411 protein-coding genes, 10 tRNA genes, 3 rRNA genes, 1 other RNA gene, 15 pseudogenes and 1 riboswitch (2 of these 441 only partly in view) are annotated in these 461373 nt (G+C 64.8%); of the genes and pseudogenes, 306 read left to right on the forward strand and 134 right to left on the reverse strand.

Features of this window, described 5'->3' with window-relative positions; all coding sequences use genetic code 11:
* The 3 genes in view from LJ362_RS03240 to LJ362_RS03250 are tightly spaced (at most 28 nt apart) and all read left to right on the forward strand, a layout consistent with a single transcriptional unit that may run on beyond the window.
* On the forward strand, positions 1-1019 hold the 3' portion of the coding sequence (locus LJ362_RS03240) for a benzaldehyde dehydrogenase (protein WP_264800733.1). 439 nt of this gene lie to the left of the window's left edge; only the last 1019 of its 1458 coding nucleotides appear in the window; its start codon lies off the left edge, out of view; its stop codon occupies positions 1017-1019.
* A 28-nt stretch (positions 1020-1047) separates the two neighbouring features.
* The gene (locus LJ362_RS03245; RefSeq protein WP_264800734.1) at positions 1048-2328 is read left to right on the forward strand and encodes an MFS transporter; all 1281 of its coding nucleotides are present in this window, start codon (positions 1048-1050) and stop codon (positions 2326-2328) included.
* 28 nt (positions 2329-2356) lie between these two features.
* Complete coding sequence (locus tag LJ362_RS03250; protein WP_264800735.1) at positions 2357-3499, forward strand: PrpF domain-containing protein; 1143 nt, start codon at positions 2357-2359, stop codon at positions 3497-3499.
* Between the two features lie 3 nt (positions 3500-3502).
* On the opposite strand, the gene LJ362_RS03255 is transcribed toward LJ362_RS03250, so the two are convergent.
* Positions 3503-6310, reverse strand: a complete 2808-nt coding sequence (locus LJ362_RS03255) for an ExeM/NucH family extracellular endonuclease (RefSeq protein ID WP_264800736.1) — start codon at positions 6308-6310, stop codon at positions 3503-3505.
* Between the two features lie 254 nt (positions 6311-6564).
* A complete protein-coding gene (locus tag LJ362_RS03260) occupies positions 6565-9972 on the reverse strand; it encodes a bifunctional proline dehydrogenase/L-glutamate gamma-semialdehyde dehydrogenase (protein ID WP_264800737.1) in 3408 nt (1135 codons plus the stop codon).
* Positions 9973-10126: 154 nt separating this feature from the next.
* Here LJ362_RS03260 and LJ362_RS03265 point away from each other — a divergent pair, with 154 nt between their 5' ends.
* The 5 genes from LJ362_RS03265 (at position 10127) to LJ362_RS03285 (ending at position 16252) form a co-directional block, all read left to right on the forward strand.
* Positions 10127-11668: an FCD domain-containing protein gene (locus LJ362_RS03265; RefSeq protein ID WP_264800738.1), complete on the forward strand. Its 1542-nt coding sequence runs from the start codon at positions 10127-10129 to the stop codon at positions 11666-11668.
* 51 nt (positions 11669-11719) lie between these two features.
* Entirely contained in the window at positions 11720-12331 is a 612-nt protein-coding gene (gene udk, locus LJ362_RS03270) for a uridine kinase (RefSeq protein ID WP_264800739.1), read from the forward strand.
* Between the two features lie 86 nt (positions 12332-12417).
* A complete protein-coding gene (locus tag LJ362_RS03275) occupies positions 12418-14031 on the forward strand; it encodes an HNH endonuclease (protein ID WP_264800740.1) in 1614 nt (537 codons plus the stop codon).
* A gap of 132 nt (positions 14032-14163) precedes the next feature.
* A complete protein-coding gene (locus tag LJ362_RS03280; RefSeq protein ID WP_264800741.1) occupies positions 14164-14667 on the forward strand; it encodes a hypothetical protein in 504 nt (167 codons plus the stop codon).
* Positions 14651-16252 (forward strand): hypothetical protein, encoded by a 1602-nt coding sequence (locus LJ362_RS03285; RefSeq protein ID WP_264800742.1) that lies wholly within the window; start codon positions 14651-14653, stop codon positions 16250-16252. The genes LJ362_RS03280 and LJ362_RS03285 overlap by 17 nt, the downstream gene beginning before the upstream one ends.
* 45 nt (positions 16253-16297) lie before the next feature.
* Here LJ362_RS03285 and LJ362_RS03290 read toward each other — a convergent pair.
* Positions 16298-18237: pseudogene (locus tag LJ362_RS03290) on the reverse strand (FAD-binding monooxygenase).
* 50 nt (positions 18238-18287) lie between these two features.
* Positions 18288-19685 carry an MFS transporter gene (locus tag LJ362_RS03295; RefSeq protein WP_264800743.1) on the reverse strand — a complete coding sequence of 466 codons (1398 nt, stop codon included), beginning with the start codon at positions 19683-19685 and terminating at the stop codon, positions 18288-18290.
* A 118-nt stretch (positions 19686-19803) separates the two neighbouring features.
* Between LJ362_RS03295 and LJ362_RS03300 the strand changes: the two genes are divergently transcribed.
* The 6 genes and pseudogenes from LJ362_RS03300 (at position 19804) to LJ362_RS03325 (ending at position 26198) form a co-directional block, all read left to right on the forward strand.
* Positions 19804-21294 carry a fumarylacetoacetate hydrolase family protein gene (locus LJ362_RS03300; RefSeq protein ID WP_264800745.1) on the forward strand — a complete coding sequence of 497 codons (1491 nt, stop codon included), beginning with the start codon at positions 19804-19806 and terminating at the stop codon, positions 21292-21294.
* Positions 21291-21983 (forward strand): GntR family transcriptional regulator, encoded by a 693-nt coding sequence (locus LJ362_RS03305; RefSeq protein ID WP_264800746.1) that lies wholly within the window; start codon positions 21291-21293, stop codon positions 21981-21983. The genes LJ362_RS03300 and LJ362_RS03305 overlap by 4 nt, the downstream gene beginning before the upstream one ends.
* Positions 21980-23485, forward strand: coding sequence for a 5-carboxymethyl-2-hydroxymuconate semialdehyde dehydrogenase (hpaE, locus tag LJ362_RS03310; RefSeq protein WP_264800747.1), 1506 nt, complete (start codon positions 21980-21982; stop codon positions 23483-23485). The genes LJ362_RS03305 and hpaE overlap by 4 nt, the downstream gene beginning before the upstream one ends.
* A gap of 7 nt (positions 23486-23492) precedes the next feature.
* The gene (gene hpaD / locus LJ362_RS03315) at positions 23493-24629 is read left to right on the forward strand and encodes a 3,4-dihydroxyphenylacetate 2,3-dioxygenase (RefSeq protein ID WP_264800748.1); all 1137 of its coding nucleotides are present in this window, start codon (positions 23493-23495) and stop codon (positions 24627-24629) included.
* Between the two features lie 11 nt (positions 24630-24640).
* Positions 24641-25426, forward strand: a complete 786-nt coding sequence (locus LJ362_RS03320) for a fumarylacetoacetate hydrolase family protein (RefSeq protein ID WP_264800749.1) — start codon at positions 24641-24643, stop codon at positions 25424-25426.
* Positions 25411-26198, forward strand: a pseudogene (locus LJ362_RS03325) (HpcH/HpaI aldolase family protein). The gene LJ362_RS03320 and the pseudogene LJ362_RS03325 overlap by 16 nt, the downstream one beginning before the upstream one ends.
* 60 nt (positions 26199-26258) lie before the next feature.
* Here LJ362_RS03325 and LJ362_RS03330 read toward each other — a convergent pair.
* A complete protein-coding gene (locus LJ362_RS03330; protein WP_264800750.1) occupies positions 26259-28226 on the reverse strand; it encodes an LPXTG cell wall anchor domain-containing protein in 1968 nt (655 codons plus the stop codon).
* A gap of 835 nt (positions 28227-29061) precedes the next feature.
* Between LJ362_RS03330 and LJ362_RS03335 the strand changes: the two genes are divergently transcribed.
* Both LJ362_RS03335 and LJ362_RS03340 read left to right on the forward strand, forming a co-directional pair.
* The gene (locus tag LJ362_RS03335) at positions 29062-30393 is read left to right on the forward strand and encodes a PrsW family intramembrane metalloprotease (RefSeq protein ID WP_264801765.1); all 1332 of its coding nucleotides are present in this window, start codon (positions 29062-29064) and stop codon (positions 30391-30393) included.
* Between the two features lie 9 nt (positions 30394-30402).
* Positions 30403-31593 (forward strand): MarP family serine protease, encoded by a 1191-nt coding sequence (locus LJ362_RS03340; RefSeq protein ID WP_264800752.1) that lies wholly within the window; start codon positions 30403-30405, stop codon positions 31591-31593.
* Positions 31594-31599: 6 nt separating this feature from the next.
* On the opposite strand, the gene LJ362_RS03345 is transcribed toward LJ362_RS03340, so the two are convergent.
* From LJ362_RS03345 to upp, 3 genes are all read right to left on the reverse strand, one after another.
* Positions 31600-32541 (reverse strand): endonuclease/exonuclease/phosphatase family protein, encoded by a 942-nt coding sequence (locus LJ362_RS03345; protein ID WP_264800753.1) that lies wholly within the window; start codon positions 32539-32541, stop codon positions 31600-31602.
* Positions 32542-32616: 75 nt separating this feature from the next.
* A complete protein-coding gene (locus LJ362_RS03350; protein WP_264800754.1) occupies positions 32617-33537 on the reverse strand; it encodes a winged helix-turn-helix transcriptional regulator in 921 nt (306 codons plus the stop codon).
* A gap of 185 nt (positions 33538-33722) precedes the next feature.
* Positions 33723-34361 carry a uracil phosphoribosyltransferase gene (gene upp, locus LJ362_RS03355; protein ID WP_264800755.1) on the reverse strand — a complete coding sequence of 213 codons (639 nt, stop codon included), beginning with the start codon at positions 34359-34361 and terminating at the stop codon, positions 33723-33725.
* 73 nt (positions 34362-34434) lie between these two features.
* On the opposite strand from upp, the gene LJ362_RS03360 reads away from it, so the two are divergent.
* The 13 genes from LJ362_RS03360 (at position 34435) to LJ362_RS03420 (ending at position 49979) form a co-directional block, all read left to right on the forward strand.
* Positions 34435-34986 (forward strand): tRNA adenosine deaminase-associated protein, encoded by a 552-nt coding sequence (locus tag LJ362_RS03360; RefSeq protein ID WP_139469289.1) that lies wholly within the window; start codon positions 34435-34437, stop codon positions 34984-34986.
* A gap of 32 nt (positions 34987-35018) precedes the next feature.
* The gene (locus tag LJ362_RS03365) at positions 35019-35450 is read left to right on the forward strand and encodes a nucleoside deaminase (RefSeq protein ID WP_264801766.1); all 432 of its coding nucleotides are present in this window, start codon (positions 35019-35021) and stop codon (positions 35448-35450) included.
* A gap of 63 nt (positions 35451-35513) precedes the next feature.
* Positions 35514-35604, forward strand: a tRNA-Ser gene (locus LJ362_RS03370).
* A gap of 287 nt (positions 35605-35891) precedes the next feature.
* Entirely contained in the window at positions 35892-37352 is a 1461-nt protein-coding gene (locus tag LJ362_RS03375) for an NCS2 family permease (RefSeq protein WP_264800756.1), read from the forward strand.
* 195 nt (positions 37353-37547) lie between these two features.
* On the forward strand, positions 37548-39005 hold the full coding sequence (locus LJ362_RS03380; RefSeq protein WP_264800757.1) for a xanthine dehydrogenase small subunit: 1458 nt from the start codon (positions 37548-37550) through the stop codon (positions 39003-39005).
* The gene (gene xdhB / locus LJ362_RS03385; RefSeq protein WP_264800758.1) at positions 39005-41383 is read left to right on the forward strand and encodes a xanthine dehydrogenase molybdopterin binding subunit; all 2379 of its coding nucleotides are present in this window, start codon (positions 39005-39007) and stop codon (positions 41381-41383) included. Before LJ362_RS03380 ends, xdhB begins: the two co-directional genes overlap by 1 nt.
* 103 nt (positions 41384-41486) lie before the next feature.
* Positions 41487-42164, forward strand: a complete 678-nt coding sequence (xdhC, locus tag LJ362_RS03390) for a xanthine dehydrogenase accessory protein XdhC (protein WP_264800759.1) — start codon at positions 41487-41489, stop codon at positions 42162-42164.
* A 49-nt stretch (positions 42165-42213) separates the two neighbouring features.
* The gene (guaD, locus tag LJ362_RS03395; RefSeq protein ID WP_264800760.1) at positions 42214-43491 is read left to right on the forward strand and encodes a guanine deaminase; all 1278 of its coding nucleotides are present in this window, start codon (positions 42214-42216) and stop codon (positions 43489-43491) included.
* 176 nt (positions 43492-43667) lie between these two features.
* Positions 43668-44492 (forward strand): hydroxypyruvate isomerase family protein, encoded by an 825-nt coding sequence (locus tag LJ362_RS03400; protein ID WP_264800761.1) that lies wholly within the window; start codon positions 43668-43670, stop codon positions 44490-44492.
* 35 nt (positions 44493-44527) lie between these two features.
* On the forward strand, positions 44528-45415 hold the full coding sequence (locus tag LJ362_RS03405; RefSeq protein ID WP_264800763.1) for a 2-hydroxy-3-oxopropionate reductase: 888 nt from the start codon (positions 44528-44530) through the stop codon (positions 45413-45415).
* Positions 45416-45573: 158 nt separating this feature from the next.
* Complete coding sequence (gcl, locus tag LJ362_RS03410) at positions 45574-47373, forward strand: glyoxylate carboligase (protein ID WP_264800764.1); 1800 nt, start codon at positions 45574-45576, stop codon at positions 47371-47373.
* 113 nt (positions 47374-47486) lie between these two features.
* Positions 47487-48842: an allantoinase AllB gene (gene allB, locus LJ362_RS03415; protein WP_264800765.1), complete on the forward strand. Its 1356-nt coding sequence runs from the start codon at positions 47487-47489 to the stop codon at positions 48840-48842.
* Between the two features lie 147 nt (positions 48843-48989).
* Positions 48990-49979 (forward strand): endonuclease domain-containing protein, encoded by a 990-nt coding sequence (locus tag LJ362_RS03420; protein WP_264800766.1) that lies wholly within the window; start codon positions 48990-48992, stop codon positions 49977-49979.
* Between the two features lie 97 nt (positions 49980-50076).
* Here LJ362_RS03420 and bcp read toward each other — a convergent pair.
* Together bcp and LJ362_RS03430 are read right to left on the reverse strand one after the other, a co-directional pair.
* Positions 50077-50529, reverse strand: a pseudogene (gene bcp / locus LJ362_RS03425) (thioredoxin-dependent thiol peroxidase); the annotation flags it as partial.
* Complete coding sequence (locus LJ362_RS03430) at positions 50526-51719, reverse strand: glycerate kinase (protein ID WP_264800767.1); 1194 nt, start codon at positions 51717-51719, stop codon at positions 50526-50528. The gene LJ362_RS03430 and the pseudogene bcp, both read right to left, overlap by 4 nt.
* A gap of 178 nt (positions 51720-51897) precedes the next feature.
* Here LJ362_RS03430 and uraD point away from each other — a divergent pair, with 178 nt between their 5' ends.
* The 4 genes from uraD (at position 51898) to aceE (ending at position 56611) form a co-directional block, all read left to right on the forward strand.
* Positions 51898-52410: a 2-oxo-4-hydroxy-4-carboxy-5-ureidoimidazoline decarboxylase gene (uraD, locus tag LJ362_RS03435; protein WP_320109147.1), complete on the forward strand. Its 513-nt coding sequence runs from the start codon at positions 51898-51900 to the stop codon at positions 52408-52410.
* Positions 52407-52730 carry a hydroxyisourate hydrolase gene (gene uraH / locus LJ362_RS03440; RefSeq protein WP_264800768.1) on the forward strand — a complete coding sequence of 108 codons (324 nt, stop codon included), beginning with the start codon at positions 52407-52409 and terminating at the stop codon, positions 52728-52730. Before uraD ends, uraH begins: the two co-directional genes overlap by 4 nt.
* Before the next feature lie 156 nt (positions 52731-52886).
* Positions 52887-53771 (forward strand): factor-independent urate hydroxylase, encoded by an 885-nt coding sequence (gene pucL, locus LJ362_RS03445; RefSeq protein ID WP_264800769.1) that lies wholly within the window; start codon positions 52887-52889, stop codon positions 53769-53771.
* Between the two features lie 95 nt (positions 53772-53866).
* On the forward strand, positions 53867-56611 hold the full coding sequence (gene aceE, locus LJ362_RS03450; RefSeq protein ID WP_264800770.1) for a pyruvate dehydrogenase (acetyl-transferring), homodimeric type: 2745 nt from the start codon (positions 53867-53869) through the stop codon (positions 56609-56611).
* 24 nt (positions 56612-56635) lie between these two features.
* Here the strand turns inward: aceE and LJ362_RS03455 are convergent, their stop codons facing one another.
* The gene (locus LJ362_RS03455) at positions 56636-57415 is read right to left on the reverse strand and encodes an IclR family transcriptional regulator (RefSeq protein ID WP_264800772.1); all 780 of its coding nucleotides are present in this window, start codon (positions 57413-57415) and stop codon (positions 56636-56638) included.
* Positions 57416-57577: 162 nt separating this feature from the next.
* On the opposite strand from LJ362_RS03455, the gene LJ362_RS03460 reads away from it, so the two are divergent.
* From LJ362_RS03460 to LJ362_RS03470, 3 genes are all read left to right on the forward strand, one after another.
* Positions 57578-58957, forward strand: a complete 1380-nt coding sequence (locus LJ362_RS03460) for an NAD-dependent malic enzyme (protein WP_264800773.1) — start codon at positions 57578-57580, stop codon at positions 58955-58957.
* A 119-nt stretch (positions 58958-59076) separates the two neighbouring features.
* Entirely contained in the window at positions 59077-60381 is a 1305-nt protein-coding gene (locus LJ362_RS03465) for an HpcH/HpaI aldolase/citrate lyase family protein (protein WP_264800774.1), read from the forward strand.
* Between the two features lie 34 nt (positions 60382-60415).
* Entirely contained in the window at positions 60416-61240 is an 825-nt protein-coding gene (locus tag LJ362_RS03470; protein ID WP_264800775.1) for a bifunctional allantoicase/(S)-ureidoglycine aminohydrolase, read from the forward strand.
* 67 nt (positions 61241-61307) lie between these two features.
* On the opposite strand, the gene LJ362_RS03475 is transcribed toward LJ362_RS03470, so the two are convergent.
* A complete protein-coding gene (locus tag LJ362_RS03475) occupies positions 61308-62783 on the reverse strand; it encodes a malate:quinone oxidoreductase (RefSeq protein ID WP_264800776.1) in 1476 nt (491 codons plus the stop codon).
* Between the two features lie 214 nt (positions 62784-62997).
* Here LJ362_RS03475 and LJ362_RS16870 point away from each other — a divergent pair, with 214 nt between their 5' ends.
* The 4 genes from LJ362_RS16870 to LJ362_RS16880 are packed head-to-tail and all read left to right on the forward strand — an operon-like array spanning position 62998 to position 65466.
* Complete coding sequence (locus LJ362_RS16870; RefSeq protein WP_320109148.1) at positions 62998-63288, forward strand: hypothetical protein; 291 nt, start codon at positions 62998-63000, stop codon at positions 63286-63288.
* A gap of 23 nt (positions 63289-63311) precedes the next feature.
* Complete coding sequence (locus LJ362_RS03480; RefSeq protein ID WP_320109149.1) at positions 63312-64058, forward strand: pyridoxal phosphate-dependent aminotransferase; 747 nt, start codon at positions 63312-63314, stop codon at positions 64056-64058.
* Between the two features lie 20 nt (positions 64059-64078).
* Entirely contained in the window at positions 64079-64855 is a 777-nt protein-coding gene (locus LJ362_RS16875; RefSeq protein WP_320109150.1) for an FAD-binding oxidoreductase, read from the forward strand.
* The gene (locus tag LJ362_RS16880; protein WP_320109151.1) at positions 64831-65466 is read left to right on the forward strand and encodes an FAD-binding oxidoreductase; all 636 of its coding nucleotides are present in this window, start codon (positions 64831-64833) and stop codon (positions 65464-65466) included. Before LJ362_RS16875 ends, LJ362_RS16880 begins: the two co-directional genes overlap by 25 nt.
* Positions 65467-65484: 18 nt before the next feature.
* On the opposite strand, the gene LJ362_RS03490 is transcribed toward LJ362_RS16880, so the two are convergent.
* Positions 65485-66090, reverse strand: coding sequence for a flavin reductase family protein (locus LJ362_RS03490; RefSeq protein ID WP_264800779.1), 606 nt, complete (start codon positions 66088-66090; stop codon positions 65485-65487).
* 146 nt (positions 66091-66236) lie between these two features.
* Between LJ362_RS03490 and LJ362_RS03495 the strand changes: the two are divergent.
* Positions 66237-67243 (forward strand): annotated as a pseudogene (locus LJ362_RS03495) (isopenicillin N synthase family dioxygenase).
* Between the two features lie 9 nt (positions 67244-67252).
* On the opposite strand, the gene mmuM reads toward LJ362_RS03495, so the two are convergent.
* Complete coding sequence (gene mmuM, locus LJ362_RS03500) at positions 67253-68188, reverse strand: homocysteine S-methyltransferase (protein ID WP_264800780.1); 936 nt, start codon at positions 68186-68188, stop codon at positions 67253-67255.
* A gap of 21 nt (positions 68189-68209) precedes the next feature.
* On the opposite strand from mmuM, the gene tgt reads away from it, so the two are divergent.
* Positions 68210-69466: a tRNA guanosine(34) transglycosylase Tgt gene (gene tgt, locus LJ362_RS03505; protein WP_264800781.1), complete on the forward strand. Its 1257-nt coding sequence runs from the start codon at positions 68210-68212 to the stop codon at positions 69464-69466.
* A gap of 199 nt (positions 69467-69665) precedes the next feature.
* Here the strand turns inward: tgt and LJ362_RS03510 are convergent, their stop codons facing one another.
* On the reverse strand, positions 69666-70433 hold the full coding sequence (locus LJ362_RS03510) for a queuosine precursor transporter (protein ID WP_264800782.1): 768 nt from the start codon (positions 70431-70433) through the stop codon (positions 69666-69668).
* On the reverse strand, positions 70414-72999 hold the full coding sequence (locus LJ362_RS03515; RefSeq protein ID WP_264800783.1) for a M3 family metallopeptidase: 2586 nt from the start codon (positions 72997-72999) through the stop codon (positions 70414-70416). The genes LJ362_RS03510 and LJ362_RS03515 overlap by 20 nt, the downstream gene beginning before the upstream one ends.
* Positions 73000-73093: 94 nt before the next feature.
* Between LJ362_RS03515 and LJ362_RS03520 the strand changes: the two genes are divergently transcribed.
* On the forward strand, positions 73094-74164 hold the full coding sequence (locus tag LJ362_RS03520; protein ID WP_264800784.1) for an AI-2E family transporter: 1071 nt from the start codon (positions 73094-73096) through the stop codon (positions 74162-74164).
* Between the two features lie 17 nt (positions 74165-74181).
* Here the strand turns inward: LJ362_RS03520 and LJ362_RS03525 are convergent, their stop codons facing one another.
* Entirely contained in the window at positions 74182-74403 is a 222-nt protein-coding gene (locus LJ362_RS03525; RefSeq protein WP_062861149.1) for a hypothetical protein, read from the reverse strand.
* Positions 74404-74461: 58 nt separating this feature from the next.
* Here LJ362_RS03525 and LJ362_RS03530 point away from each other — a divergent pair, with 58 nt between their 5' ends.
* The 5 genes from LJ362_RS03530 (at position 74462) to LJ362_RS03550 (ending at position 78274) form a co-directional block, all read left to right on the forward strand.
* Complete coding sequence (locus LJ362_RS03530) at positions 74462-74968, forward strand: GNAT family N-acetyltransferase (RefSeq protein ID WP_264800785.1); 507 nt, start codon at positions 74462-74464, stop codon at positions 74966-74968.
* Entirely contained in the window at positions 74968-75432 is a 465-nt protein-coding gene (locus LJ362_RS03535) for a GNAT family N-acetyltransferase (RefSeq protein WP_264800786.1), read from the forward strand. Before LJ362_RS03530 ends, LJ362_RS03535 begins: the two co-directional genes overlap by 1 nt.
* Positions 75433-75557: 125 nt before the next feature.
* Positions 75558-76217, forward strand: coding sequence for an HAD family hydrolase (locus LJ362_RS03540; RefSeq protein WP_264800787.1), 660 nt, complete (start codon positions 75558-75560; stop codon positions 76215-76217).
* Between the two features lie 114 nt (positions 76218-76331).
* Complete coding sequence (gene adh / locus LJ362_RS03545) at positions 76332-77855, forward strand: aldehyde dehydrogenase (protein WP_264800789.1); 1524 nt, start codon at positions 76332-76334, stop codon at positions 77853-77855.
* Entirely contained in the window at positions 77855-78274 is a 420-nt protein-coding gene (locus LJ362_RS03550; protein ID WP_139469337.1) for a DUF779 domain-containing protein, read from the forward strand. Before adh ends, LJ362_RS03550 begins: the two co-directional genes overlap by 1 nt.
* Positions 78275-78417: 143 nt before the next feature.
* On the opposite strand, the gene LJ362_RS03555 is transcribed toward LJ362_RS03550, so the two are convergent.
* Genes LJ362_RS03555 through LJ362_RS03580 form a run of 6 tightly spaced genes read right to left on the reverse strand, consistent with a single transcriptional unit; the run spans position 78418 to position 86154 of the window.
* The gene (locus tag LJ362_RS03555; protein WP_264800791.1) at positions 78418-79755 is read right to left on the reverse strand and encodes an alkylhydroperoxidase domain protein; all 1338 of its coding nucleotides are present in this window, start codon (positions 79753-79755) and stop codon (positions 78418-78420) included.
* 1 nt (position 79756) lies between these two features.
* Positions 79757-80809, reverse strand: coding sequence for a putative FMN-dependent luciferase-like monooxygenase (locus tag LJ362_RS03560; RefSeq protein ID WP_264800792.1), 1053 nt, complete (start codon positions 80807-80809; stop codon positions 79757-79759).
* Positions 80810-80814: 5 nt separating this feature from the next.
* Complete coding sequence (locus LJ362_RS03565) at positions 80815-82509, reverse strand: dipeptide ABC transporter ATP-binding protein (protein WP_264800794.1); 1695 nt, start codon at positions 82507-82509, stop codon at positions 80815-80817.
* Positions 82506-83372 (reverse strand): ABC transporter permease, encoded by an 867-nt coding sequence (locus LJ362_RS03570; protein WP_101555618.1) that lies wholly within the window; start codon positions 83370-83372, stop codon positions 82506-82508. Before LJ362_RS03570 ends, LJ362_RS03565 begins: the two co-directional genes overlap by 4 nt.
* Positions 83369-84448 carry an ABC transporter permease gene (locus LJ362_RS03575; RefSeq protein WP_264800795.1) on the reverse strand — a complete coding sequence of 360 codons (1080 nt, stop codon included), beginning with the start codon at positions 84446-84448 and terminating at the stop codon, positions 83369-83371. The genes LJ362_RS03570 and LJ362_RS03575 overlap by 4 nt, the downstream gene beginning before the upstream one ends.
* Positions 84445-86154: a TIGR04028 family ABC transporter substrate-binding protein gene (locus LJ362_RS03580; RefSeq protein ID WP_264800796.1), complete on the reverse strand. Its 1710-nt coding sequence runs from the start codon at positions 86152-86154 to the stop codon at positions 84445-84447. Before LJ362_RS03580 ends, LJ362_RS03575 begins: the two co-directional genes overlap by 4 nt.
* 192 nt (positions 86155-86346) lie before the next feature.
* On the opposite strand from LJ362_RS03580, the gene LJ362_RS03585 reads away from it, so the two are divergent.
* The 3 genes from LJ362_RS03585 (at position 86347) to LJ362_RS03595 (ending at position 88601) form a co-directional block, all read left to right on the forward strand.
* A complete protein-coding gene (locus LJ362_RS03585; RefSeq protein ID WP_264800797.1) occupies positions 86347-87048 on the forward strand; it encodes a VOC family protein in 702 nt (233 codons plus the stop codon).
* On the forward strand, positions 87036-87704 hold the full coding sequence (locus LJ362_RS03590) for a VOC family protein (RefSeq protein ID WP_264800798.1): 669 nt from the start codon (positions 87036-87038) through the stop codon (positions 87702-87704). Before LJ362_RS03585 ends, LJ362_RS03590 begins: the two co-directional genes overlap by 13 nt.
* 105 nt (positions 87705-87809) lie before the next feature.
* Positions 87810-88601, forward strand: coding sequence for a DUF3152 domain-containing protein (locus LJ362_RS03595; RefSeq protein ID WP_264800799.1), 792 nt, complete (start codon positions 87810-87812; stop codon positions 88599-88601).
* Positions 88602-88688: 87 nt separating this feature from the next.
* Here LJ362_RS03595 and LJ362_RS03600 read toward each other — a convergent pair whose 3' ends face one another.
* Together LJ362_RS03600 and LJ362_RS03605 are read right to left on the reverse strand one after the other, a co-directional pair.
* Positions 88689-90437, reverse strand: coding sequence for a DHA2 family efflux MFS transporter permease subunit (locus tag LJ362_RS03600; RefSeq protein WP_264800800.1), 1749 nt, complete (start codon positions 90435-90437; stop codon positions 88689-88691).
* Positions 90434-91084 (reverse strand): TetR/AcrR family transcriptional regulator, encoded by a 651-nt coding sequence (locus LJ362_RS03605; RefSeq protein WP_264800801.1) that lies wholly within the window; start codon positions 91082-91084, stop codon positions 90434-90436. Before LJ362_RS03605 ends, LJ362_RS03600 begins: the two co-directional genes overlap by 4 nt.
* A 176-nt stretch (positions 91085-91260) precedes the next feature.
* Between LJ362_RS03605 and LJ362_RS03610 the strand changes: the two genes are divergently transcribed.
* On the forward strand, positions 91261-93810 hold the full coding sequence (locus tag LJ362_RS03610; protein WP_264800802.1) for an ATP-dependent Clp protease ATP-binding subunit: 2550 nt from the start codon (positions 91261-91263) through the stop codon (positions 93808-93810).
* A 97-nt stretch (positions 93811-93907) separates the two neighbouring features.
* Here LJ362_RS03610 and LJ362_RS03615 read toward each other — a convergent pair whose 3' ends face one another.
* The 3 genes from LJ362_RS03615 to LJ362_RS03625 all read right to left on the reverse strand — a co-directional run bounded on the left by LJ362_RS03615 (position 93908) and on the right by LJ362_RS03625 (position 95848).
* Entirely contained in the window at positions 93908-94717 is an 810-nt protein-coding gene (locus tag LJ362_RS03615; protein WP_264800803.1) for a YidC/Oxa1 family membrane protein insertase, read from the reverse strand.
* A 134-nt stretch (positions 94718-94851) separates the two neighbouring features.
* Entirely contained in the window at positions 94852-95157 is a 306-nt protein-coding gene (locus LJ362_RS03620) for a hypothetical protein (RefSeq protein WP_264800804.1), read from the reverse strand.
* Between the two features lie 52 nt (positions 95158-95209).
* Complete coding sequence (locus LJ362_RS03625) at positions 95210-95848, reverse strand: endonuclease (protein ID WP_264800805.1); 639 nt, start codon at positions 95846-95848, stop codon at positions 95210-95212.
* A gap of 74 nt (positions 95849-95922) precedes the next feature.
* On the opposite strand from LJ362_RS03625, the pseudogene LJ362_RS03630 reads away from it, so the two are divergent.
* The 3 genes and pseudogenes from LJ362_RS03630 to LJ362_RS03640 all read left to right on the forward strand — a co-directional run.
* Positions 95923-95982: pseudogene (locus LJ362_RS03630) on the forward strand (hypothetical protein); the annotation flags it as partial.
* 2 nt (positions 95983-95984) lie between these two features.
* Positions 95985-96275: a ClpP family protease gene (locus LJ362_RS03635; protein ID WP_264800806.1), complete on the forward strand. Its 291-nt coding sequence runs from the start codon at positions 95985-95987 to the stop codon at positions 96273-96275.
* A 66-nt stretch (positions 96276-96341) separates the two neighbouring features.
* On the forward strand, positions 96342-97370 hold the full coding sequence (locus LJ362_RS03640) for an iron-siderophore ABC transporter substrate-binding protein (protein ID WP_264800807.1): 1029 nt from the start codon (positions 96342-96344) through the stop codon (positions 97368-97370).
* A gap of 47 nt (positions 97371-97417) precedes the next feature.
* Here the strand turns inward: LJ362_RS03640 and LJ362_RS03645 are convergent, their stop codons facing one another.
* The 4 genes from LJ362_RS03645 to LJ362_RS03660 form a co-directional block, all read right to left on the reverse strand.
* A complete protein-coding gene (locus LJ362_RS03645; protein WP_264800808.1) occupies positions 97418-98917 on the reverse strand; it encodes an Ig-like domain-containing protein in 1500 nt (499 codons plus the stop codon).
* Between the two features lie 179 nt (positions 98918-99096).
* Positions 99097-99192: signal recognition particle sRNA small type (ffs, locus tag LJ362_RS03650), an RNA gene on the reverse strand.
* 53 nt (positions 99193-99245) lie between these two features.
* A complete protein-coding gene (locus LJ362_RS03655; protein ID WP_413774242.1) occupies positions 99246-100520 on the reverse strand; it encodes an RNA polymerase sigma factor in 1275 nt (424 codons plus the stop codon).
* A gap of 109 nt (positions 100521-100629) precedes the next feature.
* A complete protein-coding gene (locus LJ362_RS03660) occupies positions 100630-101061 on the reverse strand; it encodes a YciI family protein (protein ID WP_264800810.1) in 432 nt (143 codons plus the stop codon).
* A gap of 214 nt (positions 101062-101275) precedes the next feature.
* Between LJ362_RS03660 and LJ362_RS03665 the strand changes: the two genes are divergently transcribed.
* Positions 101276-101363 (forward strand) — tRNA-Ser (locus LJ362_RS03665).
* A gap of 210 nt (positions 101364-101573) precedes the next feature.
* Positions 101574-101903, forward strand: a pseudogene (locus LJ362_RS03670) (dimethyl sulfone monooxygenase); the annotation flags it as partial.
* A 19-nt stretch (positions 101904-101922) separates the two neighbouring features.
* Here LJ362_RS03670 and LJ362_RS03675 read toward each other — a convergent pair.
* The 3 genes from LJ362_RS03675 to LJ362_RS03685 all read right to left on the reverse strand — a co-directional run bounded on the left by LJ362_RS03675 (position 101923) and on the right by LJ362_RS03685 (position 105080).
* The gene (locus LJ362_RS03675; RefSeq protein ID WP_264800811.1) at positions 101923-103497 is read right to left on the reverse strand and encodes a SpoIID/LytB domain-containing protein; all 1575 of its coding nucleotides are present in this window, start codon (positions 103495-103497) and stop codon (positions 101923-101925) included.
* 124 nt (positions 103498-103621) lie between these two features.
* Entirely contained in the window at positions 103622-104155 is a 534-nt protein-coding gene (locus LJ362_RS03680) for a type 1 glutamine amidotransferase domain-containing protein (RefSeq protein ID WP_062861167.1), read from the reverse strand.
* A gap of 238 nt (positions 104156-104393) precedes the next feature.
* On the reverse strand, positions 104394-105080 hold the full coding sequence (locus tag LJ362_RS03685; protein ID WP_264800812.1) for a hypothetical protein: 687 nt from the start codon (positions 105078-105080) through the stop codon (positions 104394-104396).
* A 275-nt stretch (positions 105081-105355) separates the two neighbouring features.
* Between LJ362_RS03685 and LJ362_RS03690 the strand changes: the two genes are divergently transcribed.
* The 4 genes from LJ362_RS03690 to LJ362_RS03705 all read left to right on the forward strand — a co-directional run bounded on the left by LJ362_RS03690 (position 105356) and on the right by LJ362_RS03705 (position 109019).
* Positions 105356-105763 (forward strand): YciI family protein, encoded by a 408-nt coding sequence (locus LJ362_RS03690; RefSeq protein ID WP_264800813.1) that lies wholly within the window; start codon positions 105356-105358, stop codon positions 105761-105763.
* Positions 105764-105787: 24 nt separating this feature from the next.
* Complete coding sequence (locus LJ362_RS03695) at positions 105788-106987, forward strand: RNA polymerase sigma factor (RefSeq protein ID WP_264800814.1); 1200 nt, start codon at positions 105788-105790, stop codon at positions 106985-106987.
* A gap of 187 nt (positions 106988-107174) precedes the next feature.
* Positions 107175-108245 carry an FUSC family protein gene (locus LJ362_RS03700; RefSeq protein WP_264800815.1) on the forward strand — a complete coding sequence of 357 codons (1071 nt, stop codon included), beginning with the start codon at positions 107175-107177 and terminating at the stop codon, positions 108243-108245.
* 108 nt (positions 108246-108353) lie between these two features.
* Complete coding sequence (locus LJ362_RS03705; protein ID WP_413774225.1) at positions 108354-109019, forward strand: DNA alkylation repair protein; 666 nt, start codon at positions 108354-108356, stop codon at positions 109017-109019.
* A gap of 15 nt (positions 109020-109034) precedes the next feature.
* Here LJ362_RS03705 and LJ362_RS03710 read toward each other — a convergent pair whose 3' ends face one another.
* From LJ362_RS03710 to LJ362_RS03725, 4 genes are all read right to left on the reverse strand, one after another.
* Positions 109035-110441, reverse strand: coding sequence for an amidase (locus LJ362_RS03710; protein WP_264800817.1), 1407 nt, complete (start codon positions 110439-110441; stop codon positions 109035-109037).
* Positions 110442-110511: 70 nt separating this feature from the next.
* Complete coding sequence (locus LJ362_RS03715; RefSeq protein WP_264800818.1) at positions 110512-110874, reverse strand: winged helix-turn-helix domain-containing protein; 363 nt, start codon at positions 110872-110874, stop codon at positions 110512-110514.
* Between the two features lie 13 nt (positions 110875-110887).
* On the reverse strand, positions 110888-111310 hold the full coding sequence (locus LJ362_RS03720; RefSeq protein WP_264800819.1) for a hypothetical protein: 423 nt from the start codon (positions 111308-111310) through the stop codon (positions 110888-110890).
* A gap of 156 nt (positions 111311-111466) precedes the next feature.
* On the reverse strand, positions 111467-111916 hold the full coding sequence (locus tag LJ362_RS03725) for a flavodoxin family protein (protein ID WP_264800820.1): 450 nt from the start codon (positions 111914-111916) through the stop codon (positions 111467-111469).
* Positions 111917-111974: 58 nt separating this feature from the next.
* Here LJ362_RS03725 and LJ362_RS03730 point away from each other — a divergent pair, with 58 nt between their 5' ends.
* From LJ362_RS03730 to LJ362_RS03740, 3 genes are all read left to right on the forward strand, one after another.
* Positions 111975-112886: a Sir2 family NAD-dependent protein deacetylase gene (locus LJ362_RS03730; RefSeq protein WP_264800821.1), complete on the forward strand. Its 912-nt coding sequence runs from the start codon at positions 111975-111977 to the stop codon at positions 112884-112886.
* Positions 112887-112953: 67 nt separating this feature from the next.
* The gene (locus tag LJ362_RS03735) at positions 112954-113544 is read left to right on the forward strand and encodes a TIGR03085 family metal-binding protein (protein ID WP_264800822.1); all 591 of its coding nucleotides are present in this window, start codon (positions 112954-112956) and stop codon (positions 113542-113544) included.
* A gap of 136 nt (positions 113545-113680) precedes the next feature.
* On the forward strand, positions 113681-114082 hold the full coding sequence (locus LJ362_RS03740) for a DUF4190 domain-containing protein (protein WP_264800823.1): 402 nt from the start codon (positions 113681-113683) through the stop codon (positions 114080-114082).
* A 95-nt stretch (positions 114083-114177) separates the two neighbouring features.
* On the opposite strand, the gene LJ362_RS03745 is transcribed toward LJ362_RS03740, so the two are convergent.
* The 8 genes from LJ362_RS03745 to LJ362_RS03780 are packed head-to-tail and all read right to left on the reverse strand — an operon-like array spanning position 114178 to position 120003.
* Positions 114178-115830: a polyamine aminopropyltransferase gene (locus tag LJ362_RS03745; protein ID WP_264800824.1), complete on the reverse strand. Its 1653-nt coding sequence runs from the start codon at positions 115828-115830 to the stop codon at positions 114178-114180.
* Positions 115827-116255: a DUF350 domain-containing protein gene (locus tag LJ362_RS03750; RefSeq protein ID WP_052240077.1), complete on the reverse strand. Its 429-nt coding sequence runs from the start codon at positions 116253-116255 to the stop codon at positions 115827-115829. The genes LJ362_RS03745 and LJ362_RS03750 overlap by 4 nt, the downstream gene beginning before the upstream one ends.
* A gap of 28 nt (positions 116256-116283) precedes the next feature.
* Positions 116284-116721 carry a hypothetical protein gene (locus LJ362_RS03755; protein WP_264800825.1) on the reverse strand — a complete coding sequence of 146 codons (438 nt, stop codon included), beginning with the start codon at positions 116719-116721 and terminating at the stop codon, positions 116284-116286.
* Positions 116718-117344: a DUF2617 family protein gene (locus tag LJ362_RS03760; RefSeq protein WP_264800826.1), complete on the reverse strand. Its 627-nt coding sequence runs from the start codon at positions 117342-117344 to the stop codon at positions 116718-116720. Before LJ362_RS03760 ends, LJ362_RS03755 begins: the two co-directional genes overlap by 4 nt.
* Positions 117344-117958 carry a DUF4178 domain-containing protein gene (locus LJ362_RS03765; protein WP_264800827.1) on the reverse strand — a complete coding sequence of 205 codons (615 nt, stop codon included), beginning with the start codon at positions 117956-117958 and terminating at the stop codon, positions 117344-117346. The genes LJ362_RS03760 and LJ362_RS03765 overlap by 1 nt, the downstream gene beginning before the upstream one ends.
* Before the next feature lie 60 nt (positions 117959-118018).
* Positions 118019-119047 carry a GNAT family N-acetyltransferase gene (locus tag LJ362_RS03770; RefSeq protein ID WP_264800828.1) on the reverse strand — a complete coding sequence of 343 codons (1029 nt, stop codon included), beginning with the start codon at positions 119045-119047 and terminating at the stop codon, positions 118019-118021.
* 12 nt (positions 119048-119059) lie between these two features.
* Positions 119060-119344, reverse strand: coding sequence for a hypothetical protein (locus LJ362_RS03775; RefSeq protein WP_264800829.1), 285 nt, complete (start codon positions 119342-119344; stop codon positions 119060-119062).
* The gene (locus tag LJ362_RS03780) at positions 119341-120003 is read right to left on the reverse strand and encodes a DUF1707 domain-containing protein (RefSeq protein ID WP_264800831.1); all 663 of its coding nucleotides are present in this window, start codon (positions 120001-120003) and stop codon (positions 119341-119343) included. Before LJ362_RS03780 ends, LJ362_RS03775 begins: the two co-directional genes overlap by 4 nt.
* A 92-nt stretch (positions 120004-120095) precedes the next feature.
* Here LJ362_RS03780 and LJ362_RS03785 point away from each other — a divergent pair, with 92 nt between their 5' ends.
* The 15 genes from LJ362_RS03785 (at position 120096) to LJ362_RS03855 (ending at position 137207) form a co-directional block, all read left to right on the forward strand.
* Positions 120096-123491, forward strand: coding sequence for a DNA polymerase III subunit gamma and tau (locus LJ362_RS03785; RefSeq protein WP_264800832.1), 3396 nt, complete (start codon positions 120096-120098; stop codon positions 123489-123491).
* The gene (gene recR / locus LJ362_RS03790; protein ID WP_025780860.1) at positions 123488-124093 is read left to right on the forward strand and encodes a recombination mediator RecR; all 606 of its coding nucleotides are present in this window, start codon (positions 123488-123490) and stop codon (positions 124091-124093) included. The genes LJ362_RS03785 and recR overlap by 4 nt, the downstream gene beginning before the upstream one ends.
* Positions 124094-124238: 145 nt before the next feature.
* Positions 124239-124868: a DUF2975 domain-containing protein gene (locus tag LJ362_RS03795; protein WP_264800833.1), complete on the forward strand. Its 630-nt coding sequence runs from the start codon at positions 124239-124241 to the stop codon at positions 124866-124868.
* Positions 124868-125101, forward strand: coding sequence for a helix-turn-helix domain-containing protein (locus LJ362_RS03800; RefSeq protein WP_264800834.1), 234 nt, complete (start codon positions 124868-124870; stop codon positions 125099-125101). The genes LJ362_RS03795 and LJ362_RS03800 overlap by 1 nt, the downstream gene beginning before the upstream one ends.
* Before the next feature lie 363 nt (positions 125102-125464).
* The gene (locus tag LJ362_RS03805) at positions 125465-126790 is read left to right on the forward strand and encodes an aspartate kinase (RefSeq protein ID WP_264800835.1); all 1326 of its coding nucleotides are present in this window, start codon (positions 125465-125467) and stop codon (positions 126788-126790) included.
* Positions 126787-127839, forward strand: coding sequence for an aspartate-semialdehyde dehydrogenase (locus LJ362_RS03810; protein WP_264800836.1), 1053 nt, complete (start codon positions 126787-126789; stop codon positions 127837-127839). Before LJ362_RS03805 ends, LJ362_RS03810 begins: the two co-directional genes overlap by 4 nt.
* Before the next feature lie 344 nt (positions 127840-128183).
* Complete coding sequence (locus LJ362_RS03815; protein ID WP_264800838.1) at positions 128184-129266, forward strand: metal ABC transporter solute-binding protein, Zn/Mn family; 1083 nt, start codon at positions 128184-128186, stop codon at positions 129264-129266.
* Between the two features lie 2 nt (positions 129267-129268).
* Entirely contained in the window at positions 129269-130138 is an 870-nt protein-coding gene (locus LJ362_RS03820) for a metal ABC transporter ATP-binding protein (protein ID WP_264800840.1), read from the forward strand.
* Positions 130135-131043, forward strand: coding sequence for a metal ABC transporter permease (locus LJ362_RS03825; RefSeq protein ID WP_264800841.1), 909 nt, complete (start codon positions 130135-130137; stop codon positions 131041-131043). Before LJ362_RS03820 ends, LJ362_RS03825 begins: the two co-directional genes overlap by 4 nt.
* Before the next feature lie 85 nt (positions 131044-131128).
* Entirely contained in the window at positions 131129-132076 is a 948-nt protein-coding gene (locus LJ362_RS03830) for a metallophosphoesterase (protein ID WP_264800843.1), read from the forward strand.
* A gap of 103 nt (positions 132077-132179) precedes the next feature.
* Positions 132180-134522: a transglycosylase domain-containing protein gene (locus LJ362_RS03835; protein WP_264800844.1), complete on the forward strand. Its 2343-nt coding sequence runs from the start codon at positions 132180-132182 to the stop codon at positions 134520-134522.
* A 279-nt stretch (positions 134523-134801) separates the two neighbouring features.
* Positions 134802-134957, forward strand: a complete 156-nt coding sequence (locus tag LJ362_RS03840) for a hypothetical protein (RefSeq protein ID WP_009883339.1) — start codon at positions 134802-134804, stop codon at positions 134955-134957.
* A 49-nt stretch (positions 134958-135006) separates the two neighbouring features.
* Entirely contained in the window at positions 135007-135480 is a 474-nt protein-coding gene (locus tag LJ362_RS03845) for a RidA family protein (RefSeq protein WP_264800846.1), read from the forward strand.
* Between the two features lie 66 nt (positions 135481-135546).
* The gene (locus LJ362_RS03850; RefSeq protein ID WP_264800847.1) at positions 135547-136443 is read left to right on the forward strand and encodes a hypothetical protein; all 897 of its coding nucleotides are present in this window, start codon (positions 135547-135549) and stop codon (positions 136441-136443) included.
* Complete coding sequence (locus LJ362_RS03855; protein WP_264800848.1) at positions 136440-137207, forward strand: MBL fold metallo-hydrolase; 768 nt, start codon at positions 136440-136442, stop codon at positions 137205-137207. Before LJ362_RS03850 ends, LJ362_RS03855 begins: the two co-directional genes overlap by 4 nt.
* Before the next feature lie 133 nt (positions 137208-137340).
* Here LJ362_RS03855 and LJ362_RS03860 read toward each other — a convergent pair whose 3' ends face one another.
* Positions 137341-138018 (reverse strand): Crp/Fnr family transcriptional regulator, encoded by a 678-nt coding sequence (locus tag LJ362_RS03860; RefSeq protein WP_264800849.1) that lies wholly within the window; start codon positions 138016-138018, stop codon positions 137341-137343.
* Between the two features lie 245 nt (positions 138019-138263).
* Between LJ362_RS03860 and nth the strand changes: the two genes are divergently transcribed.
* Positions 138264-139040 (forward strand): endonuclease III, encoded by a 777-nt coding sequence (gene nth / locus LJ362_RS03865; protein WP_413774226.1) that lies wholly within the window; start codon positions 138264-138266, stop codon positions 139038-139040.
* Positions 139037-139768, forward strand: coding sequence for an NUDIX hydrolase (locus LJ362_RS03870; protein ID WP_264800850.1), 732 nt, complete (start codon positions 139037-139039; stop codon positions 139766-139768). The genes nth and LJ362_RS03870 overlap by 4 nt, the downstream gene beginning before the upstream one ends.
* A gap of 79 nt (positions 139769-139847) precedes the next feature.
* Here LJ362_RS03870 and LJ362_RS03875 read toward each other — a convergent pair whose 3' ends face one another.
* Positions 139848-140255, reverse strand: coding sequence for a phage holin family protein (locus LJ362_RS03875; RefSeq protein WP_039211350.1), 408 nt, complete (start codon positions 140253-140255; stop codon positions 139848-139850).
* A 179-nt stretch (positions 140256-140434) separates the two neighbouring features.
* Positions 140435-142372, reverse strand: coding sequence for an acetate--CoA ligase (acs, locus tag LJ362_RS03880; RefSeq protein WP_264800851.1), 1938 nt, complete (start codon positions 142370-142372; stop codon positions 140435-140437).
* 337 nt (positions 142373-142709) lie between these two features.
* Between acs and LJ362_RS03885 the strand changes: the two genes are divergently transcribed.
* From LJ362_RS03885 to LJ362_RS03925, 9 genes are all read left to right on the forward strand, one after another.
* A complete protein-coding gene (locus LJ362_RS03885; RefSeq protein ID WP_264800853.1) occupies positions 142710-145358 on the forward strand; it encodes a hypothetical protein in 2649 nt (882 codons plus the stop codon).
* Positions 145359-145601: 243 nt separating this feature from the next.
* Positions 145602-146609: a septum site-determining protein Ssd gene (gene ssd / locus LJ362_RS03890; protein WP_264800854.1), complete on the forward strand. Its 1008-nt coding sequence runs from the start codon at positions 145602-145604 to the stop codon at positions 146607-146609.
* Positions 146606-147778 (forward strand): TadA family conjugal transfer-associated ATPase, encoded by a 1173-nt coding sequence (locus LJ362_RS03895; RefSeq protein ID WP_264800855.1) that lies wholly within the window; start codon positions 146606-146608, stop codon positions 147776-147778. Before ssd ends, LJ362_RS03895 begins: the two co-directional genes overlap by 4 nt.
* A complete protein-coding gene (locus LJ362_RS03900) occupies positions 147775-148470 on the forward strand; it encodes a type II secretion system F family protein (RefSeq protein ID WP_264800856.1) in 696 nt (231 codons plus the stop codon). The genes LJ362_RS03895 and LJ362_RS03900 overlap by 4 nt, the downstream gene beginning before the upstream one ends.
* Before the next feature lie 2 nt (positions 148471-148472).
* Positions 148473-149063: a type II secretion system F family protein gene (locus LJ362_RS03905; protein ID WP_264801769.1), complete on the forward strand. Its 591-nt coding sequence runs from the start codon at positions 148473-148475 to the stop codon at positions 149061-149063.
* A 42-nt stretch (positions 149064-149105) separates the two neighbouring features.
* Positions 149106-149708: a GNAT family N-acetyltransferase gene (locus LJ362_RS03910; protein WP_264800857.1), complete on the forward strand. Its 603-nt coding sequence runs from the start codon at positions 149106-149108 to the stop codon at positions 149706-149708.
* Between the two features lie 187 nt (positions 149709-149895).
* A complete protein-coding gene (locus tag LJ362_RS03915) occupies positions 149896-150141 on the forward strand; it encodes a DUF4244 domain-containing protein (RefSeq protein ID WP_173156091.1) in 246 nt (81 codons plus the stop codon).
* Positions 150142-150147: 6 nt separating this feature from the next.
* Positions 150148-150534, forward strand: a complete 387-nt coding sequence (locus tag LJ362_RS03920; RefSeq protein ID WP_264800858.1) for a TadE family protein — start codon at positions 150148-150150, stop codon at positions 150532-150534.
* Positions 150531-150848, forward strand: coding sequence for an Rv3654c family TadE-like protein (locus LJ362_RS03925; RefSeq protein ID WP_264800859.1), 318 nt, complete (start codon positions 150531-150533; stop codon positions 150846-150848). The genes LJ362_RS03920 and LJ362_RS03925 overlap by 4 nt, the downstream gene beginning before the upstream one ends.
* A 21-nt stretch (positions 150849-150869) precedes the next feature.
* Here the strand turns inward: LJ362_RS03925 and LJ362_RS03930 are convergent, their stop codons facing one another.
* Positions 150870-153146: a DEAD/DEAH box helicase gene (locus LJ362_RS03930; protein ID WP_264800860.1), complete on the reverse strand. Its 2277-nt coding sequence runs from the start codon at positions 153144-153146 to the stop codon at positions 150870-150872.
* A gap of 34 nt (positions 153147-153180) precedes the next feature.
* Between LJ362_RS03930 and LJ362_RS03935 the strand changes: the two genes are divergently transcribed.
* Entirely contained in the window at positions 153181-154839 is a 1659-nt protein-coding gene (locus LJ362_RS03935; RefSeq protein ID WP_264800861.1) for a class I SAM-dependent methyltransferase, read from the forward strand.
* Positions 154840-155007: 168 nt separating this feature from the next.
* A complete protein-coding gene (topA, locus tag LJ362_RS03940; RefSeq protein WP_264800862.1) occupies positions 155008-157857 on the forward strand; it encodes a type I DNA topoisomerase in 2850 nt (949 codons plus the stop codon).
* Positions 157858-158005: 148 nt separating this feature from the next.
* On the opposite strand, the gene LJ362_RS03945 is transcribed toward topA, so the two are convergent.
* On the reverse strand, positions 158006-158500 hold the full coding sequence (locus LJ362_RS03945; RefSeq protein ID WP_413774227.1) for an N-acetyltransferase family protein: 495 nt from the start codon (positions 158498-158500) through the stop codon (positions 158006-158008).
* Positions 158501-158593: 93 nt separating this feature from the next.
* Positions 158594-159349: a biotin/lipoate A/B protein ligase family protein gene (locus tag LJ362_RS03950; RefSeq protein WP_264800863.1), complete on the reverse strand. Its 756-nt coding sequence runs from the start codon at positions 159347-159349 to the stop codon at positions 158594-158596.
* Between the two features lie 103 nt (positions 159350-159452).
* Here LJ362_RS03950 and LJ362_RS03955 point away from each other — a divergent pair, with 103 nt between their 5' ends.
* From LJ362_RS03955 to LJ362_RS03965, 3 genes are read left to right on the forward strand one after another with little or no spacing between them, the layout of a single operon-like run.
* Positions 159453-159764 (forward strand): hypothetical protein, encoded by a 312-nt coding sequence (locus tag LJ362_RS03955; protein ID WP_264800864.1) that lies wholly within the window; start codon positions 159453-159455, stop codon positions 159762-159764.
* Positions 159746-162376, forward strand: a complete 2631-nt coding sequence (gene tmk, locus LJ362_RS03960) for a dTMP kinase (protein ID WP_264800865.1) — start codon at positions 159746-159748, stop codon at positions 162374-162376. Before LJ362_RS03955 ends, tmk begins: the two co-directional genes overlap by 19 nt.
* A 1-nt stretch (position 162377) precedes the next feature.
* Complete coding sequence (locus LJ362_RS03965; RefSeq protein ID WP_264800867.1) at positions 162378-163535, forward strand: DNA polymerase III subunit delta'; 1158 nt, start codon at positions 162378-162380, stop codon at positions 163533-163535.
* Between the two features lie 41 nt (positions 163536-163576).
* Here LJ362_RS03965 and LJ362_RS03970 read toward each other — a convergent pair whose 3' ends face one another.
* The gene (locus LJ362_RS03970; protein ID WP_264800868.1) at positions 163577-164695 is read right to left on the reverse strand and encodes a M20/M25/M40 family metallo-hydrolase; all 1119 of its coding nucleotides are present in this window, start codon (positions 164693-164695) and stop codon (positions 163577-163579) included.
* A gap of 210 nt (positions 164696-164905) precedes the next feature.
* Here LJ362_RS03970 and LJ362_RS03975 point away from each other — a divergent pair.
* Positions 164906-164978: transfer RNA gene (locus LJ362_RS03975), tRNA-Thr, on the forward strand.
* Between the two features lie 78 nt (positions 164979-165056).
* Here LJ362_RS03975 and LJ362_RS03980 read toward each other — a convergent pair.
* Positions 165057-165458 carry a tyrosine-type recombinase/integrase gene (locus LJ362_RS03980; protein ID WP_264800869.1) on the reverse strand — a complete coding sequence of 134 codons (402 nt, stop codon included), beginning with the start codon at positions 165456-165458 and terminating at the stop codon, positions 165057-165059.
* A gap of 176 nt (positions 165459-165634) precedes the next feature.
* On the opposite strand from LJ362_RS03980, the gene LJ362_RS03985 reads away from it, so the two are divergent.
* From LJ362_RS03985 to LJ362_RS04000, 4 genes are all read left to right on the forward strand, one after another.
* A complete protein-coding gene (locus LJ362_RS03985) occupies positions 165635-166222 on the forward strand; it encodes a hypothetical protein (protein ID WP_264800870.1) in 588 nt (195 codons plus the stop codon).
* Positions 166223-166246: 24 nt separating this feature from the next.
* The gene (locus LJ362_RS03990) at positions 166247-166651 is read left to right on the forward strand and encodes a hypothetical protein (protein ID WP_264800871.1); all 405 of its coding nucleotides are present in this window, start codon (positions 166247-166249) and stop codon (positions 166649-166651) included.
* A gap of 120 nt (positions 166652-166771) precedes the next feature.
* Complete coding sequence (locus tag LJ362_RS03995; protein WP_264800873.1) at positions 166772-166981, forward strand: hypothetical protein; 210 nt, start codon at positions 166772-166774, stop codon at positions 166979-166981.
* Positions 166978-167646 (forward strand): hypothetical protein, encoded by a 669-nt coding sequence (locus LJ362_RS04000; RefSeq protein ID WP_264800875.1) that lies wholly within the window; start codon positions 166978-166980, stop codon positions 167644-167646. The genes LJ362_RS03995 and LJ362_RS04000 overlap by 4 nt, the downstream gene beginning before the upstream one ends.
* 10 nt (positions 167647-167656) lie before the next feature.
* On the opposite strand, the pseudogene LJ362_RS17065 reads toward LJ362_RS04000, so the two are convergent.
* Positions 167657-167866 (reverse strand): annotated as a pseudogene (locus LJ362_RS17065) (hypothetical protein); the annotation flags it as partial.
* A 127-nt stretch (positions 167867-167993) separates the two neighbouring features.
* Positions 167994-168482 (reverse strand): FBP domain-containing protein, encoded by a 489-nt coding sequence (locus LJ362_RS04005; RefSeq protein ID WP_264800877.1) that lies wholly within the window; start codon positions 168480-168482, stop codon positions 167994-167996.
* A gap of 394 nt (positions 168483-168876) precedes the next feature.
* Here LJ362_RS04005 and LJ362_RS04010 point away from each other — a divergent pair, with 394 nt between their 5' ends.
* Complete coding sequence (locus LJ362_RS04010) at positions 168877-169275, forward strand: hypothetical protein (protein WP_264800878.1); 399 nt, start codon at positions 168877-168879, stop codon at positions 169273-169275.
* Between the two features lie 264 nt (positions 169276-169539).
* Here the strand turns inward: LJ362_RS04010 and LJ362_RS04015 are convergent, their stop codons facing one another.
* Positions 169540-169944, reverse strand: coding sequence for a hypothetical protein (locus LJ362_RS04015; protein WP_264800880.1), 405 nt, complete (start codon positions 169942-169944; stop codon positions 169540-169542).
* Between the two features lie 286 nt (positions 169945-170230).
* On the opposite strand from LJ362_RS04015, the gene LJ362_RS04020 reads away from it, so the two are divergent.
* The 3 genes from LJ362_RS04020 (at position 170231) to LJ362_RS04030 (ending at position 174632) form a co-directional block, all read left to right on the forward strand.
* Positions 170231-171439 carry an acetyl-CoA C-acetyltransferase gene (locus LJ362_RS04020; RefSeq protein WP_264800881.1) on the forward strand — a complete coding sequence of 403 codons (1209 nt, stop codon included), beginning with the start codon at positions 170231-170233 and terminating at the stop codon, positions 171437-171439.
* Position 171440: 1 nt separating this feature from the next.
* Positions 171441-173618 carry a 3-hydroxyacyl-CoA dehydrogenase NAD-binding domain-containing protein gene (locus LJ362_RS04025; protein WP_264800883.1) on the forward strand — a complete coding sequence of 726 codons (2178 nt, stop codon included), beginning with the start codon at positions 171441-171443 and terminating at the stop codon, positions 173616-173618.
* 93 nt (positions 173619-173711) lie between these two features.
* Entirely contained in the window at positions 173712-174632 is a 921-nt protein-coding gene (locus LJ362_RS04030) for an NADP-dependent oxidoreductase (RefSeq protein WP_264800885.1), read from the forward strand.
* 64 nt (positions 174633-174696) lie between these two features.
* Here LJ362_RS04030 and LJ362_RS04035 read toward each other — a convergent pair whose 3' ends face one another.
* Positions 174697-175323: a TetR/AcrR family transcriptional regulator gene (locus LJ362_RS04035; RefSeq protein WP_264800886.1), complete on the reverse strand. Its 627-nt coding sequence runs from the start codon at positions 175321-175323 to the stop codon at positions 174697-174699.
* A 134-nt stretch (positions 175324-175457) separates the two neighbouring features.
* On the opposite strand from LJ362_RS04035, the gene LJ362_RS04040 reads away from it, so the two are divergent.
* The 4 genes and pseudogenes from LJ362_RS04040 to cls all read left to right on the forward strand — a co-directional run bounded on the left by LJ362_RS04040 (position 175458) and on the right by cls (position 181965).
* Complete coding sequence (locus LJ362_RS04040; protein WP_264800887.1) at positions 175458-177071, forward strand: carboxyl transferase domain-containing protein; 1614 nt, start codon at positions 175458-175460, stop codon at positions 177069-177071.
* A 17-nt stretch (positions 177072-177088) separates the two neighbouring features.
* Positions 177089-179097 (forward strand): annotated as a pseudogene (locus LJ362_RS04045) (acetyl-CoA carboxylase biotin carboxylase subunit).
* 47 nt (positions 179098-179144) lie between these two features.
* Entirely contained in the window at positions 179145-180317 is a 1173-nt protein-coding gene (locus LJ362_RS04050; RefSeq protein WP_264800888.1) for an acyl-CoA dehydrogenase family protein, read from the forward strand.
* A 175-nt stretch (positions 180318-180492) separates the two neighbouring features.
* On the forward strand, positions 180493-181965 hold the full coding sequence (gene cls / locus LJ362_RS04055) for a cardiolipin synthase (RefSeq protein ID WP_264800889.1): 1473 nt from the start codon (positions 180493-180495) through the stop codon (positions 181963-181965).
* 109 nt (positions 181966-182074) lie between these two features.
* On the opposite strand, the gene LJ362_RS04060 is transcribed toward cls, so the two are convergent.
* A complete protein-coding gene (locus LJ362_RS04060) occupies positions 182075-182776 on the reverse strand; it encodes a hypothetical protein (RefSeq protein WP_264800890.1) in 702 nt (233 codons plus the stop codon).
* A 533-nt stretch (positions 182777-183309) separates the two neighbouring features.
* The gene (locus LJ362_RS04065) at positions 183310-184131 is read right to left on the reverse strand and encodes an HAD-IIA family hydrolase (protein WP_139468677.1); all 822 of its coding nucleotides are present in this window, start codon (positions 184129-184131) and stop codon (positions 183310-183312) included.
* Positions 184132-184312: 181 nt separating this feature from the next.
* Between LJ362_RS04065 and LJ362_RS04070 the strand changes: the two genes are divergently transcribed.
* Together LJ362_RS04070 and LJ362_RS04075 are read left to right on the forward strand one after the other, a co-directional pair.
* Entirely contained in the window at positions 184313-184675 is a 363-nt protein-coding gene (locus tag LJ362_RS04070) for an ArsR/SmtB family transcription factor (RefSeq protein WP_264800891.1), read from the forward strand.
* A gap of 83 nt (positions 184676-184758) precedes the next feature.
* Positions 184759-185271 (forward strand): SRPBCC family protein, encoded by a 513-nt coding sequence (locus tag LJ362_RS04075; protein WP_264800892.1) that lies wholly within the window; start codon positions 184759-184761, stop codon positions 185269-185271.
* Positions 185272-185303: 32 nt separating this feature from the next.
* Here the strand turns inward: LJ362_RS04075 and LJ362_RS04080 are convergent, their stop codons facing one another.
* Positions 185304-185963, reverse strand: coding sequence for a histidine phosphatase family protein (locus tag LJ362_RS04080; RefSeq protein WP_264800894.1), 660 nt, complete (start codon positions 185961-185963; stop codon positions 185304-185306).
* A gap of 85 nt (positions 185964-186048) precedes the next feature.
* On the opposite strand from LJ362_RS04080, the gene LJ362_RS04085 reads away from it, so the two are divergent.
* The 10 genes and pseudogenes from LJ362_RS04085 to LJ362_RS04130 all read left to right on the forward strand — a co-directional run bounded on the left by LJ362_RS04085 (position 186049) and on the right by LJ362_RS04130 (position 199739).
* Positions 186049-186579: a MaoC family dehydratase gene (locus LJ362_RS04085; protein WP_264800895.1), complete on the forward strand. Its 531-nt coding sequence runs from the start codon at positions 186049-186051 to the stop codon at positions 186577-186579.
* A gap of 8 nt (positions 186580-186587) precedes the next feature.
* Positions 186588-187391 (forward strand): HpcH/HpaI aldolase/citrate lyase family protein, encoded by an 804-nt coding sequence (locus LJ362_RS04090; protein ID WP_264800896.1) that lies wholly within the window; start codon positions 186588-186590, stop codon positions 187389-187391.
* 13 nt (positions 187392-187404) lie between these two features.
* Complete coding sequence (locus tag LJ362_RS04095) at positions 187405-188070, forward strand: peptide deformylase (RefSeq protein ID WP_264800897.1); 666 nt, start codon at positions 187405-187407, stop codon at positions 188068-188070.
* A gap of 87 nt (positions 188071-188157) precedes the next feature.
* Positions 188158-189369 carry a hypothetical protein gene (locus tag LJ362_RS04100; protein ID WP_264800898.1) on the forward strand — a complete coding sequence of 404 codons (1212 nt, stop codon included), beginning with the start codon at positions 188158-188160 and terminating at the stop codon, positions 189367-189369.
* A 51-nt stretch (positions 189370-189420) separates the two neighbouring features.
* Positions 189421-189951 carry a peptide-methionine (S)-S-oxide reductase MsrA gene (gene msrA / locus LJ362_RS04105; protein WP_264800899.1) on the forward strand — a complete coding sequence of 177 codons (531 nt, stop codon included), beginning with the start codon at positions 189421-189423 and terminating at the stop codon, positions 189949-189951.
* Positions 189939-190814, forward strand: a complete 876-nt coding sequence (locus tag LJ362_RS04110) for a nitroreductase family protein (RefSeq protein ID WP_264800901.1) — start codon at positions 189939-189941, stop codon at positions 190812-190814. The genes msrA and LJ362_RS04110 overlap by 13 nt, the downstream gene beginning before the upstream one ends.
* Positions 190811-192064, forward strand: a complete 1254-nt coding sequence (locus LJ362_RS04115; protein WP_264800902.1) for an MFS transporter — start codon at positions 190811-190813, stop codon at positions 192062-192064. The genes LJ362_RS04110 and LJ362_RS04115 overlap by 4 nt, the downstream gene beginning before the upstream one ends.
* Positions 192065-192296: 232 nt before the next feature.
* Positions 192297-196234 (forward strand): annotated as a pseudogene (locus tag LJ362_RS04120) (efflux RND transporter permease subunit).
* Between the two features lie 24 nt (positions 196235-196258).
* Positions 196259-197020 (forward strand): CPBP family intramembrane glutamic endopeptidase, encoded by a 762-nt coding sequence (locus LJ362_RS04125; RefSeq protein WP_264800903.1) that lies wholly within the window; start codon positions 196259-196261, stop codon positions 197018-197020.
* 178 nt (positions 197021-197198) lie between these two features.
* Complete coding sequence (locus LJ362_RS04130; RefSeq protein WP_320109152.1) at positions 197199-199739, forward strand: PhoX family phosphatase; 2541 nt, start codon at positions 197199-197201, stop codon at positions 199737-199739.
* Between the two features lie 89 nt (positions 199740-199828).
* Here the strand turns inward: LJ362_RS04130 and LJ362_RS04135 are convergent, their stop codons facing one another.
* Entirely contained in the window at positions 199829-200470 is a 642-nt protein-coding gene (locus LJ362_RS04135; protein ID WP_264800904.1) for a VOC family protein, read from the reverse strand.
* A gap of 171 nt (positions 200471-200641) precedes the next feature.
* A complete protein-coding gene (locus LJ362_RS04140) occupies positions 200642-201130 on the reverse strand; it encodes an inorganic diphosphatase (protein WP_264800906.1) in 489 nt (162 codons plus the stop codon).
* A gap of 108 nt (positions 201131-201238) precedes the next feature.
* Here LJ362_RS04140 and dacB point away from each other — a divergent pair, with 108 nt between their 5' ends.
* The 3 genes from dacB to tilS are packed head-to-tail and all read left to right on the forward strand — an operon-like array spanning position 201239 to position 204754.
* Positions 201239-202732, forward strand: a complete 1494-nt coding sequence (dacB, locus tag LJ362_RS04145) for a D-alanyl-D-alanine carboxypeptidase/D-alanyl-D-alanine-endopeptidase (protein WP_264800907.1) — start codon at positions 201239-201241, stop codon at positions 202730-202732.
* On the forward strand, positions 202729-203745 hold the full coding sequence (locus LJ362_RS04150; protein ID WP_264800908.1) for a zinc-dependent metalloprotease: 1017 nt from the start codon (positions 202729-202731) through the stop codon (positions 203743-203745). The genes dacB and LJ362_RS04150 overlap by 4 nt, the downstream gene beginning before the upstream one ends.
* Positions 203732-204754: a tRNA lysidine(34) synthetase TilS gene (gene tilS / locus LJ362_RS04155; protein ID WP_264800909.1), complete on the forward strand. Its 1023-nt coding sequence runs from the start codon at positions 203732-203734 to the stop codon at positions 204752-204754. Before LJ362_RS04150 ends, tilS begins: the two co-directional genes overlap by 14 nt.
* A gap of 3 nt (positions 204755-204757) precedes the next feature.
* Here tilS and LJ362_RS04160 read toward each other — a convergent pair whose 3' ends face one another.
* Entirely contained in the window at positions 204758-206032 is a 1275-nt protein-coding gene (locus LJ362_RS04160) for an amidohydrolase family protein (RefSeq protein WP_264800911.1), read from the reverse strand.
* Between the two features lie 115 nt (positions 206033-206147).
* Here LJ362_RS04160 and LJ362_RS04165 point away from each other — a divergent pair, with 115 nt between their 5' ends.
* From LJ362_RS04165 to LJ362_RS04220, 12 genes are all read left to right on the forward strand, one after another.
* Complete coding sequence (locus tag LJ362_RS04165; protein WP_264800912.1) at positions 206148-207419, forward strand: CynX/NimT family MFS transporter; 1272 nt, start codon at positions 206148-206150, stop codon at positions 207417-207419.
* Positions 207420-207466: 47 nt separating this feature from the next.
* Positions 207467-208018, forward strand: coding sequence for a hypoxanthine phosphoribosyltransferase (gene hpt, locus LJ362_RS04170; RefSeq protein ID WP_101545800.1), 552 nt, complete (start codon positions 207467-207469; stop codon positions 208016-208018).
* 179 nt (positions 208019-208197) lie between these two features.
* Positions 208198-210384 (forward strand): ATP-dependent zinc metalloprotease FtsH, encoded by a 2187-nt coding sequence (gene ftsH / locus LJ362_RS04175; RefSeq protein ID WP_264800913.1) that lies wholly within the window; start codon positions 208198-208200, stop codon positions 210382-210384.
* Entirely contained in the window at positions 210384-211007 is a 624-nt protein-coding gene (folE, locus tag LJ362_RS04180; RefSeq protein ID WP_101545806.1) for a GTP cyclohydrolase I FolE, read from the forward strand. The genes ftsH and folE overlap by 1 nt, the downstream gene beginning before the upstream one ends.
* Positions 211008-211030: 23 nt before the next feature.
* Entirely contained in the window at positions 211031-211912 is an 882-nt protein-coding gene (gene folP / locus LJ362_RS04185) for a dihydropteroate synthase (RefSeq protein ID WP_264800914.1), read from the forward strand.
* Positions 211909-212865 (forward strand): 2-amino-4-hydroxy-6-hydroxymethyldihydropteridine diphosphokinase, encoded by a 957-nt coding sequence (gene folK, locus LJ362_RS04190; RefSeq protein ID WP_264800915.1) that lies wholly within the window; start codon positions 211909-211911, stop codon positions 212863-212865. The genes folP and folK overlap by 4 nt, the downstream gene beginning before the upstream one ends.
* A 28-nt stretch (positions 212866-212893) precedes the next feature.
* Entirely contained in the window at positions 212894-213355 is a 462-nt protein-coding gene (locus LJ362_RS04195; protein ID WP_264800916.1) for a DUF3180 domain-containing protein, read from the forward strand.
* Positions 213352-213852, forward strand: a complete 501-nt coding sequence (locus LJ362_RS04200) for a PH domain-containing protein (RefSeq protein ID WP_264800917.1) — start codon at positions 213352-213354, stop codon at positions 213850-213852. Before LJ362_RS04195 ends, LJ362_RS04200 begins: the two co-directional genes overlap by 4 nt.
* A 2-nt stretch (positions 213853-213854) precedes the next feature.
* Positions 213855-215699, forward strand: coding sequence for a PH domain-containing protein (locus LJ362_RS04205; RefSeq protein WP_264800918.1), 1845 nt, complete (start codon positions 213855-213857; stop codon positions 215697-215699).
* Positions 215696-216586, forward strand: coding sequence for a Rossmann-like and DUF2520 domain-containing protein (locus LJ362_RS04210; RefSeq protein ID WP_264800919.1), 891 nt, complete (start codon positions 215696-215698; stop codon positions 216584-216586). The genes LJ362_RS04205 and LJ362_RS04210 overlap by 4 nt, the downstream gene beginning before the upstream one ends.
* A 44-nt stretch (positions 216587-216630) precedes the next feature.
* Positions 216631-218190, forward strand: coding sequence for a lysine--tRNA ligase (lysS, locus tag LJ362_RS04215; RefSeq protein WP_264800920.1), 1560 nt, complete (start codon positions 216631-216633; stop codon positions 218188-218190).
* 218 nt (positions 218191-218408) lie between these two features.
* Positions 218409-218738: a histone-like nucleoid-structuring protein Lsr2 gene (locus LJ362_RS04220; protein ID WP_092015973.1), complete on the forward strand. Its 330-nt coding sequence runs from the start codon at positions 218409-218411 to the stop codon at positions 218736-218738.
* A 294-nt stretch (positions 218739-219032) separates the two neighbouring features.
* On the opposite strand, the pseudogene LJ362_RS04225 reads toward LJ362_RS04220, so the two are convergent.
* Positions 219033-219813: pseudogene (locus LJ362_RS04225) on the reverse strand (macrolide 2'-phosphotransferase).
* Between the two features lie 146 nt (positions 219814-219959).
* Here LJ362_RS04225 and LJ362_RS17070 point away from each other — a divergent pair.
* The 3 genes and pseudogenes from LJ362_RS17070 to LJ362_RS04240 all read left to right on the forward strand — a co-directional run.
* Positions 219960-220103: pseudogene (locus LJ362_RS17070) on the forward strand (Clp protease N-terminal domain-containing protein); the annotation flags it as partial.
* Positions 220104-220249: 146 nt separating this feature from the next.
* Positions 220250-222499: an ATP-dependent Clp protease ATP-binding subunit gene (locus tag LJ362_RS04235; protein ID WP_413774228.1), complete on the forward strand. Its 2250-nt coding sequence runs from the start codon at positions 220250-220252 to the stop codon at positions 222497-222499.
* 106 nt (positions 222500-222605) lie between these two features.
* Positions 222606-223190 carry an amino-acid N-acetyltransferase gene (locus tag LJ362_RS04240; RefSeq protein WP_264800924.1) on the forward strand — a complete coding sequence of 195 codons (585 nt, stop codon included), beginning with the start codon at positions 222606-222608 and terminating at the stop codon, positions 223188-223190.
* Positions 223191-223314: 124 nt separating this feature from the next.
* Here the strand turns inward: LJ362_RS04240 and LJ362_RS04245 are convergent, their stop codons facing one another.
* Positions 223315-224346 (reverse strand): A/G-specific adenine glycosylase, encoded by a 1032-nt coding sequence (locus LJ362_RS04245; protein WP_264800925.1) that lies wholly within the window; start codon positions 224344-224346, stop codon positions 223315-223317.
* A gap of 36 nt (positions 224347-224382) precedes the next feature.
* On the opposite strand from LJ362_RS04245, the gene LJ362_RS04250 reads away from it, so the two are divergent.
* Entirely contained in the window at positions 224383-225183 is an 801-nt protein-coding gene (locus tag LJ362_RS04250) for a hypothetical protein (protein ID WP_264800926.1), read from the forward strand.
* A 4-nt stretch (positions 225184-225187) separates the two neighbouring features.
* Here LJ362_RS04250 and LJ362_RS04255 read toward each other — a convergent pair whose 3' ends face one another.
* The 5 genes from LJ362_RS04255 to LJ362_RS04275 form a co-directional block, all read right to left on the reverse strand.
* On the reverse strand, positions 225188-225580 hold the full coding sequence (locus LJ362_RS04255; RefSeq protein WP_264800928.1) for a VOC family protein: 393 nt from the start codon (positions 225578-225580) through the stop codon (positions 225188-225190).
* Positions 225581-225623: 43 nt separating this feature from the next.
* Positions 225624-226991: a DNA repair protein RadA gene (gene radA / locus LJ362_RS04260; RefSeq protein ID WP_264800929.1), complete on the reverse strand. Its 1368-nt coding sequence runs from the start codon at positions 226989-226991 to the stop codon at positions 225624-225626.
* A gap of 172 nt (positions 226992-227163) precedes the next feature.
* A complete protein-coding gene (gene map / locus LJ362_RS04265) occupies positions 227164-227931 on the reverse strand; it encodes a type I methionyl aminopeptidase (RefSeq protein WP_264800930.1) in 768 nt (255 codons plus the stop codon).
* Positions 227932-228743: 812 nt separating this feature from the next.
* Positions 228744-230279: an aldehyde dehydrogenase family protein gene (locus LJ362_RS04270; protein WP_264800931.1), complete on the reverse strand. Its 1536-nt coding sequence runs from the start codon at positions 230277-230279 to the stop codon at positions 228744-228746.
* Between the two features lie 102 nt (positions 230280-230381).
* The gene (locus LJ362_RS04275; RefSeq protein WP_264800932.1) at positions 230382-231602 is read right to left on the reverse strand and encodes an NAD(P)/FAD-dependent oxidoreductase; all 1221 of its coding nucleotides are present in this window, start codon (positions 231600-231602) and stop codon (positions 230382-230384) included.
* Positions 231603-231780: 178 nt separating this feature from the next.
* Here LJ362_RS04275 and LJ362_RS04280 point away from each other — a divergent pair, with 178 nt between their 5' ends.
* The 4 genes from LJ362_RS04280 (at position 231781) to LJ362_RS04295 (ending at position 234270) form a co-directional block, all read left to right on the forward strand.
* Positions 231781-232656: a LysR family transcriptional regulator gene (locus LJ362_RS04280; protein ID WP_264800933.1), complete on the forward strand. Its 876-nt coding sequence runs from the start codon at positions 231781-231783 to the stop codon at positions 232654-232656.
* Between the two features lie 22 nt (positions 232657-232678).
* Complete coding sequence (locus tag LJ362_RS04285) at positions 232679-233281, forward strand: class I SAM-dependent methyltransferase (RefSeq protein ID WP_264800934.1); 603 nt, start codon at positions 232679-232681, stop codon at positions 233279-233281.
* A 75-nt stretch (positions 233282-233356) separates the two neighbouring features.
* The gene (locus LJ362_RS04290) at positions 233357-233677 is read left to right on the forward strand and encodes a putative quinol monooxygenase (protein ID WP_039206485.1); all 321 of its coding nucleotides are present in this window, start codon (positions 233357-233359) and stop codon (positions 233675-233677) included.
* A 50-nt stretch (positions 233678-233727) separates the two neighbouring features.
* A complete protein-coding gene (locus LJ362_RS04295) occupies positions 233728-234270 on the forward strand; it encodes a hypothetical protein (RefSeq protein ID WP_264800935.1) in 543 nt (180 codons plus the stop codon).
* 89 nt (positions 234271-234359) lie between these two features.
* On the opposite strand, the gene LJ362_RS04300 is transcribed toward LJ362_RS04295, so the two are convergent.
* From LJ362_RS04300 to LJ362_RS04310, 3 genes are read right to left on the reverse strand one after another with little or no spacing between them, the layout of a single operon-like run.
* A complete protein-coding gene (locus LJ362_RS04300; RefSeq protein ID WP_264800936.1) occupies positions 234360-235205 on the reverse strand; it encodes an energy-coupling factor transporter transmembrane component T family protein in 846 nt (281 codons plus the stop codon).
* The gene (locus LJ362_RS04305; RefSeq protein WP_264800937.1) at positions 235198-236730 is read right to left on the reverse strand and encodes an ABC transporter ATP-binding protein; all 1533 of its coding nucleotides are present in this window, start codon (positions 236728-236730) and stop codon (positions 235198-235200) included. Before LJ362_RS04305 ends, LJ362_RS04300 begins: the two co-directional genes overlap by 8 nt.
* On the reverse strand, positions 236730-237359 hold the full coding sequence (locus LJ362_RS04310; protein ID WP_264800938.1) for an ECF transporter S component: 630 nt from the start codon (positions 237357-237359) through the stop codon (positions 236730-236732). Before LJ362_RS04310 ends, LJ362_RS04305 begins: the two co-directional genes overlap by 1 nt.
* A 22-nt stretch (positions 237360-237381) precedes the next feature.
* Positions 237382-237490: riboswitch (TPP riboswitch) on the reverse strand.
* 145 nt (positions 237491-237635) lie between these two features.
* On the opposite strand from LJ362_RS04310, the gene LJ362_RS04315 reads away from it, so the two are divergent.
* Positions 237636-239666, forward strand: a complete 2031-nt coding sequence (locus LJ362_RS04315; RefSeq protein WP_264800939.1) for an FN3 domain-containing metallophosphoesterase family protein — start codon at positions 237636-237638, stop codon at positions 239664-239666.
* Positions 239667-239702: 36 nt separating this feature from the next.
* Here LJ362_RS04315 and LJ362_RS04320 read toward each other — a convergent pair whose 3' ends face one another.
* A complete protein-coding gene (locus LJ362_RS04320; protein WP_264800940.1) occupies positions 239703-240620 on the reverse strand; it encodes a universal stress protein in 918 nt (305 codons plus the stop codon).
* Positions 240621-240777: 157 nt separating this feature from the next.
* On the reverse strand, positions 240778-241317 hold the full coding sequence (locus LJ362_RS04325) for a DUF4916 domain-containing protein (RefSeq protein WP_025777997.1): 540 nt from the start codon (positions 241315-241317) through the stop codon (positions 240778-240780).
* A 195-nt stretch (positions 241318-241512) separates the two neighbouring features.
* Between LJ362_RS04325 and LJ362_RS04330 the strand changes: the two genes are divergently transcribed.
* From LJ362_RS04330 to proC, 10 genes are all read left to right on the forward strand, one after another.
* Positions 241513-243009, forward strand: coding sequence for an MmgE/PrpD family protein (locus LJ362_RS04330; RefSeq protein WP_264800942.1), 1497 nt, complete (start codon positions 241513-241515; stop codon positions 243007-243009).
* Complete coding sequence (gene prpB, locus LJ362_RS04335) at positions 243009-243914, forward strand: methylisocitrate lyase (protein ID WP_264800943.1); 906 nt, start codon at positions 243009-243011, stop codon at positions 243912-243914. The genes LJ362_RS04330 and prpB overlap by 1 nt, the downstream gene beginning before the upstream one ends.
* Positions 243911-245032 (forward strand): bifunctional 2-methylcitrate synthase/citrate synthase, encoded by a 1122-nt coding sequence (locus LJ362_RS04340; protein ID WP_264800944.1) that lies wholly within the window; start codon positions 243911-243913, stop codon positions 245030-245032. The genes prpB and LJ362_RS04340 overlap by 4 nt, the downstream gene beginning before the upstream one ends.
* Positions 245033-245054: 22 nt before the next feature.
* Positions 245055-245882 carry an enoyl-CoA hydratase/isomerase family protein gene (locus tag LJ362_RS04345; protein ID WP_264800945.1) on the forward strand — a complete coding sequence of 276 codons (828 nt, stop codon included), beginning with the start codon at positions 245055-245057 and terminating at the stop codon, positions 245880-245882.
* 9 nt (positions 245883-245891) lie between these two features.
* Entirely contained in the window at positions 245892-246869 is a 978-nt protein-coding gene (locus tag LJ362_RS04350; RefSeq protein ID WP_264800946.1) for a Ppx/GppA phosphatase family protein, read from the forward strand.
* A 203-nt stretch (positions 246870-247072) separates the two neighbouring features.
* Entirely contained in the window at positions 247073-248791 is a 1719-nt protein-coding gene (locus tag LJ362_RS04355) for a glycerol-3-phosphate dehydrogenase/oxidase (RefSeq protein WP_264800947.1), read from the forward strand.
* 131 nt (positions 248792-248922) lie between these two features.
* Positions 248923-249645 carry an MIP/aquaporin family protein gene (locus LJ362_RS04360; RefSeq protein ID WP_264800948.1) on the forward strand — a complete coding sequence of 241 codons (723 nt, stop codon included), beginning with the start codon at positions 248923-248925 and terminating at the stop codon, positions 249643-249645.
* A gap of 59 nt (positions 249646-249704) precedes the next feature.
* Positions 249705-251237, forward strand: a complete 1533-nt coding sequence (gene glpK / locus LJ362_RS04365; protein ID WP_264800949.1) for a glycerol kinase GlpK — start codon at positions 249705-249707, stop codon at positions 251235-251237.
* A gap of 96 nt (positions 251238-251333) precedes the next feature.
* Positions 251334-252335, forward strand: coding sequence for a sugar phosphate isomerase/epimerase family protein (locus LJ362_RS04370; RefSeq protein WP_264800950.1), 1002 nt, complete (start codon positions 251334-251336; stop codon positions 252333-252335).
* 134 nt (positions 252336-252469) lie between these two features.
* Entirely contained in the window at positions 252470-253306 is an 837-nt protein-coding gene (proC, locus tag LJ362_RS04375) for a pyrroline-5-carboxylate reductase (RefSeq protein WP_264800951.1), read from the forward strand.
* Between the two features lie 15 nt (positions 253307-253321).
* On the opposite strand, the gene LJ362_RS04380 is transcribed toward proC, so the two are convergent.
* Positions 253322-254203: a helix-turn-helix transcriptional regulator gene (locus LJ362_RS04380; RefSeq protein WP_264800952.1), complete on the reverse strand. Its 882-nt coding sequence runs from the start codon at positions 254201-254203 to the stop codon at positions 253322-253324.
* A gap of 107 nt (positions 254204-254310) precedes the next feature.
* Between LJ362_RS04380 and LJ362_RS04385 the strand changes: the two genes are divergently transcribed.
* From LJ362_RS04385 to LJ362_RS04395, 3 genes are all read left to right on the forward strand, one after another.
* Positions 254311-254652, forward strand: coding sequence for a DUF485 domain-containing protein (locus tag LJ362_RS04385; RefSeq protein WP_264800953.1), 342 nt, complete (start codon positions 254311-254313; stop codon positions 254650-254652).
* On the forward strand, positions 254649-256301 hold the full coding sequence (locus tag LJ362_RS04390) for a cation acetate symporter (protein WP_264800954.1): 1653 nt from the start codon (positions 254649-254651) through the stop codon (positions 256299-256301). The genes LJ362_RS04385 and LJ362_RS04390 overlap by 4 nt, the downstream gene beginning before the upstream one ends.
* A gap of 205 nt (positions 256302-256506) precedes the next feature.
* Positions 256507-256577, forward strand: a tRNA-Gly gene (locus LJ362_RS04395).
* Positions 256578-256800: 223 nt separating this feature from the next.
* Here the strand turns inward: LJ362_RS04395 and LJ362_RS04400 are convergent.
* Both LJ362_RS04400 and LJ362_RS04405 read right to left on the reverse strand, forming a co-directional pair.
* Positions 256801-257463, reverse strand: coding sequence for a potassium channel family protein (locus LJ362_RS04400; protein WP_169251660.1), 663 nt, complete (start codon positions 257461-257463; stop codon positions 256801-256803).
* Complete coding sequence (locus LJ362_RS04405) at positions 257456-258874, reverse strand: TrkH family potassium uptake protein (protein WP_264800955.1); 1419 nt, start codon at positions 258872-258874, stop codon at positions 257456-257458. The genes LJ362_RS04400 and LJ362_RS04405 overlap by 8 nt, the downstream gene beginning before the upstream one ends.
* Positions 258875-258933: 59 nt before the next feature.
* On the opposite strand from LJ362_RS04405, the gene LJ362_RS04410 reads away from it, so the two are divergent.
* The 15 genes from LJ362_RS04410 (at position 258934) to ccsB (ending at position 273324) form a co-directional block, all read left to right on the forward strand.
* Positions 258934-260130 (forward strand): acetoin utilization protein AcuC, encoded by a 1197-nt coding sequence (locus LJ362_RS04410; RefSeq protein ID WP_264800956.1) that lies wholly within the window; start codon positions 258934-258936, stop codon positions 260128-260130.
* Positions 260131-260360: 230 nt separating this feature from the next.
* The gene (locus tag LJ362_RS04415; protein WP_009882927.1) at positions 260361-260459 is read left to right on the forward strand and encodes a 30S ribosomal protein bS22; all 99 of its coding nucleotides are present in this window, start codon (positions 260361-260363) and stop codon (positions 260457-260459) included.
* 72 nt (positions 260460-260531) lie between these two features.
* Positions 260532-260777 carry a glutaredoxin family protein gene (locus LJ362_RS04420; protein WP_264800959.1) on the forward strand — a complete coding sequence of 82 codons (246 nt, stop codon included), beginning with the start codon at positions 260532-260534 and terminating at the stop codon, positions 260775-260777.
* Positions 260778-260804: 27 nt separating this feature from the next.
* On the forward strand, positions 260805-261500 hold the full coding sequence (locus tag LJ362_RS04425) for a redox-sensing transcriptional repressor Rex (protein ID WP_264800960.1): 696 nt from the start codon (positions 260805-260807) through the stop codon (positions 261498-261500).
* Complete coding sequence (gene hemA, locus LJ362_RS04430; RefSeq protein ID WP_264800961.1) at positions 261497-263632, forward strand: glutamyl-tRNA reductase; 2136 nt, start codon at positions 261497-261499, stop codon at positions 263630-263632. Before LJ362_RS04425 ends, hemA begins: the two co-directional genes overlap by 4 nt.
* Positions 263581-263973: a hypothetical protein gene (locus tag LJ362_RS04435; RefSeq protein ID WP_264800962.1), complete on the forward strand. Its 393-nt coding sequence runs from the start codon at positions 263581-263583 to the stop codon at positions 263971-263973. Before hemA ends, LJ362_RS04435 begins: the two co-directional genes overlap by 52 nt.
* On the forward strand, positions 263970-265574 hold the full coding sequence (locus LJ362_RS04440) for a uroporphyrinogen-III synthase (RefSeq protein ID WP_264800963.1): 1605 nt from the start codon (positions 263970-263972) through the stop codon (positions 265572-265574). Before LJ362_RS04435 ends, LJ362_RS04440 begins: the two co-directional genes overlap by 4 nt.
* A gap of 1 nt (position 265575) precedes the next feature.
* On the forward strand, positions 265576-266604 hold the full coding sequence (gene hemB, locus LJ362_RS04445) for a porphobilinogen synthase (protein ID WP_264800964.1): 1029 nt from the start codon (positions 265576-265578) through the stop codon (positions 266602-266604).
* Positions 266604-267071, forward strand: coding sequence for a MarR family winged helix-turn-helix transcriptional regulator (locus LJ362_RS04450; RefSeq protein WP_264800965.1), 468 nt, complete (start codon positions 266604-266606; stop codon positions 267069-267071). Before hemB ends, LJ362_RS04450 begins: the two co-directional genes overlap by 1 nt.
* Before the next feature lie 69 nt (positions 267072-267140).
* Positions 267141-268502 (forward strand): glutamate-1-semialdehyde 2,1-aminomutase, encoded by a 1362-nt coding sequence (gene hemL, locus LJ362_RS04455; protein ID WP_264800966.1) that lies wholly within the window; start codon positions 267141-267143, stop codon positions 268500-268502.
* Positions 268499-269140 (forward strand): histidine phosphatase family protein, encoded by a 642-nt coding sequence (locus LJ362_RS04460; RefSeq protein WP_264800967.1) that lies wholly within the window; start codon positions 268499-268501, stop codon positions 269138-269140. The genes hemL and LJ362_RS04460 overlap by 4 nt, the downstream gene beginning before the upstream one ends.
* Positions 269137-269736 carry a TlpA family protein disulfide reductase gene (locus tag LJ362_RS04465; RefSeq protein ID WP_264800968.1) on the forward strand — a complete coding sequence of 200 codons (600 nt, stop codon included), beginning with the start codon at positions 269137-269139 and terminating at the stop codon, positions 269734-269736. Before LJ362_RS04460 ends, LJ362_RS04465 begins: the two co-directional genes overlap by 4 nt.
* The gene (locus tag LJ362_RS04470) at positions 269733-270497 is read left to right on the forward strand and encodes a cytochrome c biogenesis CcdA family protein (protein WP_264800969.1); all 765 of its coding nucleotides are present in this window, start codon (positions 269733-269735) and stop codon (positions 270495-270497) included. The genes LJ362_RS04465 and LJ362_RS04470 overlap by 4 nt, the downstream gene beginning before the upstream one ends.
* Positions 270497-272164 carry a cytochrome c biogenesis protein ResB gene (locus LJ362_RS04475; RefSeq protein ID WP_264800970.1) on the forward strand — a complete coding sequence of 556 codons (1668 nt, stop codon included), beginning with the start codon at positions 270497-270499 and terminating at the stop codon, positions 272162-272164. The genes LJ362_RS04470 and LJ362_RS04475 overlap by 1 nt, the downstream gene beginning before the upstream one ends.
* A 155-nt stretch (positions 272165-272319) precedes the next feature.
* A complete protein-coding gene (gene ccsB, locus LJ362_RS04480; protein WP_264800971.1) occupies positions 272320-273324 on the forward strand; it encodes a c-type cytochrome biogenesis protein CcsB in 1005 nt (334 codons plus the stop codon).
* A 369-nt stretch (positions 273325-273693) separates the two neighbouring features.
* On the opposite strand, the gene LJ362_RS04485 is transcribed toward ccsB, so the two are convergent.
* Positions 273694-274134: a PLD nuclease N-terminal domain-containing protein gene (locus LJ362_RS04485; protein WP_264800972.1), complete on the reverse strand. Its 441-nt coding sequence runs from the start codon at positions 274132-274134 to the stop codon at positions 273694-273696.
* Between the two features lie 84 nt (positions 274135-274218).
* On the opposite strand from LJ362_RS04485, the gene LJ362_RS04490 reads away from it, so the two are divergent.
* A complete protein-coding gene (locus LJ362_RS04490) occupies positions 274219-274509 on the forward strand; it encodes a DUF4229 domain-containing protein (RefSeq protein WP_101546796.1) in 291 nt (96 codons plus the stop codon).
* Between the two features lie 137 nt (positions 274510-274646).
* Here the strand turns inward: LJ362_RS04490 and LJ362_RS04495 are convergent, their stop codons facing one another.
* From LJ362_RS04495 to LJ362_RS04505, 3 genes are read right to left on the reverse strand one after another with little or no spacing between them, the layout of a single operon-like run.
* Complete coding sequence (locus tag LJ362_RS04495; protein WP_264800973.1) at positions 274647-275579, reverse strand: 1,4-dihydroxy-2-naphthoate polyprenyltransferase; 933 nt, start codon at positions 275577-275579, stop codon at positions 274647-274649.
* 38 nt (positions 275580-275617) lie between these two features.
* A complete protein-coding gene (locus LJ362_RS04500) occupies positions 275618-276856 on the reverse strand; it encodes an AMP-binding protein (protein ID WP_264800974.1) in 1239 nt (412 codons plus the stop codon).
* Positions 276857-276875: 19 nt separating this feature from the next.
* A complete protein-coding gene (locus LJ362_RS04505; RefSeq protein ID WP_264800975.1) occupies positions 276876-277796 on the reverse strand; it encodes a 1,4-dihydroxy-2-naphthoyl-CoA synthase in 921 nt (306 codons plus the stop codon).
* Between the two features lie 111 nt (positions 277797-277907).
* Here LJ362_RS04505 and LJ362_RS04510 point away from each other — a divergent pair, with 111 nt between their 5' ends.
* A complete protein-coding gene (locus tag LJ362_RS04510) occupies positions 277908-279068 on the forward strand; it encodes an o-succinylbenzoate synthase (RefSeq protein WP_264800976.1) in 1161 nt (386 codons plus the stop codon).
* 52 nt (positions 279069-279120) lie between these two features.
* Here the strand turns inward: LJ362_RS04510 and LJ362_RS04515 are convergent, their stop codons facing one another.
* Together LJ362_RS04515 and LJ362_RS04520 are read right to left on the reverse strand one after the other, a co-directional pair.
* Positions 279121-279831: a hypothetical protein gene (locus LJ362_RS04515; RefSeq protein WP_264800977.1), complete on the reverse strand. Its 711-nt coding sequence runs from the start codon at positions 279829-279831 to the stop codon at positions 279121-279123.
* Positions 279832-279846: 15 nt separating this feature from the next.
* On the reverse strand, positions 279847-281418 hold the full coding sequence (locus LJ362_RS04520) for an alpha/beta hydrolase (protein ID WP_264800978.1): 1572 nt from the start codon (positions 281416-281418) through the stop codon (positions 279847-279849).
* Between the two features lie 59 nt (positions 281419-281477).
* Between LJ362_RS04520 and menD the strand changes: the two genes are divergently transcribed.
* Positions 281478-283256 carry a 2-succinyl-5-enolpyruvyl-6-hydroxy-3-cyclohexene-1-carboxylic-acid synthase gene (gene menD, locus LJ362_RS04525; protein ID WP_264800979.1) on the forward strand — a complete coding sequence of 593 codons (1779 nt, stop codon included), beginning with the start codon at positions 281478-281480 and terminating at the stop codon, positions 283254-283256.
* Between the two features lie 58 nt (positions 283257-283314).
* Here the strand turns inward: menD and LJ362_RS04530 are convergent, their stop codons facing one another.
* Both LJ362_RS04530 and LJ362_RS04535 read right to left on the reverse strand, forming a co-directional pair.
* Positions 283315-283887, reverse strand: coding sequence for a chorismate-binding protein (locus LJ362_RS04530; protein ID WP_264800980.1), 573 nt, complete (start codon positions 283885-283887; stop codon positions 283315-283317).
* On the reverse strand, positions 283884-284684 hold the full coding sequence (locus LJ362_RS04535) for a hypothetical protein (RefSeq protein ID WP_264800981.1): 801 nt from the start codon (positions 284682-284684) through the stop codon (positions 283884-283886). The genes LJ362_RS04530 and LJ362_RS04535 overlap by 4 nt, the downstream gene beginning before the upstream one ends.
* An 82-nt stretch (positions 284685-284766) precedes the next feature.
* On the opposite strand from LJ362_RS04535, the gene LJ362_RS04540 reads away from it, so the two are divergent.
* The 4 genes from LJ362_RS04540 to LJ362_RS04555 all read left to right on the forward strand — a co-directional run bounded on the left by LJ362_RS04540 (position 284767) and on the right by LJ362_RS04555 (position 289041).
* Positions 284767-285495 carry a demethylmenaquinone methyltransferase gene (locus LJ362_RS04540; protein ID WP_264800982.1) on the forward strand — a complete coding sequence of 243 codons (729 nt, stop codon included), beginning with the start codon at positions 284767-284769 and terminating at the stop codon, positions 285493-285495.
* 2 nt (positions 285496-285497) lie between these two features.
* A complete protein-coding gene (locus LJ362_RS04545) occupies positions 285498-286799 on the forward strand; it encodes a geranylgeranyl reductase family protein (RefSeq protein ID WP_264801771.1) in 1302 nt (433 codons plus the stop codon).
* A gap of 94 nt (positions 286800-286893) precedes the next feature.
* Positions 286894-287904 carry a polyprenyl synthetase family protein gene (locus LJ362_RS04550; protein ID WP_264801773.1) on the forward strand — a complete coding sequence of 337 codons (1011 nt, stop codon included), beginning with the start codon at positions 286894-286896 and terminating at the stop codon, positions 287902-287904.
* 69 nt (positions 287905-287973) lie between these two features.
* Positions 287974-289041: a permease gene (locus LJ362_RS04555; RefSeq protein WP_264800983.1), complete on the forward strand. Its 1068-nt coding sequence runs from the start codon at positions 287974-287976 to the stop codon at positions 289039-289041.
* A 63-nt stretch (positions 289042-289104) separates the two neighbouring features.
* On the opposite strand, the gene LJ362_RS04560 is transcribed toward LJ362_RS04555, so the two are convergent.
* From LJ362_RS04560 to rarD, 4 genes are all read right to left on the reverse strand, one after another.
* Entirely contained in the window at positions 289105-289848 is a 744-nt protein-coding gene (locus LJ362_RS04560; protein WP_264800984.1) for a hypothetical protein, read from the reverse strand.
* On the reverse strand, positions 289845-290762 hold the full coding sequence (locus tag LJ362_RS04565; protein WP_264800985.1) for an ABC transporter ATP-binding protein: 918 nt from the start codon (positions 290760-290762) through the stop codon (positions 289845-289847). The genes LJ362_RS04560 and LJ362_RS04565 overlap by 4 nt, the downstream gene beginning before the upstream one ends.
* A 3-nt stretch (positions 290763-290765) precedes the next feature.
* On the reverse strand, positions 290766-291167 hold the full coding sequence (locus tag LJ362_RS04570; protein ID WP_172174274.1) for a GntR family transcriptional regulator: 402 nt from the start codon (positions 291165-291167) through the stop codon (positions 290766-290768).
* A gap of 186 nt (positions 291168-291353) precedes the next feature.
* The gene (gene rarD, locus LJ362_RS04575; protein WP_264800986.1) at positions 291354-292265 is read right to left on the reverse strand and encodes an EamA family transporter RarD; all 912 of its coding nucleotides are present in this window, start codon (positions 292263-292265) and stop codon (positions 291354-291356) included.
* A 179-nt stretch (positions 292266-292444) separates the two neighbouring features.
* On the opposite strand from rarD, the gene LJ362_RS04580 reads away from it, so the two are divergent.
* Positions 292445-293863, forward strand: coding sequence for an FAD-dependent oxidoreductase (locus LJ362_RS04580; protein WP_264800987.1), 1419 nt, complete (start codon positions 292445-292447; stop codon positions 293861-293863).
* A 355-nt stretch (positions 293864-294218) separates the two neighbouring features.
* On the forward strand, positions 294219-295145 hold the full coding sequence (locus LJ362_RS04585; protein WP_101546780.1) for a GTP pyrophosphokinase family protein: 927 nt from the start codon (positions 294219-294221) through the stop codon (positions 295143-295145).
* Between the two features lie 95 nt (positions 295146-295240).
* On the opposite strand, the gene LJ362_RS04590 is transcribed toward LJ362_RS04585, so the two are convergent.
* The gene (locus LJ362_RS04590; RefSeq protein WP_025776659.1) at positions 295241-295732 is read right to left on the reverse strand and encodes a YajQ family cyclic di-GMP-binding protein; all 492 of its coding nucleotides are present in this window, start codon (positions 295730-295732) and stop codon (positions 295241-295243) included.
* A 160-nt stretch (positions 295733-295892) separates the two neighbouring features.
* Here LJ362_RS04590 and LJ362_RS04595 point away from each other — a divergent pair.
* Positions 295893-295974, forward strand: a tRNA-Tyr gene (locus tag LJ362_RS04595).
* Positions 295975-296111: 137 nt separating this feature from the next.
* Positions 296112-296642 carry a DUF1992 domain-containing protein gene (locus LJ362_RS04600; RefSeq protein WP_264800988.1) on the forward strand — a complete coding sequence of 177 codons (531 nt, stop codon included), beginning with the start codon at positions 296112-296114 and terminating at the stop codon, positions 296640-296642.
* Here the strand turns inward: LJ362_RS04600 and LJ362_RS04605 are convergent.
* Positions 296557-296901 (reverse strand): hypothetical protein, encoded by a 345-nt coding sequence (locus LJ362_RS04605; protein ID WP_264800989.1) that lies wholly within the window; start codon positions 296899-296901, stop codon positions 296557-296559. The genes LJ362_RS04600 and LJ362_RS04605 overlap by 86 nt on opposite strands.
* A gap of 372 nt (positions 296902-297273) precedes the next feature.
* Between LJ362_RS04605 and LJ362_RS04610 the strand changes: the two genes are divergently transcribed.
* From LJ362_RS04610 to tatC, 6 genes are all read left to right on the forward strand, one after another.
* Complete coding sequence (locus tag LJ362_RS04610) at positions 297274-298074, forward strand: glycerophosphodiester phosphodiesterase (RefSeq protein ID WP_101546776.1); 801 nt, start codon at positions 297274-297276, stop codon at positions 298072-298074.
* Positions 298075-298208: 134 nt separating this feature from the next.
* A tRNA-Thr gene (locus LJ362_RS04615) sits at positions 298209-298281 on the forward strand.
* Between the two features lie 27 nt (positions 298282-298308).
* Positions 298309-298382: transfer RNA gene (locus LJ362_RS04620), tRNA-Met, on the forward strand.
* Positions 298383-299044: 662 nt separating this feature from the next.
* Positions 299045-299824 (forward strand): intradiol ring-cleavage dioxygenase, encoded by a 780-nt coding sequence (locus LJ362_RS04625; RefSeq protein WP_320109153.1) that lies wholly within the window; start codon positions 299045-299047, stop codon positions 299822-299824.
* Between the two features lie 99 nt (positions 299825-299923).
* Positions 299924-300022 (forward strand): hypothetical protein, encoded by a 99-nt coding sequence (locus LJ362_RS17075; protein ID WP_413774243.1) that lies wholly within the window; start codon positions 299924-299926, stop codon positions 300020-300022.
* Complete coding sequence (gene tatC, locus LJ362_RS04635) at positions 300019-301239, forward strand: twin-arginine translocase subunit TatC (protein WP_264800990.1); 1221 nt, start codon at positions 300019-300021, stop codon at positions 301237-301239. Before LJ362_RS17075 ends, tatC begins: the two co-directional genes overlap by 4 nt.
* On the opposite strand, the gene LJ362_RS04640 is transcribed toward tatC, so the two are convergent.
* From LJ362_RS04640 to LJ362_RS04650, 3 genes are all read right to left on the reverse strand, one after another.
* Positions 301140-301736: a hypothetical protein gene (locus tag LJ362_RS04640; RefSeq protein WP_264800991.1), complete on the reverse strand. Its 597-nt coding sequence runs from the start codon at positions 301734-301736 to the stop codon at positions 301140-301142. The two genes, tatC and LJ362_RS04640, sit on opposite strands and share 100 nt — an antisense overlap.
* Positions 301737-302049: 313 nt before the next feature.
* The gene (locus tag LJ362_RS04645) at positions 302050-303306 is read right to left on the reverse strand and encodes a serine hydrolase domain-containing protein (protein WP_264800992.1); all 1257 of its coding nucleotides are present in this window, start codon (positions 303304-303306) and stop codon (positions 302050-302052) included.
* Positions 303307-303457: 151 nt separating this feature from the next.
* The gene (locus tag LJ362_RS04650; protein ID WP_264800993.1) at positions 303458-305182 is read right to left on the reverse strand and encodes a biotin carboxylase; all 1725 of its coding nucleotides are present in this window, start codon (positions 305180-305182) and stop codon (positions 303458-303460) included.
* A 184-nt stretch (positions 305183-305366) separates the two neighbouring features.
* Between LJ362_RS04650 and LJ362_RS04655 the strand changes: the two are divergent.
* The 3 genes and pseudogenes from LJ362_RS04655 (at position 305367) to LJ362_RS04665 (ending at position 307361) form a co-directional block, all read left to right on the forward strand.
* Positions 305367-305815 (forward strand): annotated as a pseudogene (locus LJ362_RS04655) (MaoC family dehydratase N-terminal domain-containing protein).
* Entirely contained in the window at positions 305812-306255 is a 444-nt protein-coding gene (locus LJ362_RS04660; RefSeq protein WP_139907283.1) for a MaoC/PaaZ C-terminal domain-containing protein, read from the forward strand. The pseudogene LJ362_RS04655 and the gene LJ362_RS04660 overlap by 4 nt, the downstream one beginning before the upstream one ends.
* Positions 306252-307361 (forward strand): UDP-N-acetylmuramate dehydrogenase, encoded by a 1110-nt coding sequence (locus LJ362_RS04665; RefSeq protein ID WP_264800994.1) that lies wholly within the window; start codon positions 306252-306254, stop codon positions 307359-307361. Before LJ362_RS04660 ends, LJ362_RS04665 begins: the two co-directional genes overlap by 4 nt.
* Before the next feature lie 16 nt (positions 307362-307377).
* On the opposite strand, the gene LJ362_RS04670 is transcribed toward LJ362_RS04665, so the two are convergent.
* Complete coding sequence (locus LJ362_RS04670) at positions 307378-307749, reverse strand: hypothetical protein (protein WP_264800995.1); 372 nt, start codon at positions 307747-307749, stop codon at positions 307378-307380.
* A gap of 131 nt (positions 307750-307880) precedes the next feature.
* Between LJ362_RS04670 and LJ362_RS04675 the strand changes: the two genes are divergently transcribed.
* The 14 genes from LJ362_RS04675 to LJ362_RS04740 all read left to right on the forward strand — a co-directional run bounded on the left by LJ362_RS04675 (position 307881) and on the right by LJ362_RS04740 (position 321287).
* Complete coding sequence (locus LJ362_RS04675) at positions 307881-309020, forward strand: metallophosphoesterase family protein (protein WP_264800996.1); 1140 nt, start codon at positions 307881-307883, stop codon at positions 309018-309020.
* A gap of 122 nt (positions 309021-309142) precedes the next feature.
* Positions 309143-309215 (forward strand) — tRNA-Trp (locus LJ362_RS04680).
* Between the two features lie 95 nt (positions 309216-309310).
* Entirely contained in the window at positions 309311-309589 is a 279-nt protein-coding gene (secE, locus tag LJ362_RS04685) for a preprotein translocase subunit SecE (RefSeq protein ID WP_101547325.1), read from the forward strand.
* A gap of 82 nt (positions 309590-309671) precedes the next feature.
* Entirely contained in the window at positions 309672-310538 is an 867-nt protein-coding gene (nusG, locus tag LJ362_RS04690) for a transcription termination/antitermination protein NusG (RefSeq protein WP_264800997.1), read from the forward strand.
* 424 nt (positions 310539-310962) lie between these two features.
* Positions 310963-311400 carry a 50S ribosomal protein L11 gene (gene rplK, locus LJ362_RS04695; RefSeq protein WP_025776636.1) on the forward strand — a complete coding sequence of 146 codons (438 nt, stop codon included), beginning with the start codon at positions 310963-310965 and terminating at the stop codon, positions 311398-311400.
* Positions 311401-311464: 64 nt separating this feature from the next.
* On the forward strand, positions 311465-312160 hold the full coding sequence (gene rplA / locus LJ362_RS04700) for a 50S ribosomal protein L1 (RefSeq protein WP_101547327.1): 696 nt from the start codon (positions 311465-311467) through the stop codon (positions 312158-312160).
* A 225-nt stretch (positions 312161-312385) separates the two neighbouring features.
* Positions 312386-313663, forward strand: a complete 1278-nt coding sequence (locus LJ362_RS04705; protein ID WP_264800998.1) for a helix-turn-helix domain-containing protein — start codon at positions 312386-312388, stop codon at positions 313661-313663.
* A 145-nt stretch (positions 313664-313808) separates the two neighbouring features.
* Positions 313809-315332 carry an aldehyde dehydrogenase family protein gene (locus tag LJ362_RS04710; RefSeq protein ID WP_264800999.1) on the forward strand — a complete coding sequence of 508 codons (1524 nt, stop codon included), beginning with the start codon at positions 313809-313811 and terminating at the stop codon, positions 315330-315332.
* Between the two features lie 125 nt (positions 315333-315457).
* Complete coding sequence (gene adhP, locus LJ362_RS04715; RefSeq protein WP_264801000.1) at positions 315458-316477, forward strand: alcohol dehydrogenase AdhP; 1020 nt, start codon at positions 315458-315460, stop codon at positions 316475-316477.
* Between the two features lie 358 nt (positions 316478-316835).
* Positions 316836-317369, forward strand: coding sequence for a 50S ribosomal protein L10 (rplJ, locus tag LJ362_RS04720; protein WP_264801002.1), 534 nt, complete (start codon positions 316836-316838; stop codon positions 317367-317369).
* Between the two features lie 59 nt (positions 317370-317428).
* Positions 317429-317815 (forward strand): 50S ribosomal protein L7/L12, encoded by a 387-nt coding sequence (gene rplL / locus LJ362_RS04725; protein ID WP_264801004.1) that lies wholly within the window; start codon positions 317429-317431, stop codon positions 317813-317815.
* A gap of 213 nt (positions 317816-318028) precedes the next feature.
* Complete coding sequence (locus LJ362_RS04730) at positions 318029-319264, forward strand: hypothetical protein (protein WP_264801005.1); 1236 nt, start codon at positions 318029-318031, stop codon at positions 319262-319264.
* Complete coding sequence (locus LJ362_RS04735; RefSeq protein ID WP_264801006.1) at positions 319264-320073, forward strand: hypothetical protein; 810 nt, start codon at positions 319264-319266, stop codon at positions 320071-320073. Before LJ362_RS04730 ends, LJ362_RS04735 begins: the two co-directional genes overlap by 1 nt.
* Positions 320070-321287 (forward strand): hypothetical protein, encoded by a 1218-nt coding sequence (locus tag LJ362_RS04740; RefSeq protein WP_264801007.1) that lies wholly within the window; start codon positions 320070-320072, stop codon positions 321285-321287. Before LJ362_RS04735 ends, LJ362_RS04740 begins: the two co-directional genes overlap by 4 nt.
* Positions 321288-321351: 64 nt before the next feature.
* Here the strand turns inward: LJ362_RS04740 and LJ362_RS04745 are convergent, their stop codons facing one another.
* Positions 321352-322152 (reverse strand): MBL fold metallo-hydrolase, encoded by an 801-nt coding sequence (locus LJ362_RS04745; RefSeq protein ID WP_264801008.1) that lies wholly within the window; start codon positions 322150-322152, stop codon positions 321352-321354.
* A 99-nt stretch (positions 322153-322251) separates the two neighbouring features.
* Here LJ362_RS04745 and LJ362_RS04750 point away from each other — a divergent pair, with 99 nt between their 5' ends.
* The 3 genes from LJ362_RS04750 to LJ362_RS04760 all read left to right on the forward strand — a co-directional run bounded on the left by LJ362_RS04750 (position 322252) and on the right by LJ362_RS04760 (position 330960).
* The gene (locus tag LJ362_RS04750; protein WP_264801009.1) at positions 322252-323310 is read left to right on the forward strand and encodes a GNAT family N-acetyltransferase; all 1059 of its coding nucleotides are present in this window, start codon (positions 322252-322254) and stop codon (positions 323308-323310) included.
* A 229-nt stretch (positions 323311-323539) separates the two neighbouring features.
* Positions 323540-327019, forward strand: coding sequence for a DNA-directed RNA polymerase subunit beta (gene rpoB / locus LJ362_RS04755; protein ID WP_264801010.1), 3480 nt, complete (start codon positions 323540-323542; stop codon positions 327017-327019).
* 68 nt (positions 327020-327087) lie between these two features.
* Positions 327088-330960: a DNA-directed RNA polymerase subunit beta' gene (locus tag LJ362_RS04760; RefSeq protein WP_139907295.1), complete on the forward strand. Its 3873-nt coding sequence runs from the start codon at positions 327088-327090 to the stop codon at positions 330958-330960.
* A 199-nt stretch (positions 330961-331159) separates the two neighbouring features.
* On the opposite strand, the gene LJ362_RS04765 is transcribed toward LJ362_RS04760, so the two are convergent.
* Together LJ362_RS04765 and LJ362_RS04770 are read right to left on the reverse strand one after the other, a co-directional pair.
* Entirely contained in the window at positions 331160-332185 is a 1026-nt protein-coding gene (locus tag LJ362_RS04765; protein WP_173156425.1) for an ATP-dependent 6-phosphofructokinase, read from the reverse strand.
* Positions 332182-332868 carry a DUF1707 domain-containing protein gene (locus tag LJ362_RS04770; RefSeq protein ID WP_139468562.1) on the reverse strand — a complete coding sequence of 229 codons (687 nt, stop codon included), beginning with the start codon at positions 332866-332868 and terminating at the stop codon, positions 332182-332184. Before LJ362_RS04770 ends, LJ362_RS04765 begins: the two co-directional genes overlap by 4 nt.
* 147 nt (positions 332869-333015) lie before the next feature.
* Between LJ362_RS04770 and LJ362_RS04775 the strand changes: the two genes are divergently transcribed.
* The 5 genes from LJ362_RS04775 to LJ362_RS04795 all read left to right on the forward strand — a co-directional run bounded on the left by LJ362_RS04775 (position 333016) and on the right by LJ362_RS04795 (position 339551).
* The gene (locus tag LJ362_RS04775) at positions 333016-334221 is read left to right on the forward strand and encodes a glycosyltransferase (RefSeq protein WP_264801011.1); all 1206 of its coding nucleotides are present in this window, start codon (positions 333016-333018) and stop codon (positions 334219-334221) included.
* Entirely contained in the window at positions 334218-336371 is a 2154-nt protein-coding gene (locus LJ362_RS04780; protein WP_264801013.1) for an ArnT family glycosyltransferase, read from the forward strand. Before LJ362_RS04775 ends, LJ362_RS04780 begins: the two co-directional genes overlap by 4 nt.
* Before the next feature lie 15 nt (positions 336372-336386).
* Positions 336387-337103, forward strand: a complete 717-nt coding sequence (locus LJ362_RS04785; RefSeq protein WP_139468560.1) for a response regulator transcription factor — start codon at positions 336387-336389, stop codon at positions 337101-337103.
* The gene (locus tag LJ362_RS04790) at positions 337100-338635 is read left to right on the forward strand and encodes a sensor histidine kinase (protein ID WP_264801014.1); all 1536 of its coding nucleotides are present in this window, start codon (positions 337100-337102) and stop codon (positions 338633-338635) included. Before LJ362_RS04785 ends, LJ362_RS04790 begins: the two co-directional genes overlap by 4 nt.
* Before the next feature lie 91 nt (positions 338636-338726).
* The gene (locus LJ362_RS04795; protein ID WP_264801016.1) at positions 338727-339551 is read left to right on the forward strand and encodes a hypothetical protein; all 825 of its coding nucleotides are present in this window, start codon (positions 338727-338729) and stop codon (positions 339549-339551) included.
* Positions 339552-339649: 98 nt separating this feature from the next.
* On the opposite strand, the gene katG is transcribed toward LJ362_RS04795, so the two are convergent.
* Positions 339650-341857 carry a catalase/peroxidase HPI gene (gene katG, locus LJ362_RS04800; protein ID WP_264801017.1) on the reverse strand — a complete coding sequence of 736 codons (2208 nt, stop codon included), beginning with the start codon at positions 341855-341857 and terminating at the stop codon, positions 339650-339652.
* 120 nt (positions 341858-341977) lie between these two features.
* Positions 341978-342454 carry a Fur family transcriptional regulator gene (locus LJ362_RS04805; RefSeq protein WP_264801019.1) on the reverse strand — a complete coding sequence of 159 codons (477 nt, stop codon included), beginning with the start codon at positions 342452-342454 and terminating at the stop codon, positions 341978-341980.
* A 556-nt stretch (positions 342455-343010) separates the two neighbouring features.
* Here LJ362_RS04805 and rpsL point away from each other — a divergent pair.
* From rpsL to map (LJ362_RS04940), 27 genes and pseudogenes are all read left to right on the forward strand, one after another.
* Complete coding sequence (gene rpsL / locus LJ362_RS04810) at positions 343011-343385, forward strand: 30S ribosomal protein S12 (protein ID WP_025777935.1); 375 nt, start codon at positions 343011-343013, stop codon at positions 343383-343385.
* Entirely contained in the window at positions 343385-343855 is a 471-nt protein-coding gene (gene rpsG / locus LJ362_RS04815; RefSeq protein WP_039206341.1) for a 30S ribosomal protein S7, read from the forward strand. The genes rpsL and rpsG overlap by 1 nt, the downstream gene beginning before the upstream one ends.
* A 99-nt stretch (positions 343856-343954) precedes the next feature.
* Positions 343955-346060 (forward strand): elongation factor G, encoded by a 2106-nt coding sequence (gene fusA / locus LJ362_RS04820; RefSeq protein WP_264801020.1) that lies wholly within the window; start codon positions 343955-343957, stop codon positions 346058-346060.
* 116 nt (positions 346061-346176) lie between these two features.
* Positions 346177-347370, forward strand: a complete 1194-nt coding sequence (gene tuf / locus LJ362_RS04825) for an elongation factor Tu (protein ID WP_264801021.1) — start codon at positions 346177-346179, stop codon at positions 347368-347370.
* A gap of 511 nt (positions 347371-347881) precedes the next feature.
* On the forward strand, positions 347882-348190 hold the full coding sequence (gene rpsJ / locus LJ362_RS04830) for a 30S ribosomal protein S10 (RefSeq protein ID WP_009379191.1): 309 nt from the start codon (positions 347882-347884) through the stop codon (positions 348188-348190).
* 11 nt (positions 348191-348201) lie between these two features.
* Positions 348202-348876: a 50S ribosomal protein L3 gene (gene rplC, locus LJ362_RS04835; RefSeq protein ID WP_101546942.1), complete on the forward strand. Its 675-nt coding sequence runs from the start codon at positions 348202-348204 to the stop codon at positions 348874-348876.
* 5 nt (positions 348877-348881) lie between these two features.
* Entirely contained in the window at positions 348882-349535 is a 654-nt protein-coding gene (rplD, locus tag LJ362_RS04840; protein ID WP_264801027.1) for a 50S ribosomal protein L4, read from the forward strand.
* Positions 349532-349831: a 50S ribosomal protein L23 gene (gene rplW / locus LJ362_RS04845; RefSeq protein ID WP_025777929.1), complete on the forward strand. Its 300-nt coding sequence runs from the start codon at positions 349532-349534 to the stop codon at positions 349829-349831. The genes rplD and rplW overlap by 4 nt, the downstream gene beginning before the upstream one ends.
* A 30-nt stretch (positions 349832-349861) precedes the next feature.
* Positions 349862-350698 (forward strand): 50S ribosomal protein L2, encoded by an 837-nt coding sequence (gene rplB / locus LJ362_RS04850; RefSeq protein ID WP_025777928.1) that lies wholly within the window; start codon positions 349862-349864, stop codon positions 350696-350698.
* A 15-nt stretch (positions 350699-350713) separates the two neighbouring features.
* A complete protein-coding gene (gene rpsS / locus LJ362_RS04855; protein WP_025777927.1) occupies positions 350714-350995 on the forward strand; it encodes a 30S ribosomal protein S19 in 282 nt (93 codons plus the stop codon).
* Positions 350996-351037: 42 nt separating this feature from the next.
* Complete coding sequence (rplV, locus tag LJ362_RS04860; protein ID WP_025777926.1) at positions 351038-351424, forward strand: 50S ribosomal protein L22; 387 nt, start codon at positions 351038-351040, stop codon at positions 351422-351424.
* On the forward strand, positions 351424-352239 hold the full coding sequence (rpsC, locus tag LJ362_RS04865) for a 30S ribosomal protein S3 (protein ID WP_139468552.1): 816 nt from the start codon (positions 351424-351426) through the stop codon (positions 352237-352239). The genes rplV and rpsC overlap by 1 nt, the downstream gene beginning before the upstream one ends.
* Positions 352240-352242: 3 nt before the next feature.
* On the forward strand, positions 352243-352659 hold the full coding sequence (gene rplP, locus LJ362_RS04870; RefSeq protein WP_025777924.1) for a 50S ribosomal protein L16: 417 nt from the start codon (positions 352243-352245) through the stop codon (positions 352657-352659).
* Between the two features lie 2 nt (positions 352660-352661).
* A complete protein-coding gene (rpmC, locus tag LJ362_RS04875; RefSeq protein WP_025777923.1) occupies positions 352662-352913 on the forward strand; it encodes a 50S ribosomal protein L29 in 252 nt (83 codons plus the stop codon).
* The gene (gene rpsQ, locus LJ362_RS04880) at positions 352913-353200 is read left to right on the forward strand and encodes a 30S ribosomal protein S17 (protein ID WP_025777922.1); all 288 of its coding nucleotides are present in this window, start codon (positions 352913-352915) and stop codon (positions 353198-353200) included. Before rpmC ends, rpsQ begins: the two co-directional genes overlap by 1 nt.
* Before the next feature lie 144 nt (positions 353201-353344).
* Positions 353345-353713: a 50S ribosomal protein L14 gene (rplN, locus tag LJ362_RS04885; RefSeq protein ID WP_025777921.1), complete on the forward strand. Its 369-nt coding sequence runs from the start codon at positions 353345-353347 to the stop codon at positions 353711-353713.
* A 2-nt stretch (positions 353714-353715) separates the two neighbouring features.
* Positions 353716-354084, forward strand: coding sequence for a 50S ribosomal protein L24 (rplX, locus tag LJ362_RS04890; protein ID WP_139468550.1), 369 nt, complete (start codon positions 353716-353718; stop codon positions 354082-354084).
* On the forward strand, positions 354084-354653 hold the full coding sequence (gene rplE / locus LJ362_RS04895) for a 50S ribosomal protein L5 (RefSeq protein WP_039206325.1): 570 nt from the start codon (positions 354084-354086) through the stop codon (positions 354651-354653). The genes rplX and rplE overlap by 1 nt, the downstream gene beginning before the upstream one ends.
* 67 nt (positions 354654-354720) lie before the next feature.
* Entirely contained in the window at positions 354721-355119 is a 399-nt protein-coding gene (gene rpsH / locus LJ362_RS04900) for a 30S ribosomal protein S8 (RefSeq protein ID WP_025777918.1), read from the forward strand.
* Positions 355120-355136: 17 nt separating this feature from the next.
* Positions 355137-355673, forward strand: coding sequence for a 50S ribosomal protein L6 (rplF, locus tag LJ362_RS04905; RefSeq protein ID WP_025777917.1), 537 nt, complete (start codon positions 355137-355139; stop codon positions 355671-355673).
* A 2-nt stretch (positions 355674-355675) separates the two neighbouring features.
* Positions 355676-356055 (forward strand): annotated as a pseudogene (gene rplR / locus LJ362_RS04910) (50S ribosomal protein L18).
* Positions 356052-356734 (forward strand): annotated as a pseudogene (gene rpsE / locus LJ362_RS04915) (30S ribosomal protein S5). Before rplR ends, rpsE begins: the two co-directional pseudogenes overlap by 4 nt.
* Entirely contained in the window at positions 356734-356916 is a 183-nt protein-coding gene (gene rpmD, locus LJ362_RS04920; RefSeq protein WP_025777914.1) for a 50S ribosomal protein L30, read from the forward strand. Before rpsE ends, rpmD begins: the two are co-directional and overlap by 1 nt.
* 1 nt (position 356917) lies before the next feature.
* Positions 356918-357370 (forward strand): 50S ribosomal protein L15, encoded by a 453-nt coding sequence (gene rplO / locus LJ362_RS04925; protein ID WP_101546948.1) that lies wholly within the window; start codon positions 356918-356920, stop codon positions 357368-357370.
* A 347-nt stretch (positions 357371-357717) separates the two neighbouring features.
* On the forward strand, positions 357718-359019 hold the full coding sequence (gene secY, locus LJ362_RS04930; protein ID WP_264801029.1) for a preprotein translocase subunit SecY: 1302 nt from the start codon (positions 357718-357720) through the stop codon (positions 359017-359019).
* A gap of 49 nt (positions 359020-359068) precedes the next feature.
* Positions 359069-359635, forward strand: a complete 567-nt coding sequence (locus LJ362_RS04935; protein ID WP_139468548.1) for an adenylate kinase — start codon at positions 359069-359071, stop codon at positions 359633-359635.
* Complete coding sequence (gene map / locus LJ362_RS04940) at positions 359632-360468, forward strand: type I methionyl aminopeptidase (RefSeq protein ID WP_264801030.1); 837 nt, start codon at positions 359632-359634, stop codon at positions 360466-360468. The genes LJ362_RS04935 and map (LJ362_RS04940) overlap by 4 nt, the downstream gene beginning before the upstream one ends.
* Before the next feature lie 9 nt (positions 360469-360477).
* On the opposite strand, the gene LJ362_RS04945 is transcribed toward map (LJ362_RS04940), so the two are convergent.
* Positions 360478-360717 (reverse strand): hypothetical protein, encoded by a 240-nt coding sequence (locus tag LJ362_RS04945; RefSeq protein ID WP_264801031.1) that lies wholly within the window; start codon positions 360715-360717, stop codon positions 360478-360480.
* Between the two features lie 78 nt (positions 360718-360795).
* On the opposite strand from LJ362_RS04945, the gene LJ362_RS04950 reads away from it, so the two are divergent.
* Complete coding sequence (locus LJ362_RS04950) at positions 360796-361680, forward strand: PaaX family transcriptional regulator (protein ID WP_264801032.1); 885 nt, start codon at positions 360796-360798, stop codon at positions 361678-361680.
* A gap of 58 nt (positions 361681-361738) precedes the next feature.
* Here the strand turns inward: LJ362_RS04950 and LJ362_RS04955 are convergent, their stop codons facing one another.
* On the reverse strand, positions 361739-362884 hold the full coding sequence (locus LJ362_RS04955; protein ID WP_264801033.1) for a MalY/PatB family protein: 1146 nt from the start codon (positions 362882-362884) through the stop codon (positions 361739-361741).
* Between the two features lie 367 nt (positions 362885-363251).
* On the opposite strand from LJ362_RS04955, the gene infA reads away from it, so the two are divergent.
* The 6 genes from infA (at position 363252) to rplQ (ending at position 366409) form a co-directional block, all read left to right on the forward strand.
* Positions 363252-363473 carry a translation initiation factor IF-1 gene (gene infA / locus LJ362_RS04960; protein WP_009379245.1) on the forward strand — a complete coding sequence of 74 codons (222 nt, stop codon included), beginning with the start codon at positions 363252-363254 and terminating at the stop codon, positions 363471-363473.
* A 58-nt stretch (positions 363474-363531) separates the two neighbouring features.
* The gene (rpmJ, locus tag LJ362_RS04965; protein WP_009884960.1) at positions 363532-363645 is read left to right on the forward strand and encodes a 50S ribosomal protein L36; all 114 of its coding nucleotides are present in this window, start codon (positions 363532-363534) and stop codon (positions 363643-363645) included.
* A 212-nt stretch (positions 363646-363857) separates the two neighbouring features.
* The gene (gene rpsM, locus LJ362_RS04970; protein ID WP_025777905.1) at positions 363858-364226 is read left to right on the forward strand and encodes a 30S ribosomal protein S13; all 369 of its coding nucleotides are present in this window, start codon (positions 363858-363860) and stop codon (positions 364224-364226) included.
* 51 nt (positions 364227-364277) lie between these two features.
* Positions 364278-364682, forward strand: a complete 405-nt coding sequence (rpsK, locus tag LJ362_RS04975) for a 30S ribosomal protein S11 (protein WP_025777904.1) — start codon at positions 364278-364280, stop codon at positions 364680-364682.
* A 153-nt stretch (positions 364683-364835) separates the two neighbouring features.
* On the forward strand, positions 364836-365834 hold the full coding sequence (locus tag LJ362_RS04980) for a DNA-directed RNA polymerase subunit alpha (protein ID WP_025777903.1): 999 nt from the start codon (positions 364836-364838) through the stop codon (positions 365832-365834).
* Positions 365835-365857: 23 nt separating this feature from the next.
* Positions 365858-366409 carry a 50S ribosomal protein L17 gene (gene rplQ, locus LJ362_RS04985; RefSeq protein WP_264801034.1) on the forward strand — a complete coding sequence of 184 codons (552 nt, stop codon included), beginning with the start codon at positions 365858-365860 and terminating at the stop codon, positions 366407-366409.
* 473 nt (positions 366410-366882) lie between these two features.
* On the opposite strand, the gene putP is transcribed toward rplQ, so the two are convergent.
* On the reverse strand, positions 366883-368403 hold the full coding sequence (gene putP / locus LJ362_RS04990; protein ID WP_264801035.1) for a sodium/proline symporter PutP: 1521 nt from the start codon (positions 368401-368403) through the stop codon (positions 366883-366885).
* Positions 368404-368522: 119 nt separating this feature from the next.
* The gene (gene purU / locus LJ362_RS04995) at positions 368523-369374 is read right to left on the reverse strand and encodes a formyltetrahydrofolate deformylase (RefSeq protein ID WP_264801036.1); all 852 of its coding nucleotides are present in this window, start codon (positions 369372-369374) and stop codon (positions 368523-368525) included.
* Positions 369375-369542: 168 nt separating this feature from the next.
* Here purU and glyA point away from each other — a divergent pair, with 168 nt between their 5' ends.
* Both glyA and LJ362_RS05005 read left to right on the forward strand, forming a co-directional pair.
* The gene (gene glyA / locus LJ362_RS05000) at positions 369543-370817 is read left to right on the forward strand and encodes a serine hydroxymethyltransferase (RefSeq protein ID WP_264801037.1); all 1275 of its coding nucleotides are present in this window, start codon (positions 369543-369545) and stop codon (positions 370815-370817) included.
* Positions 370817-371698, forward strand: coding sequence for a bifunctional methylenetetrahydrofolate dehydrogenase/methenyltetrahydrofolate cyclohydrolase (locus LJ362_RS05005; RefSeq protein WP_264801038.1), 882 nt, complete (start codon positions 370817-370819; stop codon positions 371696-371698). Before glyA ends, LJ362_RS05005 begins: the two co-directional genes overlap by 1 nt.
* A gap of 89 nt (positions 371699-371787) precedes the next feature.
* Here the strand turns inward: LJ362_RS05005 and LJ362_RS05010 are convergent, their stop codons facing one another.
* Complete coding sequence (locus LJ362_RS05010) at positions 371788-372276, reverse strand: GNAT family N-acetyltransferase (protein ID WP_139468538.1); 489 nt, start codon at positions 372274-372276, stop codon at positions 371788-371790.
* An 86-nt stretch (positions 372277-372362) separates the two neighbouring features.
* Here LJ362_RS05010 and LJ362_RS05015 point away from each other — a divergent pair, with 86 nt between their 5' ends.
* On the forward strand, positions 372363-373178 hold the full coding sequence (locus tag LJ362_RS05015; protein ID WP_264801039.1) for an exodeoxyribonuclease III: 816 nt from the start codon (positions 372363-372365) through the stop codon (positions 373176-373178).
* A 112-nt stretch (positions 373179-373290) separates the two neighbouring features.
* Here LJ362_RS05015 and LJ362_RS05020 read toward each other — a convergent pair whose 3' ends face one another.
* Positions 373291-373527, reverse strand: a complete 237-nt coding sequence (locus tag LJ362_RS05020; protein ID WP_264801040.1) for a YbdD/YjiX family protein — start codon at positions 373525-373527, stop codon at positions 373291-373293.
* A pseudogene (locus LJ362_RS05025) lies at positions 373524-375755 on the reverse strand (carbon starvation CstA family protein). The gene LJ362_RS05020 and the pseudogene LJ362_RS05025 overlap by 4 nt, the downstream one beginning before the upstream one ends.
* A gap of 88 nt (positions 375756-375843) precedes the next feature.
* Between LJ362_RS05025 and trpS the strand changes: the two are divergent.
* Both trpS and LJ362_RS05035 read left to right on the forward strand, forming a co-directional pair.
* Positions 375844-376842: a tryptophan--tRNA ligase gene (trpS, locus tag LJ362_RS05030; protein ID WP_264801042.1), complete on the forward strand. Its 999-nt coding sequence runs from the start codon at positions 375844-375846 to the stop codon at positions 376840-376842.
* A 2-nt stretch (positions 376843-376844) separates the two neighbouring features.
* Entirely contained in the window at positions 376845-377894 is a 1050-nt protein-coding gene (locus LJ362_RS05035; RefSeq protein WP_025780904.1) for an App1 family protein, read from the forward strand.
* A gap of 108 nt (positions 377895-378002) precedes the next feature.
* On the opposite strand, the gene LJ362_RS05040 is transcribed toward LJ362_RS05035, so the two are convergent.
* From LJ362_RS05040 to LJ362_RS05060, 5 genes are all read right to left on the reverse strand, one after another.
* Complete coding sequence (locus tag LJ362_RS05040; protein WP_264801043.1) at positions 378003-378974, reverse strand: NAD(P)H-dependent flavin oxidoreductase; 972 nt, start codon at positions 378972-378974, stop codon at positions 378003-378005.
* A gap of 169 nt (positions 378975-379143) precedes the next feature.
* The gene (locus tag LJ362_RS05045) at positions 379144-379920 is read right to left on the reverse strand and encodes an enoyl-CoA hydratase (RefSeq protein ID WP_264801044.1); all 777 of its coding nucleotides are present in this window, start codon (positions 379918-379920) and stop codon (positions 379144-379146) included.
* On the reverse strand, positions 379917-380972 hold the full coding sequence (locus tag LJ362_RS05050) for an enoyl-CoA hydratase/isomerase family protein (protein ID WP_264801045.1): 1056 nt from the start codon (positions 380970-380972) through the stop codon (positions 379917-379919). Before LJ362_RS05050 ends, LJ362_RS05045 begins: the two co-directional genes overlap by 4 nt.
* A gap of 1 nt (position 380973) precedes the next feature.
* Entirely contained in the window at positions 380974-382140 is a 1167-nt protein-coding gene (locus LJ362_RS05055) for an acyl-CoA dehydrogenase family protein (protein WP_264801046.1), read from the reverse strand.
* Between the two features lie 134 nt (positions 382141-382274).
* A complete protein-coding gene (locus tag LJ362_RS05060; protein WP_264801047.1) occupies positions 382275-382790 on the reverse strand; it encodes a MarR family transcriptional regulator in 516 nt (171 codons plus the stop codon).
* A 52-nt stretch (positions 382791-382842) separates the two neighbouring features.
* Here LJ362_RS05060 and LJ362_RS05065 point away from each other — a divergent pair, with 52 nt between their 5' ends.
* The 4 genes from LJ362_RS05065 (at position 382843) to rrf (ending at position 389433) form a co-directional block, all read left to right on the forward strand.
* Positions 382843-383517, forward strand: coding sequence for an SOS response-associated peptidase (locus LJ362_RS05065; protein ID WP_413774229.1), 675 nt, complete (start codon positions 382843-382845; stop codon positions 383515-383517).
* Positions 383518-384085: 568 nt separating this feature from the next.
* Positions 384086-385609, forward strand: a 16S ribosomal RNA gene (locus LJ362_RS05070).
* A gap of 415 nt (positions 385610-386024) precedes the next feature.
* Positions 386025-389137: ribosomal RNA gene (locus LJ362_RS05075) — 23S ribosomal RNA — on the forward strand.
* 177 nt (positions 389138-389314) lie between these two features.
* Positions 389315-389433: ribosomal RNA gene (gene rrf, locus LJ362_RS05080) — 5S ribosomal RNA — on the forward strand.
* Together the 16S, 23S and 5S rRNA genes form the textbook arrangement of a ribosomal RNA operon.
* 134 nt (positions 389434-389567) lie before the next feature.
* Here rrf and LJ362_RS05085 read toward each other — a convergent pair.
* Positions 389568-390218, reverse strand: coding sequence for a GNAT family N-acetyltransferase (locus tag LJ362_RS05085; protein ID WP_264801050.1), 651 nt, complete (start codon positions 390216-390218; stop codon positions 389568-389570).
* 141 nt (positions 390219-390359) lie between these two features.
* Between LJ362_RS05085 and gdhA the strand changes: the two genes are divergently transcribed.
* The gene (gene gdhA, locus LJ362_RS05090) at positions 390360-391706 is read left to right on the forward strand and encodes an NADP-specific glutamate dehydrogenase (RefSeq protein WP_264801051.1); all 1347 of its coding nucleotides are present in this window, start codon (positions 390360-390362) and stop codon (positions 391704-391706) included.
* A 147-nt stretch (positions 391707-391853) separates the two neighbouring features.
* Here gdhA and LJ362_RS05095 read toward each other — a convergent pair whose 3' ends face one another.
* Positions 391854-392369: a flavin reductase family protein gene (locus LJ362_RS05095; protein WP_264801052.1), complete on the reverse strand. Its 516-nt coding sequence runs from the start codon at positions 392367-392369 to the stop codon at positions 391854-391856.
* Between the two features lie 31 nt (positions 392370-392400).
* Between LJ362_RS05095 and LJ362_RS05100 the strand changes: the two genes are divergently transcribed.
* Entirely contained in the window at positions 392401-392655 is a 255-nt protein-coding gene (locus LJ362_RS05100; protein ID WP_035320920.1) for a DUF3039 domain-containing protein, read from the forward strand.
* Positions 392656-394449, forward strand: a complete 1794-nt coding sequence (locus LJ362_RS05105) for a DEAD/DEAH box helicase (protein ID WP_264801053.1) — start codon at positions 392656-392658, stop codon at positions 394447-394449.
* 175 nt (positions 394450-394624) lie between these two features.
* Here the strand turns inward: LJ362_RS05105 and LJ362_RS05110 are convergent, their stop codons facing one another.
* The gene (locus LJ362_RS05110; RefSeq protein WP_264801054.1) at positions 394625-395944 is read right to left on the reverse strand and encodes a nicotinate phosphoribosyltransferase; all 1320 of its coding nucleotides are present in this window, start codon (positions 395942-395944) and stop codon (positions 394625-394627) included.
* Between the two features lie 52 nt (positions 395945-395996).
* Here LJ362_RS05110 and clpS point away from each other — a divergent pair, with 52 nt between their 5' ends.
* From clpS to LJ362_RS05165, 11 genes are all read left to right on the forward strand, one after another.
* Positions 395997-396302 (forward strand): ATP-dependent Clp protease adapter ClpS, encoded by a 306-nt coding sequence (gene clpS, locus LJ362_RS05115; protein WP_101545203.1) that lies wholly within the window; start codon positions 395997-395999, stop codon positions 396300-396302.
* A gap of 3 nt (positions 396303-396305) precedes the next feature.
* Complete coding sequence (locus tag LJ362_RS05120) at positions 396306-396884, forward strand: DUF2017 domain-containing protein (RefSeq protein WP_264801055.1); 579 nt, start codon at positions 396306-396308, stop codon at positions 396882-396884.
* On the forward strand, positions 396881-397702 hold the full coding sequence (locus LJ362_RS05125; protein ID WP_264801056.1) for an MBL fold metallo-hydrolase: 822 nt from the start codon (positions 396881-396883) through the stop codon (positions 397700-397702). Before LJ362_RS05120 ends, LJ362_RS05125 begins: the two co-directional genes overlap by 4 nt.
* Positions 397703-397761: 59 nt before the next feature.
* Positions 397762-398484 (forward strand): ribonuclease PH, encoded by a 723-nt coding sequence (rph, locus tag LJ362_RS05130; protein WP_180954357.1) that lies wholly within the window; start codon positions 397762-397764, stop codon positions 398482-398484.
* Positions 398481-399086: an RdgB/HAM1 family non-canonical purine NTP pyrophosphatase gene (rdgB, locus tag LJ362_RS05135; RefSeq protein ID WP_264801057.1), complete on the forward strand. Its 606-nt coding sequence runs from the start codon at positions 398481-398483 to the stop codon at positions 399084-399086. The genes rph and rdgB overlap by 4 nt, the downstream gene beginning before the upstream one ends.
* Before the next feature lie 126 nt (positions 399087-399212).
* Positions 399213-400718, forward strand: coding sequence for an ABC transporter substrate-binding protein (locus LJ362_RS05140; protein ID WP_264801058.1), 1506 nt, complete (start codon positions 399213-399215; stop codon positions 400716-400718).
* A 12-nt stretch (positions 400719-400730) separates the two neighbouring features.
* Positions 400731-401678: an ABC transporter permease gene (locus tag LJ362_RS05145; RefSeq protein ID WP_264801059.1), complete on the forward strand. Its 948-nt coding sequence runs from the start codon at positions 400731-400733 to the stop codon at positions 401676-401678.
* Entirely contained in the window at positions 401675-401815 is a 141-nt protein-coding gene (locus LJ362_RS05150; protein ID WP_264801060.1) for a hypothetical protein, read from the forward strand. The genes LJ362_RS05145 and LJ362_RS05150 overlap by 4 nt, the downstream gene beginning before the upstream one ends.
* The gene (locus LJ362_RS05155; protein ID WP_264801061.1) at positions 401812-402627 is read left to right on the forward strand and encodes an ABC transporter permease; all 816 of its coding nucleotides are present in this window, start codon (positions 401812-401814) and stop codon (positions 402625-402627) included. The genes LJ362_RS05150 and LJ362_RS05155 overlap by 4 nt, the downstream gene beginning before the upstream one ends.
* Positions 402578-404395, forward strand: a complete 1818-nt coding sequence (locus LJ362_RS05160) for a dipeptide ABC transporter ATP-binding protein (RefSeq protein ID WP_413774230.1) — start codon at positions 402578-402580, stop codon at positions 404393-404395. Before LJ362_RS05155 ends, LJ362_RS05160 begins: the two co-directional genes overlap by 50 nt.
* A gap of 49 nt (positions 404396-404444) precedes the next feature.
* Positions 404445-405863, forward strand: a complete 1419-nt coding sequence (locus LJ362_RS05165; protein ID WP_264801063.1) for an amidase — start codon at positions 404445-404447, stop codon at positions 405861-405863.
* Between the two features lie 137 nt (positions 405864-406000).
* Here LJ362_RS05165 and LJ362_RS05170 read toward each other — a convergent pair whose 3' ends face one another.
* On the reverse strand, positions 406001-407812 hold the full coding sequence (locus LJ362_RS05170) for a hypothetical protein (RefSeq protein WP_264801064.1): 1812 nt from the start codon (positions 407810-407812) through the stop codon (positions 406001-406003).
* Between the two features lie 115 nt (positions 407813-407927).
* On the opposite strand from LJ362_RS05170, the gene LJ362_RS05175 reads away from it, so the two are divergent.
* Together LJ362_RS05175 and LJ362_RS05180 are read left to right on the forward strand one after the other, a co-directional pair.
* The gene (locus tag LJ362_RS05175; protein ID WP_264801065.1) at positions 407928-409022 is read left to right on the forward strand and encodes a DUF6350 family protein; all 1095 of its coding nucleotides are present in this window, start codon (positions 407928-407930) and stop codon (positions 409020-409022) included.
* Positions 409023-409060: 38 nt separating this feature from the next.
* Positions 409061-409234 (forward strand): hypothetical protein, encoded by a 174-nt coding sequence (locus LJ362_RS05180; protein WP_264801066.1) that lies wholly within the window; start codon positions 409061-409063, stop codon positions 409232-409234.
* Positions 409235-409351: 117 nt separating this feature from the next.
* Here LJ362_RS05180 and LJ362_RS05185 read toward each other — a convergent pair whose 3' ends face one another.
* Positions 409352-409804 (reverse strand): hypothetical protein, encoded by a 453-nt coding sequence (locus LJ362_RS05185; protein ID WP_101545186.1) that lies wholly within the window; start codon positions 409802-409804, stop codon positions 409352-409354.
* Positions 409805-409906: 102 nt separating this feature from the next.
* On the opposite strand from LJ362_RS05185, the gene purN reads away from it, so the two are divergent.
* The 4 genes from purN (at position 409907) to LJ362_RS05205 (ending at position 412785) form a co-directional block, all read left to right on the forward strand.
* Positions 409907-410530, forward strand: coding sequence for a phosphoribosylglycinamide formyltransferase (purN, locus tag LJ362_RS05190; RefSeq protein ID WP_264801067.1), 624 nt, complete (start codon positions 409907-409909; stop codon positions 410528-410530).
* 48 nt (positions 410531-410578) lie between these two features.
* Complete coding sequence (gene purH / locus LJ362_RS05195) at positions 410579-412123, forward strand: bifunctional phosphoribosylaminoimidazolecarboxamide formyltransferase/IMP cyclohydrolase (RefSeq protein WP_264801068.1); 1545 nt, start codon at positions 410579-410581, stop codon at positions 412121-412123.
* Between the two features lies 1 nt (position 412124).
* Positions 412125-412466: a DUF3017 domain-containing protein gene (locus tag LJ362_RS05200; protein WP_262777986.1), complete on the forward strand. Its 342-nt coding sequence runs from the start codon at positions 412125-412127 to the stop codon at positions 412464-412466.
* Between the two features lie 136 nt (positions 412467-412602).
* On the forward strand, positions 412603-412785 hold the full coding sequence (locus LJ362_RS05205) for an antitoxin (protein ID WP_264801070.1): 183 nt from the start codon (positions 412603-412605) through the stop codon (positions 412783-412785).
* Between the two features lie 210 nt (positions 412786-412995).
* Here the strand turns inward: LJ362_RS05205 and LJ362_RS05210 are convergent, their stop codons facing one another.
* Positions 412996-415530, reverse strand: coding sequence for a UvrD-helicase domain-containing protein (locus LJ362_RS05210; RefSeq protein ID WP_264801071.1), 2535 nt, complete (start codon positions 415528-415530; stop codon positions 412996-412998).
* A 121-nt stretch (positions 415531-415651) separates the two neighbouring features.
* Complete coding sequence (locus LJ362_RS05215) at positions 415652-416044, reverse strand: hypothetical protein (protein WP_264801072.1); 393 nt, start codon at positions 416042-416044, stop codon at positions 415652-415654.
* Positions 416045-416108: 64 nt separating this feature from the next.
* Here LJ362_RS05215 and LJ362_RS05220 point away from each other — a divergent pair.
* From LJ362_RS05220 to pth, 6 genes are all read left to right on the forward strand, one after another.
* Positions 416109-416180: transfer RNA gene (locus tag LJ362_RS05220), tRNA-Gln, on the forward strand.
* A gap of 32 nt (positions 416181-416212) precedes the next feature.
* Positions 416213-417670, forward strand: a complete 1458-nt coding sequence (gene glmU, locus LJ362_RS05225) for a bifunctional UDP-N-acetylglucosamine diphosphorylase/glucosamine-1-phosphate N-acetyltransferase GlmU (RefSeq protein ID WP_264801073.1) — start codon at positions 416213-416215, stop codon at positions 417668-417670.
* A complete protein-coding gene (locus tag LJ362_RS05230; RefSeq protein WP_025777652.1) occupies positions 417663-418634 on the forward strand; it encodes a ribose-phosphate diphosphokinase in 972 nt (323 codons plus the stop codon). The genes glmU and LJ362_RS05230 overlap by 8 nt, the downstream gene beginning before the upstream one ends.
* Positions 418635-418778: 144 nt before the next feature.
* A complete protein-coding gene (locus LJ362_RS05235) occupies positions 418779-419795 on the forward strand; it encodes an alpha/beta hydrolase (RefSeq protein ID WP_264801074.1) in 1017 nt (338 codons plus the stop codon).
* A gap of 148 nt (positions 419796-419943) precedes the next feature.
* Positions 419944-420585 carry a 50S ribosomal protein L25/general stress protein Ctc gene (locus LJ362_RS05240; protein ID WP_264801075.1) on the forward strand — a complete coding sequence of 214 codons (642 nt, stop codon included), beginning with the start codon at positions 419944-419946 and terminating at the stop codon, positions 420583-420585.
* Between the two features lie 188 nt (positions 420586-420773).
* On the forward strand, positions 420774-421373 hold the full coding sequence (gene pth / locus LJ362_RS05245) for an aminoacyl-tRNA hydrolase (RefSeq protein WP_264801076.1): 600 nt from the start codon (positions 420774-420776) through the stop codon (positions 421371-421373).
* Between the two features lie 52 nt (positions 421374-421425).
* On the opposite strand, the gene LJ362_RS05250 is transcribed toward pth, so the two are convergent.
* Together LJ362_RS05250 and LJ362_RS05255 are read right to left on the reverse strand one after the other, a co-directional pair.
* On the reverse strand, positions 421426-422133 hold the full coding sequence (locus tag LJ362_RS05250; protein WP_264801077.1) for a rhomboid family intramembrane serine protease: 708 nt from the start codon (positions 422131-422133) through the stop codon (positions 421426-421428).
* 115 nt (positions 422134-422248) lie between these two features.
* A complete protein-coding gene (locus LJ362_RS05255; RefSeq protein ID WP_264801078.1) occupies positions 422249-423727 on the reverse strand; it encodes an arylsulfotransferase family protein in 1479 nt (492 codons plus the stop codon).
* 98 nt (positions 423728-423825) lie between these two features.
* Here LJ362_RS05255 and mfd point away from each other — a divergent pair, with 98 nt between their 5' ends.
* From mfd to eno, 5 genes are all read left to right on the forward strand, one after another.
* Entirely contained in the window at positions 423826-427428 is a 3603-nt protein-coding gene (gene mfd / locus LJ362_RS05260) for a transcription-repair coupling factor (protein ID WP_264801079.1), read from the forward strand.
* Between the two features lie 120 nt (positions 427429-427548).
* Entirely contained in the window at positions 427549-427743 is a 195-nt protein-coding gene (locus LJ362_RS05265) for a CsbD family protein (RefSeq protein ID WP_264801081.1), read from the forward strand.
* 61 nt (positions 427744-427804) lie between these two features.
* Positions 427805-428305 carry a MazG nucleotide pyrophosphohydrolase domain-containing protein gene (locus LJ362_RS05270; protein ID WP_264801082.1) on the forward strand — a complete coding sequence of 167 codons (501 nt, stop codon included), beginning with the start codon at positions 427805-427807 and terminating at the stop codon, positions 428303-428305.
* A gap of 79 nt (positions 428306-428384) precedes the next feature.
* The gene (locus tag LJ362_RS05275; RefSeq protein ID WP_264801083.1) at positions 428385-429143 is read left to right on the forward strand and encodes a tyrosine-protein phosphatase; all 759 of its coding nucleotides are present in this window, start codon (positions 428385-428387) and stop codon (positions 429141-429143) included.
* Positions 429144-429219: 76 nt separating this feature from the next.
* On the forward strand, positions 429220-430500 hold the full coding sequence (eno, locus tag LJ362_RS05280; protein WP_264801084.1) for a phosphopyruvate hydratase: 1281 nt from the start codon (positions 429220-429222) through the stop codon (positions 430498-430500).
* 488 nt (positions 430501-430988) lie between these two features.
* Here eno and LJ362_RS05285 read toward each other — a convergent pair whose 3' ends face one another.
* Positions 430989-431996, reverse strand: coding sequence for a DUF559 domain-containing protein (locus tag LJ362_RS05285; protein ID WP_264801085.1), 1008 nt, complete (start codon positions 431994-431996; stop codon positions 430989-430991).
* Positions 431997-432449: 453 nt separating this feature from the next.
* On the opposite strand from LJ362_RS05285, the gene LJ362_RS05290 reads away from it, so the two are divergent.
* The 5 genes from LJ362_RS05290 to LJ362_RS05310 all read left to right on the forward strand — a co-directional run bounded on the left by LJ362_RS05290 (position 432450) and on the right by LJ362_RS05310 (position 437133).
* Positions 432450-432944, forward strand: coding sequence for an FtsB family cell division protein (locus tag LJ362_RS05290; RefSeq protein WP_264801086.1), 495 nt, complete (start codon positions 432450-432452; stop codon positions 432942-432944).
* Positions 432944-433471, forward strand: a complete 528-nt coding sequence (locus LJ362_RS05295) for a DUF501 domain-containing protein (protein ID WP_264801087.1) — start codon at positions 432944-432946, stop codon at positions 433469-433471. The genes LJ362_RS05290 and LJ362_RS05295 overlap by 1 nt, the downstream gene beginning before the upstream one ends.
* 8 nt (positions 433472-433479) lie before the next feature.
* On the forward strand, positions 433480-434427 hold the full coding sequence (locus LJ362_RS05300; protein WP_264801088.1) for a Ppx/GppA phosphatase family protein: 948 nt from the start codon (positions 433480-433482) through the stop codon (positions 434425-434427).
* A complete protein-coding gene (locus tag LJ362_RS05305) occupies positions 434424-435668 on the forward strand; it encodes a S8 family peptidase (RefSeq protein ID WP_264801089.1) in 1245 nt (414 codons plus the stop codon). Before LJ362_RS05300 ends, LJ362_RS05305 begins: the two co-directional genes overlap by 4 nt.
* 91 nt (positions 435669-435759) lie before the next feature.
* Positions 435760-437133 (forward strand): NAD(P)/FAD-dependent oxidoreductase, encoded by a 1374-nt coding sequence (locus tag LJ362_RS05310; protein WP_264801090.1) that lies wholly within the window; start codon positions 435760-435762, stop codon positions 437131-437133.
* A 160-nt stretch (positions 437134-437293) separates the two neighbouring features.
* Here LJ362_RS05310 and LJ362_RS05315 read toward each other — a convergent pair whose 3' ends face one another.
* Entirely contained in the window at positions 437294-437899 is a 606-nt protein-coding gene (locus LJ362_RS05315; RefSeq protein ID WP_264801091.1) for an NAD(P)-dependent oxidoreductase, read from the reverse strand.
* A 114-nt stretch (positions 437900-438013) separates the two neighbouring features.
* Here LJ362_RS05315 and LJ362_RS05320 point away from each other — a divergent pair, with 114 nt between their 5' ends.
* Entirely contained in the window at positions 438014-438403 is a 390-nt protein-coding gene (locus tag LJ362_RS05320; RefSeq protein ID WP_264801092.1) for a winged helix-turn-helix transcriptional regulator, read from the forward strand.
* Here LJ362_RS05320 and LJ362_RS05325 read toward each other — a convergent pair.
* Positions 438391-438870 (reverse strand): hypothetical protein, encoded by a 480-nt coding sequence (locus LJ362_RS05325; RefSeq protein ID WP_264801093.1) that lies wholly within the window; start codon positions 438868-438870, stop codon positions 438391-438393. The two genes, LJ362_RS05320 and LJ362_RS05325, sit on opposite strands and share 13 nt — an antisense overlap.
* Before the next feature lie 71 nt (positions 438871-438941).
* On the opposite strand from LJ362_RS05325, the gene bioB reads away from it, so the two are divergent.
* From bioB to bioD, 4 genes are read left to right on the forward strand one after another with little or no spacing between them, the layout of a single operon-like run.
* A complete protein-coding gene (gene bioB / locus LJ362_RS05330; RefSeq protein WP_264801094.1) occupies positions 438942-440162 on the forward strand; it encodes a biotin synthase BioB in 1221 nt (406 codons plus the stop codon).
* A gap of 13 nt (positions 440163-440175) precedes the next feature.
* Positions 440176-441501: an adenosylmethionine--8-amino-7-oxononanoate transaminase gene (locus LJ362_RS05335; protein ID WP_264801095.1), complete on the forward strand. Its 1326-nt coding sequence runs from the start codon at positions 440176-440178 to the stop codon at positions 441499-441501.
* The gene (locus LJ362_RS05340; RefSeq protein ID WP_264801096.1) at positions 441498-442631 is read left to right on the forward strand and encodes an 8-amino-7-oxononanoate synthase; all 1134 of its coding nucleotides are present in this window, start codon (positions 441498-441500) and stop codon (positions 442629-442631) included. Before LJ362_RS05335 ends, LJ362_RS05340 begins: the two co-directional genes overlap by 4 nt.
* Positions 442628-443437: an ATP-dependent dethiobiotin synthetase BioD gene (bioD, locus tag LJ362_RS05345; RefSeq protein WP_264801097.1), complete on the forward strand. Its 810-nt coding sequence runs from the start codon at positions 442628-442630 to the stop codon at positions 443435-443437. The genes LJ362_RS05340 and bioD overlap by 4 nt, the downstream gene beginning before the upstream one ends.
* Before the next feature lie 68 nt (positions 443438-443505).
* Here bioD and LJ362_RS05350 read toward each other — a convergent pair.
* A tRNA-Leu gene (locus tag LJ362_RS05350) sits at positions 443506-443582 on the reverse strand.
* A 90-nt stretch (positions 443583-443672) separates the two neighbouring features.
* Between LJ362_RS05350 and LJ362_RS05355 the strand changes: the two genes are divergently transcribed.
* Positions 443673-444959, forward strand: coding sequence for an MFS transporter (locus LJ362_RS05355; RefSeq protein ID WP_264801098.1), 1287 nt, complete (start codon positions 443673-443675; stop codon positions 444957-444959).
* Between the two features lie 67 nt (positions 444960-445026).
* Entirely contained in the window at positions 445027-445929 is a 903-nt protein-coding gene (gene ppk2, locus LJ362_RS05360) for a polyphosphate kinase 2 (protein WP_264801099.1), read from the forward strand.
* A 233-nt stretch (positions 445930-446162) separates the two neighbouring features.
* On the opposite strand, the gene LJ362_RS05365 is transcribed toward ppk2, so the two are convergent.
* The 5 genes from LJ362_RS05365 to LJ362_RS05385 all read right to left on the reverse strand — a co-directional run bounded on the left by LJ362_RS05365 (position 446163) and on the right by LJ362_RS05385 (position 449671).
* Positions 446163-447353, reverse strand: a complete 1191-nt coding sequence (locus tag LJ362_RS05365; RefSeq protein ID WP_264801100.1) for a TIGR01906 family membrane protein — start codon at positions 447351-447353, stop codon at positions 446163-446165.
* A gap of 70 nt (positions 447354-447423) precedes the next feature.
* Positions 447424-448350, reverse strand: coding sequence for an AEC family transporter (locus tag LJ362_RS05370; RefSeq protein ID WP_264801101.1), 927 nt, complete (start codon positions 448348-448350; stop codon positions 447424-447426).
* A 117-nt stretch (positions 448351-448467) separates the two neighbouring features.
* Positions 448468-448791 (reverse strand): hypothetical protein, encoded by a 324-nt coding sequence (locus tag LJ362_RS05375; RefSeq protein WP_264801102.1) that lies wholly within the window; start codon positions 448789-448791, stop codon positions 448468-448470.
* Positions 448792-448931: 140 nt separating this feature from the next.
* Positions 448932-449279, reverse strand: a complete 348-nt coding sequence (locus LJ362_RS05380) for a DUF202 domain-containing protein (protein ID WP_264801103.1) — start codon at positions 449277-449279, stop codon at positions 448932-448934.
* A complete protein-coding gene (locus LJ362_RS05385; RefSeq protein WP_264801104.1) occupies positions 449279-449671 on the reverse strand; it encodes a YidH family protein in 393 nt (130 codons plus the stop codon). Before LJ362_RS05385 ends, LJ362_RS05380 begins: the two co-directional genes overlap by 1 nt.
* Before the next feature lie 176 nt (positions 449672-449847).
* On the opposite strand from LJ362_RS05385, the gene LJ362_RS05390 reads away from it, so the two are divergent.
* Positions 449848-451170, forward strand: a complete 1323-nt coding sequence (locus LJ362_RS05390; protein ID WP_264801105.1) for an Nramp family divalent metal transporter — start codon at positions 449848-449850, stop codon at positions 451168-451170.
* Between the two features lie 51 nt (positions 451171-451221).
* Positions 451222-455529, forward strand: a complete 4308-nt coding sequence (hrpA, locus tag LJ362_RS05395; RefSeq protein ID WP_264801106.1) for an ATP-dependent RNA helicase HrpA — start codon at positions 451222-451224, stop codon at positions 455527-455529.
* A gap of 193 nt (positions 455530-455722) precedes the next feature.
* Here the strand turns inward: hrpA and LJ362_RS05400 are convergent, their stop codons facing one another.
* Positions 455723-456091 (reverse strand): hypothetical protein, encoded by a 369-nt coding sequence (locus LJ362_RS05400; RefSeq protein WP_264801107.1) that lies wholly within the window; start codon positions 456089-456091, stop codon positions 455723-455725.
* A 162-nt stretch (positions 456092-456253) separates the two neighbouring features.
* On the opposite strand from LJ362_RS05400, the gene LJ362_RS05405 reads away from it, so the two are divergent.
* The 4 genes from LJ362_RS05405 to LJ362_RS05420 form a co-directional block, all read left to right on the forward strand.
* Positions 456254-457846, forward strand: coding sequence for a peptide chain release factor 3 (locus LJ362_RS05405; protein WP_264801108.1), 1593 nt, complete (start codon positions 456254-456256; stop codon positions 457844-457846).
* A gap of 152 nt (positions 457847-457998) precedes the next feature.
* Entirely contained in the window at positions 457999-459084 is a 1086-nt protein-coding gene (locus tag LJ362_RS05410) for an inositol-3-phosphate synthase (RefSeq protein WP_101545123.1), read from the forward strand.
* A 288-nt stretch (positions 459085-459372) separates the two neighbouring features.
* Positions 459373-460956, forward strand: coding sequence for an AbgT family transporter (locus LJ362_RS05415; RefSeq protein ID WP_264801109.1), 1584 nt, complete (start codon positions 459373-459375; stop codon positions 460954-460956).
* 219 nt (positions 460957-461175) lie between these two features.
* Positions 461176-461373, forward strand: the start of a protein-coding gene (locus tag LJ362_RS05420) for a Bax inhibitor-1/YccA family protein (RefSeq protein ID WP_264801777.1). It continues 585 nt past the right edge of the window; only the first 198 of its 783 coding nucleotides appear in the window; the start codon lies at positions 461176-461178; its stop codon lies off the right edge, out of view.

The raw sequence follows: 461373 nt of genomic DNA on the forward strand, positions 1-461373 counted from the left end.
TCTCCGTCATCGCCCCGTTCAACTTCCCCCTCATCCTCGCCATGCGCTCCGTCGCCCCGGCCCTGGCCCTGGGCAACGCGGTCCTGCTCAAGCCGGACCCCCGCACCGCCGTGTGCGCCGGAGTGGCGATCGCGAAGGTCTTCGCCGAGGCGGGACTGCCCGAAGGACTGCTCCAGGTCCTGCCCGGCGGCCTCGACGCCGGTGAAGCCGTCGTCGCCGCACCCGAGGTCTCCGTCATCTCGTTCACCGGCTCCACGGCGGCCGGACGCAAGGTCGGCGAAGCCGCCGGTCGCCTCCTCAAGCGGTGCCACCTCGAACTCGGTGGAAACAATGCGCTCGTCGTCCTTCCCGGAGCCGAAGTCGGTCCGGCCACCTCCGCGGGGGCTTTCGGATCGTGGATGCACCAAGGCCAGATCTGCATGACCACAGGCCGCCACCTCGTCCACGAATCCATCTACGACGACTATGTCGAACAGCTGGCCGAACGCGCCCGCAATCTGCCGGTGGGCAACCCCGCCACCGAGGAGGTTGCGATCGGACCGATCATCGACGAGAAACAGCGCACCCACGTCCGCGACATCCTCGACAAAGCCACCGCCGACGGCGCCACACTCGTCGCCGGAGGACCGGGCGAAGGCGCCTTCGTCCCGCCCACAGTGCTCACGGATCTCAGCCCTTCGAACCCCGCCTGGGCGCAGGAGATCTTCGGACCCGTCGCCCCGGTGGCCCGCTTCTCCACCCTCGAAGAAGCCGCCGAGATGGTCAACGACAGCGAATACGGACTCTCGCTCGGCATCCTCGGCGATGTGGGTCTGGCCATGGACCTGGCCGACCTCGTCGACACCGGGAAGGTCCACATCAACGAACAGACCGTCTCCGACGAGGCCAACGTCCCCTTCGGCGGGATGAAGGACTCCGGCAACGGATCCCGTTTCGGCGGGGCTGAGGCCAATATCGAAGCCTTCACCGAAACCCAGTGGGTGACGATGCGCTCGTCGATCGCGCCCTACCCGTTCTGACCTGCACGACAACACCCCGGAGACACCGATGTCCGCAACCACCCCATCCGCATCCATGACCGGTTCCACCTCGGCGGGCCGCTGGCCGGCCGTCCTATGTTGGCTGGCCGTCGCTTTGGAGGGCTTCGACCTCGTCGTCCTCGGCGCGGTCATCCCCGAACTGCTGGCCACCGAGGCCCTCGGGTTCACCCCCGAGGCGGCCACCATGGTCGCCACCCTCAGTCTCGTCGGCGTCGGCCTGGGTGCGGTGTCCGTGGGTCCTGTCGTCGACCGGATCGGACGACGGTGGGCGATCATCGGCTGCGTCATCGGCTTCAGCGTCTTCACCCTGCTCGTCGCGTTCGCTCCGAACGTCGCACTGTTCACCATCTACCGGTTCATCGCCGGACTGTTCCTCGGTGCCGTGATGCCCAGCGCGCTCGCCTATATCAGCGAGTACAACAAGTCGGGCAAGACGGGTAAGGCCACGACCCTGACGATGACCGGCTACCACGCCGGCGCCGTCGCGATCTCCCTGCTCGCCGTCGCCTACTCCCACAACTGGCATCTGCTCTTCCTCGCCGGCGGAATCGCGGGCCTGGTCATGGTTCCCCTCCTGATCTGGAAGCTGCCAGAATCCGAGGTCTTCCTCATCGCTCAGGAGCTCAAACGCAACCCCGCTGCCGCGCAGGCGAAGGACGCCGACGCTGCCGATCCGTCCGGCGCCGTCGACGCGCAGGCGAAGACAGGGATGGCGGGACTCTTCGAAGGCAAGCTGGCGCTGGTGACCATCGGCGTGTGGGCAGCGAGCTTCATGGGACTCCTGTTGGTCTACGGACTCAACACCTGGCTGCCGAAGATCATGGCCGACGCCGGCTACGAGGTCTCGGATTCGCTGGTCATGCTCTTCGTTATGAACATCGGCGCCGTCGTCGGACTCGTCCTGGCTGGCTGGTTGGCCGATAAGCACGGAACGAAGAAGATCGTGCTCATGTGGTTCGTCCTCGCCGCGGTCTTCCTCGCCGCGCTCTCGATCCCGATGACCAGCCAGATCCTGCTCAACATCGCCGTGTTCATCACCGGAGTCTTCGTCTTCTCCGCCCAGGTGCTCGTCTACGCCTTCGTCTCCGCCATCTATCCGGCACAGGCGCGCGGAACCGCATTGGGCATGGCCTCGGGAATCGGCCGCATCGGCGCCATCGTCGGCCCCTTCATCACCGGTGCCCTCGTCACTGCCGGAATCGCCTACCCGTGGGGCTTCTACCTCTTCGCTGTCGTCGCCGTGCTCGGCTTCGCCGCCATGGCGATCGTGCCCAAATCAGTGAAGTGATATCAGCGGGGTTGGCTACGCTGAGTCCATGACTCGGTGGATCGATGCCTCTTTCGTTCGCGGCGGCACAAGCAAGGGACTCTTCTTCAGCGAATCCGCGCTGCCGTCGCGGAACTCGGATGGGGACACGGCGGAGTGGGACTCGATCTTCACCTCGGCGATGGGTTCGCCCGATCCGTTCGGCCGTCAACTCGACGGAATGGGCGGGGGCATCTCCTCGCTGTCGAAGATCGTCGTTGTGGCCGCCTCGGCGAGGGACGGGGTCGACCTCGACTACACGTTCGGTCAGGTCTCCGTCACCGAGGCAGCTGTCGACTACTCCGGCAACTGCGGAAATCTCTCGTCCGGGGTCGTTCCCTTCGCCCTGTCGGCCGGGCTGATCTCGGCCGCCGATGGATGGCACGTCTTTCGGCTGTTGAATACGAACACGCAGAAACTCGTCGACGTCGGACTGCGCGTCGTCGACGGGCAGGCCGAGGTTGCGGGCGATCTGGTGTTGCCCGGAGTCAGCGGAACGGGCGCACCGGTCGAGCTCATCTACCCCGATCCGGCCGGCAGCCGCACCGCCGGACTCCTGCCGACGGGTAAGGCAGCCGAGTCCATCACTGCCGGTGGGGCGATGTTCGAGGTCAGCCTCGTCGATGCCACCCTGCCCGTCGTCATCGTTCCGGGTGCTGCGATCGGACTCAAAGGCACCGAATCTCCGGAGGAGATCGACGCGAACGAGCACGCGATGGGCATGATCGCGGACCTGCGCCGCAATGCTGCTGTGCGGATGGGTCTGTGTGAGTCACCGGAGGACGCACCGGATGTCGTGCCGAAGGTCGCCGTGGTCACCGCCCCATCACCCACCCGACTGCTCGACGGAACGACCCTGGCCGCCGAGGCGGCCGACCTGCCCGTGCGGATGATCTCCATGGGGCAGACGCACAAAGCCGTGCCCGGAACCGGAGCCATGTGCCTGGCCGCGGCCGCGCAGATCCCGGACACGATCATCAACCGCATCATCCGACGCTCGCCGCCCGGGGCCGTCGGGCCGGAGGTGCGGTTGGCTACCCCTTCGGGCGTGGTCACGGCCGGTGGCGTCTTCGATGCGGACACGGTGACGGCCACCTCCCTCTTCCGCACGGCACGAGTGCTCATGCGGGGGCAGGTGGCCGTCAGGGACTAGGTGTCAGTTCATGCGACGGCGGCGAACGAGGAGGACGATTCCTGCGCCGACGGCGACGAGCCCCGCCGCGATCGCCATCATCACGGTCGGATCGGTGCCGGTGCGGGGGAGGTTGCCGCCTGCCTCGCTGTCGGCCGACGCCGAAGATCCACCGGACGTGGACGAGCCGCTGCCTTCGGCATCTACATTCGCACCATCGGCACCGCCCTCTGCCGCCGAGGAGCCACCGTCAGCGCCGCCTTGGTCTGCCCCGTCAGCCCCACCGTGGTCCGACCCGTCGGCGCCGCCTTGGTCTGCCCCGTCAGCGGTGCCTGCCGAATCGTCAGCTCCGCCGTCCGAATTCGCATCGAAGAGGCCGACGATGACCGGATCATGGTCGGAAGCTCGGAACTGGTCCGGAGCGAAGAGGTCGCTGACGTTGTAGTTGAAGCGGCTGTATTCAAGCGCCAGAGACTCGACCGAGTTGATGTTCCAGACATCGGCCCCGGTGACGGAGTCGAAGGCCGTCGCATCAGTGCCTGCACCGTGCGCTTCGTCCGAGGCGTCGAGAGCGAGGACGTGGTCGAGGCTGCCGGTGCGCGAGCCATAGACATACGTGGATTCGTCTGTCTTCTCCGCCGCGATGTCCTTGTATCCGGCCTCATAGAAGACCTGCATCGGGTCCTCCTGAGTGTAGGAATTGAAATCGCCGAGGAGGTAGACCAGGTCGCTGCTCGTTGCCTCCTGCTGATCGCCGGCGAACCCGACGACCGCTTCGGCCTGCTTCACCCGGTCGGCGTTCGACGCGCCCTGACCGTCGCCGCTGTCCTCATTGCCCGGACCTGACCCGGATCCCTTGGACTTGAAGTGGTTCGAGATCGTCACGAAGGTCTTGTCCTTTTCGATCTCGCCGGTGCCGTCCTTCGGCGCGAACGCCTGGGACAGGGGTTCGCGGGCATTGGAGAACGCATCCTGATCGTCAAGGATCGTGGATTCGTTCTGCGGGGCCACCTCGGCGGGTTGGTAGATCAATGCCGTGCGGATGACGTCTTCATTGGACGGGACTGCGGCAGGGGAGTCGACGAAGTCCCATTTCTGAGTCCCGGCCGCCTCGTTGAGGCGCTTGACCAGGGTGGACAGGGCATCGTCGCGGTCCTTGCCGAACGCGGCAGAATTCTCGATCTCCATGAGCGAGACCACCGAGGCGTCGAGCTTGTTGATCGCGGTGACGATTTTCGTCTCCTGACGCTTGAGGCTCTCCGCGTTCGCAGCGCCACGGGCATCACAGCCGCCGCGGACGGTGATGTGGTTGCCTTCGCGGTCGTCATAGTACTGGCAGCCGTCGAGCTGATCGCCGGTGGTGGTGAAGTAGTTGAGGACGTTGAAGCTGGCGAGGCTGACCTGGCCGCCGACGGCCTCGGGGGCGTCGGTGCGGGTGTCGGTGAACGTGGTCGGCTGCACCGCCTCGGCGTTGTCCCCGGTCAGACGGGTCGTCGGCTGGAACCGCCACTTCTCGTGATCGAAGCCGAGCACGACGGGGGAGGTGAAGTTCGCCTGCGCACCGACGCGGACCGGGTCCTCCTTGCTGAGGTAGGGCAGGGGGATGTCCTTATCGGCCTTGAGGAAGTTCACGGTTGCGCCGTCGTCGAGGACGACCTCACGGTCGAGGTTCTCGGCGTCCAGAGCCTTCGCCTCGGGGGTGCCGGGGCGGTGGACGTCGGTGGGCTGGTCGAGCGTGCCCTCACCGGTGGCGAGGACGACCTCGCCGTATGTGTTCGTGTTGTAATTGTCGGCCACGGTCAGCGATTCGCTCGGCTGCAGGAGCATGCCTTCGAGCGATTCGCGCTTTTCGTCTCCGGCAGGAAAGGCGTCTTCGACGGGTTTGACCGCCTCGGCGGGTTCGTCGACCATTTTGAGACCGGACGCGGATACGGAGATCTGGGTCTGACCGTAGTGTTCGGATACGGTGCCGGTGACCTCGACGTGGTCGTCGATGTTGGTATCGGCGACGGTGTCGGGGGAGTAGACGAAGATGCCGTCGGACGCTGCGCCGTCGGCACGGTCAGCTCCGCCGGTGCCCGGAGTCTGGATGTAATAGCCGTTCAGCCCGCCCTCGGGGTAGGCGGCGGTGACGACGCCACGGGTGGTCACGGTCTTGCCCTGCAGCGGGCTGGAATCAGTGGTGCCCTGGATGTCGGCGATCGGGGTGAGGCCCTCGGGGTCCGGTCCGGGATCGTCGCCGCCATCGCCATCGGGAAGGGCGTTCGGAGTCGGGGCCGCGGACTTCCAGGTGCCGTCGATGAGCTGGATCGACTGGCCGGATGCCGCGGTGGCTCCGGTCGGGGTGGCTTCCTGGCCGATGACGGCGGCCGGAGTGAAGGTGTTCTTGGCTCCGGACACACCCTTGCCGCCGAGGACACCGCCGATCTGTTCGAAGTCGATGAGCGTGCCGGTCTCATCGATGGCGAAGGCGCTCGCCCCGTAGCCGCCGTCGGCAGCGGAACCGGAGTTCACGGAGTTCGTGATCGGCACTTCGACGGCGAGTGCTCCCGAGTCGCCGACGGTGGAGTTCGCCGGCAGGGTGGTCGTGTACTCCTGTGCCTGGACGGAGCCGCCGCGGGTGACGGACCCGAAGGTCCAGCCGGAGACATCGGTGCCGGGTTCGGCTGCGATCTCGATGAAGTCCGAATCGAGAGTGTAGGCGATCTCGGAGATCAGAGCATCGCTGGCTGCGTCTGGTGCCGGTGCTGCTGTGGCGGCAGCCAGCGGTAGGCTCAGCCCGGCGACGAGGCTGATCGCCGCCGCGGAGGACAGTGTGGTCGTGACTTTCATGGGCACCTTTCGAACGGATGAGCGACTGTGCACATCGTGACGATCCACGTGCGCGGTCCCTTGCACACTAGCGGTCCTCACCTCGACATCGACGGCAAAGATGTGAACAGTTTGTGAACAGTCGGACAGTCCGCTGAACGTCACTGATGGGTTCGATCCTACACGCTCGCTTCCAACCCACCTTGACTCCCAGAACTACCTGACGGCGGCCCAGCAACCTCGCGCAAGGTTGCTGGGCCGCCGTCAGGTAGCAATTAGGAGGTGAGGGTGGCGGCGAGCTCGTGGAAGTCACGGCTCGGGTTGCCGAAGCGGTGCAGAGTCATCGACACCGCCTGCTCCTGCACGTAGTACCGCAGCTCCACCCGACCCGAGGTGGTCACCGGCTCATCGATGATCGCGACCTCCGGGCGAGGCGCGGCCGCGGCCAGCAGCTCGTCCTCGAACCGACCGAGGACACGGATGCGGGCACCCACCGTGTCGTCGTACCGGCCCTGGCCGACCATCTCGGCGAACAGATCCGGCGACTCCGTGCGGGCCGGGACACCGGCGTTCGTCACGGCGATCTTCACCTCGGCGGGCACATCCTCGGCGACGGACAGCTGCACCGTCGACCCCACCGTGGCGGCGGCATGGAGGGAGCGTTCGAGATCGAACAGGCTCGCCTCGGCAGTGACGCGCAAGGTGACCGGGCGAGGACGGTAGCGGAAGATGTTCGCCTCCGCACGCAGTCCCGTGTGGTCCTTTGCCGCACCGAACTCGGCCTCGAACCAGCGCTTGTCATCTGCCTTGGCCGCCTCGAGGTTCTGGCTGCCGGAATCGGCGAAGTGGCCGAAGAGCATGAGGTAGTTCGGGCCGCCGGCTTTCGATCCCAGGCCGACCGAGGACTGCTTCCAGCCGCCGAAGGACTGCCGGCGCACGATCGCACCGGTGATCCCGCGGTTGACGTAGGCATTGCCGACCTCGACGCGGTCGAGCCAGGTGCTGACCTCCTCGGGGTCGAGAGAATGGATGCCGCCTGTGAGGCCGAAGTCCACGGCATTCTGGAACTCGATGGCCTCATCGAGATCCTTCGCATGCATGAGACCGAGCACCGGACCGAAGACCTCGGTGAGGTGGAAGAACGAACCGGGCTTGACCCCGTCCTTGATTCCCGGGCTCCACAGACGACCCGAATCGTCGAGCTGCTTGGGCTCGAGCAGCCAGGATTCGCCGGGTTCGAGCGACGTCAGCGCCCGACGCAGCTTGTCCGAGGGATCCTCGGTCAGCGGACCCATGGTCGACGCGAGGTTCGACGGCCAATCGACGACCATCGACGAGGCGGCATCGATGAGCTGGCGACGGTAGCGCTCGGAATCGTAGGTCGATCCGACCATGATGCCCAACGAGGCGGCCGAGCACTTCTGCCCGGCATGTCCGAAGGCCGAGTACACGAGGTCGGCCATGGCGAGGTCTCGGTCCGCCGCAGGGGTGATGACCAGGGCGTTCTTGCCCGAGGTCTCCGCATTGACGTGGAGTTCGGGCCGGAAGGACTTGAACATCGCCGCGGTCTCCGAGGCACCGGTGAGGATGACCCGGTCGACATCCGGATGCGAGACGAGATGCTGGCCGAGTTCCCGCTCGACCGGAGCGCACAGCTGCAGCACGTTCTTGGGCACGCCGGCCTGCCACAGGCAGTCGACGATGAGCGCCGAGCAATGCGGGGTCGGCTTCGACGGCTTATGGATGACCGCGGATCCGGCCGCCAGCGCCGCCACGGTGCCGCCGGTGGGAATGGCCACGGGGAAGTTCCACGGGGGAGTGATGACGACCATCTCGTCGGGAGTGAAGGTCGCGCCCTCAAGGTTCTCGAGCTCGAGCGAATTCAGCGCGTAGTAGCGGATGAAGTCGATGGCCTCGGACACCTCGGGATCGGACTGCGACGGCATCTTGCCGACCTCGGCGGCCTCGACGGCGATGAACTCACCGCGACGGGCAGCGAAGATGTCCGCGGCCCGGTGGAGGATCTCGGCGCGACCAGCGGCACCGAGGGCTCGCCAGTCGGCGGCCGCGGCGCGACCGCGGGCAATCATCTCATCGAGGTCGTCCGTGGATTCGACCTTGGGCGCGTTCGGGCGGTCGTCAAGGTAGCCGGGGGCGGTCGCCTCGGCGACGATGCTGCGCACCCACTCCTGGTTGGCGGGGAGGGATGGGTCGGTGTCGGGCTCATTGAAGAACTGGGTCGGCACCACGGTCTCACCGAGTGTTTCGGTCGACCGGTTCTGGTGGCGGTTCGGGGCCGGTGCGGTCTCGCCCTCGTCCTCGAGGATGGATTCGAGCTGGTTGACCGACGCGGTGAACCGGTCGGCTTCGCGCTTGAACACGTCGTTTCCGTTGGCGAGGTCGAAGATGCCGGACATGAAGTTCTCGGACGCAGAGTTCTCTTCAAGTCTGCGCACGAGGTAGGAGATCGCGACGTCGAACTCCTTCGGATGCACGGCCGGAACGTAGAGGAGGAGGTCTCCGACGTCCTCGGTCACGGCGGCGGCCTGCTCACTGGCCATACCCTGGAGCATCTCGAATTCGACGCGGTCGGTCACGGAGCGTTCGACGGAGAGGTGGTGGGCGAAGGCGATGTCGAACAGGTTATGGCCGGCCACGCCGATGCGCAGGCCCTTCATCCGCTCCCGGGTGAACAGCCAGTGCAGGACCCGCTTGTAGTTCGCATCCGTGGACTGCTTCGAATCGCATGTCGTCGCAGGCCACCCCGCGATCTCGGCGTGCACGGTCTCCATCGCGAGGTTCGCGCCCTTGACGAGGCGGACCTTGATCCCGACTCCGCCGTTCTCGACACGGCGGGAGGCGAATTCGCTCAGCCGCTGCACCGCGCCGAGCGCATCGGGCTGGTAGGCCTGGATGACGATTCCGGCCTCGAGATCCTTGAACTCCGGTTCGGAGAGCAGGCGCGTGAACACTGCGATCGTCAGCTCGAGGTCCTGGTACTCCTCCATGTCAAGGTTGACGAACTTCGCGCCGGTCGGGGCTTTCGCAGCCTGCTGGTAGAGGGGACGGAGGCGGTCGACGACATAGTCGACGGTCTCGTCGAAGGCCCACATCGAGATCTGCGAGGCTACGGAGGAGACCTTCACCGACACGTAGTCGACATCGTCGCGGGCGAGCAGCCGGTGGGTCTGCTCCAGGTGGTTGTCGGCTTCGCCGTCACCGAGCACGGCCTCGCCGAGGAGGTTGATGTTGAGCCGGTGACCGTCGGCGGTGAGGGCGGCGACGGTCTTGCCGAACTGCTTGTCCCGGGCGTCGACGACCATGTGGCCGACCATCTGACGCAGGCGGGTGCGGGCGGCGGGCACGACTACCTGCGGGGCGATCTTGGCCAGTGCGGCACCGGCCTTGATCTGTGCACGGTCGAGGTACGACATCGTCTCGGGCGCCAACTTGCCGACCTCGGCCAAGGCGTCGGCGGCGGCGTGGACATCGTCGGTGCGCACGACCCGATCGACGAACCCGACGGTGAAGTCGAGGCCGTTGTCGTCGGAGAGGACGGCGGAGAGGCGTTCGGCCGCGGGGTTCTTCGCCGTGGTCATCGACGTCGACACTCGCAGCCACCTGCGGACGGTGTCGATCGACTGGGCAGTGAGCGTGGCGAGGTCGGTTTCGGTGTGCAGCAACTGTGCTCCTTCGGTGCTCGGATTCGGTGCTCTCACGCGTCGGCGCTGACCGTGGAAGCTGGGTGTGAGATCAGTATGCGCCGCCGAAATCCGGGGGTGAAGAGGCGGAGCCGAACGTTGGGAATGTTTGAGTCAGAAGTCCTAAGATAGAGGGATGTATTCCGCTGAGTTCCGTCGTGACGCTGTGGTGCTCCTGACGACGTCGACCCTCGCCGAGGCGGCCGCGCGCACGGGTGCATCACCGGCGACCCTGCGTCGTTGGGCGAGTCGGTCCGACCTCGAAGATCGTCCCCGCAGCGGCCGCCCGCCGATTCAGGAGACCGCCGACCGGGTCGTCGAAGCCCTCGTCGCGACCGCGGGGGCCAGGATCTCCGGACGGGACTATTCGACCCGTGCTCTGGCAGAGGCGACGGGGTTGAGTCAGAGCATCGTCTCCCGTTCCGTGCGGGCATTGACGATCCCAGTCACCGAGGTGGCCGGCGGCTCGGAACTCATCCTCGCCGCCAGTGGGTTTCCCCTCGTCATCGTCGGTATTCGCAGAAACGATGCAGGTGGGGATGGCGGTCGAGGAGAGCCTGCGATGATCGTGCCGCCTCGGCGAATTCAGAGGCGCATCGCGGGAATCACCGCGGCCCTGCGCACCGCGGGCGTCGGGCGGTGGGCGCAGCGCTTCGACAGCGAGCATCGGCAGGTGCCCACCGCCGAACTGCTCGCCCTGCTTCACGGTGACGGTGACTTCCTCGTCTTCGACCCTCTCGGCGAGGTTCCTGACGACCTGTCAGGCGTGGCGGGAGACCGGGTGAGGGCGTGCGCGGATTTCGATGATTTCGTCACCGCGCTCAAGAGCCGCCTCGGCGAGTGTCAGGACATTCCCGGGTCCCTGCTCGATCTGCTCGCCGACCGCGTCCGGAACGGACTCGAAGGTGTGCTGTGGTGGGAATCGGCCCCGTACGAGCCTCAGAGAAGTTCCATTACTTCTGACTCAATGGAGATATCGTCGTGGCTGCCGAAAGAGACTCGGTCGATCACCGAGCACCTGGCGATCGCTTTGCGCGAGGAGATCATCGACTCCGGCTACGAACCTGGAGACCGGATCAATCCGCGCCTGCTCTCCCGCCGCATGCAGGTGCCCAGGGCCTCGGTCGATGCAGCGCTGCGAAGGATGGTCGATGACAAGCTGCTCGACGGTTCTCGCGGCGGCGCGCGGATTCCTCTGATCACGACCGTCGACGTGCTCGACCTCTACGCCGCGCGCATGGCCATCGGGGAGGTTGTGCTCAGGTCCCTGGCGCTGCGTCCGCAGCGCTACCTCGTGCCTGTGCAGCTGGCCCTGCGACAGGTCGAAGCCTCGGCGCCGACGCGCAGCGGAATCGATGTCGAGGACGCAGACCTCCATTTCCAACAGGAGCTGGCCCGTGCTTCGGGCCTGCGGGAATCGGCGCGTGCCTTCGAAGCCCTGACTCTGCGGCTGCGCCTGTTCATCTCTATCTTGCAGCTCGACTACTCACCGGCCAGCGACCGCATCGTCAGTGACGATCGGGCCATGTTCCGTGCGCTCAGCAGGACGGATGCGAAGACGGCGATCGAGGTCTGGCGCGGCAAGGTCGACAATGCGGTGAGACATATGGCCGGTCTGCTGGGCAGGCGGCGCTTCGACCAGGAGCTGTGGACCCAACTGACCCGCAGCCTCGGGTGAGTACGGAAGCCGGGAGCCGCCTCGGCGGAGGTCGTGGTCTATATTTGTGCCGTGGAGACTTTGGTTGTGGGCGTGGCCGGCGGAACCGGCAGCGGAAAGACGACGCTGACTCAGGCGCTGTTGGACAAGTGCGAAGGACCGCCGTCCGTGCTCTTCCACGACAACTACTACAAACGGCGCGACGAGCTCACCTACGAGGAGCGCGAGAAGGTCAACTACGACGATCTCGATGCCTTCGACAATGACCTCTTCGTCGACCATCTGACCGCGCTGCGGAACTCCGAGGCGGTCGACAGTCCCGTCTACGACTTCTCGATCCACAACCGCAGCGACGAGACGACGCGCGTCGAACCCGCGCCGGTCATCATTGTCGAAGGCATCCTCATCTTCGCCGAGCCGCGCATCTGCCAGCTGCTCGACATCAAGCTCTTCGTCGACACCGACGCCGATGTGCGCCTGCTGCGCCGGATCAAACGCGATGTCGTCGATCGCGGGCGGACGCTGCAGTCGGTGGAGGACCAGTACTTGGGCACCGTCAAGCCGATGCACGAACTCTACGTCGAGCCGTCGAAGCGCAATGCCGACCTCATCATCCCCGACGGCGGTCACAACATCGTCGCCATGGACATGATCCTCAACCGTATCCAGCGCGGAGTCGTCTGAAGCTGAAATAGGGTCTGACCTGTGCGTACTGGGTCATGCGGCGCCGTTCGCGCAGTCGTGTCAGTGCCGACGGGTACCGTTTTCATATGGACGTCGACTCCGCACGGGAACCAGCGCCGGTTCCGGATCCGCTGACCGAGATCACTCGGTTCGGTGAGCTCCTGCGCGGTCTCGACCCAGGCGGTACCGAGGCGGAGACACTCGAGCGGATCACTGCGCTCGAAGAGCTCAGGTCTGCCGTCGTCGCCGCACAGTCGCGGGAGGCAGTGGCGTTCGAAGCGCTGCGCATCGAGCGGGACCGGCTGGGCAGGGTGCCCGCGCTCGACTGCGGAAATCGTGCCGGAGACGAGATCGGGCTGGCGAAGAAGGTCTCGCCCGGATCGGGGCGGAAGTTCCTCAGCACCGCCCGCTCGATCGTCATCTGCATGCCCAATACCTTCAAAGCCCTGGCCAAGGGGGAGATCTCCGACGACAAGGCGCGCATCATGGTTGATGAGACCGCGGTCCTTGCCGCCGCCGATCGGCGCAAGGTGGACACGCGGATGAAGCGCAGTCTGGAACCGAGCGGGCTGCGCAGCCTGCGGGCCGAAGTGCGTGCGCTCAGTGCGGAGATGGACGCCGAGGCGGCCGCGAAGCGGGCAGCGAAAGCTGAGTCCAATCGTCGTGTGAATCTGACTGTGATCGATGACGGGATGGCCAGGATCTCTGCGATCCTGCCGCTGACTCAGGCCGTCGCCGCCTATGAGAGTCTCCGGGCCGGCGCCGAGTCGATCACTGCCGCCGGAGACGCGGGCGGGCGGACTCGCCAGCAGGTGCTCGCCGACACCTTCGTCGAACGGTTGAGCGGCCAAACGAGTGCGACGGCGGTGCCCGCGGAGATCCATGTGCTCGTCGAGGCCGAATCCCTGCTCTCGGACGGGCTCGTACCGGCCTGGCTGCCCGGATTCGGGCCGCTGCCGGCGCAGACGGCACGGAAGTTCATCGCCGCGAACGAAGCAAAGATGTTCATCAGCCGGATCTTCACTCGTCCCGACGACGGGCAGCTGGTGGGGATGGATGCGAAGAGTCGGGAATTCACCGGCCGACTGCGGCAGATGATCACCTTCCGCGACGATGTGTGCCGGACACCGTGGTGCGATGCGCCGATCCGGCATACCGATCATGCCGTTCCCGTCGCCGCTGGCGGAGCCACCACCTGGGAGAACGGTTCAGGGCTGTGTGCATCCTGCAATTACGCGAAGGAACATCCCGGGTGGAAGCACCTCGCCACACCGGACGGGCTGCGCGTCACCACGCCGAGCGGACGATCGTACGAGGTGACCACGCCCGCAGTGGTCCGCCGCATGCGGTTCCCGCGTCCTGAAGCGGTGTCCGAACCGGGTGGTTCGCCGCCGGGGCCGGATTGGCGGCAGACCTTCTCCCGTTTCCTTGAACCGGATAGAGATGAGGTCAGGAGAGTGGCCGAAGAAGTCGACGCAGACGAACCGCACGAGGCGGCTCAGCCGAACCAGCCGATCGAGTATCAGACGATCGAACCGAAGTGCGTGCTGTCCGAGCAGCTGCCACCGCGGTATTGCACTCGTGCCGAGAAGTTCGCCGCCTGGCGCAGCCGCAATGCGCACCGGCGACCGAGCGCGAAGGACTGCAACGGCAGCCCGGTCGAAAGTCAATTGGTTCGGATGGTGTTCGGGCCCGACTGAGCCGCGTGTCGGATCTGGAACATGGCGGGAACACCTGTCACATGGATACTGCAGAGAATCGTGGTTATGGACAGGGCGGGTAAACACGACAGCACACCACTGACGACTGCGCGGGGGCGAAGTCTCAACCTCGTGGCGCGTGTGCTCCCCTTAGGGGCGGTGGCCTGTTGGGTGATCACGATCTTCGTGCCGGTCCTCGACAGCGGAAGTCCCGGATCGATGCAGATCCGCGTGACATCGCTCGGGTTCTCGCCGATCGACATGAACGACCTCGACGAGGTCTACCTCGTGCTCTGGATCGTCATCCTCACCGGTGCATTCACAGCCTGGCTGCTGTCCGCGTCGAGGTGGTGGTCGATCGCGGCCATTGTTCTGGGCACGGTGCTGGGACTGCGACTCCTGCAGATGGTCGCCGACCCGCCGATCATGATGTGGGACGGGCAGACGGCCAATGGCACGCCCACCGGCGGCATGGAAGTTGCCTATCCCGCGGCAGGGTTCGGCCTCTGGGTGCTCGGCAGTCTTCTGTTCTTCGCCGCCGGCATCTGTGGTCTGGTCGCCGCCGCCCAACAGGACCACCACCGTCGTGAACGGATCAAACGGTGCATGTCGAAGCGCCATGGTCCCGCCGCGTGAGAATCGGCCCGGCCGGCTGCTTCTGCGATTCGCCCAAGGGCTGTCACTGTCTGCGCTCTGCCTGTGGATCGTCATGCTCTGGGCGCCGGTGTTGGCCAGTCCTGAGGAGCCTGCCGAGGGTCCGCACCCGCCGCGCATCATCGTCACTGCTCTCGGCGGACCGCCGTTCGACTTCGAGGAGGCGCGGGGCTCGATGGTCCTGGTCGCCGTCGGCGTTCTCGTATGTGCGGCTGCTTCGCTCCTGATCACCGTCAGGTCTCGGCCCGATGCGCACCCGTGGCCGGAGGTCGTCGGGCGCCTGTGGTCGGTCGGAACTCTCGCTCTCGGTGCCTGTGCCATCCTCACGCTGGTCACGTTGCTCGCGGACATGCCGACGATCATGTGGGACGCCGTCGATGACGAGGGCCAGCCGGTATTCGGAACCGTCATCGGCGAACCCGCGGTCGGCGCGATTCTGTGGGTCGTCGGCTGCCTGTGCCTGTTGGCGGCGGGAATCTGCGGCCTCCTCGGCGACGCCAGGCGGAGGAAAGCAGCACCCGCTCCCTGCGCAAACTCGAGAATCACCCCATGGCCCCGAGGGAACCGAACGCACCGCCTCGCGCAACGGCTGCCGTGGGTCGCGTTGGCCTGCTGGGTGCTGATGATCTGGGTACCGCTTTTCGACAGCGGCGACCATGGTGATGATCGACTCACGGTGACATCGCTCGGACGGGTACCCTTCGATCTCGCCGACCTCACCCCGGAAATCATCCTGCCCTGGGTGGTCGTTCTCGTCTGCGCAACTACCGCGAGACGGTTCGACACCTTCGCCCAATGGCCTCTTCTGTCGGTGGCAGCCGGAGTCGGCCTGTTCATCCAGCAGGCGACGATGGTCACCGATCTTCCGCGAGAGCGGGTGACCAGCACCGATACCGCTGGCGAAAAGCTCACTGCCTTCATCGTCGGGTATTCGTCAGAGGGCCACTATCTCTGGACGATCGGCTGCCTTGCACTCGTTGCCGCAGGCATCAGCGGACTCCTCAGCGATCGGCGGCGGATAGATCGGCAGATGCAGCGGCAGGCAAAGCGTCCGCCGGAAAAGATCATTCGCCGACGCCAACGCAAACTGCAACAGCTGGCCCGGCTGCTGCCTTTCATCGCGGTCACCATGTGGATCGCCACGATCTTCATCCCCGTCGTCGACAGCTTCAACGGCGTCGGCCCTCGCATTCGATTGACCTCGCTGGAGGACTTGACGTTCGATGACGGCGGTGAAATGCTGCCGCCTTTCATTCTCCTCTGGGCGATTGTGGTCGGCTTTGCCGCGCTCGGCCTCGGCTTCGCCGCTGACCAGTGGTGGAACGTGGCGGCCGTGCTCATCGCCGCGCTCATCGTCCTCATCTTCGTCGCCATCCTTCTCAACCCTCCGACGATTATGTGGGACGGTCAGCTGCCCGACGGCACGCCGATCGGGGGCATGGAAGTTGGACGGCCGTCCTTCGGCTTCGGACTGTGGCTCATCGGAGCAGCCTCACTCGCCGCGGCCGGTATCTGCGGATTCGCGGCAAATGCACAGCGCCCCCGACACACGGGCGAGGGCGCTTGAGTCTCAGCGAACCGAAATTCGACTGAGGGCGGAAAGAGGGCTGTATCACTTCACGGGTTCGAAGACCTTCGCGAAGTAGTCGCCGATCTCGGAGTGCGCATCCAAGGGGAAGATTCCTGAGACGTACTGGTCGGGGCGGACCACGACGACGGCGCCGTCGCGGCTGATCTCACGGGCCTCGAAGATGTCCTCATCGGGCAGGGTCGCGTAGATCTTCTCCACGTATTCAAGATCGAAGGCGCCGATATGCGGACGGAAGACCGTCGGCACATCGGGGAAGGCGAACTCGTTGTGTTCCTGCTGGTAGATGACGCTGAGTTCGACGAGGGCGTCGAGGTCCTCACCGTCCCGGCGGTAGGCGACCAGGGGAGAGGCAGGATCCGATTCGAGCCACGCAGCCAGCGCCGCCACTTTCGACTCGCCGGCTGCGCCGTCGCCACTGGCGGAGCCGTCAACGACCGGAGCGGCACGATCGGCGAAGACGTAGACACGCCAGCGCCCGTCAGCGCGGGCTTCGTGCCCGAGATGAATGAAGTTCGCATCGCAGCTGCGCTTGACCCGAGCCGACTTGAACCGCTTGCCGATCGGGAATCCCGCGGCGAGCTCCTGATGAGTCGTCGGCGTCGTGATCATCGACTCCGTGTACTCGGTCATGAAGCCGGCGGGGAACTCTGCGGTCTTGACGTAGAAGTCCTCGAGGTACGTCGACTCCGGCAGCTCTTCCTGCGGAGTCGCCATGAGCGTCGACCATTCCTTGTCGAAGTCGATGAGGTTCTTCGCCGCCACCTGACGTTCGGCAGAGTAGGTGCGCAGCAGCTCCGTCGACGATCGGCCGGAGATGACCTGACCGAGCTTCCACGCGATGTTGAACCCGTCCTGCATCGACACGTTCATTCCCTGTCCGGCCTTCGCCGAGTGGGTGTGGCAGGCATCGCCGGTGATGAACACGCGCGGGCACTGAGAGGCCGGATCGGTCTCGTCGGTGTCGTCGAAGGCATCCGTGAGCCGGTGCCCGACCTCGTAGACCGAATGCCAGGCCACCTTCTTCACATCGACGCTGTAGGGCGCGATGATTGCGTTGGCGCGGTCGATGATCTCGTCGATGCTCGTCGACCGCACCTTCCGTGCATCATCCTCGGGTACGACGCCGAGGTCGACGTACATCCGGAACAGGTGCCCGCCCTCGCGGGGGATGTGGAGAATATTGCCGTTCTTCGACGAGATCGCGCACTTGGTGCGGATATCGGGGAAGTCCGAATTCGCGAGCACATCCATCACGCCCCAGGCGTGATTGGCCTGGTCACCGGACATCGTCCGTCCGATCGACGATCGGACCTTCGACCGGGCACCGTCGCAGCCGACGACGTAGCCGGCGCGGATGGTGCGTACCTCCCCGGCGCGCTCGCCGGCCGTGTAGCGGACGGTGACCGATACCGGATGGTCCTTCGCCGAGGCGCCGCGGCGTCCTGGTCGACCGCGAGGTCGACGAATTCGATCCCATAGTCGGGTGTGATCTTGCCGGGGGACTGGGCGGCGAACTGGGCGAAGTAGTCGAGCACGCGTGCCTGGTTGACGATGAGGTGCGGGAATTCGCTGATGCCGTGCTCGTCATCCTTGGGCCGACCGGTGCGGATGATGTTCTCGGGGTTCTCCGGATCCGGATTCCAGAACGCCATCTCCGTGATGTGGTAGCCCTCGCGCATGATCTCCTCGGCGAAGCCGAACGCCTGGAAGGTCTCGACCGAGCGGGCCTGAATGCCGTCGGCCTGACCGATGACCAGCCGCGAATCGCGCTTCTCGATCATCCGCGTGTTCACGTCTGGGTACTGCGAGAGCTGGGCCGCCGCGATCATCCCCGCCGGACCGCTGCCGACGATGAGGACATCGACCTCATCGGGCAGATCCTCTGCGCGATCGATTCCGTACCCAGCGGCCTCCTCGATCCGCGGGTCTGCGGACACATAGCCGTTCTGATGGAAATGCATGTCAACCTCCGGTTCTTGACACGTCGTCGTGATAATCGAATGCTATCAGTTCATATACGATCTGAGGTTTTCGGGGTGGCCGCCATCACGTCGTCGCTGATCACCTGCGGCGAACCGACCCCGATGATCGGGCTCATTGACTGCTCGTCCGCGTGGTCGGGTCCCAGCGGAATGCCGGTGCGGTCGCGCAGCAGCAGCGTCGCCGTGAGTGAGAGCACGGCGACGATGCCCAGGTACACCGCCACCGAGGTGGTCGATCCCGTCGATGAGACGAGGGCCTTTGCGATCGTCGGAGCGAAGGCACCACCGAGGATCGATCCGATCGCATAGGAGACTGAGACCCCGGAGAAGCGAACACTGGAGGGGAAGAGTTCGGCATACATCGCTGGCTGCTGACCGTAGGTGAGGCCGAGGCCGACAGTGAGGACGACGAGCCCGAGCAGGAGCATGCCCGCCGAACCCGTGTTGACCAGCGGGAACAGGCTGAAGATGCCGATGAGGAGCAGCGCCCACCCGAGGATGTAGGTGTTCCGGCGTCCGATCCTGTCCGAGACAGCTCCCGCGATGATCGTGAAGACCAGCCAGGACACCGCCGAGGCGGCGACGGCCCAGAGCACGGGACCGCGTTCGAGGCCGATGGGTCCGGTCGGATCTGTGGCGTAGTTCTGGATGTATCCGCCGGTGGTCATGTACCCGGCGGCGTTGTTGCCCATGAACACGAGGGAGGCGAGGATGACGAGCAGCCAATGGCTCTTGATGAGCTTGCCCAGCGGGTTCGTGACCTGTTCCTTGCGCTCGGCGATCTCGTGGAAGACGGTGGATTCCTCGACTCCGCGGCGGATCCAGTAGCCGCCGAAGACGAGCACGATCGAGAGGAAGAACGGCACCCGCCAGCCCCATTCGAGGAAGGCATCGCCCGGGGCGATCGAGGTCATCAGGGCGAGCACGCCCGAGGACAGCAGAAGGCCGATGGACACCCCGATCTGCGGGAAGGAACCGCGCAGTCCGCGTGACTTCTCATCAGCGTGTTCGACGGCGAGCAGAACGGCTCCGCCCCATTCTCCGCCGGCCGAGATTCCCTGGACGATGCGCAGTGTGATGAGCAGGATCGGAGCCAGGACGCCCGCGGTTTCGAAGGTCGGCAGGAAGCCGATGAGCGCGGTCGCGGCACCCATGGCCATGAGGGTGATGATGAGGACCACCCGGCGGCCGAGCTTGTCACCGAAATGTCCGGCGAGGAATGCGCCCAAAGGGCGGAAGAGGAAGCTGATCCCGACCGTCGCGAAGGCGACCATGGTCGAGAGCGTCGATCCGAGCGGGCCGAAGAAGAGCTCGTTGAAGATCAGCCCCGAGGCCGCCGCGTAGAGGAAATAGTCGTACCACTCGATGCTCGTGCCGACGATCGTCGCGAATGCCACCCGGGTCTGAGTGTGCTTCTGTGCTGCCATGACTCCTGTGTCCTGTCGTGCGTCCCAACCACGTTCTCTGTGGCCTGGATTACTTGTTCTCGGGAACCGTATCGTATACGATCTGTGGTGAAGCCAATCGAAATGAGGTGTGAGATCGATGTCGACTCCAGCAGGTGTTCCGACCCGTCCGGGCAAGATCATTGCCGTTCATGTGGCCTATGAGTCCCGTGCGGCACAACGAGGAAAGCGCCCCGCCCAGCCGTCGTACTTCCTCAAAGCGGCCAGCTCCGTCGCCGCCACCGGCCAGACCATCGAACGCCCCGCCGGCACCTCGCTGCTCGCCTTCGAGGGTGAGGTCGCCATCGTCATCGGCGCCCCCGCCCGCAACGTCACCGAGGCCGATGCCTGGTCGTATGTGTCAGGCGTGACCGCGTCGAACGACTTCGGCCTCTACGACATGAAGAGCCCGGACAAGGGATCGAACGTGCGCTCGAAGAGCCGCGACGGATACACCCCGCTGGGCCCTGAACTCATCCCTGCCGCCGAGGCGGCCCCCGACTCCCTGCGCCTGCGCACCTGGGTCAACGGCGAGCTCGTCCAGGACGACGGCACGCGCGCCGATCAGCTCATCTTCACCCTCCCGCGCATCGTCGCGGACCTCAGCCAGCACCTCACCCTCGAGCCCGGCGACGTCATCCTCACCGGCACCCCTGCCGGATCCTCCGTCGTCGCCCCCGGCGACACGGTCGAAGTCGAGGTCACGGCCGCCTCGGCGAACGGCGAGGAACTGAGCTCAGGACGACTGACCACCACCGTCGTCGAAGGGTCCGGAGACTTCGACGGGAGCCTCGGCAGCCTGCCCGCGGTGAACGAAGCACTCACCGTCGACGCCTGGGGTTCACGCGAAGCCGCCGGACTCGCCCCGGAGGGCGATGCCGATGGCACTGCCGGTACGGCACTCGGCGATGACCTCATCGCCAAACTCACCGAGGCTCCGACCGCGGGCCTGTCGGCTCAGCTGCGGTCGCGCGGACTCAACAATGTCGTCATCGAAGGCGTAGCCCCGCTGAAGCCGGGCGCGAAGATCGTCGGCACCGCGAAGACGCTGCGCTTCGTGCCCAACCGCGAAGATCTGTTCAAATCCCACGGCGGCGGATTCAACGCCCAGAAGCAGGCCTTCGACTCGATCCGTCCTGGCGAGGTCGTCGTCATCGAGGCCCGCGGCGAATCCGGCTCGGGTACCCTCGGCGATATCCTTGCCCTGCGCGCGAAATCGCTCGGTGCCGCCGGCGTCGTCACCGACGGGGGAGTCCGCGACTCCGCCGAGGTAGCCGGGATCCTGCCCGTGTTCTCCACCGCGAAGCACCCCGCCGTGCTCGGGCGCAAGCACGTGCCGTGGGAATCGGATGTGGCCGTGGCCTGCGGTAATGCCACCGTCCTGCCCGGCGACGTCATCGTCGCCGATGACGACGGAGCCATCGTCATCCCGCGCGACCTGGCCGAAGAGGTCGTCGACGCGGCACTGGCCAAGGAGATCGAGGACGGCTGGGTGGCCGAACAAGTCGCCGCCGGCAACCCGATCGACGGACTCTTCCCGCCGAAGGGCGAGTGGAAGACGAAGTTCGACGAGTGGAAGGCCTCCCGGTGACTGCGACTGCGTCCCTGAGCAAGGCCGAGATCGCCTATCGGTGGATCCGCGAACGCGTCGCCGACCAGACATATCAGCCCGGCCACAAGCTCGTGCTCGCGCAGATCGCACTCGAGCTCGACACCTCCGTGGTGCCGGTGCGCGAGGCCATCCGCCGGCTGGAAGCCGACGGGCTTGTGACCTTCGAACGCAATGTCGGGGCGCGTGTGGCCATGGTCGATCAGGGCTCCTACACCCAGTCGATGGAAACGGTCGCGATCCTCGAGGCCGCGGCCGTCGCCCAAGCCCAGAGCCGCCTCGGCGCCGATGATCTCGATGCCGCGGAGCGGATCAACGATCGGATGCGGGCGCTGCTCGACGATTTCGAACCCGCCGAGTTCACCCGGCTCAACCACGAGTTCCACGAAACTCTCTACCGGCGCTGCCCGAACGAGCGGCTGTGCACCCTCGTCGAACTCGAATGGGACCGGCTCAACCACCTGCGGGATTCGACGTTCTCCTTCGTCCCCGAGCGGGCGCTGGAATCGGTGGAGGAGCACTCGCGCATCGTCGCCCTCATCCGGGCCCGCGCCTCGGCGCAGGAGATCGAGAAAGCCGTGCGTGAGCACCGATCGGCCACTCTGCACAGCTTCCAGAACGCCCAGAACGCCCCAAACCTGACCACTGATTCACGAAAGGACAAGTCATGACACAGTCCATCACCCCACCGGCAGGCATGCCGGAGAAGATCCGCCATTACATCAACGGGGAATTCGTCGACTCCATCGACGGAGAAGAATTCGATGTGCTCAACCCGGTGACGAACGAGCCGTACATCAAGGCCGCCTCGGGCAAGAAGGCCGATATCGAAGCCGCAGTCGCCGCGGCGAAGAAGGCCTTCGACAAAGGTCCGTGGCCGAAGATGCTGCCGCGTGAGCGTGCACGCATCCTGGGCAAGATCGCCGACATCGTCGAATCGCGCAAGGACGAGCTCGCCGCGATGGAGTCCTTCGACTCCGGACTGCCGATCACCCAGGCCAAGGGCCAGGCGGCGCGCGCGGCGGAGAACTTCCGCTTCTTCGCCGACCTCATCGTCGCCCAGGTCGACGACGCCTTCAAGGTTCCCGGCCGTCAGGCGAACTACGTCAACCGCAAGCCGATCGGCGTGGCCGGACTCATCACCCCGTGGAACACGCCGTTCATGCTCGAGTCCTGGAAGCTGGGACCGGCGATCGCGACAGGCAACACCGTCGTGCTCAAACCCGCAGAGTTCACCCCGCTCTCGGCCTCCCTGTGGCCGGGCATCTTCGAAGAGGCAGGACTGCCCACCGGTGTGTTCAACATGGTCAACGGCTTCGGTGAGAAGGGCTTCGCCGGCGACTCGCTCGTCAAGCACCCCGACGTTCCGCTCATCTCCTTCACCGGCGAATCCTCGACCGGACAGACGATCTTCGCCAACGCAGCACCCTGGCTCAAGGGTCTGTCGATGGAACTCGGCGGCAAGTCCCCGGCCGTCGTCTTCGCCGACGCGGACCTCGATGCCGCGGTCAACGCCACGATCTTCGGCGTCTTCTCCCTCAATGGGGAGCGCTGCACCGCCGGTTCGCGCATCCTCGTCGAGCAGTCGATCTACGACGAATTCGTCGAGCGCTATGCCGCTCAGGCGGGGCGCGTGAAGGTCGGTCTGCCCTCGGATCCCGCGACCGAGGTGGCTGCGCTCGTCCACCCCGAGCACTATGAGAAGGTCATGTCCTACGTCGAGATCGGCAAGTCCGAGGCCCGCCTCGTCGCTGGCGGCGGACGCCCCGAAGGCTTCGAAACCGGAAACTTCGTCCAGCCGACTGTGTTCGCCGATGTGCAGCCCGACGCGCGGATCTTCCAGGAGGAGATCTTCGGCCCCGTCGTCGCCATCACCCCGTTCTCCTCCGACGAGGAGGCCCTGGAGCTGGCGAACAACACGAAGTACGGTCTGGCCGCCTATATCTGGACCTCGGATCTCAAGCGCGCCCACAACTTCTCCCAGGCTGTGGTGTCGGGAATGGTGTGGCTGAACTCGAACAACGTCCGCGACCTGCGCACCCCCTTCGGCGGCGTCAAGGCCTCAGGCCTCGGCCACGAGGGCGGCTACCGGTCGATCGACTTCTACACGGAACAGCAGTCCGTGCACATCAACCTCGGCGAGGTCCACAACCCCGTCTTCGGACAGCAGTGAGGCGACCATGACGAAACGCACTGATATGACTCGGACCTCGGCCGGCTACTTCGTCAGCCAGGAGACGAGCATCGCCATCGACAACCCGATCGTCACACCGCAGGCGAGCCCGCCGGACATCCTCCGCTGCGCGTATATGGAACTCGTCGTCACCGACCTCGCCGCGTCAAGGGAGTTCTACGTCGACGTGCTCGGACTCTATGTCACCGAAGAGGACGAGAACACGCTCTACCTGCGCTCGACGGAGGAGTTCATCCACCACAATCTCGTCCTGCGCAAGGGCGAGGTCGCTGCCGTGGCCGCGTTCTCCTACCGGGTGCGCAGCCCGGAAGAGCTCGACAAGGCCGCGGCCTTCTACACCGAACTCGGCTGCGATGTCCGTCGCAACCCCGACGGCTTCGTCAAGGGCGTGGGCGACTCGGTGCGAGTGGTCGACCCGCTCGGCTTCCCGTACGAGTTCTTTTACCAGTCTGACCACGTCGAGCGCCTGCAGTGGCGCTACGACCTGCACATTCCCGGCGAACTCGTCCGACTCGACCACTTCAACCAGGTCACCCCGGACGTGCCTCGGGCTGTGAAGTACATGCAGGACCTCGGCTTCCGCGTCACGGAGGACATCCAGGACGAAGAGGGCACAGTCTATGCCGCATGGATGCGCCGCAAGTCCACCGTGCATGACACGGCGATGACCGGCGGCGACGGGCCGCGGATGCACCATGTCTGCTTCGCTACGCATGAGAAGCACAACATCCTGGCTATCTGTGACAAGCTCGGTGCTCTGCGCCGGTCCGATTCGATCGAACGCGGTCCCGGCCGCCACGGAGTCTCGAACGCGTTCTACCTCTACCTGCGCGACCCCGACGGCCACCGCGTCGAGGTGTACACGCAGGACTACTACACCGGCGACCCGGACAACCCGGTCATCACCTGGGACGTCCACGACAATCAGCGCCGTGACTGGTGGGGCAACCCCGTCGTGCCGTCCTGGTACACGGACGCCTCCCTCGTCCTCGATCTCGACGGCAACCCGCAGCCCGTGCATGCCCGCACGGACGATTCGGAGATGGCCGTGACGATCGGTGCCGACGGGTTCTCCTACACCCGCGCGGACGAGAATGAGGGCAAGCTGGGCAACCAGCTCTGAAAGGAATCCACATGCTCGATGAGGCAACGATCGCGGCCATCGCCGACGATCTCGCGGGAGCGGAGCGGACACGTTCGAAGATCGGTCTGCTCACCGCGAAGTACCCGGATATGACCGTCGAGGACTCCTACGCGGTCCAGAACGAATGGCGCCGTCGCGGTGAAGCCGCCGGTCGTCGGCTCTACGGTCACAAGATCGGCCTGACGTCGAAGCCGATGCAGCAGGCCACCGGAATCACCGAACCCGACTACGGGGCGATCTTCGCCGACCAGGTGTACGACACCGGGTCCGTGATCGACCATTCGCAGTATTCGGGCGTGCGCATCGAAGTCGAACTCGCCTTCGTGCTGCGCGAGGAGCTGCGCGGGCCCGACGTCAGTCTCTTCGACGTCCTCCGCGCCACCGAATACGTCATCCCGGCACTCGAGGTCCTGTCCTCGCGCATCGAGATGGAGGGGCGCACGATCGTCGACACCATCTCGGACAATGCGGCACTGGGTGCGATGGTCCTCGGTGGACGACCGGTCGCCGTCGATGCCGTCGACCTGCGTCGGGTGAACGCTCTGCTCTATCGCAACGAGACCATCGAGGACTCCGGAGTCGCCGCCGCCGTACTCGACCATCCGGCCCGCGGAATCGTGTGGTTGGCTAACAAGCTCGCCGAACACGGCGACGTGCTGCAGGCCGGAGAGACCGTGCTCGCCGGATCGTTCACCCGCCCCATGTGGGTCCATCCCGGCGACACCGTCCACGCCGACTACGGAGAGCTGGGAGTCATCACATGCCGTTTCGAGTAGAACTGCCGCAGACCTTCTCAGATCGTGTGACCGGACTCGGCGATGGCGAGTACCTGGCCGGGATGTGGGTGTGCTCGGGTTCGCCTGTGGCCGCCGAGATCGCCGCCGCCTCGGGGATGCAGTGGGTGCTCATCGACGCAGAGCATTCTCCGATCGGACTCGAGACCACGACGAGTCTGCTGCGCGCGATGAACGGCTACCCGGCGACCCCGGTCGTGCGGGTGCCGGTGAATGATCGTGTGCTCATCAAGCAGTACCTCGACCTCGGCGCGCAGAATCTGCTCGTGCCGATGATCGATACGAAATCCGACGCCGAGGCGGCTGTGGCGGCCGTCCATTATCCGCCGAGAGGTGTGCGCGGGGTCGGTTCGGCCCTGGCCAGGCTTCCCGGTGGAATGCCGTGGACGGGTACTTGGGTCGAGCGGAGGAGTCCGTGTCCCTGACCGTGCAGATCGAATCGGCGACCGCGGTCGACAGTGCCGCCGAGATCGCCGCGGTCGACGGAATCGACCAGATCTTCGTCGGACCCTCCGACCTGGCCGCGTCGATGGGTCTGCTCGGCCAGCAGACCCATCCGGACGTCACCGATGCGGTGGCGCGGACGTTCGAGGCGGTGAAGGCCGCCGGCAAACCGGTCGGAGTCAATGCCTTCGACCCCGACCAGGCACGGAAGTACCTGGAGGCCGGAGCGTCCTTCGTCCTCGTCGGTGCCGATGTCGGTCTGATGATGAACGGTGCCCGCACCTGGGCCGACACCTGGGTTCAGGACTGAGCACACGTCACCCCCGACCGCGCGTCTGCGGTCGGGGGTGACGTGTATTCATAGGGTTTTTCACTCCTTGTCGCGGCGGCTGCCGGAAATCAACAGGATCGTCGAGCCGAGTCCGACGAGGACGATGCCCAGGCCGATGAGCATCCCGTTGCCTGTCGTGCCGGTGCGGGGCAGCTCACCGGATGGTGCCGGGGCCGCCGGAGATGCGGGGGTCTCGGGATTTTCCGCGACCGGTTCGACCGGAGGGGTCTCGGGCTTCTCCGGGGACTCGGGAGCCTCAGGCTGTTCCGGCGGAGCCGGCGGTGTGCTTGGCTCCTCTGGTGGTGCCGGGGGAGTGGACGGCATCTCCTCGGGCGGACGATGCACGGTTTCGGCCGGGACGCCCCAGTCGCTCGTCCACGCCTTATTGACGTCGCTGCCCTCGATCGTCGTCACATAGGTGACCCAGCCGACGGGCATGTCGATCGGCTCCGTGCTGATCTCGACGTGGCCCTCCTCGTCGGCGATGACGGTGAAGTCCTGCACGGACAACTCCGTGCCGGCGGTCTCCTTCGACTGCTCGGGTTCGGTCTCCACGTGGTAGGCGGTGATGGTGAGGACGGCTTCGGAACCCGGCCGCAGTCCGGTCACGGCCACCTCGTCGTGGGTCGATGTTCCCTCGAGCACTGCCTCGGTGTCGGCGGTCGGAGTCCACGGGACGAACCCCGTCTCACGGGGTTGGCCGTGGATTCCCTTCCATTCCTTCGTTGCCTTGTCCCCGGCGATCGTCTCGGTGAAGTACAGCCAGCCGCGGAAGTCCTCGGGCACGGTGATCTCGTCGGATGTGTGGGTGCCGTTGCCGACATTCTTCGAGGTCACGGATCCGATTTCGCGAGCGTCATCGTTCTTGATGCCCTGCCTCGGTGCCGTAGCGGTCTGCCACAGGGTGTGTTCGACGGTGACGGTGTGGTCGCCGATGAGGCCGGAGACGGTGAATTCGTCGGTGACCGTCTCACCCGGTGTCGGTGTCTGGTCGGAGATCTCGGTGGTCACCTTCGGCTGGGAACTCAGCTCCAGTGACGCCTTGTCCGTGACGGAATCGGGAGTGTCCGGGGTGACGACTCGCTGTACCCGCGTGCCGGAGGTCGGTTCGAAGACTCGCACGGTCTGCGGAGCGACCTTCGCCGAGGCGGTCACTGACAGTTTTCCGGGCGCGCTCGCCTGCAGCGTTGTGGACACGGGTTCCTTCCCCGTGGTCAGGGTCGTCGGTGCCTTCGTCGTGCCGGCAGTCTTCAGCGCGATGGGAACGTCGGGGACCTGGGCTCCCGATGCACTGGTCAGCGAGACCGTCAGCGTCGCCTCGTCGGTGGGCGTGCCGAGGATCTTCGGTTTGTCGGGGCTATCCTTGTCGGCGCTGCGGTCGCCGTCCTTGGAGTCGGAGGCCCAGGAATCAGGAGAAGGAGCGGACTCCGGGGCGGCGTGAGGTTCGAGCACGGGCATGCGCAGCACCGGTTCGAGGCTGATGTCGAGGGTGTATGGCCCGGCGAACTTCTTCGCCTCGGCGAGGATCGTCGAGTGCTTCTTCGCGGCTGCCGCGAACTTCTTGCCCAGATCGGCCGGCTTCTGCGGCGGCACCTTGTGATCGTGGGGGAGTGCCTTGTCGAGTCGGGCCATCGCGCTCAACGCGGCCTGCACATCTTTCGACGTCGAGCCGGCATATTCGTGCAGTGCCCACGCTGTGCGAGCCGAGGTGACCGTGTCGGCCTTCGCATTCTTGAAGTACTTCGGCAGCGGAGACTTCTTGCCCGCATCGATGCAGTAGGCGGAGGTGTCAGGGAAGGTCCGGTAGGAGCCGTACCAGGTCTTGCCCTGTTTCGCATGGTGCCAGATGCCCGGACCGTAGGCGTTGGGTGCGGTGTGCACCGGAACCTCGCCGAGGCCGACCGGCGGTCCCGCGGCCATGGCCGGTCCCAGCCCGATGAGCGAAGCGATTGTGAGGACGGTGAGGAGCAGCGCGGTGCGCAGCGATGCGATTCTGAGAGTAGTCATGGACCGATTCGACATTGGGCGCTGGCTGGTCATCTAGGGCTGATTGAGGGGCTGTGGATACCGCTTTGAGCGTCCACAGGTTCTGACGTGTGAGTGGGGGAGGTGCTGGTCGCTGGAGGGAGGGGAGTGGCCCCGGGGAGGAACGGCCGCGTCGGGTGCGTGTGGTGGGCGATGCCGACCGTCCGGCGACGGTCGTGGGTGCGGGGGCGGTCTGACGGCCGTCTGGTTTCCCCCGCCGACACAGAGTCGACGAAACTGCGTCCATCCACAGTCGAAAATGGTTGAGTGGGGCGGGGGACGTCGTTTGAAGAACGTGGCAGTCGGCTGAAGTGTTGCTGGACGGATACATGACGAGGGCGTTCACAGCGGGCTGGGACTTTAGACTGAGGTGAGCGGAAATTCCCCCATTGCAGAAGGACGATCTATGTCGGCACAGAACGGTCCCGGTTCGCAGAGACCGCAGCCGCCCCAGGTGCAGGGCCCACCGAACCCGAACGTGCCCCCGGCACAGGGACAGATGCCGCCTCAGGGCCAGGTCCCTCCGCCGCAGCCACACAATCCGCAGCAGGGTCAGCCGCAGCAGGGTCAGTCGCAGAATCATGATCGGTTCCGGCCGCGACCACAGGGGTCGCAACAGCCGAACCAGCAGCAACCCGGCGGGTCGTGGCCGCAGCAGCCGCCCATGCAGGGACAGAATCGGCACCCAGCGCCGGGTCGACCCATGCCGGCGCAGGGACAGCCGGTTATGCAGGGACAGTCGATGTCGGCACCCGGCCAACCCATGCAGCCTCAGATGAAGCCGGTTCCCGGCCAACCCATGCCTGGTCAACCGGTGATGTACGCGCCCCCGCCTGCCCAGGCCCGCGTCTATGCTCAGCCGCGGTTTGCTCCGACGGTGACGCAGGAGATGCGTATCCGTGCAGGCATGCAGGCACCCCAGCAGGTCGTCACCGACACTCCCTGGACCGGCGCCGTGCGGAAAACACAACCGGAGACCGAACCCGACTCGACCGGAAACATCGTCCGGCTCGTCGCTGCAATCCTCGTTCTCGTAGGGCTTGTCATCGGATTGGCATTACTTGCCCTGCTCGGCGGACTGAGCTTCGGCGTCCGCCTCTTCGGTCTCATCGGACTCGCGGCGATCCCTCTTCTCGGCATCATCGCCTACGTCCTCTGGCTCGACCGCTGGAGACCGCAGCCGAAGCTCCTCCTGGGCATCTGTCTCCTCTGGGGTGCTGTCGCCTCGGTTATCCTCACCCTCGGCTTCTCACTCGTCGGTGAGGTCGCGCTCTATATGATCGGCATCAATGGTGTGCCCGACGTCATCGGTGCGGTGATTCAAGCTCCGATCCTCGAGGAATCGACGAAGACCGTCCTCCTCCTCGTCATCGTCCTTGCCGCTCGCCGCTATTTCGAAGGGCCCCTCGACGGGCTCGTCTACGGTTCACTCATCGGTGCGGGCTTCGCCTTCACAGAGAACATCCTCTACCTCGGCCAGTCGTGGAACGACGGCGAACTTCCGGGACTGGCAGTGACATTCGCCATGCGCTGCCTCGGATCGCCGCTGCTCCACACGGCGTTCTCAACCTGTGCCGGTGTATCCATCGGCCTTGCCGCCCGCAAATGGCCGTGGTGGTCACTCATCCTCATGTGGCTGCCCGGTCTCCTCCTCGGCATGATCCTGCACGGCTTCTGGAACGCCTCGATGACGTTCCTGGGTGTCCTCGGCCAAGCAACCCGCGACGTGATGGGCGGAATGCTCCCGCAGATCATCGGCCTCATCGTCCTCAGCGCCATCCTCTCCGCTGCTTGGGTCACTCTCGGGATCATCCTGCGCCGCAGCGAACGCATGCACACTCAGAACATGCTCGGCGACTATGCGAACTCCGGTTGGCTCACCCATGCCGAGGTCGACATGCTCGGCACCTGGAAGGGCCGGAAGAACGGACGCGACTGGGCGAAGTCGTTCCCCGGCGGCAAGGAGGAGATGAAGACCATGATCCGCACCTCCGGCAAACTGTCGACGACGCGGATGCGCGTGCTCGCCGGAATCGGCGGAGAACAGGAACGCAAGATCGAACGGGCCGAACTCCAGCAGTTCGCCGACGCTCGCGAACGTCTGCTCGCGGCCTCCAAACAGACCGCTCCCCAACAGTCGATGCGGTAAGTTCCAGCGGTGACGATCTTCGACATTCTCCTCATCGTCCTCGGCATCGGGGCGCTCTTCGCCGGGTTCCGCCAGGGCATCATCACCGCCCTCGGAACCGCGGCGGGCCTCATCGTCGGTTGGATCCTCGGCCGACTGCTCTCTCCGCTCGTCGAATCGCTGAGTGCCGGCACTGATGTCATGGACAACCAAGGCGTGCTCATGCTCCTGGCCTCGATGCCGTTGGTCCTCAGCGTGCTCTTCGCCTTCGCCGGCAGCGGCATCGGGGCGTGGCTCAAGAACAATATGGACTCCGATCTCGGCCAGGGCATCGACGCCGTCGGCGGCACCGTCACCGCCGGAATCGTCTATGTCCTCGTCATCTGGCTCGCCGCCGGGTTCATCCGCACCACCCCGCTCGTCGAACCTAACCGCTGGGTCGCCGACTCCGCCGTCATCGCCGCGATCGACCGCACCATTCCCTACTCTTCCCAGAATGCGCTGGGCGGACTGGCGAGGGGACTGAGCGCTTCCGGGTTCCCCCAGGTGTTCTCCGGGCAGCCCGAACAGATCCGCGGAGTCGGAGAACCCGACGAAGGCATGGTCGACGTCGGACGCAGCGTCGAGGACTCGGTCGTGAAGATCACGACGACGGCCACCAGCTGCGCCACCGGCTCGGAAGGCTCCGGATTCGTGTACGAAGACGGACTCGTCGCCACCAACGCCCACGTCGTGGCCGGGTCGACGGAACTGGCCGTGCAGGTCGGGGGCAAGGGCAGGCCCTACCGCGCCGAGGTGGTCGAATTCGACGCCGAGGCCGACGTGGCCGTGCTCCGGGTCCAGGGACTCGATGCTCCCGCCCTCGACTTCGGCAACGGGCTCGGACCGGGCGACGACTCCGTCGTCGTCGGATTCCCCGCGAACGGTCCCTATACGATCTCACCGGCTCGCGTGCGGGAGAAGATCAACGCCCGCGGACTCGACATCTACGATTCGCAGTCGGTCGTCCGCGAGGTCTATGCCCTGCGCGGAATCGTCAGGGAAGGCAATTCGGGAGGCCCGCTCATCGACGCCGACGGAAACGTCGTCGGCATGGTCTTCGCCCGCTCCGCCACCGATGACGAAACCGGCTATGCCCTCACCCGACCCGAGATCGCCGACGAACTCGACGCCGGTGCCGCCGAACGCGCACCGCAGCCGACGGGGCAGTGCACGAATTGACCCCGACTACTTGAGGTCGAGTCCGGCGAGGACGGCGCGGTGGTCGCTCGACCCGCGTTCGAGCACCTCGTCGGAGGTGGCGTCGAAACCACGGTAGAGGACATGGTCGAGCCGGGTGACGGGGAACTGGGAGGGCCAGGTGAAGCCGAAACCGCCTCGGGCCTCTTCCCGGGTATCCTCCAGCGGCGGCACCAAGGTCTCCATATTGTTGTCCGTCGTCGCCGTGTTGAAGTCGCCGGCGATGACGATATGCTCGGCACCGTCGGTCTCCACTGTCGTGGCCAAGCGGCGCAGAGCGGCATTGCGCATCGATTCGTGGCCCGGTCGCACCGAAGGCATATGCACCGCATAGAAGCGGATGTCACCGTGATCGGTCGAGATCGTGGTCGCGAACGCGCGCGGCCACTGCAGGCCCAAGTCGACCTCTTCGGGCTCCGACATCGGCCACTTCGACCACACGCCGATGGTGTCGACGACCTGCGAATGCTCGAACGAGGAGTCGAGCTCCTTGTGGATGATCTTGCCGGACAGGGATTCGAGTTCCTGGATCGTGACGATGTCCGGATCGCGGTCGACGATGTTCTGCGCGGCAGCGGTGGGCTGCGGCATCCTCGCCCCCACATTGTGGGTAGCCACCGTCAGGTCCGGATCACCGGAATCCTCATTCGGCAGCAGGGCGGGTCCGAACATTCCCGCCCACACGAGAGCAGGCACGAGGAATCCGATGGCCGAGAGCCACGAGAAGCGGATGAGGAACATGAGCAGCACGAGCGCGAGGAAGATTCCCGTCCACGGCAGTGCCGATTCGAGGATGAGCGCGATGCCCATCCGCGTCGGCAGCAGATTGTGGAGAAGCAGGAATGCCGCATAGAGGATCCCGAAGATCAATGCGGTGATGCCCTTCGCGGGGCTGTGCCTTCTGCGCGGTGTGGGATATGCCTGGTTCATCGATCAACGATCTTAACCGGGAAGTCTGGCCCCACGCTGGAAGCGACTTGCGACGCGGCTCACAGCCGCACGACATCAGCGACGCGCAGTCGCACTCCACACCGTCACATCGGGGTGGGTGTCGTAGCGATACCCCGAACCCCTCATCGTGCGCACCACGGAAGCATATTCGCCGAGGCGGCGCCGCAGTCGGCGGATGTGGACGTCCACGGTGCGTTCGTCGGGAACCTCACCGCCGGACCACACCGCGGTGATGAGGTCCTCACGGGGCAGGGTCTCATCGGCGTGGGAGACGAGGGTGGCGAGCAGGTCGAATTCCTTCGTCGTGACATCGACGAGGTCACCGTCGATGCGGACCTCGCGGCGGGGGATGTCGATGCGCAGACGTTCCCCGGTGGTCTGGGTGTAGGCGTCACCGGCCCGTCCGCCGAAACCGCGGGGTGCGGGAGCCGCCGGAGCGGCCTCCTCGCGCAGAGCCGGCGGGTGGATGCGGTTGGGAATGCGCGAGCGCACGGGTCCGTGGGTCGCCGCCGGTGCACCGGTGGCTGCGGGGGAGCCGTTGGCCACGGCTCGCACGGCGTCGATATCGCTGCCGCGGCCCTCCGGGGCCAGTGCGATGACGGCCTGGGTCTCGGCCTGGCTGGCGAGTTCCTTGGCGTAGGCCTGCAGCTCAGCGGCGATCGCGGAGAGGTTCGTGCCGTCGGCCGCGGCCTTTGTCTCATCGAGTCCGATGTAGACGATGATTCCGCGAGCGCCTTCGGCGAGGGGACGACACCGGCGGGTCCGTAGGTGTGCGGTGGGTTCTGCGAGTCGACTGCGCTCAACTTGGCTCCTGCACGTCGAGTGGCCACTGCACTGCGGGGGTGGACGTAGGCGGGTTCTGGATTCGGCATAGCTGTCCTTTGCTTTCGACCATGAGGTCGATATGACTGGAAGAGTCCGCTGCTTGAGTGAACTCGTTCGAGGCCGGACAGCGGGAGTACGATCACCGACCACGAACGCAGGGCATACACATATGTGCGCCCGGCATTCGCATCTGATGGATCGTCGAAGTCATGGCTTCATTATTTGTCACAAAACTTCGGCCATGCAAAGGAAAGCCCGAAAATGAGACGACTGTGACGAAATATGACGTCACAGTCGCCGAGGTCGACGACCGAAAACGTCATCCGCGCGCTTGGTCAGTCGACGATTCCGTACATCCGGTCCCCGGCATCGCCGAGTCCGGGCATGATGTAGCCCTTCTCATTGAGCTTCTCATCGAGGGCAGCCGTGTACACCTTCACCTCGGCGGAATCGCTGTAGTCGCGTTCGATGCGCTGGACGCCCTCGGGGGCGGAGACGAGGCACACGGCGGTGACGTCGCGAGCTCCGCGAGCGAGCAGGAAGTCGATGGCCATGGCCAGGGTGCCGCCGGTGGCGAGCATCGGATCGACGACGAAGATCTGCCTGCCGGTGAGGTCATCGGGCAGGCGATCGGCATAGGCGCTGGGTTCGAAAGTGGTCTCGTCGCGGACCATTCCGAGGAAGCCCACCTCGGCGGTGGGGAGGATGCGCAGCATTCCGTCGAGCATGCCGAGCCCGGCGCGCAGGATCGGGACCACGACGGGGCGGGGCTCGGCGATGCGGGTGCCGACGGTCGTCGTCACCGGAGTCGAGATCTCCTTGTCTTCGACGGCCACCGAGCGGGTCGCCTCATAGGCGAGCAGCATGACGAGCTCCTCGGTGAGCTGTCGGAAACGAGCGGAATCCGTATTCACATCGCGCAGAGCGGTGAGTTTGTGGGCGATGAGCGGGTGGTCGGCTACGTGAAGATGCATACCCCAAATGGTACGGGAGAACTTCGGGCTTAAGGCAGTGGTCAACGCGGGGCGAAGCGTTCACAATGGAGGCATGTCGTACTTCACTGAGATCCTGGCCGATTCCGGCGATGGCTTCCGCGCCCTCGATGTCGACGTCCGTGACGCGAACGACCTCGACGACCTCGTCGATATGATGCGTTCGGCAGCCGGCGATGACGGAGAGGCCGTGGCCGTCATCGAACACGAAGACGAATGGTTCGGGCTCGTGCGCCTGTGCCGGAACAATGAGGTCAAGGTCTTCCTGTCCGACCTCGCCGCGGCAGAGGCGAGCCCGTTCGCGGAGATCTTCGCCGACTTCCTCGACTCCCGCCCCGACGCCTATGACGCCGAACCCGAAGAGGACTTCGGGGCCGAGGAGGATGAGGCCGCCGTCGACGAGGAGGACGACGAAGACGAGGTCGAAATGCTCGAGTTCGACGCCGATGCCGAATGGGGCGGAGACGCCGATATCTACTCTGACCGCGGAGTCCCCGCCGCCACCCTCATCGATCAGGTCGAAAGCTATCGGTCCGACCCGGCCCGCGTCGTCGCCCATGTCGGTGAGACCGTCGGCTTCGCCGATCAGCTCGAGGCCGCACGCTGACCGCTGCGTCCGTGACCCGGCTCGATGAATGGATGGGTCATGCCCTCGCCGAGGCGGCCCTGGCGCCCGCTCATGACGACGTTCCCGTCGGGGCCGTGGTCATCGACGGTGCCGGTGAGATCATCGGGCGCGGTCACAATCGACGCGAGATCGATGCCGACCCGCTCGGCCACGCCGAACTCATGGCTATCTCAGCCGCCGCCTCGGCGAGGGGCGAATGGCGCTTGGACGGCTGCACCCTCGTCGTCACGCTGGAACCGTGCGTGATGTGCGCCGGAGCCCTCGTCGGCTCCCGCATCGACAGGGTCGTCTTCGGGGCCTATGACGACAAGGCCGGGGCGGTCGGCTCGGTCTGGGATCTGCTGCGCGACCGCGCCGCACTCCACCATCCGGAGGTCACCTCGGGCGTCCGGGCGGAGGAGAGCCGGACCCTGCTGAGGGAGTTCTTCGCGGCCAAACGCTGACGTGTCCCAGCTCACGGCGAACCGATTTGGACGCAGAAAGTCCGCCGCTGTACAGTTGTCGGCGGTGGCGTGTCCGAGCGGCCGAAGGTGCAACACTCGAAATGTTGTGTAGGGCAACCCCCTACCGTGGGTTCAAATCCCACCGCCACCGCCAAGGGAAACCCCTGATCAGACGCTTCTGGTCAGGGGTTTCGTCTGTCTCGTCGAAGGATGGCATCGGCGCGCGCAGAGGTGTGATGATTGACACACCAGGGTCGAGCGGCGAGACTTGCTCGGTGAAACAGAAAGAGTTTTCCGGGATATGGAATTACCTTTCGGTATCCCGGTCCGGTATCCGGGGCTGAAGGCTCGACTGTCTCATTGCGCATGTTCAAGGCGCAGGGCCGACGACGATGATGTGGCCGGCTGACCAAATCGAACAACCTGAGGTGGTCCATGAAAATGGCTGACAACGACCAAGCGGTGCAGACCGCATCTTCGAGACCGGGGCTTCTCGACAAATTCTTCGAAATCACCCATCGAGGCTCGACGATCAGACAGGAGATCCGCGGAGGCATCGTCGCCTTCGTCGCGATGGCCTATATCGTCGTCCTCAACCCGCTCATCCTCGGCGGTTCCCAGGACGTCGCCGGTGACAGCCTCGACTTCGCCCAGCTGACCGCGGTCACCGGGCTCGTCGCCGGCGTCATCACGATCCTCTTCGGCGTCGTCGCCCGACTGCCCTTCGGCCTGGCCGCAGGCCTGGGCATGAACAGCTTCCTCGCTGTGTCCGTCGTTCAGGAGGTCACCTGGGCCGACGCGATGGGACTGGTGGTCATCAACGGCGTCATCATCGTCGTCCTCGGTGCCACGGGCATCCGCACCGCGATCTTCAACGCCGTCCCACATGCACTGAAGATCGCGATCACGGTGGGCATCGGACTCTTCATCGCCTTCATCGGCTTCGTCAACGCCGGGTTCGTCACGCGCACCCCCGCGGGCCCACCCGTCCAGCTGGGCCAGGACGGATCGATCGGCTCCCTGCCGACGCTGGTCTTCGTCTTCGCGCTCGTCCTCATCGGCATCCTCGTGGCGCGGAGGATTCCCGGCGGCATCCTCATCGGCATCATCGTGGCCACGATCGCCGCGATCATCATCCAGGCGTTCGCGAAGCTCGGCACCGTCGGAGACCCGGTCAATCCGGACCCGCTGGGCTGGAACCTCTCCGCTCCGGAATTCCCGAAACAGGTCATCGCCCTTCCCGACTTCGGTCTCATCGGCGCCTTCGACCTCGTCGGCGGCTTCCAGCACATCGGAGTCCTCGCGGCCACGATGCTCGTGTTCACCCTCGTGTTCACGAACTTCTTCGACGCCATGGGCTCGATGACCGGACTGGCCCGCAGCGCCGGACTGCAGACCGAGGACGGAATGTTCCCGCGCATCCGCGGAGCCTTCATCGTCGAAGGCCTCGGAGCGGTCTTCGGCGGCGGTGCCTCCGCATCGTCGAACACGGTCTTCGTCGACTCCGCAGCCGGAATCGCCGAAGGCGCACGCACGGGTCTGGCCGCCTGCATCACCGGTGTGCTGTTCCTGCTGTCGATGTTCTTCTCACCGCTCATCGCCGTCATCCCGATGGAAGCCGGAGCCGCGGCGCTCGTCGTCGTCGGCGCCATGATGGTCACGCAGATCCGTGAGATCGACATGACCGACTTCCGCACCTCGCTGCCGGTCTTCCTCACCATGGTGACGATGCCGCTGACCTATTCGATCGCCAACGGAATCGGCGTCGGATTCATCTCCTGGGCGCTCATCCACGCCATGAGCAACCGTGCCCGCCAGGTCCACTGGCTGCTGTGGGTCGTCTCGGCCGGATTCGTCCTGTACTTCGTTCGCGGCCCGATTTCGGCTATCTTGGGGGCATGAGAACAATGGTTGGACACTCAGCTTGGGGAAAGGGTCAGATCGCCCACGGGGCTTGACCTGCGGGGACGTCCAGTCCCCTCTTCCGCGTTCTTCTGCGCTGTTCGCATGGATAACCAGAGGCTCGAAGAACGAAGCAAATTGTTCCAACCATGCACTGTGCGCCTCAGTGGAGAGGCGCGGGAGGTGTGAAGTGCGATGTCCGCAGCGACAACGGACCAGTCAACTGCCGAAGTGACAATCAACGGGACCGTTCGTGAGTTCGACGGCCCACCCCATACGAATGCGCTGGACTTCCTGCGCGGTCAGGGTCTGACCGGAGCGAAGGAAGGCTGCGCCGAAGGCGAATGCGGGGCCTGCGCGATCATGGTCGCCCGCCCCGATGAATCCGACGGAACCCGCTGGACCTCGGTGAACTCCTGCCTGCTGCCGGCAGCAGCCCTCGACGGGGGAGAGGTCGTGACCTCCGAAGGTCTGGCCGACGGAGACACCGTTCACCCCGTCCAGGAAGAGATGGCCGTGCGCGGCGGATCCCAATGCGGATACTGCACCCCGGGCTTCATCTCCTCGATGGCCGCCGAATACTACCGCCCCGATCGCTGCGAGGACGGCTTCGACCTCCACTCCTTGTCGGGCAACCTGTGCCGCTGCACCGGCTACCGCCCCATCCGCGATGCCGCGAATGCGCTGGGACAGCCCGCCGCCGACGATGCGCTGGCCGCCCGCCGTGACCGTCCGGCCCCGTCGGCTCGAGCCACCGACTATCAGCGAGCCGACACCGCCACCGGGAAGATCGGACGCTACCGTCGTCCCGCCACTCTCGCCGAGGCGACCTCCATCCTCAGCGAGGATCCCGAGGCCACCGTCGTGGCCGGGGCCACCGACTGGGGCGTCGAGGTCAACATCAAGGGAGCGCGCGGTAAGAACATCCTCGCCGTCGACCGGCTCGAGGAGATGCGCGGAATCCGCCGGACCGAGTCGTTCGTCGAACTCGGCGCCTCCCGCACCCTGTCCGAACTCGAGCGTGAGCTCGACGGAGACATTCCGCTGCTGGGCAAGCTGTTCCCGCAGTTCGCCTCCCGCCTCATCCGCAACGGGGCGACCATCGGCGGCAACCTCGGCACCGGTTCGCCCATCGGCGACACCCCGCCGGCTCTGTTGGCCCTCGAAGCCGAGCTCGTGCTCACCTCGGTGCGCGGGGCGCGAACCGTGGCGCTGGCCGACTACTTCACCGGATACCGGCAGACGGTGCGGGAGTCCGATGAACTCATCACCGCCATCCGCATCCCGCTGCCGCTGTCCCCGCTGACGTCGTTCCAGAAGATCGCCAAGCGCCGTTTCGACGACATCTCCTCGGTGGCGATCGGCTACGCCGTCGACATCCAGGACGGATTGATCGCCAAGGCTCGGATCGGCCTCGGCGGAGTTGCGGCCACTCCGCTGCGCGCCACCGCCACCGAAGCCCTCCTCGAAGGCTGGCCATGGACATTGGAGACCGTGCACGCGGCGGCCGAGACGCTGGCCGCCGAAGGCACCCCGATGGACGACCACCGGGCGAGTGCGAAATACCGGACCGCGATGCTGCGGTCCTCCCTCGAACGCTTCTACGCCGAGCAGCTCGGCCACCCGGCCGTGACCAGCCAGGAGGTCAAGTGATGAGCCAGCTCTCCCAGCGCCCCGCCGACCCGGTCGTCGGCGAACGCCACCACCATGAAAGCGCCTTCGGCCACGTCACCGGAACCGCGCTCTACACCGATGACCTCGTCGGAAGGCTCACCGGAGTCCTCCACGCCTTCCCTGTGCAGTCGACGACCGCGCACGGCCGCCTCGGCGCCATCGATGTCGAATCCGCCTATGCGGTGCCCGGGGTCGTCAAGGTCATCACCGCCGCCGACATCCCCGGCGTCAACGATCAGGGCGTCAAGCACGATGAGCCGATGCTGCCGGTCGACGAAATCATGTTCTTCGGCCAGCCCGTGGCCTGGGTGCTCGCCGAAGATCTCGAAGCTGCGAAGGAAGGCGCTGCGGCCGTCACCGCCGAGGTCGAGGAGCTGCCGTCGCTGGTGACAGTGCGCGATGCGATCGCCGCCGACAGCTACCACGGCAAGCCCCTGTCGATCGACAAGGGCGAAGTCGACTCCGCGTTCGCCGATGCCGCTCATGTCTTCGAAGGCGAATTCGAATTCGCCGGCCAGGAGCACTTCTACCTCGAGACGCAGGCCTGCCTGGCCCACGTGGACGAGAACGAACAGGTCTTCATCCAGTCCTCGACCCAGCACCCCACCGAGACCCAGGACATCGTCTCCCACGTCCTCGGGGTTCCCGCCCACGAGGTGACCGTGCAGTGCCTGCGCATGGGCGGCGGCTTCGGCGGCAAGGAGATGCAGCCTCACGGCTACGCGGCCCTGGCCGCGCTCGGTGCGAAGCTCACCGGCAGGCCGGTGCGGCTGCGCCTCGACCGCACCCGCGATATCACCATCACCGGCAAGCGGCACGGCTTCCACTCGTCCTGGAAGATCGGATTCACCGAGGAGGGGAAGATCCTCGCCCTCGATGCGACGCTGACCGCGGACGGCGGGTGGAGCCTCGACCTCTCCGAGCCGGTGCTCACCCGTGCCATGTGCCATATCGACAACGCCTACTGGGTGCCCAACATTCGGGTCACCGGCCGCATCGCCAAATGCAACAAGACCTCGCAGACTGCCTTCCGCGGATTCGGCGGCCCGCAGGGCATGCTCGTCATGGAAGACATCATCGGACGCGTCGCCCCCAAACTGGGACTGAGCGCCCGTGAGCTGCGCCGCCGGAACTTCTACGCGCAAGGTCAGGACACCCCCTACTATCAGCCGGTGCGTCATCCCGAGCGGATCGGGGCGTGCTGGGACCAGCTCATCTCCCAATCCGATCTGGAGGCCCGCGAGGCTGAGATCGAAGCGTTCAACTTGAGCCACGAGCACATCAAACGAGGACTGTCGATCACTCCGGTGAAGTTCGGGATCTCGTTCAACCTCACCGCCTTCAACCAGGGCGGAGCGCTCGTGCTCGTGTACAAGGACGGATCCGTCCTCGTCACCCACGGCGGCACCGAAATGGGGCAGGGACTGCATCAGAAGATGCTGCAGGTCGCTGCCACCACCCTCGGTGTGCCCCTGTCGACGGTGCGCTTGGCACCGACGCGCACGGACAAAGTGCCCAACACCTCCGCGACGGCGGCGAGCTCGGGTTCCGACCTCAACGGCGGAGCGGTGAAGAACGCCTGCGATCAGATCCTCGATCGGCTCAAGCAGGTCGCCGCTGGCATCCTCGGCGCACCCGCTCATGAAGTGCAGATCTCGCGAGGCATCGTCTCCGCCCTGTCCTCTCCGAAGACGGTGACGTGGGAAGAGCTGATCAACACCGCGTACTTCCAGCGCATCCAGCTCTCGGCCTCAGGTTTCTACCGCACCGAGGGGCTGCACTGGAACCTCTCGCAGATGCGCGGTGAGCCGTTCAAGTACTTCGCGTACGGTGCCGCCGTGTCCGAAGTCGAGGTCAACCGGTTCGACGGCTCCTATACTCTGCGCCGCGTCGATATCGTCCACGATGTCGGAGACTCCCTGTCTCCGCTCATCGATGTCGGGCAGATCGAGGGCGGATTCATCCAAGGTGCCGGCTGGCTGACCTTGGAAGATCTGCGCTGGGACGAATCGGATCGACCCAGCCGCGGCCGGCTGGCCACTCAGGCGGCGAGCACGTACAAGATCCCTAGCTTCTCCGAAGTCCCCGAGATCTTCAATGTCACCTTTCTCGACAAAGCGCATGAAGAGGGAGCCGTGTACGGGTCGAAGGCCGTGGGCGAACCCCCGCTCATGCTCGCCTTCTCCGTCCGCGAAGCCCTGCGCGAGGCCGTGGGTGCCTTCGCGAGCCCCGGCCACAGCGTCGAACTCGCGTCCCCGGCCACACCGGAAGCCGTGTTCTGGGCGATCGAAGAAGCCCGCGGGCAGGACTCGGGGGCGGCAGCCTCGGCGAGGGAAGGACAACGGGTCCCCTCATGACCTGGATGGACACCGCGTCCGAGCTGAGATCGGCTCGGGTGCCGGCTGTCCTCATCACTCTCGCCGCGGTGCGTGGGCATGCCCACGTGAGGCGGGAGCGAAGATGATCGCCACCGCCGATGACCTGTTCGGGACCATCGGCGGGGGCAATCTCGAGATGACGGCCCTCACCCGTGCCCGGGAACTGCTCGCCGAGGGGCAGACAGCTCCGGAGATGCTCACCCTGCGGCTCAACGACAAGGCTCCTGCCAAATACGGTCGCCAATGCTGCGGCGGAGAGGTCACCATGCTCTTCGAACCCTTGCCCGTGCCCGCCTCGGTGGCGATCTTCGGCATCGGCAACATCGGACTCGAACTCACTCGGATCCTCGCCCGCCACGATCTCGATCTCACCGTGTCCGATTCGCGGCCCGAGCAGCTCGAGGCGATCGATGGCTTGGAGGAGCCGGTGGCGCGGATCCGCCCCGAATTCGCTGTCGTCGGGGAAGAGGTGCTCTCTGCCCTGCCGGCCGGTGCGCACGTGGTCATCATGACCCACGACCATGCCGAGGACCTGCACCTGTGCTCCGCGGCGCTGACCCGCGGCGACCTCGGGTCGGTCGGACTCATCGGCTCGAGCGCGAAGTGGCAGCGCTTCCGCAAGAACCTCGCCGCCGAAGGCTTCGCGCCCGAGGTCATCGACACCATTCGGTGCCCCATCGGCCTGCCCGAACTGCCCGGCAAAGCACCGGCAACGATCGCCGTGAGCGTCGCCGCGGACCTGCTCGGCCGCATGTCCTGACTCTTCACCACCACTGACTTTCACCACCACTGACTCTAGGAGAACCACTGTGGTCATCTATCGCGCCCGCGTCTTCGATACGCCGGACAACCCTTTCGCCGGGGGCAGGCTGCGTTCGGCGGCCGATGTCGCCCTCGTCGTCGACGACGGACTCATCACCTCCCGCACCGACTTCGACTCCGCCCGGGCAGCGCACCCCGATGCGGAAGTCGTCGACCTCCGCGACGGTGTGCTCATCCCCGGACTCATCGACACCCACGTCCACCTGCCGCAGGTCAGGGCCATCGGCCATCTCGGGCGGCCGCTGCTCGACTGGCTCGACCAGTGCGCCCTGCCCGAAGAAGCGAAACTCGGGGACCCCGCTTACGCGAAGGCGGTGGCCGGAGAATTCCTCACGGGACTGATCTCGGCGGGGACCACCTCGGCGATGGTCTTCGGTTCGCACTTCGCGGGCGCCATGGACATCTTCTTCGCCGCCGCTTCAGAGTCGGGGCTGCGGATCACCTCCGGGCTGGTGACGAGCGACCGGAACCTGCCCGATGCGCTGCTCACCGACGTGGGGCGCTCGACCGAGGAGAGCCAGGCGCTCATCGATCGGTGGCACGGGAAGGGACGGCTGCGGTACGCGGTGACTCCGCGGTTCTCGTTCTCCGCGGGACCGGAGCTGCTGGCTGCCGGCGGCCGCCTCTTGGAAGACAACCCGGGCGTCTGGGTGACCTCGCACCTCAACGAGAACGTCGATGAGGTCGCCGGGGTCGCGCAGATCCACCCGGAGGCTCGTGATTATCTTGATACGTACGATCGGGCGGGACTCGTGGGGCGGCGCACAGTGCTCGCGCACAACGTCCACCCGCAAGATCGGGAACTCGATCGCATGGCCGAGGCCGGGTCCGTGGTCGCACACTGCCCGACCTCGAACTCGGCTCTGGCCAGCGGCTTCTTCCCGCTGCGCCGACACATCGAGGCCGGCGTCCGCGTGGCTCTGGGCACCGATGTCGGGGCGGGCACGGGCTTCAACCTGCTCAAGGAGGGCGTGCAGTCGTACTTCATGCAGCAGCTCGATCCGGCCGGGGGAGTGGCCTTGACCTCCGCACATCTGCTGCATCTGGCAACTGCGGCCGGCGCCGAGGCGCTCGAACTCGATGAGGTCGGGGTGCTAAGTGTGGGCAAGCGCTTCGATGCAGTGCTCATCCGTCCGGCCGAGGGGCAGCCCTTGGACGTCGGCATCCGCCACGCCGCCGACGACGAGGACGCTTTGGCAAAGATCTTCGCCATGGGCACCCCGGGCGACATCGCCGGCGTCTGGATCGAAGGCACCCCTCTCTGACCCCAATTACTACCTGACGGCGGCCCAGCAACCTGGCGCGAGGTTGCTGGGCCGCCGTCAGGTAGTTCTGGGGGGAAGGTCTTGACGGGGACTCCGCGGGCTGTCTATGCTGATTTCACGTAATGGAAATAAACTTCCACAATACGGAAAAGATTGGCAACTCAAAGGAGAGCTCCATGTCCCAGAACTTCACCTCACCCGGCAGCTACGTCCTCAATTGCTCCACCCTGCTCACCGAACTGCCCGTTCTCGAGCGCGCCCAGGCCGCGAAGGACGCCGGTTTCGACGGCGTCGAATTCTGGTGGCCCTTCGACGGGAACCCGAGCCCCACCTCGGCGGAGGTCGATGAGTTCATCGCCTCCCTCGAATCCGCAGGCGTCGCTCTCAAGGGCCTGAACTTCTGGGCCGGGAACATGGCAGCCGGCGATCGCGGAATGGTCTCGATCATCGGCGCCGAAGAGGACTTCGCGAAGAACGTCGACATCGTCGTCGAAATCGGCCGTCGCACCGGCTGCCGCGCCTTCAACGCCCTCTACGGTCTGCGCACCGACGGCCAGGACCCCGCCGCTCAGGACGCCACCGCCGCCGCCAACCTCGCGCTGGCCGCCGGCAAGGTCGCCGAAATCGGCGGGACCGTCCTCGTCGAACCCGTCTCCGGAGCCGAGACCTACCCGCTCAAACGCTACGCCGACGCCGCCGAGGTGGTCGCTCAGGTCCGCGCCGACGGACCCGAGAACATCGCCGTGCTCGCCGACTTCTACCACATGCACGTCAATGGCGATGACGTCGCGACCGTCATCGAGGCCGAAGCCGCGAACTTCGGCCACATCCAGATCGCCGACGCCGACGGCCGCGGGGCACCGGGAACCGGGTCGCTGCCGCTGCGCCAGTGGATCGACCGCGCCTACGAGCTCGGCTACACCGGAGCCGTGGCGCTCGAATACAAACAGGACCGTGCGACCGCCTTCGACTGGCTCGACCGCGCCGCCCAGACCGCCTGAACATCACCACCGACGACTCGAAGGAGACCCCCACCATGTCCAAGACCATCGCTTTCATCGGACTCGGAATCATGGGCCTGCCCATGGCCAAGAACCTCGTAAACGCCGGATTCGACGTCCGCGGCTTCAACCGCACCCCGTCCAAGGCCCAAACGCTCGCCGAGGCGGGTGGCAGTGCCGCCGCCACCATCGCCGAGGCGGTGGCCGGGGCCGACGTCATCATCACCATGGTTCCCGACTCACCCGACGTCGAAGCCGTGCTCACCGGCGACGACGGAATCCTCGCGCACGCGTCTGCCGGGGCCACCTGGATCGATTTCTCCACCATCCGCCCCGATGTCGCGAAGGACCTGGCCGAACAGGCCAAGGCCGCCGGCCTCAAACCGCTCGACGCTCCCGTCTCCGGCGGCGAACCCGGTGCCATCGACGGCGTCCTGTCCGTCATGGTCGGCGGCGACCAGGCCGACTTCGACGCGGTGTCCGATGTCTTCGAAGCCGTCGGCAAGACCATCGTCCTCGTCGGCCCCTCGGGAGCCGGCCAGACCGTCAAGGCCGCGAACCAGCTCATGGTCGCCGGCAATATCGGACTGCTGGCCGAAGCCGTCGTCTTCCTCGAGGCCTATGGAGTCGAAACGGGTGCGGCGCTGCAGGTCCTCGGCGGCGGTCTGGCCGGATCCAAGGTGCTCGACCAGAAGGGGCAGAAGATGCTCGACCGCTCCTTCGGCCCCGGATTCCGGCTCGAACTCCACCACAAGGACATGGGCATCGTCACCGCCGCCGCCCGTGAGGCAGGAGTAGCGATTCCGCTCGGCGCCACGGTCGCCCAGCTCGTCGCCGCAACCGTGCAACAGGGCAACGGAGGACTCGACCACTCGGGTCTCTTCACCGTCATCGAAGCTCTCTCCGGTAAGAACGAGAACTGAACGACCGCCTCGGCGCCGGTGATCGATTCGTCGATCATCCCCGGCCGAGGCCACACCAGCCGGGCGGGGTCGTCGGCCCAACGACACCGACGGTCCCGCCCAACCATGAACCGAGCCGGCGACAGCGTCGTCGCCGGCTCACGAACAAAGGACGAACAATGACACGCATGCGCGCGGTCGACGCCGTTGTGCTCATCCTCGAGAAGGAAGGCGCCACCGAGACCTTCGGGCTGCCGGGAGCGGCCATCAACCCGCTCTACTCGGCGATGAAGGCTCACGGCGGAATCCGCCACACGCTGGCCCGGCACGTCGAAGGAGCCTCGCATATGGCCGACGGATACACCCGTGCGGCACCGGGCAACATCGGAGTCTGTCTGGGCACCTCGGGCCCGGCGGGCACCGACATGATCACCGGGCTCTACGCCGCGGCCGCGGACTCCCAGCCGATCCTGTGCATCACCGGCCAAGCACCGGTCGCCGTGCTCGACAAGGAGGACTTCCAGGCCGTCGACATCGCCTCGATCGCGAAGCCTGTGACGAAGATGGCCAAGACGGTGCTCGAAGCCGGGCAGGTGCCCGGCGTCTTCCAGACCGCTTTCCAGCTCATGCGCTCGGCCCGTCCCGGACCCGTGCTCATCGACCTGCCCATCGACGTGCAGCAGACCGAGATCGAATTCGACATCGACGCCTACGAACCGCTGGCCCCCGCCAAGCCCGCGGCCACCTCGGCGCAGGCGGAGAAGATCCTCGATCTCATCGCCGAGGCGGAGCACCCCATCATCATCGCCGGCGGGGGAATCATCAACGCCGACGCCGCCGATCGGCTCGTCGAATTCGCCGAACTCACCTCCATTCCGGTGTCGCCGACCCTCATGGGCTGGGGCGTGATCCCCGATGACCACCCGCTGGCCGCGGGCATGGTCGGAATCCAGACGCACGTGCGCTACGGAAACGCGAGCTTCCTCGAATCCGACCTCGTCATCGGCATCGGCAACCGCTGGGCCAACCGTCACACCGGTGACCTGAACGTGTACCGGAAGGGTCGGAAATTCGTCCACATCGACATCGAACCCACACAGGTCGGACGCGTCTTCTCCCCAGACTTCGGTGTCGCCTCGGACGCCGGAGCCGCCCTCGATGCGCTGCTGAGCGCGGCACGTGGGCGAACCGGAGAGCGGGCGCTGCCGGACTTCACCGGTTGGGCCAGCGAATGCACGGCACGGAAGTCGACCGAGCACCGGAAGACGAACTTCACCGAGGTGCCGATCAAGCCCCAGCGCGTCTACCAGGAGATGAACCAGGCCTTCGGACGCGACGTCACCTACGTGTCGACGATCGGGCTCAGCCAGATCGCGGGCGCCCAGATGCTGCACGTCTACCGGCCCCGGCACTGGATCAATGCGGGACAGGCCGGACCTTTGGGGTGGACCGGACCGGCGGCACTCGGTGTGGCCAAGGGAAAGCCCGGCGAGACCGTGGTGGCGCTGTCCGGTGACTACGACTTCCAGTTCATGATCGAAGAGCTCGCAGTCGGCGCGCAGCACAAGATCCCCTATGTCCACGTCGTCGTCAACAACTCCTACCTGGGACTCATCCGCCAGTCCCAGCGCGGATTCGAGATGGACTACGAGGTGTCGCTGGCCTTCGAGAACATCAACGCCGCCGGTTCCGCATCGTCCGGTTACGGAGTCGACCATGTGGCCGTGGCCCAGGGACTCGGGTGCAAGGCGCTGCGGGTCGAGGACCCCGAACTCATCGGCGAAGGCCTGCGCGTGGCCAAGGAGCTCATGGACGAACACCAGGTGCCCGTGGTCGTCGAGGTCATCCTCGAGCGGGTCACGAACATCTCGATGGGAACCGCCCTAGATCAGATCAACGAGTTCGAGCCCCTCGCCCATACCCCGGCCGACGCTCCGACTGCGCTGAGCCCGATGGGCGAACTGGCAGCGGCGAAATAGGCAGCGTCCAACCCGCCGAAGGGCTGGGCCGAACCGCCCGAGCCGAGTAGTCTAGAACGGTATACCGAAACTGCATCCACCGGCCCACAAGGGCGGGCGACCGAGGAGGAACATTGAGCAACGACGCTGACTTCGACCTGATCATCCACGCCGAGAGGGCTCTGCTGCCCGAGGGCATCGAACCGGTGGCGATCGGGGTCAGGAGCGGGAAGATCGCCGAGATCGCCCGCGGTGGACAGGATCTGGATGTGGCCGCCTCGGCGGGGGCGGAGGTCATCGAGATCGGGGATGATCAGGTGCTGCTGCCGGGTCTCGTCGACTCTCACGTCCACGTCAACGACCCCGGTCGCGCCGAATGGGAGGGCTTCGCCAGCGCTACCCGCGCGGCCGCGGCCGGGGGAGTCACGACGATCGTCGACATGCCGCTTAACTCGCTGCCGCCGACGGTCAACGTCGACGCGTTGGAGACCAAACGTGAGGTCGCCGAGCCCAAGGCCTTCGTCGACGTCGGCTTCTGGGGAGGGGCGATCCCCGGCAACACCGCTGATCTGCGGCCCCTGCACGAGGCGGGCGTCTACGGTTTCAAATGCTTCCTCGAGGACTCCGGCGTCGAGGAGTTCCCGCCGCTGGAACCGGCGGAGATGAAGACGGACATGGCCGAGATCGCCTCCTTCGACGGAATGCTCATCGTCCACGCCGAGGATCACGAAGTGATGACCTCGGCGCCGAAGAACTCGGGTCCGAAGTTCGCCGACTTCCTCGCCACGCGCCCCCGCGAGGCCGAGAACGTCGCGATCGCCCGCGTCATCGACGCCGCTCGGGAGACCGGAGCAAGGGCGCACATCCTGCACCTGTCCTCGGCGGATGCGCTCGACCAGATCGCCGCGGCCAAGGCCGAGGGCATCAAGCTGACCGTCGAGACCTGCCCGCACTACCTCCTCTTCACCGCCGAGGAGATCCCGGACGGGGCGACGACGCACAAGTGCTGCCCGCCGATCCGTGAGGAATCGAACCGGGAGGCGCTGTGGCAGGGGCTCATCGAGGGCACGATCGACTGCATCGTCTCCGACCATTCGCCCTCCACGGCCGAGCTGAAGCTGCTCGACACGGGCGACTTCGGTGCCGCGTGGGGCGGGATCTCGTCGCTGCAGCTGGGACTCTCGCTCGTGTGGACCGAAGCCGCGAAGCGCGGAATCGAGCTCGCCGAGGTGGTCCGCTGGATGTCCGCGGCACCGGCGGCCGTGGCCCGGGTTGCCGGCAAGGGAGCGACCGCCGAGGGCAATGACGCGGACTTCGCCGTCTTCGCCCCCGACGAGGAGTGGACCGTGAAGGCCACGGAACTCTGGCACCGCAACCAGATCAGCGCGTATGACACTCGCACCGTGCGCGGTCGGGTCACGCAGACGGTGTTGCGCGGGGCCCCGGTCGACTTCGAGACCCCGGGAGGCCGCCTCCTCCAAGCCCGCTGACCAATTACTACCTGACGGCGGCCCAGCAACCTGGCGCGAGGTTGCTGGGCCGCCGTCAGGTAGTTCTGGGGAGAAGTTATCCACAGATCGCATTCGTCTATTGTATTTTGATGCTAGACGATGCAATTTGGTGTCATGTATCTGTGTATGACGACTGAGAAGCTCTACCGGTTAGGGTTCACCAAGGACGAAGTCAGGCGCGGAGAGCGATGCTGCCTCACGCGCATCGCCCGCGGACGCTATGTGGCGACCGGATCGTGCGACGAGGCACGACACGAAATCATCTGGGCGGCCCTGAGCGAAGCGGACTTCGAGGAGTTCGGCCACCAAGGCGATATGCGCGATGAGATCGAACCCCTGAGAGTCCTCATCCGCACGCGAGCGGAGAGGATCCACACCGCCTCGGGCCGATGGCGCGTGACCAAAGGGCGGGAGGTGTTCTCGCACTTATCGGCTGCACTCGTCCACGGGCTGCCGATCGCCTATCCTGCCGAGACCAGGGTCGAGGTCTTCCGTCCCAACGTCAGTCGCAAGTACCGGTACCTCTACGTGCGCAATCGCGAGGTGCCGTCGGCGCACCGGAAGATGGTCGGCATCTATGCGGTGACGACGATGGAGCGCACGCTCATCGATATCGCTCGTGATTACCCACCGGACGTGTCTGTGCCGATGTTAGATGAGGTGATCCGTCGGGGCCGCACCACGCGTTTCCGCATCGAAGCGGTGTTGGCAGAATGCCCCGAATCCCGCGGGGACACGGCGGTGGTGCGCGCCCTCGACCTCACCGACGGCCGGCGGGAGGCCCCTTCGGAGTCGATCGCAGCGGTGCGCTTCTTCGAGCACGGAATCACCGGATTCGAACCGCAGGTGGACTTCTTCGGCCACCTCGGCGAGGTCATCGCCCGTGTCGACTTCTGCAACCACGATGCCCGACTCATCGTCGAGATCGACGGGCTGGAGAAGTACACGATGGAGGGGCGTTCGACTCGTGAGAGCCTCGCTGCGGAGAAAGCTCGCGAAGCCGCGGTCGAGGCCAGGGGGTACAAAATCATCCGCCTGACCTTCGGCGACCTGTTCCGCACTGCTCCGTTCGAACGCATCCTCGGGACCCTCGCCACTCGTCTGCGCACTGGATGATCCCGCCTGGAACTACCCGACGGCGGCCCAGCAACCTCGCGCCAGGTTGCTGGGCCGCCGTCAGGTAGCAATTAGGGGAGGAGCTGTTCGCGGAGGCGGCCACGTGGCCGCGGGCGTCGACGTTGTACTCGGCGTGGGTGAGCGTGCCGTCGGCGCCGATGACGAATGTCGAGCGCTGAGTGCCCTGGAACGTGTGCTCGCCGACCGTCTTCTGTCCATAGCTGCCGTAGGCCTTCGCCACCGCGGCACCCGGGTCGGAGAGCAGCGAGAAGGTCAGCCCTTCCTCGGCGGCGAACTCCTTGAGCGATTCGGTGTCATCGGGGGAGACCCCGAGAACCTCGAAGCCGGCGGCCGCCAGCGCCGAGAGGTTGTCCCGAAAATCGCAGGCCTCCGTCGTGCAGCCGGGAGACGCGGCCTTCGGGTAGAAGTAGAGGATGACGCTGCGGCCGGCATAGTCGGCCTTCGACACCGTCCTCCCCTCGGCGTCGGTGAGCGTGAAGTCGGGAGCGATGTCGCCGACGGTGAGCTGAGTCTGAGTGGTCGTGGTCATGGTGCGTCCTTTCGTCGTTGAAATGGTGCGTCCGGCGGCGCGCTGAGTGCGCACGCCTGCGCGGCCGTGTCCTCGATGAGCGCTTCGGCGCGCTCGGACAGGGTGGTGAGGTCTGCCGGTCCCGGTGCGATCGACAGCGCCGCCGTGATCCCGGCATCCCGACATTCCGCGGCGGTCAGACCGACCCGACCGGCGATGACGATCACCCTCGCCGAGGCGGGGGCATGGTCCCGCACGGCCGCGACGACCTTCCCGCCCAAGGATTGGGAATCGAATGACCCCTCTCCCGTGAGTACGAAATCAGCGTCGGCCAGAGCCTCGGACAGTCCCACCGCCTCGGCGACCATCGTCGATCCGGGCACCACCTCGGCGCCGAGCAGCGTCGTCAGCGCCAACGGAATCCCGCCGGCAGCCCCGAATCCCGGCGTCGCCGCCAGGTCTTTCGCCTCAGCAGCGGTGCAGGTGAGCACCTCGGCCAAGTGGGCGAGTCCGGAATCGAGCACGGCCACCGAGTCCGCGTCCGCACCCTTCTGCGGACCGAAGACAGCAGCGGCCCCGCGAGGCCCGGTGAGCGGATTGTCGACATCGACGGCGATGCGCCACCGCACGGCCGTCGCCCGCCGGTCCAGCCCCGAGATGTCGACCGCTGAGATCGCGGCCAGGCCGCCTCCGCCCGGCGTGACCGGCTGACCTGCAGCGTCGGTGAAACGGGCGCCGAGGGCGGCCAGTATTCCGGTCCCGCCGTCCGTGCTCGCCGAGCCGCCGATGCACAGCAGGATCTCCTCGACGCCGAGGTCGAGCGCCGCGGCCGCGATGAGCCCGACGCCGTAGGTATCGGCGCGTTCGGGCTGCAGCTCCACGTCCGAGACCTGCGGCAGGCCATTGGCTTGGGCCGCCTCGATGACCGCGGTCTTTCCGTCCGGCGAGAGGCCGAAGTCCGCCGAGGCGGTCCTGCCCAAGGCATCGACCGTGTCGACGGTGCGTGGCTGGGTTCCCCAGACGGCGAGCAGGGCGTCGAGTGTGCCCTCCCCGCCGTCGGCGAAGGGCAGTTCGGTGACCTGTGCGCCGGGGAAGACCGCCCGAGCTCCGCGGGCCATGGCGGCTGCCGCGGCAGGAGCGGAGGCCGAGCCCTTGAATGAGTCAGGGGCGCAGACGATTGACGGGGGCTGATCTGTCGTTGTCAGGCTCATGCGCTCATTCAACCTCATCATCGTCGGCGGGGTGTGCGGCGGTTGCCACACGAACAGTATCCACCATACGGAAGACAGTTTCCACAAAAATGTGTGAGCAATTTGACATTGCCGATGACGCCCAGCAGACTCGGAGCAGTTGTTCGGAAATGGTATTCCGAACGGTGAAAGTCATTCAGTGCCTGCCAAGGAGGTCACCGTGGACCTGGCCGAGTTCAACCGACTCCCAGCCGATGATGCCCGCGGAATTCTGCGTCCCTGCCTCGACGTCGACCGGTGGATCGACGCGATCGTCGACGCCCGCCCCCTGGCCGACCTCGACTCCGCCAAGGCGGCGTCCAGCGCCGCCGTACCGTTGTCCGCCGCCGAGATCGACGCGGCGATGTCCCATCATCCGCGCATCGGTGAGAAGGCGAAGGGCGATAGCGTCGAGGCGGCCCACTCGAGCCGTGAACAGGCCGGACTCGGCACCCTGGAAGCAGATGTGCAATCCCAGCTGGCCGCGGGCAACGCCGCCTACGAAGACCGCTTCGACCGCGTCTTCCTCATCCGCGCCGCCGGTCGCAGCCCTGAGGAGATCCTCTCCGAACTGCAGCGCCGAATGGACAACACAGCCGAGGATGAGACCGCCGAGGTCGGGCAGCAGCTCATCCAGATCGCCGAACTGAGACTCGAAGGGATCCTCTCATGAGCTTCATCACCGCCCATGCACTCGACTCCATGGTCGGCACCCCCGCCGCCGACCTCGAGGTCACTCTCTGCTCTGGGGCCGAGACCATCGTCTCGGCCCGCACCGACGACAACGGGCGAGTCTCCGACTTCGGCCCCGACCACCTCGAGCCGGGGGACTACCGGATCGTCTTCGGCACCGGCGACTACTTCGCGGCCAGGGAGATCGATCACTTCCACCCCGTGGTCACCATCGACTTCACCGTCCAGGCCGGGCAGGAGCACTATCACATCCCGCTGCTGCTCAGCCCCTTCGCCTACAGCACCTACCGCGGCAGCTGAGCCGCGCCCATAATCGCTCACAGGGGAAGCAGGCCCCCTGCAGGATCTCCATCCTCAACAAACCGCCGAAGCCGACCGGGAACTGCCGGCAGGCCTCGCCAATCGAATGGTCACGGCGTGAGCAGGTGCGCACGCCGACGAACTGGAGGAAGAAAAATGAGCAAGGTCCGACTGACATCGAACCAGTACGGCAAGGCGGAGAACCGACTCATGCGGGTCTACCGCGACACCGACCGCCACGAGATCCGCGATCTCAACGTCACCTCACAGCTGTGGGGCGACTTCGAGACCGCTCACACCGAGGGCGACAACGAGCACGTCGTCGCCACCGACACCCAGAAGAACACGGTCTTCGCGAAGGCCAAGGAGCTGGGCGTGAGCTCGCCCGAACAGTTTTTCATGGGCCTGGCCGACCATTTCACCTCGAGTTTCGACTGGGTCACCGGCGGACGCTGGGAAGCCGAAGAATACGGCTGGGACCGGATCAACGACCACAATCACTCGTTCTACAAGTCCGCTCCCGAGGTCCGCACCGTCGTCTTCACCCGTGACGGTGACAAGGACACGCTGATCTCCGGCTTCAACGGACTCACCGTGCTCAAGACCACGGAGTCGGGCTTCGTCGGCTACCCGAAGGACAAGTACACGACCCTGCCGGAGACCCAGGACCGGATCCTCGCGACCGATATCGCCACCCGGTGGATCTACAACTCCACCGACCTCGACTTCGAAGCCGTGTACACCAAGGTCAAGGAGATCATCCTCGACTCCTTCACCGATCACTTCTCCCACGCCCTGCAGCACACGCTGTACCAGATGGGCGAGAAGGTCATCGAGGCCGTGCCGGAGATCGACGAGATCCGCTTCTCCTGCCCGAACAAGCACCACTTCCTCTATGACATCGAACGTTTCGGGCTCGAGAACCCGAACGAGGTCTTTATCGTCGCCGACCGCCCCTACGGCCTCATCGAAGCCACCTTCACCCGTGAAGGCGTCGACGAGAACAAGGACGCATGGGCACAGGTCGCCGGCTTCTGCTGAGATCTGAACATCACCTGCTGAGACATGACTTTCCATCTCCGGGCTCCCGGGGTACTGTTCCGGGAGCCCGGACCCCGTGAGAAGGAAACCCCGATATGACACAGGACACAACCTCGGCGAGTCCGAGGGGAAGCGTCGACGAAGAGGTCGATGAATGGATCGAGTCCTGGGAAGGGCTCGTCGGTGCGCGCGGAACCCAGCGCGCGGGCGAGATCATGGAGGCGCTGCGTGCACGCGCGGCCACGAACTCCGTTGCCCAGCCCAAGGTCACCACCACTGACTACGTCAACACCATCCCCGTTGACCAGGAGCCGTTCTATCCCGGCGAGGAGAAGGTCGAGCGCCGCTTCCGCCGCTGGCTGCGGTGGAACGCCGCCATGCTCGTCCATCGCGCACAGCGGCCCGAGATCTCCGTGGGCGGGCATATCTCCACTTACGCCGGCGCCGCCACGCTCTACGAAATCGGATTCAACAACTTCTTCCGCGGTCAGGACCATCCCGGCGGCGGCGATCAGGTCTTCTTCCAGGGCCATGCCTCACCGGGAATGTACGCCAGGGCGTTCCTCGAGGGCCGCCTGACCGAGGCCGACCTCGATGGGTTCCGTCAGGAGGTCTCGCGTGCCCCGCACGGACTGAGCTCGTATCCGCACCCGCGCCTGATGCCCGAGTTCTGGCAGTTCCCGACCGTGTCGATGGGTCTGGGGCCGATCAACGCGATCTACCAGGCGCAGATGAACCGCTACCTCCACAACCGCGGCATCTCCGACACCTCGGATCAGCGGGTGTGGGCGTTCCTCGGCGACGGCGAGATGGACGAACCCGAATCGCGCGGCGCCCTGCAGCTGGCCGCGAACGAAGGGCTGGACAACCTCACCTTCGTCATCAACTGCAACCTCCAGCGCCTCGACGGGCCCGTGCGCGGAAACGGCAAGATCGTCCAGGAGCTCGAGGCGACCTTCACCGGCGCCGGCTGGGACGTCATCAAGGTGCTGTGGGGCCGCGAATGGGACGACCTGTTGGCCAAGGACCGCACCGGCGACCTCGTGAAGATCATGAACGAGACCCTCGACGGTGACTATCAGACCTTCAAGGCCGAATCCGGCGGATTCATCCGCGATAACTTCTTCGGCCGCACCCCTGCCACGAAGGGGCTCGTCGACCACCTCTCCGATGACGACATCTGGAACCTCAAACGCGGCGGCCACGACTACCACAAGGTCTTCGCCGCCTACCAGAAGGCCGTGAACACCAAGGGCAAGCCGACCGTCATCCTCGTGCAGACCGTCAAGGGCTACGGTTTGGGCACGACGTTCGAGTCCCGCAATGCCACCCACCAGATGAAGAAATTCACCGCCGCTGACGTCAAGGCCTTCCGCGACCGGATGGACATTCCGATCAGTGACAAGGTCATCGACGACGACCCGTACGCCGTGCCCTACTACCACCCGGGCAAGGACGACGACGCGATCCAGTACATGCTCGATCGTCGGCGTCAGCTCGGCGGATTCCTGCCGGCACGGAAGCCGGAGAACAACAAGATCACCCTGCCCGCGCCCAGCGACAAGGCGTTCGCGCAGACGAAGAAGGGCTCGGGGCAGCAGATGGCCGCCTCGACGATGGCCTTCGTCCGGCTGCTCAAGGACCTCATGCGAGAGAAAGGGCTGGGCGAGAGGATCGTGCCCATCATCCCCGATGAGGCCCGCACCTTCGGCATCGACGCGTTCTTCCCGACCGCGAAGATCTACAACCCGAACGGGCAGAACTACCTCGCCGTCGACCGCGAGATGTTCCTGTCGTACAAGGAGGCCACCAGCGGTCAGCTCCTCCATGTGGGCATCAACGAGGCCGGTGCCGCGGCCGGATTCACCGCAGCGGGTACCGCGTATTCCACCCACGGCGAACCGATGATCCCGATCTACGTGTTCTACTCGATGTTCGGGTTCCAGCGCACCGGCGACGCCTTCTGGGCTGCCGGCGACCAGATGACCCGCGGGTTCATCATCGGCGCCACCGCCGGCCGGACGACCCTGACCGGTGAGGGCCTGCAGCACGCCGACGGACATTCCCCGGTGCTCGCGGCCACGAATCCGGCTGTGCGCGTCTTCGATCCGGCCTTCGGTTATGAGATCGGGCATATCGTCCGCGACGGTCTGCATCGCATGTACGGAGAGCACGACCTCGGCGAGGACGAGCGCAACGTCATGTACTACCTCACCGTGTACAACGAGCCGATGCTCCAGCCGGCCGAGCCGGAGGACGTCGACGTCGAGGGCATCCTCAAGGGCATCCACCGCGTCGCCGAGGCGGCCCCGGGCGACCGTCCGCACGCGCAGCTGCTGGCCTCCGGTGTGGCCGTGCCGTGGGCTCTCGAAGCCCGGGATCTGCTCGCCGCCGATTGGGGCGTCGACGCCGCCGTGTGGTCGGTGACCTCATGGGCGCAGCTGCGCCGCGACGGCCTCGAATGCGAAGCCGCGGAACTCAATGCCGCCGACGGCACCGAGGCGGCCGATCGCGTGCCGTACGTGCGTCAGAAGCTGGAGGGTCAGCCCGGCCCGATCGTGGCCACGAGCGATTTCGACTCCACTCAGCCGGACCTCATCCGGCCGTACCTGGACCACGATTTCGCGACGCTCGGCGCGGACGGGTTCGGCTTCTCCGACACCCGTGCCGCCGCGCGCAGGCACTTCAAGATCGACGCGCACTCAATGGTCGTGCGCACCCTGCAGCTGCTTGCCAAGCGCGGTGAGATCGACGGATCAGTCCCCGCCGAGGCGGCTCGACGTTATCGTCTGAACGACGTCAACGCCGGCACCTCGGGTACGGCCGGCGGAGACTCCTGACCGGTTCGGGAACCGAAGCCAGAGTCAGCGGCCGCTCTGCATCTCTGCGGAGATGCGGGCGGCCGCGTCTTTGAGCAGCGGGACGGCGCGATCGGCGAACGACTGGTCGACGCGGCTGATCGGCCCCGACACGGAGATCGCCAAAGGCGCGGGGGAGTCCGGGATGGCCATAGCGAAGCAGCGCACCCCGAGCTCCTGCTCCTGCTCGTCGATGGCATATCCGCGCTCACGGATGCGGCCCAGCTCGGCCTCGAGGTCCTCAATCGTCCCGATGCTGTACTCCGTGGGGGTCGGCATTCCGGCGGTGGCCGCGATATGCCGGACCTGCTCGGACTCGAGCCCCGCGAGGATGGCCTTGCCGACCCCGGTGGCGTGCATATGGGCACGGCGTCCCACCTCGGTGAACATCCTCATCTGGCGTTCGGAGGCGACCTGATCGACGTAGACGACCATGTCTCCGTCCAGCGTCGCCACGTTCGCCGACTCCCCGAGCTCGGAGACGAGCTCGCGCAGATAGGGGCGGGCGACGGCGCCGAGCTGGGAACCGGCGATATCACCGAGTCGCACCAGCCCGGGTCCGAGCGCATAGCCGCGGTCGGGCAGCTGACGGACCACACCGAGGTTGACGAGCGTGTTGAGCAGACGATGGATCGTCGGCAGTGGCAGATTGACGTCCGCGGCGATATGGCTCAGCGTCGCCGATCCTGCGGAGTTCGCGATGCACTCAAGCAGTCCGAATGCGCGTTCGACGGACTGCACGCCGCCCTTGGACTGGCGGATCGCCGGGGTGTCCTTGCTGCTCATCGAGGTTCCTTAATCTGTGGTGAGTCTCGGCAGTGAAACTCCGTTCAGTCTAGTCCCGAAATGGAAGAAACTTTCCGAATCCACTGACACCGTCTAGTATTTCCACTAGGCAAAAGTTGTTATCCATAATACGGAAACTCGATATCAAGGAGGATATTGCCAATGGTTGCCACCAGCCCCGGATATTCCATCACTCTGCGCGTCGGCACCGAGGTCGGTCAGGCCTCGACCTCCGACCTCGTCGCCGCGGCCGCCGCCACCGGTGCATCGGTCACCGCCCTCGATGTCGTCGAGTCCACTCCGCGCTCGGTCATCATCGACGTCAGCGCCGATACCCGCGATGTCGCCCATGCCGACGAGGTCTCCGATGCGCTGAGTGCGCTGCCCGGAGTCGACGTCCACAAGGTCTCGGACCGCACTTTCCTGCTCCACCTCGGTGGGAAGCTCGAATCCGCCCCGAAGGTGCCCCTGCGCAACCGCGACGACCTCTCCCGCGCCTACACCCCGGGTGTGGCCCGCGTGTGCAAGGCGATCGCTGAGAACAAAGAGGACGCGCGTCGGCTGACGATCAAACGCAACACCGTCGCCGTGGTCACCGACGGCACCGCGGTGCTCGGCCTCGGCGATATCGGGCCTGAGGCGGCCATGCCGGTGATGGAGGGCAAGGCCGTGCTGTTCAAGCAGTTCGCCGGTGTCGACGCCTGGCCGGTCGCCCTCGACACGAAGGACACCGAGGAGATCATCTCCATCTGCAAGGCCATCGCACCGGCCTACGGCGGAATCAACCTCGAAGACATCGCTGCCCCGCGCTGCTTCGAGATCGAGGCCCGTCTGCGCGAGGAACTCGACATCCCCGTCTTCCACGATGACCAGCACGGCACCGGCGTCGTCACCCTCGCCGCGTTGAAGAACGCGCTCAAGGTCGTCGACAAGAAGATCGAGGACCTGCGCATCGTCGTCTCCGGAATCGGCGCGGCCGGCAACGCCATCATCCGCCTCCTCCAGGTCGCCGGTGCCACCAACATCATCGCCTGCGGCCGCGACGGGGCGATCGGCCCCGACTCGACGGTCGACACCGACCACAAGCGGTGGCTGCAGGCGAACACGAACCCCGAGGGCTTCTCCGGCACCCTCAAGGAAGCCGTCGTCGGCGCCGACGCGTTCATCGGCGTCTCTGCCCCGAATGTGCTCGACGGTGACGATATCGCGGCGATGAACAAGGATGCGCTGGTCTTCGCCATGGCCAATCCCGACCCCGAGGTGGACCCCGCCGAGGCGGCGAAACACGCAGCCGTCGTGGCCACCGGCCGCAGCGACTTCCCGAACCAGATCAACAATGTGCTCGCGTTCCCGGGGATCTTCCGCGGACTCCTCGACGCCGAGGCCCGTGACGTCGATGAGAACATCATGGTCGCCGCTGCCGATGCCATCGCCTCATGCATCCCCGAGGACGAACTCCACCCCGGCTACGTCATCCCCTCCGTGTTCGATCCCGAGGTCGCGAAGAAGGTCGCCGAGGCGGTCGCCCGGGTCTCGTCCTGAACGTCGACGCTTCCTCCGAGAGTCGCCATGCCAAGGGACGGAGAATGAGAGACAATGAGGCCAGGCTCGCACACCGCCGCCTCGCCGTCGAACCCCGTGCAGAGAAAGAGAATGTGAAAGTGGAACGATCACCACTCGCCGATATCGACTCACTGCTGGGAGACACGGACGAGCTTCTGGCGACCGCGTACCCCGGTGATCGCGACGTCCGCCAACCCGTGCACACCGTGTACGTGCCCGGCGACCGCACGAGTGCCGACCTGCCGTACCAGTGGGGGCAGCAGGCGCTCGAATGCGTCGAGGCCCACGGCGGAATGCTGCAGCTGGCCGAACGCGTCATCACCGCCGCCCGGAAGGAAGGTCCCGCGGTCCCCGGCCAGGTCGTCAGCATCCACCAGGTGGCCCGCGAAGCCGAACTCCTCGCCGAGGCCGTCACCGCGAAACTCGAACGTGAGCCGATCGAGGACCTGCGTCTGGACTTCGAAGACGGATTCGGCGACCAGGGGGATGAGACCGAGGATCGGTGGGTCGTCCAGGCCGCCCGCGATGCGGTGGCCGGCCGCTCGGAGAAGGCAGCCCCCGGCTTCGTCGGCATCCGGTTCAAATGTATGGAGGCGGCGACCCGGGAACGCGGTCTGCGCACTCTCGACCTGTTCATCTCCGAGCTCATCAAGGCGGGCGGCAGCCTGCCGGAGAATCTCGTGCTCACCCTCCCGAAAGTCAGCACCGTCGATCAGGTCCGGGCGATGGTGCTCGCCGCACGAGCACTGGAAGCCGAGCACAGCCTCGGCGAAGGGACGATCACCTTCGAGATCCAGGTCGAGACCCCGCAGCTCGTGCTCGCCGCCGATGGCACCGTGCCGCTGGCGACGGCGCTGCAGGCCGGTGCCGGGCGCGTGACCTCGCTGCACTACGGAACCTATGACTATTCGGCGTCGATGGGAGTGGCCGCGGCCTACCAGGCGATGGACCACCCGGTCGCGGACTTCGCGAAGAACCAGATGATGCTCGCCGTCGCCGGCACCGGAGTCCACCTCTCCGACGGGTCGACGAACATCCTCCCGCTCGGCGACCCCGCAGAGGTCCACCACGCGTGGGCACTGCACGCCGGCCTCGTCCGCCGCCACCTCAAACGAGGGATCTACCAGGGCTGGGATCTGCATCCGCACCAGCTGCCGACCCGGTTCCTGGCGACCTTCGCCTTCTACCGCGAAGGCGGGCCACGGGCGGCTCAGCGGCTGCACGACTACGTGTTCAAAGCGGATTCGACGGTCCTCGACGAACCCGCGACCGCGAAGGCGCTCGCCCGCTACCTCGACAGGGGGCTCGTCTGCGGAGCCCACACCGAGGAGTTCGTGACCTCGCGGACGAATCTCAGCCTCACCCAACTCGGGCAGCTCGCCCGCACCGGCTCGCTCGACTGAGCCCACTGACCACCGACCGAAGGAGACCCTGCCCATGACGACGACCGACCCGTACACCTACTGGGCCCCGACCGGCGGCCACCCGCCGCAGTCCGATCTGCTCACCGACCGTGCCCTCGTCACCGAGGCCTATACGGTCATCCCGCGCGGAGTGATGCGCGATATCGTCACTTCGAATCTGCCCGAGTGGACCGGGACCCGGTCGTGGGTGCTGAGCAAGCCCGTGGCCGGGGGAGCGGTGACGTTCTCGCAGACGATCCTCGAGGTCGCCCCCGGCTGCGGCTCAGAGGCGCCGGAACCGCAGCCCGAGGTCGAAGGGTTCCTCTTCGTCATGGCCGGAACGCTCGAGGTCACCCATGAGGGCACCGCGCACACGCTGACTCCGGGTGGGTTCGCGTTCCTGCCCGCCGGATCGACGTGGTCGGCGACGTCCACCGGCACCGAGGCGGCCCGCTTCCACTGGGTGCGCAAACGCTACCAGCCCGTGGCGGGGCTGACCCCTGAGGCGAAGTTCGGCAACGAGGCCGATGTCGAACCGTCGCCGATGCCCGGAACCGACGGACGCTGGCGCACGACCCGCCCGCTCGACCCGGACGACCTCGCCTACGACATGCACGTCAACATCGTCACCTTCGAAGCCGGAGCGGTCATCCCGTTCGCGGAGACGCATGAGATGGAGCACGGCCTCTACGTGCTCGAGGGCAAGGCCGTCTACCGTCTCAACGGCGACTGGGTCGAGGTGCAGGAGGGCGACTTCATCTCCATGCGCGCCTTCTGCCCGCAGGCCTGCTATGCCGGAGGGCCCGGACGCTTCCGCTACCTGCTGTACAAGGACGTCAACCGCCAGGTCGAACTCTGACAGATACAGACAGGCGGCTGGCCGGAATCATTTCCGGCCAGCCGCCTGTCTGTGTCCGTCGGTCCACTCAGATGAGCTGCAGGGTCCGCGAGGTGTACTCGGAGACCTCCTTGAGCAGCGTCTCGTCATCGACGAGGTCGCGGCCCAGCGAGGGGATCATGTCCTTGACGGCGGACTCCCAGCCCGCGTACTGGCGCGGGAAGCAGGTCTTGAGCAGGTTGACCATGATCGGCACCGCCGTCGACGCACCCGGGGAGGCGCCGAGCAGAGCGGCGATCGACCCGTCGGCCGAAGAGATGAGTTCGGTGCCGAACTGGAGCACACCGCCCTTCTTCGGATCCTTCTTCATCACCTGCACGCGCTGACCGGCCTGGATGAACTCCCAGTCGGAAGGATCGATGCTCGGGATGAACTGGTGCATCGCCTCGAAGCGGGCCTTCTTCGTCGCAGCCAGCTCACCGAGCAGGTAGGTGACGAGGTCCGTGTTGTCCTTGGCGACATTGAGCATCGTGGCGAGGTTGTTCCCGCGCACCGAGAACGGCAGGTCGGTGAACCGGCCCTTCTTGAGGAACTTCGGCGAGAACCCGGCGTAGGGGCCGAACATGAGGTAGTCCTTGCCGTCGACGACGCGGGTGTCGAGGTGCGGCACGGACATCGGGGGAGCACCCTGAGCCGCCTGACCGTAGACCTTCGCCTGGTGACGGGCGACGAGATCCTCGTTGCCGGTGCGGAGGAAGATTCCGGAGACCGGGAAGCCGCCGTAGCCGCGGCCCTCGGGGATGCCCGACTTCTGCAGCAGCGGCAGGGCGCCGCCGCCGGCGCCGACGAAGACGAACCGCGCGCCGATCCGGTGGGACTCGTGGGAGAGCAGATCCTTGACGGTGAGGTTCCACCCGTCGGAGGCGCGCTCGAGATCGGTGACCTGGTGGCTGGTGCGCACGGTTGCGCCCTTGTCCGCAACGTAGCTGAGCAGTTGGCCCGTCAGCGACCCGAAGTCGACATCGGTGCCCTGCTTGATCCGCGAGATGCCGTTGACCTGGCCCGGTCCGCGGCCCTCGAACATCAGCGGCAGCCATTCGGCCTGAGTCGCCGGGTCGTCGGTGTACTCCATCTCGGCGAACAGCGGGTTGCGCACCATCGTCTCGTAGCGGCGTTTGATGTAGTCACGGCCCTTGTCGCCGCGGCCGTAGCTGACGTGGGCGATGGGGTTGATGAAGGACTTCGGGTCGGTGAGCACACCGGTGTCGACGAGATGCGACCAGTACTGGCGCGAGTGGTGGAACTGCTGGTTGATCGTCGAGGCCTTCTCCAGGTCGATGTTGCCGTTGGAGTCCTCAGGAGTGTAGTTGAGTTCGCAGAGTGCGGCGTGGCCGGTGCCCGCATTGTTCCACGGGTCCGAGCTCTCAGTGGCTACATAGTCGAGCTTCTCGTAGACACGGATGTCCCAATCGGGCTGAAGTTCGGTCAGCATGGCGCCCAGAGTGGCGCTCATGATGCCGCCGCCGATCAAGACGACGTCGACTTTTTCCTGCGGTGCGGGCATTTGGACTCTCATTCCTCGTCTCTGACTACTTGTATTCGTCTCTCAGGGTACTCTCCGGCATCAGCCCACCTGTAACCCGGGAGGAGGGAACGAAGCGTCGCGAGAGCATTCTCACAGCGGATGGGCGTCCGGCCCGACCGCCCGTTTCCGACCATTCGGACGCTTTGGCAAGACAGTCTGTGTTGCCCGCCACAAGATATGCAACTATGGGCACATGTCCAAACGTTTCCTGCTCCGTGACGCGCTCGCCGAATTCCCTCCCTACGTCCCCGGCAAGCCTCCCGTCGCATCCCCCGGCCTGACCCCGTACAAATTGTCTTCGAACGAGAACCACCTGCCGCCGTTGCCGGGTGTCGTTGAATCGGTGGCATCCGCCTCGGCGATTCCGGGGAACTACCCCGATCCCACCGCAGCCGCGCTCGTGGCCGATATCGCCTCCCACCTCGATGTCGAACCTGCCGAGGTGGTCCCGGCGCCGGGGCCTCCGAGGTCCTCACGGCGCTGACGAACATCACCCTCGAAGCGGGCATGTCCGTGGTCTATCCGTGGCCGTCGTTCGAGATGTACCCGATCCTCGCCTCGGCGCGGGGCGCGGAGAAGCGCCCCGTCGCTCTGCTGGAAGACGGTTGCCATGACTTCGCCGGGCTGGCTGCCGCGATCGATGACACGACCCGTCTCGTGCTGCTGTGCTCGCCGAACAATCCGACCGGACCGACGATCACCGATGCCGAACTCGAGGGATTCCTCGCCGAGGTGCCCGAGTCCGTCATCGTCGTCCTCGACGAGGCGTACCTCGAATTCGCCACCGAGGCGGCCGACTCCCTCACCGCTCGCGCCAAGCACCCGAATCTCGTGCTCGCCCGCACCTTCTCGAAGGCGCACGGCCTGGCAGGTCTGCGCGTGGGCTACGGCATCGCCGACGCCGAGATCGCCTCGGCGATGCGCCAGGTCATCGCCCCGTTCTCCGTCACCGCCGGTGCCCAGGCCGCCGCCCGGGAATCCCTGGCACGCGTCGACGAGGTGGCCGTGCGCGCCAAGGAGGTCGCTGCGGTACGCGACCGGTTCGCGCACGATCTGCGGGAGCTGGGTCTGTCCGTGCCCGATGCTCAGGGCAACTATGTGTGGATCGCGCTCGACCCCGAGGCGGCCGTCGCCTTCGAAGGCGAGTGCGCGAAGCAGGCCGTTGCCGTGCGTCGCCTGCAGGGCGGGGTGCGTGTGAGCATCGGTCCCGATGAGGCTCTCGACCGCGTGCTCAAGGTCGCCGCTTCGCTGTGACGATGAGTGCGGAGGCCACGGTGGGCGCTGATCTGGACGGACTTGCGGCCGAACTGAGTTCGGGCGCCCTGGTCACCGATCGGGATGTCATCGACTCCTATTCGGCGGACAAGGCCCTGTTCTGTCCGGTGGGGACCGCCTCGGCGCTCGTGCGAGCTGCCGACGTCGATGATGTGGTCGCGGTGATGCGGTTTGCCACCGCGCATCGGATCCCGGTGGTCACTCAGGGTGCCAGGACGGGTTTGTCGGGGGCGGCGAACGCCACCGACGGGGCGCTCCTGCTCAACGTCGCGAAGCTGAACGCGATCGTCGACATCGACGAGGTGAACCAGACCTGCCGTGTCCAGCCCGGTGTCATCAACCAAGACCTCAAATCGGCTCTGGCCGAGCACGGTCTGTCGTATCCGCCGGATCCGGGGTCGGTGGCGATCTCCACGATCGGCGGGAACGTCGCGACGAACGCCGGCGGCATGTGCTGTGTGAAATACGGGGTGACGCGAGACTACGTGCGCGGTCTGACCGTGGTCCTCGCCGATGGGACAGTGACCCGGTTGGGTCGGCAGACGGCGAAGGGTGTGGCCGGTCTCGATCTGGCGGGTCTGTTCGTCGGGTCCGAGGGGACTCTGGGAGTCATCGTCGAGATCACCCTCGGGCTCAGACCTCTGGTGACTCCGCCGGTGACCGGTGTCGGGATCTTCCCGGACTTGGAATCGGCCGGGCATACGGTCTCTGAGTTCATGGCCTCCGGGGCGGCCCGTCGATGCTCGAGCTCATGGACGGAGGCACCGTGGGCATGATCAATGCCTATGGTGATTTCGGGCTGCCCGACGGGGCCGGTGCGCTGTTGTTGGTGCAGTCGGATGCTCCGGGGCAGGCCGGTGTGACCGAGCTGGAATCGTTCGAGGCGATCGCCAGAGCGCAGGGCGCCGATGAGGTGTTCTTCTCCGATGATCCGGCGGATTCGGAGATGCTGGTCGCGGCTCGTCGGGCTGTGTCTCCGGCGATGGAGAAGTACGTGTCGGGGCTTGGTGGGGGAGAGCTCATCGATGATGTGTGCGTTCCTCGGTCCCGCCTCGGCGAGTTCTTCGCCAGGTTGGACGAGATCGCGGCCCGGCATTCGGTTGAGGTGTCCACGGCCGGGCACGCCGGGGATGGGAATATGCATCCGAGTGTGCTCTTCGACGCCCAGGATGAGGCGAGTGTGGCCGAGGCGAAGGAGACGTTCGCTGAGATCATGCAGCTGGGTCTCGATCTGGGTGGGACGATCACGGGTGAGCACGGGGTCGGGTATCTGAAGAAGGACTGGCTGGTGCGCGAACTCGATGCGGGTGCGCGAGCGCTGCAGACCTCGATCAAGGCGGCGGTGGATCCGTTGGGGATCCTCAACCCGGGCAAGATGCTCGGCTGAGATCTCGGGTGATCGAACTCAGCCCGGTCGACGCATGTCGAAACGCTGATCCGAGCTGATCCCGAAGTATGCGGTCGGTCCTCCGCCGCGCAGCACCGGTTCGGCGGCGACTGTGTCGACGATCCCGTTGTCGAGCAGGGATTCGTCGAGATGGACACCCACCACTTCGCCCACGGTGAACCACGAACCCGAGCCTTCGCCGTCCGAGGTGCGGAGATCGATGATCTGGGTGACTCGGCATTCAAAAGTCGCCGGTGAGGCTGCCACGCGTGGCGCAGAGACCTCCACGGACTCGGCCGCCTCGACTTCTGCGGCGGAGAACTCGTCGACCTCAGCGGTGGTCGACGAGGCGTTCATCGCCTCGGCGAGGGGCCGAGTGACTAGATTCCACGTGAACTCCCCAGTCTCCCGGCAGTTGGCGACGGTGTCCTTCCACGCGTTACTGGAGAAGCCTACGAGCGGTGGAGAGTAGTTCAGCGCATTGAAGAACGAGTAGGGCGCGAGGTTGCGACGTCCGTCGGCATCGAGGGTGCCGATCCAGCCGATGGGACGCGGCGCGACGATGGCGTTGAAGGGGTCGTGCGGCAGGCGGTGGCCCTCGGACGGGCGATAGAAGTGGGTCACCCGACCTATTCAAGCAGGTGTTCGGGGAGAGCGCACTGTGCGGGACGGTCTCTGTCTGGTTTCGTCCGTGACAAGATGATGACGGAGTGTGGCGCTCCGTGACACCGCTCACACACTGGCTTCCTGGCGCGGTCTACCGTGATGGCATGACTCTTACCCAGCTGCCCGTCCTCGACCTCAGCCTCGGCGATGACCCTGCGACCGCGGCCGACTTCCGCGCCGAGCTGCGTCGCGTCACTCACGAGATCGGCTTCTTCTACCTCACCGGCCACGGCATCTCCGACGCCGAATTCAGCCGCATCATCGATGTCGCCCAGAACTTTTTCGCACTGCCCGAGGACGAGAAGCTCGCGATCGAGAACACGAACTCCCCGCACTTCCGCGGCTACACCCGCACCGGCGGCGAACGCACCCAGGGCCGCGTGGATTGGCGCGAGCAGATCGACATCGGCCCCGAACGCGCACCCGTGGCCGAACCGGTCAACGACTTCGACCATCTCACCGGACCCAACCAGTACCCGGAATCGCTGCCCGAGCTGCGGGAGGCCACGGACTCCTGGCATGCGCAGCTGAGCCAGGTCGCGCACGCCTCCTCGAACAGTGGGCGCTCAGCCTCGGCCAGCCCGGCGATCATTTCGCCGACGCGTTCGCCGAGGATGCCGAATCCTTCATCAAGATCGTTCGCTATCCCGAAGCCGAGTCCGAGTCCGTGACCCAGGGAGTGGGCGAGCACCGCGACGGCGGCACCCTGACCCTGCTCTACCCGCAGCCGGGCACCACCGGTCTGCAGGTGCTCACCGACGACGGTTGGATCGATGCGGATCCGATCGAGAACACCTTCGTCGTCAACATCGGCAAACTCCTCGAGGTCGCCACGAACGGCTACCTCAAAGCCACCGTCCACCGGGTCCTGCCGACCGGTCCCGGCCAGGACCGCATCTCCATCCCATTCTTCTATAACCCGGCGCTCAGCGCCCGCCTGCCCGAGGTCGCACTGCCCGACGAACTCGCCGCCGAGGCCCGCGGGGTCACCGACGACGAACGCGACGCCCTCTACGCCGTCTATGGGGAGAACGCCTTCGCCTCCCGACTGCGCTCCCACCCGAACGTCGCCGAGAAGTTCTACCCGGAGCTCGTCGGCGCTCAGGGTTGAGGGATCGCGTCAGCGACTGGTCCGCTCCGACAGCTCTGCGATGTCGTCGGGACGGACCCGGCAGCAGCCGCCGATGATCCGTGCGCCGAGGCGGGTCCACTCCGCCACCGGCCACGACCCGACGCCGGGCTCCGCGCCGTCGTGCCACGTCAGAGTGTCCGCGTCGTAGGTTTCGCCCGAGTTCGGGTAGGCGATGAGCGGCAAATCCATGTGCTTGGACAGTTCGCTCAGCGCCGGGGTCACGAGGGACGGGCGAACGCAGTTGACCCCGACCGCCCGCACGCTCGCCGAGGCGGCCACCGCCTCGGCGAGGTCCGCCAGGGTGCTGCCGTCGGGCATGGTCGGCGCGGTCGTGTCCGTGGTGCCCTGTAGAGTCACGGTCACCCAAGCCGGAAGGCCGATGTCCTCGGTCAGAGCGATGAGGGCGCGGATCTCATCGAGGCGCGGTTGGGTTTCGATGGCGAGCAGGTCCGCACCCGCCTCGGCGAGGGCTTCGATGCGCGGACGATGGAAGGCGGTGTAATCCTCAGGACTCCGGTGATAGCTTCCCGTGTACTCGGCGCCGTCGCCGAGCGCCGCACCATACGGGCCGACAGACCCGGCGATGAGGATACTTGTGCCTGGTGTGGCATTGCGATCTGCCGCAGTGCGCGCGATGCGCACGCTGTCGCCGATGATCCGGCTGCCCTCCTCGGCGCTGATTCCCGCCTCGGCGAACCCGAGCGGGGATGCTTGGTAGCTCGCGGTCGTGAGCACCTGCGCCCCAGCGGCGACGAAGGCGGTGTGCACGGCCATCAAGGTGTCGGGGTCACGGCGGATGAGCTCGGCCGACCACAGTGCGTGGTCGAGGTCGATGCCGCGATCCTCGGCGGCACTGCCCAGCCCGCCGTCGATGACGATGGGGGCGGCCGCCTCGGCGAGAGTGAGCATCTGGGTGAACGTCATGGACTTAGTTAAGCTTGTCTGGTGACTACAGACGAAACTCCGGCAGCATCCGAGACCGCCCTCATCAACGACCGATCGCAGTTCGGCTTCGAGGTGGGCACCCGCATGGACACGGGCGGACGCACCGGAGTCATCCACACTCCGCACGGCGACATCCAGACCCCCGCGTTCATCCCCGTCGGCACGAAGGCCACGGTCAAGGCCGTGCGCCCCGACGAGGTCGCCGAACTCGGCGGCCAGGCGGTGCTCTCGAACGCCTACCACCTCTACCTGCAGCCGGGATCGGACCTCATCGACGAGGCCGGCGGGCTGGGGAAGTTCATGAACTGGCCCGGACCCACCTTCACCGACTCCGGCGGGTTCCAGGTGATGAGCCTGGGCTCGGGGTTCAAGAAGGTCATCTCGATGGAGTCGACGGGGGAGCAGAACGACGAACTCGTCGCCGTCGGCAAGGAGCGGCTGTCGAACGTCGACGATGACGGGGTGACATTCAAGTCCCACCTCGACGGCTCGATGCACCGGTTCACCCCGGAGATCTCGATGCGGGTGCAGCACGAACTCGGCGCCGACATCATGTTCGCCTTCGACGAGCTGACCACGCTGGTCAACACCCGTGGCTACCAGGAGGAATCGCTCGAGCGAACCCGACTGTGGGCGATCCGCTGCATCGAAGAGCACTTCCGCCTCACCGAGGAGCGGTCGCATCGTCCATACCAGGCGCTCTTCGGGGTGCTGCAGGGTGCGCAGTACGAGGATCTGCGGCGCAAGGCCGCCCGGGACCTCGGCGCGATGGACTTCGACGGCTACGGCATCGGCGGTGCACTGGAGAAGGAGAACCTCGGCATCATCATCCGCTGGGTGTGCGAAGAGCTGCCGGAGAACAAGCCGCGGCACCTGCTGGGCATCTCCGAACCCGACGACCTGTTCGAAGCGATCAAGACCGGCGCGGACACCTTCGACTGCGTCTCGCCCTCCCGCGTGGCCCGCAATGCCGCCATCTACACCCGCGACGGCCGGTACAACCTCACCGGCGCGAAGTACCGGCGCGACTTCGGCCCGCTCGACCCCGACTGCACGTGCTACACGTGCCAGAACTACTCACGGGCGTACCTGCGGCACCTGTACAAAGCGAAGGAGATGCTCTTCTCCACCCTGTGCACCATCCACAACGAGCACTTCGTCGTCTCGCTCGTCGCCGAGATCCGTCAGGCGATGATCGACGGCCGCTTCGACGAACTCGAAACCGAGGTCCTCGGCCGGTACTACGCAAAGAAGTAGCCGCGCTTCCGGCGGTCGCTGCGGTCGCCCGCCGGTCCCACGCGCTTCCGCCCGTAGGTGAGTCATCGACTTCCGATCAGCACATCGAGTTCTATCTCGATGACCTGACCAGAAGTCGATGTCGGCCAGGGACAAAACTCGATGACACTCGCCGACAACCGCTTTCCGTTCGGGGCCGGCCACACTGCGTCCGGTCGGCCTAAGCCCGGGCCTCGTCGAGTTCGTAGCTGGGTTCGTGGCGTTTGACGAGCTTGATGACCCGATAGGTCACAGGCAGGAAGATGATCTCGACGGCGACCTTGTAGACGAAGCCGACGATGATGTAGTTGAGGAAGTCGAGTCCCGGGATGACACCGGCGAAGGCGATGATGCAGAACAGCAGCGTGTCGACGAACTCGCCGACACCGGTCGACGTGAGCAGCCGCACCCACAGCTTCGACTCGCCCATGCGCTTCTTCACTGCCACCAGCACCCACGAGTTGAGCAGCTGGCCGACGAAGTAGCCGACGAGGGAAGCCGCGACGATGCGCGGGTAGAAGCCGAGCACGGCGGCGAAGGCGTCCTGGTTCTCGTAACCGGGCCCCGGAGGCGAGATGAGTACGAGCCAGAAGACGAAAGTGGCCAGGATCTGCAGGGCGAATCCGGTGATCACGGCCTTGCGAGCGGCTTTGAAGCCGTACACCTCGCTGATCACATCGCCGAGGATGTACGCGATGGGGAAGAGGGACGCGCCGCCGTCGGTGACGATCGGACCGAAGCCGATGACCTTCGTGGCCGAGATGTTCGAGATGATGAGCACCGCGCAGAACACGGCCAGGAAGACCGCATAATAGCGGCCCCGGGAGGAAGCGAAAGCTGCGAATCGTGCAGCCGAGGTGGTGGTGTGCGCCGGATCGGAGGTGCGATCCGGCTGCCCAGACTCTGCTTCGGAACGTCCGGACTCGGCCTCAGGCCTCTTCTGCGACAACGGTGATTTCCTTTCCTCCGGTGACCGTGAGCAGCTGCTCATACGTCAGGGGCACCATCGAATTCGGTGTCCCCGCGCCGGCCCAGAGAACAGGATAGTCCTTCAGCGACACATCGACATAGGTGGGAATCGGGCCCGGGTGCCCGCAGGGAGCGACCCCGCCGATGACCTGCCCGGTGGCCTCGCGGACGAGTTCCTTCGACGCCCGGTCGAGGGAATCGACGCCGATGAGTTCGGCGACATGTGCGGTGTCGACCCGGTGGGAGCCCGAGGCCATGATGAGCACGGGGCCGCCGGCGGAGGAGAAGATGAGGCTGTTCGCGATCGCCCCGACCTCGATGCCCAGCGCTTCGGCCGCCGCGGTCGCCGTCGGCGTCGAACCGTCGAAGATCTCGATGCGCGGATCGATGCCCGCAGCCGCGAGATCAGCGGCGACCGCCTCGTGGTTGGGGTGGTCCCACTTCGCCGAGGCGGCTCCGGACTCGGTCTCGGTCGTTTCCTCCTCCTCGTCCTCCCCGTCGACCTCGGTGACGGGTTCCGCGAGTCCACGACGACGCAGCAGGGGCGCGACGTCAGGGCGGGTGCCGAAGAAGCGTTCGATCGCCGACATCGGATCGACCGAGTAGCCGGGAGCGAGGATAGCCTCGCGGAAGGCGTCTCCGGCCTCGCGGTTGAGGCCGCCCTGGGATTCGAACCATTCGCTCACCCAGGCGGCGATGACCTCGGAGTAGAGGTAGGAGTAGTAGCCGGCAGCATAGCCGGAGGCGAAGATGTGCCCGAAGTAGGTCGACCGATAACGCGGGGGAACGAGCGGCGAGAAGCCGGCGGCGGCGAGCACCTCGGATTCGAAGGACAGCACATCGGTGATGTGCTCTCCGGCCTCGAGCGAATGCCACGACAGGTCGAGCATGGCAGCGGCGAGGTATTCGATGGTGTCGAAGCCCTGCCCGAACTTCTCACTGGCGATGAGGGCGTCGACGAGTTGGGCCGGCATCGGCTCACCCGTGTCTACGTGTTTGGCGAAGTGGGGCAGGACCTGCGGGTGGAAACGCCACATCTCATTGAGCTGGGACGGGAACTCGACATAGTCGCGAGGGACTGCGGTCCCTGCAGTCGACGGGTAGGTGGAGTTCGCGAAGAGCCCGTGGAGGACGTGGCCGAATTCGTGGAAGAACGTCGTCAGCTCGGTCGGATTGAGCAGAGTGGGCCGACCCGGGCCAGGCTTGGCGAGATTGAGGGAGAGGGTGACGACCGGCAGCAGACCGGTCAGCCGGGAGGCGGGAACCAGCTGGTCCATCCAGGCTCCGCCGCGCTTGGTGTCCCTGGAATACGGGTCGATGAGGATGAGCCCCAGGTGACGTTCGTTGACGTCGGTGACCTCATAGGCGCGCACGTCCTCGTGCCAGGCGGTGACGCCGTCATAGGAAGCGAAGGTGACGCCGTAGAGTCCGGTGGCCGCGCGGAAGACACCTTCGGTGAGCACGGTGTCGAACTCGAAGTACTTGGCCACCTCGTCGGGGTCGATGCCGAATTCGTCGGCCCGGTACTTCGCGAGGTAGTACTTCACGTCCTCGGGCGCGACGTCGTCGAGTCCGTAGCGGTCCCGAACCAAGCCGAGCTCCTCGTCGAGCTGAGCCTTGGCGGGGTTGATCAGGGAGGACACGATGTCTGCAGCGGCGTCCGGATTGCCGGCGGTCTGGTTGTCGACGGCGTAGGAGGAGAACGAGGGATACCCGAGCAGATTCGCCTGCAGGGCCCGCAGCGCCGTGGTGTCGGCGACCTGGGTGCGGGTGTCGCCTTCGCCGCCGCGGGATCCGCGCGCCATCGAATTATTCAGCACGTGCCGGCGGGTCTGTGCTGTCTCGAGGGATTCGAGCACGAGCTGCTGGGTGAAGTTGTTCAGCGGCAGCAGGTAGCCGTCGACACCGCGTTCGGCTGCACGATTCGCCGCTGCCGCGATCTGATCGTCGTTCATCCCGGCCAGGGATTCGGCCTCGCTGAGGTGGACGGCCAATTCGCGCGTATCGAGCTGCAGCGCGCGGGAGAAGGAGTTCTCCAATGTGGTCAGTTCGGCCGCGATCGTGGCCATCTGCTCGCGTTCTTCTTCGCCGAGGCGGGCTCCCGCACGCACGAACTGATCGATGGTCAGTTCCTGCTGACGCTTGTCCTCGGGGTTGAGGTCGGAGACCGAGACCTGCTCGATGCGGTGGAAGAGGTCCACGTTCAGCAGGATCTCGGTCTCGGTGGCCGAGAGGAGCTCCCAGGTCTCGGAGATGGCGTCCGTGAGTTCGGGGCGCAGATGATTCGATTCGATGGCAGCTGCCACGGAGGCGATGCGGGTCATCGGCACGGACGCGGATTCGAACCGCACGGTGGTGGAGAAGAACGTGGACTCGGCGTCGTCGGCGACGATGGCAGCCACCTCGGCGTGGGCGAAATCGGTCGCCGTGTGAACCGCGGTCAGCAGCGTCTCCGGGGTGACTGCGGCGAAGTCGGGCAGTGAATAGTCGGTCTGCGGGTCGAGGAACGCTTCCCAGACATCGATGCTGTTCGGATCTGCGTTCATTCTCGACGATTCACTTTCTTAGCGGTTGAGGGTTCGCTCCGATCCTAACGTGAGTCGACCGACCAGTGCATGATCGCTGGTTACACTGGTTTCCATGGGCACTGGGCAGGGCAAGTCCCTCACACTCAACAGCGCGTTCCGGCTCGGTTTCACCGGCGCCTTGGGCGTGGGGCTGGCGATCGTGGTGATGACGGCGCTGCAGTCCGTGGCGACCGTGATCATCTACATCGGTCTGGCGCTCTTCCTCGCTCTCGGGCTCGAACCGATCGTCCAGTGGTTCGTCGACCGCAAGGTGCCGCGGTCGTTGTCGGTGCTCATCGTCGTCGTGGCCTTCATCCTCATCGTCGTCGGCGTCGCACTGCTCATCGCGCCGGCCGTGATCAGTCAGATCCAGACGTTCGTCGCGGATCTGCCCGGGATCGTGGCGAACCTTGCGACGACCGGGTGGGTAACGGAGCTCGAGGAGCAGTTCACCGGCGCGATCGACATCGATGCGGTGTTCGCCAACATCGCGGACTGGGCCTCGGATCCGAAGAATGTGCTCTCCCTCGGCGGCGGCGTCGTGTCGATCGGGGCGGGGATCTTGAGCTTCCTCACCGGCGTGATCATCGTCGTCATCCTCACCATCTACTTCGCCGTGTCCATGCCGACGATCAGATCCGCGATGTTCTCCCTGGTCGCGGCCTCATCGCGACCGACGGTCGAATCCGTCACCGAGGAGGTCACCCGATCCATCGGACGCTACGTCCTCGGTCAGGTGTCGCTGGGTGTCATCAACGGCGTATGCTCGGCGATCTTCCTCACCATCATCGGCGCCCCGCTGCCGGCGCTGTTGGCGTTCGTGGCGTTCCTCGCCTCGCTCATTCCCCTGGTCGGCCCGATCACCGGGGCGATCATCATCACTGCGTCCTGCCTGATGGTCTCGCCCGGGCTGGGCATCACAGCCGGAATCTACTACCTCGTGTACATGCAGGTCGAGGCGTATCTGCTCAGTCCGCGGATCATGAACAAGGCCGTCGACGTGCCCGGTGCCCTCGTCATCATCGCTGCGATCGCCGGCGGAACCCTCGGCGGTGTGCTCGGTGCGGTGGTCGCGGTGCCGGTGGCCGCCTCGGCGCTCATCATCATCCGCAAGGTCGTCGTTCCGGCGCAGGCGAAGAAGTAGGAACGGCGGATCGGACCTCAGCCGTGGTCGTCGTTGCTGCCGGAATCGATTCGGGTGACGAGGACGTGGATGATGAGCTTGACGATGAAATAGGCGCCGAAATAGGCGACTGCCGCGAACACGAGGCTCATGAGCAGGTTCCCGTCACCGCCGAGACGGGGCAGCACGACGAAGATGGCTGCGGTGATCGCCGCGAGATACGGGATCAGTCGGAGGACGGGGGATTCGGGCTCGCTCATGGGGCTGAGTCTAGCAACGGGGTACCGAAGCATCGATGCGGAGTCTAGGGTGGAGCCCATGACTGAAGCCGACTGGAGAGCTCAGCGCGACGAGGCCGTGCCTAAGGAAGTGGAACGGCTGCTCGCAACCGTGCCGGAATGGTTCGGCAGACCCGAATCCAACGCCGAATACATCGACGACGCGCGCCGCCTGGAGACGTGGACGGTCCGCGACGAACGTGGGCGAGTCGTCGGAGTCACGCTGGTGACGCATCATTTCCCGCAGACCAGTGAAATCCATTTCACCGTCGTCGACCGCTCCTTCCACGGCGGGGGAGTCGGGACTGCGATGATCGAGGCCATCATCGAGGATGTGCGGGCCCGAGGGGCGCGGCTGCTCGAAGTGAAGACCTTGGGTCCGTCGAAGGACGATCCGAACTATGCGCGGACCCGTCACTTCTACGAGAAGATGGGCTTCCTGCCTCTGGAGGAGAACGACCTGTGGGGAGCGGACACGCCCTGCCTGATCATGGTGAAGCCGGTGGCATACCCTGCTCAAGACGATCAGCGGACGATAGGTAACTGATGCCCACTTCTCACCGGCTGCCATCGTGGCCCGCGACTGATCCAGAATTCGGCGCGGTCCGACTACGGCGCGTGGAACTTCGTGATGCGGCTATGGCCCGCGACCTGTCCACCGATCCGTACGTGCCGCTGACAGGAACTCTTCCCGGGCACGCCAGCCGTGAGGAGGCTGAGTCCTGGGTTCGCAGACAACAGGGGCGTCATACCGAAGGTCGGGGTTTCTCGTTCACAATCGCGCGGCACTCCGACGATGAGGCAGTCGGCCATTGCGGTCTGTGGCTCAAAGACCTTGCAGACGGCCGAGCCAGTGCAGGCTACGCGATAGCGCCCTCGTCGCGACAGTGCGGGTACGCAGCCGAGGCCCTCGCTGCACTGACGAACTTTGCCTGGACCATTCCCGGGCTGAGCCGAGTCGAACTCTTCATCGAACCGGGGAACACCGGGTCTCTGCGGACCGCTGACTGAGCAGGATATGTACGCGAACGAGTGCTTGTGGAACATCAGGAGATCGGCGGCACTCGGCGAGACATGGTGCTGTACGCCGCAAATCGCCCACCTCCGGAGTCGGATGAATGAGTTCGAATAATGCAATGGACTTGACCGAAAAACTCAACGGCATTCGCGCCATCGTCTTTGATGTCGGCGAGACTCTGGTCAGTGAGGCCCGAAGTTGGTCGGAGCTTGCGAACGAAGCGGGAATCTCGGAGTTCACTTTCTTCTCTGTGTTCGGGTCACTGATCGAAAGGAGAGTTGATCATCGAACTATATGGGACGAACTGAGAGTGCGACCGCCCGCAGGTAAAACTGCAGTCACACCTGCGGACCTATACGCAGACGCAGCTGCGTGCATCGAGGCAGTCAAGACATCTGGAAGAATCGTGGGTATCGCGGGCAATCAGCCAATTGGAATTGAGCGACAGCTAAGGGCTATCGGACTGTCCCCTCACTTTCTGGCTTCATCGGCAACATGGCGTGTGAGCAAGCCGGAGCCCGATTTCTTTGATCGCATAGTCGATGCCGCAGATGTCGAGGCTGGTCAGATTCTCTATGTCGGAGACAGAATCGACAATGACATCGTCCCTGCGAAGCAAGCAGGAATGATGACAGCATTCGTCCAGCGGGGGCCTTGGGCTGTCATCCAACGGAAGTGGTCGGAAGCGAGAGCCGCCGACATCTGGCTGGAATCGCTCGAAGCACTAACAGAAGGTCTGTGTGGAACGGATTCTCAGAACTCGATCACGAAGCAATGACGGCTATTGTCCGCGCCTGGGTTCCGACCTAAGGTGAGAGGACGCGGACACATCCGCTCCGCGCCTCCGACCGCAATCGGACGAGGGGTGGATGGACTCACACGAAGGAGTGTCATGGCAGTCTACTCAGCACCCGGTACCGACGGCGCGCTCGTCACGTTCAAGCCCCGTTATGAGAACTACATCGGAGGAGAGTGGGTGCCGCCGAAGGACGGCAACTACTTCGAGAACATCACCCCCGTCACCGGGCAGGCCTTCGCCGAGATCCCCAGTTCCACCGCAGATGATGTCGAAACCGCACTCGATGCAGCCTGGGCAGCGGCACCGGCCTGGGGCAAGACCTCGGTCGCCGAACGGTCGAACATTCTGCTCAAGATCGCCGACCGCATCGAATCCAACCTCGAGATGCTCGCCGTCGCCGAAACCTGGGACAACGGAAAGGGAATTCGCGAACCCCTGGCAGCAGACCTCCCGCTGGCCGTCGACCACTTCCGCTACTTCGCCTCAGCCATCCGGGCGCAGGAAAGCGGCATCTCACAGATCGACGACGACACCGTCGCCTACCACTTCCACGAGCCCCTCGGCGTGGTCGGACAGATCATTCCCTGGAACTTCCCCCTGCTCATGGCCACATGGAAGCTCGCACCGGCGCTCGCCGCCGGCAACTGCGTCGTCCTCAAACCTGCCGAGCAGACTCCGGCATCGATCCTCGTCCTCGCCGAACTCATCGGCGACCTGCTGCCTCCCGGCGTCCTCAACATCATCAACGGATTCGGCGTCGAAGCCGGCAAACCGCTGGCGTCGAACAAACGCATCCGCAAGATCGCCTTCACCGGAGAGACGACGACCGGTCGCCTGATCATGCAGTACGCCTCGCAGAACATCATCCCGGTCACCCTCGAGCTCGGCGGCAAGTCACCGAACATCTTCTTCGACGACGTCATGGCCGCCGACGACAGCTTCAGAGACAAGGCGCTCGAAGGCTTCGCGATGTTCGCTCTCAACCAGGGCGAGGTCTGCACCTGCCCGTCGCGTGCACTCGTCCAGGACTCGATCTTCGACGACTTCGTCGCCGCCGGCGTCGAACGCGTCCGCTCCATCAAGCAGGGCAACCCGCTCGACACCGACACCCAGGTCGGCGCACAGGCCTCGAACGACCAGTTCGAGAAGATCATGTCCTATCTGAAGATCGGCAAGGATGAAGGCGCCGAGGTGCTCATCGGCGGCGACAAAGCCGAACTCGACGGTGACCTTGCCGGCGGCTTCTACATCCAGCCGACGATCTTCAAGGGCACGAACAAGATGCGCATCTTCCAGGAGGAGATCTTCGGACCCGTCGTGGCCCTGACCTCGTTCTCCGACTACGCCGACGCGATCGCCACAGCCAATGACACGCTCTACGGCCTCGGCGCCGGAGTCTGGGCCCGCAGCGGCAACACCGCCTACCGAGCCGGACGCGACATCCAGGCCGGACGCGTCTGGGTGAACAACTACCACGCCTACCCGGCCCACGCCGCGTTCGGCGGATACAAGTCCTCGGGCATCGGACGAGAGAACCACAAGATGATGCTCGACCACTACCAGCAGACGAAGAACCTGCTGGTCAGCTACTCCGAAAATGCACAAGGATTCTTCTGATGAGTGAAACAGCCGAAACAGCCGCCCTCGAATCGACACCGACGATCGAGGGCGAAGAGAAATCGCGAGTGGCGATGACTCAGGCCGCCATCGACCTGCTCGCCGACCTCGTCGACAAACACGGACAGCTCATGTTCCACCAGTCCGGTGGCTGCTGTGACGGCTCGTCGCCCATGTGCTTCCCCGAAGGCGACTTCCTCACCTCGGAAGCCGATGTGCTGCTCGGCCACTTCGACCTGCCCATCGACGATGCCGAGAAGGCCGGACTGGACTTCTGGATGTCGACGGAGCAGTTCGAGTATTGGAAGCACACGCATCTGACGATCGATGTGGTGCCGGGACGGGGGAGCGGCTTCAGCGTCGAATCACCGACGGGAAACCGCTTCATCATCCGCTCGACGCTCATGGACGTCGGCTGAGTCGAGTCGCGGCCGGGTAGCCGGCGCAGCTGATTCTCGATTGTGTGGTCGATCCACGGCGTTTCCCGCGAGGAAATCGACGCGGATCGACCACACAATCGACGCCGTAGGACGCATGCAGCCACCGCGCCTGCGAGAAGAGGTCACTTCCCGGCGTTCAGCACCTCGGGTTCGCCGAGGGAGAGCATCAGTCGGTTCGCCCAGTTGAAGAAGGCGGCACAGCTGAGTGCGTCGATGATGTCGCCGTCGCCCAGACCCGCCGCACGCAGCTGCTCGACGTGTGCGACGCCGAAGGACTGCGGGGTCAGGGTCAGCGCCACCGAGGCATCGACGACGGCATCCCACACCTGATCACCGAGGTGGCTCTGCGTGCCGATTCCCTCGTCGAGGAGGCGCTGGACACCGTCCCGACGCCCGGATTCCTCGGTGGCCCGGTCGGCGTGGACCGACGCACAGAACAGGCACCCGTTGAGACGGGAGGCCGCGGTCGCGGCGAGTTCGCGTTCGGCTCGACCGAGCCCGTCGGTGGTGTTGAAGAAGATGTCGAAGTCGGTCAGAGTTCGTGCTTTGAGTGCGGCAGGATCTCGGGCCAGCAGCCGGAAGTACGGATTCTTCGCCCGCCCCGCCTCGATCAGTGCATCCCGTTGGTCATCGCTGAGGTCCGCCTCCGCGACGGGGGCGATCCACGGCACCCAGCCGAGCCCGCCCTGCTGGAACAGCTTCGGGCGGTGGAGATTCGGATACGTCTTCACCCTGTCGCCGACGGCCTGCAGAGCTTCGTCCACTCTCACCGAGGCGGGGCCGTCGTCGGCATCGTCCGTCTCGTTCGCGGATTCGCCTTCCGACCGGTCCATCTGGTGCGGTTGAGTATCCGCGGTCGCTGTGGCCGCATCGGTGAGTGCGGCGAGTCCGGTGCTGATGCGGATCTGGAAGTTGAGGAACGACACGAGCTGAGCGAGGGTGACGATGCCGCCCTCGTCCCATCCCGCCTCGAGCAGAAGCGCGAGGTGACCCGGGCGGCTGTCGCGCGGATGGAGGACGAGAAGATGAGCGAATTCGAGTCCTGCCGTCAGCTTCTCGCCGAGTCTCTTCGCCGTCGCCTCGGCGGCGGTGAACCACGGCCCGGGAACGTTCTCGCCCGCCAGCGCCTGGGACTCGAAGTCTCCGTACGGCCCACGTCGCACCGAATCCGCAGCGGTCGCCTCATCGAGGAGTTCGGCGACGGCCCAGGACACGGATTCGTCTTCGTCACGCAGCAGATCACGGTAGAACTCCTCGGCCCTTGCAGACCCGAGCAGACCCGCGGTGAATGCGGCGACCGCATAACGGTCGCGGAAGCTCACGCCCTTCGGATCGGCGGGTTCGAGCAGAGCCTCGAAGCTCAGCTGAGCATTCTCCTTCGCCTGTGCCCGGTGATCACGCAGGCCATCGAGAGGATCATTCGCCGCGATTCCGGCGAGGAGGTTGATGATATCGGCCATCTCAGTGCACCCGCTCCTTCGTCACGGAGAACCCGAGGGCAGGGGCCACCTCGGTGGCGAGCAGTTCGATCGACCGCAGGGCGGTCTCGTTCGTCGCCGGAACCGAATGGACTTGGAAGCTGACGTCTGTGACTCGATCGAGGACGCGGTCATGGTGCAGCCTCTCGACGACCTGCTCAGGCGTGCCGAGGTAGGTGTCGGTGGCGACGAGGAGCTCATCGAGGCTCAGCCCGGACGTGTCGTAGCCGACGAGGCGGTCGGCCTCAGCCCGCAGAGCCGGTTCGGTGATCTCACGCAGCCGGGGCAGGTCTTCGGCATCGGCGACCACGGCGGTGCGAGAAGCGAGGATCCGCGGTTCGACCCCTTCCGGCAGCTGAGAGAGGTAGGTGTCGACGACCGGCAGCTGCACCTCGTCGAGGCGTGCCGCCGGGTTGTCCTGGGGACGCGGCTGAGTCCTGGAGAGCATGAGTCCGTCACCGGCAGCGCCTGCCGCACCGGCACCGCCGGCGGAGAACGTCGCCTGCCACAGGCGTCGTTCGAGACTCGGACGCTCCGCGTCGGGAACGGGATAGAGACTGTGGTCGGTGGGAAGCCGGTCGCCTGAGAACAGGGTGCGCAGTGTTGCGAGGTTGTCGGCGAAGACCTCGCGACGGTCATCGAAGCTCGTGCCGAAGGCTGGGAAGGACTTCGGATTCCCGCCGGAGCCCAGACCGATCTGGAGGCGACCGGCGGAGAGTTCGTCGAGGACGGCGGCGTCTTCGGCCACGCGCACGGCATTCTCCATCGGCAGGGTGATGATCGCGGTGCCCAAGTCGATTCGGGAGGTGCGGGCGGCGGCATGGGAGAGGAAGACGAGCGGGGAGGGCAGCCCGCCCTCTGCCGCGGAGAAGTGGTGCTGGGCGACCCATGCCGAGTGGAAGCCGAACTCCTCGGCCGTCTCGATCTGTTCGAGGGCGAAGCGGTAGCGCTGAGCTGCCGGGGCGTCCTCGAGCAGGCGAGTGAAGAATCCGAGCTTTGGTCCGGTCGCCTGGGTGTCGGTCGGTTGAGGGGTCATGGTTCTCAGCTTTCTGCTGCTGCGGTGAGCAGGGTCGGGGTTGCCGGTCGATTGTTCGCAGGCGCTGCGTTTTCCGACAGCGTCGCGGGACGGGGGATCGCCTCGAGCAGAGTGCGAGTGTAGGCGGAACGCGGGCGAGTGAAGATCTCTTCGGTCGCGCCATCGTCGACAAGGTGTCCGTGCGACATCACGGACACCGTATCAGCGATCTGGCGGACGACGGCGAGGTCATGGGTGATGAAGACGTAGGTCAGGCCGAGCTCCCTCTGCAGCTCATCGAGCAGGGTGAGGATCTGCGCCTGCACGGTCACGTCGAGAGCAGAGACCGCCTCGTCGAAGACGACGAGTTCGGGTTCGACGATGAGGGCACGGGCGATCGCCACTCGCTGCAGCTGCCCGCCGGAGAGTTCGGCGGGACGCCGGTCGAGGAAGTCGGTCGGCAGCGCCACCCGATCCATGACCTCGGCGACGAGCCGCGGCCGGGAGGTGCGGTCACCGAGGCGGAAGTTGCGCAGAGGTTCGGTCAGGGTCGAGCGGATCGAATGCTTGGGATCAAGAGCGGAGAACGGGTTCTGATGGACCAGTTGGACGGAGCTCCGGAACTCCCGCAGACGCTGACGTGAGGGACGACCGCGTCCGAGTTCCGCGGCGTCGAAATCGCCGATGCGCACATGCCCGGACTGGGGTGTGAGGAACCCGCTCAGCGCCTTGCCCGTGGTCGTCTTGCCCGAACCGGATTCGCCGACGAGTCCGTGCGTGGTCCCGCGCGCCACCGTGAAATCCACACCTTCGACGCCGGTGATCTGATCACCCGTGCGGTCGAAGATGTGGGTGAGTGATTCGACGGAGACGAACGGGGTGTCAGTCTGCGTGGTCGCCTCGGTGCGGTCCGGACGTGCCTTCGTCTGCAGCGCCGGAGCATCGGCGATGAGGCGGGAGGTGTACTCGGTGGCCGGGTCGGAGAAGACACGGCCGGCGGGTCCCGATTCGACGATGCGTCCGCCCTGCATGACCACGACCTCGTCGGCGCGCTCGCCGGCGACGGCGAGATCGTGGGTGATGCAGAGGACGCCCATCCCGGTCTCGGCGCGCAGCTCGTCGAGGAGGTCGAGGACCTGCTTCTGGACGGTGACGTCGAGCGCGGAGGTGGGTTCATCGGCGATGAGCAGGCGCGGACGCAGCGCGATGGCGGCGGCGATGAGCACCCGCTGCCGCATCCCGCCCGAGAGCTCGTGCGGGAACTGGTCGGCCCGCTTCTCCGGCTGGTCGATGCCGACCCGGTCCAGCAGCTCGATGACCTGAGCACGAGCCTCGGCGCGGCCCGTGCGACGGTGGATGCGCAGCGCCTCGGCGACGGACTTGCCGACCGTCTGCAGCGGATTGAGCGAGGACCCCGGGTCCTGTGGGACATAGCCGATCTGGGAACCGCGCACACCGCGCCACCCGGAGGTGCCCAGGCTGAGCAGATCGAGATCGCCGAGGCGGATCCGCCCGTTCGCGACCCTGGCCGATGGCGGGAGCAGGCCGATGGCCGCGTTCGCCGTCGTCGACTTCCCCGAACCGGATTCCCCGACCACGGCGGTCATCGAACCGGGACGGACCACGAGGTCGAGTTCGCTCACGGCAGGTGCCGCGGAGCCGCCTCGGCGGGTGTATTCGACGGAGAGACCGTCGATGTGCAGCAGTGAGGAGTCGGTCATGATGTCACCTTTCGCAGGGTGTTGCCGATCTGGTGGGTGGCGAGCACGATGGCCATGACCACGAGGCCGGGCAGCACGGTCAGCCACCACGCGGTGGCGACGAAGTTGCGGCCCTCGGCGATGATGAGGCCCCATTCCGGGGTGGGCGGCGGGGTGCCGTATCCGAGGAATCCGAGAGTGGAGATCTGGAGGATCGCCGAACCGACCTGGAGCACCGCCAGTGAGAGCACGGGAGAGATCGAATTCGGCAGGATATGGCGGACCAGGACGGAGAAGAAGGTGCCGCCGGATCCGTAGGCCGCGGCCACGTAGTCGCTCGTGTTGATCTGCACCGCCTGGGACCTGGCCAGTCGTGCGAACTGGGCGATGGCGGTGACTCCGACGGCGATGGCCGCGTTGATCGTTCCGAAACCGAGGACGACGACGATCGAGAGGCTGAGCAGGATCGCGGGGATGGACAGCAGTACGTCGATCAGGCGCATGAGCACATCGTCGACGAACCCGCGCCGGGTGCCGGCGATGAGCCCGATCGTGGTGCCGACGATCAGCCCGACCCCGACGGCCACGAGCGCGGCCAGCAGGGACTGGGAGGCGCCGTAGACGACGCGGGTGAAGGCATCGCGGCCGGTCTGGTCGGTGCCGAACCAATGTTCGAGGCTCGGGGCCAGAAGGGCAGGGGTGTCTCCGCCGTCGTTGGGATCGAAGTGGGTGAAGAGACCCGGGAACAGCGCCCAGGCGATGGCGATGAGCAGCACCAGCCCGGAGGCGATGGTGGCCGGGGTGATCGCGGCGCGTGCCCGGCCGCCGCGAACTCGGCGGGTGTCGGTGCCGGTGCCTTGGCCGCGTGTGAAGACGATGCTCATGAGTCCTTCTCCTTCGCCTCGTCGTCCCAGTCGAGGTCGACGCCGACGCTGGCCGCGGTCGCCGTCAGGGCGCGACGTGAGGGTTCGTCGTGGCTGCGCAGGGCCCTGCCCGCCGAGGCGGAGCTGCGTTTCGTGCGCAGTCGGACGTCGATGACGGGGTAGAGGAGGTCGACTGCGAGGTTGATGATGACGTAGCCGAAGGTGGCGATGACCACGACGGCCAGCAGGATCGGATTGTCCCGGTGGGTGACCGCTTGGGCGGTGATGAGTCCGATGCCGTTACGGCCGAATACGGTCTCGGTGACCACGGCGCCGGCGACGAGTTCGCCGAAGACGAGGCCGATGATCGTCAGCCCCGGCAGCACCGCATTGCGGGCCACGGTATGGACGAGGATCCACAGTTCGGAGGCGCCCTTGGCCGTGGTGACCTTGACGAATCCGGAAGCCTGCACCTCGGTGATGGAGCGGATGAGCACCTGGGCGATCGGGGCCGACAGCGGAACCGCCACGGTCAGGGTCGGCAGCACGAGCGCCTCGGCGGGGCCGGGGTCGACGACGGAGACGAGACCGAGCTGGAAGGAGAAGACCTGGATGAGCAGGATTCCGAGCCAGAACACCGGGATGGAGATGAAGAGACTGGGCACCGAGTCGAGGACTCGCCGCACCTTGGCCGTCGGCCCGGTGGCCGGTCCGAAGGTCGCGGCGACGGCGATGGCCACGGCGAGGATAAGGGCGGTGACGAACCCGGAGGCTGCGAGCACCGCGGTTGACGGCAGCGCCGCCGCGATGATCGTCGACACGGCGGCACCGGTCTGGACCGAGTAGCCGAAGTCGCCCGTGAGGAACCCGGTGAGGCTCGTGAGGTACTTGCCGAACCAGGAGTCGTCGGCGGCGGTGGCTGCGCGTATCTCGGCGATCTGGTCGTCGGACAGGCCCAGTGCGGGATCGGCGAAGCGGGCGGTGACGCCGTCTCCGGGGATGAGGCTGAGCAGGATGAATGCCGCGGTGAACGCGAGCAGCAGCACAAGGACCGCTTGGCCCAGGCGCAGGAGGAGGTAGCGGGTGTCGAGGATCATTTCTCTCCTGCCAGCCAGGTGCTGTAGAAGTCGGGGCGGCCCACGGGTTCGGTGGTGAAGCCGTGGACGCGGCGGCGGAATGCGAAGACCTGTGGTTCTTCGAAGAACGGCAGCACATAGGCCTGGTCGACGAGGTAGTTCTGGACCGCCTCGGCGGCTTCCTGCCGTTTCTCATGGTTCGGTTCGGATGCCAGCGTTTCGAGGAGTTCGTCGATCTTCGGGTCGACCGAATCGTCGTCGGCGTCCGCGCGGTCGACTCCGTTGAGGAAGACGTCGCGATTGACCGAGGAGTAGTTCGAGCGCAGATTGTCGAAGTCGGCGCGGGCGACCATCGAATGGTAGATCTGCACGGTGTCGAGTTCGAGGGCGTCAAGCGTCTGCTTCGACTGGTCCCCGGGGTTGATCGACAGGCGCACCCCCACGCGGCGCAGCTGCTGTTGGATGAGGGTCTGGACCTCGTTCGACCGCGGCTGCGGCAGTGCGATATTCACCGTCAGCGCCAGCGGAGTTCCGTCCTTGACGCGGTAGCCCTGCCCGTTGCGCTCGCTCCAGCCGGCCTGGTCGAGGAGGCGGTTCGCCTTGTCCGGGTCGAAGTCCCATGATCCGGACTGGTCGGTGTAGCCCATGGCGCCCTTGGCCAGCAGGCCGGTGGCCAGCGGGTAGTTCGGAGTGAAGAGCTTGTCGACGATCTCCTGTCGATCGATGGCGGCGATGAGCGCTCGCCGGACGTCGATGTCGCCCAGCAGGTCGTGGCGGAACCGGAAGTTGATGCTGTTGTTGATTCCGTTCGTCGCCTTCGCATAGAGGCGCAGGCCCTGTTCGGTCACGCGGGACTCATCGGGGGCTTGGACGTCGCGAACACCGTCTGCCTGCCCGGAGAGCACGGCTCCGATGCGCACGGAGTATTCGTTGTTCGTCAGGTAGTCGATGCCGTCGAGGTGGGCCCGGCCCTGATGCTTCAGGTGCGGGGGCGCCCAGTCGTAGTCCTCGCGGGCACGGACGGAGAGCTTCGTGCCGATCGTCTCGTCAGTGATGTGGAAGGGGCCGCAGGTGTGGATCTGCGTGGCTCCGCCCGGGCCGAAGCCTTCGGCGTCGAGGTCGAGAGTGGAATCGGCGAGCAATCCTGCGTTCATTGTCGACGTCGCCTGGGCGAAACCGGGAGAGGGCGCGGAGAAGTGGAAGCGCACCCGATGCGCGTCGAGGACTTCGCTGCGTTCATAGTTCGAGATCTGCTCGGACACCGGCAGCGTGCGGGCTTCGTCGCCGCGACCGAAGAGGTCGAAGTTCTTCGCCACATTCTCCGGTGTCAGCGGCGAACCGTCCGAATAGGTCACGCCCTCACGGATGGTGAAGGTGTAGGTCGTGGCGTCGGCGTCGGTCTCCGGCAAGTCCGTGGCCAGCCACGGATGAAGCTCGAGGGTCTTCGGATCCTGCCACAGCAGACGCGCGGAGATGTTGTTCATGATTCCGCCGTTGGGGTAGAAGCCGACCGACGGCGGGTAGAGCAGCGTCCAGGTCTGGGGTTCGAAGTAGGTGAGCACTCCGCCGCGGACGGGTTCGCCCTCGGCCAGTGAACCGGAGTCGTGGGGTGTGCAGGCGCTGAGGGTGAGCAGAGCGCCGAAACCGAGACCGAGACTGAGAACGGAGCGGCGGTCGAGGCGTCGCTGAGTCAGACGCGCGGAGGTGGAGAGACGGTGATCCGTCATGGAAGGGGTCCTTCGGGCAAGTGGGATGGAACAGAGGGAGCTGAGCGGGATAGTTCAACAATATGCGGACATCGCGGTTGCCGTTGTCGGCAGGCGGAGGCGGTGTCCGACATGGAGCCCGAAGTGGATGTGCATGCCATGAGTAAAGCGCATCCGCGCAATCGGCGTCAATCCGGGGCTTAATATTGAGACATGATGAACCATGCGGAATTCGATCATCTCGTCATCGCCGTCCCAGATCTGCAGGAATATGTTGAGCAATGTGAGGGTCACCTGGGGGTGCGCGCGGTCGACGGCGGTGCGCATCCGGGCTTGGGGACAGCCAATGCGCTGCTCGGGCTCGAGCTCGGCGACGACCTCACCGAGTCCCTCGGACTCGCGCGTCCACGTGGTGCGAACCCGCTCACATACCTCGAGATCCTCGGCCCCGACCCCGAGCAGGACCCGGCACTCGCGGCAGGGCGCTTGGCCGGGACCACGGCACCGACCGTGCAGCGGTGGGCGATCCGTCCGGACGATTTCGACGGCGTCGTCACGGCTGCTGCGCGGTCACGGGAACCGCGCGTCGACCTCGGCGAGGTTCATGACATGACCCGACGCCGACCGGACGGGGTGGTCCTCGATTGGCGCCTGACCAGGCGCACCCCGCTGCCGTGGTCGGGAATCCAGCCGTTCCTCATCGATTGGAAGGACTCCGAGCATCCGGCGAGCCAGGAGATGCCGTGGGTCCGCCTCGAGAAGCTCTGGGCCGCGAGTGACGAGCCTGTTGCGGTCGGTTCGGTCCTCGACTTCATCGGCATCGGACTCGACATCATTGCCCCAGGCCGCCAAGAAGGGGAGACTGAGGGTCTACACGCTCATCTGAAAGGTCCGGGTGGATCATGGACGCTCTGAACACCATTCCCGCTGAACTCGACCACCTCATCATCACGGTGCCCGACCTCGAGGCCGGGGTCGCCGCCGTGGAAGAGGCCACCGGGGTGCGTGCGGTTCCCGGTGGCTCGCACCCGGCGCGGGGGACCGCGAACTTCCTCCTCGGGCTCGCCCCGACGGGCTGGCCGGAGGGAGCGCACACCTACCTCGAGATCCTCGGCCCCGACCCGCAGCAGGAGAAGCCCGCTGACGGCACCCTTCCGCTCGACGCACATCTGGCCGCCGAGCCGACCCTGCAGACCTGGGCCATCCATCCGCCGGCGTTCCTCGCGAAGGTCGCGGCCGCGAACACCGCGGGCATCGACTTCGGCGAGGTCCAGGATATGGCCCGCGAGACTGCCGAAGGCGACCGTCTCGAATGGCGGCTGACCACGCGTTCTCCGCTGCCGCACTCAGGTGCGCAGCCGTTCCTCATCGATTGGGGCGAATCCGTCCATCCCGCCGAGGCAGCCCTGCCCACCCTCGAACTGCTCGAATTCCGTGTGGAATCGCCGGAGCCCGAGGCAGCGCGGCAGGTGCTCGAGGTGCTCGGAGCCGGTGACACCACGGTGGTCGAGGGGCCGGACTGTCGTCTGCGTGCCTGGTTGCGCGGACCCGGCGGCGTGCTCGAGTTCTGATCACTCGCCGAGAAACGGGCTGAGTGTCGAGAAACGCGTGCGCACACCCGTTTCTCGACACTCAGCCCGTTTTTCGATGAATCGGCACGGGATAGACTCTCAGGCGTGCCCAGTCGAATCCGCCTCGCTTCCCGCCCACGCTTGCGCCCCCTGACCTCGCTTGCCGCTGTCTCGCTGCTCGTCGGACTGAGCGCCTGCGCGCCCGCCGCCGACGAAGAGACCCGGCCGACTCCGAAGGCAGCGGAGACTCCTGCCGCCTCCGCCTACCCGACGGGGGAGACCACGCAGTCGGGTGAGGCGACGGAATCCCCTTCGCCCTCCAAGACCTCGAGCATCGACGACGCGGGGGCCGCCGGGGTGGGCGAAGACGATATCGACACCCACGGCAGCGGCCGGTGGGAGCGGCCGAAAGAGGAGACCGGACCCAACCGCGATGAGGGCAAGACGTTCAAGGTCGCCCTGCGCGTCGAGGACAACCTGCCCATCGACGTCGATGAGGCCGGCGACTTCATCATCAAGACCCTCCAGGACGAACGCGGCTGGCAGGACATGGACGACGTCTCCATCGAGCTCGTCGATGAAGGTCAGGACACGATGATCTCCATCGCCAGCCCCGATACCGTCGACGAGATGTGCCTGCCGCTGCGGACCCTGGGCAAGCTCTCGTGTCGCAACGGTCCCAACGTCATCCTCAACGCCAAGCGCTGGGTCTCTGCCACCGAAGAGTTCGACGATATCGTCCAGTACCGGCAGTACCTCATCAACCATGAGGTCGGTCACGCTCTCGGCCACGGCCACGAATCCTGCCCCGGACCAGGCAAGACGGCCCCGCTCATGCAGCAGCAGACGAAGGGCCTGCAGGGGTGTGAGCCGAACGGATGGCCCTCGAAGGGCTAGTCCGCGGCTGCCGTGGACTGACTCCGGCCGATACAGCGCGGGCCCCGCAAATGCGGGGCCCGCGCTGTCATGGCGTGGACGTTCGCATCAGTGCTTGGGCGAGCGGGGCCGCAGAGAGTAGTCGCCGGCACCCTGCGTGGCCTTCTTGTGCTCGATCTCATCGCTGACGGAGCTCGTGCCCGAGGGGGTCAGTGCTCCAGGCTGTTCGACGACAGCGATGCTGTCGGTCGCGACGACCTCACGCTGATGGTCCGTCGGGGCGCCCGCATCGATCTTCGTGGCCAGAGCCTTCTCACGAACGAACATGAGGATGACTGCCGCGATGATTCCCAGCGGGCAGACCCACAGGAAGATCGGCACCAGCGCATCGCTGTACGCATTGACGATGATCGAGTGGATCGGATCGGGCAGCGACTTGACCACTTCGGGGGTCAGCGAATTCGACCCCGTGCCCTTCATCGCCTGGGCGCCCTGGGGTCCCAGGGACTTGATGCCGTCCTCGAGGTTGGATGCCAGCCGCGAGGTGAAGAGCGAACCGATCAGCGACATGCCCAGCGTGCCGCCGATCTGGCGGAAGAAGTTGTTCGACGCCGTCGCCGTGCCGACCATCGCCACCGGGAACGAGTTCTGGACGATGAGCACGAGCATCTGCATCGACAGTCCCAGGCCGAGGCCCAGCACACACAGGCAGCCGATGACGACGAGAACGTTCTGATCGGCCGTGACGAAGGTCCCCATGAGGAAGAGGGCGACGCCGACGATCGCGCTGCCGAGCACCGGGTACCACTTGTACCGTCCCGTCTTCGAGACGACGAAGCCGATGATGACCGAGCTCGGCAGCATCACGGCCATCATGGGCACCATGAGGAGCCCGGCCTTCGTCGCTTCGATCCCGTGCGCCATCTGCAGGAACGTGGGCATGTACGAGAGGACGCCGAACATGCCGATGGCGATGCACATGCCGGCGATCGTGCAGAGGACGAAGTTCGTGTCCTTGAACACGAACATCGGGATGACGGGTTCGGGCACAGCCTGTTCGACGAAGACGAAGACGACGGCGCTGATGACGGCGATGGCGATGAGTCCGATGATGATCGGATCGTCCCAGTCGTACTGATGCCCGCCCCACGAAGTTGTGAGAATGAGCGCCGAGGTGAATTCGGCGATGAGGATCATGCCCGCGACATCGACATGGCGTTTGACCGACCGGTCCGACTTGGGGACCTTGAGGAAGAGGATGGCGGCGATGAGGGCGAGCACGCCGAACGGCAGGTTGAGGGCGAACGTCCAGCGCCAGCCCGGACCCTCGGTGATCCAGCCGCCGATCAGCGGTCCCGCCACCGAGGTGACCGCGAAGTTCGCTCCCATGATGCCCATGTACGGGCCGCGCTTGCGAGCCGGCACAACCGCGGCGATGAGAGCCTGCGAGAGGATGATGAGACCGCCGCCGCCGAGGCCCTGAATGACGCGTGCGGTGATGAGGACGGCCATGCTGTGGGCGAGGAATCCGACGATCGAGCCGAGGATGAACATGCAGATGGCGAAGATGAAGATCTTCTTGCGGTTGAACGAGTCTCCCAGTTTGCCGTAGATCGGCATCATGATCGTCGCCGCCAACATGAACGCCGTCGAGACCCACAGCATCTGGTCGACGCCGTCGAGGTCGCCGACGATGGTCGGCAGGGCCGTAGCCAGCATGGTCTGGTTGAGCGAGAACATGAACATTGCCAGCATCAGGCCGACGAACAGCAGGACCACTGACGGGGTCTCGATCTCCGGCTCCTCCTCGGCGCTGTGCTGCTTCTCGGCAGCGGGCTCTGTGGCGGTAGTGGTCATCTCAGCCTTTCTAAGAGGGTCAGGAACAGGTCGATCGAGGAGGTGAACGCCTGGTCCACCCGTTCGTCGTCCAATTCGTTTTCGGGGTCGAATCGCGCGGAGGCGAAAGCGTGCTCGAGCGGGATGCTGCACAGCTGCGCGAGCATCCGCGCGGCCCGTGCGGCGGTGTCGTCATCGGCAAAGGTGATTCCGCGACGTTCGATCCGCCGGCGGATGCCGGTGATGATCTGCTCGGAGTAGTGCCGCTTCGTCTCCATGCTGAGCATGCCGAGGTGCGGATGCCGAGCCTGGATTGCGCGCAGCTTCTGTTTGTTCGCCGACCGCGGCAGCAGGAACTCGAACGCGGCCCGGATGGTGAAGGAGAGATCCTCCGCCAGACGCTCGCGCCGGGGCTCGAAGTCCTCGATGAATCGCTGCAGTGCGGCTGCGATGTCGTCCGAGGCCGTCAGTCCGACGATCGCCATCTCCTTGGTGGGGAAATAGTTGAAGAACGTGCGCGTCGAGACCTCCGCGGCTTCCGCGATCCGAGCCACGGTCACCTCGTCGAGGCCATGATCGAAGACGAGATCGACGGCCGCGGCGTGGATGGACGCGCGGCGCTCACGGGTCTGACGTTCGCGCAGGGATTCGGTCGGTTCGGAGTTCACCAGAAAATTATGCACCTTTTGCAAATTTGCACCAAATGAAGAAATGCATGCGATGCATTTCTCGACAGTGATGTTATTCACACTCCGTCGTCGGGCGGGCGGCAGGTGGGAATATAAGTCCGCATGCACCTGTTGATTGAGTCGTATACGCTCAACTTTGAAAGAGGAGGTCAGCTTTGGCCACATTCTTCGGACCCGCAGGCTCAGGCGGAGACTCGTTCGACGAGTTCCTCGCTCGTTTCCTCCAGGGACAGACCGGAGCCCGCCGAGGCCGTTCCGTCGACATCAACCGGCTGCTGAGCAAGCGCAGCCACGAGGTCATCGAAGCGGCCGCGGAGTTCGCAGGGCGACACGGTCAGTCCGAGGTCGACGCGCTCCACATCCTGCGCACCATGGTCGATTCCGAACCCGGAATCTCCGCCGTGCGCCAGGCCGGCGCCGACCCCGAGGCCATCGCTCATGCGATCGAAGAGCGCCTTCCGGCTGCAACCGACACCGAGGCGGATTCCACGCCCACACTGACCGGTTCGGCCCAGCGTGCCCTGCTCGACGCCTACCAGGTGGCGCGAGCCTTCGGGTCGACCTACATCGATCCCGAACACATGTTCTTCGCCTTTGTGCTCAACCAGGAGATGCCTGCCGGTCGGATCCTCGCCCAGGCAGGCGTCACCCAGGCTGCACTGCAGGCCGGTGCCGAGGCAGCCGAAGCCGCAGGCTTGCACCCCGGCCAGGAGGCCGAAGGTGAGGGCGGCCAGGAATCCGTGCTGGAGAAGTTCGGCACGGATCTCACCGAGCTCGCAGCCGAAGGCAAGCTCGATCCCGTCATCGGCCGCTCGGAGGAGATCGAGCAGACGATCGAGATCCTCGCCCGCAGGACGAAGAACAACCCGGTTCTCCTCGGTGAGGCCGGTGTCGGCAAGACTGCGGTCGCCGAGGGACTCGCCCAGGCCATCCATTCGGGCGAAGTTCCCAAGCAGCTGCAGGGCAAGCGCATCGTCGCTCTCGATATGCCCGGCATGCTCGCCGGCACCCGCTACCGCGGCGACTTCGAAGAGCGCCTGACCGGAGCGCTGAACGAGATCGCCGACGACGGAGACATGATCGTCTTCGTCGACGAACTCCACACCCTCGTCGGTGCCGGCGGCAACGGCGAAGCGAACTCGATGGACGCCGGCAACATCCTCAAACCGCGCCTGGCCCGCGGCGATCTGCACATGATCGGCGCGACCACGCTCAAGGAGTACCGCACCATCGAGAAGGATTCGGCCCTCGAACGCCGCTTCCAGCCGGTGACCGTGGGTGAGCCGAGCGTCGAGGACGCGGTGACGATCATCGACGGGCTCAAGGACCGCTACGCGGAGTTCCACGAGGTCACCTACACCGCCGAGGCGGTCCGCGCGGCCGTGGAGCTGTCGAACCGCTACATCACCGACCGGTTCCTGCCGGACAAGGCCATCGACCTCATCGATCAGGCGGGTGCCCGGATGTCGCTCAGTCGCGGACCCGCGGTCGATATCGACGCACTCAAGCTCAATCTCTCCGAACTCGAAGCGGAGAAGAAGTCCGCCATTGAGGTCGAGGACTACGAGCGTGCCGGCCGTGTCCGCGATGAGATCAACGAGGTGACCGCCCGGATCGAATCCGCTGAGAACCCGGACGCGGAGGCCGCGAAGACCGCTGCCGCCGAGGCGATCATCGGTGAGCAGGAGATCGCGCATGTGGTCTCCCGTGCCACCGGAATCCCGGCAGCACGGATGACGCAGAGCCAGAAGGCACGACTGGCGAATATGGAAGAGGTCCTCCACGACCGAGTGGTCGGACAGGATGAGGCCGTCACCGCGGTGTCGCGCGCCATCCGCCGCAGCCAGACCGGTATGGCCGATCCCGATCGGCCCATCGGCAGCTTCCTCTTCCTCGGCCCCACCGGCGTCGGAAAGACGGAGCTGGCGAAGGCTCTGGCGCACACCCTGTTCGACGACGAGTCGGCTATGATCCGCTTCGATATGAGCGAGTTCGGCGAACGCCACACGGTGTCCCGCCTCGTCGGTGCTCCTCCCGGCTACGTCGGCTACGACGAGGCTGGGCAGCTGACGGAAAAGGTCCGCCGTCGCCCGTATTCGGTCATCCTCCTCGACGAGGTCGAGAAGGCTCACCCGGATGCGTTCAACCTGCTGCTGCAGGTCCTCGACGACGGACGGCTCACCGACGGTCAGGGCCGCACGGTCGACTTCCGCAACACCGTGGTCATCATGACCTCGAACCTCGGTTCCGAGTTCATGTCCGGCACTCCGCTGGGCTTCGCCTCCGGTGCTGCGGGAGACGCGGAGAAGGATCTCAAGGCCAAGGTCATGGGTCGCCTCAAGGAGTTCATGCGGCCGGAGTTCATCAACCGCATCGATGACACCGTGATGTTCTCGCGGCTCGACCGTGAGCAGCTGCGGTCCATCGTCGATCAGCAGCTGGCCGCGTCGAAGCAGCGCCTCGAGGCTCAGGGCATCGCCCTCGACGTCTCGGCAGAGGCTCTCGACTGGCTGGCCGACGAAGGGTACGAACCCGAGTTCGGCGCTCGTCCGCTGCGTCGCACGATCCAGCGCGAGCTCGACGACCGCATCGCCGATCTCCTCGTCACCGAGGCGGTCGATGAGGGCGGCACCGTGCGCGCCACTGTCGTCGACGGCGCACTCAAGGTCGTTGCCGGGACCCGCCCGGAGCCGATGATCGCCTGATCTTTCGATCGCCGAGGCGGCCGTGCACTGGCCGCCGCCACAGAGCCCGGGGCGGAGGATGGGAATCCTCCGCCCCGGGCTCTGTTGTGCTCCCGACTCAGCCGGACACCGCGGTGGTCGCCTCCGACTGCGGTTCGTTCGCTCCGAGGAGGCGGTTGAGGACGAGCCGTTCGCCGAGCGTCCACGTGGTCGTCGTCGCCAGGTAGAGAGCGGCGGCCAAGGGGACGAAGAGCGCGAAGATCGCGGTGAGGAAGGGCATGAAGCTCAGGGTCTTCATCACTCCGGACAGATCCGGCATCGCCGGAGCATCTGCCCCGTTCTTCGCCGGGGGAGCGGTCGGAGCCTCGGGTGTCGGGGTGAGCAGGTGCCGGGAGAACCCGGCGACGACGGCGATGAGGACGACGAGGACGAGGTAGACCGTGATCGCGGTGCCCGTCAGATCGCCGGCGCCGAGCAGCTTGACGAAGCTCGTGTTGAGAGGCAGACCGAAGAGAGTATGACCGTGCAGCTCATTGGCATGCCCGCCGATCGTCGCATTGACGAAGAGACCGTAGACGGCCATGAGCACGGGCATCTGCGCGAGCACCGGAAGGCACCCGGCGAACGGAGAGGCGTTCTCCTCCTTGTACAGCTCCATGAGCTTCTGCTGCATGAGTTCGGGCTGCTTCTTGTATTTCTTCTGCAGCTCGCTGATCTTCGGGGCCAGTCGTTTCCGAGTGATGCCGGCTCTGACCTGGGACACACCGACGGGGATGAGCACGGCGCGGACCAGGACGGTGAGCACGATGACGGCCAGGGCGGCGCTGAAGCCGCCGGCGAGTGGTTCGAGGATGTCGCTGATCCCCGTGACCACCGTATAGGCGGCTTCGACGAGCAGGCGGATAGGCAGGAATTCGTAGATGTTCACAGGTGAGTGTCCTTCGGACAGGGCGCACTGAGGCGCAGTTGAATGGGCCGATGCAGGCCATCACCGTGACGACTGATGACAATTGCCCGCGCCGAGGCGGGGAGGCGTTCCGTACGGAACGTGATCGAGGTCGTTCAGGCGATGGCGTGAACGACGGAAGAGGGGGCTCTGGGCAGTGCCGTACCCGGAGTGCCGGGCTCCTCAGGCATGCGGAATTCGCGGATGCTTCGGCGCGCGTCCGGCAGAGACGGCGGGCGCGCCGACAGCGAGAGCACACGCAGCAGAGACATGCTCGCCCATGCGGCGATCGGCGTCAGCAGGGCCGCACCGAGGAGAGCCAGGACGATGAGATGAGTGGGGGACTGGGGAACGACCGAGTCGAGGTCGGAAGAGAGCACGACGACGAGCAGCTGCAGAGTCAGCCACATATTCGCCATCATCTTGCCCCCTAACCAGTGCGTCGATGCTAGCACGCGGGCCTGCGCGGAGGTCTCAGTCCTCTGCGTCGGCGGCGAGGCCCGGATCACGAGCGAGACGCACGAGCGCGGCCGCGAGGCCGGCGAGGTCGTCGTCAGCGACCAATGCGGTCAGCTTCTCGTCCTGCTCCGGCAGCCCGGCCGTCTTCGCGCCCTTGCGGACGAGCGGGTCAAACGCGGGCCTCACCGAGGGCCAAACCTGCTGGACCTCTCGGAGGAAGATCGACGCTCCGGTCGGACCGATGCCGGTGAATTCCTGCAGCAGCCTCACAATCCGACCAGGCTGCCCCTCGGCCTCATCGCGCAGCTTCCGCAGGTCCCCGTCCCAGCGGTCGATGAGCAGATCGGCGGCCTCGGCCAGACGCGTGGCGGTGCCCTCGTCGTAGCGCCGATATCCGCCTCGACCGAGCGCATCGACCCGTTGCTGCCACGTGCTCGCGCGCAGACGCTGCGGCGTCCTCCACTTCGCCGAGAACAGCTCGCGCGCGCTCGCGAGGGCGATGTCGGAGCTGATGCGCGTGGACAGGAGCAGGCTGAGGACGAGCAGCTGCCACAGTGGGGCCGGCTTGTCCCGGAGAGTGATCGCAGCCTCCGCGGCGAAGGTGCGTCCGTGCGCATCGATGAGTCGAGCGGCGTGTTCTCGCTGTGTGCTCATGCGGCCGATCCTATGTCCGGGCCCGTCGAAGAGTCAAGGGCCACCGGAGCCTCAGCCGCCGGTGCCCGTCGATGATGCACGCGATCGCCGACACCATCGCCGCCATCCCCAACGACGTGGTCACCATCGCCTCCGGGTGGGCCGCCTCGGCGGGACAGTTCGTCCTCAGCGTGGGAACAGCCAGGGCGACGACCTCCAATCGGTCGGAGACACCGTCCTGCATCGGATCGCCGAGGCGACCGGAAAGACCTACGACCGCATCTTCGACGACTCCCTGCGTGACCGGTGGTTCACCGCCGAGGAGGCGATCGAGTACGGACTCATCGATCGCGTCATCGACTCCCAGTCCGACCTGCGAGGTCAGAACGGAATGAGGATGACTGAAGTGAAGTGGCTCACAGGTAGTGCGAAAACGGCAGTGAGTTAAGTTAGGCTGGCCTGCGTTAATGTCGAGGGGCCGCTTCAGGCTCCGACCACTGTCGAAAGGACAGGAATGTCAGTTCCGCACAGCCGCCGGGCCGTCATCGCCGGAGCGCTCGTCGCGCTCTCGCTCACCGCCACCGCCTGCGGGCAGGGATCCCAGGCCGCAGAGGAGTCCGGGTCCGCGAATTTCGAGACCGTGAAGATCAAGCACGCACTCGGTGAGGCGGTCATCGAGTCCGAGCCCGAGCGCGTCGTCACCCTCGGTCAGGGATCGACGGAGACCGCGATCGCTTTGGGCAAGACTCCGGTCGGCATGGAGGAATACGCCTGGGGATCCGACGACACCGGCTACATGCCGTGGATCTACGAAGCTGTGAAGGACAAGGGTGAGGAGCTGCCGGAGCAGTTCCAGGGCGATACCGAACTCGACGTCGAGGCCATCGCCGAGCTCGAACCCGACGTCATCCTCGCTCCCTGGTCCGGAATCACGGCCGAGCAGTACAAGCAGCTCGACGCCATCGCCCCGACCGTCGCCTACCCGAAGCAGCCGTGGACCATCGAATGGGATGAGCAGATCACCACGATCGGCAAGGCGCTCGGTCAGGAGAAGGAATCCGAAGGGCTCGTCGACGACATCAAGACGCAGCTGAAAGAGGCGAAGCGAGAGGAGTACAAGGACCTCACGTTCTCCTATATCTACAACTCCGGCCCCGGCACCCTCGGCGTCTTCTATCCCACCGAGCAGCGCGTGGCGATGGTCTCCGCGCTCGGACTGACTCCGGACCCGGTCATCGAGGAGCTGAAGAAGGAGTACGACGAGCCGGGAACGGATTCTGCTCTCATCGGTCTGGAGAACGCGGACAAGCTCAACGACTCGGACCTCATCTTCACCTTCTACTCCGATGAGAAGAACAAGAAGGAGATCGAATCGCAGGGACTGTACGCGAACATTCCGGCCATCAAGTCCGGAGCCGTCGTGGCCTCGGAAGACCAGGCCTTCGTCACCGGATCCTCGATCATCAACCCGCTCACCGTCCCGTGGACGTTGGAGCGCTATGTGCCGATGATCGACAAGGCCGTGAAGAAGATCGACAAGTAAGTCGACGGCGAGATACCGGCCGAATCAGGCAGGCAAGCTGGGCGCTCTCAATCGAGGGCGCTCAGCTTCTTCCATTCATCCCAGGAGTAGACCCAGTCCGAGATGTCGCTGTCGTTGGTCGACAGGCTCACATGTGAACCGGTGACCTCGACGGGATCACCGAAGATCGCGGAGTCGTAGTACTGCTTCGCCCGTTCGGCAGTGAGGTTGATGCAGCCGTGCGAGACGTTCTGCGAGCCCTGGACGCCTGCCGACCACGGGGCGGCGTGGATGAATTCCCCGTTGTTGTGGATGCGCACGGCCCACTGGACATCGGTCTCGTAGCCCCACCGCTCGGAGGTCATCGTGTAGTCGGCGGCCTTCGACATCACCACATGCGTGCCGTTGTACGAGGGGGACTTCGGCGCGCCGAGGGAAGCCGGGAAGTCCATGACCTGCTTGCCGTCACGGGTGACGGTCATTCGATGTGTCTTCACGTTGGCCGTGGTGACCTGCTTGCGTCCGATCTCGAAGTCGAGGGTGAGATCGTTCTGGCCCACGCTGTTCTCACTGGTCGGCACGTCCTTGAGCGGAACGTCGACGGAGACCTTCGAATGAGCCGGCCAGAATTCCTTCGGACGGAAGTGCAGTCGTGACTGTGGGTCGTCATAGAGCCAGCCCCACGAGCCTTCGACTTTGCGCTCCTTGCCGTTCTCGTCGGTGACCTTGACTGAGAGGCGGCGTTCGACATCGTCACGGAAGTCCTCGGACACGGTGGAGCCGAAGTTGAGCATGATGGGGGCGGCGACGCCGACGGTCTGATCGTCTGCGAGCGTTGTGCGCACCGACATCGGTTGCCCGTCGCTGGCGCCGACGGCGATCGTCGCGTTGAGGTCGACTTCGTCGCCGTCGGCAGTGGTGGCGGTGGCTTTCACGGTGTATTCGCTGTCGGCGACGAGGCCGTAAGTCGAGATCCACGCGGCGGACTCATCCGGGGCGGAGACCGCCTCGGCGTTGTTCTCTTTCTCTGAATCGCTGCCCTTCGACTCACCGTCGGTGGGCTCGGATTCGGTGGAGGTCGGTGTCGACGAACCGGCCTGGGCCTCCTCGTCGGACTCGAGTGCGGTGCCGGACGCATCGAAGAAGGTGCCGGGATCGTGCGCGATCCGGGGGTGGGCCTCCTCGGTGACGGAGATGTCACTGAGGTCGGCGTTCTCGACGGAGATGCCGATCCGCTGGCCGGCTTCCAGGTCGATCTCGTCGCCGGATTCGGTCACTTCGCCGAAGTCCTCGGCGCCGGGCAGCGACGTGGCCGCATCGGTGGACTGGCTCGGTTCAGCAGTGGAAGTTGCACCGTCGCTGGGCTCCGCGGTCGGCGTCGATTCGGACGCGGATTCTGCGGCCTCGGTGGTGATGGCTCCGACGCGGAATACGGGATCCGCGGCTGCCTCGGCGGTCTTGTTCGCGCCGTTGCGGGTCGCGTCGGGATCGTCGCTCGACGGCGTGCACGCCGTGAGCAGGGCCAGTGCCGAGAGGGCGGCAATGGCCCCTTGGATCTTCGTGGACAACAGGGAAACCTCGTTAAAACACAGGGATGAGAACTGCGAATAATGGTAATGAAGCAAAATCACGAAAGTATTAACGATTTCGCTTTGCGGCCCCGATTTCGGCGCCAGAAGCGCAGCGTGGGTAGAGCTGACCTGGGCAGACGGGGATAAGGGGAGTTGTGGAATTGTGATGTTAGGGAATAGAGGACTCCCCGTGCACCCGACAGAGCTCGCTTACCCTTGCTGCCTTCCGGCCCTGGGGGAGTTCACAAGATGACGCCGCACGGGGAGCCGTGAATCAGTCTAGTCGAGAGCGGCACTCGGTCCAAAATGCCGTCCACCGCATCGGTCAACGCAGCTGCCGCGCCTTGTCTTCGAGGACGGCGCGTTCGCGGTCGTTCGTCGCCAGCTTTGCTGCGCGGAGGAGTTCGTCGCGGGCCTCCGCAACGTCGCCGAGGCGGGCCAGAAGCTCTCCGCGGACGCTGGGTATGAGGTGGCAGCGGGAAAGCACGCCGGATTCGGCGATGGCATCGACTCTCTCGAGCCCGGCGGCCGGCCCCCTGGCCTCGGCGATGGCGATCGCCTGATTGAGATCGGTGATTGCTGAGGGCCTGATGCTGCCGAGGTCGCCGTAGAGGGCGACGATGCGCTCCCAGTCGGTGTCGGCGATGGTGCGGGCGGAGGCGTGTACCGCAGCGATCTGGGCCTGGATCGTGTACGTTCCACGGGCCTCGCGCAGATCTGTCGACCGGTTGAGTGAAGCGTGCCCGAGGCGGATGAGGCTGCGGTCCCACCGGGTCCGATCCTGGTCGGCGAGCAGGACCGGAGCCCCGGTTCGATCGAGCCGGGCGGGGAAGCGAGAGGCAGTGAAAGCCATGAGTGCGACGAGACCGTGGACTTCGGGTTCGTGGGGGAGGAGCCCGGCGGCCACGCGAGCGAGGCGGAGGGCGTCGAGAGCGCGCTCGGGCCGCATCCAATCGGAGCCGGACGTGGCGACGTGGCGTTCGGAGAACATGAGGTAGAGGGACCCGAGGACTCCGCTGAGGCGGTCGCCCCATTCGTTCGCAGGTGGGAGTTCGAAGCGGACCTCGGCCTTCGCAAGCACCTTCTTCGCCCGGACGATGCGCTGTTGGACGGTCGGGATTGGCAGGAGGAATGCACGGGCGATCTGCTCCGTCGTCATTCCGCCGACGACGCGCAGAGTCAGCGCCAGCTGCGCCTCGCGGGCGAGTGCGGGGTGGGCGGAGATGAAGAGGAGGCGGAGCACGTCGTCATCGATCGTGTCCGGATCCCACGGCAGGTCGGCACCGGCCGTGGCTGGGTCGGGGATCTCGGTCGGTCGAGGTCCGGGGCGTGAGCTGCCCGCCGTCGAGGCGGCTGCGGCCGTCCCGACGCTCCCGGTGGTGGCGAGGAGGTCACGGCCGAGGTCCGCGACGCGGTCGTCGAAACGGTCCCGTCTGCGCCAATGGTCGATCGCCTTCCGCTTAGCCGCGGTCGTCAGCCAGGCCGCAGGGTTGCGGGGAGAGCCGGACTCCGGCCAGGTACGCAGCGCGTCGGCGAAGGCTTCCTGGGCGAAGTCCTCGGCGAGGGCGAAATCGCCGACATAGCAGGTCACGGCAGCGATGATCCGTGCCGCCTCGATTCGCCACGTCGCTTCGACGGTCCGCCGCGCCGATTCGAACCCGCCCTGGTGGGCGGGTCCGTCTCGGGTCGGCGTGCCGCCTCGGCGAGGTTCAGCCGCGGCTGGTCTTCAGCTTGCCTTGGTCGATCCATTCCTGTTCTTTCTGGATCCACTCGTTGTCCTGTGGGAAGTCGTCGGTGTCGTTGATACGGCGGACCTCCAATTGGGAGCCGGGGCCGAGCGGTGCGCGCTTGGCCCACTCGATCGCCTCCTCCTTGGTCGAGACGTCGACGACCCAGAAGCCGTTGAAGAGTTCACGCAGCTCGCCGTAGGGGCCGTCGGTGACGACCGGGTCGTCGTCGGAGAAGTCGACGACGGACCCTTCTTCGGCATCGGCGAGTCCGGCGCCGTCGGCCAGTACCCCGGCGTCGACCATCGACTCGTTGTAGGCGCCCATGGCGGCGATGACTTCGTTGAAATCGGTGCTCTCAAAATTCTCGACGGCTCGCTGATCGACTGCGCGCATGATGAGCATGTATTTCATGATGACTCCTCGGTCATTCGTGATCGGCGGAAAGCCTCGGTCGAGACCTTCTCATGCACTCCGTCGGACAAGACTATGCAGGATCGACTGGCTGGTGAATGTTTTTCGCAGAACTCATAGAGAAGTGGGATTGTTACCCTTGCCGAAGTGGGATCGTTCACACTCGGTCACCGCGATTTCGCATTGTCGTCATGACTCGGATAAGCTGATCCGCGGAGGATTCGCCTAGTGGCCTATGGCGCTCGCCTGGAACGCGGGTTGGGTTAACGCCCTCAGGGGTTCGAATCCCCTATCCTCCGCCACGGAAGTCCCGGTCTCGCAGTCAATGCGGGCCGGGATTTCGTCGATTCACCGATTCCGGGGCACTGCCGCGGGAACGCAAATCAGATGACGGTTCGTGGCGAAGTGAGTCATTGTGACGGCGTGCGTCGGTCCGCGAGATCTGTCCGCCACGTGTGGTCTGCGTCTCAGTAGTCTGGCACGGCACACCTGCACACATCACGAGCGACCTAAGGGCCGACGCCGAGGCGGTCGAAGGGTTCCGCAAGTCCGTGCAGCAGGCCGGAGCCTCGACTCACGATAAGAAGGGCATGTGGGCGGACTCGAGCTTCGAAGACCTCGTCCAGTACGACGACGGCTTCCGCACCCAGCTCATCGGCACCCCCGAGCAGGTCGCCGACCGCATCATCGAATACAAGAAGATCGGCGTCGACCTCATTCTCATCGGCTTCCTCCACTTCCAGGAGGAACTCGAGGCGTTCGGCAAGTCCGTCATTCCGATCGTGCGCGAGAAGGAAGCCGAACTCGTCAACAGGGGACTGCTCACCCCTGCCGGAGTCTGAGTCAGCCAGTCGGTTTCCCTCAGGCCACGCTGAATGACGCGGACTTGAGCTTCAGCTTCGTCCGCAGCTGATCGCCGGTGAGGCTCGCGGTCTTCCCCTTCACCGAGGTGGCTTTCACCGTCTTCACCAGACCTGAGCCGGTCTTCGCCACCGCCACAGACCGCACATCGGCCAGCCCGAAGGCCCGTGCCATGTCGGCCTGCTTGGCCGTCACTGACCACGAGGCGTTCGGGTTCTGCGCGGAGGCATACTTCGACGGAGAGTCATCGACCGAGACCAGGTAGGGCACGGCCGACCCCCATACCTCGGCAGCCGCATGCGTCTTCGACCCGGCCGACGACGAGTAGACAGCATCGATGAGCCCGCCCTTGTAGGTGATGAGGCGCGCCGACCTCACCGTCGACCCGCTCGTGGTCTGTGTCGCGGCCACGGCCTTGCGCCATGGACCGGAATCGCCTGCATTCTCATGAGTCCACCCGAGGAAACGCTGCGAGGCCACCTCGTCATAGACGTTGCACCCGCAGGCCGGCTTCACCGCACCGAGATTGCGGTAGGCGTAGGTGCGCGAAGCGATGGCCTGAGAGCGCAGGGCCTCGGACTGCCACGACGCCGGCATCTCGGCGATGCCCGGCAGATATTCCTTGTTGAGACCCACCACGTTGATGACGTTGAGCGAGCTCTTCAGCTGACCGATCTCGAGCCGTCCGTGTCGGTAGGTGCCGGTCGCCCCGTTCTGGGCACCGCTGACCGACACCGTCGTCGCCGACGAACTCTTCCAATATCGGGTGCCCTGCCATTCGAGGGTGAGCTTCGACCCCGAATAGCTCTTCGACCCGACGGTCGCCTTGACCGAACCGGATGACGTCCGTTCGATCGTGACCTTCGAGCCCGATTCGATGGTCTTCGACCCGACCTTGACCCGCAGACGGCCGGACCGCGGAGTGACCGTCACGGACTTCTTACCGGTCAGCAGCTGCACCTTGAGACTGGCGTCGGCGTTCTTCGACATCGTCGTGACCTTGGCACCCGTGTAGTAGTGTTGCAGGATCTGCGTCGACGACTTTCCGGCTGTCGCCATTCCGCGCGCTCCGTACTGGCTCATCCCGACCCCATGGCCGAAGCCTGACCCCTTGATCGTGAACGACGAGGGCGCCTTCGTCAGCGTCACCTTCGCCCCGGACTTCGCCGTCCACATGATCTTTCCGTTTTGGAACTTCTGCCGGGTCTCGGATCCGGAACGGTACTCATTGCTCGTCGGATAGCCGAGCGGACCGCGTTCCCACCCCGACTTCTTCCATGCTGTGCGGATCGCACCCAGAGTCGCATGGGCGCCGGTGGCCTTCGTCCAATGGATGCTGCCGTGCTTGAACGACTGATAGCAGCCCTTCTGGATCAGCGTGCACCGCTGCGGGCCGACCGCTGGGCCGAGCTTGCCGGAATTCCCACCGAGCGATCTGTGCATCGTCCCGATCGCACCCGAAGTCGCATAGGCAGCATGTGCCGGAGGCGGTGTGGAGCAGAGAATGAGAAGGAACCCGATGAGCAGTGCCGCGAGGGCAGGAGTCGTCGCCTTGACGGACGGGGAAGCTGGCATGAGTAGATCATAAGCGCGGCTGTCAAGACCCCAGGTGACGAACAGAAGAACTCCCCGGAACGATCGTTCCGGGGAGTTCTTCGCCGAGGTGGTTCCGCCTCGGCGAAAGAGGCATCGTTCCAGGTCAGCTGAACTTATCAGCGATTGCCTTGTTGAAGGCGTCGAGGTCGTCGGGGCTGCGGGAGGTAATGAGGTTGCCGTCGACGACCACCTCGGTGTCGGCCCAGTCGGCGCCGGCGTTGATGAGGTCGGTCTTCGTCGAGATGAAGGACGTCAGCTTCCGTCCCTTGGCGACTCCCGCCTCGGCGAGGATCCACGGCGCATGGCAGATGGCCGCGACCGGTTTGTCGGCGGCGAAGAACGCCTTGACGAGGTTGACGGCGTCCTCATTCAGACGCAGGGCATCGGAGTTGAGGGTGCCGCCGGGCAGAACGAGGGCGTCGAAGTCATCGACCGAGGCCTCGGCGACGGGAACGTCGACGTCGAAGGTCTTCGCGTGCTCCCAATCGCCTTCCATCGCCTGCAGAGTCCCCTCTGAGGGGGAGACGATGACGGTCGTCGCCCCGGCCTCGTCGAGAGCGGTGCGGGGACTGGTGAGTTCGATCTGCTCGACGCCGCTGGTGAGGAGGAATGCGATCTTCTTGTCAGAGAGTGCCATGATGGTGCTCCTTGTCAGTTGTGATCTGTGAGGTTGTCGAATCTGACATGGGCCCGGCTGGCCGGAACGTCGGGGCCGACGTGCGGTCGGACCGACACCCATACTCGGCTCAACAACGAAGACTACAGATTTGTTCCAGACCGCGACGAACGCATTCCCCTGGCCGAGGTGACCAGGGGAGTGCGAGTCGGGGATACGAGACGCTCGAGGGGTACGTTTCGTAGGCCCGGCGGGCGGCTCAGATGTTCGGGAACTCGAGGCTGTAGCCGATTCCGGACTGCGAGGCCGAGGTGATCTTCACAGTGCCGTAGTGATTCTTGCCGGCAGCGGTGACGGTGCAGTTCTGCGATCCGTTGTGGGAGAAGATCCGCAGGTCGGAATAGCAGTCGACGGTGTCGACCGTGGTGCCCTGCTTGGCGTAGGCGTTCTTGATGTCCGCCTCGAGAACGTCGGCGGGGATCTTGCCGTTGCCGTCGGCGTCGAGTTCGACTCCGTCTTCGCCGATCCGCGGGCCCTGGTAGCCGTTGTCGGTCGTGCTGCTCGACGACGATGATCCGCTCGAGGACGACGATCCGGTCGACGACGAGCCGTTCGAGGCGGAGGAGTCACTCGCCGAGGAGGCGCTGGACGAATCCGTGGATCCGCCGCTGCCGGTGGTGCCGCTGTCCGTCGTGCCGCTATCGCTCGTGCCGGACGAACCCGAACCGGCGGAGTCCGAGGTGGAGCCCGAATCCGAAGCCGGTTCTTCGGCCGTCGTCTCGGTGTCCTCGGCCTGCTGCGCCTGCTGGCCGTCCTGCTCCTGGCCCTGTTCCTGCCCCTGGCCCTCCGGGCCGAAGGTGATGTTCATATCGCAGGCCGAGAGTGTCAGGGTCGCGGCGACGGCTCCGGCAACGGTGATGGTCTTGAGAAGTGTCTGTGCATTCATGATCTGCTCCTGGTCTCGTGTGCAAAAGGCTGACGGTGTTTCGTACAAGACAAGCCTCTCAGCGCGGAGCCGTGACCTGGGCCGATTCGTGTTCGGATCCGGTGACGCATGTTCCAGGACGGACACATGGGCCTATTCTGGGACTGTGTTCGATGACCGGAGCCGAAGAGGAACGAGAAAACTTCGCCGCCGATGTCGAGAACACGAGTCCGGCTGCGTCCCAGACATGTCAGCGAGCACATCCCGTGCGAGCGGCACGAGACAAGGAGACCATCATGGCCAAGTACCTCATGCTCAAGCACTATCGGATGCCGGAGCAGTATATGGATTACACCCCGATGGATCAGTGGAGTCCCGACGAGGTCGACGCGCACGTGGCGTACATGAACGCCTTCGCCGACAAGCTCAAGGACTCCGGCGAATTCGTCGACTCCCAGGCACTCTCGCCCGAGGGCACCTTCGTCCGATTCGGCGGACCGGGCAAGCCTCCGGTCACCGACGGTCCCTTCCCCGAGACGAAGGACCTCATCGCCGGGTGGATGGTCATCGACGTCGAGAACTACGACCGCGCTCTCGAACTCGCCGGTGAGCTGTCCGCCGCACCGGGCAAGGGAGGAGAGCCAATCAACGAATGGCTCGAACTACGGCCCTTCCTCGACCACGCACCCAGCGTGGACGAATGATCAGGGACGCGAACGGAGTTCGCGATGATCGATCGGGATCCCCTCGCCGAGGCGGAGCTGCGTGAGCTCGTCCCCGCCGTGATCGGCATCCTCGTCAGTCGTGGAGCAGACTTCGCGACCGCCGAGGACGCCGTTCAGGACGCGCTCATCGAAGCCCTGCGATCGTGGCCGTCCGACCCGCCCCGTGACCGGCGGGGCTGGCTCGTGACGGTGGCATGGCGGAAGTTCCTCGACATCGTGCGATCTGAAGGATCGCGGATGAAACGCGAGGAACGGGTCATGGCCGCCACTCTCGCCGAGCCCGAAACCTCGTCCGAACCCGGGACGGACGGCGTCCCGAACGCCGATGACACCCTCGACCTCCACTTCCTCTGCGCCCATCCCGACCTCAGCTCCGCCTCGGCGGTGGCCCTGACCCTGAGGGCGGTCGGCGGACTGACGACGAAGCAGATCGCCGCAGCCTATATGGTGCCCGAGTCGACGATGGCTCAACGCATCAGCCGAGCCAAATCCACGATCGCAGGGTCCCGGCTCAACCGACCCGGCGGCCTGTCCTCGGTGCTCACCACCCTCTACCTCGTGTTCAACGAAGGGCACTCGGGCGAGGTCGACCTCGTCGTTGAGGCGATCCGACTGACCCGCACGCTTGCGTCGATGATCGACTCCGCCGAGGTGGACGGACTGCTCGCCCTCATGCTCCTCCACCACGCCCGCCGCGATGCCCGCTTCGGCGCCGACGGTCGCCTCATCTCGCTGGCCGATCAGGACCGCACCCTGTGGGATCGACGGCTCATCGTCGAGGGCATCGAGATCCTGCAGGCAGCCCTTGGTCGGGACGAACTCGGCCAGTATCAGGCACAGGCCGCCATCGCGGCACTCCACGCCGATGCGCAGACGGTCGAGGACACCGACTGGGTGCAGGTCGTGGAGTGGTACGACGAACTGCTGGCCCTGCGCGATACCCCGATCGTGCGACTCAACCGAGCCGTGGCCGTCGGGGAAGCCGACGGCCCAAGGGCGGGCCTGGCCGAACTGCGGGGACTCGACGAGAGCCTGCCGCGCTATTTCGCCGTCGAAGCGCGCCTGCGCGAACGGGCAGGGGAGTCACAACGGGCCGCCGAGCTCTACGCACGGGCCGCCGAACGGGCCGGCAGCCTCGCCGAACGCGACCATCTCAACCGGCGGGCGGCACGCGTTCGGTCACGGCAGGGGCACCTGCCGTGACCGAGACCACGGTGATCACGGTCGCGCTCGGCCGCCTCGGTGAGCGAGGTTGATCACTCCTGTCGGCAGAAGACATTCGTCCGCACCGATGGCGGACTACGATCGAAGGGAGCGCTCAGCTCGCCACCCTATGTCAGCGATCCCGTCACCGGGGTCCGTTCCCGATGTCGAAAGAGGCCGAACCCGTTTGAGCCACCTGCAGGAGTTCTTCCGCATCCCACCGGGCGAACGCGACCACATTCCCGCGTTCCGCATCGCCCTGGGAGTCGCTATCCCACTCCTCGTGCTGCTCGGAATCGACCGCCTCGACCTCGCCGTCTATGCCGCCTTCGGCGCCTTCACCGGCATCTACGCACGCTTCGAATCCCCACGATCGCGGACCAGACGACAGTCGATCGCAGCCGCCGTCCTCGTCGTCTGCGTGGGCATCGGCGCCCTGCTGGGCAACCTCGGAGCTTCAGTCTGGGTGCTCGTCGTCATCACCTCGCTCGTGTCCGGTGCGGGTGCGGCCATCGCTTTGCGCTTCCGGCTCAAACCCGGCGGGTCGATCTTCTTCATCTTCGCCACGGGAGCCGTCGGATCCATTCCGGGCGGCGCATCGGTGCCGGTGGCAATGGGTGTGGCGGCCGCCTCGGCGCTGGTGTGCATCGGTCTCGGAGCGCTCGCCCACTATGCCGGCGAACGCATGCCTCCGGATAAGGAGACCTATGTGCGGGTCGGGCTGTCGCCGGTGGGTAAGTCCGATCTGCTGGCCCACGCCGCCCGATTCACGATCGCCCCGTTCATCGCCGGAGTTCTCGGCACCCTGCTCATCGATGTGCTCCCGCTGCTGTCCCACAGCTATTGGGCGATGGTCGCAGCGGTCGCACCGATCACTCCACCCGGTCGTTCGGCCCGTCTCAAGCGCGGCGTCCACCGGGTGGTCGGAACCCTGCTGGGCGTGATCGTCACAGCGTTCCTGCTGTCGTTCCCCACCGAGGCGTGGCAGCTGGTGGTGTGGGTGATCCTGCTGCAGTTCCTCGCCGAGATCTTCGTGCTGCGCAACTACTCGGTGGCTCTGCTCTTCATCACTCCGTTGGCACTGCTCATGACCCAGATCGGCAGCCCGCACCCGGTTCCGGAGCTGCTGGCCTCCCGCGCCATCGAAACCGTCATCGGCGCCGTCACCGGCATGCTCGTCGTCATCGTCGGGTTCAGAAGTGTGAAGAGGACGCGCGCTGAAATCGATGCCTCACCGCACGCCGATGACGACGACTGACCTCGGCGGCCGCCAGAACTTCTGCCACGCCGCCTGTGCGTCGGATACCATCGGCTCACCTCAACTCATCCGCACTGCCCTAACGCTGAACCGAACCGGGAGCACATGATGACCACCAGCACCGAGGTGCTCGCCACCCTGGCCTCGCTCGAGGACGAGAAGATCCGCGCCGTCAACGCCCGCCACGGCGACGACCACGCGGTGAACCTGACGAAGCTGCGGGCCGTGGCGAAGGAGCTGAAGAAGAACGATGAACTCGCCGCCGAGCTGTGGGCCACCGGAGATACCGCGGCCCGCCTCGTCGCGATCCTCATCATGCGCCCGAAGGCCTGGAGCGAAGCACAGCTCGATGAGATGCTGCGTGGCTCCCGTGTCCCGAAGGTCCACGGTTGGCTGGTCAGCTACATCGTCAAGAAGTCACCCCACGCCGAGGCGCTGCGCCTGTCATGGATGGACGATCCGGACCCCGTGGTCGCCTCGGCCGGGTGGGCGCTGACGAGCGAGCGGGTCAACCGCAAGCCCGAGGGCTTGGACCTGCCCGGGCTGCTCGACGTGATCGAGGCCGAGATGGCCGAGGCGCCCGAACGTCTGCAGTGGGCAATGAACGAGACCCTGTCCTATATCGGCATCGAGAACCCTGACCTGCGGAAACGTGCCATCGAGATCGGTGAGCGCCTCGGCGTGCTCCGCGACTACCCGACCTCTCCCGGATGCACCTCACCCTTCGCCCCGACTTGGATCACGGAGATGGTGGCCCGCAGCGCGGCGAAGTGAGCTGCGGTGCTGCGTCTAATCGGCCGGGTGGCGGGTGTGGAAGTCTGTGACCTGCTGGAAGGCATGACCGGCGGCCAGAACCAAAGGCTCGGTGAAATCACCGCCGACGAACTGAGCGGCCAGGGGAGTGCCCCGTTCGGTGAACCCGGCCGGCAGAGTGATCGACGGCATTCCGCAGTTGTCGATCGGAGCTGTCGGCACGGTGACCGCGGCGAATAGCTTCTGGTCGGATCCCAGATTCGCCATCTGCGCGATCGTCGGTGAGCCGACGCCGATTCCCGGCAGCAGGAGCAGATCGATATCGGCCATGAGAGTGCGCATACGGCCGGTGAAGTCTCTCCTCGATTCGAGCAGCCGATGGTAGTCGATGGCGGAGAGTCCGCGCCCGATCTCGATGAGACCGGACAGGTCGGGACCGTATTCGTCCGCCCGGGCCGGATACGTCTCCGCGTGGACACCGGCGGTCTCGATCCCGCACAGAGCCGTCCATTCCTTGGCTGCGGCCTCAAAACCGGGAGTCTCGACCTCGAGCACTCGCCAGCCCAGGCCGGTCACCGTGTCGATGGTGTCCTCGAGCATCGCATTCGTCGCGGCGTCGAAGTGCACTTCGGCCAGCTTGCGGTCGAAGCCGACGATCGGGGCTTCGTCGACGCGCAGCGTATTGGGGTAGTCCGGTACCGATTCGAGCGACGAGGTGGGATCGGCCGGATCGTGGCCGGCGATGGCCCGCAGCACGATCGCGGCATCACGGGAGCTGCGGGTCATCGGCCCGATGTGATCGAGGCTGGGAGCGAGTGCGAAGATGCCGTGGCGGGAGACCCGGCCCCAGGTCGGTTTGAGTCCAGTGACGCCATTGGCCGAGGACGGAAGGCGGATCGATCCGCCGGTGTCCGAGCCGAGCGCGGCGAAGCAGAGTCCGGCCGCAGTGGCCACACCGGACCCTGAAGAGGAGACTCCCGACCAGGCGTCGGCATCCCACGGGTTGACCGGGGTCGGCAGGTCCGGATGGTGACCGCTGAACGCCCCCTCGGTCAGACGCAGTTTGCCGAGGATGACGGCTCCGGCGGTTCGCAGTCGCGCGACGACGGTGGCATCGAAATCTGGGCGGAAGTCCGCATGGATCGTGGTGCCTGCACCGGTCGGTGCGTCGTGGGTGTTCGCAAGATCCTTCACCGCCACGGGGACTCCGTGCAGATCGCCGAGCCAGTTCCCGCGGGACAGGAGCGCATCGGCGCGGTCGGCCTCGGCGAGGGCCGATTCGGCCATGACCGTGGCGAAGGCCTGTAGTCGGGGCTCGAGGTCGTCGATGCGTTCGAGCATCACCTCGGTGACCTCGCGCGAGGTCAGCTGCCTGGTCCGAATGAGTGTCGAGACTTCGTGGAGCTCGAGGAACGGGATCTCGGTGCTCGTCGGTGTGGTCATCATGCCTCCCTGCATCGGTTTCCATCACCCTAGTCGATCTTCTCACCAGGGGGAACAGCCATCTACGGGGCTATGCTCCGGCCAGTTCCCGCAGTGCTTGGATGTGTGCCTCGAGACGTCTGCTCCCGTCTTTGCTGATCGAGACCCAGGTGCGCGGGCGTTTGCCCACGTACCCTTTCTTCACCTCGATCATTCCGGCCTTCTCGAGTGCGGTGATGTGCCGGGAGAGCACGGAATCGGAGACGCCGAGACTGTCGCGCAGCAGTTTGAACTCGGCCCTGTCCCGGTTCTTCAGGCTCGACACGATGCCGAGTCTCGTGGGGTTGTTGAGCTCCGGTTCGAGGCGGGTCAGAGAGTCGCCGAGGTGGGGGATCGTCGCGTCTTCGGTGTGCGCGTCCTCTGGTTCGGTCGCGGAGTTCTGTTTCGCAGTCATCGTCGGTCCCTCCTCAGCGGCGCAGGGCCAGCAGGGAGAAGACCGGGGCGGCGACCCACAACAGTCCTGCGGCGATGAACGGGATCGGACCGCCGGCTGCGAACGAATCGGCCATGACGCCGGCGATGAACGCGACGATGATGACGGCCAGCCATGTCAGCAGGAGGGCGGTGGAGCGGCGGCTCCAGGACAGGGCCTTGACGAGATAGACGACCAGGGCGGGAATGATCCAGCTCAGTCCGGCTCCGGCGATGATGAGCTGGGTGGTGTTGTCGTCGATGATGCCGATGGCCATGAGGCCGACGGAGAGTCCGGCGGAGAGAACGAAGAGCAGTGTGACCAGCGGCCACGCATCTCCACCGCGGGCCTGGGACTGGTTCGCTTCGACCTGGCTGAGAAGATCTGCAGCCTGCTGCGGGGTGGGGTTCGCGTTCATGTCGGTTCCTTTGAGTGGTGGTAGCTCTGTGGAAGTAGTTCCACAGTACCAATTACTTTCCATAGTGGAAAGTACTTTCACCAAAACCTTCCCCATTACTACCTGACGGCGGCCCAGCAACCTCGCGCGAGTTGCTGGGCCGCCGTCAGGTAGCAATTAGGGAGTGGTGGCGGCGACTGTGGCGGCCAGCTCCGTGGCTTCCTCCAAGTGTGCGTCTGTGACCTCGCCGGTGAAGATGAGGGGGTCGAAGGCGAGCTTCCAGCCCAGGCCGGTGGTGATCTGCTTCATCGCAGTCTCGGCCCCGGTCGTGTCGTAGCCGCCGTGGATCCAATAGGAGTACGGTCTGCCGGCGGTCGGCTCGCGCACCGCGTCATAGGTGGTGTCGAAGAAGTGCTTGAGGGCACCGGAGATATAGCCGAAGTTCGCAGTCGTGCCGAGCACGTAGGCATCCGCGGCGAGCACATCCTCAACACTTGCCTCCAGCGCCGGACGGACGGTGACGTCGATGTCGCCGAGCTCGGGCAGACGCAGTCCGGACTCGGCCGCCTCGGCGATCTGCGCTGTCGCAGCGGACGGGGAATGATGAACGAGCAGAACGTTGACCATGGCCCCACCCTAGCCCCGCCCGGTGCCTTCCGTCAGATGTTATGTCTACAGTGGAGCCATGGCAGTCATCTTCGACCCCCTCCGCGGACGTGTGCGTCCGGAAGCCAGCCACTCCGATGCCGAGATCATCGACGTGCTCACGAAGACCTATTCTGACAGCGACTGGGCGGTGCTCACCGGCGCGGGAATGAGCACGGACTCCGGAGTGCCCGACTACCGCGGACCGGATTCTCCGCCGCGGAAGCCGATGACGATCCAGACCTTCCTCTCCCACCCCGATCAGCGCGCCAGGTACTGGGCGCGGTCATGGATGGGCTGGCCGCGGATGCGCGGCACCCGACCCAATCGGGCCCACCTCGCCCTGGCCGAGCTGCCGGTGGCCGGGATCATCACCCAGAATGTCGATGGCCTCCACCAATCCGCCGCCGAGGCGGTCGCCGCCGAACGCGGAAACGATTCCGGAGCGCCGGCGCCGAGTCCCGTCATCGATCTCCACGGCAGCCTCGACCGGGTGATCTGCCTGAAGAACGGCCACCTGTTCGACCGTGATCTCGTGCAGCGGAGACTGAGTGAGCTCAATCCGGATTTCGCCGAGGAAGTCGGCATCGACCCGATCGACGTCGAAACCGCACCCGATGGCGACGTCGAACTCGAGGACACCGCCGGTTTCATCGTCCCCGACTGCCCCGAATGCGGCGGACTGCTCAAACCCGATGTCGTCTACTTCGGTGATTCCGTCCCCGCGGCCAGGGTCCAACAGGCCAATCGGATCGCTGACGAGGCCGCCGGCATCGTGGTGCTCGGTTCCTCTCTGGCGGTGCTGTCCGGTCTGCGATTCGTCAGGACGGCGGCAAAAGAGGGCAAACCCGTCGTCATCGTCACCGACGGGCCGACCCGAGGTGACGAATTCGCCGATTACCGGTCGATATCCCGCGTCGCCGACTTCGTCACCGCGTGGGCAAGCCGGTGAGGAGATCAGGCTGCGATTCGGCCAGGCATCCTGGGGAGTCCAAGCCGGGAATGGAAGACTGAGAGTCATGAGAGACAATCTGGCTCGCGCCGAACGACTGCGCCTTGTCGACACAGCCCGCCGCGCGGGTGAAGACGCCCCCACACTGTGCGAGGGATGGAACGTCAGGGATCTTGCCACTCACCTCGTCATCCGGGAACGTCACCCGCAGGCCGCCGCTGGCATCTTCATCCCGAAGTTCTCCGACCGTCTGCAGGCGAAGGAAGACGAATACACCGAGATGCCGTTCAGCCGGCTGCTCGGACTCGTCGCCGCACCGCCGAAATGGACTCCGGGTGCCCTGCCGGGAGTGGAGTCGGTGATGAACACGACCGAGTTCCTCGTCCACCATGAAGATATCCGCCGGGCCGCGATCGAATGGATTCCGCGCCGGCTGTCGCAGGCAGAGACCGCGACCGTCTGGGCACAGACGAAGGTGGCGCTACTGCCGTTCGCCGGGAAGGCCAAGGGCCCGGTGACGATCTCGGCACCGGGCTTCGGATCTCGCACCGCTGGGAAGAAGGGAAGCGGCGAGGCCACGACGATCACCGGGGCGCCACTCGAGTTGCTTCTCTATCTTATGGGTCGGACAGACCACGCACTCGTTGACGTGCGCTGAGACCCGAAGCATATGAGACCGGGAAGCAGGGGAGTGTCGGGAAAACCCCCTCCCGGTCGGGGGATTGGTCCCTGTCGGCAGACGCTGAGGTCTTTCTAGGCTGGTGTCAACAGCCGATACCAAGGAGACCAGCACCATGAATGCAGCACCCACCCCGACTCCCGATCAGTTCGACCACCCCTCCGCGAGACAGTACCCCCACCCGTCCACCGGGCAGCACGAAGCACCGCAGAGCTACCAGCGCCAGAACGTCTATGGCCAGCGCGCCGAGGAAGATCCGGGCAAGGTGCTCGGCATCGTCTCGCTCGTGGCGACCCTGTCGACCTTCCTCGGATTCAACTTCATCGGACCCGTCATCGGCATCATCACCGGTCACATGGCGCGCAAGCGCTCACAGGAAGCCGGGTACGGAGACAACGAGATGGGCAAATGGGGCTTCATCTTGGGCCTCGTCTTCCTCGGACTCCTCGTCCTCGGATGGGCACTCGGAATCTCCTTCGGCATCGTCGGCGGCCTGGCCAGCCTCATGGCCGGCTGATCGCGAGAAGAAGGCAGCACCGACAGAGAAATGGCAGAGGGCCGACCCGCACGAGTCGGCCCTCTGCCGTTGTCGGAAGCCCGTGTCAGACGATGTCAGTATCCGACCCAGGCTCCGCGTTCCTGGTCGAGGACCCGCGGATGCAGCAGCGTCGAGGCCTCGACCTTGCCCACAGACGCGCGATCACGGTCCGGTGGGAACGTCGTCGAGGCGGCGAACACCTCGGCGGTGGCGAATTTCAACCCGTCCGGGGCATCATCGGGCACGGACACCTCGGGACCGTCTCCGTCGAGGTCGGCGAGGAAATATCCCCAATCACCGAAGCTGGGGACATCGACGTGATATGGAGTCGTCGACAGTCCCGCCTCGGCGACGGCCTCTCCGATGCCCCAATAGGCTTCAGGGGCGAAATAGGGGGAGCCGGCCTGGACGACGAGGCGCGCCTCCGGGGACATCACCTGGCGGATGAGTCCGTAGAACTCGATACTGTAGAGCTTCGATGTCGCGACATCGTCGGGGTCGGGAAGATCGGCGATGACCGCGTCGTAGGCCGAGTGCTTCGCCTCCCGCAGCCACGTGAAGGCATCGGCGGCGATCGTTCTCACCCGCGGATCGTCGAGGGAATCGTCGTTGAACGCGGTGAAGTGCTCCGAGGTCTTCGCCAGTTCGAGGACCGCGGGGTCGAGGTCGACGAGCGTGACGGACTCGACGTCGGGATACTTGAGGATCTCACGCACGGCCAGGCCATCACCGCCGCCGAGGACGAGGACATTGCGGCGTGGACCGTCCAGCAGCGGATGGACGAGGCTTTCGTGATAGCGGTACTCATCGGCCGAGGCGAATTGCAGGTCCCCGTTGAGGAACAGCCGCGTATCGCCGGCCCGCTTCGCCTCGGTGAGCACGATCTCCTGGTAACCCGACCGCTGTGAATACACGATCGGATCCCGGTAGAGACGCTGCCGGGTGGTGACTTCGATGTCGTCGGTGTACACCCACACCACGGTGAGCCCGCCGAGGATGAGCACAAGCAGCGCTGCCAACATGAGTTGAGCGGCGCGGCTGAGTTCAGAGCGGAAGAGCCAGAGGACGATGAGGATGCCCACCAGCGCATTCGTCATCCCCACGGCCAGCGCACCGCGCGGCAGACCGAGCAGCGGCAGCAGGAGGAACGGGAAGGCGAGCCCGCCGATGAGTCCGCCCACATAGTCGGCGGCGAAGAGGTCGGCCACCGCGCTCGAGGCCTTCTGCGCGCGGATGCGTTGGACGAGCTCCATGAGCAGCGGGATCTCCGCACCGATGAGCGCGCCGATGACGAACGCGAGGGCCACCATGGCCACCGTGTAGACGTCGGCGAAGGCGAAGGCGAGGTAGAGGAGGATGACGGAGAGTCCGCCGATGATGCCCAGGGCCGCCTCGATGAGGGCGAAGGAGACCGCGGCGAACCCGGTCAGCCGTTTGGTCGCCAGCGACCCCACACCCATGGCGAAGACCATGACCGCCAGGACGATGGAGGCCTGGACGATGGTGTCGCCGAGCAGATAGGACCCCAAGGCCACGAGCGCGAGCTCGTAGACCATTCCGCAGCTCGCGCAGATGAACACGGCGAGCAGGACGAAGAACCGGGCCGGTCCCGGACGCATCGGAAGGGCGATCGGTCGGGCCGCCTCGGTGGTGGTGCTGGAGCCGGAGTCAGAAGCGACGTCAGCGCTTCCGGCCGCCGTCTGACCGGATTCGTCAGCGGTGCTCAAAGGAGGGCCGCGGCCATGATGCCCGCGATGCCCAGGTGGGCGGTGGCGTTGACCCAGACCTCGGGGTGCATCTGCGGGGAGTTGATGATGTCGCCGGTCTTGCCCGGGGTGAGCAGGCCGATGAGCACGAAGCTCACTCCCATGAGGATGATGCCGAGGATGCCGAAGACGAGGGTCGACAGGATGCCCGCGGCCAGGTCATCGGAGCTCGCGCGGATGGCGGCGATGACGATGATCGCGACTCCGGCCAGGTCGGAGGCGACGAGGACCGCGGCATTGCGCGACTTCTGCTCCCACAGGATGACGTGGAGCTTGCCCGGGGTGAGCAGGTCGACGACGAAGTAGCCGATGACCATGAGGAGGAGTCCGCAGCCCGCATAGGAGAGGACGACTCCGGTCTCGTAGATGAGGTAATTCAGGAGCATGTCTGCCTTTCGCTGTGCCTGATCGTGCCTATTTTCCGGTGCCCGGTCCGCCGCCGCGGAAGCCGGAGCCGTCGCCGTAGTTCGATCCGCCGCCGGTGAAGAACGGGAGGAAGAAGAATCCGCCGCCTCCGGAGCGGGACGAGTCGCAGCCGACGTAGTCGTAGCTGCTGCCGTTCTTCTCGTAATCGCCCTCACCGGGGTTCGAGACGTATTGGCCGTTGCTGAGGTCGTAGTCGCCGCAGTTCGACGACCCGGACGAACCGCAGCCCTGGAACACGTTGCCGATGAAGATGAGGACGACGACGAAGAAGATGATCGTTCCGCAGCCGATGCGGCGCGGCTTCCGCCCCGATCCGCCGCCGGGCCGCTGCGGTCCGCTGGGACGTTGGGGGCCGGACGGACCGGAGTTCTCGCGGTCGAAGTTGAAAGAGCCGCCGCCCATCGAGACGTTCGGTCCCTGGCTCATGTCGACCTCCTCAATTCGGAGCTGCTGTGCACGATCTCTCCATGCTGCGGGTAGCAGTGCCACGACTGCCAGGCGATCCGTTCGAATTCAGCGCAGGTCAGGGACAGTGCCGTCAGTGCGCCGGGCTGTCCGGGGAACGCGACCGAGAGGTGGTCGTCTGCGGTGAGGGCACGGTCGGCACCGGCAGCGAGCACCTCGGCGGCGGCCGTCGGGAAGTCCCCGGTCACGTGGGTGCGGGTCGCGGTGAATCGGTGTTCGGTGAAACCCGCCCACCGACCGTGGCGGATGTCTTCGCGGTCCCACCGCGGTCGTTTCGGAGACGAATCGTCCCCATCCTCGCCGAGGCAGGCGAAGGTCTCGATGAATGCATCGGTGGGCCCGGCGCTCAGGATCGCCTGGTGTGAGGAGCCGATGACGGTCAGTCTCAGGGCCAACGCTGGCGTCGCCTCGGCGAGGGTGGGCCCGGTGTCAGCGATCACTGTGTCAGTGGGTGCGGTTACGGTGGGCACATGAATGCTGCGGGAGGCCAGGGGAGCGATCCGGCCGTGGTCGAGGCTCAGCCGCAGCGCCTCGGCACTGGTGTCGGTGAAGGGGACGTCGAGTGGGCGGGGGAGGGTGAGCATCAGCTGCCGGAGTAGATGGTGAAGGAACCGGTCGGGATGGTCTCTCCCGTGCTCACTTCCCAACGTCCGTGGTCGAAGCGTTCGAAGGCGAGCAGACGGCCGTCGCCGGATTCGTAGTCGACATAGTCGACCCCGCCCTTCTCGTTCAGCCCCGTGGTGCCTTCGGACCGGTAGGAGGCGGTGCCGTGCTCGACGAGGTCGTAGTCGGTGCCGTCGATGGTGATGGTCCGGGCCTTCGGTTCGATGTCGAGGTCGGGGCGGTCGCGCCAGCGGGCGACCTGCACGTCGGGATCGCGTTCGACGCTCAGCCACATGCGGGTCGCCGAGGCGTCGGCCTGGAAGAAGTGCTCGGCCCAGTCGTAGCCGCCCTCGGAGATCCGCAGTGTGCCGCGGACGAAGAACTTCTCGTTGCCGAATTCGAGGAGATCGCCGGCCTTGATGGTCTCGGGGTCACCGCCGGTGTTCTGGTCGGCGGCGAAGGGATCGCGCGGGGTGGTCGGCTGCTGTGTCTGCTCCTGCTTGCGGGCCTTGTTGGCGCGAGAGCGGATGACGAGCACGGTAACGAGGACGACGATGATGAAGACGAGGACGGCGATGAGGAGTTCTGTTGGCACGGCGGTCTGCTTCGTTTCGATGGCCGGACGGGTCACTGCCCACTCTAGTCGACCGGAATGTCACGCGCGGCTGTGATCGGACTTCTTCTCCAGAGCGGTCATCGTATCGGCGATGAAGAACCCGAGGTCGCGGTTGAGTGCGAGCATCGGTTCGTTGCCCGTCGCCGTGTACGTCTGCACCCATTTCGCCGAGGCGGTCGCCGCAACCGCGGGCAGCTGACGCAGGTTCGCGACCTTGAGGGCCCGACCGATCCCGCGGCCTCGAAAGGCACGGTCGACGAGCGTGTCCTCCTGGATGACGATCTGCGGATCATGGGACGAGACCATGATCTCCGTGTAGCCGACGGCGAGTTCGCCCACGTGCGCCATCGAGCTGACCAAGGTCCAGCCCTGCTCTTCCATCCGCTCCTCATGGCTGCGGATCGCCGCAGTGCTGGCATGAGTGGCGGAGCGGGTGAGGAAACCGACGGGCACGTCCTCATCCATCTGCACACGCAGTTGGGTCCAGGATTCCAGCACCTCCTCGGGGCAGGCTCCGATCCATGAGGTGACCGAGAAGTCCGGGTCCTCCCTGACCACCGGCACAACCGTCGACGCCCCCGAATCCTTGTACCGATTCGCATCGGCGTCCAGGTAGGCGGGCAGGTCGAGCAGCAGTCGGTGCTCTTCGTTGCCGATGCTCATCCCGTGCGCCTGCGCGAAGGCGACCCCGGCCGGGCAGTAGGTTTCGGTCTGCACGATCTCCGAGGAATCGTCACCATCATCGAGGAACTGTGCGGCCGCCTCGGCGAGGGCAGTGCCGACACCCTGCCGACGGTGAGCCGAGAGGACGCCGAGTTCGATATCGGTCGGAGTTTCGGGGGAGAGACTGATCTCGACGCCGCCGATGATCTCCTCGCCGAGGCGGCCCACCAGGGCGATGTCCTGCCCTCCCGGACGCGGGTGGGCGAATTGGGTCAGCGTCGTCTCGGCGCTGCGCCACCAGGCGGCGGTGCGGCCCTCGGTGTAAGCGGTGCGCATGACGTCGTTCCACGTCAGCAGCGCAGATTCATCGTCGGCGGCGATGCGCGTGATCTGAATCTCAGACATAGTGAAAGTCGATCACGGCAGGTGCCGGTTTTCAAGGACGCCGCGGTTCGGGGTCCTCGGGACGGTCAGGGTCGTCGGTGCTGTTCGTCCCTCGGGGTCGAACTGGTCCACAGCGGATCCGCGGTCGGACGTGTCGGTGGGGGTCGCCTCGGCGTGGGGATCGTGTTTGGGCAGGCGGGAGCCGATATGAGAACCGGGAGTGTTCATCACCCGGTACACGAGGAAGGCGCCGATGCTGAAGACGACGATGATGCACAGGGTGAGGAAGATGACCGCGCCGAGTCCGGGCTGCATCATTTCGCCATGCGCCGACGGTCGAAGTAGTTCGCAAAGCGAGCTTTGAACGAGCCCATGCCGATCGATCCGCCCACGCGCACGAGGGGTCGGCGGCCGGTCGGAACCGCATCGACGACGGATTTCACGCTGCCCCAGGTCTTCGAAAGCTGGTCGACGTTGACGGCCCAGTCGGCAGGGACGACGACGGTGACGGCGCCCATTCCGGCGACGATCTCGACCTCGATGACTTCGAGATCGGTCTCGACCTCGAGGAAGTTCAGTTCGATGTTCGACATCGAGGGTTCGCAGCGGATATACGGCGGGACCGCCCACCTGGCACGGCGGACCTCGGACTCCCAACCGGCCTTGATGACGAGCGGATCGAAGCGGTCATGGCCCGTGACCGTCAGCGAGCGGGCAGGGGCGGGGGCGATCGCCGAGGCGGGGCGGAAGCGATCGGAGGGCAGCTCGGTGGTGAGGTCGGCGAGCACCTCGTCGAGGTCGATGGGGAACTTCGCGGATTGGACCTTCTCCATCCGTTCGTCGAGCTCGTCGACCGTGATCCGACCGTCTCCGGCGGCTTCGCGCAGGACCTCGATCGCCTCGTCGCGCTCTTTGTGGCCGATGCGGAAGGTCTTAGCGGGGTCGTTCTCGTCGGGGGAGGGGGTGACTGAGCTCATGATCTCTATCGTGCCGGATCGGGAAGTCAGCGACAACGGCGGGGAGTCCGGGGCCGTGTCTCGTGTCAGCCGTTGGCATTAGGCTAGGGGACGTGTCCACCGCACTGTACAGAAGATACCGCCCAGAGACCTTCGACGAGGTCATCGGTCAAGAGCATGTGACCGATCCGCTGAAGGCCGCCATCGAACGTGGCCGCATCAACCATGCCTACCTGTTCTCCGGCCCGCGCGGGTGCGGCAAGACCACCTCGGCGCGGATCCTGGCCCGGTGCCTCAACTGCGAACAGGGACCGACCCCGGTGCCGTGCGGGGAATGCCCGAGCTGTCTGGACCTAGCGAACGGCGGACCCGGTTCGCTCGACGTCGTCGAGATCGACGCGGCCAGCCACAACGGCGTCGATGATGCCCGTGACCTGCGTGAACGTGCCGTCTATGCGCCCGCGCGCGATCGGTACAAGGTGTTCATCCTCGATGAGGCGCACATGGTCACCTCGCAGGGCTTCAACGCTCTGCTCAAGATCGTCGAAGAGCCGCCTCCGCACATCAAGTTCATCTTCGCCACGACCGAACCCGAGAAGGTCATCGGCACGATCCGGTCGCGGACCCACCACTATCCGTTCCGGCTGGTGCCGCCGGAGGCCCTGGGCAACTACCTCGAGGAGCTGTGCGCTCGTGAGGGTGTGCAGGTGGCCAAGGGCGTGCTGCCGCTGGTCGTCCGCGCCGGCGGGGGATCGGTGCGTGACACGCTGTCGGTCCTCGACCAGCTCATCGCCGGGGCTGGGCCGGACGGCGTCGACTACGGCAGGGCCGTCGCGCTGCTCGGCTACACGCCGGACTCGCTGCTGTCCGACATCGTCGATGCGTTCTCCGCCGGTGACGGTGCCGGGGTGTACCGCGCGGTGGAGCGGGTCATCGAATCCGGTCAGGACCCGAGGCGCTTCGTCGAAGATCTGCTCGAGCGCTTCCGGGATCTCATCGTCATCAACGCCGCCCCCGAGGCGGCCCATGCCTTCCTGCCCGAAGTGCCGCCGGACCGCCTGGAGAGGCTGACTCTGCAGGCCAACGGATTCGGACAGGGTGAGCTCTCCCGTGCCGCGGACCTGCTGAATGTGGGCCTGACGGAGATGTCGGGTGCCACCTCGCCGCGGCTGCAGCTCGAACTCATCTGTGCCCGGATTCTGCTGCCCGGTTCCGGCCGCAGCCGGGATGCTGTGCTCAGCCGCATGGAGCGGATGGAGCGTCGCATCGGCATGTCGGCCACCGGCGTGGCAGCGAACGTGCCGTCGGCGCAGGCAGTCCAGGATCAGGGTGCTTCGCAGGCCCCTGTGCAGGGCCAGGCGCCTGCTGCCGATCAGGGTCAGTCGGGCGGTCGGCCGTCGGCAGGTGACACGTCTGCTGGTGCGCCGGGCCGCGGAGCCGGAGCACCGGCTGCGAACACGCTCTCCGGACAGACCCAGAGCACAGCTCACGACGACTTCGACGACATCGCAGCTATGGCCGCGGCCGCCGAATCGATGCTCAACGCACCGGTGGCACAGCCGGGGCAGCAGCCTGAGCAGGGGCAGCAGCGTCAATCAGATCGGCAGGGGTCGCAAGGGCAGGCCGAGCCGGAGCAGGCACCGCCGTCCGGACCTCAATCTCAGACCGCGAACGCTGGTCCGCAGCAGCAGTCTGCTGTGGATCCCCGGAGCGCAGCTGACGGCCAGCCGGCGCAGGAACAGCAGCCATCTCCCGATTCGCCGCCCGAGCCTGCGGCCGAAGCGTCGGGCGCGCCGCAGAATGAGTCGCAATCTGTGCAGGAGAATCAGCACAGCCAGAACTCTGCCGATGCCTCCGCACCCAGTTCCGCACCGGACTCCGAGTCGCACAAACAGCCTCAGCGTCAGTCGGCTCCTGCTCCTGCGGCTGCGGCTGCGGCTGCGGCACCGACGGGACCAGGATCTGCGGCTGCGGCACCAGCCGGACCTGGCGATGGCCCGCAACAGTCCGAGCAGGCAGCGGCACCGGAAGCGACATCGGTGGCGGGATCCGGCGACATCGGCGGTGAGATCGAAGCGATCCGCCGCGCTTGGCCGAGCATCCTTGCCTCGGTGGAGAAGCGCAGCCGTCTGACACGAGCGATCATCGCGGCCAATGCGATCCCGCAGTCGTTCTCCGACGGAGTCGTCTACCTCGGCTTCAACAATGCCGGATCAGTACAGGGATTCCAGCAGCGCGACCATGCGGCCAAACTCGCAGCGGCGATCAACGACGTCCTCGGCATCCAGGCTCGTATCGACGTCGGTGATGTCGGCCGGATCGGCGGAGGAAGTGCCGGTGCTGGCAATCAGGGCAAGGGCTCCTCGGCCCCGCCCATGAATGACTCCGGCGGCAATCACGGACCTGCGCCGAGCCAGCGCCGCCCGAGTCCACAGGAAGTCGCCGCAGTCGTCGGTACCCGTGAAGTCGACAAACCACAGGTCGACCACGAGAAGTTCTGGGAACCCAGCGGTCCCACACAGGGTCCCTGGTCCTCCGACGACGAGGAGGGGGAACAGCCGGGCCCACCGACTGAACCCACACCACAGGACGACCTCGATGAACCGGCCGATCAGGCAGAAGAGGGCTCGGCCGATTCTGGTCCGAAATCCTCGGCCGCTCAGGTTCCCGCTTCGGACTCGTCCGTCTCTGAAGGATCAGATTGGAACGCTCCTGAGCCGAGGAGCGTTCCTGACCGCGATTCTTTTGAACCAGCCGTCCCGGACGTCGTTGTGCCAGACTTGTCCGACGATGACTTCTTCGGTGGGCCGACAGATGCCGGAACCGATTCGACCGACCCCGCAAACGCACCGGCCGACGACTTCAATCATCCTGCCTCTTTACATCAGCAAGGATCAGCGTCTGCGGGTTCGTCCGGCTTCGCCGACGATTCGCCGATGGAGTACGTCGAACCGCGGTGGGAAGAGCCGAATTGGAATGACGGTCTCTCACCGATCGACACCTCGCCGGTCGATGCGGCATCGACAGGCACAGCCTCGGCCGACGTCGACGAGACGAGCGCCGGCAGCGGAGCTGTCGACGTCGGAGCTGTCGTCGTGCCGCCGCCCGATGACGATCTCGACTATCCCGATCTCGGCGACACCCCGAGCGACTTCGGGGGAGGAGCCTTCGACCAGCAGGCACCTGCCGTGCAGTCGCCGCCGGCCCATGGGGGAGAGGCGAAACCATTCAAATCGCGCTTCGCCGCACTCGCCGAAAAGCACGGTGCCACCACCACTCCGCCTGCCGGACACGGTTACGGATCTGCTCCGCAGGCCAGCCCAGCTGGCGAGACCGCACCGGGGGCCGCCTCGGCGCCGGGATCGAATCCCAACCCGCAGCGGACGGGATCGGACGAGGACGAGTATGATCCGGAAACGGACCTCGACGTCTCCGAAGCGCCGCAGATGGGCGTCGATGTGATCGCACGGGTCCTCGGCGGCGAAATCATTGACGAAAGAGAAGTATGAGCGCTGTATACGAAGGTGCCCTCCAGGACTTGGTCGAAGAGTTCGGCAAGCTTCCGGGCATCGGGCCGAAATCGGCCCAGCGTCTGGCGTTCCACATCCTGCAGACGGACTCGCAGGATGTCAATGCGCTGGCACAGGCACTCACCGACGTGAAGAAGCGAGTGCGGTTCTGCGAGATCTGCGGAAACGTCTCCGAGGAAGCCGAATGCACGGTCTGTCAGGACCCGCGCCGCGATCGGTCGATGATCTGTGTGGTCGAAGAGCCCAAGGACGTCGTCGCGATCGAACGGACAAGAGAATACCGGGGCCTCTATCACGTCCTCGGCGGAGCCATCGACCCGATGGCCGGGGTCGGGCCCGATAACCTGCGGATCAAGGAGCTCATGACGCGTCTGCAGGACGGCGAGGTCAAGGAGACCGTCATCGCCACCGACCCGAACCTCGAGGGCGAAGCCACCGCCACCTACCTCGTCCGCCTGCTCGGATCACTCGGCGTGACCGTCACCCGCCTGGCCTCGGGGCTGCCCGTCGGCGGCGATCTCGAATACGCCGACGAAGTCACCCTCGGTCGGGCCTTCTCCGGTCGTCGCGAAATCGACTGACCGCCTCGGTTTCGCCCTCTTGACACCATATCGATAATCGTGAAACATATTGCTTATCGATATATCGAAGAACGATAAGTCATCGGATTCGGCGAAGGACGGCGAAGAGCTCGCCTGCCCCACGCCGGGACGGGGAGGCGTTGTCATGTCACCGACAGAGGAACAGCAGCCGCACGACGAACCTCAGAAGCGCAAGGCGTTCGGAACAGGTTACGAACTATGGATCGGTTTGGCGGTCGGCTTCTACGTCATCTATGCCGTCACTGATCTCGTCACGCGAATGATCCGCTCCGAAGTGGCGGTGGCGGTGGACTTCTCCGACGGCGCACCCTCCTTGCTCGATGCCGGGAACGGAGCGGCATCCCTGTCCGGACTCACCGAGATCGTCGTTCCGATGTCCGACGTCTCGACCGGGGCGGTTGTGCTGGTGACCATCGTCGAAGTCACTCTTATCCTCACCGTGTTGGCGGCCGCGATCTCCTTGGTGCCTGTCATCCGTGACATCGCGGCGGGAACACCCTTCACGCCCCGGGCATCCCGCGCCTTCGCGGCGTTCGAGTGGATCGTGGCGATCGGGTGGATTCTCCACTTCATCGCCAAGGTTCCCGGCGGCAACTGGATCTCCGCCGATATCGGTATCGCTGATGAAGTCGGGCCGGTAATCACCGTCGTTCACGCATTCTTCGTTCTCGGGGTCGTCGGCGGCGCCGAACTGCTGCGGCGGTGCTTCAGATCAGGACGCGAAGCTCAAGAAGAGCTCGAAGGGCTCGTGTGATGGTCGAGGAATTCGACTCATCCCGGGTCATCTGCCACCTCGACAGTCTGCTGACCCGGCGAGACATGAGCCTGACCGAACTGTCCAAACGCGTCGGGGTCTCGCTCGCGAACCTCTCCGTGCTCAAGAACAACAGAGCGAAGGCCGTGCGCTACTCCACTCTCATCGCTCTGTGCGAGGTCCTCGACTGTCAGCCCGGTGACCTCTTCACCGTGGAGCGACGGTCGGGCTGACCGTCAAGAGCAGCGCCCGTCGGCACGAAGCCGGCGGGCCGCCTCGGCGAGTGAATCGGGCGTTCCACGATGCCTCGTTTATAACGATTTCTGAGCGGGGGCTGAACGCCCGGTGACCAACCGCCGTCTCGCCTATGTGCACAGTCAACGCTCGGGTCTGCAGGTGCGGACATTCAGCCCGGTCAGGCGGTGTCTGAATGACGGGCGAAGGTGAAGCGGAATGACCTACCTCATACAATGGTTCAGGTGCCGGGAGCCCGACACGGCTGAAATCCTGATCGATGCAGCACGAGACCTCCATGTTTGGAACCATGGAATCGATCGCCTGGCACGGAACTTATCAGCGATAAGGAAGATACTGCAGTGAGCATAGTCGTCCAGAAGTTCGGTGGGTCCTCGGTAGCCGATGCGGAATCGGTCAAGCGGGTGGCCAAACGAATTGTCGAGTACCGTCAAGCCGGCCACGAAGTAGTTGTCGTGGTGTCGGCCATGGGTGACAGTACCGATGATCTCATCGACTTGGCCCAACAGGTTTCCCCCATGCCCCCTGCCCGCGAACTCGATATGCTGCTGACCGCCGGTGAGCGCATCTCGATGGCGGTGCTGGCCATGGCGATCGCCAACCTCGGCTTCGAAGCCCAGTCCTTCACCGGTTCCCAGGCCGGAGTCATCACCGATGAGCAGTTCGGCAAGGCCCGAATCATCGACGTCACCCCCGGCCGCATCCGGTCCTCTCTCGACGAGGGATACGTTGCCATCGTCGCAGGATTCCAGGGCGTCAGCCAGACTGCGAAGAACATCACCACACTCGGCCGCGGCGGCTCCGACACCACCGCTGTGGCACTGGCCGCGTCGCTCGACGCCGATGTGTGTGAGATCTACACCGACGTCGACGGCGTCTTCACCGCCGACCCGCGGATCGTGCCCTCGGCACGCAAGATCGATGAGATCGGCTACGAAGAGATGATGGAGATGGCCGCCTCGGGCGCCAAGGTCCTCATGCTCCGCTGCGTCGAATACGCCCGCCGTTACAACGTGCCGGTGCACGTGCGGTCCTCATTCTCTCGCAACCAAGGAACCTGGGTGACCGATTCACCCATCCCCGAAGCCTTCCGCCAGGGCCGGGGATCATCGACCCCGGCAGCGGAACCAGAAACGGAGTCCACCATGGAACAGGCAATCATCTCCGGCGTCGCCCACGACCGCTCGGAAGCCAAGGTCACGATCGTCGGTGTTCCCGATGTCCCCGGCAAGGCCGCTGAGATCTTCAAGACTCTGGCCAAGCAGGAAGCCAATATCGACATGATCGTCCAGAACATCTCCACCCGCGAGCCGGGGAAGACGGACATCTCATTCACCCTGCCCATGGACGACGGGGCCAAGGCGCTTGAGGCCCTCGACGGTGTGAAGGCAGAGATCGGCTTCGACCAGGTCCGCTACGATGACCAGATCGGCAAGCTCTCCGTCGTCGGCGCCGGAATGCGCTCCCACCCGGGCGTGACCGCGACCCTCTTCGAGGCGCTCAGCGAAGCCCAGGTCAATATCGACATGATCTCCACCTCGGAGATCCGTATCAGCGTCGTCACCCGAGCAGACCTGCTCGACGACGCGGTCCGTGCCGCTCATGCCGCCTACGGACTCGACAGTGAAGACAACGAAGCAGTGGTGTACGGAGGTACCGGACGATGAGCGTCAATATCGGAGTAGTCGGTGCGACCGGCCAGGTCGGCGGAGTCATGCTCGACCTGCTGGCCGACGATCCCGGGTTCGAGATCGGGTCCCTGAGGCTCTTCGCCTCGGCCCGTTCGGCCGGGAAGACGATCGACTTCAAGGGTCAGCCGATCACCGTCGAAGATGCCGCCGAGGCGGATCCGAGCGGACTCGATATCGCCCTGTTCTCCGCTGGTGGGGCGACGTCGAAGGCACAGGCCGAGCGTTTCGCCGCGGCTGGTGCCATCGTCGTCGACAACTCCTCGGCGTGGCGTTCGGACCCGGAGGTTCCGCTCGTCGTCAGTGAGGTCAACCCGGATGCCCTTGATGAGCCGCCCAAGGGCATCATCGCGAACCCGAACTGCACGACCATGGCCGCCATGCCCGTGCTCAAGGCTCTCCATGACAAGGCCGGACTGAGCCGTCTCATCGTGGCCACCTACCAGGCAGTGTCCGGTTCGGGTCTGTCCGGGGTCGAGGAGCTCGCCGGTCAGCTCGAAGCCGGTCTGCCCGATGCGCGCAGGCTCACCACCGACGGAAACGCGGTGAGCCTGCCGGAGCCTGACAACTACGTCGAACCGATTGCGTTCAACGTCCTGCCGATGGCCGGATCGGTCGTCGACGACGGGCAGAACGAAACCGATGAAGAGAAGAAGCTGCGCAACGAGAGCCGGAAGATCCTCGGCCTGCCCGACCTGCTGGTCGCCGGCACCTGCGTGCGCGTGCCAGTCTTCACCGGACACAGCTTGAGCATCCACGCCGAATTCGACTCCGATATCAGCCCCGAGCAGGCCACCGAGATCCTGTCGCAGGCTCCCGGAGTCGCCCTCGACGAGGTCCCGACCCCGCTCAAGGCCGCGGGTCGGAATGACAGCTACGTCGGCCGCATCCGCGCCGACCAGTCGGCACCGGCAGGCAAGGGGCTCGTCCTCTTCGTCTCCAACGACAACCTGCGCAAGGGTGCGGCACTGAACACCGTGCAGATCGCCGCCCTGCTGGCCAAGAAGCTCGAGGCGAAGGCCGCCTGAGCGGCTCGATTGCTGATCGTCGGCGTTGACCGGTGACGTGCAGCAGTCCGCTGAGGATCGCAACCGCCCGGAAGCACCTGCTTCCGGGCGGTTCGTCATCTCCGGCGGCTCGTTCAGGGGCACGCGCGCTTGTGCAGGGCTGCCGAACTGGTTCAAGCGCAAACGCGGATTGCACACGGTAGACGGGCGCTGATGTGGGCTCTGCCTTGAACGAGCGGAAGTGAGCGCTCGCCCGCAACATATAAAAGCTTTGCTATATATAAATATTTATATTAGTGGCGGGCCCTCGATCTGAGTATCGTCGACGATGTTGCTTCATCCTCGATGCCTCAGAAAGGCTCCTCATGACCTCCTCGCGCATTCTTCTCACCTCCGCTGCCATCGCCTCCTCGGCGACGTTGGTCCTCAGCGGCTGCGGGGGTCAGGCCTCCGAAGCCGACACTGGAGCTCTGCGCGTAGTGACCTCGACGAACGTCTACGCCGACATCGTCTCTCAAGTAGCCGGTGATTTCGCCGAGGTGACCCCGATCATCGATGATCCGAACCAGGATCCGCACTCCTACGAGGCAACCACGCAGGACCGTCTCAAACTGTCGAAGGCCGACCTCGTGGTTCAGAACGGCGGCGGCTACGACGCATTCATGACCGGAATGCTTGATGCCTCCGGTGCCGAAGTCGACATCATCGATACCGTTTCGATCTCCGGCCTGCCCGGTTCGGAAGGTCTCGGCAACGAACCGCACAACCATGATCACGGCGACGCCCATGACGACGAGGAGGCCCACGGCGGTGGGCACGCTCACGAGGGTGAGGAGGCACATGATCACGAACATGCCGATGAAGGCCACGATGAGGGCCACGATGAAGAGGGCCACGAAGGTCATGATCACGGATCATTCAACGAACACCTGTGGTACTCGGTCCCGACGATGACGAAGCTCGTCGACGAGGCGGCGACCCACCTCGGCGAGGCCCTGCCGGAACATCAGGGCGAGTTCGAGGAGAATGCGAAAGAGTACAAGGCGGAGCTGACCGCGCTGCAGGACGATATCGATGCGGTGAAGAAGGAACACGGCGGCGAGAAGGTCGCCGCGACCGAACCGATCCCTCTGTGGCTGTTCGACGATATGGGGCTCGAGAACGTCACCTCGATGGAGTTCCTCGCCGCGGTCGAAGAGGGCAATGATGTGCCGCCGCTGGTGCTCAAGGCCGCGGAGAAGCAGATCTCCGATGGAGATGCCGTGCTGCTTGGATACAATACTCAAGCGGCAGGTCCGCAGGCAGAGGCCTTGAAGTCCACCGCTGAGGACTCCGACGTCCCGGTCGTCGACCTCGCCGAGACCATGCCTTCGGGAACACACTATGCCGATTGGATGGGCGGCTACATCACCGAAATCTCAACCGCACTCGAAGGGCACAAGCACTGAACATGGCCAAGGAATCCGACGCTTCCGCACCGGCAACACCACGGGAGCCGGTGATTCGACTGCGCGACGCCGAACTGCGGTTCGGTCCGCGTGTGCTCTGGCACGATCTCGACCTCGACGTCGCGCCCGGGGAGTTCCTCGCCGTGCTCGGCCCCAACGGCACCGGCAAGACCTCCCTGCTCAAGGTGCTGCTGGGACAGAATGCACTGTCGGCCGGCACCGCTGAGGTCGGCGGTCGGGAAGTCCACAAGGGCAATCCCGCCATCGGCTACATTCCGCAGCAGCGCGGAATCGATCCGCACACTCCGATGCGCGGCCGCGATCTGGTGCGCATGGGCATCGACGGTCACCGGTGGGGGATGGGCCTGCTGTCCCGGGGGCGAAAGAAGAAGGTCGAAGACCTCTTGGCCTCCGTCGGCGCCACCGACTATGCCGACGCCCCCGCCGGCACGGTCTCCGGCGGTGAGCTGCAGCGACTGCGTGTGGCCCAGGCCCTGGCCAACGATCCCACGGTGCTGCTCTGCGACGAACCGCTGCTGTCCCTCGATCTGCACCACCAGCAGGTGGTGGCCGCGCTGCTGCACGAACAGCGGGTCAAACGCGATGCCGCCGTCGTCTTCGTCACCCACGAGATCAACCCGATCCTGCCGTATGTCGACCGGGTACTCTATATCGTCGGCGGGCATTTCCTCATCGGCACCCCCGCCGAGGTGATGACCACCGAATCGCTGTCCCGCCTCTACGGTGCTCCGGTCGAAGTGGTCCGCGTCGGCGGCCGCCTCGTCGTCGTCGGCGGTGAAGAGGAATGCGTCGACCACCACAACCTGCCCGATGACTCCTTCGACCTCGACGGGACGGTGGTGAACCGATGAGCATTCCTGAGATCTTCGCCAACCTCTTCACCTTCGAGGATTACGGCGAGCTCGTGGCGCTGCTGGCCAATTCTCTCATCGCCGCGGCGCTGCTCGGCGTCGTCGGCGGCCTCATCAGCGTCTTCGTCATGGCTAGGGACATCCCCTTCGCCGTTCACGGGGTCTCCGAACTCTCCTTCGCCGGTGCCGCCTTCGCTCTGCTCGTCGGCTTCGACGTCGTGACCGGGTCGATCGTCGGGTCCGTCGTCGCCGCACTCATCATCGGCATCGGCGGGGCCAAGGATTCAGAGAAGAACGCGATCATCGGCGTCCTCATGCCCTTCGGCCTGGGACTGGCGATCCTCTTCCTCGCCCTCTACGACGGGCGAGCGGCGAGCAAGTTCGGGCTGCTCACCGGCCAGATCGTCGCCATCACCCCCGGCCAGATCCTCACCCTCATCACCTGCGCGCTGGCCGTACTCGTGGTGTTGGCGATCGTCTGGCGTCCGCTCATGTTCTCCAGCCTCGACCCCGAGGTCGCACGGGCTAAGGGTGTGCCGGTCAGTGTGCTCACCATCGTCTTCATGCTCACCCTCGGCGTCGCAGTGGCGCTGAGCGTGCAGGTCGTCGGTGTCCTCCTCGTCCTCGCCCTCCTCATCACTCCCGCCGCCGCGGCGACTCAGCTCTCGGCCTCTCCGGTGTGGGTTCCGGTGCTCAGCGTGATCTTCGCCGTGACCGCCTCGGTCGGTGGCATCCTCATCGCGCTCGGTTCGCCGGTGGTCCCGATCAGCCCGTTCGTCACGACGATCTCGTTCCTCATCTACGTCGTCTGTCGCCTCGTCGGCGGTCGCCGGATGAAATCCCTGCACCGCCGCCGCGCCCACCGCGCCGCAGAAGAGCACAACACCCCCATCCCCACCCCCTAATTACTACCTGACGGCGGCCCAGCAACCTGGCGCGAGGTTGCTGGGCCGCCGTCAGGTAGTACTGGGAGCGGATAGAGTTGGGGGAATGAAGAAGCGCGCTCTCCTCGCCGGTGCTCTTGCCGCCCCCACGGCCGCCGGAATCTGGGGTGCGGTCATCGAACCGCACCTCTTCGCCATCCGTCGCCACACCCTGCCGATCCTGCCTGCCGGAGCCGAATCCGTCCGGATTCTCCACGTCGCCGACCTGCACCTGGCTCCCTGGCAGAAGCACCGTGCCTCCTGGGTCAAAGCGCTCACCCGGCTCGAACCGGACGTCGTCGTCAACACCGGAGACAACCTCTCGGCCGACATCGTGCCCGACGTCCTCGACGTCTTCTCCGGTCTGCTCGACACACCCGGTGTCTTCGTCCTGGGGTCGAATGACTTCTTCTCGCCGCAGGCGAAGAATCCCGCGAAGTATCTGCGCTCGCCGTCTGAGGTCAAACACCGAGTGAACCCCGATCTCGACGTAGGGGCCCTCGTCCGCGGATTCGAAGAACCGACATCCCCGTCGGACTCTACGGCCGGCGGTCAGGGATGGCATTTCCTCGACAACACCGAGGCGGCCCTGACGATCAAGGGCACCCGGATCCACTTCTCCGGGCTCGGCGACGCCCATATCGACCGCGACCTGATCCGTTGGAGTGGGGGAGAACCCGGCAAGGGCGAGCTTGAGCATCCGCGGTTCGATCCCGAGGCCGGCCTCAGGGTCGGCGTGACACACGCCCCGTATTCGCGGACCTTGGAGGCGTTCGCCTCGGCGGGGGCGGATCTCATCATGGCCGGACACACTCACGGGGGACAGATCCGCGTTCCCTTTTGGGGTGCGCCGGTGACGAACTGCGACCTGGATCGGACACGCGCACGCGGAGTCTTTCCGTACCGGAAGAGCCTCGTCGCCATCTCCGCCGGACTCGGCTTCTCACCGTACTCACCAGTGCGTTTCGCCTGCCGACCCGAAGTCAGCGTCTTGGAACTCGTCGCAAAGGCCTAGCCCGTTCAGCGGTTTCTGAAGATTTGCACAAGGCGAATTCGTTAAACTGGCTGTCATGGTGTCTCCTGAGTCAAACGCCCCACCAACAAAAATGGGCGCGTTCATGCAGTTCGTGGCCGTCAGCGCAGTGGCGGGAATCGTCGCTGCCGGTCTGGCCATTCCCGGAGTCGGGGTCGCAACAGCCAGTGCGAACAGCGCTGTCGAGATCTTCGATTCACTCCCCGCGACCTTGGAGATCAAGGACCTCGGTGAGAAGTCGACGATGCTTGCCGCCGACGGGTCCGAGCTCGCGGAGTTCTACTGGCAGAACCGCCAGGAGGTCCCGCTGGATAAGATCTCGCAGGATATGCAGAACGCGACGATCGCGGTCGAGGACTACCGGTACTTCGAACACGGCGGCGTCGACATCGAGGGTATCGCCCGTGCAGCGGTGCACAACATGGTGTCCTCGACGACTCAGGGCGGATCGACACTGACCCAGCAGTACGTGAAGAACGTATTGGCGGAGAACGCCCACGCCGAGGACAACGCCGAAGGCGTGGAAGCAGCGAAGGAGTCCGAAGGCACCGCCGGCTACGCGCGTAAGCTGCGCGAAGCCAAACTCGCTGTCGCGGTTGAGAAGAAGTACGACAAGAAGGAAATCCTCAACCGCTACATGAACATCAACAACTATTCGGGTTCCCCGAACGTCTACGGTGTCGAAGCCGCCGCCTACCGGTACTGGGGCATCCACGCGAAGGATCTCAACATCCAGCAGTCGGCGATGCTCGCCGGAATCGTGCAGAACCCCTCGGCGTTCAACCCGCAGCGGTTCCCCGACCAGGTGCTCAAGCGTCGCAACACCGTGCTCGGGCAGATGCTCAAGTACGACCACATCACGCAGAAGGAATACGACAAGGCGGTCAAGACCGACCTCGACCTCGACCTGCATGAGACTCCGAACGGCTGTTCGGCAGCCAAGAGCAAGGCAGAATTCTTCTGCAACTATGTTCAGAACGTCATTATGAATGATGACACCTTCGGCGACACGGCTGACGAACGCCTGGCCTTCCTCCAACGTGGCGGTCTGAAGATCAAGACCAGCCTCAACCCCGATATCCAGAAGATCGCGGACAAAGAGATCAAGAAGCGCGTTCCCGTCGGCGACCCCTCCGGCGCCGGCCATGCCCTGGTGACGATCGAACCTGGAACCGGTGAAGTCATCGCCATGGCAGAGAACCGTGAGTACACGGCAGGCGAGGTGAAGAAGAAGGACAAGAACAAGAAGACCTCGATCAACTACACCGTCGACAAGAAGCACAACGGCGGCGGTGGCTTCCAGGTCGGTTCGACGTGGAAGCCCTTCGTCCTGACGGCATGGTTGAAGGAAGGCAAGAGCCTCAACACCACCGTCAATGCGACGAAGCGCAATTTCCCGGCCAGCTCCTGGAAGTACGAGGGCTGTCCGAATATGGGCGGAGACTGGGACCCGAACAACGCCGGCGACGGTGAAGGCAAGGGTTCGATGACCGCGCTCGAGGCGACGAAGAAGTCCGTCAACACGGGCTACGCGGCCATGGGCAACCAGCTGAACATGTGTGACATCATGGATACCGCGATGGACCTCGGCATCCGCTACGGCAGCGGAGAAGCGCTCGACTACAAGGACAAGTCCGGCTTCATCCAAGCACTGTCACCGTCGTCGATCCTCGGTACGACGGAGACCACCCCGATCGCCATGGCCGCGGCGTTCGCGACCTTCGCGAACGAAGGCGAATTCTGCGGACCGAAGCCGATCATCGAGATCAAGGACCGCAACGGCGAGAAACTCGACCTGCCCGGTGAAGGCTGCAAGCGAGTGCTCGACAAGGAAGTGGCCAAGGGCGTCGCCTACGCGCTGACTCAGACGTTCAACGGCGGTACGACGAGCTCGCTGAAGATCGGAGTGCCGGCAGGCGCCAAGACCGGTACGACGAACTTCGAGGTCGGTCACACCTGGCTGCTCGGCTTCACCAAAACCCTGTCCACAGCAGTGTGGACCGGTGATCCGGGGGGTACTCGCGACTGGCGCACCAACGGCGCCGGTGCCGTCAGAGGCCACATCTACGGTGCGACCATCTCCGGTAAGACCTGGCAGGCATACATGAGTCAGGCGGTGAAGGAGACCAAGGGCAACACCGGGTTCCCGAGGCCCAGCAACAAGTACTTCTCCGGCGGCGGCTCCGGCGGCGGTTCGTCCACCGGAGGCGGAGGCGGCGGCACCGGAGGCGGCGGTGGCGGTGGCGGAAGCCACGGCAACGGCGGTGGCGGCACCGGTGGCGGCGGCAACGGCGGCGGTGGAGGCGGCAACTCCGGAAACAACGGAGGCGGCGGCGGAAACAACGGAGGCGGCGGCAGTGACGGCGGCAGTGACGGCGGTGACGGCGGTGACGGTGGCGGCGAGGCGCCTGGCCTCGGCGGCAACTGAGCCGATGAGATGCCGGTCGTGACAGGCCGATAGAACCCAGCGGAGACCGTTCCGGTGCAGGCGGGGAGGACCAGATCCTCCCCGCCTTCACTGTCTCACTTTCACGGGTGTCGCCGCGGCGAATCAGCCGTGACCGCCGCCCACGGAACACAGGTGCCCAGCGTGCCCAGTCTGGGCTAGTGTGGGGATCGGACCAGCGTCGTCGACCGCACCAGGAAAGCCTGGTCATGCCGGATCATCCGGACCGCCTCGGCGACGCACCGACAACTGAGGAGAACCATGACCAAGTGGGAATACGTCACCGTGCCGCTCATCGTCCACGCGACGAAGCAGATCCTCGACCAGTGGGGCGAGGACGGATACGAACTCGTGCAGGTCGTCCCCGGCCCCGACAACAACGGACTCGTGGCCTACCTCAAACGCCCCAAAGAGTGATCTGAACCGGCCGGACAACAGACACCTCACCCCCACCGAAAGAAGAACAATGTCGAAGACCCTTGAGCGCATGAACGAACTCGGCCTCGAACTGCCGGAGATCGCCACACCAGCCGGCGCCTACGTCCCTGCCCTGCGCACCGGCAATTACGTCTATACCTCGGGCCAGCTGCCCGTCGTCGACGGCAAGCTGCCTGCGACCGGTCACCTGGGCACGGACGTCGACCTCGACACCGGTTACCAGCTGGCACGCACCGCCGGGCTCAACGCACTGGCAGCCATCGCCGGAGTCATCGGCGATCTCGACAAGATCGTGCGCGTCGTCAAGGTCACCGGTTTCGTCAACTCCGCCGACGACTTCACCGAGCAGCCGGCCGTCATCAACGGCGTGTCCGAGCTCTACGGTGAGATCTTCGGAGACCGTGGGCAGCACGCCCGCAGCGCGGTCGGCGTGAACACGCTGCCGCTGGGCACGCCCGTCGAGGTCGAAGTCATCGTCGAGGTCTCAGGCGATGCCGCTTAGCGGACGTACTCTTCCCGTTTCGTCGGAACTGCGGTGGCTGCTTGACCACTGGCAGTCCGACGGACGGTGGCCCGTCCCGGAGGCCCCGCGCCCCACCTCGGCGATCGTGCTGATCAGGGACTCCGCGGACGGGCTGGAATCTTCATCACCCGGCAGCTCGACGCCCGCGGCGTCGAGGACCGCAACCGGTGGGCATTTCCCACCAGCAGCCTGCGCCCGGGTGATGTGCGGAAGCTGCCTCTGGCCGGATGGAATTCGGCCCGGTGCGCCCGTGCGCTGAGCATCGAGAACAAATCCCGCGCCCTGCACCACTTCTCCGCGGCCGCCCGCATCACCTTCGCGGCCACCGGAATCCTGCTCGCCGAGGATGTCGACCGGGAGATCGTGGCCACACCGCAGACGGACTGGCACACCACCCGATCGAGACTGTTCTCGAACGAAGTGTCCTGGTCACAGGTATTACGCGACCGTGACCTGCGGTTGCGCCCCGATCTGTGCAAACCGTGGCTGCGCTGGATCAACACCCCCACCCAGCTGCACCGGTTCGACACCACTTATTTCATCGCCACCGTGCCCTTCGGCCAGGACGTCGACTTCCTGTCGCCGAATGAGACCTCCGCCGGTTGGAAACGCCCCGGCCAAATTCTCGCCGAGGTGGGAGGAGACCCCGACCGCATCGGCGCGGCCGCCCGCATCATCGTCGAAAGCCTCGCAGAGGTCCCGACCGTGGGTGCGGCCATGGCGCAGATACGCAACGTCCACCCGCTGCGTCCGGAGATCGTCGATGACGACGGCGACTGGAAGGTCGTCATCCACACGGGCAAGGACCCTCACAGCAAGGGAAGCCTGCGCGACCGGGCCGTGGCCGTCGGCGAGACCGACAACGACCAGAGTCCCGGCTTCCTGACATTCAGCGGCGACGACGATGACGAAACGACAGACGAGAAGAACGACGACTCATGAGAATCCGTGCGAACAACTCCGGCCCGATGACCCTGACCGGTACGAACACCTACGTGCTCACCAGCCAGGATGACTCGTCCGCGGTCGTCATCGATCCGGGCCCGGAGATTGCCGGTCACCGCGATGCCTTCCTTGCCGAGGTGGCCGACCGTGATCTGGCGGCGATCGTTCTCACCCACCAGCACGCTGACCATTCCGAGATGCTCGGGAGCATCGAGCAGTGGGCCCCCGAAGTTCCCGTCTATGCCGTGCTCGAGCGATTCGCACGTCACACGGATCCGGTCGGAGACGGCGACGAGATCGCCTTCGGCGGCACTCCGGCCGATGTGCTGCGCGTCGTTGCCACCCCCGGGCACACGAGCGACAGCATCAGCCTCATCCATGCCGGGGCCCTCTACAGCGGCGACACGATCCTGGGGGAGGGGACGACGATCGTCACCCACCCGGAAGGCTCCCTGAGTGACTACCTGACCTCTCTCGACCGATTGAAGGAGCTGTTCGACGCCGGGGAGTTCGCCATCATCGAGCCGGCCCACGGTGAGCGCATCGACGCCCCCGCCGAGGTGATCGACTACTACCGCTCCCACCGACTCGAACGCATCGAGCAGGTCAAAGCGGCACTGGAGCAGGGCGCGAAAACGGCCTCGGAGGTATGCGACATCGTCTACCACGACGTCGACCCCAGCGTGCGGCCGGCGGCCGAGCAGATCGTCAAGGCTCAGCTGGCCTACCTCGACGCCCTGCCCGCCGCCGACGACGCCTGAGAGCTGCGGAAGGGCTCGAACAGCGCAAGCTGACACCACGCCCCGAACACGAAGGACGCCCCAGCCGGATCGGCTGGGGCGTCCTTTCACTGCGGCGCCCACGGACCACTGAGGCGGGACACCGCGAGGAGGATCAGCGGGCGCGGTTGCGCATCCTGTCCATGTCGAGGATGACGACGGAGCGGGCCTCGAGGCGGATGAAGCCTCGGGCAGCGAAGTCGGCCAGCGCCTTGTTCACGGTCTCACGGGAAGCACCGACGAGCTGAGCCAGCTCTTCCTGGGTGAGGTCGTGAGCGACGAGCACACCATCGGGAGCCGGCTTCGAAAAGCGGGCTGCGAGGTCGAGCAGGGCCTTGGCGACACGGCCGGGCACATCGGAGAAGACCAGGTCGCCGACGGTCTCGTTGGTGCGGCGCAGACGCTGGGCGAGAGCCTTGAGCAGGTTCATCGCGGCTTGCGGGCGCTCGTTGAGCCAAGTGGTGAGGTCCTCGTGCTTGAGGCTGAGCAGCTCCGACTGGGAGACGGCAGTGACAGAGGTCGAACGTGGGCCCGGATCGAAGAGGCTGAGCTCGCCGATGATCTCGCCGGGGCCGACCACGGACAGCAGGTTCTCACGGCCGTCGGAGGACTCACGGCCGATCTTGAGCTTGCCCGAGGAGACGATGTAGAGCTCGTCACCAGCATCGCCCTCATGGAAGAGCGCGGTTCCCCGACGGAGACTCCGCGGGTTCATGAACTTCATCAATGCACTGGTGGCTTCATCGTCCAGACCTGCGAAGAGCGTCGCGCCCCGCACCACTTCAATATCCACTGGTTCCTCCTTGTCGTGATAATCACACATAAATCTACCTGGTCATCTGCATCGATACCAGCAAAGACGCGGGAGTGTGGCCCATCAGTATGAAAACCTCTCCTGCATCGCCCATCACTGCTCCTGTCCACACCATTCCCGGAGACGGCCAGATCGAGGTGCGCAGGTCAGGTCCCGTGAACATGATGCGCGGGTGTGATCGGCATGACTGCGGAATGACAGGGCACGGATTAGGATGGTGAGTCGTGTTGACTGTGGCAGAGAAGAGCGCGCGGAAGTTCGCGAAGGAGGCCCCGCTGGGCCGGACCCGCCGGGCGCGGAAGATCCACCGCATCCTCGCCGAGGTGTATCCGAACGCGAAGTGCGAGCTCGACTTCGAGACCCCGTTCCAGCTGCTCATCGCCACAGTCCTCTCCGCCCAGACCACCGATATCCGCGTCAACTCGGTCACCCCGAGCCTCTTCGCAGCCTTCCCCGACGCCCACGCCCTGGCCGTGGCCAATCTCATCGAGGTCGAGGAGCACATCCGCTCCACCGGTTTCTACCGGGCGAAGGCCCGCAACATCGTCAAGCTCGCGAACGAACTCGTCGATGAATACGACGGCGTGGTGCCGAACAAGCTGGACAAGCTCGTCAAGCTTGCCGGAGTCGGGCGGAAGACCGCGAACGTCGTCCTCGGTAACGCCTTCGACACCCCTGGGCTGACCGTCGACACGCACATGGGCAGGCTGGCCCGCCGCTTCGGCTGGACCGAGGAGACCGATCCGGTCAAGGCCGAACACGAGATCGCGGCGCTGTTCCCGAAGAAGGACCTCACCATGCTCTCGCATCGGGTGATTTTCCACGGCCGCCGCATCTGCCATTCGCGCAAACCCGCCTGTGGAGCCTGCCCCCTGACTGCGCTGTGCCCATCGTTCGGGGTCGGAGAGCTCGACCCGGACAAGGCCCGTGCCATGCTCCGGTTCGAAATGGCGCCCTTGGCCACTCCCGCCGAGGAGGCTGTCCCCGAGGAGAGACAGTGAGCGCCCGAATCCCCGACCTTCCACCCGAATCGGCGACGATCGCCGACGGCGCCCTGCGCGGGCAGCTCGAAGATCTTGCTGCCTCGCACGGGTCGCCGCTGTGGCTGCGCCGGCAGAAGGAAGCCGCCGAGCAGTCCGCCCGTGACGCCGCTGTGCTCATGCTCTTCGGACGCGGGGGCGAAGCGCGCACCGAGGCGGGAGAGGCCGAAATGTCGCGCCTGGCCGAACTCGGCGTCGCCGATGTCGACATCGTTCTGCTCCAGCGGGCCGCGACCCTGCGCCATCATCCCGGCCAGGTCGCCTTCCCCGGCGGCGGACGCGACCCCGAAGACACATCGATGTCCGCAGCGGCGCTGCGTGAGGCCGAAGAGGAAGCCGGAATCCCCCCGGACACCGTCGAAGTTCTCGGAGAGATGGACCCGCTCTACATCCCCGTCTCGAAGTTCGAGGTCACCCCGGTGATCGGCTACTGGAAGACACCCGGCGCGGTGCAGGTGATGGATCAGCGGGAGTCCTACTCCGTCTACCGGGTGGCCATCGCCGACCTCGTCGCTCCTGCCAACCGCGGAACCTTCGCCCGTCCCGATCTGAAGATCTCGACTCCGGCCTTCGACGTCGGAGTCCTCAAGGTATGGGGCTTCACCGCCGGCATCCTCGACTTCGCTCTCGACCATCTCGGCTGGGCCGGCGACTGGGACAAGAGGGCTCCCATCGCCATCGACTTCTGAAGCAGATGCGAAGGCGGCGCCGGACTTCGTGTCCGGCGCCGCCTTCGTTCCTGCCGCGGTTCTCAGATTGGGAGAGGTGTCAGTACCTGGGGCCCGAGGGATTCTTCACTGCGCGCTTGACGGAGGCCACCAGCGACTTGGCCGAGCCGATCGCGGTGCCCGGAACCGGGTTGCCCTTCTTGAACAGCGGGAGGGCCACAAGGACGAGGATGATCGCAATGACGGCGAGGATGCCGAAGACGATGAGGAAGCTGCCCCACCATGGCCACCCCAGACCCTCATGGAATGCGGCCGCACCGGCGAAGATCACCATGAACGAGGACAGGAAGAGCAGGAAGAGAGCGACGATGGCCAGTCCGGCACCGATGCCCAGGTTCTTCGCACCGGCAGTGGCCTCGGCCTTGGCGAGGGCAATCTCTTCTTCGGCGATCGCTTTGGAATCGTCGCTGATGCCTTTGATCAGTTCGCTGATGGACCGTTCGGCCATGAGAGCTCCTAAATCGAGAACGAGGACAATCTAACTTAAGAGTAGTCTGAACGGGCTCTGCGGCCAAAGACGAATCGGCGGGGAACCGGGAAAACCCGTCGGAGCCGGACGACGGCCGTTATGCGGCAGGGTCGTCTGTCACCGACGGGTCTTCCGATTTCGGCCTCAGAGCGAGGGGTTCAGGATCCTGTGACGGACTTTTCGATCTGATCCATCACCGAGGCATCAGCGAGGGTCGACGTATTGCCGACCTCGCGGTTCTCGGCAACGTCCTTGAGCAGACGACGCATGATCTTGCCCGAGCGGGTCTTGGGCAGGTCCGTGACGATGTGGACCTTCTTCGGCTTTGCGATGGGGCCGATGTCCTTGCCCACATGCTGACGCAGCTCCTCAGAGGTCTCGGGGGAGTCCTCGACGCCGTTCGAGACGATGACGAATGCGACGACGGCTTGACCGGAGGTGTCGTCGGCGGCGCCGACCACAGCCGCCTCGGCGACCTTGGAGTGGGCGACGAGCGAGGATTCGATCTCCGCAGTGGACAGGCGGTGACCGGACACGTTCATCACGTCGTCGACTCGGCCGAGGAACCAGATGTCCCCGTCCTCGTCGCGGCGGGCGCCGTCGCCGGCGAAGTATGTGTCCTCGAACCGCGACCAGTAGGTCTCCTTGAAGCGCTCCGGGTCTTTCCAGATCCCGCGCAGCATCGACGGCCATGGGCGGCGGATGACGAGCAGTCCGCCTTCGGGACCGGCCGGGTTCTCACCCGAATCATCGACGACATCGACGGAGATGCCGGGAATCGGACGCTGTGAGGAGCCGGGCTTGGTTGAGAGCACGCCGGGCAGGGGCGCGATCATGTGGGCTCCGGTCTCTGTCTGCCACCAGGTGTCGACGATCGGGCAGCGCTCACCGCCGATGACCCGGTGGTACCAGCGCCAGGCCTCGGGGTTGATCGGTTCGCCGACGCTGCCGAGTAGGCGCAGGCTCGACAGATCGTATTTCGCCGGGATCTCCTCGCCCCACTTCATGCAGGTGCGGATCGCCGTCGGAGCGGCGTAGAGGATCGTGGCTCTGTACTTCTCGATGATCTCCCACCAGCGACCCTGATGCGGGGTGTCCGGAGTGCCTTCGTAGATGATCTGAGTGGTGCCGGCGGCCAGCGGACCGTAGGCGACATAGGAGTGACCGGTGATCCAGCCGACATCGGCGGTGCACCAGAAGACATCGGTCTCGGGCTTGATGTCGAAGACGGCCTTCATCGAGTACAGCACCTGAGTGAGGTAGCCGCCGGTGGTGTGGAGGATGCCCTTGGGCTTTCCTGTCGTACCGGAGGTGTAGAGGATGAACAGCGGGTGCTCCGAGTCGAAGAATTCGCACTCGTGTGTGTCGCTGGCCTGGCCGACGGAATCCTCCCACCACTGGTCCCGGCCTTCAACCCAGTCGACGTCCTGACCGGTGCGCTTGACGACGAGGACGTGTTCGACGGGAGTGTCGCCCTGGGCGATCGCTTCGTCGACGGCCGGCTTGAGACTCGTGGGCTTGGCGCGGCGGTAGCTGCCGTCGGCGGTAATGACGACGCGGGCTTCGGCGTCGATGATGCGCGAGTGCAGAGCATCGGCGGAGAATCCGCCGAAGACGACGGAATGCGCCGCACCGAGACGGGCACAGGCGAGCATCGAGATCACTGCTTCGGGGATCATCGGCAGATAGATGGCGACCCGGTCACCGGTTCTGACGCCGAGCTCGGTCAGCGTGTTCGCCGCCTTCGACACCTCAGCAAGGAGTTCGGCGTAGGTGAAGGTGCGGAAGTCGCCCGGTTCGCCTTCGAAGTTGATGGCCACTCGGTCGCCGTTGCCTGCGACGACGTGACGGTCGAGGCAGTTGTAGGCGACGTTGAGCTTTCCGCCGACGAACCATTTCGCGAACGGCGGGTTCGTCCAATCGAGGATCTCGTCGAAGTCTTCGTGCCAGTCGACGAGCTCACGGGACTGTTCGGCCCAGAAGCCCAAGTAGTCCGCCTCGGCGCGTTCGTATTCATCGGCCTTGACGTTGGCCTCGGCCGCGAACTGCTCAGGTGGGGCAAACGTCTCGGTCTGCTCGGCAGCGGTATCGGTCATGCTTTCCCTCCGACTTCGTTGGTGGATCGAAAATGCTAGTTGCACTGTATACCTGCGGCCGGGGGCAGTGGAGAGCAGTTTCACTCGATGAACGGGGAAATCGGGGGTAGCCGCCGCGCAATTGTCGTGGTATAGGTCACACGGTTTCGGCGGTTGCGGAGAGACGAAAGGGCCACCTCGGCGGGGGAATGAGGAGTTTTCGACGTGACTGAGAATGCGCATATGAGTGCACAGGAGGCCTGTGTTCTGCAAGGATGGGGTCAGAGTCTGTCGGGATCCGTCCCGCGCGGACACGGAAACACTGTTAGCTTTTCCCCGAGATCGACTGGAGTCAGCGATGAGTTCGCCGCAGCATCCAACCGGGTCCGGACCACAGCCGTGGCAGGATCAGCCCCCGCAGCACCCGGGCCAGAACGCGCAGCAGCCTGGTGGCCAGCCGCCGGCCTACGGTTCCGGGCCGGGACAGTTCGGTTCGGCTCCCGGGCCGGCCTATGGTTCCGCACCGGGACCGTACGGTTCGGCACCGGGGCAGCCCGCCGCACAAGGGCCCTACGGTTCGGCACCGGCCCAGTACGGCTCGGGGCCCGGCCAGTACGGTTCTGCTCCCGGTCGGTATGGATCGGCGCCGGGACCCTATGGTTCGGCTCCGGGACAGGGCCAGTTCGGCCAGGCACCGGCGCCGAAGCAGAAGACCGGCCCGGGGATCCTCGGTCCGCTGACTCTGCGTGATCTCTTCCTTCTGTTCGCCGGACTGCTCGCCTTCATCGCATTGTTCGTGCCGTACCGGAGTTACGATTACGGCCTCGGCAGTGAGACGACCACTCTGTGGCACTGGAATGTCGCCGATATGGGCGCGCTCGTGTTCGGAGTGCTCACAATTCTGCTCATTGTGGCGGCCGTGCTCGTCAACAAGCTCGGCAACAGCCGACTGCGAGTCGGATCGCTCAGCCTCGACCAGTTCATCTCCGTGCTCTCGGCGATCGCCTTCACCTATGTGTTCGTCGATCTGCTCACCTCGGCGGTCTACTGGCATGTGGGTTCGTACCTGACGTTCTTCGCCGGCCTCATCGCATTCTTCGCCGGAGTGTTCACGATGCTGCCGTTCTTCGCCAAGGAATTCGCCGGCCGCGAGGACATCGAAACCCATCCGAAGGCCCGCCCCGTCACCAAGCACACCCAACATCCGGCACCCGTGGCCAATGTGCCCGGTGCTGCCGGCCCGGGCACCGGTGCACCCGGATTCGCACCCTACGGAGCCGCTCCGGCCGGTGTGGGACAGGCGGCGCCCGGTCAGCCGGATCAGTTCGGTCAGCCGAGCGGCCCGGGACAGTCCGCCCAGCCGACTCAGTTCGGCGCGCCCGGACAGCAGGACCAGTTCGGCGGACCGGGACAGTCGGGTCAGCCTGGACAGCAGGGTGGGCACGACCAGTTCGGTCAGCCGGGTCCGTTCGGTGCTTCGGAACAGCAGAATCAGTTCGCCGCTCCCGCCCAGCAGGATCAGCCCGCCGACCAGCAGAACCAGCCCAGCCCCTACGCTCCGCCGCAGGAGCATGATTCCGAGCGTTCGGCCAGCTCGTTCGCCGCACCCGCTGCTGCAGGCACCTCGGGCGCGGGCGCTGCGCCCGAATCCGCGGACGTGGCATCCGACCAGGCCTCGGCCGACGGACCGGTGCACAGCACCGGTGACGGACAGGCCTACCTGGGTCGTCACGATTCGGACGCCCCACAGCATTCGCAGAGCGAACCGACTCAGGCATTCGGTGTCGGAGCCGGACAGCCGCAGACCGATGCGACCGGAGAGCAGACCGCCGCTGCGGGAAGCCGGGCCGCTGAGTCGGGCAGCCAGCCTGTAGCGTCTGACGCCCAGTCCAGGCAGTCCGATGAAATGTCACACTCGGGCGCCGCGGCCGCTGCCGCAGGAGCCGGAGTGATCGGTGCCGGTGCTGCCGGCGTCGCTGCTGCGCATTCGGATTCCGAACGTCGCCGTGGCCGCCACGCCGCTCCCGAAACGGAGTCCGACGCGGAATCGACTCCCGATGCGGAATCAACTGACACCGGGTCGGCGGCTCAGACGAATGAGGCGAAAGACGACACGTCCGCGGATGGGTCCAGGGCCGCCTCGGCGACGTCGGACGAGACTCCCGCAGTGGTATCACCGGCCGAGAGCAGCGACCTGGTCTCCAAGGTCAACGCCAAATCGTCCGACACGAATGCCGACGAAGGTGCGAACGTCACCGGCGCGAACTCGGCTGCCCAGGCCTCGACAGAAGCCGATCGGTCTTCGAGAGGAAACGCACCGGAGAACGCGACTTCGACAGATGCGGAGTCGAACGCTTCGCCATCGGATTCCCCGGCACCGACCGACGGAACCTCGGCGCAGGGTCCGGACGACGACGCCAACATCCGCTCCACCGAAGCCACCGTCGTCAGCACCCCGGCCGACGACAATGTCGTGCCAGACGGCGAAGCCGCGTCAGATGGCAAGACGCGCGCGGACGACGATGAACAGGCGACCGCTGTGATGGAGCCGGCAGTCAACTCGGAGCGGACCACCGCTCCCGAAAGCGAAGAACCGACTCAGTACGTTCCCGTGGCCGACTACGCCAACCGGCCGGAGACCGACGGTCGCGCTGACAGGTCGAACGACGAGACAATGGCACAGACGGCCGTCGACAACCAGCCGGTGCCCGCCGATGCAGGGCAGAACCGGTCCGGTGATGCGCCGAACGACGGACGGAACGCCGATCAGGACAATGGTCAGGCCGAACACCAGGACGGTGGACGCCCCATCATCCAGGCCTTCTGGTTCGCCGTTCCCGAACCGCGCGAAGCCGTGGACGAGACCACCGGAATGCCGGTGTTCACGATCTACCCGGGCGACTGGTACCTCAGCCTCGAAGACAACGGATCCTGGTTCAAGGTTCGCGACTCCGACGGCAGCACCACTGGCATCCTGCGCAATACCGAAGGAATCCAGCGCGGCTGAGCCGACTGGAATCCACTCACGCGTCAACGCTGTGGACAGACCTCGGTCGAATCGGTGACCACCGGCACCACATGATGTGACCGGCCGGTCGGACCACCGCGGCTGACGTGGACGGAGGCCGCCGACTGCCGCTGGGGGCGCCTCCTGTGACTCAACCTCACAGGAGGCGCCCCTTCGTCGTCCCATCCACAGAGCGGCACTCCGGCCTGGCCGTTGACAGCCGGGCGGATCCAGGCTCGGTGCATGCAGGTAGCCCTCATCACCGACCTCGGAGCGATCACCGAAGAATGCGCTCGAGTGGCCGAAAGCATCGGCATCTCACTGACCGTCCTGCCTCCCGACTCCGGAGGCTGGCAGTCCGCGTCGCTCATCCTCCTCGGCGAAGACGTCCGCGAAGCCCCCGCCACCGACCGGGCAGACACGATCCTCGTCGTCCTCGACGACGACGAACCCTCCTCGACCTGGGCGAAGGCCGCCCACCTCGGCGTCGACCAGCTCGCCGTGCTGCCTGCTGCTGCGGAATGGCTGAGCGGGCGGATGATCGCCGCTGTCGAACCGCCGACGGCACCCGGGACCACGGTCGGCGTCGTCGCCGGATGCGGGGGAGCCGGAGCCTCCGTGCTCGCCTGCGCACTCGCCCGGCGGGCCGGAGCCGATCACAGCACCGTCCTCGTCGACGCCGACCCGCTCGGCGGGGGACTCGACCTCGTCCTCGGTGCCGAACAGGCCCCCGGTCCGCGATGGACCGACCTCAGTGCCTCCCGCGGACAGCTGCGCCCCTCCACCCTGGCCGAAGCGCTGCCCCGCCACGACGGCCTCGCTCTTCTATCCTGGGGGCGAGACGACACCGTCGACCTCGACCCGGACGTCTTCGACGACTTCCTCGCCGCGGCCGGCCAGGCCTTCGACCTCGTCATCGTCGATCTGCCCCGCCACGCCCCACCCCAGTGGACCCGGCGCTGCCATCATGTCCTCCTCGTCTCCCCGGCCCGGGTCAGATCCGCCGTCGCCTCCTCCCAAGTGGCCAAGCGGCTCTCCCAAGCCCACCCGGATGTGCGCCTCGTCGTCCGTGAAACCGGGGCCGGCGGGCTCGACGCCGACCTCCTCGCCGATTCCATCGGGCTGAGCCTGGCTGGGAGCATCCGCGACGATCGGGGCCTGTCCGCCGCCGTCGACCGCGGCGAGGGAATCCCGGGTGGCGCGCACCTCGGCCGCCTCGTCGACCGATTGCTGGGGGAGTGGGTGGAATGAGCGAATGGCTCGACGCCTCGCTCGTCGCCGATGTCCGCAAAACGCTGCTCGACAATCCGGGACCGGTGACCACAGCCGCAGTCGCCGAGGCGGTCCAGCGCACCGGACGCGTGCTCGGTTCCTCCGCCCTGCTCGAACTCGTCACCCGGCTGTCCGCGCAGCTGTCCGGAGCCGGGCCCCTGCAGTCCGTACTCGAGGTGCCCGGCACCACGGACGTGTTCGTCAACGGGCCGCGGGAGGTCTTCGCCGACACAGGTGACGGTCCCCAGCTGCTCGACCTGACCCTGGGATCCGAAGAGGACGTGCGGTCCTTGGCGGTGCGTTTGGCCGCCCTCGGCGGGCGCCGCCTCGACGATTCTTCCCCCTATGTCGACGTTCGTCTGCCCGACGGGGTGCGGATGAACGCGATCGTCCCACCGATCTCCGGGGAGACGACGACGATCAGCTTCCGCGTACCCAAACGGGCCGGATTCCCTTATTCCCAGCTCTGCGCCGAAGGGTTCGTTCCCGCTGAGATCAGCCCCCTCGTCGCCGAGGCGGTCACCTCGCGGGCGAACATCCTCGTCTCCGGCGGAACGGGCACGGGAAAGACCGTCCTCCTCGGCGCTCTGCTGTCGCTGGTCGAACCGATCCAACGCATCGTCATCGTCGAGGACTCCCGCGAACTCATCGTCACCCACCCGCACACCGTGCAGCTCGCCGCGCGTCAGGCCAACGTCGAAGGCGGCGGCGAAGTGACCCTGACCGACCTCGTGCGCAACGCACTGCGGATGCGGCCCGATCGCCTCGTCGTCGGGGAATGCCGCGGTGCCGAGGTCCGAGACATGCTCACGGCCCTCAACACCGGACACGAGGGTGGGTGCGCGACGATCCACGCGAACACCGCCGAGGCTGTGCCCAGCCGGGTGGCCGCGCTCGGTGCGCTGGCGCAGATGAGTCCGGACGCCGTGTACTCGCAGTTCTCCACCGCCATCGACCTCGTCATCCACCTGCGCCGCACGGGCTCCGAGCGGGGAATCACGGAGCTGGCGATCCCGACGAGGACCGGGTCCGAGGGAGTGGTCATGGAACCGGTGTGGGGTCGCCCCTCGCCGTCGACAGCCGGCACTGTCAATCGGCGCGCCCTGGCCCGGTTCGAAGCCGTGCTCGAACAGAAGTCCGCAAAATGATCGTCGTCACCGCCGTCCTCATCGCGACCGGGATCATCCTCGCCGCGCCTCCGGACCCGGGCTCCAGGCTGCGCGAGCTCTTGCCCCGTGGGGAGGGCGGAGAATCGGTGCGGAAAGGCGTGTGCGACTTTTTTCGCCGAGGCGGTCACATCACCGATGATCAGGCAGAACGGCTGTGGGCGATCGCCGCCGTGGAGAACTGCGCCCACCTGCTCAAGGTGGGGATGACCCCGCAGGCGGTGATGAGCACGTTAAGTCGCCGCTACGACGCCCTGACCCCGATCTCACGAGCCATCTCCCTGGGTGAGGAACCCGGACGCGCCATCGCCACCCGCAGCTCCGGACTGTCGGAGACCGCCGCTCACGTGCTGTCGGGAATGGCCGCCGTGTGGACGGTGTCCGAACGCTCCGGAGCACCTGCAGCCGAGATGATCCTCCGGTATGCGGCAGCGCAGAGAGACGCCCTCGACGCCGAACGCGAACGCCGCATCGCCATGGCCGGACCGAGGTCGACGGTGCGGGTGCTCAGCTGGCTGCCGCTCATCGGCGTCGGTCTCGGGCTGCTCATCGGCGTCCGACCTCTGGAACTCATCACCGGACTGCCGGGACAGCTGAGCATCGGTGCCGGCCTCCTTCTGTACGGGGCAGGCCGGTGGTGGATGCGGACGATGATGCTCAGGGCACAGAGGTGACCATGCTGATTGTGCTCATCGGGGTCTGCGTCGGACTCGGCGTGCTCCTGTGGTCCGGACCGACTCGCGGGAGGCTGCAGAGCCTCCTCGGCGAGGGCCGATCCGTTCCCACCGACACCGAGGCGGCCGCTGGGGACGCAGGGACGCCGGAGTCGGGGACGGCAGGAGCGGTGGCCGATGATCAGTTGGCGTTCGACCTCGACCTTGTGGCGATCTGCCTGACCTCCGGCCTGCCGATTCCCGTGGCGCTGACCCTGACCGCCGAGGCGACCGATGACCGGTCGGGTCTGCAGAGGATCGCCCGTGCGATGACGATCGGAGGGCGCAGGCTCGCCGACGATGATCGTCTGCTGCCGGTGCTCGAGGTCTTCGAGTTCTCCGAACACACCGGCGTCGGCCCGGCACCTCTCATCGAATCCGTGGCCGAGGAGCTGCGGGCTTCGTCCCGTCGGCGTCGGCAGGAGGCGGCCGCCTCGCTGGGTGTGCAGCTGGTGCTGCCCTTGGGCGTGTGCATCCTGCCGGCGTTCCTGCTGCTGTCGGTCGTTCCGGTCGTCATCTCACTGCTGACCGACCTCACGACCGTGTTCTTCTGAAGCGGTGACCGGGTTTTCAGACTCGACCGATAGGCTCGGGACATGGCACCGGTCACACCCTTCAATCAGCTGTCCAATGTCGAACAAGCCGAGGACTACGCCGAGAATCTCTTCATCGGGCGATCCGTGCGTCTGCGGCCGTTGAGGGAGGATGATCTGCCGTATCTCGAACAGTGGTGGTTCGATCCTTCGATCGTCGTCCTGCAGAATCACACGGTTCTGCCGCGGCCCGAAGGGGGTGTGTCCGAGCAGTTCTCGCAGTGGAGTGCGAACACCTCGAGCGAGGCCGTCGGCTTCAGCATCGAGCTGACCGAAACCGAGGAGTTCGTCGGCCATGTCACCCTCTACGGACGCAACCCCATCAACCAGTCAGCCACTCTGGCGATCGTGCTCGGCCCCGAATTCCACGGCCGCGGATACGGTTCGGATGCGGTGCGACTGGCCGTGAAATACGGGTTCCTCCAATTGGGACTCAACCGCATCGAGCTGCAGACCTGGGCATTCAACACCCGCGGAATCGCCTCCTATACGAAAGCCGGATTCGTCGAAGAAGGCCGTCGACGGGAGGCCGTGTTCTTCAACGGTCGGCGCCACGACGAAGTGATCATGGCCATCCTCAGAGACGATTGGGCCGGCAACAGCTGAGACGTCGGCGCCACTGACTCGCACGCCGTTTCCTGTGGACGGCGCCTCCACCCGCACACCGTGAGCCTGTGGAGGCAGAACCCGTTTCCACAGGTGCGAATCCGGCCCTGGACACGGCAGCATGCCTATTCCCAGGCTGAAGGTCCGCTCGCAGAGTGCGAACGGGGATTCAGCCAAGGAGGAGAGCATGGCCACCACATCACCGTCCCCGGAGATCGAGGAACCGTCGACCGGGCACATCGAACCGGTCGAGGACCACAGTGAGATCGAACAGTTCTGGGAACCCGACGCCGGAGCGACCACAGCCGAATATGCGATCACCACTCTGGCCGCGTGCGGATTCGCCGCACTGCTCGTCGTGGTCCTCAAATCCGAACCGATCAAGGAACTCATCACGGGGGTCATCTCCTCGGCGCTCGGCCTGGGAAGCTGAACCGTCATGGCACGCGGACGCTCCCGTCAGCGGCAGCGAGGATGGGATCGGGATGCGGGAACGGCGACGGCGGAATTCGCCGTCGTCATGCCGGCGGTCGTTCTTCTCATCGTGCTGCTCGCGGGAGCCGCCGCTGTCGGGTTCTCCCAGCTGCGAGCCTTCGACGCGGCACGGTCCGCGGCCCGTGAGATCGCCCGCGGCGAACCACAGACCGCCGTCGTGTCCGAAGCGAAGAAGCACGCCGGTGACTCATCCTCGGTCCGCGTTCGAGCCGACGGCGGATACTCGGTCGTCACGGTTACGATCGAACTGCCGGCCGCGATCTTCTTCCTCGACACCGTCTACGCGAATGCCACCGCTCGATTCGAAGGGGACAGAGGAGGACCGTCATGACGAACATCGTCGTGGGACTCTGCTCGATCGTGCTCGTCCTCGTCACCGCCATCGGCAGCCTCGGCCAGGCCTTCGTCGCCCACAGTCGGGCACAGAGCGCCGCGGATCTGGCGGCGCTCGCCGCCGCAGACGCCGTGCGCGGACTGGCCGCCGGGGAACCGTGTGAGACGGCGAAGGAGGTCGCGATTCGCAACGGCGGTCACCTGAAGGACTGTCGTGCCTCGCTGAGCGAGCAGTCGGCCTATGTCGTCGTCGAAGTCGACATCCCGGGGCCTCTGCCGAAGGTCAGAGAGGAGGCCGTCGCCGGGAAATGAAACTCACCACCAGGGCAGCCGCTACCTGAGCACGGTGCGCAGCAGCCGCAGCGCAGCGTCCTTCTCCAACGGTTCGTTGCCGTTGCCGCACTTCGGCGACTGCACGCACGACGGGCAGCCGTCGACGCACTCACATGCGGCGATGGCGTCCCTGGTCGCACCCAGCCAGTCTTCGATGACCTCGCTGCCGCGTTCGGCGAAACCGGCACCGCCGGCCAGACCGTCATAGACGAACACTGTCGCCAGCCCGGTGTCGGCATGCAGAGCCGTCGACACTCCGCCGATATCCCAGCGGTCACAGCCGGCGAAGAGAGGCAGCAGACCGATCGAGGCATGCTCGGCGGCATGGACGGCTCCGGGCAGGTCTCCGGAGACGACTTCGGCCTCGTCGAGGACGCTCTGCGGAATCGTCCACCACACGGCCTTCGTTCGCAACGTGCGCTCCGGCAGGTCGAGCTCGTGTTCGGCGATGATCGCTCCACCGCGCTTGGCCCGCATCCGATAGGCGACGACCTGATCCTTGACGTCGACGGTGCCGCTGCACACAGCCACCCCGGAGGGCAGAACCCGCTGCGCATCGGTGTCGACGATCGAGATCTGCGTCTGCAAGCGCGGTTGGGTCGTATAGTCGACCTGGGCGCGTTCGACGGCGACGATCCGGTCCTCGAGGTCGAGATCGAGGACGGTGAAGTCGATTCCCTGATGCGTGTACACAGCGCCCGGATGGGCTCCCGTATGTGCACCCGATTCGTCGACCGTGCCCAGCAGAGTGCCGGTGCTCGCTTCGACCAGGCTGAATTGACCGCCGCCGGAACCGCGGATATCGGACAGGTCGGTCGCCGGTTGGTCTTTTGCCCAGAACCATCCGGTCGGCCGTGCCCGCAGCATCTTCCGTTCCACGAGATCGTCGATGACTTCGGACGAATCGTCCGGGAAGTGCACGAGGTCGGCCGACTTCAGCGGCACCTCGGCGGCGGCCGCACACAGGTGACCGGAGAGCACGTGAGGATTGCCCGGATGGATGACGCCGGCGTCGACGGGGGAATCGAAGATGACTTCGGGGTGATGGACGACGAACGTATCGAGAGGATCATCGCGGGCGATGAACACCGCCATCCACCGCTGCCCGGCTCTGCCCGCGCGGCCTGCCTGCTGCCACAAGGAGGCCAGGGTTCCCGGCCAGCCGGAGATGATGACGAGGTCGAGTCCGGAGATGTCGATGCCCAACTCCAGAGCATTCGTCGACGCCACGGCCAGGAGCTGACCCGACCGCAGAGCCGTCTCGAGCATCCTGCGCTCTTCGGCCAGATACCCACCCCGGTATGCGGCGACCTTGCCGGTCAGGGTCTCGTCCACCTGACCCGCCTGGTCTCGGACCGTCTGCGCCAGGGCTTCGGTGCCTCGGCGTGAGGCGATGAACGTGATCGATCGATATCCGGCGCACATCGAATCGGTGATGACATCGGCGGCTTCGACCAGACCGCTGCGCCGGTCCCCGCCCGGTGACACAGGAGGCTCCCACAAGGCGAAGCTGCCGGCCGCGCGTGGGGACGAGTCCTCGGTCACCGCGTGTGCGGGCCGCCCGGTCAGCTTCGCAAAGGCCACGTCCGGGTCCGCCATCGTCGCCGAGGCTCCGATGACGACCGGGGAGGCCCCGTAGTGGGCGGCGATGCGCAGCAGACGACGGAGGATGAGTGCGACGTGGGACCCGAACACTCCACGGTAGCGGTGGGCTTCATCGATGACGATGAAGCGCAGGTTCTTGAACATCCGGGCGAAGCGTTCGTGCTGGGGCAGAATGCTGCGGTGGAGCATGTCCGGGTTGGTGAAGATGATGTTCGCATGCCGTCTCGCCCAGTCCTTCGAGACCTGTGAGGTGTCCCCGTCGTAGCTGGCGGGACGCATGCCCTGGATGACGAATCGTTCGAGTTTGGCCAGCTGATCGGCGGCCAGAGCCTTTGTCGGAGCGATGTAGATCGCCGAGGCGGTGCGCAGCTTCCCGCGAGTCGATTGGATCGCTTCGAGCACCGGCAGCCAGAATCCCAACGACTTGCCCGACGCGGTGGGGGTGGCGATGACGACGTCGGAACCGTCCCTGGCCGTCTGCGCCGCCTCGAGCTGGTGCTGCCACAGAGCGTCGACGCCGATGGAATGACATGCGTGCTTGAGCTCGTCGTCGATCCAGTCCGGCCACTCGGCATCCCGTTCGAAACGCTGCGGGATGTCGCGGACATGGACGATCCGCTCATCCCGGGCACCGAAACCGGTGACGATGTCGAAAAGAGCAGAGGAGGCCATGAGTCAATTATGGCGCAGTCGCTAGGATTCTTCTGTGACTGATCTGCCGTTGGCCCACCTGGGCGAGACCCTCTACCGCTCCGGATACACCGAACCACGGCTGCGCCAGTTCTGGGGTGGTCCGACCTCGGAGGCGCTGCTGCGCAACAACGCCGCACCCGCCATCCACCACTGCGCCCGGACGCTGGCGGACCAGTCGTCGACGGCAGCCGACCGGGCCATGGCCAGCGCGGCGCTGCTCTTCCACTTCCACCGCACAGTCCCGGTCGCCCAGGTCCGAGCCATGCTGGGGGAGTCCTTCGACACCGCCGCCGAGGCGGGGCTGATCACCGTGGACGACGACGAGGTGACCGCCCCCTTCGCCCTGACCCCCTATGAACTTCCCGTGGGTGTTCCCCGCGGCTTCCGTCCCGGGGACGAGAACCTCTACCTCGTGGCCGACCACGGCACCCTGACCACACCGGATGTCCTCGACGGCGAGTTCGTACTCGGACTCGGCGGAGCCGGCCGGACACTGGTGTCGATCACCCCGCGCGACCACGTGGGGGTGGCCGCCGACATCGGCACCGGCTGCGGAATCCAAGCTCTGCTGCTGACCCGCCACAGCGACCGAGTCATCGCCACCGACATCTCCCACCGGGCCCTGCGTCTGGCCGAACTCTCGGCCGGACTCAACGGTGTGACGACGATCGAATTCCGGCACGGCTCGCTTCTCGAACCATTGCAGGAACCCGTGGATCTGCTCGTGTCGAATCCGCCGTTCGTGATCACCCCGCGCAGCACGGACACCACCTTCGAATACCGGGACGGCGGAATGACCGGGGACCGACTCGTTCGGGAGCTCTTCACCCGGATCCCTGAGAACCTCGCCCCGGGCGGACGCAGCGTCTGCCTCGGAAACTGGGAAGCCGCCTCGGGGAAGGACGAAGGACCGGAGTCCTGGGTCAGCGATGACGACACGTCAGTGTTCGTCATCGAACGCGAAGCCCTGGACCCCATCGCCTACGCCGAGACCTGGATCCGCGACAGCGGGATCCCTCGCGCCAGCACCGCCTGGAACGACGCAGTCGCCGCATGGCTCGACGACTTCGCCACCAGAGCTGTGGACGAAGTCGTCTTCGGGTACGTGCTGATCGCGAAGTCCGATAACGATGTGCCAACGATTGGTACCGAAGATCCCGCGATCGGCGACGTCACCTCGGACGTCGACCGCGGACCGTCGGGGACGGCCGAAGGAGTGTTCAAGACTCGGGTCAGAGTCACCTCGGCGCCGGCGAAGAATCCGCACGGACTCGCAGAGTTCCTCACCACGATCATCGCGATCCGGTCGTGGCTGGCAGCGGCCGGACCGGAGGAGATCGCCGCGACCGCTTTCACCCGCTCTCCGGACCTCGTCGAACATCGCCATTTCCTTCCCGGAGCGCCGGAACCCAACTCGATCACCTTGGAACAGGGGATCGGCTTCGGGCAGGTCTTCGACCTCGACACGGCACTGGCCGGATTCGTGTCCGTCGCGGATGGGACGCTGACCCTGCGACAGACGGCCGGGGCCTTGGCCCAGCTTCTCGAGGTCGATCCCACGGCTCTGGAAGATCAGCTCGTGGCGCAGGTCAGAGCCCTGTGCGCGGCGGGTGCACTGCTGCCCGACGGCGGTTCGATCGGGAGCTCGACTGCTGGGACGTCGGCGGAATAGGGATAGGATCGGAAACCGTTGACCCCGTGTCCGAGCCGAGATCGGACGAGGTCCGGGCAGCATCCGGGCCGCAAGTGCCGATGAGGAACGTGTCCGTTCAACAGTGTTACATTGGGCCGGATCGTCCGTTGCAGCGGGCAGCTGATGCCGTGAGAGGAATGTGAAAGCGTGACCACAACCGAGAAGAAGCCCCGTCGCCTCGTCATCGTCGAGTCTCCGACGAAGGCGCGAACGATTGTGGGATACCTCGGCGACGGTTACGACGTCGAGGCCTCTGTCGGTCATATCCGCGACCTGCCCACCCCTTCGGAGCTGCCCGCCGATATGAAGAAGGGGCCGTACGGAAAGTTCGCTGTCGACGTCGACAACAACTTCGATCCCTATTATCGGATCGATCCGGGCAAGAAGAAGAAGGTCACCGAACTCAAGCGTCTGCTCAAGGACGCCGACGAACTCTATCTGGCAACGGATGAGGACCGCGAGGGAGAGGCCATCGCCTGGCATCTGCTCGAAGTCCTCAAACCGAAGATTCCGGTCAAGCGCATGGTCTTCCACGAGATCACGCCTGAGGCGATCGAACGGGCCCTGGAGAACACCCGCGATATCGATTCCTCGCTCGTCGACGCGCAGGAGACCCGCCGCATCCTCGACCGTCTCTACGGCTACGAGGTCTCACCCGTGCTGTGGCGCAAGATCCGTGCCGGGCTCTCGGCCGGACGTGTGCAGTCCGTGGCCACCCGCCTCGTCGTCGAACGCGAACGCGAACGCATGGCCTTCGTGCCCGCTGACTACTGGGACCTCGATATCGATCTCGGTCTGCCGGATGGGACGAACCCGTTCGCTGCGAATCTCACCACACTCGACGGATCGCGGGTGGCCAGCGGCCGTGACTTCAACGACAAGGGCGAGCTGAAGAACACCTCGGCGACGATCGTCGACCAGGCGCGAGCGGAATCGTTGGCCACGGAGCTGAACGGCAGCGCCAAGGATGCGCTGACGGTGACCGCGGTGGAGTCGAAGCCGTACTCCCGGCGCCCGGCCGCACCCTTCACGACCTCGACCCTGCAGCAGGAAGCCGGACGCAAACTGCGCATGAGCGCTCGTCAGGCCATGCGCACCGCTCAGTCGCTGTACGAGCACGGCTACATCACCTATATGCGTACCGACTCCTCGGCGCTGTCGGGTCAGGCCATCGCTGCCGCCCGCAAGCAGGTGACCGAACTCTACGGTCCCGAATTCGTTCCGCAGTCGCCGCGCCAGTACGCGAGCAAGCAGAAATCGGCGCAGGAGGCTCACGAGGCGATCCGTCCCGCCGGTGACTCCTTCCGCACCCCGGCACAGGTGTCCAAGCAGCTCAACGGAGACGAGTTCCGTCTCTACGACCTCATCTGGAAGCGCACCGTCGCCAGCCAGATGGCCGACGCGAAGGGCAAGACCGCGACGATCAAGGTCAGCGCTGCTCTCGCCGACGGCCACGAGGCCGGTTTCAGCGCCAGCGGCACCGTCATCACCTTCCGCGGGTTCCTTGCCGCCTATGAAGAGGGCCAGGACGCGTCCCGCTACGACACGAAGTCCGGAGAGTCGCGGCTGCCGCAGGTCGAAGAGGGCCAATCGCTCTCGGTCGTCAAGGCCGAAGCCGACGGCCACACCACCGCTCCGCCGCCGCGCTTCACCGAAGCCAGTCTGGTCAAGCAGCTCGAAGAGCTCGGCATCGGCCGACCCTCGACCTATGCTGCGACGATCTCCGTCATCCAGGACCGCGGCTATGTGACGACTCGCGGCAACGCATTGGTGCCCAGCTGGTTGGCGTTCTCCGTCGTCCGCCTGCTCGAAGAGCACTTCGCCGGTCTGGTCGACTATGCGTTCACCGCTGATCTCGAATCCGAACTCGACCGGATCGCGATGGGCGAGGAGGATCGCAACGACTGGTTGGCCGGATTCTACTTCGGTGACAAGACCCAGGACCGTGAAGGACTCAAAGCCATCGTCGACGACCTCGGCGATATCGATGCCCGCGAGGTCAACACCGTCGCCATCAGCGAAGGTGTGAACCTGCGTGTGGGCCGCTACGGTCCCTACCTCGAAGTCGCCTCGGAGAAGGACGGAGAGGACCCGAAGCGGGTCTCCGTCCCCGACGATCTGGCACCCGATGAGCTGACAGCGGCGAAGGCCGCCGAACTCATCGAATCCCAAGGCGACGGCGACCGCGAGCTCGGCGTCGACCCGGAGACCGGACACACCATCGTGGCGAAGAACGGTCGTTTCGGACCCTATGTCTCCGAGGTGCTGCCCGAACCCGAGGAGAAGCCGAAGCGGGGCGCGAAGAAGCCGAAGCCGCGCACAGGTTCCCTGTTCAAGTCGATGGATCTGAACTCGATCGACCTCGAAACCGCGCTCAAGCTGCTCAGCCTGCCTCGCGTAGTCGGTCAGGACGAAGAGGGCACGGACATCACCGCGCAGAACGGCCGCTACGGACCGTACCTGAAGAAGGGAACCGACTCCCGCTCCCTGACCGATGAGGAGCAGATCTTCAACATCACCCTCGAAGAGGCGCTGAAGATCTACTCAGAGCCGAAGCAGCGCGGCGGTCGTCGGGCCGCAGCACCGCTGAAGGAACTCGGCGAGGACCCGGAGACGAAGAAGCCCGTCGTCGTCAAGGACGGTCGCTTCGGACCGTATGTCACCGATGGTGAGACGAATGCGACCCTGCGCAAGGACGACTCCGTCGAAGCCGTGACGCTCGAACGCGCCGCGACTCTGCTCGCTGAGAAGCGCGCGAAGGGACCGGCGAAGAAGAAGGCTCCGGCGAAGAAGGCCCCCGCCAAGAAGACGACTGCGAAGAAGACGACGGCAGCCAAGACGACAGCCGCGAAGAAGACCACTGCGTCGAAGTCAACAGCGTCGAAGTCCACCGCAGCGAAGAAGACGACGGCTTCCAAGTCGCCTGCGTCGAAGGCCACCGCTTCCAAGACGACAGCGGCGAAGAAGACGAGCACGGCCAAGCCGAAGACTCCCTGAGTCGACGGCCGCCGAACCCGCGGTCTGTGATTGTCGGGTCGATCCACGGCGATCTCGACGTTGAAAACACCGTGGATCGACCCAACAATCGCCGTTTGCCGACACCGGCCGCGACCTTGCGGAGACTCCAGCCGCGGCAGGGGCGAGATCAGCCGCGCGACGAATCTGCGAAGTCGGTGAGCGCCTGGCCGTCGAGTCGGTAGGTCTCCCACTCGTCCTGCGGCTTCGCACCCAGCGATTCGTAGAACCCGATCGACGGAGTGTTCCATTTGAGCACGCACCATTCGAGCCGCGCCAGTCCGCGCTCCTGGCAGATCTGCGCCAGCCGGCCGAGCAGCGCCTTTCCGGCTCCCGAGCCGCGATGTTCGGGCAAGACGAAGAGGTCCTCGAGCCAGATGCCGTTCCTGCCCGTCCAGGTCGAGAACGAATGGAACCAGATCGCGATGCCGATGACCTCGCCGCCCGCCTCGGCCACGAGACCGAACGTGTTCGCATGACCATCGTCGGGGAACATCACTGCCGCGAAATCCGCCTCGGTGGCCTCCACCGCATCCGGTTCCTTCTCATAGACAGCCAGCGCGCGGACAAGCCGCAGGATCTCGGGCAGATCAGAGCGTTCTGCTTCACGAATGGTGACGGTCATGGTGTGTGCTCTCAAAGTCGTTCGGTCAAAGGAATTCAGCCTCCGCGGTTCGCGCGCTGTCCCGGCCTGTGGCGGCCACAGCTTTTGCCGACCTCACAGCCGGTGCTTTTCCGCGTGGCCGGCTACTTCGGCAAGCTCCTCGGCGGTGGGGGACAGGGGCGAATCCGGATTCGCGTCGGCATAGTAGGCGGCGAACGCCTCGGCGACGGAATCGATCGTCACCGTCGGATGGACCTCGCTGATCGATCCGCCCGTGGACGGATCCCAGTCGATTCCGAGGGCGGCTTCGACGTCGGTGAGTACCGCGCGGATCGGTTCCGGGTCCTCGACGACGACGGACGACGAGAACAGCCAGGCACCGGAGACCACGCGCTGGGCGGTGCCGATCGCTTTGATCCGCCCGGCCACGTTGACACTGTGTTCACCGGGACAGTATTCGCCGGGAATCTCGCCGAGGCGGGCATCGATGCCCAGCCCGCGCAGCACCTCGACATAGTCCTGGCCGAAACCGGTGAACCGTGCGTTGGTGTTGGTGATGAATGAGTCACTCGGTTCGATGTGATCGATGACCAGCGAACCCGGATGGTATGCGGCCGCGCGCCCGCCGAGGCTGCGCAGGGCAGGCGTGAAACCGTGATCCCGGGCCGCTTCGATGGCGGCGGCGAAGCCGGGCAGGAAACGGTCCCTGGCACCGAACGCCAAGGTCGGGGCCGGTCGGTACATCCGCAGAGTCGCTCCGCGGCGTCCGGCCTTGACCGAATCGAGGAGGACGCGGGCGAATGCGAGTTCCTCCACGGGGCCCAAGCCTTCCGCCGCCACCGTGGTCATCGCCAGTGAGTCTGTGTGCACGAGTTCAAGGGTAGAGGATCGGCAGGCCCCGGTCGGGTTCGGGTTGTCGCAGATCGCACTCGTTTCCAAGAGATATGTCAGTTCGGCCAGATAGTGTAGGGCTGTGAGCATGTTGACGACTACAGGACACCGACTGCCCGGAGCCCCCGGCCGCTTGGTCACCGAGACCGCCGCCTGGGGTGCCCTGATCGTTCTTGTCGCGATCAGCTATGTCGTGGCAGGAACCAGCGGACTCGTCGCGACGGTGGGCGGTCGCGCCTTCACCGCCATGGGAGAGTCTCTCAGCGCCGGAGGCTTCGACAATCAGATGGGCAGTCTTTCGCTGCTCATCGTCTTCGCCCTCTCCTGCGCCGGTCTCTTCATTCCCGCAAAGGTCTTCGCCTCCCGACCGCCGGCGTGCGCAAGACAGCTCTGAGCATCTCTGCGATCGTCGAAGCGGCACTTCTCGTCGTCCTCAGCCTGGCTCCCAGTGCCTGGCTGACGTGGGTCGCGGCCCTGTTCCTCGGCGCCGTGGTGGGTCTGCTCATGAGCATCAACCCGTTCAGACACGAGAAGCCGTGGCGCCGTGTCGGCATTCCCGCGGCCGTTCTCGTCTTCGTATCCTGCGCCTTCCAGATCCTCGGCGGCTCTGCAGCGGGAACCCAAGCGCTCGGATGGGTGTCTCTGCTGGTGGGCATCGGCATGGCTGCTGGTTCCGTCATCATCTTCCTGACCCCCGAACGGGTTCTGCACGCGGAGACCGCGACGACCGGGCAGTTCCCCGAACTCAAGGCCCGGGTCGCCCGTCCGGCAGAGTCGATTGCGAACCCGTGGGTGTGCATCGGCCTCTTCGCCGTCCTCGGTGCCACCTTCATGCTCGCTCAGCCGACGGCGATCGGCCACGGCTATGGTCAGGCCGGGTTCGCGGTCATCATCGCCTGCTGCCTCGTCGGGTGGGCCGTCGGATTCGAGATGGGGCCGACCTTCGCTCCCGGGATGTCCCGTCCGCGTGTGTCCACTTTCGCGCTGCTCGTCTCCGGTGTGCTGCTGCTGGCCACCGGCGCCATCAACGAACTCTCCGGCAAGGTCGTGCTCTCGGCCGCGATCGCGTTCCTCGTCGGCATCGGCGTGCGCGCTCAGCCCTATGACTTCTCCCGCCGCTACGGTGCCGTCGCCGGTGCCGGACTGGCGTTGGTGATCAACGCACTCGACCTCGGCGGCACGGTCGAAGTCGGCTCGAGCCCCGACTGGATCCTAGCTCCCAGCGACGTGGCGTTCCTCATCTTCGGCATCGCCGCCCTGGTCGCCGGAGTCATCGGACTCTTCACTTTCGACCCGCACCGACTGCAGGGCCTGTCCGTCGACATCGTCCACGGATTCCGCCCGCCCACCCAGCCGGAGACTGCGGCGGGCGGACTCGGGAACTCGGCCGAGCGCCTCGGCGCCGGATTCTTCATCGCCATCGAAGGCGGAGATGGTTCCGGCAAGACCACACAGATCAAACGCATCTCCGCGGCTCTGGCCGATGACGGCTATCACGTGGAGGCCACTCGCGAACCCGGCGGCACCGAACTGGGCACGAAGATCCGTTCTGTTCTCTTCGACTCCGACCCGCCGAGCCCGCGCACCGAAGCCCTGCTCTTCGCCGCGGATCGTGCCCACCATGTGGCATCCCTGGTCGACCCCAGCCTCGATGCCGGAAACATCGTCATCACCGACCGGTACATCGATTCGACAATCGCCTACCAGGCAGCCGGTCGGAGCTTCGACGAGAAGACGATCCTCGCGCTGAGCCACTGGGCCACCCAGGGGCTCGTGCCCAACCTGACGATCGTCCTCGACATCGAACCCGAGGTCGCCGCCGAGCGGATGGGCAAACGCGGCGACAGCAACTACCTCGACGAGGAGAACCAGCAGTTCCACCAGCGAGTGCGCCAGACCTACCTGTCCCGTGCGCACAAGGAACTCGACCGCTACGTCGTCCTCGACGCCTCGGTCGACGCCGATGAGCTCACCGAGCAGATCCTCGCAGCAATCCGCGCTCGGCTTCCGCAGACCCTGGTCAAACGCGACACCGGCACCGAGGCAGCCCCCGCCGCAACGTCGAATGCTGAGTCCGGCAGCGACCCGGAACGCAGCTCCGTACCGATCGCTGCCGTGGCCGCCGGAACCGTAGCGGAAGACGGCGTGGTCGAGTCGGTGGAGTCAGACGACGACAAAGACGAAACGCCCTCTGCCGACGGCTCCGCAGAAGTGGTCGGTGCCCGTGAGACCGAGGACGACTCTGTCGACAGCCGCAATACGGCAGACGGCTCCGCCGAGGATGACACAGACGCGGACGACACCGATGTAGGCGATACGAGCGGCGAAGACGAGATGCACGAACGTGGACCGCGTTTCGTCCCCGCCTCCGGCGATCGCTTCGTTCCCTCTGCCGTCACCGACGCCGAGGCCGAGATCTCCGGCGCCGTGCCCACCGAACGCGTCGACCTCGGAGCGGATCTGCGGGATGACCCGACCGCCTCGGCGAGTGCGGGATCGACCGGTGCTTCTAATTCTCCGGCACCCACGGATGAGGCCGCGGATCGGGAATCGGAGAATGACGAGGAGGAACTCCCGTCGTTCCTTGAGCAGAAGGGTGCGCGCCGATCCGAAGAAGATGAGGCGACTACGGTGCTGCCGGCGCACGGGAGCACGTCCGAAGCGATCATCGATGACAGTGATGATGCCGATGGTGTGCCGACGGATCGAATCGTCGCAGATGAAGACGCGGAAACCCGGGTCGTCAATCGTGTCGATCCCGAAGATGCCGAAACCCGCGTCGTCCACCGCGCCGATTTGAGTTCCGAGGCCGGTGCGGATGACGCAATCGAGGACTTCGTCGATGCAGGGGACGCGGAGACCACGGTGCTGCCGGTCCGCAGTGCACGGGAGATGAGCCGTGAACGGCTGCAGGCTCAAGCTGAGATCGAACGGCAGGCTCGAGAGCGTCTGCGCAGGCAGCGCGAGCGCAGCACCCGTCGCTTCACCAACCCGGAGGATTCCTGAAGTGAGCGTCTTCGACGAACTCGTCGGCCAGGATGACGTCATCACCCAGCTCGGCTATGCCCTGGACAACCCGGCGGCGATGACCCATGCGTGGCTGTTCACCGGCCCTCCCGGTTCGGGCCGATCCAACGCGGCTCGGGCCTTCGCCGCGGCCCTGATCTCCGGTGGCACGGAATCGAACGACGTGACGGCCAGGGTGCTGTCGGGGCATCACGAGTCGCTGACGATCATGTCGACGCAGAAGTCGGTGATCTCGATCGAAGAGGTCCGCGAACTCGTGTCCAAGGCCCAGGCGTCGCCGGTGAACTCGAAATGGCGTGTCGTCATCATCGAAGATGCCGACCGGATGATGGAGCGCACGGCGAACGTGCTGCTCAAAGCGATCGAAGAGCCGCCTCCGGGAACCGTGTGGCTGCTGTGTGCACCGAGCCCGATCGACGTGCTCACCACCATCCGATCACGGTGCCGCCCGGTACGCCTGCGTATTCCTTCTCGAGAGGCCGTGGCACAGCTGCTGATGCAGCGTGACAACGTCTCCGAGGATCGTGCCCATTGGGCTGCGGCGGTGGCTCAAAACCACATCGGGCGCGCGAAATACCTGGCGCTCAACGAGTCGGCCGACGCCGAACGCAAACAGATCCTGGCCATCCCCGGCAAGCTCACCTCGGTGGGGGCGACGATCCGTTTGGCCGGTCGCATCGTCGACGCAGCGGCAGAGACCGCGAAGTCACGAGTCGAAGAGCGCAATGCCGCGGAGCGGACGCAGCTTCTGACCACCTTGGGGGTCGAAGGGGAGAAGACGATTCCGCCCTCGGCCAGAGCACAGATCAGAAAGCTCGAGGAAGAGCAGAAGCGCCGTTCGGTGCGAGCCCGCAACGATGAGCTCGACCGGATATTCCTCGAACTCATGAGCCTCTACCGGGACATCCTCATGTACCAGCTGGGGATCCGAGACGGGTGGATCAACGCCGGCGAAGTCGATCTCATCGCCGAACAGGCGAACCGGGACGGCCCCGACACCACTTTGCTGCGCATCGACGCGATCACCGAGGCCCGGCAGCGCCTGCAGACGAACATGTCGCCCGTGCTCATCGTCGAAGCGGCCTTCGTGCTGCTGTCGAACCCCTGGCTGCAGGAAGACCGCACCGGCGCGATCTGAGAGCCGACGGTCGAGCGCGCCGGGGGAGTGGCAGGCGACGCTCAGTCGTCGCCGAGGAGCTCGGCGACGAGTGCTGCGGTGAGTTCGATACGGCGGGGAATCCAGATCTGCAGAGCGTGTTCGGTCCGGGCGTGGGAACCTCCGCCGACGGTGCCGAGTCCGTCGAGGGTCGGCGTCCCGACTCCAGCGGTGAAGTTGCCGTCCGACCCGCCGCCGACGGCGACCGACCGCAGCGGGGGATGCCCGAGACGTCCGGCCAGTCGTTGGGCACGGGCGTAGAGACCCATCGCCATGTCCTCTTCGAGCGGGGCGCGATTGATCCCGCCCTTGAGTTCGATCTTCGCGCCGGCCACGGTGGGTGTCAGGCCGCGCAGGGCGTCATCGATGCGGACCTGTTCATCCGCCGAGGCTGCTCTGGAGTCGATTCCGACGACGGCTTTGGCCGGCACGGTGTTCGTGGTCGATCCGCTGGTCATCACGGTCGGGACGACAGAGGTTCCGACCGCAGGTTTATGGAGGCCGGCGATCTCGATGACCTGGTTGGCCACTTCGATGGTGGCGTTGATGCCCTTTTCCGGTTCGACTCCGGCATGCGATGCCAGACCGGTGACTTCAAGCTGGTAGATCGCCACGCCTTTGCGAGCGATCTTGACGGCACCGTCGGCGGCACCGCTTTCGAACACGAGAGCCGCCTTCGCTCCGCGCGCTTCGTCTTCGATGATCTGCCGGGAACCAGGGGAACCGAGTTCTTCATCGGCGGTGATGAGGAGGCTGACACCATCAAGATGGCCGAGTTCGGCGCGGACTTTTGCCAACGCGTAGATGGCGATGAGCAGTCCGCCCTTCATGTCATCGGCGCCGGGTCCGCGAACCACTCCGTCCCTGACCGAATACGGAAAGTCAGCGAGCGTGCCGGTTGGCCAGACGGTGTCGTGGTGGCCGATGAGCACGACCTTGCGCGGGCCGGTGCCGAAGCGCCACAGCACATGCGGGTGGCCGTCGGTCTCGATGATCTGAGGTGCGGCACCGAGCATTCCGGTGCCGATGCGCGAGACGAGTCTGGCGCTGCGGGCCAAGGAAGAGAGGTCGTTGGAGAACGACTCGCATTCGATGAGCGCCTGGAAATCACTCATGAAGTCGTCGGAGTCGAACTCTGCCATGGATGTCTCACCTTCTCGCTTGTCAGCCCACTGTCCTTTCAAGGTTAACGGGTGCCCGGTTGCGGCCCGGCGCCACCCGGTCTGAGGTGGGCCAGGTGCTCGGTTGTCGCGTGCTGGCGAGGGGGTGACGAATCTCTCTGCCGGAACCGCCTAGTAGGCCGATCGTCGTTTTGACCGTTGGCAGAGAAGTTGGCTAAAGTTGGTTCGGTTGCCGCCTTAGCTCAGTCGGCAGAGCGATTCACTCGTAATGAATAGGTCGCGGGTTCGATTCCCGCAGGCGGCTCGGCAACAGCCCCTCCCACCAGCGAATACACTGGATCGGGAGGGGCTTTCTCGTTTCCCAGAACACCGAATAATGCGGTTACGATGCGCTTTGGAACCACTCATCCAGCACCCCAACCACTCCAGCAGGGCCGATATTGAGCCGCTGCACATAGTGTTTCGCCGTCACCCCAACCTCGGAGTGTCCAAGCTGCTGGGACGCATTGTCCAAGCCATCCGCCGTGTAGATCGTCGTGGCAACGGTCTTGCGGATCGTCTTCGGCGTCACCCAATCCAGATCCGCGATCTTCCGTACCTGCCGGAAGTGAGCCCGATAGTTCGACGGATCCCGCCACGTCCCGGTCTCTGACGCGAATACTGCCTCGGACTCCGGCCTGAACTCCCGGTCCTCGAACTGTCGGCGCAATGCTTCGGCGGCGATTGTCGGCGGGTTCAGGATCCGTTTCGAGGTCTCTGACTTCGGTGCCGGCTGGTACTGCATCCCACCACCGTCCGCTCCGAGAGTGACGGTGCCCATGACTGAGATCGTCGGGGGAGTGGCTTCGAAGTGGGACTGCTGACGGTTTAGTTGACTCCGGGGTTTATGCCGCCAGAGCGACGGCCTTGTGGTGAACAAGACTGATCAAGTCTTTAGTGGCCAGCGCTGCTATGGCGACTATGCTCGTCAGCTTCGTTGTCACCCCGGCTGCGGCCTCGAATCAGAGCGAGGTCACCGACGAAAAGCTGACGAGCATGCAAGGAGCCTCACCCTACGTCGAAGCCGACACGGAAGAAGAGGCCATGAAGAAGCTCGACAAAATCGAGCAAGAGAACCCTGGTGGAATATCGGCTCAGGCCGCCAGCGTCCGTTTCGGGCCGTGCGTTCTATATCCAGAAAGCTTCCACACCAGGAAATCGAGCGGTCATAAGCACGGCGGGGTCAAACCAGTCACCGTGTGCACGAAGAAGGTAACTGGGATCAAGATGGCCTCCCAGCTGCGCTACAAGAACGCGTTGATGTGGGTGAAAACCGGTATACAGGTGCCGCAAGCTGCGACCGACAAGGACCTGAAGCCTGGAGAGTTCCGGTACAAGAGGAAAAACTGGGTCGTCAAGTTCCAGCAAACGAACATGGAATACAAGTGCGAGGGAACCAAGAGTCACAAGTGGTCTGCGAGCACGATCGGGCGTCTGCGCCATCAAGGTCGAACACTGTGGGCGCGGGTATACGCATCGCCAATCAGTGCAGAATGCGGACCACACTAACTGACAGGATGCGAGACTTAACCAATGAGTAAGCAGAAGTTGTACCTACTGTTCGCTGAACAGACGTCTCCATTCGATCCAGACGAAAAGATCGATCCGCTGGTCGGCATATTTAGCGATGAGGCCGAATGCGAACGAATCGAAAAGGAGCAAACGGGCTACAAGATCAGCTGGGAGGAACGTGACGTCGAGGACGCAGGTGAACACACGATAGAGCCCGGCGACACCGTTTACGCCTACCACTACATGGCAACTTACAGGCCGACACCAGATGGTGGGGGAGCCATCGAGCTTCTGAGTGACGCCGCAGTTGAAGATGTCTTCTTTCAGGAGGAGAACGCCCGGAAGATGCTTGAAGTCGGCGACCTCCAGGTAATCACGGTCGGCGAACTTCGGCTGAAAGGCGACTTTCAGATCATCGAAAGCTAACACACCCGAATAGTCTCCAACTCGAGGAGTGGCCCACGCAAACGCGGTCGGGCCACTCTTCTTTTGTCACCCGCGTGTCGCCCCTGGCAACTCTCCCGTGTCCGGTCACAAGCTTCGGGCATGATCGTCAGACACCTCAACGCAAGCGACCTCGGCAAGACCGTGACTCTGCCGACCTTCGCAACCCTCGGCCGATGCCGTAGCGGCACACTCCACTCCATCACCCTCGAAACCTCCACCGACACCAGCACCCTCCGCATTGGCGACCACCTGCACTCGGTACCCAACGACGCGACCGTGTACGTCACCACCGAATTGAGCGGACTGTGAGCGACAATATCGACCGCTCCGACTGGGACCCGAAGAAGTGCTGGGCAGCATCGAAGCGTCAATCTGGCAAGCAGTGCGGAAACTACCCGATTCGCGGTGCGAAAACCTGCTTGAGGCATGGCTCCGGCTCCAAGAAGGCGCGAGCGGCCGCCGCACGGAATCTCGAGCAGGAGAAGCTCACCCGCGTCGCACGCAGGCTGGGCACACCCCACACTGACCTTGACCCCGCCCAGGCGCTCCTCGACCTCGTTGCCTCCAAGGCCGGCGAGGTGGAGTGGTTGCGGCACCAAGTGGAGCTCCTTGAAACTGACTGCGACCTGTGGTGGGGCGAAACGAAGGTCGTCGGCAAGGACAACCCGGAGTTCGGGGAACAGTACGAACGCACCGCGGAAGCCCGCCAGCATGTCGTGTATACGCTTTTGCACAAAGCCCAGGACCAGTTGGCCCGGTACGCGGCCGAAACACTCAAGGCAGGCGTCGACGAGAGGCGATACTCGCCACTGACCGTCCCAGTTCAGCTGCCCGTTCCGGGACGGTCAGGTCTGTGCGTCCCACAGCGAAGTGGATATCCTCGCGTGTCCACGACCGCCACAGGTTCGCGGCCCTCGCATCTTCGCGCTGCCCGACCTCGACTTCCCACTGTCGGAGCCACCTGCTTGCGGTAGATGTGTTCACACCAACCGCGGCGGCAATGTCTGCGATGCTCTGTCCAGCCTCACGTCGCAGGGTGATCTCGTCGCGCAGGCGTGCCTTGTCCTCGGCCACCGCGTGACGCTTGGTCGGAGAGATGGGGCTGATGCCGCGCCGGTATCGGTCGTAGCAGCGTTTGCACAGTCCACGTGCTATGGCGTCCCGGTCGCACCACACTGCGGCACAGGTACTCATGCTGGGCTCATCGTTGAGGGCATGGCAATAGGGTAGCGGATGCAATGTAGGCCCCCACCGTGGTTACGGCGGGGGCCTACGTTGTTTCATGGTGGGATCGCCGTGGTTTGACGGGCCCGAGTGGGGGCTACTTTTCGCCTAGCACTCTCTTGACGAAGCTGGTGGCACGTTCGTTCAGTTTGTCGACGCGCATTGACACATGGGCTTCGAAGTCATTGTGACCTTCGACTGCGCGTGGAGGATTCCTGACGATCCCGGAGCACTCGAAATTGCCGTGTATGAGCGTCCCGAGCGAATTGCCGTTTCGTCCCGAAGGCCCGGCCTTCTTCGCTGTGAACATCCGTACGCCGGTGGTCTCGTGCAAGTCCTCGCACCAACTGCACATCGCTTGGGACTTCGCCATGGGCACTGCCCTGAGCATCAGTCCGCGTGGGACGTCGTCTACGGGGACGACAATGTAGGCCCGTTGAGGAATTTTCGCATCAGCCCAACCAAAGTAGTCGAGCTCGGCCCACTCGATCTCAGCGAGATTGGGTGGCAGTGTGATCTTTTCCACTTCGCGGCGAGAGGTGTTGATAAAGGACTTCTTAATCTGGGTGGCATTGAGTTGCTGCATGACTGGCTTTCTCTGATTTCAGTAGTTGCCTGAAGTTGAATAGCCGTGAAGCCGGTGCAGTTTAGCCTTCGCGCATTCTTGCGGGCAGCTCTTTGGGGGTGCTGGCGGGCTTTGTTCGCACCAAGCATGACCGGTGAACGCGAGTCGCTAACTGAGAATGGTTAGCGTGGCAATCAGCTACGGCAACAGGGAATGGGTAGAAGCTAGGTCGACTGTGCTTAGGCACAAGTCACCTATCACCCGACTGGCTGTGAATGCGGAGTTCGGGTGATTCTAGGGCAGCAAAACTAGAAGCAGGCCACGAGGGCCACCATTCCTTTCTTCCTGAGATTCCAGGTGGTTCGGCGATACTTTCCGAGTTTGACTATATCCAAGTCCACGTCACTGGTTCAACATGGTTCTGTTGCGTACTGCTGGCGTCGATGCTTTCGGTGGGAAATCGGTGTTAGCTCAGTTCGCGTGCGCTCGTGTCCGGTTCGGCGTGTGGCTGCGGGCGAAGTACGGCGGATGCACAATAGAACACATGATCGAATATGAGGACTACGGCACAGCCACTTGGCGGTACTGGCAGAAGATCCGCAACGATGCCGGCGCCCGCGGCTCGTTCCAGAATCGTCCGCCCGTACCGGTGCGTGCCCGTGTCGTGTTCGAGCGGGATGGTGAAGTGTGGCTCGACGGCACGGCGACCCGGCTCGGGTTCGACGGTGCGATCTTCGTTGAATCCAAGGACCGGCGGTGTCAGGCGATCGGTGTGTGGCTAAAGCCGGACGGTGTGTGGTGGCCGGGAAAGTGATGCGCTTACGATGCGCTTTGCGGCGAAGTCGGTGCACCCGGTGACGACTTGGGAATCGCGCACAATACGTTCATCGACCCAGGTCACACGGTCGTTCATACGCTTTCATATCAGCCCAGGTTCACGGAGCGTCGTAATGAATAGGTCGCGGGTTCGATTCCCGCAGGCGGCTCGGCAACAGCCCCTCTGATCAGCACAAATGATGATCAGAGGGGCATTTTGCATTCGTCGAGTCTGCGCCGAGGACGCGAGACCCTCAGACGCTCACCGCTTCTTCACGGGCTTGAACGACGTCGAGCACTTCCACGTCGTCTTGCCCTTCTTTGCCGTCACGGTCACCTTGACAGCCTTACCAGGGGTAGCGCCGGAGATGTAGTACTTCAGAGACGCCTTGCCCTTCTTCGACGCGGTGGCCTTCTTCTTCGTCTTCGTCGTCTTGTAGTGGGCAAGGGTCTCGACCTTGGCCTTCGAACCGACCTTCGAGACGTTGACCCAGGTGTTCGAGTACTGGCGGGGCTTCGAATTCGACATCTTCACCGCACACTTCTTCGTCGCAGCTTCGGCGGGTGCCGCGTCGACGGCGATGGGGCCGGCGATCAGGCCGGCCGCAAGGGTCAGCGCCATCAGCTTTGAGCCCATCTTCGTGCGGGCAGGGGCGGTCAAGGACATGATTCTCCAGGGGGTCAGAAATGATTGAGTCGAGCCATCTTAACCACAGCTGCTGTGCCCCGGTGTCGCTGAAATGACTCGGCCGGGGAACTGTTATCAGTTCGAGAGTTCGGAGGAGACTGTCGGCTCAATCCGCCCCTCTCCCATCCGTCGTCGCGCCATGCTGCGAGCGGGACCAGCGTGTGTTGCTCGTCACCCGAAACCGGGGCACAATGGGACGTGCGAATGTTACTGAACGATCGATCAGATCTTGTGGTCGGTCTTCCATCCAGACTGTGAGGAACACATGAGCGAAGCGTTCATCTATGACGCAGTGCGCACCCCACGCGGTAAGAACCGCGGCGGGGCGCTGCACAGCGTTAAGCCCATCGATCTCGTCACCGGCCTCATCGACGCCGTACGCGAGCGCAATCCGGACCTCGACGATTCCCAGATCGACGACATCGTCCTCGGCGTCGTCTCTCCAGTCGGCGAACAGGGCAGCGACATCGCCCGTGTCGCCGCGATCGCCGCCGGCCTCGACGAGTCCGTCGCCGGCGTTCAGGTCAACCGCTTCTGCGCCTCCGGGCTCGAAGCCGTCAACATCGCCGCCCAGAAGGTCGGCTCCGGATTCGAGAACCTCGTCCTCGCCGGTGGCGTCGAATCGATGTCCCGTGTGCCGCTGGGATCCGACGGCGGAGCCTGGGCGCAGGATCCGACGACGAACTATGACACGTACTTCGTGCCCCAGGGAATCGGTGCCGACCTCATCGCCACCACCGAGGGCTTCAGCCGTGCAGACGTGGACGCCTTCGCCGCCGAATCGCAGAAGCGAGCCGCCGCGGCCTGGGAGAACAGCCTCTTCGAGAACTCGATCATCCCGGTCAAGGACATCAACGGCATCACCGTGCTCGACCGTGACGAGCACATGCGTCCCGGCTCGACCGTCGAATCGCTGTCGCAGCTGCCCCCGGCCTTCGCCAAGCTCGCCGCTCAGACCGGATTCGACGAGGTGGCTCTGCAGAAGTACCACTGGATCGAAGCCATCGACCACGTCCACACCGCCGCGAACTCCTCCGGAATCGTCGACGGAGCTTCGCTGGTCGTCCTCGGTGACGAGGAAGTCGGCCAGAAGATGGGGATGAAGCCCCGCGCCCGCATCGTCTCCACCGCGGTCACCGGATCCGAGCCCACCATCATGCTCACCGGTCCGACTCCGGCGACGAAGAAGGCCCTCGACAAGGCCGGAATGACCGTCGATGACATCGATCTGTTCGAGCTCAACGAGGCATTCGCCGCCGTCGTGCTCAAGTGGATGAAGGATCTCAACATCCCCCACGAGAAGGTCAACGTCAACGGCGGAGCCATCGCCATGGGCCACCCGCTGGGAGCCACCGGCGCCATGATTCTGGGCACTGTCCTCGACGAACTCGAGCGCCGCGACCTCAAGCGTGGACTCGTCACCCTGTGCATCGGCGCAGGCATGGGCATCGCGACGATCATCGAAAGGGTCTGACATGACGAACACTCAAACCACAGCTGCCGACTACCAGCGCAACATCGATGCCGATGGCATCGTCACCGTCGTCATCGACGAGCCCGGTGCCAAGGTCAACACCATGAATGACTATTTCGCGGCCGCCCTCGAGGCGACCGTGGAGTGGCTCGAAGCCAATGTCGATGACATCACCGGTGTTGTCCTCACCTCCCCGAAGAAGACCTTCTTCGCCGGCGGAAACCTCAACAAGCTGCGCGAGGCGGACCCGGCCAATGCGGCAGAGGAATTCGAGGCTGTCGAACACCTCAAGAAGGTGCTGCGTCGCCTTGAGACCTTCGGCAAGCCGGTCGTCGCCGCCCTTGGAGGTGCGGCACTGGGCGGCGGACTCGAACTCGCCCTGGCTGCTCATCACCGAATCGCCGCCGATGACAACCCGAGCGCCCGCTTCGGCTTCCCCGAGGTCTCACTCGGCCTGCTGCCCGGCGGCGGCGGAGTCGCCCGGTCGGTGCGCATGCTCGGCATCCAGACCGCACTGCAGAAGGCCATCCTGCCGTCGACGAAGTTCAAGGCTGCCGACGCCCAGGCGCTCGGCCTCATCGACGAACTCGCCCCTGCTGCCGAACTCGAATCCAAGGCCAAGGCCTGGATCAAGGCCAACCCCGAGGCTGTGCAGCCGTGGGACGTCAAGGGCTTCAAGATCCCCGGCGGCTCCCCGTCCTCGCCGAAGATCGGCGCCATGCTTCCCGCGCTGCCGTCCCTGTTGCGCAAGCAGGGCAAGGGCGCACCGATGCCGGCTCCGCGAGCCGTGGTCGCCGCTGCGGTCGAAGGCGCACTGGTCGACATCGACACCGCGCTGACGGTCGAGTCCCGCTACTTCGTCAACGTCACCCATACTCCGGTGGCGAAGAACATGATCAAGGCGTTCTTCTTCGACCTCGGCCACATCAACTCCGGCGGCTCGCGCCCTGACGGCTTCGAACCCCGCCAGGTGAAGAAGCTCGGCGTGATCGGTGCCGGAATGATGGGTGCCGCGATCGCCTACAGCGCTGCGAAGTCGGGCATCGAGGTCGTCCTCAAGGACGTCGAGCTCGCCAATGCGGAGAAGGGCAAGGCCTACGCCGCCAAGCGTGAGGAATCGGCCCTGGCCAAGGGCAGGACCACCGAGGTGATATCGCAGGCCGTCCTCGACCGGATCACACCGAGTGCCTCGGCCGAGGATTTCGCCGGTGTCGACTTCGTCATCGAGGCGGTCTTCGAATCCGTCGATCTCAAGCAGAAGGTGTTCCAGGAGATCCAGGACATCGTCGAGCCTGATGCAGTCCTCGGTTCGAACACCTCGACCCTGCCGATCACCGACCTGGCCAAGGGCGTCACCCGCGACAAGGACTTCATCGGCGTCCACTTCTTCTCGCCGGCCGACAAAATGCCGCTGGTCGAGATCATCTGCGGTGAGAACACCTCCGACGAGGTCCTCGCCCGCACCTTCGACCTCGTGCAGCAGATCCGGAAGACTCCGATCGTCGTCAACGACTCGCGCGGATTCTTCACCTCCCGCGTCATCGGCACCTTCATCGCCGAGGCGGTCGCCGCCGTCGGTGAAGGCGTGGAGCCGGCCAGCGTGGAACAGGCGGCACTGCAGGCCGGATACCCCACCGGTGCCCTGCAGCTGCTCGACGAACTGACGTTGACCCTGTCGCAGAAGATCAACAAGGAGACCCGCGACGCGGTCCAGGCCGCAGGCAGCACCTGGATCGCCCACCCCTCCGAAGCCGTCTTCGACTGGATGGTCGAGCAGGGACGGACCGGACGCAAGGACGGCGCCGGCTTCTACGACTACGACGAGAACGGCAAACGAACCACGCTGTGGCAGGGTGTGCGCGAGAAGTACGAGTCCGGGTCGAACGATCAGCCCTTCGCCGATCTGCAGGAGCGGATGCTCTTCGCCGAGGCGATCGAGACGATCAAATGCCTCGACGAGGGTGTGCTCACCTCGGTGCCGGACGCGAACATCGGTTCGATCTTCGGCATCGGATTCCCCGCCTGGACCGGCGGCGTGCTCCAGTATGTCAACCAGTACGAAGGCGGACTGGCCGGCTTCGTCGCTCGGGCGAATGATCTGGCTGCGAAGTACGGCGAACACTTCACACCGCCGGCCTCGCTGGTCGAACGTGCGAAGACGGGGGAGACCTACGAGTAAGCGCTCACCCCTGGAATAGCCTGATGGCCTTCCGGTGTTGTCCAATCACACTGAGACTTCAGTGTCACTGACATCTACCGGAAGGCCATTGCTATGCGCGCCGCCGTCTATGACGCCTACACCGAGAACTTCGACGACATCACCGTCCGCGAGCTGCCCGATCCGAAGCTGCCGCCCGCCTCGGTGCTCATCGAAGTCAGGGCTGCCGGAGTCAACCCGGTCGACTGGACACTCGTCGGCGGACACCTCGACCCGGTCATGCCCACGCAGTTCCCCGTCACCCCGGGCTGGGACGTCGCCGGTGTCGTCATCGGACTCGGCTTCGACACCCCGGAATTCTCCATCGGCGATGAAGTCGTCGCCTATGCACGCAAGGACGTGCTCGGCGGCGGAACCTTCGCCGAGAAGGTCGCCGTCCCCGTGCGTGCGGTCGCCTCGAAGCCGAAGAGTCTGAGCTGGGAACAGGCGGGCGGACTGCCGTTGGCCGGCGGCACCGCTCTGCGCACCCTCGATTCCCTCGGCGACCTTGAAGGCAGGACCGTACTCATCCACGGCGCCTCCGGGGGAGTGGGCAGCTTCGCCGTGCAGATCGCCCGCGCCGCCGGAGCACGCGTCATCGGCACCGCCTCTGAAGCCAATCATGAATACCTGCGCGGACTCGGCGCTGAACCCGTGACCTACGGCGACGGTCTGGTCGAGCGTGTCCTCGAGGCCGCCGGCGGTAAGGTCGACGGGGTCGCGGACTTCGTCGGGGGAGTCCTCGAGGACACCCTGGCCGTGCTCTCCGAGAGCGGGGCGCACGCCTCGGTGGCCGATCCCAGCGTCGCCGAGCACGGCGGACGCTACGTCTGGGTGCGTCCCGACGGCTCCGAGACCGCACGCCTGGGCCTCCTCGTCGACGAAGGGAAACTCACCGTCACCGTCGCCGGCACCTACGGCCTCGACGATGTTCCCCAGGCCTTCAAGGACAGCGCCACCGGACACGTCCGCGGCAAGCTCGTCATCGTGCCCTGAATATCGGCTATACCGTCCTCGGCGATCGAAATATCCCCGAGGCGGGACTCGGCTGATCCGGTGATCAGCTGAGTCCCAGCGCCGCGGCAGCAGCGGCGCGCAATTCGACCCCGACCACCTCGGCGCTGGAGCGACGAGCCTGGTGCGGGGTCGAATTCATCATCCCGAACGCCGCATGCACGCGCACAGTGGCTGACTCCAGCGTCCACACCGGGTGCGCGGCCTCGACGACCTCCGCCCACCGACTGACATAGGCACGCTGGAGACGCCGCACGGTCCGTCGCGATTCGTCCGGCAGCGCCTCGAGGTCACGGTCCTGGATGCGGATGAGCTCGGGCTCGCTCATGGCGAAGTCGACATGGAAGTCGATGAGACGCCGCAGGGTCTGAGCCGCCTCGGTGGGGGAGATCCCCGACGCGGTGTCCCATGCCGCGGAGACGATCTCCTCCCCTCCGGACTGCAGATAGGCGGAGATGCCGACGAGGAGCTCCTCGAGCACAGCCTCCTTCGACGAGAAATGCCGGTAGACCGCCGGCGCCGAGATCCCCGCACCTTTGCCCAGGTCGTCGAGGCGCACCCCATGGAAGCCGTGCCGAGCATAGAGCGTCTTCGCGACCTCGAGCAGCTGCTCGCGCCTGGCCGCCTTCGCCGCTGCCCGCGCCGTCGGCTTGGCCTCGTCCGAGATCGACATCCGGCCTCCTTCCCTGAGCCTGATGCCCACCGCCTGGGACGACGTCGGTGCGGGCTGGCTCGTGCGTTGTCAGTTCTGCCTGTGAGCAGTATCATAGCAGTCAGTTAAGAATCATTAACTGAAATGAGGATGGAATGAAAGCAGTGGGAACTGCGGTCAGTCCGGCGACGGGACAGGTCAACTCCGAGGCCCACGCCGAACTCATCGCTGAACTCCGGGAGCGCATTGCGGCCACAGCCCGCGGCGGTTCCGAGAAGTCCAGGCAGCGCCATATCGATCGCGGAAAGCTGCTGCCGCGTGAGCGCGTCGAGCATCTCCTCGACCCCGGCACTCCCTTCCTCGAACTCTCTCCGCTGGCCGCCAACGGCATGTACGATGATGCCAGCCCAGGTGCCGGAATCATCACCGGAATCGGGCGGGTCGCCGGCCGCGAATGCGTGATCGTGGCCAATGACGCCACCGTCAAGGGCGGAACCTACTACCCGGTGACCGTGAAGAAGCACCTCCGGGCCCAGGAAGTCGCCAAAGAGAACAGCCTTCCGTGCATCTACCTCGTCGACTCCGGTGGCGCGAACCTGCCGAATCAGGACGACGTCTTCCCCGACCGGGAGCACTTCGGTCGCATCTTCTTCAACCAGGCGACCCTGTCGGCAGCGGGCATCCCGCAGCTGGCCGCCGTCATGGGCTCCTGCACCGCCGGCGGCGCCTACGTCCCCGCGATGGCCGACGAATCGATCATCGTCTCCGAGCAGGGCACGATCTTCCTCGGAGGCCCACCGCTGGTCAAGGCCGCCACCGGTGAGGAAGTCACCGCCGAGGAGCTCGGCGGCGGAGCGCTGCACTCCCGCGTCTCCGGCGTCACCGACCACCTCGCGGCCAACGACCCCCATGCGCTGGAGATCATGCGGGACATCGTCTCGACTCTCGGGCCGAAGAGCACCCCGAACTGGGACGTCATCGAATCCCGCCTGCCGGCACACTCGCCGGAGGAGCTGACCTCCGTCGTACCCGTGGACTCGCGCACACCGTATGACGTCCGCGAGGTCATCGCCCGCCTCGTCGACGGATCCGAGTTCCACGAGTTCAAAGCCGAATACGGCACGAGCCTCGTCACCGGATTCGCTCACCTCGACGGACACCCGGTCGGCATCATCGCCAACAACGGCATCCTCTTCGGCGAATCCGCGCAGAAGGGCGCCCACTTCATCGAACTCTGCGACCAGCGCAGCGTGCCCCTGGTGTTCCTGCAGAACATCTCCGGATTCATGGTCGGCCGCGATTACGAAGCCGGCGGCATCGCCAAACACGGCGCGAAGATGGTCAACGCCGTCGCCACAGCCCGCGTCCCGAAGTTCACCGTCGTCATCGGCGGCTCCTTCGGCGCCGGCAACTACTCGATGTGCGGCCGCGCGTACTCCCCGCGCTTCCTGTGGATGTGGCCCAATGCCCGCATCTCCGTGATGGGCGGAGAGCAGGCCGCCAGTGTGCTCTCGACCGTCAGACGCGACCAGCTCGAGGCCCGCGGCGAGGAGTGGAGCGCTGCCGACGAGGACACCTTCAAACAGCCCATCCGCGACCAGTACGAAGCCCAGGGCAACCCGTACTACTCGACGGCACGGCTATGGGACGACGGCATCATCGAACCCGGTGACACCCGCCAGGTGCTGGCACTGGCCCTCGAACTCGCCCGCTTCGGACCGATGGAACGCCCGCTGAACGCCAGCGGCTACGGCGTCTTCAGAATGTGAGCCCCTCCATGACGAAAATGTTCTCAACAGTCCTCATCGCCAACCGCGGCGAGATCGCCCTGCGCGTCATCCGCACCTGCCGCCGACTCGGCATCCGCACCGTCGCCGTCTACTCCGACGCCGACGCCCATGCGGCCCACGTCAAGGCCGCCGACACCGCGGTCCACCTGGGGCCGGCGGCAGCCTCCGAGTCCTACCTGCGCATCGACAAAGTCATCGCCGCAGCACAGGCCACGGGAGCCGAAGCCATCCACCCCGGCTACGGCTTCCTGTCGGAGAACGCCGAATTCTCCGCCGCCTGCGCCGACGCGGGAATCGTCTTCCTCGGCCCCGGTGCCGAGGCGATCCGGACGATGGGCGACAAGATCACCGCGAAGCAGGCCGTCTCCTCCCGCGGGGTGCCGCTCGTACCCGGGACGAAGGACGCCGCGATGAGCGACGAAGCCCTCATCGCGGCCTCGACGGACATCGGCTTCCCCGTACTCATCAAGCCCTCCGCCGGTGGCGGCGGAAAAGGCATGCACGCGGTCTTCGAGGCCGGCAAGCTCGCCGAGGCGCTGCGGACCGCCCGCCGCGAAGCCGCGAGCTCCTTCGGCGACGACACCCTGTTCCTCGAACGCCTCGTCGCCACCCCGCGCCATATCGAAGTCCAGATCATGGCCGACTCTCACGGCAATGTCATCCACCTCGGCGAACGCGAATGCTCCCTGCAGCGCCGTCACCAGAAGGTCATCGAGGAAGCACCCTCGGCGCTGCTGGACGAAGAGACCCGCGCCCGAATCGGCCAGGCTGCCTGCGAGACCGCGAAATCCGTCGGCTACGTCGTGCCGGCACCGTCGAATTCATCGTCGGGGCAGACCGTCCCGATGAGTTCTTCTTCATGGAGATGAACACTCGACTGCAGGTCGAACACCCCGTCACCGAGGAGGTCACCGGAGTCGACCTCGTCGAACTCCAGCTGCGCGTCGGCGCGGGCGAAGAGCTGCCGCTGACGCAGGATGACATCACGCTGACCGGGCACTCGATCGAAGCGAGAATCTACGCCGAGGACCCCTCGCGCGGATTCCTGCCCACCGGCGGTCGCGCCCTCGACGTCGTCTTCCCGAAAGGAGAGGGCATCCGCGTCGACGCCGGGCTCGAAGCCGGGCAGACCATCGCCTCGGACTACGACCCGATGATCGCCAAGCTCATCGTCCGCGCCGATCACCGCGCCCAGGCCATCGCCCGTCTCGATTCCGCGCTCGCCGCCTCGGCGGTTCCGGGAATCGTGACGAACATCGACTTCCTGCGCACCCTCGTGAGCCTGCCCGAGGTGGTCGCCGGTGATCTCGACACCTCACTCATCGACAACCTCGGCGAGGATCAGCTGGCGCACTGCGCCGATGAGACGCACGCGCAGCTGGCGGCCGCCGCTGTCACGGTCACCGGGGGAGCGGCAGGCACGACCCTGACCGGACCGGTCACGGACGCGGAGCTGACCGCGAATCGGTCGGCCGCCTCGGCGTGGGCAGGACCCAGCGCCTGGCGCACCTCACGTCCGGACTTCCGCGCCACGGTCACCCTGGCCACGGGCGGAGAGACGGTCGACGTCGAGGCTCGAGCGGGAGCCGTCGAGGTCGACGCCGACGGACTGTGGCATGTCACCCTCGACGGGATTCAGCACACGGCGCGGATCTTCTCCGATGCCCGTGACCGCAGCATCTGGGTGAGCACCGACACCGGAATTCACGTCTTCACCAGACCCCTGGCCGATTCGTCGCTGACGCCTGGGCTGGAAGGCGCCGAGGTGCTCGCCCCGATGCCCGGCTCCGTCGTCGACATCAAGGTCGAGACCGGGGACGCGGTGGAACAGGGAGATCCGATCGTCATCGTCGAAGCGATGAAGATGGAGCACGTGCTCACCGCACCCGCAGCCGGAATCGTCACCGTCACCGCCGTCGAAGGTGCCCAGGTCGCCCTCGACGAAGTGCTTGCCACCGTCGTCGAGGGAGCCGCAGCCGAGGCCGTCGCAGAAGCCGCCGAATAGTCACCAGCCACTCACACCACAACCACGCCACAAGCGGGGAGGAAACAATGGAAACCTTTGTACCGGGAATGCTGCCTGAAGAATACGAAGACCTGCGCCAAGGTGTCGCGAAGTTCGCCGACGAAGAGGTCGCACCCGTCTCAGCCGAACTCGACGCCAAGCACGAGTTCCCCTACGACCTCGTTGCGAAGATGGGCGAGATGGGGCTGTTCGGTCTGCCTTTCGACGAAGAGTACGGCGGAATGGGCGGCGACTACTTCGCTCTGTGCCTGGCCATCGAAGAACTCGGCCGGGTCAACCAGTCCCTGGCCATCACGCTCGAAGCCGGGGTCTCGCTCGGGGCGATGCCGATCTACCGCTTCGGCACCGAAGAGCAGAAGAAGGAATGGCTGCCGAAGCTTACCGACGCCTCGGGCCTGGCCGCCTTCGGCCTGACCGAACCCGAGGCCGGATCCGATGCCGGCGGCACCCGGACCAAGGCCACTTTGGACAACGGGACCTGGACGATCAACGGCAGCAAGTGCTTCATCACGAACTCCGGAACCGACATCACCCGCCTGGTCACCGCTACCGCCGTGACCGGAACCCGAACGTCGAAGTCGGGCCGCGAAGTGCCTGAGATCTCGACGATCATGATTCCGACCGGCACCCCCGGCTTCACCGCCGAACCGGCCTATGACAAGGTCGGCTGGAACTCCTCGGATACGCACCCGCTCACCTTCGACAACGTGCAGGTGCCCGAAGCGAACCTCCTCGGTGAACGCGGACGCGGCTACGCGAACTTCCTGCGCATCCTCGACGAGGGCCGCATCGCCGTGGGCGCCCTGTCCGTCGGCGCCGCCCAGGGCTGTGTCGACGAATCCGTGAAGTACGCGAAGGAGCGCCAGGCCTTCGGCAAGCCGATTGCCGACTTCCAGGGCATCTCCTTCAAGATCGCCCGTATGGAAGCCCGCGTCGTCGCCGCCCGGTCGGCGTACTACCTGGCGGCTTCGCGGATGCTCGCCGGACTGCCGTTCAAGAAGGAAGCCGCCATTGCGAAGATGATCGCCGGCGAAGCAGCCATGGACAATGCTCGCGACGCCACCCAGATCCACGGCGGCTACGGCTTCATGAACGAATACCTCGTCGCCCGCCACTACCGCGACTCGAAGATCCTCGAAGTCGGCGAAGGCACCACCGAGGTCCAGCTCATGCTCATCGCCCGCGAACTCGGACTCTGAGTTCCTGCTCCTGATCTGAGAGCAGGTGCCGACCTTCCGTCGGTCACCCATGCCGAATCGCCCGCCGAGGCGGCGCCGCACATCCGTACGGACGTGCGGGGCCGCCTCGGCGGGCGATATTCTGGTCCGATAACACCGTGAGGTGAGACGGCGACCGAAGGGGAAGTGGGAGCACATGGATCTCAGCATGGTGGCATCGGTGGCGACGACGACGTGGATCGTCATCGAATACATCGTGAAGATCATTGCGGTCGGTGTGGTGCCGGAGAACCGTCGCCCGTCATCGTCATCGGCATGGCTGCTGCTCATCCTGTTCGTGCCGATCGTCGGGATTCCCGCATTCCTGCTGCTCGGCAGCCCCTATATCGATCAGCGCCGCGCCCGGATCCAGGCCGAAGCGAACGAACTCATGCACGAAGGCGCCGACGACCTGCCCGATGTGCCGCCGTCGCTGGTCGCCGAACCCGAATTCGTCTCCGTCGCCCAACTGGGGCGGGCACTGACCGCACTGCCGATGGTCACCGGCGACAGTCATGGGGTTATCTCGGACTACGAGGACTCGATCGAACGGATGGCCGAACTCGTCGACGGGGCACACGAATACGTCCACGTCGAGATCTACATCATGGCGTGGGATTCGACGACCGACGTCTTCTTCCAGGCTCTCGAGCGAGCATCTGCGCGCGGGGTCGAAGTCCGTGTCCTGTTCGACCACATCGGATCCCGGAAGTATCCGGGATTCCACCGGTTCGGCAGACGACTGAACGCCGCCGGCATCGAGTGGCACCTGATGCTGCCGTTCATTCCCTGGCGCGGCAAGGCTCGCCGCATCGATCTGCGCAACCACCGCAAGCTGCTCGTCATCGACGGCAAGCGGGCGATGATGGGTTCGCAGAACATGATCGATTCGAGCTACCTCAACAGGAAGAACTCACAGATCGGCCGGAACTGGCACGACATCATGGTCGAGCTCTCCGGGCCCATCGTCGCTGGAATCGAAGCGGTGTTCTCCACCGACTGGTATTCCGAATCGGGACAGGCATTGGGCATCCGCCCGTACGAGCGCGACGGAAACGAGCCCGAAGTCGGCGGGGCGACGAGCGCGATGCAGCTGGTTCCTTCGGGCCCCGGGTTCACGACCGCTCCGAACCTCAAGGTCTTCACCTCGATGATGTACCTGGCGCAGAAGCGTCTGGCCATCGTCAGCCCCTACTTCGTGCCCGACGAATCGCTGCTGGCCGCCGTGGAGACCGCGGCCAGGCGTGGGGTCGACGTCGAACTCTACGTCAGCGAGCAGGCGGACCAGTACATGGTCGACCGGGCACAGTCGTCCTACTACCGGTCGCTGCTCGAAGCTGGGGTGCGGATCTTCCTGTACCCGAAACCCGCCGTGCTGCACACGAAGTGCTTCATCGTCGACGACCTCTATGCTGTGATGGGCTCATCCAACATGGACATGCGCTCGTTCGGCCTCAACTACGAGATCAGCCTGCTGACCACCGGCGGCGACCTGGTCGACGACATCGTCGACGTCGTCGCCGACTACCAGGACGTCAGCCACGAACTCACCCTGGAGGAATGGGAGAAGCGGCCATGGCCCCGCCGGTACATGGAGTCGGTCATGCGCCTGACCTCTTCGCTGCAGTAGCCGGGCTGGGAAAAGGTTGCTTCGCCGAGAAACGGGCTGAGGCACGGCTGCTTCGCCGAGAAACGGGCTGAGTGTCGAGAAACGCACGTGCGCGCCCGTGTCTCGACACTCAGCCCGTTTTTCGCTGATCAGTCGTCTCGATGGCCCGCTTGATCGCAGCGAAGATGCGAGGTCTGAAGAGGTCGCCGAAGCTCAGGTTGAAGACCTTGAAGCCGGCGTTGAGAAGATCCATATTGCGCTGATGACTCAATTTGGCCGCCTCATCAGGGCCGTGAGGGTTGAGATAGAACTTGCCGAGACCGTGGACTTCCACTGCGACAGCAGCGGACTTGTGCCGAAAGTCATTGCGTCCGATGAACTTGCCCGACTCTGTGAACGTGTCGACCTGCGGGACCATTCCGGTTACTCCGAAGCGATGGAACTTCACTGCGCAGACCGCCTCGGCTGGAGATTCATATTCGGCGCTCGAGAGATCAACGGCCAAGAGGGCTCTTCGGCGTCCGCGTTGCCCTTTCGCCAACAGATCGGTGATGTCTGCCCGGTCCACCTCTCCCGAACGGAGTGCTTGAGAGATGAGCGGTACAGAAACTTCGAGCGAACGGTCAAGAGCAACGTCAGCCAGAGTCCTGGGCAGAGTGGTGACCGGATAGGCGAACTCGGATGAGACCTGTTCCGGTGGAAGTCTGCGCGAGTAGATGAACACGCCGTCGTAGTTGCGGGTACGGGAGTTCCTGGAAATCTCGACTTTCGACGATTCGAGTACAGCGGGGTCAAGACAGTGGATGAGCGCGGCCGAAACATGAGAGAACACATCTCCCGGCAGAAGCTCACCGAGGCGGCATGCGATCTGGACCCTCAGCTCCTCTGCTTCGTCCCGCAGATCTCCGAAGGCTTTTGGAAACGAAGTGTCGTGATCCGTGGAAAGACCGCGGATGGGTCCGTGATGGCTATCATCACACGACTTGCGGATCACGTAGTGACCCTTCCTGACTAGGCGCAGGCAGCATCGTTTGGCTTCGGCCAACTGTCTGCGGGACATGCCGAGTCCACGGAGCTGTTGCGCTGTCAGCACTTGGAACATCTATCAAGGATGATCTTAAAATATGCCAAATGCAAGCAAATACTATTAAACGTGGTTAATTTGTGTGGTCGAATGGTGCAGCTTCGGCGACGGCGAAGGGATTGATGCAGCACGGGCCTGTGCTGGGTTGCAAGGTCGCCGGCTCCATCGAAAAACGGGCTGAGTGTCGAAACACGGGTGTACGCACCCGTGTTTCGACACTCAGCCCGTTTCTCGGCGGCCCGGGGTGCATGCCCCCTGTCTCTCGGCGAAGGAGGCGTGCCTCAGGCGGAGCCTGTGGGGTCGGGGCCGAGGTCGCCGCGGCTCTCCAGCGGCACGTCCAGCAGATTGTGGACGCCGTCGACGATCTCGTTGGGTCGGAACGGAAAGCGGCGGACATCCTCGGCGGTGGAGATTCCCGACAGCACGAGGACCGTGTGCATGCCCGCTTCCATGCCCGCGATGATGTCGGTGTCCATGCGGTCGCCGATCATTGCGGTGCTCATCGAATGGGCGCCGATCCTATTCAGGGCCGAGCGGAACATCATCGGGTTGGGTTTGCCCACGACGTAGGGTTCGCGGTTCGTCGCCTTCGTGATGAGAGCGGCGATGGCGCCGGTGGCAGGCAGGACGCCCTCGGGGGAGGGACCGGTGGCGTCGGGGTTCGTGACGATGAAGCGGGAGCCGGCGTCGATGAGGCGGATCGCCTTCGTGATCGCCTCGAACGAATATGAATGGGTCTCGCCGACGACGACGAAGTCCGGGTCGTGCTCGGTCATGACGAACCCGGCCTCGTGGATCGCCGTGGTCAGCCCCGCCTCGCCGACGACATAGGCCGTGCCGTGCTCGACCTGATTGGACAGGAAATCCGCGGTGGCCATCGCAGAGGTCCAGATGTTCGACTCGGGGACGTCGAGCCCGTTCGAGCGCAGCCGGGCGGAGAGATCACGAGCGGTGTAGATGGAGTTGTTCGTCAGCACCAGGTAGGGGATATCGGCCTGACGCCACTGGGCGAGCAGCTCTGCGGCTCCCGGCAGAGGATTGTTCTCCTTGACCAGGACACCGTCCATATCGGTCAGCCAGCAGTCGATCGAATCGCGATCCATGTCTCTCCTCGAGCTCGGGGTGGGCCGAAGCGGCTGCTTCCAGCCTAGTCGGGTTGGGCGCAAGTGTGCTGAGAAGTCCGATCCGGGGTGCCGTACCCCCTTTGCGGATCGTCCCAGAGCCCTCTTGACGGAGCGGTCGAAAAGTGTATTGTAGTAATCACTTAATTAAGGGGATGCTCAAATGAGTATGGATCACGTCTTCGCGGCGCTTGCCGATCCGACGCGTCGGGCGATCATCGATCGTCTGCGCGGGGGAGACAAGACCGCCGGTGAGCTCGCGGAGCCGCTGCCCATCAGTCGTTCCGCGGTCTCCCAGCACCTCAAGGTGCTCGAGACGGCGGGGCTGATCACCCGATCGAAATCCGCGCAGCAGCGCATCGTCGCACTCAACGCCGATGCCCTCACCGAGGCCACCGGCTGGCTGCAGGCGGCCCACGACGAATGGCAGCAGCGCTTCGACAGCCTCGACCTCATCCTCGCCGAGGAGGTGCCCACCGATACGTCGACGACCGACCCGTCGACCACAGATCGAACTGCGGACTGACTATCGACATCAACGACGTGCCGAATGACGCAGACATCACGTATGACGCAGACATCATGCACGACTCACGGAGGAGAACAGCGATGAACGCCGAGAACACAGCCAACACAGACATCACAGCTAACACAGTGACCGATCCGAACAGCGCACAGGCGGGAGAACCCGGATTCACCATCGTCCGCGAATTCGCCGCCCCGCGCGCCCGCGTCTGGGAAGCCTGGACGAACCCGGACGTCATGGCCCGTTGGTTCCACCCTGAAACGCTGGTCACCCCACGCGAATCCGTATCCGTCGACCTGCGGGTCGGCGGCGAATACACCTGTACGATGCGCATACCCGATACGGGGCAGGAGTTCCCGACCGCCGGGAAGTACCTTCACATCGACGAGCCCGTCCGCCTCGACTTCACTTGGGGAAGTCCCGGCGAGGTCGACGATGCCCCGCGCGTCAGCGTCGCACTTGAGGAGATCGGCGCCGACCGCACTCGCATGACGTTCACGCTGACCGGCCTGCCCAATGACTCGGGTGAAGACGCCAGTGCCTACGACGGATGGTCATCGGCCTTCACCGAACTCGGTACAGAGCTCGGGTCCTGACCGGTGCCGACTGATCACGGCGGTGGACCGCCTCAGGCATCGCCGAGGTGGTCCACCGCAGCGAGCGACCGCAGGGTCCGATTGCCGAACCGATCGTCCTCGGTCAGTTCGGTGATGCACCCGGAATGCGCGGCGAACGTCGCCCGCCCCATCGCCTCGAGAGGCAGTTCGAGCCACCGACCGATGACGAACGTGTGGGCGAAGCCGTGGGTGACGACCACCTGGTGCGAGGCTCGCTGCGTGAGGATCTCGCCGACCGCGACGTAGATCCGAGCACCGGCCTCGCGTCGCGTCTCCGCGCCGTCGATGCCTTCGGCATGATCGAGGCGCATCGTGTGGTCGAAGGCGTCGTCGGGCACGGGTGGGAAGATGAAGCGCGCGTCCAGCCAGGACTGCTCCCGTCCCTCCGCGAATCCGTACGACTTCTCGCGCAGACCCGGGTGGTCGATTGCGCGCGTGCCGAGTCGATCGGCGATCACTTCGGCGGTCCTGCGCGTCCGTTTGAGATCAGAGGTGAATACCGGCGCGGAGGCGACCGTCGGGATCCGCGACCGCAGTTCGGCGGCGATGCGATCGGCTTGGAGTTCGCCGCGGACGGTGAGCTCGGAATCGTGCCACCCGCCGACCCGGGCCTCGAGATGGTGTCGGGCCTCCGGGTGGGTGACGACGAAGAGGGATCGTGTGATGGCCATGGTGTGCTCGATCCTACCGACCCCCGGGTCGCAGGGGTCCGGTGAATGGCGATAAACTCAAATCACGACGAGTGAGGAGCGTTACATGAGTGACAAGGTCATTGCACAACGAGGTCTGTGGCTGGACGAAATGGAAGTCGGCGCCACCTATAAGCACGCACCGGGCCGCACAGTCACCGAAGCGGACAACACCCTGTTCACGGCCGTGACGATGAATACCCAGGCCCTGCACCTCGACGCAGCATGGTCGGCCACCGAGCCCTTCGGCGAGCGCCTCGTCAACTCGATGTTCACCCTGGCCACCCTCATCGGTCTGTCCGTGTCCCAGCTGACGCAGGGAACGACAGTCGGAAACCTCGGCTTCTCCGAAGTCAGCTTCCCGGCACCGATGTTCCACGGCGACACCCTCTACGCGGAGACGACGATCCTCGACAAACGCAATTCGAAGTCCCGTCCGGGCCAGGGCATCGTCACCTTCGAACACCGCGGCTACAACCAGCACGGCAAACTCGTCGCGAAGGCCGTGCGCCAGGCGATGATGTTCGACTCCAGCCACGAGTCCACGGCGGCGAAGTCCGCCGCCGACACCGCCGATCAGACCGACACCGGAAAGTGAGCCCCCATATGTCCCTCGAGTTCAAACCCGCCTGGCTCTTCGTCCCCGGCGATCGTCCCGACCGGTACACGAAAGCAGCCGAACGCTCGGATATCGTCATCCTCGACCTTGAAGACGCCGTCAACGAGGCCGACAAAGCTGCCGCACGGGAGTCCATCGTCGACTTCCCCCTCGACCCGACCCGCACGGTCGTGCGGGTGAACTCCCACGATTCGGGCCACCTCGGCGAAGATCTGAAGATGCTCGCGCGCACCGAGTACACGGCCGTGATGCTGCCGAAGGCGGAGCTCGCAGCGGATCTGTCGATCCTGTCCGGATTCCAGGTCATCGCGCTCATCGAAACCGCGCTCGGAGCCGTCAACGTCGCCGAGATCGCCGCCGCTCCGAATGTCTATGCGCTGATGTGGGGATCGGAGGATCTCATCGCCGACCTCGGCGGAGGCTCCTCCCGCAAGGACGACGGCGGCTACCGGGACGTGGCCAAGCAGGTGCGCAGCCAGACCCTCCTCGCCGCCCGGGCCCACCGCAAGTTCGCCCTCGACTCGATCTGGGCGGACATCCCGAACCTCGAAGGACTGGCAGCCGAAGCCGAAGACGCCGTGCAGTCCGGATTCTCCGGCAAGGTCTCCATCCACCCCAATCACGTGCCCGTCGTCCGCGACGCCTTCCGTCCCAGCGACGAACAGCTGACCTGGGCGCGGTCCGTGCTCGACCTGGCGAAGACGGAGAAGGGAGCATTCTCTTTCGAGGGCAAAATGATCGACGCCCCGCTGCTCAAGCACGCCGAACTCATCGTCGCCCGCGCGAACTGAGGGACACCACCTCGTGAACGTCTCCGATGCGCTCATCGCCGACCAGATCCGTGCCGTCCTCACCGCCGCCGAGACGGGGGACGGGACCGCGCCCATCGTCGAGGCCGGGAACCCGGTCCTCCGGTCCCAGACCCGCCCTTTCGACGGGCAGGTCGACGATGCCGAGCTCGAGCAGCTCGCCGAGGTGATGCGAGCGACCATGCTCGCCGCCCCGGGAGTCGGCCTTGCCGCCCCGCAGGTGGGCATCGGTCTGTCGATGTTCGTCGCCGAAGATCCTGGTGCCCGCGATCCCGAAGTTGCGAAGATCCGGCAGCGGGAGCCGATGCCGCTGCGGGTGGTCCTCAACGCGGGCTGCGAACGCGTCGGTGGTGAGGACGTCGCCTTCTATGAAGGATGTCTGTCGATCCCCGGCTACCAAGCCGTCGTGGCCCGGCCTCGCAACATCGCATTGACGGGCATCGACCTGCAGGGCGACCCCATCGCCGAGGAGGTCTCCGGCTGGTCGGCGCGCATCGTCGCCCACGAGACCGACCACCTATCCGGGATCCTCTTCCTCGACAAAGCCGAGATGCGATCCCTGGCGACGAACGAATCCGTGGCGAAGTTCTGGCACCAGCCCTCGACACAGAAGGCCGCCGCGGAACTCGGCTTCTCTTTGCCTTCGGGCATGGTGATGTGAACCTCCGCCGCGGTCGCCGGTCCGGATACCGCCGAGACTGTTGACCGCTCTCATCTGCGTCACAGGCGGGCATGTTTCGATAAGGACATGCGACTTCCCGACATCCCCCTTCGTCATCACCGAACCGTCCGCACCGCTGCCGCACTCGGCACCGGCGCCCTCGCGCTGGTGCGCCGCCGCGACGTCTCCGCCGAACGCCAGACCGGCCTGAGAGCGGGAACCGCCCTGGCCAATGCGGGCCTGACCTGGCTCACCGGGTCCCGGGCCTTCCTCGGCAAGGTGGGCGGATCGAGCGGCATCGACGAATTCCTCGGAGCCTTCTCCACCAGAGGGAGCGGTCCCGTCCGATATGCTTCCACTCCTGCGCACATCTCTGACGTCGGAGTACTCGACGGCGATGCCGACGTGGATACCTGGTGGGACGAACAGGCGAGCGTGACTTCCCCGGCGTTCCTCAATGTGGTCACCGCGGCAGCAGCGGGAGCGGCCTCATGGGCGCTCTGGCCGCTGACGGAGCGGCTGGCGGAGGCTATCGATGCGAAACTGCCGACGGGCGTCGGCCGAGGTGTCAATGCCGTCGTCAACGGCGGGCTCGTCGCGGTGACAGCGGTCCTCATCGACAAGGTCGAGAAATGGGCCGACGATGTCGAGGAACTCAATTATGCTCCGCTCGAGATCGAACTTCCCGCCCATATCCGCGAATCGGTCGATACGCTGTTGTCTCTGCCGCACCCGAACTCGGAGGCCAGCGCCAAGGCGGTCCGAGAGCAGTTCGCTTCCGCGAAGTTCTTCGTGTGGGTCACCTATCCGGATTCCTTGTATTCAGGGGATGAACCCGTCGTCCTCGACCCTGAACAGATCGAACAGCTGCTCAAAGACGAGGACATCGCTTCGATCGACGTCCGACCCGACGAATCGACCCCGAGCGCGGCACCGGCCCGGCATATCTACCCGGTCACCGGACTCACCGGCGGCGCCGACGAAGGCGGCACCGTCAGATCAGGCGACCACGCCGGCATATCGAGCGGACGCTTGGAACTCACTCTCGACATCGTCGACGGACGTCTCACCAGTGTGGATCTCAACGAGGTCGACGACGAACCATGCGCAGACCTGCTCTCCGCCGAGGCCCTGCGCGAATCCGTACCCGGCACTCTGCACCCGGGAAGCCTCGACGACGAAGACGGCGGATATTCCTCGAGCTTCGAGATCGCCGATGGCGATGTCGAGGATGCCGTCCGCACACTGGAGCGATGGCCGCGCCCGGACGAATACACCTTCCGCGCCGATGACAGCTGATCGTACCGCTGGGGCCGGGAATAACCTGCGCGCGTCATCGTTATACGTTGCATGAGCGATCTTCGAACTCTCACCCTCGGCGCCGGCTGCTTCTGGTGCCTCGACGCCGTCTACCAGCGGACCACCGGAGTGAGAGAAGTGATCTCCGGCTACACCGGCGGACACACCGACAACCCCGGATACCGTGAAGTCTGCTCCGGGATGACCGGCCACGCCGAAGCCCTGCAGGTGACCTTCGACGCCGACATCGTCCCCGAAGACGTCATCCTCGGCCTGTTCTTCACCGGCCACGACCCCACGAGCCTCAACCGCCAGGGCTACGACGTCGGCACCCAGTACCGGTCGGCCATGTTCTACCGCGACGAGACCGAGAAACAGCACTTCGCCGAAGCCATCGAATCCGCGCAGAACCTGTTCGACGATCCGATCGTCACCACCCTCGAACCGCTGGGCACCTTCTATCCCGCCGAGGCGGTCCACCAGGACTTCTACACTGCGAACCCGGACAACGGCTACTGCCGTGTCATCATCGACCCGAAACTCAGCAAGGCCCGCACCGCCTTCGCCGAATGGGTGAGCTGATGGGCAGTCATAAGAAGGGCAAGTGCAAAAAGGACAAACACAAGGAGCGCAAACGGTCCAAGGACGCGGGCAAGGCCTGCGAAGCGACCAAAGATCGCGTCCGTGCCCATTTCCTCGATGGCAACACCGGCCCGTGGGCGAAGAGCCTGGCCGCCCAGGACGACCAGACCGCCCGCTCGGCGGAGAGTGAGAAGAACACCGACCCCGCCGAGGCAACCGCCGCCTCGGCGAGTGACCGCACCTCAGCCGTGACGCCCACTCGCCGCGGTCCCGACTACTCAGCGCCGTCATCGATCGACATCGTCGCCGATCCCGTCCTCCACGCCCTGAGTACCCGACGGTCGATCTCAAAGGTCGACCCGGAGACCCCGAACGACTCCGACCTGCTCGAGATCATCCGATCGATCTCCTCGGTCGCCGACCACAAGTCACTGCGCCCCTGGCGCTTCCTCATCATCCGCGGAGACGACCGGCACCGCCTCGGCGACGCCCTCGACGAAGCCGCCGGCGTCGTCCGCAAACCAGGCGAGACCAATACGAAGCCGCTGCGGGCCGAACTTCTGCTCGCCCTCGTCTCCTCACCGGTCGAACATGACAAGGTTCCCGAATGGGAGCAGCACGCGACCGCCGCTGGTGCCGGCCACCTGCTCGAACTCGCCCTGTGGCAAGCCGGCTGGGGAGTCATGTGGCGCTCGGGAACCCTGACGAACACCGAACCGGTCCGCCGCCTCCACCGCCTGAACGATCATGAACTGCTCATGGGCTGGTTCTACATCGGAGCCGTCCCCGAACGCTACCGACAGCGCCTGACCACGAGCACTCGCCCCCTGCCGAAGCCCGAACAGTTCCTCGATACCCTGTGAGCACTCCCGACACCGACACTCCGGAAACGCGCCGCCTGCCCAAGGAGATCTATGTCCTCGTGGCAGCGGCCTTCATCGTTGCCCTGGGCTACGGAATCATCGCCCCCGTCCTGCCGCAGTTCGCGGCGAGCTTCGACTTCGGGGTCACCGCCGCAACCATCGTCGTCTCCTCGTTCGCATTCTTCCGGTTCGTGTTCTCACCCTCATCCGGGCGTCTCGTCGATGCCTTCGGCGAACGCCGCATCTACATCACCGGCCTCCTCATCGTCGCCGCCTCCACCGCGGCCGTCGCCTTCGCACAGAACTACTGGCAGCTGCTGATCTTCCGCGGACTCGGCGGCATCGGGTCGACGATGTTCAGCGTCTCCGCGATGGCGCTCATCGTCCGCCTCGCCCCGATCGACGCCCGCGCGAAAGCGTCCTCCACGTACGCGACCGCATTCCTCGTCGGCAATATCGCCGGCCCAGTCCTCGGCGGTGCCATGGCCGGATGGGGGATGCGCATCCCGTTCATCATCTACGCCGTCGGTCTGCTCATCGCCGCCATCGTCGTCCGCGTATTCCTCGCCTCCACCGCAGCCTTCGGCTCCTCGACGAAATCCGGGCGTGCCCGCCTGGAAGCGGAGAAGGACAAGGAACAGCAGGAAGTCATGTCCTTCCGGGAAGCCTGGAAGGATTCGGCCTACCGTTCGGCGCTCATCTCCGCCTTCGTCCAAGGCTGGTCGGCGATGGGCATCCGCGTGGCCATCTACCCGCTCTTCGCCATCCAGGCCCTCAAAGCCGATACGGCCGTGGCCGGACTGGCCCTGACCATGTTCGCCATCGGCAACGCTTCGGCCGTGACAGTGGTCGGGCGCTTCGCTGACACCGTCGGGCGCAAACCCTTCATCCAATGGGGTCTGTTCGTCCTCGGCGTGACCACCGCGGCGCTGGCCTTCATCGACTCGATCTGGCTGTTCTTCGCCTTCTCCATCATCGCCGGGATCGGTTCCGGGCTGGCCAACCCCGCTCAGCAGGCCACGGTCGCCGACGTCATCGGCCGCGACCGCAAGGGCGGCCGAGTGCTCGCCCGCTATCAGATGGCCCTCGACGGCGGAGCCATCCTCGGCCCGATCATCGCCGGAGCCGTCGTCGACCACTTCGACTACTCGTGGGCGTTCCTGCTCACCGGCGTCCTCGGCATCATCGCCGCAGGCCTGTGGTTCTTCGGCCGCGAAACCCGTCCCCGCCAACCGGCTTCGGCTGACTGACGCACTCAAACGCACCCGCACGTGCGCTGCAGCTCGGTGAAACTGCAGCAGCTCGGTGCAGGAACCAAGCTGCTGCAGTTTCACCGAGCTGGTGTTCGGGGCGCGGCGTGCTCAGCCGTTGATCAGAGAAGTCAGGTTTTCCTCATGTGCGATGCGGGTGACACTCACTAGGATGGTTGGTTGAGTCGGCGTTCTGCGTCGTCGCCCTGTCTACGACAAAGAAAGTCCCCTCGTGAGTTTCCTGACCCGGCTGAGTCTGAAGAACCGGGCGCTCATCGCGCTCATCTCCGTCGTCGCCATCATCTTCGGCATCATCGGTGCCGGTTCTCTCAAGCAAGAGCTCTTCCCATCCCTCGACAACCCGCAGGCCACGGTCACCGCCTCCTATGAGGGAGCCACCCCCGAGGCCGTCGAATCCGAAGTCACCGACCCACTCGAAGGGGCGCTGACCGCACTGCCCGAAGTCGAGGACATGACCTCGACATCCTCGGCGGGCAGTTCGCAGATCACCGTGAGCACGAAGTACGGCGACGACTCCGATGACGTCGTCCGTGCCCTGCAGCGCGCCGTCTCCCAGGTGCAGCCGACCCTGCCGGACGGTGTCGAACCGAACGTCATGATGATGGGCACCGACGACATTCCGGTACTCGCCCTGTCCGTGACCTCGGACGCCGATGAAGACCAGCTGGCGGCGAACCTCGAAGACATCGTCGAACCGGAGCTGAAGAAGGTCGACGGCGTCTCCCAGGTCCAGATCGCCGGAGCGAAGACCAAACAGGTCGAGATCAGCATCCGCCGCGACGATCTCGAGGACGAAGGAGCCAACCTCGACGAGGTGGCCGGAATCCTCCAGTCCAATGGTGTGCCCACCTCCGCGGGCGAGCTCAAGGGCGATGACGGCACTGCCCCGGTCGAGGTCGGTACCCGCATCCGCTCGATCGATGCGATCAAGGAACTCGTCATCTCCGGCAAGGACGGACCGATCCAGGTCTCCGACGTCGCCGACGTCAAACTCGTCGACGAGCCGATCGAGTCGATCTCACGCACCAACGGCGAACCCTCGCTGTCCGTGTCGGTGATGAAGGAATCCGACGCGAACACCGTCGACGTCTCACACGCGGTGGCCGACAAGCTGCCCGAACTCGAGAAGATGATGGGTGACAATACGGAGTTCGTCTCCGCGTTCGACCAGGCACCGTTCATCGAACAGTCCATCCACGACCTGCTCAACGAGGGTGGGCTCGGCCTGATCTTCGCGGTCCTCGTCATTCTCGTCTTCCTGCTCTCGGTGCGGGCGACGATCATCACCGCCATTTCCATCCCGCTCTCCCTCCTCATCGCCATGATCGGGCTGTGGATGGGCGGGGAGACCCTCAACATGCTCACCCTCGGTGCGCTGACGATCTCCGTCGGCCGCGTCGTCGACGACTCCATCGTCGTCATCGAGGCGATCCGCAGACGCCACGCCTCCGGCGGCGACAAGTTCTCGAACATCCTCGCCGCCGTCTCCGAGGTGGCCGGTGCCATCACCGCATCGACCCTGACCACGGTGGCCGTGTTCCTGCCGCTGGCATTCGTGACCGGGCAGACCGGAGAGATGTTCCGGCCCTTCGCGCTGACCGCGACCATCGCCCTGCTCTCGTCCCTGTTCGTGGCACTGACGATCGTGCCCGTCCTCGCGTACTGGTTCCTGCGTCAGCGTGAGGCGAAGGTCAAGCTCACCCGTGCGGAGAAGGCGGAGATCCGTCGCAGCCGCAAGTCGATGCTGTTGCAGTGGAGGGCAGAGAAGAAGGAAGCGAAGAAGGCCGACAAGAAGCGCGACCTCGTCGCCGCCGGTGCCGAAGCAGAGGACACAGGTCCTCGCGACAGCGTCGCATCGTCCCAACGGGCCGATGCCACCACGCAGTCCGGTGCCACCACTCGAACCGATGCGGCCGGAATGGCCGCGGGCGGATCGCGCTACGGCGAATCCGAAGACGGAACTGAGGCCGTCGACGAGCTCGCCGGAATGCATTCTCCGGTGACGCGACTGCAGAAGACCTATATGCCGGCCATCGGGTTCTCGACGAAGCACCCGATCATCATGATCCTCATCGCCGTGCTCGTGCTCGCAGGCACCGGAGCGATGATCCCGCAGCTGAAGACCGAGCTCTTCGGCGACACCGGGCAGGATTCCCTGCAGATCTCGCAGACCTTCGACCCGGGCACCGACCTCGACGAGGCATCGGAGCAGGCGAAGAAGGTCGAGGACATTCTCGCCGACGAATCCGATGTCGACAACTACCAGGTGTCGCTCGGCGGCACGTCGTTCGGCTTCACCGACGATTCGTCGCTGACGGGCACCTATATCGTCAACACGAAGTCCGGAGTCTCGGCGCAGTCGATCTCCGCGAATCTGCAGAAGCAGTTCGACGACCTCAAGGGTGCCGGCGACGTCGAGGTGGCGAGCCAGAGCTCGACCCCGGGCGCGCAGACCATCGACGTCACACTCACGGCCACCGACCCCCAGGAACTCGAGGATGCGACGAATAAGGTCAGCGACAAGCTCGAGAGTGTGTCCGCGGCACAGTCGGTGACGAGCGATACCGCCGCGGTCCAGCCCGTGATCGAAGTCAAGGTCGATCATGAGAAGGCCGCAGAGGAGAACCTCACCGAGGCGGCCATCGGCCAGTATGTGCAGCGTGCCATGCATGGTCAGCAGATCGGTGAGGTCGTCATCGACGATGTCTCCCATTCGGTGCTGCTCTTCGATCGCAATGCCGACACCGTGGAGAAGCTGCGCGAACTCAAGATCCCGGGCAAGCCGGAAGAGACGGCTCCCGCCGGCGGAGCCGGCGCAGGCGCGGAAGGCGGCGCCGGTGGAGCAGCCGGAGGTGCCGGTGGTTCAGGTGACGCCGGCGCGGCCGGTGGTGCCGGAGGAGCTGCCGGTGGCGCAGGTGGTGCCGGAGGCGCAGGCGGTGCCGGCGGTGCCGAAGGCGCGGCTGGTGGTGCGGCCGGTGGTGCCGGTGCGACGGGCGGCGATCCGAATGCGGGCGCCCCGTGACCTCGGAGCCGCGCTTCATCGAACTTGATGAGGTTGCCGACGTCAAGGAGGTCAAGACCGCACCGACGATCCGCCACACGGATTCGCAGCGTTCGACTACCGTGTCCGTGACTCCGGAAGGCGATGACCTCGGAGCCGTGTCGACCGAGGTCCAGTCCGCCCTCGACGAGGTGGACCTGCCCGATACGGTGGCCGTCGACACCGGCGGTGCCACCCAGGAGCAGAACGAAGCGTTCTCGCAGCTGGGACTGGCGATGCTCGCGGCGATCCTCATCGTGTTCGTCATCATGGTCGCCACGTTCAAGTCGCTGCTGCAGCCGCTGATCCTGCTGGTCTCGATCCCATTCGCGGCCACCGGTTCGGTTGCGCTCTCGCTCATCACCGACACTCCGCTGGGGCTGACGTCGATGATCGGTCTGCTCATGCTCATCGGCATCGTGGTGACGAATGCGATCGTGCTCATCGACCTCATCAACCACTTCCGCGTCCGCGGGGTCGATCTGCGTACTGCGATCGTCCACGGCGCCCGACTGCGTTACCGTCCGATCCTTATGACCGCGGCCGCCACGATCTTCGCTCTGCTGCCGATGGCCCTCGGGCTCACCGGCGGGGGAGTGTTCATCTCGAAGCCATTGGCGATCGTCGTCATTGGCGGCCTGGTCAGCTCGACGCTGCTTACGCTCATCCTCGTGCCCGTGCTCTACCTGCTGCTCGAAGGGGTCAAGGAACGTCGGGCCGAGAAGAAGTACGTGAAGAACATGGCTCGCGGTGAGGTCCTCGACGCTGCCGAGGCACGGGCGCATGAGCGGGAGACCGCCGCGGTGCCTGCCGGTGCCGGGGCCGCTGTCGCCGGCTCCGACGACACCCGGGCGCAGTCAGAAGGGGAGGCCCCCACCGAGGCGACCGCACCGACCGCGGACTCGACGTCCGCGGATTCGGGCAGGGCCGCCTCGGCGTCGGATGGATCGACGGATGCCGACCACGTCGACGTCGGACGGAATACCGATCCGTCCGCTCGCGATGGACGGGACGACAACGCGGACCGGGGCGATGGGTCGGGAACGGACTTCACCCTGCGCAGCCAGCAGCCACGTCGTGACGACGGGGACGGCGAACCCAAACACTGAGCCGTCCCGGCTAGAGTTGAGTCCATGACGACCGAGCTCGAACCACAGGAGAGAAATCGCCTGTGGTTCGAGCTCGGTCTCATTGCGGCCCTGTCACTGGGGCAGGCTTCCGTCTATGCGATCGTGCGTCTGGCAGACATCGCCACGCGCGGACCGATCAGCGACGCCCAGGCCAAACTCAACACCTCGATCTCTCCCCGGCCGGGCTTCGACCTGATCTACCAGCTTCTCGACATCGGTTTCACCCTCGTGCCCGTCGCACTCGCGATCTACCTGCTCAGTCGCGACCGACCGGCACAGCCGCTGCCGATCCGACTCGGAGTCGACGGGCACCGACTGCGCGACCTCGGCCACGGTGCCCTCATCTTCCTTATCATCGGCATCGGCACCCTCGGGGTGTATGCGGGCGGCAGGGCACTGGGGATCACCGCCGAGATCCAGCCGTCCAACCTCGGCGATCATTGGTGGACGGTTCCCGTGCTGCTGCTCTCGGCGGCGAAGAACGGAATCCTCGAAGAGGTGCTCATCTTCGGCTTCGGGGCGCTGCGACTGCGGCAGCTGGGCTTCGGACCGTGGCCGATCATCATCTCCCTGGCGATCTTCCGCGCCAGCTACCACCTCTACCAGGGCATCGGACCGTTCATCGGCAACGTCGCCATGGGCATCATCTTCGGCTGGTACTTCCTGCGCAAGGGCAGACTCATGCCGTTGGTGTGGGCGCATGTCATCATCGACGCCCTCGGATTCCTCGCCCCGGGCGTGCTCGCCCTCGTCGACTTCGGCTGAGTGCTGCAGCCGCAATCGGGACACTCATTCCTCCCTCCGGGTTCACCTCTGATTCACCGGCGGGTAGTTCCAGGGCCGCTTGCCGGTGACAGTCTCGGTCGGGTGAGTCCTTCCGGCTCCGCCCTCTGTGCCGGGCGGTCCCCGGTCTGGGAAGATACCCGATACAAGGAGAGAATCGATGCGAACCTTTCTGCCGATGGCCGACCATGTGCGTGGCAAGCGCAGCCCCGTCACGTGCGCACTGAAGTGCGACAACGCCTGCCTCAAGGCCACCTGCAACACATCGGCAAATGGGTATTTCCGCGATATCGTCAATGCCAAGCTCAGCCGTCGCGCGGTTCTCGGTGCCTCGGCTGCCGGCGCCTTGGCCATCGCAGTGACCACCGCACCGAGTCCGACCGCACGCTCTGCCGCCGCGGCCACCGCAGGCAGTCTGGCCTTCACCGCCATCGACCCGGTCCAGCACGAGGTCGACGAATTCATCGTCCCCGAAGGCTACTCTTGGCATCCGATCGTCCGCTGGGGAGATCCCTTGTTCCCCGACTCCCCGAGGTTCGACCCAGAGAATCAGAGCCCAGAGGCGCAGCGCCGCCAGTTCGGCTACAACAACGACTTCCTGTCCATCCAGATCGACCCCGACGACTCGAACCGGGCCGTGCTCTTCGCCAACCAGGAATACACGAACGACGCCATCATGTACCCCGAGGACATGGACGGAGCCGATCAGCGGGCGATCAGCCGTGAAGCCCACGGACTGACCGTTGCCGAACTCATCCGCACGGACGAGAAGTCAACGTGGACGGTCGACGTCAACGGAAAGAAGAACCGCCGGTTCCTCATTGACACCGAGTACGAGTTCACCGGTCCCGCTGCCGGTTCCGATCTGCTGCGGACGAAGGACTACCCGAACGGTGACAAGGCGCAGGGCACTCTCGGCAACTGCTCGGGTGGGCTCACACCCTGGGGCACTCTGGTGTCCGGTGAGGAGAACTTCAACTCGTACTTCAAGGCGCAGGGCACATCGGCGGCAGATAAGCGCTACGGGCTCGACAGCGAAGATTCGGCCAACGGGTGGGAAGCCGATGTCGACCGATTCGATACGAACAACCCGGGCTACGCGAACGAAGCGAATCGGTTCGGCTGGATCGTCGAAGTCGACCCTTGGGACCCGAACTCCACCCCTCACAAGCACACGAACATGGGCCGCTTCAAACACGAAGGGGCGAACATCACGATCTCCGATTCGGGCCACGCCGTGGCCTATATGGGAGACGATGAAAAGTTCGACTACCTCTACAAGTTCGTCTCGAAGGACACCTACTTGGAGGGCGATCGCACACACAACAAGACGCTGCTGACCGACGGCGACCTCTACGTCGCGAAGTTCACCGGCAACTCACCGAAGTCCGAGATCGACGGCAGCGGTGAGGTGCCCGCCGACGGCGAGTTCGACGGCAGCGGACAGTGGCTTCCGCTGGTCAAGGACGGCAAGTCGCAGGTGTCAGGATTCTCCGTCGAAGAGGTCCTCGTCAACACCCGTCTGGCCGCCGACAAGGTCGGCCCGACGAAGATGGACCGCTGCGAAGACGTCGAACCCAACCCGGTCAACGGCCGCATCTACGTCGCCTGCACGAACAACTCCGACCGCGGCACCGACGGGAAGGCCGCCGCAGATGAGGCCAATCCGCGCACGGAGAACCGCGACGGGCATATCGTCGAGATCACCGAGCGCTCCGGCGATCACACAGGCACCGAATTCGATTGGACGCTGCTGTTGGTCTGCGGAGACCCGAAGCAGGGCGACGCCACTTACTTCTCCGGCTTCCCCGCCGATCAGGTCTCACCGATCTCCTGCCCGGACAATGTCGCCTTCGACACCGCCGGAAACCTGTGGATCTCCACCGACGGTGCTCCCGACGGCATCGGCTACTGCGACGGGCTGTTCAAGGTAACCATCGAAGGCGACCAGCGCGGCCGCGTCGAACAGTTCCTGTCCGTACCTCGCGAAGCCGAGGTCTGTGGACCACTCGTCCACGACGAATACGAATCCGCGTTCGTCGCAGTTCAGCACCCAGGTGAGGACGGCTCGTATGCCGATCAGCACTCGCAGTTCCCCGATTATGTCAAGGAAACCGATGTCGACAAGGGAGTGGCCGCGATGCCGCGGCCCACGGTCGTGCAGGTCATCAAGGGCGACGGCGGATCGGCACCGGACCCGACTGAACCGCCGAAGGACCAGGACTCCGACGCCGACGGCACAGATGAAGGGGCGACGGACTCGGATGAGAACGGCAACTCAGATGGTGCCGGAACCGGTGAGGACACCGATGCCAAGGGCGACAGGACCGGAACGGACGCCGACAGCTCCGGTTCGACTGCCGGGTCGCAGGACGGCGTGAAAGATGCCGCGGCAGCTGGTGCGGCAGCGAGTGCCGGCAGCGACGGCGGCTCCGGTGCCGGCGGCTCCGGCGGCTCCGGTTCGGGCGGCGGTTCCTCGAACGGCGACTCGGGTTCAGGCGGGTCCGGTTCAGGTGGGTCCGGCTCGGACGGCGGTGAACTGCCGTGGACCGGTTCGGACAGCACTCTGCCGCTGCTCGGCGGCGGAGCAGGTCTCCTCGCCGTCGGCGGTGCGATGGCGACGGCCGCTCATCTGCGTCGGAAGAACGCAGACGGGACGGAAAGCGAGCAGGACTTGCCGACGGAGACTCAGAGCGACTGATGACACCAGGCCCATAAGCTGAAGAAGGCCAGAGGCGACACTGCCTCTGGCCTTCTTCGACTCCGCAGAGTGCGCGGACTCTGATGCGCTCAGATGGTGACGGGGCCGTTCTCCGTGTTGAAGCTCACCGACATGATGCCCGGCGTCCCGTGTGGTGCGGACCAGTCGATGTTGATCTCCGAGATCGGCTTGGCATCCTGAGTGCCCAGCCAATCGCGCAGACGATCGCGGTCCCCGGCGATCTGCAGGGTGTCGATGTCGACGGCCTCATTCGTCTTGTACGTCGACGGGTGTTGCGAGGAGTCGGCGGACCACTTGATGAAGAACGGCAGCTGGGGATCGGCGATGAGCCCCTTGACACCGATCTGCAGCCACCGAAGTTCCAAACCGGACTCCGGCGTGCGGTTTCCATCGACAGCCTTGCGCTCGAGGCGGGTTTCGACTGCGGTGAGATCGTCGACCGAGACGCACCAGCCCATCCAGCCGCCGCCGAGCTCGGAACGAGCCCGGACGGCCTGACCGAAGGGCGTCGAGAGAGCGGCCGGATGCTCCAAGGCTTCCACGACTTCGAGGTAATGACCGTTCGCTAGGGGGAAGATGAGGTTTCTGGTGCCGAATCGAGGATGCACACCGCCGTCGTAGGGAGCCACTCCGAGCTTGTCTGCGATCCGCTCAGCGGTCGCACGATAGCCGTCAGGTTCACTGGCGTATGACACATGATCGAGTTTCATGACACGACAATCGCATAACCTGGCTCACACTGCCCCTTAGGCTTACCTAAGAAATCGTGATGATCGTCACGCTGGGGTCCCGGCCGTCGCCAAAGCGAAACCGCCCGGATGTCATCATCCGGGCGGTCGCAGATCAGCGCTGAGTTCTCAGCACAGTGAGAGGGGAGGGACTCAGTGGCCCTCGGCCTTGAATCGTTCGATGGAGGCATTGACCTCTGCCTCTGCGGCTTCGCGACCTGCCCAGGACGAACCCTTGACGTACTTGCCGGGCTCGAGGTCCTTGTACCGGTTGAAGAAGTGCTCGATCGAGTCGAGCATGAACTGGTCCACATCCGAGATGTCGGTGTAGGAGTCCCAGCGAGGATCTCCGGCGGGAACGGCGAGGACCTTGTCATCGCCTCCGGCCTCGTCTTCCATCTGGAACATGCCGATGGGACGGATGTCGATGAGCACACCGGGGAACAGCGGCTCGGGCAGCAGCACGAGCACGTCGAGAGGGTCGCCGTCGTTTCCGAGCGTGTCTTCGATATAGCCGTAATCGGCGGGGTACTGCATCGAGGTGTAGAGGTAGCGATCGAGCTTGACCCGACCGGTCTCATGATCGACTTCGTACTTGTTGCGGGACCCCTGGGGGATCTCGATTGTGGCCAGCAGTTCCATAGTGCTCCTTCACGTTAGGGGTGCATCACTAGAATAGATGGTACAAGTCCCCGTCACCGCCCACCGACGGCGACCGCCTCACGGTCGTCGAGGAATGAGAGTCTGCGTTTGAACGACACCGATGCGCCGCAGAACCCGTCAGACTCCGGCTCCCCGCGCCGCGACCGCAGAAAGGCGACCTCCCGGGGGAGGAAGGGCGGTCCGATCACCGCAGGGATCATCGTCCTCGCGCTCGGAGCCTATACCGCCGTCGACGCCTACGACCTCGTGCCCGGCCTGCCCAGCGTACTGACCACCGAACCCCAGGTCGAGGTCCAGACTGTGCCCACTCCGCAGGCCCACGCCCAGCAGGTGCCCGCCCCCGCCTCGGCGGTCGACGATTCCGCTCCCGTGCCCACACAGATTCCGAAGACGATCGACGCCGTGCTCAAGGATTCGAAGGTCAAGGGCTTCGGCCTCGAGGTCCGCGACGGGATCAGCGATGATGTCCTCTACGCGAAGGACGAGACGAAACCGCGCACTCCCGCCTCCGTGACGAAGGTGCTCACAGCGGCCGCCTCCCTGTCCGCGATCGGCGGAGAGAAGCGTTTGGCGACGACGACGGACTTCGACGCGGACACGAACACCCTGACGCTGACCGGCGGCGGCGATGTGCTCCTGTCGCCCGGAGACTCCGATCCCGGTTCGGTCAACGGGCACGGGGGACTGCGGACCCTGGCCGAAGACACCGCTGCCGCGCTCAAGGACCAGGACATCACCGAGGTGGCTCTCAACCTGGACACGAGCCGCTACGTCGGCGAGGACTTCGATTCCGGCTGGTCCCGGTCCGATATCGCCAAGGGAGTGATCACCCCGATCCAGCCGATCATGGTCGACACCGCCTACGTCGGGTCGAAGAACGCCGAGTGGCGGGGCCGCAGCGAACACCCGGCAAAGGACGCGTTCTCGATCTTCGATGGAGAGCTGAAGAAGACCGGGATCACCGTCACCGAGGCGACCGACCGGTCCGAATCCGAGACGACGTCCGAGTCCGAGAATCCGCAGGAGCTCGCCCGGGTGGAATCGGCGACGATCTCCGAGATCGTCGAATACGCGCTCGTGCACAGCGACAACGTCGTCGCCGAGATGCTCGGCAACGAGGTCGCCATCGCCCAGGGACAGGAGGGCAGCCTCGAGAACGGTCCCATGGCGGTCCTGGAAGCTCTCGGTGAATCCGTCGACCTCGGGCGCACCCACCTCGTCGACACCTCGGGGCTGTCCTATGACAACCGGATCGCCCCGCACGATCTCACGACCGTCCTGCAGGCCTCGGTCGTCGCCGATGACTCGCTGGCCGGGCTCGTCAGCTACTTCCCCGTCGGCGGACTGACCGGCACCCTGCACGACCGATTCCTCGACGAGAGGAACGCCTCCGGGGTGGTGCACGCGAAGACCGGAACGCTGTCGACCGTGACCTCCCTGGCCGGGGGAGTGCTCGACGCGGAAGGCCGCTACCTCGTATTCTCCATCCAGATCGACGACGTGGATAAGGACAAGATCTTGGAAGCCAGAAAGACCGTGGACGATATCGTCACAGCCCTCGCGAACTGCGGCTGCCGATGATCATCGACGAGAACTTCGCCGCCCGCACCGCCCGTGAGCTCGTCTCCGCGGCGAAGGTCCCCGAACCGGGTGTGCTCGACGGACTCGTCGAGGGGATGAAGGACAATGCGCTGACCGCCCAGGACCTCGTGCTCGACTCATTTCTGCTGCCGCCGGAGCACGCCGATGATGTGCGCGGCCGCCTCGCCGCGGGTTCCGTGCTCGTCCTCGACCAGGTCAGCTGGGTCAAAGCCAACGCGCAGTCCGTCAACGGAATGCTCGACGAGGCGGCACTGCCCGCCCCGGTCAGCCCCGCCACCGCGAAGGCCGGTGCCGTCGAGGTCGCCGGGGTCCTCTCACTCCTGTCGACCCGGGTGCTCGGCCAGTTCGACCCCTTCGCCGTGGAGACGGGACGGCTGATGTTCGTCGCCCCCGCCGTGCTCATCGCGGAGAAGGCCATGGACGTCGACCCGCGCGACTTCCGCATGTGGGTGGCCCTCCACGAAGCCACCCACCAAGTGCAGTTCGCGACCGCGCCCTGGTTGCGCGAACACATGCGCACCCTGCTCTCCGGAGCCGTGTCCACCCGACTGACGATCCCGGGAGTCGGCGGGATCGTCGACCTCTTCGCCACCCTCGGGCGCATCGTCAAGGGCGAGGCCAGCATCATCGACCTCATCCGCGACGAGAACATGCGCACAGCACTCGACGAGGCCACCGCGATCCTGTCCCTGCTCGAAGGGCACGCCGATGTCGTCATGGACGAAGTCGGCGCCGGTGTCATCCCGAGCGTGCGTCAGCTGCGCCGGAAGTTCGAGGCCCGCCGTGACGCCAGTCAGGGCGGAATACTGACCAATCTGCTCGGAATGGACCTCAAACTCGCGCAGTATCGCGACGGGGCGAAGTTCGTCCGCGCCGTCCGCCGCGAGGTTGGGCAGAAGGGCTTCTCCCGCATCTATGCCGAACCCGCGAATCTGCCGCGCACGGCAGAGATCCACGACCCGCAGCTCTGGCTCGACCGTGTCCACGGCTGAGGGTCCGCGCAGCGCAGCCTCGCCGAGGCGGCCGACCCTCGACCCCGCCAGTGCTGCCATCCGCACTGCCGTTCGTGCCGCACTTGCGGACGCAGGAACGTCTGTCCCAGGCCTCATCGTCGCAGTGTCCGGGGGAGCGGATTCGATGGCGCTGCTGCACGCGACCGCGTTCCTGCATCGTCGCGGTGAGATCCGTGCCCGTGCCGTCACCGTCGAGCACGGTCTGCAGGCCGTCACCGCCGAGGTGGCCGACCGGGTCGCCGCCACCGCCGAATCCTGGGGCATGCCCGCCGAGGTGATGAGGGTGAGCATCCATGCCGGCGAAGAGGGCCTGGAAGCCGCGGCACGCACCGCTCGTTATGCCGCCCTCGAAACCGCTCGGACCGCAGCCGAAGCCGACTGGATCCTCACCGCCCATACCCGCAGCGACCAGGCCGAGACCGTTCTGCTCGGACTCATGCGCGGATCGGGCACTCGGTCCTTGGCCGGGATGAGTCCGCTGGCCGGTCGCCTCATGCGTCCCCTGCTCGGCCTCGACCGAGATCGGACCGAAGCGTCCTGCCGGGCGCAGTGCATCGAGATCTGGGACGACCCGATGAACGCCGACACCGCGTTCACCCGAGTCCGGGCCCGGCAGCTGCTGGCCGGACTCGAAGCCGAACTCGGCCAACCGATCACGGCGAACCTCGCGCGCACCGCCGACCTGTGCCGAGCCGACGCCGATTTCATCGATGCTCACGCCGAGGCGGCAGGGCAGCAGGTCCGTGGAGCCGCCTCGGTGCCGGTGGAGGTCTTTACCGCACTCGACGATGCCGTGCTCAGCCGCGTCGTGCGCGACTGGGCGATCTCGCTCGGCGTGCCCGCACAGAACCTCGGAGCGGTGCGGGTCGCCGAACTCTGCGCTCTCATCCGTGACCGCAGGCGCGGTCGCCTGTCCCTGCCCGGCGACTCGGAAGTCGTCGTCTCCGGCGATCGGGCCGTGTTCCAGCTCGCAGCGAAGGGCCGCTGAGGCTCAGCTCAGCCGCGGCCCGCCTGCCAGTTCGCCACCGGAGGCGATGAGCCGACCGCCCTTGAACACGTCCCGGTCCTTGGAGCAGTCCATGATCGCCGAGGTGACCGTATCGGCGTCGACGAGTAAGAAGTCGGCGGGAGCGCCCACCGCCAGACCGAACCGGGAATCGTCGACCAGCGCCGAACCGTCGGGACGAGCACCGGCCATGACCTGAGCTCCTCCGCGGGAGGCGATATCGAGGCAGCCTTCGATGTCGGCATCACGGCGGAACCCGTTCGTGAACGCCAGTTGCCAGGTCCGACGCAGCAGATCGCCGTCACCATAGGGACTCCAGTAGTCCCGCTGACCGTCCTCGCCGAGTCCCAGGGCCATGCGGCGCTCACGGATGAGAGCCTGCGGCAGCACGCCCTTGGCCGGGGCAACCGTCGTCAGGGATACTCCCGCCTCGGCGAGGACATCGAGGATCCGGACGACCTCAGGTTCCGGATTCGTGTTGAGAGCGAAGGCATGGGAGACCGTGACCTGACCCTGCATTCCCGTCGCCCGGGTGCGGGCGACGATCTCCTCGAGGGTGAACAGGCCTGCGGTGCCCGCCTCGTGGAGGTGGATGTCGATGCCCTTGCCATGCTTCTCGGCCAGGCCGAAGACGACGTCGAGGTGGGAGACCGGATCCCGGTCGTAGACCAGCGGATCGAGTCCGCCGACAAGATCCGCGCCCTCGGCCAGAGCTGCATCGAGCAGCTCTTCGACGCCGTGCTCGTGCACGATTCCGGCCTGCGGGAAGGCCACGATCTGGAAATCGAGGACATCGGCATGAGCCTCGAGCGCGGCCCTGACCCCGTGGATGCGCTCGAGACCGCAGTCGGCATCGACTTGTGCATGAGAGCGGATGCGCGTGCCTCCGGACGCGATGATCTTGGCAATCGCAAACGCGGCCTGATCGGCGACGCTGCGCTCGCCGTGGCGCCAGTTCTCGCGATCGTTCATGATGTACCCGTGCAGAGTGCCGTCGGCGGTGTGAGGTCGGAACGTCTGGCCCATCCGATTCGAATCCAGATGAGCATGCACATCGCCGAGGCTCGGCAGCAGGATCCGCCCCGCCCCGTCGATGACCTCGACCCCGGTCGATGTCGTCCCGGTCGCCGGAGACCCGGAATCGGGGGCGGCATCCTCGGCGGGGAAGAGGCGAGAGAAGCGACCATCGGTGATCTCGACATCGATGGCGGGAGCACCAGGGGTGCGCGGAAACAGACGCACATTCTTCACAACGATCATGTGCACAGCCTACGACCGTCAAACGGTATACCATCGGAAGCTGTGCCCGTCTGCGTGCCTCTATGGGCCGCGGCCCGCGCGCACGACGACTACAGCGGTCTGAAAGGATGAGGCCATGACGACTTCGCCCGAGCAGGGTTTCCGACGCACCCGCGGCCTCGACGTTCTGGCGCTGGCCTGTCTCGTCCTCATCGCCGCCTCGCTGCGCCCGGCCGCCTCCTCCCTGGGCCCGGTGCTCTCCGAAGTCAGCGACGGATTCTCCCTGGCCGAATGGCAGACCGGTCTGCTCACGGCTCTGCCGGGGCTCGTGTTCGCCATCTGCGGCATCATCGCCGTACCCCTGCTCAAACGGCTCGGCCTGTTCTCCGCTCTGGCCCTGAGCGCGGCCCTCATCGTGGCAGGCGTCGGTCTGCGCGCCGTCGTCACCGAATGGGTGGCCTTCGCTCTGCTCACGGTCCTCGCCCTGGCCGGAATGTCGATCGGCAACGTCATCCTGCCGGTCTACGTCAAGTCCCGCTTCCCGCACCGGCCCACGCTGGGAGCGACGACGTTCACCGTCTCGCTCGGTCTCGGATCGATGCTCCCCTCGCTGCTGACAGCGCCGTTGGCCGAACAGTTCGGCGGGTGGCGCTTCGGTCTCGGCTTCTGGATGGTCCTGCCCCTGTCCGCGCTCATCACCTGGACGGTGCTGCGGACGCTGAAGTCCGTACCCGTCCTCTCCGGACAGGCAGCGGAGCGCGGTGGGCAGCAGGAGGAGGCGCCGCCTCGGCGAGCGGTATTCACCTCACCCAAGGCGCGGTATATGGCCATGTTCTTCGGCCTCCAGTCGGCCAATGCCTATCTCCAGTTCGGGTGGCTGCCGCAGATCTACCGCGACGCCGGACTCGACCCCTTCCTCGCCGGGACCATGCTCACGATCGTCACCTTCGGCGGTCTGCCCGGCGGATTCCTCGCCCCGCAGATCATCGTCCGGGGCATCGCCCCACGCGCCTTCCTCGTCTCCTTCGGGGCCAGCGCCGTCGCCGGCTATACCGGACTGCTGCTCAGTCCGGTCAGCCTCCCCTGGCTGTGGGCGGCTCTGCTCGGATACGGCGGATTCGCGTTCCCCGCCGCGCTGGCGCTCATCACCTCCCGCACTCGCGAGGTCTCCGTCACCGCCTCGACTTCGGCGTTCGTCCAGTCCTCGGGCTATGTGCTCGCCGCACTGTGCCCCCTGGCCGTGGGCGGACTGCTCGGGGTCAGCGGCGGCTGGCAGGTGCCGCTGTGGTTCATGGTCATCATCTCCGTGCTCATGGCGATCACCGGTTGGCTGTCGGCCGGTCCGGGGGCCGTCGACGACGAACTGGCACAGACATCCGGGCCCACTGGCACCGGTGAGGCAAAGTGACCCATAATGGAATCTCCAGGACCCGCATCTGAGGAGAATCGACACTCGTGGACATCAACGATCTCGGCAATGACATCGAAAAAGTACTCGTCTCGGAAGAGCAGATAGCCGCACGACTCGTTGAACTGGCCGCCGCCATCGATGCAGACTACAAAGACAAGGACATCCTCCTCGTCGGCGTCCTCAAAGGCGCCGTCATGGTCATGGCCGACCTCGCCCGGGCCCTGCATTCGCCTGTGACGATGGACTGGATGGCCGTGTCCTCCTACGGTTCGGGCACCAAGTCCTCCGGCGTCGTGCGGATCCTCAAGGACCTCGACACCGACCTCACCGATCGGCACGTCCTCATCGTCGAAGACATCATCGACTCCGGCCTCACTCTGTCCTGGCTGGTCCAGAACCTGCGCAGCCGCGGAGCTGCCACCGTCGAGATCTGCACCATGCTGCGCAAACCCGAAGCCGTCAAGGTCGACATCGACGTCAAGTACGTCGGCTTCGACGTGCCCAATGAATTCGTCATCGGCTACGGCCTCGACTATGCGGAGAAGTACCGCAATGTGCCGTTCGTGGCGACCCTGGCTCAGCACGTCTACAGCTGAGCCCGCCGGCACCGCTTTTTACGCCCGCGGCGAACCCGGACCGAGGCCGGGGTCTGTGACGGAATAGATTCGGCACGCATTCGGGCTATAGGGGTGCGAAGTACTAGGCTGTGGGGGATGTTCCCAGGCAGCCTCGGTAGCCTGAAACGGTTGCCCACATCTTTTTCCTGAGAGGACTTATGGCCGAGTCGAAAAAACGTCGCCCCCTTTTGAACAAGGCGACGAAGGGCCCATTGGTCTGGATCGTCCTGGCGCTGCTCGTCGTATCGATCGGTGCTCTGCTGTTCAGCCAGTCCGGGTTCAGCCAGATCGACACCGAACAGGGTCTGCAGCTGCTGGAGGACGACAAGGTCGAACAGGCCAAGATCGTCGACAAGGACCAGCGTGTCGACCTCACTCTCAAGGACGACTTCGAGGTCGACGGCAAGGACTTCGGCAAGAAGGTCCAGTTCTTCTACGTCGAACAGCGCGGAGAGCAGGTCGTCGAGGCCGTCGACTCCGCCGGCCCCGACAAGGGCTTCACCGATGAGGTTCCCAAGCAGAGCTGGCTGATGTCGCTGCTGGGCACGCTCATCCCGTTCGTCATCATCTTCGTCGTCTTCTGGTTCCTCATCTCGCAGATGTCTGGCGGGAAGATGATGAACTTCGGCAAGTCGAAGGCGAAGCTCGTCAACAAGGAGAACCCGGACGTCACCTTCAAGGACGTCGCCGGAGTCGACGAGGCACTCGAAGAGCTCGAAGAGATCAAGGAGTTCCTCGCGGAGCCGGAGAAGTTCAAGGCCGTGGGAGCGAAGATCCCCAAGGGCGTGCTCCTCTACGGACAGCCCGGTACGGGCAAGACCCTGCTGGCCAAAGCCGTCGCCGGTGAGGCCGGAGTCCCGTTCTACTCGATCTCCGGTTCCGACTTCGTCGAGATGTACGTCGGCGTCGGTGCCTCACGAGTTCGAGACCTGTTCGAACAGGCGAAGTCGAACGCCCCCTGCATCATCTTCATCGACGAGATCGACGCCGTCGGCCGCCAGCGCGGCGCAGGAATGGGCGGCGGACACGACGAGCGCGAACAGACGCTCAACCAGCTGCTCGTCGAGATGGACGGATTCGACGTCAAGACGAACGTCATCCTCATCGCCGCGACCAACCGTCCCGACGTCCTCGATCCGGCGCTGCTGCGTCCCGGACGCTTCGACCGGCAGATCCCCGTCGAAGCCCCTGACATGAAGGGCCGCAAGCACATCCTCGAGGTCCACGCCGCCGACAAGCCGCTGGCCGAGGAGGTCGACCTCGGGCAGGTGGCGAAGCGGACCCCCGGCTTCTCCGGTGCGGACCTGGCCAATGTCCTCAACGAGGCGGCCCTGCTCACCGCACGTGAGAATGCGAAGGTCATCGACAACCGGATCCTGGATGAGGCCATCGACCGTGTCATCGCCGGCCCGCAGAAGCGGACGCGACTGATGAACGACAAGGAACGCCTCGTCACCGCCTACCACGAGGGCGGGCACGCACTGGTCGCCGCGGCCATGAACCAGACCGACCCGGTGACGAAGGTGACGATCCTCCCGCGCGGACGCGCACTCGGCTACACGATGGTGCTGCCCAGCGAGGACAAGTACTCGACGACCCGCAACGAGCTGCTCGACCAGCTCGCCTACGCCATGGGCGGGCGTGTGGCCGAGGAGATCGTCTTCCACGACCCGACCACCGGCGCCAGCAACGACATCGAGAAGGCGACGAACATCGCCCGGAAGATGGTCACCCAGTACGGAATGAGCGAGAAACTGGGCATGGTCAAGATCGGCGACGACCAGTCCGAACCCTTCGCCGGCCGCGGTTACGGCGGCGGCGACGAATACGGGGATTCGACCCTGTCCTCGATCGATCGCGAGGTCCGCGGTCTCATCGACTCCGCGCACGCCGACGCCTACTGGGCGCTGACGCACAACCGCGATGTGCTCGACAACCTCGCCTACCAGCTGCTCGAACGCGAAACGCTGGACCAGGCCGCCCTCGAGGAGATCTTCGCCCCCGTCGTCAAACGCGCCACCCGCGACGTGTGGCTGGCCCACGACGATCGCCCCGTGTCCGAACGCGGCCCCATCGTTCCGCCCGCACCGCAGAGCGAACGCAGCCACGGTGAAGGATCGACCGGCGCCGAGGTGGACACCACCGACATCCCCGGAGCCGGACCCACGGGCGTCAGCGGACCCCACGTCCCGCACAACCCGCCGGGACCCGAGAACCCGAACGGCCCGACCGGCCCGACGGGCGGCCCCACCGGGGGACGGACCGGAGGACCAGGCACAAGCGGTCCGGGAACCGGGGGACCGGCGACGAACGACACGAACGAAGACAGAGGGAACAACGACTGATGGCCGATATCGAAGAGGTCTCCGCCGGTCTCGGGCCCGCCCCCGCAGGGCAGGACAATAAGGTCGACCAGGAGCGCATCGCCGCTGCCGTGCGTGAGATCCTCATCGCCGTCGGCGAAGACCCCGACCGGGAAGGTCTCGTCGAGACTCCCGGCCGAGTGGCTCGGGCCTATGAGGAGATCTTCGCGGGACTCCACCGCGACCCGGCCGAAGTCCTCGGCGTCACCTTCGACATCAGCCACGAGGAACTCGTCCTCGTCCGCGATATCGACCTCTACTCGACCTGCGAACACCACCTCGTGCCCTTTCACGGAGTCGCCCACATCGGCTACATCCCGAGCAAGAACGGCAAGATCACGGGACTGTCGAAACTGGCCCGCCTCGTCGAGATCTATGCGCGGCGCCCCCAGGTGCAGGAACGCCTGACCTCACAGATCGCCGACGCGCTCGTCGATCATCTCGAACCGCAGGGCGTCATCGTCGTCGTCGAAGCCGAACACCTGTGCATGACCATGCGCGGAGTGCGCAAGCCAGGAGCCTCGACCATCACCTCGGCCGTGCGCGGGCAGCTGCGCGAAAGCGCCTCCCGAGCAGAAGCGATGAGTCTCATCCTCGGTCGCTGAGGCAGAACACGGATCACACAGCGATGGACGAAACAGCCGCGAAGACGACGCAGATCATGGGCGTCCTCAATGTCACCCCCGACTCCTTCTCCGACGGCGGGCTGTGGTTCGACCATGACCGGGCCGTCGCCCACGGACTCGAACTCATGGCCGCCGGCGCCGACATCATCGACGTCGGCGGCGAATCGACGCGTCCGGGATCGGCCCGCGTCGACGAAGCCGAAGAGCTGCGCCGAGTCGTCCCGGTCGTACGTGAGCTCGCCGCAGCCGGAGCTGTCATCAGCGTCGACACGATGCGTGCCCGCGTCGCCGCAGAATCCCTGGCAGCCGGAGCTCATATCATCAACGACGTCTCTGCCGGACAGTCGGACCCCACCATGCTCAGCGTCGCCGCCGAGACCGGAGCTCCCATCGTGCTCATGCACTGGCGCGGCTACCTCGACCATGCTTCCGCGACGTTCCACTACGACGATGTCGTCGCCGAGGTGATCTCCGAGCTGCGCACCCGCATCGACGAAGCCATCGCGGTCGGCGTCGAACCTGCGAATATCATCGTCGACCCCGGACTCGGGTTCTCGAAGAACGCCGAACACAACTGGCAGCTGCTCTCCGCGCTCGACGAATTCGCCGCCCTCGACCACCGACTCCTCGTCGCCGCCAGCCGGAAGCGCTTCATCGCCTCCCTGCTCAGCCCCGACGACCCGAAACAGGCCGAACAGGCGGCGAAGGATCAGGCCACGGCCACGATCTCCGCGATCTCCGCGCAGGCCGGTGCCTGGGCGGTCCGGGTCCACGATCCGGCCACCTCGGCGGTCGCCTGCAAGGTCATCGCCGCGGTCAGGGAACACTCCGCAGCAGCGGCACACCCGTCAGCGGACTCCGGGACTGAGGGAGCCGGGCGATGACCGGCGCAGAGGCGGCCCCCGACCGCATCGAACTGCGCGGACTGACGGTGCGCGGAAACCATGGCGTCTTCGACTTCGAGAAACGAGACGGCCAGGACTTCGTCATCGACGTCACCCTCCACACCTCCGTCGCACGTGCCGCGGCCACCGACGACCTCGCCGAGACGATCCACTACGGCGAACTTGCCGAAGACGTCGCCGGAATCGTCGAGAACAACACCTTCGACCTCATCGAAACGCTGGCCGAACGCATCGCCGACCGCTGCCTGAGCCTGTGCGAACACGTCGAGGTCGTCGTCCACAAACCCTCGGCACCGATCCAACGGACCTTCGACGATGTGCGCATCCGCGTCGAACGCACACGCGCCGCCTCTGCCGCCTCCTCGGTAGGGGAGCCTGCAACGGCTGCGGACGCCGCGCCCGCTTCGGGTGGCACGGCCGAGGGAGAGACCGAAGCGTATCTCAATCTCGGGGCGAACCTCGGCGATGCCGCGGACACACTCGACCAAGCGGTGGCCGCCCTCGACCGGCATCCGGACATTACCGTCACTTCCCGGTCCTCACTCTTCCGCACCGCGCCCTGGGGCGGAGTCGAACAAGCCGACTTCCTCAACCTCGGAGTGCTCGTGACGACCACACTGTCGGCTCTCGAACTGCTCTCGGTGGCACAGGGCATCGAAGTCGCCTGCGGGCGGACACGCGAACTCCGGTGGGGGCCGCGCACCCTCGACATCGACCTCATCCGCTTCGGAGACGAGGACGCCGAGCAGTACCGCCGGAGCCCGCGACTGACGCTGCCGCACCCACGCGCCCACGAACGCGCCTTCGTCCTCGCACCCTGGGCGGAACTCGTCGGAGACACACTCATCGACACCCCACAGGGGCGACGGCCCATCAGCGCGGTTCTGGGTGAACTCGACGACCAGGACATCGCCCGGATCACCTCTGGATAACCGCCCGCGATCTGAGAGACTGGGAACCATGCAGAGAACCTCCTCGTCCACCCTCGCCGTCTGGGCCGTGATCGGCACGGTTCTCGCGACCGTGGTCGACGTGGTGCTCGAAAGCCAGGGGTTCTCACTGCCGGGACTGCCGTGGTTCGCCGTCATCGGCATGCTCGTTCTCGCAGCCATCCTGTTCCTGCTCGGCTGGCCCATCAAGAAATGGAACGACGGGGACCGGACGAAGGAGATCGACCCGATCCAAGCGGCGAGAGTGGCGATCATGGCCAAAGCCAGTGCCCTGACCGGGGCCGGACTCTCCGGTTGGTACCTCGGCAACGCGGGGTACTACTTCCTGTCGGCCCCCGGGATCCGCAACGATCTTGCGGCAGGTATGCTTGTTGCAATGATCTCTGCCGCAGTGCTCATGATCGTCGGTATGATCGTCGAGGGATTCTGCGAGATCCCACCCCAAGACCCGCCGGGAGCTGAAACAGCATGAACCGCGACCTCTTCTTCTCCATCGGAGCCGATGTGCCGTTCAACCGGGTGAGTCCGAAGTACGGGCTGAAAGAGGTTCTGGCCTCGATGACGCTGCTCGTCCCGCTGCTCATCGCCGGACTGGTCTTCGCGATCATCTTCAACTCCGAGGCGCCCTGGCTGCACCTCATCTGGATCGCCGTCCTCGTCTACGGCATCATCTCGACGATCATCATCCTCCGTCAGGCTCGCGCCATCGGCTATGCCGAACGGGAGGACGACCTGCTCGTCCGCCGCGGCATCATGTTCCACCGCGCCACCGTTGTGCCCTACGGCCGGCTCCAGTTCGTCGACGTCGACGCCGGTCCCATCGACCGCATGTTCGGTCTGGCCACCGTCAAACTGCACACCGCGTCGGCAGCCACCGACGCGACGATCCCCGGACTGCCCCGCGCCGAAGCCGATCGCCTGCGCGACAGCCTTGCCGGACTCGGCCAGGCCAATCTCGCCGGGCTGTGACCATGAGCGACGAAACCTCGCCCAACTCTCCGAACCCCGGCAGCGAGGCGGCCGCACCGGAGATCTGGCACCGCGTCCATCCGCTGACGCCGATCCTCGAGAGCCTCGGTGTCCTCGTCGGTATCTTCATCGCCGCAGCCTACGGTCTGCAGAACTTCTTCCAGAGCGCCGTCGAAGACCTGGCCTCCGGCCGTTCCGTCAACCTCACCTTCGCCGAATGGCTGGGCGCCCACCCGCTGGTGATCCTCGCCGTCGTCGGCGGAATCATCCTGATCCTGGTCCTCACCGCTTTCTTCAGCTGGCTGGCGTGGCGAGTCATGGGGTATCGGGTCGACGCCGAAGCGATCTACTATCGTCGGGGACTGCTGTCGAAGAAGCTGCGCAAGGCCCGTCTCGACCGCGTCCAGTCGATCGATCTGCAGCAGAAGCTGCTGCCGCGCATGCTCGGCATGGCCGAACTCGTCTTCGACGTCGCCGGCGGCACTGACTCGAACATCTCCCTGAAGTACCTGTCGAAGAAGCGTGCCGAAGAGCTGCGCGATGAGCTTCTCGCCGCGGTGAAGGCGAAGAAGAACGCATCTGCGACGTCTGCGACATCCGCCGAAGCAGTGTCCGGAGCCGCAGCCGAGCACGGTGGAACCGAGCCCCATGCAGGAACAGATGGTGCGGCAGGAGCCGGTGCAGCACGCTCTGATGCCGGTCACCACGGCAGCCTGGACCCAGGTGCGGACGGAGCACAGCCGAGCATCGACCGCTCAGTGCCCGAACGCAGCGCCGACAGCATCGGAGTGCGACTGAGCAAGCGCCTGGGCGTCCTGGCCGACGACGTCTCCCACGAAGCGGAACGGAGCCTCAACGACCTGCTGGCCCCGTACAACCTCTCGGCCGATGTCGGCGAAGAGGGAGAGATCATCCGTGTGCCCGCTCACCGGGTCATCGTCTCCTCCCTGCTCAGCACGGGAACATTGATCTCCGTCGGCGTGATCATCGCCCTCGTCGTCATTGCCGTCGTGTTCCTCCTCGTCGGAGTCGAAGAGGCCTTCCTCCCGATCCTCATCGGTGGACTGCCCGGCATCTTCGCCGCATTCACCGCGTTCAAGAAGAACCTCGACAATGCCAACTTCGTCGTCCGCATCAGCGAAGACGGTCTGGCCGTCAGCCACGGACTCTTCTCCACGTCCCGCAAAGTCATCCCGCTCGACCGGCTCCAGGCCGTCTGCCTCCACCAGCCGCTGCTGTGGCGCTGGGCCGGCTGGTGGAGAGCCGAATACAACATCGCCAGCGACGGTGGAAAGAACGACGAGAATCTGCTCCTGCCGGTCGGCGATATCGACCAGGCACTGCTCATGGTGGGTCTCGCCCTGCCTGACCCGCAGCTGCCCGAAGGCCTCTCAGCCGACGGCCTCGTCCGGTCGGCCATGTACGACAGGAAATCCACGCATCCCGATGCAGCGGCGGCCGAGGAGCTGTTCCACGCGCAGCCGCGCTCCTCACGGATCCTCGACCCCCTCGTCTGGAAACGACGGGCCTATGCCCTCACCGAGTCCCTGCTCGTGCTGCGCCTGGGAGTTCTCGATCGTCGGGTCGACTTCGTGCCCCACGTCAGGGTCCAGTCCCTGCGCTACTATCAAGGACCGCTGATGAGGTCGCTGAATCTGGGCACCGTGGCCGTGCACTCGACCGCCGGACCCATCACCCCACTCGTGAAGCATCAGGACGCCGAAGCTGCCAAACGCTTCTTCACCGAACATGCCGAACGCACTCGGATCGCCCGCCAACGCTTCGACGCCGCCGCGAAGACGGCACGCACCCGCCCCATCGAGACCCACGAGGAAGGCAACGGATGAGCCAGGACGACGCACCACGGCTGGGCATCGGAATCATCGGCTGCGGACGAGTCGGAGCCAGCATCGGAGCGGCCTGGCGGCAGGCCGGTCACGCGATCATCGGAGTCAGCGCCACCTCGACGGCCAGCCTCGAACGCGCGGAGGACATGCTGCCCGGAGTGCCGGTCCTCGACCCCGATGCGATCGCCGAACGCGCCGAACTCGTGCTCGTCGCCGTCCCCGATGACGAGATCGCTCCCTTGGTCACGGGCCTGGCCGACCTCGGCCGCATCCATGCCGGGCAGATCCTCGTACACTGCTCCGGCCGATACGGAACGGACGTCCTCGACGCCGGGACCCGCCTCGGCGCTCTGCCCATCGCTCTGCACCCATCACTGACATTCACCGGCACAGATGTCGATCTCAGCCGTCTGCGGCAGGCGACGATCGCGGTCACCGCGCCCGCGCCGATCCGTCCGGTTGGCGAGGCCCTCGTCGTCGAACTCGGTGCCGAACCGATCGACATCGCCGAGGCGGACCGTCCCCTCTACCACGCCGCCATCACCCACGCTTCGAACCATTCGATCACGATCCTCGCCGAGGCCATGGAGCTGCTCACCGAGGCAGGGGTCGCCGATCCGTCGGCCGTCCTCCACACCCTCGTCGACGCCAGCGTCGCCAACACCATGCAGAACGGACCGAAGGCACTGACCGGTCCGATCAGCCGCGGTGACGTCGGAACCATCGAAGCGCACCTGGCGGCACTGAGCGAGTTCAGCCTCAGCCGATCGAACCCGGCCGTGCGCAACAGCTACATCGCACTCGCCCGATCGACGGCCGCGAAAGCGCTGGCGATGGGACGCATCACAGAAGCCCAGGCACAGCAGATTCTGAGCGCTCTGGACTGACCGCCGAATTCCCCCGTACGGCCCGTCCACGGTAGCCTTGAAGCATGGCGAATACCGACTCGAAGACATCTGAGAACGCAGACCTTTCACCCGAACACCTCGATCCGGAACAGATCCGGATTCGAAAGGACAAGCGCCAGCGTCTCCTCGACGACGGAACCGATGCCTACCCGGTGACGGTGCCCCGCACCCACAGCCTCGCCGAGGTCCACGCCGCACATGACGGACTCGAGGCGGGGGAGGAGACCGAGGCCATCGTCGGCGTCATCGGCCGAGTCGTCTTCGTCCGCACCACCGGCAAACTCTGCTTCGTCACACTGCAGTCCGGTGACGGCACCCGTCTGCAGGGTATGCTCTCGCTGCGCGAAGTCGGCCAGGAGCGCCTGGATGACTTCAAGACCGATGTCGACCTCGGTGACTTCCTGTTCCTGCACGGAAAGGTCATCAAGTCCAAGCGCGGTGAGCTCTCCGTGCTGGCGGACTCCTGGACCATGGCGTCGAAGGCCCTTCGCCCGCTGCCCGGACTGCACACCGAACTCGCCGAGGACACCCGCGTCCGCCAGCGCTACCTCGACCTCATCACCCGCGAGCAGGCTCGGGAGACGATGCTCACCCGCGCGAAGGTGATGTCGTCGCTGCGGAAGACCTTCGCGGACCAGGACTTCGTCGAGATCGAGACGCCGATGCTGCAGACCATGCACGGCGGTGCCTCGGCACGCCCGTTCAAGACGCATATGAACGCCTACGACATCGACATGTACCTGCGCATCGCGCCGGAGCTGTTCCTCAAGCGGGCGATCGTCGGCGGAATCGAGAACGTCTTCGAGATCAACCGCAACTTCCGCAACGAGGGTGCTGACTCCACTCACTCCCCGGAATTCGCGATGCTCGAGGCCTACCAGTCCTTCGGCGACTACCATTCGATCGCCGATCTCACGAAGACCCTCATCCAGAATGCCGCCCAGGAAGCCACCGGATCGCTCGTCGTGACTCTCGACGACGGCACGGACTACGACTTCGGCGGAGACTGGCCGGTCGTGAGCATGTATGACTCCCTGTCCGAGCTGTCCGGCGTCGAGGTGACCCCGGAGACCGGGCTGGACGTCCTCGACAAGATCGCCGCCGACAACGGCGTCGACATGGGCGGAGTCTTCCGCTCACACGGAAAGTACGTCGAAGAGCTGTGGGAGCACTTCTACCAGGACAAGCTCTGGGCTCCGACCTTCGTCACCGACTTCCCGGTCGACACCTCACCACTGGTGCGTGAGCACCGGACGAAGAAGGGCGTCGTGGAGAAGTGGGATCTGTACGTGCGCGGCTTCGAGCTGGCCACCGGCTATTCGGAGCTCGTCGACCCGATCATCCAGCGTCAGCGTTTCGAGGCTCAGGCCGCGGACGCCGCTCGCGGTGACGATGAGGCGATGGGCCTCGACGAGGACTTCCTCATGGCGATGGAGCACGGTATGCCGCCGACCGGCGGAATGGGCATGGGACTCGACCGTCTGCTCATGGCGCTGACCGGTTTGGGGATTCGTGAAACCATTCTGTTCCCATTCACTAAGCCTTTGACTTCTTCGCCGGAGGACTCGGCTCAGGAGGGCTGATCTGATTATGTTGGATATCCTGAAAGCTCTGCTCCCGTCGATCTGTGTGGGATTGCTGTTCTGGTATGTGTTCCGGAATATCGTCCGTGCAGATCGCAATGAACGCGAACAGGTAGATAAATACTATTCAGAGATTGAAGTTAGCGAAGTCGACGATAATCCCCGAACGGATGTTAAGATGACAGCGACAAAATCCTCTGATTACGAAAAGAGTGAACATGGCAAGGGAAATGCGCCTCGTTCTCACGGATGATTTCGACGGAAGCGAAGCGGCGGAAACCGTTCGTTTCAGCCTCGACCAGGCAACGTACGAACTCGAGCTGTCAACCGAGAATGCCGACAAGCTCCGTGAGACGTTCGCCCCATTCATCGCCAAAGCACGTCGTGTAGCCAACACCGGTGGCCGTGGCCGCCGTGCGGGTTCGTCGGGCCCCAAGCGGGACACGGCGAAGATCCGCGAGTGGGCTCAGAACAACGGGTACCAGCTCGGTGATCGTGGACGGATCCCGCTCGAGATCGTCGAAGCATACGAAGCAGCGGAGAAGTAAGAGGTTCATTCGAAAGCCGATAACTTCCGATTAGGTCTGAGGGGCCAGCGAATTGATTCGCTGGCCCTTCGGGCTTTTTGTGCCCGGCCTCGGTAATATGAATTGCCCTCTTCCGGTGATGCGGCAACACAGCAGTGATGAAACATCACAGACAATTGCCAGGTGGAGAGTAGTTGAAAATCATATCGACTGATCGCGCAGCCAAATGATTCGATGAAGTTGCACATAAATCAAGGGAGCCTGCACTGTGGGCGGGGAAATGCCTGTGCTCATCTCACGGCTATTGAAGTCGGTTCAGTTCTGCGGGTTCAATTGAGTTCGTGCCGCACTCATATGCTCCGGGTCTCCGGTCTGCAGAGCGTACAGTCCCAATTCGACGGGCGGCGTCGAGTAGAGCTCGCCGCAGTGCTCTGCGAACCTGGGCCAGATCCGCCCGCCGGCTTCGACGGATCGCGCGCTCGTGTTCTCGAACGCTGAGGCCGAGACACTGGCGTGATGGAACATGAAATCCCTGGCGGGATCGCCGATTGCAGCGGTCGTCCAATCGAGGACGCTCAGATTGACGGGTCCGTCCATGAGCTGATGCGCCGGATACACCTCGCCATGAGTCACGGTTGAGAACGACGGCCAATAGCTGTCATCGTCGAGCCATGCGGTCCACCGCCGGAGCAGGGACGGCGCCACCTCGAACTCGGCGGCGACGTTCTCGATGTCTTCCCGGTTGCGCTGTCGGATCTCCGTGAGGGGGAGCTCCGGAATGCCTGTGTCCCGAACGACAGCCGGGTCGAAGTTCGACGAGGACCGATCCGAGCGATGCGGCATACTCGGAGGATTCGACATCGAAATGCCACTGCGGCTGACCACTGTCGTCGATCGTCAGTCCGGGTGTACCCGGCAGCAGCGGGTAGGCGATGAGGTCATTGAAGTGGATCTGCCAATCGGGGACCGCGACGCTCAGATGCGGTGCGACGGCGTTGAGGAACCGGCCCTCGACGGCGGCTCGGGCGGCGACATCCGGACGTCGGGGTATCCGGAGCACCCAGGACCGACCGTCGACCGCCTCGGCGATGGCCACCTGGAAGTCGAGGCCGAGCTCGTTGGGTCTCGAGTCTAGAGAATTTCGCCCACAGCCAAACGGTTTCGGCTGATGGCGAAACCTGCAATAGAACCGCGGTCGTGGTGGTTAGGCTCAGAAGAATCAGAAGACCGAGGAGGATGAATATGTTCGAGCGGTTCACCGACCGAGCACGACGCGTCGTGGTGCTCGCGCAGGAAGAAGCGAAACTTCTCAAACACAACTACATCGGCACCGAGCACATTCTGCTCGGCCTCATCCATGAGGGTGAAGGTCTGGCAGCGAAGGCACTCGAGGGTATGGACATCTCCCTCGAGCAGGTGCGCGACCAGGTCCAGGAGATCATCGGTCAGGGACAGCAGGCTCCGAGCGGCCATATCCCCTTCACCCGCGGGCGAAGAAGGTCCTCGAGCTCAGCCTCCGTGAAGCACTGCAGTTGGGTCACAGCTACATCGGCACCGAGCATATTCTGCTCGGCCTCATCCGTGAGGGCGAAGGCGTTGCCGCGCAGGTGCTCGTCAAGCTCGGCGCGGACCTCGGGCGCGTCCGCCAGGAAGTCATCAAGCTGCTGTCGGGCTACCAGGGCAAGGAGCCCGTGTCCGCCGGCGGCCGCGAAGAGGGAACTCCCTCGGGATCGCTCGTGCTCGACCAGTTCGGCACAAACCTCACCGCTGCGGCCCGCGAGGCCGATCTCGACCCGGTCATCGGCCGGCACGAGCAGATGCAGCGCGTGATGCAGATCCTCTCGCGTCGCACGAAGAACAACCCGGTCCTCATCGGTGAACCCGGTGTCGGCAAGACGGCTGTCGTCGAAGGACTCGCACAGGCCATCGTCAACGGCGATGTCCCCGAGATCCTCGCCGACAAGCAGCTCTACACCCTCGACCTCGGTTCGCTGGTCGCAGGCTCCCGCTACCGCGGTGACTTCGAGGAACGTCTGAAGAAGGTCCTCAAGGAGATCCGCACCCGCGGCGACATCATCCTCTTCATCGACGAGATCCACACCCTGGTGGGTGCCGGAGCCGCCGAAGGTGCGATCGATGCCGCTTCGATCCTCAAGCCCATGCTGGCTCGCGGAGAGCTGCAGACCATCGGTGCGACCACGCTGGACGAGTACCGCAAGCACATCGAGAAGGATGCCGCTCTCGAGCGCCGGTTCCAGCCGATCCAGGTTCCCGAACCGTCGCTGGCGCATTCGATCGAGATCCTCAAGGGTCTGCGGGACAAGTACGAAGCGCACCACAAGGTCACCGTCACCGACGGAGCCCTGGCAGCCGCTGTCAACATGTCCGATCGCTATATCAACGACCGGTACCTGCCGGACAAGGCGATCGACCTCATCGACGAAGCCGGTGCCAAGCTGCGCATCTCGCGACTGTCGGTTCCGCAGGAGGTGCGTGACCTGGAGGAGAAGATCCTCGAGGCCCGCCACCGCAAGGAAGCCGCCATCGATGCTCAGGACTTCGAACTGGCAGCCTCGGAGCGCGATTCCGAGATGAAGCTGCAGAAGGAGAAGGAAGAGCAGACCGAGGCGTGGCGCAAGTCCGGCACCGATACCTCGAAGGTCGTCGATGCCGATCTCATCGCCGAAGTGCTCGCCTCTGCCACCGGCATTCCGATCTTCAAGCTCACCGAGGAAGAGTCCTCGCGTCTGCTGCGGATGGAAGACGAGCTGCACAAGCGCGTCATCGGTCAGGACGATGCGGTCAAGGCGATCTCGCGGGCGATCCGTCGTACCCGCGCCGGGCTGAAGGATCCGAAGCGTCCCTCCGGCTCATTCATCTTCGCCGGCCCCACGGGCGTCGGCAAGACTGAGCTGGCCAAGGCCCTCTCGGAGTTCCTCTTCGGCGATGAGGATTCGCTCATCAGCCTAGACATGTCCGAATACTCGGAGAAGCACACGGTTTCGCGACTGTTCGGTTCACCTCCGGGATATGTCGGATACGAAGAGGGCGGTCAGCTCACGGAGAAGGTCCGCCGGAAGCCGTTCTCGGTCGTCCTCTTCGACGAGGTGGAGAAGGCCCACTCGGACATCTTCAACTCGCTGCTGCAGATCCTCGAGGATGGTCGACTGACCGACTCGCAGGGTCGTGAGGTGGACTTCAAGAACACCATCATCATCATGACGACCAACCTCGGTACGCGTGATGTCTCGAGCGGACTCCAGCTCGGATTCCAGGTCGAGGGTGACACGAAGACCAACTACGACCGGATGAAGCAGCGGGTCAACGAAGAGCTCAAGCAGCACTTCCGTCCCGAGTTCCTCAACCGTGTCGATGACACGATCGTGTTCCCGCAGCTGAGCATGGTCGAGATCATCAAGATCGTCGATCTCTTCCTCGAACGTCTCGACGTCCGCCTGGCCGATCAGGGCATGAAGGTCGACGTCACGGCCAAGGCGAAGGATCTGCTCGCCGAGCGCGGCTACGATCCCGTCCTGGGTGCCCGTCCGCTGCGTCGGACGATCCAGCTCGAGATCGAGGACACTCTGTCGGAGAAGATCCTGTTCAAGGAGATCGGACGCGGCCAGACCATCAAGGTCGACGTCAAAGGCGAAGGAAAGGACGCTGAGTTCACCTTCGAAGGCATCGAGACCGAGAGCCTGAAGCCCGCTGAGGATGACGAAGGCGAACTCGCAGGTCTGGGTTCGTCCGGTTCGAGCGGATCCTCGGAGACCTCGGCCTGATCGTTCATCACCTTCTCGGATAACGCATAGGAGTCCGGGGAGTCGGCAGCAGCCGACTTCCCGGACTCTTTCGTGTTCGACTCCGGCGATGGTGTTGAATGTCGGTATGAGCTCACACGCAGGCGACTTCGATCACGGACTGATCTCCGAGGACCATCATTCAAAGCACGAACTCCCCGGAGGTCTGTACCTGCGACGAGCGAGGACCGGCGACGTCAAAGGCATCGAAGCCCTGGTCGCCCCACTGGCCGGTGAGCGGATCCTGCTCGCCAAGGACACGGTGACCTACTTCGAGTCGCTGCAGGAGTTCTGGCTGGTCGTCGACCCGCAGCCCGATGGTTCCGAGATCCTCGCCGGCTGCGGCGCCCTGCACATCATCTGGGCGGATCTCGCCGAGGCGCGCACGGTCGCCACGTCACCGGACTATCGGGGCAGGGGAGTGGGCAAGGCGATCATCAGGCAGCTGCTCGCCGATGCTCGTGAGATCGGAGTCGACCGGGTGTTCTGCCTGACCTTCGAGACCGGATTCTTCGGTTCGCTCGGCTTCGAACCGATCAAGGGCATCCCCGTCTCACCCGAGGTCTACGTCGAGCTGCTTCACTCCACCGATGAGGGCGTCGCAGAGTTTCTCGACCTGGCCAGGGTCAAACCGAATACCCTGGGCAACTCACGGATGATCAAATACCTCTGAGACAGACCCTGATCCTGCCCGTCGCCGGCGGGCGTCGGTCTTGGCCACGCTCTCACCGGCGGGTGTAGGCGACTGCCGCACACGCACCGTCCAGTGGCGACGTCTGCCACGTTCGGGTCCTGATTCAGCTGTTCGGCAATGCCAATCGGCCATCGACCTGTTGTGCCAGACCGTCGTCGACGAGGTCGGAGATGAGCCGATTGATCCTGTCCTGGTCCGCGCTGAGTTCACGCACTCGCGCCACCGCCGTGGCCGTCGATTCGGCCAGTGAGTCGAGAAACACCGGGTCGAAGTCGGTCACCGAGGCGGTGAAGACGTCGAGCCGGACACCGCGTCGGTCGTCCCCGGCGACGTGCGCTGCCTTGAGGACATCCATAATCGCGCCGCGCAGCTGTCGATCGGTGCCTGCCCACTTCTGAGTCTTCGGTTTCGTCGCCGAGGCGGGTCTGCCCATTTGGTTCCATGTGCAGATGTCCTGGAGCGGGCAGGCGGGGCAGTCGGGATTGCGCGCCGTGCAGACGAGGGCCCCGAACTCCATGACTCCGGCGTTCCACTCAACGTGCTTATCCTCGGGTACGAGGGCCGCCGCCCAAGTGGTCTCTTTCCGGCCAGGTGAGGTGGTGGGGCGTTCCCTGCCCGCGAAGAGGCGGATGAGGACCCGACGCACGTTCGTGTCGAGCACGGTCGTCTTTCGACCGAAAGCGAAGGAGGAGACCGCGGCGGCGGTATAGGAACCGATGCCCGGCAGTCGTTCGAGCTCTTCGGTCGTTTCGGGAACCCGGTTGTCCAGGTCCGCGGCGATGACTTCGGCGGCTTCCTGCAGTCGCAGCGCTCTGCGTGGGTATCCCAGCCGGTCCCAGGAGTGGAGGACTTCGGCGGTCGGGGCGGCGGCGAGATCGGCTGGTGTCGGCCATTTGTCCATCCACGCACGCCATCGCGGTTCGACTCGGGCGACAGGGGTCTGTTGGGACATGATCTCACTGACGAGGATTGCCCAGGCGCTCGTCTTCGGGTGCCTCCACGGCAGGTCCCGGGCAGTGTCCTCGAACCAGGTGATGATGGTGTCCTGGACTCGTCTGAGCACAGGTTCGGACACCTCGGGGAAGGCGGAGGTCGACCCGGAGGGATTCGATTCGGGACCGGCTCGGTGTGTCATTTGGATGCTCAATCGCTTCGGCCTAGGCTCAAAGCGATGACTCCTTCCAATCGTGGTTCGCAGCCGAACAGAGCTGCCGGGCAGCCTCGCCAGTCTAGCGGGAAGCTGCCTGCTCACGTGTACCGCCGACGCCGCATCACGCTTGCTGTGACCAGCCTCCTCGTCCTGGGGCTTCTCGTGCTCGGAATCGTCGGAATCGTCAAAGCCATCGGCGGCCGCAGCGACGGATCGGACAAGGTTGCAGCCGAGGAGACTACGCCGGCCGAATCGACGACGGCGGCACCCGTGCCGGATAAGAAGGCAGCGAGCGGAAAGTGCCCGGAGGACAAAGTCTCGCTGAAGGCGAAGGTCGATCCGAAATCCGTGAAGGACGGGAAAGAACCCGAATTCGGCATGGTCATCGAGAACGGCCACACCGCCACGTGCCTCATCGAGGTCGGCACGGACAAGCAGGAATTCATCGTCGAACAGAACGGTGACGTCGTGTGGTCGTCGGAGTACTGCGCGGCGGCGAAAGACGAGAATGCCGAGGCCTCCACGGAGTTCGCACCGCAGTCGGAGAAGACCGCGAAGCTCAAGTGGAACCGGATCAAGGTCGACAAGAACTGCAATCGCGAAGACGATGATTTCGGTCCCGGTGACTATGAGCTCATCGTGAAGCTCGATGACAAGAAGAGCGAACCGACGAAGTTCACACTCGAGAAGAGCGCCGCCGAAAAGGCCGAGGAGAAGAAGGCCGCGGAGGAGAAGAAAGCCGACGAGGAGAAGAAGTCGGAAAAGGAATCCGGCGAGAAGGACTCCTCGGATGAGAAGCAGTCAGAGGAACCGCAGGACTGAGTCCTCAGGCGCCACGGTAGGAGCCGACTCCCCACGAGTTTCCATCGTGGTCGCGGAAGTCGAATTCGCGGCCGCCGTGAACCTGAGTCGCCACCGGTCGCACGATCGCATGCCCCATATCGACGATCTCCTGGTAGAGCCGGTCGACTTCGCGTTCAGTGTCGACGACGACGTAGATCGAGCTGCCGCCCACCGAATCGAGAGCCGACCCGTCGTTGCGAACCGAACCGAACATGATGCCGCCGTGGTCACCGAGCGCGAATTCGGCATGCTCGACGAGCGCCGGATCGTGCTCATTGCGCACGATCAGTCTTTCGGTGAACCCGAGCGTGACCAGCAGGTCGATCGTCGCTGCGGCATCGGTGGTCCGGAAGGCTGGAAAAACTGTCGTGGTCATGACACCAGGATGCTCCAAAACCAAGCGAAAGTCCCGGACTTTCTTACTTCTGCTCCCGAAGAGCCTGCTTCGTCAGCATGAGTTCGACCGCTCCGGCGATGTGTTCGCACTCCTCGACTTCCATCTTGTCCGGCGCCGCCACATTGGTCATCGCTCCCTTGGCGACGACAGCGTGAGTGATGCCCAGCCGTTTGGCCTCGTTGAGGCGTTGGCCGAGATTGGGGACATTGCGGATCTCCCCTGACAAGCTGACCTCGCCGATCGCGACAAGGTGGCGAGCCAGCGGCTTGCCGAGCAGCGCTGAGGCCAGGGACATGCAGATCGCGAGGTCGCTGGCCGGCTCGGAGAGCTTCGCTCCGCCGACGGTGGCGGTGAAGACATCGCTCTTGGCGAGGTTCGCCTGCGCGACGTTCTGGCTGAGCACAGCCAGCATCATCGCCACCCGGGAGGAATCGACTCCGGAGACCGAACGACGGGACTGGCCGCCGGCGGATTCTGTGATGAGCGATTGGACTTCGACGAGGAGCGGACGCTTGCCCTCCTGCGTCACTGTCAAGCACGTGCCAGGCGGGTTCGCACCGCTGCGCGAGAGGAACAGCCCCGAAGGGTCCTCGAGACTCTTGATCCCGTTCTCCTCCATATCGAAGCAGCCCACGTCGTCGGTGGGGCCGAAGCGATTCTTCACCGCTCGCAGCATGCGCAGACGCGAATGCCTCTCACCTTCGAAGGTGCACACGACATCGACGAGATGCTCGAGAAGGCGAGGACCGGCGATCGTGCCGTCCTTCGTGATGTGGCCGACGAGCACAGTCGGCAGAGACCGGGCCTTGGCTTCCCTGATGAGGGCGGACGCGACTTCGCGGACCTGGGTGACCCCGCCGGGGATGCCTTCGACCTCGGATGATGCCAAAGTTTGGATCGAGTCGACGACGAGCAGCTCCGGCTGTTCGGATTCGATCATTCCCAGTACCGAACCCAGATCAGTCTCAGCAGCGAGGAGCAGTGAGTCGGCCAGGGCATTGATCCGTTCGGCGCGCAGCCGCACCTGACCGGCGGATTCCTCACCGGTGACATAGAGGACCTTGACCCCGAACATGGCGATCTTCGCGGCGACGTCGAGCAGCAGCGTCGACTTGCCGACCCCCGGCTCGCCGGAGAGCAGGACAACGGCACCGGGCACGATGCCACCGCCGAGCACCCGATCGAACTCGGGGACGAACGTCGATCTCGCCTGCGCGAGCGTCGAGTCGATCTCGCTGATCGGCTTCGCCGCATTGGACTTCTTGACCTTCGTCTTCACCTTCGACGAGTTCGCGCCCTTTTCCTCAAGGGTGCCCCAGGCCTGGCATTCGGGGCAGCGTCCCAACCATTTGACCGTCGAATAGCCGCATTCCGAGCATGTGAAAGACATACCGCAATTCTGGCACGGGCCGCTGACACGAGATTCCCTGCTCGAGAGTCCGGTCTCAACGACAGGGAGAGCCGGCCGGTGCGCACTGCAGCGGGGGAGCCCGGTTAACGCAGAGGGGCGCCCGACGATGAGTTCGTCGGACGCCCCTTGCCGGCAGAGTGCGGCAGCCAGGTCAGTCGAGCGTGGTGAGGATTCGGGGACCATCCTCGGTGATGGCGATCGTGTTCTCCGAATGGGCACCATTCGAACCATCGGCCAGACGCAGGGTCCAACCGTCTTTGTCGACGGACAGCTTCTTCGAGGTGAACGACCACCAGGGTTCGATCGCCAGGGTCAGGCCTGGTTTGAGGACCAGCCCGCGACCGCCCTTGCCGCGGTTGGGCACGTGCGGATCCTCGTGCATCGTGTGGCCGAGGCCGTGCCCGCCGAAGTCGAGGTTGACAGGGATGCGGTGGGCATCGGCGACGTCACCGATGGCCTTCGAGATATCGCCGAGGCGGTTGCCCGCTTGGGCGGCACCGATTCCGGCTTCGAGACCGGCCCAGGTGGTGTCGATGAGGCGCTGGTCCTCGTCGCTGCCGTTGCCGACGACGACGGAGCGGGCGGCGTCGGCAACCCAGCCGTCGATGGATACGGCGAAGTCGAGGGTCAGCAGGTCGCCGTCCTTGAGGACATAGCTGTGCGGTTTGCCGTGGAGGACGCCGTCATTGACGGACAGGCAGATGACGTTGCGGAAGGGGCCGGAGCCGAAAGAGGGGGCGTAGTCCCAGTAGCAGGACTTCGCTCCGGCATCCTCAATGAGCTTCCGCGCGGTCTTCTCCAGGTGCATGATGTCCATGCCCGGTTCTGCGATCGAGGTCAGCTCGGCCAAGGTCTTCGCGACGAAACGGCCGGTCACCGCCATCTTGTCGATCTCGGCGGGCGTCTTCAGCTCAATCACAGGGGTCTCCTTAGGCGGGGTGCAGGGTTTCGGCGGCGTTCACTGGTCCAGACACGATTTTAGTCCTCGGCGGTTGTGAAGTCGCGACCGCACCCGGATCTGTGGGCAAGCAGACAGTCGCGGCGGCATGTCGCCGGAGAGCGGAGTCGCGAGCCGTCCGGTTCCTGAGGTCGTTCCGGTGACAGGCAATGTGCGTTTCTTGCCGGCCCGATCGCTGGCTCGGCATTTCGCTCAAGAAACTCCGTCGTTCAAGGCTGAGCGCGAATATCGCCGCGTGTACGGAACGATATCCGCGCCTAGCCTTGATGGACTCTTAAAGTGTTGTTTTGCAGGTAAGGAGTCTTGTGTTTTGTGACCTTGAAACGTAGTGTGCGGAGCATGAGGAACATCTTCACAGCGTTCTGCGCGGGCATGGCCTTGGCCACCTCGGTGTTGTCGGGTGAAGAGGACCTCCGTTCGGGCGGGCCCTGGGTTCTCTCGCTCATAGTCTTTCCCGCCTGCTCGCTGCTCTGCCTCGCTTTCATTCTCCGCGACCACCGGCGACGGGAGCGTGCAGACAGCCAGTGCAAGCACGATTCTGCATCCTCGACTGCAGAGACAGGCGAGAGCGTGAGCAGCGAACGCTGAGGACGCAGTCCTGCCCGAGGGTTGCCTCGCTCAAGGGCCGGCGCGGATATTGCGTCGTGCACCACGTGATATCCGCGCTGGCCCTTGAGCGACGTGAAGAGTCGCCGGTGGGCCGGTCTGCGCTTCGAGCAGCCCACCGGCCCACCGGTCGAGGACCTCACTTCGCCCCAGAGGACTCAGCTCTCTCAGAGGAACTCGACTCCCTGCGCCAGCGGCAGCTCGCCGGAGTAGTTGATCGTGTTCGTGGCCGGGCGCATATAGGCCTTCCACGAATCCGAACCCGACTCGCGTCCGCCGCCGGTCTCCTTCTCACCGCCGAAAGCACCGCCGATCTCCGCACCGGAGGTGCCGATGTTGACGTTGGCGATTCCGCAGTCGGAACGGGACAGGAACTTCTCGGACTCGGCGAGTTCGGCAGTGAAGATCGCCGAGGACAGCCCCTGCGGCACCCCGTTGTGGATCTCGAGCGCCTCATCGAGATCCGAATACGTGACGACGTAGAGGATCGGGGCGAAGGTCTCCTCCTTGACGACTGCGGTCTGACTGGGCATCCGCACCACCGCGGGTTCGACATAGTGAGCATCCGGACGCTCATCGGCGAGCACTCGGCCTCCACCGCAGAGGATCTCGCCGCCCTCTGCCTCTGCCTGTTTGAGGGCCGCCTGCATCGCATCGTACGAACCCGAATTGATGAGCGGTCCCACGAGCACTCCGTCATCGGTCGGCGAGCCGATGCTCAGCGTCTTGTATGCGGCGACGACCTTATCGACGAACTCATCGGCGATGGATTCGTGCACGATGAGCCGCCGCAGCGTCGTGCACCTCTGACCGGCGGTTCCGGCGGCCGCGAAGACCACTCCGCGCAGCGCCAGGTCGATATCGGCACTCGGGGCGACGATCGCGGCGTTGTTGCCGCCGAGCTCGAGCAGGATCTTGCCGAAGCGCTCGGCCACGACGGGACCGACCTCGCGACCCATCCGTACCGATCCCGTCGCCGAGACCAAGGCCACGCGTTCATCCCGGACCATGGCATCGCCGACGTCCCGGCCACCGACGAGGACAGGCGCGAGGTTCTCCGGTGCCCCCACCTCGGCGGCGGCCCTGGCCAGCAGGGACTGCGCCCCCAGCGCTGCGAGCACGGCGTTCTCCGAGGGCTTCCACACGACCGCGTCACCGGCGACCAGGGCCAGGGCGGTGTTCCAGGAATACACGGCCACGGGGAAGTTGAATGCGGAGATGACCCCGACGACGCCGAGGGGATGCCACGTCTCCATGAGTCGGTGACCCGGCCGTTCGCTGGGCATGGTCTTGCCCCACAGCTGCCGGGACTGACCGAGCGCGAACTCGCAGATGTCGATCATCTCCTGGACTTCACCGGCCGCCTCGGAAGGGGTCTTGCCGGCTTCGACGGTGATGATCTTGGCCAGATCCTCCTTGTGTTCGCCGAGCAGCTGTCCCCACCGCTGCACCAGCTGACCGCGGACCGGAGCGGGCACGTCCCGCCAGGTCTCGAACGCGGTCTGGGCCGCGGCGATCTTGTCCGCCGCCGTCTGCGCGGTGTCCGCGGCGATCGTGCCGAGGTCCTGTCCCGTGATGGGGGAGCGGGCAGGCAGGCTCGCCGAGGCGGCCGATCCCGTGAGCACGGATGCGTCCACTCCGCAGGCGCTCAGTCCTTCAGTAAGGAGGTCGGTGATGGTCTGATCGGTGGGCAGTGCAGTCATTGCTGTCCTTTCGTCATCTGCTGTGTCGATCGGCTGCTTGGCCGGTCGACGGTGTTCTGTCGTTGTGGGGAGGTGGGATGTGAGGGGCGGGTCTGCGAGGACTCAGATCACGTTGAGCTCCTTACGCAGTCCGGTGGTGGTGAAGCGTCGTTTGTCCATGGGAGTCACATCGACGAAGGGGCTGCGGCCGGTCATGAGGTCGGCGACGACCTCTCCGACGGCCGGGCCCATGAGGAAGCCGTGACCGGAGAACCCGCAGGCGTAGAAGAATCCCGGCCTCTCCTCGGCCTCGCCGATGAGCGCATTGTGGTCGGGCGTCATCTCATACAGTCCCGCCCACCCGTGCCCCGCTTCCACATCGCCGAGTTCCGGGGTGCGGGCGTCGATGTGCTCGGCCAGGGTGGCCAGCCAGTCGGGGTCGCGTTTGTCGTTGAAGGACCAGTCATCGACCTCATCGGGGCAGCCGAACAGCAGCCCGGCGCCTTCGGGGTGGACGTAGTAGCTGGTGGAGAAGTCGATCGTGAAGGGCATCCGCGAGGTGTCGAAATCGACGGGTTCGGAGACCATGATCTCCCGTCGCAGGGGCTTGACTGGCAGGTCGACCCCGGCCATGTCCCCGATGGGGCCGGACCAGGCTCCCGCCGCGACGACGACCTGTTCACAGCTGATCGTGCCCTGATTCGTGATCACCGAGGTGGTCCTGCGGTCCGTCCCGCCGTCGGTGTCGAATCCGGTGACCTCGCAGTTCTTGACCACCGTGACCCCGAGCTCACGGGCGGCGGTGACGAAGCCTGCGACGACGGCCTCGGGGGTGCAGTGACCGTCGCCGGGATTGAACGCCCCGGCGATCAGCCCTTCGGTGTTGACGAACGGAGCCAGCTCGGCCACCTCGGCGAGGGTGAGCATCCGCGAATCCAGGCCCATCCGCTGTTGCAGGGCTACATTGTCGGTGAACGCGCGCACGTCATCATCGTTGTCGAGGAGGAACAGATAGCCGTTGCTGACCAGATCGATGTCGACGCCGAAATCGGTCTCGAAGTTCCGGAGCACTTCGAGCCCGCGGGCGGCCAAGGCGATGTTGACCTCGTCGGAGAATTGGCAGCGCACACCTCCGGCGGCCTTCGACGTCGATCCGGCTCCGGGGGTGTCGCGTTCGACGATGACGATGTCGCGAGCTCCGCGTACAGCCAGGTGATAGGCGATGGCCGCTCCCATGACCCCGGCGCCGATGATGACGACGGAGGCCTCGGCGGGCAGGACTCTGGTCGCGTCGGGGGCCCCGTCGGTGTTTGGGGTGGTGGTTGATGCGGTGGGGGATTCCACGGTTCACCTCGCTGTCTGCTGCCGGGGCGACCGTCGTTGGTCGCACCGGAAACGGAGAGTGCCGACGGCGATGTCGGCGTTTGCGTCTTGACTTCATTGTGGTTGCCATCACACTTAAGAACAAGCGAGAGTTTGTGAACATTGTGTTCAAGAAACCTAAAGACAGGAGAGCGCTGCCATGACATGGACGCTCGGACAGCTGCGGACGTTCGTCGCTGTGGCCGAACTCGGATCGATGACGCGGGCGGCCGATCACCTCGGCTACAGCGTCGGGGCCGTGTCCCAACACATCTCAGCGTTGAGCAGGGTCGTCGATTCCGACCTGTTCCGACGTCGCGGCCGCGGGCTCGTCCTCGCCGAAGCCGGGCGCACCCTGCTGCCCAGGGCACGGAACATCCTCGCCGCTCAGCAGCAGGCGGAGATGGCGATGCTCGGCCGGGACTTCCGCAGCGAGGCCATCGTCACCCTCGGCGTCTTCGGATCGGCATCGACGACGGCGCTGCCGAAGGTTGTGCGGGCGCTGGCCGAGCGCCATCCGCATATCGAAGTCCGGGCGCGGGAGATCAATGTCGAGACCATGTCGGCCGCCGTCATCGACGGGGTCATCGATCTGGGGATCGGGATCAACTACCCGGCTGCGCCGCTGCCGCCGATGCGCGGGCTGTGCTGGGAGGCCGTGGCCGAGGAGGACTTCGGCATCGTCGTCCCCGCGGGGACGTCTCGGCCGAGCGATGACGATCTGGCCGAGGCCGACTGGATCCTCCCACCGGCCGAGGAGCTCTTCGGCCGCGCGATGCGGTTGGCCACCTCGGCGCTGGGAATCAATGCGAAGGAGACCCACATCGTCACGGACACCGCGGTCGCGTTGGCGCTCGCCGGAACCGGGCTCGGCCTGACCCTGGCGACGCCGATCATGATGTCGTTGGGCGGGTCCGACGTCGACCTCCGCCCGGTCGCCGAGGCGGGCGGACGCGAGATCATCGTGCTGACCTCCCCGGATCCCAGCGATCCGGTCCGAGCCGTCGCCAAGGTGGTCACCGAAGTCTTCGGCTGAGGTTCCGGCCTAGGATGAGGTCATGAACTTCGACCATCAGTGGAACAAGGTACGCAGGGCCAACCCCGACCATTCGGCGAACTACGCGCAGAGGTGGCGCGATCTCGCGGCCGCCGGACATGACATCGGCGGTGAGGCCAGGTTCGTCAACGCCATGGCCCCGCGGGGATCGCGCATCCTCGATGCCGGCTGCGGAACCGGACGGGCGGGCGGGCTGCTTATCGACGAAGGACACACCGTCTTCGGCGTGGATCTCGACGAATTCCTCATCTCAGTCGCCGAGGAGGACTTCCCCAGCGGTGAATGGCACACCGGCGACCTCGCCGACTTCGATTTCGCCGGCGCCGGGATCACCGAGATCGATGTGGCCTTCTGCGCCGGAAACGTCCTGTCCTTCCTCGATCCCGCCTCGCGCCGGCAGACCTTGGGCAATATCAAATCGACGCTCAAACACGGCGGCCGGTTCGTGTCCGGCTTCGGTGCCGGACGCGGGTATGATTTCGACGATTTCATCGAGGACGTCAAGGCCACGGGGATGTTCGTCGACCAGAAGTTCTCCACCTGGGAACTCCGCCCCTTCGAAGCTGACAGCGACTTCCTCGTCCTCATCGCCGAAAGGCTGTGAGCCGGTCGATTCGCAATTGCGGCCGAACTAAGCTGGGATCGACCCGTACTGCTGATCAGCTGAAGGAGAATGATCATGATCTTCATCGTCGTGAAATATGACGTGAAACCCGAAAGCGTCGAGAAGTTCCCCGAGGCGGTGCGCGCCTTCACCGAGGCCGTGCGGGAAGAGCCCGGCAATCTGTGGTTCGAATGGTCGAAGAGCTTGGAGAACCCGAACGAGTTCGTGCTCGTCGAAGCGTTCACCGACGAAGGTGCCGAACCTCATGTCAAGAGCGACCATTTCGCCGCCGGTCTCGAATCGATGCGCCCGCACCTGGCCACGACCCCGAAGATCATCTCCCGCAAGATCGACGGTGAAGGCTGGGACGAGATGGGCGAACTCAAGATCGACTGATCGCCTTCCACACCTTCATCCCGGGTCGATCGAGCACGTAGGCTTCTGCCATGGCGACCAGAGCGCAGAACATCGCATCGATCGAAAAGGCCCTCAACGAACCATGGGCCGACACCCGTGCTCGCTTGGAAGCGGCCGGAGGAGCGTCGGCGAGCCACAAGGAACTCGCCGACGCTCTCTATCCCCAGGTCGAGGGCAGAGTCCACAACCACGGCTGGTGGGTCCAAGGAGCCGTCGTCGCCTATGAGCAGGAGATCGGACGCCGCGTCCCCGGCCAGCGCGCCGACGGCACATTCGATGTCGCCGTGTCCCGCACCATCCCCGGAGATCGTTCCGCACTCATCGAAGGATTCGCGTCCCTCGTCGGCGACACCCTCAACGAGGTGGCCCTCGACGGTGATCCCCGCACCTCGGAGACGGCGAAGCGCTCCTTCTGGCGAGCCAACCTCGACGGCGGCATCAAGGTCGAAGCCGCCGCTGAGACGAAGCGCGAAGACAAAACCCTCTTCGTCCTCACCACGTCGAAGCTTCCCAGCCCAGAAGCCCTGGAAGAATGGCGGGCCTTCGGCAAGGGCTTCCTCAAACAGCTCTGAGCTCTGACCGTCCGGCAGCTCTGATCGATCGGCAGCGGAACGACTCCGACTTCTCGTGAGCACGGCAGCTCCGAGACACCCGCTCCGCCTCAGCCGATGATCGGATTCCAGACTCCGAGCACGTGAGCCGCACCGATCGCGATCCCGCAGACAGCCAGACTGAGAAGCACCGCCACGACATCTCGGGTCGCGAAACTCGACCGCCTGCGCCACGTGCGGCCCGGACGACCGAATGCCCGACCCTCCATCGCCATCGCCAGGGTCGTCGCCCGGCGAATCGAGACCACGAGCAGAACGAACACCCCGCTGAAGAGGCTGCCCGTGCGCCGCAGAAGCGAACCGCCGGCGACGCCTCTGGCCCGCCTGGCCATCGCCAGCACCTGCCACTCACTGACCAACAGCCCGAGCAGACGCGAGGCCGCGAGAACGGAGACCACGACGACCTCCGGCAGCCGCAGGTGCTGAATGAGCGCATCGGCGAGGTCACGCGGATCGATCGTCGACGCGAGCACAATGAGTGGGATCGCCAATGCGAGGGCACGGACGAAGATCGCCGCGGCGGCCGTCAATGAACCCGTGGTGAACAGAATCGGACCGAAGTCGACGACCACATCCCCGGTCTTCTCCGCCAGCAGCGCGGTGCCCCATGCCGCAAGCAGGGCGCCCGCCGGAAGGAACCACAGCCGCTTGGCGGCGGCCACCAGATCGAGTCCCGTCGCGGGCAGAGCCAGCAACGCTGCGAGCAGCACTACCCCGGCGGAGACCAGATCGATGCTCAGCAGCGCCCCGACCATGAGGATGAGAGCCACTGCGATCTTCGTCAGCGGATTGCACCGAGCCAATGCGGTCGAACGCACCACGGGGATGAGCTGCCCCGGATCCTGGGCGGCGACCTCGGGGGAGGGGCGAACGTGGTGATCGAGACTCTCACGCACCGCGCTCACCCGCCCTGACATGCGAATCCGACTCAACGTCGCTGAATAGTTCTGCGCTGCTGCGGTCGCCGAGCTCGAGGAGATCGGCACCGATGGCCTCGAGGAACGCCTGATCGTGGCTGACCGCGACCACCGCGGAACCGTGTTCCAAGGCATCGAGGAACATCTCCACCAACCCCGCCCACGTCAGTGCATCCTGACCGAAGGTCGGCTCATCGACGATGAGCACCCGGGGCCGGGGAGCCAGCATCGCCGCCACCGACAGGCGACGCTTCTCCCCACCTGAGAGACTCTGCGGATGAGCCTGCGCCAACCCGGTGAGCCCGAGCCCCTCAAGAAGCTCATCCACCCGAGCCCGCGACTCGGCGGCAGGCCACCCGGCCAGCCGGGGACCCAGCTCGAGTTCGGCCGCCACGCTCGAGGTGAGGAACTGGTGCGCCGGTTCCTGGAAGACCATGCCGATGCGCGCCGCCAGCTGCTTCGACGGCCAGGCGAACGGCCGGGGTCGTTTGGCTCCATCTTGCAAGGCCGCCTCGGCGAGGACCTGCCCGGAGAATTCGGGCAGCAGACCCGCCAAGGTCAGGGCCGTCGTCGATTTGCCTGCCCCGTTCGCACCGACGATCCCGAGCGCCTGCCCGGCACGCAGGCTCAGGTCCAGGTCGGTCGCGGCGGGGGCGGCCATGCGTGGTCGAGCAACGCTGAGCCGATCTGTGCGCAGCAGAACCTCGCCGAGGCGGCTCGTCGTCCTATCGATTCCTGCGGTTCCGCCTCGGCGCGGGGCGGGGGAGTGCCGCGGCATCCAGATTCCGCAGTCGACGAGTGTGTCGGTCAGGTCGGGATCGGAGAAGATCTGCGCGGGCGGACCTTGGGCAGCGATGCCGTCGCGGCCGAGTACGATGACCCGGTCGACGTGATCGATCCACAGCTCGACCCGGTGTTCGACGACGAGCATTGTCGCCGCAGTCTCGGCCTGCACGGTGAGCACGGCGTCGCGGACCTCGGTGGCCGAGGCTGGATCGATATTGGCCGTCGGTTCGTCGAGGACGATGACCTCCGGGGCCATCGCATGGATCCCGGCCAGAGCCAGCCGCTGCTTCTGCCCACCGGACAGAGCGGCACTCGGATGCTCCGGCGGCAGATCGAGCCCCAACGCCCGCAGCGACTCGGGAATCCGGGCTTCGATGGCCTCGGCCGGGAGTCCGAGGTTCTCCATCCCGAACGCCACATCATCGCCGATGCGAGAGAAGATCACCTGCGAATCGGGATCTTGGAGGACCAGCCCGGTGCTGCCTCGGCGAGGATCCGGTTTCTCGCCGCCGACGAGGAGTTCACCGGTGGCCTCACCCGATTCCTCGGGCAGGACACCGGCGACAGCGTGGAGGAACGTCGATTTGCCGGCCCCGGAGGCGCCGAGCAGCAGCACCTTCTCTCCGGCCGCGATCTGCAGATCGAGCGGACCGACTGCCGGCCGGTCACGGTCGGTGTGCGTCAATGAGAAGCCGGCGGCCGTGATCGGCAGCGCCATCAGCGCAGACGGCCGGAAGCGAAGGAGCGCAGCGCTCCGGTGGCCGCGATCGCCCGATAGGCGAACCAAGCGCCGATCCCGGAGATGACGAGACCGGAGACGATCGCGCAGACTGCGTAGATCGCCTGGAAGCCGAACTGCCATTCGGCGTTGTACATGATGTTCTCGCTCACGGCCATGAACGCAGCTGCCAGCATGCCCGAAGCGGCGGTGACCCACAGGGTGAAGCGCTTGTAGCCGAAGGCGGCGAAGACGAGTTCGGCGCCGAGGCCCTGCAGCAGACCCGAGAGCAGAACTGTCGCTCCGAAGTGGGAGCCGAGGACGGCTTCGACGATGGCGGCGATGAGTTCGCACAGGAGCGCGGCACCGGGTTTGCGGATGATGGCACCGGCGAGCGGACCGGCCAGCACCCAGAGTCCTGCGATGAGACCGATCGACGGCGGGAATGCCTGGAATGCGAGTTCGAGGACCTTCCAGCTCAGCGCCAACACCCAGAACACGAGCCCCACGGCGATGCCGAGAACAGCGGTGGTGACATAGTCGACCACCCGCCACTGCTTGGATTTCGGCGCCGCGGTGAAGGCGCGTGAAGGGGTGGGGGTGGTGTTCGGCGTGGTGGTATTCGGCATTGTGCCTCCTCATGTCAAGGAGGGGTGAAGAGTCTCGACTTCCTTCGGCGGTGCTAACCGCATCAGGTTCGAGGGTCTGCAGCTTCTTCTGCACTCTCAGCGCTCCTGACGGCGCTCCCCTGTCGTAGCCACCACTGTACAACAGGGAAGCGACGCGGAGTCCGGGATCGGAAGCGACCCGGGGGCCGGGATCGGTCATCGAGGATTCACTTCCCGTTCCCCTTCCCGTCGACGGCTTCGAACGATCGGACACTACTGGTCAGTAGGAATGGGCGGGTGAATACGCATCGACTCAAGAGACCGCTCAGTGCCCTGTCCGCCGCCACCCTGCTCGCCGCTCTGGTGGCGGCCCCGGTGCCCGTGCGTGCCGAACCATCTCTCGGTTCCGGAGGGTCGACCGCGGCCCAGGGCACGAACGCTGACTCTGCTCAGACTCCCAGCCCGGACCGGACGGATTCGCCCGCCGAGGCGGATGCGGGGAGTGAGGCGATCACCGATCCCGTTCTGCAGGTCGGGGCCGACTCCACGGCACGCAACCTCTCGTGGATGAGTGAGAGTTCCGGTGGGGGAGAGGTCCGGTGGGCGCCGGCCAGTGAGGTCGACGGCGGAAAGCTCCCCGCCGATGCTGACAGGGCTGAGACCACGGACTCCGGCCTTGCCACCGACCTCAAGCGTCACTTCAACCATGCGAGCATGACCGACCTGGAACCCGACACCGAATACGCCTACCAGGTCGGCAGCCATGAGGACGGGTTCACCGAGGTGCAGCAGTTCACCACAGGATCGTCCGGAGGAGATGACGAATTCCTCGTCTTCGGCGACCCCCAGGTCGGCGCCGGAGGCGGAGATCCCGACGACGCGGCCGGTTGGGACCGGACCCTGAGTTCGGCCGTGGCCACCGCCGACGACCCGAGCTTCTTCTACTCGTTGGGAGACCAGGTCAACTCCGCCGGCAACCAGGAGCAGTACGCTCAGTACCTGGCACCGGAAGCCACCCGGACGATCCCGCAGGCGACGACGATCGGCAACCACGATGTGTCATCGAAAGCCTACGAGCAGCACTTCAACCGACCCAATGTCAGCCAGGACCACGGCGGTGGCGGCGTCATCACCTCCGGCGGCGACTACTGGTTCATCGAAGACGGGGTCCTGTTCCTCAACATCAACTCGAACAGCCCTGACATGGACGCCCACGCCGAGTTCATCGACGAGGTCGTCGCTGAGCACGGAGACCATGCGCGCTGGACGGTTCTCGGGTTCCACCACTCGATCTATTCGACGGCAACCCATTGGAGCGACCTCGATGTGAAGCGGCTGCGGAAGGCGATCCCTCCGGTCGCGGCCCGCAATGACATCGACCTCGTCGTCTCCGGCCACGACCACATCTATAACCGCACCTTCCTCATGGACGGCGAAGGCAAGCCCGTTGAGGGCTCCGAAGCGGGAGCCGAGGAGGAGAAGGAAGACGGGCAGACGCTTTACCTCACGCTGACCTCGTCATCGGGGTCGAAGTTCTATGACTACGTTCCCGGCCTCGACTGGGAAGGGAAGAGCGTCCACAACGACGTGCCCGCCTTCACCCGGGTCCTAGTCAGCGACGAAGCGCTGCGGGCGACGACCTATGAGGTGCCGGCAGGCGGGGCGCCGGCCGATGGTGAACGCGCGGAAGCTCAGGCCGCATCTGAGCAGATCGACGATGTCGAACTCAGGCACGCCGAGGCGGAAGAACCTGCCCCGGATGATGACGCGGAGGCCGACGCCGGTTCCGGAGCCGGCGCCGCGGCGGATGGTTCGGACGCCGAATCAGACGCCGGTGCGGGGGCCGGGGCTGAAGCGGATGGCCCTGATGCCGGATCAGAGGCCGGCGCCGGAGTCGAAGCGGATGGCGCGGGAGAAGACGCAGACGCCGGCGCGGCGGGAGCCGGAGCCGACGGTTCGGAGAGCGATTCGGACGGTTCGGACGACGGTGCGGTATCGGCAGATACCGATGGCGGCACTAACGCAACCGGTTCGAATGCCGACGCTCATGCCGCAGGCGCCAACGACGACGGGAACGGAACAGACTCGGGGACAGCAGATGCCGGCACCGCCGACTCTGGCGCCGAGGCAAGCGGTACCGAGGCGAACGCCGCAGGGACGGGCGATGATTCGGATTCCTCCGGGACCGCCTCGGCGGGTGGGGGCGGAGACCTGCCCCGCACCGGCGATGGGCTTGCGCTGCCCTTGGCTGTCGGCGCGGGGGCGCTGGCACTCGGCGCGACGCTCCTCGTTGCGAGCCGTCGCCGCCGAGGTGCCGGGCTCAGCTGATCAGCACAGCCTTGCTGATCAGCACGGCGCCGCCGATCAGCTCGGAACCACCATGACCGGGCCTTCGGCATGGTTGAGGACTCCACGCGAGACGGATCCCAGCAGAGCGCTGCGGATCCTTCCGCGCCCACGGGTTCCCATCACCGTGAGCTGTGCGCGCGAGGTGATCTCGACGAGGGTCTCAGTCGGATCGCCGACCGGCACCGAGGTGGTCACCGCCAGATCTGGGAACTGCTCCGACAGCGTCCCGGCTTCCTTCTCGAGTGATTCGGTCAGCTGCCTCTGCCGGCGCGCGGTGACCTCGGAGCTGAGCTCGAGGTCGGGGTACCAGTAGAGCCATTCCTCACCGGCCGGAAGCACCACGACGAGTTCGAGTTCTGTGCCGCGTAAGGCGGCCTCGGCTGCCGCCGTGAACATGGCGACCCGACCGGTGTCGGAGCCGTCGACGGCGACGACGACAGGGCCGTTGCCGGCCGTTGCTGACGTCGACCGTTCGGCAACGACGATCGTCGGGCAGTGAGCGTGGGCAGGCAGAGCCGTGGAAACGGACCCGAGAACCCGGCCCATGAAACCGCCGCGGCCGCGGGCGCCGACGATGACGACCTCGGCATCGGCGCTGAGCGTGACGAGCGCACCGGCGGAATTGCCGGGTGCGGTGCGGAAGGATTTCTCACCGGAGTAGTCGCGCAGAAGTTCGACCGCCTCGGCGAGGGTCTTCTCTGCTTCTTTCATCGCCTTGTCATCCTCGGGTTCACTGGGGATGGAGGCCATATTCGGATAGATCATCGTCGGCAGCTCATAGGCGGTGACGACGGTGAGAACGGTTCTGCGGCGTTCGGCTTCGACTGCGCCGTAGCGGACGGCTTGGGCGGCGAGTTCGGAGCCGTCGAAGCCGACGAGGACGCCGAGTTCGAGGTTGAGGCCGGATTCGGACGAATTGGTTTGAGCAGACATCTCGCACCTCTCGATCGGGGCCTGTCCAACCCAGACGCCGACGACGGCCCCGACTGGCGGTATCGTCCGCGTCGCTTTCAGTCTACCAAGACGATTCTACGAGATGTAGAAAAAACGTGGGGCGAGAAGGTCCGTCTCACGTGGACGTGCGACTGGCTCAGACGCGGAAGCCCAGATGGGCCAGTGCGATGCGCAGGATATGGTCCTGGCCGTAGCAGAGCTCGCCGACGATATCGGGACGCAGGGTCTCCTCGGGGGTCAGCCAATCGAGACTGAGGGCATCGGCCCGCGGGGTGCATTCGCCGCGGACCTCCATGATGAAGCACATGGCGATCGCATGCTGGCGCGGGTCGTGGAGGAGGGCGGAACCCTCCGTGGGGAAGTATTCGGCGATGTGGAACGGGCTGATCGCAGGCGGAATAACCGGCAGCGCCATCGGGCCGAGGTCGTTCTCGGCGTGACGCACCAGTGCGGTGCGGATGGTCTCGTGGAAGCGGATCCGCCCGCCCACGACCTCCCGTCCGAGGGTGCCGTCCTCGAGGCTGCGCAGCAGCAGGCCGATGCGTTCGACATTGCCGGTCTCGCCCACCCGCACCGGAATGGCGTTGACGTAGGGGATCGGCATGCGTCTGCGCAGGCGAGCGTATTCCGCGTCGTCGAACCAGTTTTCGTCGAAGTCCAGGGCAGTCCGAGTCATGACCCAATATTCCCACAACCATCCCTCGCGGCAGAAGCCCATGAAGACCCTGTTGGTGAACTGGGACACGCTTCGGGTAAAATATCTTGATGTCGAGATAAATTTCCGACCGGCAAGGACCTGCCAAGTGACGTGGCCTACAGTTGTGTCAGCACTATGTGACCATTTCCGGTCAAGGACTATGAAGGGGTATCCATGATCAATCATGAAGTCCGCACCTACAAGAGCTCAGAGAACCTGGCTCGCGAAGATCAGCTCGCATGGAAGATCGCCGAGGTCGCATCCGACCCGACGCCGGTCGATTCCGAAGTTACCGACATGGTCATCAACCGCGTCATCGACAACGCTTCCGTCGCTGCCGCATCCGTGCGCCGCTCCGCTCCGACCCACGCTCGCGAGCAGGCTCAGGCCCACCCGTTAAATCCCGGTGCCAACATCTTCGGCCTGCCGGTGAGCGACCGCTTCTCACCGGAATGGGCCGCATGGGCCAACGGTGTGGCCGTGCGCGAACTCGATTTCCACGACACCTTCCTCGCCGCAGAGTACTCACACCCCGGTGACAATATCCCGGCCGTGCTCGCAGTCGCCCAGCACAAGGGCATCGGCGGCAGGGACCTCATCAACGGCATCGCCACCGGCTACGAGATCCAGGTCGACCTCGTCAAGGGAATGTGCCTGCACGAGCACAAGATCGACCACGTCGCCCACCTCGGCCCGTCTGCCGCTGCCGGCATCGGCGCCCTGCTCCACCTGCCCACCGAGATCACCTTCCAAGCCGTCCAGCAGGCCCTGCACGTGACCACCGCGACGCGTCAGTCGCGCAAGGGCGAGATCTCGTCTTGGAAGGCCCATGCTCCCGCGTTCGCCGGCAAGATGGCCGTCGAATCCGTCGATCGTGCGATGCGCGGCGAGGGTGCCCCGAACCCGATCTACGAAGGTGAGGACGGTTTCATCGCCTGGATCCTCTCCGGACCCGAAGCTCGCTACACCATCCCGCTGCCGGGCAAGGGCGAAGCGAAGCGTGCGATCCTCGACACCTACACCAAGGAGCACTCGGCCGAGTACCAGGCTCAGGCGCTCATCGACCTCGCTCGTAAGCTCGGCGGGCAGATCGAGGACCTGTCGAAGATCAAGCGCATCGTCATCCACACCTCGCACCACACCCACAACGTCATCGGCACCGGTGCGAACGATCCGCAGAAGATGGATCCGAAGGCCAGCCGTGAGACCCTCGATCACTCGATTATGTACATCTTCGCAGTGGCCATGCAGGACCAGGGCTGGCACCACGAGCACTCCTATGCTCCCGAGCGCGCCGGTCGTCCCGACACCGTCGAGCTGTGGCATAAGATCGAGACCACCGAGGATCCCGAGTGGACTCGCCGCTACCATTCGATCGACCCGAACGAGAAGGCCTTCGGCGGACGCGTGGAGATCGAGTTCGAAGACGGCTCGACGCTGACCGACGAGATCGCCGTCGCCGACGCCCACCCCTTCGGTGCTCGTCCCTTCGCCCGTGCGAACTATATCGAGAAGTTCAAGACCCTGGCCGAGGGCATCGTCTCTGACTCGGAGCAGGCTCGCTTCCTCGATCTGGCCGAGAACCTCGAGAGCCTCGACGCCAAGGGCGTTGCGGAACTGAGCTTCACGGTCGACGGACTCGAGCACAGCGGATCGAAGGGCATCTTCTGATGCTCGGCGCACAGGCAACTCCCGCCGAGCGCCGCGCCAAGTTCCGCGAGCTGCTCGGAGGCGACGAGATCGTCCAGTTCCCCGGCGCCATCAACCCGATCAACGCTCAGATCATCGAGCAGACCGGCTTCGAAGGCGTCTACATCTCCGGTGGCGCGTTCTCCGCGGCCATGGGTCTGCCCGACATCGGGCTGACCACGCTGACCGAGGTGGCCGACCACGGACGCAATATCGCCCGAGTCACGAACCTGCCGACCTTCATCGATGCCGACACCGGATGGGGCGAAGCCATGAACGTGGCCCGCACCGTCCAGGAGTTCGAGGACGCCGGAATCTCGGGCATGCACCTGGAGGACCAGGTCAACCCGAAGCGCTGCGGCCACCTCGACGGCAAGGAGGTCGTGACCGCGACCGAGATGTCCAAGCGAATCAAGGCCGCCGTCCAGGGGCGCCGCGACGAGAACTTCGTCATCTGCGCCCGCACCGACTCCCGCGCCGGGGAAGGTCTCGACGCCGCCATCGACCGGGCGAAGGCCTACGCCGATGCGGGAGCGGACATGATCTTCCCCGAGGCGATGCGAGATCTCGGAGAGTTCGAGAGATTCGCCTCCAGCGTCGATGTGCCGATTCTGGCGAACATGACGGAATTCGGAAAGAGCGAACTGTTCACCACCGAACAGTTGGCGAATGTCGGAGTCAAGCTTGTGATCTACCCGGTCACGACTCTGCGCATCGCCATGGGTGCGATCAAATCGGGCCTGCAGACCATTCGGGACAAGGGCACTCAGGTGGACCTGCTCGAGGGCATGCAGACCCGTGCGGACCTGTATGACACGATCGACTACGCGGCGTACAACGAGTTCGACGCCGCAGTCTTCAACTTCTCACAGGAGGGTCACCAGTGACCGAAGAAATCAAGAAGGGCCTCGCCGGTGTCGTGGTCGACACCACCGCAGTGTCCAAAGTGGTCCAGGAGACCAACTCGCTGACCTACCGCGGCTACCCCGTGCAGGAGCTCGCCGCCAAGCGCAGCTTCGAGGACGTCGCCTACCTCATCTGGAACGGCGAACTGCCCACCGAGGCGCAGCTGGCAGAATTCCAGGAACGCGAACGCTCCCAGCGTGAGATCGATGACAAGCTCGTCGACCTCATCCTCGGCCTGCCCAAGGACTGCCACCCGATGCACGTCGTGCAGACGGCCGTGGCCTACCTGGGCGCCGTCGACCCCGAGGCCGACACCGAGGGTGCCGAGGCGAACCTCGCGAAGGCCGAGCGTCTCTACGCCCAGCTGCCGACGATCGTGGCCATAGACCACCGTCGCCGTCACGGCCTCGACCCCGTCGCCCCGACGAAGGACCTCGGCTACGCCGCGAACTTCTTCAAGATGGTCTTCGATGAAGTTCCCGCCGAGGAGGTCGTGCGCTGCTTCGACGTGTCGATGATCCTCTACGCCGAGCACTCGTTCAACGCCTCGACCTTCACCGGTCGCGTCATCACCTCGACCACCTCGGACCTGTACTCGGCAGTCGCCGGTGCCGTCGGTGCGCTCAAGGGGCCTCTGCACGGCGGAGCGAACGAAGCCGTCATGGCGATGCTCGAAGAGGTCGGCACCGCCGACAAGGCTTCGGCCTGGATCGACGAGGCGCTGGCCAAGAAGGCGAAGATCATGGGCTTCGGCCACCGCGTGTACAAGAACGGCGATTCGCGCGTTCCCACCATGCGCAAGGCCTTCGAGGACATGGTCGCCGTCAAGGGTGCGAACGATCTGCTCGATCTGTACAACACCTTCGAAGAGGACTTCGTCGGGCGCAAGGGCATCTACCCGAACCTCGACTACCCCTCGGGTCCGGCTTACCACCTCATGGGCTTCGATACCGAGCAGTTCACCCCGATCTTCGTGATGGCCCGCATCACCGGCTGGACCGCTCATATCTTCGAGCAGCAGGCGAACAACGCCCTCATCCGGCCCCTGAGCGCCTACGACGGTGAGGAACAGCGCGAGGTTCCCGACAACCGGGGCTGACCTCTCGAAAGGCAGAACACACATGAGACCAGACGGTTCATACCGTCCGGTCGATCTCGAGGGTTTCGACTTCACCGTCACCGGTGGAGTCGGAACCCTCGTCATTGATCGGACCGAAAAGCGCAATGCCATCTCCCGGCCCATGTGGAGGGCGCTGCCGCAGATCATCGCGAACGTCGACGCCGACGATTCGATCGGTGCGCTCGTGATCACCGGGGCCGGCGGGCACTTCTCCGCCGGTTCGGACATCGCCGACCTCGATGTGCCGCTCGCCGACTTCTGGGAACTCAACGCCACCGCCGAGGCGGCCCTGGCGAACTCGCGGACCCCGACGATCGCAGCTATCACCGGCAACTGTGTGGGCGGGGGAACGGAGATCGCCGCGGCCTGCGATATCCGCATCGCCGCCCCGGGATCGATCTTCGGCGTCACCGCGGCCAAGCTCGGGCTCGTCTACCCGGCCGGCCCCACGAAGCGCCTGGCTCAGATCCTCGGCGACGCCTGGGCGAGGTATCTGCTGATCACGGCCTCGATCGTGAAGTTCGAGAAGATGGCCGAACTCGGCTTCTTCCACGAAGTCTCCGACACCCCGCTCGAGACGGCGCAGGCCCTCGGTGAGCGGATCGTGGGACTGTCCCGGCTCAGCCAGGTCGGAGCCAAGGCAGTTCTCGACGGTGAAGTGACGGAGGACACGGAGCCCCCTGGGTGGCTCGATGAGGCCTACCGGGCAGAGATCACCCGCGGTCAGGAAGCCTTCTTCGCCAAGGAACCGCCGGAATTCGGCTTCGCCAAAACTGCGTGGCAGAACGGTCCTGAGGTCCGTTCTCACGGAGGCCCACGGAGAGGATAAACTGGGCGAATGCGCCTAGCAGTCCTCGATATCGGCTCCAACAGCGTCCACCTCCTGGTCGTCGACGCCCACGTCGGAGCACCGCCCCTGCCGGCCACCTCGCACAAGGAGGTGCTCCGCCTCGCCGAATTCCTCAGCGATGACGGAACGATCGATTCCGAAGGGCAGGAACGGCTGCGCTCCTTCATCGCCGATGCCGTCGAGATCGCCGAAGACCAAGGTGCGGAGCAGATCCTCGCCTTCGCCACCTCGGCGGTCAGGGAAGCTCCGAACGGGATCGGACTCATCGAATCGATCAACGCTCAGCTCGGGGTCACCCTCAACGTGATGTCGGGTCGCGACGAGGCCCGCGTGACCTTCCTCGCCGCCCGCCGCTGGTTCGGGTGGTCGGCCGGGAAGATCCTGCTGCTCGACATCGGCGGCGGCTCGCTCGAGATCGCGGCGGGTCAGGACGAATACCCGCTGGCGGCCGTGTCGATTCCCCTCGGCGCCGGACGCACCTATTCCGAGTTCCTCCCGGACCCGATGCCCACCGAAGAGGACATCCACCGCCTGCGCAAACATGCCCGGGCGCAGATCGGACGCATCGCCGGCGATATCAACAGGGTCGGAGTGCCCGACCAGGTCGTCGGTTCGTCGAAGACCTTCCGCTCCCTGGCGCGCATCGCCGGTGCCGCTCCGAGCGGCGACGGAATCTATGCTCCCAGGAAGCTCTTCCGCCGCGACCTCGAAGGCATCATCGACACCCTCGCATCCCGCACCCCCGAAGAGCGGGCGACCCTGCCCGGCGTCTCCGAGGCGCGTGCCGGTCAGGTGCTGGCCGGAGCGATCGTCGCCGAGGCGGCCTTCACGATCTTCGACATCGGCGTGATGAACATCTCCCCATGGGCGCTGCGCGAAGGCATCATCATGCGCAAACTCGACCTCCTCGACTCTGCCGAGCAGTCCTCGGCGATGCGCGTGGAGACCGTCTCCGCCCTCGACTGAGCCGCCCTCACGGACCTCGCAACGGCTGCCCGTCACGCCGCGCTTCGGCCGCCGATCTCAGCAGGCTTTCGCTACCGGTCGGTATCGCCGTTCAGAATAGCCTGCTATTTTTTGATTATTCGCCGCACTGCGCCCTTGGCATCAACCGCTGGGGTGATAATGGTGAATGACAACAACGTCTGAAAGAAAGCGCGCTTCTGCCGATGAGAAATGGTGAGCTGTCCCCGAACTTCCGTGACCAGGCACTCGAGACACTGAAGAAGACGAGCGCGGCCGACCCGCTCGACGTCTTCGTCGTCGGTGGGGGAGTGACGGGAGCAGGATCGGCCTTCGACGCAGCTACGCGCGGACTCAAAGTCGGTGTCGTCGACGCGAAGGACTGGGCTTCGGGAACCTCCTCTCGATCATCGAAGCTCATGCACGGCGGACTGCGCTACCTCGAGATGCTCGACTTCAAGCTCGTCGCCGAGGCTCTGAAGGAACGCGATCTGCTGCTCCAGCACACCGCGCCCCACCTCGTCGAACCCGTCGCTTTCGTCTTCCCCTTCGAACACCGCCTCATCGACCGTGCCTTCATCGGCTCCGGAGTGTTGCTCTACGACACGATGGCCACCCGGCCCGGCCGCAAACGCGCCGTGCCGATGCACCGGCACCTGGGCAAGAAGGCACTGAGCTCACACTTCCCGGGCCTGGCCGATGACGCCGCCGTCGGAGCCCTCGAATACTACGACGCGAAAGTCGACGACGCCCGCTTCGTCATGACTCTGGTCCGTTCGGCTGTGAGCTACGGAGCCGCAGCCGCCAACCACGTCTCCGTCATCGGCTATCTCCACGACGGCGACCAGGTCACCGGCGTGCACGCCCGGGACGAGATCAGCGGTGAGGAATTCGACATCCACGCCCGCCGCACCATCCTCGCCGGAGGCGTCTGGACCGAAGAGCAGCAGGATCTGGCGAAGGCCGACGCCGGTCTCAAGGTGCTCGCCTCCAAGGGCGTGCACATCACCGTGGCCGAAGACAAGATCAAGGCCGACCCGAACACCGGAATCATCTCGAAGACGGAGAAATCCGTCCTCTTCGTCATCCCCTGGGAAGGCTATTGGGTCATCGGCACCACCGACACCCCGTGGAACGAAGACGTCGACGCCCCGGTGGCGACCTCGCAGGACATCGACTACCTGCTCGAACACGCCAACGCCATCCTCGCCGACAAACTCACCCGCGACGACGTCATCGGCGTCTACTCCGGACTGCGGCCGCTGCTCCAGCCGGTCGTCAAAGAGGGACAGGCTTCGACGAAGGTCTCCCGCGAACACACCGTCATGGAGGTCGAGCCGGCTCTGGCCGCGATCGCTGGAGGCAAGTTCACCACCTACCGAGTGATGGCCGAAGACGCCGTCGACTTCGTCCTCGGCGACGATGCGAAGGACCGCCGGTCACTCACCGAATCGGTGCCGCTGCTCGGTGCCCAGGGAGTGGGTGCGCTGCGGCGCGGCCAGTCCGGGATCGCAGAGAAGTACGGCTGGGACGAAGACCGCGTCAAACGGCTCATCCGCCGCTACGGCACCCTCATCGAGGATCTTCTCGACCTCGTCGATGAGGATCCCGAACTCGGTCAGCCGCTGGAAGGCGCCGAACGCTACCTGCGCGTCGAAGCCCACTACGCGGCCGCCGCGGAGGGGGCCGTCCACCTCAGTGACATCCTGGAGAGGCGGATGCGGCTGAACTACGAAGCCGCGGACCGGGGGAAGAACGCCGCCGAGGCGGTCGCGGCCATCGTCGCACCCGTCCTCGGATGGGACGACGACCGGCAGACGGCCGAGGTCGAAGCGTTCAACGCCCACGTCGACGCTCAGGTCGCGGCCGAGTCCACCGACGACGACGCCTCGGCGGCGGCCCTGGTCGGTGAGACCCTCCACTGAACCGTTCACAGCGAAGTGCGGAACCACAACGGAATACCGACAACTGAATCTCGACCGACCCGGAGAACCCTCCGGGTCGACCATCGACCGGGACACCCACCGGAAAGACAAACAACAGGAGTTTGTGAGATATGGGCACCATCTTCCTCTTCGAGATCGCCGGTACGGCGATGCTCATGCTGCTCGGCGTCGGCGTCGTCGCCAACGTCGTTCTCGGCAAGACCAAAGGCAACGGCGGCGGCTGGCTGCTGATCTCCTTCGGCTGGGGCCTCGCGGTCTTCGCCGGTGTCTTCGTCGCCTACAAGACCGGCGCACACCTCAACCCCGCCGTGACCTTCGGCATCCTCGCCAGCGGAGCCGACGAATATGCCCCCGGCATCGCCGTGACATTCGGCAACACCATTGCCTATCTCGCGGCCGAGATGATCGGAGCGATGCTCGGTGCCGTCCTCGCGTGGGCCGTGTACAAGAAGCACTACGACGAAGAGAAGGACGCGGGAAACATCCTCGGCACCTTCTCCACCGGTCCGGAGCTGCGCTCCTACGGCTGGAACTTCGTCACCGAGGTGATCGCGACCTTCGTCCTCGTATTCGTCATCCTTCTCTTCGGCAAGACCCCGCACGAGCTCGGACCCTTGGCCGTCGGCCTCCTCGTTGTCGTCATCGGCGCTTCGCTGGGCGGTCCCACCGGCTACGCCATCAACCCGGCACGTGACCTCGGTCCGCGCATCATCCACGCCCTGCTGCCGATCCCGAACAAGGGCGGCTCCGACTGGGCGTACTCGTGGGTGCCGATCGCCGGACCGCTGGTCGGCGGCGTCCTCGCAGGTGTGGCCTCCCAGGCATTCGTCTGAGTACGATCACAGACAACTGAGCACGCTCACAGACAAACCACTTCGACACAGGAGTCAGAATGAGTCAGGAAAAGTTCATCCTCGCCATCGACCAGGGCACCACCTCGTCGCGGGCGATCGTCTTCAACCATGACGGGCAGATCGTGTCGTCCGGCCAGCTGGAACACGAGCAGATCTTCCCTCGCGCCGGCTGGGTCGAGCACGACCCGGTTGAGATCATCAAGAACACAAACGAGGCGATCGGTCAGGCCCTGGCTCGGGCGAATATCAACCGCCACCAGCTCGAGGGCGTGGGCATCACGAACCAGCGTGAGACCACCGTCATCTGGAACAAGAACACCGGCGAACCCGTCTACAACGCCATCGTGTGGCAGGATGCCCGAACCCAGAAGGTCTGCGACGAACTCGCCGGGGACGAAGGACCGGACAAGTACAAGGACCGGGTGGGTCTGCCCCTGGCGACCTACTTCGCCGGTCCGAAGGCCAAGTGGATCTTCGACAACGTCGACGGGGTCAAGGAAGCCGCCGCGGCCGGGGACCTGCTCTTCGGCACCATGGACACCTGGGTGATCTGGAACCTCACCGGCGGGGTCAACGGCGGAATCCACGTCACCGACGTCACGAACGCCTCGCGGACGATGCTGATGAACATCGACACCCTCGACTGGAACCCTGACATCGCGGCAGATATGGGCATTCCCGTCGAGATGCTGCCCGAGATCAGGTCCTGCTCGGAGATTTACGGCTACGGGGCGAAGAACGGACTCATCATCGACACCCCGATCTGCGGCATCCTCGGCGATCAGCAGGCTGCGACGTTCGGTCAGGCCTGTTTCGAGAAGGGTCAGGCGAAGAACACCTACGGCACTGGCAATTTCATGCTCATCAACACCGGCAATGAGCCGGTGGCCAGCAAGAACGGCCTGCTCACCACGGTCGCGTACAAGATCGGCGAGGACGAAGCCGTCTACGCACTCGAAGGATCGGTGGCCGTGACCGGTTCGCTCGTGCAGTGGCTGCGCGACAACTTCGGCATCATCAAGGACGCCCCCGAGGTCGAAACCCTGGCCAAGCAGGTCGACGACAACGGCGGCTGCTATATCGTGCCCGCGTTCTCCGGACTCTTCGCCCCGCACTGGGAGTCCGATGCCCGCGGTGTGATGGTGGGTCTGACACGGTATGTGAACAAGAACCACATCGCTCGGGCAGCTCTGGAATCCGTGGCGTTCCAGTCGCGCGAGGTCCTCGACTCGATGAACCTCGACTCCGGTGTCGAACTCACCGAGCTCAAGGTCGATGGTGGCATGGTCGCCAACGAAACGCTCATGCAGTTCCAGGCCGACCTCCTCGGCGTGCCCGTCATCCGACCCGAGGTCATCGAGACTACGGCGCTGGGTGCGGCGTACGCGGCGGGCATCGCCGTGAAGTTCTGGAAGGGTGAGGAGGACGTGCGGAAGAACTGGCGCGAGGACAAACGCTGGAATCCGTCGATGGACGACGAGACCGTCGACCGCCTCTACCGCCTCTGGAACAAGGCGGTGGAGAAGTCGAAGAAATGGGTCGACGACGACACCGAAGCCCTCTACGGCTGAATTACTACCTGACGGCGGCCCAGCAACCTCGCGCGAGGTTGCTGGGCCACCGTCAGGTAGTAATAGGGGTGGGGGAGCCGCGTTAGACTGGAAGAGATGAGCAAGAAGTCGAAGTCCCAGCGGAAGGTGTTGACCACCAAGAATTCTGCGCGTTCGAATTCGAAGCGCCACAAGGAGTACTTCGACAAACACGACGTCTACGAGAATGACGCACATCACGTCTCCGACAATCGGATCAGACTCGGCCTCTCCAGCTCCTCCGTCTCACCCATGACCGTCGAGGAGACCTTCACCCAAGCGGCCAAACACGGCTACGACGGTGTCGAGATCATGGTCACCCATAACACCGAGACCCGTGACGTCGACCTCATCAACGGACTCGCCGGCGACACCGGACTCGACGTCATCTCCCTGCACGCGCCGACCCTGCTGTTCCTGCCCCGGGTGCTGCACAAAGACCATTGGGAGAAGCTGCGGATCACCGCGAACCTCGCCAATGAAGTCGGCGCTGACACGGTCGTCCTCCACCCGCCGTTCCGCTGGCAGGGCGAATACGCCCTCGGCTTCGTCGACGGCGTCCGCCAGGTCGCCCAGGAGACCGGTGTGAGACTGGCCGTGGAGAACATGTACCCCTGGCGGGCCGGTCTGCGCGAGATCCAGGTCTACTACCCCGACTGGAACCCCCTGGACGAGGACTACGACGACCTCACCTTCGACTTCTCCCACGCATCCACCGCCGGCATGAATGCCCTGGAGACGGTGGGCGAGATCTTCGACCAGCTCCGCCACGTCCACCTCACCGACGGGGCCGGCTCACTCAAGGACGAACATCTCGTTCCGGGCGAAGGCACCATGCCCGTCGCCGAGACCCTGCAGTACCTCGCCAAACACAATTGGCAGGGCGACGTCGTCGTCGAGGTCAATACCCGATTCGTCCGCAGACAGTCAGCGCGCGAGAAGATGCTCGCTGACTCCATAGCCTTCGCCCGTGAACACCTCGGCCTCGACGCGGATACTCCGCGACGCAACGCCCACAGCCACACCCGCACCTCCGAGCACAGGCCCTCGCGATCCGGAAAAGCCGGCGCCGAGAGCTGACCCTGCGAGCGACCGCGACGTCGCACATCAACCGGCCCGTCTCCGCATCGCCACGCCCGACCTCGCACCGGCACGCTTAAGCGCAGGGACACCCACCGACCATCACACATCAGATATCGAAAGGCTGACGCATTTTGACCACCATCGCCTCCATCGGAACCGGCAACATGGGCACGGCCCTCATCCAGGGAATCCTCACCGCCGACGCGAGCATCACCGTCCGCGCGACGACGAATTCGACCGCCTCGGCGCAGCGGCTCCGCACCGATCTGCCCACAGCCACGGTCACCTCGTTGGAGGACGATGCCGAAGCGAATCGGAAAGCCGCGGCCGGAGCCGATTTCGTGTTCCTCGGCGTGAAGCCGTGGATGATGGCCGAGACCCTGCGTGGACTCGCCGACGACCTCGACCAGGACTCCGTGCTCGTATCCATGGCGGCCGGCGTCGCTGCCGCAGACCTCGCGCAGCTTGCCCCCGAGAATCCGATCGTGCGGATCATGCCGAACACGCCGAGCGCCATCGGCCACGGCGTCATCGCGCTGGCCCCCACCGCCGAGGTGACCGCTGCCAGCGTGGACACACTGAAGTCGCTGTTGTCGGGCGCCGGCCTCGTCGTCGATCTCGACGAATCCCAGATCCCGGCCATGACCGGAATCTCCGGGTCCGGAGTGGCGTACTTCTTCCTCCTCGCCGAGGCCATGATCGCCGCAGGTGTCAAGCAGGGCCTGAGTGAGGACGTCGCCCGTCAGATGGTCGTGGCCACAGCCGACGGCGCCGGCCGACTCCTGACCGAGAAGCCCGACCCCGCCGCGCAGCGTCAGGCCGTGAGCAGCAAGGGCGGGACGACCTTGGCCGGACTCCAGCAGTTCCTCGACTCCGGGATCTTCGATATCGCCGAGGCGGCCGCGCAGGCGGCGGCGGACCGTTCCCTGGAGATGGAACGTGAGAACTCGGAGGTCATCAACGGGTGAGCCGATCCTCCCCGCTCAGGGGAGGACGTGGGACGAGCGGGCGATGGACACGGCCTCATGGCGGGTCCGTGCCGAGAGCTTGACCATCGCCGTATTGAGATAGGACTTCACCGTCGACTCGCGCAGCGACAGCGCCTCGGCGATGCGGGCATTCGGCCAGCCCAAGGCGACATGCGAGAGGATGTCGGTCTCCCTCGGCGACAGCCTGACTGCGGGCACCGGCGTCTGGAAGTTCTCCGGATTGTGTCCGGAGAGAATATCGGCCAGGCGCGTCTCGATGCCGGTGAGCTTCTCTCGGGTCTCCCCATCGACGATCCCGGAGCGGATGGCTCTCAGCTCGGCATAGGTGTGCCGGAGAGCTTCGCGTCCCGAGGGATCCAGATCCGGGTAGAGCGGTTCCTCCTTGACGGGGCCGCGCGGTTCCTGCCGGTATCCGAGTCGAGCGAGATCGACCGAGAGCTGTCGTACCCGTCTGACGAGGTCTCCCGTCTGCGGGGCGGCGGCGTTGTAGTCGGCGCGGTGGCCGCAGTAGACCATACCGGTGACCTCACCGCCGTGCAGTGTGGGGACGGCGACGAGGACACGGATGCCCTCGCCGAGGACCTCCTCGTCGTAATGGTGGGTTATGAGAGGGTCGATCTCATAATCGCGGGTCAGCTGCGGAGTGCCTTCGGTCATGGCCCGTCCGCCGAGGCCGCGCCCGGTGCTGACGATGAGGGTCGAGAGCAGGTTCTTATCGGCGCCGGCGACGGCTTCGACCGCGACCGAATCCTCTTCGACCATGCCTCCGAAGACGACGTCACCCGTGCCGCTCTGGTGCAGGGAATCGACGGCTTCGACGAATAGGCGACGGGTCTCGACCTTGAGAGCCCGCGTTTCCTTGGCGTGCGCATTCATGTGAACAAGCTACCAACTTTCGGTGGTATTCCCTAGCGCATGCTGAACGTTACCTTTGGGTCATGTGATTCAGGACACTGATGTTCTGTCCATTCAAAGGAGAAAGAATGACTGACCCTGTCAACGCCGGTGTTGACTTCCTCGCAGAGGAGGACAAGCCGGAGTTCAAGGCCCTCAAGCGCAAACGCTTCTCGGTGGTGATCCCGCTGTCGATCGCGTTCCTCGTCTGGTACTTCCTCTACGTCATCCTCAGCACGTACGCCCACGATTTCATGTCGACGAAGGTCGTGGGGGAGATCAACGTCGGACTCGTATTCGGACTGCTGCAGTTCGTGACGACTTTCGCGATCACGATGTTCTACGTCTCGTTCGCCAACAAGAAGCTCGACCCTCCCGCGGAAGCGATCCGTAAACGACTGCAGGCCGAATCGGAAGGACACCGCTCATGAGCACTCTGGCAATCGGAGACTTCGTCGCTTCCGGAGTAGACCTCCTCAGCGCAGCGACCACCGAGGTGGAGAACAACCCGGTCCTCAACATCACGATCTTCGCCGCATTCGTCGCGGTCACGATGTTCATCGTTCTGCGGGCCAGCCGCAACAACAGATCCGCTTCGGACTACTATGCGGGCGGCCGGTCGTTCACCGGACCGCAGAACGGCTTCGCCATCGCCGGTGATTACCTCTCCGCCGCATCCTTCCTCGGCATCTGCGGCGCGATCGCGGTCAACGGCTACGACGGATTCCTCTACTCCATCGGCTTCCTCGTCGCCTGGCTCGTCGCCCTGCTCATCGTCGCCGAACTCATGCGCAACACCGGCAAATTCACCATGGCCGATGTGCTGTCCTTCCGCCTCAAGCAGCGCCCCGTGCGCATGGCGGCAGCTCTGTCGACCCTGGCGGTCTGCTTCTTCTATCTGCTCGCGCAGATGGCCGGCGCCGGCGGGCTCGTGTCTCTGCTCATGGGCATCGACGGCAAGGTCGGCCAGTCGCTGGTCATCGCCGTCGTCGGCGCGCTGATGATCATCTACGTCCTCGTCGGCGGAATGAAAGGCACTACCTGGGTGCAGATCGTCAAGGCGATCCTGCTCATCGCCGGCGCCTTCGCCATGACCATCTGGGTGCTCGCACTCAATGGCTTCAACCTCTCGACCCTGCTGGCCTCGGCCGTGGACAACGCAGCCGAAGGAGTCGGGGAAGGCGTCCTCAACCCGGGTCTGCAGTACGGCGAGAATCCTCTCGACTTCATCTCCCTGGCACTGGCGCTCGTGCTGGGCACGGCGGGTCTGCCCCACGTGCTCATGCGCTTCTACACCGTCCCCACTGCCAAGGAAGCTCGCCGATCCGTGGTGTGGGCGATCTGGCTCATCGGTGCGTTCTACCTCTTCACCCTCGTGCTCGGCTATGGTGCGGCTGCACTCGTCGGCGCCGACGCGATCAAGAACGCTCCTGGCGGCGTGAACTCCGCTGCGCCGCTCCTGGCGCTGCAGCTCGGAGGGCCGCTGCTCATGGGCTTCATCTCCGCGGTCGCGTTCGCCACGATCCTCGCGGTGGTGGCGGGTCTGGCGATCACCGCGGCGGCCTCGTTCGCTCACGATATCTACGCCAACGTCATCAAGAAGGGCCACGTCGAGGACTCCGAGGCGGAGGTCAAGATCGCCCGCCGCACTGTCGTCGTCATCGGTGCGGTCGCGATCATCGGCGGCATCGGAGTGCAGGGACAGAACATCGCATTCCTTGTGGCCCTCGCCTTCGCCGTCGCCGCCAGTGCTAACCTGCCCACGATCGTGTATTCGCTGTTCTGGAAGCGCTTCACCACTCGCGGTGCGGTGTGGTCGATCTACGGCGGACTGATCTCGGCGATGGTGCTCATCGCGTTCTCGCCTGTCGTCTCTGGCTCCGAGACCGCGATGATCCCCGGTGCCGACTTCGCGATCTTCCCGCTGTCGAACCCCGGCATCATCTCGATTCCGCTCGGCTTCATTCTCGGCTGGATCGCCTCGGTGACCGACCGGACGGTGGAGAGTCCCGAGCTGGCCGCCGAAATGGACGTCCGTGCCCATACCGGATTCGGCGCCGAGGAGGCTGTCGAGCACTGATCCCATCCGCCATCCGCGTGTTCGAAGTGCAGACGACCCGATTCCGGTCAGCACACATGCACTTCGAACACGCGGTGGTCGGTGTCTGCGGCCGCCCCGTCGCCGTTCGCGGAGGTGGGAAGCTGTAGACTGGATCGATTCGCCGATCGTGGCATGGCCGCACCAGGTCTTACCTGGGTGGATACCTGCTGACCAACGGTGACATGCGGGCGTAGCTCAATGGTAGAGCTTCGGCTTCCCAAGCCGATGACGCGGGTTCGATTCCCGTCGCCCGCTCTCTTGATACCCGTTCTGTGTGCACATCTCTTGGTGCCTGCGCGGTATTCTCCAAAGTTAGGTCACCATCGGATACTTTTAGCGCGTAAGAGTATCCGATGGTGACCTATTCTTCACTGGAAGTATCCGATGGTGACCTGAAGGCGGAGGGCGGGAGAGCCTCCTGCAGCCGTCTCGGCGCCCCTGTTGCGCGCACAGCCGGCGGACGGCGAAGCATCGCAGCCTACGGGCGGCCGGCGAAGCGGCCGAGCAGCTCGACGTGTCCGGCGACGATGAGCAGATCCTGTTTGCCCACGCGGGTCGTCGGGTCGGCGTAGGTGAAGTCGCGGCCGGGGCTCTTGATGCCCACGATCGTCACGCCGTACTTGTCGCGGACACCGGACTCGCTGAGAGTGAAGCCCTGGATCTCCCGCGGCGGCCGCATCTTCACCACGGCGAAATGGCCCTCATCGAACTCGATGTACTCCATCATCCGCGAACTGACCAGGTGGGCGACGCGGCGACCGGCATCCGACTCCGGGTAGAGCACATGATGGGCGCCGATGCGGTGGAGGATCTTGCCGTGCGACGGCGAGATCGCCTTCGCCCACACCTGCGAAACGCCCAGGTCGACGAGGTTGGCGGTCGTGAGCACGCTGTCTTCGATCGAGGTGCCGATCCCGACGACGGCAGTCGAGAAGTCACCGGCACCGACCTGGCGCAGTGCGTCGATGTTCGTCGAATCGGCTTCGACGACGTGGGTGAGTTTGCCGCTCCAGTCCTTGACGAGCTCGGGATTGTGCTCGATGGCCATGACCTCGCGACCGAGTTTGGCCAGAGTCGCCGCGGTAGAGGACCCGAAACGCCCCAGTCCGATGACCAGGATTGAAGTGTGTTCGTTAGCCAACGACCGGCCTTTCCTCGGGGTAGCGGTACAGGCGCACCGAATCCTGCATGGACAGTGCAGCCGCCAGTGTAATCGTACCGAGTCGACCGATGAGCATGATCACCGACAGAACGTAGAGTCCCGAGTTCGGCGAGGTCGCCGACACCCCGGAGCTCAGGCCCACGGTGCCGAAGGCGGAGATCACCTCGAACAGCACCCGATCAAGCGGTTCCGCACTGATCTGCAGCATCGTCAGGGTGCCGATGAAGACGATCATCGCACCGGTGAGCAGGATCGAGATCGACAGTTTGATCGTCGACGACGTCAGCCGCCGACCGAACACGTTCACGTCCTGCAGACCCCTGGCCTCGGCATACGCAGCGAGGACGAGCACGGCCACCGTCGTCACCTTGATTCCGCCTGCTGTCGACGACGAACCGCCGCCGATGAACATCATGAGATCCATGAGCAGATGCGACGCTTGGCTCATGTCCGCGACCTCCATCGTCGAGAAGCCGCCGGATCGGGGCATGACCGCCATGAACAGCACTTCGACGAAGGTGTGGCCGGCGTTCTTATCGCCCAGGGTGGCCGGGTTCGCCGACTCGAACAGCGCCAACAGCAGCAGCCCGATCGCCAGGACCGTCGTCGTGGTCGTCAGCGTCAGCTTCGTATGCAGATCCCATCGGCTGGGCCGGTTCCAGAACATCGCGACCATGAGCACGACCGGGAACCCCAGGGACCCGACGAACACCCCTGCCATGAGCAGGGACAGAATCCACGGATCGGAGGCGAAGTACGCCGCCCCGCCTTCGTGGATGGTGAAACCGGCGTTGTTGAAGGCCGAGATCGAGTAGAACACCGAGTACCAGATCGAGTCGCCGAGCGATTCCCCGCGGATGAGGAACCGTGGGAACAGCAGCACCGCGAGGATCGATTCGGCGGTGAAGATGGTGATGACCACGGCCTTGAGCAGCGAGCCGACCTGACCCAGATTGAGCGCCGAGGTGGCCTGCTGAGCGATCAGTCGCTGCCGGACTCCCAGCCTCCTGGAGACAGCCATGCCCAGCACCGAGGCGAGGGTGAGGATTCCGAGACCTCCGACCTGGATGCCGGCGGTGATGACCGAGATCCCGAAGTCTGACCAGTACTCCTCCGTGACGACCGGGGTCAGCCCGGTCACACACACGGCGGAGACCGCCACGAACACCGAGTTCGCGATGTGTGTGGCCTGATCGACCGAACCGGGGTCGCGCATGCTCGCCGGCAGCATCAGCAGGATCGCGAACGCCGCGACGACGGCGACGAAGGACCCGATCGCCAGTTGTGCCGGTGAGGCCACGGCAAGGTCGTCGACGAAGTCACGGACCCACCGGCCCGGCTTCAGCAGCCGATCGAAGCTCGGCGAGGAATTCTTGGACACAATCACCATGGTAGAGCCGGTGGCCCCGGAATCGGCGCAAGTGAGCTGCGCCATATAGCATGGTGGGCATGGCCGAAAATGATGTGTATGTCGTTTGGGACGACGAGGTGACCGGTTACAACTTCGGTCCCAGCCACCCCATGCACCCTCTCAGGCTCGACCTGACAGCGAAGCTCGCCGACGACTTCGGACTCTTCGACGCAGACAACGTCCACGTCAATCCCATCGGCGAGATCGATGAGGCCAAGCTCGCCCGCCTCCACGACCCCGACTACATCGCCGCGGTCAAGCAGGCCGGCACCGAGGAGGGCCTCGAAGAGCGGGACGCGAACAGATACGGAATCGGCACCGAGGATGTTCCCGGGTTCGAGAATATGCACACCGCCTCGGCGATGCTGTTCCAAGGCAGCGTCAACGCCGCGAACGCGATCATCTCCGGAGACTTTCGACGCGCGGTGAACTTCTGCGGCGGAATGCACCACGCGATGCCGGGCAAGGCCAGCGGCTTCTGCGTCTACAACGACGCGGCCGGAGCGATCACCGAATTCCTCGAAGCCGGATACGAGCGCGTCGTCTATCTCGATATCGACGCCCACCACGGTGACGGTGTCGAGACGTTCTTCTGGGACGACCCTCGAGTGCTCACGATCTCGATCCACGAATCGGGGAAGTTCCTCTTCCCCGGCACCGGGTACCCCGCCGATATCGGGGGACTCAAGGCGGCCGCCTCGGCGGTGAATATCGCCCTGCCTCCGCGCGCGGGCGACGCGGACTGGCTGCGCGCCTTCGACGCCACCGTCCCGCAGGTCGTCGCCGCCTTCGAGCCTCAGGTCGTCGTCTCCCAGCACGGGTGCGACGGTCACCGGGCGGACCCGCTTACCCATATGCGTCTGAGCGTCGACGCGATGCGCATCGCCGCCGAACGCATCCGCGACCTCGCCGTCGACCATGCCGATGGACGCTGGCTGTCCGTCGGGGGAGGGGGCTACGCGATCATCGACGTCGTGCCCCGCGCCTGGACGAACCTCCTCGCCGTCGCCGCCGGCCGCGATATCGATCCCGGAGCCCGGATCCCCGGACGCTGGGCCTCCTACGCGCAGACGAAGACCGGGCGCGAGGCACCGCTGTCGATGACCGACGGCTTCGATGGGGCGTTCGAACCGTGGTCGAAGGGGTTCGACCCCGAAGTCGAACTCGACCGTGCCGTGATGGGCACCCGGAAGAACATCTTCCCCTTCTTCGCACTCGACCCCTACTTCGACTGATCGATATCGGTCGACGCCCGTCGACCCAGCCGAACGCGAGTCCGGCCCTGCCGTGCACGCCACCCGGGCCGAACCCGATCCCCGCGTCCGCGCGGATCGCCTGGCACCGCCGTTGTGGATCTGGACACAGTTTTGGGAAAGCAGGCGGCCAAGCGATAGAATTGCACGGTTAGTTCAATGGGCGGGCACCTGATGTTCACCCTCCACCGACAAGCACAAGGGGTACCCGAGTGGGCTCAGTCATCAAGAAGCGCCGCAAGCGTATGTCGAAGAAGAAGCACCGCAAGCAGCTTCGCAAGACACGTCACCAGCGTCGCAACAAGAAGTAAGACCCAACGGTCCTACGCCCCCGCTCGAGTGATTTCTCGGCGGGGTTTGTTGCACCCGATGAGGAGTGAGCCATGGTCGATCTGACCTTTCTCACGCGTGTCGACTGCCATCTGTGCGCTGATGCGCTGCAGGCTGTCACCGAGGTGGCTGCGGGCAGAGATGTGACCGTGACGGAGATCGACATCGACACCGATGAAGATCTGGCTGCGCAGTACGGCTGGGACGTTCCGGTCGTTCTCCTCAACGGGCGACAACACAGTTTTCATCGAGTCGATAGGGATCGGCTGTCCAAGGCGCTCGACGCCTTGGGCGCATGAGATCGATTGAAGGAGTGAGGCGGATTCGTGGGCGAGATTCTGTCCGCCAACAGGATTGAGGGTGTCGTTCGCAAGGACGTACCCGAGCGCGTGATATCCCGACTCCCGATCTATCTGCAGACCGTCGAGACGATTGCCGCCACCGGCCAGGACACAGTTTCGTCGGAGGACCTTGCCGCCCGCAGCGGTGTGTCCCCGTCGATTCTGCGCAAAGACCTGTCCCAGCTGGGGCGATCGGGAACCCGCGGGGTCGGCTACTCCTGTCCGGAGCTGGCCGCGACCCTGCGGACGTTCCTCGGCCTCGACCGCGACCGCCGCGTCGCCATCATCGGCGCCGGACGGCTCGGCTCGGCACTGGCCGACTACGCCGGATTCCGTCGGCGCGGCCTGCGCCTGACCGCCGTCTTCGACATCGACGAGGAGAAGATCGGCACCTCCATCGGCGCCCTGACCGTCTCTTCCCTGGACGACCTTACCGCCTGGTCCGAAGACATCGACCTGGTGGTCATGGCCGTCCCCGCAGCCGCGGCACCCGCGGCGGCCCAGAAGGCCGTCGAAGCAGGTGTGCGCGGCATTCTCAACTTCTCACCCACCGTGCTCGACGCACCGGATACCGTGCGTGTCCATCAAGTCGACTTGGCCAGTGAGCTGCAAGTACTCGCATACTATTCGGCGCTGGACACGGCACCGCTCAACCCTGGTTTTGAGGAGCACAGGAATTGACTCTTTTGGTTCTCGGCATTTCACATCAGTCGGCTCCGATCGACATGCTCGATCGGATGGCCTTCGGCGCCGGTGAGGTCGGCACTCTGCGACGGGACGCCTTGGCCGGAGAGAACATCGACGGACTCGCTGTGCTCTCGACGTGCAATCGTCTCGAACTCATCGCCGACGTCTCCGCCTTCCACGGGGGACTGGCCGATCTCGGCAACGCGCTCGTGTCGTCGATCGACAAAGAGTGGTCCGATATCGCCGGGCACTTCTACGCCCACTACGACCACCAGGCCATGGAGCACCTGCTCAAGGTCGCCTGCGGACTCGACTCCATGGCTATCGGCGAAGCCCAGATCCTCGGTCAGCTCCGGACTGCGTTCACGAATTCGCAGTCGGACAGGGCGCTGACCTCTGAACTCTCCCAGGCGTTGCAGCAGGCGCTGCGTGTGGGCAAGCGCGCGCATTCGGAAACCGACCTCGGAGACGTCGCCCGGTCCCTGTTCGGTGCTGGAATCGAAGCCTCGGCCGCACACATCGGATCCCTGCGTGCCGCGAACGCACTGGTCATCGGCGCCGGAGCCATGTCGGGCCTCGTCGTGTCCGGGCTGCACAAGGAAGGCGTCGCCCACATCACCGTGCTCAACCGCACCCTCGACAAGGCCGAACGCCTCGTCGCCGAGGTGGGCGGACGTGCCCGCGAACTCACCCCGCGCATCATGGCCGAGGAGATCGCCGACGCCGACCTCATCGTCTCCTGCACCGGTGCCCGCGGAGTCGTCGTCAGCCGCGACGACATCGTCGCCGGACTCTCGCAGAACCCCAAGGGTGCAGCGAACAAGGCCTTCATCGACCTCGCCCTGCCGCACGACATCGACCCCAGCGTCCGCGAGTTCGAACATGTCGCCCTCTTCGGCCTCGGCGAGATCCGCGAACTCCTGCGCGGCTCCGACAAGGAACGCGACGCGAAGGTCGTGAGCACTGTCGAAGAGGTGCGCTCCATCATCGCCGCCGAGCTGGAGAACATCGCCACCGGCAACAAGGAGCGCTCGGTCGCTCCCACCGTGACCGCTCTGCGCTCCCATGCCAAAGATGTGCTCGCCTCCGAGACCCAGCGCCTGGAGAAGAAGCTCGGTGACTCCGTCGACGAAAAGGCGTTCGCCGAGATCCGCAAATCCCTGCACCGGGTGGCGGAGAAGCTCATCCACACCCCGACCGTGAAGGTCAAGGAACTCGCTGTGACCGAATCCGAGGTCGACTACGCTCAGGCGCTCATGCAGCTCTTCGACCTGCCGGTCAACAAGGTCGCCCACGCCAAGACCACTCCGGAGACGAAGGTCGCGAAGGCCGCCAGCGCGCATCATGTCGAGGCCGACGGCATCCGCCCGGTCGCCGATCACACCCTCGACATCGTCGAACCCGAACACTTCACCGGCCGCACCGTGCGTCTGGGCACCCGCCGGTCGCAGCTGGCCCGCTCCCAGTCCACGGCGATCGCCCACCAGATCGCGGCTCTGACCGGCTGGCGTGTCGAGATCGTCGAGGTCGTCACCGAGGGCGATGTCAACATGTCGCCCCTGGCCGGTTTCGGCGGCACCGGAGTCTTCGTCTCCGCCGTCCGACAGGCCCTCCACCAGGGCAAGATCGATCTGGCCGTGCACTCGCTCAAGGACCTGCCCACCACCCCCGAGGCGGGAATCCAGATGGCTGCCATCCCGCCGCGCGTCGACCCGGCCGATGTCCTCATCGGCCGTGACGGGCTGAGCCTGAACGACCTGCCCTCCGGGTCCGTCATCGGCACCGGTTCGCCGCGTCGTGCCGTTCAGCTGCGCGCCGCACGTCCCGATATCGAGGTCCGCGGAGTGCGCGGAAACGTCGACACCCGCATCGCCCATGTCCGCGACGGCCGCCTCGACGCCGTCGTTCTCGCCGCCGCCGGAGTGCGTCGCATCGGGCGTCTGGCCGAGGCCACGGATTCGCTCAACTTCGACGTCATGCTCCCGGCACCGGCCAGGGCGCCCTGGCGGTCGAGACGCGCAGCGCCGACAGTGCCTTCGCCACCACCGCGGACATCCTCGACAGCGACGCCGAGGTGCGGGCGGCTCTGCGCCGGATCCACGACCAGACGACCGACCTCGCCGTGACCTGCGAGCGGGCGATCCTCTCCCGCGCCGAAGCCGGCTGCTCGGCTCCGATCGGCGCGCTGGCGAAGATCGAGGGCACCGAGTTCATCGTCGATGCCGTGATGGCCGATGACGACGGCAAGCTCGCTCGCACGCGTCAGAGCACCGAGCTGCCCGCCCTGCTCGACGTCGACTGGAGCACCACCGGCGAACAGCAGCTGTCGGTGACCGCGAAGGAACTCGCTCGCATCGCGGACGAACTCGGCACCGCAGCGGCCGAGGACCTCCTGGGACGCCTCGGCATCGACCCGGCCGTCAGCGCCGATCACCTCACCCCCGTCAAGGCTCAGGAGCAGGGATGAACAGCGAACCGACAACGGGCCAGGTGCAGCCGCGCCGACTCCTGCCGGCAGCCCCACGCGTCGTCTTCATCGGCAGCGGACCCGGCGAATCGGGTCTGATGACGATGCGCGGCGCCGAGATCCTCGCCACCGCCGAAACCGTCGTCTACGACGCCGATGTGCACTCCGAGATCGTCACCGCCTATGTGCCGCAGGCCGCGATGCTCATCGATGCCGCCGACCTCGGGGCCGCCGCCTCGACCCGCGGCCGCCGCATGGCGGAGCTCGCCCGCCCGGACAAGACGGTGGTGCGGCTGAGCTCGGACGACGGAATCATCTTCACCACCACAACTGCGGAAGCCGGAGTCTGCCGCAAGGAACAGGTCGAGGTCGAAATCGTGCCCGGAGTCGGGCTCTCCGCCTCGACGGCGGCCTTCACCGGAACGGCTCTGACGACCAACCGCGTCCGGTCGGTGCGCTTCATCGAAGCCGGTCCGCAGACCCATGTCGACGTCTCCCGCCACCGGAACACGACCCATGTGCTCACCGGCAGCGCAGCCGCCCACGAACAGGCCATCGAAGCCCTGCTCGCCGATGGCTGGGACGAGGACACGAAGGTCCTCCTCGGCTGGGGAATCTCCACCATCGAGCAGACGAGCGTGGAGACGACTCTGAAGCAGGCGCTGTCCATGGCGCAATCAGGAACCGATCGTATGGTGGTGATCATGGGGCAGGGAGTGGAATCCAGAGGAGAACTCGGCTGGTTCGAATCCAAACCGCTCTTCGGCTGGCAGGTCCTCATCCCACGGACGAAGGAACAGGGCACCTCCACCGCTGAAGCTCTGGCCGAACTCGGCGCGGTCGGCACCGTGGTGCCGACGATCGCTGTCCAGCCGCCGCGCACACCGACCCAGATGGAGAAGGCGATCCGCGGCCTCGTCGACGGATCCTACGAATGGGTCGGCTTCACCTCGGTCAACGCCGTGCGCGCCGTGCGCATGTGGTTCGAAGACTTCGGACTCGACTCCCGTTCGATGGCCGGCGTCAAGGTCGCCGCCGTGGGCGGTCGCACCGCCGCGGCACTGGTCGACTGGGGGATCACTCCCGACCTCGTCCCCGACGGGGAGCACTCCGCACGCGGGCTGGCCGCAGCCTGGCCGGACTTCGTCGATGACATCGACCCGATGAACACGGTTCTCCTGCCTCGTGCCGATATCGCCACCGAGGTGCTCGTGGCCGGGCTGCTGGAGAAGGGCTGGGACCCCGACGACGTCACCGCCTACCGAACCGTGCGAGCGTCCCCGCCGCCGGCTCCGATCCGCGAGTCGATCAAGGCCGGCGACTTCGACGCCTTCCTCTTCACGTCCTCATCGACGGTGCGCAACCTCGTCGGCATCGCCGGCAAGCCCGCCCCCACCTCGGTGATCTGCTGCATCGGCCCGGCAACGGCGAACACCGCAGCCGAACACGGACTGCGCGTCGACGTCCTCGCCGAGGAAGCCAACCTCACCTCGCTCATCGACGGTCTCGTCGAATTCGCACTCACCCAGCGCGCCGAAGACGTGGAAGCCGGGATCTCCCCGCAGCGTCCGAGTCAGAAGCGCCGCAGAAGGAAGGCCTGACATGTCATTGGTTCCCGGAACCGTCCGCCCCCGTCGGCTGCGGTCGACCCCGGCCCTGCGTCGCCTCGTCTCCGAGGTGCGGCTCCATCCAAGCGAGCTCATCCTGCCGATGTTCGTCAAGGAGGGTCTGAGCGAACCACTGCCGTTGGGCGGAATGCCCGGAGTCGTCCAGCACACTCTCGATTCCCTGCTCGAGGCCGCCCGGGAAGCGGTCGCGGCCGGAGTCGGCGGGCTCATGCTCTTCGGCATCCCCGAACACAAGGATGAGATCGGCTCACAGGCCGACGACCCCGAGGGCATCCTCAACCGGGCGCTGTCGCTGCTGTCGGGCGAACTCGGCGAGGACACCGTGGTCATGTCCGATCTGTGCCTCGACGAGTTCACCTCACACGGCCACTGCGGAGTCCTCGACGAGAACGGTGCGGTCGACAACGACGCCACCCTCGACCGCTACGCCTCGATGGCGCTGGCCCAGGCCCGCGCCGGGGCCGAGGTGCTCGGGCTGTCAGGCATGATGGACGGCCAGGTCGCCTACTGCCGTGAGGCCCTCGACGCCGCTGGATTCACCGACACCGTCGTCATGGGCTACACCGCGAAGTACGCCTCCGCGTTCTACGGACCCTTCCGCGAAGCCGTCGACTCCGAACTCAAGGGCGACCGCAAGACCTACCAGCAGGATCCCGCGAACGGTCGCGAAGCGCTGCGCGAGCTCGGCCTCGACCTGGCCGAAGGCGCCGACATCGTCATGGTCAAGCCGGGACTGCCGTATCTCGACGTGCTCGCCGAGGTGGCCCAGGAATCCATCGTGCCCGTGTGGACCTACCAGGTGTCCGGAGAGTACGCGATGATCGAGTTCGCGGCCGCCGCCGGAGCCATCGACCGGGAGAAGGCGATCGAGGAGTCCCTCATCGCCTTCAAACGTGCCGGTTCCGATGCGATCCTCACCTACTGGGCCACCGAGGTCGCCCAGCGCCTCCAGGTGGAGGCCGCCGGCCACATGTCCGACCGCGACGCCCGCGGAGGCCGGTGATGACCGAGCCTCGCTGGCTCTCGGCGGTCGACCAGAGAGCCTGGCGCAGCTACCTCAACGGCTCTCAGCTGCTCAGCACACAGCTGGACAAGGAGCTGCGTGAGAAGCACGGCATCGGCCTGCCCGAATACGAAATCCTCGTACGTCTGTCCGAACACGACGACCGGACGATGCGAATGGCGCTGCTCGCCACCGACACGACCATGTCCCGGTCCCGGCTGACCCACTGCGTCGCCCGAATGGAGAAGCGCGGACTGCTCGAGCGTTCCGCCATCCCCGAGGACGGCCGTGGGGTCAACTGCGTGATGACCGAGGCCGGATGGCAGCTGCTGCGGGCCGCGGCACCCGATCACGTCGCCGGAGTCCGCAGCCACCTCGTCGATCTTCTCGACCCCGAGGAGATGGAGACCCTGGGGCGGATCTTCACCAAAGTCTTCGACCATATGACAGACATCGACGGCTACTGAGCCGTCCCCACGCGTAACTGAGAACGATCCCGGGACGAAACCCGACCCGCGAAGAATCAGAGGAGAACCATGACGACAGCAGAGACGAACGGTCACACCACCGATCGGTCCGCCGCCCTCTTCACCCGCGCCGAGGCGGTCATCCCCGGTGGAGTGAACTCCCCGGTCCGCGCGTTCAAGGCCGTCGGCGGCACCCCCCGTTTCATCACCGAGGCGACCGGTGCGTGGCTGCGCGACGCAGACGGCAACGACTACATCGACCTCATCGGGTCCTGGGGTCCGATGATCATGGGCCACTCCCGCCCCGAGGTCGTCGCCGCCGTCCAGGAAGCCGCCGTCAAGGGGTTCTCCTTCGGCACCCCGTCGACCGGTGAGGTCGAACTCGCCGAGGAGATCGTTCGCCGCGTCGATCCCGTCGACCAGGTGCGCCTCGTGTCCTCGGGCACCGAGGCGACGATGTCGGCGATCCGTCTGGCCCGCGGTTACACGGGACGGTCCAAGGTCGTGAAGTTCGCCGGCTGCTACCACGGTCACGTCGACTCGCTGCTGGCCCAGGCCGGCTCCGGACTGGCCACGTTCTCTCTGCCCGACACCCCCGGAGTCACCGGAGCCCAGGCACAGGACACGATCGTCGTCGACTACAACGACGCCGCCGGTCTCGAAGCCGTATTCGCCGAACACGGTGAGGACATCGCCTGCGTCATCACCGAGGCCAGCCCCGGCAATATGGGCGTCGTGCCTCCCCGCGACGGTTTCACGAACACCATCCGACGGCTGACCAAGGCCCACGGTGCGCTGATGATCAGCGACGAAGTGATGACCGGCTTCCGTGTCTCCGCTGCCGGCTGGTACGGCTACGAGTCCGAGACTCTCGGCTACCCAGATGGCCCGGCCGACCTGTTCACCTTCGGCAAGGTCATGGGCGGCGGCTTCCCGGCAGCGGCCTTCGGCGGTCGCGCCGAGATCATGGCCCACCTCGCCCCGTCCGGCCCCGTCTACCAGGCAGGAACGCTCTCGGGCAATCCGGTGGCCACCGCTGCCGGTCTGGCCACGCTCCAGCTGACGACCGAACTCGACGTGTACTCGCACATCGGTCGTGCCGCGGACGCTCTGCGCCCGGCCGTCGCTGCGAGCCTGGAAGCCGAGGGCGTCGCCCACGTCATCCAGTCGGCGAACTCGATGTTCTCCGTGTTCTTCACCGACATCGACGTGACGAACTACGACCAGGCACGGGCTCAGAACGTCGACCGCTACACCGCATTCTTCAACGCCATGCTCGATCAGGGCATCCATATGCCCCCGAGCGCGTTCGAAGCCTGGTTCCTGTCCTACGCCCACACCGATGAGGTCCTCGACCGGATCATCAGCGCCCTGCCTGCGGCGGCCAAGGCAGCGGCCGCGGTTCCGGAGGCCGGGAAGGCGCAGTCATGACCACCATCCACCTCGTCCGCCACGGCGAAGTCGACAACCCCGACGGCATCCTCTACGGGCGACTGCCGCATTTCGGTCTCACCGAACGGGGACGCGAGATGGCCGTGCGCGTGGCCGAGCACTTCCACGCCGCGCCCACTCGTCCGGTCGAACTCGTCGCCTCTCCGCTTCTGCGAGCACAGCAGACGATTCGTCCGCTGTCGAAGTCCCTCGACCTGCCGGTGTTCGACGACGACCGGGTCATCGAGGCGGCGAATTCCTTCGAGGGACAGAAGCTCAATGCGCGTCGGCTGGCCGAGCCGAAGAACCTGGTGCGCCTCTACAACCCTCTCACCCCGTCCTGGGGAGAGCCGTACAAGCAGATCGTGCTGCGCATGCGGGCCGCCATGGCCAGTCTGAGAGCCAAGCTCGACCACCACGGCCCGGACGCCGAAGGAGTCATCGTCTCCCACCAGCTGCCGATCTGGATGACGCGACTGTCGGGGGAGGGTCGTTCGCTCGTGCACGACCCGCGCAGACGCGAATGTGACCTGGCTTCTATCACCAGTTTCACATTCGATTCCTCCACACTGGTGTCCGTGAGTTATGAGAGCATCTGTGCGGATCTGCAGCCGGGCACCGCGGTGGCGGGAGCATGAGTTTCGGACGCCATACCCTCAACCGTCGGGCCCTCTTCACCTCGGCGCTCGCCGCCGGAACGGCCCTGGCGCTCAGCGCCTGCAGCGAGAACGATGAGCTGGCCGATCAGGCCGGATCCGACCAGGGGTACGTCTCCGGTTCGGGAGTCGTCTCGCAGGTGGCGGCCGAGGACCGCGGCGAACCCCTCGAACTGAGCTTCGAGACCCTCGACGGAAAGTCGATGTCCCTGGCCGATCTGCGTCCCACCCCGGTCGTCGTCAACCTCTGGTACGCGGCATGCCCGCCGTGCCGGAAGGAAGCCCCCGACCTGAAGTCCGTGTCCGAGGAATTCGGGGACAAGGCCCAGTTCATCGGCGTCAACGTCCGCGACCAAGACGCTGCGGCCAACGCGTTCATCCAGAACTACCAGGTGCCGTACCCGAACATGCTCGATTCGAACGGTGAGATGGTGTCTCTGCTCTCCGGAGTGCTGCCCCCTCAGGCCACCCCTTCGACGGTGGTCCTCGACGCGAAGGGCCGGGCCGCGGCCAGAGTCGTCGGTGAGATCGATGCCTCGACTCTCAAGGGACTCATCGAGGACGTGCTGGCCGAGTGAGTGGACTCGGGGCGGACTTCGCCCAGACCGTCCTCTCCGGACCGCTGCTGCTGGCTGCCGGCGCTGCGGCCCTGGCCGGACTCGTCTCGTTCGCCTCACCATGTGTGCTGCCCCTGGTTCCCGGCTATGTCGGGTACGTCACCGGGCTGTCCGGATCATCGCTGAGAGACAAGCAGACGTGGCGAGTGGTCGTGGGCATCAGTCTGTTCGTCCTCGGCTTCACCGTCGTCTTCGTGCTGCTGGGGACCAGCTTCTCCGCGCTGGGAGCGCTGTTCTCCCAATGGCAGTCGGTCATCCTGCGCGTACTCGGCGTCATCGTCATCCTCGCCGGCTTCGTGTTCATGGGCGGATTCGGTCTGCTGCAGAACGAACGTCGCATCCGCGCCAGACCGAAAGCCGGACTCTGGGGCGCACCGGTGCTCGGAGCGACCTTCGCCCTCGGGTGGGCGCCCTGTGTGGGACCGACCCTGTCGGCCGTGCTGAGCATGTCGGTGAGCTTCGGCGGTGACGGGATGATCTGGCGCGGAGCGCTGTTGGCCTTCGTCTACTGTCTCGGCCTGGGCATCCCGTTCATCCTCCTGGCGCTGGCGATCCACAAGGGCGCGGGACGACTCGTTTGGGTGCGCAGGCATCAGACCGCGATCGTGCGGGCCGGCGGCATCATGCTCATCATCCTCGGTGTGCTCATGGCCAGCGGCGTATGGAACATGTGGATGACCTCTCTGCAAGGTCTCATCAATGGATTCGAAGTGGTGATCTAGTGGCGGGCTCAACCGAAGGCTCGGAGAAGACGCAGCCGAAATCGGGTGCGAAGACGACGGCGAAGCAGGGAGACAAGACTGCCGCGAAGTCGACCGTGACGCAGCCGCAGCTCGGGTTCATCGGCATGTGCCGGTGGGCCTGGACCCAGCTGACGACGATGCGTGTGGCACTGATCCTCCTGCTCATCCTCGCCCTCGCCGCAATCCCCGGATCTCTGCTGCCGCAGCGGATCCAGGACCCGGGCCGGGTGAACACCTTCCTGGAGAACAACGGTGCCTGGGGGCAGTTCCTCGACACGATCCAGATGTTCGACGTCTACTCCTCGGTCTGGTTCTCCGCGATCTACCTCCTGCTGATGATCTCCCTCATCGGCTGCATCATCCCGCGGACGAAGCAGCACTGGAAGGCGATGCGCTCGTCCCCGCCCAAGGCACCGAGGCGGCTGTCCCGGATGCCCGGATACGCCGCCTTCACCTCGGCGCAGGCAGAGGCAGAGACCCGTGAGGATGCGGATGAGGCGTTCCTCGACGCAGCGGAGGCCCGGCTGAAGAAGTCCGGGTACCGCATCAACCGGCAGTCCGATCACATCGCCGCCGAACGCGGCTATCTTCGCGAGACCGGCAATCTCGTCTTCCACATCGCGCTGCTCATGGCGACCCTGACGATGGCGATCGGATCGCTGTTCGGCTACGAAGGTCAGCGCATCCTCGTCGAGGGGGAGACGTTCTCGAATTCGCTGGTCTCCTACGATTCCTTCGAACCCGGCTCCTACTACGATGCCGACAATCTGCCGGACTTCCGGCTCAAGCTCGATTCCTTCACCTCCACCTTCGACGATCAGGCGGTGGGTAACCAGTTCGGTCAGCCGCGCACCTTCGACGCGAAGGTGACGACGACCGCGGACGGGACGACAGAATCGCACGTCCTCAAGGTCAACGAGCCCGTGCGGGTGGGCGGCGTCGGCGTCTATCTCACCGGCAACGGCTACGCCCCCGAGGTGACCGTGCGCGATGCGAAGGGCGATATCGTCCAGTCCGGTCCGCAGGTGTTCATCCCGGACGGCGGGGACCCCGGATACACCTCCGAGGGTGTCATCAAGGTCCCGGACTCGGCCGGCACGCAGATGGGCTTCGTCGGAGTGTTCCTGCCGACGGCCGCACAGAACGAGAACGGTGAGCTGATCTCGAGCTTCGCCGAGCTGCGCAACCCCTACCTCGTGATGAGCGGGTACACCGGCGACCTCGGCCTCGATTCCGGAGTCCCGCAGTCCGTGTACTCCCTCGACGCGGAGAACATGACGGAGATGACCGACGCGTCGGGCAACCCGCTCGTCATCCAGCTTGCCGAGGGGGAGACGCAGAAGCTGCCGAACGGCGGTTCGGTGACCTTCGACGGAGTCAAGAAGTACATCGCCGTCGACATCTCCCAGGACCCGACACAGGCCCTCATGCTCATCAGCGCGATTCTCGTTCTGGCCGGACTCGGCCTGTCCCTGTTCATTCCCCGCCGACGCGTGTGGGTGCGGATCAAGAACGGCGACGCCGAGGTGGCTGCCCTGGCTCGCGGTGAGGATCCCATGGTCGAACGCGCCGTCGATGACCTGGTCAAGGACCTGCGCGATCCGGAACCCGATGAGGGCGAGCACGGTGAGGACGACGAAAGATGAACCCGAAGTACTACGCGGAGTAGAATAGCCGCGGAGTGCGCGTCGCCGGTGGCTTCGTCACGGAGTCGGCAGGGCGCGCACCGACAAATGGTCAGACAGAGAGTCTGGCAGCAGCAACCTGCGATAGAGGAGCACTTGCCCGGTGCGGAGGATGAATGGACGTCAACACTGACCTCGCAATGTGGTCGAACCAGCTGATCATCTCGGCGATGATCGTCTACGCCGTCGCCATGATCTTCTACGCCTTCGATCTTTTCGGCGCGCGTGAGCTCAAGACCTCCGAAGCCGAGGTCGCCACCTCGGCCAAGGCCAGCACGGTGCGGCGGACAAACCGGAAGACGGCGACGACTGCCGTCCTTGACCGACCCGGTGACGACGACGCCGCGACGGTGAAGTCGTCCCGGAAGAACAAGCACCGCGGAGCCCGCATCGGCACCTCGCTGCTCGTGCTCGCCATGCTGCTGCACGTCGGCGGCGTGCTCACCCGTGCCCTGTCCGTCTCACGTGTGCCGTGGGGCAACATGATGGAGTACGTCCTCACCGCCACCGCGATCACCGTCATCGTCTTCCTCGTCGTGCTGACGAAGAAGGACGTGCGCTACCTGGGAACGTTCGTCTCCGGGGGAGTGCTGCTGTGCCTGGGACTGGCGATCACCGTCTTCTACACGCCTGCCGCGAAGCTCATCCCGGCGCTGGATTCGTACTGGATCGCCATCCACGTGCCGATCGCGATCCTCTCGACCTCCCTCCTCTACATCTCTGCGATCCTGGCGGTCTTCCAGATCCTGAAGAGCGTGCATGAGACGAAGAGTCCGAAGTGGCTGCGGTTCCTCCACCGTCTGCCCTCGAGCACCGACCTCGAGCGGATCTCCTACCGGATCGCTGCAGTCGGCTTCATCACCTGGACGTTCACTCTCATCGCTGGCGCCATCTGGGCCGAGGTGGCATGGAGCCGCTACTGGGGCTGGGACTCCAAGGAGATCTGGACGTTCGTCGTCTGGGTCATCTACGCCGCATACCTGCACGCTCGTGCGACCCGCGGTTGGGGGCCGACGAAGGTAGCCGTGCTCAACCTCATCGGCATCGCCTCGGTGATCTTCAACTTCACCGTCGTCAACATGTACTTCAACGGCCTGCACTCGTACTCCGGCCTCGACTGAGGCGGCAGGCCGGCCTCACGTCCGACCGCTGCGGTGCCCCGCACCGGGAGCCGGAGCTGCTGGCGGCCCAGTCTGAACGGCCCAGTCTGAAGCGAACAGCCCATGTTTGAAACAGGGCTATCCGCCTCAAACTGGGCCGTTTGCGTGCCGGTTCGATGCCGTGACCAGGCGGCGAAAGACTGTTTCGGCTCAGTCTGCTCTGAAATCATCACGTTCTTCGGTGAGCCGTTCAGAGAATGGAGTGCCTATTCGCCGGATCGAAGAGTGGCAACGCACCTGCGGTGTCGATGCCGTCGTCGAACAGCGGCGGTGCGGCGCGGGTGCGGCAAGGCGCCAGAGCGAGAAGCTGCTGGTACGCCGAGGATGTGCTCAGTTCGAGCGGCCGCGGCCGTCGCCCTTGGTGCCCCGGTCGTCGGAGTCGGCTGACGTATCAGCGGAGGAATCCGCGGGATCGCCGTCATCATCGGGCTTGGCGGAATCATCGCGCGGTGGCTTCTTCTCGTCGTCCTGAGCCGGAGGCGCATGCTTGCCGAGCTTGAGTTCGCGATCGACCTGACGCAGATAGTCCGGATCATCATCCGGGGCGACCTGACCGCGAGGACGGGTGCCGCGGGTGGGCTTGTCTTCGGAACCGCGTCCGAACAGATACCAGAGGATGAACCCGAGGACGGGGATGAAGAGGATGATGAGTGCCCATACAGGTTTGGGCAGGACTCGAATCAGACCCCGATCGCGCAACAGGCAATCGAAGAGTCCGTACAGTGTCACCGCTGCCGCCAGGACGATCGCGGCAATGAGTAGTCGAGCCATGCAACAAGGATAGTCCACCAACCTGAGTGCGGCCTCCAGCGAGCGGTGACAAGACTGTCACGATCGGAGGCTAAAATGAGTTCAATGCGCACCTTCTGGCTCTACACACTCGCTCGCTTCGGCCTCATCATCGCCGCTGGCCTCGTTCTGTTTCCGTTCCTCGGCTTCAATCTCGTCATGGCGATCGCCGCCATCATCATCGGCGCGCTGCTGAGCTACCTCTTGCTCGGTAAGATGCGCGCCCAAGCAGCGACCGAGATCGAAGCAAAGGTCGCCAAGCGAGCCTCCAAGCCCAAGCGCGTCGGCGCCGATGAAGCTGCAGAAGATGAGATCGTCGAGGAGCGTCTCGGAGAAGACGGCGACCAGTCCAAATGAACTTGTGGCTCAGCCGAATGAGCTGCGGCTCGGCTGAGGCGGCTCAGATCCGAATGAGCCGGGGCCTTTCAGCGCGCTGAGCCTTGGGACGCCAGGCGACTGAGCCTTGGAACACCAGGCGTCAGCACTGAAATGCCTCAGAGCGCCAGACCGAGACCCATCAGTGCGGAGAACGCCAAACCGGTCAGTCCGGTGGATTTGATCGGCGGAATCAGGCCGGGCCCCGTCGTTCCGCTGAGCACCGTCTTGAGCGGATTGAGTGCTGGGACGAGGGCGAGGATCGCCAAGGCCACGGCGGGATGTCCGTCGAGGATCGCCAGCGCCAGCAGAGCGAACGGCAGCAGCACGAGCACCGCATAGGTGATGCGTGCGGCATTGTCGCCCATCCTCACGGCCAGAGTGATCTTGCCTGCCTCGATGTCTGTCGGGATGTCGCGGAGGTTGTTGACCATGAGCACGGCCGAGGCCAGAGAGCCGATCGCCACGGCTCCGGCCCAACCGCTGAGGCTGAGATGACCGACCTGCATCCACATCGTGCCCAAGGTCGCCACGAGCCCGAAGAACACGAACACGAAGACCTCGCCGAGGCCCATATAGCCATAGGGGCGTCTGCCCCCGGTGTAGAACCAGGCGGCGGCGACGGCTGCTGCTCCGACGACGAGGAACCACCACGCCTGTGAGATGAGGATGAGCACGATGCCCGCGACCCCGGCCAAGCCGAAGAAGACGAAGGCGGCCCGTTTGACCTCGTGAGGTTCGGCCAGCCCGGTCGCGGTGAGCCGGACCGGTCCGACGCGTTCGTCATCGGTGCCGCGGATGCCGTCCGAGTAATCGTTGGCGTAGTTCGAGCCGATCTGCAGGCACAGGGAGACGAGGAGGGCGAGGAATCCGCGCAGCAGGATCTGTCCGAAGCTGACGTGGTCGTCCTTGCCCGAGATGTCGTCGAGGATGAAGGCGGTGAATCCGCCGAGCGATCCGATCGCGGCGCCGGTTCCGATGAGGACGGGTGCGAGAGCCAAGGGCAGAGTTCGCAGTCGAGCTCCAGAAATCCACTGGGCGGCATCAGCCATAGTCCTCGCTCACCTTCCTGTCGAATTGTGGAGCCGTCTCATGTTAGCGGTTGTTCACCGGTATGGGTATTCGCGTCACGCGCCATGAGATCGGCGGCGATGCGGGCCGCCGCCCGGCGATCGGGCTTGCCGATCGACCGATCCGGGATCTCGGCGACCGGGAAGACGAGCTGTGGCAGCAGCTGCCCCGTCATCCCGTGGTCGAGGGCGTTGAGCCTCCGTGCCGATTCTCGCGGATCCACGGCTCCGACACCACCTCCGCCATCGGCGAGGCGGACGAGCGCGACGATCCGTCTGCCCCATTCCTCGTCGGGCACCCAGGTCACGAGCATCTCCTCGACTCCCGCCTTCTGCCAGCTCGGCAGCAGGCCGGTCTCCAGGGCGTGCGGGGAGACGTTCGTGCCCCCGGAGACGATGATGTCATCGGCGCGGCCGAGCACGCTGAGCACACCGGAATCGAACCGGCCCAGATCGCTGGTGTGCATGATCCGCCGTCCCGCCTCGTCGACGGAGAGGGCGGGGGACTCGACCGGTGTGATCGCTCCGTCGGCGCCGATCTCGACGTAGCCGTCGGCGACGACCGGGCCGCTCAGATCGATCGTCCCCGCCTCGGTGATGGTGACGTCGACGCCGTCGAACGGAGCCCCGTCATAGACGCAGCCACCCGCCGTCTCGCTCATCCCGTAGGTCCGCACGATCGCCAGCCCCGCGGCTTCGGCGCGCTCGAGCAGGGACGGTGAGATCGCCGCTCCGCCGAGGAGGATGTGCGTGATCCGTGCGGCCGCAGCGGTCGCCGCGTCGTCCTCGAGGATGCGGTGGAGCTGGGTGGGCACGAGCGAGGTGTACGTCGGTCGGTCGCCCACCCGTTCCAGCAGATTCGTGACCTCGGTGGCGAAGGACCGAGCGGTGAACCTCGCCGAGGCGGCCCTGACCGGGGCGCGGCCCGCTAAGCGGGCGCGCAGTTCGACTTGGAACCCGGCGATGTGGTTGACCGGCAGGCACAGGTGCCAGTCACCCGGTCCGGCGAGGAACCGTTCGGTCGCCCTGGCCGAGGTGGTGAGAGCGTCTGCAGACAACGCCACCGCTTTCGCCTTCCCTGTCGAGCCGGAGGTGAAGAGGATGAGGGCCGGAGCAGGACCGTCTCCTGCCCACTTGCCGGGGAACACCTCGGTGACGGCACCGTCCCGATCCGAGGGGAGGATGAGGATCGAGGTCCCCGCAAGTGCCCGATCGATGGCCTCGGGCAGCTCTTGAAGACTGAGTTCGCGTGTGGACACAGTTACGGGAACCGGCCGCTCAGTAGTACCAGGGGAACGGCGACCAGTCGGGATCGCGCTTTTCGAGGAAGGCGTCGCGACCCTCGACCGCCTCGTCGGTCATATATCCCAGTCGGGTGGCTTCTCCGGCGAAGACCTGCTGGCCGACCAGCCCGTCGTCGACGAGGTTGAAGGCGAACTTGAGCATGCGCTGCGCGTTCGGTGACTTGCCCAGGATCTCCCGCGCCATCTGGAGGGCCGCGCTCTCGAGATCGGCGTGGTCGACGACTTCGTTGACGGCACCCATATCGGCCATCTCCTGCGCGGAGTAGGTGCGGCCCAGGAAGAAGATCTCGCGGGCCTTCTTCTGCCCGACCATCTTCGCCAGGTAGGCGGAACCGTAGCCGGCGTCGTAGGAGCCGACATCGGCATCGGTCTGCTTGAACTTCGCGTGTTCGCGTGAGGCGATCGTCATATCGCAGACGACGTGGAGGCTGTGGCCTCCGCCGGCTGCCCAGCCGGGGACGACGGCGATGACGACCTTCGGCATGGTGCGGATGAGGCGCTGGACCTCGAGGATGTGGAGGCGGCCGGCACGAGCCGGATCGACGCTCTCACGGGTCTCACCGGAGGCGTACTGGTAGCCGGAGCGGCCGCGGATGCGCTGATCGCCGCCGGAGCAGAAGGCCCAACCGCCGTCATTCTCGCTCGGGCCGTTGCCGGTGAGCAGCACGGCGCCGACGTCGGAGGTCTGGCGAGCATGGTCGAGAGCGCGGTAGAGCTCGTCGACGGTGTGCGGGCGGAAGGCATTGCGGACCTCTGGACGGTCGAAGGCGATGCGCACGCAGCCGATGTCGTTGCCGGTGGCAGGGTCGATGGCCCGATGGTAGGTGATATCGGTGAAGTCGAACCCGGAGACTTCGCGCCAGGCAGAAGGGTCGAAGATTTCAGAAACCGTCATGGCCCCAGCCTAGCGCTTGGATGTTGTGGTGCGGTCCGGGGCCGGGCGGCGGACGGTGAGGTTCCGAACGGCAGGCAGGAGTGGCCGGGGCGGCGGGGTTAGTCTGGGCTCATGGCCGATTTCGTACGTTCGCACACTGGCGCATTGGACTCAGAGGCTCCGGCTGCCGCACCTCTTGATCTGCCGCAGCGCTTCGATGAGGTCATCGAGGACCTGCATGTGGTGCGGCTGCCGATGGTCACCCGGTTCCGCGGCATCACCGAACGTGAGGTCGCCGTCTTCGCCGGCCCTACCGGGTGGGCGGAGTTCTCCCCTTTCGTCGAATACGGCACCGAGGAGGCCAGCCGGTGGCTGCGCGCCTCCCTCGAAATCTCCGGGCTGCTCCCGCAGAAGACCGCGCTCGCCGAGGCGGCCCCCTCCATCGTTCCCGTGCGCGGTTCCAGTCCGGCCGTGGCGGAGGCGGGGACGAGCGGTGAGACCGTCGACGTCAACGGCACCCTGCCCGCCTGTCCACCCGATCAGGTAGCACCGATCCTGTCGCGCTATGACCGGGTCGGCACCGTCAAGGCGAAGGTCGCCGAGCACGGATTCGCCTCCCTCGACGAGGATCTGACACGCCTGCGGGAATTCCGCAGGCTCTGCCCCGAGACCACGCTGCGCCTGGACGCGAATGCCGGATACACGCTCAGCGAGGCCCTTGATGCCTGTGAGGCATTTGCCGAGTTCGACCTCCAATACTTCGAACAGCCGGTGCCCGAGGTCGAGCAGCTGGCCGAACTGCGCGCTGAGCTTGCCCGGCGAGGACTGCCGATCATCATCGCCGCCGACGAATCCATCCGCAAAGCCGAGGACCCGCTGCGCGTGGCCGAACTCGGAGCGGCCGAGGTCATCATCGTCAAGGTCCAGCCGCTGGGCGGGATCGGCGCCGCCCTCGAAGTCATCGGCGCCTCGGGCCTGCCTGCTGTCGTGTCCTCGGCTCTCGAGTCATCCGTCGGCCTGGCCGCCGGAGCCGAACTCGCCGCCAGACTGCCTCGCACCGATCGCAGCCGGGACATCCTCGGTGATCGGGTTGCCTGCGGGCTGGGCACCGGGCGCCTCTTCACCGCCGATGTCGTCGCCGAGGATGAGGCCCTGACTCCGGTCGACGGGGCCATCCCGGTCACGCGAATCGTCCCGGACCCTGACCGCATGGAGCAGCTGGCGGTGGATCCGGGACGATTCGCGTGGTGGGCCGACCGGCTCCAGGATTGCTGGAGCGCCCTGCGAGGCTGAGCCGATTCTGATTGAACTGATACCGCCTGAATCGACTCGCGGGCGAACCGGCTCAGCCTGCGTTCTTCACCGCGTCGACGAAGGCACCGGCGGTCTTCGTCACGGTGGCCTCTTCGACATCGGCGATATTGGAAACGGCCACGACGTTGTTGCCGACGAGGGCGTAGACCATGCGCAGGTTCATTGCTGTCTGTCCGCCGGCCTCGACGGAGGCGACGATTCCATTGGTCTCGTCTGCCCCGTCGACTTTGGCGTCGAAGGTCTTGTACTCCATCGACATCTCGACGCCGGCGGTCTTGATCTTCACATCGCTGCATTCTTCTGCGATCTTCGAGGCGCCCTCGATCTGGGTCTGTGCGCCGTCCACATCGTCATAGCTCGACAGGGCCGCGGAGAGGATGTTGTCGGTGGAGGTTCCAGCGACCGTGGTGCCTTTGGAGGCGAGGTTGGCGTTGAGGAGGTTCATGGTGATGTCTTTGCACTTGGCCGGTTCGAACTCAGAACTCTCCAGGGCCTTGACGGCCTCGCTGGAGGAATTGCCGGCACCGTCGACGGCCTTGAACGATTGACCCTCGGCCTTGGTCGACTCAAGGATCTCCTTGAGCTTCGCCTCATCGAGTTTGCTTGCCTGCGGGGTCTCTTCGGCTGACGCCTGCGAGGAGTCACCGCCGCTGTCAGCCTGGTCCGGCTTGTCTCCTCCACCCGTGCAGCCGACGAGGGAGAGTCCGGCGAAAAGAGCGACGGCGGGGAGTATGCGTTTCATGGTTGACCTCTCGAGTCAGCGTTCTGAAGAATCAGCGGCCGTCGATTCGCGACCGCTCTCAATATAGACGCCAGTGGGATCGTCCGTGGATTCTGTCTGTGACGGATCTGGAACATCGGCTGTGGACCTTTCGCCATCGACCGCTGCCGCACGATCGAATGCTGCCGCACCGTGCCTGCGGTCGGCTGCCGCGTCGACCCCCGCCGAGGCGATCCGCACCGTGGTCACCTCGTCCTGTCCCAGCGTGGCGAAGTGAGCGGTGCGCTTTCCGGGGATGATCGGATCGTGCATGGCCGCGGCCAGGCGACCGGTGAACGTCAGCCGCCCCTTCTTGTCGGCCTTCTGCTGATAGGCATTGTCCCCCCTGGGACCGGACACGTTGATGTCGTAGCGGCGGCCGGGATCGAAGAGACCGGGAGTGCGCACACGGAAGCTGCCGGTCCCGGTCAGAGAGAAGCCGGCGGCGCTGACGGCGTCGAAGCGCACCACCTGCGCGCGACGACGGGAGATCTCCACCCGCCACCCATGGATATCGAAGAGGGCATGACCGGTGAGGAAGGTGAACTGTCCGCCATCGGCCACGCGATCGGTCCGACCGCGATCCGAACTCGCATAGTCGCGTCGTTTGGCGAGAGTCTTCAGCCAGGCTCCGAGCTCCCGTTCCCAGCTCGTCCAGTTGTGCAGGCCGCTGGTGCGCGGAAACCAGGAATGGCGGATGCCGAGGGAGTTGAGACGGGCGGAGAAGCGCTCGCCCTGCGAGCTGATCATCGACTCCAGAAGGTCACGATCCTTCGCGTCTTCGAGGCTGCCGGAACCGGCGCTGAACCACAGGTCGAGACCGCGGAGGTTCTCGGCCAGAGCGTACGGGGAATTCGCCAGCCATTCGCTGCGATCGAGGGCGGGATCGCCGAACAGGCTCAGCGACCGCGCGCCTTCGCGCATCGCGATGATATCGAAGGCGGGCACGGTCGATAGGGGATCCAAGGGCGAGGAGAACGCGGCGGCCGATCCGTACCTGTCGGGATGCCAGGCCGCGTACTTCATCGCCCCGTACCCGCCCATCGAGAGCCCCGCCACCAACTGGCTGCCGGGTGCCCAGTCGACGGAGAAGTTCGCTCTGAGGAAGGCCGGGACCTCCTCGGTGTGGAAGCGCGGCCAGTCGTGGACCTCGCTGCCGACGGCCAGACGCGAATAGGTTCCTGCCCCGCCGTCGGGCATGACGACGAGGTACGGGGAGTCGAGGGTGAGTTCCTCAGCGGAACCGAAATCAGTCCATGAGCGGAAATCATCGCCGCCTCCGTGGAAGAGGTGGATGACGGGGCTGACCTCGGCGGGAATCCCCGGCAGCAGTACGCGCACGCCGACGGTGCGGCCGAGTGCGGGGGAGTAGAGGAAGAATTCGCGCAGCCTCGGCGAGAGTTTCCGTTTGTCCCGGATATGCCAGGTCCGGGCATCCTTCCCGCGGGGTTCGGGGCCGAGGAAGGAGGTGGTCTGGTCGCGAGCGGGATAGCGTCCGCGATGGGAGCGGGCCGCGGTCAGAGTGCGGATGGCTCGTGCTCCCATCGCAATGATCAACGAGCGGCGCATTTCTCGAGGTTAGAGGGCGGAGGTGAACCACAGGTGGTCAGGTGGTTGAATATCAGGTGATGTCGAATTCGAGCGCGGTGGCGCAGCAGATTGCCCGAAGCCTGGTCCAAGCCGGGGTCAGTGATGTCGTCTTCGCCCCCGGTTCACGGTCCGCTCCCTTGGTCTATGCTCTGGCTCCGCTCGCCGAGGCGGGGCTCATCCGCACGCATGTGCGCGTCGACGAGCGTGATGCCGCTTTCCTCGCCCTCGGCCTGGCCCGCGGTCTGCGTGCGCGCGGCAGTGAGTCCGCCGTGGCGGTCGTGACGACGTCCGGTTCGGCCGTGGCCAATCTCCATCCCGCCGTCCTCGAGGCATCGTACGGGCACCTGCCGCTGTTGGCGCTGACCGCGGATCGTCCCGCTCGGCTGCGCGGAACTGGAGCCAACCAGACCATCGACGACCAGTCGCAGGTGCTCAGCGATGTCCGTGCCCGCTTTGACGTCCCCGCCGGCGACACCGCCGAGGCGGTCCACCGAGCGATGTCAGACGCCGTGGCCGCAACATTGGGATCACGCTCGGACACCGCCACCGAGGCGGCCGGCCCCGTCCACTTCAATGTGCAGTTCGACACCCCCTTGGTTCCCACCCCGGAGGAGTTGGACACGTGGAAGAGCGAGATCAAGGGGCTTGCCGAGACCCGAGTCGCGAAGGCCGAGCCCCGCATCGACATCGGCGCAGGGAACGATTCGCAGACGTCTGTCGAAGTCACCATCACCGAGGGGACGGTCATCGTCGCCGGAGACGCCGGAGGGCATTCGGCCGAATCGTTGCGTGCGCTCGCTGAAGTTCACCGTCTTCCGGTGCTTGCCGAACCCTCGAGTCCTCTGGCCCGCACCGCTGTTGATTCGAAGGAATCCTCGACTTCCGGATCATCCGAACCCTCGACGGTCGTGCCGGCTCATGCCCGTGTGCTCAGCGAACACCCCGAGCTGCGCGAGGCGATCCGCACCGTCATCGTCCACGGAAAACCGACCCTGACCAGGCCCGTCGCCGCACTGCTCGCCGACGACACCGTGACAGTGCAGCGCATTCCCGACGCCGTCGACGCATTCGACCTGACCGTCCGCGACGAGAGGACCGTCGCGGACGACGGGAGGGCTGCGGGCGAGACGCAGGGCGCCGCCGCCTCGGGGCTGACCTGGGTACGCGCCTGGACCGACGCCGGGTCGTCCCTTGTCGCAGCCGCGCGAACAGAGCGGTCTGCGGAACGATCCCCGGAACCGAGCACGGGAGAGAACCCGGGGGCCGCCTCGGCGAGGGATTTCCAGGTGACCGCTCGAGCGGTCACCGAGCAGTTGGCCACTCAGGACATCACACTCTTCGTGGCCAGCTCGAACTCGGTGCGCTATCTCAGCGACGCCACCGACATCCGAGCCCGCATCCACGCCTCACGCGGACTCGCCGGAATCGACGGACTGATCTCGACGACGACAGGACTGTCCTTGGGCCTGGGAGAGCCGGTCGTCCTGCTCATCGGTGATATCGCCATGCTCCACGACATCGGCGGACTGCTCACACCGAGTCACGAAGACGCCGGTGACGTGACGATCGTCGTGCTCAACGACGACGGGGGAGCGATCTTCTCCGGACTCGAACACTCTCAGCCCCATCTCGAAGGATTCCTGGAACGATATTTCACCGTCCCCCACGGCCGCGGATTCGCCGACCTCGCTGCGGGATACGGATGGGACCACGAACAGGTGACCAGCGCAGAGGAATTCGAAACGGCTCTCGGCACGATCGACGGTCAGCGAAACGCAGGTGTTCGGCGGATCATCGAGGTGACCGAACCGCGCTGAGCGACGGAATACTCACCGGTCCTCCGACAACAGGGAAGGCGCGGTGAACACGACGAGGTCAGTCTCGGTCGAGACCGAGCGCCCGACGCATCGGAGCGAGCTTCGCGTTCGTCTCGTCCACCTCGGTGGCGGGATCCGAGTCCGGCATGATCCCGGCTCCGGCGTACAGTCGGATCCGGTTGCGGTCCTCGAGCTGACCGCAGCGCAGGGCGATGCCGAACTGGCCGTTGCCGCGCCCGTCCATCCACCCGACGGGACCGGAGTAGCGTCCGCGGTCGAGGGGTTCGAGTTCATCGACGTGCGCCACCGCGCTCGCCTGCGGGTACCCGCCGACGGCGGCAGTGGGGTGGACCGCTGCGGCGACGTCGAGGGCGGTGAGCCCGGAATCGGGGGAGAGGCTCGCCTGCGCATCGGAGGCCGAATGGATGACATTGGCCAAAGGCAGCAGGTGGGGGCGCTCATCGACGGTGACATCCTCGGCGACCGAACCCAGACTGCGCTGCAGGGAGGCGATGGCGAACGCATGTTCGGTGCTGTCCTTGTGCGCGCTCAGCAGCTTCCGAGCCGCCGGCATCTCCTCCGTCGGGTTCTTCTCCACCCGATAGGTCCCGGCCAACACTCGTGAGGTCACTCTGTTGTTCTCGACCCCGATGAGCAGCTCCGGGGTGACCCGATGAGACCGGCGATGTCGAAGGTCCAACAGCTCGGGTAGCTGCGGTTGAGCGCACCGAGCACCGCACGCACGTCGATGTCCTCTTCGGTGGTGACGACTTCGTCGCGGGCGAGGACGATCTTGCGCAGAGTCGGATCATCCGCGAACGCGTCCACCTCCGCCGAGGTGTCGATCGGAGTGAGCATGGCGGCGACCTGTTCGACCAGCCGGGACCATTTCTCGGGATCGAGATCCCCGGCCTCGGCCCGGGCCGATCGCACGCGCTGCAGCGGTTCGGCATGGAGGATCGGCGGCAGAGGAGGCTCCTCGGCCGTCGAGATCGAGGTCAGCCACACGCGGCCGCCGCGGCGACCGAGGACGAATTCGGGGACATGGATGATCGAATCGACCGCGGATTCCCCCGAATAGGCGACCGTGGCAAAGCACATGAGCCCGGAACCGAGCAGATCGACCTCATCCTCGACCTCAGCCGCCTCGGTGATGGCCTTCCACGCGTCCGAGAGTTCGGTGAACCTCTCAGGGCCGCGGGCCCGAATGCGCAGGGTGCGGCCGAAGCCGATGAGGCCGGAGGTGTCGCGGACCCAGCAGGAGAAGCCGTCGGTGGGCAGCAGCTCGAGAGTCTGCTCCACGGTCGTGGGCAGACCCGATTCGAAGGGGAAGCCGGGCCCGGGATCGACGTCGTCGACGAAACGGGAGCGCACACGCAGACGCGGAGGGGCGGAGAGGATGTCGGAAGTGCCGAAAATCGTAGTCATGTCGCCACGATTCTAGTTCAGGATCTCAACTGCCGGGGATCCGGATTCGCCCTCCCGGTTCAGGTGTTGAGAGAATATGGTCATGAACCGTGCCAAGCTGGACAAACAGCCCGCCGACGTCGCCTCGATGTTCGATGATGTCGCTTCCCGCTACGACCTCACGAACGATGTCCTCTCCTTAGGATTCGCCCGTGCCTGGAGGCGCACCGTCGCCCATTCCGTGGCCGCCGGACCCGGTGAGCGCGTGCTCGACCTGGCTGCCGGCACCGGCACCTCCTCGATGACGTTCACCCACCACGGCGCCGAGGTGGTGGCAGGGGACATCTCCACGGGAATGCTCGCGGAGGGACGTCGTCGGCACCCGCAGATCGACTTCATCTACGCCGATGCGATGGATCTGCCCTTCGCCGATTCGAGCTTCGACGTCGTCACGATCTCCTTCGGCATCCGCAACGTCCACGATGTCGACCTGGCGCTCACCGAAATGCTGCGCGTGCTCAAGCCCGGCGGACGTCTCGTCATCTGCGAATTCTCCACTCCGACGCTCGATGCCTTCAGCCTCGTGTACAAGGAGTACCTGATGAGGGCACTGCCGCCCCTGGCTCGTGCAGTGTCCTCGAACCCTGAAGCCTACGCCTACCTGGCCGAGTCGATCCGTGCCTGGCCGAACCAGGATGCTTTCGCCCATCAGATCCTCGACGCCGGCTTCGACCAGGTGAAGTACCGTAACCTCACCGGCGGAATCGTCGCCGTCCATCATGCCCTCAAACCCGCCGAGGCGGCCGACACCACGGAGCCGGCCCAGCCTTGACGATGAATGAGTTCGATGCCGAAGTCGTCGTCGTCGGTGCCGGCCCGGCCGGCTCGGCGATCGGCGCCTACCTCGCCCAGGCCGGGCACGAGGTCATCATCCTGGAGAAGTCAGGGTTCCCGCGCGACAAGATCTGCGGCGACGCCCTGACTCCGCGTGCGGTGAAGGAAGCCGGCTACCTCGGAATGGACCTGCCGGAATCCGACGGTTGGCACCGCAACAGAGGGCTGCGCCTCATCGGCGGCGGCCACCGGCTCGAACTCGACTGGCCCGAGATCGACGGCACCCCGAACTACGGGGTGACCCGTCCACGGATGAGCATGGACGAAGCCTTCGCTCGTCATGCCCAGCGCAGCGGGGCCCGGCTCTTCGAACAGGTTCGCGCAATGTCTCCCGACGTGGGCGACGACGGGTGGATCCGCGGAGTCCACGCCTCCGGAACAGACCACCGCGGTCGCCGAGTGGGCCCCGAAGCCCACTTCCGGGCACCGATCGTCATCGCCGCCGACGGAGTCTCCTCCCGCCTGGCCGTGTCGATGGGGCTGGAGAAGCGCGACGACCGTCCGATGGGAATCGCCGCCCGCGCCTATCACTCGACGCCACGGCACGCCGATGACTACATCGAGTCCTGGGTGGAGATGCGGTCGAAGAACGCGGCCGGGGAGTCCGAGACCCTGCCCGGATACGGGTGGATCTTCCCCCTCGGCGACGGCACCGTGAACATCGGTGCCGGACTGCTCGACTCCTCACCCCAGTTCAGATCCGTGGATCTGCGCGGAATGATGAGCCAGTGGATCGCCGACATGGGCCACGAGTGGGGCATCGACGAAACCACCTCGCTGGGTCCGATCAAATCCGCGGCCCTGCCGATGGCCTTCAACCGCACGCCGCACTTCCACCGGGGGCTGTTGCTCGTCGGCGACTCCGGCGGAATGGTCAACCCGTTCAACGGCGAAGGCATCGACTACGCCCTGGAATCCGCGCGCATCGCCGCCGAGGTGATCTCCACCTATTCGCGCTATCCGCAGGCCGTGATGCGTCGCCGGCTGGAGGAGTACCCGGCTCTGCTCGGAGACTCCCTGGGCGGCTACTTCACCCTGGGACGCGTTTTCGCCTCGATCATCGGCCACCCTGCGCTCATGCAGTTCGGAATCAAGTACGGTATGGGTGTTGACGTTGTGATGGAGTTCGTCGTCAAATTGTTGGCGAACCTCTACCGCGACCCGAAGGTCTCCGAGGCCGATCTCATCGACAGGATCATCTCGGCCCTGACCCGAATCGTCCCGGCCACCAGCAATGTCTGAGCGCAAGGACCACGGTGAGACCACAGTGAAGAACTCTGAGCGCAAGGGCTGCGACAACACCATGCCGACACCGACTACGACGAATGACGAGGACATGAGCCACCCAGCCTCTCCGGCCACCTTCACCGGTGACGACGCCCAGCTCGCGGCAGAGCTCTCGACTCAGTTGGAAACCGTGGAGGCCCGTCTCTACGAGGTCACCGAACAGACGCGGAGACTGCCGGACGAGACATCGAAGCATCTGCTGGCCGCCGGCGGAAAACGCGCCCGTCCGAACCTCGTGCTGCTCACCGCCCGCCTCGGCGATGCGGAGAACGACGACATCATCGATGCGGCCGTCGCCGTCGAACTCATCCACCTCGCATCGCTGTACCACGACGACGTCATGGACGATGCTCCCGTGCGCCGCGGTGCGAAGGCCGCCCATGAGGTGTGGGGCAACTCGGTGGCGATCCTCACCGGCGATCTGCTGTTCTCCAAGGCTTCCGGCGTCACCGCGAAGCTCGGTCCCGAAGCCGTGCGCATCCAGGCCGAGACGTTTGAGCGTCTCGTCCTCGGTCAGCTCAACGAATTCGCCGGCCCGCCCGAAGGCGCCGACGAGATCGAGCATTACATCCAGGTGCTCGCCGACAAGACGGGATCGCTCATCGCGACCTCGGCGCGCTTCGGCGTGATGTTCTCCGGAGCCGATTCGGCTCTGGCCGAGCCCGTCCGGGTCTTCGGCGAACGCGTCGGTGTGGCCTTCCAGCTCGCCGATGACATCATCGACCTCACGACCACATCCTCTGAGTCGGGGAAGACCCCGGGTACGGATCTGCGCGAACGGGTTCCCACCCTGCCTGTGCTCTATGTTCGGGCGGCTGCCGCCGCCGGGGATATCTCCGCCGCCGAAGTGGTCGACCTCCTCGACGCGGATCTGACCTCCGATGATGCCCTGGAAGCCGCCCGTGCGGCGCTGGCAGCGCATCCGGTGACGGAGAAGGCCCGAGCAGAGGCTGCGCGCTGGGCCGATGAGGCCAAGGCGGCTCTGGCGCCGCTGCCGGAGGGCCAGGTCAAGGAATCGCTGTTCGCCTTCGCCGACTCCGTCGTCGCCCGCACCTCCTGAGCTCCCGCCCCTCACCGTTTCTCTTCTGTCTCCCAGCCGTCTCGGCACAGGCACAAAGGAAATACCGCGATGACGCAGACCTCAGCTTCGGCACCGATTCGGACTCCGCAGAGGCTCGGCGCCGCCGACTGGATCGGCCTCGGCGTACTCGCTGCGCTGCTCGTCGTCGGTCTGAGCTGGTCGAAATGGCTGCCGTATTGGGACAAGGCGTGGACGATGAGTCAGACGTCTCTGTGGGACGGTGCCCCGCTGTTCGATGCCGCCGGGGACACGGTGTCGCTGTCGGGCGCGTGTGACTTCACGCTCGTGTATTTCACCGCCGTGTGGAAGGCGCTGCTGGTGGCGCTGCTCGTCGCGGCGGCTATCGACGCTCTGGTGCCACGTGACTGGCTGCTGAGGCTGCTCAACCGCCGCAGCCACACCGGTCAGTCCCTCATAGGCGCCGCCTTGTCGACGCCGTCGATGATGTGCACCTGCTGTGCGGCACCGGTGGCCGCGGGCCTGCGGGACTCGGGTGTGCGCCGTTCGGCCGCTCTTGCCTATTGGGTCGGCAATCCGCTGCTCAATCCCGCGGTCATCATCTTCTTGGCCCTCGTCCTGCCGTGGCAGTACATGGCGGTGCGCATCGTCTTCGCGCTCCTCGTCGCGGTCGGTGCCGCCGCGCTCATCGGACGGTGGGTGAGCGGACCCGCCGAGGCGGCACCCGGGCCCGCACCCGCCTCGGCGAATCTGCTGTCTCTTCCCATGCGCTACCTGCGGTCCTTGGCCAGGTTCACCCTCATCCTCGTGCCCGAACACCTCGCGCTCGTCTTCGTCATCGGGCTCATCGCACCGTGGCTGACCGGTGTCTTCGGGCTCGAAGCCCTGTTGGGTGCCGGTGCTGTGCTCATCGTGGCGGTTGTGGCGACCCTGCTGGTCATCCCCACCGGCGGAGAGATCCCGATCATCCTCACCCTCGTTCCCCTCGGGGTCGGGGCCGGTGTCACGGGTGCCCTGCTCATCGCTCTGCCGGCTCTGAGCATCCCCTCGATGGTCATGGTCGGCAAGGCGATGGGGTGGAAGACGACGGCAGCGATGGGAGCGGCCGTGGCGGTTGCCGCGGTACTGGCCGGGGGAGTGCTCGCGGTGCTCAGCTGAGCTGCTGACCGCGGCGCTCCGCCTCGGTGAGGGTAGGACCGCCTCGGCGAGGGCATCGGCGGACTATGTCGTCAGGCGACGAAGCGTGAGGTACGAGCCCAGGGCGAAGACCGCGGTCAGCCCCAGTGCCCACAGGGCCAGGCCGATTGCCTGCGCACCCACGATCGCCGCCCACACTTGGGGCCAGGCCCGATTGACGTTGATCCACGCGGCTCCGGCCAGCAGTGCCAAGGCGATGCCGGTGAGGGAGATCGTGAGGATGAGAGCGCCGGCGCGTTTGTAGAAGATCGCAAACCAGAAGCCGAGGACGAAGCACAGCATTGTGAGCACGAAGTAGACGAACCCGGCACCGAGTGGACCGTGTTCCCACACCCACGGCAGGTAGGCGAAGTAGCCGCCTAAGCCATAACCGTCGGTGGCCTGTTCGATGAGTCCCAGGACGACGAAGACTGCGGAGATGCCCGCGGCGCTGATCGCAGCCGCCGTGAGGGAGCCGAGGCAGAACTCCCGTCGGGTGAGGCTCATGGCCTGGGAGAAGTAGAACGTGAGGTTCACCGCCTGTGCACCGACGATGGCGAAGTACCACAGCGGCGCTTGCGAACCTCCGCTGTACATCTGGGAGTCCACGCCTGCGGAGGCGATGATCCAATAGATGATGAGCGTGATGAGCCACGCGGCGACAAGAATGAGCAGGGGCACCCAGACGAAGGTCTGTGTGTTCGTGAACTGCAGACGGACGACGCCGAGGATCCGGTTCTTCGGTCGTGACGTGCGGGCTCCAGGCGGGTGGTCGATGACGGCGGTCATGATTGCAGGCTCCTTGAGTCGGTCTCCGCTGCTGATGACTCGGCGAGGTCCGTCTGAGTGCTGCAGACGACGAGCTGCTGCAGGGAGACGGGAGTGAGGTCGAGGTTGGCGTCGGCGATGAGTTCGCGGTCGGCATTGCTGAGGTGGCCGAGCATCGTCACCGAGGCGACTCGGCCGAGCGATTCGCGGTGGATGACTTCGCGACCGGCGACGAGCCGATTGACCGCGTCGGCGTCTCCGACGACGTTGACCGCTCGATTGCGGACCTCCTCGGTGGTCTCATCCATGATGATCCGGCCGTGGTCGATGACGATGACCTTCTCGATGAGATCGGCGACCTCGTCGATGAGGTGGCTCGAGAGCACGATGGTGCGCGGAAATTCGGCGTAGTCGGCGATGAGACGGTCGTAGAAAGTCTGCCGGGCCACGGCGTCGAAGCCGAGGTAGGGCTCATCGAAGAACGTGATCTCGGCCCTGGACGCGAGGCCGATGATGACTCCGACGGCGGACTGCTGACCGCGGGAGAGCTTCTTGATCGGCGTCTTCAGCGGCAGATCGAAGTCAGCGACGAGTTGGTCGGCGAAGTCCTGATCCCAGTGCGGGAAGAACAGACGGGCGTTGGTCAGGGCATGCCGGGCATTCGAATCGTCCGGATACTTCTGGCTCTCGCGGACGAAGCACATGCGATTGAGCACGCGGGCGTTCTCATACGGGTCCTCCCCGAAAACCTCGACGTCGCCGCTGGTCGCGAAGTTCTGGGCCGTGAGAATGGACATCAGCGTGGTCTTGCCGGCGCCGTTGCGTCCGAGCAGACCGTAGATCGAGTCCTCATCGATGCTCAGGCTGACATCGTCGAGTGCAGTGGTGGTCTTGTACGTCTTGGTGAGGCGGCGGACCTCGACGACGGCGTTCATGGGTCATCCCTTCGCTGCGGTCGGATCGAGTGCGGTGGTCAGGTGGAGTTCTCGGGAGCGCTCTTCGATGAGCGCGATCACGTCCTTCGACCCCAGCCCGAGGCGATTGGCCTCATTCAGCAGGGGGCTGATGAAGTTCTCGGAGAAGGTGGTCCGGTGTTCGTTGATGAGCAGAGCGCGGGCCCCCTCGGTGACGAACATTCCGATGCCGCGACGCTTCTCCAGCACGCCTTTGTCGACGAGCCGGTTGATGCCTTTGGCGGCGGTGGCCGGATTGATGGAGTAGAAGGTCGCGAGCTCGTTCGTCGATGGTGCTCGGGAGAGTTCGGGCAGGGTGCCGTTGAGGATCGAGTCCTCGACCTTCTCGGCGATCTGAGTGAACAGGGGTTTGGCGTCGTCGATCACATTCGGCTCCATGTGAGTTGGTTAGTTACTTAACTAATGAACCATGATGCCAGAGGTGGTGTCAATGGCTGGAGACGATCCGACCGGATAAATCCGGACCCGACCCAATTACTACCTGACGGCGGCTCAGCAACCTCGCGCGAGGTTGCTGAGCCGCCGTCAGGTAGCAATAGGGAGGTGTCGGGGTCAGCGGCGCCGGCTGTGGCGGATCATGTCCGTGCACAACAGGATCACGGCGATCCAGATGACGAAGAATCCGATCCAGCGGGTCATCGACATCATCTCGCCGAGCACCGTGACGCCGAGGGTGAATTGGATGGTCGGGGTGAGATATTGGAGCATGCCCACCCAGGACAGCGGGATGCGGCGGGCGGCGGCGCTGAAGAGGATGAGCGGGATCGCGGTGGCGGGCCCGGTGATGATGATGACGAAGACGTGCCAGCCGCCGAATCCGGAGAACGTCTGCAGCCCCAGCGAGCCGAGGACGATGAGGTAGATCGTCGAGGGAACGGCGAGGACGAGGCTTTCGACAGTCATGCCTTCGAGTGCGCCGACTCGGCTGCCGACCTTGTTCTTCACCAGCCCGTAGAGGCCGAAGGACAGGGCGACGGTGAATGCGAGGTAGGGGACTCGGCCGAGTCCGATGCCGACGATGATGACCGCGAGCAGACCGAAGCCCACGGCCGTCCACTGCAGTGGACGCAGCTTCTCACCGAGGAAGACCACGCCCAGACCGATGGAGATGAGCGGGTTGAGGTAGTAGCCGAGTGAGATCTCGACGAGTTGGTTGGTTTCGACCCCGTAGATGAACGTCGTCCAGTTGATGGCGATGAGCACCGAGGCCAGAAGCAGCAGGCCGAAGAGGCGCGGTGAGCGCAGAATCTGCCAGGTGCGCAGGAACCCGCCGGTGAAGACGAGGAGGATGGCGCAGAAGACCAGCGACCAGATGACTCGATGGGAGACGAGTTCGAGAGCGCCGGTGGGGGCAGCGGCGGCGAAGAGCAGCGGCATCACGCCCCACAGCAGGTAGGCGGAGAATCCGTTGATCAGGCCGGCACGGCGAATTGCGCTCTCATCGGGGGCAGGGTTCTGGCTCACATGCTTCAGTCTAGTGAGGGCTGGGCTCGGGGGAGCCGGCGGGACCGCCCGTGAGATGGCAGGGCGGCGAGGGATGCAGTCTGCTGACCAGGCGGCGGTGATGCGAGTTTGGTCACGTCATTGTAAGGATGACCTACATTGACGATAGACTCGGTGGGACTGAACAGAGAGGTGTGAGAATGACTCGTCCCTTCCGGGTGGCCATCGTCGGCGCCGGTCCTGCTGGGATCTACGCGGCCGATCTCATGACAAAGGCGGAGCGTGACTTCGATCTGAGCATCGATCTCTTCGATCGTCTGCCGACTCCCTTCGGGCTCGTCCGCTACGGAGTCGCTCCCGACCACCCGCGGATCAAGGGCATCATCAACGCCCTGATCAAGGTCCTCGACCGAGGCGACATCCGCCTGTTCTCCAATGTCGAGTACGGAGTCGACCTCCACCTCGAAGAGCTCACCGACCGCTATGATGCGGTGATCTTCTCCACCGGCTGCTTCGTCGACGCCGCCCTTGACCTGCCCGGCATCGATCTGCCCGGATCCTACGGCGCCGCGGACTTCGTCAACTGGTACGACTCGCACCCCGACGTCTCGCAGTCCTGGCCGCTGGATGCCGAGCGCGTCGCCGTCATCGGCAACGGCAACGTCGCCCTTGACGTCGCCCGCGTGTTGGCGAAGCAGGCCGACGATATGCACACCACGGAGATCCCCGATCACGTGTACGAAGGACTGAAGTCGTCGAAGGTCACCGATGTCCACATCTTCGGCCGTCGCGGACCTGCTCAGGCTAAGTTCACCCCGCTCGAGCTACGCGAACTCGGCGCCGTCAAGGACGTCGACCTCATCGTCTACCCGGAGGACTTCGAGTTCGACGAAGGGTCGATGCAGGCGATCGAGTCGAGCAACCAGACCAAGCAGGTCGCGAAGACGCTTACGGACTTCACCATGCGCGAACCCACCGGAGCGAAGCGGCGTCTCCACCTGCACTTCCTGCACTCACCGGTCGCCATCCTCGGCGAGGACAAGGTGACGGGGCTGCGCACCGAACGCATGGAACTCGACGGCTCCGGCGGTGTCAACGGCACCGGCAGCTTCCACGACTGGGAGCTCGACGCCGTCTACCGTGCCGTCGGCTATGCGGGCACTCAGCTGCCGCAGCTGCCTTTCGACGATCGCAAGCGTGTGATCCCGAACCACGAGGGTCGCGTCGTCGACTCCGATGACCAGACCGCGGCCGCCGAGGCCGATGTCGTTCAGGGCGTGTACACCACTGGGTGGATCAAGCGCGGACCCGTCGGGCTCATCGGCCACACGAAGGGCGATGCGCTCGAGACCATCGGCCACATCCTCGACGACCGTGCCGCCGGTGCGCTCACCGATCCGGTGTATCCGGACGAATCGGCCATCATCGAACTCCTCGAATCCAAGGGCATCGACTACGCCGATTGGGAGGGCTACCACCGCGTCGAGGCCGCTGAGAAGGCGGCCGGCGAGGTCGAGGGACGTGAGCGGATCAAGCTCGCCACCCGTGAAGCCATGCTCGCCGAGGCGCGCGGACACGTCACCGCCGAATCCGTCGGCCAGCCGACGGCCGGCAGCTGAGGTATGCCACCGGGCGCTCTTCGCGCCGTCGGAGTGTCACACATAGCTGAGGCCTCCCGCGCCGTTCGAGCGCCACGCACGACCGTGGCACCTCCCAGGGCTTAGGCATCCTGCACCGTTCGTGCCTTACCCTCCGCTTAGCCTTACTTCCTCCACTACTGGGGCCATCTGGCACCGGCAGTGCCTTCTCTTCCCGTTGCAACGGGGAGACGAGTCGCTGCCGGTGGCTGATGCTTCCACCGCGTAGAGTCGGAGACGTCCAGACCACGCCAGCGCACACCAAGTCGCACCAGCGTGCAGCAGATCGCACCCGCGAGCGTGGACCATTGCGCTGAAGGCCGGCAGGGGAGACCGCGTGAGAAACGAATCGCAGCTCAAAACGATCGTCGAACGTGCCTATGTCGAACGGCTCAACGCCTGGCAGACGGCGGCGGTGCGGATCAAACACTGGCTGACCGAACAGCAGAAGGGCCTGCTCAAGGACAAGGACATCTCCCGCCTCGACGTCGACGGTCATCGGATCAAGGACGCGGCACGGACCCTGGCGAAGCTGACGGAGAAGACCGACGACGATCCAGATCTGACGATCACCTCCGCCGAGGATGTCGAAGACCAGATCCGCGACATCGTCGGCGTCAAGGTGCTGTGCAAATCACCGCGTGACCAGTCGATGATGTTCGCCGCGCTGCGCGATCCCGATCAGCTTGGCGCGTTCGAACTCATTGAGTGGAAAGACTACACGGACCCGCCGAAGGCCAGCGGCTACCGTGCCTGCCACGTCATCCTGCGCATCCCGTCTGACCAAGGGCCGCCCGTCTTCGCCGAGATCCAGGTCAAGACCCGGCTCCAGGACGCCTGGAGCGAACTGACCCATGAGGACATGTACAAACCCGGCGCTGCGATGAAGCCGAGCAAGCTGCACGGCGAATTCGCCCGTGCCATGGCGAACATGCTCGCGACCGTCGATGACATGGCCGATACCCTCGCCGTCGAGCTCACCGCGCTGACGAACCCGGAACCCGTCGTCGAACTCGACGAACTGCGGGAACAGGACACGGGCATCGACGTTCGGGTCCGCGCGACCGGCCCGAAATACGCGCTCGCCGTCGACGGCTCGGGACGCCAGGGCCTCATCCCCGCCTTCGCCATCCGCGAACTCAGCGGCCAGAAGGGCACCATCAAGGTCAATGATTTCATCCACCTCGACGATCGCCTCCGGGCCAGCGTCGAAGAGGACTCGAAGGGTCTGTACTACATCCCGCTCGAACTCCCCGAACACTGACCGGCCTCTTGCGGATCACAGCGTTACGGGCGAATACGACACCGGCCCGGTCCGCACTCAGCAGTGCGGATCGGGCCGGTGTGGTGCGCTGGCAATCAGCGGTAGTTCGTGAACTGCAGGTCGACGTCTAGGTCCTGTCCCTTGAGCAGGGCGATGACTTCCTGCAGGTCGTCGCGCTTCTTCGAGCTCACGCGCAGCTCATCACCCTGGATCTGCGCTTTGACGCCCTTGGGGCCCTCGTCGCGGATGATCTTCGAGATCTTCTTCGCATTGTCCTTGTCGATGCCCTCTTTGAGGGACGCGTCGATTCGGTGCTCCTTGCCGGAGGGGTACGGCTCACCGTCCTCCAGGGACTTCAGCGAGATTCCGCGCTTGACCAGCTTCGACTGGAAGACGTCGAGGATGGCCTTGACTCGGTCCTCGCTGTTGGCCTTCATCTGCACGGCTTCCCCGCTCCAGGCGATCGATGCATCGGTGCCGCGGAAGTCGTAGCGGGAGTTGATCTCCTTCGCCGCCTGATTGAGCGCGTTGTCGGCTTCCTGACGGTCGACCTTGCTGACGATGTCGAATGAGGATTCGCTGGCCATGAATGCTCCTTTGTCTGCAATCGGTGATGCCCGCCTGAAACGGGCGTGGCTGTTGGGTCCGAGTCTAGTCGAGGCCCCGAATTGTGATCTGCGTCTACCGAGTTGGAGATTCGGGTCCGGGCCTTGTATTCTTTTCAGGTGCTCATCGAGCGCTGACTGCGGCAGATTGCCCGAGCGGCCAAAGGGAGCTGACTGTAAATCAGCCGGCATTGCCTTCATAGGTTCGAATCCTATATCTGCCACGCAGAACGGAGAAGCTCCGTGACCGAGAGGTCACGGAGCTTCTCTCATTTTCCACCTGTTCCCTTGCCCAGTCGCCCGACCGACGCCTACCGTGTGAGGACAAAGCGGAAATGCTCCGCCGAGGAGGGCCGAACCGATGAGCGATGACACGGACGATGCGCAGCCGCCTCGGCGTTTGAATTCGCTCGAGGACCGCAACGCTGTCGTCGAATCCGCTCTCGACCGAGCCATCAAGCGCGGGGACTTCGACGATCTGCCGGGCCGCGGTAAACCGCTGACCGGTCTGCACGGCTCATCCGATCCCGACTGGTGGATCAAGCAGAAGATGGATTCCGAGGGCATCAACGGTGTCGCTCCGGCCGCTTTCCAGCTGCGCAAGGAGAACGCCGTCCTCGAGGACACCGTCGACGCCTTCACCGAAGAATCTGACGTCCGCGACTACCTCGCCGGCTTCAACGCCCGGGTGCGGGAGGCCGTGATGGATCTGCGCGAGGGTCCGCCCGTGTTCACTCCGCCTCGCAACGTGGAAAACGAGATAGCCGCATGGCGGCGGCGTCGGAATGCGAAGAAGTACGACGCCGTCACCGAGGCGGAACCCGGGGACCAGCCCGCCGATCAGGCGTCGGCGGGTTCCCCTCGGCGATGGTGGCCTCGTTTCCGTCGCTGATGCGGGAACGAGCGGTGGCGCTGTCTTCGGCGAGGTTGACGGCGATCGTGGTGCACACCAGGCCGAGGATGGCCATTGGCAGGTCGAGTCCGTAGCTCGAGATCGCCAGGGACTGGACGACGAAGAGGGCGACGGCGACGACGAAGACCGGACAGGTCAGCCACCAGGCTCCGGTGCCGGGATCGGGCATCGGGTGCCACAGCAGCTGGATTCCGGTGAGCAGGATGATGGCCGGCACGTGCCATAGGTAGGCGGACATGAGCCGGCTGCTGAGGAAGAACACGATGGCGCGGGCTTGAGCATCACTGGCTGTGGGATCAGCGAGCCCATGTGGAAGAGCAGAGGTGCAACGAGGAAGGTGTATGCCTGAAGCAGCAGTGAATCCTCGATCACCGTTTCAGGGACTACGCCGATCTTCAGCTTCCATGGTGAACCTTCGCATTTAGGAACTGAGGTACCGCACAAGATATCCGCTGCAGTCGTGCCTGTGTCGAAAGTGAGGTGAGTTCCCATCATCCGCGCCGCGTCCGCGGTGCGTTCCGCTCGACGGCGGCATCGCCTCCGCGGCTGACCCGTGGAAGTGCGACCGCCTGTCATGCGACTTTGTGCTCTCAGGGCATAGGCTGAAGCCATGAGTTTTCAGCAGTTCCTCCACGAGCGGGGCATCGTCGAACGCCCGGGATCCGGCAGCCGCCCACTGGTGATCGCCCACCGCGGCTATTCCGCCGTGGTTCCCGAGAACAGCCTGGCCGCGGTCGATGCCGCACGCGCCCTCGGTGTCGATCTCATCGAGGTCGACACCTCGACCAGCGCCGACGGCGTCCCCGTCATCCTCCACGACCCGGACCTGGACCGAACCACGAACCGAAAGGGCCCCGTGGTCAATCTCACCGCCGAAGAGCTGTCGTTCGTCGACGCCGGCTCGTGGATGGGGCCGGGCTTCCATGGAGTCCGCATACCGACCTTGTCGGCCGTGATGCGAGATATCCAGCACCAAGGCGGTGAGTTGCTGCTCGAGCTCAAAGGAGAGTGGTCATCGGGTGCGGTGGCGAGGATCTCGGAGCTGGTGGTGGAGACCGGCATTGCCGACCGGATGGTCGTCCAGTCGTTCAATCTCGAAACACTTGAGACCTGTCGAGACATGCTGCCGATGGTGGCTCGCTTCCTCCTGCGCATGGTTCCGAAACCCGAGGACATCGAGATCGCTCGCGATCTCGGGGCGGTGGCGATCAACCCCTCGTACAAAGGGTTCTCCATGCGCAAATCCGTCGTCACCGAGATTATGGACAACGACCTCGGTGTCTTCGTCTGGACTGCCGACGAGATGAACGAATGGAGGGAGCTCCTCGGGGCCGAGGTCGACGGGATCATCACGAACCATCCCGGTCGTCTGCAGGGCTACCTTGCGGGGCGATTCGACCCCGTGGAATGAGTGTTTTTCCTGGTGAAGGCGGTTCAGGCTGGAGCTCTGTGTGAGGTTTGGCTGGAGATCGCGAGACGTGTGAGTGACGTCACTGACACCCGATTTGCCCAGAGTGAGCGAACCCGTGTAAATTCTTACCTGTTGCCCCGATAGCTCAGTCGGCAGAGCATCTCCATGGTAAGGAGAAGGTCAAGGGTTCGATTCCCTTTCGGGGCTCTCGTGCCGCCTAGAATGCGGCGCTGGGGCGGGGTAGCTCAGCTGGTTAGAGCGCACGACTCATAATCGTGAGGTCGGGGGATCGAGTCCCCCTCCCGCTACCGATCAACTCCCTCATCAGGATGACGAATCCGATGGGGGAGTTTCTGCGTCCGGGAACTCCTTGAGGCTGTGTTGCGCGACTCCTTCCGGCCATGTCGGCCTTACTCTGTGATATACGCCACAGACGGCACAAGCGCAGTGACAACGTCGGCAAGAGCCTCTCTTCCCAACACACCCGGCAGCGACCGCCGACTCATCCTGCGGGGCGCCCCCGCTATTGGAAGAGGCGGTCGGCATAGTCAGGGACAGACGCTCGGACGACGGCACCTGCACTCAGGACCATCGCCTTGACGCCGACGTCTGGTTCCACGTCGACGCTCCGGTCCGCGACCCCTCGAAATGGGTGACCCTGCAAGCCCGGCGAGCCCTCGACTGGTGGGACGGAACACAAACCGACTGAGCATCCACAGCCGCGGCCCAGAAACGCCACAGTCCCACGCCAGAGCCGGTCACCACGATGGTGTCATCACACATCATCGAAGGCAGGACAGCTCAAGGCTCACGTACCCGAACCGGACCGGACCCCCAAAGGACCCGCCTACGAAGGCAGGCTCCTCGACCGTCCCGACGAAGAGGTCGTCGACCAAGGCGCCTCCTTCGACATCCGCACCCACTTCAGCCGGCGAGGAGTTCTCGGGCTCGTCGCGCCGGCGTCGGCACCATGGCCCTGGCCGCTTGCACCTCCGGGGCCATGGGATCGACGCAATCGAGTTCGAGCGGCAGCGGATCGGTCACCGAGATCCCCGACGAAACGGCCGGTCCGTATCCGGCGGACGGATCGAACGGACCGGACATCCTCGAAGAATCCGGAATCGTGCGTTCGGACATCCTCTCGAACATCGACGGGACCGACACCGTCGACGGTGTGCCCCTGACATTCACCCTCAAGGTCACCGATATGGCCGGTGACAATGCTCCATTCGAAGGCGCCGCCGTCTACGCCTGGCACTGCGACGCTCAGGGCCGCTACTCGATGTACTCCGACGGCGTCGAAGACGCGACCTGGCTGCGCGGCGTCCAGGTCGCCGACGCAGCAGGAGAAGTCACCTTCACCTCCGTATTCCCCGGCTGCTACTCCGGCCGTTGGACCCACATCCACTTCGAGGTCTACCCGGACGTCGATTCGATCACCGATGCCGAGCACGCCATCGCCACCTCGCAGATGGCGCTGCCCGAAGACGCCTGCAATGCAGTCTTCGCTCTCGAGACCTACGACGGATCGGCGAAGAGCCTCTCTGCCATCTCACTCGACGACGACAACGTCTTCGGTGACGACGGAGGAGAGCAGCAACTCGCCACGATCAGCGGCGACACGGATTCCGGATACACCGCCACGCTCGATGTTCCCGTCGACACCGACACCGAACCGACCGGCGGCGCAGCCCCGGGAGGCGGCGGTGAAGGACAAGCCCCACCCGACGGTGCCCCCGAAAAGCCCTGACAACTCCGAGAAAGGCTCACCATCATCCTGCACAACCTCACGGGCTGGCACGCCCTCTTCATCCTCGCCATCATCATCCTCGTCTTCGGCGCATCCAAGCTGCCTGCGCTCGCCAAGAGCCTCGGGCAGTCTGTGCGCATCCTCAAGGACGAATCATCCGACTCGCGGTCTGGTGATGAGACGGAACCCCACTCATGAGCACCGCCGCGGAGAAGATGCCGCTGTCCGCGCACCTGCGGGAGGCGCGAACACGGGCGGTGCGCGCGGTGGTGGCGCTGCTCATCGGCACGGTCATCGGCTATCTCACGTCCGATTTCGTCATGGACGTCCTCCGGGCCCCGATCACCGAGCTCGCCGAATCCCGCAGCGTTTCGCTCAACTACGACAGCGTCACCGGCGCCTTCGACCTTCAGCTGTGCATTGCCGTGTACTCCGGGATCGCCCTCTCCAGCCCGGTATGCCTGGGGGAGATCTTCGGATTCCTCACCCCGGGACTGACGGCGAAGGAGAAGAAGGTGGCGTTCGGCTTCCTCAGTGCCGCGGTGCCCCTCTTCGTCGTCGGCTGTCTCACCGGCCTGTACATCTTCCCGCGGATGGTCGAGGTGCTCACCTCGTTCGCCTCGAGCGAGGACAGCACCTTTCTGCAGGCGTCTTACTATTTCGACTTCGTGTTCAAGATCGTCATCGCCACCGAAGTCGCCTTCGTCCTTCCGGTCTTCCTCGTCGTCCTCAACTTCATCGGCCTGCTCTCTGCTCGATCGATCGCGAAGGCCTGGCGAGTCTCCATCGTGGCCATCGTGGTCTTCGCCGCGCTGGTCACCCCGGCCTCCGACGTGCTCTCCATGTTCTTCGTCGCGGCCCCGATGGCGCTGCTGTTCCTCGCCGCACTCGTCATCGCGTGCAGCGTCTGCCCCACTACGCGCAGAAGCTCGGTGAACTCGCCCGCCTGCTCCGTGCTCAGGTCGACACGGCGCGGACTCGGGCCGCCGAATCGATGGGCACCGAGGACTGGAGAACGCTTGATCCGCGACAGCACGATCCGCGCCGGATCATCCGAGAGGCCCTGGATGAGCCGGTCAGCGCCCGGAGTTCGGAGACCGCGGCCCCGGGTTCGGCTGAGCTCTCCGAGCGTGCCGTGGACGGGGAGAGCCGATCACCCGCCGAGGCGGCCGGCGGCTTTGTCGTCACCGATTCGTCCGGACATCCGCGGAGACGATTCGTCGCCCGCACGGACGAAGGTCGTACGGGCGACGATGAGTGTGCAGTCGCAATCTCAGGAACCGATCGATGACCGGGGGCGGGGCCTCCTCGGTGATCAGTCCTTGAAGTCGAAGTCTTCCTTGTCGATGCCGGGGAACTTGAGTTCGTACTTGACCATCTTGTCCTTGTGGTCGACGATCTTCACTGTTCCGTAGTACGTCTTCTCACCTTTGAGGGCTTCTTTGTCCTTGACGGTGACATTGCACGTTTCGAATCCGTACCATTCTGTGAGATCCATATCCGTTGCGCACTCGGCCTTCTTGACTGTGAAATCGAGTTTGTTCTCGAACAGGTCGACGAGGTCGGCCTCGATCGATGAAGCAGGCACGGTTCCATTGCCCTTCTTGTCGATCTTCATCCCGTCGTCGCTGGCCCAGCTCGTGGTCTTCGCAGCGTCAGCGTACGGGTCGGTGGATTTCGTGTCTGTGGGCTCCGCCTCGGCGGGTTCGGATCCGGGGGCGTCGGCCTCTTTCGATTCGACGGCTCCTCCGCCGAATCCGCCTTCTTCGGTCTGCGCGGCCTCGGACTTCTGATCCTCGGCGGGCTTGTCCCCTCCGGATCCTCCGCAAGCAGTCAGGGACAACGCGAGAGTGGTTCCAGCGGCCGCCGTCAGCAGGCGGGGCATCCAGGTGGACCGGCGAATCGGGGTCATCGTGTTTCTCCTTCGCGCTCAGGCGATCACAAGCGTTGTCGATACACCACGATTCTGCCACGTCCGGTTGCCGCGAAGACCGGTTCGGTGTGCGGATCCGGCGACACCTGTGGCGATTCGGGCACATCCGGGCTCAGCGTCAGCTGAGTTTCAGGCAGGGAAGTGACCATCCCTCACCGTTCCTCGCACAATCACCCCCTGCGACAGGGCGCTCTGCGAGGAACGGTGACGAGTGCCAACGCACGTGTAGGAGAAGCCACCACCGCGAGGTTGTGCAGGCAGCGGTGCGGGATGGTCCGGCTGTGCTCGGCGGCTACTCCGCGGCGGGGGAGTTGACGGCCCTCGCGAGAGCCTCGAAGGCGCGGATCGTCGGGAACAGCTTCGTCGCATCCTGCGGCAGCCCCCAGCTCGAGAGCTTGACCCCGAGGACGTTGGCACCCGGGTTCATATAAATCATCTGCCCATGGATGCCGAGGGCCAGGAACGCATGAGAATCGGGGAACGGGAACCAGAACTGGTTGTGATACGCCCCGCCCGGCATCCGATTGTCTCCGGGCCCATCGGCGAACGCCTGACGCACGTCCTCGGCGGTGGTCAGCGTATCGCCGATCCACGTCGTCGGCGCCACCTGCTGTCCGGTCAGCGACTGCCCGCGGTTGGTGTAGACATAGCCGAACCGGGCGAGATCGCGCAGAGTCGTGTTGATTCCGCCGTCGAACATCCCGACCCCGTACTGGTCGGTGGCGATGATCGCGTCCTGTTCGGCGCCGATCCGAGACCACAGCACCCGCGACATGAGCGACTGCATGCGCTCGCCGGCGATCTTCTCGCACACCCATCCGAGCACATCGGTCTCGCACGACCGGTATTCGAAGACACCGCCGTGCTCGGACTTCGCCTCCAAGGTGGTGAGGAACTCGTACATGCCGATGCCCGGGTTCTCCCGCTTCGCCTCGGACCAGCCGATCGACTCTTCGATCTGCCGGACCTCGGACTTCGGGTCGAGGTAGTCCTCGGAGAAACGGATGCCCGAACGCATATCGAGGACATGGCGCACGGTGGCACCGGCGTAGCCGGACTCGGCGAGTTCGGGCACATAATCGGTGACGAGGCGGTTCGGGTCGAGGTCACCCGAACCGGCAAGGACACCGGCGACGGTGCCGACGAGCGATTTGGACACCGACATGAGCAGATGCTCGGTCGACGCGGTCATCTCCCCGAAGTACTCCTCGGTGAGCACGGTCCCGTTGTGCATGAGCATCCAGGCATCCGTGTCGGTGGAATCGATGACGCTGCGGACGCTGCGGGCCTCCGAGTACTCCGTCGCGGGAACCTCGACCTCGCCGAGATCCTGCGGGTCGGCGGGCAGCTCGGCCACCGGACCGGTGCCCCGGGAGATCGGCGTCGTGGGCAGGACCCGTGCGACGTTCTGGAACGACCAGCGCACATTGTCGGGATCCTGCCAGTTGTCCCGGTCGATTCCTGCCGCAGGGTCCACGGGTGCCGATGGGGTCACGGGCTGGTCGGTCGGGGGAGTGGCCGCGGTCTGGTCCGGTGACGGTTCGATCACTCTTCTCCTCTGAATCTTGCATCGGTCTGTCCGCGGAACGGCTCCGCGGAGGGCAGCTGAGGGCCGCCTCGGGTCGTGTTGAGATTATCACCGAGGCGGCTCCGCGCTTCGCGTGTATCTGCTCTTCGCGTTCAAGGGAGCGGCGCTGAGTTCAGTCGCCTTTGGCTCCGGGGCCGCCGAGGGCCGGAGACGGATCGTCGGCGACGACCGGAACTCCGGCGTACATCGCCCTGATCGAATCGATGAAGTGCTTGGCCCGGATGCTCAGCGCATCAGGCCCGCCGACGTTCGTCTGCAGCGGATTCTTCGTCACCAGGACTCCGAGGTCCGCACCCTTCCACCGGTAGTCCCCGGCCCCGAAGATGCGCAGGAAGAACACCTCGCTGCCGTTCTGCAGGGGGTGCCAGTCGAGTGCCGCACGTTTGTACGTCAGCGTCCCGTACTGGTCGAGATAGTACTGGCCGGTCAGCGGGGAATGCGTGATGTATTCGGTGATCGGAGCCGTCTCCTTGATGATCATCTGGCTCCACTCGTCGGCGCCGGAGAGCTCCTCCCACCGCTCATTGATCTCCGTGACATCGAGGTCGAATTCGACGTCGAGGTATTCGAGCAGGTGGAACAGGAACAGGGGCACATCGGCATAGGCGCCGGCTGTGACGTTCGTGATCGCCGAGGCCCCGGAGATGCGCGGATTGAGCTCACCGAGGTAGCAGTCGTCGCTGTCGAGATCGACGAGGACATCGACTTCGAAGAACCCACGATAGCCGCGTTTGCGCAGGCCTTCGCCCATCTTGCGCACGAGCTCACGGGTCTGCGCCCGCTGCTCCGCGTTGAGGACATCGGGTTTCATCTCGTTGCCGCACCAGCCGCCCTTGTACGGGGTGAGCTCGGCGAAGCCGGCCAGCTCGGTCAGATACGGACCGACGACGACACCACTGGAGGTGATGACCGCCTCGACGGCGACCGGAGTGTTGTTGATCCGCTTCATCACCTTCAGCTGCTCGCCGATGATGTCGTCCTTGTGCGCCTCCCAGCCCGAGACATCGGAGATGAAGAACGTCGTCTTCCCGGAATCACCGTAGGGGGTCTGCACGACGAGATCCGTGCCCAGCCCCGCCTCGGCGGCCCGCTCATTGAGCTCTTCATAGGTGTCGGCAGTGGTCAGCACGTTCGGGACGGAGAACGCACCGGCCTCATTGCCGAGCTTCGTCGTCTCGATCTTCGAATCGAGCTGATTGCGCAGGGTTGCCGACGGCAGGATGAGGTCGTAGCCGAGTTCACGGCAGATCCGCTCGGTCTCCTCGTCGAAGAAGACCATCGCGACCTTGACCCGCTCACCGTGGGGGACATTGCGCGTCATATGGGCACGCACCTCGGCGTTGAGCAGCAGCCAGTTGTTGATCGCCTCACCCGATTCGAACTCGACATAGGGCTTGTAGCGCGGGGAGAAGACGCGCGGATGACCGCCGTCCCAGCCGTCGTAGTAGGTGATGTACGAGAAGTTGCGCACCCACCGGTCGAGTCCGAGCAGGTTGAACGGCGTGGCTCCGACGAAGAAGATCGGGGTCTGATTCGTGCGGAAGAAGTGCCGGACCTCGGAGACGTTGCGCAGCGGTCGACGCAGCTGGACGCTGTCGGCTTCTTTGCCAGCGTAGGCGGCGTCGGTGGCCACTGCCACTTCGACCTGCGGCGGGTCGACGTCGGCAGGTGCCGGGGCCGGATCAGAACCGCCGGCTGCCGGTGCAGGCGCAGCGGCGGCGCCGGGGCCAGGTGTGTGCGGTGAGGGGACCGCGACTGCGTCTTTGACTCGTGCGCCGGGGGTCGCCGTCTGTGCCTCGGGGCTCTGCGGGTCAGTGCTGGGGGATCCGTTCGTCATCGCACTACTCCTTACCGAATGTGATGTGGACAACATATACCAGTTTCGTAGTCATGGGCCCGATGGTGCATCAAATGTGTGAACCGGATGCGAACGTCTGATCAATTCTTCGCCGGTGAGCCTCATCCTGAGGCCGTGCTTTAGGCTGGTGTCGATACTGACCCCAGTGGAAGAGAGAGCGCATATGCCGGTGAATACGGAGAAGCAGGGGGCCACGTTCTCCCTGCCTCAGCCCTATGAGGTCTCCAGGGAGGCGATCGCGGAATTCGCGCTCGCCACCGGAGCGAAGGCCGATTACCATTCGACGCCGAGGCGGCCACCGCGCTGGGCTACCGCGACGTCGTCGCCCCGACCACCTTCGCCGTGATCATCGCGCAGAAATCGGAAGCCGCCTATATCTCCGACCCGGATTCGGGCATCGACTTCTCGAAGGTCGTCCACGGCTCCGAACAGTTCTCGTTCACTCGACCCATCGTCGCCGGCGATGTCCTGTCTGCGCTCACCCACGTCGACGGAGTCCGGGCCGCCGGAAACAACGCCATGATCACCACCCGCACCGAGATCATCGATGTCGCGGAGCAGCCCGTCGTCACCGTGACCTCGACCATCGTCGTGAGAGGGGAGGGAGAATGAGCGCCATCGACTTCTCCACACTGACCATCGGAGACACCGTCGTGGAATCCGAGATCCCACTGTCGCGCGCCTCCCTCGTCGACTATGCCGCAGCCTCGGGCGATCACAATCCGATCCACTGGAACGAACGCTTCGCCCGCGAAGTCGGTCTCGACGATGTCATCGCCCACGGGATGCTCTCGATGGCGGCGGTCATCGCTCCGGTGGCCGAATGGCTCGGAGACCCGGGTGCGATCGTCGACTACCGGACCCGCTTCTCCGCCCCCGTCGTCGTCCCGGATGCCGATTCCGGATCACCGGCCACCCCGACGACCTCGCTCAAGCTCACCGCCACCGTCGGTGCCGTCGACCCCGCCGTCGGCACGGCCCGCATCGACATCTCCGTGAAGTCCGGAGAGGCCGATGTCCTCAGTCGCACTCAGGTTCGGATCTCGGCGTGACCGAAGCCCACCCGCAGGAACTCTCCGGCTTCACCACCTTCCGCCTCGGCGGACCGGCCCCGCAGGTCACGGTCGCGAACACCCGAGACGAACTGATCGACTTCTGCTCTGCCCACCCGCTCGAACTCAGCGGACAGGAGACGGCGCAGGTCCTGTTCATCGGCGGCGGATCGAACCTGCTCATCGCCGATGCCGGATTCGACGGTGCGGTCTGCGTGGTCCGAACCACCGGAGTGGAGACGACCCAGACCACGACGACCGACACCCGGGTCACCGCCGAGGCGGGGGAGGACTGGGATGACTTCGTCGCCCACACCCTCGACCTGGGGCTGTCCGGACTCGAAGCACTGTCCGGGATCCCCGGATCGGTCGGCGCGACCCCGATCCAAAACGTCGGTGCCTACGGCACGGAGGTCGGCGAGCTCATCTCATCCGTCGAGGTCTTCGACCGTGTAGCCGGTCAGATCCGCCACCTCACCGCAGTCGAACTCGAATTCGGCTACCGCACCTCGGCACTCAAGCGCGCCCAGATCGCGGCCGGAACTCCGCAGTTCGTCGTGCTCTCGGTGACCTTCGACCTCCAGCGCAGCGACGAGTCGCTGCCGGTGCGCTACGCCCAGCTCGCCTCGACCCTCGACGTCGAGATCGGCACCCGCGTCCCGGCCGCACAAGTGCGCGAGAACGTCATCGCCCTGCGCCGGTCGAAGGGCATGGTTCTCGATGCGGCCGACCACGACTCCTGGTCGGCGGGATCCTTCTTCACCAACCCCATCGTCGAGGACGCCGAGATCTTGCCCGCCGAAGCTCCCCGCTATCCGGTGACCGATCCGCTCAGCGGAGCGAAGATCGAAGGGAAGACGAAGACCTCAGCGGCCTGGCTGATCGAGCACGCGGGGTTCTCCAAGGGCTTCAGCCTCGGTGAGGGACCGGCGTCGCTGTCGACCAAGCACACCCTGGCGCTGACGAACCGGGGACACGCGAGCACAGCCGATGTGATCGATCTTGCGGCGACCGTCGTCGCCGGCGTCGAGGACGCCTTCGGCATCACCCTCGAACCCGAACCGACCTTCATCGGCTGCTCCATCGACGACGGGAAACGTCTCTAGACTGGTGGCCGTGTCATCACGACGGAGAATCACCGCACTCGTCATCACCTTGGCGGCGGTTGCGCTTGTGACCCTGCCCTGGGCCCTGTTCACCTCGCGGGCCGATCTCACCTTCGGTCCGCACGAGGCGCAGTACCGGATCACCGCGGACTCCCGGCTCACCGTCGACTTCGGCCCCCTGGGCAGACTGCTCGTCCCCACCGAGGATGTCATCCCACTCGGACTGGGACTGCACGTCGACATCGGAGAGATCCCCGTATCCGGTGATTCCGGTGACGACGAGCGACCTGCGGCCGATCCCGCGGAGGTGGCGGACCCCGGCGGGGGAACCGTCGATGCCCTCGGCGGTGACATCGCCTCCTATGCTTCGCTGTTCTCGGCCCCGCAAGCGCAGATCGACCAGGTCATCGACGGACTCAGCCAGGAGATCCTCACGCGATGGGCGTTGGCCGTGTGCATCATCACCGGGGGACTCGTCGGCCTGGCCCTCTTCCTCGGGCCGCCCGGGTCGACACCATCATGGGCGCCTTCGTCGGCAAGGAACTCCTCGGCATCGGACTGGTGCTCGTCCTCGTCCTCACCGGACTGGGCGCCGTGGTTCTCAACCGCCCGAAGCCGATCGCGGCCGATCCGGCGTTCGAGGGCACGCCACTGGCCGGATCCCAGGTCACGGGCCGCCTCGGCGGAATCATCGACACCGCGTTCGGCGCTGTGCAGGACTTCGCCGACGACAATGACGCCTTCTACGACGAGGTACTCGAAGCCCTGCGGGCGCAATGGAACGACCGCCCGATCACCGGGAACTGGACCGATCGGGGACTCGTCCCGCCTGCCGGAGTCGGTGCACCCGCAGCCGACAGCGGTGAGGGCGAAGGGCAGAAGGGTGTGTCCACGTTCGTCTATGGCTCCGACATCCACTGCAATATCGGAATGGCCCGCGTCGTCGGTGCAGTGGCGGAGATGAGCCGGGCCGATGCCTATATCGACGGCGGAGACATCTCCATGACGGGCACCTCGGCCGAGAACTACTGTCTCGACGTCGTCGATGACGAACTGCCGGAGAAGCTGCCCCGCATGATCGTCAAAGGCAACCACGATTCCATGGAAACGACGCGGCACGCGCGGACCCGCGGGTGGAACGTGCTCGAGGACTCCACCGCGGAGGTGGCCGGGGTGACCTTCTTCGGTGCCGCCGACCCGCGCCGGACCGTGTTCGGGTCCGGTCCGCAGCTGGAGACCGACCTCACCGCAGACCAGTACGCACAACGGCTGCGCGACGAAGCCTGCCGGGCCGATTTCGACATCATGCTCATCCACGATCCCGCCGTCGGCGGACCGAGCCTGCGCTCGGGCTGCGCCGCCTACGCTCTCAGCGGACACTGGCACCGACGGGTCGGACCGGAGAACTTCGGTTCGGGAACTCGCTACGTCAGCTCGACGACCGGGGGTGCGCTGGCGAATGCACTGACACCGGGACCGCTGAAGATGAACGCGGAACTGAGCATCATCCGCGTCGACAATGAGACGAAGCGCCCCATCGACGTGCAGATCATCACCGTCACACCCGACAAAAAGGTGCAGATCGCCCCGTGGGTGCGGTTCCCCGAACCCAGGCCCCTCGTGGGCCAACCGCCTGCCGACGAACCGGTGGGTGAGTGAGCGTCGCCACGTTCGAGACATTGCTTCGACACTCGGTTCGACGAATAACGGTCGAGCACGGTATGCTCGTTTCTCGTGGTCGGACACCACAGGGATCGACACGATCGCTCAAGTCCGATCAGAGGGGTGTGGCGCAATTGGTAGCGCAACGGTCTCCAAAACCGTAGGTTGCAGGTTCGAGTCCTGTCACCCCTGCGCAGTTGACTCTGCCGAAGTCTCATCGGCCAGGCGCCGTCCTCGACCGGCACGAACAATTGTGAAGCCAAACGAAACCGACCGAGTGAGGATGTGTGAGCGACACACCGGCAAAGCAGACTGGCAGCGCACCCAACAGTGCCTCCGGTCCAAAGAAGCTCGGATTCTTCGGACGAATCCTGCAGTTCTTCCGCGAAGTGGTGGCAGAGCTCAAGAAGGTCGTCACTCCGACCCGGAAGCAGCTGCTCAACTACACGCTCGTCGTGCTGGGCTTCATCCTGTTCATGATGCTTCTCGTCACGGGCCTCGACTTGGTATTCGGCAAGCTCGTCGGCTGGGTGTTCGGCGGAACTCCGCTGTGGCCCCTGTGGTGATACGGCCTCAGCCGTGAACCACCCCAAGCTCAAACTTCACTCCCTACCGGGAATCACAAAACGCGAAGCGAGGAATTGATCGGTGTCGGAAACCAACTCACCTGAGCAGGAGACCCCTGAGACCCAGGACGTCACTCCCGAGGAGTCGGGTGCCGCTGTGGTGCCCGAAACCGAAGAGACGGCCAACGACGCCGAGGCGACCGCCTCCGTCGAGTTCGCTGACGCTGACTCCGCAGAAGCTGCCGACTCCGCTGAAGAAGCCGATTCGGCTGATGCAGTCGATGGCGAGCAGGACGATGCCGCTGAAGACGTCGCCGCTGCCGATGAGGTCGACCCGGCCGAAGAGTTCAAGGCCGAGCTGCGCATGCAGGAGGGTGACTGGTATGTTATCCACTCCTACGCAGGCTACGAGAACCGCGTCAAGCAGAACCTCGAGAACCGCACCGTCAGCCTCAACCTCGAAGAGTTCATCTTCGAGTCGCAGGTGCCGATGGAAGACGTCGTCGAGATCAAGAACGGACAGCGCAAACAGGTTCGTCGTGTGCGCATCCCCGGCTACGTGCTCGTTCGCATGGAACTGACCGACGAGTCGTGGGGTGCCGTCCGCCACACTCCGGGTGTCACCGGATTCGTGGGCAACGCCTACGACCCGACTCCGCTGTCGATCGACGAGGTCTTCTCGATGCTCGCCCCGATCTTCGAAGAGCGCCAGGCCGAAGCCGCCGCTGCTGAAGGCCCCGCCGCCGAGGCTGCTGCGAAGTCCGCGCCCATCACCGAGGTGGAGTTCGAGGTCGGCGAGTCCGTGCTCGTCAAGGAGGGCTCCTTCGAGGGCCACCCCGCTACGATCCAGGAGATCCGTCCGGAATCGCAGAAGCTCACTGTGCTCCTGTCGATCTTCGAACGCGATGTTCCCGTCGAGCTCGGCTTCGACCAGGTCTCGAAGCTCTGATAGCCGCATAGTTGCACTGATCGCCTGGGTGCGATCGTGACCGAAGGGGCCCGGAATTCTCCGGGCCCCTTCGGTGTTCCCGCGATCCCCGGCTCGGCCGCCTCGGCGAAGGGATTGTGTCGTTGGGGAAGGGATTGTCTCGATCAAGGCTGAGCGCAGTTGTCGAGCCGTCTACGGGCGATATCCGGGCCCGCGCTTGAACGACGTCGCCGAGGCGGGCACGCCGAGGTGGTCTCATCAGCCGGCGACGTTGCCCCGCCTCGGCGAGGGAATGATCGGGTGATGCCCCTCACGAGCATTTGCCCGCAGGCGGGCGCGCATGGAATACTGGTGTGGTTTGATTGCGGCCCTTATCGGAAGGCCGCTGTCGAACGATGTGCTGTATATGTCTGGCACATCGAAACCTCAAGATTAAGGACCGTACATGCCTCCCAAGAAAAAGGTAGCCGGCCTCGTCAAGCTCCAGATTCAGGCAGGTGCCGCTAACCCGGCTCCTCCGATCGGTCCGGCGCTTGCCCAGCACGGCGTCAACATCATGGAATTCTGCAAGGCCTACAACGCCGCCACAGAATCCCAGCGTGGAAACATCGTTCCCGTCGAGATCACCGTGTACGAAGATCGTTCGTTCGACTTCGTGCTCAAGACCCCGCCGGCAGCCGAGCTGATCAAGAAGGCCGCCGGAGTGAAGTCGGGTTCGGCTACTCCGCACACCGTCAAGGTCGCTCACCTGAGCGCCGACCAGGTGCGCGAGATCGCCACCACGAAGATGCCCGACCTGAACGCCAACACCCTGGATCAGGCCGACCGCATCGTCGCCGGAACCGCGCGTTCCATGGGCATCACCACCGACATCGAGGTCTGAGACCTCACCCCACACAGTGGCAGGGCCCACGCAGCCCACACCACGACTGCAAGGAGTAAAGCAGATGGCAAAGCGTTCGAAGGCCTATCAGGCCGCGGCTGAGAAGATCGCCGCAGATGTGAACTATGAACCGGCTCAGGCGATCGCCCTGGCCAAAGAGACCAACGTGGCGAAGTACGACGCCACGGTCGAGGTCGCTCTCCGCCTGGGTGTTGACCCCCGCAAGGCGGATCAGATGGTGCGCGGCACCGTCAACCTTCCGCATGGTACCGGTAAGACCGCTCGGGTCCTGGTGTTCGCTGCCGGCGACCGTGCAGAAGCTGCCCGTGAAGCAGGTGCTGACTACGTCGGCTCCGATGACCTGCTGGAGAAGGTGGCCGGAGGGTTCACCGACTTCGATGCCGCTGTTGCGACCCCTGACATGATGGGCAAGGTCGGTCGTCTCGGTAAGGTGCTGGGTCCCCGCGGCCTGATGCCGAACCCGAAGACCGGCACCGTGACCATGGATGTCGCCAAGGCCGTCAGCGACATCAAGGGCGGAAAGATCGAATTCCGCGTCGACAAGCACTCGAACCTGCACTTCATCATCGGAAAGGTCTCCTTCTCCGAGGAAGCTCTGCAGGAGAACTTCGATGCTGCGATCGAAGAGATCCTGCGTCTGAAGCCGTCCTCCTCGAAGGGCCGCTACATCAGCAAGGCCACGATCACGACCTCGAACGGCCCGGCCGTTCCGGTCGACCACTCGGGTCTGCGCATCTGATCTGATCGATGCACCGGCAGAGGGCGGGAAGCGAGCAATCGCTCCCGCCCTCTTCCTTCCCAATTGCTACCTGACGGCGGCCCAGCAACCTCGCGCTAGGTAGCTGGGCCGCCGTCAGGTAGTTCTGGGAGCGGACGGGGCCTTGTTCACAGGCAGGTTCGCGATTAGATTATGAGCAGTTGAAACACTCTTCCGACACCCGCCGATGGAGGTGGACCGTCCGCCATGGATTCGACGCTGCTGCTCGAAGACACCTATCAGAGCGCCGTTCGACGCGCACATGAGCGTCTGGCAGGACCGTCGGAGACGAGCCTCCACCTGCCGTCGTCAGGGCCCGGGGTGCGCGCCTCGGTGCTGGAATCCTGGGACCGGTCCCTGACCCGGCTGCGCGACCCCGACAGCGTGCAGGTCCAGGTCGCATTCGAAACCGATCGTCTCGCCGAGGTGCGCCGGCGACATCCCTTCCACGCGATCATGCCGCTGCTGCGGTCCCATCTCATCGAACCCGCCAAAGACGCCGGACTGCTGGCCGCCCTCGGCGACGAACAGGGGCGACTGCTGTGGGTTGAGGGGGAGCGGGGCGTGCGCAACCGCGCCGAAGCCATGGGATTCGTCTCCGGTTCGGACTGGTCCGAGGAGGTCATGGGCACCTCCGCCCCGGCCCTGGCACTGCGATCGGGCCTGCCCGTGCAGGTCAGCCGCGCCGAGCATTTCGCCCCCGACGTCCATTCCTGGAGCTGCAGCGCCGTCCCCGTCACCCACCCGCTGACCGGGCAGGTCATCGGCATCATCGATGTCACCGGGGGAGACGACGCCGTGTCCTCCATCGTGCTGCCGCTGCTGTCGTCGACGGCGAAGGCCGCCGGGGCTCAGCTGTCCCAGCTCTTCACGCCGCAGCAGATGCACACCGGCACCGAGGCGGCCGGGACCAGACTGACAGTGCTCGGTCCCAGCCCCGCTTTGGAGAACCCCGATGGAACGCGGATTCCCCTGAGCCGTCGGCACGCCGAGATCCTGTTGCTGCTGCACAGGCATCCCGACGGCATCAGCGGTGCCGGACTGGTGGAGCGGCTGTGGTCGGTCGGCGGCAGCGAAGTCACGGTCCGGGCGGAGATCAATCGTCTGCGCAGAACGATCGGCAGCTTCGGCGATCTGCGCATCGACGCCCGCCCCTATCGGTTGCACGGGGACGTCGATTCGGATCTGGAGCTCACCGTGCAGGCTCTGGCCAGCGGTGACACGGATTCGGCCCTCGAGCAGTTCAGGGGGACCGTCCTGCGGGATTCCGAAGCGCCGGGAGTCCGCGAGATCGCGGCGGAGGTCGATGCGCTTATGCGCGAGACCCTGCTCCAGGACGGAACCTGGCAGCAGCTGTGGCGGTTCGCGAACCTGCCGGACTTCCGCGACGACGTCGAAGTCCTCATGACAGTGCTGCGTCTGGCACCGCCCGAGGCCGCCGAACGCAACGCCGCGGTCGTGCGCCTGGAGGCGCTGGGCCTCTGAACTCGGCGAACCGATTGCGGTTCGGTGTGCGGGACGGGGCGGCCACCTCGGCGATGTGATGCAACCCACATGCAACGTTGCGCTCGGTAGCGTCGTGGTCACACGGAGACAATCCGGTGGAATCAGACGCATCAAAGGAGTTGCAATGACTGTCTACGCACAGCCTGGTCAGGACGGGTCGCTCGTCACCTTCAAGTCCCGGTATGAGAACTTCATCGGCGGTCAGTGGGTGCCGCCGGTCAAGGGCAACTATTTCGAGAACCCCAGCCCCGTCACCGGCAAGACCTTCACCGAGGTCCCGGCCAGCACCGCTGAGGACATCGAACTCGCTCTCGACGCCGCGCACAAGGCGGCTCCGGCCTGGGGCAAGACCTCGGTCGCCGAACGGGCCAACATCCTCAATCGGATCGCCGACCGCATCGAAGAGAACCTCGAGATGATCGCCGTCGCCGAGACTTGGGACAACGGCAAGGCGATCCGCGAGCCCCTCAACGCCGACCTGCCGCTGGCGGTCGATCATTTCCGCTACTTCGCCGGAGCGATCAGGGCACAGGAGGGCGGACTCTCGCAGATCGACGATGACACCGTGGCGTATCACTTCCACGAGCCGCTCGGTGTGGTCGGCCAGATCATTCCCTGGAACTTCCCGATCCTCATGGGCGTGTGGAAGATCGCACCGGCGCTGGCCGCGGGCAACGCGATCGTGCTCAAGCCCGCCGAGCAGACTCCTGCCTCGATCCTCGTCCTCGTCGAGCTCATCGCCGACCTGCTGCCCGAGGGCGTGCTCAACGTCGTCAACGGCTTCGGTCTGGAGGCCGGCAAGCCGCTGGCGTCGAACAAGCGGATCTCGAAGATCGCGTTCACCGGTGAGACCACAACCGGTCGTCTGATCATGCAGTACGCCTCGCAGAACATCATTCCGGTGACTCTGGAGCTCGGCGGAAAGTCGCCGAACATCTTCTTCGAGGATGTGCTGGCCAAGGACGATTCGTATGCGGACAAGGCCCAGGAGGGCTTCACGATGTTCGCTCTCAACCAGGGCGAGGTCTGCACCTGCCCGTCGCGTGCGCTCATCCAGGAATCGATCGCCGATCCCTTCCTCGAGAAGGTCGTGGCCAGGACGAAGAAGATCGTCCAGGGCAATCCGCTCGACACGGACACGATGATGGGCGCCCAGGCCTCGAACGACCAGTTCGAGAAGATCATGTCCTACCTCGACATCGGCCGTCAGGAAGGCGCCGAGGTGCTCACCGGCGGCGGCAAGGCCGAACTCGACGGGGATCTGGCCGGCGGCTTCTACGTGCAGCCGACGATCTTCAAGGGCACGAACAAGATGCGCATCTTCCAGGAGGAGATCTTCGGGCCCGTCGTCTCGGTCGCGACATTCTCCGACTACGCCGACGCCATGGCCACGGCCAATGACACGCTCTACGGCCTCGGCGCCGGTGTCTGGTCGCGCGACGGCAACACCGCCTACCGGGCCGGACGTGAGATCCAGGCCGGGCGTGTGTGGGTGAACAACTACCACGCCTACCCGGCTCATGCGGCCTTCGGCGGGTACAAGGCTTCGGGCATCGGTCGCGAGAACCACAAGATGATGCTCGATCACTACCAGCAGACGAAGAACCTGCTCGTCAGCTACTCGGAGAGCGCCCAAGGCTTCTTCTGATCCCTATTGCTACCCGACGGCGGCGCAGCAACCTGGCGCCAGGTATCTGGGCCGCCGTCGGGTAGTTCCACCACAAGTTCAAACCCCGCATCGCCTCATCAACCATCATCACAAAGGAGCGAATGATGTCCGCAATGAAAGCTGCAGTGGTCGAGGGCTTCGGCCAGGAACTCGTCGTCGGGGACAACGCCATTCCCGAACCCGGCCCGGGTCAGGCCCTCGTCAGACTCGTCGCCTCCGGCGTCTGCCACACCGATCTCCACGCCGCACACGGTGACTGGCCGGTCAAACCGAAGGTGCCGCTCATCCCGGGACACGAAGGAGTCGGCATCGTCGAAAAGGTCGGCGAAGGCGTCACCGATGTCGAGGTCGGACAGATGGTCGGCAACGCCTGGCTGTGGACCGCATGCGGAACATGTGAGCACTGCCGTCAGGGATGGGAGACCCTCTGCGAATCCCAGGTCAACGGCGGCTACGGCGTCGACGGCTCCTTCGGCGAGTACATGCTCGTCGATACGAAGTTCGCCGCCATTGTCCCCGACGATGCCGATCCCTATGAGATCGCCCCGGTCCTCTGCGCCGGCGTCACCGTGTACAAGGGACTCAAACGCACCGAGGTGAAGCCGGGCCAATGGGTCGTCATCTCCGGAATCGGCGGGCTCGGACACATCGCCGTCCAGTACGCCGTGGCCATGGGAATGCGCGTCGTCGCCGTCGACGTCGCCGACGACAAGCTGGCGCTGGCGAAGAAGCACGGTGCCGAAATCACCGTCAACGCCTTCGCCGAGGATCCGGCCGAGATCATCCAGGACAAGATCGGCGGCTCACACGGAGTCCTCGTCACCGCCGTCCACCCCGCGGCGTTCGGTCAGGCAATTGGAATGACTCGCCGAGGCGGCACCATCGTCTTCAACGGACTGCCGCCCGGTGACTTCCCGGCACCGATCTTCGACATCGTGCTCAAGGGCCTGACGATCCGCGGTTCGATCGTCGGCACCCGACAGGACATGGTCGAGGCGTTGGAATTCTACGCCGCCGGCAAGATCCACCCGACGTTCACGAAGCGACCGCTCGAGGACATCAACGCGATCTTCGACGAGATGGAACACGGCAAGATCGACGGCCGCGTCGTCATCGAATACTGACAAACCCGCACACCCGCGCTCCCGAACTACCTGACGGCGGCGCAGCAACCTCGCGCCAGGTTGCTGCGCCGCCGTCAGGTAGTGTGGGAGGGGTCTCGGTGGTCGGATTGGACTTGCCGGGACAGACTTCGTTAGACTTGAACCACCCAAGACCGTCGGTCTCTGTGGAATCATCGGAATTCGCCATCGAATCCCGGTGGCTGCAGACGAAGACTCCTAGAGAGTGACCCACGCAGGTGAGCTCGAAATCCTTCCGTCGGATTCCCTTTGGAATCGGCGGCCAAGCGTTTCACGCCTATCTGCGTGGAGCGCTTTTTCTGTTGTCGGGACAGACCGGACGACTTATGAAAGGAACACCATGGCGAGGCCAGACAAGGCAGCCGCAGTCGAGGAGATCAAACAGCAGTTTGAGAACTCCGACGCTGTGTTGCTGACCGAGTACCGCGGTCTCACCGTCGCGCAGATGAAAGAACTGCGCGTCTCTCTCGGTGAGAACGTCAGCTACGCCGTGGTAAAGAACACGCTGACCAAGATTGCAGCCAAGGAAGCCGGAGTCACCGGTCTCGATGAGCACCTCAATGGGCCCACCGCGATCGCGTTCGTCAACGGCGAACCACCTGAGACTGCCAAGGCACTGCGTAACTTTGCCAAGGCGAACGACAAGCTCGTGGTGAAGGGCGGCTACTTCGATGGAGCCGCGCTCAGCCCCGAACAGGTCAACCAGCTCGCCGACCTCGAATCCCGCGAAGTGCTGCTTGCAAAGGCAGCCGGTGCCATGAAGGCAAGCCTCCACCAGGCGGCTTACCTCTTCACCGCTCCGCTGGTCAAGGCCGTGCGCACTGTCGATGCCCTCCGCGAGAAGCAGGACGACGCTCCTGCCTCCGACGCCTGAGCATCACCACAAACCGAACCGGTCGCTGATCGTGACCAAAACAGGAAGGACTAGCCACCATGGCTAAGCTCACCACCGACGAGCTCCTCGAGGCTTTCAAGGAGCTCACCCTCATCGAACTGTCCGAGTTCGTCAAGAAGTTCGAAGAAGAGTTCGACGTCGAGGCTGCCGCTCCGGCCGCCGTCGCCGTTGCTCCTGCCGCTGGCGGAGCCGGCGAAGCCGCTGCTGAAGAGCAGACCGAATTCGACGTCATCCTCGAATCGGCCGGCGAGAAGAAGGTTCCCGTCATCAAGGAAGTCCGTGGACTCACCTCCCTCGGACTCAAGGAAGCCAAGGACCTCGTCGACGGAGCTCCCAAGGCCGTCCTCGAAGGCGCTTCGAAGGAAGACGCCGAGAAGGCCAAGGAGACCCTCGAGGCTGCCGGCGCCACCGTCACCCTCAAGTGATCTTCTGCGCAGCAGCCTGACTGCTGCATAGGCTTCGAACCCCCACGGTCCGCCGTGGGGGTTCTCTGCATCCCCACCGGGAATGCCCACTCCAACAGGAATGCCCTAGGAATGCCCTCATTCGCCGAGGATGTTCGCCCGTCCCATGTCGATGTGACCGATTCGGAACACCGATCGAGAGGGGCCGGGCAGAAGCTGAACTATCCTTGACTGGTGACTGAGACGACGAGCTACGCCCGCGCACAACAGCAGCTGCGCGAACGCATCCGCGGAACTTGGGCGCAGCATCCCCTCTACATCGACGAGATCATCAGGCCCGGACTGACCGAGAATCAGATCAAGGCCATTCGGCAAGCCTCACAACAGACCGAGGACACCGGCCTCACCCACTACCTCGCGATCGTCCCCGGACTCCTGACCATGGGCTACGGCGATTGGGCGAAGTTCACCTCCGACTTCGCCTTCGACATGCATCAGGAATCGGGGGAGAAGCAGACCCTCGTCCTCTTCAGTGAAGGCGAGACCTCCGCCCGCTCGTTCGCCTACCTCGTCACCGACAACGGACCCGTCGTCCCCACGGGTGCCCCGGAACTCATGAAGTCCAGCAGCGACGACTTCATCTCTGTCGAACTCGCCGTGCCCTACTATCTGCAGGTCCTCGTCGCCGCCGCCAAGGGCACCGAACCTCCCCAGGCACCGGATTTCGACACCCGCGACATCGGTGACCGCGATGAGGACTACATCGAACGCTTCGGCCTCGACAACTCCGACCCAGACACGCTCGTCTTCGGCGCCACGGCGGTCGCAGCCCTCGGTGCGACCCTGTGGCTGCTGCATCGCCGTCATCGCTATTCCTGGCGGTCTGAGCTGACCACGAAACCCGAACTGGTCACGTCGCACAAGCTGAAGAAGGCCGTCACCGAGGCGGCCGCCCCTATCCCCGAACCCGACCATCCCGATGACGACACGTGGGCCCTGCATGACCGCGGCAGACGAATCCAGGATGCGCTGGCGGCTCTGACCGCGGCCCACCCCGATTGGGCAGAATCGGTCGACTTCGCCCACCGCAACGGCGTGTTCGTCCTCGTCGCCCTCGACCGTTGGCTGCGCCGACAGCTGCGCAGGCGCTCCAGCCGAGTCGAAGACGAACCGCGCTTCTGCTTCCTCTTCCCGCATCATCGCAAGGACATTGAGGACCATGTGCTCAAACAGTCGGGCCGCAGTCTCACCGTAGGGATGTGCGCCGACTGTCGTCAGGAGCTGGCGACCGGCCACGACCCGGAACGACTGATGGTGCCCAAACGTCCCGGCTCCACCCGTGCAGTTCCGTACTTTCAACGCGATGACGCCTACGCACTCTCTGGTTTCGGCAGCTTCCAACCTCTCGACGAGGCGGTGCTGGATGAAATGAGCCCTCAGCGCTCCGCCGCTGTCGGAAGGAGCCGATGATGGCCGCCGGAAGCGTGCGTTCGAAGACCCCACTCGACTGGCTCATCGCCGTCGTCGCGGTCACTGCAGTGTCGATCGGCGCCACTCTGCTGAGCACACATCTGTTCGATCAGGCGAAGGCCGAGAGGATCACCGCAGCCGACAGTGACGCGATCGTCGTCGACTCGATCTACGACGACCGCATCGAAGGCGCCCATGATCCGAACTACGGAAGAGACCGGTACCAGGCGATCGCGAAGTCCTTCGCCGCAGATCCCGTCTACTTCGACGGCTACCCGGAGTTCGAGATCGACGAGGGCGATGTCGACTCCATCCGCGCGGAGATCGCCGACGCCGACAGCCCGATCTATGTGGCGTTCCTCAACGTCTCGGATCTCGACGATGCCGATGGAGACCTCGATCTGTTGGCGGCCCGGATCGCCACCGAGATGGATGACCCCGAGGCTGCAGTGCTCACGGTCGATGCCACCGGGCGCATGGGACTGGCGGAGAAGGGCCTCATCCGACCTTCGCTGCTGTCTCTGTCGGGGGACTTCGACGACAGCGACTCCGATGCCGCGCTCGCGGGAGTGCGTAAGATCAGTGCTGCCGAGACCGAGGACGTCGAATCGCGCTACTCGCACCGTCACGATGATGACGGGAACCCGGAGGTGACTTCCGAGGACACGACGAAGGACCCGCACACGCTGTCGTACAGCACCGGCGGCGCCGTGGCCGGAGCCGTCTTCGGCATCCTCGTCGGCGGGGGAATCGGCGTCGGAACATACTTCATCCGCCGCGCACTGAAGAAACGGACAGCGAAGCAGTGACCCAACAGGCCCAGACGATCGCCGAGGCGCTCAACACCGATCCCGTCTACGTGACGAATGCCGCGAAGGGGGAGATCAACGAAACGCTGCTGCAGAAGGCGGAGACGAAGATCGACAGCCTCGACTTCGATGTCTACGTCATCATCACCGGAGGCGAGGGTGCCGATAGGGATCTGCTCGAGCAAGTCAAGGTCTTCAACGGCGATGAGGGTGCGTTCATCATGATCGATACGAACACCGACCTCGCCGTCGACTACACCTTCGAGGACCAGCACGACCTGCAGATGCAGGTGATGGAGCAGATGTCCGTCGGACGCGAACAATGGAGCCACAGCACTCCGTCGCAGACGAAGCTGAACATGCTCCTCGACCTCTACGCCGATCCGCAGGAGGCACCCGAGTACGAAACAGGACAGGAAGTCTCGGGCAGCGAAGTGCAGACGGTCGACGGTTCGAACTCGACAGCCACTCTGTTCCTCGGGGGAGCGGTTCTGGTGCTGGCGCTGGTCATCGCCGTCATCTGGTTCGCCCGGTCCCGGCGAGAGCGGGCGAAAGCCGCCCGCACCCGCCGCCGCTTCGAATTGCCGGCACGACTGCTCGACCGAGTCGATGACCTGCAGCGGAAGACCCTGCGGGACGGACTGAGCGAGGACACGACGGAGCTGGCCGACGAGATCACGCAGCTGCAGACACAGGACCTCAGCACCATAGACGCCGAAGGAGTGGAAAGAGCGCTCGACGCCTACCAGATGGCCAGAACCATCGTCGACGACACCGAGGCCGAACGCATCGACCTCGCCGGGGCCATGGTGCTGCTGCGCCAGGCCGGACGTGAGATCGCCGAGGTGAAGCTGCACAGATCGACCAAGCGCGGGACCCGGTCGCGGAAGTCCGATTCTGCCCGCGCCTCCGGCACGACGAAGTCAGCAAAGGCGCGGGGACTCCCGCAGAGTCTGTGCACTGTCAACCCTCTCCACGGAGAGGCGCGATCGAATCAGCTGGTGAGCACCGAGCGCAAGGGACACTTGGCGGGAAAGAGCGTTCGCGTCCCCGTCTGCAGCAGCTGCCTGTCCGATCTGCACTCCGGCCGCGAACTGCAGTGGATCTTCGACGGCGACCGACCCTACGTCGAGGGCCGCAGCGTTTGGGCACAGACGCTGTTCGGAGCGATCGGCGGCGATCTCGTCACCGCCCTGCACCGGCACGGCTCCTAGGGAACCGGCCGGCTGAGTCCACTCAGTCAGTGCACGTCCGACCGTTGCTCAGGCGGGTTCGGAATCAGACCAGGCGGTGCTCCCGGGGAATCGTCCGATCATGATCACCCGGCATGGAGCGGGCGGGCAGGGCCACCTCGGCGTCTCCCTGATCGACCCTCATCCCCTCGATATCGGCGAGCTGACGGGAAACGAAATCACGGTCGACCGGGGTCCCGTGACCGGGAACGAAGGTCCTCGCCTCAGGAAACGACAGCAGGGTGTGCAGGCTCGATGCCCATTCGCTCAAGGAAGCATCGGCCCCGGCCTGAGGTGCATCCGCCTCTTCGACGAGGTCGCCGGTGAAGACGATGCCGAGCTCGGGCAGTCGGACGACGAGGTCGGCCGTCGAATGTCCTCCGAGCACATGGAACTCGACCGGACAGCCACCGAGGTCGAGGTGCCACACATCACCGGGTGTCGGATCGACGGGCGAGACGTCGACGAGGAGCTGACCGGGATCCGTGGGTAGGCTCGACCGATATTCAGCCGGAAAGTCACCGTCCGCGACTCCGTCGAGAGCGATCCAGGCCGTGGCCTCTTGATCGGCGGCGAACGATGACGATGCGTACACGGCGGTGACCCCGGCGGAGACGGCTGCGGCGGCGCCGAAGAAGTGATCCCAATGATCATGGGTGATCGCGAGCTCGATCGCGCGGGGATGGCTGCCTCCGATCTCCTCGCCGAGGCGGCCCGCCCGCTCCACCAGATGTGCGGCGGCCGCGGGGCCGGGGCCCGCGTCGACGAGCAGAGAGCGGTCGGTGCCGACGATGATTCCGCAGTTGACTGCGGCCGGATCGAAGCTGAGGATACTCACTCGTGTCATGGTCGCAGTCTAGAATGTCTCCCACCGGCTGTCAGCGCGACGATGCGCGAAGGAGACATTGCAATGCGAGGCGGCCATCAGCGACGACAGAGGCCACAGATGGAGATCACTCGGATCAGGTCCGGACACGGCAACCCGGCGGCAATCGAGGCATTGATACCCGAGCTGCTGGCTTTCGACACTGTCATCAATCGAGCATCCGGGCTGGGGGAGGACTTTGACCCGATTCCCGAAGACCTGCGGCACTCGCTGACCAGCAGGAGCGAGTACCGGGCCACGCTCACCTGGATCGGTCGCAACCACGGAGACATCGTCGCCAGGGGCACTGCCGACCTGCGTCTGACGAGCAACACCGACACCGCAGAGCTCTGGTGCGCGGTCCGACCCGATCTGCGCCGACGAGGACTGGGCGCGGCCCTGCTCGAGCAGATGGAGTCCGATCTGGCGGCAGACGGACGGACCGCGCTGTCGACCTATTGTGAGATCCCGGAGTCTGTCAGAACTGCCGATCTGCGCGGGGCCCATCTTGCCGCCGAGACCGGTGCCGGGACGCTGCCGGTGGCTCTGCCGGAAGTGTCTTTCCTCAGCGCTCGCGGATACGGGCTCGCGCAGATCGAACGGTGCTCGGTCGCTCCGACCGCCACTGCGGCCGAGCTCGACCTCGGAGACATGGCCGACGACTACATCATCGAGACATGGCGCGGGCCGGTCCCGGAACAGCGGCTCGAGCACATCGCACTGTGCAAGCGCCGACTGAGCACCGACGTGCCGGGAGCAGCGAAATTCGGGGGAGAGGAGACCTGGGACGGTGAGCGGGTGAGGGCCCTCGACGTAGAGAAGGAAGCAAAAGGCGAAACCATGGCCACGGCGCTCGCCCTCCTCGACGGGGAGCCGGCGGGATACACGCAGGTCGGACACTCGCCCGATCGGCGGACCGTCGGGTGGCAGGGCGGAACTCTGGTGCTGAGCGAGCATCGTGGCCACCGGCTCGGCGCCAGGCTCAAGATCGCCAATCATCGCAGCCTCGCCGAGAACACGGCGGTCGACCGGGTGTACACGTGGAACGCCGTGGAGAATTCGTGGATGCTGGCGATCAACGATCAGGCGGGATTCGCCACGTGGGCCTGGGTGGGGATGTGGACGAAGAATCTGCACTGAAACCGTCGTCTTGCCAGACTTGACCAGATGCTATAAGCTTGATATTTGCATCGTTCTGCCTGTGGTGTGCCTTCATATAGCGGTGGGCACAGCATTTCCACTCAAGTGAACCATGCCGACGCCGGGAGTCGAAATCTGACACACCCCGTATATGTCGTGGATGTCCGGACGTCGCCGGAGCGAGTGGGCAGACGAAGTATCAGATGGTGAAGCACTCGGAAGGAACCAATTGGCCGCCGCCAACGACAACACCAGGACCGCTAATCCCCCCAAGAGAATTTCCTTCGCGAAGATTCGCGAGCCCCTCGAGGTTCCCGATCTGCTCGGTCTGCAGACGGACAGCTTCGACTGGCTGATCGGATCGGAGGCGTGGCAGGACCGCGTCGCCGAGGCCATCGAGATCGGGGACGACTCAGTCGCAACCACCTCGGGACTCGAAGACATCTTCGAAGAGATCTCGCCGATCGAAGACTTCGGCGGATCCATGTCGCTGTCGTTCCGCGAGCACCGGTTCGAAGCTCCCAAGTACTCGATCGATGAGTGCAAGGAACGCGATATGACCTACTCGGCGCCGCTGTACGTCACCGCCGAGTTCATGAACAACAACACGGGCGAGATCAAGAGCCAGACCGTGTTCATGGGTGACTTCCCCCTCATGACCGACAAGGGCACGTTCATCGTCAACGGCACCGAGCGCGTCGTCGTCTCCCAGCTCGTGCGTTCGCCCGGCGCCTACTTCGAATCCAGCGTCGACAAGACCACGGACAAGGACATCTTCACCGCGAAGATCATCCCGTCCCGCGGTGCCTGGCTGGAGTTCGAGGTCGACAAGCGCGACCAGGTCGGTGTTCGCCTCGATCGCAAGCGCAAGCAGTCCGTGACTGTTCTGCTCAAGGCCCTCGGCTGGTCCGAAGCGAAGATCCTCGAAGAGTTCGGCGAGTTCGAATCGATCCGCGAGACGATGGCCAAGGACACCGTCACCACGCAGGACGAAGCGCTGCTCGACATCTACAAGAAGCTGCGCCCGGCAGAGCCTGCGACCGCTGAGGCCGCTCGCAACCTGCTCAACAACCTGTACTTCAACCCGAAGCGCTACGACCTGGCCAAGGTCGGCCGCTACAAGGTCAACCGCAAGCTCGGCGTCGAAGCCCCGCTGTCGGACTCGGTGCTCTCCACCGAGGACGTCGTCGCCACCATCCGCTACCTCGTGTCTCTGCACGCCGGAGTGGACACGGCCAAGGGCACCCGCGACGGTGAAGAGGTCGAGATCAGCGTCAAGCTCGACGACATCGATCACTTCGGCAACCGCCGCATCCGTGCCGTCGGTGAGCTCATCGAGAACCAGATCCGCACCGGTCTGTCCCGGATGGAGCGCGTCGTGCGTGAGCGCATGACCACTCAGGACGTCGAGGCGATCACCCCGCAGACCCTGATCAACATCCGCCCCGTGGTGGCTGCGATCAAGGAGTTCTTCGGCACCTCGCAGCTCTCGCAGTTCATGGATCAGAACAACCCGCTCGCGGGTCTGACCCACAAGCGCCGTCTCTCCGCACTGGGACCCGGCGGTCTCTCGCGTGACCGTGCTGCCATGGAAGTCCGTGACGTGCACCCCTCGCACTACGGCCGCATGTGCCCGATCGAGACCCCCGAAGGTCCGAACATCGGTCTGATCGGTTCGCTGGCGTCCTACGCCCGCATCAACCCCTTCGGCTTCATCGAAACGCCTTACCGCAAGGTCGTCGACGGTGTCGTGACCGATGAGACGCAGTACCTGACCGCCGATGACGAACTCGAGTTCAACATCGCCCAGGCCAACGCACCGCTGACCGACGACCAGCGCTTCGCAGAGGTCGAGGTCCTGGCCCGTCCGAAGGGCGGCGGCGGTGAGGCCGAACTGGTCCAGCACGACCAGATCGACTTCATGGACGTCTCCGCACGTCAGATGGTGTCTGTGGCTTCGGCTCTGATTCCGTTCCTCGAGCACGACGACGCCAACCGCGCCCTCATGGGTGCGAACATGCAGCGTCAGGCCGTGCCGCTGGTGATGGCCGAATCCCCGGTCGTGGGCACCGGCATGGAATACCGTGCCGCCGTCGACGCCGGCGATGTCATCACCGCTGAGAAGTCCGGTGTCATCACCGAGGTCTCGGCCGATTACGTCACTGTGCTCGCCGACGACGGAACTCAGCTGACCTACAAGGCGGCGAAGTTCAAGCGTTCGAACCACGGCACCTCGTACAACCAGCGCATCCTCGTCGACGAAGGCGACCGCGTCGAGGCCGGCACCGTCCTCGCCGACGGACCGTCCACCGAGAACGGTGAGATGGCTCTGGGCAAGAACCTCCTCGTGGCGTTCATGTCCTGGGAAGGCTACAACTACGAGGATGCGATCATCCTCTCGCAGCGTCTCGTCCAGGACGATGTGCTCTCCTCGATCCACATCGAAGAGCACGAAGTCGATGCGCGCGACACCAAGCTCGGTGCCGAAGAGATCACTCGGGACATCCCGAACATCTCGCCCGATGCCCTGGCCGACCTCGACGATCGCGGAATCATCCGCATCGGCGCCGAGGTCACCGACGGTGACATCCTCGTCGGCAAGGTCACACCGAAGGGTGAGACCGAGCTGACCCCGGAAGAGCGCCTGCTGCGCGCGATCTTCGGTGAGAAGTCCCGTGAGGTCCGCGACACCTCGCTGCGCGTTCCCCACGGCGAGATCGGCACCGTCATCGGTGTGCGCGTCTTCGACCGCGACGACGACGACGAGCTCTCGCCCGGCGTCAACCAGATGGTGCGCGTCTACGTGGCTCAGCGCCGCAAGATCACCATCGGTGACAAGATGGCCGGCCGTCACGGAAATAAGGGCGTCATCTCGACGATCCTGCCGGTCGAGGACATGCCGTTCCTCGCGGACGGCACCCCTGTCGACGTCATCCTCAACCCGCACGGTGTTCCCCGTCGTATGAACATCGGACAGGTCTTCGAGGTTCACCTCGGATGGATCTCGAAGCAGGGCTGGAAGATCGAGGGCAACCCCGAATGGGCTGCCGAGCTGCCCGATGCCGCTCGCGAAGCCGAGGCCGGCACCAACCTGGCCACCCCGGTCTTCGACGGTGCGCACGAGCAGGAGCTGCGCGGACTGCTGGATTCGACGACCCCGAACCGCGATGGGGACCGCCTCATCGACTCCTCGGGCAAGGCCCAGCTGTTCGACGGTCGCTCCGGTGAGCCGTTCCCGTACCCGATCTCGGTCGGATACATGTACATGCTCAAGCTCCACCACCTCGTCGACGACAAGATCCACGCGCGTTCGACCGGACCGTACTCGATGATCACCCAGCAGCCGCTCGGTGGTAAGGCGCAGTTCGGTGGTCAGCGCTTCGGTGAGATGGAAGTCTGGGCCCTAGAGGCCTACGGCGCCGCCTACACCCTGCAGGAGCTTCTGACGATCAAGTCCGATGACATCCCAGGCCGTGTGAAGGTCTACGAAGCCATCGTCAAGGGTGAGAACCTGCCCGACCCGGGAATCCCGGAGTCGTTCAAGGTCCTCATCAAGGAGATGCAGTCCCTGTGCCTCAACGTCGAAGTCCTGTCTTCCGACGGAGGCCATGTCGAGATGGGCGAGTCGGAGGACGAGGTCTACCGCGCCGCCGAAGAGCTCGGCATCGACCTCTCCCGCCGCGAAGCACAGACCGTAGAAGAAGTCTGAGGACTTCCACTTCAACCGACACAACTTTTTGATGAACGATTCGTTCATCGCCAGGAAAGAGGATTTACGTGCCTGACGTCAATTTCTTTGATGAACTGCGCATCGGTCTTGCCACCACGGAGAACATCCGCGGCTGGTCACACGGTGAGGTGAAAAAGCCTGAGACCATCAACTACCGCACCCTGAAGCCGGAGAAGGACGGACTCTTCTGCGAGAAGATCTTCGGCCCCACCCGTGACTGGGAGTGCGCCTGCGGAAAGTACAAGCGAGTCCGCTTCAAGGGCATCATCTGCGAACGCTGCGGCGTCGAAGTGACCCGTGCCAAGGTGCGCCGTGAGCGGATGGGCCACCTCGAGCTCGCCGCTCCCGTCACCCACATCTGGTACTTCAAGGGCGTGCCCTCGCGTCTGGGCTACCTGCTGGACCTGGCTCCGAAGGACCTCGAGAAGGTCATCTACTTCGCGGCCTACATGATCACCTCGGTCGACGAGGATTCCCGTCACCGTGATCTGCCCAGCCTGCAGAACAAGATCGACGTCGAGAAGCAGCAGATCGGCACCCGCCGTGACGCCGACATCGACCGTCGTGCCAAGAAGCTCGAAGAGGATCTCGCCGCACTCGAGGCCGAAGGCGGAACCGCCCAGGCCAAGAAGAAGCTGCGCGACACCGCTGAGAAGGAAATGGACAAGCTGCGCAAGAACGCCGACCGCGAGGTCGACCGTATCGAGCAGGTGTGGGACCGGTTCAAGAATCTCAAGGTCAACGACCTCGAAGGTGACGAGAGCCTGTACCGCGAGATGTTCCACCGCTTCGGCCTGTACTTCACCGGTGCCATGGGCGCCGAAGCCATCCAGAAGCGCCTCATCGACTTCGATCTCGAAGGCGAAGCCGAGAAGCTGCGTGAGCTCATCGCCACCGGCAAGGGACAGCGCAAGACCCGTGCGCTCAAGCGCCTCAAGGTCGTCAACGCGTTCCTGACCACCGACAACAACCCCGAGGGCATGGTCCTCGACGTCGTTCCGGTGATCCCGCCGGAGCTGCGCCCGATGGTGCAGCTCGATGGTGGTCGCTTCGCGACCTCGGACCTCAACGACCTCTACCGTCGCGTCATCAACCGCAACAACCGCCTCAAGCGTCTGCTCGACCTCGGTGCTCCCGAGATCATCGTCAACAACGAGAAGCGGATGCTGCAGGAAGCCGTGGACTCGCTGTTCGACAACGGACGTCGCGGACGTCCGGTGACCGGACCGGGCAACCGCCCGCTCAAGTCACTGTCGGACATGCTCAAGGGCAAGCAGGGACGCTTCCGTCAGAACCTGCTCGGTAAGCGTGTGGACTACTCGGGTCGTTCGGTCATCGTCGTCGGTCCGCAGCTGCACCTGCACCAGTGCGGTCTGCCGAAGACCATGGCTCTCGAGCTGTTCAAGCCCTTCGTGATGAAGCGTCTGGTCGATCTCAACCACGCTCAGAACATCAAGTCGGCCAAGCGCATGGTCGAGCGCCAGCATCCGCAGGTGTGGGACGTCCTCGAAGAGGTCATCACCGAACACCCCGTGCTGCTCAACCGTGCACCGACCCTGCACCGTCTGGGCATCCAGGCGTTCGAGCCGCAGCTAATCGAGGGTAAGGCCATCCAGCTGCACCCGCTCGTCTGCTCGGCGTTCAACGCTGACTTCGACGGTGACCAGATGGCTGTGCACCTGCCGCTGAGCCCCGAGGCACAGGCAGAGGCCCGCATCCTCATGCTCTCGGCCAACAACATCCTCAAGCCCTCGGACGGCAAGCCCGTGACCATGCCTTCGCAGGATATGATCATCGGTCTGTTCCACCTCACCTCCGAGCGCAAGGGACTGGCCGGCGAGGGCCGTGCGTTCTCCGGTATGGGCGAAGCCATCATGGCCTTCGACCGCGGAGAGCTCGACCTCGGTTCGCCGATCACCATCCGCCTGGAAGACGTCGTTCCCAACGCGGACATGGAGCTCCCTGAGGGCTGGGAGGCCGGCGACCCGCTGGACGTGGCGACCACCCTGGGCCGCGCGACGTTCAACGAGTACCTGCCTGCCGACTACGCGTTCGTGAACTCCACGATCGACAAGAAGGCCCTGAGCCGGATCGTCAACCACCTCGCCGAGGAGTACCCGAAGGTCGAGGTCGCACACACGCTGGACAACTTCAAGGCCGGCGGCTTCCACTGGGCCACCCGCTCGGGCATCACCATCGCGATGTCGGACGTCGTCTCGCCCGAGGCGAAGACCGAGATCATCAACGATGCCGAGGTCATCGACACGAAGGTCCAGCAGCAGTACGAACTCGGTGCACTCACCGACGACGAGCGCCGCAACGAGCTCGTCAAGCTGTGGACGGAGACGACCGAGAAGGTCGACCAGATCATGCGCACGAACTTCCCCGAGGAGAACTCGGTGCTGCGTCTGGTCGAGTCCGGTGCTTCCGGCAACTGGATGCAGGTGCGTCAGCTGGCCGGTATGCGCGGACTGGTGACGAACCCGCAGGGTGAGATCATCCCGCGTCCGATCGTCTCGAACTACCGTGAGGGACTCGCCGTGCTCGAGTACTTCATCGCCTCGCACGGTGCTCGTAAGGGTCTGGCCGATACCGCTCTGCGTACCGCTGACTCCGGCTACCTGACCCGTCGTCTCGTCGACGTCTCGCAGGATGTCATCATCCGCGCGGCAGAGGCCGAGTCGAACAAGGGCATCACCCTGCCGATCGCCGAACGCGATCACGAGGGCAACCTGGTTCCGCACGAGTACGCCGAGACCAGCGTCTACGGTCGTCTCACCGTCTCCGATGTCACCGACGCCGAGGGCAATGTGCTCCTTCCGGCCAAGTCCGATGTCACCGGCGCAGTGGTGGACATGCTCGTGGCCAACGGCATCGAGGAACTCAAGGTACACTCCGTGCTGACTGCCGATTCCGATGCGCAGATCTCTGCCGAGCACTACGGTCGCTCGATGGCGACCGGCCAGCTCGTCGACATCGGCGAGGCCATCGGCACCGTCGCGGCACAGTCGATCGGTGAGCCCGGTACCCAGCTGACGATGCGTACGTTCCACACCGGTGGTGCCGCCGCTTCGACAGGTGATATCACGCAGGGTCTGCCGCGTGTGACCGAGCTCTTCGAAGCTCGCACACCGAAGGGCTTCGCCCCCATCGCCGAGGCGACCGGACGGGCGAAGATCGACGACAGTCGCAAGACCCGCTTCGTCATCATCACCCCTGATGACGGCAGCGAAGAGATCGAGCACGCAGTGTCCAAGCGTGCCCGTCTCATGGTCGAGGACGGTCAGCACGTCAAGGCCGGAGAGCAGCTCATCGTCGGTGCCGTCGATCCGAAGCAGGTGCTGCGCATCCGCGGTCGCCGTGAGGCCGAGCGCTTCCTCGTCGAGGAAGTTCAGAAGGTCTACCGTTCGCAGGGCGTGGGCATCCACGACAAGCACATCGAGGTCATCGTGCGGCAGATGCTGCGTCGCGTGACCGTGATCGAGTCGGGCGATACGAACCTGCTGCCCGGTGAGCTCGTCGACCGCGGCCGCTACCAGGCGGAGAACCGTCGTGTGGTCGCCGAAGGCGGCCAGCCGGCATCGGCTCGTGACGAGCTGATGGGTATCACGAAGGCTTCGCTGGCCACCGAGTCGTGGCTGTCGGCCGCGTCCTTCCAGGAGACTACCCGCGTCCTCACCGAGGCGGCCATGGAAGGCAAGTCCGATACGCTCATGGGGCTGAAGGAGAACGTCATCCTCGGTAAGCTCATCCCTGCCGGCACCGGCCTGCAGACCCACCGCAACCTCGTGGTGGAGCCGACCGAAGAGGCCAAGGCCGAGATGTTCACCAACAGCTACGGCGACTTCTACGCAGGCATCGGAGCCGATTCCGGTTCCGCCATCCCGCTGGAAGACTACGACTACGGAGCATTCAGCTGATCAGCTGATCTCCCGGCCGTAAGGCAGACAGGAGGGGCATCCACCGTACGGTGGGTGCCCCTCCTGTCAATTCATTCATGTCATTTATGCTTGCGACTCATGCCGGCGACGACGAGAAACGGGTGGAGTGTCGAAACACGGGCGTGTGCGCCCGTCTCTCGACGCTCCACCCGTTTCTCGATGAAGACGTCGCGAGCGTTCAGCCGAAGAGCACCTGCGCCTCTTCCCAGCGATGCAGCGGCACCGATTTGAGACTGTGCACGGCCGAGGACATCTCCACGGAGACGATGTCCGTGCCTTTGAGGCTGGCCATCTTCCCCCAGTGGCCATGCTGGGCGAGGTCGACCGCCGCCATGCCCAGCCGCGTGGACAGTACGCGGTCGTACGCAGTGGGGGAGCCGCCTCGCTGCAGGTGTCCCAAGATCGTGGCCCGGGATTCGATTCCGGTGATCTCTTCGATCTTCGGAGCGAGGTAGTTCGCGATCCCGCCGAGGCGGACGCGGCCCTTGTTGTCCACGCCGTGGTCGGCGACCTGGGAATCGAACCCCTCGGGAACGAACCCTTCCGCGACGACGACGATCGGTGCGCGTCCGCGATCTTTGGCCGAGGTCACCCATTCGGCGATCTGGTCGAAGTCGACGGGGAACTCGGGCATGAGGATCGCATGGGCACCCGCAGCCATGCCCGCGTGCAGGGCGATCCAACCGACGTTGCGTCCCATGACCTCGATGACCATGCAGCGGTGGTGCGATTCGGCGGTGGTGCGCAGCCGGTCGATCGCCTCCGTGGCGATGGACTGAGCGGTGTCGAAGCCGAAGGTGTAGTCGGTGTTGCCGAGGTCGTTGTCGATGGTCTTGGGAACGCCCACGATGTGCAGACCCTCCTCGTTGACCAGACGCGAGGCCCCAGCGAGAGTGCCTTCGCCGCCGATGGCGATGAGCGAATCGATGCCGTGGGCGGTCATGACCTCGCGCATGCGCTCGGGACCGCCGTCCTCATAGGGGTGGGTTCGTGAGGTGCCGAGGATTGTGCCGCCACGACCGGAGAGGCCTCGGACATCGAGCATGGTCATGTCGAACATGTCGTCGTGGAGCAGACCTCGCCAACCGTCGCGGATGCCGACGAATGAGGCATTGTGGGTGCGGATTCCCTTGCGGACGATGCCGCGGATGACAGCGTTGAGGCCTGGGCAGTCTCCGCCCGATGTGAGTACGCCGATCTTCATTCCAGTTGACCCTGATCCTTTGCTCGGTAGCCTTTGGCTAGATGGACATCGTGTCCGGCCATGAGCGAGAAGCCCTTGAGGACGACGGTGCCGTTCGATCCGTCGCCCCGCGCGGACTGACGGACCTCATTGCCCGCCATGATGTTGATCGTCTCGTCGCGGATGCGCACACCCGGCGGGACGTAGATGTCGTTGCCGCCCCACATAGAGTAGGAGACCAGCTCGACAGTCACACCCGGTCCCATGACGGCGCACAGATCGATATTGTCCCCGCCCATGAGCGCATATGTGGTGACCTGTCCGGTGCCGGGTGCCACGTCGATCTCACGACCGGACATGATGGCCACCGAGTTCGTGGGTGGGGCGGAACCAGGATCGACGGCCGGGCTGAGCTCGGCCGGTCCCCGTCGCTGCAGAGCCGACCCCGGGCCCGATTCCTGATCATGACCGGTCTGGCGGGCGAGCCTCTGGTGGAGTCGGTGGCCCTCCGGCAGATCGTCGATCAGCGGCATGAGGTCGTCGAGGAACTTCGCGGAGATGGCATCATCCTGCCGCTGCGCGGTCTCCTCGGGGTCGAGGCGTCCGTTCGTCACCGCCTCCGTGATCACGGAGAGGACCTCGTCCCGGTCCTTGTCGGAGGCACGGATCCGGCGCTTCGGGGCAGGGGAGTCATCTTCGGCCATGGCCACCAGTGTAGCGGGAATCACCCGCACGGACCGGGCCTTCCGCCGAGGCGGTCGGACAGGGCGCTGTGTAGTGTCGTCCCGTCCACAGCCGGGCCACAGCTGCGACCGATGGTGGGCCTAAGCAGGGACGCGAATGTGGTCTCCATGAGATACGAGAGCAGCGCCGGGAACCAGCCCGCAGCGCACCCAGCAGCCCCGTCCCTGCGAACGCCCACGACCGTCGACCTCGTCGTCCCGGTCTACAACGAGGAGGCTTCGCTGGCCGTCTCGATCGAGACTCTCCTCGCCGCCGATACCGGTCGCGGAATCGAGGTCACGATCATCATCGCCGACAATGCGAGCACCGATTCGACCCCGAGAATCGCCGCAGCGCTAGCGGCCGAACACCCGAACGTCGAATACGTGCGGCTCGAGCAGAAAGGCCGCGGGCGCGCACTGTCCCGGGTGTGGCAATCCTCGACGGCGGATATCGTCGCATATACAGATGTCGATCTCGCCACCGACATCCGAGTTCTCGAACCGATGGTCGAGGTGATCCGCTCGGGACTGGCCGATGTGGCCATCGCGTCCCGTCTGCAGCCCGGTCTTGCGGTCGAGCGGGGCATCAGACGCGAGATCATCTCCCGCTGCTACAACCGACTGCTCAAGCTCAGCCTCGGTGTCGGCTTCAGCGACGCTCAATGCGGTTTCAAAGCGCTGTCGCAGCGTGCGGCGAGAGACCTGCTCCCGCAGGTCGAGGACAGCGAGTGGTTCTTCGACACGGAGCTGCTCGCTCTCGCCGAGTGGGCCGGGTACCGCATCCACGAGTTCGGCACGGACTGGACGGATGACCCCGACTCCTCCGTCGACGTGGTCAGCACGGCGTGGAAGGACATCAAGGGCATCGTCCGGCTGCGCACGGGCGGACGCATCCGGACCAGTCACGGAGTCCCGGCACCGAACACCGGGGCGCAGATCCTCCACTTCATCGACGTCGGGATCATCAGCACCGTGCTCTACGCCGTGCTGTTCCTCCTCGGCATCCAATTCGTCTCGGAACCCACGGCGAACATCGTTGCGCTGCTCCTTTCGACGATCGCGAACACCGCCCTCAACCGGGGCCACACCTTCGGGGTGAGATCCCCGCACCGCCGACTGACCTCCCAATTGAAGGGTCTGGCGGCCTTCGGCCTGTGCCTGGCCTTCACCTCGGCAGGTCTGGCCGTCGCAGATGGATTCTCCGGACCCTGGGCAACTGTCGGCACGCTCGCCGTGCTGACGGCGGCGAACCTCGCCGCCACCGTGGTCCGGTTCGTGCTCATGCGCACATGGGTCTTCGCTCGCCGCACCCGTCAGGAGTTCTCGGCATGAGACGGCACTGGTACCCGATCACACTCACCGTCCTCACACTCGGCACGATCGCGGGGTTCCTCGCCAACCTCAGCGCCAACGGGTGGGCGAACTCCTTCTATGCGGCGGCTGTGCAGGCCGGATCGGAGAACTGGGAGGCGTTCCTCTTCGGCTCCCTCGACTCGGCGAACGCGATCACCGTCGACAAACCCCCGGCCTCCCTGTGGCTGATGGCCCTGAGCGCCCGGGTCTTCGGCTTCTCTTCGTTCTCGATGCTCCTGCCCCAGGTCCTCCTGGCCGGGGTGAGTGTGCTCCTCATCGTCCATTCGGTGCGGCTGAGCCTGCGGTCCCATGTCGGACCAGGGCTTGAGAAGGCCGCCGCTCTGGGGGCCGGCGTGATCTTCGCCGTCTCCCCGGTCGTGGCGCTGATGTTCCGGTTCAACAACCCGGACGCGCTGCTCGTGACCCTGATGATCGGTGCGGTCGTCGCGACCCAGCACGCCCTGCGCACGCTCACCGAGGCCCACCGGCGACGCCCGTCCCGCCGCATCGCCGGCTGGCTCATCCTCGCCGGAGTCTGCCTCGGCCTGGGGTTCCTGACCAAACAGTTCCAGGTCCTCCTCATCGTCCCCGGCCTCGCTGTGTCCTGGGTGCTCTTCGCCCGCACCTCCTGGCCACGCCGTCTGCTGTGGCTGCTCGTCCCGCTCGGGTCGATGATCGTCAGCGCCGGCTGGTGGATCGCCCTCGTCGAGCTCACCCCTGCAGGCTTCCGACCCTACATCGGCGGCTCGCAGTCGAACTCCTTCCTCGAGCTCACCTTCGGCTACAACGGCTTCGGACGGCTGACCGGCAACGAGACCGGGTCCGTCGGCGGAGGAGGCGGCGGCCAGGGCGGCGGATGGGGCGAGACGGGCGTCACCCGCCTGTTCACCGGCAGCTTCGGCCAGCAGGTGTCGTGGTTCCTGCCCACCGCACTGTTCCTCCTGATCGTGACGATCGTTCTCCTCATCCTCGCCGAGGCGGCCCGCCGTCGCCGTGTCCCCACCGTCACGGACGGAACCGTTCCGACCGGAACACGTTCGACGGACACCATCCCGGACACCGTCACGGACGGTGAGAAGGACGCCGGCCTCGCGGTGCGCGCGTCCGGCGCAATCGGCGGGGGCAGCCTCGGCGCGGGACTGCTCATGTGGGGTGCATGGCTGATCGTCACGTGGCTCGTGCTGTCGAATATGAACGGGATCGTCCACGAGTACTACACGGTTGCGCTCATTCCCGCGATCGCCGCCGTCATCGGCCTCGGCGTCGCGGTGCTGCTCGCCCGTGACGGATTCCTCCCACGTCTGCTGCTGGCGGTGGCTTGGGCCCTGACCGGAGCGTGGCAGTTCATCATCAGCTCGCAGATGACCGGGGTCCCGGGCGTCCTGCGCTGGTGCGTGCTCATCGTCTCGATCCTCGGCGCTCTGGTCCTCATCGTCACCGCGCACCGGCGGATCGGCACGGCGCTCGCCTCGGTGCTCGTCGCGCTGGCCATCCTCGGCAGCGCTGCGATTCCGGCTCAGCTGGCCGTGCGCACGATCGCCGGGACGACGCAGGGATCGATCGTCACGATCGCCGGCACGAGCTCGTCCATGGGCGGTGGACCCGGCGGTGGCGGAATGCCCGGCGGCGGCGTCAGACCCGGCGGAGGCGCCGGCGGCACGGATGGCACGACCGGTGGCACGCCCGGTGGGACACGCAATTCCGAAGCCGGCACGGGCAGTACCGGGGGGATGCCCGGCGGAGGAGGCGGGATGGGCGGTCTGCTCAACGGCTCCGAACCCTCCGACGAACTCACGCGGCTGCTCGAAGAGGATGCCGCGGACTACACGTGGGTGGCTGCGACGACGGGGGCGAATCGGGCGGCGGGATACCAACTCGCGCTCGAAGAGCCCGTGATGGCGATCGGCGGGTTCAACGGCACCGATCCATCGCCCACCCTCGCCGAGTTCAAACAGCTCGTGGCCGACGGCAAGATCCACTACTACATCGGATCGGGCTCCGGCGGCGGTCAGGGTCCAGGCGGCGGGAATGAGGACTCCGCCTCGTCCCAGATCGCGGCCTGGGTGGAGGCGAACTATGAGGTGACGACCGTCGACTCCGTTTCGCTCTACGATCTCAGTGCGGGTTGAGGCGATAATCGAGCTATGAACCCGACAGCGAATCCGCCGGCGCGCATCCTCATCGTCGACGACGAGGCGAACCTCTCCGAGCTCCTCGTCATGGCCTGCCACGTCAGAGGTTGGGAAGCCGAGGGAGTCGGCACCGGCCGCGAGGCCGTGGCGCTGGCCAGGAGCGAACGCTTCGACGCGATCGTCCTCGACGTCATGCTGCCCGACCTTGACGGGTTCGCCGTGATCGAGAAGATCCGAGCCGAGGGCATCGACACTCCGGTGGTCTTCCTCTCTGCCAGAGACGAGGTCGATGACCGGCTGACGGGTCTGCGGCTGGGCGGGGACGACTACGTGACGAAGCCGTTCAACCTCGATGAGGTCATCGCCCGGATCGAGGTGCGCCTGCGCCGGGGGGCCTCGAACGGTCCGGTCGATGAGGATGATGTGCTGCGCGTGGGTGACCTCGAACTCGACGAACGCTCCCACGAGGTCACCCGCGCCGGCCATCCGATCGAGCTGACGGCTCGCGAATACGAGGTGCTGCTGCTGTTCATGCGCAACCCGCGGGTGGTGCTGTCGAAGGCCCAGATCCTCGACCGCGTATGGGACTACGACTTCGGCGGCAACGGCAACATCGTCGAACTCTACGTCTCCTATCTGCGGAAGAAGATCGACGCGCCGTTCCCGGACCTGCCGAACCTGTTCCACACGAAGCGCGGGGCCGGCTACATCATGCGGGCGGAACAGTGACTCTGCGTCGCTGGCGGCTGCAGACGAGGCTCATCGTCCTCGCCGGTCTCGTCCTACTCCTCGTCGGCGCCGGAATCGGCACCGCCTCCTGGCTGAGCGTGCGCGGATCTCTGATGACCGACCTCGACGCCCAGCTGACGTCGATGACCTCGCATGCACGCTCGGGTGACGGCCCCGGTGCGGGCCCCGGGACGAGCGGCAATCCGGGCACCTCCGGTGGGGGCGACGACTCGGTGGCGGCGGTCGATTCGGCTCTGCGCTATCTCTTCCAGCCGGGGGTCGGCGACGGAGCTCTCGTCGTCGTCGATTCCGGCGACGGGGGAGAGGGGCTCATCGCCGAGGCGGGGCTGACCCGTCCGCGCTCCTTGTCCGCCGAAGCGATCGATGCCCTGCTCGAGATCGAGCCCGAGGGCGCTGAATCCGCCCATGAGTCTGTGCAGGTGCCGGGGTTCGGCGACTACCGGGTCGTGGCCTTCGATGACGGCGGAACCACCACCGTCTACGGTGTCCCGCAGGGCAGCGTGGACTCCGCGCTCGAACGCACCGCCTGGACGACCGCGTTCGTCGTCCTCATCGGCGTCATCGCCACGGCCGCGCTCATGGCCGTGATCATCCACCGCCAGCTGCGGGACCTGCGCGACGTCGCCAGCACTGCCAGGGAGGTCACTGACCTCGAGCTGAGCGCAGGCAAACCCGAGCTCGCCCTGCGGGTTCCCGCCGAGCTCGCGGTGCCGGGCACGGAGGTCGGTGATGTGGGAGCTTCGGTCAACCGGATGCTCGACCACGTCGGCTCCGCCCTCGAGGAGCGCTACCGCGGCACGGAGCAGATGCGCCGCTTCGTCGCCGACGCCTCCCATGAGCTGCGCACTCCGATCGCGACGATCCGCGGTTGGGCCGACCTCACCCGCCCGTACCGTGATGATCTGCCCGCCGAGGTGACCACCTCCTTGGGCAGGATCGATTCCGGAGCGATGCGGATGTCCTCCCTCGTCGATGATCTCCTTCTCCTCGCCCGGCTCGAAGCCGGCCGCCAGCCGACGAGGGAGGACACCGTCGACGTCTCTTCCCTGCTCGTCGAACTCGTCGAGGACGCCCATGTGGTCAATCCCGACCACGCGATCTCCCTCGATGTCCCCCCTGAGGCCCTCGAGGTGCGCGGAGCAGCTGATCAGGTCCGCCGGGTCGTGTCGATCGTGCTCACGAACGCCTGCGTGCACACGCCCCCGGGCACCAGCGTGCACGTCGAGGCAATGGCGGCCCGGAAGCCGGTCTCCGGGCAGCTGCCCAGCGATGTCGTGGCGATCCGCATCAGCGACGACGGTGGGGGCATTCCGCCCGAGATCCGGGACCGGGTCTTCGACCGTTTCGTACGTGGAGACCCCTCGCGGGCACGGCAGGACGGAGCCAAGGGAGGTTCCTCGGGGCTGGGACTGTCGATCGCCGCCGGACTCGTTGAACTCATGCGCGGCGGCATCGCGATGTCGAGCACGGACGCTGGTACGAGCTTCGAGCTGCGCCTGCCTGCCGCCTGAGGCGAGTCGCACAGGTTGGCCACAGGCACGACTGGGAGGGGCTACAGCGAGTCGGCGGAGAGTGGAATCACCGACAACCAGAGGAGATTCCATGACCGAGAACCAGAACCCCGACCAGAACCCCAATCCGGACCGCAACCACGCGGAGAACACAGCGTCGGGCCCGAACGCCGCAGACAGCACCCGCAGGATCGAAGCGCAGGGCACGGCAGGACCTCATGCCGGACCCAACTGGGCGATGCAATCGGATCCGGGAGTCCAGGGCAGGGCGAACGAATGGGGCGAGCAGACGACCCGCTCGGCACCCGATCCGCGGGCCGGAAGCCCGGAGGGACAGCGGCCGTGGGTGAATCCCTATGACCGGTCCGCTCCGATCGCCCAGTCCGGCGGTTCCGAGGGACCACGTAAGCAGAAGCGACGCGTCCCGCTCATCCCCGCAGTGCTCGCCGGATCGGCTCTCTTCGTCGTCGGCGGTCTCGCCGGAGGAGCGATCGGTGCATCGGCGGCCATGGCGACGAACGATTCGGGGACGAGTCAGGGGCCGGGAGGCAAGAACGGACCCGGCGGAATGGGCGGCCAACAGGGCGGTGCTCAGGATGGCGGCGGACAGTCGAATGGCGGCGGAATGCCCGGAGGACAATCGAACGGCGGAGGCATGCCCGGCGGACAGGCCAACGGAATGCAGGGTAATCAGAGCGGCAGCGCCGACTCCGGGGGCTCATCTGACGGATCCAGCTCTGACGGAACCAGCTCTGACGGAACCAGCTCGGACGGCAGCGCCTCTGACTCCGACGGATCGGACGCAAGCGCTGGCACCACGTCGGCGGACACCGGCGAGACGACGATCGAGAACGCAGCCGTCACGCACTTCGACCGGATCTTCACCGGATTCGCCGTCCTCAACCGGGAGGAGTGAACGCTGTCTGATATCGGCGCAGCAAAGACGATGCCCCCACCGATCGGTGGGGGCATCGTCATGCTGACGCGTCGGTCACCTCGGTGACCGTCGCCGGATCAGCGCTTGAGGTCGAAGCGGTCGGCTTCGACGAGCTTCGTCCAGGACTTGACGAAGTCGGCGACGAACTTCTCGTTCGCGTCATCCGAGCCGTAGACTTCGGCGATCGCACGCAGTTCGGAGTTCGCTCCGAACAGGAGGTCGATCCGGCTGCCGGTCCACAGCTTCTCGCCCTCGGGGGAGAAGCACTCGTAGACATTGGCCGTCTCTGACGGTCCGACGGGCTTCCAGACGTTGCCGAGGTCGAGCAGATTGACGAAGAAGTCGTTCGTCAGCTCGCCGGGGCGATCGGTGAAGACACCGAACTCGGAATCTTCGTAGTTCGCACCGAGGACGCGGAGCCCGCCGATGAGGACCGTGAGCTCCGGCGGGGTGAGACCCAGCAGGCTGGCCTTGTCTAGCAGGAGGTACTCGGCCTTGAGCGGAAGTCCCTCGGTGAGGTAGTTGCGGAAACCGTCGTGGGTCGGCTCGAGGTAGCCGAACGAGTCGACATCGGTCTGCTCCTGGGTGGCGTCGCCGCGTCCGGTGGAGACCGGAACCGTGATCCGGTGACCGGCCGCCGCGGCAGCGGTCTCGACGCCGACAGCACCGGCGATCGCCAGCACATCGGCAAACGATGCGCCGGTGGACTCGGCGATGCCCTCGAGCACGGGAAGCACCTCGGCGAGCTTGGCAGGCTCATTGGCCTCCCAGCTGCGCTGCGGTTCGAGACGGAGACGACCTCCGTTGACGCCGCCGCGCATGTCAGAGACGCGGTGCGACGAGGCCGCGGCCCATGTCGTCGACACGAGCTGCGAGACGGTCAACCCGGACTCGCGGACGGCGGACTTGACGGCTTCGAGGCCGGCGTCATCGAGCGGGGTGCCGGCCGGAACCGGGTCCTGCCAGATGAGCTCTTCGCTCGGAGCTTCGGGGCCGAGGTAACGGGTCGCCGGGCCCATATCGCGGTGGGTGAGTTTGAACCAGGCGCGGGCGAAGGCGTCCTCGAATGCCTTCTGGTCGTCCTTGAAGCGGCGGGAGATCTTCTCGTAGATGGGATCGAAGCGCAGCGACAGGTCGGTGGTGAGCATGCGGGGCTCGCGGCGTCCGTCGCCCTGGGCCATGGGGACCATATCGTCCCCGCCGCCGTCCTTGGGACGCCACTGCAGGTGTCCGCCTTCGTTCTCGAAGACCTCCCACTCGTAGGCGAAGAGAATGTGGAAGAACTCGTTGTCCCAGCGAGTCGGGTGGTAGGTCCACGTGACCTCGATGCCCGAGCCGATGGAGTCGTTGCCCTGCCCCGTGCCGAAATCGGACTTCCAGCCCAGGCCCTGCTCTTCGAGCGGAGCGGCTTCCGGGTCGGCACCCTTGTGCGATTCAGGACCGGCACCGTGCGTCTTGCCGAAGGTGTGTCCGCCGGCGATGAGGGCGACGGTCTCCTCGTCGTTCATAGCCATGCGTCCGAAGGTCTCGCGGATGTCGATCGCGGCCTTGACCGGATCGGGTTCGCCCTCCGGGCCCTCGGGGTTGACGTAGATGAGGCCCATGGTGGTCGCCGCCAGAGGCTTCTGCAGCTCACGGTTGCCCACGTAGCGCTTGTCGGTGCCCAGCCATTCGGTCTCGGAGCCCCAGTACACATCATTGTCGGGTTCCCAGACGTCCTTGCGGCCGCCGGCGAAGCCGAAGGTCTTGAAGCCCATCGATTCGAGAGCGACGTTGCCGGCGAGGATGAAGAGGTCGGCCCAGGAGATCTTCTTGCCGTACTTCTTCTTCACCGGCCACAGCAGACGGCGAGCCTTGTCGAGGGAGACGTTGTCGGGCCAGGAGTTCAGAGGTGCGAAGCGCTGCTGACCCTCGCCGCCTCCTCCGCGGCCGTCCTGCACGCGGTAGGTGCCGGCCGAGTGCCAGGCCATGCGGATCATGAACGGACCGTAGTGTCCGAAATCAGCGGACCACCAGTCCTGGTTGTCCTTCTGCAGGGCTTCGATGTCGGCCTTGAGCTGGAAGTAGTCAAGGCTGTTGAACTCCGCGTCGTAGTCGAAGTCAGGGTCCATGGGGTCGCGTGCCGGCTGACCCTTGGCGAGGATCTTGAGGTTGAGGCGGTTCGGCCACCACTGAGCGTTGGCATCACCCTGGACGGGGTTGACCAGCTGGTCGGAATCCGGCGCCGCAGCCGGCTCCGTGGAAGTGTGGGCGACCGGGCAGCCGCCGGTGGTCGTCTGGGTCATCGTGTTCCTTTCACAGTCGAGTCGCGTTCGACGACTCGGATGACGGGATGGGCAACCCTCGCAGAAAGGGCATAGTCGTGTCCTCGGAAGAGGGCGGGTGGTGATGAACGGAAGCCGGGGTCACACGGCCGAGAACTGATCGTCGCCGGTCAGCTGAGCACCGGCGGCCGCGCAGTCGGGGCACAGGCCCCAGAATGTCACTTCGGCCTGATCGATGACGAAGCCGGCATCGTGGGACGGCGTCAGGCACGGAGCCTGACCGATCGTGCAGTCGACATCGACGATGAGACTGCATGACCGGCACACCAGGTGATGGTGATTGTCCCCGATGCGGCGTTCGTACCGAGCCACAGAGCCTGAAGGCTTGATGCAGCGCAGCAGCCCTACCTCGGTGAGAGTGTGGAGCGAGTCATAGACAGCCTGGTGGGAGACCGCCGGCAGCGATTCCCGCACCGAGCGGATCACGGTTTCGGTATCCGTATGCGGGTGATCCCGCACCGCATCGAGGACTGCGACCCGCTGTTTCGTCACACGCAGCGACGTCTGCCGCAGAGCCGCGGCAGCGTCTTCGTCGTGTTCATGCTTCGTCTTGTTCACAGCACCAGAATGCCTGCTTATCTTGAACGAGTCAAGAAAAGTGATGGCGGGTTCTCGCCGAGGCGGCCGTCAGGTCGCGCTGTGGGTGCCGGTGACCGGGTGGTGCGGTTCGCTTGCAGTTGAGGGTCATGTGGTTGTTCGGCGTCGTTCGAGGTGAGAGGCGTGGTCCTCAGGGCGAGCGATGCGCTGCGTGATTTCCGCGGCGGGGCGGGGTAGGATGGATGATCGCCATTTTGACCAGACGTGCTCGAGAGAGATATTCTGGTAGGCGACTGATTGTGTTATCTGCGTCGTCGATCGATCCTGCCTGGTGTTCTGTGAGGCCCGGAATCCCTGAGAGAAGTCGTCGCTGCAGGCCGCCGAGAAGTCGTCGCTGCGCTTCCGTGTCCTTGCGACACACCCGGGCGCAGGGGTCGATGACTCGCGTGGTTACTGGCATCGGGAGCCAAGCTTCACCCGGTGTCCGGTCGGATATGTCCCACGGTTCACAGAGACGACTGCGGTCGTGGCCGAAATTGGGAATTAGGTCTATCGAGAAGCAAATGGAGAACGCTTAGTGCCGACTATCCAACAGCTCGTCCGCAAGGGACGGCATGTCAATACAGCAGGATCGGACGCTCCTGCCCTCAAGGGCAGCCCGCAGCGTCGTGGAGTGTGCACCCGTGTGTACACCACTACCCCCAAGAAGCCGAACTCGGCTCTTCGCAAGGTCGCTCGTGTCAAGCTTTCGAGCCAGATCGAAGTGACCGCATACATCCCGGGCGAGGGACACAACCTGCAGGAGCACTCGATCGTGCTCGTGCGCGGTGGCCGCGTCAAGGATCTGCCCGGTGTTCGCTACCGGATCGTCCGCGGTTCGCTCGACACCCAGGGTGTCAAGGGTCGCCAGCAGGCCCGCAGCAAGTACGGTGCGAAGAGGGAGAAGAAGTAATGCCACGTAAAGGTCCTGCACCCAAGCGACCGATCGTCGTTGACCCGGTCTTCAGCTCACCGCTCGTCACGCAGCTGATCAACAAGATCCTGCTCGACGGCAAGCGCTCGACCGCAGAGCGGATCGTCTACGGTGCCCTCGAAGGCACCCGCGAGAAGAACGGCAACGACCCCGTTGTCAACCTGAAGAAGGCTCTCGACAACATCCGTCCGTCCCTTGAGGTCCGCTCCCGCCGTGTCGGCGGCGCGACCTACCAGGTGCCGATTGATGTTCGCCCGGCTCGTTCGACCACCCTGGCTCTGCGGTGGCTCGTGGGATACTCCCGCCAGCGCCGTGAGAAGACCATGACCGAACGACTCATGAATGAGATCCTGGACGCCGGCAACGGCCTCGGCGCAGCAGTCAAGCGCCGCGAGGATACTCACAAGATGGCCGAATCCAACAAGGCCTTCGCCCACTACCGCTGGTAATCGCCTGCCCTGTGCGCCGGTCGGCGGACCTTGTCCGCGAGTTCTGTCGGCCGGCAGCGCAGGGGAGTCGAGCAAATCATCGATTGAGAGAGAGACACCGTGGCACTTGACGTGCTCAGCGACCTGAACAAGGTCCGTAATATCGGCATCATGGCCCACATCGATGCCGGTAAGACAACTACGACCGAACGCATCCTCTTCTACACCGGCGTGAACTACAAGATGGGTGAGACCCACGACGGCGCCGGCACCATGGACTGGATGGACCAGGAGAAGGAGCGCGGCATCACGATCACGTCGGCCGCGACGACCTGCTACTGGGACAACAACCAGATCAACATCATCGACACCCCCGGTCACGTTGACTTCACGGTCGAGGTCGAGCGTTCGCTGCGCGTCCTCGACGGCGCTGTCGCTGTGTTCGACGGCAAGGAGGGCGTTGAGCCCCAGTCCGAGACCGTGTGGCGTCAGGCCGACAAGTACGATGTTCCGCGCGTCTGCTTCGTCAACAAGATGGACAAGCTCGGTGCTGACTTCTACTTCACCGTCGACACCATCAAGGAGCGCCTCGGCGCGAAGCCGCTGGTCATCCAGCTGCCGATCGGTGCCGAAAGCGACTTCGCCGGTGTCGTCGACCTGCTTGAGATGAAGGCCTACGTCTGGCCCGATGAGACCAAGATGGGTCAGGACATGACCGAGGTCGAGATCCCCGAGGATCTCAAGGACAAGGCTGTTCAGTACCGTGCGCAGCTCGTCGAGGACGTCGCCGAGAGCTCGGAAGAGCTCATGGAGAAGTACCTCGAGGGCGAAGAGCTCACGACGGCTGACGTCAAGGCCGGTATCCGCGAACTCGTCATCAAGTCCCAGGCCTTCCCCGTCATGTGCGGTTCCGCGTACAAGAACAAGGGCGTGCAGCCCATGCTCAACGCGGTCATCGACTACCTCCCGTCGCCGCTCGACGTGCCTCCGATGATCGGTCACAACCCGAACAACGACGAAGAGGAACTGACCCGCAAGCCTTCGACGGACGAGCCGTTCTCGGCTCTGGCCTTCAAGGTCGCCTCCCACCCGTTCTTCGGCTCGCTGACCTATGTGCGCGTGTACTCCGGTCACGTCAAGTCCGGTGAGCAGGTGCTCAACACCTCGTCGGGTAAGAAGGAGCGCGTCGGCAAGCTCTTCCAGATGCACTCCAACAAGGAGAACCCTGTCGAAGAGGCATTCGCCGGCCACATCTACGCGTTCATCGGTCTCAAGGAGACCACGACGGGTGACACCCTCAGCGACCCGGCGAACCCGATCGCTCTCGAATCGATGACCTTCCCGGAGCCTGTGATCTCCGTGGCCATCGAGCCGAAGACCAAGGGCGACCAGGAGAAGCTGTCCTCGGCCATCCAGAAGTTCGTCAAGGAAGACCCGACCTACCAGGTCGAGCTTGACGACGAGACCGGCCAGACCGTCATCCGCGGAATGGGCGAGCTGCACCTCGACATCCTCGTCGACCGCATGCGTCGCGAGTTCAAGGTCGAGGCGAACGTCGGCAAGCCGCAGGTCGCCTACCGTGAGACCATCCGCCGCACTGTCGAGAAGTACGATTACACCCACAAGAAGCAGACGGGTGGATCGGGACAGTTCGCGAAGGTCCAGGTCACCTTCGAGCCCCTCGAGGTCGAAGGCGATACGATTTACGAGTTCGAGAATGCCATCACGGGCGGACGCGTTCCGCGCGAGTACATTCCGAGCGTCGACGCCGGCATCCAGGACGCCATGCAGTTCGGTGCCCTCGCCGGTTACCCCATGGTGGGTGTCAAGGCCACTCTGGTCGACGGCGCCTACCACGATGTCGACTCTTCGGAGATGGCATTCAAGATCGCCGGTTCGATGGTCTTCAAGGAGGCCGTCCAGCGGGCGAACCCGGTTCTTCTCGAACCGGTCATGGACGTCGAGGTGCGTACCCCTGAGGAATACATGGGTGACGTCATCGGCGACCTGAATTCCCGGCGTGGACAGATTCAGTCGATGGACGATGCTTCCGGTGTGAAGGTCGTCAAGGCTGTGGTCCCGCTCTCGGAGATGTTCGGTTACATCGGTGATCTGCGGTCGAAGACCCAGGGCCGTGCGGTGTACTCGATGACGTTCTCCAGCTATGCGGAGGTCCCGAAGGCTGTTGCCGAGGAGATCATCCAGAAGGTGCGCGGCGGAGAGTAATCTCCGAATTCCGGTCGCCCCGGTGATCAAGAACATGGTCGCCGGAATGAAAGATAACCAACAAAAGGTCTAAGATATGAACCGCATATCTTTTGACAACCACGAGGAGGAACCCAGTGGCAAAGGCTAGTTTCGAACGGACTAAGCCGCACGTCAACATCGGCACCATCGGCCACGTTGACCACGGAAAGACCACCCTGACCGCCGCGATCACCAAGGTCCTGGCGGATCAGTACCCGGATCTCAACGAGGCACGCGCCTTCGACCAGGTCGACAACGCACCTGAGGAGAAGGAGCGCGGCATCACCATCAACGTCTCGCACGTTGAGTACCAGACGGAGAAGCGTCACTACGCTCACGTCGATGCCCCGGGTCACGCCGACTACGTGAAGAACATGATCACCGGTGCCGCTCAGATGGACGGTGCGATCCTCGTCGTTGCCGCCACCGACGGCCCGATGCCCCAGACGCGTGAGCATGTGCTGCTCGCTCGTCAGGTCGGCGTTCCCTACATCGTCGTGGCTCTGAACAAGTCCGACATGGTCGACGACGAAGAGCTCCTCGAGCTCGTCGAATTCGAGGTTCGCGATCTGCTCTCGAGCCAGGAGTTCGACGGAGACAACGCTCCGGTCGTTCCTGTGTCCGCTCTCAAGGCGCTGGAAGGCGACGAGAAGTGGGTCAAGAGCGTCCAGGATCTCATGGCTGCCGTCGATGAGAACGTGCCGGAGCCGGAGCGCGACGTCGACAAGCCGTTCCTCATGCCCGTTGAGGACGTCTTCACGATCACCGGTCGTGGAACCGTCGTCACCGGTCGTGTCGAGCGCGGCGTCCTCCTGCCGAACGACGAAATCGAAATCGTCGGCATCAAGGAGAAGTCGTCCAAGACGACCGTCACCGCCATCGAGATGTTCCGCAAGACCCTGCCGGATGCCCGTGCAGGTGAGAACGTCGGTCTGCTGCTTCGCGGAACCAAGCGCGAAGACGTGGAGCGCGGTCAGGTCATCGTGAAGCCGGGTTCGATCACCCCGCACACCAAGTTCGAAGCTCAGGTCTACATCCTGAGCAAGGACGAGGGCGGACGTCACAACCCGTTCTACTCGAACTACCGTCCGCAGTTCTACTTCCGGACCACGGACGTCACCGGCGTCATCACGCTGCCTGAGGGCACCGAGATGGTCATGCCCGGCGACAACACCGACATGTCGGTCGAGCTCATCCAGCCGATCGCTATGGAGGACGGCCTCCGCTTCGCTATCCGCGAGGGTGGACGCACCGTCGGCGCCGGTCGAGTCACCAAGATCAACGCCTGATCTGACTCACTGAGTACCACCGGCTAGGGCCGCAGTTCTTCGGAACTGCGGCCCTTCCGCATGTTCGCCTCGCACCCGCCGGCGACCGGCCAGATACTGCAGACGGGGGGAGACATCGAAGGGCGTCTGATGGAAGACCGGCATGAATCGGGTTCGCTCCGTCCTTGAGAGTTCCCTCACAGGCACCGTTCCCGGAATTGCGCGGGCGAAGTGCTCTATGACAAGATAGTGAAGTTGCGTTTTGGGCGTTGACCCCTGCACTGCGGTAGTGATACTGCGAACGGCCCGAAACACTATCGGATCGATGAATCTGCACCATGCGGGTTCGGACCGAGCAGCCAATGAGTAGAAGCGCCGTCGGCGCTTGGGGGAGAAGTGAGAATTTCTCCGCCAGGATTAGCCGACACGCCCGACCTCGGGGGTCGGTCATGGTCAGCCGGCACAGACGGCAGAGAGTCTCAGACGCTCTGCGAGTTGATGGCCGGAAGCAACTAAAGAAAGAGACGACGCCATGGCGGGACAGAAGATCCGCATTCGGCTCAAGTCGTACGACCACGCTGTGATTGACAGTGCTGCACGCAAGATCGTGGACACCGTCACTCGCGCAGGTGCGACTGTTGTGGGCCCCGTGCCGTTGCCAACGGAGAAGAACGTTTACTGCGTCATCCGTTCGCCGCACAAATACAAGGACAGCCGTGAGCATTTCGAAATGCGCACGCACAAGCGTCTGATCGACATCGTCGACCCGACGCCGAAGGCAGTCGACTCGCTGATGCGTCTCGACCTCGCTGACGACGTCAACATCGAGATCAAGCTCTAAGGGAGGCAGCAATGGCGAACACTCGTTCATCCGCTCTCCCGACCACCCGCAAGGTCAAGGGCCTTCTGGGAACCAAGCTGGGTATGACCCAGGTCTGGGATGAGCAGAACAACCTCGTGCCGGTGACCGTCGTGGCCACCGGAAACAACGTCGTAACTCAGGTCCGCAACGAGGAAACCGATGGTTACCCCGCTGTGCAGATCGCGTTCGGCGAGATCGATCCTCGCAAGGTCAACAAGCCGACTGCAGGCCACTTCGAGAAGGCCGGCGTGACCCCACGCCGTCACCTCGTCGAGCTGCGCACTGCAGATGCTGCTGACTACGCGCTCGGCCAGGAACTCGGCGTCGACACGTTCGAAGCCGGACTCAAGGTCGATGTGACCGCGAAGACCAAGGGCAAGGGAACCGCCGGTGTCATGAAGCGTCACGGCTTCTCCGGTGTCGGTGCCTCCCACGGTCAGCACCGCAACCACCGCAAGCCAGGTTCGATCGGCGGAGCCGCGACACCTGGTCGCGTGTTCAAGGGTATGCGCATGGCCGGCCGTATGGGCGCTGTCAAGCACACCACCCAGAACCTCACGATCCACGCCGTGGACAACGAGAACAACTTCCTGCTCATCAAGGGCGCCGTTCCCGGCCCCAAGGGTGGAGTCGTCCTCGTTCGCTCGGCCGCGAAGGAGGCCTGAACGTCATGACTGATGTCAAGACAGTCGACGTCATCGATGCCGCTGGTGCCAAGGCCGGCTCCGTTGATCTGCCCGCCGAGGTCTTCGGCGTGCCGACCAATGTGCCCCTGATCCACCAGGTCGTCGTTGCACAGCTGGCTGCGGCCCGTCAGGGTACGCACAAGACGAAGACCCGCTCCGAAGTTCGCGGCGGCGGTCGCAAGCCCTACCGTCAGAAGGGAACCGGCAACGCCCGTCAGGGTTCGATCCGCGCTCCTCAGTACAACGGCGGTGGAATCGTGCACGGACCGGTCCCGCGCGACTACTCGCAGCGGACCCCCAAGAAGATGAAGGCCGCCGCTCTGCGCGGAGCCCTGTCGGATCGTGCACGCCTCGATCAGGTCTTCGTGATGAAGAACCTGGTCACCGGCGACGCCCCGTCGACCAAGCAGGCGAAGGCCGCACTGGCCGGTCTGTCCGAACGCAAGAACACCCTCGTGGTGCTCGATCGTGACGACGAGCTCAACTACCTGAGCGTGCGCAATCTGCCCCACGTCCACGTGCTCACCGCCGATCAGCTCAACACCTATGATGTGCTGCTCGCCGATGACATCGTGTTCACCGAGGCAGCTCTGGCCGCGTTCCTGAGCGGAAACCGCAAATCGGAGGACGCATCATGAGTCTGAACTTCAAGGACCCGCGCGACATCATCGTCGCACCGGTCGTCTCGGAGAAGACCTACAGCCTGATGGACGAAGGCAAGTACACCTTCCTCGTCGACCAGGACTCGAACAAAACCGAGATCAAGCAAGCCATTGAAACGATCTTCGATGTGCAGGTCGCCAAGGTCAACACCCTGAACCGTCAGGGCAAGCGCCGCCGCACCCGCACCGGTTGGGGAAAGCGCAAGGACACCAAGCGTGCCATTGTCGCCCTCAAGGACGGATCGATCGACATCTTCGGTGGATCGCTCTAAGCGATCCTTCGTCAAAGAAGGACAAGACTCATGGGAATCCGTAAGCACAAGCCGACGACCCCGGGCCGCCGTGGCTCGTCGGTCGCCGACTTCGTCGAAGTGACCCGGTCTACACCGGAGAAGTCGCTTCTGCGCCCGCTGCCCAAGCGCGGCGGCCGCAACAGCCAGGGACGCGTGACCACCCGCCATCAGGGCGGCGGTCACAAGCGTCAGTACCGTGTCATCGACTTCCGCCGCCATGACAAAGATGGCGTTCCGGCGAAGGTCGCGCACATCGAATATGACCCGAATCGTACGGCTCGCATCGCTCTGCTGCACTATGCAGACGGAGAGAAGCGCTACATCATCGCCCCGCAGAACCTCAAGCAGGGCGCTCAGGTGGAAGCCGGACCGGGTGCAGACATCAAGCCGGGCAACAACCTTGCCCTGCGCAACATCCCAGTCGGCACCGTGGTGCACGCAGTTGAAATGCGTCCCGGTGGCGGTGCCAAGATCGCTCGTTCTGCCGGTTCGTCCGTGCAGCTCGTGGCGAAGTACGGCCGTTTCGCACAGCTGCGGATGCCTTCGGGCGAAATCCGCAACGTCGATGCGCGCTGCCGTGCGACTATCGGCGAGGTCGGCAATGCCGAGCAGTCGAACATCAGCTGGGGCAAAGCAGGCCGCATGCGTTGGAAGGGCAAGCGCCCGACCGTCCGCGGTGTCGTGATGAACCCGATCGATCACCCGCATGGTGGTGGCGAGGGCCGTACTTCGGGTGGTCGTCACCCAGTCAGCCCGTGGGGTCAGTTGGAGGGCCGCACACGCCGGCCGAACAAAGAGAGCGACAAGTACATCGTGCGCCGTCGCCGGACCGGCAAGAAGCGCTGATTGGAGTACTGACTTATGCCTCGTAGCCTCAAAAAGGGTCCTTTCGTCGACGAACACCTCTTCCAGAAGGTGGCTCGTCAGAACGAGAAGAACACCAAAAATGTCATCAAAACATGGTCTCGTCGCTCGATGATCATCCCGGACTTCCTGGGACACACCATCGCAGTACATGACGGACGCAAGCATGTCCCCGTCTTCATCACTGAGTCGATGGTCGGACACAAGCTCGGCGAGTTCGCACCGACACGGACGTTCCGTGGCCACGAAAAGGACGATCGCAAGGGTCGCCGCCGCTGAGGCGGGGCACTCTTTCGATCCTAGAGAAGAGAGAAGGAAGCGATGGAAGCCAAGGCTAAGGCGCGGTACCTGCGCGTTACGCCTCGCAAGGCTCGGCGCGTCATCGACCTCATTCGTGGTCAGCAGGCGACCGAAGCACTTGCAGTGTTGAAGTTTGCAGAACAGTCGGCATCAGATCCGATTTACAAGCTCGTGGCCTCCGGCATCGCCAATGCGCGTGTCCGGGCCGACGAGGAAGGCGTTGCGTTCGACGAGAACGAACTGGTCATCTCCGAAGCCTTCGTGGACGAGGGGCCGACCATGAAGCGGTTCCGTCCGCGTGCCCAGGGTCGCGCTTTTCGCATCGAGAAGCGCACCAGCCACGTGACAGTGGTCCTGGCCAGCGGTGACGACCTGCCTCAGCGCAAGAGCCGGAAGGGGAACCGTTAATGGGCCAGAAGATCAATCCGAATGGATTCCGACTCGGAATCACCACGGATCACAAGTCGAAGTGGTTCGCTGACTCGACCAAGCCGGGGCAGCGCTACCGCGACTACGTGCTCGAAGATGTCAAGATCCGCCAGATGATGAACACCGGCCTCGAACGGGCCGGCATCTCGAAGGTCAACATCGAGCGCACGCGTGACCGTGTCCGCGTCGACATCCACACCGCACGCCCGGGCATCGTCATCGGCCGTCGCGGAGCCGAAGCAGACCGCATCCGCGGTCAGCTCGAAAAGCTCACCGGCAAGCAGATTCAGCTCAACATCCTTGAGGTGAAGAACCCCGAGGTCGACGCTCAGCTCGTCGCTCAGGGTGTTGCCGAGCAGCTCGCCAGCCGCGTGGCCTTCCGCCGTGCGATGCGCAAGGCGATCCAGAGCGCCCAGCGCGCAGGTGCCAAGGGCATCCGCGTGCAGTGCTCCGGCCGCCTCGGCGGTGCTGAGATGAGCCGGTCCGAGTTCTACCGCGAAGGTCGTGTGCCGCTGCACACCCTGCGCGCGAACATCGACTTCGGCGTTCACGAAGCCCACACCACTTTCGGACGCATCGGCGTCAAGGTGTGGATCTACAAGGGCGACATGACCGACAAGGAGCTTGCCGCCGAGCAGGCCAAGGCTCCTGCTGCTCGTGGCCCGCGTGGCCGTGGGCGCGGTCGTGGAGGCCGCGGACGTGGTCAGGAAGGCGCACCGCGCCGTGGCGACCAGGCCCGTAATACTGAGAACAGCGCCGAAGCCCCCGCGGCTGAGGCCGGATCGGAGGGCTGAGAAATGCTGATCCCTCGTCGAGTGAAATTCCGCAAGCAGCACCACCCCAACCGGGGCGGCGCCGCCAAGGGAGGCACGACGGTGTCCTTCGGTGACTACGGCATCCAGGCTCTCGAGCCAGCTTACGTCACCAACCGTCAGATCGAGGCCGCACGTATTGCCATGACACGCTACATCAAGCGCGGCGGCAAGGTGTGGATCAACATCTACCCTGATCACCCGCTGACGAAGAAGCCTGCCGAAACCCGCATGGGTTCCGGTAAGGGTTCGCCGGAGTGGTGGATCGCCAATGTCAAACCCGGTCGAGTCATGTTCGAACTCGGCGGTGTGTCCGAGGAAGTTGCTCGCGAGGCTCTGCGCCTGGCGATCCATAAGCTTCCGCTGAAGGCCCGTATCGTGGCCCGCGAAGGTGGTGAGTGAGAATGGCAATCGGTTCGAAGAACCTTTCCATCGACGCGCTTGACGGTTACGACAACGAGCGTCTGCAGGAAGAGCTCAAGAAGGCCAAGGCCGAGCTGTTCAACCTGCGTTTCCAGTCGGCCACCGGCCAGCTGGAGAGCCACGGTCGCCTCAAGGCCGTGCGTCGCGACATCGCTCGTATCTACACCGTGCTCAACGAACGGGAGCTGGACATCCGTCCGAACCCCGCTGATGCCAAGGAAGAGAGCAAGTGATGGCGGAGACCACGAATACCGAGGCCACTGCTGCGGAACGCAACTCCCGCAAGACCGCACGTGGTTACGTCGTATCCGACAAGATGGACAAGACCATCGTCGTCGAGGTTGAGGAGCGCATGAAGCACCGCCTCTACGGCAAGGTCATGCGCAAGTCGGTCAAGTACAAGGTTCACGACGAAGAGAACACCGCCGGCATCGGCGACCTCGTCCTCGTGGCCGAGACGCGGCCCCTTTCGGCCGCGAAGCGTTGGCGGCTCGTCGAAATCGTCGAACGCGCCAAGTAGTCAACGCCACCCCACCCACCCGGTCCCGCCCGCGGCCTCCTGCAGGCCGCGGGCGGCTACCGGGAACGGGGTGAAATGTCAATGAATCCGTTCCGCAAGGCTCGCGTTCAGGCGTGAGAACCAGCGCGACGACAGGAGAAAATAGTGATTCAGCAAGAGTCGCGACTCAAAGTCGCCGACAACACTGGCGCCAAGCAGATCCTGGCAATCAGGATCCTGGGTGGCTCCGGTCGGCGCTACGCCTCGATCGGTGACACCATCGTGGCGACCGTCAAGGATGCGATCCCTGGCGGCAATGTGAAGAAGGGTGACGTCGTCAAGGCCGTCATCGTTCGCACTGCCAAGGAACGTCGTCGTCCCGACGGCTCCTACATCAAGTTCGATGAGAATGCAGCTGTCATCCTCAAGAACGATGAGGAACCGCGCGGAACCCGTATCTTCGGGCCCGTGGGACGCGAACTCCGCGACAAGAAGTTCATGAAGATCGTCTCCCTGGCACCGGAGGTGTTGTGAGCATGGCGAACAAGCTCAAGATCAAGAAGGGCGACCTCGTCCAGGTCATCGCCGGCGCTCGGCAATCCCGTGGTGGCGATCGTGGGAAGCAGGGCAAGGTCCTTGCCGTCTACCCCGAACGCAACCGCGTCCTCGTTGAGGGCGTCAACCGCGTGATCAAGCACAAGAAGGCTACGCAGACTCAGGCCGGCGGCACCGCTGGTGGCCGTGAGACCCACGAAGCCCCCATCCACGTGTCCAACGTGGCGCTCGTTGATCCCAAGGACAACAAGCCCACCCGCGTCGGATACCGCGAAGAGAGCGTCGAGCGCGACGGTCGCACCAAGACCGTTCGGGTTCGCATCTCGCGTCGCACCGGGGAGGAGATCTGATGACGGAAACAACCACCAGCCGTCCCGCACCGCGTCTCAAGCAGATTTACCGCGAAGAGATCGTTGCGAAGCTGCAGGAAGAGTTCAACTACGCCAACCCCATGCAGGTTCCCGGACTGACCAAGGTCGTCGTGAACATGGGTGTGGGTGACGCAGCACGCGATTCCAAGATGATCGAAGGCGCGATCAACGACCTGACTCTGATCACCGGTCAGAAGCCCGTCGTGACCCGTGCCCGCAAGTCCATCGCACAGTTCAAGCTGCGCGAAGGTCAGCCCATCGGCGCTCACGTCACCATGCGTGGAGCCCGGATGTGGGAGTTCATCGACCGCGTCATCACTCTGGCACTGCCGCGTATCCGCGACTTCCGCGGACTCTCGGATCGTCAGTTCGACGGAAACGGTAACTACACCTTCGGCCTCACCGAACAGTCCATGTTCCACGAGATCGACCAGGACCGGATCGACCGCGTCCGCGGTATGGATATCACCGTCGTCACCACCGCGGCAACCGACGACGAGGGACGTGCACTGCTGCGTCACCTCGGGTTCCCGTTCAAACAAAAATAATCGCTACGTTGCAGGTCCAAGCACAGTACGTGGGCGGAAACCGTAACGAGGAAGGGCAAGTGCCCAAATGACAATGACTGATCCAGTCGCAGACATGCTTACGCGTCTGCGCAACGCCAATTCGGCTTATCACGAGGACGTCAGCATGCCGTTCTCGAAGCTCAAGTCGAACATCGCCGAGATCCTCAAGACCGAGGGCTACATCACCGGCTGGAGCGTCGAAGACGCCGAGGTCGGCAAGACTCTGCTCCTGGACCTGAAGTTCGGACCCAACCGGGAACGTTCGATCGCCGGCCTGCGTCGAGTGTCTAAGCCGGGACTGCGCGTCTACGCGAAGTCCACGAACCTGCCCAAGGTTCTCGGCGGCCTCGGCATCGCCATCCTGTCGACCTCGTCAGGCCTCCTGACGGACCGTCAGGCCGCCAAGAAGGGTGTGGGTGGGGAAGTCCTCGCCTACGTCTGGTAAAGGAAGGAGAGAAGAACATGTCACGTATTGGCAAGAACCCGATCTCCGTTCCCAGCGGCGTCGAGGTCAAGGTCGACGGCCAGGATGTCGCCGTCAAGGGACCTAAGGGCGAGCTGTCCGTCACCATCGCCGAGCCGATCACCGTATCGCTCGAAGACGGTGTCATCACGGTTGCCCGTCCGGACGAAGAGCGCGAATCGCGTTCTCTGCACGGACTGTCCCGTACGCTCATCAACAACATGATCGTCGGTGTGACCGATGGCTACTCCAAGGCCCTCGAGATCGTCGGAACCGGTTACCGTGTCCTGGCCAAGGGATCGAACCTCGAGTTCGCTCTCGGCTACAGCCACCCGATCGTCGTCGAGCCGCCGGAGGGAATCTCCTTCAGCGTCGACGGTCAGACCAAGGTCGCTGTCCACGGAATCGACAAGCAGCTCGTCGGTGAGACCGCTGCCAACATCCGGAAGCTGCGCAAGCCCGAGCCTTATAAGGGCAAGGGTGTGCGCTACGCCGGCGAAATCGTCCGTCGCAAGGTCGGAAAGGCTGGTAAGTAAAGATGGCCTTTGGCAAGAAGGAAAGCTACGGCAAAGGCAGGGCAGCTGCTCGCAAGCGTCGTCACGCTCGACTGCGCAAGCATGTCAGCGGCACGACCGAGCGCCCTCGCCTGTCAGTGACTCGCTCCACGCGCCACGTCTTCGTCCAGGTCATCGACGACACCGTCGGCAAGACCCTGGTCTCGGCCTCCACCATGGAAGCCGACCTGCGGACATTCGAAGGCGATAAGACCGGCAAAGCCCGCAAGGTGGGCGAGCTGGTTGCTCAGCGCGCCAAGGACGCCGGAATCGATTCGTCGTCTTCGACCGTGGAGGCAATGCCTACCACGGCCGTGTGCAGGCAATCGCCGAAGGTGCCCGTGAAGGAGGATTGGCCCTATGAGCACTGAAGAGAACAAGGAACAGCAGGCAACTGCTGAGACCCGCACCGACAACAGCGGTGACCGTTCCTCCCGTGGCCGCGGCAGGGTGGACAGGGCGGTCAGGGTCGCGGACGCGGCGAAGGCCGTGGACGCGGCGGTCGCAACGACCGTGAAGACAAGAACCAGTTCATCGAACACGTCATCACGATCAACCGCGTGTCGAAGGTCGTCAAGGGTGGACGTCGGTTCTCCTTCACGGCTCTCGTCGTGGTCGGAGACGGCGACGGCATGGTCGGCATGGGTTACGGCAAGGCTAAGGAAGTTCCTGCCGCCATCGCCAAGGGCGTCGAGGAAGCGAAGAAGAACTTCTTCCGCGTTCCCCGCATCCAGAAGACCATTCCGCACCCCATCCAGGGCGAGGAAGCCGCAGGCGTCGTCCTGCTGCGTCCGGCCGCTCCGGGTACCGGTGTCATCGCCGGCGGACCCGTTCGTGCGGTCCTCGATGCGGCAGGCGTCCAGGACGTCCTGTCGAAGTCGCTGGGCTCGGCGAACGCGATCAACATCGTGCACGCCGCGATCGCCGCGCTGAAGGGCCTTGAACGTCCGGAAGAGGTTGCGGCTCGCCGTGGCCTGCCCGTCGACGAAGTTGCTCCGCACGCACTGCTGCGAGCAGCTGCTGAAAGTGGGGCGAAGTCCTGATGGCAAAGCTCAAGATTACTCAGCGCAAGTCCGCAATCGGATACCGTCAGAGCCAGCGTGACACGCTGCGTTCGCTCGGTCTCAAGCGGACCAACGACGTTGTGGTGCAGGAAGATCGCCCCGAGATCCGGGGAATGATCAACGCTGTCCGCCACATCGTGACTGTGGAAGAGGTCGATTGATATGTCGAACAACGACTCGCTGAAGCTGCACGATCTGCGCCCTGCTCCCGGTGCCAAGACCGCCAAGACCCGCGTCGGTCGTGGTGAGGCTTCGAAGGGTAAGACTGCCGGACGCGGAACCAAGGGCACGAAGGCCCGTTACCAGGTTCCGCACGGCTTCGAGGGCGGCCAGACCCCGATGCACATGCGTCTGCCCAAGCTGCGTGGATTCAAGAACCCCGCCAAGGTGGAGTTCCAGGTTGTCAACCTCGACAAGCTGTCCAGCCTGTTCCCCGAGGGCGGAGACGTCACCGTCGCCGACCTCGTGGAGAAGGGCGCTGTGCGCGCAAAGCAGCCCGTCAAGGTTCTCGGCACCGGTGAGATCACCGTGGCTCTGAACATCACTGCAGACAAGTTCTCCGGCTCCGCAGCCGAGAAGATCAAGGCTGCAGGCGGAAGCACCAACGAGGCCTGATCCGTTCCACTCGGAACGGTATCCCGGCTTCAACGCTGGTCAAGGGGGCGGTCACTTCGGTGGTCGCCCCCTTCTGCATCCCTGAACGTCGGCAACGGTGGACCGCATACCAGGCCGATGCCGCCCAGACGCCGTCTCGACCACTGCCTGAAACCGCTCCGATGCCATCTCAAACCCTGCCTGAAACCGCTCTGAGGCCACCTCGGACACAGGTTGCGCAGAGGCGTCACAGGGCTTCGCCGGTTTCGGCCCGGAGGGCATACCCTGGTAGTCTTTTGCAGGTATTTGTCTCAATCGCCAGGTCGCGACCACGACTCTGACTTTTCATCCCCCAACGAGGAGGACGCTTGATCGGCGCAATCCGGAGGGCCTTCAGAACGCCCGACTTGAGGAAGAAACTCCTCTTCACCCTGGGCATTCTTGTCATCTTCCGACTCGGCTCGTTCATTCCTTCGCCTGGAATCGACTACACCAAGGTGCAGGAATGCGTGGCTTCGCCTCAGCTCAATGAGGGCGGATTCGCCATGATCAACCTCTTCAGCGGCGGCGCGCTGCTGCAGCTGTCGATCTTCGCCTTGGGCATCATGCCGTATATCACCGCGAGTATCATCGTCCAGCTGCTGCGAGTGGTCATTCCTCGCTTCGAAGCCCTCCACAAGGAAGGCGCCTCTGGACAGGCGAAGCTGACTCAGTACACTCGCTACCTCACCATCGGTCTCGCGATCCTCAACTCGACGACCCTCGTGGCGACCGTGCGCTCCGGCGCACTGTTCGGCAATGTCGAAGGCTGCCAGGACCTCATCGCCAACGACACCTGGTGGGGCATTGCCGTCCTCGTCCTCACTCTGACCGCGGGAACCGGCCTGATCATGTGGCTGGGCGAGCAGATCACCGAACACGGTGTGGGCAACGGTATGTCGCTGCTCATCTTCACGTCCGTGGCTTCTGCCTTCCCGTCCTCGCTCGGTGCGATCTTCCGCGAGCAGGGCGTCGACATCTTCATCATCGTCATGGCAGTCGGACTCGTCCTCATCGCCCTCGTCGTCTTCGTCGAGCAGTCGCAGCGCAGGATCCCCGTCCAGTACGCCAAGCGCATGGTGGGCCGTCGGATGTTCGGCGGAACGTCGACCTACATCCCGATCAAGGTGAATATGGCCGGTGTCATCCCCGTCATCTTCGCCTCCTCGGTGCTCTACCTGCCTAGCCTGATCTCGCAGTTCTTCGACCCGGAATCCAAGGCCGTCGAATGGATCAACACCTACTTCACCCGCGGTGACCATCCTCTCTACATCACCGTGTACGCGCTGCTGACGATCTTCTTCGCCTACTTCTACGTCGCGATCACCTTCAATCCTGAAGAGGTCGCGGACAATATGAAGAAGTACGGCGGCTTCATCCCCGGTATCCGTGCCGGTCGCCCGACCGCCGAGTACCTCAGCTACGTACTCAGCCGCATCAACTTCCCCGGCTCGCTCTACCTGGCTTTCGTCGCCCTCATTCCGCTGATCGCTCTGGTGCTCATCAACGCCAACCAGAACTTCCCGTTCGGCGGCACCTCACTGCTGATCGTCGTCGGTGTCGGCCTCGAAACGGTCAAGCAGATCGACGCGCAGATGCAGCAGCGCCACTACGAAGGTCTGCTGCGCTGATTCGACCGAACGCTGACGTTCAGCGGACATCCCATTGGAAGGACACCCTATGAGTTCACGCATCATCCTGATCGGCCCTCCCGGCGCCGGCAAGGGCACCCAGGCCGCACGCCTGTCCGAGGCGCTCGGCGTCCCGGCCATCTCGACCGGAGACATCTTCCGGGCCAATGTGAAGGGTGAGACCGAACTGGGCAAGCTGGCCAAGCGCTACATGGATGCCGGCGAGTACGTGCCCGACGAGGTCACGAACTCGATGGTCGCCGATCGACTGGCACAGGATGACGCAGCCGAAGGCTTCCTCCTCGACGGATATCCTCGCACCAGCGCCCAGGTCGATGAACTCGACAGGATCCTCGCAGCCGAGGATAAGGCGATCGAGCACGTGGTCGAGCTGACGGCCGACACCGACGAGGTCGTCGCTCGTCTGCTCGCGCGTGCTCAGACCGAGGGTCGCAGCGACGACAGCGAAGACGTCATCCGCCATCGCCTCGACGTCTACGAAGAGCAGACTCAGCCGCTGACCGATATCTACCGCAGCCGCGGACTGCTTCGCCAGGTCGACGGGCTCGGCGAAGTCAACGACATCACCGAACGCATCCTCTCGACCATTCGATGATCTTCGGACCACGTATCGAGCTGAAGACTCCCGCAGAGCTTGAGCTCATGCATCGGGCCGGGCAGCTGACAGCAGAAGTGCTCTCAGCGGCCCGGTCCGCGGCCGTTCCCGGAGCCACCACCGCCGAGGTGGACGCCGCTGCGGAAGCCGTCATCGACGCCGCCGGCGCCCGCTCGAACTTCAAGGGCTATCAGGGATTCCCTGCGGTCGTGTGCATATCCGTGAACGAGGAGATCGTCCACGGCATCCCGGGATCCCGCGTCCTCGAAGCCGGGGACATCGTGTCGATCGACGGCGGCGCCGTGGTTGACGGGTTCCACGGGGACTCGGCGCTGACGTTGATCGTCGGCGGCGACGAAGCAGGCACTGCCGCCGACCGTGAGCTGTCCTCTGCCACCGAGGCGGCTATGTGGGCAGGCATCGCGGCGTTCGCGACCGGTGCGAAGGTCAGCGATATCGGCGACGCCATCGATGACTTCGTCTCCGAATCATTCCCCCATCTGGGCCTCGTCGAGGAATTCACGGGACACGGCATCGGCACCTCCATGCATATGGCGCCTGAGGTCCTCAACTACCGGGCACGCTCGAACGGTCCGAAGATCAAGCCCGGAATGTGCCTGGCAATCGAGCCGATGCTCACGACGGGAGGTGCGGACACGCGCACTCTCGCCGACGACTGGACTGTCGTGACGGCGGATGGCTCACGGGCGAGCCACTGGGAACACAGCGTGGCCCGCCATGACGGGGGAGTCTGGGTACTCACAGCCGTCGATGGGGGAGCGGCCGGGTTGGCGCCGTTCGGAATCACTCCCGTGGCTCCGAAAGACGCCTGAGGGGAGAACTCAGGCGGCCGGCATCTGCCTTCTCAGGGCGGACCTGCCGACGAAGTAGACTGCGGCGAAAGTTCCGGACGCCGCCATCAGTGCGAGTGCGAACATCCACGTGGCCGTCTCGGCGATGGTGAATCCGAAGATCTGGAATGCGCAGAAGGCGATGAATGCTGTGATGGCTCCCGCCAGCAGTCCGGACGTGCGAGCCGTCTGGTAGGCGCGCTGATCCAGTGTGTGCTTCTCGTCATCCATGTCGTGGCTCCTCGTCGCTTGTTTGCGATCTCTGTCCTGTCGGCACCGATCCTTGTGTTTTCACGGTAGGATCTGGCCATGACGAGTGTCCACAATGTCCCGAAACGTCGGACAGATGTGGGTGATCGGTATCGGATGACGCGGATCGCCTTCGATGTGATCTCCGCCTTCGGATGCCTGCAGGCCAGCGGACTGCCGGGCCCCGTCATCGTCAGCGTGCTGCGTGAACACGGGTATTCCTCCTCGAGTGTTCACAATCAGCTCGTGCGGATGGTCCAACGAGGCATCATCAGCAGTGAACGGATCGGGCGTGTCTCCATCTACCGTCTGAGCGAACACATCCTCTCAGACTTCGGTGACATCGCAGGCGATCACGTCTTCCCCGACTATCAGGGGCGCTTCCACACCATCGTGTATTCGGTTCCGGAGGCTGAACGCGGGCTGCGCGACCGACTGCAGTACATTGCGCGGAGCTTGGGATACAGGCAGCTGAGACCGGGAATCCTGATCGGCTTCGCAGACCTGTCCACTCTGCTCTCGACGCGTCTGCCCGACATCCCTGGTCCCGGCTGGTCTGAAGCAGGAGTGCTGACGCCCGACTCTCTCGCGGCGGCACGCAGGATGACGGCTCGGGCATTCGAACTCGACGCCGCTCTCGCCCAGCTGCCGCCGCTGGAAGAGCGCATGAACGCATTGAGCTCGGGTGGTTCGGCACCCGGCACGGGATGCGCAGAGCTGAGCCTGGGTAGCTTCTTCGATCTGTACTACGACGTCGCCCGTGCAGTGATGGCCCACCCGCTGCTGCCGAAAGCACTCGTCGACGGAACTCAGCCGGCCGTGCGGTTCCGTGCGCTGATGCGGCAGTGCAATCTCGGATACTATCTGCGCTTCGATCAGCTGATCCGCGAGTGCGCGGGAGCCAGCTCATCCTTCGAACTCATCGAATGGCTGCCCGAAGGCTGATCAGCGTCGGGTGTGGAGCCTCCAGGACATGTCGGTCAGAGGCCCCAGGCCATGCTGGTCAGAGGATTCGGGCGATACTCTTGACCGCCTCGGTGAGCAGTGGTCGGGGGAGTGCGAAGTTGAAGCGGATATGTCCGGCCCCGACCTCACCGCAGAGTCGACCCTCGGTCACGGCCACCTCGGCGCGGGATCGGATGTGATCGGACAGGTTCGACTCCAGTCCATAGCCGCGCAGATCCAGCCAGGCCAGATAGGTGCCTTCCGGCTCGATATAGGCGGCACCCGGCAGTAGTGACCCGACGAGATCGGTGAAGTGGTCGCGGTTGCCTTTGAGGTAGCCGTTCACTTCGCTCAGCCAGTCATTCCCACGCGTGTACGCGGCGGTGGTGGCGAGTATCCCCGGGTTCGACGCGGCTCCCGAGACGAACTGTCCCTTCTTCGCCCAGACCTCGCGGTCGCTGGGGGAGGTGAGGATGAGCTGGGCGCATTTGAGGCCGGGGATGTTGAAGGCCTTCGAGGCGGCTGTCGCTGTGGCGGTGTGGGCGGCGGTCGCCTCGGCGAGAGTGGCATAGGGGATATGCCGCGCGGGGGCATAGACGACGGGCGCATGGATCTCATCGGAGAACACCCGGGCACCGGCCTTCTCCACGACGTCGGCGAGGGCCAGCAGTTCGGCCTCGGTGCAGACCTTGCCGATCGGATTGTGCGGATTGCACAGGACGAACGTCGCCCCGGGGGTCAGAGCGGAGGCGATGGCATCGAGGTCGAATGACCAGCCGGACTCCGATCGCAGCATCGGGACTTCGATGAGCTCGCGGCCGGTCACTCGCGCGACATCGAAGAACGGCATATAGGCCGGTGTCGGCAGCACGATCGGAGTGTCGGGCGGGGTGAGGTGGGTGAGGACGCCGAGGAACGCGGCCAGCACATCACTGGCCGGTTCGATGTGACCGACAGGGATCCGCCAGCCGTAGTGCTCGGAGCAGAAGCTCGAGGTCGCTGTTTTCAAGTCGGCGGTCAGGTCGGCGGGAGCATAGCCGTAGAGGTCACGGTCGTCGATGGTCTGCAGCGACTGCCGCACCGCGGGAGCCACCCCGAAGTCCATTTCGGCGATGAAGGCGCCGATGGAGCCGGGGAAGGACGACCACTTGCGGCCGCCCTTCGCAACCAGGGACTCCTCAGTGATGGCATCGAAATCGGACATCTGTGTACTCCTCTTCGGGGACTGCGTCGGGTGCGGTTCTCACGCTAGCAGTCGGGGCGACCGAGGTGCGGTCCATTCGTCGTCAGGGGACATGGGAACGGTGTGCCGCCTCGGCGAAGATGGGATTGTAAGGGACTTCACGCTCAGAAGCGAACACCGTGTGGAAGATTCTTTCTCCGTAGTGTAGGGTTGATGATTGGTCTGTTCTCATTCAACTCACCCTTTTTCAGATGTGGGCGGCTTCTGCCATCCACTTCTTTTATGTGGTGACGAGGACTGCAGACCGAGGGGTCACCGGCATTGAGTCGGTGATACACGATTACGTCGAACGCGAAGGTTTCGCGGGAATACGAGGTTAGCGAACGATATGGCCAAAAAAGAAGGGGTCATTGAGATCGAAGGCACCGTTGTCGAGGCTCTGCCGAACGCATCGTTTCGGGTTGAGCTGAGCAACGGGCACAAGGTGCTCGCACATATCTCCGGAAAGATGCGTCAGCACTATATCCGCATCCTTCCCGAGGACCGGGTCATTGTGGAGCTGTCTCCATACGATCTCTCGCGCGGACGAATCGTTTACCGCTACAAGTAAGGATCTTCGATCATTCGCGTCCTGTCCGGCCGGGCAGGGACCGAAAGAAGGAAAAACGATGAAGGTTAAGCCCAGCGTCAAGAAGATCTGCGAGAACTGCCAGATTACCCGCCGTCACGGCCGGGTCATCGTCATCTGCTCCAACCCGCGCCACAAGCAGCGCCAGGGCTGAGCAGCTCGTTTCGAGCAGATCGAGGTTCCACAGCGGAGCCTCAGCAGCACCACACCCGCGCAAACCTCGCCATCTGCGTTCGGAGCCATGAGAAGTGAGAGCTTCCGGGGAACGGACACAGGACGATACCTCCGGTCGGGGGCCGGAGACCTTGGGAGACCAAGGACAGGTTTGCATCAGCACCTCCGAAACAACAACAGGAGACAGTACCCATGGCACGACTTGCCGGAGTCGACATCCCGCGTGAAAAGCGCGTGGAAGTCGCCTTGACTTACATCTATGGTGTGGGCCGCACCCGTGCGCGCCAGACCCTGACCGAAACGGGAATCAGCCCTGATACCCGTGTGAAGGACTTGAGCGACGCAGAGCTCGTCCAGCTGCGTGACTACATCGAGGGCACATTCCAGGTTGAGGGTGACCTCCGTCGTGAGGTGGCCGCCGATATCCGCCGCAAGGTCGAAATCGGAAGCTATGAAGGCCTGCGTCACCGCCGCGGTCTGCCGGTTCGCGGTCAGCGGACCAAGACGAATGCGCGTACCCGCAAGGGACCGAAGCGCACCGTGGCCGGTAAGAAGAAGTAACACGCTCACTCGGTTGGCTGAGGCCAACCACCTCGATCAGGAGTAGGACATATGCCTCCCAAGTCACGCGCCGCTACAGTGCGCAAGCCTCGCCGCAAGCTGAAGAAGAATATCGTTGCCGGCCAGGCTCACATCAAATCAACCTTCAACAACACCATCGTGTCGATCACCGATCCGACCGGTGCTGTCATCTCCTGGGCCTCCTCAGGTGAGATCGGCTTCAAGGGTTCGCGCAAGTCGACCCCGTACGCCGCTCAGATGGCTGCCGAATCGGCTGCTCGCCGGGCGCAGGAACACGGCCTGAAGAAGGTCGACGTGTTCGTCAAGGGACCGGGCTCGGGCCGCGAGACCGCCATCCGTTCGCTGCAGGCCGCCGGCCTGGAACTGGGAACCATCCAGGATGTCACCCCCGTTCCGTTCAACGGCTGCCGTCCCCCCAAGCGCCGCCGCGGCTGATCCTTCCGTGGAACTGCAACGGATGACGGGTGCGAGCCCGACATCGGTCGCAGAACGGATTCCCAGATAACCCGAACCGTTCTTCATGGCCTTTGAGGCCATGACGTGCAGTGCGAACGTCATATAGCGGATGTTCGCTGAAAGGAAGCCCACGTGCTCATTGCACAGCGCCCAACGCTCACGGAAGAAGTCGTCTCCGATAACCGCTCACGGTTCGCCATCGAGCCGCTCGAGCCCGGATTCGGCTACACCCTCGGCAACTCGCTTCGCCGGACCCTGCTGTCCTCAATCCCTGGTGCCGCCGTCACATCCATCCGGATCGACGGAGTGCTCCACGAGTTCAGCACCGTGCCGGGAGTCAAAGAGGATGTCACCGAGTTCATCCTCAACCTGAAGTCCCTGGTCGTATCGTCCGAATTCGACGAACCGGTCGTCGCCTACCTGCGTAAGCAGGGACCTGGCACCGTGACCGCTGCCGATGTCTCTGCTCCTGCCGGGGTCGAGATCCACAATCCGGACCTGCACATCGCCACACTGAATGGTGAGGGTCGTCTGGACATGGAACTGACCATCGAACGCGGACGCGGATACGTTTCGAGCGCTCAGAACAAGAACGCGGATGCAGAGATCGGCCGGATCCCGGTCGATTCGATCTACTCCCCGGTTCTCAAGGTCACCTACAAGGTCGAAGCCACGCGTGTCGAGCAGCGCACCGACTTCGACCGTCTGGTCCTCGACGTCGAAACCAAGCCCTCGATGACCCCGCGCGATGCCATCGCATCTGCGGGCAAGACCCTGGTCGAACTCTTCGGCCTGGCTCGAGAGCTCAACGTCGAAGCAGAAGGCATCGAGATCGGACCCTCGCCTGTGGACGCGGCACTCGCCGCCGACCTGGCGCTGGCGATCGAAGATCTCGACCTGACCGTGCGCTCCTACAACTGCCTCAAGCGCGAAGGCATCCACACCGTCGGCGAACTCGTTGCTCGCAGCGAAGCCGACCTGATGGATATCCGCAACTTTGGTTCGAAGTCGATCGACGAGGTCAAGGCGAAGCTCAACGAGCTCGGCCTTAGCCTCAAGGACAGTCCTGCCGGGTTCGAAGCCGGTCTCGTTGATGAGGACCAGTCCTACGTCGAAGACGAACAGTACTGATTAAGACCTAGGAGTAACTGACAATGCCAACCCCAACCAAGGGTCCCCGCCTCGGCGGTTCGCCCACACACGAGCGCATGATGCTCAACAACCTGGCTGCCCAGCTGTTCGAGCACAAGCAGATCAAGACGACCGTGACGAAGGCCAAGCGCCTGCGCCCGGTTGCCGAGCGCATGATCACGAACGCCAAGAAGGGTGACCTGGCCGCACGTCGTCGCGTGCTCGGCCAGATCTCCGACAAGTCGATCGTGCACGAGCTCTTCACCTCGATCGCCGAAACGATGGCCGAGCGTCCCGGTGGATACACCCGTATCACCAAGATCGGCCCCCGTCCCGGCGACAACGCCCCGATGGCCGTCATCGAACTGGTCCTCGAGCCCTACTCGCCGAAGCAGGCAACCGTGAAGGAAGCCGAACAGGCCACCGCCGCCGCTGCCGCTCCGGCAGAAGAGGCGCCGGCTGAGGCTGAGGTCGTCGACGAGGCTCCGGCCGAAGACGCCGCAGTCGAGGCAGAGGCAGTCGAGGCTGACGCCGAGACCGCTGAAGAGTCCTCCGAGGCTGCCGAGGAGAAGTAAGCTCCTCGACCGACTGACGGCTCGGATCTCCGCAGCCGTGAGCCACACACTTCAGGCGGGCACCGACACAGGTGCCCGCCTGAAGTGTATTCACCGCCTGTGCGCCGCTCGGCGCCGATGTGCGAATCGATCGGCCCGCCTCGGCGGGGTCAGTTTCCGTGCACCTGTGCGGCTGCCTCGGCGTGAATGATCACTTTTCGTTCCAATCATCGGTTTCGATTCAGATGATTGGAACGAAAAGCGATTGTTCCGGTACGCAACCTGGGGCTCTCAACGTAATGTCACCGCACGAGTGATCGGCGGCGCCCCTTCTGATTGAACGGGCATATGCACACGTACCGCGATCCTGTCAGTGCACCGGCAGTGGGCTAGCCCCGGGGCCATACTGATGGCTCGATATGACGAAGGCCGGGGCGCAGCCACGCCCCGGCCTTCGCTCAGCTCACGTCGGCTCTCGCCTCACGTGTCGGTTCTCACTTCACGCGGGAGAGTTCCACGGATTCGTCGAACTCGATGTCTGCGGCTTCGTCGTGCTTGTAAGTGAAGCGACTGACGACGACGGCGACGATGAGGTTGACGCTGAAGCCGGGAATGATCTCGTAGATCGCATCCGTCATCGGAGTGCTCACCTGGCCCCAGACGAAGGCCACGACCGCGCCGGAGAGCAGACCGGACAGGGCGCCCCAGTTGCTCAGACGCTTCCAGAACAGAGTGAGCAGGACGATCGGCCCGAATGAGGCGCCGAAGCCTGCCCATGCGAAGGCGACGAGGTCGAGGATGCTGTTCGACGGTGAGATCGCGAGGACCACTGCGATGACGGCGACGACGAGCACGCCGAGGCGGCCGAGCAGCACGTAGGTCTTGTCCTGCAGCGTGCGGGTGGATCCGGTGCGCAGGGCCACGATCTTGAACAGATCCTCGATGAGCGCTGACGACGTGACGACGAGCTGCGAGGAGATCGTCGACATGATTGCCGCGAGCACCGCAGCCAAGACGAGGCCGGCGATGAACGGGTGGAAGAGGATCTGCGCGAGGTCGAGGAAGACGGTCTCGGCGTCGGCAGGTTCCATATCCGCGTGCTGAGAGAAGTAGGAGATGCCAACGATGGCAGTGGCGACGGCGCCGAGCGCCGAGATCGCCATCCAGCCGACGCCGATGCGCCTGGCGACAGCGGCATCGGCAGGGGTGCGCAGGGCCATGAAACGCACGATGATGTGCGGCTGACCGAAGTAGCCCAGTCCCCAGGCCAGGGCGGAGACGATGGACGCGATCGTCGCGAAGGTCCAGAAGCCGTCTGAACCGACGAGACTGAGCAGGCCGGGATCGATCGCGGAGACGTTGTTGATCACCGTCGTCGGCCCGCCGGCGTTGACGACGGCGACGATCGGCACGGCAATCAGGGCAGCGAACATCAGCAGACCCTGGGCAACATCCGTGAGAGTTGCGCCGAGGAATCCGCCGAAGAGTGTGTAGATCATCGTGATCGCGGCGACGAGGAGCATTCCGCCGAGGTAGTTGAGTCCGAAGCTCGACTCGAAGAACTTGCCGGCCGCCACCATGCCCGAGGAGACGTAGAAGGTGAAGAAGACCAGAATGATGATGCCGCAGACGATGCGCAGCAGTCGTGTCCGATCCTTCAGCCGCTGTTCGAAGAAGCTGGGGATCGTGATCGAGTCGCCGGCTTTCTCCGTGAACGCACGCAGTCGAGGCGCGACGATTTTCCAGTTGACCCAGGCGCCGATGGTCAGGCCGATGGCGATCCAGGCTTCGATGAGACCGGAGACGTAGATGGCGCCGGGCAGACCCATGAGCAGCCACCCCGACATATCGGAGGCGCCGGCGCTCAGAGCGGCAACGCTGGGGCGCAGCCCGCGCCCCGCGAGCATATAGTCGTCGAGGCTGTTCTTAGTCTTGCGATAGGCAAACCAGCCGATGGCCAGCATGCCGATGAAGTAGAGGACGATCGCGATCGTGCGGAAAGTGGTTTCCGACATTTGAGCTCAGCTCCTTCGATAGGCCGAGCCGACCTTACAGCACAAGAGGTCGCAGGTGTGAATTCCCTGTGCGCCCGCCTGCGGTCAGGATACACCGCGACACAACTGGGTCGGCAGGCTCAGTCGAAGACGACGGTGCGGTGGCCGTCCATGAGAACTCGGCCTTCGGCATGCCAGGCCACGGCCCGCGCGAGCACGGCCGCTTCGACGTCCTGACCGTGTCGGACGAAATCGGCGATCGCCTGATTGTGATCGACGCGAGCCACGTCCTGTTCGATGATCGGCCCTTCGTCGAGGTCGCTCGTGACATAGTGGGCGGTCGCTCCGATGATCTTCACGCCGCGGGCATGCGCCTGATGGTAGGGCTTCGCGCCCTTGAAGCTCGGCAGGAACGAATGGTGGATGTTGATGACCCGCCCTTCGAGGCGGTCGCAGAGTTCGGGGGAGAGGATCTGCATGTACCGGGCCAAGACGATGAGTTCGACATCGAGGTCGTCGACGAGGGCAGAGAGCCGCGTCTCGGCGTCGGCCTTCGTGTTCCGGGTGATCGGAATATGGTGGAAATCGTGGCCATGGAATTCGGCGAGCGGACGCAGATCGTCATGGTTGCCGGCGACGCCGACGATGTCGATGGGCAGCTGACCGGCCGAATGCCGGAACAGCAGAGTATTGAGGCAGTGCGCGGCCCTGGACACCATGATGAGGGTGCGGGTCCTCTTCTCCACCGGCTGCAGGCTCACGGTCATCGCGAACCGGGGAGCCACCTCGGCGAGGGCCGCTTCCACGGTCTGGGCCGTGGTCTGCGCGGGCGTCGAGAACTGCAGGCGCAGGAAGAACTGACGAGAATCGGGGGAGGAGAACTGCTGGGATTCGGTGATGTTGCCGCCCAGTCCCGCGAGCACCCCGGTCACGGCATGGACGATGCCGGTCGAATCGGGGCAGGTGACTCTCAGGATCCATTCGCAGCTCATGGACTCGATCCTAATCGGTGGCTGCGCTCAACGCCCACTCCGAGTCGGCATCCGGATGGCGGTCGCTGCCCCGGACGCAGGCGGCGTCGCTGTTAGCATGGTGCCGGGTGACGGCCGCGGTTTGCGCGCTGCCTCGCTCCCATCATCGGATGCCACAGGAGAGTACTCATGACCGAAAACTCGATGCAGGCTTCGCTTGCCGACATCGACCCGCAGATTGCCGAAGTCCTCGACCTCGAGCTGGGCCGCCAGCGTTCGACGCTCGAGATGATCGCCTCGGAGAATTTCGTCCCGCGCGCCGTGCTGGAAGCACAGGGGTCGGTGCTGACGAACAAGTACGCCGAGGGGTATCCCGGCAAGCGCTACTACGGCGGCTGCGAATACGTCGACGTCGCGGAGAACCTCGCCATCGACCGCGCCAAGAGCCTATTCGGCGCCGACTACGCGAACGTCCAGCCCCATTCCGGTGCCTCGGCCAACGCCGCTGTCATGCACGCTCTGGCCCGTCAGGGTGACAAGATGCTCGGGCTGTCCCTGGCCCATGGCGGTCACCTCACCCACGGTATGAAGATCAACTTCTCCGGACGCCTCTACGATGTCGCCTCGTACGAGGTCGACCCCGATACCTACCGCATCGATATGGACAAGGTGCGCGAGAAGGCTCTCGAACACCGCCCCGAGGTCATCGTCGCCGGCTGGTCGGCCTACCCCCGTCAGCTGGACTTCCAGGCATTCCGCGATATCGCCGACGAAATCGGTGCGAAGCTGTGGGTCGATATGGCCCACTTCGCCGGACTCGTCGCCGCCGGTCTGCACCCGAACCCGGTACCGTTCGCCGATGTCGTGTCTTCGACGGTGCACAAGACCATCGGCGGGCCCCGTTCCGGTTTCATCCTCGGCAAGGAGGAGTACGCGAAGAAGCTCAACTCCGCCGTGTTCCCGGGACAGCAGGGCGGACCGCTCATGCATGTCATCGCCGCGAAAGCCGTGGCCTTCAAACTCGCGGCCTCCGCCGAGTTCAAGGAACGTCAGGAACGCACCGTGCGCGGTGCTCAGATCCTGGCTGAGCGCCTGCTGGCCTCCGACGTCGCTGACGCCGGAGCCACCGTGCTCACCGGCGGCACCGATGTCCACCTCGTGCTCGTCGACCTGCGCAACTCCGCCCTCGACGGACAGCAGGCCGAAGATCTTCTGCACTCGGTCGGCATCACTGTCAACCGCAATGCCGTGCCCTTCGACCCGCGCCCGCCGATGGTCACCTCCGGTCTGCGCATCGGCACCCCGGCGCTGGCCACCCGCGGATTCGGCGACAATGAATTCACCGAGGTCGCCGACGTCATCGCCGAGGCGCTCAAGCCCGGTGCCGATGTCGAGGCACTCGCCGCACGGGTGAAGAAGCTCAGCGACGAATTCCCGCTCTACGACGGCCTGGAACAGTACTGATGAGTGCACAGATCCTCGACGGCAGAGCCTGTGCGAAGCAGATCAAGGCCGAACTCACCGAGGCGGTGGCGACCCTGGCAGAGTCCGGAATCGTGCCTGGGCTCGGCACAGTGCTGGTGGGAGAGGACCCCGGTTCGAAATGGTACGTCGCGGGCAAGCACCGTGACTGCGCCGAGGTCGGGATCAGCTCGATCCGCCGTGACCTGCCCGAGTCGGTGAGTCAGGAAGAGTTGTTGGCCGTCATCGACGAGCTCAACAACGATGACGCCTGCACCGGCTACATCGTGCAGCTTCCGCTGCCGGACCATATCGACACGGACACGATCCTCGAAGCCATCGATCCGGCCAAGGACGCCGACGGCCTGCATCCGACGAACCTCGGCCGGCTCGTGCTGAATGTCAATTCGGAGATCACGACTCCGCTGCCGTGCACTCCGCGCGGTGTCATCGAGCTGATGACCCGCAACGGCATCGATCTTGCCGGCAAGCATGTCGTGGTCATCGGTCGCGGGGTCACCGTGGGCCGGTCCATCGGCGCACTGCTGACTCGGCGTGAGCACAATGCGACTGTCACCCTGACTCACACCGGCACGCGCAACCTCGATGAGCTGCTGGCTCAGGCCGATGTCATCGTCGCGGCCGCCGGTGCGGCTCGTATTGTGAAAGCGGAGGCGGTCAAACCCGGGGCGATCGTCCTCGACGTAGGAGTCTCGCGTGAGACGGACCCGGAGACGGGGAAGTCGAAGATCGTCGGTGACGTGGATCCGGCAGTCGCCGAGGTGGCGTCCTGGGTCTCCCCGAACCCGGGAGGCGTCGGACCGATGACTCGAGCTCTCCTGCTCAAGAACGTCGTCGACACCGCCCAACGCTCAGCCAACTAACCCCTATTACTACCTGACGGCGGCCCAGCAACCTCGCGCGAGGTTGCTGGGCCGTCGTCAGGTAGTTCTGGGAGGCTGTTGTCGGGTGCTCAGTCCTCGGGGAACTTGAGTTCGAAGAAGACGCGCGGGTTGCCCGGGCCGGCATAGTCCTCGATGAGCTCTCCGCTGAAGCCCATGGAGGAGTGGAACGAGATCGCACCCGAGGACTCCGGCATCGTCGTCGCCTGAACCGAGGAGGCACCGAGCTGACGGGAATGGTCGATGAAGTGCTGGTAGAGATGACGGCCGATTCCCTGGTGACGGAAATCCGACCGCGCTGCCACCAGGTGGATGTAGGCAGGACCATCATGGGGAATGACGCCGAGCAGGTATCCGACGATCTCCGAACGGTAGCGGGCGACGAGACCCGAGGTGACGAACTGACGGAACCAGTAGGCATCATGGTCACCGCTGAGATCGCGGTCTCCCCAAAAGTTGGCCTGAGCGTCGAGCAGGAATTCGCGCATCTCGCGGGCGTCGACCTCATCGAGCGGACTGATGCTCAGCTGCTCGGTGTCGATAGTTTCGTCAACGGCCATTGCGCCTCCTGATGTGTTCGTACTTACCCTCACTCTATAACGCCCCGTCCCGGAAGAATAGTGCGCTCCATGTCATCATAGATCACATGATTCGGATTGCTTCAGTCAACGTCAACGGAGTCCGCGCAGCATGGCGAAAGGGGATGCCCACCTGGGTCGATGCAGCGAAACCGGACTTCATCACCCTCCAAGAAGTGCGTGCCGCGAACGACATCGCGCACGGTGTCCTCGCCGACACCGGATACACCACGATCAGCCATGATGCCGAGGCTAAGGGCCGCGCCGGCGTCGCCGTGATGGCCCGCACCGAACCCGAGGCGGTGCGCGAAGGACTCGGAGTCGACGGCTACTTCGACCGGGCCGGACGCTGGGTGGAGACGGACTTCCGCCTCGGCGACGGATCGCTTCTGACCCTTGTGTCCGCGTACGTCCATTCCGGCGAGGCCGACACCCCCAAACAGGACGACAAGTACCGGTTCCTCGACCGCATGATCGAACGGATGCCGCAGCTGGCGAAGACCGCCGACCATGTCCTCGTCACCGGCGACCTCAACGTGTGCCACACCGAACGCGACCTGAAGAACTGGAAGGCCAACCGGAAGAAGTCCGGATTCCTCCCGGAGGAACGCGCCTACTTCGACAAGTTCTTCGGTGAGATCGGCTACGTCGACGTCCACCGCGAACTCAGCGGCGACATCGACGGACCTTATACCTGGTGGTCGATGCGCGGTCAGGCCTTCGACAATGACACGGGTTGGCGCATCGACTATCAGATGGCCACGCCGGCCCTGGCCGCAACCGCGGTCAAGGCCACCGTGGACAAAGCCGACAGCTGGGCCGAGCGCTGGTCGGACCACGCTCCGCTGGTCATCGACTACGACCTCCCGTCCGTCCAGGCCTGACCGCAGTTCGAAGGACAGACGAAGAGCCCGGGGTTTCAGGACGAAATGTCCTGAAACCCCGGCTTCTTCGTCTGTCGTCTCTGCGTTCTGAGACGCAGGCAGCTTCAGAACCTCAACAGCAGCGGACCTTGGGGTTGCGGTCCTGCTCATCGGTGAGATCTCGCCAGAAGGCCTTCTCCTCCATCGCGCCCTCACGGGTGCCGTGGCGGCGCTCGTAGGATTCGAGGTAGTGGATATAGGCGTTCTCGCCCATGATCTCCTTGAGGTACCAGTGGAGCCAGGCCCCGCCTCGGCGCAGGGATCCCCACGGATCGCTGGCGATGCGGCTGAGCGGATGTGCGGTGCTCATTCCTTCTGCCTTCCTGCTGCATGCTCGTTCCACTGCGCCTGCAGCTCACGCTCGGGCTTGCGAGGGATGAGACCGGCCGGAGCGAACATCTTCGTCTCGACGAAGGGTTCCTCCGTCGTCGGCAGGGACCCCTTCTTGATGGCCTCGATGGACTTCCAGACTGCCATGACGACGACCATCGCGACAAGAAGTGCGAAGACGATCGACAGGGTGCCTTGGACGAAGGTGTTGCGCACGACTGCGCTCATCGCCGCAACGCCTTAGATGTTGCCCATCGAGGTCTCTCCGGCGGCCAGCGCGTCCTTGTAGGCGAAGTGCTGAGCCCAGTAGCCGAGCTTTGGGCCGGAGGAGAAGATCTTCTGCCACGAGGCGACCATCGTGACCAGCAGGTCCCAGACCAGCGGGATGCCGGGGATCCACGCCCATTTGGCCAGGCCCATCTTGCACACGATAGCGAAGATGACGGCCAGAGCGATCGCCGCCAGCAGCTGGTTCGAGATGCCGAAGAGCGGGAACAGCGTGTTGATGCCGCCGAGGGGGTCGGTGACGCCCATGAGCAGGATCGATCCCCAGGCGGCAACCATGATCGCGGTGGTCAGCCAGGCGCCCGGAGTCCACGAGGGATCCCGGAACCTATTGGAGAAGTTCCCGAGTGCATCCGAGAGCATGAAACGGGCCACGCGAGTGCCCGCATCGATCGTGGTGAGGATGAACAGGGCCGCGAACATCACAGCGAAGTGGTACCAGAACGACATGCAGGCCGGTCCGCCGAAGACATTGTGGAGGATGTGGGCCATTCCCATCGCCAGCGTCGGGGCTCCGCCGGTGCGAGAGACGATGCTCTCCTCTCCGACGTCCTTGGCCGCCTGATCGAGGATCTCCGGACTCGTCTCCACTCCGGACATGCCCAAGGAGTTGTCGATGAAGTCCGATGCGCCCTGCACGGTTCCGCCGGTGAGCGGTTCGGCGGCATTCATCGCGAAGTAGAGGCCCTTGTCGAGGCAGATCGCGGCGACCAGCGCCATGATCGCGACGAAGGACTCCAAGAGCATTCCGCCGTAGCCGATGAGGCGAGCCTGCGTCTCCTTCTCGATGAGCTTCGGAGTCGTGCCTGAGGAGATGAGGGCGTGGAAGCCCGACAACGCTCCACAGGCGATGGTGATGAATAGGAACGGGAACAGGGCGCCGGCGAACGCGGGACCTGCCGTATTGAACGCGAACTCGGTCAGCGCAGGCATCTGCACGGTCGGGTTGACGATGAGGATGCCCACGGCCAATAGCACGATGGTGCCGATCTTCATGAACGTCGATAGGTAGTCGCGCGGTGCCAGCAGCACCCACACGGGAAGCACGGCGGCGAGGAATCCGTAGATCATCAGGCACCAAGCCAGAGTCACCTTGTCGAGGTGGAAGATCTCGGACCAGAACGGCGAGTTGTGGACCCAGCCGCCGGCGATGATCGCGATGACGAGCAGCACGATGCCGATGACCGAGGTCTCGACGACCTTGCCGGGACGCAGGTAGCGCATATAGATGCCCATGAACACGTCGATCGGAATGGTCATCGCGATGGAGAAGACACCCCGGGGGCTTTCGGCCAGAGCGTTGATGATGACGACGCCGAGGACGGCGATGAGGATGACCATGATGAGGATGATGCCGATGGAGGCGATGATTCCGCCCGTTCGACCGAGTTCATCGCGGGTCATCTGTCCCAGCGATCGACCGTTGCGGCGCGTGGAGAAGAACAGCACCATATAGTCCTGGACACCGCCGGCGAGAACGACGCCGAAGACGATCCACAGAGTTCCCGGCAGGTAGCCCATCTGGGCCGCGAGGATCGGTCCCACGAGGGGGCCGGCACCGGAGATCGCCGCGAAGTGGTGGCCGAACAGGACCCTGCGGTCGGTCGGCGCGAAATCGCGGCCGTTGTCGTTGAGTTCTGCCGGGGTGGCTCGCTTGGGGTTCGGGCGGCAGATCTTCCATTCGATGAGCTTCGCGTAGAAACGGAAGCCGATGAGGTAGCTGCCGACTGCTGCGGCGACGAACCAGCTGGCCGACAGCTCTTCACCGCGCACGAACGCGATCATCGACCAACCAGCTCCGGCGAAGAGATGACGCGCCGGGATTGTTGAGTTCTCAGCATGATCAGACCTTCGCTGGCCGCTGCTCGACAGATGTTCGAGACCTGGGAGACACCTTGGTGAATCATGTGATCTGGTACGCACTATACCGCTCGTCCGCGCTCAAGCGTGATCCCCGACACCAGACCGGACGCCTGCGCAGAGCTGACAGGGGAGATGGCATCATAGGACTATGACGAACTCTTCACAGCCGCGCACTGTCTCAGGTATCCAAGCCACCTCCGATTCCCTTCATCTCGGCAACTACATCGGAGCCCTGCAGCAGTTCGTGACTCATCAGGAGTCGCACGATGCCTTCTACTTCATCGCGAACATGCACGCGATCACCGTCGAGCAGGATCCGGCCGAGCTGCGGGAACGCACCCTGCGCACGGCCGCGCAGTTCATCGCCGCCGGTCTCGATCCGGAGAAGTCGACGATCTTCGTCCAGTCCCAGGTGCCTGCCCATCCGCAGCTGTCCTGGGTGCTCGAGTGCACCACTTCGATGGGTGAGGCGAGCCGAATGACCCAGTTCAAGGACAAGTCCGCGAAGCAGGAGCATGTGTCCCTGGGGCTGCTCACCTACCCGGCGCTGATGGCTGCTGACATCCTGCTGTACAACCCGCAGCTCGTTCCCGTCGGTGAGGACCAGCGTCAGCACCTCGAGCTGACCCGCAACCTCGCCGAACGGTTCAACTATCGTTTCGGCAAGACCTTCACCGTCCCCGAGGCGCAGATCCTCAAGGCGACCGCGAAGATCTACGACCTGCAGAATCCGGGTGCGAAGATGTCGAAGTCCCAGCCCAGCCCGCAGGGCCGTATCGACATCCTCGACGACGCGAAGGCACTGACGAAGAAGATCAAGTCCGCGGTGACCGATGACGGAACCGAGATCGCCTTCGACCTGGAGAACAAGCCGGGAGTGTCGAACCTGCTGACGATCTACTCATCCCTGACCTCGCGCCCTGTCGACGATATCGTCGCCGAGTACGCGGGGAAGATGTACGGTCACCTCAAGGTCGACCTCGCCGAGGTGGCCGTGGAGACCCTGACGCCGGTGCGGGAGCGTACGGTGGAACTCCTCGAAGACCGAGCGCAGCTGCAGACGATCCTCGACCGCGGGGCGGAGAAGGCCAGCGCCATCGCCGAGGCGACTCTGCGCGAGGTCTATGACAAGATCGGCTTCATCTGATCGTGGCGAAGAAGAAACCCGAAGACGGGCCGCTCAACCTCACCCCGGATATGCTCCACACCGCTGCGCGGGTGGAGGACCGGTTCAACGGCTGGATCCAGAATCGGGCCACCGACCACGCCTACCATCGCACCGTCATCGCCTACGACACCTATGGCGGGACCGGTTGGGTGCGGGTGCTCGGCCGCTTGGTGCTCACCCCGAACGGTCAGCCGGCCGCCGATGTCCACGCGAGCATCCGCGGGTGGAAGTCCTTCGTCAGTGTGCCTCTGCCCAATGACACCGCCTGGGTGCGCGTGAACGACGAAGAGCATATGGTCACCTCCGATCGCGGAGGCATCATCGACACCGTGATCCCCGGAGACTTCGAACCGGGAGAGACCGAGATCGAACTGTGGACCGACGGCTCGCTCGTCGACTCGGCAGCCGTGCGCATCATCGGTGAGGACTCGACCTTCGGCATCATCTCCGATATCGACGACACGGTCATGGTCACATCGCTGCCGCGTCCCTTCCTTGCCGCGTGGAACACCTTCGTCCTCAGCGAGCACGCGCGGTCCCCGGTGGCGGGAATGGCTGTGCTCTATGACCGGATCACGTTCATGCGCCCGGACACTCCGATGGTCTATCTGTCGACGGGGGCATGGAACTCTGCGCTGACACTCAAGCGCTTCCTCTCCCGCAATCTCTATCCGATGGGTCCGCTGCTGCTTACCGACTGGGGGCCGACGACGACTCGGGTGTTCCGGTCGGGCAAGGAGCACAAACGCAATTCGCTGGAACGTCTGGCCAGGGAGTTCCCGTGGATGAAGTGGCTGCTCATCGGTGACGACGGGCAGAACGACGAGGAGATCTATGGGGAGTTCGTCGAGAACCACCCGAAGAACGTTGCGGCTGTCGCGATCCGACAGCTCACCGTCGGTGAGGCCGTGTGGGCCGGCGGACGGTCGAAGCGCCACGGTCGGGGCCAGGGCGTGCCGTGGATCTACGCCCCGGACGGTGCCGGTCTGGCTTCCCGTCTGACGGAACGAGGAATCATCTCGACGATCTGACCGGAACCTCACCGCTACCTGACGGCGGCCCAGCAACCTCGCGCGAGTTGCTGGGCCGCCGTCAGGTAGCAATTGGGGCTGAGGTGGTCTTTGAGGCGCTCGGTCGGATCAGCCCAGCTGCGCCTGCAGCTGCTGCTTCGCCTCGTCGAACTGAGCGGCGAAGGTCTCGACGAGCTCGGCGGTTGTGCGCTGCTGGCCGAGTGCACCGATGCCCTGTCCCGAGCCCCAGATGTCCTTCCAAGCCTTCGAATCCGAACCCGAAGATGAGCTGAAGTCCATCTTCGTGGGATCGGCGTCGGGCAGATTGTCCGGGTCGAGGCCCGAGGCGACGATGGACCCGCGCAGGTAGTTGCCCTTCACGCCGGTGAAGTAATTCGAGTACACGACGTCGTCGGCGCCGGATTCGACGATCATCGACCGATAGTCGTCGACGACATTCGCCTCGGGCGTGGACAGGAAGGCCGAGCCGATGTAGGCGAAATCGGCACCAGCGGCCAGTGCCGCAAGGATCGAACGGCCGTGGGCGATGGCGCCCGACAGCAGCAGGGGACCATCGAACCAGGACCGGATCTCCTGGACCAGGGCGAACGGCGACTGCGCCCCGGCGTGCCCGCCGGCCCCGGCGGCCACGGCGATGACGCCGTCGGCGCCCTTCTCGACGGCCTTGTTGGCGAAGCGGTTGTTGATGACGTCGTGAAGGACGACGCCGCCGTAGGAATGGACCGCTTCGTTGACCTCTTCACGGGCACCGAGCGAGGTGATGACGATCGGCACTTGGTGGCGGACCACCTCGGAGAGGTCCTCCTCGAGGCGATTGTTCGATCGGTGGACGATGAGGTTGACCGCGAACGGAGCGGCCGGCTGCTGCGGATTCGCCGCAGTGTGGGCGGCGTTCGACTCGGAGATCTCATCGAGCCAGTCGGTCAGCTGCGAGGCCGGACGGGCGTTCAGCGACGGGAAGGACCCAACGATCCCCGCCTGGCACTGGGCCTTGACCAATTCGGGCCCCGAGGCGATGAACATGGGGGAGCCGACGACGGGCAGACGGAGTTGGGAGCGCAGATCGGTGAAGCTTGTCACGGTGCCTCCTTGCGAAGTTGAATGCATACACTCACTCTAACCGAACGATTGTTAAATGCGATACGGAACACATTGTCTTTTGTCTCCTGGTCCGCATTTCGGCTGGTCAGACGACGAAGGCGCAGACTGTTGGAGGAGTCTGCGCCTTCGGCAATCATAAGGAATTTGATCAGGAATCCGTGAAGTTCGGGTCCCGCTTCTCGACGAAGGCGGCCATGCCCTCGGTCTGATCATTCGTGGCCAGGGACGAATGGAAGAGTCGGCGCTCGTAGCGCAGTCCCTGCTCCAGGGTCGTCTCGAATGCGGTGTTCACCGCTTCCTTGACCATCGCCGAGGCGATGCGGGACTTCGACGCGATCGTCTGCGCGATCTCGTTCGCTGTATCCAGGAGCGCTTCGGGTTCGACGATGCGAGCGACGAGTCCGGAACGTTCGGCCTCCTCGGCGCCCATCATCCGGCCTGTCAGGCACATGTCCATGGCCTTGGCCTTGCCGATGGCGCGGGTCAGCCGCTGTGATCCGCCCATGCCCGGGAGCACACCGAGGTTGATCTCGGGCTGTCCGAACTTCGCCTTCGTCGATGCGATGAGGATGTCGCCCATCATCGCCAGTTCGCAGCCGCCGCCCAGGGCGTAGCCGCCGACTGCGGTGATGACCGGCTTGCGCACATCGGTCAGCCGGGTCCACCCGGCGAACCAGTCGGCCTTATACGCGGTCGAGAAGTCGAGGCTCGACATCTCCTTGATATCTGCGCCGGCGGCGAAGGCCTTCTCGCTGCCGGTGATGATGATCGCCTTGATCGAATCATCTGCGTCGTAGGCCGTCGCGGCATCTGTGATGTCGGTGAGCACCTGCAGATTGAGCGCGTTGAGCGCCTTCGGTCGGTTGATCGTGATGGTGGCGACGCCATCGGCGACGTCGGTGAGGATGGTTTCGAATTCGCTCATGAGAACACCTTGTCTTCGTGGTCGGTGGTGAGGATGGACTGAACCTGTTCGTCGGTGACCTCGGCCAGCGAGGCGGGACTCCACTGCGGGTTGCGGTCCTTGTCGATGACCTGCGCGCGGATGCCTTCCTTGAGGTCCGGCAGGCCGGTGAGAGTGACGGCGACCCGGTAGTCCTGTTCGAGGACGTCGGCCAGGGTCATCGATGCGGCGTTCCGGACCGCAGCCAGGGTCACCTTCACCGAGGTGGGTGACTTCGTGCCGATGAGCCGGGCGGTGGCCTGGGCATCGGGGTTCTCGTGCGCGGCGAGAGCTGCGACGATGGCTTCGGCGTCGTCTCCGGCGTAGCAGGCGTTGATCCAGTCGGCCGCCTCGGCGAGTTCGTTGTCCGGAACGTCGGTCGAATACCGGCCGATGACCGAGTCGAGGTCCTCACCGGCGGTGAGGTCAGCGATGAGATAGGGGATCTGCGCGTCGGGGACGAAATGATCGGCGAGGCCGAGGGTGATCGCGGCGCCGGCTCCGATGGGCTGCCCGGTCAGCGCAAGGTGGGTGCCGAGCTCTCCGGGGGCGTTGGCCAACAGGTGGGTGCCGCCGACGTCGGGGAAGAGCCCGATTCCGGTCTCGGGCATTCCGACCTTCGTCGAATCGGTGACGATGCGGTGCGATCCGTGTCCGGAGATGCCGACGCCTCCGCCCATCGTGATGCCGTTCATGATGACGACGTAGGGCTTGGGGAACTCGGAGATCGCGAAGTTCATCTTGTATTCGCGGTTCCAGAATCTCGCGTTCTCGTCGCTGCCGGCCACGATGTCGTTGTATACGGCCTTGATGTCGCCGCCAGCGCACAGACCGCGTTCGCCGCGACCGGTGACGAGGACGAGCTTGACCGCATCGTCGTCGCGCCAACCATTGAGGGCTTCGTCGATGGCGCCCACCATGTCCTGGCTGAGCGCATTGATCAGCTTCGGTCGATTGAGTTCGATTCGGCCGACCCCGTTGGATACCGAGGTGATGACGGAGGCGTCCGCCTGCTCTGCCGAAGGTTCTGTCATATCAGCCCACTCCTGTGCTCTTGCGCGAGATGATCACGCGCATGATTTCGTTGGTGCCTTCCAGAATCTGGTGGACTCGCAGGTCACGCACCAGCTTCTCAATTCCATACTCTGTCAGATAGCCGTAGCCGCCGTGCAACTGGAGTGCCCTGTTCGCGACATCGAAACCGGTGTCGGTGGCCTTGAGCTTGGCCATGGCCGAGAGCAGAGATGTGTTCGGATCGCCTGCGTCGTAGGCGCTCGCGGCCCGCCACAGCAGGGAGCGAGCACCCTCGAGGTCGGCCTGCATCTGAGCGACCTCGAAGCGCAGAGCCTGGAATCCGGAGAGCTCGGTACCGAAGGCCTGGCGCTCACCCATATAGGCGATGGCCTTCTCGAGCGCGGCCTGACCGCCGCCGAGCGAGCAGGCGCCGATGTTGAGACGTCCGCCGTCGAGTCCGGACATTGCGATCTTGAAGCCTTGGCCGGGCGCGCCGAGCATGTTCTCCTTCGGAACCCGCACGTTCTCCATGATCACCTGTCGGGTCGGCTGTGCGCGCCAGCCCATCTTCTGCTCATTGGGGCCGAAGCTCAGACCCTCCATACCCTTCTCGAGGATGAAGGCGGAGATTCCACGCGCTCCGTCCTGGCCTGTGCGGGCCATGACGAGGTAGGTATCCGAGGTGCCGGCGCCGGAGATGAACTGCTTGACTCCGTTGAGCACATAGTGGTCGCCGTCCTCACGGGCGGAGGTGCGCAGGGCGGCCGCATCGGAGCCGGCATTGGGCTCGGTCAGGCAGTAGCTGCCGAGGTGCTCCATGGAGACGAGCTTCTCGAGGTACGTCGTCTTCTGCTCGTAGTTGCCGAACTTGTCGATCATCCACGCGACCATGTTGTGGATGGAGATATAGGCGGCGACGGAGGGGCATCCGGTCGACATCGCTTCGAAGATCAGCGCTGCGTCCATCCGGCCCATTCCGGTTCCGCCGGACTCCTCACTGACGTAGATGCCGCCCATTCCGAGTTCGGCAGACTTCCTGATGACGTCGACGGGGAAGAAGTGTTCGGCGTCCCATTGGAGGGCGTGTGGGGCGACTTCGGTATCGGCGAACTCACGCACCATCCCGGCGACGGTCTGCTGTTCGTCGGTGAGACCGAAAGGTAGGGCAGCGGCTGTACTGCGGGACATGAATCCTCCAAGAATCGGACGCGTATTCGGTGATCGACACCACGATACGTCCATATTACTTGGACATCCAACTAATTTCTCGCCGAGGTGGCCCCGGTGGACGATGGTCCGTTCAGCGGCCGGCTTCGGTCGGCTCAGGCGCCGGGTTCGAGTCCTGAGCGCAGCGTTTCGAGATGGGGGAGCAGTGAATCGAGGTCGATCCCGGCGAAATCGGGGGAGGAGAAGACCTCGGCGTTGAGTGCCTTCGTCGCCTGAGCGGCAAGCTCGCGACCGGCGTCGGTGAGGTCGACGAGCGTCGTCCGGCGATCGTCGGGGTGGCTGCGTCTGGCGACGAGGCCGGCCTTCTCGAGGCGGTCGACGGAGTTCGTCGTCGAGGTCGCATGCACCTGCAGGCGAGAGGAGATCTTCGACATCGGCAGAGTCCCGGCTCGTGTGAAAGACAGGAGAGTGAGGACTTCATAGCGGGAGAACGTCAGCGCAAAGGGCTTGAGAGCGGCATCGACTCGAGCCAGGAACAGCTGATGGATCCTCATTACTGAGATCACTGTCGTCATTCCGTCGGCTGCGTCGTCCCATCCATGGGCCAGCCATTGCCGACGGGACTCTTCGATCGGGTCGAACACCGCCCCTGTATTCTCTTCTGCCGCCATTGTCGACAGTGTAGTGAAGTGAGAAGATGGGCGCATGTGCGGTCGACTCAATATGTCTCTCGATCCGGCAGATCTCGCTGATGAGCTGCGGTTGGATGTCGTCTCCTATGACTACGCGCCGCGCTTCAATGTGCCCCCGGGGTCATTCGTGCCGATAGTCGTCGAACGACTCGACGAGGATGGACAGCTGCACCGCCGTCTCGAAACCGCCTCCTGGGGGCTGGTGCCGGCGTGGGCGAAGGATCCGAAGATCGGCTTCAAGGCGTTCAACGCCCGTTCCGAGACAGTGCTCGAGAAGCCGATGTTCCGGCAGGCCATCCGACGTCGTCGCTGTGCTCTGCCGATCCCGGGGTACTACGAATGGGAGAACACAGAAGACGGCAAGCAGCCGTGGATGATGACCGCTGCCGGCGAGGATCCCCTCTTTATGGCGGGACTCTTCGAGTTCTGGAAACAGCCGGATGAGACCTGGTTGGTCTCTACGATGATCCTCACTATGGAGTCCGCGGGGCACCTCAGCGATGTCCACCATCGGATGCCCGTGTTCCTCGGGCGCGACCAGATCGGTGACTGGATCGACCCCGGAGTCCTGACGAACGATGTGCCGGGCCTGCTGGCGACAACCCTCGACCAGGTTGATCCCGCCAGCGTCACTCGACACAAGGTCGGCAAAGCGGTCGGAAACGTCCGCAACGATTCTCCGGAACTCGCCGAACCCGTGGCGTAGGTCTCTCTTAACGCTGTGCGGAGAAGACTTTCCCCCGAGATCTGGGGGTTCTTCCGGGTGGGGAAGTGGGCATGTGCGGAGCGGTTTTGCAGGTGGCCGAAGATGTGTGTATTGTAGTCCAGGTTGCCAGGCCGCAAGGAACGGCAACAGTCGCTCTGATCGGGAACGATACGGGCAAACCGAAGATGAACTTCGAGTTGCGCGGATCAGAACAACCATGTAGAGTGGACATCCGCTGGCACAGCGAGTCGCAAGACGAAAAGTGCAAACAGAAACTGATACCCCCAGTGAACACACTGTCTTTTTGTGTGGTGTGGTGATGGGTGTGTGTTTGTGGTTTGAGAATCCAATAGCGTGTTTGTTTGAACAAGTTGTGATGCCAGAACATTTTATTTTCTGGTAAGACAATCATCTGATCGAACATGGTGTCGCCTCGTGTGGGTGGTTCTTCGCCGAACCTCCCGCATCACATGGGTGGCCTTCGTGTTTGGTCAGTGTTTTTTGGTCAACCTTCTCACCCCGTGAGGGGTTGGCTGTCTTGCTGGGATTCATTCGTAACATAATTTTTTTTATGGAGAGTTTGATCCTGGCTCAGGACGAACGCTGGCTGCGTGCTTAACACATGCAAGTCGAACGCTGAAGCCAGAAGCTTGCTTCTGGTGGATGAGTGGCGAACGGGTGAGTAACACGTGAGTAACCTGCCCCTGATTTCGGGATAAGCCTGGGAAACCGGGTCTAATACCGGATACGACCAACCCTCGCATGAGGGTTGGTGGAAAGTTTTTCGATCAGGGATGGGCTCGCGGCCTATCAGCTTGTTGGTGGGGTAATGGCCCACCAAGGCGACGACGGGTAGCCGGCCTGAGAGGGCGACCGGCCACACTGGGACTGAGACACGGCCCAGACTCCTACGGGAGGCAGCAGTGGGGAATATTGCACAATGGGGGAAACCCTGATGCAGCGACGCAGCGTGCGGGATGACGGCCTTCGGGTTGTAAACCGCTTTCAGCAGGGAAGAAGCGAAAGTGACGGTACCTGCAGAAGAAGTACCGGCTAACTACGTGCCAGCAGCCGCGGTAATACGTAGGGTACGAGCGTTGTCCGGAATTATTGGGCGTAAAGAGCTCGTAGGTGGTTGGTCACGTCTGCTGTGGAAACGCAACGCTTAACGTTGCGCGTGCAGTGGGTACGGGCTGACTAGAGTGCAGTAGGGGAGTCTGGAATTCCTGGTGTAGCGGTGAAATGCGCAGATATCAGGAGGAACACCGGTGGCGAAGGCGGGACTCTGGGCTGTAACTGACACTGAGGAGCGAAAGCATGGGGAGCGAACAGGATTAGATACCCTGGTAGTCCATGCCGTAAACGTTGGGCACTAGGTGTGGGGGACATTCCACGTTCTCCGCGCCGTAGCTAACGCATTAAGTGCCCCGCCTGGGGAGTACGGTCGCAAGGCTAAAACTCAAAGGAATTGACGGGGCCCGCACAAGCGGCGGAGCATGCGGATTAATTCGATGCAACGCGAAGAACCTTACCAAGGCTTGACATACACTGGACCGTTCTGGAAACAGTTCTTCTCTTTGGAGCTGGTGTACAGGTGGTGCATGGTTGTCGTCAGCTCGTGTCGTGAGATGTTGGGTTAAGTCCCGCAACGAGCGCAACCCTCGTTCTATGTTGCCAGCACGTGATGGTGGGAACTCATAGGAGACTGCCGGGGTCAACTCGGAGGAAGGTGGGGATGACGTCAAATCATCATGCCCTTTATGTCTTGGGCTTCACGCATGCTACAATGGCTGGTACAGAGAGAGGCGAACCCGTGAGGGTAAGCGAATCCCTTAAAGCCAGTCTCAGTTCGGATCGTAGTCTGCAATTCGACTACGTGAAGTCGGAGTCGCTAGTAATCGCAGATCAGCAACGCTGCGGTGAATACGTTCCCGGGCCTTGTACACACCGCCCGTCAAGTCACGAAAGTCGGTAACACCCGAAGCCGGTGTCCCAACCCTTGTGGAGGGGGCCGTCTAAGGTGGGACTGGTGATTGGGACTAAGTCGTAACAAGGTAGCCGTACCGGAAGGTGCGGCTGGATCACCTCCTTTCTAAGGAGCACACATAAGAACCCCAACGCAGTGATCGAATGCGTCATCTGGTTGGGAGCTCAAGGGTGGAACATCACAACTTCCGTTCATACCTTCCAGCGTTGTCCGGTGACTGCCGTGTCGACGTTGATTGTTGTATGGGCTAGGACGAACACGTTATTGGGTCCTGGAATCACAAACCCCAACGGTTGTTGGGTGTGGTTTCAACCAACAGGACCAACCCGGCCACCAAGCAGCAGAGATTTCTGGTGTGTGGTGGTGGGTGTTTGGTAGTGGTTTGAGAATCGTATAGTGGACGCGAGCATCAAACACCGCGAGTAAGTGGTGTTTATGTAATGTGATTTTTCTTGTCATCATCTAGTTAAGGTGAATGAAACAATTTTTCGCACACACGAAGCCGGTCCCTTTGGGGGTTGGGTGAGTGTGTAAGAGCGCATGGTGGATGCCTTGGCATCAGGAGCCGATGAAGGACGTGGAAATCTGCGATAAGCCTCGGGGAGCCGATAAACAGGCGTTGATCCGAGGGTCTCCGAATGGGGAAACCCCGCCACTCGTGAGGGTGGTGACCCGTGTCTGAATATATAGGGCATGTGGAGGGAACGCGGGGAAGTGAAACATCTCAGTACCCGCAGGAAGAGAAAATAACAATGATTCCGGGAGTAGTGGCGAGCGAAACTGGATGAGCCTAAACCTGTGCAGTGTCAAGCGTGCTGGTGTTGCTGCAGGGTGTTGTGGGGTGTACGTGGTCCGGTCCAGCATGGCCGGTCTGTGAGTGTTGTTGGTGTAGTCGAACCTGGTGGGAAACAGGACCGGAGTGGGTGAGAGTCCGTAGACGAAACATTGACTGTTCGCAGTGTGTGCATGCCCGAGTAGCACGGAACTCGTGGAATTTCGTGTGAATCTGCCAGGACCACCTGGTAAGGCTAAATACTTCCTGATGACCGATAGCGGATAAGTACCGTGAGGGAATGGTGAAAAGTACCCCGGGAGGAGTGAAAGAGTACCTGAAACCATGTGCTTACAATCCGTCAGAGCAGTATCTTGATGACTGTGATGGCGTGCCTTTGAAGAATGAGCCTGCGAGTTAGCGGTGCGTGGCGAGGTTAACCCGTGTGGGGTAGCCGTAGCGAAAGCGAGTCCGAATAGGGCGAGTCAGTCGCGTGTCCTAGACCCGAAGCGGAGTGATCTAGCCATGGGCAGGGTGAAGCGTGTGTAAGAGCGCGTGGAGGCCCGCACCCACTTCAGTTGAAAATGGAGGATGACCTGTGGTTAGGGGTGAAAGGCCAATCAAACTCTGTGATAGCTGGTTCTCCCCGAAATGCATTTAGGTGCAGCGTTGCGTGGTTCTTGCTGGAGGTAGAGCTACTGGATGGCTGATGGGCCCTACCGGGTTACTGACGTCAACTAAACTCCGAATGCCAGTCAAGGTTCAGCGTGGCAGTGAGACAGTGGGGGATAAGCTTCACTGTCGAGAGGGAAACAGCCCAGACCATCAACTAAGGCCCCTAAGCGTGTGCTCAGTGGGAAAGGATGTTCAGTTGCGAAGACAACCAGGAGGTTGGCTTAGAAGCAGCCACCCTTGAAAGAGTGCGTAATAGCTCACTGGTCAAGTGATTGAGCGCCGATAATGTAGCGGGGCTAAGTACACCGCCGAAGTTGTGGCAGCACCACAGTTAAGCCGTAATGGTGTGGTGTTGGGTAGGGGAGCGTCGAGTTGCCGGAGAAGCTGCCGTGTGAACGAGTGGTGGAGGCGATTCGAGTGAGAATGCAGGCATGAGTAGCGAAAGACGGGTGAGAAACCCGTCCACCGAATGACCAAGGGTTCCAGGGCTAGGCTAATCCGCCCTGGGTAAGTCGGGACCTAAGGCGAGGCCGACAGGCGTAGTCGATGGACAACCAGTTGATATTCTGGTACCGACACACAACCGACAGTACCAAAACACACGATACTAACCCCGTGATGATCCCGTCAGGCCTTCGGGCCTGTGGTTGGGTTTGAGTGGGGGACCTGAGTGTGGAGTCGGTAAGCGTGAGGTGTGACGCAGAAAGGTAGCCAGGCCGTGCGATGGTAGTCACGGTCTAAGGTTGTAGCACGTGGGGTAGGTAAATCCGTCCCCGCATAGAGTGTGAGAGCTGATGGGCGCCCCACATTGGTGGGGTGATCTGGTGATCCTCTGCTGCCGAGAAAAGCATCGACGTGAGGGTGTGTGTTGCCCGTACCCTATAACCGACACAGGTGGTCGAGTAGAGAATACTAAGGTGATCGAGAGAATCGTGGTTAAGGAACTCGGCAAAATGCCCCCGTAACTTCGGGAGAAGGGGGACCATCCCGGTGAACCACACTTTGCTGTGGGATGTGCTGGTGGTGGTCGCAGAGGCCAGAGAGAAGCGACTGTTTATTAAAAACACAGGTCCGTGCGAAGATGTAAGTCGATGTATACGGACTGACGCCTGCCCGGTGCTGGAAGGTTAAGAGGACCTGTTAACCCACTTTGTGGGTGAAGCGGAGAATTTAAGCCCCAGTAAACGGCGGTGGTAACTATAACCATCCTAAGGTAGCGAAATTCCTTGTCGGGTAAGTTCCGACCTGCACGAATGGCGTAACGACTTCTCTGCTGTCTCAACCACGAACTCGGCGAAATTGCATTACGAGTAAAGATGCTCGTTACGCGCAGCAGGACGGAAAGACCCCGAGACCTTCACTATAGTTTGGTATTGGGATTCGGTGTGGTTTGTGTAGGATAGGTGGAAGACTGGGAAGCCCTGACGCTAGTTGGGGTGGAGTCGATCGGTGAAATACCACTCTGACCATAGTGGATTCCTTAACTTCGGACCCTGATCGGGTTCAGGGACAGTGCCTGATGGGTAGTTTAACTGGGGCGGTTGCCTCCTAAAGAGTAACGGAGGCGCCCAAAGGTTCCCCAGCCTGGTTGGCAATCAGGTGTCGAGTGTAAGTGCACAAGGGAGCTTGACTGTGAGACGGACGTGTCGAGCAGGAGCGAAAGCTGGGACTAGTGACCCGGCCATGGCTTGTGGAAGCGTGGTCGCTCAACGGATAAAAGGTACCTCGGGGATAACAGGCTGATCTTGCCCAAGAGTCCATATCGACGGCATGGTTTGGCACCTCGATGTCGGCTCGTCGCATCCTGGGGCTGGAGTCGGTCCCAAGGGTTGGGCTGTTCGCCCATTAAAGCGGTACGCGAGCTGGGTTTAGAACGTCGTGAGACAGTTCGGTCCCTATCCGCTGCGTGCGTAGGAAATTTGTGGAGGTCTGTCCTTAGTACGAGAGGACCGGGACGGACGAACCTCTGGTGTGCCAGTTGTTCCGCCAGGAGCATGGCTGGTTGGCTACGTTCGGGATGGATAACCGCTGAAAGCATCTAAGCGGGAAGCCGGCTCCGAGATGAGATTTCCAACTGACCTTGAGTCAGGGGAGGTGTCCTATAGATGATGGGGTTGATAGGCCGGGTATGGAAGCACTGTGAGGTGTGGAGTTGACTGGTACTAATACACCGATCACTCATCAACCATTCCAATGTGGGGTTGGTGTGTGTGAGAGATTGTTTCGTCTTTTCTGGGATGGCTTGAAGAGTTCACACTTTCGGGTGTGCATGTTGTATAAGTTTTTGGTGTTCGCGTTCGCTGTGCGGTTCTTGGACCACTACCACCCAAACATGGGTTTGGGTGAGTGTGGTTTGTTGGTTTTGCGGTGGTGATAGTGGTGGGGAAACGCCCGGTTAACCGTTCCGATCCCGGTAGCTAAGCCCATTCGCGCTGATGGTACTGCAACTTGGTGGTTGTGGGAGAGTAAGTGACTGCCGCAATATTTTTTAGTGGTGATGGCCTCGTCCAACTTTTTGGGCGGGGCCATTACTGCATTCACGAACGAATGTGGTGGGTGTGCTTGGTGCTACCTGACGGGGGCGCAGCTACCTGGCGCCAGGTTGCTGCGCCCCCGTCAGGTAGTAATTGTGAGGAAGGTTCGGAAGGCGTCGGCGCCGGTGACTTGTAGGTCACTGTCCGTGTGGACGTAGTTCTCGGAGTGGAGCACCATGTGGTGTTCGGTCAGGACTGTGCCGTTTTGTCCGACTACGCTGCGATTTCCATTGGGGGAGTACCCGAGCTTCTCCGATACCCGCCGGCTGGCGTCATTGCCGTCGAAGTACGCTGTGTCGAATCGAGAGGCACCGAAGTATCTGGTGTAGGTTTCGACGATCATCCTCCGCATCCTGGTGCCGTATCCGCAGCCCTGTTCAGGCAGCGCCAACCACGATCCCGTCGAGACTGTCCCCGTCAGTGGAAACCGATGTCCATTTACACCCTGAACTCCGATCGCGCGGCCATTGATCCTGACCGTGAACTCGATCGTCCACTCATCAACGGAGAAGTTCGCCCGAGTGGACCAGTGATACTGAGCGAGGCTCCGTGCTACCTGCTCATCGGTGCCCGAATCCCAATTGACGAGGAACGCTTCGATTCCGTCACGTCTCACTCCGCCTCGCGCGATCTGTGCGAGTTCAGGAATATCGGCCTCTCTTACGGGCGAGAGCTCCATATCATCTGATCGCAGATGAAGTGCAAACGGCGCCCAGATCTCCGAGATGTCCATGTGCCTTGTGCCTATTCTTTCCTGTTCAGGGGTCCTGGAACTGCGCGGAAGACTTATATCCCACTTGAAGTGACCGGACAGCGCTGTCCATTATCTGGTCGCTTGGATTGTTGTTATACGGGTCACGGTATGTTTGTGCGCATGAGTCTACATCCATCACTGCAGCCAATCTTCGACACAGTTCTCCAACGTAACCCTGGAGAGTCGGAGTTTCACCAAGCGGTACAGGAAGTTCTCTATTCCCTGGGCCCCGTCGTGGACAAGCACCCCGAATACCTGGAACTCTCTGCGCTCGAGCGGCTCTGCGAGCCCGAACGCCAGATCATCTTCCGGGTTCCCTGGATCGATGACTCCGGAGTCGTGCAGATCAACCGCGCCTTCCGCGTGCAGTTCAACTCGGCACTCGGCCCCTACAAGGGCGGACTGCGATTCCACCCCTCGGTGAACCTCGGCATCGTCAAATTCCTCGGCTTCGAGCAGATCTTCAAGAACGCCATCACCGGCCTGCCCATCGGCGGCGGCAAAGGCGGATCTGACTTCGACCCGAAGGGCCGCAGCGACCGCGAAGTCATGCGGTTCTGCCAGTCGTTCATGACCGAGCTGTACCGTCACATCGGTGAGTATCGCGATGTGCCCGCAGGTGACATCGGCGTCGGTGGTCGGGAGATCGGCTACCTCTTCGGCCAGTACAAGCGCATGACGAACTCCTATGAAGCAGGTGTGCTCACCGGCAAGGGACTGTCCTACGGCGGTTCCATGGTGCGCACCGAAGCCACCGGCTTCGGCGTCGTGTACTTCCTCAAGGACATGCTCGCCGCCGCGAAGAAGAACATCGACGGTCGCACTGTCTCGATCTCCGGATCGGGAAATGTCGCAGTGTTCGCCGCAGAGAAGGTCACCTCCTTCGGCGGCACCGTCATCACGATGTCCGACTCGGCCGGCTTCATCCATGACCCGGACGGAATCGACACCGAACTCGTCAAGCGCATCAAGTTCGAAGAGCGGGGCCGCATCTCCGAATACGTGGAGCAGCGCGGCGGACGCGCGACCTACCACGAAGGCGGAAACGTCTGGGACGTCGAGGTCGACGTGGCACTGCCATGTGCGACCCAGAACGAACTCGACGGAGACTCGGCCGCGACGCTGGTCAAGAACGGAGTCATCGCTCTCGCCGAAGGCGCGAACATGCCCTGCACACCGGAAGCGGTGAAGATCTTCTCCGAGGCCGGCGTTCTCTTCGCCCCGGGCAAGGCCGCAAACGCCGGCGGTGTCGCCACGAGTGCGCTCGAAATGCAGCAGAACGCCAGCCGCGACTCGTGGGACTTCGATTTCACCGAAGCACGCCTGGCCGAGATCATGGGCGATGTCCACGACAGCTGCGCAGCCGCTGCCGAGGAATTCGGTTCGCCCGGGGACTATGTCGCCGGCGCCAACATCGCAGGCTTCATCCGCGTCACCGAGGCAATGCTCGCCCAGGGAGTCGTCTGATCGTCTGATCCACCGGCGGTCGAAACTGACGACGAGACCTACAAGACAGACCCTGCTCAGGATCGACGAGTATCTCCCCGAAACTCGATGATCCGGAGCAGGGTCTCCGTCATACCTGGTGCGGTGGCGCCGAGCCAGATGAGATGGTCAGCGTGGTCCGATAGTTCCGTAGCCTTTTCGCCAACGCAGCAGGGGCCGTCTCGTTCCTGCATCGGCGCCTGCCCCCATGGATACCACCTCGCCGACGACGAGATTGTGGGTCGCGACCTCGAGAACCTCGGCGAGTTCGAGCTCGAACCAGGCGATCGCCTCGGTGAGCACCGGTTGTCCGGCGTGCGGGGCGGGAAAAGTATCGATGCCTTTGAGTGATCCGTACAGCGGTTGGCCCGAAGCGCCGAGGCGTTCGGAGATGTCGCGCTGATCGGAGTTGAGCAGCGAGATCGCAAAGTGGGAACTCGTCTCCAGAGTCTCCATCATCCGTGAGCCCGAATAGACGCTGACCGCCATCGTCGGGGGGTCGTACGACACGTCGAGAAACGAATCGACGGTGATCGCATGCAGGGCGCTGCCGCGGGTAGCGGAGACCACGGCGACCGCCGCAGCGATGTCGTCACTGAGTTCGCGGTAGCGTTCTGTGAGGGAATCGTCGTAGGCCTGGTCCATGACTCTCATTCTAGGGAACTACAATGGAGCCATGACCATTCCAGCTTCAGGCGGTTCAGCAACGATCGAGCGCGAGCAGTCCGAGCAGCTAGTCGAGCCCGGCGATCACGAGCGCTTCAGCCACTACGCGCCCAAGGACAAGATCATGGAGTCCATGGTGACCGGGACTCCGCTGATCGCCTTGTGCGGAAAGGTGTGGGTCCCCACGCGCGACCCCGAGCGGTTCCCGATCTGCCCCAAGTGCAAAGAGATCTACGAGACGATGTCCGAAGGACCGCAGGAGTAGATGTCCGCGGATCGTCTCCCAACAGCACCAGGGACCTCCGCGGCAGAACAGCTTCCACCGGCATTCCCCGAGCGCGCAGCGTGGGGAACGGCGGGAAAGCTGCGTGCCTGGCAGGCGGAGGCTCTCGAGCTCTACTTCCAGAAGCAGCCCAAGGACTTCCTCGCGGTCGCGACCCCTGGAGCAGGTAAGACCACCTTCGCTCTGCGCCTGGCAGCCGAACTGTTGGCCAGGCGGGTCGTCAACCGTGTCACCGTCGTCGCTCCCACCGAACACCTCAAGGTGCAGTGGGCTGACTCGGCGGCGCGCGTGGGCATCAAGCTCGACCCGCATTTCAAGAACTCCCAGGGCAAACACGCACCCGGCTACCACGGCGTGGCTCTGACATACGCGCAGGTCGCTGCCAAACCCGTGCTCCACCACAACCGGACGGCCGCCGGTCGCACTCTGGTCATCCTCGACGAGGTCCACCACGGAGGTGACGCCCTGTCGTGGGGCGATGCCGTGCGGGAAGCATTCGGCCCCGCGGTCCGTCGGCTGTCCCTGACCGGAACGCCGTTCCGTTCGGACACCTCACCGATTCCCTTCGTGACCTACGCTCCCGACGAGAACGGCATCCGCACCTCGGTGGCGGACTATTCCTACGGCTACGGTCGAGCGCTCAAGGACTCCGTCGTCCGCCCAGTCCTCTTCCTCGCCTACGCCGGCGCCATGACCTGGCGGACCAAGGCCGGCGACGAGATGTCGCACGTCCTGGGCGAGGAGACGACGAAGGACATCAACTCGCAGGCTTGGCGCACGGCCCTCGACCCGAAGGGCGACTGGATCCCGGCGGTCCTCAAAGCCGCAGATATGCGATTGACCGAAGTCCGACGCACCGTCCACGATGCCGGCGGCCTCGTCATCGCCACCGACCAAGAGGCGGCCCGGGCGTACGCCAAACGACTGCACGAGATCACCGGTGAGAAGCCGACCGTTGTGCTCTCCGACGAAGCGGGAGCCTCGGAACGGATCGAACAGTTCCAGAACTCCACCGACCGGTGGATGGTCGCCGTGCGGATGGTCTCCGAAGGCGTCGACGTTCCCCGACTGTGTGTCGGTGTCTACGCGACCTCCTCGTCGACGCCGCTGTTCTTCGCGCAGGCCATCGGGCGCTTCGTGCGTGCCCGCAAACGCGGTGAGACCGCCTCGGTGTTCCTGCCCTCGGTGCCCGTGCTGCTGGCCCTGGCGAACTCGATGGAGGCCGAACGGGACCACGCCCTCGATCGCCCGAAGAACGAGGACGAGAACGATGTCGTCGTCTTCGACGATCAGGCCATGGAGCAGGCGAACCGAAACGAGGGCGCCTCGTCGGACCAGCTCGGCTCCTTCGAAGCGCTCGGCGCCGAAGCCCTGTTCGACCGTGTCCTCTACGACGGCGGTGAGTTCGGCACCGGCGGAGCCATCGGCTCCGAGGACGAACTCGACTTCATCGGCATCCCCGGCCTGCTCGAACCCGATCAGGTGCGGGAGCTGCTGAGCACTCAGCAGGCCCGGCAGGCGAAGCGCAAAACAGCGGCGGCCCCTCCGGCCCCTGAGACGGAGACGAGCGAACTCGAGCACCGAGCAATGAAGGAAGAGCGCAACCAGCTCCAGAGCCTCGTCGGCGCCTGGTCCAGACGCACCGGAACGCCGCACCAGAACGTCCACGTCGAACTGCGCAAGGCATGCGGGGGACCGGCCGTCGCCCAAGCCACGCGGGAGCAGATTCAGGCTCGGATCAAGAAGCTGCAGGGCTGGTTCGTCGGCAAGAAGTGAGCACCTGCCGGCATGGGGAGTGCTGTCGGCGTAAGGCCGACGAAGCCGCCGAGGTGCGTCTGCCTCGGCGGCTTCGTCGATTCGAGGTGGTCCGGACCCGGAACGGGCGACTCCGTTCAGGACCGGTGAACCTGTATTGGAACCCGCGGCTGCGGACGGAGTCCGCGGGTGCGGGTCAGGCGGAGTAGAACACGGTGGGAATTGCGGGCTCGCCGTCCTGCAGGCGCCTGGCCGAACGCGGCAGCTCCGCCAAGGACTCGTCATGTCGGGCGCAGGCCTTCTTGACTCCTGCCGCACCGATGAACGACTCATCGACCTCACCGTCGACGACGAGATCGACGCTGAGCCGACGTCCTTCGCCGAGATCATCGGGCAGGCTCGGAATGCCGACGGCTTCCTCCACGGCGATCGGACCGTCGATGAGGCGCAGCGCCTCCTTGTGTCCGCCGCGTGAGGGCTTGCCTGAGGAGTTCTTGGCCACCGAGGTCCACTCGCCGGCCTCATCGGCACGAGCCACGAGCTTGTACACCAACCCGGCGGCCGGGGCACCCGAACCGGTGACCACCCGCGTGCCGACACCGTAGGAGTCGACGGGGGAGGCGGCCAGCGCGGCGATCGCGTACTCGTCGAGATCGCTCGTGACGGTGATCGTCGTGTCGCGGGCGCCGAGGCGGTCAAGGCTCTCGCGCACCTCACCGGCCTGTTCGATGAGATCACCGGAATCGATCCGCACTCCGCCGAGGTTCGGCCCGGCCAGTTCGATCGCCGTGGTCAGCGCCTCCTCGACGTCGTAGGTGTCCAGGAGCAGAGTCGTATCGGTGCCCAGCGACTTCAGCTGAGCGGCGAAGGCCTCTCGCTCGGAATCGTGGAGGAGAGTGAATGAGTGAGCCGAGGTGCCGATCGTGCGCAGACCGTACTGCAGGCCGGCCGCCAGGTTCGACGTCGAGGCGAAGCCGCCGATGACCGCGGCCCGAGCCGCAGCCACGGCCGCATGCTCGTTCGTGCGTCGCCCGCCCATCTCTGCGCAGGGGCGATCGCCGGCCGCCTGAGCCATTCGGGACGCCGCCGAGGCGACCGCACAGTCATAGTTCATCGCCGACAGGATGAGCGTCTCCAAGATGACGCCCTCGGCGAACGTCGATTCGATCGTCAGCAGCGGTGAGCCGGGGAAGTAGATCTCTCCCTCGGCATAGCCGCGGATATTGCCGGAGAACCGATAGTCGGCCAACCAGTCGATGGTGCGCTTGTCGACGATGTTCTCCCTGCTGAGGAACGAGAGCTCGGCATCGTCGAAGCGGAAGTCGCGGACCATCTCGAGGATCCGACCGGTGCCGGCGACGACACCGTAGCGGCGACCTGCGGGAAGGCTGCGGCCGAATACCTCGAAGAGGCTCTTCCGGTGAGCGGCACCGGATTCCAGGGCCGCCTGCACCATCGTCAATTCGTACTGATCCGTGAAGAAAGCCGTCGAATCGGTCCGTGTGAGATCACTCATAGGCGCGATCTTACGTCACGACAGCGTCAGTGTTCTGCCGTATGGTTGAAACGTGAGCAACCCAACGACACCAGTCCTGGAGCCGGAGGTCGACGTCCGACCCTCCGAGAACCTGGCCAAGCCTTGGCGGACCGTGGTCTTCAACGACCCGGTCAACCTCATGAGCTATGTCAGTTTCGTGTTCCAGACCTACTTCGGCTACTCCGAGGAGAAAGCCCACTCACTTATGCTCGAAGTCCATGAGAACGGGCGCTCCGTCGTTGCCACCGGAGGCCGCGAAGCCATGGAACGAGACACCCAAGCGATGCACGAATACGGCCTGTGGGCCGCGTGCCAACCCGATTCAGGATCCGACTGACACATGGCCGCTATCGACGCACGAGGGGACGACGTCGTCCTCACCCTGCAAGACAACGAACGCTCGCTCATGCTCACCGTGTTCACCGATCTCGCGGCTCTGCTGGCCGAAGACAACGACGGCGATGACGACCGACCGGACTCGGAGAACTGGGAAGCCCGGCTCGGACTCGTCGACCGTCCCCGTCCGGAGGACCCGGCGCTGCTGCGGCTGCTGCCCGACGTCGATCCCGAGGACGACGAGCGATCAGCAGAGTTCCGCCGCCTCACCGAGTTCGACCTCAAACAGGCCAAAGCGCACAATGTGCGCATCGTGCTGCTGGGACTGAGCAAGGGCAATGACATCTCCCTGACACGGGACGAGGTGCTCGCCTGGATGAAGGGCCTCAACGATCTGCGACTCGTCCTCGCCGTCCGCCTCGGGATCGACACCGAGGAGGCGCAGGAGGAGAAGTACGCCCACCGTGAGGACCTCTCCGAATCCGAAGACCTCACCCTGACCCTGTACGACTTCCTGACGTGGATTCAGGACCGACTGACAACGACCTTGCTCGACCAGACGCAAGGGGATGACGAGATATGAGACTCACCGCAATCGGCACCGCAGGCTCCTTCCCAGGACGCGGCGCCCTCGCCAGCTGCTACCTCATCGAAACCGATGAGGACACACCCACTCGCATCATCCTCGACCTCGGGTCCGGTGCGCTCAGCCCCCTGCAGGAGACGATCGACACCGATCGTCTCTCCGGAATCGTGCTCAGCCACCTCCACCCGGATCACTGCATGGACATGACCGGCCTCTACGTCAAACACTGCTTCGACCCGAAGTTCTTCAACGGCGACATCTCCGACACCGGAACGATCCGCACGCGCACCCCGGTGTTCGCGCCGGCCGGCGCGAAGGAACGCCTCGCCCGGGCCTACTACACGGATCCCGGAAAGTCCCCGGTCGCCAACGGGGGAGACGACTCGGACTTCGACCACGCCTTCGAATTCACCGACATCGACCACGGCAGTCGTCACCAGATCGGCTCCCTGACCATCGAATCATTCCTCGTCGACCACCCCGTCGAGGCCTATGCTCTGCGGATCACGGATGCGGCCGGCAGGGTCATCACGTATTCGGGCGACAGCGATGAGTGCGACAACCTCGTCGCAGCGGCGAAGGACGCCGACCTCTTCCTCTGCGAAGCCGCTTTCCAGGAAGACCGCGACACTGCGCGCGGCATCCACCTCACCGGCAAGCGCGCCGGACGAGTGGCGCAGAACGCCGCGGCGTCCGCGCTCGTGCTCACCCACATCCCGGTCTGGACAGACTGCTCCATCGTCCGCGGTGAGGCGGCCGGGGAGTACCGTGGACCCATCGAGCTGGCGAAGCCCGGAGCCACCTGGACCGTGTGAACCGGCGATGATCGCCGACGACCAGCAGACAACCACCACCGAGACGAAAGAGGCAGACAGTGCGAGCAGACGGCCGTGCAGCAGACGAACTCCGTGAAGTCCGGATCACTCCCGACTGGATCAACACTGCCGAAGGATCCGCGCTCGTGGAATTCGGCAACACCCGCGTCCTCTGCGCGGCCTCGCTGACCGAAGGAGTCCCGCGCTGGCTCAAGGGCCAGGGCCGCGGCTGGGTCACCGCCGAATACGCCATGCTCCCGCGCGCCACCGACTCCCGCAGCACCCGCGAGTCGGTCAAGGGCAAACAGGGCGGACGCACTCACGAGATCTCCCGACTCATCGGCCGCAGCCTGCGCGCCGTCATCGACATGGACAAGCTCGGAGAGAACACCCTCGTCCTCGACTGCGACGTCCTCCAGGCCGACGGCGGCACCCGCACCGCCTCGATCACCGGTGCCTACGTTGCGCTGGCGAAGGCCATCGACAAGGGACGCTCGACCGGGCTGATCCCCGCCGCCCACCAGCCGCTCATCGACTCAGTGGCGGCCGTCAGCGTCGGCATCATCGACGGTCAGCCCCTCCTCGACCTGCCGTACGTCGAGGACTCCCGCGCCGAGACGGACATGAACGTCGTCATGACCGGATCCGGAAAGTTCATCGAAGTCCAGGGCACCGCCGAGGGCGCACCGTTCGATCGTGACGAACTCGGCAAGCTGCTCGACCTCGCCGGCCACGGGTGCACCGAACTCACCCGCATCCAGTCCGAAGTGCTCGCCGGATGACGACCTTCGTCCTCGCCACTCACAACGAGGGCAAGAAGCGAGAGCTGCTGACCATTCTCGGACCCGTCCTCGGCGCCGACACCCAGGTGCTCACCGCCGCCGAGGCGGGACTCGGCGATGTCGCCGAAACCGGAGTCACGTTCACCGAGAACGCGCTCATCAAGGCGCGTGCCGCGGCCGCTGCGACAGGGCACACCGCCATCGCCGACGACTCGGGAATCAGCGTCGACGTGCTCGGCGGTGCACCGGGCATCTTCTCCGCTCGCTGGTCAGGCCGGCACGGAGACGATCGTGCGAACCTCGAACTCCTGCTCGCTCAGCTGGGCGACATCGCAGCCGAACACCGCGGAGCGCAGTTCCGCTGCGCGGCGGCCGCTGTGACAGCCGACGGACGTGAGTTCACCGCCGAAGGAGTCATGCCCGGGCGCCTGGCCACCGAGCCCAAGGGCGAGAACGGCTTCGGCTATGACCCGATCTTCGTCCCCGAGGGTTCCGAACTCAGTGCCGCCGAGATGTCGCCTGAGGAGAAGAACTCACGCTCCCACCGCCGGTTCGCCTTCGATGCACTGGCCGCGATTCTCGCCGACGAATCGAACCTCTGAACCTCCTCCTCGAAACGCTCAGCATCTGAACACAGCCGCCTCACCAACTGAGAACTTCGGATACACTGACGATGCTTGAGTGTTGGCGAACGACCCTCTTCGTGGTCGGCGAAATCGAGGAGAACAATGAAGACTCCGCGCATCATGACGTGGGTGGCGGCAGCAGCCGCCACGAGCCTGCTGATCACAGGCTGTTCGGCCGGAGCCTCCGACACCGGAGGCGATGCGCAGCAGAAGGACTCGATGACGATCGCCTTCACCGCCGAACCGGTCAACCTCGACTTCACCTCCACCTCGGGAGTCGCCATTCCCGAAGCGCTGATGGAGAACGTCTACGAATCGCTCGTCCGGCTGGACGGCGAGGGGGAGATCCAGCCCGCACTGGCCAAGGACTGGACACTGTCCGATGACCGCAAGACCTACACCTTCGAACTCCAGGACGGTGTGAAGTTCTCCAACGGCGCGGACTTCACCAGCGAAGACGTCAAGTACTCCTATGAACGAGTGCAGAAGGACTGGAAGAACGCGCTGAAGTCGAAGATGGACATCGTCGAGTCCATCGAGACCCCGGACGACTCCACCGTCACCATCGAACTGAAGAAACCGTCGAACACCTGGCTGTTCAACCTCACCAGCCTCGTCGGAGCCGTCTTCGACACCGAAGGCACCGACGACCTGGCGAACGAAGCCATCGGCACCGGACCCTTCGCGATCGAGAAGTTCACCCGCGGACAGTCCATCGACTTCGCCGCCCGCGACGACTACTGGGGCGAGAAACCATCCCTGAACTCGGTCCAGTTCAAATACTTCAAAGACGCGGTTTCGGCCTCGAACGCCCTGAAGTCCGGAGAGATCGACCTCGTCTCCAACCTCCAGGCCCCCGAACTGGCCGGAGAGTTCCAGAGCGATGACTACCAGATCGTCTCCGGCACCACGAACGGCGAAGTCGTGCTGTCGATGAACAACGCCGAGGGCATCTTCAAAGACAAGAAAGCCCGCGAAGCCGTGATGCACGCGATCGACCGTAAGGCCGTCCTCGACACAGCATGGGCGGGCTACGGCGAGCTCATCGGCTCGATGGTGCCCCCGACCGACCCGTACTACGAAGACCTCACCGGGGTGTGGAAGTACGATCCGAAGAAGGCCAAGCAGCTCATCGACGAAGCCGGGATCAAGGGCGAGGAATTCGCCTTCACCGTGCCGAACCTGCCGTACGCGAAGGCGATCTCCGAAATCGTCTCCGCGCAGCTCGAAGAGGTCGGACTGAAGGCGAAGATCTCAACTCAGGAGTTCCCAGCCGTGTGGTTGGACAAGACCTTCACCGAACACGATTACGACATGTCGGTGATCAACCATGCCGAACCGCGCGACATCCTCACCGTGTTCTCGACGGACTACTACATCGGCTACGACGATTCGACGATCAAGGAGCTGGCGGACAAAGCCGATACCGGAACCGAAGACGAGTACATCTCGGGGATGAAGAAGATCGCACGGACGATCACCGAGGATGCCGCCTCGGACTTCCTGTTCCTGTTCCCGAATCTCGTCATCGCCAAGTCCGAAATCGAGGGGATACCCGCCAACCGCGTCTCCGACGCATTCAAGATCGCCGACCTCAGCTGGTCCTGACCGCGAACGTCGATGCTCACCTACGCGATCAACCGCGCGATCCAGTTCGCGCTGTCCCTCCTCGTCGCCTCAGTGGTGATCTTCGCCCTGATGAGCCTGCTGCCGGGCAATGCGGCACAGGTGGCGCTGGGAACGAACGCCACCCCGGAGGCAGTGGCGTCGCTCGAAGCCCAATACGGGCTTGATCGGCCACCTGTCATCCGGTACTTCGACTGGATGGGAGGAATGCTCACCGGAGACTTCGGCACCTCCTACGTCACCGGTGCCGAGATCACTCCCGTCATCGTCGACAGCGTCCAGGTCACGGCGATCCTCGTCATCGCCGCCATCGCCGTGTCCATCCTCATCGCCGTGCCCCTGGGCACCTTCGCCGCCCTCGAGCAGCGCAACTGGATCGGCGTGACGATCTCGGCCATCAGCCAGGTCGGCATCGCGATCCCGAACTTCCTGGCCGCGATCATCCTCGTCATCATCTTCTCCTTGACTCTCGGATGGTTCCCGTCCCAAGGCTGGATGGCTCCGATCGAGGGCCTCGGGGGCTTCCTGCTCCGCCTCGTCCTGCCGGTCGTGTCGCTGGCGCTCGTGCAGGCTGCGATCCTCACCCGCTACGTCCGATCCGCCGTGCTCGATGTGATGCGGGAGGACTATATCCGCACCGCCCGCGCCAAGGGACTGACCAAGACGAAGGCACTGTTCGCGCACGGACTGCGCAATGCAGCGATCCCCGTCATCACCGTCGCCGGTGTCCAGCTGGCCACCTTGCTGGTCGGAGCTGTGATCATCGAACAGATCTTCGTTCTGCCCGGAATCGGCTCCGAGCTCGTTCGCGCCGTCGCCAACCGCGACCTCGTGGCGGTGCAGGGCATCGTCATGGTCCTCGTCCTACTCGTGCTCATCATCAACCTCATCGTCGACATCCTCGTGCCCGTCGTCGACCCCCGGATCAGGAACGCCGCATGAACCCGACCCCGACCGGTGCCCAGAGCCCCAGTGACCACGTCGATCCCGTCGCTCACGACGCGACCGATACGACCGCCTCGGCGAAGATCGGCCGGCCCGGTCCCGCAGGAGCGGAAGGCGGGCGAACGCATCGATGATCATCGGTGCATGCCTCGTCGTGCTCATCGTCGGACTCGCCCTTATCTCCTTCGTGTGGACCCCGTACGACCCGACCACGATCGACCCCGCCGCCCGTTTGCAGAGCGGCAGCCTCACCCACCCGTTCGGCACCGACACCTTCGGACGGGACACGCTGACCTGGGTGATGGTCGGGGCACGGATCACGCTGCTCGTCGGGGTCGTCGCCGTCGGCATCGCACTGCTCATCGGCACCCCGATCGGAATCATCTCCGCCTTCTTCGCGAAACAGCCGTGGGGAATGTGGATCGACGCGGTGATCATGCGGGCCAACGACATCCTGCTGGCCTTCCCCGCGCTGCTGCTGGCGATCATCTTCGCCGCCGTCTACTCACCGGGGACGGGACCGGCGATGGTCGCCGTCGGCATCGCCGCGATCCCCGGGTTCGCCCGCGTCGCACGATCCGGGACGCTGCAGGTGCTGGGCTCCGAATACGTGCGCGCCGCGCGGGCCTCGAACCGTCGGATTCCGGCCATCGCCGTCGTCCACGTGCTGCCGAACATCGCCGGAATGGTCATCGTCCAGGCGTCCGTGGCGTTCGCGATCTCCGTCCTCGCCGAGGCGGGGCTGTCCTTCCTCGGACTCGGCACCCAGGCCCCGACTCCGTCGTGGGGCCGGATGCTGCAGGAGTCCCAGCAGTACCTGTCCACCCACCCCGAGCTCGCTCTGTGGCCGGGAGTGTTCATTGCACTCGCGGTGCTCGGATTCAATCTCTTGGGCGATGGGCTGCGCGACCGGTTCGACCCGAAGATGGAGGCGCGAGGTGCCTGAGAATCTGCTCGAGGTCCGTGACCTCACCATCACCCCTGCCGGAGCGGACGCTCCGGTGCTCCACGATGTCAGCCTCAGCCTGGCGTCGGGTGAGCGGGTCGGACTCATCGGCGAATCCGGGTCGGGGAAATCGCTGACCGCCCAATCCGTGATGGGTCTGCTGCCCGAAGAGCTGCACGCCCGCGGCCAGGTGCACCTGCAGGGGCATTCCGGGAACCTGCTCGAGGCGAACGAGAAGACCCTGGCCGGGCTGCGCTCGGACATCGTGTCCATGGTGTTCCAGGAACCCATGAGCGCCCTCAACCCGCTCATGCGCATCGGCGACCAGATCGCCGAAGTGCTGCGCCTCCACGGCAAGGCGCCGCGAGGGCAGATTCCGACACGTGTGCGCGAACTGCTCCGCGACGTCCACATGCCCGACCCCGACAGCGCCCGGTTCGCCTACCCGCACCAGCTGTCGGGCGGGCAGCGGCAGCGCGTCATGCTCGCGATCGCTCTGGCCAATTCACCGAGGCTGCTCATCTGCGACGAGCCCACCACCGCCCTCGACGTCACCGTGCAGAAGCATATGCTCGACCTCATCGCCGAGAGGGTCTCGGCGGTGGAGGCTGGGCTGCTGTTCATCACTCACGACCTCGCGGTCGTCGCCGGAGTCTGCGATCGGGTCATCGTCATGTACCGCGGTCGCATCGTCGAGTCCGGCAGCGTCGACGAGATCTTCACCGCACCCAAGCACGAGTACACGCGAGGGCTCCTGGCATCCTCGGATCTCGAAGCCACCGACGACCGCGGCCGACTCTTCACGCTCAAGACCGCGCTCGCCTACTCGGGGCCGCAGATCGGCGAAGCAGAGACCTCGGCCGACGTGGGGGAGTCGGGGGATGACGGCGTCGGGGCCGCCTCGGCGAAGGATGACCACCGAACCGCCTCGGCATGGGACGGCGTCAGGGCCGCCTCGGTGAGGGAATCGGCACCGCTCATCGAAGTCTCGGACGTCACCCGGGTCTTCCGCGGACGCGGACTCTTCGGCCGCAGACGATCGGACGTCACCGCCCTGGGCGGGATCGACTTCAGCGTCGCAGCCGGAGCCCGCCTGGGCATCGTGGGGGAGTCGGGATCGGGGAAGTCGACGCTGCTGAACATCCTCTCCGGCCTCGACCGACCGACCACCGGGCATGTGCGCGTCGGCGACATCCGGGTCGAAGCCGCGAGCTCACAGGCTCTGCGCCGCCTGCGCGAGAACCTGCAGATCGTGTTCCAGGATCCGTTCGCCTCGCTCGACCCGCGGATGCGCATCGCCGACATCGTCGCCGAACCGCTCATCGCCGCCGGAGTCGACAAGGACGAACGCGCAGCACGGGTCGAGGAGATGATCGCCGCCGTCGACCTCGACCAGGAGTCCCTGCGCCGGTACCCGCATCAGTTCTCCGGCGGGCAGCGACAGCGCATCTCGATCGCCCGGGCCCTCGTGACCAGGCCGCAGATCCTCGTCGCCGACGAACCGGTCTCCGCCCTCGACGTCTCGGTGCGTGCGCAGGTCCTCAACCTGCTCACCGACCTCGTCGACGAGTACGCGCTGACTCTCCTCTTCGTCTCCCACGACCTCGGCGTCGTCAAACACCTGTGCTCCGAGGTCATCGTCATGAGAGCCGGACAGATCGTCGAATCGGGTGCGACGGAGGACATCTACGCTAACCCGCAGGAGGAGTACACGCGGCGCCTCATCGCCGCCACCCCGAGCCTGGCCGAAGCGCTCGCGGCCGGATAGACCGGCTCGCGGGCGGAACGCGACGAACCATCGAGAGAAAGGGCAGCATATGACCACATCGCTTGCCGACCGCAGTGCGGCCGAAATGGCAGCCGGATTCGCCGGCGGGGACTTCGACCCGATCGAGGTGCACTCCGCGGTCGTCGACCGCATGGATGACTGCGAACCGACCATCAACGCCCTGTTCCACCGCGATGACGAACGCTCCCTGGACGCCGCCGCTGCCAGTGCGGCACGTTGGCGAGAGGGACGCCCGCTGAGCGACCTCGACGGGGTGCCCGTGACGATCAAGGAGAACATCGCCCGTCGCGGAGTCCCGCTGCCCAGCGGCCACGCCTGGGTGGAGATGCCGGTGTCAGGCCACGATGCCCCGATCACCGAGCGTCTCGAAGAAGCCGGAGCCGTCATCCTCGGGTCGACGACGATGCCCGACTGGGGAATGCTCTCCTCGGGAGTGTCGTCTCTGCACGGAGTCACCCGTTCACCGCTGGACCCGAGCCTGACGACCGGAGGGTCGAGCGCCGGAGCCGGAGCCGCGGCAGCCGCCGGATACGGGCCCATCCACATCGGCTCCGACATCGGCGGATCCATCCGCCTGCCATGCACGTGGCTCGGTCTGGCCGGGCTCAAGCCCAGCTTCGGCCGCGTGCCTCTCGACGCCCCCTACCTGGGCAGATGTGCGGGACCGCTGGCGCGGACGATGGCCGACGTCAAAGCCGCCATGGACATCATCTCCGCCCCGGACGATCGCGACTATTCGCGGCTGCCGCGCTTCGCCGCCGATGATGCGCAGTCGCTGCCGGGCAGCGACTCGGCTGGAGCCTTCGACCCGCGGGGACTGCGCATCGGCGTGCAGCTCGACGCCGGGTGCGGGGTCGCCGCAGCGGCGCAGGTGCGCTCGGCCGTCACCGAGGCGGCAGAGAGGTTCTCTGCGGCCGGTGCAGAAATCGTCACGGTCGATCCTTTCATCGACGATGATCTGCTCCGCGACATGGATCTGTTCTGGCGGGTCCGGTCGTGGGCCGACCTCAAGGCGCTGCCTGTCGACGAACAGGCGCTCATTCTGCCTTATATCCAGCAGTGGGCACAGGACGGAGCCGATACCAGCGGAGTCGACCTGATGCGCTGCTATCACAGCGTTCAGGAGATCCGGCGGCGGACGGTCGAAGCAACTGCCGAGTTCGACCTGGTCATCTCGCCGACAGCTCCGGACGCGGCATTCCCGGCCGAGCAGCCGATGCCGTACCCGCAGGTGCACGAACCGATGGGGCATATCGGGTTCACCATGCCGTTCAACATGTCAGAACAGCCTGCGGCGACGGTGCTGGCCGGATCCATGGACGACGGTCGGACCATCGGAGTGCAGATCGCCGGACGACGGTTCGCCGACGAACTCGTCATGGCCGCCGGTGCCTGGTTCGAAGCCGCGGCCGACCTCGAGCTGCCGACTCGGTCGGTCGGAGTCTGAGAGAACGACGACAGCGGGCCTGCGACGACCGGGAATCAGTCGTCACAGGCCCGCTGTGACTTGGACGTCGCCTCGGTGACGGTGGGTGTCTCACCTCGGGGAGGTGAGGTGCACCGTGTCGGCGGTGGACCCTGGGGTCAGAAGTCGAAGAATTCGACCGAGAGCTTGTCTCCGTCGATCTTCACGCTTCCGGACACCGACAGGGAGTTGCCGTTGGAGAAGTACGAGGAACCGGCCCTCTTGCCGTCGACGGAGAAGTTGAACTTGCCTGGCTTCTCGGTGAAGAACGAGCCGGTGTTCGTGTCTCCGGCGCCGAAGCTGGCCTTCACCTTCGGCATCTCCTTCATGTCCCATTTGGCGGTGTCCTTCTTCGCCAGATCATCGAGCTTCTTGTCCGAACCGCCGACTGGGATCTCGGTCGGGTCGTACTTGATGAAGTCGCACTTCGGCTCGATGCTCTTGTTGTCGAAGCACTTCTTGAGCTCCTTCTCGACCTGTTTCTGAACTTCCTTGTCGAAGGCGCCGGTCGGGGACAGATCGAGGTTGAGGGTGGTGGGGGACACCTGGCCCTTGTTCGGCTGTCCGCCGGGGGCGAAGGCCTTCGGGAAGTTCACCTTGGCCGTATCGGAAGCTTCGGAGATCCACTTGCTCTTCGGAATCGTGAAGTCGTAGCTGCCGGGGTAGACAGCGAACGACGTGGTGCCCGACTTCGCCTTGTAGTCCTTGCCGTTGACGGCGAGACCGTCGGCAGCGGGGATATCGAGGGAGATGACGTTGAGGTCGGGGCCCTTCATCGTCCACTTGTCGAAGAACAGGTCCTGTTTGCCGTCCTTCGTCGCAGAGAGCTCCACATTGTAGGGGCTGCCGTCGAGCTCGTAGGACACGACGACGGTGCCCTTGTCCCCGTCGGTCTTCGACGATTCGACCTTGGCCTTCTCGATCTTCGCCGATGAGGAATCGGTGAATTCCTTCTGCAGCAGATCGAGGTTCGTGCCCTCAGGCCGTGTCGAGGGGGCGATCTTCTCCGCGGCTGCGAAATCACCCTTGTTCAGGGCTCCGACGTAGTCCTCTGCGACCTTGTCGGGTCCGTACTTGTTCTTGTTCACGCTGCCGATGACGAAGAACCCGACGAGGACGAGGATGATGACCAGCGCGACCGCACCGAGGGTGATGAAGAGCGGAAGCTTGCTCTTCTTCTTATCTGGGCGATTGTCGGCACGCGTCGCGGTGCTCTGACCGCCGGCGAAACCCGGAGCCGGTGCCGGCTGCGGAATCGCCTGCGACGGACCGGATCCGGTCTGTTGGGCGCTCGGACCCGACCCCGTCTGGTACTGCCCGGACTGGTTCTGGGCGGAGTTGTACTGGCCCGGCTGGTTCTGGGCGCCGGGGTACGGGGGCTGATTCGACGCCCCGGGGTATGCCGCGTTCGAATACTGGCCGCCTGGCTGCTGGCCGCCCTGCGGCTGAGCGCCTTGCGATTGAGCCCCGGGGTAGCCGCCGTTCGGCTGCTGCGGGCTCTGGTGCTGGTTGTTCGGATACTGTCCGTTCTGAGGCTGGTCACTCGGAGACGGGGCACCGGGATAGGGGCCCGACTGTGGGCCGCCCTGACCATTCGCTCCGCCCTGCTGGCCGGAGTTGAAGGACTGATCGTTCTGGGCTCCGGGGCTGGAGTACTGCGGCGGTTGGTTCTGCTGAGAAGCAGCCGGAGCGACCGTCGGTCGCGTCGGCGCATCGCTGCCCGGAGCTCCCAAGGGCGGTGCCTGGTCATCGGGTACCGAGGAACCGCTGCCGGACTGAGCTGAACCGCCGGTTGCGGTGGGGGCGTCATCGGAGACCGAACCCGGAAGGCCCTCATCCGTCGGCAACTCCGACTCGGGCTTCGACCCGCCGTTCTCCGGAGGCTCGCTGGGTGGTGGCGGGAAATTGGGGTGATCGTTCCCGTTGCTCATCGTGGGGTCATCCTTTGCGTGTACAAGCCTGTCCTGGCGCAATTGTACTTCCCGGAGCAGGGAATCGCGTGGTCAATACCGGGAAGCCGAGCCGGGTTAGGCGAAAATGGTCCTGATGCACACTTCTCCTCACCCTCAGCCCTACCGTCGGACGATCTTCGCAGCCCTCATGGAAGTCGTGAAGATCGACCTCATCGTCGTTCCCGCGGGATTCGTCGTCGCCATCGTCTTCTGGATCATCGGGCTCGGCTCGCAGCTGCCGTACTCGGCGATTCCCGAATGGGCGTTCGCACTGTGGGCGACGGTGTCGGGACTGAGTGTCTCGTCCCTCGGATTCGACTTCTCGCTGGCGCCGAGCCTCGTGACTGTCGGCCTGTGGCTGCTGGTGGCAACGGGGGCCAAACGAGTCGCCCGCAGCACGGCAGCGGACAGCCCGGCCGAGAGCGACGACGATCCCGGCGGATGGTGGGCGCTCATGGGTACAGCTCTGGGCACCTTCGTCGTGGCCTACGCCGCTCCTCTGCTCGTCGTGGCGGTCCTGGTCGGCCAGGCCACGGTGACTCCGCTCGGATTCCTTCGGCTCTTCCTCTTCCTCGTCACGGCTGTGGCGTGGGCCTTCATTCGGGTGCGAGGAATCGGTGACATCCCCGGACTGGCCGTGATCGCCGATGACACCTGGACTGTCTCCGTCGGACTTGCACTCCGTCTGCTGTGGGCTGCTGCGGCACTCGGTGCGATCGTGCTCGTCGTCGGAATCGTGATCCGCTGGAGCGATGTCGCCGACACTGTGCAGGTCTACAGCTCACCGGTCGCCGCAGGCATCGGCCTCATCGTCGTTCAGGCGCTCTTCGCCCCGAGCATCCTCTTCTCAGCCCTGTCGTGGACCGCCGGGACGGGAGTGAGCATCGGCGGGGCCGGGACGAGCTCTGCATTCACTTCGACCTCAGCGCCCGTGCCCGATGTGCACGTGCTGCAGCTGTTGGACGGTGACTATCCCGCCTGGACGGCGGCCGCACCGGCGCTTCTCGTGCTGCTCGGTCTGCTGTGCGTCATCCTCGGCCGTGACCGAGCCCGCGACATCGCCGCACAGTCGTGGATGGGACTGGGGCTTGCGCTCGGGATTCTGTTCGTCGCCCTCGAAGTACTCGCACTGTTCGCCGGTGGGCCCTGGGCCCGCTGGGTCTGTCCGGGTTCGGACCCTCGGCACTGACGTCGGCGCTGGCGATCACGGGGTGGATCGCTGTGGGAATGGCCGCCGGCCTTCTGCTGATCAGACTCTCCGGCCTGCACGCCGAGTATTCCGAATTCGCCGAGGGTGACGAAGAGGACGTGGACTACGAGGACGACAATGCGGGCGGGTTCGACGAGGACAAATCAGTTTCTGTCGCCGACGACGTCGTCAGCGAAGACGAACCGCGGTAGACGAGGGAGCCGCCTCGGTGAGGGGGCAGACGTTGACCGGTGACGAGTCGGGCGTGAACCGAGGACGTCCTCGGTGAGGGGATCAGCGCTGAAAGATCGCGGCCGTCGCCCCGCAGATCACTTGGTGCCGGGCAGGTCGAGATCCTGGCCGGTGACCTGCTTGAACCAGTCACCCAGACCCGATTGATACTCACTCGAGCACGAGAGCTGCGCCTGCTGCGTGATCGCATCGCGCAGACATTCCTCATACTTCGACTGCACCGGCCAGAGGATGACCGAGGACATCGTGGAGAAGATGAGGTAGATGCTGAGCAGACCGCCGAGGATGCCCAAGGACATGTTCCGGCGCTGTTTGGTCTTGACGACGGCGACGATGTACTTCACCGACCAGACGACGGCGGCGATGGCGAAGCCGATGGCGGCGAGCTTGAACGGCAGCTGATACGTGAACGTCAGCACTGAGGCGAGGATCAGCAGTATCAGGACGAGCCCGTGTCGTGCCGGTGCGGCCTGTGCCTCCTCTTCGGGAGTCGGCGCCTTCTTCTCTTCGGTATTCTGCGGTGACGTCACCGGATCAGTTTCTCACAGTCGACTGACAAATGCCTCGGCGGGCCGTGTCCGCACGATGACAGCAGGGCATCGTCCATGTGCTGCAGACGTTAGACTGTGCGGGTGCGCATCGTTCTTCTGGCATCAGGATCCGGTACCCTTACGCAGTCCGTCATCGACGCTTTCGCCGACGGGACCCGTGGAGTCGACATCGTCGCCATCGGGGCCGACTCGGCCACCGCAGGGGTCCTGACCCGAGCCGAACAGCACGAGATTCCCTCCTTCGTCGTCCGGCCCAAGGACTTCGCCGACCGCGACGAGTGGAACCTGGCGCTGAAGGACACAGTGGCCGAACACGCACCGGACTGGGTGGTCTCCGCCGGTTTCATGCGCATCCTCGGTCCCAGCTTCGTCGACGCCTTCCCGTCCCGGATCATCAACACCCACCCGGCTCTGCTGCCGTCGTTCCCGGGCGCACACGGTGTCCGCGACGCGCTCGCCCACGGGGTGAAGCTGACCGGCGGAACTATCCACCTCGTCGACACCGGAGTCGACACCGGACCGATCATCACTCAGTACGCGGTGCCCATCGGCGATGACGACACCGAGGAGACCGTGCACGAGAACATCAAGGCCCGGGAACGCGAAGAGCTCGTGCGCCTGCTGGCACATCTGGCCCACACCGACCTCGTCGTCGACGGTCGACATGTCCGCGGATATGTCGCCTCGGCGATGACCGCCCACTGACCCCGCCGTGAGAAGAACCGACCGGCAACCGAACCTCGAGGAGGATCTGTGACAGGAACCCGCGCGATCAAGAGAGCGCTGATCAGCGTCTACGACAAGACCGGGCTGGAGGAGCTGGCTCGCGGTCTCCACGCAGCCGGAGTCCAGATCGTGTCGACCGGATCCACGGCAGCGAAGATCGCCGAGGCGGGAGCCGCGGTGACGAAGGTCGAAGACCTCACCGGGTTCCCCGAATGCCTCGAAGGGCGGGTCAAGACCCTTCACCCGCGCGTCCACGCCGGCATCCTCGCCGACTCCCGCAAGCCTGAGCACCTGGAACAGCTGTCCGAACTCGAGATCGAACCCTTCGACCTCGTCGTCGTCAACCTCTACCCGTTCGCCGACACCGTCGCGAGCGGAGCCGGCTTCGACGACTGCATCGAACAGATCGACATCGGCGGACCCTCGATGGTGCGAGCAGCGGCGAAGAACCACCCCACGGTCACCGTCGTGACCGATCCAGCCGACTACTCGGCCGTGCTCGACGCAGCCGCCGGAGGCGGTTTCGACCTCGATGCTCGCCGCACCTTCGCCGCCCGCGCCTTCGCCCACACGGCGGCCTACGACTCGGCCGTCGCCTCGTGGTTCGCCGCAGAACTCGCCACCGATGAGAAGGCCGCATTCGCCGGCCTCACCGGAGAGAAGATCGCCGACCTGCGCTACGGAGAGAACCCGCACCAGGCTGCGGCCGTGTACTCCGACGGCACCGTCGGAATCGCGGGTGCGAAACTGCTCGGCGGCAGAGCGATGTCGTACAACAACTACACGGACACCGATGCCGCGATCCGCGCGGCGTTCGACTTCGAGCAGCCGGCCGTCGCCATCATCAAGCACGCGAACCCCTGCGGTATCGCCGTCGGAGAGACCGCTGCCGCAGCGCACAAGGCCGCCCACGAATGCGATCCGCTGTCGGCCTACGGCGGTGTCATCGCCACGAACCGCGAGGTCGATGCAGAGCTCGCAGCATCGATCAAGCCGATCTTCACAGAATGCCTGGCCGCTCCGTCGTTCAGCGCCGAGGCGCTCGAGATCCTCACGACGAAGAAGAACCTGCGACTGCTCGAACTCGGCGACATCGATGTGCCCGCCGCCGAGATCAAGCCGATCAGCGGTGGCTTCCTCGTGCAGGACCGCGACGCCTTCCAGGCGGAGGGCGATTCGGTCGAGAACTGGACCCTGGCTGCGGGCCCGGCCGCCGCACCTGAGGTCCTCGCGGATCTCGAATTCGCGTGGAAGGCCGGACGGGCCGTGAAGTCCAATGCGATCCTGCTCGCCAAGGGCGGAGCCTCGGTGGGTGTGGGCATGGGCCAGGTCAACCGCGTCGACTCGGCCAAACTCGCCGTCGAACGTGCCGGAGCCGAACGCGCCACCGGTGCCGTCGCCGCCTCGGACGCCTTCTTCCCGTTCCCCGACGGTCTGCAGATCCTCATCGACGCAGGAGTCACCGCTGTGGTGCAGCCGGGCGGATCGATCCGCGACGATGAGGTCATCGCGGCCGCGGAGGCGGCAGGAATCACGATGTACCTGACCGGGAGCCGCCATTTCTTCCACTGAGATGAAGCGACCTCACCCCCGCCACGCACGGCGGGGGAGAGGACCGATCGCGAAGCGATGGATCTACTGGAAACGGCGATACGCGCATCCCACCCGGCGTGATTGGGTGCTGCTCGGCTGTCTCCTCGGAGTCGCCGCCGCCGCGGCGTGCTCCGTCATCGACTTCCGACTCGGTGCTGTCGTCCTCGCCGTCGTCCCCGCCGGTCTCGCCGGGTTCCGTGCGATGCCGCCGCCTTGGACCGAGGTGTGGGCGAATCGGTCGAAGGCCGTCGACATCACGACCTGTCTGCTGTTCGCCGGACTGCTCGTCGGGCTGGCGTTCCTTGTGCCGCTGACCCGCTGAGGAGTCGGTCTCGGCGACGTTCTTTATGTGCATTCGCTGAGAAATGGGACGCGCAGGTGTCGTCACGTCGCCAATAGTGGCAAGGTGAGTGGCGTCAGAGGTTCGCTTCGAACCTTTTCCGATGAAAGGAGACAGCATGGGACTCGACGATCTTACTAACAAAGCCAAGGACGCCTTGAATAGCGATAAGGGTGAAGAGATCAGCGACCAGGGCCTGGACAAGGCTTCGGGCGCAGCCAACAATGTCACCGGTGGAAAGTTCGAAGACCAGATCAATCAGGGTCGCGACGGAGCCGATGACAAGCTCGGCAACGAATGATCTTTAATCCATAGCCGCGTCCGGCATGGATGAGCGCCGAGGAGAATGCGATTCTCCTCGGCGCTTTCTTGTGCCCCGGCTAGGGGCACTAGATACCGGCTAGGGTCAGTCGATACCAACTATCGGGGCACGAAGTAGCATCGCGGTTCGAGCGAACAGCTGCGTGGGGCGGATGCACAGCTGAGCCGTGCATCCACCGCAGCAGTCGCCTCAGCTGAGCTTTTCGATCGGGGCGTAGCGCAGCAGCAGCCGCTTCGACCCGGCCGAACCGAAGTCGACGACGGCCACGGTCTTGTCTCCGACGCCGTTGACTTCGGTGACGGTGCCGAGCCCGAAGGACTCGTGCGAGACCTTCTCGCCGACCTCGACGGAGATGACCTCACGATTGGGCCGGATCCGGTTGGGGAATCCGGCGACCGGTGTCGACGAACTCGCATTCGAACGTGAGCGGGAGCCGGTGCCGGACGACCGCGATGACCCGAAGCTTCGTGATCCTCCCGAGTATCCGGACGAATAGCCGCCGGAGCCGAAACCTCCGGAACCGAACCCGCCGGAGAAGCTGCCCGTGTTCTCCCAATTGATGAGGTTCTCCGGGATCTCGGACAGGAACCGGCTCGGCGGATTGTACTGAGGCTGACCCCACATGCTCCGAGTCTCGGCGCGAGTGACGAGCAGGCGCTGCCGTGCGCGCGTGAGCCCGACATACGCCAGACGCCGCTCCTCCGACAGCTCCTGCGGATTCTCGAAGGAACGCGAATGCGGGAATCCTCCGTCTTCGAGCCCGGTGAGGAAGACCACCGGGAACTCGAGTCCCTTGGCTGTGTGCAGAGTCATCAGCGTGACCTGACCGAGTTCGGCATCGGGGATCTGATCAGTGTCCGAGGCCAGAGCCACCTGTTCGAGGAACTGATCGATGGCGGCAGCTCCGACGCCCGGGGGCGTGGAGGCGTCGGCGGAACCGGCCTCATCACCGTCGGGGTCGACCGCCTCAGCGGCGGTTTCGGTTTCTGTGTCTCTGGGTTCCGGGGCGGCGGTCGCCTCGGTGTCGGTGCCGCCGTCTGTGTCGGTGTCATCCGCGGTGTCCGGTTCCGCAACCGCGGCAGCCTCCCGAGTGGCGACGAAATCCTCGGCCACGGCGACGAGTTCGGCGAGGTTGTCGACACGGGATTCGTCCTGCGGATCGGTGCTCTTCTGCAGCGATTCGAGGTACCCGGACTGTTCGAGGATCGCCTCGATGACCCGCGAGAGCGGGGAGGACTCGGCGGTGGAGCGCAGATCCTGCATGAGGTCGTAGAACCTCTGCACCGACGTCAGGGCGCGCGAACTCAGATGAGGGATCTCGTCGAGGCGGCCCAGCGCGGTGAAGAAGCTGATGTTCTCCCGGTCGGCGAAGTCGGCGATGATGCCCTCGGTGCGGTCGCCGATGGAGCGTTTGGGCACATTGAGGATGCGGCGCAGATTGACGTCGTCATCGGGGTTGGCGACCACGCGCAGGTAGGCGAGGGCGTCCTTGATCTCCTTGCGCTCGTAGAAGCGGGTGCCGCCGACGACCTTGTACGGGATTCCGGAACGGACCAGCGCATCTTCGATGGCGCGCGACTGAGCGTTCGTGCGGTAGAACACAGCGAAGTCACCATAGGTGTACTTCTCCTCGTCGATGAGGTCATCGATGCGGTCGACGACGAACCGGGCTTCACCCTGTTCGTTCTCGGCGACCCAGCCGATGATCTGCTCGCCGGAACCTTCCGAGGTCCACAGCTTCTTTTCGCGGCGGTCGTCGTTGTTCGCGATCACGGCATTGGCTGCGTCGAGGATGTTCTGCGTCGACCGGTAGTTCTGCTCCAACAGAATGGTGTCCGCGTTCGGGAAGTCCTTCTCGAACTCGACGATGTTGCGCACCGTGGCGCCGCGGAAGGCATAGATCGACTGGTCGGCGTCGCCGACGACGGTGAGTTCGGCGCCCGTCGGCCCTCCTGCGCCGTCACCGGCCAGGGCCTTGATCAGGGCGTACTGTGCGGGGTTCGTGTCCTGGTACTCGTCGACGAGGATATGGCGGAACCGGCGACGGTAGGAATCGGCCACCTCGGGGAAGGCGCCGAAGAGGTGAACGGTCTCCGCGATGAGGTCGTCGAAGTCGAAGGCATTGGCCAGGCGCAGACGGGAGGTGTAGCGCTTGAAGACGTCGGCGAGCACCTCATCGGCGGGATTGTTGGGCCGCGGGATGAAGTCGTCCGGGGTCTGCAGATCGTTCTTGAGGTTCGAGATCCGGTGCAGGATGGCCCGCGGGGCGTACTTCTTCGTGTCGAGGCCGAGCTCCTTGAGGATCTGGGCGACGAGTCGCTGCGCATCCTGGGCGTCGTAGATCGTGAAATTCGACTTCATGCCCAGCACCTTCGCCTCGCGGCGGAGGATGCGCACACACGAGGAGTGGAAGGTCGAGACCCACATGGCCCGGGAGGCAGGGCCGACGATCTGGGACACGCGTTCGGCCATCTCTTTCGCAGCCTTGTTCGTGAACGTGATCGCCAGGACTTCGCCGGGGTGGGCGCGACCGGTGGCCAAGGCGTAGGCGATGCGTCGGGTGAGCACGGTCGTCTTGCCCGATCCGGCCCCGGCGACGATGAGCAACGGTGATCCCGTATGGATCACGGCCTCGCGCTGCCTGGGGTTGAGTCCAGTGAGGAGTTCGGCCGCCCGGGAGTCGGCGCCGGCGGCGTGGTCGGTGTGTTCAGCTGCAGCAGTCATGTCGCCCCCAACGATACCGTCAGCCTCAGACACGAGCTCACACCCCTCAGAACTACCTGACGGCGGCCCAGCAACCTCGCGCCAGGTTGCTGGGCCGCCGTCAGGTAGTAATTGGGGAGGGTCAGTGGATGAAGACGGCCACGATGACGTTGATGACCGCGAAGGCCACCACCAGATGGGCCATGGTCGCCGACGGGTTCGCCACCTTCACGCCTGCACCGCCCTCAGCCGGGGCAGAAGCGGCGAGGGCCTTCTGCTTCTTGTTGCCGATGAAGGCGAAGATGGTGACGAGGATCGCCACGACCAGTTTGATGCCGAGCTTCATATGGTTGACATCGCCATCGCCCATCTCGGCCAGCCCCATGAGCAGCAGGCCGGTGACCAGCTGCAGATAGGCGCCGTGCAGCATTCCCGGCATCACTTTGGGGGAGCGGATGACGGTGAAATAGCCACCGACGATGATGGCCATACCCAGCAGATGCAGGGTCAGAAGAATCTCGCGTAGAATTTCCATAGAGTTAATCGTAGTGGCATGATGGTGTCTCGTGAGCGCGGGCCCCTCTACTGGTGCACGCTGTTCCGCCCTGGTGTAATGGCAGCACGCCGGCCTTTGGAGCCGTGCAGTATAGGTTCGAATCCTATGGGCGGAGCTGGCCCAACCCGACATGCGAAGGATTCAACTATGTCGCAGACTCATCCGACCGCCGTCATCGTTCTGGCAGCGGGCCAAGGCACTCGAATGAAGTCGGCTCTTCCCAAGGTGATGCATCCCATCGGCGGACGCTCCCTGCTCCATCACTCCGTCGCCGCAGCGGCCGGAACCTCTCCCGACCACCTCATCGTCGTCGTCCGCCACGAGCGCGATCAGCTCGTCGCCCACCTTGACTCCCTTCCCGTGTCCTCCCAGCGAACCCTGCTCATCGCCGATCAGGACGAGATTCCGGGCACCGGCCGGGCCACCGAGTGTGCGCTCACCCAGCTGCCCGAGGACCTCAGCGGAACCGTCGTCGTCACCTACGGCGATGTGCCGCTGCTGACGACGGAGACCATCAACGGCCTCGTCGAGATCCACGAAACCAACGCCAACGCCGTGACCGTCCTGTCCGCCGAGGTGGACGACCCGACAGGATACGGACGCATCGTCCGCGACGCGAACGGATCCCTGCAGCGCATCGTCGAGCAGAAGGACGCCGGCGAGACCGAACGGGCCATCCGTGAGATCAACTCCGGCATCTACGCCTTCGACGCCGCGGCGCTCAGAGAAGGCCTGGCCTCGCTGACGACCGACAACGCCCAGGGTGAGAAGTACCTCACCGACGTCATCGGCCATTCCCGTGAGGCGGGCCGCCCCGTCGCCGCCACCGCCACCGACGACCTGTGGCAGGTCGAGGGAGCCAACGATCGCGTGCAGCTGGCGAACCTCGGCAAGGAGCTCAACCGCCGGCAGTGCGAGAAGTTCATGCGTGCCGGTGTCTCCATCATCGACCCCGACACCACGTGGATCGACGTCGACGTGTCCATCGCCGCCGATGCGACGATCCTGCCCGGCACCCAGCTGCTGGGCGCCACCGACATCGGCGCCGGTGCCGTCGTCGGCCCCGACACCACCCTCAAGGACACCGAGGTGGGCGCCGGAGCCCATGTCGTGCGCACCCACGGCGAACTCGCCGTCGTCGGCCCGGAAGCCAGCGTCGGACCGTTCGCCTACCTGCGTCCGGGCACCAAGCTCGGTGAGTCCGGAAAGATCGGCACCTTCGTTGAGACGAAGAACGCCGAGATCGGCAAGGGCGCGAAGGTCCCTCACCTCTCCTACGTCGGCGACGCCGAGATCGGTGAAGGCTCGAACATCGGCGCCGCGTCGGTGTTCGTCAACTATGACGGCGTCAACAAGCACCGCACCGTCATCGGAAAGCATGCACGCATGGGCTCGGACAATATGTATGTCGCCCCTGTCACCGTGGGCGACGGCGCCTATTCGGGTGCAAGCACGACGGTGCGCAAGGATGTCCCTGCAGGAGCGCTGGCCATTTCGGTGGCCCCGCAGCGCAACTTGGAGGGCTGGGTTCAGACAAACCGTCCCGGCACGCCCGCAGCGCAGGCGGCCGAAAACGCATCCGAAGGGGAACGGCTCAGTGAATGAGATAACGACGGCGGGCGATAAGAAGCTCGTCCTGGTCAGCGGTCGGGCGAATCCCGAACTCGCCGAACAAGTCGCGGAGAACCTGGGGACTGAACTCCTCCCCACCGACATCTACAACTTCGCGAACGGCGAGATCTACGTCCGCTACTCCGAATCCGTGCGCGGCAGCGACGTCTTCGTCCTCCAGTCGCACTGCGCTCCGATCAACGAATGGCTGATGGAGCAGCTGATCATGGTCGACGCCCTCAAGCGTGCCTCGGCTAAGCGCATCACCGTCATCGCACCGTTCTTCCCGTACGCCCGGCAGGACAAGAAGCACCGCGGACGCGAGCCCATCTCCGCTCGCCTCGTCGCCGATCTGTACAAGACCGCCGGCGCCGACCGCATCATCACCGTCGACCTGCACACCGCGCAGATCCAGGGCTACTTCGACGGTCCCGTCGACCATCTCATCGCGATGCCGATCCTCGCCGGCTACGTCAAGGACAAGTACCCCGGCGACCTCGCCGTGGTCTCGCCCGACGCCGGCCGCATCAAGGTCGCAGAGAACTGGTCGAACTCGCTGGGCGGAGTGCCGCTGGCCTTCATCCACAAGACCCGCGACATCACCCGACCGAACGAGACCAAGGCCAACCGCGTCGTCGGTGAGGTCGAGGGTCGCACCTGCGTGCTCGTCGACGACATGATCGACACCGGCGGCACCATCGTCCAGGCCGCCGATGCCTGCATGGCCGCCGGCGCCAAGGGCGTCATCGTCGTGTCCACCCACGCCGTGTTCTCCGGCCCGGCCGTCGAACGCCTGTCGAACTCCGTGGCCGAAGAGGTGATCGTCACGAACACTCTGCCGCTGAGCGAGGACAAGATCTTCGACAAGCTCACCGTGCTCTCGATCGCCCCGCTCATCGCCCGTGCCGTGCACGAGGTCTTCGAGGACGGATCGGTCACGAGCCTCTTCGAGGTCTGATCCCGAAGACTGAGACCCCGTGATCCGCGCAATCGCGCCGGATCTGATGCGCACCCCGAGCCGCTGCGGCTCGGGGTGCGCCTCGTCTGGACGGCCGTGAGGTCCTACACTGGAGGCAAGACTTCGGCGAAGGGATCAGGGACGATGTCCTCACACGATTACAACCGGTACCGCGTGGACGTCCCCGGCGGGCAGCTGTCCGTGGGAGTCTGGGAGCCGGTGGCGAGCGGCCCCGGGCGTGTGCCGACCGTGAGCGTCATCCACGGCATCACCTCCAATCACCTGTTCTTCGCGGGCCTCGCCTCCGCCCTGCCCGGCGTCCGCATCATCGGGCCCGACCTGCGCGGACGTGCCGACTCGCGCACCCTCCCCGGCCCGTTCGGGATGGCCGCCCACGCCGAGGATGTCACCGCCGTGCTCGATGCCTTCGCCCCGGAGGGTCCGGTCACCCTGGTCGGTCATTCCATGGGCGGGTTCGTCGCCATGACCCTGGCCGGAATGTCGGCTGAGCAGAACGGGGACACCGGCGCCGAGGCGGCCCGCCGTTTCCGCGGACCCGTCCTCATCGACGGGGGACTTCCCCTGCCCGTGGGGCAGCCCCACGGAGTCGGCCCCGTCGATGACCTCAACGATGAGGACCTCGACACCGATGATCTCATCGCCGCCGTCCTCGGCCCGGCCGCCGAGCGGCTGTCGATGACCTTCGGAAGTGTGGAGGAGTATTTGGCGTTCTTCGCCGCTCACCCCGCTTTCGTCGACGGCCTCGACACCGTGGCGACCGAGAGCTTTGTCTACGATCTGGCGGCCAAGGACGACCATTCGTTCCAACCGTCCACGTCGGTGGAGGCGATGCAGGCCGATTCGGCCGACATGTACACCGGTTCCGCCTACCGTGATGCCCTTGAGACGATCATGGGCAGTGACGATTCCCAGTCCGACGTGGTCTTCCTCTTCGCCGAACGCGACCTCGTCGCCGCCGAACCGGGCCTTTACCCGCCGGAGACGACCAACGACTTCGCTCGGCAATGGCCGCAGATGGACATCGTCGATGTACAGGGGACGAACCACTACGACATCCTCCTCACCGAAACCGGAATCGATGCGTGCGCTGCAGCCGTGACCTCCCGGATTGGTGCCGAAACGGACGGTGCCGTAGAATAGTCGGGTTGCCTCGGCGAGGGAGACTGATGTCTCCGTGATCGACGCGGTCCTGCCCCACGAAACGAACCCAGAGGGTTCGTGATTCGCGTGGGTGCTCAGGCTGTTTCGCCGTGGTGCTCGAAGGTAAGTTCACCACGAAGGAGAGAAAATGGCTGACTTCAAACTTCTGGCCGAAGCTCGCAACGAGTTCGGCAAGGGCGCAGCGCGCCGCATCCGCCGCTCGGGACGCATCCCCGCCGTCATCTACGGCCACGGCGGAGACCCCGTGCACGTGTCCCTCGAGGGCCACGCCACCATGCTGGCTCTCAAGCACGCCAACGCGCTGCTCGAGATCGAAAGCACCGACGGATCGAAGAACGTCCTCGCCATTGCGCGCGACGTCCAGATCGAGCCCGTCCGTCGTGATATCGAGCACCTCGACCTCATCATCGTCAAGCGCGGCGAGAAGATCGAGGTCGATGTGCCGATCAACGTCGTCGGAGAAGCCGCCCCCGGCACCATGGTCTCGCAGGAAGAGTCGACCATCGCCGTCAAGGCTGATGCGACCAAGCTGCCCGAGCTCATCGAGGTCTCCATCGAAGGCCGTCCCGCCGGCGAGCACGTCCTGGCCGGTCAGGTCGAACTGCCTGCAGGCGTCGAGCTCATCGCCGACGAAGAGCAGCTCATCGTCAATGTCTCCGAAGAGATCGAGATGGACACCGAGTCCGACGCCGAGGAAGAGGCTGAAGAGTCGACCGAGGAAGAGACTGCTGAGGAGTCCGGTGCAGAAGAGGCTTCCGAAGAGGAGTGATCTTCTCTCCTGACGGCACTCAACGTGCCGTGGGGAGCGCTGACTGACTACGCTGTTCGGTGGGTCGCCTGTTGGGCGGCCCACCGAATGCGTTTCTCAAGAGCGAACCCGGCACGCGTCTCGCCCTGCGGCGAGCAGAAGCAGCAACACCCGGTCAGCGGGCACGGACAGGACGGACAAGGACGGCAATGTCGAACGAAGCATGGTTGGTCTTCGGACTGGGCAATCCCGGACCCAAGTACGAAATGACTCGGCACAACATCGGACAGATGGTCATCGCCGAACTCGCCTCCCGGATCGGAACCACGCTGACGCGGACGAAGCTGCGCGCGAACGTCGGCACCGGGCGGCTGTCTGGCGGCAGCGTCCCGGGGCTGCCCGGTCCGCGGGTGGTGTTGGCCACCTCGACGGGATATATGAACGAATCCGGCGGACCGGTGCGCGCGCTGGCCGACTTCTACGGAATCGCCACCGACCGGATCATCGCCGTCCATGACGATGTCGATATCCCCTTCGATGCCGTCAAAGCCAAGCTCGGCGGGGGAGAGGGCGGGCACAACGGTCTGCGTTCGATGACCTCGGTGCTCGGGACGAAGGATTATCTGCGGGTGCGAGCCGGAGTCGGACGCCCTCCGGGGAGACAGAACACCGCCGACTATGTGCTGCGCCCGTTCTCGAAGGACGAACGCACGACGCTGCCGATATTCATCTCCGACCTCGCCGACGCCGTCGAAGAGCTCATCGTCAACGGGCTCACCGATATGCAGCAGAAGTTCCACTCGCGCTGATCGCACCTCGGGTGCTGACCAAGCAGCGGGCGCTGCCCGGGGCTCAGGCCGTCTACTGCTTCTCCGGGCGACGGTGCAGCCACCATGCGGCGAAGATGCCGCCGGCGAATCCGAACAGGTGGCCCTGCCAGGAGATGTCGTTCGTCTGCGGCAGCATGCCGAAGATCATCGACGCCCCGTAGGTGACGAAGATGAACAGGCCGATGGTGAAGTAGATGATCTTGCGCAGCAGGTCATCGGTGAACCAGGTGCGCAGCGCGAGGTAGCCGAAGAATCCGAAGACGATGCCCGAGGCACCGACGATGTGCTGGCCGGGCAGTGTGGTCAGCCACGCCCCGAGTCCGGAGCTCAGCGCGGTGATGCCCGTGACCGTCCAGAAACGACGCTTGCCTTCGAAGGCGATGACGATGCCGAGGACGAGGAACGGGAAGGTATTGGCCAGGAGATGGCCGAATCCCGAATGCAGCAGCGGCGAGGTGACCAGGCCGTAGAGCGAGAGCGGATTCCATGACTGCAGACTGAAGACGTCGAGGTCGACGGGGAGGATCGTATCGACGATCTCGATGACCCACATGACGGCCAGGACGATCAGCACCGGAGCGAACCGGGAGAGCAGATGCGGCCGGTCGACGGTGGTGTTCAGGTGCGCAACCGGGGGATTCGCGGAATGGCCGGAGCGGGGAGATCCGGAGTCGGTGGAGTAGGGGCCGAAGAGGAGTCGGGATTCCTCGGCGGAGAAACGGGGGGAGTGGTCGGTCATGCTCCAATTGTGGGCGATGAAGATTGGAGAACCCCGAACATCCGGGGCCCCAGAACAATCGTGATCGTTCCGTTAGGCCCGTTATCGCCTCGAAATATTCTGCGCCGGGACCGAACTACTTGCTTTGGGATTCCGCTCTGGTCGACCCGAGTGACTTGCCGTCGGCATCGAGGGCTTCGACGATGATCGTCGAGCCGTTCGGGGTGATGTTCGCCGCCGTCTCGAAGCCGGTGCGCTCGACCTCCGTGCTCTCGACGAGGTGCTCCTCGTCGTCACCGCTGAGCACCCTCCATGAAGCCACCTCGGTGGCACCGTTCCAACTCATGTGCACCCGAGTGATGTCGGCCTGCGGCTGCGACTTCGTGGCGGTCGGGGGAGCAGTCGGCTGGGCACGCCAGTCGAAGCGGTAGGCCCGGTAGTTCGATCCGCCGGTGAAGGTGAGGTCGGCGAGCAGCTTCCCGTCCTTGGAGAACTCCGAGACGTAGGGCTCCGAACCCCAGCCGAGGACGACGTTGCCGTTGGGCAGCTCTTGGAAGTTGCCCTGACTGCCCGACGAACGGTCGTCGGGGGCGGGATACTCGGTGACCACCTCGGCGCGTTTCTTCTTCTCATCGACGTCGAGGCGCAGACCGCGGGTGTCACCGAGCCGAGGCGCTGCCTGGTTGTCGAACAGGGTCAGCGTTCCATCGGAGCGGCGCTGGGCATCGTGCTGCCAGGCGAACTGTGCGCCCTCGCCCATCTCGAAGTCCGAGGCCTTGCCGCCGAGGACCCAGTTGAGATCGGCGCTCTTCCGGTCGAGCTGGTACACGGCATGGGTATTGCGCGCCGAGACGAGCAGGGCCCTGCCGTCGTCGTCTTCGGACACGGAGTTGAGGTGGATGTAGTCGAAGGGTTCGTCCTTCGTGCCCTCACCCTCCTTGAGCTCCGTCTCGGTCTGGTCGATGGGCACGGCGTCGAGGGAGCGCCATTCGAACAGCGGATCACCGGTTGCGATGTCGACCTCCTGGACGATGCCTTCCCAGGCCCAGCCGTCCTTGTCTCCGCCGACTGAGCTGAGATCCGTCTGCGTCTTCACATAGGAGATGAGGAACATGGTGTCATCGGCGGTGATCGTCGTCTCGTGCAGGTCTGAGGTGTCCTTGGGGAGCTCTCCGCCCATGCCCACACGGGCGATCTCCTGATACGAGTCGTTGAGGATGACGACCTCACCAGCGGTGTGCGGAGTCTCGGCCAGTCCCTCCCACCAGGTGAGCACCGGCTTTCCCTGATATTCCTGGACGCGCAGGTCCCACAGAGCTTCGGAGTCGTCGCGAATCCACACCGGGTCACCGGCAGAGTCGAGGATGAGGCCGCCCACCCAGGACTTGTCGTCGGTCTGCGTCTGTCCCTTCGGAGCGAGGAAGGTCTCCAGATCTCCGTTGTCGTCGGGGAAGGCCCCGGTGTCGATATCGACCTTCGGCGGCGCGAGTTCGGGGCGGGAGTGGAAGTCCCACCGTTCCGCGACTGCGATGTCGTCATCGGCATCGGCCGTGCACCCTGCTAGCAGGAGCGTCGCCGCAGCCAAACCTGCAAGGACGGTTCTCTTCATGGCCATATGCTCATCCTCACACGTTTTCGAGTCTCGCGCTCCTCGGGCCTATTGGAACGGAGCACCGAATGGGTCGTGTCAGCCGCGTGGCCTAGACTGTTCGGGTGCTCAACGGACTCGATCTCACCCGCCGGAATCCCACCATCACCGAACTCGTCGCGGCGTTCAACGACGCGAACACCGATGGTGGCACGATCGATGCGATCAAGGGACTGTGGCCGTCGATCCTGCGCCGCACCGTCACCACCGACGGTGCCGCCTCGGCGCCTCAGCTCATCGTCACCGCCACGACAAGGGAGGCCGAAGACCTCGCCCAGGCGCTGGCCGACTGGGTGCCGTCGGCGTCGATCGCGATCTTCCCCAGCTGGGAGACCCTGCCGCACGAGAAGCTGTCGCCGCGGTCGGACACCGTCGGCCAGCGCCTCGAGGTGCTGCGCCGCCTCGCCCACCCCACTCCCGGCCGGGAGCTGACCTTCATCATCGCGCCCGTGCGCGCTTTCCTCCAGCCCCTGGCCAAGGGGCTCGGCGACATCGAACCGGTCGAGCTCGCCGTCGGCGACGAATACGAGATCGATGACCTCGCCGAGCGCCTCACCGAACTCGCATACTCCCGAGTCGACATGGTCTCCAGACGCGGCGAATTCGCTGTGCGCGGCGGAATCGTCGATATCTTCCCGGCCACCTCGGAGCGAGCGCTGCGCGTGGAGTTCTTCGGAGATGAGGTCGACGAGATCCGCGAATTCTCCGTCAGCGACCAACGCTCCATCCCCGCCGACGACGGTGACGAACCCCTGCGACTGTCGGCACCGCCGTGCCGGGAGCTGCTCCTGACCGATTCGGTGCGGAAGCGGGCCGCGGAACTCGCCGAGGATGTGCCCAGCGCCGCCGATATGCTCGACAAGACCGCGGGCGGAGTCGCCGTCGAAGGGATGGAATCGCTGTCCGCCGTCCTCGCCGACGGAATGGAGCCGATGATCGCCCTGCTGCCGGCCGGATCGAAGATCATCATCACCGAACCCGAACGCGTCGACGCCCGCGCCGCGGACCTCGTGGAGACGACGAACGAGTTCCTCGAGGCCGCCTGGACCGGAGCGGCCGGCGGGGGAGAGACCCCGATCGACCTGTCTGCCGCCAGCTTCCGCACCGTGGCCGAGATGGCCGAAGGCGCTCGCCTCATCGGACTGGCCTGGTGGGAGATCGGCGGATTCGCCACCGACGAGGAGCTCGCCGGTCCCGAGGAGAACATCTTCTCCGTCCCTGCCCGCATCCCGAAGGGCTATGCCGGAGACGTCGAGGCGATCCTCGCCGACGTGAAGGGACTCATCCACGACAAGTGGCGCATCCTCGTGCTCACCGAAGGCCAGGGCCCGGGCCGACGCATGGTCGAGGTGTTCTCCGAAGCCGGAGTGCCCGCCTCTTTCGTCGACGACCCTACCGATCTGCCCGAAGCCCTGGTGACCGTGACCACGGCCGCGTCCTTCGGCGGCTTCGTCTTCGACGATCTCAAACTCGCCGTGCTCACCGAGGCGGATGTGCTCGGTCGGGCGGCGGCCACCTCGACGCGGGATATGCGCAAGCTGCCCACCCGCCGTCGACGCAACCAGGTCGACCCGCTCAACCTGGCTCCCGGCGACTACGTCGTCCACGACCAGCACGGCGTCGGACGATTCGTCGAAATGACGCAGCGGACCTCAGGGCGAGGTGCGAACAAGCACACTCGCGAATACCTGATCATCGAATACGCGCCCGCCAAACGCGGACAGCCCGGTGACCGCCTCTACGTTCCCAGCGATGCTCTCGACCAGGTCACCCGCTATGTCGGCGGGGAGAGCCCGAACCTCAACAAGATGGGCGGCGCCGACTGGCAGACGACGAAGGCGAAGGCCCGCAAGGCCGTCAAGGAGATCGCCGGGGAACTCATCCGACTGTATTCGGCCCGTCAGGCCACCGTCGGCCACGCCTACGGCCCGGACACCCCCTGGCAGCGCGAACTCGAAGACGCCTTCCACTATGTCGAGACCGCCGATCAGCTGACCACCATCGACGAGGTCAAATCGGACATGGAGAAGACCGTGCCGATGGACCGTCTGATCTGCGGCGACGTCGGCTACGGGAAGACGGAGATCGCGGTCCGTGCCGCATTCAAGGCGATCCAGGACGGCAAACAGGTCGCCGTGCTCGTGCCGACCACTCTGCTCGTCCAACAGCACTATGAGACCTTCGCTGAACGCTACTCGGGATTCCCCGTCACCATCGGCGCCCTTTCCCGGTTCCAGACCAAGCAGGAATCGGAGAAGGTCAAGGAGGATCTGGCCGCCGGCAAACTCGACCTCGTCATCGGCACCCACCGACTGCTCAGCGGCGAAGTGCGGTTCAAAGAACTCGGACTCGTCATCATCGACGAGGAGCAGCGCTTCGGCGTCGAACACAAGGAGACGCTCAAGGCACTGCGGACGAACGTCGACGTCCTCGCCATGTCTGCGACCCCGATCCCGCGCACCCTGGAGATGGCGGTGACCGGCATCCGTGAGATGTCGACCCTGGCCACACCTCCGGAAGAGCGGCACCCGGTGCTGACCTATGTCGGCAAACGCGAAGACAAGCAGATCAAGGCCGCGATCCGACGCGAGCTCATGCGCGAAGGCCAGGTCTTCTACATCCACAACAGGGTCCGCGATATCGAAGCCGTCGCCGGACACATCGCCGAAATGGTGCCCGAGGCGCGAATCGCCATCGCCCACGGCAAGATGAACGAGACCCGACTCGAACAGGTCATCGTCGACTTCTGGGAGAAGAAGTACGACGTGCTCGTATGCACGACGATCGTCGAAACAGGAATCGACATCGCCAATGCGAACACGCTGATCATCGACAACGCCGACAAATACGGGCTCTCCCAGCTGCATCAGCTGCGCGGACGCGTGGGACGTGGACGCGAACGCGCCTACGCCTACTTCCTCTACCCGCCGGACGCTCAGCTGACCGAGACCGCACACGACCGTCTGACGACCCTGGCCGCGCATACCGAACTGGGTGCCGGAATGCAGGTGGCGATGAAAGACCTCGAGATCCGCGGGGCCGGCAATCTGCTCGGCGGTCAGCAGTCCGGCCATATCGAAGGCGTCGGCTTCGACCTCTACGTCCGACTCGTCGGTGAAGCCGTGGCGAAGTTCCGCGGTGAGGAAACCGAACCCGAGGCTGACATGCGCATCGAACTGCCCGTCGATGCCCACCTGCCGGCCGACTATGTCGACCACGAACGACTGCGTCTCGAGGCCTACCGAAAGCTGGCCGCGGCGACCGACGAAGCACAGCTGCAGGAAGTCCTCGACGAACTCACCGACCGCTACGGCCCCTATCCGGAACCCGTCGGTGTCCTTGCCGATGTCGCCAGGTTGCGCATCCGCGCCCGTGCCTCCGAGGTCAACGACATCGTCATGCAGGGCAACTTCATCCGCTTCGGACCCGTCGAACTCTCCGACTCCCAGGTGGTCAGGCTCAAGCGTCTGTATCCGAAGTCTCTGCTCAAACCGGCACTGCGCTCGGTCCTCGTCCCGAAACCGATGGCGGGCACCGGATTCGACTCCAAGGAGATGACCGATTCGGACATCCTGCGGTGGGCACATCAGTTCCTGGACGCCATCCTGCCTGTTGTCGCGTCCGAAGCCACCGAGGTCAAGGAAGCCGGTGTCGAGAAGAACGGTTGAGAACTCTCCGACTGTTCTTCGCCGACCGGCCCACGAGCCGAGACTGTGGCGTAGAGTGCGAAGCGCGGAGGCGTCCGCAGCAAGTGCATTTCACTCAGCCGTCTGCGAAGGAGAATCACTATGGGTGTTGACGACAAGTTTGAGAACAAGGCCGAGGACCTCGGCGGTCGGGCCAAGGAGACCATCGGCGATGTGACCGGTGACGACGAGCTCAAGGCCGAAGGGGCCACCGATCAGCTCAAGGCCAAGGCCAAGGATGTCGGCGAGTCGGTCAAAGACCTCGGCGCATCGGTCAAGGACAAATTCCCGAAGTGACAGACGAATCGGCCCTCACCGCTTGTGGTGAGGGTCTTTCGTGCCGACAGGAGGGTGATTCATGGGGGATCGTGACGGGCAGGGGTCGGTCGACCAGGGGTCTGTCGGACCGGGAGCGGGCCGGGCCGAACCGGAACTGCAGCCGGTGATCGAAGCCATGGCGACTCTGCGGCGACGCTGCCCCTGGTCGAGCCGGCAAGATCATCAGAGCCTCGAGAAATACGCACGGGAAGAGACCGACGAACTCATCGTCGCCCTCGAGGATTTCACGACAGAACCCACTGCTGAGAATCGGGCGGCCGTCGTCGAAGAGCTCGGCGACGTGTTCTACCAAGTGCTCTTCCACTCCGCCCTGCTTGATGAAAGCAGCGGGCAAGCCTACGGCCACAGCCTCGGCATTATCATCGATGGTCTCGAGGCCAAGCTCCTCCGCCGTCACCCCCTGGCCTTCACCGACGATCCCGGGGCGGAGATGGCATCTCTGGAAGACGTCGAACGCGAATACCGCCGGATCAAAGCAGAAGAGAAGGCCGCGGTGCGGGGCGAGGATGGATCCCGATGAGTCTGGAGAGGCTCGAGATCGAAGGCACGTTCAACTTCCGTGATCTCGGCGGGCCGCCACCGAGGCGGGGGAGAGCCGAGTGCGATCCGGGAAGGTGTTCCGCGCCGACGGTCTGGCGCACCTGAGCGATCGGGCGCGTGCCGAAATCGGCGAACTCGGCATCGGCACGGTCATCGATCTGCGCGATATCGGCGAGAGGGCGAAGCTGCCCGATGCGCTCGACGGCCTCGACATCCGACATATCGAGCTGCCCGTCTTCGACGACCATTTCTTCCCCAGCAGACCATTGAGCAGGGAAGAGATGAAGGCCGCCGCCGAGGCGACAGGAATGGACCTCAGCGACCGGAGCCTCAGCCGCATCTACGACCTCATGATCACGCACTTCGGCCACCGGCTGGCCGCCGCCGTCGACCTGATCGCCGAACACTGCAGCGAGGGCGTGGTGTTCCACTGCTCTGCCGGGAAGGATCGCACCGGTGTGATCGGAGCGTTCCTGCTCGACCTCCTCGGTGTCGGGCGGCAGGAGATCATCGACGAATATGCGATCACCTCCACCCACCTGTCCGGGGGTTTTCTCGAGGCGATCACTCGTAACTTCTCCGATGCCGGAATCTCCGGCAATCTCGCCGCGACCGCCACCGCTGCTCCTCCCGACCTCATGCACGAGGTCCTCGATCGGATCGAGGCCGAGCACGGGACCGCCTCGGCGAAGGACGGCGGTCAGCCAGGGGGAGTGGAGGCCTACCTGCTCGCGCACGGGATGGCCCCGGCGACGCCCGAGCGACTGCGGCAACGTCTGCTCGAATCCGAGTCCAACCGGGGCTCGGACCGAGGGTGAGCCTGGGCGCGCGGTGCATTAAGCTGTCCTGCAGGCACATGTTCCCCATGTGAAACCAAACGCTAAGGAGTACTCAGTGGCCGAGATCGTTGCCGCAAATGCCCGTGAAATCCTGGATTCCCGGGGAAATCCCACCGTCGAGGTGGAAGTGCTGTTGGCCGATGAGTCCGTCGGTCGCGCCGGCGTTCCCTCCGGTGCCTCCACCGGAGAATTCGAAGCCGTGGAGCTGCGCGACGGAGATCCCGAGCGCTACCTGGGCAAGGGCGTCACCCAGGCTGTCGACGCTGTCGTCGACGAAATCCACGAAGTCATCGTCGGGCTCGAAAGCGACGATCAGCGTCTCGTCGACCAGGCGCTCATCGAACTCGACGGCACCGACAACAAGTCCCGCATCGGCGCGAACGCGATGCTCGGCACCTCGCTGGCCGTGGCCCGAGCTGCCGCGGTCTCGGCGGATCTGCCCCTCTACCGCTACCTCGGCGGACCGAATGCGCACGTCATGCCCGTGCCGATGATGAACATCCTTAACGGCGGATCCCATGCCGACTCGAACGTCGACATCCAGGAATTCATGATCGCCCCGATCGGCGCCGCCAGCTTCCACGAAGCACTGCAGTGGAGCGTCGAGGTCTACCACGCGCTCAAGGGCGTGCTCAAGGAACGCGGACTCTCGACCGGACTCGGCGATGAGGGCGGATTTGCTCCGAACCTCGACTCGAACGCCGCGGCGCTCGACCTCATCATCGAGGCCATCGACATCGCCGGGCACCGTCCCGGACGCGATATCGCCGTCGCCCTCGACGTGGCGTCCTCGGAGTTCTACACCGACGGAGCCTACGAGTTCGAAGGCAGCAAGAAGACCGCCGAGGAGATGGCCGCCTACTACGAAGAGCTGCTGGCGAAGTACCCGCTCGTGTCGATCGAGGACCCCCTCGATGAGAACGACTGGGACGGCTGGGCGACTTTGACGGAGACGATCGGTTCGAAGGTGCAGCTCGTCGGCGACGACCTGTTCGTGACCAATCCCGAGCGTCTGCAGCGCGGTATCGACAACGCCACGGCGAACTCGCTGCTGGTCAAGGTCAACCAGATCGGCACCCTGACCGAGACTCTCGACGCTGTGTCCCTGGCACAGACGAACGGCTACACCACGATGATCTCGCACCGTTCCGGCGAAACCGAGGACACGACCATCGCCGACCTGGCTGTGGCGACCAATGCCGGTCAGATCAAGGCCGGTGCCCCGGCACGTTCGGAGCGCGTCGCGAAGTACAACCAGCTGCTGCGCATCGAAGAGCAGCTCGGCGATGCCGCACGCTACGCGGGCCGCAGCGCCTTCCCGCGCTTCGAAGCCTGAGGCCAGCCGGGCTCTGAACTCCCCGAGGCGGGGCCGGACGATCACAACGATCGCCCGGCCCCGCCTCGGTGTTTCCCGGTTCGGCTGTTCCCTCATCCGGGGTTTCTCGCTTCGAGTCTTCCCGCCTTCGGGTCTTCGTCCAGCCGGGGCTGCACTTCTCACCGCGCAGTCTCCTCATCGCGACGATTCTCCGCTGCAGGGCCCGGCTCTTCGTGCCACCATCCGTCACCAGTCGTCTCATGCCTGCCCATCGGCGACTATTCTTCGCGTTCCTCGCAATTGGCACCGTTGCACAACTCTGACGAGTCACTGCGGGTGAGGGATGGTCGAGCACCTGTAGGAATTGCCAGCAACGGTGCAGGATGAAACTCTCCACAACGCGCCCTTTGCGCCCAAATTCCTGACGCAAAGGGAGTGTGTGCCAGCAACGGTGCACGATGCGCCTGCGGTTGGCGATGCATCTGCGGCACAGATGCCCGCGGCGGGGATCAGGCGGTGGCGTTCTGCGTACGGCGGATGACGCGGAGGATTTCATAGAATTTCGCCTCCTCGAACAGTTCCTTCCAACTGATCCGAATCACCTGCCAGCCTTGGTCGCGCAGCCACTGCTCGCGTCGGCGTTCCTGTTCGAGCTCGTGGCGGGGGACACCTGAGCCCAGATAGAGCTTGCCGATGCCGTCGATCTCGACGATGAGGCGAGCCCGGCGGTGACAGAAGTCGACGCGGATATCGCGCTTCAATGGTTCGGCGTGAAACGTGACCTGCGGCTCCAGCCCCGTGATCCCGTGTTCGTAGAATCCCACTGCGGCGACAGCCTCGGCGGGTGATTCGCGACGTGAATCAGCCAGATCGATGGCCAAACGCGCTTTCGCGGAGTTGCGCTTCTCCAAACATTGGGCGAACGTCGTGAGGATCTTCTCTCTGGTTGTCAGTTCGCGGTGCAGCGCATCATCGATCATCGGCACGGAGACGTCGAGGTTGTAGCTGCGGGCGACGTCGATGAGTGTGCGTTCGAGCGTGGTCACCTCGGCCCCGTCGATCGTCGCGCGGTGGTTCTTCGGGATGCGGCTGCCGCGGACGTGGATGGTCTTGAACTTGCGGTTCGTGCCGGGCCGGACGACCTCAACTTGGTGAGTGACAGGGTGGGAGATCGGCAGATTGTGGATGAGGGCCGCGGATATGTGCGAGAAGATCTCCGCCGGTGGGTTCGGTTTCGCATCGTCGATTCTCTGATCGGAACGTTGAGTGAAGTGAGCCATCACCGAGGCGCTGAGCTCGTTGATCTCGTCCCGAACGTCCCCATGTTCGATGAAGACCTGGTGGATCTGCTCGTCGATGCTCGCCCAGAGCGGGCGATGGAAGTCCAGCTCGCAGACACGGCGGACCAGATATGTGCCCCGTGACAGCCGCCGCAGACAGCACCTGCGGCCGCGCCTGATGTCGCCATGATTGAATCCGAGCCGAAGGATGTCATCGGTGCTCAATAGTTTATACATGTATCTAAAATGCATTAAACCACATCAAACGGCAATGCATGATTGCACTTCTGTGGATAACTTTGTGGATGGAGCGCTGACCGGGCGGAGCTTTCGCGAGATAGCTGGTCGCAGGTCAGGTGATCGCCGGTAGCAATCTGCGGGCATCCGTCACCCGGAGGTGCATAACCCACCGCAGGAGCGAGGTGGTTTACTGCCAAGAGTGAGGGGTGCTGTCGTTGGCGTGGGAGCTGGGACTGCGGGGAGGGGGAAGCAGCAGAGGTGAGAGATTCCTGTGGGCGGCGAGGGTGAGGGATGCGCTGCGGCAGTCGGGAAGATCGTGAGACGTGACGGAGGATACGTGAGAATCGAACACGCCACGAGCCCGAAATCCTCGCGCAGGGAATGCGGACACGGCACACTTGGAGATGTTGCGACACTCTTCCCTGATCCCCAGTCGCAGAGGAAAGAAGCATGGTCCCGAGCAAGCCCAGACGAAGTGCCCCGAAATCGGCTCCTGGCAAAGCCGCCCCTCGCCGACGCCCGAAACCAGTCATCGAAGCCGATGCCGGCATGGACGCCGAGGCGCGTGGCCGTCGCATGTCGGTGCGCACGGGCATCTTCCTCCTCGTCGTCGCAGCCGTCCTCCTCGCATTCCTCTCGCCCCTGAACTCCGCGCTCAAGCAGGCCCAGCAGATCGCAGCCCTGAACAACGAGATCGAGACGACGAAAGCCGAGGTCGAGAGCCTCGAAGAGAAGAACGAGAACCTCAGAGACCCCGCCTACATCAAGCGCAAGGCACGCGAAGACCAGTACTACGTGGAAAAGGGCAAGAATGCGGTCATCGTCACGAATCAAGAGGCGGTCGACGACGAATCCGAGCCCGAACGGCCGGTTCGCAAGCAGGCCTGGTACCTTGAGTTGCTGGAGTCCATTCAGGAGACCGGCAACACCGTGGAGAAGAGCTGATGATCACAGAGTGCACCGAGGCGGATTTCGCTGTCCTCCAAGACCAACTCGGCCGCATTCCCCGAGGCGTCGTCGGCATCGCCGCCCGCAGCACATCCGGTGAACCTCTCGTCGTCGCCACGGCTCCCCGCCTCGAGGACGGCACACCGTTCCCGACGACCTTCTACCTCACCCACCCCGCCTATGTGGCCGAATGCTCGCGGCTGGAAGCCTCGGGGATCATGGCCGAATGGACCACGGAGATCGGCGAAGACGACGAGCTCGCCGCCGCCTACGCCGCCGCTCACCGGGCCTACCTCGACGTCCGCTCTGAGATCGGTTCTGCAGCGGGCCTGGCGGAAGTCGAAGAGATCAAGGACTACTCCGCGGGCGGAATGCCGAACCGGGTCAAATGCCTCCACGCCCTCGTCGGCCACTCGCTGTACGCCGGGCTCGGCGTCAACCCGATCGGCGACCGCGCACTGTCGTTCATGAATGATGTGCCGCCGCTGGCCGAGACCGCTGCCACCACCGAATCCGCCGACTAGGACCTGCCATGCGTGTTGCTGCCTTCGACTGCGGGACGAACTCCCTGCGCCTGCTCATCGCCGATGTCGCCGCCGACGGCACCCTCACTGACCTGCGTCGTGAAACCCGGATCGTCCGCCTCGGCCAAGGCGTCGATGCCACCGGCGAGTTCGCACCTGAGGCGCTCGAGCGGACCTTCGCCGTGGCGAAGGAATTCGCCGAGGTGGCCGCCGAGTACCAGCCGGAGAAGCTGAGGTTCGTCGCGACCTCGGCCAGTCGCGACGTGAAGAATCGCGATGAATTCTTCGCCGGGATCTTCTCGATCCTCGGCGTCGTCCCCGACGTCATCGCCGGTGAAGAAGAGGCCCGACTGTCCTTCCTCGGTGCCACTGCCGGCCTCACGGAGGCTGACGGACCCTATGTCGTCATGGACCTCGGCGGCGGATCGACCGAGCTCGTCCTCGGTCGCGACGATGTCCAAGCGGTCGTGAGCATGGACATCGGGTCGGTGCGTCTGACCGAACGGCACATGCCGGTCGAAACCCCCAGCCAGGAGCAGATCCAGGCGGCACTGGCCGATATCGACGGTCAGCTCGACCAGGCCGCCCGTATCGTCGACTTCTCGGCCCCGCGCACCTTCATCGGAGTCGCCGGCACCGTCACCACCATCACCGCAGGCATCCTCGGACTCGAGAGCTACCAGCGAGAGCGCATCCACGGAGCACATATCAGCGTCGCGGACGTCGCGGACGAATCCCGAAAGCTGCTGGCCATGGACCGCCAGGCACGCACGGACCTGCCGTACATGCATCCCGGACGCGTCGACGTCATCGGCGCCGGATCGCTGCTCTTCGCCAGGATCGTCGCCCGCTTCGATCAAGCCGTGACAGCCGCCGGAGGATCGCTGGATATTCGGATCTCCGAGACCGACATACTCGACGGGACCGCGCTCGACCTTGCGCTGACGAGCTCGTGAGAGCCGCCGCGCGACTCCTCGCCGTCACGACCGTCGTCCTCGGACTCGTCGTCGGCACCACGCAGCCTGTCATGGCCGCGCCGAAGGCCGGACCCGGCCAGTGGTTCATCAAAGACTACGGAATCGACAAGGTCTGGAAGAAGTCCACGGGCAAGGGCGTCAAGGTCGCAGTGATCGACTCCGGCGTCAACACCGACCACGAAGACCTCAAGGGCGTCGTGAAGAAGTCCAAGGACTTCAGCGGACTGGGCAAGGACGGAAAGACCCCGATCGGCGGGAAGACCACGATCCACCACGGCACCGCCGTGGCCGGAGTCATCGCCGGCCGAGGAGTCGGTGCCGGACCGACCGGCGTCGCTCCGGACGCAGAGATCCTCTCGGCGTCGATGTGGCTGGGCCCCGACCGCCCCAAGGAATCCGGATCGACTCGAGAACAGGCCGATAAGGCCATCCGGTGGGCTGTCGACTCCGGTGCGAAGGTCATCAACATGTCCTTGGGATGGGACGATCCGGGCTGGCCGGAGAGCTGGGACGAATCCTTCGCCTACGCGTACAAGAAGGACGTACTCGTCGTCGCCTGCGTCGGCAACGCCTCGCAGGGAGCGACCCAGGCATGGTCGCCGTCGACGGTTCCCGGCGTCATCGGGGTGGGCGGACTTGACCAGAACGGGAAGGTCCTCGACGACTCCACCGCACCCGGCACTGCCGTCGACCTCATGGGTCCGGCCAAGGACATTCCCATTCCCTACTACAGCGGCGGCTACGCCGAAGGTCAGGGATGTTCCTTCGCCTCACCCGTCGTCTCCGGTGTGGCAGCGCTCATCCGCTCCGAGAACCCCGACCTCAGCGCCGATGAGGTCCGAGCCATACTGCAGTCGAGCGCCGAACCGGTGGACGGTCACAAGGGCGTGAGCAAGAAGGGCAAGCCCGACCCGATCGTCGGCTGGGGGCGCGTCGACCCGCAGGGCGCCATCAAGGCGAAAGTGCCCAAGAACGTCCCCTCCGCCGAGGAGGAGCTGGCGGATTGGGTGAAGATGCATCGTCGCGGAGATGCGACGTCGGAAGAGACCGAAACCGCGGCACCGGATGAGACCGAGAGCCCGAAGGCTCTCGCGCCGACCGATATCGTCGCCACGCAGTCGACGCCGACTCTCGGCTTCGCCGTCCTCGGAGCCGGAGCGCTGATCGCCCTGGTCCTCATGATCGTCTCGATCGTCTCTTTCGCCCGCCGTCGCCGCTGAGACCAGGTGCAGAAACTGCTCTGATCTGGGGCGTTCGAGTCCATGGGACAAACAATTAGTGAAAGTTTTCACAAGGGTCTAGCATGGGATTATGGCACTCATCAGAAACTCAAAACTGCGTCCACGAATCCTCGTCGTCGGTGGCGGCTCGGTCGGCCTGCTCGCCGCTCAGAATCTGCTGAAGAACCTCGGTCGGGGCGAAGCCACCGTCACTGTGGTCGATCCCAACCCCTACATGACCTACCTGCCGTTCCTCCCCGAGGTTGCAGCCGGGTCGATCGAGCCTCGTCACGCTGTGGTGCCGCTGCGCCGCAACCTGCCGGGTGCCGAGGTCATCACCGCAAAGGTCACCTCGATCAACCACGCCGAGAAGTTCGCCACCATCGAACCCGGGAACGATGAACCGTTCGAACTCGACTACGACCACATCATCCTCGCCTCCGGTTCGGTTGCCCGTGCGCTGCCGATCCCGGGACTGAAGGAGAATGCGATCGCGCTCAAGCGCATCGAGGAAGCCGTCGCTCTGCGCGACCACCTCCTTTCCCGCCTGGCCGACGCTGCTCTGATGGAGGACGACGAGGAACGCCGCAAGGCTCTGACCTTCGTCTTCGTCGGCGGCGGATTCGCCGGCATCGAGCTGCTGACCGAACTCGAGGACATGATCCGTTCGGCCATCGCCCAGTACGAGACGCTGACCGAAGCCGATGTCCGCTTCGTCCTCGTCGAGGCCCTCGGCCGCGTCATGCCCGAGGTCGGCGAAGCTCAGGCCCGTTGGGTCGTCGAGCACATGCGCGAACGCGGAATCGACGTCTACCTCGAGACCTTCCTCCAGGACTGCACCGACAAGCACGTCAAGCTTTCGAACGGCGAAGAGTTCGACGCCGACACGATCGTGTGGTCCGCCGGTGTCAAGGCCAACCCGATGCTCATCGACTCCGACCTGCCGATCAACGAACGCGGCAACGTCACCGTCCGCGCCGACCTGCGGGTCGAGGGCGATGACGGAGTCGTCGAGGGCGCTTGGGCGGCCGGCGACAACGCCGCTGTTCCTGACCTGTCCGGCGGCGGAGTGGCAGGATTCTGCGTGCCCAACGCTCAGCACGCTGTGCGTCAGGCTCCCGTGCTGGCAGCGAACGTGCTCGCCGCACTGCGTGGAGAGACCGAGTTCAAGCAGTACTTCCACAAGACCATCGGCACGGTCGCAGGCCTGGGTCTGTACAAGGGTGTTTCGCAGATGGGTGACTTCGAAGCCCGCGGACTCCTCGCCTGGCTCATGCACCGCGCTTACCACGGCTACGCGATCCCGACCATGGATCGCAAGGTCAGGGTCTTCGGCAACTGGTTCGTCAGCGCCGTCCTCGGCCGCGACGCCATGCCGCTGGCAGACCTCGATGTTCCGCGCAAGAACTTCGTCGAGGCCGCCAACTCGAAGCCAGCTCCGAAGAAGGAACCTGCTAAGGCCTGATTCGAGGCAGCTGGTGCCATCCGGCGACAAGCCCTGATGAGACGACTGACGCCGGGGATGCATTGTGCATCCCCGGCGCTGTCATGTCCGCATGACCGCGAGTGGCTGGCTCCTCTGCGCGTCGGGAGCCGCCGCGCATGGTCATCGACCGTCAGTCCGGTCAGTTCGCGACGGTGAACCGGACGTCGATGTGCTTCGGTTCAACGATCTCGTCGACCATGGCGACTGCGAAGTCCTCGGCCGAGATTGCGTCACCGGCCGGGACCTCCAGCTCGGTCTTGTACGAACCCGTGCGCTCCCCGGGGGCGATCTCCGGTGCGGGGGAGATGAGCGTCCAGGGCGACCAGTTGCCTGTCCGCAGCAGCTCGAGCGCTCGGGTGCCGGTCTCTGATTCGGCCTTGTAGATCGCGGGGAAGCCCTCGGTGTCCTTGAGCATGGTGTCGCCGACCCACAGGGAACCGGCGCCGCCGACGACGAAGATGCGGGTGTTGCCGCTGTTCTCGGCCAAGGTCTTCAGGGCGTCGAGCCACTCCTGGTGGTCCCCGCCGGTGCGGCTGGGACCGGTGGTGGAGACGATGATGTCGTGTTCGGCGGCGATGCGGGCGTCGAACTCGGCATCGGCCATATCGCCCTTGATGCTGCGGGCGGCACCGGGCACGTCGCTGCCCGAGCGGGTGATGCCGGTGATGTCGAGGCCGCGGCCGGCCGCCTCGGCGGTGACGCGTGAGCCGATCATTCCGGATGCTCCGAAGAGTGCGATCTTCATGGTGTGTCCCTTTCTGCCGCGGCGTCGGGTTCGCGGCGCCGGGGTGATTTCTTCTGTGATGACATCACGACACTATCGTTTGGAAAGTGAGTACCTCAAAGATACTATTGGGATATGAAAGTCAGAGATTCTCGGGAAGGCGATGCCTTCGATCCGGAGTGCCCCACCCGAGTCATCCTCGATCGGGTCGGAGACAAGTGGACGGTGCTCATCATCGAGATCCTCGATGACAGCCCGAAGCGCTTCGGCGAGATCCGACAGGCGATCGGGGGCATCACCCCGAAGGTGCTCACCTCGACGCTGCGATCACTCGTCGCCGACGGCTTGGTGACCAGGCAGTCGTTTGGGGAGGTGCCCCCGCGGGTGGAGTACTCGCTCACCGATCTCGGTCGCTCGCTGCAGGCTCCCGTGACCGCGCTGCGGAGGTGGGCCGAGCGCAATGTTGCCGAGTTGATCGAAAATCGTGATCGCCAGGCCGAGATCGATGATGCTCAGGCGCGCTGATCGGTCCTGCGGGTGAGTTCGCCGAGGACGGTGATGAGCTCTCTCAGGCGGCCCGCGGCGCGGTAGGTGCGCGGTGAGCCCGAGTAGACCCAGTTTTTCGTGATGATCGAGGCGCTGCCGTTGTTCGTCGCCACCTTGAACTCTCCGACAGTGAGCGTCGCGAGATGATCCTCGACGAGGCGGCGCCGCAGCTCCGGTCCCATCTGCTCCCAATGATCGGCGGCCTCGAAATCAATCTCCGACCAGTCGGCTCCCGACTCACGGTAGGCGAGAGGACGGTAGGGGGCATCGATGCATGCGTTCAGTGACGTCGCCTCAGTGTCGATGTCAGGGCCGGAGTTGGAGTCGTCGGCAGCGCTGTCGACGGCGAAGAGTACGGCGGGCCCGGCCGCCTCGGCGAGGTTCGGATCATCGGTGCCGTCGACGAACCGGGGATGATCGCCGGCGGTGAGAAGTACGAAGGTCATGACACCATTCTGCCTGTTCGGGCGAAGAGTGTGATTTGTCACTGCATTGAACAGTGTTCAATAATGACAACATGGATAGCTATCAAACACTCGCCGAGCGCGTGCTCGCCGGCGATCCGGCCACCGTCTCCGATGCCCGCACGATCCTGTCGTCCTCCGACGAGGACCTCCTCGACCTTGTCACCGCTGCCTCCCGGCTGCGCCGCGAACATTTCGGCAATCGCGTCAAGGTCAACTACCTCGTCAACCTCAAATCCGGACTCTGCCCGGAGGACTGCGGATACTGCTCGCAGCGATTGGGCTCAGAAGCCGATATTCTCAAGTACTCATGGCTGCCGAAGGATGAGGCGAAACGGCAGGCGGAATTCGGTCTGGCAGGGGGAGCCTCGCGGGTCTGCCTCGTCGCGTCCGGACGCGGTCCTTCGAACCGGGACGTCGAGCGCGTCTCGGGGATGGTCGAGGAGATCAAGACATCCAGTCCCGACGTCGAGGTCTGCGCCTGCCTCGGGTTCCTCAAGGACGGTCAGGCACAGCGACTCAAGGACGCCGGTGTCGACGCGTACAACCACAACCTCAACACTGCCGAATCTCTCTACCCCGATATCTGCACGACTCATACGTTCGCCGACCGTGTCGACACCGTGGACAAGGCGCGTGGTGCAGGGCTCTCCCCGTGCTCGGGGCTGATCGTCGGAATGGGGGAGACGGACGAGCAGATCATCGAGGCGATCGAATCGCTCAAGGCCGTTGACTCCGATTCGATCCCGGTCAACTTCCTCATTCCCTTCGACGGCACACCGCTCGAAGGAACCTGGACTCTGACCCCGCAGCATTGCCTGCGGATTCTCTGCGCCGTGCGATTCCTGTGCCCGGACCGCGAGCTGCGCATCGCCGGAGGTCGGGAGATGCACCTGCGTACGCTGCAGCCGCTGTCGCTGCATGTGGCCAATTCGCTCTTCCTCGGCGACTATCTGACCTCGGAGGGGCAGGCCGCCGAGGAAGACCTCGACATGATCGTCGACGGAGGCTTCGAGATCGTCGGAACAGAGAGTGCCGAACGACTGCGTGATGAGCTCAAGGCTCACCGGGCAGCCCATCAGGCCGCCTTCGCCGAGGTGGCGCCCGGTGACATGAAGAGCGACGGAACGTCCGCTGAGGCAGCAAAGACCGCGAGCACCCTGCCGTGCGGCAAACCTCTGCCGACGGCTGGTCAAGAAGCCGACGACTCCGGAGTGATGATTCCGACGATCCGGCGCCGCGGCGCGGGCACAGAGCTCTCGCCCAATGTCTGAGGCGGGACTACGGATGCCGACGAGCACGCTCGAGCGCGATTCCGGCCTGCTGTGGCACCCCTACGGTCCGCTCGACGCCGGCGCGCACTTCTCGGTCACCGGCGCAGATGGGCCCTATGTGGAGATGCGCGATGCTTCGGGATCGACGCATCGACTGCTCGACGGGATGAGCTCGTGGTGGTCGGTCGTCCACGGATACCAGCATCCGGTCATGGATGCGGCACTGACCACCCAGATCGGATCGTTCTCGCACGTCATGTTCGGCGGTCTCACCCATGAACCGGCCGTCGAACTAGCCGAGCGGCTCGTCGCAGTCACACCGGACGGACTCGACCATGTCTTCCTCGCAGACTCGGGTTCGGTCTCGGTCGAAGTCGCGCTCAAGCTCGCAATCCAATACCAGCTGGCCCGCGGCCGCGACCGCAGGCGCTTCCTTGCCCTCGAAGGTGCCTACCACGGTGACACCACCGGGGCGATGAGCGTGTGCGACCCAGTTGGGGGAATGCACAACGATTTCGCCGGGCTGCTCGCAACCCAGCTGTTCCTGCCTCGTCCGCCGTTGCCGGAGGCGTCCGCTGCCGAGGTGCACGAATGGTTGGTCAAGGCTGAAAACCTCGTCGATGCGCACGGGGCAGAGATCGCCGGCATCATCGTCGAACCCCTCTTCCAAGGTGCCGGAGGTATGCGCCCGTATCACCCCGCCGCCCTGCAGTCACTGCGGCGGTTGGCCACCGAGATCGATGCCGTACTCATCGCCGACGAGATCGCCACCGGCTTCGGACGCACGGGCTCTGACTTCGCCTGTCGGGCCGCGGGGATCACCCCGGACGTCATGTGCCTGGGCAAGGCTCTGACCGGCGGCTATCTCACATTGGCGGCGCTGCTGTGCAGTGGAACGGTTGCCGACGTCATCACCACTTCGTCCCACCGGGCGCTCATGCACGGGCCCACGTTCATGGCGAATCCCCTGGCGTGTGCTGCGGCAAATGCGTCGGTCGGCCTCCTCATAGATGACGAGACGAGCGGCTGGGAGCCGGCCATCGGACGGATCTCTCAGGCCCTCGAAACGGGCCTCGCTCCTGCCAGGCGACTGGATCATGTCATCGAGGCGCGGGTGACCGGTGGCATCGGCGTCGTCGAACTCGACCGCCCGGTCGACGTGGCGCTGACCACGCGCATAGCCTCCGAACACGGGGTGTGGCTGCGGCCGTTTCGGCAGCACATCTATACGATGCCGCCCTATATCTCGACTCCGGCGGTGGTGGACACCATCACGAAGGCGATTGTCGCGGCAGCCGCGGCACACGGGGATGGGTGCGAGTTCGAGGTTGCATCGTGAACGCCCTCTTCTCCCGCCTTTCCGCCGCCGCCGAGCGCCGAAGTACTGCCGGTCTTTATCGCAGTGACCTCGTGCTCGACGGACTCGACCTCGCCTCGAACGACTACCTCGGGCTCTCGGCGCATCCGCTGGTGCGTGCCGCAGCGATCGAGGAGATCGAACGCAGCAGCACCTCGGCCAGCGCATCGCGACTCGTCACCGGGACCACACACGCCCACCACCGATTGGAAGCTGCGCTGGCCGAACGGCTGCGGCACCCTGCGTGTGTGACCTTCTCCAGCGGCTATCTGGCTAACATCGCCGCCGTCACTGCTCTGGCCGGTCCTGATACTCTCATCATCTCCGACGCCCACAACCATGCGTCACTCATCGATGCCTGCCGTCTGGCAAAAGCTCCGACGAGCATCGTCGCGCACAACGACCTGGACGCCGTTGAAGCCGCCTTGGCTGGTCGTCAGCAGTCCGAGGCGCTTGTCGTCGTCGAATCGGTGTACTCCGTATTCGGTGACACCGCGGACCTGCCCCGACTTCTTGACCTCTGCGCTCGTTACGACGCTCTGCTGCTCGTCGACGAAGCCCACGGGATCGGTGTGACCGGCACCGAGGAATTCGTCGGAATGGGGGCGGCCGCCGCGGTGAGCGAATTCCGCGACCGCCTCGTGGTCACCGCCACGCTGTCGAAGGCGCTCGGCTCCCAGGGAGGGGCTGTGCTGGGAGCCGGCCTCGTCCGAGATGCTGTGGTCAACACGGCTCGTACCTTCATCTTCGACACCGGTCTTTCCCCTGCCATGGCGGCCGCAGCGCGTGCGGCTCTCGACCTCGTTACCGCTGAGCGGGTGGCGTCGATGAAGGCGGCCCGCGCACAACTGGCAGCCGTACTTGATGTGCCGGTCCCGGCCGGTGCCGTGCTGTCCGTTCCCATGCCGAGTCCGGAATCAGGCGTCCGGGCGCGCGAACTGCTGTGCGAGGAGGGCATCCTCGTCGGCTGTTTCCGCCCACCTTCGGTGCCCGACGGCATCACGCGTCTGCGGCTGACAGCTCGTGCCGGGCTCAGCCCTGGGGAGCTGGCCTATGCCTGTGAGCGCATTCGGGCGATCACCGAAATCTGCGCTGCGGAGTCGGCGGCATGATCCCGCGCGTTCTGCTCGTCACGGGAACGGACACCGGCGTCGGCAAGACCATCGCCACCGCGGCGTTGGCCGCGGCACTGAATGCGGCTGGACGTCGAGTGATCATGTGCAAGCCGATCCAGACGGGGCATATCAGGGCCGACGATCCTGAACGTGAGCAGCTCGAGTCCGATTACAGCGACGTCGTCACAGAATCCGACGCGGAGGCAGTGGCCCGGCTGACCGGCATCCATGCGTTCACGAACACCACCCTCCGCCTGCCGATGGCTCCGGTTCCCGCCGCCAAAGCCGAATGGGACGGGTTCAAGTCGGTCGATGATGAGTCAGTTGGCGCCGTACCATCCGGTCCGGACTCCTCAGGGGCCGACAGAGTCTCGAATCTGCCGAGCGCAGCCGAGCACGTGGACTTCATACGTAGGGCACTCGCACGAACCGATGCAGACCACGTCCTCATCGAGGGGTCCGGGGGAGTCCTCGTCGATTTCGGAGAGCATACCGTCGCAGACATCGCAGCCGGACTGTCGGAAGGAGAGAACTCGGTCGGTGCCGCTATCGTCGTCCGCTCCCGCCTAGGGACCCTCAACCACACTGCTCTCACCGCTGAAGCCCTCGAGAGACGGCGGGTTTCGACCACCGGCATCATCATCGGTTCGTGGCCCGAAAAGGCGTCTCCGGTTGACCGTGACAATTGGGCTGCACTGTCGGCGATGGCACCTGTCCTCGGAGCGATTCCCGCCGGAGTCGGAGACAGGTTCGATCGGAACGAGTTCACTGCCCGGGCACCTGGGTGGCTGCGCCTGTCCTGATCGCAGAGGCGGTGAAGGAATCAGCCTGGTCCTCGCTGCGAAACGTCTCAGGTCAGCTCAAATATCTATGGTCCCCCCACTGGGATTCGAACCCAGACTGAATCGATTTTAAGTCGACTGCCTCTGCCGATTGGGCTATAGGGGGAATGCTCAGAACACACTTTATCGGCAAAGCCCGGCCACCGCGATCTGAGACATCCCGCGGACGATCCCGGCACACGGCTAACCTGGAACGATGACGACGAACGGACCCACCAGGCAGGCCTGGGTGATCCTCGTCGTCGGCGTCCTCACGCAGATGGCGGCGACCATCGCGATCGCCGGACCCGCCTTCCTCATCCCATACATGCACTCCGACCTCGGGTTCACACTCACCCAGGCCGGCACCGTCGCTGCCGCACCGAGCTTCGGACTCATCCTCACCCTCATCGCCTGGGGCGCATTCGCCGACCGTTTCGGCGAACGTCTGGCGATGACCTTGGGAATCGGGCTGACGACCGTTTTCTCGGCCGCCGCGGTCCTCGTCGTCGACTCGCCGATCTGGATGGTCATCGTCATCGCCGCCTCCGGTGCCGCAGCCGCCTCGGTGAACTCGGCGTCCGGCCGCGTCGTCATGGGCTGGTTCCCCCGCCACCGTCGAGGACTGGCCATGGGCATCCGCCAGATGTCCCAACCCCTGGGCACGAGCGTGGCCGCCGTGACCATCCCGGGGATCGCCGCGGCCGGCGGATTCCCCGCCTACCTCTGGTTCGTCGCCGCCGTTACCGGCGGCCTCGCCCTCGTCTGCTTCGCCCTCATCCGCAACCCACCGGACCCGACCCCCGCCCGCGCTGAGGTGGCCGACCCCGGCCGCGACACCGAACCGGAGACAGAACGCCACGGACAGGACGAACCGGGCACCGCCTCGGCGGGGGAGGGGAAGCCCAGCGCCGCCTCGGCGATCAATCCCTACCGCAGCGATTCCTTCCTGTGGCGCATCCACGCGGTCTCCGCGCTCCTCGTCGTCCCGCAGTTCGCGTTCTCCACCTACGGACTCGTCTGGCTCATCGTCGTCCAGGGGATCGGCGCGGGCGCCGCCGGAGCGATCGTCGCGATCGCGCAGATCGTCGGCGCGGTCGGTCGCATGGTCGTCGGCGGACTCTCCGACCGCACGGAATCACGCGTGGGCCTCATGCGCACCGTCTCCGTCGCAGCCGTGATCGTCGTCGTGGCCATCGCCATCCTGTCGCTGACGGAGCTGCCCGCCGTCGCCGCGGTCGTCTTCATCCTCGCCTCAGCCGTCTCCGTGGCCGACAACGGACTGGCCTTCGCCTCGGTCGCCGAAGCCGCCGGACCGCGCTGGTCTGGCAAAGCGCTGGGAGCTCAGAACACGGGACAGTTCGTCATGTCGGCCCTGCTCGGCCCCGGATTCGGTGCCCTGGTGACGGCATTCGGCTATCCGCTGTCCTTCGGACTCATCGCCCTCGCCCCATTATTGAGCGTCGGAATCATCCCGCGACGCGACGTCGATCGCATAACCTGATATTCATCTCGGCACATTATCGTGCACGAGGCACACCTCGGTGTCGACAGCGAAAGGGAAGGATCTCGTGAACAGTCTGTTCCAAGAGAATCTGCGGGAGTACATCGACAAACTCCGCCTCGAAGGGTACACCGTCGAGGACAGTCAGACCACGGATCCGCACCTCATCGACCCCATGGGCCGGGCCGTCGAAACCTGGCGGGAAGGGTACCCGTACGACGAACAGATGGACCGCGAAGAGTACGAACTCGAGAAGTACAGACTGCAGGTCGAACTGCTGAAATTCCAGTACTGGGGTCAGGACACGGGCGCCAAACACGTCATCGTCTTCGAAGGTCGTGACGCCGCCGGCAAGGGCGGAACGATCAAACGCTTCACCGAACACCTCAACCCGCGCGCCGCCCGCGTCGTCGCACTCAACAAACCCTCCGACCGCGAAGCCGGACAGTGGTACTTCCAGCGCTATATCTCCCACCTGCCCACGAGCGGGGAGATCGTCATGTTCGACCGCTCCTGGTACAACCGGGGCAACGTCGAGAGAGTCATGGGATTCTGCACCGACGAAGAATACGAGACCTTCATGGAACAGGCTCCCGTGTTCGAGAAGATGCTCATCGACTCCGGAGTCCACGTCACGAAGTTCTGGTTCTCCGTGACCCAGAGAGAACAGCGGACCCGGTTTGCGATCCGTCAGATCGACCCGGTGCGGCGGTGGAAGCTCTCACCGATGGATCTCGAGTCCCTCGATCGCTGGGACGACTACACGGAGGCGAAGGAAGAGACGTTCCGCCGCACGGACACCGACCACGCTCCGTGGATCACGATCAAGAGCAATGACAAGAAACGCGCCCGGCTCAATGCGATGCGCTACTTCCTCAACCAGTTCGACTATGAGGACAAAGACCCCTCGGTCGTCTACGAAGCCGACCCGCTTCTGGTCCGCCGCGGCCGCGACGCCGTCGACGACTAGTCAGCAGTCGTCCACCGTCACCGAGGCGGGGATCGGTGGTCTTCCACCGTCGCCGAGACACGGAGACAGGGGGATCGCTGGTCCGGACCGCGGATGATTTCGGACAGAAATTCGGCCGGGTGGAAGGGGAAAGACCACCCGGCCGGAACCGTGGAGCGGGACTCGAACCCGCTGTGCAATGACGTGCTGCTCTGCCGCCGGAGGCCGATGCTCCGGACTGCGGCGAAACCGAATCAGATCTCTGCTTCGGCGTCCTTCCGTGCCTTGCGCAGCGCCCGGCGCTTCTTATGACCGGTGAAGCTGAGCAGGAAGAGGATGATCGCCAGGAGCACGAACAGTCCGCCGCCGGCGATACCCGCATCGACCCAGAATTGAGGCGGGAAGAGGCGGATGAGCGAATCATCGGCGTAGAACTCCCAGGTCCCATCGGCGAAGAACACCTTGTGGAACCCGCGGAAGAAGCTGTCCCAGCCGAGGACGGCGACGACGGCGACAGCGGCCATGAAGATGATGCTGAAGATCGACCCCAGACGCACGCCTGCATGGATGCCCGATCCGTTCTTGCGGCACATGTAGATGCCGAACAGCACGGATCCGATGATGCCGACAAGGGCCACGAGGTAGAGCAGCGAGATCAGACCCTTGACGTCAGCCATATGGCTGAGCTCGTCGGAGATGAAGATCGGCTCCCCGTTGGGCATGACGATATCGGCGAGGTAGCGCCGGGAATCGAAGTTGTGCAGGTAGTCGATGACATAGGTCCCGTAGTGCTCACGGTCGGCGGCACTGAAGCCGAACTGATCGGCCGGGAAGCCGGGCCGGAAGTACTCGAATTTGAGGAAGATCCCCGAGGCGACGAAACGCACCGCCAGAGCCGACAGGACGAAGGGGGTGGCGAGCATGATCCAGATCGTGCCGATGACATCGAGCACGGACCGACGTCGTTCGGGCACCGCGGGATCACGGGCATCGGTCGACGTCGCCGCCTTCGACACCGCAGCCCAATCGGCTTCGCTCATCACCGCGGTGCGCGCATTCTGCGGCACCTCGCGTGTGGCACCGGTATCGGTCGAGGATGATGCCCCGGCTGTCGATGCAGCGGTGGCCGAACCCGTGCCGGCGGACTTCTGCGTGGCGGTGTGTTCGGCGGTGCGCGTGCTCGCGGTCGCAGGCTGAGAGGCCGGATTCGTCGAATGGGCGGGAGTCACCCTCACCGGGCCCGTCGAGGGCTTCGCGTCCGCGGAATGCCTGGGGGCATCCTCGGCGATGGGATCCGTGATCGGATCGAACGCCTCGGTGTCGGTCGAGGGATCATTGGCCGCCTCCAGAGGGGCCTGCGACTGCTTATCGGCAGCACTGGCAGACCCTGAACTCATCCGCCTGCTCAGGAGGTCTTCGGTCTCGTTCTTCTCGTCTCTGGACACATCCCCATTGTCAGTGACCACGGGGTCCAAGCCCGGGAGGACACGCCACGGCGGCGGATTTCGCCGGTCGCTAGCCGAGGAGGGCGGCGATGATGACGAGAGCCGGAACGGACAGAACCGTGGTGATGAAGACGGCGTCGCGCATGAGCGCCTCGGATTGTCGGTACTGCATCGAGTAGATGTAGACGTTCTGCGCTGTCGGCAGGGCGGAGGTGACGACGATGGCGAAGAGGTCGATCCCGTCGTAGCCGAGCAGAGGGCCGCCGATGGCCCAGGCGATGACCGGCTGAGCGATGAGTTTGGCGCCGGTGATGTAGCTCAGCTGTGCGCGGCTGCCCTTGACGGGGATTCCCCACCCGTCCTTGAGTGAGATGCCGAACGCCAACAGGGCACCCGGGACCGCGGTCGCGCCGATCATGTCGATGGGTTCGAAGACGAAGCGCGGCAGCTCGAAGCCCGTCGCCGAGGCGCCCACTCCGGCTGCGGCGCCGAGGACGATGGGGTTCTTGAGCACTTGGAGGACTGCGGAGTACCAGTGCGAATCATGCTGCTTCTTGCCCGCTCCGTCGAGCACGGCCATGCCGATGGGAGCGAGGACGAGCAGCTGGAAGAGCAGAACCGGGGCGACATAGCCGATGTCGCGGAGGACATAGGCGGCGATCGGGATGCCGAGGTTGCCGATGTTGACGTAGCTGGTCGCCCACGCGGAGAACATCGCCTCACCGGTGCTGCGCCGCCTGATCCACTTGGTGAGGACGAAGAGGGCGGCACCGACGATGAGTGCGGAACCGCCGGTGGCGAAGAGCGCGGTGTTGAAGATCAGCCCGAGGTCGGTCTCGGCGACCGTGACGTAGAGCAGAGTCGGGGTGCCGGCGTAGAAGACGAGCTTCGCGATGACCTGCTGGCCGTGGGGTCCGAGAACGCCGGAGCGGCCGAGGACGAACCCGACCAGAATGACTCCGGCGATGACGGCGAAACCTTCGAATACGGCCAGCATGGGCTGCTCGGGCCCTCGCTTCCTGCGACTGGGAGTGCTGCGGTCGGTCTGGTGCGGCTGGTGTCAGTCCCGAAGGGCGGATAGCAGTTCGGGACGGTTGGGGTCAGAGCCGGCGGGTCAGGGTCCGTCCGCCTCGGCGATATCGGAGACGACATAGGAGGCTGCGGCACTGACCGCGCTGACGGCGAACACGGCCGGCCATGCGCCGATCTTCTTCGCCAAGGGATGGGAGGCGCCGAACCCGCCGAGGTAGGCCAAGCCCAGTCCGGTGGCGGCCGGCCAGCCCTTCTTCACATACCAGGAGCGGGCTGCATAGGCGCCCGCTGCGGCGAGGACGACTCCGCCGAGGGGGCGGATCCCGGTCTCGCGGGCGGTGAGGAAGCCGCCGATGAGGCCGACGGCGACGAGTGGGGCGGTGGAGACTTCGCGTGCATCCTTCATACGCACCAGTTTAGGCGTGCAGGTCAGCGGACCGGACGGCGGTCTCATAACCCGGCATCTGCTGCGGGTGTGCGGGGTGTCGGTCGGGAGCAGGTGGGAAGCCGCCCAGGAGGTCTGGGAGGTTGAGCGGGTGAAGTGACTCAGAGCAGGCTGATCTTGATGACCGAGGCGATGCTCAGCACGGCAATGAGGCACACCGAGGTGGTGAGGAAGATGACGGCCCACGGCGACGGCCTGCCGCGTTCGGCCCGAATCGAGACCGAACCCAGCCGGTAGCGCCTGACCTGCATGGCGATGGCGACGATGGCCATGCCCATGCACACGACGAAGAGCGCCACCGACCAGCCTTGGAAGACGTTGATGAAGCGCATGAAGATGAGGCTGACGACCGTCATCGTCAGACTCGTGCGCAGCCAGGATTGGACGGTACGTTCCGGCTGCAGAGCCGGATCGTCATGCGGCTGCGGTCGCGGTGAGCGGGTCGGCATCACAGCAGGCCGGCGAACACCAGGACGAGGAGACCGGCACCCAGCGCCGAGGCGAGGCTGACGATGGGGATGATGAGCGGCAGCGGCAGCGAGGTCTTGCGACGCATCGCCGATTCGATGCGATGCCAGCGGACGGCGGCACCGGCGGCGAGGATGAAGCCGATGACCATGAGCACGATCGACAGGGTCGCCCGCAGACCGGAGCCGAAGATCTCCGAGGTGAAGGCCTCGACGGCGATTCCGCCGCCGATGAACGCCAGCGCGGTGCGGATCCAGGACAGGAAGGTCCGCTCGTTGGCCAGGGTGAAGCGAGGATCGGGGTCGACTCCGTCGGGGAAGACCCGTCGGGCGATGCGACTGCGGGAGTCCTGCGATGAATTGTTCTCACTCACCCTTCGAGGATAACCGTAGAGGGCGTGGGACTGGTGACATGCAATCACCGTTGTCACCTATCATGACTGTGGACATGCTGAGACCGCTGCGCCGCCGATATGCGGGAGAACCCGATGGAGGATCCCCGACCACACGGTGAGTCTGTGCGCGGCCGACGATGAAAGCGAATATCTCCATGAGTGAGCAGTCGAACGGTTCCGGCCCCGGCGACGCGGGCGACACAGAGACCGTTTCCGGAATCGAAGAGGCCTCCGGCCCGGCCAAATGGAAGGTCATCGGTCCCGGCCTCGTCGTCGCGGCCACCGGCGTCGGCGCCGCGGATATGGTGGCGACCCTGGTGGCCGGCAGCCAGTTCGGCTACGGACTGCTGTGGGCGGTGATCGTCGGCGTCATCCTCAAGATCGTCCTCGTCGAAGGAGCCGGCAGGTTCAGCCTGGCGACCGGAAAGACGATCTTCGAGGGGTGGCGATCGCTCGGCCGCTGGACCACGTGGTACTTCGGACCGTACATCATCATCTGGGGCTTCGTCTACGGAGCCACGGCGATGAGCTCGGCGGCGCTGCCGCTGGCCGCGCTCTTCCCCGGCCTCAACCTCACGGTGTGGTCGGTGCTCATGGGCCTGGCCGGCTTCGCCATGGTGTGGTTCGGCCGCTACGCCGTGTTCGAGAAGATCACCGCCGTCCTCGTCGGGATCATGTTCATCACCGTCGTGGGGCTGGCGATCATCGCCGCCCCGAACATTCCCGATATGCTCACCGGACTGATCCCGATCATCCCCGAGGGCGGAGTGATCTACACGCTCGCGCTCGCCGGAGGCGTCGGCGGCACCATCACACTGGCCGCCTACGGCTACTGGCTGCGTGAGAAGGGCTGGCACACTCCGAAGTGGATGCGGGTGATGCGCATCGACAACTCGATGGCGTACGTGATGACCGGCATCTTCGTCATCGCTATGCTCGTCGTCGGTGCCGAGGTCGTCCGGGCCGCGGGTGTCTCGATCTCTGCCGAGGACAAGGGACTGCTCGACCTCGCAGACGTCCTCAAAGCCCGCTACGGCGAGGTCGTGGGCATCGGCTTCCTGGTCGGATTCTGGGCCGCTTCCTTCTCCTCCATCATCGGAGTATGGAACGGAGTGTCCCTGATGTTCGCTGACTTCTGGGGGCATATGCGCAAGAAGCCGGGCGGACACCCCGACACCCTGACCGGCGGCAAGTACTTCAAGTTCTATGTGCTGTGGCTGACGTTCCCGCCGATGCTGCTGTTCATCCTCGGCAAACCGATCGGTCTCATCCTCGCCTACGGCGTCCTCGGGTCGCTGTTCATGCCGTTCCTCGCCATCACCCTGCTCGGCCTCCTCAACGGCAAGAAGATTCCGAAGGAATGGGCGAACAAGCTGCACACGAACATCGCTCTGGCGATCACAGCACTGCTGTTCATCATCCTCGGCGTCCAGCAGCTCTACTCGGCGCTCGCCCCACTCTGGGGCGGCGGGGAGTAACCCGCCTCGACGGGGCCGGGCCCGGGCATTGCCGCTAAACTGGGAGACGCAATGGCAGAAGAGAACCGGACCCCGTCGACCACTCCAGCGAACACGGATCCAGGACGGCCGCCTCGGCGCGGGAAGAACGGACGTGGGCGTTCGCAGCAGCGACGCAGAACCACGGCAGCGCACCATCAGCAGCGCCGGGCCCGGCTCAAGAACGCCCGCGCTGCCCATCCGGTCACCGTCACCTACCCCGAGGATCTGCCGGTCACTTCGGCAAAGGACGAGATCGCCGAGGCGATCCGGGACAACCAGGTCGTCATCATCGCCGGTGAGACGGGATCGGGAAAGACCACCCAGCTGCCGAAGATCTGCCTCGACCTCGGCCTCGGGGTCGACGGACTCATCGGCCACACCCAGCCGCGGCGCATCGCCGCACGGACCGTGGCCGAGCGCATCGCCGACGAACTCGACGAAGAGCTCGGCAGCACCATCGGCTACCAGGTGCGATTCACTGCTCAGGTCGCCGACTCCACCCGGGTGAAGGTGATGACCGACGGCATTCTGCTGTCCGAACTCTCGCGCGACAAACTGCTGCGAGATTATGAAGTCATCATCATCGACGAGGCACACGAACGCAGCCTCAACATCGACTTCCTCCTCGGCTACCTCAAGGAGGTGCTCGACCGACGTCCCGACCTCAAGGTCATCATCACCTCGGCGACGATCGACCCCGAATCGTTCTCCGCTCACTTCGATGACGCTCCGATCATCTCCGTCGAAGGCCGCACCTTCCCCGTCGAGGTCCGGTACCGGCCTCTCGGGGACGATCCTGCCGATGACGATGTCGACGGTCCCGGCGAATCCGGGAACTACGAGACCGGTGTCGAGGAGCAGACCGACGGAATCATCGCCGCCGTCGACGAACTCGCGGCCGAGGCACCCGGTGACATCCTCGTCTTCCTCTCCGGCGAACGGGAGATCCGCGACACCGCCGATGCCCTGACCGACCACCTGCGCAGACGTCCGCGGATGAGCAATTGGGAGGTCGTGCCGCTGTTCGCCCGACTCTCGGCGGGGGAGCAGCAGAAGGTCTTCCAACCCCATTCACGACCCCGCATCGTCCTGGCCACGAACGTCGCCGAGACCTCGCTGACGGTGCCCGGAATCAAATACGTCATCGACGTCGGCACCGCCCGCATCTCCCGCTACTCCAATCGCACCCGGGTGCAGCGACTGCCGATCGAGCGGATCTCCCAAGCAAGTGCGAACCAGCGCAAGGGCCGCTCGGGGCGCACCAGTGATGGCATCTGCATCCGCCTGTACTCGGAAGACGACTTCGAGTCACGTCCCGAATTCACCGATCCGGAGATCCTGCGCACGAACCTCGCCAGCGTCATCCTGCAGATGGCCTCACTGGGATTCGCCGCAAGCGATCAGGAGATCCTCGACTTCCCGTTCCTCACCCCGCCAGAGGCGAGAGCCGTCCGTGACGGACGGACGATGCTCACCGAACTCGGGGCGCTGACCAGCGACTCGGCAGGGAAGATCCACGTCACCGAGATCGGTCGCAAGCTCACCGTGCTGCCGATCGACCCCCGCCTGGCTCGGATGGTCATCGCCGGGGCAGAGGCCGGCTGCGGGGGAGAGGTCACGGTCATCGTCGCCGCGCTGTCTATCCAGGACCCCCGGGAACGTCCGGCGGAGGTCCGAGCCGCCGCCGATGAGAAGCACGCCCGATTCACCCACCGAGGCAGTGACTTCCTGTCGTACCTCAATCTGTGGAACTACCTGCAGAGTCTGCAGGCGGACATGGGATCCTCGAAGTTCCGCCGCCGCTGCAAGGACGAGTTCCTCAACTTCGTGCGCATCCGCGAATGGCAGGACCTCGTCGGTCAGCTGCGCTCCCTGCTCGGCTCCGCCGGCATTCGCATCGAGAAATCCGTTTGGCAGCCGGGCGACGACGCCGACACGGCCGGATGCGCTCTCGACGGCGAGGGCGGCAAGACGAATGCAGCGGGGCCTGGTGACGGTTCCGACCGTGGTCAGGGCGGTCGCAGCGGTCGTGGCCGTGAGGGCCAGGGTGCTCGTGACGCTCAGAGGGCTCAACCCGGTCGTGACGCCGGGAACGCTCAGGGTGGACGCGGTGCCAACGGCAAGATCGGATTCGCCGAGCTCAGTGCCGCGAAGCGCAGTGCGAAGAAGCAGGGGGTGACCGGACCGGCGGGAGGCACCGGGAAACAGGTGGCCGCAGCCAAACTCGACCCGCATGCCGCCGCCATCCACCGGTCTCTGCTCACCGGATTACTGACGATGATCGGTTCACGCTCGGAGCGGCACAAGGACTATCAGGGAGCCCGCGGCACACGCTTCGCGATCTTCCCCGGCTCCGGACTCTTCAAGGTCAACCCCGACTTCGTCATGGCCGCCGAGCTTGTCGAGACTTCCCGCCTGTGGGCACGCACCGTGGCCGCGATCGACCCGGACTGGGTCGTCGAAGCCGCCGGTGATCTGGTCACCCGCCAGCATTCGGATCCGCACTGGTCGACGAAGGCCGGCGCGTCGATGGTCTACGAGAAGATCTCCCTCTACGGGGTCACACTTGTCAGCCACCGCCGCGTCGGCTATGGGCAGATCGACGCAGAAGCCGCACGCGACGCCTTCATCCGCAAGGGCCTCATCGAAGGCGACTGGCACGAGCGCTTCGGCTTCCTTGACCACAATGCTGCCGTCATCGAGGAGGCAGAGGAACTGGCCTCGCGGACGAGGAACCGTCGCGTGCTCGACCAGGACGATGCCCTGTACGAATTCTTCGATGAGCGGATTCCGGAGGGGATCACCTCGGCGGCGGATTTCCGGGGGTGGTGGAAGAAGCAGAAGCGACGGGATGTGCACCTGCTCGACCTCACCACCTCGGTGCTGCTCAGCGACGACAGCGAGGAACTGACCGCCTCGGTGGCCTCGGATTTCCCGATGGAATGGGAACTGACCGACGGCACCCGGGCGAAGCTGCGCTACTCGTTCGACCCTGGAAGCACCGAGGACGGGGTGACAGTGGAGATCCCCGCCGAGGCGGTGCCCACGGTCGACGCGGACGAATTCAGCTGGCAGGTCCCCGGGCTGCGCGAAGAACTCGTCGCCGCCCTAATCCGATCACTGCCGAAGAGCAAGCGCCGCTACTTCGTTCCCGCTCCCGACGTCGCTCGCGAGATCCTGCCGGCGCTCGCCCCGTATCAGGGAAGTCTGCCGAACGTGCTCGCCGCGTATCTGAGCGAACGCGCCGGCGGGGGAGGGCTGAACGACCTCGTGCCGATCACGGTCACCGCCGATGACTTCGACAGGTCACGGATTCCTGCCCACCTGCGGCTGACCTTCCGGGTCGTCGACGGGAAGAAGACCGTCGGTCTCGGCGAGGACCTCGCTGCGCTGACGACGAAAGCCAAACCGCAGGTGCGCAAGGCCCGGCAGAAGCAGAGCGCGTTCACCCCGAAGACCGGGTTGACGGACTGGTCGTTCGGCGAACTGGCCGATCCCGATCAGGCCCCGGCCGGTGTCGTTCCAGGGCTGGCAGACCGGTCGACGTCGGTCGACCTCGTCGCCTTCGACACCGCAGCGCAGGCACGACTGGCCACGCGGGAAGCGATCATCACCCTGCTGGCACAGCACACCGGTGAAGCACTGAAATACCTGCAGGATGGTCTGACGACTCAGGAGAAGCTCGTCCTCGCCGGCCATCAGAAGACTGCCGACGAACTGCTCGTCGGGCTGATTCGGGTCGGGATCCGCGGGCTCGTCGCCGACCGGTTGGGGCCGGCCGAAACGTCGTGGGTGTCCACCGCCGAGGAGTTCGCACGACTGCGCAAGCACATCGACGCCGAGCTGCCGCTGACGTGTTCGGCACTGCTGCCGGTCCTGATGAAAGCGCTGACGACGGCGACCGAGCTCGACAAGCTCGTGTCGAAGGCCTCCTCGTTGGCGATCCTGGCCAACCTCGCCGATGTGCAGGCGTGGAGCGCCTCCCGGATGAGTACCGCCGCCATTGCGGCGATGACTCCGCAGATGCTGCGCGAACTGCCGCGGTGGGTGCGAGCCGAAGTGGTGCGCATCGGCGGGATGCAGGACTCACCGATCCGGGACAAGCAGCTCATGGACCGGGTCACCGGCTGCAGCAGCGACGTGGTCAAGAGGATCGGCAACCGATTCCCGGCGCTGGCGAAGGCCGAGTGGTCGCACCTGATCGCGTCGCTGCCTGTCGAATGGGTGGAGGTCGTTGTGATGCTCGAAGAGCTGCGAGTGTCACTGTTCGCGAACTCGTTGGGCACGGCACATCCGGTGTCGGAGAAGCGCATCGCGAAGGCCCTCGCTCAGCTCTGACTCGAGCATCCCTCACCGGCAACGCCACAACGCCTCGTTGCAGTCACGAAGAGTGACCGACGCGCGAGTACCTGTAGGAGAAGCCACGGGCGGGTGGTTCTACCGCGACGGGTAGGGACTGCGAGTCCGGGGCTCGCGAAAGCTGGAAGTCTGGATGGGCGGGTCTCAGCCGAGGCTGGCCCGACGGCGAAGGTCAGACGTCGGCGAAGAAGCCGCTGAAGAGCCACCACAGCGGCAGAGCTCCGGCGGCAAGAAGGGTGGCGACACTCCACCAGATGCGCCACTTCCACGTGCGACGGCGAGTGCCGATGAAGAGGAACGCGAGATAGAGGATGAGGCAGAAGGCCCCCGACAGGCTGAGCAGCACCATCCCGGCCGCCTCGGTGCCGGAGGTGCCGAGATCGAAGAGGTACTTCGTCGTCTGCGCTATCTGCCAGGAGAACCAGATCGCCGCGCACAGCAGCGGGACACCCAGGACTCCCGCGACGATGAGCGGCAAGGCTTTGAGCCAGCGTTCCTGCGGCTCCGAACGGCCGGCGTATTCGACGAATTCCTCAGACATCGCACCCCAGCATATGGGCCGATTCCGACAGGACGCTGGATGCAACGCCCACAGGCCACCCCGCACATACGGTTCCGGCCGCCGGACGCCCGCCGCAAGCTGGCCCCACACTGTGACTGAACGGACACGCCGGACGAGCGCGAAGAACGATAGGATATTGCGGTGACTTCTGGCCAGTATTCCGTTAAGGACATCCGACACGAGGCGTCCCGCCGCCGCACGTTCGCTGTCATCTCCCACCCCGACGCGGGCAAATCGACGACCACCGAGGCGCTCGCCCTCCACGCTCGCGCCATCGGCCAGGCCGGAGCCACCCACGGCAAGGCCGGTCGCCGCGCCACCGTCTCCGACTGGATGCAGATGGAGCAGGACCGTGGAATCTCGATCTCCTCCGCCGCTCTGCAGTTCGAGTACCGCGACGCGGTGTTCAACCTCGTCGACACCCCCGGCCACGCCGACTTCTCCGAGGACACCTACCGGGTGCTCTCCGCCGTCGACTGCGCCGTCATGCTCATCGATGCCGCCAAAGGCCTCGAGGCGCAGACGATGAAGCTCTTCGAGGTCTGTGCTCACCGCAACATCCCGATCATCACGGTCGTCAACAAATGGGACCGTCCAGGCCTCGACGCGCTCGAACTCATGGACGAGGTCCAGCAGCGCACCGGCCTCCTGCCCACCCCGATCACCTGGCCCGTCGGACAGTCCGGAGACTTCCGCGGAGTCCTCGACCGCACCAGCGGCGAGTACACGAAATACACCCGCACCGACGGAGGCGCCACGATCGCCGGTGAGGACACCTACACGTCCGAGGCGGCCGCCGACCTCGAAGGCGATGCCTGGACGACCGCTGTCGATGAGTCCGATCTGCTGGAGATGGAAGACCAGAACCACGACCAGGAGGCTTTCCTCGCCGGCAAGTCGACCCCGGTGATGTTCGCCTCGGCCGTGCTCAACTTCGGCATCCACAAACTCCTCGACCTCCTCGTCGACCTCGCCCCGCCCGCCGAGGCCCGCCTGGACAAGGACGACCAGCCCCGCCCCGTCGACGATCCCTTCTCCGGATTCGTCTTCAAGGTGCAGGCCGGAATGGACTCCCACCACCGCGACCGACTCGCCTACATCCGAGTCTGCTCGGGGGTCTTCGAACGCGGAGCCGTGCTCACCCACGCCAGCACCGGCAAACCCTTCGCCACGAAATACGCTCAGCAGGTCTTCGGTCGCGACCGCGATGTCGTCGACGAAGCGTTCCCGGGAGATGTCGTCGGATTGGTCAACGCCTCCGCCCTGCGCGTAGGGGACTCCCTCTACCTCGACAAGAAGGTCGAGTTCCCCGGCATCCCGACGTTCTCACCCGAACACTTCATGGTCATCCGCGCCAAGGACTCCTCGAAGTACAAACAGTTCCGACGCGGCATCGAACAGCTCGACCACGAAGGCGTCATCCAGGTGCTGCGCTCGGACCTGCGCGGTGATCAGGCACCCGTGCTCGGCGCCGTCGGACCCATGCAGTTCGAAGTCGCCGAAGACCGGATGACCAACGAATTCAACGCTCCCTGCACCCTGGAGCGTCTCAACTTCTCCCTCGCCCGACGCACCACCCCCGAATGCGTGCCGACCCTGGCACGGGAACGCTCGGTCGAGGTCCTCCACCGTTCCGACGGAGAGCTGCTGGCGCTGTTCTCCGACCGGTGGCGGCTGCAGGGCGTGCAGAAGAACCACCCCGACCTGGTTCTCGAACCTCTGGTCGTCAGCTGAGACGAGCACTGCCGCGTTCGAAGGCCGGAGTCCGGCATTTTGACGCGGACATTATTATGGATAGTTGGGGCCGAAGCGAAGCCCCGAAGGGCTGACCGCCCGCGTGGGACATTCCCGCCGCTCGGTGAAACCCAAACAGACAAAGGAGAATTGTGGGAACGAAATCGATTCGAGTCGCGATTGCCGGACTGGGCAACTGCGCCTCGTCCCTGATCCAAGGCGTGGAGTACTACCGGAACGCGTCGCCCGGGACGAAGGTTCCCGGCCTCATGCACGTGGAATTCGGGGACTATCACGTCGGTGACATCGATTTCGTTGCCGCCTTCGACGTCGACGGCAAGAAGGTCGGCGTCGACATCGCCGAGGCGATCACTGCCAGCGAGAACAACACCATCAAGCTCGCCGACGTGGAGCCGACCGGCATCGAGGTCCTGCGCGGACCCACCCTCGACGGACTCGGCGAGTACTACCGCGACACGATCGTCGAATCCGACCGCGAGGCCGTCGACGTGGTCAAGGCCCTCAAGGACGCCGAGGCGGATGTCCTCGTGTGCTATCTGCCCGTCGGTTCGCAGAAGGCCGTCGAGTTCTATGCTCAGGCCGCGATCGACGCGAAGGTCGCCTTCGTCAACGCCCTGCCCGTGTTCATCGCTGGCACCAAGGAATGGGACGAGAAGTTCCGTGCCGCCGGTGTTCCGATCGTCGGCGATGACATCAAGTCCCAGATCGGTGCCACCATCACCCACCGTGTGATGGCGAAGCTGTTCGAAGACCGCGGCGTCGTCCTCGACCGGACCTACCAGCTCAACGTCGGCGGCAACATGGACTTCAAGAACATGCTCGAGCGTCAGCGCCTTGAGTCGAAGAAGATCTCGAAGACCCAGGCCGTGACCTCGAATACCTCCGCCCAGCTGTCCGACCGCGACGTCCACATCGGACCCAGCGACTACGTCGAATGGCTCGACGACCGCAAGTGGGCCTTCGTCCGCCTCGAAGGCCGCAACTTCGGCGACGCTCCCGTGTCCCTGGAGTACAAGCTCGAGGTGTGGGACTCACCGAACTCCGCCGGCGTCATCATCGACGCCGTCCGTGCGGCGAAGATCGGCCTCGACCGCGGAATCGGCGGAGCCCTGATCTCCGCCTCCTCGTACTTCATGAAGTCGCCCCCGGAGCAGCAGGACGACGACGCCGCCCACGAGGCCGTCGAAGCGTTCATCCGCGGCGACCTCGAACGCTGATATCGCCGAGGCGGCCCACCCTGATCTGAGGTGCTGAGTCGCCTGCCGGCTGAGAGGGCGCCGATCGCAGAATCTGCGGTCGGCGCCCTCGGCTATTCACCTGCGGCGGTGAGAACGGAACCGCAGGGCCACCTCGGCGAGGAAAGGGTGCTCACGGCATCCGGAATATGAGATTCCCGTGACACAACGCCGATTGTCCATGAGACTTGCTCCTTGAGGTGATCGCTCTCACATGGGCGAATACCTGCTCAACGCATTCGCCAGCGCCACCCCGACCGAGGAGACCTGATGTCGAGCACCACACCTGCGACCGCAGAGAAGAGGAATGACGGTTCCGAGCTGAGCTGGCTCATGCGCGTCCTCGTCATCATCGAAAAGGCCGGCAATAAACTGCCGCACCCGTTCTGGCTGTTCCTGTCGCTGGCCGTCATCATCATGATCCTCTCGGCGATCTTCGCCTCCACCGGTCTCAACGCCGTCAACCCGGCCACGGACGAGAAGGTGACGGTGACGAACCTCTTCTCCACCGAATCGCTGCGTGAGATCGTCGCGGGAGCCACGAACAACTTCGTCACCTTCCCACCGCTGGGACTCGTCCTCATCGTGCTCATCGGCGTAGCCGTGGCCGAACAGTCCGGACTCATCCCGGCGATGCTGCGCGGATCCATCGCCGGGGCCTCGCCGAAGTGGATCACGTTCATCGTCGCCCTGGCCGGAACCGCCTCGTCGATCGCCTCCGACGCCTCCTACATGATCATGATTCCCCTCGGCGGACTAGCGTTCAAAGCCGTCGGCCGCAATCCGCTGCTCGGCTGCCTCGTCGCCTACGCGGCGACCTCGGGAGGCTATTCGGCAGCACCCATGGTCAATTCGCTCGACACGATCCTCGGCGGTCTCTCGACCTCGGCCGCGCAGATCATCGACGCCGACTACACCGTCAGCCCGGTCGCGAACTTCTACTTCAACTTCGTCTCCATGTTCGTCGTCGCCGCCGCGGTGACCCTGGTGACCGAGCTGGTCCTGTCCAAGCGCGCCGACCAGATCGAACTCGACGAGGAGACCGACGACGATCCGGACAACTTCGACGTCAAGATGGCGCTCGACGCGAATGAGAAGCGCGGAATCGGCATCGCCGTCATCTCGATCATCGTCTGCGCCGCGGTGCTGTTCGCTCTCGCCTGGCCCGCCGGATCGTTCCTCCGCGACGAGGCCGGAGGCTTCGGCCCCGAATCCGGTCTGATGGCAGGAATCGCCGCGATCATCGGCTTCGGCTTCTTCATCGTCGGCATCGTCTACGGCTACGCCACCGGGTCGATCAAGCGCACCGCTGACATCCCGGAGATGATGGGCAAGGGACTGCTGCCGTTTGTGCCGGTCATCGTGCTGTTCTTCGCTGCCAGCCAGTTCCTCGCGCTGTTCAAGATGTCCAACCTCGGCGAGATCTTGGCGATCAAGGGCGCCGAGGTGTTCGGAGCCCTCAACACCGGCCCCTTCGTCATCCTCCTCGGCGGATGGCTGCTCGTGGCGCTCGGCGCGCTGTTCCTCACCTCCGGTTCGGGACTGTGGACGCTCATGGCCCCGGTGCTCGTGCCGATGTTCATGCTCCTGTCGATCTCCCCGGAGACCACCCAGGCCCTCTACCGCATCGGTGATTCGACGACGAACATCATCTCCCCGATGAGCCCGTACTTCGTCGTGGTCCTCGGGTTCGTGCAGCGGTACAAGAAGGACGCAGGCATCGGCACGGTGCTCTCATTCACGATCCCACTGTCGTTCGCTATGTTCGTCTTCTGGGGACTCCTGTTCTTCATCTGGTGGGCCACCGGCATCCCGTGGGGACCGGGCGCGGCCACTCATTACCAGATGGGCTGAACTGTCACTGCCCGATGGGCTGAACCGGGAATTATCCGCTCGAATCAGGTGTTGTCCACCACAGCATCACGATAGTGCAACGTCGGACCGTGCTGGCCGGGATCCTCAGTTCTCGTCCAGACCGTCCGGTTAGACTGTGACCGTGAAAGATCATCTGCGCAGCCTCCCGGCTGTGCACATTCTGCTCAGATCGAAAGGATCTCGACCGTGAGTAACCCCATGATGAACCGGGCTATCAATCAGGGAGCCCAGGCCGGACGCAATCAGCCGGTCATGTCCGATCAGGAGCTCAACAACCTGTTCAATCAGCCTGCCGCGCAGAACCGCAACGCAGGCCCCCAGGTCGCCGACCGTGCGATGACGTATGACGATGTGATGATGAAGACCGGTGTGCTCTTCGCCATCCTCCTCGCCGGT

The organism is Brevibacterium sp. JSBI002 (assembly GCF_026013965.1).
Lineage (GTDB): Bacteria > Actinomycetota > Actinomycetes > Actinomycetales > Brevibacteriaceae > Brevibacterium.

Bases quoted from the DNA above. Each gene is read 5' to 3' on its own strand.
- LJ362_RS03245 (WP_264800734.1), top strand. From the start codon at position 1,048: ATGTCCGCAACCACCCCATCCGCATCCATGACCGGTTCCACCTCGGCG.
- LJ362_RS03250 (WP_264800735.1), top strand. From the start codon at position 2,357: ATGACTCGGTGGATCGATGCCTCTTTCGTTCGCGGCGGCACAAGCAAG.
- LJ362_RS03255 (WP_264800736.1), bottom strand. From the start codon at position 6,310: ATGAAAGTCACGACCACACTGTCCTCCGCGGCGGCGATCAGCCTCGTC.
- LJ362_RS03265 (WP_264800738.1), top strand. From the start codon at position 10,127: ATGTATTCCGCTGAGTTCCGTCGTGACGCTGTGGTGCTCCTGACGACG.
- LJ362_RS03275 (WP_264800740.1), top strand. From the start codon at position 12,418: ATGGACGTCGACTCCGCACGGGAACCAGCGCCGGTTCCGGATCCGCTG.
- LJ362_RS03285 (WP_264800742.1), top strand. From the start codon at position 14,651: ATGGTCCCGCCGCGTGAGAATCGGCCCGGCCGGCTGCTTCTGCGATTC.
- LJ362_RS03295 (WP_264800743.1), bottom strand. From the start codon at position 19,685: ATGGCAGCACAGAAGCACACTCAGACCCGGGTGGCATTCGCGACGATC.
- LJ362_RS03300 (WP_264800745.1), top strand. From the start codon at position 19,804: ATGTCGACTCCAGCAGGTGTTCCGACCCGTCCGGGCAAGATCATTGCC.
- hpaE (WP_264800747.1), top strand. From the start codon at position 21,980: ATGACACAGTCCATCACCCCACCGGCAGGCATGCCGGAGAAGATCCGC.
- hpaD (WP_264800748.1), top strand. From the start codon at position 23,493: ATGACGAAACGCACTGATATGACTCGGACCTCGGCCGGCTACTTCGTC.
- LJ362_RS03320 (WP_264800749.1), top strand. From the start codon at position 24,641: ATGCTCGATGAGGCAACGATCGCGGCCATCGCCGACGATCTCGCGGGA.
- LJ362_RS03330 (WP_264800750.1), bottom strand. From the start codon at position 28,226: ATGACTACTCTCAGAATCGCATCGCTGCGCACCGCGCTGCTCCTCACC.
- LJ362_RS03335 (WP_264801765.1), top strand. From the start codon at position 29,062: ATGTACGCGCCCCCGCCTGCCCAGGCCCGCGTCTATGCTCAGCCGCGG.
- LJ362_RS03345 (WP_264800753.1), bottom strand. From the start codon at position 32,541: ATGAACCAGGCATATCCCACACCGCGCAGAAGGCACAGCCCCGCGAAG.
- upp (WP_264800755.1), bottom strand. From the start codon at position 34,361: ATGCATCTTCACGTAGCCGACCACCCGCTCATCGCCCACAAACTCACC.
- LJ362_RS03360 (WP_139469289.1), top strand. From the start codon at position 34,435: ATGTCGTACTTCACTGAGATCCTGGCCGATTCCGGCGATGGCTTCCGC.
- LJ362_RS03365 (WP_264801766.1), top strand. From the start codon at position 35,019: ATGGGTCATGCCCTCGCCGAGGCGGCCCTGGCGCCCGCTCATGACGAC.
- LJ362_RS03375 (WP_264800756.1), top strand. From the start codon at position 35,892: ATGGCTGACAACGACCAAGCGGTGCAGACCGCATCTTCGAGACCGGGG.
- LJ362_RS03380 (WP_264800757.1), top strand. From the start codon at position 37,548: ATGTCCGCAGCGACAACGGACCAGTCAACTGCCGAAGTGACAATCAAC.
- xdhB (WP_264800758.1), top strand. From the start codon at position 39,005: ATGAGCCAGCTCTCCCAGCGCCCCGCCGACCCGGTCGTCGGCGAACGC.
- xdhC (WP_264800759.1), top strand. From the start codon at position 41,487: ATGATCGCCACCGCCGATGACCTGTTCGGGACCATCGGCGGGGGCAAT.
- LJ362_RS03400 (WP_264800761.1), top strand. From the start codon at position 43,668: ATGTCCCAGAACTTCACCTCACCCGGCAGCTACGTCCTCAATTGCTCC.
- LJ362_RS03405 (WP_264800763.1), top strand. From the start codon at position 44,528: ATGTCCAAGACCATCGCTTTCATCGGACTCGGAATCATGGGCCTGCCC.
- gcl (WP_264800764.1), top strand. From the start codon at position 45,574: ATGACACGCATGCGCGCGGTCGACGCCGTTGTGCTCATCCTCGAGAAG.
- LJ362_RS03420 (WP_264800766.1), top strand. From the start codon at position 48,990: ATGACGACTGAGAAGCTCTACCGGTTAGGGTTCACCAAGGACGAAGTC.
- LJ362_RS03430 (WP_264800767.1), bottom strand. From the start codon at position 51,719: ATGAGCCTGACAACGACAGATCAGCCCCCGTCAATCGTCTGCGCCCCT.
- uraH (WP_264800768.1), top strand. From the start codon at position 52,407: ATGAGCTTCATCACCGCCCATGCACTCGACTCCATGGTCGGCACCCCC.
- pucL (WP_264800769.1), top strand. From the start codon at position 52,887: ATGAGCAAGGTCCGACTGACATCGAACCAGTACGGCAAGGCGGAGAAC.
- aceE (WP_264800770.1), top strand. From the start codon at position 53,867: ATGACACAGGACACAACCTCGGCGAGTCCGAGGGGAAGCGTCGACGAA.
- LJ362_RS03455 (WP_264800772.1), bottom strand. From the start codon at position 57,415: ATGAGCAGCAAGGACACCCCGGCGATCCGCCAGTCCAAGGGCGGCGTG.
- LJ362_RS03460 (WP_264800773.1), top strand. From the start codon at position 57,578: ATGGTTGCCACCAGCCCCGGATATTCCATCACTCTGCGCGTCGGCACC.
- LJ362_RS03470 (WP_264800775.1), top strand. From the start codon at position 60,416: ATGACGACGACCGACCCGTACACCTACTGGGCCCCGACCGGCGGCCAC.
- LJ362_RS03475 (WP_264800776.1), bottom strand. From the start codon at position 62,783: ATGCCCGCACCGCAGGAAAAAGTCGACGTCGTCTTGATCGGCGGCGGC.
- LJ362_RS16870 (WP_320109148.1), top strand. From the start codon at position 62,998: ATGTCCAAACGTTTCCTGCTCCGTGACGCGCTCGCCGAATTCCCTCCC.
- LJ362_RS03480 (WP_320109149.1), top strand. From the start codon at position 63,312: ATGTCCGTGGTCTATCCGTGGCCGTCGTTCGAGATGTACCCGATCCTC.
- LJ362_RS16880 (WP_320109151.1), top strand. From the start codon at position 64,831: ATGGACGGAGGCACCGTGGGCATGATCAATGCCTATGGTGATTTCGGG.
- mmuM (WP_264800780.1), bottom strand. From the start codon at position 68,188: ATGACGTTCACCCAGATGCTCACTCTCGCCGAGGCGGCCGCCCCCATC.
- LJ362_RS03515 (WP_264800783.1), bottom strand. From the start codon at position 72,999: ATGAACGCAGATCCGAACAGCATCGATGTCTGGGAAGCGTTCCTCGAC.
- LJ362_RS03520 (WP_264800784.1), top strand. From the start codon at position 73,094: ATGGGCACTGGGCAGGGCAAGTCCCTCACACTCAACAGCGCGTTCCGG.
- LJ362_RS03525 (WP_062861149.1), bottom strand. From the start codon at position 74,403: ATGAGCGAGCCCGAATCCCCCGTCCTCCGACTGATCCCGTATCTCGCG.
- LJ362_RS03530 (WP_264800785.1), top strand. From the start codon at position 74,462: ATGACTGAAGCCGACTGGAGAGCTCAGCGCGACGAGGCCGTGCCTAAG.
- LJ362_RS03535 (WP_264800786.1), top strand. From the start codon at position 74,968: ATGCCCACTTCTCACCGGCTGCCATCGTGGCCCGCGACTGATCCAGAA.
- LJ362_RS03540 (WP_264800787.1), top strand. From the start codon at position 75,558: ATGGACTTGACCGAAAAACTCAACGGCATTCGCGCCATCGTCTTTGAT.
- adh (WP_264800789.1), top strand. From the start codon at position 76,332: ATGGCAGTCTACTCAGCACCCGGTACCGACGGCGCGCTCGTCACGTTC.
- LJ362_RS03550 (WP_139469337.1), top strand. From the start codon at position 77,855: ATGAGTGAAACAGCCGAAACAGCCGCCCTCGAATCGACACCGACGATC.
- LJ362_RS03555 (WP_264800791.1), bottom strand. From the start codon at position 79,755: ATGGCCGATATCATCAACCTCCTCGCCGGAATCGCGGCGAATGATCCT.
- LJ362_RS03560 (WP_264800792.1), bottom strand. From the start codon at position 80,809: ATGACCCCTCAACCGACCGACACCCAGGCGACCGGACCAAAGCTCGGA.
- LJ362_RS03565 (WP_264800794.1), bottom strand. From the start codon at position 82,509: ATGACCGACTCCTCACTGCTGCACATCGACGGTCTCTCCGTCGAATAC.
- LJ362_RS03570 (WP_101555618.1), bottom strand. From the start codon at position 83,372: ATGAGCATCGTCTTCACACGCGGCCAAGGCACCGGCACCGACACCCGC.
- LJ362_RS03575 (WP_264800795.1), bottom strand. From the start codon at position 84,448: ATGATCCTCGACACCCGCTACCTCCTCCTGCGCCTGGGCCAAGCGGTC.
- LJ362_RS03580 (WP_264800796.1), bottom strand. From the start codon at position 86,154: ATGACGGATCACCGTCTCTCCACCTCCGCGCGTCTGACTCAGCGACGC.
- LJ362_RS03585 (WP_264800797.1), top strand. From the start codon at position 86,347: ATGATGAACCATGCGGAATTCGATCATCTCGTCATCGCCGTCCCAGAT.
- LJ362_RS03590 (WP_264800798.1), top strand. From the start codon at position 87,036: ATGGACGCTCTGAACACCATTCCCGCTGAACTCGACCACCTCATCATC.
- LJ362_RS03600 (WP_264800800.1), bottom strand. From the start codon at position 90,437: ATGACCACTACCGCCACAGAGCCCGCTGCCGAGAAGCAGCACAGCGCC.
- LJ362_RS03620 (WP_264800804.1), bottom strand. From the start codon at position 95,157: ATGATGGCGAATATGTGGCTGACTCTGCAGCTGCTCGTCGTCGTGCTC.
- LJ362_RS03625 (WP_264800805.1), bottom strand. From the start codon at position 95,848: ATGAGCACACAGCGAGAACACGCCGCTCGACTCATCGATGCGCACGGA.
- LJ362_RS03640 (WP_264800807.1), top strand. From the start codon at position 96,342: ATGTCAGTTCCGCACAGCCGCCGGGCCGTCATCGCCGGAGCGCTCGTC.
- LJ362_RS03660 (WP_264800810.1), bottom strand. From the start codon at position 101,061: ATGAAATACATGCTCATCATGCGCGCAGTCGATCAGCGAGCCGTCGAG.
- LJ362_RS03675 (WP_264800811.1), bottom strand. From the start codon at position 103,497: ATGCCAGCTTCCCCGTCCGTCAAGGCGACGACTCCTGCCCTCGCGGCA.
- LJ362_RS03680 (WP_062861167.1), bottom strand. From the start codon at position 104,155: ATGGCACTCTCTGACAAGAAGATCGCATTCCTCCTCACCAGCGGCGTC.
- LJ362_RS03685 (WP_264800812.1), bottom strand. From the start codon at position 105,080: ATGAATGCACAGACACTTCTCAAGACCATCACCGTTGCCGGAGCCGTC.
- LJ362_RS03690 (WP_264800813.1), top strand. From the start codon at position 105,356: ATGGCCAAGTACCTCATGCTCAAGCACTATCGGATGCCGGAGCAGTAT.
- LJ362_RS03695 (WP_264800814.1), top strand. From the start codon at position 105,788: ATGATCGATCGGGATCCCCTCGCCGAGGCGGAGCTGCGTGAGCTCGTC.
- LJ362_RS03705 (WP_413774225.1), top strand. From the start codon at position 108,354: ATGACCACCAGCACCGAGGTGCTCGCCACCCTGGCCTCGCTCGAGGAC.
- LJ362_RS03710 (WP_264800817.1), bottom strand. From the start codon at position 110,441: ATGACCACACCGACGAGCACCGAGATCCCGTTCCTCGAGCTCCACGAA.
- LJ362_RS03715 (WP_264800818.1), bottom strand. From the start codon at position 110,874: ATGACTGCGAAACAGAACTCCGCGACCGAACCAGAGGACGCGCACACC.
- LJ362_RS03720 (WP_264800819.1), bottom strand. From the start codon at position 111,310: ATGAACGCGAACCCCACCCCGCAGCAGGCTGCAGATCTTCTCAGCCAG.
- LJ362_RS03725 (WP_264800820.1), bottom strand. From the start codon at position 111,916: ATGGTCAACGTTCTGCTCGTTCATCATTCCCCGTCCGCTGCGACAGCG.
- LJ362_RS03730 (WP_264800821.1), top strand. From the start codon at position 111,975: ATGGCAGTCATCTTCGACCCCCTCCGCGGACGTGTGCGTCCGGAAGCC.
- LJ362_RS03735 (WP_264800822.1), top strand. From the start codon at position 112,954: ATGAGAGACAATCTGGCTCGCGCCGAACGACTGCGCCTTGTCGACACA.
- LJ362_RS03740 (WP_264800823.1), top strand. From the start codon at position 113,681: ATGAATGCAGCACCCACCCCGACTCCCGATCAGTTCGACCACCCCTCC.
- LJ362_RS03750 (WP_052240077.1), bottom strand. From the start codon at position 116,255: ATGCTCCTGAATTACCTCATCTACGAGACCGGAGTCGTCCTCTCCTAT.
- LJ362_RS03755 (WP_264800825.1), bottom strand. From the start codon at position 116,721: ATGAGCCAGGGACCGAACGTCTCGATGGGCGGCGGCTCTTTCAACTTC.
- LJ362_RS03760 (WP_264800826.1), bottom strand. From the start codon at position 117,344: ATGCTCACCCTCCCCCGCCCACTCGACGTCCCCTTCACCGACACCAGT.
- LJ362_RS03770 (WP_264800828.1), bottom strand. From the start codon at position 119,047: ATGTCTGAGATTCAGATCACGCGCATCGCCGCCGACGATGAATCTGCG.
- LJ362_RS03775 (WP_264800829.1), bottom strand. From the start codon at position 119,344: ATGATGCAGCCCGGACTCGGCGCGGTCATCTTCCTCACCCTGTGCATC.
- LJ362_RS03780 (WP_264800831.1), bottom strand. From the start codon at position 120,003: ATGAGCTCAGTCACCCCCTCCCCCGACGAGAACGACCCCGCTAAGACC.
- recR (WP_025780860.1), top strand. From the start codon at position 123,488: ATGAGCGCTGTATACGAAGGTGCCCTCCAGGACTTGGTCGAAGAGTTC.
- LJ362_RS03795 (WP_264800833.1), top strand. From the start codon at position 124,239: ATGTCACCGACAGAGGAACAGCAGCCGCACGACGAACCTCAGAAGCGC.
- LJ362_RS03800 (WP_264800834.1), top strand. From the start codon at position 124,868: ATGGTCGAGGAATTCGACTCATCCCGGGTCATCTGCCACCTCGACAGT.
- LJ362_RS03810 (WP_264800836.1), top strand. From the start codon at position 126,787: ATGAGCGTCAATATCGGAGTAGTCGGTGCGACCGGCCAGGTCGGCGGA.
- LJ362_RS03815 (WP_264800838.1), top strand. From the start codon at position 128,184: ATGACCTCCTCGCGCATTCTTCTCACCTCCGCTGCCATCGCCTCCTCG.
- LJ362_RS03820 (WP_264800840.1), top strand. From the start codon at position 129,269: ATGGCCAAGGAATCCGACGCTTCCGCACCGGCAACACCACGGGAGCCG.
- LJ362_RS03825 (WP_264800841.1), top strand. From the start codon at position 130,135: ATGAGCATTCCTGAGATCTTCGCCAACCTCTTCACCTTCGAGGATTAC.
- LJ362_RS03830 (WP_264800843.1), top strand. From the start codon at position 131,129: ATGAAGAAGCGCGCTCTCCTCGCCGGTGCTCTTGCCGCCCCCACGGCC.
- LJ362_RS03835 (WP_264800844.1), top strand. From the start codon at position 132,180: ATGCAGTTCGTGGCCGTCAGCGCAGTGGCGGGAATCGTCGCTGCCGGT.
- LJ362_RS03840 (WP_009883339.1), top strand. From the start codon at position 134,802: ATGACCAAGTGGGAATACGTCACCGTGCCGCTCATCGTCCACGCGACG.
- LJ362_RS03845 (WP_264800846.1), top strand. From the start codon at position 135,007: ATGTCGAAGACCCTTGAGCGCATGAACGAACTCGGCCTCGAACTGCCG.
- LJ362_RS03855 (WP_264800848.1), top strand. From the start codon at position 136,440: ATGAGAATCCGTGCGAACAACTCCGGCCCGATGACCCTGACCGGTACG.
- LJ362_RS03875 (WP_039211350.1), bottom strand. From the start codon at position 140,255: ATGGCCGAACGGTCCATCAGCGAACTGATCAAAGGCATCAGCGACGAT.
- acs (WP_264800851.1), bottom strand. From the start codon at position 142,372: ATGACCGATACCGCTGCCGAGCAGACCGAGACGTTTGCCCCACCTGAG.
- LJ362_RS03885 (WP_264800853.1), top strand. From the start codon at position 142,710: ATGAGTTCGCCGCAGCATCCAACCGGGTCCGGACCACAGCCGTGGCAG.
- ssd (WP_264800854.1), top strand. From the start codon at position 145,602: ATGCAGGTAGCCCTCATCACCGACCTCGGAGCGATCACCGAAGAATGC.
- LJ362_RS03895 (WP_264800855.1), top strand. From the start codon at position 146,606: ATGAGCGAATGGCTCGACGCCTCGCTCGTCGCCGATGTCCGCAAAACG.
- LJ362_RS03900 (WP_264800856.1), top strand. From the start codon at position 147,775: ATGATCGTCGTCACCGCCGTCCTCATCGCGACCGGGATCATCCTCGCC.
- LJ362_RS03905 (WP_264801769.1), top strand. From the start codon at position 148,473: ATGCTGATTGTGCTCATCGGGGTCTGCGTCGGACTCGGCGTGCTCCTG.
- LJ362_RS03910 (WP_264800857.1), top strand. From the start codon at position 149,106: ATGGCACCGGTCACACCCTTCAATCAGCTGTCCAATGTCGAACAAGCC.
- LJ362_RS03915 (WP_173156091.1), top strand. From the start codon at position 149,896: ATGGCCACCACATCACCGTCCCCGGAGATCGAGGAACCGTCGACCGGG.
- LJ362_RS03920 (WP_264800858.1), top strand. From the start codon at position 150,148: ATGGCACGCGGACGCTCCCGTCAGCGGCAGCGAGGATGGGATCGGGAT.
- LJ362_RS03925 (WP_264800859.1), top strand. From the start codon at position 150,531: ATGACGAACATCGTCGTGGGACTCTGCTCGATCGTGCTCGTCCTCGTC.
- LJ362_RS03930 (WP_264800860.1), bottom strand. From the start codon at position 153,146: ATGGCCTCCTCTGCTCTTTTCGACATCGTCACCGGTTTCGGTGCCCGG.
- LJ362_RS03945 (WP_413774227.1), bottom strand. From the start codon at position 158,500: ATGACCGTCACCATTCGTGAAGCAGAACGCTCTGATCTGCCCGAGATC.
- LJ362_RS03970 (WP_264800868.1), bottom strand. From the start codon at position 164,695: ATGGCAGAGTTCGACTCCGACGACTTCATGAGTGATTTCCAGGCGCTC.
- LJ362_RS03980 (WP_264800869.1), bottom strand. From the start codon at position 165,458: ATGCAGTACCAGCCGGCACCGAAGTCAGAGACCTCGAAACGGATCCTG.
- LJ362_RS03985 (WP_264800870.1), top strand. From the start codon at position 165,635: ATGCTCGTCAGCTTCGTTGTCACCCCGGCTGCGGCCTCGAATCAGAGC.
- LJ362_RS03990 (WP_264800871.1), top strand. From the start codon at position 166,247: ATGAGTAAGCAGAAGTTGTACCTACTGTTCGCTGAACAGACGTCTCCA.
- LJ362_RS03995 (WP_264800873.1), top strand. From the start codon at position 166,772: ATGATCGTCAGACACCTCAACGCAAGCGACCTCGGCAAGACCGTGACT.
- LJ362_RS04005 (WP_264800877.1), bottom strand. From the start codon at position 168,482: ATGCAGCAACTCAATGCCACCCAGATTAAGAAGTCCTTTATCAACACC.
- LJ362_RS04010 (WP_264800878.1), top strand. From the start codon at position 168,877: ATGGTTCTGTTGCGTACTGCTGGCGTCGATGCTTTCGGTGGGAAATCG.
- LJ362_RS04015 (WP_264800880.1), bottom strand. From the start codon at position 169,944: ATGTCCTTGACCGCCCCTGCCCGCACGAAGATGGGCTCAAAGCTGATG.
- LJ362_RS04020 (WP_264800881.1), top strand. From the start codon at position 170,231: ATGAGCGAAGCGTTCATCTATGACGCAGTGCGCACCCCACGCGGTAAG.
- LJ362_RS04025 (WP_264800883.1), top strand. From the start codon at position 171,441: ATGACGAACACTCAAACCACAGCTGCCGACTACCAGCGCAACATCGAT.
- LJ362_RS04030 (WP_264800885.1), top strand. From the start codon at position 173,712: ATGCGCGCCGCCGTCTATGACGCCTACACCGAGAACTTCGACGACATC.
- LJ362_RS04035 (WP_264800886.1), bottom strand. From the start codon at position 175,323: ATGTCGATCTCGGACGAGGCCAAGCCGACGGCGCGGGCAGCGGCGAAG.
- LJ362_RS04040 (WP_264800887.1), top strand. From the start codon at position 175,458: ATGAAAGCAGTGGGAACTGCGGTCAGTCCGGCGACGGGACAGGTCAAC.
- LJ362_RS04050 (WP_264800888.1), top strand. From the start codon at position 179,145: ATGGAAACCTTTGTACCGGGAATGCTGCCTGAAGAATACGAAGACCTG.
- cls (WP_264800889.1), top strand. From the start codon at position 180,493: ATGGATCTCAGCATGGTGGCATCGGTGGCGACGACGACGTGGATCGTC.
- LJ362_RS04065 (WP_139468677.1), bottom strand. From the start codon at position 184,131: ATGGATCGCGATTCGATCGACTGCTGGCTGACCGATATGGACGGTGTC.
- LJ362_RS04070 (WP_264800891.1), top strand. From the start codon at position 184,313: ATGAGTATGGATCACGTCTTCGCGGCGCTTGCCGATCCGACGCGTCGG.
- LJ362_RS04075 (WP_264800892.1), top strand. From the start codon at position 184,759: ATGAACGCCGAGAACACAGCCAACACAGACATCACAGCTAACACAGTG.
- LJ362_RS04080 (WP_264800894.1), bottom strand. From the start codon at position 185,963: ATGGCCATCACACGATCCCTCTTCGTCGTCACCCACCCGGAGGCCCGA.
- LJ362_RS04085 (WP_264800895.1), top strand. From the start codon at position 186,049: ATGAGTGACAAGGTCATTGCACAACGAGGTCTGTGGCTGGACGAAATG.
- LJ362_RS04090 (WP_264800896.1), top strand. From the start codon at position 186,588: ATGTCCCTCGAGTTCAAACCCGCCTGGCTCTTCGTCCCCGGCGATCGT.
- LJ362_RS04100 (WP_264800898.1), top strand. From the start codon at position 188,158: ATGCGACTTCCCGACATCCCCCTTCGTCATCACCGAACCGTCCGCACC.
- msrA (WP_264800899.1), top strand. From the start codon at position 189,421: ATGAGCGATCTTCGAACTCTCACCCTCGGCGCCGGCTGCTTCTGGTGC.
- LJ362_RS04110 (WP_264800901.1), top strand. From the start codon at position 189,939: ATGGGTGAGCTGATGGGCAGTCATAAGAAGGGCAAGTGCAAAAAGGAC.
- LJ362_RS04125 (WP_264800903.1), top strand. From the start codon at position 196,259: ATGACGACCGAGCTCGAACCACAGGAGAGAAATCGCCTGTGGTTCGAG.
- LJ362_RS04130 (WP_320109152.1), top strand. From the start codon at position 197,199: ATGCGAACCTTTCTGCCGATGGCCGACCATGTGCGTGGCAAGCGCAGC.
- LJ362_RS04135 (WP_264800904.1), bottom strand. From the start codon at position 200,470: ATGAAACTCGATCATGTGTCATACGCCAGTGAACCTGACGGCTATCGT.
- LJ362_RS04140 (WP_264800906.1), bottom strand. From the start codon at position 201,130: ATGGAACTGCTGGCCACAATCGAGATCCCCCAGGGGTCCCGCAACAAG.
- LJ362_RS04150 (WP_264800908.1), top strand. From the start codon at position 202,729: ATGATCATCGACGAGAACTTCGCCGCCCGCACCGCCCGTGAGCTCGTC.
- LJ362_RS04160 (WP_264800911.1), bottom strand. From the start codon at position 206,032: ATGATCGTTGTGAAGAATGTGCGTCTGTTTCCGCGCACCCCTGGTGCT.
- LJ362_RS04165 (WP_264800912.1), top strand. From the start codon at position 206,148: ATGACGACTTCGCCCGAGCAGGGTTTCCGACGCACCCGCGGCCTCGAC.
- ftsH (WP_264800913.1), top strand. From the start codon at position 208,198: ATGGCCGAGTCGAAAAAACGTCGCCCCCTTTTGAACAAGGCGACGAAG.
- folE (WP_101545806.1), top strand. From the start codon at position 210,384: ATGGCCGATATCGAAGAGGTCTCCGCCGGTCTCGGGCCCGCCCCCGCA.
- folP (WP_264800914.1), top strand. From the start codon at position 211,031: ATGGACGAAACAGCCGCGAAGACGACGCAGATCATGGGCGTCCTCAAT.
- folK (WP_264800915.1), top strand. From the start codon at position 211,909: ATGACCGGCGCAGAGGCGGCCCCCGACCGCATCGAACTGCGCGGACTG.
- LJ362_RS04195 (WP_264800916.1), top strand. From the start codon at position 212,894: ATGCAGAGAACCTCCTCGTCCACCCTCGCCGTCTGGGCCGTGATCGGC.
- LJ362_RS04200 (WP_264800917.1), top strand. From the start codon at position 213,352: ATGAACCGCGACCTCTTCTTCTCCATCGGAGCCGATGTGCCGTTCAAC.
- LJ362_RS04205 (WP_264800918.1), top strand. From the start codon at position 213,855: ATGAGCGACGAAACCTCGCCCAACTCTCCGAACCCCGGCAGCGAGGCG.
- LJ362_RS04210 (WP_264800919.1), top strand. From the start codon at position 215,696: ATGAGCCAGGACGACGCACCACGGCTGGGCATCGGAATCATCGGCTGC.
- lysS (WP_264800920.1), top strand. From the start codon at position 216,631: ATGGCGAATACCGACTCGAAGACATCTGAGAACGCAGACCTTTCACCC.
- LJ362_RS04220 (WP_092015973.1), top strand. From the start codon at position 218,409: ATGGCAAGGGAAATGCGCCTCGTTCTCACGGATGATTTCGACGGAAGC.
- LJ362_RS04240 (WP_264800924.1), top strand. From the start codon at position 222,606: ATGAGCTCACACGCAGGCGACTTCGATCACGGACTGATCTCCGAGGAC.
- LJ362_RS04245 (WP_264800925.1), bottom strand. From the start codon at position 224,346: ATGACACACCGAGCCGGTCCCGAATCGAATCCCTCCGGGTCGACCTCC.
- LJ362_RS04250 (WP_264800926.1), top strand. From the start codon at position 224,383: ATGACTCCTTCCAATCGTGGTTCGCAGCCGAACAGAGCTGCCGGGCAG.
- LJ362_RS04255 (WP_264800928.1), bottom strand. From the start codon at position 225,580: ATGACCACGACAGTTTTTCCAGCCTTCCGGACCACCGATGCCGCAGCG.
- radA (WP_264800929.1), bottom strand. From the start codon at position 226,991: ATGTCTTTCACATGCTCGGAATGCGGCTATTCGACGGTCAAATGGTTG.
- LJ362_RS04270 (WP_264800931.1), bottom strand. From the start codon at position 230,279: ATGACTGCACTGCCCACCGATCAGACCATCACCGACCTCCTTACTGAA.
- LJ362_RS04280 (WP_264800933.1), top strand. From the start codon at position 231,781: ATGACATGGACGCTCGGACAGCTGCGGACGTTCGTCGCTGTGGCCGAA.
- LJ362_RS04285 (WP_264800934.1), top strand. From the start codon at position 232,679: ATGAACTTCGACCATCAGTGGAACAAGGTACGCAGGGCCAACCCCGAC.
- LJ362_RS04290 (WP_039206485.1), top strand. From the start codon at position 233,357: ATGATCTTCATCGTCGTGAAATATGACGTGAAACCCGAAAGCGTCGAG.
- LJ362_RS04295 (WP_264800935.1), top strand. From the start codon at position 233,728: ATGGCGACCAGAGCGCAGAACATCGCATCGATCGAAAAGGCCCTCAAC.
- LJ362_RS04305 (WP_264800937.1), bottom strand. From the start codon at position 236,730: ATGGCGCTGCCGATCACGGCCGCCGGCTTCTCATTGACGCACACCGAC.
- LJ362_RS04310 (WP_264800938.1), bottom strand. From the start codon at position 237,359: ATGCCGAATACCACCACGCCGAACACCACCCCCACCCCTTCACGCGCC.
- LJ362_RS04320 (WP_264800940.1), bottom strand. From the start codon at position 240,620: ATGTCTGCTCAAACCAATTCGTCCGAATCCGGCCTCAACCTCGAACTC.
- LJ362_RS04325 (WP_025777997.1), bottom strand. From the start codon at position 241,317: ATGACTCGGACTGCCCTGGACTTCGACGAAAACTGGTTCGACGACGCG.
- LJ362_RS04330 (WP_264800942.1), top strand. From the start codon at position 241,513: ATGATCAATCATGAAGTCCGCACCTACAAGAGCTCAGAGAACCTGGCT.
- prpB (WP_264800943.1), top strand. From the start codon at position 243,009: ATGCTCGGCGCACAGGCAACTCCCGCCGAGCGCCGCGCCAAGTTCCGC.
- LJ362_RS04345 (WP_264800945.1), top strand. From the start codon at position 245,055: ATGAGACCAGACGGTTCATACCGTCCGGTCGATCTCGAGGGTTTCGAC.
- LJ362_RS04350 (WP_264800946.1), top strand. From the start codon at position 245,892: ATGCGCCTAGCAGTCCTCGATATCGGCTCCAACAGCGTCCACCTCCTG.
- LJ362_RS04355 (WP_264800947.1), top strand. From the start codon at position 247,073: ATGAGAAATGGTGAGCTGTCCCCGAACTTCCGTGACCAGGCACTCGAG.
- LJ362_RS04360 (WP_264800948.1), top strand. From the start codon at position 248,923: ATGGGCACCATCTTCCTCTTCGAGATCGCCGGTACGGCGATGCTCATG.
- glpK (WP_264800949.1), top strand. From the start codon at position 249,705: ATGAGTCAGGAAAAGTTCATCCTCGCCATCGACCAGGGCACCACCTCG.
- LJ362_RS04370 (WP_264800950.1), top strand. From the start codon at position 251,334: ATGAGCAAGAAGTCGAAGTCCCAGCGGAAGGTGTTGACCACCAAGAAT.
- LJ362_RS04380 (WP_264800952.1), bottom strand. From the start codon at position 254,203: ATGAATGCGCACGCCAAGGAAACGCGGGCTCTCAAGGTCGAGACCCGT.
- LJ362_RS04385 (WP_264800953.1), top strand. From the start codon at position 254,311: ATGACTGACCCTGTCAACGCCGGTGTTGACTTCCTCGCAGAGGAGGAC.
- LJ362_RS04390 (WP_264800954.1), top strand. From the start codon at position 254,649: ATGAGCACTCTGGCAATCGGAGACTTCGTCGCTTCCGGAGTAGACCTC.
- LJ362_RS04405 (WP_264800955.1), bottom strand. From the start codon at position 258,874: ATGGTGATTGTGTCCAAGAATTCCTCGCCGAGCTTCGATCGGCTGCTG.
- LJ362_RS04410 (WP_264800956.1), top strand. From the start codon at position 258,934: ATGGCCGAAAATGATGTGTATGTCGTTTGGGACGACGAGGTGACCGGT.
- LJ362_RS04420 (WP_264800959.1), top strand. From the start codon at position 260,532: ATGGTCGATCTGACCTTTCTCACGCGTGTCGACTGCCATCTGTGCGCT.
- LJ362_RS04440 (WP_264800963.1), top strand. From the start codon at position 263,970: ATGAACAGCGAACCGACAACGGGCCAGGTGCAGCCGCGCCGACTCCTG.
- hemB (WP_264800964.1), top strand. From the start codon at position 265,576: ATGTCATTGGTTCCCGGAACCGTCCGCCCCCGTCGGCTGCGGTCGACC.
- LJ362_RS04450 (WP_264800965.1), top strand. From the start codon at position 266,604: ATGACCGAGCCTCGCTGGCTCTCGGCGGTCGACCAGAGAGCCTGGCGC.
- hemL (WP_264800966.1), top strand. From the start codon at position 267,141: ATGACGACAGCAGAGACGAACGGTCACACCACCGATCGGTCCGCCGCC.
- LJ362_RS04460 (WP_264800967.1), top strand. From the start codon at position 268,499: ATGACCACCATCCACCTCGTCCGCCACGGCGAAGTCGACAACCCCGAC.
- LJ362_RS04465 (WP_264800968.1), top strand. From the start codon at position 269,137: ATGAGTTTCGGACGCCATACCCTCAACCGTCGGGCCCTCTTCACCTCG.
- ccsB (WP_264800971.1), top strand. From the start codon at position 272,320: ATGGACGTCAACACTGACCTCGCAATGTGGTCGAACCAGCTGATCATC.
- LJ362_RS04485 (WP_264800972.1), bottom strand. From the start codon at position 274,134: ATGGCTCGACTACTCATTGCCGCGATCGTCCTGGCGGCAGCGGTGACA.
- LJ362_RS04490 (WP_101546796.1), top strand. From the start codon at position 274,219: ATGCGCACCTTCTGGCTCTACACACTCGCTCGCTTCGGCCTCATCATC.
- LJ362_RS04495 (WP_264800973.1), bottom strand. From the start codon at position 275,579: ATGGCTGATGCCGCCCAGTGGATTTCTGGAGCTCGACTGCGAACTCTG.
- LJ362_RS04505 (WP_264800975.1), bottom strand. From the start codon at position 277,796: ATGACGGTTTCTGAAATCTTCGACCCTTCTGCCTGGCGCGAAGTCTCC.
- LJ362_RS04510 (WP_264800976.1), top strand. From the start codon at position 277,908: ATGGCCGATTTCGTACGTTCGCACACTGGCGCATTGGACTCAGAGGCT.
- LJ362_RS04515 (WP_264800977.1), bottom strand. From the start codon at position 279,831: ATGAAACGCATACTCCCCGCCGTCGCTCTTTTCGCCGGACTCTCCCTC.
- LJ362_RS04520 (WP_264800978.1), bottom strand. From the start codon at position 281,418: ATGCGCCGCTCGTTGATCATTGCGATGGGAGCACGAGCCATCCGCACT.
- menD (WP_264800979.1), top strand. From the start codon at position 281,478: ATGTCGAATTCGAGCGCGGTGGCGCAGCAGATTGCCCGAAGCCTGGTC.
- LJ362_RS04535 (WP_264800981.1), bottom strand. From the start codon at position 284,684: ATGACTACGATTTTCGGCACTTCCGACATCCTCTCCGCCCCTCCGCGT.
- LJ362_RS04540 (WP_264800982.1), top strand. From the start codon at position 284,767: ATGAACCGTGCCAAGCTGGACAAACAGCCCGCCGACGTCGCCTCGATG.
- LJ362_RS04545 (WP_264801771.1), top strand. From the start codon at position 285,498: ATGAATGAGTTCGATGCCGAAGTCGTCGTCGTCGGTGCCGGCCCGGCC.
- LJ362_RS04550 (WP_264801773.1), top strand. From the start codon at position 286,894: ATGAGCCACCCAGCCTCTCCGGCCACCTTCACCGGTGACGACGCCCAG.
- LJ362_RS04555 (WP_264800983.1), top strand. From the start codon at position 287,974: ATGACGCAGACCTCAGCTTCGGCACCGATTCGGACTCCGCAGAGGCTC.
- LJ362_RS04560 (WP_264800984.1), bottom strand. From the start codon at position 289,848: ATGACCGCCGTCATCGACCACCCGCCTGGAGCCCGCACGTCACGACCG.
- LJ362_RS04565 (WP_264800985.1), bottom strand. From the start codon at position 290,762: ATGAACGCCGTCGTCGAGGTCCGCCGCCTCACCAAGACGTACAAGACC.
- LJ362_RS04580 (WP_264800987.1), top strand. From the start codon at position 292,445: ATGACTCGTCCCTTCCGGGTGGCCATCGTCGGCGCCGGTCCTGCTGGG.
- LJ362_RS04590 (WP_025776659.1), bottom strand. From the start codon at position 295,732: ATGGCCAGCGAATCCTCATTCGACATCGTCAGCAAGGTCGACCGTCAG.
- LJ362_RS04600 (WP_264800988.1), top strand. From the start codon at position 296,112: ATGAGCGATGACACGGACGATGCGCAGCCGCCTCGGCGTTTGAATTCG.
- LJ362_RS04605 (WP_264800989.1), bottom strand. From the start codon at position 296,901: ATGTCCGCCTACCTATGGCACGTGCCGGCCATCATCCTGCTCACCGGA.
- LJ362_RS04610 (WP_101546776.1), top strand. From the start codon at position 297,274: ATGAGTTTTCAGCAGTTCCTCCACGAGCGGGGCATCGTCGAACGCCCG.
- LJ362_RS04625 (WP_320109153.1), top strand. From the start codon at position 299,045: ATGGCCCTGGCCGCTTGCACCTCCGGGGCCATGGGATCGACGCAATCG.
- tatC (WP_264800990.1), top strand. From the start codon at position 300,019: ATGAGCACCGCCGCGGAGAAGATGCCGCTGTCCGCGCACCTGCGGGAG.
- LJ362_RS04640 (WP_264800991.1), bottom strand. From the start codon at position 301,736: ATGACCCCGATTCGCCGGTCCACCTGGATGCCCCGCCTGCTGACGGCG.
- LJ362_RS04650 (WP_264800993.1), bottom strand. From the start codon at position 305,182: ATGACGAACGGATCCCCCAGCACTGACCCGCAGAGCCCCGAGGCACAG.
- LJ362_RS04660 (WP_139907283.1), top strand. From the start codon at position 305,812: ATGAGCGCCATCGACTTCTCCACACTGACCATCGGAGACACCGTCGTG.
- LJ362_RS04675 (WP_264800996.1), top strand. From the start codon at position 307,881: ATGGGCGCCTTCGTCGGCAAGGAACTCCTCGGCATCGGACTGGTGCTC.
- rplK (WP_025776636.1), top strand. From the start codon at position 310,963: ATGCCTCCCAAGAAAAAGGTAGCCGGCCTCGTCAAGCTCCAGATTCAG.
- rplA (WP_101547327.1), top strand. From the start codon at position 311,465: ATGGCAAAGCGTTCGAAGGCCTATCAGGCCGCGGCTGAGAAGATCGCC.
- LJ362_RS04705 (WP_264800998.1), top strand. From the start codon at position 312,386: ATGGATTCGACGCTGCTGCTCGAAGACACCTATCAGAGCGCCGTTCGA.
- LJ362_RS04710 (WP_264800999.1), top strand. From the start codon at position 313,809: ATGACTGTCTACGCACAGCCTGGTCAGGACGGGTCGCTCGTCACCTTC.
- adhP (WP_264801000.1), top strand. From the start codon at position 315,458: ATGTCCGCAATGAAAGCTGCAGTGGTCGAGGGCTTCGGCCAGGAACTC.
- rplJ (WP_264801002.1), top strand. From the start codon at position 316,836: ATGGCGAGGCCAGACAAGGCAGCCGCAGTCGAGGAGATCAAACAGCAG.
- rplL (WP_264801004.1), top strand. From the start codon at position 317,429: ATGGCTAAGCTCACCACCGACGAGCTCCTCGAGGCTTTCAAGGAGCTC.
- LJ362_RS04735 (WP_264801006.1), top strand. From the start codon at position 319,264: ATGGCCGCCGGAAGCGTGCGTTCGAAGACCCCACTCGACTGGCTCATC.
- LJ362_RS04745 (WP_264801008.1), bottom strand. From the start codon at position 322,152: ATGACACGAGTGAGTATCCTCAGCTTCGATCCGGCCGCAGTCAACTGC.
- LJ362_RS04750 (WP_264801009.1), top strand. From the start codon at position 322,252: ATGGAGATCACTCGGATCAGGTCCGGACACGGCAACCCGGCGGCAATC.
- LJ362_RS04765 (WP_173156425.1), bottom strand. From the start codon at position 332,185: ATGAAGATCGGCGTACTCACATCGGGCGGAGACTGCCCAGGCCTCAAC.
- LJ362_RS04770 (WP_139468562.1), bottom strand. From the start codon at position 332,868: ATGGCCGAAGATGACTCCCCTGCCCCGAAGCGCCGGATCCGTGCCTCC.
- LJ362_RS04775 (WP_264801011.1), top strand. From the start codon at position 333,016: ATGAGATACGAGAGCAGCGCCGGGAACCAGCCCGCAGCGCACCCAGCA.
- LJ362_RS04780 (WP_264801013.1), top strand. From the start codon at position 334,218: ATGAGACGGCACTGGTACCCGATCACACTCACCGTCCTCACACTCGGC.
- LJ362_RS04785 (WP_139468560.1), top strand. From the start codon at position 336,387: ATGAACCCGACAGCGAATCCGCCGGCGCGCATCCTCATCGTCGACGAC.
- LJ362_RS04795 (WP_264801016.1), top strand. From the start codon at position 338,727: ATGACCGAGAACCAGAACCCCGACCAGAACCCCAATCCGGACCGCAAC.
- katG (WP_264801017.1), bottom strand. From the start codon at position 341,857: ATGACCCAGACGACCACCGGCGGCTGCCCGGTCGCCCACACTTCCACG.
- rpsG (WP_039206341.1), top strand. From the start codon at position 343,385: ATGCCACGTAAAGGTCCTGCACCCAAGCGACCGATCGTCGTTGACCCG.
- rpsJ (WP_009379191.1), top strand. From the start codon at position 347,882: ATGGCGGGACAGAAGATCCGCATTCGGCTCAAGTCGTACGACCACGCT.
- rplC (WP_101546942.1), top strand. From the start codon at position 348,202: ATGGCGAACACTCGTTCATCCGCTCTCCCGACCACCCGCAAGGTCAAG.
- rplD (WP_264801027.1), top strand. From the start codon at position 348,882: ATGACTGATGTCAAGACAGTCGACGTCATCGATGCCGCTGGTGCCAAG.
- rplW (WP_025777929.1), top strand. From the start codon at position 349,532: ATGAGTCTGAACTTCAAGGACCCGCGCGACATCATCGTCGCACCGGTC.
- rplB (WP_025777928.1), top strand. From the start codon at position 349,862: ATGGGAATCCGTAAGCACAAGCCGACGACCCCGGGCCGCCGTGGCTCG.
- rpsS (WP_025777927.1), top strand. From the start codon at position 350,714: ATGCCTCGTAGCCTCAAAAAGGGTCCTTTCGTCGACGAACACCTCTTC.
- rplV (WP_025777926.1), top strand. From the start codon at position 351,038: ATGGAAGCCAAGGCTAAGGCGCGGTACCTGCGCGTTACGCCTCGCAAG.
- rpsC (WP_139468552.1), top strand. From the start codon at position 351,424: ATGGGCCAGAAGATCAATCCGAATGGATTCCGACTCGGAATCACCACG.
- rplP (WP_025777924.1), top strand. From the start codon at position 352,243: ATGCTGATCCCTCGTCGAGTGAAATTCCGCAAGCAGCACCACCCCAAC.
- rpmC (WP_025777923.1), top strand. From the start codon at position 352,662: ATGGCAATCGGTTCGAAGAACCTTTCCATCGACGCGCTTGACGGTTAC.
- rpsQ (WP_025777922.1), top strand. From the start codon at position 352,913: ATGGCGGAGACCACGAATACCGAGGCCACTGCTGCGGAACGCAACTCC.
- rplX (WP_139468550.1), top strand. From the start codon at position 353,716: ATGGCGAACAAGCTCAAGATCAAGAAGGGCGACCTCGTCCAGGTCATC.
- rplE (WP_039206325.1), top strand. From the start codon at position 354,084: ATGACGGAAACAACCACCAGCCGTCCCGCACCGCGTCTCAAGCAGATT.
- rpsH (WP_025777918.1), top strand. From the start codon at position 354,721: ATGACAATGACTGATCCAGTCGCAGACATGCTTACGCGTCTGCGCAAC.
- rplF (WP_025777917.1), top strand. From the start codon at position 355,137: ATGTCACGTATTGGCAAGAACCCGATCTCCGTTCCCAGCGGCGTCGAG.
- rpmD (WP_025777914.1), top strand. From the start codon at position 356,734: ATGGCAAAGCTCAAGATTACTCAGCGCAAGTCCGCAATCGGATACCGT.
- rplO (WP_101546948.1), top strand. From the start codon at position 356,918: ATGTCGAACAACGACTCGCTGAAGCTGCACGATCTGCGCCCTGCTCCC.
- LJ362_RS04935 (WP_139468548.1), top strand. From the start codon at position 359,069: ATGAGTTCACGCATCATCCTGATCGGCCCTCCCGGCGCCGGCAAGGGC.
- map (WP_264801030.1), top strand. From the start codon at position 359,632: ATGATCTTCGGACCACGTATCGAGCTGAAGACTCCCGCAGAGCTTGAG.
- LJ362_RS04945 (WP_264801031.1), bottom strand. From the start codon at position 360,717: ATGGATGACGAGAAGCACACACTGGATCAGCGCGCCTACCAGACGGCT.
- LJ362_RS04950 (WP_264801032.1), top strand. From the start codon at position 360,796: ATGACGAGTGTCCACAATGTCCCGAAACGTCGGACAGATGTGGGTGAT.
- LJ362_RS04955 (WP_264801033.1), bottom strand. From the start codon at position 362,884: ATGTCCGATTTCGATGCCATCACTGAGGAGTCCCTGGTTGCGAAGGGC.
- infA (WP_009379245.1), top strand. From the start codon at position 363,252: ATGGCCAAAAAAGAAGGGGTCATTGAGATCGAAGGCACCGTTGTCGAG.
- rpmJ (WP_009884960.1), top strand. From the start codon at position 363,532: ATGAAGGTTAAGCCCAGCGTCAAGAAGATCTGCGAGAACTGCCAGATT.
- rpsM (WP_025777905.1), top strand. From the start codon at position 363,858: ATGGCACGACTTGCCGGAGTCGACATCCCGCGTGAAAAGCGCGTGGAA.
- rpsK (WP_025777904.1), top strand. From the start codon at position 364,278: ATGCCTCCCAAGTCACGCGCCGCTACAGTGCGCAAGCCTCGCCGCAAG.
- rplQ (WP_264801034.1), top strand. From the start codon at position 365,858: ATGCCAACCCCAACCAAGGGTCCCCGCCTCGGCGGTTCGCCCACACAC.
- putP (WP_264801035.1), bottom strand. From the start codon at position 368,403: ATGTCGGAAACCACTTTCCGCACGATCGCGATCGTCCTCTACTTCATC.
- purU (WP_264801036.1), bottom strand. From the start codon at position 369,374: ATGAGCTGCGAATGGATCCTGAGAGTCACCTGCCCCGATTCGACCGGC.
- glyA (WP_264801037.1), top strand. From the start codon at position 369,543: ATGACCGAAAACTCGATGCAGGCTTCGCTTGCCGACATCGACCCGCAG.
- LJ362_RS05005 (WP_264801038.1), top strand. From the start codon at position 370,817: ATGAGTGCACAGATCCTCGACGGCAGAGCCTGTGCGAAGCAGATCAAG.
- LJ362_RS05010 (WP_139468538.1), bottom strand. From the start codon at position 372,276: ATGGCCGTTGACGAAACTATCGACACCGAGCAGCTGAGCATCAGTCCG.
- LJ362_RS05015 (WP_264801039.1), top strand. From the start codon at position 372,363: ATGATTCGGATTGCTTCAGTCAACGTCAACGGAGTCCGCGCAGCATGG.
- LJ362_RS05020 (WP_264801040.1), bottom strand. From the start codon at position 373,527: ATGAGCACCGCACATCCGCTCAGCCGCATCGCCAGCGATCCGTGGGGA.
- trpS (WP_264801042.1), top strand. From the start codon at position 375,844: ATGACGAACTCTTCACAGCCGCGCACTGTCTCAGGTATCCAAGCCACC.
- LJ362_RS05045 (WP_264801044.1), bottom strand. From the start codon at position 379,920: ATGAGCGAATTCGAAACCATCCTCACCGACGTCGCCGATGGCGTCGCC.
- LJ362_RS05050 (WP_264801045.1), bottom strand. From the start codon at position 380,972: ATGACAGAACCTTCGGCAGAGCAGGCGGACGCCTCCGTCATCACCTCG.
- LJ362_RS05055 (WP_264801046.1), bottom strand. From the start codon at position 382,140: ATGTCCCGCAGTACAGCCGCTGCCCTACCTTTCGGTCTCACCGACGAA.
- LJ362_RS05060 (WP_264801047.1), bottom strand. From the start codon at position 382,790: ATGGCGGCAGAAGAGAATACAGGGGCGGTGTTCGACCCGATCGAAGAG.
- LJ362_RS05065 (WP_413774229.1), top strand. From the start codon at position 382,843: ATGTCTCTCGATCCGGCAGATCTCGCTGATGAGCTGCGGTTGGATGTC.
- LJ362_RS05085 (WP_264801050.1), bottom strand. From the start codon at position 390,218: ATGGACATCTCGGAGATCTGGGCGCCGTTTGCACTTCATCTGCGATCA.
- gdhA (WP_264801051.1), top strand. From the start codon at position 390,360: ATGAGTCTACATCCATCACTGCAGCCAATCTTCGACACAGTTCTCCAA.
- LJ362_RS05095 (WP_264801052.1), bottom strand. From the start codon at position 392,369: ATGGACCAGGCCTACGACGATTCCCTCACAGAACGCTACCGCGAACTC.
- LJ362_RS05100 (WP_035320920.1), top strand. From the start codon at position 392,401: ATGACCATTCCAGCTTCAGGCGGTTCAGCAACGATCGAGCGCGAGCAG.
- LJ362_RS05105 (WP_264801053.1), top strand. From the start codon at position 392,656: ATGTCCGCGGATCGTCTCCCAACAGCACCAGGGACCTCCGCGGCAGAA.
- LJ362_RS05110 (WP_264801054.1), bottom strand. From the start codon at position 395,944: ATGAGTGATCTCACACGGACCGATTCGACGGCTTTCTTCACGGATCAG.
- LJ362_RS05120 (WP_264801055.1), top strand. From the start codon at position 396,306: ATGGCCGCTATCGACGCACGAGGGGACGACGTCGTCCTCACCCTGCAA.
- LJ362_RS05125 (WP_264801056.1), top strand. From the start codon at position 396,881: ATGAGACTCACCGCAATCGGCACCGCAGGCTCCTTCCCAGGACGCGGC.
- rdgB (WP_264801057.1), top strand. From the start codon at position 398,481: ATGACGACCTTCGTCCTCGCCACTCACAACGAGGGCAAGAAGCGAGAG.
- LJ362_RS05140 (WP_264801058.1), top strand. From the start codon at position 399,213: ATGAAGACTCCGCGCATCATGACGTGGGTGGCGGCAGCAGCCGCCACG.
- LJ362_RS05145 (WP_264801059.1), top strand. From the start codon at position 400,731: ATGCTCACCTACGCGATCAACCGCGCGATCCAGTTCGCGCTGTCCCTC.
- LJ362_RS05150 (WP_264801060.1), top strand. From the start codon at position 401,675: ATGAACCCGACCCCGACCGGTGCCCAGAGCCCCAGTGACCACGTCGAT.
- LJ362_RS05155 (WP_264801061.1), top strand. From the start codon at position 401,812: ATGATCATCGGTGCATGCCTCGTCGTGCTCATCGTCGGACTCGCCCTT.
- LJ362_RS05160 (WP_413774230.1), top strand. From the start codon at position 402,578: ATGGGCTGCGCGACCGGTTCGACCCGAAGATGGAGGCGCGAGGTGCCT.
- LJ362_RS05165 (WP_264801063.1), top strand. From the start codon at position 404,445: ATGACCACATCGCTTGCCGACCGCAGTGCGGCCGAAATGGCAGCCGGA.
- LJ362_RS05170 (WP_264801064.1), bottom strand. From the start codon at position 407,812: ATGAGCAACGGGAACGATCACCCCAATTTCCCGCCACCACCCAGCGAG.
- LJ362_RS05175 (WP_264801065.1), top strand. From the start codon at position 407,928: ATGCACACTTCTCCTCACCCTCAGCCCTACCGTCGGACGATCTTCGCA.
- LJ362_RS05180 (WP_264801066.1), top strand. From the start codon at position 409,061: ATGGCCGCCGGCCTTCTGCTGATCAGACTCTCCGGCCTGCACGCCGAG.
- LJ362_RS05200 (WP_262777986.1), top strand. From the start codon at position 412,125: ATGAAGCGACCTCACCCCCGCCACGCACGGCGGGGGAGAGGACCGATC.
- LJ362_RS05205 (WP_264801070.1), top strand. From the start codon at position 412,603: ATGGGACTCGACGATCTTACTAACAAAGCCAAGGACGCCTTGAATAGC.
- LJ362_RS05210 (WP_264801071.1), bottom strand. From the start codon at position 415,530: ATGACTGCTGCAGCTGAACACACCGACCACGCCGCCGGCGCCGACTCC.
- LJ362_RS05215 (WP_264801072.1), bottom strand. From the start codon at position 416,044: ATGGAAATTCTACGCGAGATTCTTCTGACCCTGCATCTGCTGGGTATG.
- glmU (WP_264801073.1), top strand. From the start codon at position 416,213: ATGTCGCAGACTCATCCGACCGCCGTCATCGTTCTGGCAGCGGGCCAA.
- LJ362_RS05235 (WP_264801074.1), top strand. From the start codon at position 418,779: ATGTCCTCACACGATTACAACCGGTACCGCGTGGACGTCCCCGGCGGG.
- LJ362_RS05240 (WP_264801075.1), top strand. From the start codon at position 419,944: ATGGCTGACTTCAAACTTCTGGCCGAAGCTCGCAACGAGTTCGGCAAG.
- pth (WP_264801076.1), top strand. From the start codon at position 420,774: ATGTCGAACGAAGCATGGTTGGTCTTCGGACTGGGCAATCCCGGACCC.
- LJ362_RS05250 (WP_264801077.1), bottom strand. From the start codon at position 422,133: ATGACCGACCACTCCCCCCGTTTCTCCGCCGAGGAATCCCGACTCCTC.
- LJ362_RS05255 (WP_264801078.1), bottom strand. From the start codon at position 423,727: ATGGCCATGAAGAGAACCGTCCTTGCAGGTTTGGCTGCGGCGACGCTC.
- LJ362_RS05265 (WP_264801081.1), top strand. From the start codon at position 427,549: ATGGGTGTTGACGACAAGTTTGAGAACAAGGCCGAGGACCTCGGCGGT.
- LJ362_RS05270 (WP_264801082.1), top strand. From the start codon at position 427,805: ATGGGGGATCGTGACGGGCAGGGGTCGGTCGACCAGGGGTCTGTCGGA.
- LJ362_RS05285 (WP_264801085.1), bottom strand. From the start codon at position 431,996: ATGTATAAACTATTGAGCACCGATGACATCCTTCGGCTCGGATTCAAT.
- LJ362_RS05290 (WP_264801086.1), top strand. From the start codon at position 432,450: ATGGTCCCGAGCAAGCCCAGACGAAGTGCCCCGAAATCGGCTCCTGGC.
- LJ362_RS05295 (WP_264801087.1), top strand. From the start codon at position 432,944: ATGATCACAGAGTGCACCGAGGCGGATTTCGCTGTCCTCCAAGACCAA.
- LJ362_RS05300 (WP_264801088.1), top strand. From the start codon at position 433,480: ATGCGTGTTGCTGCCTTCGACTGCGGGACGAACTCCCTGCGCCTGCTC.
- LJ362_RS05310 (WP_264801090.1), top strand. From the start codon at position 435,760: ATGGCACTCATCAGAAACTCAAAACTGCGTCCACGAATCCTCGTCGTC.
- LJ362_RS05315 (WP_264801091.1), bottom strand. From the start codon at position 437,899: ATGAAGATCGCACTCTTCGGAGCATCCGGAATGATCGGCTCACGCGTC.
- LJ362_RS05320 (WP_264801092.1), top strand. From the start codon at position 438,014: ATGAAAGTCAGAGATTCTCGGGAAGGCGATGCCTTCGATCCGGAGTGC.
- LJ362_RS05325 (WP_264801093.1), bottom strand. From the start codon at position 438,870: ATGACCTTCGTACTTCTCACCGCCGGCGATCATCCCCGGTTCGTCGAC.
- bioB (WP_264801094.1), top strand. From the start codon at position 438,942: ATGGATAGCTATCAAACACTCGCCGAGCGCGTGCTCGCCGGCGATCCG.
- LJ362_RS05335 (WP_264801095.1), top strand. From the start codon at position 440,176: ATGCCGACGAGCACGCTCGAGCGCGATTCCGGCCTGCTGTGGCACCCC.
- bioD (WP_264801097.1), top strand. From the start codon at position 442,628: ATGATCCCGCGCGTTCTGCTCGTCACGGGAACGGACACCGGCGTCGGC.
- LJ362_RS05355 (WP_264801098.1), top strand. From the start codon at position 443,673: ATGACGACGAACGGACCCACCAGGCAGGCCTGGGTGATCCTCGTCGTC.
- LJ362_RS05370 (WP_264801101.1), bottom strand. From the start codon at position 448,350: ATGCTGGCCGTATTCGAAGGTTTCGCCGTCATCGCCGGAGTCATTCTG.
- LJ362_RS05375 (WP_264801102.1), bottom strand. From the start codon at position 448,791: ATGAAGGATGCACGCGAAGTCTCCACCGCCCCACTCGTCGCCGTCGGC.
- LJ362_RS05380 (WP_264801103.1), bottom strand. From the start codon at position 449,279: ATGCCGACCCGCTCACCGCGACCGCAGCCGCATGACGATCCGGCTCTG.
- LJ362_RS05390 (WP_264801105.1), top strand. From the start codon at position 449,848: ATGAGTGAGCAGTCGAACGGTTCCGGCCCCGGCGACGCGGGCGACACA.
- hrpA (WP_264801106.1), top strand. From the start codon at position 451,222: ATGGCAGAAGAGAACCGGACCCCGTCGACCACTCCAGCGAACACGGAT.
- LJ362_RS05400 (WP_264801107.1), bottom strand. From the start codon at position 456,091: ATGTCTGAGGAATTCGTCGAATACGCCGGCCGTTCGGAGCCGCAGGAA.
- LJ362_RS05415 (WP_264801109.1), top strand. From the start codon at position 459,373: ATGTCGAGCACCACACCTGCGACCGCAGAGAAGAGGAATGACGGTTCC.